This is a genomic window from Flavobacterium labens, from assembly GCF_048286755.1.
Lineage (GTDB): Bacteria > Bacteroidota > Bacteroidia > Flavobacteriales > Flavobacteriaceae > Flavobacterium.
On the sequence record NZ_JBLVPL010000003.1, the window covers coordinates 1 to 335205 of the forward strand.

At 33.8% G+C, this 335205-nt stretch carries 268 protein-coding genes, 3 tRNA genes and 1 pseudogene; 95 read left to right on the forward strand and 177 right to left on the reverse strand.

The genetic code is table 11. The annotated features are described in order from the left end of the window. Nucleotides 1-143: 143 nt before the first annotated feature. Nucleotides 144-914 carry a hypothetical protein gene (locus tag ACNQF8_RS08960; protein WP_417983492.1) on the reverse strand — a complete coding sequence of 257 codons (771 nt, stop codon included), beginning with the start codon at nucleotides 912-914 and terminating at the stop codon, nucleotides 144-146. Between the two features lie 206 nt (nucleotides 915-1120). On the opposite strand from ACNQF8_RS08960, the gene pafA reads away from it, so the two are divergent. Further along, entirely contained in the window at nucleotides 1121-2737 is a 1617-nt protein-coding gene (gene pafA / locus ACNQF8_RS08965) for an alkaline phosphatase PafA (RefSeq protein ID WP_417953383.1), read from the forward strand. A 57-nt stretch (nucleotides 2738-2794) separates the two neighbouring features. Here the strand turns inward: pafA and lysA are convergent, their stop codons facing one another. The 3 genes from lysA to gltB all read right to left on the reverse strand — a co-directional run bounded on the left by lysA (nucleotide 2795) and on the right by gltB (nucleotide 10162). After that, nucleotides 2795-4015, reverse strand: a complete 1221-nt coding sequence (lysA, locus tag ACNQF8_RS08970) for a diaminopimelate decarboxylase (RefSeq protein WP_417953382.1) — start codon at nucleotides 4013-4015, stop codon at nucleotides 2795-2797. 172 nt (nucleotides 4016-4187) lie between these two features. Next, entirely contained in the window at nucleotides 4188-5642 is a 1455-nt protein-coding gene (locus ACNQF8_RS08975) for a glutamate synthase subunit beta (protein ID WP_417953381.1), read from the reverse strand. A 2-nt stretch (nucleotides 5643-5644) separates the two neighbouring features. Further along, nucleotides 5645-10162, reverse strand: coding sequence for a glutamate synthase large subunit (gene gltB / locus ACNQF8_RS08980; protein ID WP_417953380.1), 4518 nt, complete (start codon nucleotides 10160-10162; stop codon nucleotides 5645-5647). A 407-nt stretch (nucleotides 10163-10569) separates the two neighbouring features. Between gltB and sucC the strand changes: the two genes are divergently transcribed. After that, the gene (sucC, locus tag ACNQF8_RS08985) at nucleotides 10570-11763 is read left to right on the forward strand and encodes an ADP-forming succinate--CoA ligase subunit beta (RefSeq protein WP_099716000.1); all 1194 of its coding nucleotides are present in this window, start codon (nucleotides 10570-10572) and stop codon (nucleotides 11761-11763) included. 159 nt (nucleotides 11764-11922) lie between these two features. After that, entirely contained in the window at nucleotides 11923-13491 is a 1569-nt protein-coding gene (locus ACNQF8_RS08990; RefSeq protein WP_417952387.1) for a protein adenylyltransferase SelO, read from the forward strand. 29 nt (nucleotides 13492-13520) lie between these two features. Here ACNQF8_RS08990 and ACNQF8_RS08995 read toward each other — a convergent pair whose 3' ends face one another. From ACNQF8_RS08995 to ACNQF8_RS09020, 6 genes and pseudogenes are all read right to left on the reverse strand, one after another. Then, nucleotides 13521-14042 carry a hypothetical protein gene (locus ACNQF8_RS08995; protein WP_417953379.1) on the reverse strand — a complete coding sequence of 174 codons (522 nt, stop codon included), beginning with the start codon at nucleotides 14040-14042 and terminating at the stop codon, nucleotides 13521-13523. Nucleotides 14043-14123: 81 nt separating this feature from the next. Next, complete coding sequence (locus ACNQF8_RS09000; protein WP_417953378.1) at nucleotides 14124-14780, reverse strand: Rossmann-fold NAD(P)-binding domain-containing protein; 657 nt, start codon at nucleotides 14778-14780, stop codon at nucleotides 14124-14126. Between the two features lie 2 nt (nucleotides 14781-14782). After that, nucleotides 14783-15250, reverse strand: coding sequence for a DUF1456 family protein (locus ACNQF8_RS09005; RefSeq protein WP_091166569.1), 468 nt, complete (start codon nucleotides 15248-15250; stop codon nucleotides 14783-14785). A 58-nt stretch (nucleotides 15251-15308) separates the two neighbouring features. Further along, complete coding sequence (locus tag ACNQF8_RS09010) at nucleotides 15309-16340, reverse strand: aminotransferase class I/II-fold pyridoxal phosphate-dependent enzyme (RefSeq protein WP_417952371.1); 1032 nt, start codon at nucleotides 16338-16340, stop codon at nucleotides 15309-15311. A gap of 6 nt (nucleotides 16341-16346) precedes the next feature. Then, a pseudogene (locus tag ACNQF8_RS09015) lies at nucleotides 16347-17358 on the reverse strand (dipeptide epimerase). A 50-nt stretch (nucleotides 17359-17408) separates the two neighbouring features. Then, the gene (locus ACNQF8_RS09020) at nucleotides 17409-18230 is read right to left on the reverse strand and encodes an alpha/beta hydrolase (protein ID WP_417953377.1); all 822 of its coding nucleotides are present in this window, start codon (nucleotides 18228-18230) and stop codon (nucleotides 17409-17411) included. 56 nt (nucleotides 18231-18286) lie between these two features. On the opposite strand from ACNQF8_RS09020, the gene ACNQF8_RS09025 reads away from it, so the two are divergent. Continuing rightward, the gene (locus tag ACNQF8_RS09025) at nucleotides 18287-18688 is read left to right on the forward strand and encodes an excinuclease ABC subunit B (RefSeq protein WP_315210100.1); all 402 of its coding nucleotides are present in this window, start codon (nucleotides 18287-18289) and stop codon (nucleotides 18686-18688) included. On the opposite strand, the gene uvrB is transcribed toward ACNQF8_RS09025, so the two are convergent. The 5 genes from uvrB to rlmF all read right to left on the reverse strand — a co-directional run bounded on the left by uvrB (nucleotide 18685) and on the right by rlmF (nucleotide 27540). Beyond that, complete coding sequence (gene uvrB / locus ACNQF8_RS09030; protein ID WP_315210103.1) at nucleotides 18685-20676, reverse strand: excinuclease ABC subunit UvrB; 1992 nt, start codon at nucleotides 20674-20676, stop codon at nucleotides 18685-18687. The genes ACNQF8_RS09025 and uvrB overlap by 4 nt on opposite strands. 125 nt (nucleotides 20677-20801) lie before the next feature. After that, on the reverse strand, nucleotides 20802-24167 hold the full coding sequence (locus tag ACNQF8_RS09035; RefSeq protein ID WP_417983494.1) for a TonB-dependent receptor domain-containing protein: 3366 nt from the start codon (nucleotides 24165-24167) through the stop codon (nucleotides 20802-20804). A gap of 204 nt (nucleotides 24168-24371) precedes the next feature. Continuing rightward, entirely contained in the window at nucleotides 24372-25481 is a 1110-nt protein-coding gene (locus ACNQF8_RS09040; protein WP_417952368.1) for a FecR family protein, read from the reverse strand. Nucleotides 25482-25571: 90 nt separating this feature from the next. Continuing rightward, complete coding sequence (locus tag ACNQF8_RS09045) at nucleotides 25572-26183, reverse strand: RNA polymerase sigma factor (protein WP_417952367.1); 612 nt, start codon at nucleotides 26181-26183, stop codon at nucleotides 25572-25574. 397 nt (nucleotides 26184-26580) lie between these two features. After that, a complete protein-coding gene (rlmF, locus tag ACNQF8_RS09050; protein ID WP_417952366.1) occupies nucleotides 26581-27540 on the reverse strand; it encodes a 23S rRNA (adenine(1618)-N(6))-methyltransferase RlmF in 960 nt (319 codons plus the stop codon). Nucleotides 27541-27696: 156 nt separating this feature from the next. On the opposite strand from rlmF, the gene ACNQF8_RS09055 reads away from it, so the two are divergent. Then, nucleotides 27697-28563, forward strand: a complete 867-nt coding sequence (locus ACNQF8_RS09055) for an alpha/beta fold hydrolase (protein ID WP_417952365.1) — start codon at nucleotides 27697-27699, stop codon at nucleotides 28561-28563. Nucleotides 28564-28566: 3 nt separating this feature from the next. Here the strand turns inward: ACNQF8_RS09055 and ACNQF8_RS09060 are convergent, their stop codons facing one another. The 6 genes from ACNQF8_RS09060 to trmD all read right to left on the reverse strand — a co-directional run bounded on the left by ACNQF8_RS09060 (nucleotide 28567) and on the right by trmD (nucleotide 36430). After that, the gene (locus ACNQF8_RS09060) at nucleotides 28567-29229 is read right to left on the reverse strand and encodes a thiamine diphosphokinase (RefSeq protein WP_315210120.1); all 663 of its coding nucleotides are present in this window, start codon (nucleotides 29227-29229) and stop codon (nucleotides 28567-28569) included. A 127-nt stretch (nucleotides 29230-29356) separates the two neighbouring features. Beyond that, on the reverse strand, nucleotides 29357-30178 hold the full coding sequence (locus ACNQF8_RS09065) for a DUF4249 domain-containing protein (protein WP_417952364.1): 822 nt from the start codon (nucleotides 30176-30178) through the stop codon (nucleotides 29357-29359). Between the two features lie 40 nt (nucleotides 30179-30218). Continuing rightward, complete coding sequence (locus ACNQF8_RS09070) at nucleotides 30219-32600, reverse strand: TonB-dependent receptor (protein WP_417952363.1); 2382 nt, start codon at nucleotides 32598-32600, stop codon at nucleotides 30219-30221. 140 nt (nucleotides 32601-32740) lie between these two features. Continuing rightward, nucleotides 32741-34963, reverse strand: a complete 2223-nt coding sequence (locus ACNQF8_RS09075) for an NADP-dependent isocitrate dehydrogenase (RefSeq protein ID WP_417953376.1) — start codon at nucleotides 34961-34963, stop codon at nucleotides 32741-32743. A gap of 266 nt (nucleotides 34964-35229) precedes the next feature. Further along, on the reverse strand, nucleotides 35230-35580 hold the full coding sequence (gene rplS, locus ACNQF8_RS09080; protein WP_073354306.1) for a 50S ribosomal protein L19: 351 nt from the start codon (nucleotides 35578-35580) through the stop codon (nucleotides 35230-35232). Nucleotides 35581-35752: 172 nt separating this feature from the next. Continuing rightward, entirely contained in the window at nucleotides 35753-36430 is a 678-nt protein-coding gene (trmD, locus tag ACNQF8_RS09085) for a tRNA (guanosine(37)-N1)-methyltransferase TrmD (protein ID WP_417952361.1), read from the reverse strand. Nucleotides 36431-36636: 206 nt separating this feature from the next. Between trmD and ACNQF8_RS09090 the strand changes: the two genes are divergently transcribed. Both ACNQF8_RS09090 and ACNQF8_RS09095 read left to right on the forward strand, forming a co-directional pair. Next, nucleotides 36637-38763, forward strand: coding sequence for a M3 family metallopeptidase (locus tag ACNQF8_RS09090; RefSeq protein WP_417953375.1), 2127 nt, complete (start codon nucleotides 36637-36639; stop codon nucleotides 38761-38763). 310 nt (nucleotides 38764-39073) lie between these two features. Continuing rightward, nucleotides 39074-40006 (forward strand): peptidylprolyl isomerase, encoded by a 933-nt coding sequence (locus tag ACNQF8_RS09095; RefSeq protein WP_417953374.1) that lies wholly within the window; start codon nucleotides 39074-39076, stop codon nucleotides 40004-40006. 108 nt (nucleotides 40007-40114) lie between these two features. Here the strand turns inward: ACNQF8_RS09095 and ACNQF8_RS09100 are convergent, their stop codons facing one another. Then, nucleotides 40115-40993, reverse strand: a complete 879-nt coding sequence (locus ACNQF8_RS09100) for an alpha/beta fold hydrolase (protein ID WP_417952358.1) — start codon at nucleotides 40991-40993, stop codon at nucleotides 40115-40117. 144 nt (nucleotides 40994-41137) lie between these two features. Between ACNQF8_RS09100 and ACNQF8_RS09105 the strand changes: the two genes are divergently transcribed. Next, entirely contained in the window at nucleotides 41138-41476 is a 339-nt protein-coding gene (locus tag ACNQF8_RS09105) for a tRNA-binding protein (protein WP_417952357.1), read from the forward strand. 1 nt (nucleotide 41477) lies between these two features. On the opposite strand, the gene ACNQF8_RS09110 is transcribed toward ACNQF8_RS09105, so the two are convergent. The 5 genes from ACNQF8_RS09110 to ACNQF8_RS09130 all read right to left on the reverse strand — a co-directional run bounded on the left by ACNQF8_RS09110 (nucleotide 41478) and on the right by ACNQF8_RS09130 (nucleotide 46959). Then, complete coding sequence (locus tag ACNQF8_RS09110) at nucleotides 41478-42398, reverse strand: hypothetical protein (protein ID WP_417952356.1); 921 nt, start codon at nucleotides 42396-42398, stop codon at nucleotides 41478-41480. 601 nt (nucleotides 42399-42999) lie between these two features. Then, complete coding sequence (locus ACNQF8_RS09115; RefSeq protein WP_417953373.1) at nucleotides 43000-43827, reverse strand: sulfurtransferase; 828 nt, start codon at nucleotides 43825-43827, stop codon at nucleotides 43000-43002. A 4-nt stretch (nucleotides 43828-43831) separates the two neighbouring features. Continuing rightward, nucleotides 43832-44656, reverse strand: a complete 825-nt coding sequence (locus ACNQF8_RS09120; RefSeq protein ID WP_417952354.1) for an alpha/beta hydrolase — start codon at nucleotides 44654-44656, stop codon at nucleotides 43832-43834. A gap of 90 nt (nucleotides 44657-44746) precedes the next feature. After that, the gene (locus ACNQF8_RS09125; protein WP_099715976.1) at nucleotides 44747-45127 is read right to left on the reverse strand and encodes a PUR family DNA/RNA-binding protein; all 381 of its coding nucleotides are present in this window, start codon (nucleotides 45125-45127) and stop codon (nucleotides 44747-44749) included. Between the two features lie 71 nt (nucleotides 45128-45198). Beyond that, a complete protein-coding gene (locus ACNQF8_RS09130) occupies nucleotides 45199-46959 on the reverse strand; it encodes an ABC transporter ATP-binding protein (protein WP_417952353.1) in 1761 nt (586 codons plus the stop codon). Nucleotides 46960-47160: 201 nt separating this feature from the next. Between ACNQF8_RS09130 and ACNQF8_RS09135 the strand changes: the two genes are divergently transcribed. The 3 genes from ACNQF8_RS09135 (at nucleotide 47161) to yajC (ending at nucleotide 49665) form a co-directional block, all read left to right on the forward strand. Then, complete coding sequence (locus tag ACNQF8_RS09135) at nucleotides 47161-48267, forward strand: Glu/Leu/Phe/Val family dehydrogenase (protein ID WP_417952352.1); 1107 nt, start codon at nucleotides 47161-47163, stop codon at nucleotides 48265-48267. A gap of 186 nt (nucleotides 48268-48453) precedes the next feature. Continuing rightward, nucleotides 48454-49365, forward strand: a complete 912-nt coding sequence (gene nusB, locus ACNQF8_RS09140; RefSeq protein ID WP_417952351.1) for a transcription antitermination factor NusB — start codon at nucleotides 48454-48456, stop codon at nucleotides 49363-49365. Between the two features lie 27 nt (nucleotides 49366-49392). Then, nucleotides 49393-49665, forward strand: coding sequence for a preprotein translocase subunit YajC (gene yajC / locus ACNQF8_RS09145; protein ID WP_099715973.1), 273 nt, complete (start codon nucleotides 49393-49395; stop codon nucleotides 49663-49665). Between the two features lie 75 nt (nucleotides 49666-49740). Here the strand turns inward: yajC and ACNQF8_RS09150 are convergent, their stop codons facing one another. From ACNQF8_RS09150 to ACNQF8_RS09165, 4 genes are all read right to left on the reverse strand, one after another. Continuing rightward, a complete protein-coding gene (locus tag ACNQF8_RS09150) occupies nucleotides 49741-50190 on the reverse strand; it encodes a hypothetical protein (RefSeq protein WP_315210160.1) in 450 nt (149 codons plus the stop codon). Nucleotides 50191-50478: 288 nt separating this feature from the next. Further along, nucleotides 50479-51063: a YdeI/OmpD-associated family protein gene (locus tag ACNQF8_RS09155; protein WP_417983505.1), complete on the reverse strand. Its 585-nt coding sequence runs from the start codon at nucleotides 51061-51063 to the stop codon at nucleotides 50479-50481. Between the two features lie 3 nt (nucleotides 51064-51066). Next, on the reverse strand, nucleotides 51067-52320 hold the full coding sequence (gene pepT, locus ACNQF8_RS09160) for a peptidase T (protein ID WP_417952349.1): 1254 nt from the start codon (nucleotides 52318-52320) through the stop codon (nucleotides 51067-51069). A 176-nt stretch (nucleotides 52321-52496) separates the two neighbouring features. Then, nucleotides 52497-53054, reverse strand: a complete 558-nt coding sequence (locus ACNQF8_RS09165) for a hypothetical protein (RefSeq protein WP_417952348.1) — start codon at nucleotides 53052-53054, stop codon at nucleotides 52497-52499. A 302-nt stretch (nucleotides 53055-53356) separates the two neighbouring features. On the opposite strand from ACNQF8_RS09165, the gene ACNQF8_RS09170 reads away from it, so the two are divergent. The 4 genes from ACNQF8_RS09170 to ACNQF8_RS09185 all read left to right on the forward strand — a co-directional run bounded on the left by ACNQF8_RS09170 (nucleotide 53357) and on the right by ACNQF8_RS09185 (nucleotide 57523). Beyond that, nucleotides 53357-54376, forward strand: coding sequence for a quinone-dependent dihydroorotate dehydrogenase (locus tag ACNQF8_RS09170; protein WP_417953372.1), 1020 nt, complete (start codon nucleotides 53357-53359; stop codon nucleotides 54374-54376). Between the two features lie 232 nt (nucleotides 54377-54608). After that, a complete protein-coding gene (locus ACNQF8_RS09175) occupies nucleotides 54609-55472 on the forward strand; it encodes a hydroxymethylglutaryl-CoA lyase (RefSeq protein ID WP_417952346.1) in 864 nt (287 codons plus the stop codon). A gap of 105 nt (nucleotides 55473-55577) precedes the next feature. Then, a complete protein-coding gene (locus ACNQF8_RS09180; protein ID WP_417952345.1) occupies nucleotides 55578-56132 on the forward strand; it encodes a hypothetical protein in 555 nt (184 codons plus the stop codon). Next, nucleotides 56129-57523, forward strand: a complete 1395-nt coding sequence (locus tag ACNQF8_RS09185) for a DUF5723 family protein (RefSeq protein WP_417953371.1) — start codon at nucleotides 56129-56131, stop codon at nucleotides 57521-57523. Before ACNQF8_RS09180 ends, ACNQF8_RS09185 begins: the two co-directional genes overlap by 4 nt. Nucleotides 57524-57531: 8 nt before the next feature. Here ACNQF8_RS09185 and ACNQF8_RS09190 read toward each other — a convergent pair whose 3' ends face one another. Continuing rightward, nucleotides 57532-60036, reverse strand: coding sequence for a cation-translocating P-type ATPase (locus ACNQF8_RS09190; protein ID WP_417953370.1), 2505 nt, complete (start codon nucleotides 60034-60036; stop codon nucleotides 57532-57534). Between the two features lie 162 nt (nucleotides 60037-60198). Between ACNQF8_RS09190 and guaB the strand changes: the two genes are divergently transcribed. After that, entirely contained in the window at nucleotides 60199-61671 is a 1473-nt protein-coding gene (gene guaB / locus ACNQF8_RS09195; RefSeq protein WP_315210183.1) for an IMP dehydrogenase, read from the forward strand. 84 nt (nucleotides 61672-61755) lie between these two features. On the opposite strand, the gene ACNQF8_RS09200 is transcribed toward guaB, so the two are convergent. The 5 genes from ACNQF8_RS09200 to ACNQF8_RS09220 all read right to left on the reverse strand — a co-directional run bounded on the left by ACNQF8_RS09200 (nucleotide 61756) and on the right by ACNQF8_RS09220 (nucleotide 69111). After that, entirely contained in the window at nucleotides 61756-63657 is a 1902-nt protein-coding gene (locus tag ACNQF8_RS09200; protein WP_417953369.1) for a monovalent cation:proton antiporter-2 (CPA2) family protein, read from the reverse strand. Between the two features lies 1 nt (nucleotide 63658). Next, nucleotides 63659-64264 (reverse strand): NAD(P)H-dependent oxidoreductase, encoded by a 606-nt coding sequence (locus tag ACNQF8_RS09205; protein WP_417953368.1) that lies wholly within the window; start codon nucleotides 64262-64264, stop codon nucleotides 63659-63661. A gap of 255 nt (nucleotides 64265-64519) precedes the next feature. Beyond that, entirely contained in the window at nucleotides 64520-66760 is a 2241-nt protein-coding gene (locus tag ACNQF8_RS09210; RefSeq protein WP_417953367.1) for a cation:proton antiporter domain-containing protein, read from the reverse strand. A gap of 186 nt (nucleotides 66761-66946) precedes the next feature. Beyond that, nucleotides 66947-68293 carry an adenylosuccinate lyase gene (purB, locus tag ACNQF8_RS09215; protein ID WP_417953366.1) on the reverse strand — a complete coding sequence of 449 codons (1347 nt, stop codon included), beginning with the start codon at nucleotides 68291-68293 and terminating at the stop codon, nucleotides 66947-66949. Nucleotides 68294-68421: 128 nt separating this feature from the next. Next, nucleotides 68422-69111, reverse strand: a complete 690-nt coding sequence (locus ACNQF8_RS09220; protein ID WP_417952339.1) for an SIR2 family NAD-dependent protein deacylase — start codon at nucleotides 69109-69111, stop codon at nucleotides 68422-68424. 65 nt (nucleotides 69112-69176) lie between these two features. Here ACNQF8_RS09220 and ACNQF8_RS09225 point away from each other — a divergent pair, with 65 nt between their 5' ends. Further along, nucleotides 69177-69833 carry a TrmH family RNA methyltransferase gene (locus tag ACNQF8_RS09225; RefSeq protein ID WP_417953365.1) on the forward strand — a complete coding sequence of 219 codons (657 nt, stop codon included), beginning with the start codon at nucleotides 69177-69179 and terminating at the stop codon, nucleotides 69831-69833. Here ACNQF8_RS09225 and ACNQF8_RS09230 read toward each other — a convergent pair. From ACNQF8_RS09230 to ACNQF8_RS09290, 13 genes are all read right to left on the reverse strand, one after another. Further along, nucleotides 69830-70558 carry an LVIVD repeat-containing protein gene (locus ACNQF8_RS09230; RefSeq protein ID WP_417952337.1) on the reverse strand — a complete coding sequence of 243 codons (729 nt, stop codon included), beginning with the start codon at nucleotides 70556-70558 and terminating at the stop codon, nucleotides 69830-69832. The two genes, ACNQF8_RS09225 and ACNQF8_RS09230, sit on opposite strands and share 4 nt — an antisense overlap. A gap of 3 nt (nucleotides 70559-70561) precedes the next feature. Beyond that, complete coding sequence (locus ACNQF8_RS09235; protein ID WP_417952336.1) at nucleotides 70562-71053, reverse strand: hypothetical protein; 492 nt, start codon at nucleotides 71051-71053, stop codon at nucleotides 70562-70564. Nucleotides 71054-71162: 109 nt separating this feature from the next. Then, complete coding sequence (locus ACNQF8_RS09240) at nucleotides 71163-71597, reverse strand: hypothetical protein (RefSeq protein WP_417952335.1); 435 nt, start codon at nucleotides 71595-71597, stop codon at nucleotides 71163-71165. A 182-nt stretch (nucleotides 71598-71779) separates the two neighbouring features. Beyond that, on the reverse strand, nucleotides 71780-71980 hold the full coding sequence (locus tag ACNQF8_RS09245; protein WP_315210220.1) for a DUF4177 domain-containing protein: 201 nt from the start codon (nucleotides 71978-71980) through the stop codon (nucleotides 71780-71782). A 291-nt stretch (nucleotides 71981-72271) separates the two neighbouring features. Next, nucleotides 72272-72670, reverse strand: coding sequence for an NUDIX hydrolase (locus ACNQF8_RS09250; protein ID WP_417952334.1), 399 nt, complete (start codon nucleotides 72668-72670; stop codon nucleotides 72272-72274). Nucleotides 72671-72871: 201 nt separating this feature from the next. Further along, the gene (gene amrB, locus ACNQF8_RS09255) at nucleotides 72872-73948 is read right to left on the reverse strand and encodes an AmmeMemoRadiSam system protein B (RefSeq protein ID WP_417953364.1); all 1077 of its coding nucleotides are present in this window, start codon (nucleotides 73946-73948) and stop codon (nucleotides 72872-72874) included. Between the two features lie 353 nt (nucleotides 73949-74301). Further along, on the reverse strand, nucleotides 74302-74937 hold the full coding sequence (locus tag ACNQF8_RS09260; protein WP_417953363.1) for a hypothetical protein: 636 nt from the start codon (nucleotides 74935-74937) through the stop codon (nucleotides 74302-74304). Nucleotides 74938-75169: 232 nt separating this feature from the next. Beyond that, the gene (locus ACNQF8_RS09265; RefSeq protein ID WP_417953362.1) at nucleotides 75170-76552 is read right to left on the reverse strand and encodes an ATP-binding protein; all 1383 of its coding nucleotides are present in this window, start codon (nucleotides 76550-76552) and stop codon (nucleotides 75170-75172) included. 466 nt (nucleotides 76553-77018) lie between these two features. Further along, a complete protein-coding gene (gene secA / locus ACNQF8_RS09270; protein ID WP_417953361.1) occupies nucleotides 77019-80360 on the reverse strand; it encodes a preprotein translocase subunit SecA in 3342 nt (1113 codons plus the stop codon). A gap of 84 nt (nucleotides 80361-80444) precedes the next feature. Beyond that, complete coding sequence (locus ACNQF8_RS09275) at nucleotides 80445-80666, reverse strand: DUF2795 domain-containing protein (RefSeq protein ID WP_007138072.1); 222 nt, start codon at nucleotides 80664-80666, stop codon at nucleotides 80445-80447. 162 nt (nucleotides 80667-80828) lie between these two features. Then, a complete protein-coding gene (locus ACNQF8_RS09280; RefSeq protein WP_417953360.1) occupies nucleotides 80829-81398 on the reverse strand; it encodes a cob(I)yrinic acid a,c-diamide adenosyltransferase in 570 nt (189 codons plus the stop codon). Nucleotides 81399-81430: 32 nt separating this feature from the next. Continuing rightward, on the reverse strand, nucleotides 81431-82288 hold the full coding sequence (locus ACNQF8_RS09285) for an ATP-grasp domain-containing protein (protein WP_417953359.1): 858 nt from the start codon (nucleotides 82286-82288) through the stop codon (nucleotides 81431-81433). A 179-nt stretch (nucleotides 82289-82467) separates the two neighbouring features. Then, nucleotides 82468-83154, reverse strand: a complete 687-nt coding sequence (locus tag ACNQF8_RS09290) for an ABC transporter ATP-binding protein (RefSeq protein ID WP_099715952.1) — start codon at nucleotides 83152-83154, stop codon at nucleotides 82468-82470. Nucleotides 83155-83534: 380 nt separating this feature from the next. Here ACNQF8_RS09290 and ACNQF8_RS09295 point away from each other — a divergent pair, with 380 nt between their 5' ends. Next, the gene (locus tag ACNQF8_RS09295; protein WP_282715697.1) at nucleotides 83535-84209 is read left to right on the forward strand and encodes a hypothetical protein; all 675 of its coding nucleotides are present in this window, start codon (nucleotides 83535-83537) and stop codon (nucleotides 84207-84209) included. A 58-nt stretch (nucleotides 84210-84267) separates the two neighbouring features. Here ACNQF8_RS09295 and ACNQF8_RS09300 read toward each other — a convergent pair whose 3' ends face one another. Continuing rightward, nucleotides 84268-85059 (reverse strand): O-methyltransferase, encoded by a 792-nt coding sequence (locus ACNQF8_RS09300; protein WP_417953358.1) that lies wholly within the window; start codon nucleotides 85057-85059, stop codon nucleotides 84268-84270. Nucleotides 85060-85230: 171 nt separating this feature from the next. Here ACNQF8_RS09300 and ACNQF8_RS09305 point away from each other — a divergent pair, with 171 nt between their 5' ends. Both ACNQF8_RS09305 and ACNQF8_RS09310 read left to right on the forward strand, forming a co-directional pair. Then, nucleotides 85231-86778, forward strand: a complete 1548-nt coding sequence (locus ACNQF8_RS09305) for an SDR family NAD(P)-dependent oxidoreductase (RefSeq protein WP_417953357.1) — start codon at nucleotides 85231-85233, stop codon at nucleotides 86776-86778. 322 nt (nucleotides 86779-87100) lie between these two features. Beyond that, complete coding sequence (locus tag ACNQF8_RS09310) at nucleotides 87101-87406, forward strand: hypothetical protein (RefSeq protein WP_315210252.1); 306 nt, start codon at nucleotides 87101-87103, stop codon at nucleotides 87404-87406. A gap of 156 nt (nucleotides 87407-87562) precedes the next feature. On the opposite strand, the gene ACNQF8_RS09315 is transcribed toward ACNQF8_RS09310, so the two are convergent. After that, nucleotides 87563-89425 (reverse strand): ABC-F family ATP-binding cassette domain-containing protein, encoded by a 1863-nt coding sequence (locus tag ACNQF8_RS09315; protein WP_417952323.1) that lies wholly within the window; start codon nucleotides 89423-89425, stop codon nucleotides 87563-87565. Between the two features lie 80 nt (nucleotides 89426-89505). Continuing rightward, nucleotides 89506-90471: a T9SS C-terminal target domain-containing protein gene (locus ACNQF8_RS09320; RefSeq protein WP_417953356.1), complete on the reverse strand. Its 966-nt coding sequence runs from the start codon at nucleotides 90469-90471 to the stop codon at nucleotides 89506-89508. 282 nt (nucleotides 90472-90753) lie between these two features. Here ACNQF8_RS09320 and ACNQF8_RS09325 point away from each other — a divergent pair, with 282 nt between their 5' ends. The 12 genes from ACNQF8_RS09325 (at nucleotide 90754) to ftsY (ending at nucleotide 99116) form a co-directional block, all read left to right on the forward strand. Next, nucleotides 90754-90996: a hypothetical protein gene (locus ACNQF8_RS09325; protein ID WP_417952321.1), complete on the forward strand. Its 243-nt coding sequence runs from the start codon at nucleotides 90754-90756 to the stop codon at nucleotides 90994-90996. After that, complete coding sequence (locus ACNQF8_RS09330; protein WP_417952320.1) at nucleotides 90996-91286, forward strand: type II toxin-antitoxin system RelE/ParE family toxin; 291 nt, start codon at nucleotides 90996-90998, stop codon at nucleotides 91284-91286. The genes ACNQF8_RS09325 and ACNQF8_RS09330 overlap by 1 nt, the downstream gene beginning before the upstream one ends. A 3-nt stretch (nucleotides 91287-91289) precedes the next feature. Next, on the forward strand, nucleotides 91290-92489 hold the full coding sequence (locus tag ACNQF8_RS09335; protein WP_417952319.1) for a glycosyltransferase family 2 protein: 1200 nt from the start codon (nucleotides 91290-91292) through the stop codon (nucleotides 92487-92489). 84 nt (nucleotides 92490-92573) lie between these two features. Then, the gene (locus ACNQF8_RS09340) at nucleotides 92574-93875 is read left to right on the forward strand and encodes a dihydrolipoamide acetyltransferase family protein (RefSeq protein WP_417952318.1); all 1302 of its coding nucleotides are present in this window, start codon (nucleotides 92574-92576) and stop codon (nucleotides 93873-93875) included. 145 nt (nucleotides 93876-94020) lie between these two features. Beyond that, nucleotides 94021-94791: an exonuclease domain-containing protein gene (locus ACNQF8_RS09345; protein ID WP_417953355.1), complete on the forward strand. Its 771-nt coding sequence runs from the start codon at nucleotides 94021-94023 to the stop codon at nucleotides 94789-94791. A gap of 65 nt (nucleotides 94792-94856) precedes the next feature. Next, the gene (locus ACNQF8_RS09350) at nucleotides 94857-95468 is read left to right on the forward strand and encodes a fumarylacetoacetate hydrolase family protein (protein WP_417952316.1); all 612 of its coding nucleotides are present in this window, start codon (nucleotides 94857-94859) and stop codon (nucleotides 95466-95468) included. After that, complete coding sequence (locus ACNQF8_RS09355) at nucleotides 95468-95812, forward strand: Hpt domain-containing protein (protein WP_099715939.1); 345 nt, start codon at nucleotides 95468-95470, stop codon at nucleotides 95810-95812. The genes ACNQF8_RS09350 and ACNQF8_RS09355 overlap by 1 nt, the downstream gene beginning before the upstream one ends. A gap of 221 nt (nucleotides 95813-96033) precedes the next feature. Further along, complete coding sequence (locus ACNQF8_RS09360; protein ID WP_417952315.1) at nucleotides 96034-97287, forward strand: CinA family nicotinamide mononucleotide deamidase-related protein; 1254 nt, start codon at nucleotides 96034-96036, stop codon at nucleotides 97285-97287. Nucleotides 97288-97359: 72 nt separating this feature from the next. Further along, a complete protein-coding gene (gene rpmB, locus ACNQF8_RS09365) occupies nucleotides 97360-97596 on the forward strand; it encodes a 50S ribosomal protein L28 (protein ID WP_024980263.1) in 237 nt (78 codons plus the stop codon). A gap of 27 nt (nucleotides 97597-97623) precedes the next feature. Continuing rightward, nucleotides 97624-97806, forward strand: a complete 183-nt coding sequence (gene rpmG, locus ACNQF8_RS09370) for a 50S ribosomal protein L33 (protein ID WP_017495179.1) — start codon at nucleotides 97624-97626, stop codon at nucleotides 97804-97806. A 75-nt stretch (nucleotides 97807-97881) separates the two neighbouring features. Then, nucleotides 97882-98034, forward strand: coding sequence for a DUF4295 domain-containing protein (locus tag ACNQF8_RS09375; protein WP_072987107.1), 153 nt, complete (start codon nucleotides 97882-97884; stop codon nucleotides 98032-98034). Nucleotides 98035-98162: 128 nt separating this feature from the next. After that, entirely contained in the window at nucleotides 98163-99116 is a 954-nt protein-coding gene (gene ftsY, locus ACNQF8_RS09380; RefSeq protein ID WP_315210281.1) for a signal recognition particle-docking protein FtsY, read from the forward strand. A 187-nt stretch (nucleotides 99117-99303) separates the two neighbouring features. Here ftsY and ACNQF8_RS09385 read toward each other — a convergent pair whose 3' ends face one another. Then, nucleotides 99304-100380, reverse strand: coding sequence for a serine hydrolase domain-containing protein (locus ACNQF8_RS09385; RefSeq protein ID WP_417953354.1), 1077 nt, complete (start codon nucleotides 100378-100380; stop codon nucleotides 99304-99306). A gap of 230 nt (nucleotides 100381-100610) precedes the next feature. On the opposite strand from ACNQF8_RS09385, the gene ACNQF8_RS09390 reads away from it, so the two are divergent. Together ACNQF8_RS09390 and ACNQF8_RS09395 are read left to right on the forward strand one after the other, a co-directional pair. After that, on the forward strand, nucleotides 100611-101051 hold the full coding sequence (locus tag ACNQF8_RS09390) for a hypothetical protein (RefSeq protein ID WP_417952313.1): 441 nt from the start codon (nucleotides 100611-100613) through the stop codon (nucleotides 101049-101051). Continuing rightward, nucleotides 101032-101328: a DciA family protein gene (locus ACNQF8_RS09395; RefSeq protein ID WP_282715726.1), complete on the forward strand. Its 297-nt coding sequence runs from the start codon at nucleotides 101032-101034 to the stop codon at nucleotides 101326-101328. Before ACNQF8_RS09390 ends, ACNQF8_RS09395 begins: the two co-directional genes overlap by 20 nt. A gap of 142 nt (nucleotides 101329-101470) precedes the next feature. Here the strand turns inward: ACNQF8_RS09395 and ACNQF8_RS09400 are convergent, their stop codons facing one another. The 3 genes from ACNQF8_RS09400 to ACNQF8_RS09410 all read right to left on the reverse strand — a co-directional run bounded on the left by ACNQF8_RS09400 (nucleotide 101471) and on the right by ACNQF8_RS09410 (nucleotide 110860). Continuing rightward, complete coding sequence (locus ACNQF8_RS09400; protein WP_091259031.1) at nucleotides 101471-101890, reverse strand: nucleoside-diphosphate kinase; 420 nt, start codon at nucleotides 101888-101890, stop codon at nucleotides 101471-101473. 86 nt (nucleotides 101891-101976) lie between these two features. Beyond that, complete coding sequence (gene bshC / locus ACNQF8_RS09405; RefSeq protein WP_417952312.1) at nucleotides 101977-103566, reverse strand: bacillithiol biosynthesis cysteine-adding enzyme BshC; 1590 nt, start codon at nucleotides 103564-103566, stop codon at nucleotides 101977-101979. Nucleotides 103567-103651: 85 nt separating this feature from the next. Continuing rightward, nucleotides 103652-110860 (reverse strand): T9SS type B sorting domain-containing protein, encoded by a 7209-nt coding sequence (locus tag ACNQF8_RS09410; protein WP_417953353.1) that lies wholly within the window; start codon nucleotides 110858-110860, stop codon nucleotides 103652-103654. 231 nt (nucleotides 110861-111091) lie between these two features. Here ACNQF8_RS09410 and ACNQF8_RS09415 point away from each other — a divergent pair, with 231 nt between their 5' ends. The 4 genes from ACNQF8_RS09415 (at nucleotide 111092) to ACNQF8_RS09430 (ending at nucleotide 116868) form a co-directional block, all read left to right on the forward strand. Then, nucleotides 111092-113290, forward strand: a complete 2199-nt coding sequence (locus ACNQF8_RS09415) for a B12-binding domain-containing radical SAM protein (RefSeq protein WP_417953352.1) — start codon at nucleotides 111092-111094, stop codon at nucleotides 113288-113290. A 100-nt stretch (nucleotides 113291-113390) separates the two neighbouring features. Beyond that, on the forward strand, nucleotides 113391-113876 hold the full coding sequence (locus ACNQF8_RS09420; RefSeq protein ID WP_315210298.1) for an acyl-CoA carboxylase biotin carboxyl carrier protein subunit: 486 nt from the start codon (nucleotides 113391-113393) through the stop codon (nucleotides 113874-113876). Between the two features lie 4 nt (nucleotides 113877-113880). Continuing rightward, nucleotides 113881-115323 carry an acetyl-CoA carboxylase biotin carboxylase subunit gene (accC, locus tag ACNQF8_RS09425; protein ID WP_417953351.1) on the forward strand — a complete coding sequence of 481 codons (1443 nt, stop codon included), beginning with the start codon at nucleotides 113881-113883 and terminating at the stop codon, nucleotides 115321-115323. A gap of 3 nt (nucleotides 115324-115326) precedes the next feature. Beyond that, a complete protein-coding gene (locus tag ACNQF8_RS09430; protein WP_417952308.1) occupies nucleotides 115327-116868 on the forward strand; it encodes an acyl-CoA carboxylase subunit beta in 1542 nt (513 codons plus the stop codon). 46 nt (nucleotides 116869-116914) lie between these two features. Here the strand turns inward: ACNQF8_RS09430 and ACNQF8_RS09435 are convergent, their stop codons facing one another. Together ACNQF8_RS09435 and ACNQF8_RS09440 are read right to left on the reverse strand one after the other, a co-directional pair. Continuing rightward, nucleotides 116915-117607 (reverse strand): response regulator transcription factor, encoded by a 693-nt coding sequence (locus tag ACNQF8_RS09435; RefSeq protein WP_417952307.1) that lies wholly within the window; start codon nucleotides 117605-117607, stop codon nucleotides 116915-116917. Further along, complete coding sequence (locus ACNQF8_RS09440; RefSeq protein ID WP_315210309.1) at nucleotides 117607-118866, reverse strand: sensor histidine kinase; 1260 nt, start codon at nucleotides 118864-118866, stop codon at nucleotides 117607-117609. The genes ACNQF8_RS09435 and ACNQF8_RS09440 overlap by 1 nt, the downstream gene beginning before the upstream one ends. A 173-nt stretch (nucleotides 118867-119039) precedes the next feature. Here ACNQF8_RS09440 and ACNQF8_RS09445 point away from each other — a divergent pair, with 173 nt between their 5' ends. From ACNQF8_RS09445 to ACNQF8_RS09460, 4 genes are all read left to right on the forward strand, one after another. Then, nucleotides 119040-119447, forward strand: a complete 408-nt coding sequence (locus ACNQF8_RS09445; RefSeq protein WP_315210313.1) for a DUF1573 domain-containing protein — start codon at nucleotides 119040-119042, stop codon at nucleotides 119445-119447. A gap of 159 nt (nucleotides 119448-119606) precedes the next feature. Beyond that, nucleotides 119607-120563 (forward strand): aldo/keto reductase, encoded by a 957-nt coding sequence (locus tag ACNQF8_RS09450; protein ID WP_417953350.1) that lies wholly within the window; start codon nucleotides 119607-119609, stop codon nucleotides 120561-120563. 289 nt (nucleotides 120564-120852) lie between these two features. Continuing rightward, entirely contained in the window at nucleotides 120853-122919 is a 2067-nt protein-coding gene (locus tag ACNQF8_RS09455; protein WP_417983496.1) for a response regulator, read from the forward strand. 254 nt (nucleotides 122920-123173) lie between these two features. After that, entirely contained in the window at nucleotides 123174-124526 is a 1353-nt protein-coding gene (locus ACNQF8_RS09460; RefSeq protein ID WP_417953349.1) for an NAD-dependent succinate-semialdehyde dehydrogenase, read from the forward strand. A gap of 138 nt (nucleotides 124527-124664) precedes the next feature. Here ACNQF8_RS09460 and ACNQF8_RS09465 read toward each other — a convergent pair whose 3' ends face one another. After that, nucleotides 124665-125144: a hypothetical protein gene (locus tag ACNQF8_RS09465; protein WP_417953348.1), complete on the reverse strand. Its 480-nt coding sequence runs from the start codon at nucleotides 125142-125144 to the stop codon at nucleotides 124665-124667. 1011 nt (nucleotides 125145-126155) lie between these two features. Here ACNQF8_RS09465 and ACNQF8_RS09470 point away from each other — a divergent pair. After that, the gene (locus ACNQF8_RS09470) at nucleotides 126156-127205 is read left to right on the forward strand and encodes an outer membrane beta-barrel protein (protein ID WP_417952301.1); all 1050 of its coding nucleotides are present in this window, start codon (nucleotides 126156-126158) and stop codon (nucleotides 127203-127205) included. Nucleotides 127206-127553: 348 nt separating this feature from the next. Here ACNQF8_RS09470 and ACNQF8_RS09475 read toward each other — a convergent pair whose 3' ends face one another. The 5 genes from ACNQF8_RS09475 to ACNQF8_RS09495 form a co-directional block, all read right to left on the reverse strand. Then, nucleotides 127554-128456, reverse strand: coding sequence for an N-acetylmuramoyl-L-alanine amidase (locus tag ACNQF8_RS09475; protein WP_417952300.1), 903 nt, complete (start codon nucleotides 128454-128456; stop codon nucleotides 127554-127556). 33 nt (nucleotides 128457-128489) lie between these two features. After that, a complete protein-coding gene (locus ACNQF8_RS09480) occupies nucleotides 128490-128963 on the reverse strand; it encodes a hypothetical protein (protein ID WP_417953347.1) in 474 nt (157 codons plus the stop codon). Nucleotides 128964-129001: 38 nt separating this feature from the next. Then, a complete protein-coding gene (gene rimO / locus ACNQF8_RS09485) occupies nucleotides 129002-130315 on the reverse strand; it encodes a 30S ribosomal protein S12 methylthiotransferase RimO (protein ID WP_315210357.1) in 1314 nt (437 codons plus the stop codon). A 217-nt stretch (nucleotides 130316-130532) separates the two neighbouring features. Then, a complete protein-coding gene (locus tag ACNQF8_RS09490; RefSeq protein ID WP_417952298.1) occupies nucleotides 130533-132113 on the reverse strand; it encodes an OmpP1/FadL family transporter in 1581 nt (526 codons plus the stop codon). Nucleotides 132114-132167: 54 nt separating this feature from the next. Continuing rightward, nucleotides 132168-133154 (reverse strand): hypothetical protein, encoded by a 987-nt coding sequence (locus ACNQF8_RS09495; protein ID WP_417953346.1) that lies wholly within the window; start codon nucleotides 133152-133154, stop codon nucleotides 132168-132170. Between the two features lie 100 nt (nucleotides 133155-133254). Here ACNQF8_RS09495 and proS point away from each other — a divergent pair, with 100 nt between their 5' ends. The 5 genes from proS (at nucleotide 133255) to rpsT (ending at nucleotide 135522) form a co-directional block, all read left to right on the forward strand. Beyond that, complete coding sequence (proS, locus tag ACNQF8_RS09500; protein ID WP_417952296.1) at nucleotides 133255-134733, forward strand: proline--tRNA ligase; 1479 nt, start codon at nucleotides 133255-133257, stop codon at nucleotides 134731-134733. Nucleotides 134734-134811: 78 nt separating this feature from the next. Continuing rightward, nucleotides 134812-134883, forward strand: a tRNA-Glu gene (locus ACNQF8_RS09505). Nucleotides 134884-134930: 47 nt separating this feature from the next. Then, a tRNA-Glu gene (locus tag ACNQF8_RS09510) sits at nucleotides 134931-135002 on the forward strand. A 38-nt stretch (nucleotides 135003-135040) separates the two neighbouring features. Further along, a tRNA-Glu gene (locus ACNQF8_RS09515) sits at nucleotides 135041-135112 on the forward strand. 158 nt (nucleotides 135113-135270) lie between these two features. Next, a complete protein-coding gene (gene rpsT / locus ACNQF8_RS09520) occupies nucleotides 135271-135522 on the forward strand; it encodes a 30S ribosomal protein S20 (protein ID WP_417952295.1) in 252 nt (83 codons plus the stop codon). A gap of 70 nt (nucleotides 135523-135592) precedes the next feature. On the opposite strand, the gene ACNQF8_RS09525 is transcribed toward rpsT, so the two are convergent. Both ACNQF8_RS09525 and ACNQF8_RS09530 read right to left on the reverse strand, forming a co-directional pair. Further along, nucleotides 135593-135997, reverse strand: coding sequence for a response regulator (locus tag ACNQF8_RS09525; protein WP_417952294.1), 405 nt, complete (start codon nucleotides 135995-135997; stop codon nucleotides 135593-135595). Next, nucleotides 135997-137712: a PAS domain-containing sensor histidine kinase gene (locus ACNQF8_RS09530; protein WP_417953345.1), complete on the reverse strand. Its 1716-nt coding sequence runs from the start codon at nucleotides 137710-137712 to the stop codon at nucleotides 135997-135999. Before ACNQF8_RS09530 ends, ACNQF8_RS09525 begins: the two co-directional genes overlap by 1 nt. Nucleotides 137713-137886: 174 nt before the next feature. Here ACNQF8_RS09530 and typA point away from each other — a divergent pair, with 174 nt between their 5' ends. Then, on the forward strand, nucleotides 137887-139683 hold the full coding sequence (gene typA / locus ACNQF8_RS09535; RefSeq protein ID WP_315211037.1) for a translational GTPase TypA: 1797 nt from the start codon (nucleotides 137887-137889) through the stop codon (nucleotides 139681-139683). 192 nt (nucleotides 139684-139875) lie between these two features. On the opposite strand, the gene ACNQF8_RS09540 is transcribed toward typA, so the two are convergent. The 7 genes from ACNQF8_RS09540 to ACNQF8_RS09570 all read right to left on the reverse strand — a co-directional run bounded on the left by ACNQF8_RS09540 (nucleotide 139876) and on the right by ACNQF8_RS09570 (nucleotide 153601). Continuing rightward, complete coding sequence (locus ACNQF8_RS09540; protein ID WP_417953344.1) at nucleotides 139876-142662, reverse strand: T9SS type B sorting domain-containing protein; 2787 nt, start codon at nucleotides 142660-142662, stop codon at nucleotides 139876-139878. A 67-nt stretch (nucleotides 142663-142729) separates the two neighbouring features. Further along, nucleotides 142730-147193, reverse strand: a complete 4464-nt coding sequence (locus ACNQF8_RS09545) for a T9SS type B sorting domain-containing protein (RefSeq protein WP_417953343.1) — start codon at nucleotides 147191-147193, stop codon at nucleotides 142730-142732. A 24-nt stretch (nucleotides 147194-147217) separates the two neighbouring features. Then, a complete protein-coding gene (locus ACNQF8_RS09550; RefSeq protein WP_417952385.1) occupies nucleotides 147218-149548 on the reverse strand; it encodes a choice-of-anchor L domain-containing protein in 2331 nt (776 codons plus the stop codon). Between the two features lie 14 nt (nucleotides 149549-149562). Then, a complete protein-coding gene (locus ACNQF8_RS09555; RefSeq protein WP_417953342.1) occupies nucleotides 149563-150399 on the reverse strand; it encodes an ABC transporter permease in 837 nt (278 codons plus the stop codon). A 3-nt stretch (nucleotides 150400-150402) separates the two neighbouring features. Next, entirely contained in the window at nucleotides 150403-151314 is a 912-nt protein-coding gene (locus tag ACNQF8_RS09560; protein WP_417952384.1) for an ABC transporter ATP-binding protein, read from the reverse strand. Between the two features lie 66 nt (nucleotides 151315-151380). After that, entirely contained in the window at nucleotides 151381-151782 is a 402-nt protein-coding gene (locus tag ACNQF8_RS09565; protein ID WP_417953341.1) for a response regulator, read from the reverse strand. Then, on the reverse strand, nucleotides 151772-153601 hold the full coding sequence (locus ACNQF8_RS09570) for a PAS domain S-box protein (RefSeq protein ID WP_417953340.1): 1830 nt from the start codon (nucleotides 153599-153601) through the stop codon (nucleotides 151772-151774). Before ACNQF8_RS09570 ends, ACNQF8_RS09565 begins: the two co-directional genes overlap by 11 nt. A 383-nt stretch (nucleotides 153602-153984) precedes the next feature. On the opposite strand from ACNQF8_RS09570, the gene ACNQF8_RS09575 reads away from it, so the two are divergent. Together ACNQF8_RS09575 and ACNQF8_RS09580 are read left to right on the forward strand one after the other, a co-directional pair. Continuing rightward, nucleotides 153985-155052 carry a hypothetical protein gene (locus tag ACNQF8_RS09575; protein ID WP_417953339.1) on the forward strand — a complete coding sequence of 356 codons (1068 nt, stop codon included), beginning with the start codon at nucleotides 153985-153987 and terminating at the stop codon, nucleotides 155050-155052. A gap of 35 nt (nucleotides 155053-155087) precedes the next feature. After that, the gene (locus ACNQF8_RS09580; RefSeq protein ID WP_417953338.1) at nucleotides 155088-155966 is read left to right on the forward strand and encodes a hypothetical protein; all 879 of its coding nucleotides are present in this window, start codon (nucleotides 155088-155090) and stop codon (nucleotides 155964-155966) included. On the opposite strand, the gene ACNQF8_RS09585 is transcribed toward ACNQF8_RS09580, so the two are convergent. After that, nucleotides 155949-159683 (reverse strand): metallophosphoesterase, encoded by a 3735-nt coding sequence (locus ACNQF8_RS09585; RefSeq protein WP_417953337.1) that lies wholly within the window; start codon nucleotides 159681-159683, stop codon nucleotides 155949-155951. The genes ACNQF8_RS09580 and ACNQF8_RS09585 overlap by 18 nt on opposite strands. Before the next feature lie 25 nt (nucleotides 159684-159708). Here ACNQF8_RS09585 and ACNQF8_RS09590 point away from each other — a divergent pair, with 25 nt between their 5' ends. Beyond that, nucleotides 159709-160893, forward strand: a complete 1185-nt coding sequence (locus ACNQF8_RS09590) for a Pycsar system effector family protein (RefSeq protein ID WP_417953336.1) — start codon at nucleotides 159709-159711, stop codon at nucleotides 160891-160893. On the opposite strand, the gene ACNQF8_RS09595 is transcribed toward ACNQF8_RS09590, so the two are convergent. From ACNQF8_RS09595 to ACNQF8_RS09630, 8 genes are all read right to left on the reverse strand, one after another. Beyond that, the gene (locus tag ACNQF8_RS09595) at nucleotides 160890-163259 is read right to left on the reverse strand and encodes a GAF domain-containing protein (RefSeq protein WP_417952283.1); all 2370 of its coding nucleotides are present in this window, start codon (nucleotides 163257-163259) and stop codon (nucleotides 160890-160892) included. The genes ACNQF8_RS09590 and ACNQF8_RS09595 overlap by 4 nt on opposite strands. 804 nt (nucleotides 163260-164063) lie before the next feature. Further along, nucleotides 164064-165122, reverse strand: coding sequence for a nucleoid-associated protein (locus ACNQF8_RS09600; protein ID WP_315211055.1), 1059 nt, complete (start codon nucleotides 165120-165122; stop codon nucleotides 164064-164066). Between the two features lie 88 nt (nucleotides 165123-165210). After that, nucleotides 165211-165750: an IS1096 element passenger TnpR family protein gene (locus ACNQF8_RS09605; protein WP_315211056.1), complete on the reverse strand. Its 540-nt coding sequence runs from the start codon at nucleotides 165748-165750 to the stop codon at nucleotides 165211-165213. Between the two features lie 182 nt (nucleotides 165751-165932). Continuing rightward, a complete protein-coding gene (locus ACNQF8_RS09610) occupies nucleotides 165933-166553 on the reverse strand; it encodes an HPP family protein (protein WP_417952383.1) in 621 nt (206 codons plus the stop codon). 52 nt (nucleotides 166554-166605) lie between these two features. Next, entirely contained in the window at nucleotides 166606-166995 is a 390-nt protein-coding gene (gene gloA2 / locus ACNQF8_RS09615) for an SMU1112c/YaeR family gloxylase I-like metalloprotein (protein ID WP_417953335.1), read from the reverse strand. A gap of 48 nt (nucleotides 166996-167043) precedes the next feature. After that, nucleotides 167044-167439: a hypothetical protein gene (locus ACNQF8_RS09620; RefSeq protein WP_315211060.1), complete on the reverse strand. Its 396-nt coding sequence runs from the start codon at nucleotides 167437-167439 to the stop codon at nucleotides 167044-167046. 83 nt (nucleotides 167440-167522) lie between these two features. Further along, the gene (locus ACNQF8_RS09625) at nucleotides 167523-168080 is read right to left on the reverse strand and encodes a sugar O-acetyltransferase (protein ID WP_282715788.1); all 558 of its coding nucleotides are present in this window, start codon (nucleotides 168078-168080) and stop codon (nucleotides 167523-167525) included. 1 nt (nucleotide 168081) lies between these two features. Further along, complete coding sequence (locus tag ACNQF8_RS09630; RefSeq protein WP_417952281.1) at nucleotides 168082-168540, reverse strand: YciI family protein; 459 nt, start codon at nucleotides 168538-168540, stop codon at nucleotides 168082-168084. Between the two features lie 180 nt (nucleotides 168541-168720). Between ACNQF8_RS09630 and ACNQF8_RS09635 the strand changes: the two genes are divergently transcribed. From ACNQF8_RS09635 to ACNQF8_RS09660, 6 genes are all read left to right on the forward strand, one after another. Then, nucleotides 168721-170925, forward strand: a complete 2205-nt coding sequence (locus ACNQF8_RS09635) for a TonB-dependent receptor (protein ID WP_417953334.1) — start codon at nucleotides 168721-168723, stop codon at nucleotides 170923-170925. Between the two features lie 230 nt (nucleotides 170926-171155). Continuing rightward, nucleotides 171156-171776, forward strand: coding sequence for a hypothetical protein (locus ACNQF8_RS09640; protein ID WP_417953332.1), 621 nt, complete (start codon nucleotides 171156-171158; stop codon nucleotides 171774-171776). Between the two features lie 78 nt (nucleotides 171777-171854). Then, on the forward strand, nucleotides 171855-173189 hold the full coding sequence (locus ACNQF8_RS09645) for a histidine kinase (protein ID WP_417953331.1): 1335 nt from the start codon (nucleotides 171855-171857) through the stop codon (nucleotides 173187-173189). Between the two features lie 44 nt (nucleotides 173190-173233). Beyond that, a complete protein-coding gene (locus tag ACNQF8_RS09650) occupies nucleotides 173234-173539 on the forward strand; it encodes a 2TM domain-containing protein (RefSeq protein ID WP_126460425.1) in 306 nt (101 codons plus the stop codon). A 68-nt stretch (nucleotides 173540-173607) separates the two neighbouring features. Continuing rightward, nucleotides 173608-173943 (forward strand): 2TM domain-containing protein, encoded by a 336-nt coding sequence (locus ACNQF8_RS09655; RefSeq protein ID WP_417953330.1) that lies wholly within the window; start codon nucleotides 173608-173610, stop codon nucleotides 173941-173943. A gap of 62 nt (nucleotides 173944-174005) precedes the next feature. Further along, nucleotides 174006-174761 carry a LytR/AlgR family response regulator transcription factor gene (locus tag ACNQF8_RS09660; RefSeq protein WP_417952277.1) on the forward strand — a complete coding sequence of 252 codons (756 nt, stop codon included), beginning with the start codon at nucleotides 174006-174008 and terminating at the stop codon, nucleotides 174759-174761. A gap of 106 nt (nucleotides 174762-174867) precedes the next feature. Here the strand turns inward: ACNQF8_RS09660 and ACNQF8_RS09665 are convergent, their stop codons facing one another. The 6 genes from ACNQF8_RS09665 to ACNQF8_RS09690 form a co-directional block, all read right to left on the reverse strand. Further along, nucleotides 174868-175050, reverse strand: a complete 183-nt coding sequence (locus ACNQF8_RS09665; RefSeq protein ID WP_091258074.1) for a CsbD family protein — start codon at nucleotides 175048-175050, stop codon at nucleotides 174868-174870. Nucleotides 175051-175288: 238 nt separating this feature from the next. Further along, nucleotides 175289-176062: a CDP-alcohol phosphatidyltransferase family protein gene (locus ACNQF8_RS09670; RefSeq protein WP_315211072.1), complete on the reverse strand. Its 774-nt coding sequence runs from the start codon at nucleotides 176060-176062 to the stop codon at nucleotides 175289-175291. Nucleotides 176063-176116: 54 nt separating this feature from the next. Then, on the reverse strand, nucleotides 176117-177136 hold the full coding sequence (locus ACNQF8_RS09675; RefSeq protein ID WP_417953329.1) for a COX15/CtaA family protein: 1020 nt from the start codon (nucleotides 177134-177136) through the stop codon (nucleotides 176117-176119). 59 nt (nucleotides 177137-177195) lie between these two features. Beyond that, a complete protein-coding gene (locus ACNQF8_RS09680) occupies nucleotides 177196-178623 on the reverse strand; it encodes a CCA tRNA nucleotidyltransferase (RefSeq protein ID WP_417952275.1) in 1428 nt (475 codons plus the stop codon). A 67-nt stretch (nucleotides 178624-178690) separates the two neighbouring features. Beyond that, entirely contained in the window at nucleotides 178691-179260 is a 570-nt protein-coding gene (locus ACNQF8_RS09685) for an L-threonylcarbamoyladenylate synthase (protein ID WP_417952274.1), read from the reverse strand. A gap of 140 nt (nucleotides 179261-179400) precedes the next feature. Then, on the reverse strand, nucleotides 179401-180471 hold the full coding sequence (locus tag ACNQF8_RS09690; RefSeq protein ID WP_417952273.1) for a glycosyltransferase family 4 protein: 1071 nt from the start codon (nucleotides 180469-180471) through the stop codon (nucleotides 179401-179403). An 88-nt stretch (nucleotides 180472-180559) separates the two neighbouring features. On the opposite strand from ACNQF8_RS09690, the gene ACNQF8_RS09695 reads away from it, so the two are divergent. Next, on the forward strand, nucleotides 180560-181321 hold the full coding sequence (locus tag ACNQF8_RS09695; RefSeq protein ID WP_417953328.1) for a lipopolysaccharide kinase InaA family protein: 762 nt from the start codon (nucleotides 180560-180562) through the stop codon (nucleotides 181319-181321). Here the strand turns inward: ACNQF8_RS09695 and ACNQF8_RS09700 are convergent. The 4 genes from ACNQF8_RS09700 to ACNQF8_RS09715 all read right to left on the reverse strand — a co-directional run bounded on the left by ACNQF8_RS09700 (nucleotide 181304) and on the right by ACNQF8_RS09715 (nucleotide 185076). Continuing rightward, nucleotides 181304-182095 (reverse strand): glycosyltransferase family 2 protein, encoded by a 792-nt coding sequence (locus ACNQF8_RS09700; protein WP_417953327.1) that lies wholly within the window; start codon nucleotides 182093-182095, stop codon nucleotides 181304-181306. The genes ACNQF8_RS09695 and ACNQF8_RS09700 overlap by 18 nt on opposite strands. A 63-nt stretch (nucleotides 182096-182158) precedes the next feature. Further along, nucleotides 182159-183223, reverse strand: coding sequence for a glycosyltransferase family 9 protein (locus tag ACNQF8_RS09705; protein WP_417953326.1), 1065 nt, complete (start codon nucleotides 183221-183223; stop codon nucleotides 182159-182161). A 19-nt stretch (nucleotides 183224-183242) separates the two neighbouring features. Next, nucleotides 183243-184223 (reverse strand): glycosyltransferase family 2 protein, encoded by a 981-nt coding sequence (locus tag ACNQF8_RS09710; RefSeq protein ID WP_417952269.1) that lies wholly within the window; start codon nucleotides 184221-184223, stop codon nucleotides 183243-183245. A gap of 37 nt (nucleotides 184224-184260) precedes the next feature. After that, complete coding sequence (locus tag ACNQF8_RS09715; protein WP_417952268.1) at nucleotides 184261-185076, reverse strand: 2,3,4,5-tetrahydropyridine-2,6-dicarboxylate N-succinyltransferase; 816 nt, start codon at nucleotides 185074-185076, stop codon at nucleotides 184261-184263. A 232-nt stretch (nucleotides 185077-185308) separates the two neighbouring features. On the opposite strand from ACNQF8_RS09715, the gene ruvX reads away from it, so the two are divergent. Both ruvX and ACNQF8_RS09725 read left to right on the forward strand, forming a co-directional pair. After that, a complete protein-coding gene (gene ruvX / locus ACNQF8_RS09720) occupies nucleotides 185309-185725 on the forward strand; it encodes a Holliday junction resolvase RuvX (protein WP_417952267.1) in 417 nt (138 codons plus the stop codon). Nucleotides 185726-185845: 120 nt separating this feature from the next. Then, nucleotides 185846-187342 carry a malate:quinone oxidoreductase gene (locus tag ACNQF8_RS09725; protein WP_417953325.1) on the forward strand — a complete coding sequence of 499 codons (1497 nt, stop codon included), beginning with the start codon at nucleotides 185846-185848 and terminating at the stop codon, nucleotides 187340-187342. A gap of 65 nt (nucleotides 187343-187407) precedes the next feature. Here ACNQF8_RS09725 and ACNQF8_RS09730 read toward each other — a convergent pair whose 3' ends face one another. Next, nucleotides 187408-189621, reverse strand: coding sequence for an FUSC family protein (locus ACNQF8_RS09730; protein ID WP_417952265.1), 2214 nt, complete (start codon nucleotides 189619-189621; stop codon nucleotides 187408-187410). Between the two features lie 196 nt (nucleotides 189622-189817). Here ACNQF8_RS09730 and def point away from each other — a divergent pair, with 196 nt between their 5' ends. The 4 genes from def to ACNQF8_RS09750 all read left to right on the forward strand — a co-directional run bounded on the left by def (nucleotide 189818) and on the right by ACNQF8_RS09750 (nucleotide 193387). Next, on the forward strand, nucleotides 189818-190405 hold the full coding sequence (gene def, locus ACNQF8_RS09735) for a peptide deformylase (RefSeq protein WP_417952264.1): 588 nt from the start codon (nucleotides 189818-189820) through the stop codon (nucleotides 190403-190405). 86 nt (nucleotides 190406-190491) lie between these two features. Next, the gene (locus ACNQF8_RS09740) at nucleotides 190492-190980 is read left to right on the forward strand and encodes a DUF5606 family protein (RefSeq protein ID WP_417952263.1); all 489 of its coding nucleotides are present in this window, start codon (nucleotides 190492-190494) and stop codon (nucleotides 190978-190980) included. Between the two features lie 80 nt (nucleotides 190981-191060). Then, the gene (mazG, locus tag ACNQF8_RS09745) at nucleotides 191061-191834 is read left to right on the forward strand and encodes a nucleoside triphosphate pyrophosphohydrolase (protein ID WP_417953324.1); all 774 of its coding nucleotides are present in this window, start codon (nucleotides 191061-191063) and stop codon (nucleotides 191832-191834) included. Between the two features lie 98 nt (nucleotides 191835-191932). After that, nucleotides 191933-193387 (forward strand): APC family permease, encoded by a 1455-nt coding sequence (locus tag ACNQF8_RS09750; RefSeq protein WP_417953323.1) that lies wholly within the window; start codon nucleotides 191933-191935, stop codon nucleotides 193385-193387. 5 nt (nucleotides 193388-193392) lie between these two features. On the opposite strand, the gene ACNQF8_RS09755 is transcribed toward ACNQF8_RS09750, so the two are convergent. Then, nucleotides 193393-194073: a Crp/Fnr family transcriptional regulator gene (locus ACNQF8_RS09755; RefSeq protein WP_417952260.1), complete on the reverse strand. Its 681-nt coding sequence runs from the start codon at nucleotides 194071-194073 to the stop codon at nucleotides 193393-193395. Between the two features lie 109 nt (nucleotides 194074-194182). On the opposite strand from ACNQF8_RS09755, the gene ACNQF8_RS09760 reads away from it, so the two are divergent. The 8 genes from ACNQF8_RS09760 (at nucleotide 194183) to ACNQF8_RS09795 (ending at nucleotide 203004) form a co-directional block, all read left to right on the forward strand. Further along, nucleotides 194183-196588 carry a heavy metal translocating P-type ATPase gene (locus ACNQF8_RS09760; protein WP_417952259.1) on the forward strand — a complete coding sequence of 802 codons (2406 nt, stop codon included), beginning with the start codon at nucleotides 194183-194185 and terminating at the stop codon, nucleotides 196586-196588. 117 nt (nucleotides 196589-196705) lie between these two features. After that, nucleotides 196706-196897, forward strand: a complete 192-nt coding sequence (gene ccoS / locus ACNQF8_RS09765; protein WP_417952258.1) for a cbb3-type cytochrome oxidase assembly protein CcoS — start codon at nucleotides 196706-196708, stop codon at nucleotides 196895-196897. A gap of 50 nt (nucleotides 196898-196947) precedes the next feature. Further along, the gene (ccoN, locus tag ACNQF8_RS09770; protein WP_417952257.1) at nucleotides 196948-199137 is read left to right on the forward strand and encodes a cytochrome-c oxidase, cbb3-type subunit I; all 2190 of its coding nucleotides are present in this window, start codon (nucleotides 196948-196950) and stop codon (nucleotides 199135-199137) included. Nucleotides 199138-199166: 29 nt separating this feature from the next. Then, entirely contained in the window at nucleotides 199167-199313 is a 147-nt protein-coding gene (locus ACNQF8_RS09775) for a cbb3-type cytochrome oxidase subunit 3 (protein WP_417983507.1), read from the forward strand. 27 nt (nucleotides 199314-199340) lie between these two features. Further along, nucleotides 199341-200240 (forward strand): cbb3-type cytochrome c oxidase N-terminal domain-containing protein, encoded by a 900-nt coding sequence (locus ACNQF8_RS09780; protein WP_315211112.1) that lies wholly within the window; start codon nucleotides 199341-199343, stop codon nucleotides 200238-200240. Nucleotides 200241-200316: 76 nt separating this feature from the next. After that, nucleotides 200317-201735 (forward strand): cytochrome c oxidase accessory protein CcoG, encoded by a 1419-nt coding sequence (gene ccoG / locus ACNQF8_RS09785; RefSeq protein ID WP_417953322.1) that lies wholly within the window; start codon nucleotides 200317-200319, stop codon nucleotides 201733-201735. Nucleotides 201736-201776: 41 nt separating this feature from the next. Next, a complete protein-coding gene (locus ACNQF8_RS09790; RefSeq protein ID WP_417952255.1) occupies nucleotides 201777-202229 on the forward strand; it encodes a FixH family protein in 453 nt (150 codons plus the stop codon). Between the two features lie 73 nt (nucleotides 202230-202302). Beyond that, entirely contained in the window at nucleotides 202303-203004 is a 702-nt protein-coding gene (locus ACNQF8_RS09795; protein WP_417953321.1) for a sulfite exporter TauE/SafE family protein, read from the forward strand. Between the two features lie 72 nt (nucleotides 203005-203076). Here the strand turns inward: ACNQF8_RS09795 and hemN are convergent, their stop codons facing one another. The 6 genes from hemN to ACNQF8_RS09825 all read right to left on the reverse strand — a co-directional run bounded on the left by hemN (nucleotide 203077) and on the right by ACNQF8_RS09825 (nucleotide 212308). Continuing rightward, nucleotides 203077-204441: an oxygen-independent coproporphyrinogen III oxidase gene (hemN, locus tag ACNQF8_RS09800; RefSeq protein ID WP_417952253.1), complete on the reverse strand. Its 1365-nt coding sequence runs from the start codon at nucleotides 204439-204441 to the stop codon at nucleotides 203077-203079. 144 nt (nucleotides 204442-204585) lie between these two features. Then, a complete protein-coding gene (locus tag ACNQF8_RS09805) occupies nucleotides 204586-206598 on the reverse strand; it encodes a DUF349 domain-containing protein (RefSeq protein ID WP_417952252.1) in 2013 nt (670 codons plus the stop codon). A gap of 337 nt (nucleotides 206599-206935) precedes the next feature. Continuing rightward, complete coding sequence (locus ACNQF8_RS09810; RefSeq protein ID WP_417952251.1) at nucleotides 206936-207685, reverse strand: shikimate dehydrogenase family protein; 750 nt, start codon at nucleotides 207683-207685, stop codon at nucleotides 206936-206938. After that, complete coding sequence (locus ACNQF8_RS09815) at nucleotides 207685-209082, reverse strand: tetratricopeptide repeat protein (RefSeq protein WP_417952250.1); 1398 nt, start codon at nucleotides 209080-209082, stop codon at nucleotides 207685-207687. The genes ACNQF8_RS09810 and ACNQF8_RS09815 overlap by 1 nt, the downstream gene beginning before the upstream one ends. Nucleotides 209083-209422: 340 nt before the next feature. Continuing rightward, complete coding sequence (locus ACNQF8_RS09820) at nucleotides 209423-210610, reverse strand: aspartate aminotransferase family protein (protein WP_417952249.1); 1188 nt, start codon at nucleotides 210608-210610, stop codon at nucleotides 209423-209425. Between the two features lie 66 nt (nucleotides 210611-210676). Then, complete coding sequence (locus tag ACNQF8_RS09825; protein ID WP_417953320.1) at nucleotides 210677-212308, reverse strand: OstA-like protein; 1632 nt, start codon at nucleotides 212306-212308, stop codon at nucleotides 210677-210679. A gap of 274 nt (nucleotides 212309-212582) precedes the next feature. Between ACNQF8_RS09825 and ACNQF8_RS09830 the strand changes: the two genes are divergently transcribed. After that, on the forward strand, nucleotides 212583-214451 hold the full coding sequence (locus ACNQF8_RS09830; RefSeq protein ID WP_417953319.1) for an alpha-amylase family glycosyl hydrolase: 1869 nt from the start codon (nucleotides 212583-212585) through the stop codon (nucleotides 214449-214451). A gap of 85 nt (nucleotides 214452-214536) precedes the next feature. On the opposite strand, the gene ACNQF8_RS09835 is transcribed toward ACNQF8_RS09830, so the two are convergent. From ACNQF8_RS09835 to rsfS, 7 genes are all read right to left on the reverse strand, one after another. Then, nucleotides 214537-215310: a superoxide dismutase gene (locus ACNQF8_RS09835; RefSeq protein WP_417952246.1), complete on the reverse strand. Its 774-nt coding sequence runs from the start codon at nucleotides 215308-215310 to the stop codon at nucleotides 214537-214539. 92 nt (nucleotides 215311-215402) lie between these two features. Then, on the reverse strand, nucleotides 215403-215672 hold the full coding sequence (locus ACNQF8_RS09840) for an acyl-CoA-binding protein (protein WP_315211133.1): 270 nt from the start codon (nucleotides 215670-215672) through the stop codon (nucleotides 215403-215405). Between the two features lie 2 nt (nucleotides 215673-215674). Further along, the gene (locus tag ACNQF8_RS09845; protein ID WP_417952245.1) at nucleotides 215675-216325 is read right to left on the reverse strand and encodes a phosphatidylserine decarboxylase family protein; all 651 of its coding nucleotides are present in this window, start codon (nucleotides 216323-216325) and stop codon (nucleotides 215675-215677) included. Continuing rightward, on the reverse strand, nucleotides 216315-217205 hold the full coding sequence (locus tag ACNQF8_RS09850; protein ID WP_417952244.1) for a phosphatidate cytidylyltransferase: 891 nt from the start codon (nucleotides 217203-217205) through the stop codon (nucleotides 216315-216317). Before ACNQF8_RS09850 ends, ACNQF8_RS09845 begins: the two co-directional genes overlap by 11 nt. Before the next feature lies 1 nt (nucleotide 217206). After that, nucleotides 217207-217809 carry an LUD domain-containing protein gene (locus ACNQF8_RS09855; protein WP_315211139.1) on the reverse strand — a complete coding sequence of 201 codons (603 nt, stop codon included), beginning with the start codon at nucleotides 217807-217809 and terminating at the stop codon, nucleotides 217207-217209. Nucleotides 217810-217925: 116 nt separating this feature from the next. Beyond that, nucleotides 217926-219854 carry an ATP-dependent zinc metalloprotease FtsH gene (gene ftsH, locus ACNQF8_RS09860; RefSeq protein WP_315211141.1) on the reverse strand — a complete coding sequence of 643 codons (1929 nt, stop codon included), beginning with the start codon at nucleotides 219852-219854 and terminating at the stop codon, nucleotides 217926-217928. Nucleotides 219855-219873: 19 nt separating this feature from the next. Beyond that, nucleotides 219874-220245 carry a ribosome silencing factor gene (gene rsfS, locus ACNQF8_RS09865; RefSeq protein ID WP_126455820.1) on the reverse strand — a complete coding sequence of 124 codons (372 nt, stop codon included), beginning with the start codon at nucleotides 220243-220245 and terminating at the stop codon, nucleotides 219874-219876. Nucleotides 220246-220342: 97 nt separating this feature from the next. Between rsfS and ACNQF8_RS09870 the strand changes: the two genes are divergently transcribed. Then, nucleotides 220343-221071: a biotin--[acetyl-CoA-carboxylase] ligase gene (locus ACNQF8_RS09870; protein WP_417952242.1), complete on the forward strand. Its 729-nt coding sequence runs from the start codon at nucleotides 220343-220345 to the stop codon at nucleotides 221069-221071. A gap of 139 nt (nucleotides 221072-221210) precedes the next feature. Here ACNQF8_RS09870 and ACNQF8_RS09875 read toward each other — a convergent pair whose 3' ends face one another. The 3 genes from ACNQF8_RS09875 to pyrE form a co-directional block, all read right to left on the reverse strand. Beyond that, nucleotides 221211-221576: a hypothetical protein gene (locus ACNQF8_RS09875; protein WP_417953318.1), complete on the reverse strand. Its 366-nt coding sequence runs from the start codon at nucleotides 221574-221576 to the stop codon at nucleotides 221211-221213. Between the two features lie 125 nt (nucleotides 221577-221701). After that, nucleotides 221702-222094, reverse strand: coding sequence for an SRPBCC family protein (locus ACNQF8_RS09880; protein WP_417952240.1), 393 nt, complete (start codon nucleotides 222092-222094; stop codon nucleotides 221702-221704). Nucleotides 222095-222118: 24 nt separating this feature from the next. Then, a complete protein-coding gene (gene pyrE / locus ACNQF8_RS09885; RefSeq protein ID WP_417953317.1) occupies nucleotides 222119-222766 on the reverse strand; it encodes an orotate phosphoribosyltransferase in 648 nt (215 codons plus the stop codon). 7 nt (nucleotides 222767-222773) lie between these two features. Here pyrE and ACNQF8_RS09890 point away from each other — a divergent pair, with 7 nt between their 5' ends. Then, the gene (locus ACNQF8_RS09890; protein ID WP_282743840.1) at nucleotides 222774-223376 is read left to right on the forward strand and encodes an NUDIX hydrolase; all 603 of its coding nucleotides are present in this window, start codon (nucleotides 222774-222776) and stop codon (nucleotides 223374-223376) included. Between the two features lie 10 nt (nucleotides 223377-223386). On the opposite strand, the gene ACNQF8_RS09895 is transcribed toward ACNQF8_RS09890, so the two are convergent. Then, nucleotides 223387-225117 carry a M14 family metallopeptidase gene (locus tag ACNQF8_RS09895; protein ID WP_417953316.1) on the reverse strand — a complete coding sequence of 577 codons (1731 nt, stop codon included), beginning with the start codon at nucleotides 225115-225117 and terminating at the stop codon, nucleotides 223387-223389. A 145-nt stretch (nucleotides 225118-225262) separates the two neighbouring features. On the opposite strand from ACNQF8_RS09895, the gene ACNQF8_RS09900 reads away from it, so the two are divergent. Further along, nucleotides 225263-226609: a DEAD/DEAH box helicase gene (locus ACNQF8_RS09900; RefSeq protein ID WP_417953315.1), complete on the forward strand. Its 1347-nt coding sequence runs from the start codon at nucleotides 225263-225265 to the stop codon at nucleotides 226607-226609. Nucleotides 226610-226794: 185 nt separating this feature from the next. Here the strand turns inward: ACNQF8_RS09900 and ACNQF8_RS09905 are convergent, their stop codons facing one another. The 4 genes from ACNQF8_RS09905 to ACNQF8_RS09920 all read right to left on the reverse strand — a co-directional run bounded on the left by ACNQF8_RS09905 (nucleotide 226795) and on the right by ACNQF8_RS09920 (nucleotide 229696). Beyond that, nucleotides 226795-227373 carry a PhnA domain-containing protein gene (locus ACNQF8_RS09905; RefSeq protein ID WP_417952237.1) on the reverse strand — a complete coding sequence of 193 codons (579 nt, stop codon included), beginning with the start codon at nucleotides 227371-227373 and terminating at the stop codon, nucleotides 226795-226797. A gap of 146 nt (nucleotides 227374-227519) precedes the next feature. After that, nucleotides 227520-227975: a pantetheine-phosphate adenylyltransferase gene (gene coaD / locus ACNQF8_RS09910; protein ID WP_315208457.1), complete on the reverse strand. Its 456-nt coding sequence runs from the start codon at nucleotides 227973-227975 to the stop codon at nucleotides 227520-227522. Nucleotides 227976-228019: 44 nt separating this feature from the next. After that, complete coding sequence (locus ACNQF8_RS09915; RefSeq protein ID WP_417952236.1) at nucleotides 228020-228712, reverse strand: DUF421 domain-containing protein; 693 nt, start codon at nucleotides 228710-228712, stop codon at nucleotides 228020-228022. A gap of 9 nt (nucleotides 228713-228721) precedes the next feature. Then, nucleotides 228722-229696 (reverse strand): D-alanine--D-alanine ligase, encoded by a 975-nt coding sequence (locus tag ACNQF8_RS09920; RefSeq protein ID WP_315208451.1) that lies wholly within the window; start codon nucleotides 229694-229696, stop codon nucleotides 228722-228724. Between the two features lie 218 nt (nucleotides 229697-229914). On the opposite strand from ACNQF8_RS09920, the gene ACNQF8_RS09925 reads away from it, so the two are divergent. From ACNQF8_RS09925 to ACNQF8_RS09935, 3 genes are all read left to right on the forward strand, one after another. Continuing rightward, the gene (locus ACNQF8_RS09925) at nucleotides 229915-230538 is read left to right on the forward strand and encodes a PASTA domain-containing protein (protein WP_417952235.1); all 624 of its coding nucleotides are present in this window, start codon (nucleotides 229915-229917) and stop codon (nucleotides 230536-230538) included. Next, nucleotides 230528-231571 carry an RluA family pseudouridine synthase gene (locus ACNQF8_RS09930; RefSeq protein ID WP_417953314.1) on the forward strand — a complete coding sequence of 348 codons (1044 nt, stop codon included), beginning with the start codon at nucleotides 230528-230530 and terminating at the stop codon, nucleotides 231569-231571. The genes ACNQF8_RS09925 and ACNQF8_RS09930 overlap by 11 nt, the downstream gene beginning before the upstream one ends. Nucleotides 231572-231873: 302 nt before the next feature. Further along, complete coding sequence (locus tag ACNQF8_RS09935; RefSeq protein WP_417953312.1) at nucleotides 231874-232404, forward strand: C40 family peptidase; 531 nt, start codon at nucleotides 231874-231876, stop codon at nucleotides 232402-232404. 102 nt (nucleotides 232405-232506) lie between these two features. On the opposite strand, the gene ACNQF8_RS09940 is transcribed toward ACNQF8_RS09935, so the two are convergent. Next, nucleotides 232507-233568: an alkaline phosphatase D family protein gene (locus ACNQF8_RS09940; protein WP_417952232.1), complete on the reverse strand. Its 1062-nt coding sequence runs from the start codon at nucleotides 233566-233568 to the stop codon at nucleotides 232507-232509. Between the two features lie 299 nt (nucleotides 233569-233867). On the opposite strand from ACNQF8_RS09940, the gene ACNQF8_RS09945 reads away from it, so the two are divergent. After that, the gene (locus ACNQF8_RS09945; protein ID WP_417952231.1) at nucleotides 233868-236336 is read left to right on the forward strand and encodes a zinc-dependent metalloprotease; all 2469 of its coding nucleotides are present in this window, start codon (nucleotides 233868-233870) and stop codon (nucleotides 236334-236336) included. Between the two features lie 88 nt (nucleotides 236337-236424). Here the strand turns inward: ACNQF8_RS09945 and ACNQF8_RS09950 are convergent, their stop codons facing one another. The 5 genes from ACNQF8_RS09950 to ACNQF8_RS09970 form a co-directional block, all read right to left on the reverse strand. Then, on the reverse strand, nucleotides 236425-237213 hold the full coding sequence (locus tag ACNQF8_RS09950; RefSeq protein ID WP_417952230.1) for a transglutaminase-like domain-containing protein: 789 nt from the start codon (nucleotides 237211-237213) through the stop codon (nucleotides 236425-236427). A gap of 204 nt (nucleotides 237214-237417) precedes the next feature. Next, on the reverse strand, nucleotides 237418-238836 hold the full coding sequence (locus tag ACNQF8_RS09955) for an adenosine deaminase (RefSeq protein ID WP_417952229.1): 1419 nt from the start codon (nucleotides 238834-238836) through the stop codon (nucleotides 237418-237420). 310 nt (nucleotides 238837-239146) lie between these two features. Beyond that, entirely contained in the window at nucleotides 239147-240385 is a 1239-nt protein-coding gene (locus ACNQF8_RS09960; RefSeq protein WP_417952228.1) for an NAD(P)/FAD-dependent oxidoreductase, read from the reverse strand. Between the two features lie 156 nt (nucleotides 240386-240541). Then, nucleotides 240542-241843 carry an MFS transporter gene (locus ACNQF8_RS09965; RefSeq protein ID WP_417953311.1) on the reverse strand — a complete coding sequence of 434 codons (1302 nt, stop codon included), beginning with the start codon at nucleotides 241841-241843 and terminating at the stop codon, nucleotides 240542-240544. 3 nt (nucleotides 241844-241846) lie between these two features. Further along, the gene (locus tag ACNQF8_RS09970) at nucleotides 241847-242368 is read right to left on the reverse strand and encodes a GNAT family N-acetyltransferase (protein ID WP_417953310.1); all 522 of its coding nucleotides are present in this window, start codon (nucleotides 242366-242368) and stop codon (nucleotides 241847-241849) included. Between the two features lie 170 nt (nucleotides 242369-242538). On the opposite strand from ACNQF8_RS09970, the gene yaaA reads away from it, so the two are divergent. Beyond that, entirely contained in the window at nucleotides 242539-243297 is a 759-nt protein-coding gene (gene yaaA / locus ACNQF8_RS09975; protein ID WP_417953309.1) for a peroxide stress protein YaaA, read from the forward strand. A gap of 73 nt (nucleotides 243298-243370) precedes the next feature. On the opposite strand, the gene ACNQF8_RS09980 is transcribed toward yaaA, so the two are convergent. The 4 genes from ACNQF8_RS09980 to ACNQF8_RS09995 form a co-directional block, all read right to left on the reverse strand. Beyond that, entirely contained in the window at nucleotides 243371-244954 is a 1584-nt protein-coding gene (locus ACNQF8_RS09980) for a DHA2 family efflux MFS transporter permease subunit (protein ID WP_417953308.1), read from the reverse strand. A 79-nt stretch (nucleotides 244955-245033) separates the two neighbouring features. Next, nucleotides 245034-246113, reverse strand: a complete 1080-nt coding sequence (locus ACNQF8_RS09985) for an HlyD family secretion protein (protein ID WP_417952223.1) — start codon at nucleotides 246111-246113, stop codon at nucleotides 245034-245036. 11 nt (nucleotides 246114-246124) lie between these two features. After that, complete coding sequence (locus tag ACNQF8_RS09990; RefSeq protein ID WP_417953307.1) at nucleotides 246125-247456, reverse strand: TolC family protein; 1332 nt, start codon at nucleotides 247454-247456, stop codon at nucleotides 246125-246127. After that, nucleotides 247446-248072 carry a TetR/AcrR family transcriptional regulator gene (locus ACNQF8_RS09995; RefSeq protein WP_417952221.1) on the reverse strand — a complete coding sequence of 209 codons (627 nt, stop codon included), beginning with the start codon at nucleotides 248070-248072 and terminating at the stop codon, nucleotides 247446-247448. Before ACNQF8_RS09995 ends, ACNQF8_RS09990 begins: the two co-directional genes overlap by 11 nt. A gap of 414 nt (nucleotides 248073-248486) precedes the next feature. Here ACNQF8_RS09995 and ACNQF8_RS10000 point away from each other — a divergent pair, with 414 nt between their 5' ends. The 3 genes from ACNQF8_RS10000 (at nucleotide 248487) to ACNQF8_RS10010 (ending at nucleotide 250497) form a co-directional block, all read left to right on the forward strand. Further along, nucleotides 248487-249065 carry a TetR/AcrR family transcriptional regulator gene (locus ACNQF8_RS10000; RefSeq protein WP_417953306.1) on the forward strand — a complete coding sequence of 193 codons (579 nt, stop codon included), beginning with the start codon at nucleotides 248487-248489 and terminating at the stop codon, nucleotides 249063-249065. A gap of 44 nt (nucleotides 249066-249109) precedes the next feature. After that, nucleotides 249110-249742: a nitroreductase family protein gene (locus ACNQF8_RS10005; protein ID WP_417952219.1), complete on the forward strand. Its 633-nt coding sequence runs from the start codon at nucleotides 249110-249112 to the stop codon at nucleotides 249740-249742. Nucleotides 249743-249939: 197 nt separating this feature from the next. Further along, entirely contained in the window at nucleotides 249940-250497 is a 558-nt protein-coding gene (locus ACNQF8_RS10010) for a DUF4494 domain-containing protein (protein ID WP_417952218.1), read from the forward strand. 93 nt (nucleotides 250498-250590) lie between these two features. Here the strand turns inward: ACNQF8_RS10010 and ACNQF8_RS10015 are convergent, their stop codons facing one another. The 16 genes from ACNQF8_RS10015 to ACNQF8_RS10090 form a co-directional block, all read right to left on the reverse strand. Next, entirely contained in the window at nucleotides 250591-251106 is a 516-nt protein-coding gene (locus ACNQF8_RS10015; RefSeq protein WP_417953305.1) for a GNAT family N-acetyltransferase, read from the reverse strand. After that, the gene (locus ACNQF8_RS10020; RefSeq protein WP_417953304.1) at nucleotides 251106-251543 is read right to left on the reverse strand and encodes a VOC family protein; all 438 of its coding nucleotides are present in this window, start codon (nucleotides 251541-251543) and stop codon (nucleotides 251106-251108) included. The genes ACNQF8_RS10015 and ACNQF8_RS10020 overlap by 1 nt, the downstream gene beginning before the upstream one ends. Nucleotides 251544-251572: 29 nt before the next feature. Then, a complete protein-coding gene (locus ACNQF8_RS10025) occupies nucleotides 251573-251935 on the reverse strand; it encodes a DUF2200 domain-containing protein (protein WP_417952215.1) in 363 nt (120 codons plus the stop codon). A 941-nt stretch (nucleotides 251936-252876) separates the two neighbouring features. Further along, entirely contained in the window at nucleotides 252877-253512 is a 636-nt protein-coding gene (locus ACNQF8_RS10030; RefSeq protein ID WP_417952214.1) for a hypothetical protein, read from the reverse strand. Then, nucleotides 253500-254987 (reverse strand): transglycosylase domain-containing protein, encoded by a 1488-nt coding sequence (locus tag ACNQF8_RS10035; protein ID WP_417953303.1) that lies wholly within the window; start codon nucleotides 254985-254987, stop codon nucleotides 253500-253502. The genes ACNQF8_RS10030 and ACNQF8_RS10035 overlap by 13 nt, the downstream gene beginning before the upstream one ends. A 228-nt stretch (nucleotides 254988-255215) precedes the next feature. Further along, nucleotides 255216-255977 (reverse strand): tryptophan synthase subunit alpha, encoded by a 762-nt coding sequence (gene trpA / locus ACNQF8_RS10040; RefSeq protein WP_417952211.1) that lies wholly within the window; start codon nucleotides 255975-255977, stop codon nucleotides 255216-255218. A gap of 122 nt (nucleotides 255978-256099) precedes the next feature. After that, complete coding sequence (locus tag ACNQF8_RS10045) at nucleotides 256100-256417, reverse strand: gamma-glutamylcyclotransferase family protein (RefSeq protein WP_417952210.1); 318 nt, start codon at nucleotides 256415-256417, stop codon at nucleotides 256100-256102. A gap of 128 nt (nucleotides 256418-256545) precedes the next feature. Beyond that, nucleotides 256546-257727 carry a tryptophan synthase subunit beta gene (gene trpB, locus ACNQF8_RS10050; protein WP_417953302.1) on the reverse strand — a complete coding sequence of 394 codons (1182 nt, stop codon included), beginning with the start codon at nucleotides 257725-257727 and terminating at the stop codon, nucleotides 256546-256548. Between the two features lie 11 nt (nucleotides 257728-257738). After that, the gene (locus ACNQF8_RS10055) at nucleotides 257739-258371 is read right to left on the reverse strand and encodes a phosphoribosylanthranilate isomerase (RefSeq protein ID WP_417952208.1); all 633 of its coding nucleotides are present in this window, start codon (nucleotides 258369-258371) and stop codon (nucleotides 257739-257741) included. A gap of 2 nt (nucleotides 258372-258373) precedes the next feature. After that, nucleotides 258374-259153, reverse strand: coding sequence for an indole-3-glycerol phosphate synthase TrpC (gene trpC / locus ACNQF8_RS10060; RefSeq protein ID WP_417952207.1), 780 nt, complete (start codon nucleotides 259151-259153; stop codon nucleotides 258374-258376). Nucleotides 259154-259239: 86 nt separating this feature from the next. Continuing rightward, entirely contained in the window at nucleotides 259240-260232 is a 993-nt protein-coding gene (trpD, locus tag ACNQF8_RS10065) for an anthranilate phosphoribosyltransferase (protein ID WP_417952206.1), read from the reverse strand. A gap of 72 nt (nucleotides 260233-260304) precedes the next feature. Beyond that, entirely contained in the window at nucleotides 260305-260871 is a 567-nt protein-coding gene (locus ACNQF8_RS10070) for an anthranilate synthase component II (RefSeq protein ID WP_417952205.1), read from the reverse strand. A gap of 94 nt (nucleotides 260872-260965) precedes the next feature. Beyond that, on the reverse strand, nucleotides 260966-262366 hold the full coding sequence (locus tag ACNQF8_RS10075) for an anthranilate synthase component I family protein (protein WP_417952204.1): 1401 nt from the start codon (nucleotides 262364-262366) through the stop codon (nucleotides 260966-260968). Nucleotides 262367-262709: 343 nt separating this feature from the next. Continuing rightward, nucleotides 262710-263279: a YceI family protein gene (locus ACNQF8_RS10080; protein WP_417952203.1), complete on the reverse strand. Its 570-nt coding sequence runs from the start codon at nucleotides 263277-263279 to the stop codon at nucleotides 262710-262712. A 46-nt stretch (nucleotides 263280-263325) separates the two neighbouring features. Further along, nucleotides 263326-263958, reverse strand: a complete 633-nt coding sequence (locus ACNQF8_RS10085; RefSeq protein ID WP_315208356.1) for an NAD(P)H-dependent oxidoreductase — start codon at nucleotides 263956-263958, stop codon at nucleotides 263326-263328. 14 nt (nucleotides 263959-263972) lie between these two features. Further along, complete coding sequence (locus tag ACNQF8_RS10090) at nucleotides 263973-264428, reverse strand: MarR family winged helix-turn-helix transcriptional regulator (RefSeq protein ID WP_417952202.1); 456 nt, start codon at nucleotides 264426-264428, stop codon at nucleotides 263973-263975. 423 nt (nucleotides 264429-264851) lie between these two features. Here ACNQF8_RS10090 and ACNQF8_RS10095 point away from each other — a divergent pair, with 423 nt between their 5' ends. From ACNQF8_RS10095 to ACNQF8_RS10105, 3 genes are all read left to right on the forward strand, one after another. Beyond that, nucleotides 264852-271250, forward strand: coding sequence for a PAS domain S-box protein (locus ACNQF8_RS10095; RefSeq protein WP_417953301.1), 6399 nt, complete (start codon nucleotides 264852-264854; stop codon nucleotides 271248-271250). 474 nt (nucleotides 271251-271724) lie between these two features. After that, a complete protein-coding gene (locus ACNQF8_RS10100; RefSeq protein ID WP_417953300.1) occupies nucleotides 271725-275039 on the forward strand; it encodes a chemotaxis protein CheB in 3315 nt (1104 codons plus the stop codon). A gap of 80 nt (nucleotides 275040-275119) precedes the next feature. Continuing rightward, nucleotides 275120-277264, forward strand: a complete 2145-nt coding sequence (locus ACNQF8_RS10105; protein ID WP_417953299.1) for a hybrid sensor histidine kinase/response regulator — start codon at nucleotides 275120-275122, stop codon at nucleotides 277262-277264. 6 nt (nucleotides 277265-277270) lie between these two features. Here the strand turns inward: ACNQF8_RS10105 and ACNQF8_RS10110 are convergent, their stop codons facing one another. From ACNQF8_RS10110 to ACNQF8_RS10140, 7 genes are all read right to left on the reverse strand, one after another. Then, nucleotides 277271-278002: an LOG family protein gene (locus tag ACNQF8_RS10110; RefSeq protein WP_417952198.1), complete on the reverse strand. Its 732-nt coding sequence runs from the start codon at nucleotides 278000-278002 to the stop codon at nucleotides 277271-277273. 148 nt (nucleotides 278003-278150) lie between these two features. Beyond that, the gene (gene trxA / locus ACNQF8_RS10115; RefSeq protein ID WP_417952197.1) at nucleotides 278151-278450 is read right to left on the reverse strand and encodes a thioredoxin; all 300 of its coding nucleotides are present in this window, start codon (nucleotides 278448-278450) and stop codon (nucleotides 278151-278153) included. Next, entirely contained in the window at nucleotides 278443-278649 is a 207-nt protein-coding gene (locus ACNQF8_RS10120) for a hypothetical protein (protein ID WP_315208337.1), read from the reverse strand. Before ACNQF8_RS10120 ends, trxA begins: the two co-directional genes overlap by 8 nt. Nucleotides 278650-278675: 26 nt before the next feature. Continuing rightward, a complete protein-coding gene (locus ACNQF8_RS10125) occupies nucleotides 278676-279512 on the reverse strand; it encodes a methyltransferase domain-containing protein (RefSeq protein ID WP_417952195.1) in 837 nt (278 codons plus the stop codon). 60 nt (nucleotides 279513-279572) lie between these two features. Continuing rightward, nucleotides 279573-280988, reverse strand: a complete 1416-nt coding sequence (locus tag ACNQF8_RS10130) for an MBL fold metallo-hydrolase (protein WP_417953298.1) — start codon at nucleotides 280986-280988, stop codon at nucleotides 279573-279575. A 79-nt stretch (nucleotides 280989-281067) separates the two neighbouring features. Beyond that, the gene (locus ACNQF8_RS10135) at nucleotides 281068-281856 is read right to left on the reverse strand and encodes a sulfite exporter TauE/SafE family protein (protein WP_417952193.1); all 789 of its coding nucleotides are present in this window, start codon (nucleotides 281854-281856) and stop codon (nucleotides 281068-281070) included. A 67-nt stretch (nucleotides 281857-281923) separates the two neighbouring features. Next, nucleotides 281924-282550, reverse strand: coding sequence for a Crp/Fnr family transcriptional regulator (locus ACNQF8_RS10140; RefSeq protein WP_417952192.1), 627 nt, complete (start codon nucleotides 282548-282550; stop codon nucleotides 281924-281926). Nucleotides 282551-282835: 285 nt separating this feature from the next. On the opposite strand from ACNQF8_RS10140, the gene ACNQF8_RS10145 reads away from it, so the two are divergent. Both ACNQF8_RS10145 and ACNQF8_RS10150 read left to right on the forward strand, forming a co-directional pair. Beyond that, complete coding sequence (locus ACNQF8_RS10145; RefSeq protein ID WP_417953297.1) at nucleotides 282836-283147, forward strand: rhodanese-like domain-containing protein; 312 nt, start codon at nucleotides 282836-282838, stop codon at nucleotides 283145-283147. A 65-nt stretch (nucleotides 283148-283212) separates the two neighbouring features. Beyond that, nucleotides 283213-284793 carry an NADP-dependent glyceraldehyde-3-phosphate dehydrogenase gene (locus tag ACNQF8_RS10150; RefSeq protein ID WP_417952190.1) on the forward strand — a complete coding sequence of 527 codons (1581 nt, stop codon included), beginning with the start codon at nucleotides 283213-283215 and terminating at the stop codon, nucleotides 284791-284793. Between the two features lie 429 nt (nucleotides 284794-285222). Here the strand turns inward: ACNQF8_RS10150 and katG are convergent, their stop codons facing one another. Continuing rightward, nucleotides 285223-287469 (reverse strand): catalase/peroxidase HPI, encoded by a 2247-nt coding sequence (gene katG, locus ACNQF8_RS10155; RefSeq protein WP_417953296.1) that lies wholly within the window; start codon nucleotides 287467-287469, stop codon nucleotides 285223-285225. A 388-nt stretch (nucleotides 287470-287857) separates the two neighbouring features. Here katG and ACNQF8_RS10160 point away from each other — a divergent pair, with 388 nt between their 5' ends. Further along, nucleotides 287858-288304: a tellurite resistance TerB family protein gene (locus ACNQF8_RS10160; RefSeq protein WP_417952188.1), complete on the forward strand. Its 447-nt coding sequence runs from the start codon at nucleotides 287858-287860 to the stop codon at nucleotides 288302-288304. A gap of 364 nt (nucleotides 288305-288668) precedes the next feature. Here ACNQF8_RS10160 and ACNQF8_RS10165 read toward each other — a convergent pair whose 3' ends face one another. From ACNQF8_RS10165 to ACNQF8_RS10295, 27 genes are all read right to left on the reverse strand, one after another. After that, complete coding sequence (locus ACNQF8_RS10165; protein ID WP_417952187.1) at nucleotides 288669-290099, reverse strand: OprD family outer membrane porin; 1431 nt, start codon at nucleotides 290097-290099, stop codon at nucleotides 288669-288671. 138 nt (nucleotides 290100-290237) lie between these two features. Next, nucleotides 290238-291932, reverse strand: coding sequence for a bifunctional metallophosphatase/5'-nucleotidase (locus ACNQF8_RS10170; RefSeq protein ID WP_417953295.1), 1695 nt, complete (start codon nucleotides 291930-291932; stop codon nucleotides 290238-290240). Between the two features lie 103 nt (nucleotides 291933-292035). Beyond that, complete coding sequence (locus tag ACNQF8_RS10175; RefSeq protein WP_417952185.1) at nucleotides 292036-292461, reverse strand: DsrE family protein; 426 nt, start codon at nucleotides 292459-292461, stop codon at nucleotides 292036-292038. 9 nt (nucleotides 292462-292470) lie between these two features. Then, nucleotides 292471-293484, reverse strand: coding sequence for a c-type cytochrome (locus tag ACNQF8_RS10180; protein ID WP_417983499.1), 1014 nt, complete (start codon nucleotides 293482-293484; stop codon nucleotides 292471-292473). Nucleotides 293485-293557: 73 nt separating this feature from the next. Further along, entirely contained in the window at nucleotides 293558-294055 is a 498-nt protein-coding gene (locus tag ACNQF8_RS10185; protein ID WP_417952183.1) for a DUF6691 family protein, read from the reverse strand. Between the two features lie 10 nt (nucleotides 294056-294065). Continuing rightward, nucleotides 294066-294635, reverse strand: coding sequence for a YeeE/YedE family protein (locus tag ACNQF8_RS10190; RefSeq protein WP_417952182.1), 570 nt, complete (start codon nucleotides 294633-294635; stop codon nucleotides 294066-294068). A 95-nt stretch (nucleotides 294636-294730) separates the two neighbouring features. Then, a complete protein-coding gene (locus ACNQF8_RS10195; protein WP_417952181.1) occupies nucleotides 294731-295300 on the reverse strand; it encodes a TlpA family protein disulfide reductase in 570 nt (189 codons plus the stop codon). Nucleotides 295301-295360: 60 nt separating this feature from the next. Next, nucleotides 295361-296569 carry an MFS transporter gene (locus ACNQF8_RS10200; protein WP_417952180.1) on the reverse strand — a complete coding sequence of 403 codons (1209 nt, stop codon included), beginning with the start codon at nucleotides 296567-296569 and terminating at the stop codon, nucleotides 295361-295363. Between the two features lie 107 nt (nucleotides 296570-296676). Next, the gene (locus ACNQF8_RS10205) at nucleotides 296677-296982 is read right to left on the reverse strand and encodes a DUF202 domain-containing protein (protein ID WP_315208301.1); all 306 of its coding nucleotides are present in this window, start codon (nucleotides 296980-296982) and stop codon (nucleotides 296677-296679) included. Between the two features lie 231 nt (nucleotides 296983-297213). After that, on the reverse strand, nucleotides 297214-297534 hold the full coding sequence (locus tag ACNQF8_RS10210; protein ID WP_315208299.1) for a rhodanese-like domain-containing protein: 321 nt from the start codon (nucleotides 297532-297534) through the stop codon (nucleotides 297214-297216). A gap of 14 nt (nucleotides 297535-297548) precedes the next feature. Continuing rightward, nucleotides 297549-298964, reverse strand: coding sequence for an MBL fold metallo-hydrolase (locus tag ACNQF8_RS10215; RefSeq protein WP_315208297.1), 1416 nt, complete (start codon nucleotides 298962-298964; stop codon nucleotides 297549-297551). A gap of 222 nt (nucleotides 298965-299186) precedes the next feature. Continuing rightward, the gene (locus tag ACNQF8_RS10220) at nucleotides 299187-299588 is read right to left on the reverse strand and encodes a hypothetical protein (protein ID WP_417952179.1); all 402 of its coding nucleotides are present in this window, start codon (nucleotides 299586-299588) and stop codon (nucleotides 299187-299189) included. A 324-nt stretch (nucleotides 299589-299912) separates the two neighbouring features. Next, on the reverse strand, nucleotides 299913-300710 hold the full coding sequence (locus ACNQF8_RS10225) for a sulfite exporter TauE/SafE family protein (RefSeq protein WP_417952178.1): 798 nt from the start codon (nucleotides 300708-300710) through the stop codon (nucleotides 299913-299915). 267 nt (nucleotides 300711-300977) lie between these two features. Next, nucleotides 300978-301832, reverse strand: coding sequence for an EamA family transporter (locus ACNQF8_RS10230; protein WP_417952177.1), 855 nt, complete (start codon nucleotides 301830-301832; stop codon nucleotides 300978-300980). 436 nt (nucleotides 301833-302268) lie between these two features. Then, nucleotides 302269-303330, reverse strand: a complete 1062-nt coding sequence (locus ACNQF8_RS10235) for an NAD(P)-dependent alcohol dehydrogenase (RefSeq protein ID WP_417952176.1) — start codon at nucleotides 303328-303330, stop codon at nucleotides 302269-302271. Between the two features lie 382 nt (nucleotides 303331-303712). After that, complete coding sequence (locus tag ACNQF8_RS10240) at nucleotides 303713-304819, reverse strand: NADH:flavin oxidoreductase (protein WP_417953293.1); 1107 nt, start codon at nucleotides 304817-304819, stop codon at nucleotides 303713-303715. An 8-nt stretch (nucleotides 304820-304827) separates the two neighbouring features. Then, on the reverse strand, nucleotides 304828-305127 hold the full coding sequence (locus ACNQF8_RS10245) for an ArsR/SmtB family transcription factor (protein WP_315208284.1): 300 nt from the start codon (nucleotides 305125-305127) through the stop codon (nucleotides 304828-304830). Nucleotides 305128-306463: 1336 nt separating this feature from the next. After that, nucleotides 306464-308401 (reverse strand): glucosamine-6-phosphate deaminase, encoded by a 1938-nt coding sequence (gene nagB / locus ACNQF8_RS10250; RefSeq protein ID WP_417953292.1) that lies wholly within the window; start codon nucleotides 308399-308401, stop codon nucleotides 306464-306466. A 52-nt stretch (nucleotides 308402-308453) separates the two neighbouring features. Further along, a complete protein-coding gene (nagA, locus tag ACNQF8_RS10255; protein ID WP_417953291.1) occupies nucleotides 308454-309575 on the reverse strand; it encodes an N-acetylglucosamine-6-phosphate deacetylase in 1122 nt (373 codons plus the stop codon). Between the two features lie 3 nt (nucleotides 309576-309578). Then, nucleotides 309579-310811, reverse strand: coding sequence for an AGE family epimerase/isomerase (locus ACNQF8_RS10260; RefSeq protein ID WP_417953290.1), 1233 nt, complete (start codon nucleotides 310809-310811; stop codon nucleotides 309579-309581). Nucleotides 310812-310905: 94 nt separating this feature from the next. Beyond that, the gene (locus ACNQF8_RS10265) at nucleotides 310906-313002 is read right to left on the reverse strand and encodes a GDSL-type esterase/lipase family protein (RefSeq protein ID WP_417953289.1); all 2097 of its coding nucleotides are present in this window, start codon (nucleotides 313000-313002) and stop codon (nucleotides 310906-310908) included. 145 nt (nucleotides 313003-313147) lie between these two features. Further along, entirely contained in the window at nucleotides 313148-314392 is a 1245-nt protein-coding gene (locus ACNQF8_RS10270; protein WP_417953288.1) for an MFS transporter, read from the reverse strand. A 69-nt stretch (nucleotides 314393-314461) separates the two neighbouring features. Then, entirely contained in the window at nucleotides 314462-315634 is a 1173-nt protein-coding gene (locus ACNQF8_RS10275) for a galactose oxidase (RefSeq protein WP_417953287.1), read from the reverse strand. A 28-nt stretch (nucleotides 315635-315662) separates the two neighbouring features. Then, the gene (locus ACNQF8_RS10280; RefSeq protein WP_417953286.1) at nucleotides 315663-316583 is read right to left on the reverse strand and encodes a dihydrodipicolinate synthase family protein; all 921 of its coding nucleotides are present in this window, start codon (nucleotides 316581-316583) and stop codon (nucleotides 315663-315665) included. Between the two features lie 106 nt (nucleotides 316584-316689). Then, nucleotides 316690-318141, reverse strand: a complete 1452-nt coding sequence (locus ACNQF8_RS10285; RefSeq protein WP_417953285.1) for a RagB/SusD family nutrient uptake outer membrane protein — start codon at nucleotides 318139-318141, stop codon at nucleotides 316690-316692. A gap of 18 nt (nucleotides 318142-318159) precedes the next feature. Then, complete coding sequence (locus ACNQF8_RS10290) at nucleotides 318160-321546, reverse strand: SusC/RagA family TonB-linked outer membrane protein (protein WP_417953284.1); 3387 nt, start codon at nucleotides 321544-321546, stop codon at nucleotides 318160-318162. Nucleotides 321547-322159: 613 nt separating this feature from the next. After that, entirely contained in the window at nucleotides 322160-323392 is a 1233-nt protein-coding gene (locus ACNQF8_RS10295; RefSeq protein WP_417953283.1) for an ROK family protein, read from the reverse strand. Nucleotides 323393-326287: 2895 nt separating this feature from the next. Here ACNQF8_RS10295 and ACNQF8_RS10300 point away from each other — a divergent pair. The 4 genes from ACNQF8_RS10300 to ACNQF8_RS10315 form a co-directional block, all read left to right on the forward strand. Further along, nucleotides 326288-328597, forward strand: coding sequence for a PAS domain S-box protein (locus ACNQF8_RS10300; protein ID WP_417953282.1), 2310 nt, complete (start codon nucleotides 326288-326290; stop codon nucleotides 328595-328597). Between the two features lie 85 nt (nucleotides 328598-328682). Next, nucleotides 328683-329660: a response regulator gene (locus ACNQF8_RS10305; RefSeq protein ID WP_417953281.1), complete on the forward strand. Its 978-nt coding sequence runs from the start codon at nucleotides 328683-328685 to the stop codon at nucleotides 329658-329660. 1042 nt (nucleotides 329661-330702) lie between these two features. Further along, nucleotides 330703-334335 carry an ice-binding family protein gene (locus tag ACNQF8_RS10310; RefSeq protein WP_417983501.1) on the forward strand — a complete coding sequence of 1211 codons (3633 nt, stop codon included), beginning with the start codon at nucleotides 330703-330705 and terminating at the stop codon, nucleotides 334333-334335. Between the two features lie 52 nt (nucleotides 334336-334387). Further along, a partial coding sequence (locus ACNQF8_RS10315) for a hypothetical protein (protein WP_417983503.1) occupies nucleotides 334388-335205 on the forward strand: 818 nt, incomplete at its 3' end.

The following is a 335205-nucleotide window of genomic DNA, read 5'->3' on the forward strand; positions in this document are numbered from 1 at the left end:
CCAGTGTTTGGCTAATGCATAGATGGGCCGCATTTCTTTAATCTGAACTCGGTTTAGATTCTATTAAATCCTCTTCATGTTTGATGAGGATTTTTTGCGTTTAATATGGTTTGTTGTAGATTATTTAGTGCCTATTAATTTTTTTACTTTTTTATTCGTACTTGCATGGCATAATCATAAGGATCGAGTAGGGTAAATGATATTTTTTCAGGCTTCACAAATTTAAAATATTGATATATTTTTTCTTTTGTAAATCTTTGTGACCAAAATCTTTCTTTAGTAGCTGTAAAGCTATCTTTAGCATCAGTTATTATAGTCATTCCCATTTTCTTATACGAGAGTTCTTGTTTTTCTCGAGTATTCTCATTGTCAATATAGCATGCTCCAATTAAAATTTCGCCATTAGTAATCAGCCTTTCATAGGCAAAGTTAAAAATGGTTTCAAATTTTTCATTTTTTGATAAATTGATTTTTTCTGACAATAAATTATAATTTTCAAAAGGGAAGTTTTCAGGATAGAAATTGCCAGCAGTAAACCAAGTTGTAATAATTAAATCATACTGTTTTTGTAATTGATTTAATTTTACAGCATCTAAAAAATAAATGGTTACTTTATCTTCAATATTTAATTCTTTAGCTGTTTTACGTGATAAATTAACACATGTTTCTGCATTATCAGTACCGTCATAGAATTTAATCATATTCCACATTTCGGGAATTGCACTTAAATGTTTTACTATTCGAGCATTACCAATTCCTATGTCTAAGATGGCTATAGGAACTCCTTTTTTTAAGTATATTTCTGCAATTACTTTCTTAAGTTCTATTAATTCTGCCCATTGTGCCTGTATTAATTCTTCTGATAAATAATTTTCATCGAATGATTTTTGAGCAGTATTTGTGTTGTCATACATTTCCATAATTATTTTATTTAGAAACCCATTCAAAGTTAGTCTTTCATGTGCAATAGAAAGTAAAATAGATGCTTGTAAATTTTAATTAACTTTTGTGGTTGACTTTTAATAGGGTTGAGAATAGATTAATTAAGTATCATGAAGTATTTGTTCAGAGTTTGATTAAACTTTATGTTGTATTTTTGTTTTAAATATAAAAATATAATATGAAAAAAAATATTTTGTTTTTGGCATTTATTATGTCTTTAAACTCACAAGCTCAGCAACGCCCCAAATTAGTGGTGGGTATAGTGGTAGACCAAATGAAAATGGAGTATCTGTATCGTTTTTCAGATGATTTTTCTGCGAATGGTTTTAAAAAATTAATGAATAATGGGTATACATTTCATAACATGCACTACAATTATGTGCCCACTTATACTGCGCCGGGTCATGCGAGTATTTATACTGGTACTACACCATCAACACATGGTATTGTTGGTAATGATTGGTTCAATAAGGCCATCGGAAAAGATATGTATTGTACTGATGATGCATCTGTTAAAACAGTAGGAGACGGTACAGAAAAAGAGGGAGCGATGTCTCCAAAAAATTTGTTAAGTACTACCATTACTGATGAGCTTCGTATGGCAACAAATTTTAAAGGTAAAGTAATTGGGATGAGTATCAAAGATCGTGGAGCAATTTTGCCTGCGGGTCATTTTGCTAATTGGGCATTTTGGTACAGCAAAACTGGAGCTTTTATCTCAAGTACTTTTTATGGTTCAACATTACCGAATTGGGTAACGCAATTCAACCAAGAAAAACGATATATGAATTATATTAATAAAGGTTGGGATTTATTGAAACCAATAGCCACTTATAATGAAAGTCTTCCTGACGATAATCCTTATGAAGGTAAATTAGATAAAGCTAACGCACCAGTTTTTCCTTATGATTTAAGTAAAATGTATAAAGAAAAAGGAGCAGATGTTTTGAGAACTACACCTTTTGGGAATGATATTTTGGCTGAATTAGCTATGAAAGCTATTGAAAAAGAAGATTTAGGGAAAGATGAAATCACAGACTTTCTAACTGTTAGTTTTTCTTCTACTGATTATGTTGGGCACACTTTTGGTCCACGTTCTATGGAGTTACAGGATACTTATTTGCGTTTAGATCAAACGATAGCTCAGTTTTTAAACTATTTAGATAAAACTGTTGGAAAGGATAATTATTTACTTTTTTTGACTGCTGATCATGCTGGAGCTGAGAATCCTAATTATTTAAAAGATAACAAATACAGTGTAAAAAACATTCCTTCAAAAGACATTGTAGATGCATTAAAAAAACATTCAAATGAAACCTTTGGTTCAGATTTAATATTGGATTATTCTAACTTCAATCTTTTTTTTAATAGAGAAATTATTAAGCAAAAAGGTTTAGAATTGACGAAAGTGAAACAAAGTTTCAAAGATTTTTTGATGACGCAAGAACAAGTTAAAAGAGTGTATACTGAAGAAGAAATTTTAGCTTCGTCAGGAGATGATTATTTTTTGAGTTTTATTTCTAAGGGTTATGATCCTAAACAAAATGGCGATATTGTTATACTTGATAAAACTGGTTATATGCAATATCAAGCTACAGGAACTACACATGGTTCACCTAATAGTTATGATACACATGTACCTTTACTTTTTTATGGATGGCAAGTTCCAAAAGGAGAATTGCATACTAAAAAGTACATAACTCAAATTGCACCTACACTTTCACAAATGTTGAAGATTCCATTTCCTAATGGAACTGAATCTGAAGTTTTAGACACGCTACTTGAAAAGAAATAATAGTGTTAATTTTTATTAAAAAATCCCATTTGCATTAGCGAATGGGATTTTTTTATTTTATGCTGATGTTACTGCAATTGGTAACGGAATTTGATTTTTAAGTATATCTTCAAAGGTTTCATGTGCTCTGATTAAATGCCCTTCACCGTTCATCCATAATACTTCAGCTGGCTTGTATCTGGAGTTGTAGTTTGAAGCCATAGAGAAACAATAAGCTCCTGCATTTCTAAAAGATAAAATATCGCCTTCTTTTATTTCTGCAATTTTTCTGTTATTTGCAAAAGTATCTGTCTCACAAATATATCCTACAACGGAGTAAAAGCGCTCTTTCCCTTTTGGATGAGATATATTTTCGATATGATGTTGTGAACCATAAAACATTGGTCTAATCAAATGATTAAAACCACTGTCTATTCCTGCGAAAACTGTTGAAGTAGTTTGTTTAACGACATTTACTTTAGCTAAAAAGAAACCTGCTTCACTTACTAAAAATTTCCCTGGTTCAAATATCAATGTTAATTCTTTTCCATATTCGGTACAAAAGGCATTGAATCTCTTAGATAATTTTTTACCTAATTCTTCAATGTCAGTTTCAATATCGTCTTTTTTATAAGGTACTTTAAATCCACTTCCGAAATCTAAGAATTCTAAATTCTTGAAATTTTTAGCTACATCAAATAGTATTTCTGCTGCATATAAAAATACTTCAATATCTAAAATATCAGAACCTGTGTGCATATGGATACCTACAATGTTCATTTTTGTATTTTCGACAATACGAACTAAATGAGGTAATTGGTGTACCGAAATTCCAAATTTACTATCGATATGACCAACAGATATATTAGCATTTCCACCAGCCATTACGTGCGGATTTATTCGGATACATACAGGAACATTTGGGTATTTTGTACCAAATTGCTCTAATATCGATAAGTTGTCAATATTTATTTGAACTCCCATGGTAGCAACTTCTTCAATTTCTTCAAGAGAAACACCATTTGGAGTATAAAATATTTTTTCTGGGTCATAACCAGCATGAAGCCCCAATAATACTTCTTGAATGGAAACAGTATCTAATCCTGAGCCCATTTCTTTCAATAACTGAAGTATAGCCACATTCGACAAAGCCTTCATTGCATAATTGATACGCAACTTTTCTACCTTTGAAAAAGCTTTAGTTAATCTATTGTATTGAGATTGTATTTTTTCGGCATCATAAACGTATAATGGACTGCCAAATTGTTCTGCTAATTGTACTAAGTCTTTCGATTGCATGATTATTAATTTTGAGCAAATTTATTACTCTTTATTTAGTCCCACAAGCTAATAAACGATTTCTAACAAATTCTAACAAAAAGTTATAAATTAAACATTTGTTTGGGATTTTAGAAAAAAAATAACCCTTGACAAATTTTTTCTATCAAGGGTTATAAAATGTTATCTAGAACTACAAATTGGGTAAATCCCCATTTCCTTTGGTTGGTAAATTGGTATAACCCATTAAGTATTTATCGACTTCTCGGGCAGCTTCACGACCTTCAGATATTGCCCAAACAATTAATGATTGTCCTCTTCGCATGTCGCCCGCAGTAAATATATGAGGAACATTTGTTTGATAATTGGTTGCTTTATAATTACTTCTCATATCAATTTCTAATCCTAATTGATCACTTAGTGTTTTCTCCGGACCTGTAAATCCAAGTGCCAATAAAGCTAAATCACAAGGCCATATTTTTTCTGAACCTTCTTTTTCTATCAATTCAGGTCTTTGTCCAGGTGTCATTTTCCAAGCCACTTCAACAGTTTTTAAACCTACAAGTTGGCCGCTTTCATTAGAAATGAATTCTTTGGTGTTGATTAACCAGTTTCTATTACAACCTTCTTCATGTGAAGAGGAAGTTTTTAATTGCAATGGCCAAAATGGCCAAGGCGTAGTTTCACTTCTTCCAACTGGAGGTTTTGGTAAAATTTCAAAATTAGTAACCGATTTGGCTCCATGTCTGTTTGAAGTTCCCACACAATCAGAACCAGTATCTCCACCACCAATAACGATCACATCTTTACCAGTGGCCATTATTTGGTCAGGAACAACCTCACCATATAAAGATTTCGTTTGTTGTGTCAAGAAAGTCATTGCCTGAACAACTCCTTTACTCTCTATTCCTTTAGTAGGTAAACTTCTTCTTTCGGTTGCGCCACCACATAATACGATAGAATCAAAAGCGTTCAATTCTTCAACACTATAGTTTACGCCAACATTTACATCCGTTTTAAAAGTAATTCCTTCAGCTTTTAAAACAGCAACACGTCTGTCGATAATCCCTTTTTCTAATTTGAAATTTGGAATTCCGTAGCGTAATAATCCACCAATGGCATTGTCTCTTTCAAAAACAGTAACGGTATGTCCAGCGCGATTTAATTGTTGTGCAGCCGCTAAACCAGCAGGACCAGAACCTATTACAGCCACTGTTTTTCCTGTTCTAACTTCTGGTGGTTGTGGTTTGATCCAACCTTCAGCAAAACCTCTTTCTATAATATTTTTTTCAATATTTTCGATTGCTACTGGCTCGCTAATAATTCCTAATACACATGATTTCTCACAAGGAGCTGGGCATAAACGGCCTGTAAATTCTGGAAAGTTATTGGTTGATTGTAATATTTTCAAGGCACTTTCCCATTCTTCCTGATGTACCATATCATTAAAATCTGGAATCAAATTTCCTAATGGGCATGCGCTGTGGCAAAATGGAATCCCACAATCCATACATCTGGATCCTTGTTCTTTGATTTTATCTTTGGTTAGCGGAATTGTAAATTCATTATAATTCGATACTCTATCTGGAACAGCAACATTACTTTCGTCGGTTCTAGTATATTCTTTAAATCCTCCTATCTTTCCCATGACTATAGTGCTATTAGTTCTTCAATTTTTTTTTCTTCTGCTAATCTCTGCAATGCTTTTTTGTAATCAGTAGGCATTACTTTGATAAAATGGTTGCGTTGGTTTTCCCAATCTTCTAAAATCCTTTTTGCCAAAGGACTATTGGTATACATGGAATGATTTTTTATCAAACGTCTCAGTTTAGAAAAATCATCATCTTCCAATGCTTCAAAAGCTACCATTTCCATATTACATAATGTAGCGTCGAATTTTTTATTTGGATCAAAAACATAAGCAATACCACCGCTCATACCAGCAGCGAAATTCCTTCCTGTTTTACCTAAAACTACGACGGTACCTCCAGTCATATATTCGCATCCATGATCTCCAATTCCTTCTACAACTGCTGTTGCTCCAGAATTTCTCACACAAAAACGTTCTCCGGCCATACCATTTATATACGCTTCACCAGTGATTGCTCCATAAAGAGCAACGTTACCAATAATGATATTTTCTTCTGGTTTGAAAGTGGCAGTAGGAGGGACTTTTATAATTAATTTACCTCCGGAAAGTCCTTTTCCTAAATAATCATTACAGTTTCCATGAATTTTAAAGGATAGGCCATTTGTTGCAAAAGCACCAAAACTTTGTCCTGCAGAACCTGTAAAATCGACTAATATAGTATCTTCGGGTAAACCTTGAGCACCATATATTTTTGAAATTTCATTACTCAATATAGCTCCAACGGAACGGTCTGTATTTTTGATGTCAAAAGTAACTCTTGTTTTTTCTTTTCTATAAATAGAAGGAATAGCCGCTTTTATAATTTCAAAATCAAGTACATGTTCTAAAGCATGGTCTTGTGTAGTTGTATTATGGTTTGGAACTTCTTTAGCTTTTTCTGGTTTATATAAAATGGTAGACAAATCTAATCCACTTGCTTTATAATGCTTGATGGCTTTATTGACATTCAATTTTTGAGATTGTCCCACCATTTCTTTTAATGTTCTAAATCCAAGTTGTGCCATGATTTCTCTTAACTCCTCAGCAATAAAATACATGAAGTTGATGATGTGTTCCGGCGTTCCTTTGAAATTTTTTCTCAATTCAGGATCTTGCGTTGCAATACCTACTGGACACGTATTCAAGTGACACGCTCTCATCATAATACAACCAGATGCTACTAACGGCGCTGTTGCAAAACCGAATTCTTCAGCACCAAGTAAAGCAGCAATGGCTACGTCACGTCCGGTTTTCAATTGTCCGTCACATTCTAAAACTACGCGACTTCTTAAATCATTTAAGATTAAGGTTTGTTGCGCTTCAGCTAATCCAAGTTCCCAAGGAATACCGGTATGTTGTAGTGAAGTTAACGGTGCAGCTCCAGTTCCTCCATCGTATCCTGAAATCAAAATCACATCAGCTTTTGCTTTAGCAACACCGGCAGCGATTGTTCCAACACCTACTTCAGAAACTAATTTTACATTAATTCGAGCTTCACGATTGGCATTTTTTAAATCAAAAATTAACTGTGATAAATCTTCAATAGAATAAATATCGTGGTGTGGCGGAGGGGAAATTAATCCAACATAAGGCGTTGAGTTTCTCACTGCAGCAATCCAAGGCACTACTTTTTCACCGGGTAATTGACCACCTTCTCCAGGTTTTGCACCTTGAGCCATTTTTATTTGTATCTCTTTGGCGTTTGTCAAATAGTTTATAGAAACCCCAAATCTTCCTGAAGCAACTTGCTTGATAGCACTATTTCTAGAATCTCCATTTAAGTCTTTTTGGAAACGTTTTGAATCTTCTCCACCTTCTCCGGAATTACTTTTTCCTCCAATTCTATTCATGGCAATCGCTAGATTTTCATGAGCTTCTTGGCTGATAGATCCATAAGACATGGCACCAGTTTTGAATTTTATTACAATCTCTGTCCAAGGTTCTACTTCGTCAATTGAAATAGGATCTAAGTTATTGAATTCAAATAATCCTCTAATAGTCATCAAGTTCTCACTTTGATCATTGACCATTTTAGAGTATTCTTTATAACTCTCAGGGCTGTTTAGACGTACTGCTTGTTGTAATTTAGAAATCGTCGTTGGATTAAACATGTGTTTTTCTCCCGATCTTCTCCATCTGTAAATACCCCCAATTTCTAAAGGCAATAAATTGCTGACTTTTGAATTTGGAAATGCTTTCTGGTATCTTTTCTTGATCTCTTTTTCGACTTCCATCAGACCAATTCCTTCAATTCTGGAAGGAGTGTATGGAAAATATTTAGAAGTGAATGTTTTATTTAATCCTAAAATTTCAAAAATCTGTGCCGCTCTGTACGAATGTAAAGTAGAGATACCAATTTTATTCATGATTTTCAGAATACCTTTTGCGATAGCTTTATTATAATTTTTAATTGCATAATCAGCTTTTATACCAGTGATAAAACCTTGGTTAACTTGGTTATGAATTATTTCATTCACCATGTAAGGGTTAATTGCACTGGCTCCGTAACCAAATAATAGGGCAAAATGATGTGGTTCTCGAGGTTCTGCGGATTCTATTATAATTCCAAATTTAGAACGAACTTTTAGAATATTAAGTGAATGATGAATGTAAGAACAGGCCAATAACATTGGTATTGGAGCCATTTTTTCACTTACTCCTCTGTCCGAAAGAATCACTATGTTACAACCTTCTGAAACTGCTTTGAAAGTCGCTTGAACTGCTTTTTCTAATGCACGTTCTAATCCATTAACTCCTTTTTTGATATCGTATAATGTAGAAATAGTGACTGATTTGAAATCAGCATGATCAATATTTCTTATTTTATCTAAATCCTCGTTTGAAATTACTGGATTTTGAATTTTTAGTTTTTTGCAATGCTTAGGCTCAATATCAAAAATATTAAAATCACCACCAATCGCTAAACTGATATCAGTAATGATTTCCTCACGAATACCATCCAATGGTGGATTAGTAACCTGAGCAAATAATTGCTTGAAATAGTTGTATAAAAGCTGTGGCTGATCTGATAAAACGGCAAGCGGCGTATCGTTACCCATAGAACTTAATGCTTCTGCACCTTCAGCTCCCATTGGGTTAATGATTGTTTTTAAATCCTCTATCGTGTATCCAAACAAACGTTGTCTCGTTTCGAAATCAATATTTTCTGTAGGGATTGGATTGTCAGTATATGGTATTTGAGCCAATTGTACTAAATTTTCATCCAACCATTGTTTGTAAGGACGTTTGGTGACAATCGCATTTTTGATCTCATCATCTTCAATGATACGTCCTTCGTTCATGTCAACCAAAAACATTTTTCCTGGTTCTAAGCGACCGTGTTGAATCACATCTTCTGGTTTGATGTCAAGAACACCAATCTCTGATGACATAATTACGAAGCCACTTTTAGTCAATGTATAACGAGATGGACGTAAACCATTTCTATCCAATAAAGCGCCAATAACGTTACCATCTGTAAAAGGAATAGAAGCTGGTCCATCCCAAGGTTCCATAATACAAGCATTGTATTCGTAAAAGGCTTTTTTATCGGCTGACATCGTTTGGTGTTTTTCCCAAGCTTCAGGAACAACCATCATCATTGCTTCTGGTAAAGAACGACCTGTCATCAATAACAGTTCAATTACCATATCCATTGAAGCAGAATCTGATTTTCCTTCTAAAATAATTGGGAATAATTTTTTGATATCATCACCAAAAACATCACTTTTCATCAATTCTTCACGAGCACGCATACGGCTAATATTACCACGAAGTGTATTGATTTCACCGTTGTGACACATATAACGGAAAGGTTGTGCTAATTCCCAAGATGGAAATGTATTGGTAGAAAAACGTTGGTGAACCAAAGCTAATCGGGTTACCAAGTCATCGTCTAACAAATCAGTATAGTATCTGCTAATGTCTTCTGGCATCAACAAACCTTTGTATATAATAGTTGTAGTGGAGAAACTCGAAAAATAGAACCTGTGACTTTCTGAAATTCGTGAATTTCTGATAGTGTGTTCTGCAATTTTTCTTGCCGCAAACATTTTGGCGTTAAATTGCTGTTCTGTAAGGTCTAATCCATTTTTACCAACAAATACTTGTTTTACGGTAGGTTCCTTTTCAGCAGCGATTTGCCCCAAATTAGGAACATCTACAGGAACATCTCTCCATCCTAGAATTTCTAAATTTTGATCGCGTACTGATGCTTCAAAAGTTGTTTTACAAAAAGCTACTTGGTTAGGGCTTTTTGGCATAAAAACCATCCCTACAGCATATTGTCTAGCTTCTGGAATTTCAAAATCACATACTTTTTTAAAAAAATCATGAGGGATATCAAATAATATTCCAGCTCCATCTCCAGTTCTGCCATCTGAACTCACAGCACCACGGTGTTCTAATTTGATTAGTATATCCAGTGCTTTGTGTATAATATCATTTGATTTAATTCCATTCAAATTACAAATGAATCCTGCTCCGCAATTGTCGTGTTCAAATTCGGGCAAATAAAGGCCTTGTTCTTTAACTTTCATGCTTAATATTTTTTTTACAAAATTAAAGATTTAGTAACATATAATGGGCTTAAAAGTTAAAAACGCCTTGTTTTTACAGTTCTAATAGAAAAAGGTTAAATAAATCACAATAATAAGATTTAAGTACATCTGATTTGATTTTTCGACAAAAACAAAATGAAATTTGAGCCGAAAAGCCGTGAATTTTGAGAGAAATATTTTACTGATGGTTTTTGTTGAATATTTATAACAAATTAGTAATTAATTTTTATATTTTTAATATTTTCATCCCAGTTATTGGCGGGTTTAAAATATCTAAATTTAGACACCATTTAAATTAAAAAAAAAATAACAGTTAAGTTTAATTTTGCTATTTTTGTGCCACTTTTATTCTGAAATAAATTCAGAATCCAGACAAATTCTATATTATGAACATACACGAATATCAAGGAAAAGAGATTTTAGCTAGCTACGGAGTTCGCATTCAACGCGGAATTGTTGCTAATAGCCCAGTAGAAGCGGTTGCAGCTGCAAAACAATTAACTACCGAAACTGGTACAAGTTGGTATGTTGTAAAAGCCCAGGTTCATGCAGGTGGACGTGGAAAAGGTGGTGGAGTTAAACTTGCCAAAAATTTACAACAAGTAGAAGAGATTTCAGAGCAAATCATCGGAATGCAATTGATTACACCTCAAACTTCTGCCGAAGGTAAAAAAGTACACAAAGTTTTAATTGCTGAAGATGTTTATTATCCTGGTGAAAGTGAAACTTCTGAGTTTTATGTTTCTGTTTTATTGAATAGAGCTACAGGTCGTAACATGATTATGTATTCTACTGAAGGTGGAATGGATATTGAAGAAGTTGCAGAACACACTCCACATTTAATTTTTACTGAAGAAGTTGATCCTTCTGTTGGATTACAAGGTTTTCAAGCAAGAAGAATTGCTTTTAACTTAGGTCTTTCTGGAAATGCTTTCAAAGAAATGGTGAAATTCATCGATTCTTTATACAATGCTTATATTGGATCTGATGCTTCGATGTTTGAAATCAACCCGGTTTTAAAAACATCTGACAATAAAATTATGGCTGTAGATGCTAAAGTAAATATCGATGATAATGCTTTGTACAGACAAAAGAAATATGCTGACATGCGTGACGTTCGTGAGGAAAATCCAATCGAAGTTGAAGCAAAAGAAGTAGGTTTAAACTATGTAGATCTTGACGGTACTGTAGGATGTATGGTGAATGGAGCTGGTTTAGCGATGGCAACCATGGATTTAATCAAGTATGCTGGTTTTGAGCCTGCTAACTTCCTTGACGTAGGTGGAACTGCTGATGCAAAACGTGTTGAAACGGCTTTCCGTATTATCTTAAAAGATCAAAACGTAAAAGCAATTTTGATTAATATTTTTGGTGGAATCGTTCGTTGTGACCGTGTGGCGCAAGGAGTTGTTGACGCTTATAAAAATATGGGTGATGCAATTAAAGTACCAATCATTGTTCGTTTACAAGGTACAAATGCAGCTATTGCAAAAGAATTAATTGATAATTCAGGAATGCCAATTTTATCAGCTGTTGAATTCCAAGAGGCAGCAGATCAAGTAAAAGCAGCACTTTCTTAATTAGAAAAATTGTTATATATTGAAAATCCTGTTTGCTGTGGCAAACAGGATTTTTTTTTGGAAAAAATAAATTTTGTCATTGAACAAATCACAATAATAATTGAAATTGCAAAGTTTTCTGACTCACAACAATTATCTTTGTTTTTAACTTTTTTAGTTATTATGAAACTCCAGATACAAAATAATTTCACTACCGAATTGCCTGCTGATCCCAATCAAATCAATGTTCCAAGACAGGTTCAGCAATCGGCATATTCGTTTGTTTTGCCCAAAAAGCCATCTAATCCATCACTAATTCATGCTTCAATTGAAGTAGCTAATGCTATTGGTCTTTCTGAAGAAGATATACTTTCAACTGATTTTTTAAATACTTTTTCAGGGAATGCCGTTTATCCGGAGACAAAACCTTTTGCCCTGTGTTATGCTGGTCATCAATTTGGGAATTGGGCGGGGCAATTAGGAGATGGTCGCGCCATCAATCTTACTGAAGTAGTTCATGAAAATAAGACATACACTTTACAGCTAAAAGGAGCAGGGCCAACACCATATTCTAGAACTGCAGATGGTTTTGCCGTATTGCGTTCTTCCATTCGAGAGCATTTATGTGCCGAAGCGATGCATTATTTGGGAGTTCCTACGACACGTTCGCTTTCACTAATGCTTTCTGGCGATCAAGTGTTGCGTGATGTTTTTTATAATGGAAATCCTGCGTACGAAAAAGGTGCTATTGTTTGTAGAGTGGCTCCTTCCTTTATCCGTTTTGGAAGCTTCGAAATGTTTGCTTCCCGAGAAGATCATGTTAATCTCAAATTATTAACGGATTTTACGATCAAACATCATTTTACTCATATTAAAAAAGAAGGTGCCGAAAAATATCTGGCCTTTTTTCAAGAAGTTACTCAAACTACTCTCAAAATGATTGTGCATTGGCAACGTGTTGGTTTTGTTCATGGCGTTATGAATACCGATAATATGTCCATTCACGGTATCACTATTGATTACGGACCTTATGGTTGGCTGGAAGATTATAATTCCGGCTGGACGCCAAATACAACCGATAACCAACATAAAAGATACCGTTTTGGCAATCAACCTGAAATTGCGCTTTGGAATTTATATCAATTAGCCAATGCTTTGTATCCTTTGATTCAAGAGGCTAAACCGCTGGAAACTATTTTAGATGCTTTTAGTACGGATTACGAAAAGGAGTATTTAAATATGATGCAAAATAAACTTGGTTTCCAAATCAAAAAAGAAGAAGACGCAGTTTTAATTCAGAGCTTGACTCAATTACTGGAACGAGTAGAAACAGATATGACGATTTTCTTCAGAAATTTGGGTAATGTAACCAAAACTGATGCTGCAATAAACGCTTTCAGTATCATAAAAGATGCTTTTTATAATGAAAAGGATTTAGATGAAACTATTTTGAAAGATTGGCACAATTGGTTGGAGAAGTATTGCATTCGAATCAATGAAGAAACACTCTCAGATACAGAAAGAAAAGGGCAAATGAATTTAGTTAATCCAAAATACGTATTGCGAAATTACATGGCACAATTGTGTATTGACGATGCGGACAAAGGAGATTATTCGTTGCTAAACGAACTATTTGAGATGCTTAAAAATCCGTATGACGAGCAACCAAATTTTCAAAAATGGTTTGCCAAAAGACCCGATTGGGCCAGAGATAAAGTTGGATGTTCTATGTTAAGCTGTAGCTCTTAAAGTTGGGTTTAACCATTAAAAAAGGAAATCTATTTGACTCCTATTGCTTCATGACCTCTTAATAAAATCTTATTTTTATTTTCTAAATTTTCTTTCGTTTTACCCAAGATGTTGATAATGTCAAATTTGGCATTACCCTCTCTTAAGTTATAAAATTCTTCTGAATTAGTAATTTCAACTTTTAAAATATAGTTTCGGTCTAATTTGAAAGTGGCAATATTGTCTTTTATAAATGTTCCATTTACCATATAAATGACATCGTTACTTTTGATTTTGGTAAATTCAGATTTAATTTGTTCCAAACTTATAAAATCATATTTCTTAGGGTTTTTGGAAGTAATGTTAATTTGACCACGAAACAAAACACCATTTATTGTGGTGTCCTTTTTGACAACATTTATTGATTCAATTTCATTTGGGTCGATGTATTCAATTGTATTACTGGGAACTAAGTTTAAATCAATAAACACTGCTGGTTCTTCACTTTTATTGTTTTGTCCGAAAAATAAAGTTGTGAAAAATAATATTGAGAAGGTTAGGAGATATTTCATATTTGAAGGTATAAATTCATTTAGATGAACTAAATATACAAAAAAAAATCCTGAACTCTCATTCAGGATTTTGATATTGTATTAGTTTCCAATTTCTTGAATCACATCCGATTCGTATATTTTGAAACCTTTTTTATTTGTTTGTGCAATTTTCAAAAGTGCTTTAGCGACGGTTTTACCTTCGATAGGTTTATATTTTTTTAAATTTCCCTGGAATAAAAAGGAAAGTGTTTTCATGAAAAACGCACCCACTTTTTCTCCGAATCTAAATTCAGTTCGGTTTCCCAAAAGAAGTGAAGGTTGCAATACAGCAACGCTTTCGAAATTACAATCTTTAAGGAAATCTTGAATTTCTCCTTTTGTTTTCAAATAGAAATTTCCAGAATTTGCATCAGCGCTAAGAGAGGAAATAATCAAGTATTTCTGGACTTTATTTTGCAATGCAAAAGCTGCAAACTGCCGTGGATATTCAAAATCTACTTTTCTAAAATCTTTTTTACTTCCCGCTTTTTTGATTGTTGTACCAATCGTGCAAAAGAAATCATCGCCAACAACTAAATCTTTATAGGTTTCCGGCTTGTCAAAATCAATGATGTGTTGCGTCAATTTTGGATGCTTTATTCCTGTATCTCTTTTTACGAAAGTGATTACTTTAGCGTACTGTGAACTTTCCAAAAGTAAATTCAATAACTCTGAGCCTATTAAACCGGTGCTGCCAATAATTAATGCTGTTTTCACAGTTATGATTTTTTATTTTTGCCGAAATTAAATTTCACTTTCTCCACAACTTGAACTTTTGGAGTTCCTTTTGAGAATTGTTTTTTGAACGGTTTCTTAGCAGCAGGTTTCGATTTTGATGGACTTTCATCGCCTCTTGATCTTTCTTCGTCTCTTGGTTTTGCTTTGAATTCTGCTCTTTCCGAAGCTCCTTCTTTTACAGGAATTTGAGCTTTGTGTTTCGCTAAAACATCATTTGGATTTTTTGGATTTTCTTTTGTTCCACGCAAGTGAATTACCAATGCATTTAGGAAGTTACGCAACACTTGGTCACCACATTCCATGTAATTTTCATGTTTTTCATCACGGAAAAAAGCACCCAATTCTGATTTAGTGATTCTAAAATCTACTAATTCTAATATTTCAACTATTTGATCGTCACGTAACATTAAGGCTACACGAAGTTTTTTAAAGATATCGTTATTTGTCATCATATTCTAATTTTTTACAAATGTACGGTTTAAAAGCAATTGGACCACAATTTTAGATTCAGAATTGGTTTTGGTTCAGAAAGTGAATTATGGTATCCAAATCTTTTTTTTTATGATTGGCAGTAATTACAATTCTGTTTAAATCTTTGGTGTCCGTTGGATATTTAAAATTGGTTACAATAATTTTATTCGCCGTGAAAATTTCATTTATTCCTTCGATTTCCGGATAAATGAGCGGATATTCAGGATCAAAAAGGACTGCTCTATTTTTAATTAAATGAGTATTAATGTAGTTTAAATTATCTTTTAATTTTTTATGCTGTTGCAAATAGATTACTGTTGCATCAGCAATGGTTTGCACAAATGCGGCATTCATTCCGGCACTGGAAACAAAAGTATCGTGAGTTGCCATCTGAATAATAAATTCGGAATCGCTGGCAATTACGCCTCCCGTCAATCCGAAAGCTTTACCCAAAGACGCGATCATGATTTTTCTTTTAATATTCGGAAGATCAATATTCGAATAAATCCCGCAACCATTCCTTCCCAGAATCCCAAGCGAATGCGATTCGTCTACAACCACAGTAATTTCTTTATTCGAAGAAATCGAATTCAGAATAGAAAAATCCATTGGCTGTACATGAAATGATGGAACCGAGTCGGTTAGAATCGTAATTTTTTCATTTGTATTATCCAACAAACGAGGATTCAATTTTTCTCCGATAAAAACTGGTAAGCTATTTGGCACTTTGATGGCCGCGTGCGTATCCGGAAAGTGAAAAAATAAATCGGTTTCCGGTATCAGAATTTCAATAAGTAATTTTCCCGCTAGCATGCCCGAAGAAACCGTAAGTGCCGCATCCGCTTTTATGAAATCGGCTAAAAATCGTTCTCCATCTTCATATGCGCTTAGTTGGATATTGGCACTTCTGGAACTTCCATAAGCTGTTCCCCAACGCAAAATATTTTTGATAAGCAGTTTTTGAAATTCTGGATGCGTTGGCAAACCTAAATAAGCCGTTCCACCAAAATAAAGATATTCTTCATTCTCGATTTCAATTGTTCGATCCGGAAATTGGTTGACTTTCATTTAAAATCAAATTAATGTTACACCCGTTCCGTTTAAGTCAGAATAGGTTATTTTTCCAAAATCGATTGTCACACCGGTCGCAATATCTTCTGCCAAAAGCAATGCGCCGTCCATATCTACATAATCCAGTTGTGGCAATAAATGTGCAATCGCAGAAATTCCTACAGTTGATTCGGTCATGCAACCCACCATCGTTTTTAAACCTAATTTCTTGGCTTCCTGAATCATTAGTCTTCCGGGCGTCAGTCCACCACATTTTACTAATTTGACATTTACACCATGAAAATGGTTATGACATTTGGCTACATCTTCTTCTATAATACAACTTTCGTCAGCGATAATCGGTAAAACAGAGTGTTTAAAAACTTCCTCGTGTCCTTCCCAATTGTCGGCTTTCATGGGTTGCTCCAAGAATTCTACACCTAATTTTTTCAATTCCACAGCATTATTTATGGTTTCTTCAATGCCCCAACCGCAATTGGCGTCAATTCTAAAAATGGCATTAGTATGTTTTCGAAGTTCTTTGACAATGGCAATATCTTCTTTGGTTCCCAATTTTTATTTTATAAATCGGCCAAGGCAGTTCCTTCATTTTTGCCACCATTTTTTCGATGGATGCAATTCCAATTGTGTAATCTGTCAATGGATTTTTGTCGGTGGCATAATTCCACAATTCATACAATTTCTTTCCTTTTTTGCGCGCATATAAATCATTGTATGCCATATCCAAAGCGCATAGCGCAAACATATCGTGTTTTAAATACGGATGGATTTTTGACCAGAAATCTTCAGGTGTTTCATTTGTAGTGGTTTCGATTATGGTGCGAATTTTTTCTAAATCCTGCATCATTACCGGAACGGTTGTTTTGTAATACGGATTGGAAGTTGCTTCGCCAAAACCGGAGAAACCGTCACTTTTTAATTCCACAATCAAAGAAGGTTGAAAGTCTATTGATTCTCTCGAAATCGTGAATGTATGTTTTAATTTGAGGTTGTATTCTCTTAATATTAGTTCCATTTGAATCTGATTTTGTACTTAAAATTAATAAGTTTCTTTAAACAGGAGATTTAATAACCAAGCCATAAAACGGCTTTTATAAAACCATCCCTCCATAATTTTTCATTATGTTGTCCGCCTTTTACAATTTTCTTTTCATTCAAATTAAGACAGTAACATCTATTTGAATTTAATAAATATTCCATTTTATTCAAATCCGAAACCATGTCATCACTTTCAGCATCGCCATATAGAAAATAGATTTTCGACTTTATCTTTTTGGATTTTTCTGTCAGAGTATAAATGTCTTTACTATACCAAAACGAAGGTGATAAAACACCCGCTTTTCCAAATATTTCTGGGTATTTTAAAACCGCATAATAAGAAGTCAGACCACCAAGGGAACTTCCCATGATAATAGTATTTTTCTTTTTGGTTTTTGTTCTATACGTTTTGTCAATGTGTGGTTTTAATGTTTTTACGATAAATTCTAAATAACTATCCGCTTTTCCACCACCATATTTCTCATTTTTAAAAGGTGTTAATTCATCAATACGTTTGTCATTTCCATGTTCGATTCCTACAACAATAACTTGTGCTTTTAGGCTGTCAAGTTTTTCATCCACATTCCATTCTCCTGAATAGGAAGTTTTAGCGTCGAACAAATTTTGCGCATCATGCATGTAAATTATGGAGAATTTCTTTTTTGAAGTTAAATAATTATCGGGTAAATACACCCAAATTTTCTTTTCCATTTGCAGTTGTGGCGCCTCAATCGTAAAGGTTGAAACTTGTTTTGACGCAGTACTTTGATTTGACTGTTTAGAGTCCTGAGCAGCAATTTTTGCTATTGTAAAAAAGAAGAGTAGGAGTAGGAACTTTAGTCGATTCATTATTAGTTTTTGTGTTTTGATTTAAAAACAATATTTTAGCTAAAAATAATAATTTGATGAATACATTCGAAGAAAAGAGGAGTTTACTTTTAGAGATGATTGCTTTTTCCACTGTTGATGGACATTTGCATAAGAGAGAATATGATTTTTTAGCAATTATTGCTAAGGAATTGAGTTTTGAAATAGATGTTTTTAAAGATTTATTTCATCAGGAATTACCACAATTACCTATTAAAAGTGAGTTTTTACGCATTCAACAATTTTATAGATTGGCTTTGTTGATGTATTGTGATGGGATTTTACATGAAAAAGAAATGACAACTATACAGCAAATTGCGATTGATATGGGACTTAATCCTATAGCCACAAAACGAATTCTTAAGTTGATGAATGAAGCACCAAATGCTATTATTGATGGCGAGATTTTATTGAATGTTTTTCAGGAACAACACAATTAAGACAATTGCCCTTGCAACGCTTTTATTTCATCACGTAATTTAGCGGCCTGCATAAAGTCTAATTCTTTAGCAGCTTTTTCCATATTTTTTCGTTTTTCTCGAATGCGTTTCTCAATATCGGGTTTTGATAAATATTCAGTAACTGGTTCTGCAGCAATTGAATTAGTATAGCCTAATTCATAATCTGCTAATGGATTTTTGGTAAAGGCACTTTCGATTTTTTTATTCAAGGCTTGTGGTACCAAATTATTGGCAGTATTGTAATTAATTTGTTTGGTTCTGCGATAATTGGTTTCATCAATGGTCTTTTGCATGCTTGCCGTAATTTTATCCGCATACATAATTGCTTTACCGTTAAGGTTTCTCGCTGCACGACCAATTGTTTGCGTAAGCGAACGATGGCTTCGTAAAAAACCTTCTTTATCTGCATCTAAAATGGCAACCAAAGAAACTTCGGGTAAATCCAAACCTTCACGAAGTAAATTGACACCAATCAATACATCAAAAATTCCTTTTCGTAAATCTTGCATGATTTCTATTCGTTCCAAAGTATCTACTTCAGAGTGAATATAGCGACATCGAATATTAACTTTGGTTAAATATTTAGCTAATTCTTCCGCCATTCTTTTGGTTAAAGTTGTCACCAAAACACGTTCGTCAATTTCTGCTCGAACTTGAATTTCTTCAATTAAATCATCAATTTGGTTTAAACTTGGTCGAATTTCAATGATTGGATCCAGTAATCCTGTTGGACGAATTACTTGCTCCACAACGACACCTTCTGTTTTTTGTAATTCATAATCGGCAGGTGTTGCCGAAACGTAAATCACTTGGTTTTGCATCGCTTCAAATTCTTCAAACTTCAAAGGACGATTGTCCATCGCTGCCGGAAGTCGGAAACCATATTCCACTAAATTTTCTTTTCGGCTTCGATCTCCACCATACATAGCGCTAACTTGCGAAAGTGTTACGTGACTTTCATCCACAACCATTAAGTAATCTTTCGGGAAATAATCGAGTAAGCAAAAAGGCCTAGTTCCGGGTAAACGACCGTCTAGGTAACGGGAATAATTTTCAATTCCAGAGCAGTAACCCAGTTCGCGAATCATTTCTAAATCAAAATTAGTACGTTCTTCCAATCGTTTTGCTTCGAGATGTTTTCCTATTTCCTTGAAATAATCAACTTGTTTTACTAAATCCTGTTGGATTTCCCAAATTGCACCCTGCAAAACATCTGGAGAAGTTACAAACATATTAGCAGGGTAAATCGTCAGTTTGTCAAATTTTTCAAGAACCTGAGAATTCTTGGTATCGAAACTTTCAATTTCCTCTATTTCATCACCAAAGAAATGAACTCGATAAGCTTCATCAGCATAACTTGGATAAACATCTACAGTATCACCTTTTATTCTGAAACTTCCGGGATTAAAATCAGCTTCGGTTCTTGAATATAAACTTTGCACTAGTTGATGCAATAATTTGGTCCGAGAAATAATTTGTCCTTTCTCAATTGGAATCAAGTTTTTCTGAAATTCTATCGGATTTCCAATACCGTACAAACAGGAAACTGATGCTACAACCAAAATATCTCTTCGTCCGGAAAGCAACGAAGCGGTTGTTGACATTCGCATTTTTTCCAGTTCTTCATTGATGGATAAATCCTTTTCAATGAAAACACCGGTTACGGGCATAAAAGCTTCGGGCTGGTAATAATCGTAATACGAAACGAAATATTCCACGGCATTATTCGGAAAAAACTGCTTGAATTCCGAGTATAATTGAGCCGCCAAAGTTTTGTTGTGAGCCAAAACTAATGTTGGTCTTTGTACTTCCTGTATTACATTGGCCACCGTGAATGTTTTTCCTGATCCGGTAACTCCTAATAAAGTTTGGAATTTATCACCATCTATAATCCCTTGGGCTAATTTTTCAATCGCTTGCGGTTGGTCGCCTTTTGGCTGGTAATCGGATACTACTTGAAAATTCATTGAATTAAGGGGCAAAGTTATAGAATTGTAAAGGTACAAAGTTTGAATTCTTTTTTTACCAAAGTTTTAGCCAAAAAAAAACCATCCTGCTTTAACAGGATGGTTTTTAATAAAAAAAATAATTCTTAGAAACTGAAGTTCAATCGGGCAAAAACAAAACGACCGTTTTGACCAAATTGAGATACGTTTCTTGAATATACAAATTGATTTGCATTTGATAAATCGATTGTTGCAGGAGCAGCTGTATAATCAATAGCTCCTGATACTAATCTAGGTCTGATTGCAGTTTGTGTACCAAGATTTGCATCTGGATAAATATCAAAAATATTATTAGCTCCAATAACAATTTTGGCAGCACTAGTAATTTTGAAACCAACAGATAAATCAGTAATGATTTTTGCTCCCCAAATTGGGTGCTCAATTTCTACTGCTTGACCGTTTACAATAACACCTTCAACTCTTCCATCTCCATTTACGTCAGCAGTATTTGGGTCTGTAACTTTACCAAAATAAACATTTCTCAAGAAGAAATCGAATTTTTTGTAGGTAATAGAATTGGTTAAATTAGCTTTAACTCTAGGAATTGCTTCTTGTAAGTACACTCTACTTGCTTCAGAATAGTATCTGTTTATCTGACCTGCAGCTTCTAATACTGGTGAAGCTTTAATTTCTCCTACTCGGTAAGTATTAGAAAAAGTTCCTGATAAATCAGTTTTTAAAGAAACGTTATTTCCAAAACTCGTTTTGTGACTAATCACAATATCAATTCCTTTTGATTCCGTGTCAATTGCGTTTGCAAAGAAAGTCGCTGCAGTTGCACCAGCTGTATCAAATAATCCATTCAAAATTGCATTTGGAGTTCCTGCCGCAGGAGTTCCGCCTGGTCTAGAAAACTGATCAGTAAGAACCACTCTGTCATCAATTTTTACAATATAAGCATCAGCAGTCAAGGTTAAATTGGCTTCTGGTATTTTAGCTGTAAAACCAACGCTGGCACTTTGAGATTCTTCTTGTTTCAATTTAGGAATTCCTAATAATTGTGCTGCTTGCGAATCATTACTGAAAGTTCCTACCTCAAATGGTACACCGCCTACGAATTGTGTAGCGGTTGAATTGAAATAGATTTGGTGCAATGATGGCGCTCTAAATCCAGTTGAAACAGCACCACGTAAATTGATGTTTTCTGTTAGTTTATAACGAGTCGCTAACTTGAAATTAGTTGTGTTTCCAAAATCAGAATAATTTTCAAAACGCAACGCTCCGTTTACTAACCATTTATCGGTAACGTCTAATTCTAAATCAGTATAAAGAGCCACACTATTACGGTCTTTATCAATTGCATTTGCTGGTCTGAAACCAGGAAATACTTGAGCTCCTCCTGGTCTTGCTGCTCCAAAAAAGTCAGTAACTCTTATATTTGTAGCTGTAGTTCCTGTTACAACTCCTCCATTAATATCATATTGATTGTAAGAATCAGGTTCACCCGCATTGATTGAGAAATTTTCATGACGGTACTCTGCACCAAAAGCCACGTTTAATCCTTTAAGAACATCAAATTTTCTGTTCATGTCAAAGTTTGTTGTGTTTTGGGCGAAAGCCAAACCACCGGCGTCAAATTCAGTAGGAGAATTTTCTCTTAAAGAAGCATTGACTGTGTTTTCAACTCCATAATTAAAAGCATTTCTTCCAAAAGTGTTGCTTAAATCAAAATTCCAGTTTTCGAATAACATACCTCTAAGTCCAGCAGCAACTGAGACGTCGTTGATTGTAGAATGTATTTCCGGTAAAAATCCGTTTGCATACAATCCTGTGTATGATCTGGCTTGATTAGGTCTTCTATAAAAACCAGCAGCTTCTCCTTCTCTGAAACTTGTTCCTCCAAAGGCATAGGCTTCTAATTTATCATTGATTGGATAAGCAGCATTTAAAAAGAATTGGGCACTTTGTAACGAAGATTGTCCCACTCTCATATTGAAATTTTTTCTTTCAAGACCTCTGTAAGCTAATTCACCTGCTGTAGCATCAAAATTTAATGCTGTTTGCATTTGAGAAATAGTAGTGGCACCAAGTATTGCAGTTTGCTGTGCACCTGTGAAATAAGATACACCTGGAGCATACTGTTTTATTGTAGTAAGGATTTGAGCTGTATTTGGAGTATTTGTTATGTTTCCAAACAATGCATTAATATTTGTTCCAGCTTCTGCAGCTCTTTGTTCAACGGCATTATAACCATTGAATAAAGTTCCAGTTACATCTTTTGCTCTGCTTGTAGCATCTCTAAGTTGGAAACTACCAGTAGCATTGATAAAACTTTTTTCTTTACCAAGATTTGTCCCGTAGTTTAAGTCTAATTGGTAGTTACCACCATCAAAACCGCCATCATGATCATTTGCTCCTTTAGAAAGATTTCCTCCTCCAAAAAGGTTTACTTCTAGTTTGTTTGTATTTTTCTTAACATTGATGTTGATTACACCAGCAATGGCATCAGATCCATATTGAGCAGAAGCTCCGTCTCTTAATACTTCAATTTTTTCGATGGCAAAAGCAGGAATAGCATTTAAATCTGTTCCTACAGATCCTCTACCTGGAGATCCGTTAATATTTACTAACGAAGAAGTATGTCTTCTTTTTCCATTTACTAAAACCAAAACTTGATCCGGTCCTAAACCTCTTAATTGTGCTGGGTCAATATGATCCGTTCCATCAGCAACCGTTTGAGTGTTTGATGTAAACGATGGCGCAACCATGTTTAAGATTTGATTTAAGTTTACTTGAGCTCCTTGTGAAGCAATCTCTTTCATAGAAATTACATCAATAGGTACAGCAGATTCTGTTACAGTTCTGGTTGGATTACGGGAACCTATCACCACAACATCTTGTAGTGTTTCTCCACTTCCAGTTAAAGTAACGTTTAATGTTGTTCCTGTAACAGTAACTGATTTCGTTTCAAGTCCCACATAAGAAAATTGTAAAACGTCTCCAATTTCAGCACTGATGGTATAACTTCCATCAATATCTGTTGTTGTACCTTTAGTAGTTCCTTTGACAAGAATAGTTACGCCTGGTAAAGATTCTCCTTTTTCATCAACTACTCGGCCTTTAATGATTTCGGCAATTGTATTTTGATTTAAAGTAGAGAAAATATCTCTATTCATTCCTGTGCTTGCAATACCTTCTTTTTGTAAAATAATTTGATTACTTACTTCGGTATAGTTCATTTTTAATGGTTTCAAAATGCGTGTCAATACACTTGACAATGCTTCGTTGTTAGCGTAAACACTCACTTTTTGATTCAATTGTGACATTCTCGAATTGTACGAAAATTTCACATGTGCCAACTTCTCAAGTTTTGTCAGCGCAGTATCTAAGTTCAAATCGGTCACGGTAATAGTTACCTTAGTGTCCAACTTTTTTTGACCTCTGATATTGTTCGCTATTGTTACACTTGAAAAGACAAGGGCTAAAACAAATTGAAATAAGGTTATTTTCATAATTCGAATTAGTAGTCGTTGTTTAAGGACGGTTTTTTTCATAGTTTTGGACGGTTTTTATTAATATTCGTTAGTAAGGGTATTGGTTGAACACTGCAATTGCTCTTTACAGAGAGCGAATTGATTTTATTTAAGGCGTCGAGAATGTTACAGCATTTTCGGCGCTTTTTTCATTATATATTTTTATTCATAGACAATTTACGATTAATTACATCCATCGGATATAATACTAATTTGGTTTCCATTCATTTCATAACTCGTATTGTTTCCAAGACTTTTGCAGATGATTTTAAGTTTTTCAGGCAAAGGCTGATCGCTTAAAGACGTAGTTAGATAACAATCTTTTAATTTAGTTTGAGGAAAATCAATTTTCACTAAATACGCCTGCTCGATAGTTTTGAAAATTTGTGCCACAGGTATATCTGTGAATTCAAATCCTAATTGCTCGATATTACTTGTAGAATTAATTAATGATTCATCTTGTGTTATATCGGTAATTTTATTAAAACTTAAATTTTTCCGAACGAATCGCAAGGCTTGATTCGGTAATAAAACAATCAGTTGGTCTTTTGGATTTGCAATTAATTCATTAGATCTTACTTTTACTTTTCCAGTTCGAACCACCACTTCCACATTTGGCTGATTAGCGTATGCTTTTATTTTAAAACTGGTTCCTACTACTTTAGTAACAATTTCATTCGCAAAGACAAAAAACGGCTTTTTAGGATCTTTACTGATTTCGAAAAAGCCTTCACCAGATAGGTACACTTTTCTTTCATTGCCTACAAATATTTTAGGATAACTTAATTTACTGTTGGGTTGCAGTAAAACAGAACTTCCATCGGATAATGTTATGATTTGTGGTTTGTCTGAATTGTTAGTTTGTTCAACTAAACCTTCTTCATTTTCATTGATAAGATCGCTGTAAGTTAGTGCGGAATTATCATCACTGTTGGTTTGATTGTATAACCAGCCGGTTAAAAGACTTAAAATTAAAACAGCAGCAACTCCGTTAAACCATTTTTTTCTTAAAAGTTTAAGAACTGGTTTCTCCTTTTTATTTTCTTCTGTTCTTTCAATTTTCCCCCAAGTAGCTTCCAGAGCATGTTGAACGTCATCCGTAGTTAAATTATCATTAGGAACTTTCATCGCTAACAACCATAATCGGGCTTCTTCAACCAATTTTGCACGACTGGAATTTTCTAAAGTCCATTCTTCCCATTCTTGTTGGTCGTCTTTGAAACACACCCATAATCGGAATGATTCATCAGCTAAAAAGTGTTCTATCTCAGTATAATTATTACGGTGTTGCATCAAAAAAAAGGGGTTACAACTGTATAGAGAACAATTTTTTTAATTGATACTCACTAAATAGTATATTTTTTTGAATTTATTTTTGAAAGACTAAAATGCAAATGAAAACAGCATTAAAATAAAAAAGATGTTTCCTTTCCAATCTTTGCGTAAACTTAACAGCGCTCGGTGCAAAAGATTGTTTGCTGATTGATAATTAATGTCAAGTGTATCAGCAATTTGGTCTACGGTAAGTTCTTGGGTGTAGCGAAGATATAAAGCTTCTTTTTGTCGAGAAGGCAAATCATTTATCAGATGATTGAGATGTGACACTTTAGTAGCTGTGGTTTCATCTGAGATAAGGTCGTGTTCAATTGAAAAATCAAATAAAAATTCAACAGTATCTATTGAACTACTCAGCCTAAAAATACGATCCCGTTCTTGTGATCTGGTAATTCTCTTACGAACACAAGCTAATAAATAGGCTTTTACAACCACTTTGTCACTCAATTTCTCTCTGTAAATCCAGATGTCTGTAAAAACGTCTTGAACGCAATCTTGCACTTTTTCGGGAAAAGGAAGAAAGGAGTTTCCATAACGGACTAAATGAGAATAATGTCTTTTAAAAAGTATTGAAAAAGCATTTTCATTCCCTTCTTTCAGACTGTTCCAAAGTTTGGAATCATCAAGGATTTCGGTATGTAACGGTTGCTTTTCTACCATTTAGTTTGAATTAGATCACGGATTTTAAACACCAAAAATAATCTGAAAAAAGAATAGTTAATTTGGTTTAAATAATGCGCTTTTAAGTTGCCTTTTTGACGCATCGTAAAAAGAAATTTCTTTATAATTTTTTAAAGATTTCTTTACCAAATTTACGTAAAATTATGTTAAAATTAATTTTTGTTCTTAAAAACAGGAAGAAATACAACTATTCCTAAATAGTTGTATGTTTTTTTCGGTAAAATAAATTTATGGAACTTTAATTATTGATTTAATAATGGAAGGTTTTTGAGGGCTTCATTTTAAATGTATAATAGGAAAAATTATAGGTATAGACTAATTCCCCAACTATGAAGAATGATTGGAGGGATTGAATACATAAATGAAAAGGAGTTTTTTATTCGAACTTCCAGTTTTTTTGTTGTGCTGCACTCAGGAAAGTCCAAGCTACAATTCGGCTTGTTTTTTGGCCTTGAGCCATATCAATCGTTTTAATTTCGACAGCACTTACTTTGTTTAATGTTTTGTAAAGACTGGAAAGATTCTCTTTTTTGGACACCAAAGTGGTAAACCATAAACACTGCATCGGATATTTAGCACTTTCGTAAATCATTTGGGTAACAAAACCTAATTCTCCGCCTTCACACCACAGTTCAGCATTATGACCACCAAAATTTAAAACAGGTTTAGTTACTTTGCTCGTGGCGCTTCGAGATTCTAAATTATTGATTTTTCGAACCGTACTTTTTGTAGCTTCATCTTGTGAGGCATGAAAAGGAGGATTGCAAATGGTAAACGTAAATTTGTCTTCAGGAGTGATTATATTTTTAAAAATAAAACGCGATTCCGTTTGTTGCTGTAAACTGATGGCATCAATCAATTTTGGATTTTCTTCAATGATGGCGCTGCAATTTTTAATTGCTTGTAAATCGATATCAGTTCCTACAAAACTCCATCCGTAAGCTGAATTACCAATTATTGGATAAATGCAATTGGCACCGACACCAATATCTAAACCTTGAACAGTTTCTCCTTCAGGAATTATTCCGTTATTACCTGAGGCTAATAAATCTGCTATATAATGAATGTAATCTGCTCTTCCGGGAATGGGTGGACAAAGATAATTTTTAGGAATATCCCAGTTTTGAATGTCATAATGTAATAATAATAACGCCTTGTTGAGTGACTTTACGGCATCAGGATTACTAAAATCAATAGTCTCAATATTATGCTCGTTGATAGAAACAAAATGTTGCAGTTCAGGGGATTTTTCTATTAATTGCTCAAAATTATATCCAAATCTATCCAGATTTCTGGGATGTAAATTAGTCTTTTCGGTAATCGTTTTCGCTTTCATTTTCTTTATTTCGATGCAAATATAGTCATAACTATTTTGTAAAAGCACTAACGTTACTTAGAGCCATTAAACAGATGGAAAATAAATCATAAAATTAGAATATTGCCGTTTTTTAGAACCATAAAAACGGTTACTTTTATAAAAAATACAAATAGCATGACTTTTATACCTGCCTCATTTCATTTTAAAAAGAGATACATAGTTTACAGTTTACTGTTTTTGTATATCGTAATGTGTCAGTCTTGTATGACGATGAGATTTTCAAATAAGGAAACGAAAAAATTTTTCGCTGTCTCTAAAACAGAATTTCAGGATAAAACAATAGGTTTTGACGGTTATAAAATTCATTATGTTGAAACGGGTAACGCGCAAAGCCCAACTTTGTTTTTTATTCATGGATCGCCTGGAAGTTGGAATGCTTTCAAAGAATATCTTCAGGATACTTTATTGCTCAGAAAATACCGAATGATTGCTATTGACCGACCGGGTTTTGGATTCAGTGATTTTGGGGATGCTCAAAATTTAAAGGTACAATCTCAAAGAATATCTGAGTTTATCAAAAAAATAGATAATAAAAAACCGCTTATTTTAGTGGGACATTCCGTTGGCGGACCAGTTGTAGCGCAATTAGCTGTAGATAATCCGTCTTGGTACAAACGATTGGTGATACTGGCAGGATCATTAGACCCGAAAGCTGAAAACCCGGAAAAATGGAGAACGGTTATCAAAGTTTCGCCTTTGCGTTATTTAATTCCTGGAGCATTACGCCCGTCTAATGATGAGTTGTGGTGGCTGAAACAAGATTTGGTGGACTTAGAACCAGAACTGAAAAAGATTGCTTGTGATGTTACCATTATTCATGGAACAAAAGATGCTTTGGTGCCGTACAGTAATGTTGCCTTTATGCAAAAAAAGTTTGTCAATGCTAAATTAATCGATACGATAACGATCAAAAAAGCGAATCATTTTATTCCTTGGAGCCATTATGAGATTGTGAGAAATGCTTTGTTGAATATACAATAAATGCTAATCCAGACATTCCATCATTAATAAATCACCTTCGTTATGTTCTATTGTTACGATGCCGTCCTTGATGACATGATTGCTGCTTCCGGTTCTGTAACCAATGGTTAAACTGTCATCTTTCAACGGATAAAATAAATTATTCGAATGAATTCCAGTAACGTGACCGATAGGAATTAATGAAATAGGAGTGTTCGCCGTGTACCATTTTTCGAATTTCTTAGGCAATAAAAAGACTTTCGAGTGATCGTCCAGAATAACAATTTTCAATAGATTTCTGTATCTCGTAATGTTCGTAAGATTGGTAATCGTATGATCGGCTCTGCGTCCGGTTGCCCAAACGACGTTTACAGCCGGGATTTTTCTTTCGATTAAATAATCAAAAGCTTTTTCTAAATCGGTTTTGTTTTGATCCGGCGTATGAATGATTTCTATGGGATATTGGGACGTTTTATAAATTTCAGGGTCAAATCCTCTATCAAAATCCCCCAATAGCACATCGACTTTGATGTCTAATTCCATGACACGCACCATAGCCGAATCTAATACAACTACAAGTGGCGACCATTCCAATAATTGACCCAATAGTTCCGGATTACAGGAAGCGCCATTGGCAATGATTAAAGCAGGTTCTTGGTCGTCGCGGACGATATGGTGTGAAGACATAATGAAGTATAAATTATAAATTGTGACGTAAAAGTAAATAAAAGTTCTCGTTTTATCCTTCACGTATTAGCCCGGATGGCAATGAAAACCAAAACAGGTTGTAATGAACAGCTGGATTAGCTCCTAATTATTCAATCGTGTAATTTCTAACATCGACTTCGCTAAGGGAGAAATAGCCTAGAGGATAATTTGCCGCATCAGTGGTATTGATGATATTTCCTCTTACGGTTGCAGGCGGTGATTGGAATGGTCCGCCGCCACTGTTTCCTGCGATACTTACTAAAACACTCATGTAATTGTAATATGCTTTAGAAATTCCATAGTGCGTTACCTCAATTTTATCGTCTTTTTTTAACTCGTCATTTTGAGATATACTGAAGAATTCGTTTCCGTTAAAAAACTCATCTTGGTCTACATAAAAGTTTGATTTCACCTGGTTTGAATAGACATATTTATAAAGGTAATAATTGCTTTCACCCACCGGATCTTGATAAAACGTCTTAATTTCAATGTCGGTTCCAGTGAAACCACCTTGATTGTTTTGAACAATTTTTGTGATTGGCGTAACGGGTTTCAATGTTTCTGTTGCGGTATAAGTATTGCCTTTACTGATAACTGTAAGTGTATAGGTTTCATTGATTACAGGAATAAAAGTAGCGCAAGTATATTCGCCGGTATTCGCAATTTCGGAAAAATTGAAAACTACATTAGCGCTATTTTTTATTGAAACTGTTGCGCCAGAAACTTTTGGAATCTCTGTGCTGTAAAATCCGGTTGTTGTAGTCAGTTTTATTTTCTGTTGATTTCCGGAAGTCCCTTTTTTCCAATTGATTGCTGCTTCAATAACCAGTTTTGGGGGCGCATTGTCTAAATCTACTTCGATAACATCTTCACAACTTGTCGAAAATATAGCGATGAAAAGTACTAGATATAGTGTTATTTTTTTCATGATTTTATTTTTTATTTTATTCTCTTAATCGATGCTATCATTAAAATTTAAAGTTATAACTCACTGCCGGAACTACACCAAAAATCGAAGTTTTTACAGCTTCATTGCTTCCGGTATCTGTATTTTGTCTGAAATTGATGGAAGCGGCATTTTTTCGATTATATAAATTATAGATACTAAAAACCCATTCGCCTTTCCATTCCCTATTTTTGTTTTTTGTTGGAGTCAAAGTAGCCGCAATGTCGAGATGATGATAAGCAGGAAGACGATTTTCGTTTCTCAATCCATAACTAGGCACATTGATTCCTAAATATTCATATTGTCCCACTGGATACGTCACCGGTTGTCCCGTTTGTAGCGCAAAATTAGCTCCAAAAGACCATTTCTCATTCAAATTATACGATGTGGTTACAGCAACATTATGCAATTTATCGTATACTGAATTATACCATTGACCATTGTTGATTCCGGTTTCTGCTGAAGTTCTTCCCGGAGTTTGTTGCTCGGATTTTGATAATGTGTATGAAATCCAGCCGTTAAACTTTCCTTCGTTTTTTCGGAACATGATTTCTAAACCGTAGGATCGTAATTGGCCGTTCAAGATTATTTGCTCGATGGCTTTATTGGCAATTAAATCAGCACCGTCAATGTAATCCAATCGGTTTTGAACTTCTTTGTAATACGTTTCTACTTCAAGAGAATACATATCGTCACTGAAGTTTTTAAAGTAACCTAAAGCGACCTGATCCGCAATTTGTGGTTTAATAAAACTATCACTTGGCGTCCAGACATCAAGTGGAGTAGGCGATGAGGTATTCGAAATTAATTGTAAATACTGCACCATTCTGTTGTAACTCGCTTTTATGGATTGCTCTTCGTTGATTTGGTAGGCCATTGAAAAACGCGGCTCCAAATAATTATAGCTTTGCATGACTTTATTTCTGTCGTAAAATTTACTGCCAATTGGAGTTGCTTTTTCATAAATCTGTAAAGCGGAATTGAACGTTACGGGATTATTGTCGGCATAAATATTCACGGTAGATTGTCCTAAACGGTAAAACATACTGTAACGAAGTCCGTAAGAAAGTGCTATTCTATTTGATATTTCATGATCAGCATTAATGTAAAGTGCGGGTTCAAAAGCATATTTTTTGTCCAATTGATCAAAATTTATTCCTGAGTTCTCATCAGATGGTCTGATAGTTCCCGGATTGAACTCATAGTAAATTCCGTTTACACCGTAATTCAATTTGAATTTATCCGAAATATAATTCTTGAAGTCGTATTTGATATTATAGTTTCTAATACCAGAATCCCATTTGAAACCTACAAAATCTAAATCTAAACCGTAATAATAATCACTGTAAATAAGGGATAAATTCGAAAATAGCTTTTCAGAGAACAAGTGATTCCAACGAAGATTTAAAGTTGCATTTCCATAGATATTGGTAAAACTTTTATTCAGACTGAAAACATCACGACCAAAATAACCAGATAAATAAAGACTGTTGTTAGAATCTAATTTATAACTCAGTTTAGTATTCAAATCATAGAAATAAGCCGAGTTGTTTTTTTGTTCTTCGGAAAGCTTCAGAAATAAATGTGCGTATGAACTTCTACCACCTATAAGGAACGAACCTTTGTCTTTTACTAATGGCCCTTCGGCTAAAATACGGCTGGAAATCAATCCGATTCCTCCATTGACATGGAAGCCTTTACTGTTACCGTCCTTTTGATAAATATCTAAAACAGAAGAAGCTCTTCCGCCGTATCTTGCTGGAATTCCGCCTTTGTACAACTTTAAATCTTTGATAGCATCTGGATTAAAAACAGAGAAAAATCCAAAAACATGCGATGAATTAAAGATAGTTGCTTCGTCCAGTAAAATCAGATTCTGGTCGGCTCCACCACCACGAACATTGAAACCTGAGGCTCCTTCGCCAGCATTCGTAACTCCGGGAAGTAACAAAATAGATTTTAGAACATCGACTTCACCCAGCACAACGGGCATTTTCTTTATAGCTGAAATGGAGAGTTTATTAACGCTCATTTCTGGTTTTTTGATATCAATTTTTGTTTTATTATCCGTAATGATAACTTCTTGCAAAGCTGTTTCATTGCTGTATAAATTAAAATTGTTTTTTATATTTTGGTTAAGAGATATTGATTCGGAAATAGTCAGGTAACCCAAATAACTTATTTGAACGGTATAATTTCCTTTTGGTATAGTAATGGAGTAAAAGCCATATTCATTGGTGGTTACGCCAGTTTTTAACTCTGGAATAACGACGTTGACACCTATTAAAGTTTCATTGCTGTTGGCGTCAATAATAGTTCCGCTTAGTGTAAATTTCTCTTGTCCGAAAGAGGAGAGTGCGGACAGTAATACAACTAAAAAGGTAATAATTTTCTTTGGAGTCATTGTTTATATTTTATCGAAATGAAAAAACGCAAAGTACACTAAATTGAATAGCAATTGTTATATAACAACTGTTAAGGTATTGCTAATATAAAAAAAGACAACCGTTTCGGGTTGTCTTTTAAATATAATTAATATCTTAATTAAGCAATTTTTGCCAATATAGTATTGAAAGTTTCGCTTGGGCGCATTGCCTTGCTAGTTGCTTCAGGATTTGGTTGGTAATGACCACCAATGTCTTGAGGTTTTCCTTGAGCTGCAATTAATTCGACGTTAATTTTCGCTTCGTTTGCTGCAAATTCTGCTGCAATAGGAGTAAAGATAGCTTTTAAAGCAGGCTCTTTATCTTGTGCTGCCAAAGCTTCCGCCCAGTACATTGATAAGTAAAAGTGAGAACCTCGGTTGTCAATTCCTCCTAGTTTACGTGCTGGAGATTTATCAGTTGCTAAGAATTTTTCTGTTGCAACATCAAGAGTTTCTGCTAAAACAATTGCTTTTGAATTGTTTAAAGTTTGCCCTAAGTGTTCTAATGAAGCACCCAAAGCCAAGAACTCACCAAGAGAATCCCAACGTAAATATCCTTCTGCAGTAAATTGCTCTACGTGTTTTGGAGCTGAACCACCTGCACCAGTTTCAAACAAACCACCGCCATTCATTAATGGAACAATAGAAAGCATTTTTGCTGATGTTCCCACTTCTAAAATTGGGAATAAGTCGGTTAAGTAATCACGTAGTACGTTTCCTGTTACAGAAATAGTATCTAATCCTTTGATTATTCTTTCCAATGTGAAGTTTGTAGCTTCAATAGGATTCAGGATTTGGATATCTAAACCGGTTGTATCGTGATCTTTTAGGTATTTAGTAACTTTTTCAATAAGTTCTCTATCGTGTGCTCTATTATTATCTAACCAGAAAATAGCAGGAGTATTAGATAAACGTGCTCTGTTTACAGCTAATTTAACCCAGTCTTGAATCGGGGCATCTTTTGCCTGACACATTCTGAAAATATCTTTGGCTTGAACGGCTTGTTCCATCAAAACGTTTCCGTTTGTATCTACAACACGTACCACTCCGTCCTCAGTCATTTGAAATGTTTTGTCATGAGAACCATATTCTTCTGCTTTTTGTGCCATCAAACCTACGTTTGGAACACTTCCCATTGTAGTTGGGTCAAAAGCACCATGTTTTTTACAAAAATCAATAGTTGCTGTATAAACACCAGCATAACATCTGTCCGGTATCATGGCTACGGTATCTTGTTGTTTACCATCTTTATTGTACATCTGTCCTGAAGTACGAATCATAGCAGGCATAGAAGCATCTACAATCACATCCGAAGGCACATGAAGATTTGTAATTCCTTTTTCAGAATTTACCATGGCCAATGCTGGACCATTTTCAATTGCTTGGTTTAATGCCGCTTCTACTTCAGCCTGCATCGGATGTCCTGCGATTTTTGCATATACATCACCCAAACCATTTCTGGTATCAATGTTCAATTCATTAAATAAGGCAGCGTATTTTTCGAAAACAGCAGCAAAATATACTTCTACGATCGCTCCAAAAATAATGGGATCAGAAACTTTCATCATAGTCGCTTTCAGGTGAACTGAAAGTAAAACGTTTAATTTTTTTGCTTCAGCAATTGTTTTGGCAACAAACGTTTTTAAAGCGTTCAAGTTCATTACTGAACTGTCGATTATTTCACCTGCTTTTAATGGAGTACTTGCTTTCAAAACAGTAGTAGAACCATCTTTAGCAACGAATTCGATTTTTACATCAGTAGCATCAGCAAGAGTAATTGATTTTTCACTTCCGTAAAAATCACCACTTTCCATAGAAGCTACGTGTGTTTTTGAGTCAGCAGACCAAGCTCCCATAGAATGTGGGTTTGCTTTAGCGTAATTTTTTACCGCTTTTGGTGCTCTACGATCAGAGTTACCTTCGCGTAAAACAGGATTTACAGCTGAACCTAATATTTTAGAGTATTTAGCTTTGATGGTTGCCTCAGCTTCATTTTGCGGCTCTTCAGGGAAGTTTGGTAAATTATACCCATGAGATTGTAATTCAGTAATAGCAGCTTTTAATTGAGGAACAGATGCCGAAACATTTGGTAATTTTATAATGTTAGCTTCTGGGGTTGTTGCTAATTGTCCAAGTTCTAATAAAGCATCTCCTGTTTTTTGACTTTCTGTTAAAAATTCCGGGAAGTTTGCTAAAATTCTTCCGGCTAAAGAAATGTCTCTAGTTTCAATTTCAATGTCAGAAGTTGATGTAAATGCTTGTACAATAGGTAAAAATGAATACGTTGCCAATAAAGGCGCTTCATCAGTAAGTGTGTAAAAAATTTTTGATTTCTGTGTCATTTTTTTATTTTTATAATCGAATCACGGTTAAATGTAGCTTATATAAGGTATTTCACTTAAAATAAGGCGGACAAATATATGAAAATCAGATGTAATAGAAGGTGGATTTTATGTAGAAAAATACGAATTTTAAGATTACTAACTTGTTATTCTTATATTGTTAGTTTTAGGGGGCCATTAATCCTAAATTAGGAATATATAAGGAAAATAGTAAACAAAAAAAAGTCCCAACAGTGTTAGGACTTTTATAATAAAGAGACAGTAGACTATCTTCTTTTATCTTTAATTTTAGCTTTTTTACCAGTAAGTTCTCTGAAGTAGAAAATTCTAGCTCTACGTACAGCACCTTTCTTATTGATTTCAATTTTTTGCAAAGCAGGAAGATTTACTGGGAAGATACGCTCAACTCCAATAGCACCTGACATTTTACGAATAGTAAAAGTTTCTGTGTTAGCAGAACCTCTTCTTTGGATTACAACTCCTTTGAAAAACTGTGTTCTAGTTTTTTCACCCTCTCTAATTTCGTAGTAAACGGTAATAGTGTCTCCAGCTGCAAAAACTGGGAATTCTTTTCTTGTTACGAATTCGTCTTGAACGAATTTCATTAAATCTGCCATGATAATTTTTTTAATTATGGTTTGTATTAAATCAACATTCACGGATCTCGCCAGAGGTTGAACTAATGTGGGCGCAAAAGTAGATAAAAAAGTTTAAAGTTTAAAGTTTTTCTTGTTTAAAGTTTAGAAGTTCTTGAATACCAACTTTAAACCTTAAACTTTAAACAAATTTTTAATCCTCCAGTAAATCTGGTCTTCTATTCTTCGTGTGTTCATATGCCATATCTTCGCGCCATTTGTCAATTTTGGCAAAATTTCCGCTGGTCAAAACCTCTGGAACTTTCCATCCGTTGTAATCTGCAGGGCGAGTGTAAATAGGTCCCGACAATAATCCATCCTGAAAACTATCCGTCAAAGCTGAGGTTTCATCACTTAAAACTCCCGGAATCAATCGGATTAATGCATCGGATAGTACCAAAGCACCTAATTCTCCACCAGACAAAACATAATCACCAATAGAGATTTCTTTGGTAATAAAATGATCGCGTACACGCTGATCTACACCTTTATAATGTCCGCAAAGGATAATAATATTTTCATACATCGACATCGTGTTCGCCATTTTTTGGTTCAGGGTTTCCCCGTCCGGCGACATATAAATGATTTCGTCGTAGGTTCTTTCACTTTTTAAATGCGAAATACAGGCGTCAATAGGTTGAACTGTCATTACCATTCCAGCACCACCGCCATAAGGATAATCATCCACGCTTTTCTGTCTGTTGGTCGTATAATCTCGTAAATTATGAAAATGAACTTCTACTAAACCTTTGTCAATAGCGCGTTTCATAATCGAAGCCTCAAAAGGACTTCGCAATAATTCAGGGAGAACGGTAACGATATCGATGCGCATAATTTTGAATCTTAGTTTGAAAGTTGCAAAGGTACAAAGTTGCAAAGGTTTTCAAATAACCAAATCAACTATTAAACTTTTTTTAGACACATTTTAAATTTTAGCGTAACGGCCGCTGCTTCTTGTAGAAATTAATTCTTCAAAGCAATATTTAATACTATACTTTTTTCAACTACTTTTATATCTTAAAAATAAATCACTTAATTATGCGAATTTTTTCGAAAATAATCGTTGCTAGTTCCTTGTTTTTAGTTGCTTCTTTCCAAACTGAAACACTCTATGCACAAAACAAATCTGTTAAGATGACGAATCCTCTTTTACAAAAAAGTACGTTGCAATATCAAGCGCCGACTTTTGATTTAATTAAAGACGAACATTTTAAACCTGCTTTTCAATATGGTTTAAAAATTCACGATCAGGAAATTGAAAAGATTGAAAACAATCCAGCTAAACCTACTTTTCAAAATACGGTATTGGCATTAGAAACCAGTGGCGTAGACTTAGGCAGAGCAACGGGTATTTTTTATAATTTATCGGGGGCTAATACTAACCCAGTATTACAAGCGATTGATGAGGAATACGCTCCAATTTTTTCAGCTCACAATGATAAAATCTATTTGAATAGTAAGTTGTACAATCGATTCAAAGCATTGAATATTGCTACTTTAAAAGGTGAAGACAAAAAATTGACACAATATTATTTGCAACAATTTGAATTAGCCGGGGCAAATTTGTCAGTTGCCGATAAAGATAAAATGAAAAAAATCAATGAAGAGCTCGCAAGTCTGAGCACTTCATTTAATAATAAACTGCTAATAGCCAGAAAAAATGGAGCGGTTTTATTTGATAACGTAAATGATTTAGCAGGTTTAAGTGCTGATGAAATTGCGGCAGCAAAGGCAAAAGCTACTGAAGCAGGTCAAGACGGAAAGTATTTGATAGGATTGTTAAACACGACTCAGCAACCATTATTGCAAAGTCTTACTAACAGAGCTACTAGAGAAAAGATATACAAAGCGTCTTGGAATCGTGCCGAAAAAAATGATGATGGAGATACTCGTGAAGTAATAGAGCGAATGGCAAGATTACGTTTGCAAAAAGCAAATTTAATGGGTAAGAAAAGTTTTGCCGAATGGAAATTACAAGATCAAATGGCTCAATCACCAGCACCAGCGATGGATTTATTAGCAAAGATTGCAGGTCCGGCAGTTGTAAAAGCAAAAGTTGAAGCAAAAGAAATTCAAGACCTGATTGATTCCCAAAACGGAGGATTTAAACTAGAGCCTTGGGATTGGAATTTTTATTCAGAGCAAGTGCGCAAAGCAAAATATGATTTAGACGAAAGTCAAATAAAACCGTATTTCGAAATTGCCACTGTTTTAGAAAATGGAGTATTTTTCGCAGCACAACAAATGTATGGCATTACATTTAAAGAAAGGAATGATTTACCGGTCTATCATACGGATGTAAAAGTGTATGAAGTATATGATAATGACGGAAAATCAATCGCAATATATTATTTAGATTTTTACACTCGAGACAATAAAAACGGAGGTGCTTGGATGAGTAATTTTGTGAATCAGTCATATTATTTAAAACAAAAGCCAGTTATCGTCAATGTCTATAATTTTTCAAAACCAGCCGGAGGAAATCCATCTTTGATTAGTTTTGATGATGTAACCACGCTTTTTCATGAGTTTGGACATACTTTGCATGGATTGTTTGCAAACCAGCAGTATGTAACGCTTTCTGGGACATCCGTTCCACGTGATTATGTAGAGTTTCCTTCCCAAATCAATGAACATGCAGCATTGGATCCTTTGGTTTTAAAAAATTATGCGATACATTATCAAACTAAACAAGCTATTCCTCAGGAGTTAATTGATAAAATTAAAAAAGCCGATACCTTCAATAAAGGATATGTTGTTACGGAACTTTTAGCAGCGGCAACACTGGATATGGCTTGGCATAGTGTGGAAAAAGAATCTGATTTCAAACCTACTTTAGTTTTCGAAAAAGAGGCGCTACAAAAATACGGCTTATTGGTAAATGAGGTTCCAACGAGGTACCATACACCTTATTTTGCTCATATTTGGGGCGGAGGATATTCAGCTGGATATTATGCGTACACGTGGTCAAAAACACTAGACTATAATGCTTTCGATTGGATGCAGGCCAATGGTGGTATGACAAAAGCCAATTGTGAACGTTTTAGAAAGTACATTTTATCAGTGGGTAATAGTGTCGATTTAAACAAAGCCTTTAAAGATTTTATTGGACATGACATGCAAATAGAACCGTATTTGAGAAACGCGGGTTTGTTAATAAAATAATAAAATTTTGATATAAATAACTAAAATGACATTCGTAAGGATGTCATTTTTTTTTTTGGAGCTATTTCCAGCTTTACACTCTATCTTTCCTTGCTTAAACAAAGCAAGAAAAGGATGCCGTTTCAATCTGGGCTATAATGTAGAGGAATTATGAGATTAAAGATTCGAATTAGCGTAGCTGAAAAAATTATAATTAGCTAAAAATGATCCTGATAATTTTCAAACTTTCAAATAACTAAATCAACCAATCTCCCAATTCCCTTTTTAAAATTAATTTCGTAAATTTGCCTTTCAATAAAAATTAAAAAAAATGGAAAACGGAATATATGCTAAATTCAACACCACTAAAGGTGCTATTTTAGTAAAACTAACACACGATTTGACTCCTGGTACAGTGGGGAATTTCGTAGGATTGGCAGAAGGAAATTTAGAGAATAAAGTGAAACCACAAGGGGTTAAATTTTATGACGGATTAAAATTCCACAGAGTAATTCCTGATTTCATGATTCAAGGTGGTTGTCCACAAGGAACAGGAACTGGAGATCCAGGGTATAAATTTGATGATGAATTTCATCCTAGTTTGAAACACGATCGTCCGGGAGTTTTGGCAATGGCTAATTCAGGACCTGGAACAAACGGTTCTCAATTCTACATTACACATATTCCTACAGAATGGTTGGATAACAAACATACTGTTTTTGGTCATGTGGTAGAAGGTCAAGATGTTGTTGATGCTGTTGCTCAAGGGGATGTTTTGGAGTCTTTAGAGATTGTTAGAGTAGGAGAAGAAGCTAAAAACTGGAATGCAATTGAAGCTTTTATCAATTTCAAAGGAGCTCGCAACAAGCGTGATGCTGCTTTAAGAGCAGATGCTGAAGCAGCTATGGAAAAACTGGCTGCTGGTTTTGAAAAAACAGAAAGCGGTTTGCGTTACCAATTCATCCAAAGAGGTGAAGGTAAAAAAGCAGAGAACGGAAAAACAGTTTCTGTACATTATACAGGACAACTTCCTGATGGAAAAGTCTTTGATAGTTCATATCCTCGTAAAAAACCAATTGAATTTCCATTAGGAAGAGGAAATGTAATTGAAGGTTGGGACGAAGGTATTGCCTTGTTGCGCGTAGGTGACAAAGCACGTTTCGTGATACCATCTCATTTAGGTTACGGATCTCGTGGTGCTGGAGGAGCAATTCCACCAAATGCTACTTTGATTTTTGATGTAGAATTAATGGATGTAAAATAGTCTAGAACTATTTATATAACCTATAAAATTAAAAATCCCAAAACGAAAGTTTTGGGATTTTTTTTGCAATACATAAATTGCGACTTATAAATTCTGTTAAATTCGAATTTATGAATTTAGAAATTCAATCAAATCTTTATTTAATTTATCTTTTTCAATGTAAAATAACCCGTGAGGAGCTCCCTCATAAACAATAAATTTATTTTCCGGTATTAATTTAGCTGCTATCTCAGAAGTGATTTCAATAGGAACCGTTTTATCTTCATCTCCATGAATAATTAATGTAGGAACATTTACGGAAGCCATTTCATGACGAAAATCGGTTGCCGAAAATGATTTGGCACATTCTAAAGTAGCACGTGGTGATGCAAAAGAACACAGCATTCTGTAATAGTCTAATAAAGGAGTACTGATAGGTTTGCTGATAAAGCTCACGCCAAAAAACGTTTTTCCAAAATTATCCAGAAAACTGATTCGGTCTTCTTTGATTAGCGCTGCCATACCATCATACTTTTCTTGGGGAACACCATTTGGATTTGAGTCCGTTTGCAGTTGAAATGGTGTTATTGAAGCGATAAGAACCGCTTTAGAAACCCCTTTTCCACCATGACGACTGAAATAACGAACCACTTCTCCGCCACCCATTGAAAATCCAACAAGCGTGGCTTCTTTTAAATCCAATTGCTCAATAATAGCCTTTAAGTCGTCTGCTAAAGTGTCATAATCATAGCCATCCCAAGGTTGTGAGGATTTACCAAAACCTCGACGGTCATAAGCAATTACTCTATAATTATTTTGAACTAAAGTATCAATTTGGTACTCCCACATTTCGTTAGATAGTGGCCATCCATGAATAAGAATTACAGGTTTTCCTTCGCCATAATCTTTAACATATAATTTGACATTTGGTGCAGTTTCAATAAACATGTCTAATCCAGCATTATTTACCTTTCTCGATTCACTGCTGTTTTTCTGATTCATTTCCATAATAGTTACTATTTAAAAGATGAATTTAATATTCCTCTTTTGTAAAATTAGGCGCATAAACTGAAAATAGTATTACAGAATTAGTGTAAATACTTGTAAAATTTATAGGTTTGTTATTCAGTATTTTATTTAATAAAACTAATTATGGAAAACCTTACCTGGACTGAATTTGAAAAAGTAGAAATGCGAGTAGGAACTATTCTCGAAGTTAATGATTTCCCTGAAGCTAGAAAACCAGCTTATCAATTGACGATTGATTTTGGTTCTGAAATTGGAATTCGAAAAACATCTGCACAAATAACGAAACGGTACGCGAAAGAAGATTTGCTCAACCGACAAATTGTTGCCGTAGTTAATTTTCCTAAAAAACAAATCGGAAAATTTATGAGCGAGTGCTTGGTGTTGGGTGCAGTTGGAAATGAAGGCGATGTGATTTTATTGGCTCCCGATTTTAAAATAGAAAACGGATTGCAAATAGGGTGATTTATGACTCTAAAGTACTGACACTTTTTACCTCTAAGGTCTCATATTTATTGTGAATAGCCAAGATTATGACACCAAATAATACTGCGGCGACAATTAGTATTGCATTCAAAATTCCTTCTGTCCCAAAGGAAAGCTTTATTAATATTGTTGATATGATAAAGCCTGAATTGCGAATGACTCTATTGAATTTATCCGAATGGAAGAAGGAAAACAGTAGTAAAAGCACTTCAATTAAAATTAGAATTGTAAAAAAATCAGCAAAGAAAATCTTATTAATGTCTTTAATTTTAACAACGATTTGCGTAATTGAAAAGAAACTTTCATAAATCCAATGGGCTAAACTGTATACTGAAAGCACTAAAAATACAGGGATTAGCCCGATAGCAAAAATATTTTTTAGCTTTATGAATGAATTGAGTTCCAGTGTTTTTTGCAGTTTAGATTGATTAATTTCATTTTTTTTGTTGAGGTTGTAAAAGATATATATTAAAAAAAACAAGATTATTGTAGCCACAATGTCAAGGGTAAAATTCACATTAGCTTTCGAATCAAACCAATTAGCGTTTAATTCTAATTTGCTTAAGTCTTTAAAAATTCTTCGGATGATAATTAAGGTAATAATTTCATATTGTTTGCCAATATAGATTGTTGTCGATTTAGGAAGATAATAGACCAATAGGTAAACTTCATAAATCAAAATAAAGGAGAATGGAGTGTAAATTGCAGATATTGGATTACTTAATAATTTGGAATAATCATTAATCAAAATAATTTTAAGGTCAACTAAGGCGATGATTGCCAAATGTAATAAAAAACTTATTATCGCTAATGAGACAAAGAAAATTTCAGCTCTTTTTTTAGTTTTTTCAGATAAAAGTGCTGCGTATAAAAAACTAAATAATGAATTGGCTTCTTTCATGTGTTGTCAGTAATTTTAAATGCTTTTCGTTCGGTTTAATTGCTATTTTACGATAATGTCTCAGAGGTTCAAATGATTTTAAATAAAGTCTCAAAAAAATGCGATTAAGCCTTGAAAATTTCTATTAAAAAAGTCTCTCGCTAACTTTTGGCTATGCATTAATTTACAAAAATATTCGAAAGTAGATTTTTAATATAGTTTGTATTGGATAAATATAATTAAATAACATGTAAAGTCATCTGGAAAACAATCTTTTAACTTCCGTTTAAAGGTTGTAATTACATAAATTTCGGTACTATTTGAACTCAAATTTGATGCTGAAATTTTCAAATAGTTTAATTTACTATTTAGAAGAAATGAATTAAATTTATTAGCACGAATTACTGCCTTACTTTTCACTAGAAAGCTAGGCGGTTAGCTATTCCATTTCAAATATAAAAACGTGCTGATAATGTATATTAATGAATACTAATTTCTATGTTCAGTTGTTCATAACACGCTATTTTTTAAATCATTGTCGGAATTAATGGTCGTAATATAATTTACAATTTAAAATCAGTTTCACATAAAAATTAGGACCAATACAATTAAAAAAATTAGACTATTTTTCTATTGGTAGATTTTCCAGTTGTCCCCATTCTGTCCATGAGCCATCGTAGACTGATTTAGGATTTTGACCAATCAATTCATATGCAATTAAATCAATACAGGCAGTAACACCGGAACCGCAAGTGAATATTAGAGGTTTGTCGGTAATTTTTAAGATTGTGGCTAATTCTTCTTTTGGTAAAAATTTTCCGTTTTGTAAAAGTTGTGTGTACGGCATATTTATAGAACCCGGAATATGACCGCTTCGTAATCCAGGTCTGGGCTCATCGCCAATTCCTTTGAATCGGTTTTCTGCACGGGCATCAATCAGAATAGCGTCTTTGGTTTGTATATTCTCTAAAATTAGTTCTTTACTTTTTACTAATTCCGGGTTGAATTTGGCTTTGAAATTCCCAACGGTGTAAATTGGATTTTCCGGTATTTCTTCAATAGCATAGCCTTCTTTTATCCATTCTGGCAGTCCGCCATCTAAAACAGCAACATTTTGATGTCCCATTATTTTAAACAACCACCAAGCTCTTGGACTCGAATAAATACCCAAGTTGTCATAAACTACAATTGTACTGTCCTTGTTAATCCCTAGTTTTTTAGCTTCTATTTCGAATTGATTGCTACTTGGGAGCGTGTTAGGTAGAGAAGAATTAGTTGTATCGCTGAAGGTGTGTTTTATATCAAAATATCGAGCGCCTTTAATTTGGATATTTTCTAAGTCCGTTTTTAAATTGGATTGATTCTCTTTTAAACTGGCATCGAGGATTATTAAGCTTGGATCCTTAAGATTTGCTTGAAGCCATGCGACACTTACTATTGGTTCTGTCATTGTTTTAGTGTTTCTTTTCCTTAATAATTCTGCGAACTTCGTTAAGTAATAAAGGGAAAGCAGGTGCTGTCATGTTGTGACCAAATCCGTCTAATTCATATAATTTAGTGTTTTTGTGTCCAGCAATTTTCATCATACGCATCAAATAAGCATTTTCTTCATAACGTCCTAACATTTCTAATTCACGATCTCCTGTTATTAGTAATAAAGGAGGAGCATCTGCACGAACGTGAAAAAGTGGTGCTAACTCATCTATTACGGGCTGTGTTTCTGGGATACCACGTTCTTTTCGAACTAAAAAATGAGTAATCGCCTGTCCGCTAAAAGGAATAAGACCGGCTATTTTATTGGCATCGATTCCTTGAGTGTTCAGCCATTTCTTATCTAGACCTACCATACTTGCCAGGTACCCGCCTGCGGAATGACCGGACACAAAAATCAAAGATTCATCTCCACCAAATGAAGGGATGTTTTTAAAAACCCAAGCTACAGCGGCTGCTGCATCCTCAATATATTTTGGAGAAATGACTTTTGGGCCCAAACGATAATTGACTGAAATAACTGCAATTCCTTGGTTTTTTAGCTCTTCAGGAAGTTCCTTATTTCCGCCAGTTAATCCACCACCATGAAACCAAATCACGGTTGCAAATCCAGAACTATTTTTTGGGTAATATACATCTAATACACACCTTTCTTTTATGTATGAATCGGATTTAATGATGGCTTCTGTGTAGTAGGGAAGATTGGTTTGTATTGCATATTCTAATTTTTGGGCTGAAATATTAGCTCCAAAAAAGAATAACAATACGAAAAGAGAAACGTTTTTCATTTGGTATCATTTATTTTTTAAATGTACAAAAAAAGTCCAAAAATCAATTGACTTTTGGACTTTTTCCTTTTGTAAGTAGGGAACTAAAAATTAAATATCATCAAATTCAATATCAGTGAACGTTGATGTTTGTGGTATAATTTCATCATCTGATTTCTCAGAGGCATATTCTTTTTTGAAATCTTTTTGGTGTCTTTCTGAGATTACTTCTTCGCCTTTGTGGTTCAAAACATAAGAAGTCATTTCGCCAAGAATTTCTGCAAAAGCAGCAAAATCTTCTTTGTATAAATAGATTTTATGTTTTTTAAAATGGAATGATCCATCTTCTTCAGTAAATTTTTTGCTTTCGGTAATGGTAATGTAATAATCATCTGCTTTTGTCGCCCTCACATCAAAGAAATAAGTTCTTCTTCCAGCTCTTAAAACTTTAGAAAATATCTCTTCTTTTTCTAACATGTCATGTTCTCTCATAATCCTTTCTATCAATTTATGGTTGTTAAGTAGTATCCAAAAATCTAAAAAATATATGTATTATCCAACAATTATAGCATTTCTTTTTCTGAAAGTTGTTTCAAATACAAAGCGGCATAATAGCCTTCTTGATTTATCAATTGATTATGAGAACCTTGTTGTATAATTTCACCCTTTTCTATGATGATAATTCTATCCGCATTTTTAGCAGATGACACACGGTGGCTTACAATTATTGTTGTTTTGTCTTTGCAAATTTCATACAAGTTATTTAATATCGTTTCTTCGGTTTCTGTATCTACTGCCGATAAACAATCGTCAAAAAGTAAAATAGGAGGATTCTTAATAATTGCTCTGGCAATAGAGACTCTTTGTTTTTGACCTCCTGAAAGTGTAATTCCTCTTTCGCCAAGAATCGTTTCGTATTGCTTGTTAAAGCCCATGATATTATCATGAACAACGGCACTTTTAGCTGCTGATTCCACTTCTTGTATAGTAGCATTCTCTTTGCCAAACATAATGTTATTCTTGATGCTGTCTGAAAATAGGAACGCATCTTGCGGAACGATACCAATGCTGTTTCGCAAATCAAAAAGATTGACGTTACTTATTTCGCTTCCATCAATGGTTATTTTTCCATCGGTTACATCATACATTCTGGAGATTAAGGATAAAATGGTAGATTTTCCAGATCCTGTTTTCCCTAGAATAGCTAAAGTTTCTCCTTTTTTTACCGTAAAAGAGATGTTTTGTAACGCTTTGATATTAGTGTCTTCGTAAGTATAGCTTACATTTTCGAAAGAAATTGAACCTTCAATCACTGATTTGTTCAGATTTTTGTTTTTTATCTCCGGTTCAATTTTAAGGAATTCATTTAACCTTTTTTGAGACGCTTCTGCTTCCTGAACCATAGACGAAACCCAACCTAAAGAGGCTACCGGCCAAGTCAGCATATTCACATACAAAATAAATTCAGCAATTGTTCCAATACTCTTTATAGAGCCGTTGATGTACATTAAACCACCAAAATAAATTACGACTAAGTTACTAATTCCTATCAGCGCTAACATCAAAGGTCCAAATAGCGATTGCACTTTGGCCAAATTCAAGCTTTTGCTTTTACTTTCATTGGCTAAATCAACCATGTTATTTTGGTGTTGGTTTTCCAATGAATAGGCTTTTATCACACGGATTCCTGAAAATATTTCTTGCGAAAAACTGGAAACTTTAGATAGATATTGTTGGAAAATAGTACTTCTTACATTGATTTCGGAACTCAGCTTAAAAATGGCGTACGATAAAATTGGTAAAGGAAGTAATGTGTATAAAGTCAATATTGGCGATACATTATACATATAGACAATTACTATAGCAAAACGAATAACGGTATTTATGGTATACATCACCGCTGGTCCCACATACATTCTTACTTTTGAAACGTCCTCACTGATTCGGTTCATTAAATCTCCAGTACGATTTTGCTTGTAGAAGTTTTGCGAAAGATTCTCATATTGACGGAATACTTCGTTTTTTAAATCAAATTCTATGTGACGCGACATCACAATTAAGGTTTGTCTCATCAAGAAAGTAAGAAACCCGGCAATAATTGTAGTGGCAATAATCAATAAGATATTCGAAATTAATTCTTCGTGAATAACTGATTTGGCTACTGTTTTATCTTTGGCGAAAGCCTCAATGACCTTGAATGATTTGCTAATCAACTTAGGAGTGAAAAGCATGAATATTTGTGCAATGATGGTAAAAATAATTCCTAGTAAGAAACTGTATTTGTATTTGACGAAATATTTATTTAAATAACGTAATTCTTTCATTTTTTATGATATTCTATGTTGAAATGATTTTATTTTTTAAAATAATTTTACTTTTTAATAATTTTAGTGATAAGTTATTTATCGAATTAAATTATTGATTTGATAATTTTTAAACAAAAAATTAATACATATTTGTTTTTTGTTTAAATTTGGATTGTCTTTTTGACGAATTCGTAATTTATCACTATAAAAACTTACACTATGAATGCAGCTTTCACAACTGGAAAGGAACTTCAAAAAATGGATCCCGTTTTTGGTCAATTATCATTTGATGATCACGAACAAATTGTATTTTGCAACGACAAAGATACAGGTTTAAAAGCAATTATTGGTATTCATAATTCGGTTATGGGCCCTGCTTTGGGTGGTACCCGAATGTTTAATTATGCAAACGAATGGGAAGCATTAAACGATGTATTGCGCCTTTCTCGCGGTATGACTTATAAAGCTGCTATCACAGGATTGAATATTGGAGGAGGAAAAGCAGTTATTATTGGAGATGCTAAAACGCAAAAAACTCCTGAGTTGATGCGTAAGTTTGGTGAATTTGTACATTCTTTAAGCGGAAGATACATAACTGCTGAAGATGTAGGAATGGAAACCGCAGATATGGATATCGTTAGAGATGTAACACCTTACGTTACCGGAATTTCTGAATCAAGAGGAGGTTCTGGAAATCCATCACCTGTTACGGCTTACGGAGTGTATTTAGGAATGAAAGCGGCTGCAAAACAACAATTTGGTTCTGATGTTTTAAGTGGTAAGAAAGTATTGGTTCAAGGAATTGGTCACGTAGGTGAAACTTTAGTTGATTATTTGACAAAAGAAGGAGCAATAGTAACAATTTCGGATATCAATGATGATAGATTGTATGAAGTGGGAGCGAAGTACCATGCAGAAATTTTCAGAGGAGAAGATTTATACAGTGCAGATGTTGATATTTATGCGCCTTGCGCCATGGGAGCAACGTTAAATGACAATACAGTTTATAAAATTAAAGCAAAAGTAATTGCTGGTGCTGCTAATAATCAATTAGCTGATGAGAATGTTCACGGTGCAATTCTGCAGGAAAGAGGCATTCTTTATGCTCCGGATTTCTTGATTAATGCAGGTGGAATCATCAATGTATATGCTGAATTAGCGCATTATGACAAAGCGGAAATCATGCGTAAAACAGAAAATATTTATAACACAACATTAGAGATATTTGATTTTGCTATTGCGAACAAGATGACAACGCATCATGCTGCATTGACTATTGCTCAAAATCGCATCAATCAAAGAAAAATAGAAAACAGTAAAAAGTAAAAAAAAAGTGCTCAGTTATCAGTATTCAGTGAACAAATAATAGCCGTTCACTGAATGCTGCTGATTGAAAACTTTAAAATAAGCGATTATATATTTTATTTTAAAAAATGAAATACTTATTTTTGCAGACTAATTAATAAAAGTTCTTACAAGGTGGTAAATAGAAGACACATTCGCGTTAAAGTTATGCAGTCCATTTATGCAATGCATCAAAGCGGTTCAGATAGTTTGGAAAAAGAAGAAAAATTCCTTTTTTACAGTATCGATAATATTCAAGATTTATACCTTATAATGCTTTCTTCCTTGATTGAAATTTGTAAAACAGAGACTGTCTTTTTGCATAAATCAAGTTTGAAACATCTTGCAACTCCTGAGGAACGTAAACCCAACGAAAAGTTCATCAAAAACAAAATTTTTCAAATTCTTACCGAAAACAATTCATTAAGCATTGCGCTGGAAAACCGTAAAATCAATAATTGGTCTTTAAACGACGATTATATTTTATTGCTTCTTAATGATGTAAAAGCAAGTAAATTGTATGCGGATTACATGAGTAATTCAGTAAATACATTTGAAGAAGACAGGCAATTTATCGTTGATTTGTTCATGGATGTAATTGTTCCAAATGAAAAATTATATGAATATTTAGAGGATGATAAGTTAACTTGGGTTGACGATATTCCATTAGTGAATACGCATATTATCAAGCAATTGAAAGCGATTAAATCTGGAGAAGATGATAATTTCAGAGTTCCAAAATTGTATAAAGACAATGAAGACAAGGATTTTGTTAAAGATTTGTTTAGAAAGACAGTTTTAAACGAAACGGAATTAGCCAAAGAATACCTTGATAAAACACCAAACTGGGATACTGAGAGAATTGCCGAAATTGATACGATTATCCTGAAAATGGCAATCTGTGAATTTTTGAAATTCCCATCCATTCCTGTAAAAGTAACTCTTAACGAGTATTTAGAAGTTGCCAAAGAATATTCTACGCCAAAAAGTAGTATTTTTATCAACGGAATTTTAGACAATTTAGTAAAAGAACTGGAAGCCAGTAAAAGAATTATCAAAGCTGGTCGTGGTTTAATGTAATTAATCAATAAAAAAAGAATTTAAATTATGGAACAATTAACTCAATTTGCACCGTTTTTATTAATGTTTGTGGTAATCTATTTCTTCATGATCAGACCACAACAAAAAAGAGCGAAAAATGAAAAAGAATTTGAAAGCAGCTTGAAAGTAGGTGATAAAATCATCACAAAAAGTGGTCTTCACGGAAAAGTTTCTGAGTTAGCTGATACAACTGTAGTTGTTGAAACGATGTCAGGAAAATTGAAAATGGAGCGTTCAGCTATTTCTATGGAAATGAGTGCAGTATTGAACAAAAAATAATTCTCATTTTAATGAATTAAAAAAGTCCCAACCGATTATTCGGATTGGGACTTTTTTTGATAAAAAATAACAGTCTTATTTTTTATTCTTTTTATTCTTCTTTGCTTTTTTTGATTTTGCTTTAGCTTTTTTAGCTTTTATCTTTGATTTGACTTTTGCTTTTTTAGCTTTATCCTTTTTGGCTTTTTTAGCCTTTTTAGCTTTTGCTTTCGCTTTTTGCTTTGCTTTCTCTTTTGCGTCGGCTTTTTTAGCCTTTTTCTTGTCTTTATCTTTCATCTTTACTTTCTTTTTAATCTCGTTTTTACTTTTTTTCTGATTTGAAACATCACTATTATCACTATCCTCTAGACTAATAGTCGAAATCTCTATGATTTCCGTTATTTCTTCTTCAATGACAGGAGCTATAATTTCAACGGGTTCCGCTACAGGTTTAATAACTTTTGTCCTAGGAGCTCTAATAGGCTTATCAATTTCAGGTTTTGCTGGAGATACGGGATCTGTCTCCGCTTCTTTCTTTGGTATCATAATTTATAGTATTAGTTTTTATGCAATTAAACAAATAGTTGTTCTTGTGTTACTAAATTGTTATGTGGTTGTAAGTAAATATAGTGATTTAATAGACTGGTCAATGTTAAGTTTTTCAGAATGATTTTTATAATTCATTCTAATTTGTAACAAATAATGCACAAACAAGTATTTTCTTTTTTATAGGAAAGAGATTGTTTGAATGATTATGGGAGAACAGTGAGATATTCTAATATGATTTTGAACAAAAAAAGTCCCAACTCTGAGCTTCAGAATTGGGACTTAATTTTATCGGTACTTATCATTTAAACCAATGCTTTCTTTTATCATCGGTTTGATTTTTTCAATCCGGGAAAGTTTGGTTTCTTCCCGTTTAGCAGTTTCAATATACTCTAAGAATTCATATTGTTTGTAAGGAGAGAATTTTAGAAAAGCTTCTGCTAAATTGGCATCTGTATCTAATTCTTTTTGAAAAAGTTCAGAAACGATAGGTTCTTTTTTCTGTGGCTTACTATTCTTTCCTTGTTTCTCATTGGCAATCGCTTCATTAATATACTCTAAAACTGCAGCTTCATTGACTTCTTCTTTCGATGAAAAACGCCATTGTCGCAATGATTTGGTAACGCCTTCCTGTGCATTGACTAACGCCTTTTTTTTATCTTGCAATAAAACTCCGTTGAAAAACCAAATGGCAAAGTAATTTTTGAATCCTCCAATTCCGAGTACGTTTTTACCATTCAAGACATAAACAATAACGCCCCATTTGGTTGTTTCCACGAGTTCTGTTTTGCCAATAATTGATTTTAGAAGTTCTAATTCTTCTGGCCAACTGTTGTTTTTCTCCCAGAATGAGTTGTTTTTGAGGATTCCAATAGATTATTTTTTAGATGAATCTTCTGTAGCTGTTAATTCCGCTATTTTGACAATTACTTCAACTGCTTTTTGCATGCTTTCTACAGGCACATATTCATATTTCCCATGAAAATTGTGTCCACCAGCAAAAATATTTGGGCAAGGCAATCCTTTATAGGATAATTGAGAACCGTCAGTTCCACCACGAATAGGTTTTATAAGCGGTTTAATTCCTATTTCTTTCATCGCTTTTTCAGCAATATCTACAATATGTTTCACAGGCAGAACCTTTTCTTTCATATTGTAATATTGATCTTTAATCTCCGTGATAACAATATCTTCACCAAATTGTTTAGCAAACTTCTTATTGATTTTTCGAGCAATTTTCTCGATTAGTTCTTTGCGCTTTTCAAACTTTTTCTTGTTGTGATCGCGAATGATTAATTCTAAAACGGTTTCTTCAATACTTCCATTCAGATGATGTACGTGAAAGAAACCTTCATATCCTTTAGTTTCCTCAGGAGTTTCTCCAGCGGGTAACTCATTAATAAAATCATTAGCAATCAACATAGAATTGATCATTTTTCCTTTGGCATAACCAGGATGCACGCTTTTACCTTTGAAAGTGATTTTGGCGCCAGCCGCATTAAAATTTTCATATTCTAATTCGCCTATTTGACTACCATCCATTGTATATGCCCAGTCAGCTCCAAATTTCTCTACATCAAAATGGTGCGCACCACGACCAATTTCTTCGTCTGGTGTAAAACCGATTCTGATTTTTCCGTGTTTGATTTCAGGATTGTTGATAAGGAATTCCATTGCAGTCACAATCTCAGTGATTCCGGCTTTGTCATCGGCACCTAGCAGTGTTGTTCCGTCAGTAGTAATCAAAGTTTGTCCTTTGTAAAGCAATAAATCTTTGAAATAACTTGGAGAAAGAATAATATTTTTATCTGCATTTAATACAATGTCTTTACCATCATAGTTCGATACAATTTGAGGTTTTACATTGGCTCCGGTAAAATCAGGGGAAGTATCAAAGTGAGAAATAAATCCAATCACAGGGACTTCATGAGTTACATTACTTGGCAGAGTTGCCATGATGTATGCTTTCTCATCAATTGTCACGTCTTGCAATCCAATTGCTTTAAGTTCTTCAACCAATTTATTGGCTAAATCCCATTGTTTTGCTGTACTTGGTGTACTTTCTGATTTGTGGTCAGATTCAGTATCAATAGTTACGTAACTGATGAAACGGTCAATTATATGTTGCATTTTAATTTGTTTTAATGCAAATATAAACATTTTTTCAGGAGCATTTTGAAGTTAAGCAGCAACAAAATCTTGCAAATTAAAAATAATAATTGCATTGTTTGAACCTCAATAAACAATACTTTTTTTGGGTGAAATAAATCTTTTTATATAAAAAAACCACCCGAAGGTGGTTCAAATTAATCTCTCATTTTATGAAGTTTTTCTTCTGCTTTATCTAGATCTCCTTCAAGCTTATTTATTTTTATTTGTCGCTTACTGATTTTGATATTTTCTTTTTCAATTTCAGTAGAAGTAAGCTTTCCTTTTGATTTTTTCTGTTCAAATTTTTCTTTGAGTTTGATTAAATTTCTCTCCTCATCTGAGATTTTTGTTTTAATCTTACTAATTGATTTTTCACTCGAAAGAATTTTGTCTTGTCGTTTGTCAAAAGCTTTTTGTTTTTTTTCAAAAGCTTTTTGCTCTTTTTCTATTTTATTAGCTTCTCTTAGTGCTTTTTTTTCTGATTTTATTTTGTCCTTAAGAACTTTAGCTTCTTTTTTTAATGCCTCTTTTTCTTCATTAGTCGCTAATTTTGCTGCTACTACTGGAGCAACTTTTATGGTGTCTTTAATTGTTGTAACCGTAGTTATGGTAGTTTTTGTGGCTAATTTTATCGTGTCAGTTTTTGTGTCTTGCGCAAAGAAAAGTTGAAAACTAGAAAGCAATACTACAGTGAAAAGTAATTTTATATTCATGATTATGTGTTTTAAGTTGATAAAAATGTATGTTTAAAAGTGATTTGTTTTATTACAAGATAAGAAAAATCATATCTTATTTGGTGTTAAGGAATTTAAAACTGCGACTTTTGATTTTAAATAATTGATAACTAGTAAATTGTGTTTTGTTGTTCAGAAGGTTTTGTGCTTTATTTAACTACTGTTTATTTCTGTTATTTCTTCTTTGGCTACAGCCAAATCAAATGTGATGTATAATTTTTTTTCGAAATATTTAATTATCGATTAGATAGTTCTATTTTTGTACCAACAACACTACAACCATGTATAAAGTATTCATTCGTCCATTTCTATTTTTGTTTGATCCGGAAAAAGTTCATTATTTTACTTTTTCATTAATTCGATTTTTGTCCAAAATTCCAGGTTTTACTGCCCTTTTTAGATTGCTTTACGAAGTAAAAGATACACGATTAGAGACTGAGGTTTTTGGTTTAAAATTTAGAAATCCTGTTGGACTTGCTGCCGGGTTTGATAAGGACGCTAAGTTGTATAAAGAATTGTCTAATTTTGGTTTTGGTTTTATCGAAATAGGAACACTCACACCAAAAGGACAAGAAGGAAATCCTAAAAAACGATTGTTTCGTCTAAAAGAAGACAGCGCAATTATTAATAGGATGGGTTTCAACAACGGCGGAGTTCAAGAAGCGGTAGAACGTTTGAAACAAAATAAAGACGTTCTAATAGGTGGAAACATTGGTAAAAATAAGTTGACACCAAACGAAGAAGCGACTTCAGATTATGAAATTTGTTTTGATGCTTTGTATGATTATGTTGATTATTTTGTGGTGAATGTAAGTTCTCCAAACACGCCAAATCTTCGAGCGTTACAAGACAAAGAGCCGTTGACACAATTGTTACAAACATTACAAAATAAGAATTTGGCAAGGCCAAAGCAAAAACCAATTCTCCTGAAAATTGCTCCTGATTTGACTGATGAGCAGTTGCTTGATATTATTGATATTATCAAGGAAACTAAAATTGCGGGAGTTATTGCAACTAATACCACGATTTCTCGTGAAGGATTACAATCTGATAATAAAACAGAAATAGGTGGATTATCTGGAAAACCATTGACAAAACGTTCTACTGAAGTCATCCGATTTTTATCTGAAAAAAGTAATAAAGCCTTTCCGATTATTGGAGTAGGAGGAATCCATTCTGCGGACGATGCGCTAGAAAAATTAGACGCAGGAGCAAGTTTAATTCAGTTGTACACCGGTTTTATCTATGAAGGTCCGGCTTTGGTGAAAGCCATAAACAAAAAGATTTTAGAAAGATTGTAATATCTTATTTTTGAAGGTACTTTTCAAGAGTTAATAATGTCTCCTTTGATTAAACTTATGATAATTCAATTATAATTTAAAAATCAAGTTCAATTCTAAAAGGTTAATATCAAATTATTACCAAATTACGTAATATTTTAATTTATTACCAAAGTAGGTAATAATATCAATTTTAGAAAATTTAAAAATCATAATTTAAAATTCTTAATTGTTTTTCTATCTTTGGCTTTCTATGGAGCCAATAAAAATTATAGAATGTCCACGTGATGCCATGCAAGGCATAAAGCCATTTATTCCTACGGCAAGAAAAGTGACTTATATTCAGTCTTTATTGCGTGTGGGTTTTGATACTATAGATTTTGGAAGCTTTGTTTCGCCAAAAGCGATTCCGCAAATGCATGATACCGCTGAGGTTCTGGCACAACTTGATTTATCTCAAACCAAAAGCAAATTGTTGGCAATTATTGCTAATACACAAGGAGCAACTCTAGCTTCAAATCATTCTGAAATACAGTATTTAGGATTTCCATTTTCGATTTCTGAGAATTTCCAAATGAGGAATACCCATAAGACGATTTCCGAATCGTTAATTACCTTACAAGAAATTCTTGAAATTGCCGATAGTACAAATAAGGAAGTTGTAGCCTATCTTTCGATGGGATTTGGTAATCCTTACGGTGATCCTTGGAGTGTAGAAATTGTAGGCGAATGGACTGAAAAATTAGCATTGATGGGAGTCAAAATACTTTCACTTTCGGATACAGTAGGAAGTTCAACACCAGATGTGATTTCGTATTTATTTTCGAATTTAATTCCAAAATATCCTAAAATAGAATTTGGCGCGCATCTTCATACAACACCTGATAAATGGTTTGAGAAAATTGATGCGGCTTATAAAGCGGGTTGTCGTCGATTTGATGGAGCTATTCAAGGTTTTGGAGGATGTCCAATGGCAACAGATGATTTAACAGGCAATATGCCTACAGAGAAACTATTATCTTATTTTACAGCTCAAAAAGAAAAAACAGATATGAGCCCTATTAGCTTCGAAAGTGCTTACAATGAGGCCTCTAAATTGTTTGGTGAATTTCATTAAAATTAAAAAATGATACTTGTAGTTGAACTCTATATCTTGAAATAATAAGTTTATGATTGATGCGTTAGTTATACAGTTCCCCAATTTACTTTTAATAGACTAATTATGATGAAACTACGGACCATCCATAGAATCTTAAGTGTACTAATTCTGATCTTATTTTCGTCTTCATGCGCAAGTGATTTAGATTATAATCAAGTAAATGATATAAAATTAGAACCAGTAATTATATCAAATTTAGCTTATTTTAATATTCAGGCCAATCAATTTGTAACTGGAGGAGTAGAACAAAACGTAATTTTTGATGCGCCAACTGTTGATGTTTTTAGTGAAAAATTTTTCACGGAAAAATTAAATAGGGTTGATCTTTTTTTTGAAATTAACAATACTATTAATAGAAGCTACAGAATGGATCTAGTATTTCTGGATAGAAATAATCAGCCAGTTCATTCCTCAAATTTTAGCGTACCAGCTTACTCCGGAACAGAGAATATAGTTACTAAAACCGAAATGTTTCAAAATGCTACACTGGATTTATTAAAAAGAACAACTAAAATTACATTTACGATTACCATGTTTACTGGACCGCCATTAAGCGAAAGTAGCGTGGGGAATTTAAAATTACGTTCAGGAGTAACCGCTTATTTTATAGTAGAATGAGAAAAATATTTTTGATTTTTGTTCTATTTCTAACAATAGGTTCCTTTTCACAAAACAAACAAATTCTCTATAATTTTACTTCAGTGCCTCAGTCCTTGTTGACAAATCCGGGTTCTGATGTGAAGTACAATTGGTATTTTGGGATTCCTTTATTGTCTGGTATTTCTGCAAATGTTGGTTCGAGTGGATTTTCGGCATATGATTTATTCGCGGATAACGGAGTCGATTTTAATGTAAAATTGCGAAATGTAGTATTCTCCACAACACGAAAAGATAGAATGGCCCTAAACGAACAAATAGAATTATTTAATGGCGGTTTTAAAATAGCGGGAGAGCAAGGTGATTCCTATATTTCTTTTGGTATGTACCAGGAATTTGATTTTATGAGCTATGTTCCTAAAGATATTGCAATTTTGGCTTTAGACGGGAATAGAGATTATTTGGGGAAAGTATTTAATTTAGGGGATTTGAATATAAAAGCTGAAATGCTCTCAGTTTTTCATCTGGGATTTCATAAAAAGGTAAATGAAAAATTAATTCTAGGAGCGCGAGGAAAGATTTATTCCAGTATTTATAATGTCAGTTCCACTAATAATTCAGGATATATTTACACCATTCCTTCTACACAAGGGGTTTATGAACAAATGATTTATTCGGATTTGCAATTCAATACATCAGGGATTGCTAAATATGATGACGAAGATTATGATCCAAATGTGGTAAAAGATATTGCTAAAAGAGCTCTTCTAGGAGGTAATTTAGGTTTGGGATTTGATGCCGGTTTGACTTATTATCCAAAGAAAAATATTCAATTAACAGCAAGTGTTATTGATTTTGGTTTTATAAAACATACTAAAGAAGTAGAAAGTTTGACTTTTAAAGGTAGTTATAAATACGAAGGAGTTATTCCCAAATTCAGTTCTGGAAATTCAGCAGAAAATGGATATCAAGAATTTAAGGATGCTGTTCCTTTGGATACCTTGTATGCCGATTACACTACTTGGCGACCTACAAAATTGAACTCTTCCATTCAATTTTCATTCGAAGAAGAAGTTTCCGAAGATTGTAATTGTCTTAATTATGATCCTGAAACTATTTATAAAAGTGCTGTGGGGGCTCAATTATTTGTAATGTCTACCCCAAGAACGCCTTTAGTTGCTTTTACGACCTATTACAGAAGAAAAATTTTCAATTCGTTGCAAATGAAAGCGACTTATACCATAGATTCCTATTCCTATAAAAATATAGGATTGGGATTGTCCAGTATGTTTGGACCGGTTAATTTCTATGTTCTTGCCGATAATCTTCTGGAATATAAGGATGTCACTAAAGCCAATAGCATGTCTTTTCAGCTAGGGCTTAATGTTGTTTTTAAAAACAGTAAAAAATAAATACTATTCTAAAATTGGACTTTTCTTCGTTTAAATCCTTTGTAAATTTCTATCCAAAGTACCGAGACAAATCCCACTAAAATACTCAGACAAATTTGAAATCCAGTAACTCTTTCGAACTCGAAAAAATGAGCAAATAAAGGAACAAACAACAATAAAATAGTGATGAGAATGGTTGCGCCTATAATCATTGGAACTAAATTATTTTTGTAGCGTAAAGTAGTAAATATAGAATAGTAAAAAGAACGGTTGGTGAGTGTCAAGAAAATATTGGAAGCAATCAAAGTGAGGAATACAACAGTTCTTGTCACACTTTCGGAGCAATTTTCAGTCACACAATATTGGTAGACAAATAAAAGTCCCAAAGTAATAGCAAGTCCTTGAATAATACTTATCGTTATTTCTTTGAGTTTAAAAAAAGTCGTGGTAAATGGTCTTGGTTCTAGGAGCATCAAATTGCGTTCCATGGGTTCGTTTTCATAAATTATAGAACACGTAGGTCCCATAATTATCTCCAGAAAAATGACATGAACCGGAGAGAAAATATTTGGATAAATCCATCCTAAAGCCAAAGGAATAAACACAATCATGATAATTGGAATGTGAATGGAAATGATATATTGAATCGCTTTTTTTAGATTGTTATATATTTTACGGCCCATCGCAATGGCATCAATCATTTTTGAAAAATCATCCTCAATAAGGATAAGATTAGCGGCTTGTTTGGCAATTTCGGTTCCCTTTTTACCCATAGCAATTCCTATGTGCGCTGACTTTAAGGCTGGTCCGTCATTTACGCCATCGCCTGTCATAGCTACAATTTGATTATTATCTTTTAGTGCTTTTATAATTTTGAGTTTTGCCTCGGGAAACATTCTTGTAAAAATGGAGGTTTTCATTACTTTTTCTCTTAGTGTAGCATCGTCCATTGCCATTAATTCATCTCCGTTGAGTGTTTTTTCTACGTTTCGAAAACCAATTTGTTTAGCGATTGTGGCTGTTGTCGCTGCATTGTCACCAGTAACTATTTTTATTTGAATGCCTGCTTTGTAAAATGTTTCAAAAACTGCTTTTATATTTGCTTTTGGAGGATCATAAAAAGCGACCAGTCCTTTAAAATCAAAAGCAAATTCTTGTTGCGTTTTAGGGTAATCAGTTCCTGAAAATTGAGCAACGCCAACACCCAGAACACGAAATCCTTCCTTAGCCATAGTAGTCATTGCTGTAAGGATTTGTTGAGTTTCTTTTTCGGATAGATTAGAACAGGCAATTAATGCTTCTGGAGCGCCCTTGGTAGCAATAATTCTCGTTCCATTTTGGTTTTCAAAAACATGGGTCATCATGGGCGGTTTTCCGTACAATGGATATTCATGTATTAACTTGAAATTGGGGCGTTCATCTGGAATATCTAATTTTGAATAGGCCTCATGTAAGGCAATTTCCATTGCGTCAAAAGGAATTGGTTCGCTAGCCCACATGGAAAGTGTTACTACTTCCAGTTCATCATTATTTAGGTGTTTCTTTGGATTAGATATTTCATTTGATGAAAAAGTGTACCATTGCGCCAGACTCATTTTGTTTTCGGTGATAGTTCCCGTTTTATCAGTGCAAATTACGGTGGCACTACCCAGAGTTTCTACTGTTTTCGTTTGTTTGACAATTATTCCCATATTCATTAAGCGCCAAGCACCAAGGGCCATAAAAGTGGTAAAAGCCACTGGAATTTCCTCAGGAATGATACTCATTGCCAAGGTCAATGCTTTTAGTAAGCTGTCAAGAACGTCTTTAGAATTATAGTAATTAATAATCCAAACCACACCAAAAATTGCCAGTCCTACAAAAGACATCTTTTTTACAAAGTTTCCAATTTGTATTTGCAAAGGCGTTTTTTCTTCGATAATTGTTTCTAAACTTTTTCCTATTTTGCCTAATTGAGTTTGGTTGCCAATAGCGGTAACTTCACAAATAGCTAAACCGCTGGTGACAATTGTTCCAAGATATACTTGATTGTTTTCGGACGTTTCATTTTTTAAGACTGCCAGTGACTCACCAGTAAGAACAGATTCATTTATGGAAAAATCATTAGATTTAATGATAGTGGCATCAGCTGGTATAAAGGTTCCTTCTTCCGTTTGGATAAAATCACCCAAGACAATTTCCTCGCTTGGGATTTCTATAATTTCGCTATTGCGAATGACTTTACTTTTGGGTTGTGATAGTTTTTTTAAAGCTTCGATTGCGTTTCGGCTTTTTGATTCCTGATAAAGTGATATAGTAGAAACTAATATAATAGCGACCGCCATAAAAATTCCGTTACCAAAATCGCCAGTAATAAAATAAATACTGGTAGCCGTCAAAAGCAACAAAAACATAGGTTCTTTAACCATTTCGATTAGAGAAGTAAAGAAATTATTGTTGTCCTGATGTACTATGGAATTTACTCCATTTTTTGTTCTTGATTGCAAGACTTCATCATTTGAAAGCCCTTTTATTTGTTGTTGTGGTTCTGTCATATCAAAAAATAAATGAATCAAATTTTATAGATTATAAAAACGGAAGAAGTTGGATTAGAGAAAACTCTATAATGCAATTTAATCATTTATTATAAAATTTACTCGTTTTTTTGCATAAGATTGTCTATATTTGCACGCAATTAAACTCCAACTACAATTGCAATGATCGCACACAACTCTAAGATTATCGGTGAAGGATTAACTTACGATGATGTTCTATTAGTTCCTAACTACTCAAATGTGCTTCCTCGCGAAGTGAGTATTCAATCAAAATTTTCAAGAAATATAACGCTTAACGTTCCAATTGTATCTGCAGCTATGGATACTGTTACCGAAAGTGCAATGGCAATTGCTATGGCGCAAGAAGGTGGAATTGGTGTTTTGCATAAAAATATGACTATCGAGCAACAAGCTGCGAAAGTTAGAAAAGTAAAACGTGCGGAGTCAGGAATGATTATCGATCCAGTTACTTTGCCTTTGACTTCTACTGTTGCAGATGCTAAAAGTGCAATGAAAGAATTTGGTATTGGAGGTATTCCAATTGTAGACGAAAACCAAATATTAAAAGGAATCGTTACCAATAGAGATTTGCGTTTCGAAAAAAATAGTTCAAGACCTATTGTTGAGATAATGACCAGTGAAAATTTAGTAACTGTTGCTGAAGGTACTTCTCTGGAACAAGCAGAAGTAGTTTTGCAAGGTCATAAAATTGAAAAATTACCGGTTGTAAATGCAGCTTATAAATTAGTGGGTCTAATTACATTTAGAGACATTACTAAATTGACTCAAAAACCAAATGCAAACAAAGACAAATACGGACGTTTACGTGTTGCTGCTGCATTAGGTGTTACTGCAGATGCTGTTGAAAGAGCTACTGCTTTAGTTAATGCCGGAGTAGACGCAGTTATAATTGATACCGCTCACGGACATACTAAAGGAGTAGTAGATGTACTAAAATTAGTCAAAGCTAAATTCCCGGACTTAGATGTTATTGTTGGTAATATTGCCACCGCTGAAGCAGCTAAATATCTTGTTGAAAATGGTGCTGATGGGGTAAAAGTAGGAATAGGACCAGGTTCTATTTGTACAACTCGTATTGTTGCCGGTGTTGGTTTCCCTCAGTTTTCCGCTGTTCTTGAAGTGGCTGCCGCTATCAAAGGAACTGGAGTTCCAGTAATTGCAGATGGTGGAATTCGTTACACAGGAGATATTCCTAAAGCGATTGCTGCAGGTGCGGATTGTGTAATGTTAGGTTCATTATTAGCCGGTACTATGGAATCTCCTGGTGAAACTATTATTTTCGAAGGAAGAAAATTCAAGTCTTACCGAGGAATGGGATCTGTTGAAGCGATGCAAGAAGGTTCAAAAGATCGTTATTTCCAAGATGTGGAAGATGACGTGAAAAAACTAGTTCCGGAAGGAATTGTAGGTCGTGTTCCTTACAAAGGAGAATTGAACGAAAGTATGCAACAATTCATTGGTGGTCTTCGTGCAGGAATGGGGTATTGTGGTTCAAAAGATATTCCAACATTACAGGAAACAGGGCGTTTTGTTCGTATTACTGCTAGCGGAATCAACGAAAGTCATCCACATAATGTGACCATAACAAAAGAAGCTCCAAATTATTCAAGATAATTTTATAGTTTTAATATCATAAAAAAAAAGCATAATTAATTCCGTTTTAGGGTTTTAATTATGCTTTTTTTATTGCTATAAATTTTAGTCTTGCAATTCTGATGAGTCAGACAAGTCAGCCAGATTATTTTTTAAGTGCTGACTGTCCCAACTGTGATTGGTAGCAGCAACTTGGGAATATATATCACTCTTTAATAATTGTTCCTGTAATTCAATTTCCTCCTTTATGGTAATCAAATAGGCCATTTTATCATGGCGTTTTTCGGCTAATTTACGTGTGGTAATTTCATCATATTTTATAAATTGTTGACCTTGTCTGGTAGCTGTATATTTCCGAAGTCCTAATTCTACCAATGCATCAACACCCATATTGACTGCGCTATATAAAGTTTCCCTGTAAATATGTTGCACTTTATGATCGATTAATTCGTAGGCATCATTTCGATTTCGGGCACGAGTTAAGATTTTTAAATTTGGGAAATGTTTCTTTAAGGTTTCAATTACTTGAAGATTTACAGTAGGATTATCGATGGCAGCAATGAAAACTTTTGCATTTTCACAACCGGCAGCTTTCAATAGCTCCAATCGGGTTGCATCTCCATAATAGACTTTAAAGCCCATTTTCCGTAATAAATCGATACGATCTGAATCATAATCTAGAATGGTTGATTTAATTTGGTTCGCTCTCAATAATCGCCCCACTGTACTTCCAAAATGTCCAAAACCAGCTATAATAACGGGATTGTCTTCGTCAATATAATCATTATCTTTTTTTACTTCTTTTTCCTGAGTTCGGGTGTTTGGATAAATTATTCGCTCATTTATTAGCAACAGGAAAGGAGTTGCAACCATACTCATGGCTATGACTGCCATAATTTGATTGGCTAAAACATTAGGTACAATATTCAATTGCATGCAAAAACTCATGATTACAAAACCAAATTCTCCCGCTTGACTTAAGCCAAAAGCAAACAGTAGATTTTGATCCAATTTTTTTTTATAAAATCGACTAGTCATAAACAATACCACAAACTTCACTAATGTTAGAATCGCCCCAAAAGCAAAAATAAATAATGGATTATCAATAATTAATTGAAAGTTTATTGAGGCTCCAACACCCAAAAAGAATAAGCCTAAAAGCAATCCCTTAAATGGTGCAATATCGCCTTCTAATTCATGCCGGAATTCGGAGTTGGCTAATACGACACCAGCCATAAAAGCACCAAGCGCAGGACTTAATCCAATTAATTGCATCATGTATGAAACACCAACGACAAGTAATAAGGCTGAAGCAGTGAATAATTCTTGTAACCGGGTTTTTGCGATTATATGCAATAAAGGAACAAACAAAAAGCGGCCTGCAAAATAGATTGTTGATATAATCCCGATTACGATTACCGTTTGTAACCAGCTCGCATAGCCTGTAATTAATGACTGTGGCGCATCATTTGTTGCCTCAAGATTTACTGTTGACAAAAGAGGTAAAAAAGCTAAAATTGGTATTACAGCAATATCTTGAAAAAGTAAAACTGCAAATGAAGAACTTCCCACGGAAGTATTTGACAATCCTTTTTCTTTTAAGGTTTGCAATACAATAGCTGTGGAAGATAAAGCTAGTGCCAGCGAAATCGCTAATGTAGTTTCCCATTTCCAGTCCATAAAAAAAAGACATCCGAGAAATAGTAGTATTGTGGTTCCAATTAATTGCATGGAACCCATTCCAAGAATGAATTTCCGCATTTTCCAAAACTTACTCGGTTCTAATTCAAGACCAATTAAAAAAAGCATCATTACCACACCAAATTCGGCAAAATGCATTATATCCTGACCTTCCTGACCTATAAAACCAAGAACAAAAGGACCAATGATTATTCCGGCTAATAAATAGCCTAAAATAGAACTCAAGCCTAATTTTTTAGCAATTGGCACACAAATTACGGCAGCTGTTAAATAAATGATTGCCTGAAGTAAAAAATTAGTATCCATGTTATGTCAGTATTGTTGCAAACCATTCATTCAAATAATGGTGTTGCAAAATTTCATCCGAATCGATATCATGATTCTCTAAATAATCTAGAAAATAGCCATAAATCAAACCATTTTTTTCATAATCTTCATTGGTCATATTATGTGTTCCATGTACTACAAAAGGAGGTAAGTAAATCATATTACACACTTTTGCAGTTTGATTAAACGGTTCCAATAATTCAAGAATACTATAGCGATCACTACCCGTTTCACAATAATTTTCCTTGTCTCCACCAGTTGTAATTACCTGAAAAATAATTTTATCCTGTAATGCTTTACCCTTTTTTCCATAAGCCCAGTTATGTTCCAGTACCATATCAATCCATTGCTTCATCAATGGCGGGCAACTATACCAGTACATAGGATGGTGCCAAATGATAATATCATGCTTACTTAATAAATCTTGTTCGTATTTTACATCAATATCAAAATCTGGATATTGCTCATATAAATCATGAAAAGTAATGTTTTCTGAATCGGGAATATTCTGCACCAAAGCTTTATTCGCATGAGATTTCTCGAATAGCGGATGTGAAAACAAGATTAAGATTTTATTTTTTGGCATAAATTTATTTTAACTATTAAAAAGGATTATTGTGTTGATTTACACTATTTTTATGAAAATAAAACCGCTCTAAGGTATAAAATATTGCTTAATCTTAATGATTTAGGATCGTTCAAATAGTATTTTTTTATAATAAACAGAAAATCCCGTCTAAACAAAATCTAAAGTTTCGTTCAGACGGGATTTATTTCGGATATTTATTTTAAATTAAATTAATTCTACCAAAATGGAATTGTAATAAATAAATCTCATTATTTAATTTTTGGAAAGATTAGCTAGTAATTTTTTGCTACCCACAATCCAAAGAATATCATTTTTTTTTAAAATCAATTTTGACTCTGGGTTGAGAATTCTTTTTCCTCCTCTTTCTAAACCAACAATCAAACCACTTGTTTTTTCACGTAATTCAGAATCACGTATGCTTTTTCCAATAAATGCTTCGTTGATTAGCTCTAACTGCTGTAAGACAATATCAGATTCAGTTGCCAATGGTGAGACATCAATCTCATGTTGGTCCAAATATTTTTTAAATGCTGCTACTTGAGTATCAGTACCAATGACACAAATTTCATCGCCTGGAAAAAGTCTTTCGTTTCTGCTGGGAATATTAATGGTGATTTCACCACGCTTAACAAAAGCTATATTAATTCCTAATTGCTCTCGAATACTTAATTCTTCGAGTGTTTTTCCGGCAATATTTGAGGTTGGAGCGATTTCAAAAGTAGTCATGTGGCCATCCCAGGGTGTTAAATCACTACGACTTCTTACCGCTTTTTTAAGTTCTCGGGCATTTAAATTTTTCAAAAAATGGTCTTCAATTTTGTGATATTGCGCATTTAATTTTTTTGGAAAAACAAAATACACGACAACGGCAACAATCAGCATTATAAAAGCGATTACGGGTGAGAAAAAGATATTTAATAAAAATCCAATGTAAAAGAGAGTCAATACCATTCGCAACAAAATCATCATCAGTATTGGTCCGCGATATTTGCGTTCTTCTCTTAAAATTGCCACTTGTTTAACTGCGACGCGACGCAAGGACAGTGCCCATAAAAAAGGCGATAGTATCACTAATGTAATTAATGCGGCGAATATATTTCCAAATTGTGATCCTTCAACTAAAGGTAAAATGAATTTCGATGAAAGTAAAATAATGGCCACTATAATTACGGAATGGATGATTACTTGCGTCAGAAATGCACGCACAACTATTTGCCAGTTGCTTACTAATTTTATCGATTGTGCATTGGCACTGTATCGTTCAATTTTTTTAATCCATTTTCGAGGCAGTTTTTTTTCCAGATATTCTGAAAAAGGAGTGGCAAATTTCACCATAAATGGAGTCGTAAAAGTGGTCACTGCTGACACTGCCACTACAATTGGATAGAGAAAATCACTGGTTACATTCAATGTCATTCCTAGTGTTGCAATAATAAAGGAGAATTCCCCAATTTGCGACAAACTCATTCCGGTTTGCACCGATTGTTTCAGTGGTTGCCCGGAAAGTAACGCACCAATTGTTGAGCTTATTGATTGTCCTAAAATCACGACTAAGGTTAAAATAGCAACCGGCAAGGCATATTCATATAAAGTTCCGGGGTTAATTAACATACCAACAGAAACAAAGAAAACCGCCCCAAAAAGGTCTTTAACAGGTTTTACCAAATGCTCGATGTGTTCCGCTTGAGTAGTTTCGGCAATGATGGAACCCATTATAAAAGCGCCTAATGCAGGAGAAAAACCAACATTGGCTGCCAAAATAACCATCATTAAACACAAAGCAAGTGATATAATTAACAGCATTTCGTCCGTCAATATATTTTTGGCTTTTTTAAGTAAAGTCGGGATAAAAAAGATACCTCCAACAAACCATATGGTCAAGAAAAAGATTAGTTTAAAAACGGATAATAACAATTCGCTTCCTGAAAACTGTTGACTTACTGCAATTGTAGAAAGCAATACCATCATTAAAATGGCAACTATGTCTTGAACGATAAGCGATCCGATAACTATTCCCGCGAATTTTTGGGTTTTTACGCCGAGTTCGTCAAATGTTTTTAGGATAATGGTAGTAGATGAAATCGAGAGTATAACTCCTAAAAAAATACTGTCCATCTGTTTCCAACCAATCCATTGGCCGGCTAAATACCCTATGGCAACCATTGAAATAATTTGTGTTACTGCAGTAATAGATGCAGTTCCACCCACTTTCATCAGTTTCTTAAAACTGAATTCCAGCCCTAAGCTAAATAATAAAAAGATTACCCCAATCTCTGCCCAAACTTCTACACTTTTAATATCTTTTACCGAAGGGAAAAAATCAAAATGATTTCCTGCCAAAAATCCGGCAATTAAATACCCCAGAACGAGAGGCTGTTTGATTTTTTTAAATAACAAAACGGCCACAGCGGCGGTCATTAGGATTAACCCTAAATCACTAATTAAAGGTTGTAAATGGTGTGAGGCGTTTGCTACTGTTTCTGCGGTATTCATAGGCGTTTACTTATTTTTTTAAGGTATTTGTGTATTGTTGTAAGATATAAAAAAACTTTACTTTTGAAAGTATAATTAGCGCTAATAACAGTTTTTTATGATTTTTTTAGCAACAAAAATCCCGTTGAAAAGAATTTTGACTTCCTTTTCAACGGGATTTTATAAATTTAAATAATTTCCTAAAACTTATATTCCTAAGAAATTACTTGGAGTGATTTGCATCAATTCGGCTTTAATTTCATCTGAAACATCTAGTGTTGCAATAAAACCATGAATTGCATTTTTATCAATCGCTTCATTGGTTCTTGTCAATCCTTTTAATGCTTCATACGGATTTGGATATCCTTCACGACGTAAAATCGTTTGAATCGCTTCCGCAACTACAGCCCAGTTTTTCTCTAAATCTTCGTGGAATTTTGGTTCGTTCAATAACAATTTGTTCAATCCTTTCAAAGTAGCTTCAAAAGCAATTAAGGTATGTCCCATTGGTACGCCAATATTTCTCAAAACCGTACTATCTGTTAAATCACGTTGTAATCTTGATAATGGCAATTTAGCCGATAAATGTTCGAAAATAGCATTGGCAATTCCTAAATTCCCTTCTGAATTTTCAAAATCAATAGGGTTTACTTTGTGTGGCATTGCCGAAGATCCTATTTCTCCCGCTTTGATTTTTTGTTTGAAATATTCCATCGAAACGTATGTCCAGATATCTCGGTCTAAATCAATGATAATGGTATTTATTCTTTTCAACGCATCAAAAAATGCAGCGAAATGATCGTAATGTTCAATTTGTGTAGTAGGGAAGGAGTGGTGTAAACCAAGGTTTTCCTCTACAAATTTACCGCCGAACTTTCTCCAGTCAATTTGTGGATACGCTACGTGATGTGCGTTATAATTTCCGGTTGCTCCGCCAAATTTAGCCGCAAAAGGAACATTAAATAACAAACGCATTTGCTCTTCTAAACGTTCTACAAAAACACCTATTTCTTTACCCAAACGAGTTGGAGAAGCAGGTTGTCCGTGTGTACGGGCAAGCATTGGAATAGCCGCCCATTCGATACTTAAATCTTTCAATTTTGATGTCAAAGTAATCAAAGAAGGCATGTACACTTTCTCGAAAGCTTCTTTTGTAGAAAGCGGAATCGCCGTGTTATTAATATCTTGCGATGTTAATCCAAAGTGAATGAACTCTTTATATTCTGATAAGCCTAGTTTTTCAAAAGCATCTTTGATGAAGTATTCTACCGCTTTTACATCGTGGTTGGTCACTTTCTCCGTTTCTTTGATCCAAAGCGCATCTTCAGTAGAGAAGTTTTTATAAATGTCACGTAAACTTTCGAATAAGTTCGGGTTTACGTCTTTTAGTTGTGGCAAAGGCACTTCGCACAAAGCAATGAAATATTCAATTTCAACCAACACGCGGTATTTGATTAAGGCTTCTTCAGAGAAAAATGGAGCCAGAGAAATAGTCTTGTTTCTATATCTTCCGTCGATTGGCGATATAGCATTCAATTCGTTTAAAGTAATCATTGTTTAGTTGTTTGTTCGAAAGGCACAAAAATAGTTATAAGTTATAAGTTATGGGGTATAAGTTTAGATTTTTTGAGGGAATTCTTTATTGAAACTAAAGTTTCTCATTGCCATTGCCATTGATTTTGTTATTGATTGAGTAATTTTTCTTTCATAAAAGCAACACCTGTTGAAGCTACTTCTGGAATGACTTCCAATGGGTTTCTAAGATTTGGGATTTTTATCGGTTTTGGATCTATATAAAAAATAGGTGTTTCCCGACTCGTAAAATCGATTAATCCTGCCGCAGGATACACTTGCAAAGAAGTCCCAATTACAGCAAAATAATCCGCACTTTGAGTAAGAGTTATGGCTTCATCAAGCGCAGGAACTTCCTCGCCAAACCAAACAATATGCGGGCGTAATTGATTTTTGTTTTCGTCTAAATCGCCAAAATTTAAATCATCCTGCCAATCCAGAATATAATCTGGATTTTTAGTACTTCTGACTTTCAATAATTCGCCATGTAAATGCAACACGTTAGAACTTCCGGCGCGTTCGTGTAAATCATCTACGTTTTGTGTGATTATGTACACCTCAAAATCCTTTTCTAATTCAGCCAAAATTTGATGCCCCAAATTTGGTGCTACTTCTTTGAGTTGTTTTCGTCTTTGATTGTAAAAATCCAGTACCAAAGCCGGGTTTTTATGCCAACCTTCGGGTGTTGCGACATCCATAACGTTATGACCTTCCCAAAGTCCGTCACTATCACGAAAAGTTTTGATGCCGCTTTCGGCACTGATTCCTGCTCCGGTTAAGACCACTAATTTCTTTTTCATTTGTAAAATGCATTAGGAGATAAAGCTACTCTTTTTTAGTATTTTTGCCAAAAAAATAATCCGCAATGATTGATATCGATTACCTTAATTTTCTCGAAAATATCCTGACTGATAATCGCAAAGAAAAATTCCTGAAAGTATTGGAAAACAGAACCAAGCATTTTACGATTACTGTCGAAGATATTTTTCAAATGCACAATACGAGCGCGGTAATGCGCAGTTGTGAGATTTTTGGAATTCAGGAATTGAATGTTATCGAGCAGCGTTACGGAAAAAGTATCGACAAGGAAATTGCGATGGGCGCTCAAAAATGGGTTGACATCAATACCTTCGACAGCATTACGAATTGTGTCGATACATTAAAAAGTAAAGGGTATCAAATCATCGCTACCACGCCACATGAGAATGATTGTTTGATGGAAGATTTTGATATTTCGAAACCCAGCGCTTTGTTTTTTGGAACAGAAAGAGACGGATTATCCGAGGAAATTTTACAACGCGCCGATGGTTTTCTAAAAATCCCGATGGTAGGTTTTACCGAAAGTTTGAATATCTCGGTTTCGGCGGCGATTATCATTCAAAACCTGACGAATCGATTGCGCAATTCAAACATTGACTGGCATTTATCTGAAAATGAAATTTTAGAAAAGCGTTTGGCTTGGGCCAAAAATTCCATAAAAGACATCAAGCGAATTGAAGCGCGATATTTTGAGGAGCATTAAAACGTTGTTTCGCTTTCCAGTTGTATGTCTTTTATATTATTTGGATTCATTTTATAGCGGTATACGCCGTTATTCCCAATGGCAAATAAGGTATTGTTGCGTACAATTAAATCAAAACAATTTTTGTCAATGGCATGCACTAAAACAGGTTCAACAGGATTTTGAATGTTGAATATTTTGATAACATCATCACAAACCAGTAAATAATCAGCGGTGTAAAAACTGATACCTTTAGGCTGCATGAGTGTTCTGCTGTGGATTAGTTTTGGATTTGTTAGATCTTTGGTGTCATAAACTTGCAAAACGTTAGTGTTGTTGCCACAAGTGGTGTTCGAATTCAAGGTTACATAGGAGTGCGTACTATTGGCAATGACTGGATCACAAGCAGTAAAGTGTTGTACGCTTGACAATTTTGTTGGATTTTCAGGATTACTGATCGAATAGATAAACATTCCGTTTCTAGATCCAATGAATAAATTATCTCCGTACGAAAATAAGGTTTCAATGTCAAAACCGATAGGAATCTCATTGACTTTTACGGGTTTTTCTGAATCAATAAGCGAGAATACATTCAATTTCATTTGGTCTACGCCGTATAAATAATTGCCTTTTATGGCAAAAACAGCAAGTGAACCGCCTTGCCCTATGTCGCCGTTTTGTGCGCTGTCACTATCCGAACAACCCATTATAAATACTAGTAATACGAAGGATATAATTTTTTTCATGTGTTACTTGATTAAAGTCCAATCGATTATTATTTCATTTTCTTTGGTGTAGCCATATAAGCCATTTGGAGCTTGCTTTTGCGGAAATACATTTTTGTTTCTATTAGTAACCGTAAAAATTTTGGTGGCAGGATTAAAAGTGGCAGTGACTAAATCGACTGCTTGATTGATGTAAACAGTATTTCCTTTGATGGCTAAATCGGAAGCGCCAGGAGCTTTTATAAAATGCAGTCGGATTGGTTTCTTAGGATCGGTGTAATCATAAACATGAAAACCTTTATTGACATCATTGATAAACATTAAATCGTCCTTGATATAGATTTTTCCCGATTTGATAATGGGTTGCGCGTTTTGAAAAGCAATGGAGGTTTCGAGGGTGCTCCGATTAATGATGACCGGTTTGTATTCTTGACGCGCAAAGTCACCGTTATCTGTAGTTGGCCAACAGGAAATGAATAAAAATGAAACCAGCAGGAGAAGTATTATTTTTTTCATTTAGAAATGTTTTTATAAAGATATCCAAAACCGCTTTTGGTTGCGTGCAGCGTGCATTAAATTTATGTAAAGAAGTTTTAGTGTTAGCAACCGTAATTTATTTGATTTTTCAATTTGTAGAAAATTCGGTGCTTTCGATTCCGCTATTTTGTTTAATTATTTCCACGAGTTTTTCCAAATCAATACTAGCAATGTTATGGATTTCGAATATTTTGTCGCTTCCGGATTTCTGAATGATTTTTAAATTACTGTTGTCTAATTCCAATTTTGCGATATTTTTAAATGTTATAGACTTACTGATTAATCTATTTATTTTGATGTTCATTCCCCGTTTATTCCATTCAACATAATTTTTGTACCAAAACATTTTACTGTAATAGGCTGCTTGGATAAAAAAACCAATGGAAGCCAAAATCTTATTCGTTCTCTTATATTCAAATTCAATAATTTCAAAACTCCCCATAAGAATAAAAACCAATGAGATTAACATTAAAAGTGATGTCCAGTTTTTAAATGTCAAGTGATTGAAGTGTATTTTTTTCATTATGTTCAGTTGTTGTTGTTAATGCTACAGTGTTTTTAAATGTTGATGAAATTCAGCTTCTTTATGGCGTTTTATTATTATAAAAATTGCGCAAAGTCAGAGATATTTGCGCAGCATTTAAGAAAAAAATAGGTGTTCTCAAAAGTGTTTTGCGAAGCGGGTATTATTTTCTCGGACTTTGGTTAAATATCTTTTTCAAAATACAAATGAATATAAATGGCAGAACCAAAATTTGTTGATGTTGAGGTAGTTAATCTGTATCCTTTTGAGGCATATTTATCTAGTAATTGCTGAATTTCTTTTTTTGATTCATTAGCAATGTGCTTTGAATCTAAAGTCAATTTAGAGTAATAAATTAAACTTTCTACCTTGTATTCTTTCATAATGGTTTTTTTGGTAATTAAACAGTTTTCTAACGTTGCATGTAAATATAAACGATTTTGCTTACAAAAAAAAGTTGCTTTTTTTATTTTTCAAGAATAACTTAAACAAGATACACGATGTATTTGTAATGAATTCAGGGATTTTTTTGCTAAAACACCTTTGAAAGTCTGAGACATTTGCGCAGCATTTACGAAAAATTTATGTGTTTTCAGGGATTCTTTTCGGAGCGGGAATCCATTGAAACATGTGTTAGGCGTTCGGCATTTTTAAAGTTAATTTTCTATTTCGACTCAAATTAATAATCCGTTTTCTTTCAGATGTTTAAATATAATTTTATCAACTTCCGATATTATATCTAAATCTGTATATTTTAACCATTTAATTTCTTCTATTTCATTATTGGCTTTCGGTTCTCCAATGTAATCAGCATTGTAACACGTCATTTTTACAATTACTCCTTCAATAGCTCCGTGTGATTGGGCTTTAAACGTTCCTATATATTTAATAGATTCATTTATAATTTCAACACTTAATTCTTCTTGAATTTCTCTGATTAAAGTTTGTTGATCGGTTTCATTATTTTCTCTTTTGCCTCCTGGAATATAATATTTGTTTTTACCTTTTGATTTAGTGCTTAAAATTTGGCCCTTTTCAATTTTTATTAAAGCTATTTTATCAATTTCTTTCATATATTTTTTTATTTTAGACAGATGCTTAAAGGTTTGGGGCTTGTCGAGGTAGTGTGTTTTTTAAAATATTTCTATACTAGTTAGCCGCGTTGCAAACGCTAAGATTTGTTTTTATAATTTAATTTGGCACTCCTTGCAAACGTGCGCCAGTGGGGATCGTATTCTTATTAATATATGTCTTCAACCTCCAGAATTACATATCTATTCATATTTTATACTCGCATATCCGACCCAGTGTTTTTGAGTGGCTATAGCTGTAGTTCCCATACCTAAATCTTCTACTTTTATAAGGTCATGATCTAAACTTGATGCGTAATCTAAAAAAGTTCCTGTCAAAGGTTTGTTGTATAATGCCTGATTTAATTTATTTGCAAAACTCACTCCAAAAGGCACAGAATAACGACCACACCAAACCCATTTATATTCTTTGTAATCCGTATTTTGTACGGTGTATTCTGTAAATGTTTTTATTTTTTCAGTACTAATTTCGTTTACTAAACACTTCTCAATAATCTCCATATCTAAAGCTCTAGCTTTTTTAGTGCCTTCATCATCAACTCCAAAAGGGGCTAAATCGCCACTCCAATTTTCAGTACCATAATGCACCGCATCGTTAGAAATGACAACTGCGACATCCTTTCCATATTTAAGATGCTTTTCTTTTAAAATTTTTGATACAACATCAGAAAGAGTATTGCTAATGCTTTCAATTGTTTCGTAATTGATATAAGGCACCAGTATTGGAATAATCTGTAGGTTCTTGTTTTTGCGATGTAAAAAAGGTACTATAGCTTCTAATGAATGTTCTAACTCTTGCATATCGTTATGAACTAGGTAGGAAGCTTTTGGCAGTTGCGCCATAATTTCAGCATTTAAATCAGACACTTTTAAATCACCATAAGGCGATTTCCAATGTGTGAAATCTCCAAAGATGATTTTGTCTTGAAGGGTAAAGTTTCGAGCGCGATGTGCGACACCAATCAAAATAATCGTGTTGGCATTAATTCCTTTAAGCGATTCGTAATACAATCGTCCAGCGTATTTATAATCGTCATGCGGACATATAGCTGCTTTCCATTGCATATTATTTTTAGAATCCTTAATACCTAAACGGTTATAAATAGAATCTAATTGCCAATTGTATTTTGTAAAACCAATTGTATCATGCACAGGCCTAACTCTCTTTTCTAGTGCTAGGTCTGGTTTTGCATTTTTTACATTTTTTTCAATTTTACAACTGAAACAACACAAACAGATAAAAATAATTAGTAATCGCATATAAAATTTATTTCAAGCAATTTACGCTAAAAAACGCTATCTGATATCGGTCGCAATTTTTCGATACATTTTTGTTTGTAGGTTACTGTTTGGTTTAAGATATGAGAAATGTTACTTTGTGTCTTTCTCATAAATTGCTAAAATTTTAGGGGTTTTTTTGCATACTGTTGTGTGCAAGGTTTGCAAATCTGCGCTATCGGGCTTTAATTTTTGCAAAGTTTTTATCTTTTGTGGACATGAGCGAGACGCTCGCGCTAGCGGCGGTTTTTACTCTAATATCCATTTATAAAAATTGCGCAAAGTCAGAGACATTTGCGCAGCATTTACGAAAAAATTATTTGTTTTTAGGACTGTTATTCCACCTTTACTTTAAGTGAATCGTAGCTATTCGAATTTGAACCTATCAATCCATAAACAGTTTCGCCTTGTTTGATTGTTTTTCCATTAAGATCAAATTGCATTAATTCATTTTTAAAATTCTTATTTGCTGAACTTGCTGCAATCATATTACCAGCAGCTAAACCTGGTCCTGCTATCAATCCAATTGGAAATATGTTAGTAGGTTTAGTTTCAGTATAAAATCCATTTGATGTGGTTGTAGTTCCTGATTGTAATTGAACTGGAGCTAAAAGTAAGTACCATAAATAGGAAGCTGGACTTTGTTTGATAGTTTTAAATAATTTTTCAGTTTCAATTAAACTTACTTCATTACCGTTTTCATAAGAAAGTTTAAAATCTCTTCCCAAAACTATTTCTTTTTCGGTATTATTTGTAATCTTAACTGCAATTAGCTTAATGTTATTTTTAGTTTCTTTCTTTTTATATTTTTTTCCTAACAAATCATATTTGTATTCTAGTAAAATATTGTTTTCAATACTTTTTGAAGCGTAATTTATTGTTTCAGGATTTATTTTTTTATACCCAGAAGCGCAACTATTCAAAAGCATTGCAAAAACTAAAAGCGAACTAATTTTAATCATTTTTTTCATTATGTAATTTATTTTAAGGTTTAATATTTATTCTTTTTTTTATGGTTTTTGTTAACGGTTTACAAATTGTCAAAGAAGCTCGAAAGTGTCTTTTTAAAAAATAATTCTATCCTAGTTAGCCGCGTTGCAAACGCTATAATTTGTTGTTATAATTTAAGTTGGCACTAGTTGCAAAAAAGCGCTAGTGGAAGCTATTGGTTTCGTCCCAAATCCGTTGTCGTAGATGTTAGTATCAGTTTTTCTTTTTCCAAGCAACAATCTTATTTCCATTTTTACTCATAACAGGTTCTATTAAGTTCTTGTCACGTAGATCATAAAAATGTCTTTTCATAACGTTTTCAGATTTTACTCCTGTAATTTCTCTTGCTTGTTTATTTTTTATATTTGCATTTTTACTCAAATATTCCATTACTCTTTCCTCTGGTGAAGCCAAGGATGTGTGAGCAATAATTACTTTAATGTAATTTCCATCTTCGATTATTATCGGTGGTTTAAGTCTAAATTCTTCCATTCTTTGAAAGGCCGTATTTAATCCTTCACCCATATCTTTATTGGCTGGGTTTTTATATTTATTTAACACTCGTACAATTTTAGAATTTCTTGAAAAGCGTGCATCTAAAATATTATCAAGAGTTACGTATCCTGGCAGTTTTCCGGGACTTTTAATTTCAATTCTATTGTTAAATATTAAGACTTGTATGTCGTCCGAAATAGAATAATCTCTATGAATAACTGCATTTACGAGAATTTCCCAAATAGTTTCTGGCGGGTATTTTACCTTTTCAAGTCCATTTGTTCCCATTACCTGAACCGATTCCATAGTTTCCGTAATTACTTTTGAAGCTTCTTTGATTTGTTCATTTAAACATCCTTCTATTGAAAACTGATCTTTTAGATGAATTCTTTCTGGGACTACTTCAGATGTTTCGTACCGGTTTATTTTTATACCACATCGCTTAGGTAGCAATGGTACTGGATTATCGCTAAATAATAAAAGACCTACAGTCCTTGGGTCGTATGTTTTTCTGTCGACAAGGTTTTGATTCACTGTGAAATCAATTGCGTCAGATTGCGGAGAAAAATCTTTTAGAAATTTTGAAATTTCATTTGATTGAAATATATCTTCTGCAATAGCTGAATTTACGATTGTGTCTTCATATGAAGATTCGCCTTTAGCATATGAAAGTGCCTGAATTTGTGCAGGATCTTTTAAAGGTAATGATTGAGCTGATTTTCTAATGTATACTAGATTACTTGCTGTCTTGTGGACAGCTTCACTTTTTTCAATAGTAATTCTCAATGCAAATTGACCTTTGTCATCTTTTAAGAATTCATAATCATGGGGAATCGTTGGAGATAATTCTATTAGATTTTGAAAAACAAAATTGAAAGATTCGATATCTAAAATTCCTTGCCATCTATTTATAGGAGTTATTTCCTCTTTTTTATCTTTAATACCTATGATAAATTCTCCGCCATCAGCATTTGCAAAAGCTACAGCAATTTTTTGAATTTTGTCTCCTTTAATCTCAAAGGCTTTATTATCGTAAAAATGACTTTCATCACGATTAGCTATTTCAATAATTTCTTGTTGAGTTATTAATCTTTCTTTCATTTTATTAAAGTTTTTCTTAAAATTAATACTAACTATTATATACTACTGACGCTGTAAGACTGATCATTCCAAAATTGAGAAGATAGCATAATAGTCGTCATTCTTTTTTTATTTTCAAATATATAAACAAATCGCTGAAAATACTTATAAAAATAGAGCAACTATTCATTTTTTGTCGAAGATATATTCTTTCATTGGAGGATCAGTACGGGAAACCGTAAACGGAGTTGTTTAACGCAAAATCCCTAGCCCCGACAGCAGCGGAAAGACTATGCCGGTTGAAAACCACTTTTTTCTGGCGGTGGCAGAGCGACCAGAGGAAGCTCCTGCGAGCGGTTAGAAAAAGGGTTTGAAACCAAATAGCTTGCAGCGCAGGGCGGGAGTGGCTTCTGAAAATAAGTCGCAAAAAAATTCCCCAACTACTTTTGTAATTGGGGAATGTAATAGTAAGGAATCGAAACGGTTATTAGTTCACGATAACCCATTGTCCTGAAGCGATTAAGCTTTCGGCTTTTTTGTATTTCATTTCTTGTATTTGTCCGTTGGCCACGTTTTGAATCGTTACATTATCATTACGATTAATTTTTGGCATATCTCTCACGATAGTTTCGGTAACTTGACGTTGTTGGGTTTCTCCCGCTTCACGATTATCACTTTCACTATTTGGAATTTCGTCTTTACTTAATTGATATTCTTCTTGTTGACGAACTTCTTTCGCTTCTTGAATTTGTTGGTTCTCTTGAGCCGGTAAATCACCTTTGAACAAGAATGAAATCACCTCTTTATTGACATTGTCAATCATTGCTCTAAACAAATTGAAAGCTTCCAATTTGTAAATAAGTAATGGATCTTTTTGTTCGTGAACCGCAAGTTGAACGGATTGTTTCAACTCATCCATTTTACGCAAGTGTTTCTTCCAAGCTTCATCTACAATAGATAAAGTGATATTTTTTTCGAAATCAGCAACAAGTTGAGCTCCCTCAGTTTCGTAGGCTTTTTTCAAATCAGTAACCACATTCAATGATTTTATTCCATCCGTAAAAGGAACTACAATACGCTCAAATTGGTTGTTCTTGTCTTCGTAAACGCTTTTTATAATAGGGAACGCTTCTCTGGCACTTCTCTCGGTTTTCTCCGTGTAATATTCCAGCGTTGCTTTGTATATTTTCCCGGTTAATTCCATTTCACTCAATTTACTGAATTCACTTTCAGTAACTGGCGAAGTAATAGAGAAATAACGAATTAATTCGAATTCAAAGTTTTTGAAATTATTTGATACTTTGTTTTGGTCCACAATCAATTCGCAAGTGTCGTAAAGCATGTTGGCAATATCTAATTTCAAACGCTCTCCAAACAATGCATGACGACGACGTTTGTACACTACTTCACGTTGTGCATTCATAACGTCATCATATTCCAATAAACGTTTACGAACACCAAAGTTGTTTTCTTCTACCTTTTTCTGAGCACGTTCGATCGATTTAGTCATCATAGAATGCTGAATCACTTCACCTTCCTGTAATCCCATTCGGTCCATAACTTTAGCCACTCTTTCAGAACCAAACAAACGCATTAGGTTGTCTTCAAGAGATACATAAAACTGAGAACTTCCCGGATCTCCTTGACGTCCTGCACGACCACGTAACTGACGGTCAACACGACGCGAATCGTGACGTTCCGTACCTACAATTGCTAATCCACCAGCAGCTTTTACTTCAGCAGATAATTTAATATCGGTACCACGACCAGCCATGTTGGTAGCAATAGTTACCACACCAGGTTTTCCAGCTTCTTCAACAATTTGCGCTTCTTGTTTGTGCATTTTTGCATTCAAGACATTGTGTGCAACGCCTCTCATTTTCAACATTCGGCTTAACAATTCTGAAATCTCTACAGAAGTGGTACCAATAAGAACTGGTCTTCCTGCTTTAGATAATTCAGTTACGTCTTCGATAACGGCATTGAATTTTTCACGAGTGGTTTTATAAATAAAATCCTCTTTGTCTTTTCTGGCCATTCCTCTGTTAGTAGGAATTTCTACAACGTCTAATTTATATATTTGCCATAACTCGCCCGCTTCAGTTACTGCAGTTCCAGTCATTCCTCCCAGTTTGTTGTACATTCTGAAATAATTCTGTAACGTAACGGTTGCAAAGGTTTGCGTTGCAGCTTCGATTTTTACATTTTCTTTGGCTTCAATCGCTTGGTGTAATCCGTCAGAATAACGACGACCATCCATGATACGACCGGTTTGCTCATCAACAATCATGATTTTGTTATCCATGATTACATATTCTACATCTTTTTCGAATAAAGCGTAAGCTTTCAAAAGTTGTGTCAAAGTATGAATACGCTCACTTTTTACACCGAAATCTTGAAACAATTGTTCTTTTTCTTCCGCTTCAGTGTCTTTATCTAATTTTTTCTTTTCGATAGCGGCAATTTCAGTTCCAATGTCTGGAAGTACAAAAAAGTCAGCATCAGTATCTCCAGAAAGGTATTTAATTCCGTTATCTGTTAATTCAACCTGATTATTTTTTTCTTCGATAACAAAATACAATGCCTCATCAATCTTGTGCATTTCTCTTTTGTTATCCTGCATGTATTGATTTTCGGTTTTTTGAAGTAATTGTTTAATTCCTTCTTCACTCAAAAACTTAATTAATGCTTTGTTTTTTGGTAATGCTCTGTAAGCTCTTAACAATTGGAATCCACCTTCTTTAGTATTTCCTTCTTTGATTAATTTTTTTGCTTCAGATAAGAAACCGTTTGCCAACTGGCGTTGTAAACTAACTAAGTTTTCAATTTTTGGTTTCATTTCCATGAATTCATGACGATCTCCTTGTGGAACCGGACCTGAAATAATCAATGGTGTTCTAGCATCATCAATTAATACAGAATCGACCTCATCGACAATAGCATAATTGTGTTTTCTTTGAACTAAATCTTCTGGCGAATGCGCCATATTATCTCTTAAGTAATCAAAACCAAACTCATTATTGGTTCCGTAAGTGATATCAGCATCGTAGGCTTTTTTTCTTCCTTCTGAACTTGGTTGGTAATTGTCAATACATTCAACAGTCATACCGTGAAATTCAAATAATGGCGCTTTCCAAGTACTATCTCTTTTTGCCAAATAATCATTCACAGTTACAAGATGCACACCGTTTCCTGTCAATGCATTTAAGTAAAGCGGTAAGGTTGCTACCAATGTTTTTCCTTCACCTGTTTGCATTTCAGCTACTTTTCCTTCATGCAAAACCATTCCGCCAATTAATTGTACGTCATAGTGAATCATGTCCCAAGTAATTTCTTTTCCTGCAGCACTCCATGAATTTGCCCAAATTGCATTGTCACCATCTAAGGTAATGTAGCTTTTAGTAGCAGAAAGTTCACGGTCTTTAGGTGTTGCAGTTACAACAATTTCTGTATTGTCTTTGAAACGTCTTGCTGTTTCTTTTACAACGGCAAAAGCTTCTGGAAGAATTTCCATCAACGTTTTTTCAGAAATATCGTAAGCTTCTTTTTCAAGTGCATCAATAGCAACATAAATATCTTCTCTTTTGTCAATGTCTTCAATGCTTTCCACTTCTAGTTTCAATGCAGCGATTTTAGCATCTTTTTCAGCGCATGCCTGTTTGATTCTATCTTTGAAAAAAGCAGTGCGTCCTCTAAGATCATCATTAGATAATGCCATCAGAGGAGTTTCAAAAGCTTTAATTTTGCTAAGATACGGTTGTAAAGCTTTGACATCTTTTTGGGATTTATCCCCAACAAAGACTTTAATAATACTATTTATAAAACTCATAATATGTTTTTATTTCTGTTTGTGTAATTCTGTAAATTTAAACAAAAAAAAAGCCTCTTTTGAGACTTTTTCTTGGTTTACTTTTTAATATTCATCCTCATTCCAAAGATAATCTTCGTCCGTAGGATAATCTGGCCAAATTTCTTCCATTGATTCATATATCTCGCCTTCGTCCTCTATAGATTGAAGGTTTTCTACTACTTCTAATGGAGCTCCTGCTCTAATAGCGTAGTCAATAAGTTCGTCTTTGTTAGCAGGCCACGGTGCATCGCTTAAATAAGATGCTAATTCTAATGTCCAATACATGTGTTGTCGATTTAGTTTTGTGCAAAAATAAATTTTTTACTGAAAAAGACAAGTAAAAAATGATTTATTTTTAGTTAAAGTTAAGAACGTTTTATTTAGTTTAAAGTTTCAGGTTTAAAGTTTAAAGTTTTCGTACTAAAAACTGCATCTGAAAACTACCAACTACTTCCTCGGAATCCATTGAACTTCGGCAGCGTTTAAATCATGAGACAACTTTCGTGCCAACACAAAAAGGTAGTCAGAAAGTCGGTTTAAGTACTTGATTGCGATTTCAGCAACGGGTTCATTATGGCTTAAATGGACTGCTAAACGCTCTGCTCTGCGACAAACACAACGTGCAATATGACAATATGACACAGTAGTATGTCCGCCCGGAAGTACAAAATGAGTCATTGGAGGCAATGCTTCTTCCATAGCGTCAATTTCATTTTCCAATAGTTCAATGTCTGATTCTATAATTCCTAGGTTTTTCAAACGAAGTTCTCCGTTTTTCATCACTTCTTTTTCAGGTGGCGTTGCTAAAATAGCACCAACAGTAAACAGACGATCCTGAATTTCGATAAGAATTTCTTTGTATTGCGCATTCATTTCCTGATCGCGAATCAGGCCAATATGAGAATTTAATTCGTCAACGGTTCCGTAACTTTCTATTCGGGCATGGTCTTTTGGGACTCTGGTTCCACCAAAAAGTGCTGTTGTTCCTTTATCTCCAGTCTTTGTATATACTTTCATCTACGGTTTATTTGATTTAAAAAAAAACAAATTTAGGGTATTAATTCCACTATTGCTGAAACAAATCGTTCCAGTGCGTTTTCACTGAGATTGAAATATAAATCAGGTTCAATGCATTCAATTTCCATTAAATAGAGTTCGTTCTCAATTAGAATTCCGTCTACTCTGGCATACAGTAAATTCTCTGGGAAGGTGTCAGCAATTTTTTGCGCTTTATCAATTAGTTCCTGACTGGGTTGAACCAAATTGTATTTTCCTCCAAAAAGGGATTGTACTCTAAAATCGCCGTCAACGGGTTTCTTATTGACCGCGTGTGAGAATTTTTTATTGAAAAAGATAAAAGAGGTTTCTCCCAATGTTTGAATTTCGGGCATGAATTCCTGTAAAAGCAACTCTTTCTCTGCGGCAATACTTTTATATTTTTCGCTTATTGCTTGAATTTCGGAAATTTCAAAAACTTCGGTGAGATAGGATCCTGCTGAAAATGCGGGTTTTATAACCGCTTTTTTCCAATGCGAAGGAATCAGTTCTGCAAGATTAAGGGTGTCTGTTTTGTCAATAAAAACAGTAGGCAAAATTGTGATTCCTTGCTGTTCCATGTCACGCAAGTAAAACTTATGAATGTTTTGCTTGATTACTTCAATAGGATTTAGTGTTTTGATTCCTAGTTTTTCTATTTGGTCTAGCCAAATTTTAAACTCGGTTTCTTTTTCGAAATAATCCCAAGTATTTCGAAAAATTAAATAATCAAAATCAGTCCAATTGATTGTTTTGTCGCTCCAGATAGCAGCGCTGGCTTCTATAGCATGTTTGGCTAATGCCGGAATTATTTTTTGGTCTTCGGGATTTAGGTCGGGAAGTTTTTCGCAGGTTAGTATGGCGATTTTCATTTTTTAATAGGTATTATTTGGAGTTTTAAACGCAATCGTAATTTTGATTTCCTAGCCCGGATAAAAGCGGTATCCTCTTTCTTGTCATTCAGACGAAGGAAGAATGGCAAGAAAGAGATACAAGCGGATAGCCGGACACGAGCGAAGCGAACTGACGAAGTAAAAAGCTTCTGAAAAAACTATTTAGATGTGTCGCTTTCTATAAGCCCGTCACGCAAACGAATTACGCGATTGGCGTAAGCGGCAATTTCTTCTTCGTGAGTTACCAGAATTACGGTGTTTCCATTAGCGTGGATGTCTCCAAAAAGTTTCATGATTTCTAATGATGTTTTACTGTCCAGATTTCCGGTTGGTTCATCGGCAAGAATGATGGACGGTTTGTTAACCAAAGCACGGGCAATAGCCACACGCTGGCGTTGTCCACCCGAAAGTTGGTTGGGTTGATGGTCCATTCTGTCCGCAAGATTTACTTGTTCCAAAACTTCGGTAGCTCGCGCTTTTCTTTCCGATTTTGAAAATCCTGCATAAATCATGGGTAAAGCCACGTTATCTAATGCTGTGGTTCTAGGTAAAAGGTTGAAAGTCTGGAAAACAAATCCTATTTCTTTATTTCGAATTTCGGCTAATTCATCGTCTTTCATTTGGCTGACATCTTTTCCGTTGAGGATGTAACTTCCGGAAGTAGGCGTGTCTAAACATCCTAATAAATTCATTAAAGTTGATTTTCCAGATCCTGAAGGTCCCATTAATGCTACATATTCGCCTTTATTTATTTCTAAATCAATGCCTTTAAGAACATAAACGATTTCATTTCCAAGTACAAAATCTCGTTTGATATTGGTTATTTTTATTAGCGGGTTTGCCATTAGAATATATGATTTTTAACCTTCGACCGAGCGTAGGGTGCTATTAAATTAGATTTTAAAAGTACAAAAGACTTTTGAATTATTGATAAGTAGTTGTTTTTTAAAATTTGTTACATTTTGAGCTTCAATTTTAAATAAGAACTAACTTTTTTAAAATCAACCCATTGCGATTTTTGCTGATTTCTTTTAAAAGACAATTTTTAATACATAGAATCAGTCGTAATTATTTATACTATTTCATGGTTAATTTATATAATTCCCACTTTATTTCTTTTTATTTCATAATTATATGTATTATTTATAAGATTTTTGGATTATAATTATGAATCGATTAATGTTTCTTAAATTTACATAAATAATATTAATCAAATCAAGTAGTTATGAAAAGTACAAAAATGGTGTTAGGAATAGCGGTAATCGCTTTAGGATTTACTTCATGTAAAGATGAAAAAGCTCAACAAGCAGAAAAAACGGTAGATACATATGTAATGTATGTTGATTCACTAGGAAATGTTGCTTCAGAGGATGCTAAAGCAAACTGGCAAGGAATTGAAGCTACGTATCAATTAAGAAGCGGAGATGCTCAAGCAGCTTTAGCTAATATGAAAGATAACGCTGAAGCGCAAGAACGTCTTGATGCTGCAACTGCTAAATATGAAGCGTTGAAAGCTAAATATGAAGCTGAAATGCAAGAAAATGCTCAAGCTGCTGTAGCTGCAAACCCAAAACAACAACTAAGAAATGCTTTGTTTGGTGAAGGAAAAATAGGGGATGACATGAGTTTTACTTGGGTAAACAAAGACAATATTCTTGGAGTTTATCAACAATTTGTAAGTACAGTTGAAACCAATAAAGATGCTTACTCACGTGAAGACTGGGATGAAATTAAATTGATGTATGAAGCACTTGATAGCAGAAAAAATACTGTTGAAAAAGAAGGACTTTCAGGTGATGATAACAGAAAAATTGCTAGTTTAAAATTGAAATTTGCACCAATGTATACTGTAAACAGAATGGGAGCAAAATCAGGAGAAATGAAAAAAGCTAAAGAATAAAGAATAATTAATTCAATGTTAGAAATGACAGTCAGGGATGGCTGTCATTTTTTTTGCGTTATATCCTAATGATAAAATGCTCTTTGGGTTGCTCTCTCCTAAAAAACACTAATCCCCATTGAAACGTGTCAATTGTTACCGTCACTTTTGGATGTTTTTTGATGATTTTCCAAGCTTCTTCCATTTCTGCTGACCAATGGATATCGTCGAATATCCAAACGGTTTCGTTCGTAATTGTAGGAAGTAATAATTCGAAATAGTCTAAAGTCGCTTTCTTGGAGTGGTTTCCGTCGAAATAGATAAGTTTAAACTCGAAAGTCGAAACTCGAAAGTCACTTAAATAATTACTAAATTCTGCTACGATTGGATTTACATTATCAAAATGGAACAATTGTAATTGACTTTTTGCAATTGCCATTGTATTAGGACAACCTTCCAAAGTTGTGATTTTTGCTTTTATCCCGACGCTTCGGGAGCCTAAAGAAAGCGCAGCAGTAGCTAATCCTAACGAAGTTCCAATTTCTAAAATACTGTCGGGCTGAAAATAATGAGTGATTCTAAATAATAATTCGGCTCGTTTTGGAGAAATCCCTGCTGTTTTGGCAATCTTGGAAATGACTCTGGTATTCGATTTGAAAACTTTTGAACCTGCACCAAAATCAGTGACTTCAATCGTATTGTTATTTGCTAAAAGCGATTTTCTATACTTTCTTAAAACAGCATATTCAGGTTTTGATTTTTTGTCATAAAAACATTTTGTCAACAAACTAAATACAAATGGGGAATGTACGGCATGCTCATTTTTTGAGTGCCAAAGGAATTGTAAATACGATTTTATTTGAAAAAACATAGTGATTGTTAGAAGGTAGGTGCGAAGATATAAAAAAAGTCATAAGGAGTGAGAAGTGAAAGGTGAGAAGTGTAGTACTGAATTGTTACCATTCACCACTCACTATTCACTTTAAAACCTATCTTTGCGCCCTTGGAATTTGCACAAGAATAATATCCATTTTTTACGATAATGACTGAACAAATAGAAAATAAAGCTGCCATAAGCTCGGAAGAAATTGACCGATGCATCGCTATTTTGGCACAATTGAATACCGATACCGACCAAATATTTGATATCCCAAAAGAACAAAGAACGGCTTTAATCAAAGCGGCAGGAATGTTTTCCAGACCCGACCGTGACGAACTTTCCCGTAGAAAGAAAGACGGAAAAGTGGCTGCCAAACGCAAAATGGAAAAACGCGATCGAACTGCCCGTAAGGAAACCGGAATTCGTCACGCTCGTGAAGCGAGTGTTTTTATGGCTCCAAAATTATTGGCTTCGCATGATCTTGCCCACAAAGAACAATTAGAACTGGAAACTCCACGAAACTGTTACGTTTGTAAAACCGAGTTTACTAAAATGCACCATTTTTATGATACCATGTGTATGGATTGTGGTGATTTTAATTATGCCAAACGTTTTCAAACTGCAGATGTAAAGGGACAAGTAGCCGTAATTACAGGTTCTCGATTAAAAATAGGGTATCACATCACGTTGATGTTATTGCGTGGTGGCGCAACTGTTATTGCTACGACTCGTTTCCCTGTAGATTCGGCATTGCGTTTTTCTAAGGAAGACGATTTCATGGATTGGGGACATCGCTTGAAAATTCACGGATTGGATTTGCGACACATTCCGAGTGTGGAGATTTTTTGCAATTTTATAGAGCAAAAATACGAGCGATTGGATATTCTGATTAATAACGCGGCGCAAACAGTGAGGCGTCCAGCAGGATTTTACACGCATTTAATGGAAAACGAAGAACGCTCCATCGCTTCTTTACCGCAGCAAGCACAAGAGTTATTACTGGATCATACTAATTGTTTGGATGAATTAAAAGTATTGACAGCAGGCGCTTCCTCTAATCAGAATATGCCAGTGACTTGGCACGGACCAGAACCTGGAATTGGGTTGCGGGCTTCCGCCAAATTATCGCAGATTCCGTATTCGTTTGATAATGCGCTCGTAGCAAATGAAGTTTTTCCGGAAGGAGAACTCGATGCCGATTTGCAGCAAGTTGATTTAAGAAAAACCAACAGCTGGCGCTTGCGATTGGGACAAATAGAAACCACAGAGATGATTGAAGTGCAGTTGGTAAATTCCGTAGCACCATTTGTATTGTGCAACCGTCTTTCGGAAGTGATGAAGAAAGAAAACACCGGAAAAAAACACATCATCAATGTATCGGCAATGGAAGGAAAGTTTCATCGGTTTTTTAAAGAAGACCGCCATCCGCATACCAATATGGCAAAAGCCGCCTTGAATATGCTGACGCACACTTCCTCTGGAACTTTGGCAAAAGATGGCATTTTTATGAATGCGGTTGATACCGGGTGGGTAACCGACGAAGATCCTGCAGAATTAGCCAAAAGAAAACAAGAAGAAGAAGATTTCCAACCGCCATTAGACATTGTGGATGGAGCTGCGCGAGTAATGGATCCGTTGTTTGACGGTATCAATACAGGAAAGCATTGGTGCGGTAAGTTTTTGAAAGATTATAATCCGATTCCTTGGTAAATCTACTTAACTAACAAAGGGGGAATTAGTAAACGAACATAGAATAAAACAGCCACAGCAAAATCTTCTAATTCTACTGAGGTTTTTTTGAAGGTGAATTTTTGTGATTTTTAGTGTAAATTAATACAATCAGTGCTACATGATAATTCATAAAATTAAGATTAGCAAAAGAGATTTTGAATCATTTATTTAGTATTTTTGTGTAAAAGGCATAGTTTGAAGACTGTTATGGTACGATTTTATGTTTTTTTTTGGATAACTTAAGTATAGAATTCAATACGTATGTAATTTTTGTTTAACCATATTTTAATAATAGATAAATATGCAAATTCAGTATCAAGGGAATCAAAACGGAATCCCAACAAAATTCACGATAAAAATTATTGGAAATAATAAATCGAAAACAAGCTCCAATTACCAAATAGCGTTATTGGTAGGGGACAAGCAATTGCCAACTTTTAAGACTTTTATTCATAAAAGTTTGTTGAATTGTTTGAAAGAAATTTACTTGTTCCGTAAACACAACGGTATCAAATTTGAAGCTGCTACAGAAAAAGTTGCGCCAAAATTCACTCTTTATGATTCCATTTTATACAACTATCATAAGAAAGTTCTATTTATATCATAAAAGGATTAAATAAGGATTTACTTTTAAATAAAAAGCCACAACAGAATTAGTTTCTGTTGTGGCTTTTTATTTTAAGGCTCATTGTTATGGTTGAAAAGGTAGGTATAAATAAAATAAAATTTCTAATTCTATTCTGCCTTTATACTGATTTAGTTTTTATCCTTCTATTTTCGCAGAAAGCTCAAACCATCTTTCTTCTTTCTCTTCAATTTTATTGATAATGTTTCTCAATTCGTTCGCTTTCTTTTCAATGTCAGCCTCAGCAATTTTCCCGTCTGAGAATAATTGCTCAATAGCTATTTTCTGAAGTTCTAAATCCTTGATTTCTCTCTCGATTTTCTGGAATTCTTTTTGCTCGTTGAACGTAAGGTTCCCAGTTGGATTGTTTTGTTTCCAGTCTTTCTTTTCGGCTTTGTTTTCCTCTTTTTGAGCTACATCAGTACTGTCTTCGTAAGCTCTAAAATCAGAATAGTTTCCAGGGAAATCCTCCACCACACCATCACCTCTAAAAATAAATAAGTGATCCACAATTTTATCCATGAAATACCTGTCGTGAGAAACCACTAAAAGACAACCCGGATAATCCAAAAGGAAGCTTTCCAAAACATTAAGCGTTACAATATCCAAATCATTCGTTGGCTCATCCAGTATCAAGAAATTCGGATTCTGAATCAAAACCGTACACAGGTATAAACGTTTCAATTCTCCACCACTCAATCGGTCCACAAAATCATATTGTTTTTTAGCATCAAACAAGAAACGCTCCAATAATTGCGAAGCCGAAATTAATTTCCCTTTCATCAACGGAATGAATTCTCCGTATTCCTTAATCACATCAATCACACGCTGACCCGGTTTTGGGTTTATTCCGCTTTGCGTGTAGTAACCTACTTTTATGGTTTCACCAATCACTACTTTTCCACCATCAAGAGGTAAAGTTCCGGTCAATAAATTCAAGAAAGTCGATTTTCCTGTTCCGTTTTTTCCAATGATTCCAATGCGTTCGCCACGTTGAAAATCAAAACTGAAATTATCCATTATGACGTGATCCTTGAATTTTTTTGAAATCTTGTGAAGCTCGATAATCTTGCTTCCCATGCGTTCCATATTAATCTCAAGCTCTACTTTATTTTCGCGACGGCGACTTTGTGCTTTTTCCTTGATTTCATAAAAATCATCCTGACGCGATTTCGATTTAGTCGTTCTCGCTTTTGGCTGACGGCGCATCCATTCCAGTTCTTTCACAAAAAGATTCTGCGCTTTATCGACACTCGAATTCTCTGAGGCAATACGTTCTTCTTTTTTCTCTAAATAATAGGAGTAATTTCCTTTGTATTGGTATAATTTTCCGTTGTCTAATTCGATGATTTCGTTACAAACACGCTCTAAGAAGAAACGGTCGTGCGTCACCATAAACAACGTGATATTTTCTTTGGCAAAATAGCTTTCCAACCATTCAATCATCTCTAAATCCAAGTGATTCGTTGGTTCATCCAAAATCAATAAGTCAGGACGATTAATCAAAATGATAGCCAGTGACAATCTTTTTTTCTGTCCACCTGAAAGATTTTTTACTTTCAATTTGAAATTTTCCAATTTCAGTTTGAACAAAATTTGCTTGTACTGTGTTTCAAAATCCCATGCATTGTGCTGATCCATTCCGTCAAAAGCTTTTTGGTAGGCTTCTTCATCTTCGGGATTTTCTAACGCTTTTTCATAGGCTTCAATCACTTTTAAAGTCTCATTATCTGAAGCGAAAATGCTTTCCTCAATCGTCAATTCCTCCTGCAAGTTGTTATTTTGCGAAAGAAACGCCATTTTTATGCCTTTTCTTAAGACTACTTGACCAGTATCAGATTCTTCTAAACCATTAATGATACTCATAATGGTTGTTTTTCCAGAACCGTTCTTGGCTATGAAGGCAATTTTTTGATCTTTATTAATTCCGAACGAAATGTCTTTAAACAACGTACGTTCACCAAAAGATTTCGAGATATTTTCTACAGAAAGGTAATTCACAAGGCTAAATTTTTTGCAAAAGTAAGCTATTAAATACCGATTTGCCAATAGTTTAGTTGAATCTAAGGTTTCATTAACAATTATTGTTTCAGATAATTGGTTAAAAACGCGCTTAAATCAAATTGATGCAACTGCTGCGGGATATTAATAATTGGTCTTCTGGAGAAATTTTCATTGGTTAAATAATAGTGAAGTCCATCCTGTGTCGCAATTCCTTCCACCTGATGTAATGGCAGTGCAATATTGATTTTTCTCTTATTCCCAGAAAAGAAATCCGAACCATTGTAATCGTAAAACAGATACACAAAAGGGGATAAAAACCTACTGTAGCCGGCGAGAACAAGCAGTTTTTTGTTAGGTAAATAAGTTGCTGAGGTTACTAATCCATCCACATCATAGGATTCTTTGAGTTGTGCAACATGCTTGCCGGGAATCTTCGGAATGATATATACACTGGTTTTTTTTGTTTTCCATTGTTTGGTAAATAAGAAAATATTCTCTCCGGAAACAATAAAAGCTTCACAATCAAAATTAGTTGTATTGGACTTGGTTTTGATAAAATCGGTTTGATTGGAATAGGAAAAGGAAAGGGTGTCGATTTTCGGGTTATTCTGCGAAAGCGATTTTTTTTCAATCCGTAAAATATGCAGGTCTTTCCTGTTTCCGGAGGCATTATTTCCAAAATCGCCAATATAAAAGTAAAGGCTGTCTTGTGAAATTTCTTCCCAGTCGGTATTTGTAGTGTTTTTAAGTTGAATTTTATTTTGAATGATACCTTTGTTATTAATCGCATAAAGTGTCTTGTCAGTGTTATCATTACTGGTCCAAAAAAGGGAATCGCTTTGTGTTAAACTTGAAGTTTCTTTCAGAATTGCATTTAGTTTTACAGAAGATATTGGTTTAATTTTTGCCGAAGCATAGACACAACTACCGTCATTAATAGTTGCAAGAGAATTGTAGTTTTTAGAAAGCGGATCGGTGCAACCCGAAATTTGAGCCTGAACTGGAATAATAGAAAGCAAGAATAATAAGAATATCTTTTTCAATGATTTAAAATTAATAGTTTAATTCTTCAAAAGTAATGGATTCTATCGATTAAAATCAAAATTAGGAGCGTCCCGAAGTGTCGGGATTGAGATTATTTACAGGTCTCGTTCCGTTTTTCGTTGCATTTTTGCTCGTTCCTCTTGAAGGATTTTCACTTTAAACGAAATTTACTGAACTGTGATGAAAATATAAGTTTAGTGAAGTAATCGGGCTAATGGAGAAACATGTTTTTTTAGTTTTCAATAAAATAACGTAAATTTGAGTGGTTAAAAATTTGTATCATGAAAACGGAGACTTTAAAAATCAGCATCACGCAAAGAATCTTAAGTATTAACGACAATAAGATTCTTAGTAAAATAGTAAAACTTCTTGATGAAGAAAATATTGTTGGTTATGACGCAGATGGAAACCCAATTTCAGAAAAAGAATATACTAACGACATTCATGAGGCTTTACATGAATTGAATGAAAAAAAGTTAGAAACCTATTCTAGTGAAGATGTCAGAAAAAAAATTCTAGGTTAATGAAGGTGCTTTGGAGTAAAAAAGCATCAAATGAATTAGAAGTTATTTATAAGTACATAAAAAAAGAAAGTCCACAAAATGCTGTTTTAGTATTTAATGAAATTTATGATTTAGTAAATTCTCTGCCGAATTTCCCTTATAAATTTCCGGTTGAACCAATAATTAATATAGAAAAAGTTAGATTTGTAGCCATTTGGAGTTTTAAAATTATTTATTCCGTAGAGAAAGAAAGTATTGTGGTTTTGAAAATTTTCAACACGAAACAAAATCCAAAAAAATTAAAACACTAAGCGTTGCAACTATCCGTCATCATCCTCAATTACAACGTTCGCTATTTTCTGGAACAATGTGTTTTAAGTGTTCAAAGCGCTTTAGAAACCATTGACGGCGAAATCATTGTAATCGATAATAATTCTTTCGATGAAAGTTGTGAAATGATGAAACAGCGTTTCCCAAACGTAAAACTCATTCAAAACAATGAAAATCTTGGTTTTCCAAAAGGTAATAACATAGGAGTTAGTCAAGCGCAAGGAAAATACATTTGCATTTTGAATCCTGATACCGTTGTTGCCGAAGATACGTTTGTGAAAATTTTGAATTTTGTCACTTCAAGCGCAGTCGAGAAGAATAATTTAGGAATCTTGGGTTGCAAACTCATCGATGGAGCCGGGAATTTTCTACCAGAAAGCAAACGTGGTATTCCAACGCCTTGGGTCGCATTTACAAAGGTTACGGGTTTGTATAAATTAGTTCCTAAATTTAGAATATTCGGGAAATATTACGCGCAGTATTTAAGTGAAAACCAAACTGGAAAAGTAGATATTCTCGTGGGCGCTTTTATGTTCATGAGAAGAGATTTATACCTTGAAGTAGACGGATTTGATGAAGATTGTTTCATGTATTCTGATGATATTGATTTGTCGTATCGAGTTTTGAAAGAAGGAAAATCCAATTATTATTTTCATGAAACTACGGTATTACATTATAAAGGAGAAAGTACCATTAAGGACGAAACGTATATGAAACGTTTTCAGGAAGCTATGAATTTCTTTTATAAAAAGCATTTTAGTCCTGATGGTTCGGGATCTTTATTCTTCTTGCTTTTTATGAAACTGGGGATTGTCTTTTTCTCTCTGGTAAAAATGTTTCAAGGAAAATCCTCCCAAAATTTTGGGGTAAAAATAACTCCAAAATCATATCAGCTGTATTCGGCTAACGAAAAATTAGCAAAAAAACTGGCTTTGGTTTTGCAAAAAAAATTCCTGTTTCACGATTTGAAAACAGAAAAAATGGTAATTTCGTCTTTTGTTAAAAGTAATATAGGCACAGAAGTTATTTTAGATAACGAATTCATTTCTTTTAAAGAATGTATTACAATTCTCGAATCTTCAAGGAATAAAAGGTTTACCTTTAAAATTATACCAAAAAACGCTAATTTTTTAATAGGAAGTAACAATAGTAACGAGAGAGGTGAGATTATAAAAATAGAGTAAAAAATTACATTTAATGTAATTTATATTTAAAATATTTAGTAATTTCGCAAACTGAAAATCAAAATCACCTTTTAGGTTAACAATATGGCAAGATTTGAATTGAAACTTCCAAAAATGGGAGAAAGCGTTGCAGAAGCAACCATTACAAACTGGTTAAAAGAAGTTGGAGACAAAATTGAAGCTGACGAAGCGGTACTGGAAATTGCTACTGATAAAGTAGACAGTGAAGTGCCAAGCGAAGTTTCGGGAATCTTGGTGGAACAATTGTTTGGTAAAGATGATCTAGTTCAAGTGGGTCAGACTATCGCAATTATTGAAACCGAAGGTGGAGAGCTTGTGTCAATTGTTAAAGAAGCCGTAGCTCCTGAGGTTATTGCTGAAGTGACAAAAACAGTGGATGCCGCAAAAGAAGCAGTTGCAGCTCCAGCTGATTTCTCTGATTCTGAAAAATTCTTATCGCCTTTGGTAAAAAACATTGCCAAAGAAGAAGGGGTTTCTGTAGCTGAATTAGCAGCGATTTCAGGAACAGGAAAAGAAGGAAGAGTAACTAAAAATGATATTTTAGAATACGTAAAAAATAGAACAAGCCAGTCTGTAGCTGCGGTACCAGCTGCAGCAGTTCAAAAACCAGTAGCAGCTCCAGTGGCGCAAAAAGCAGCTCCAGTATCTGTAAGTGGTGGTGATGAGATTATAGAAATGGACAGAATGCGCAAGCTAATTGCGGGTTACATGGTCGCTTCGGTACAAACTTCGGCTCACGTACAATCATTTATTGAAGTCGATGTGACGAATATTGTAAAATGGAGAGAGAAAAATAAAAATACTTTCGAAAAAAGAGAAGGGGAAAAATTGACCTACACGCCAATTTTTATGGAAGCTGTTGCTAAAGCCCTGAAAGATTTCCCTGGAATGAATATTTCTGTAGATGGTGATTATATCATCAAGAAGAAAAATATCAATCTTGGAATGGCAGCTTCGTTACCAAACGGAAATTTAATTGTTCCTGTTATTAAAAATGCAGATCAACTGAATTTGGTAGGAATGGCAAAAGCGGTAAACGATTTAGGTGGTCGCGCGAAAGCGGGGAAACTAAAACCGGACGACACACAAGGCGGAACCTATACGGTTACCAATGTGGGGACTTTTGGAAGTGTTTTTGGAACACCAATTTTGAATCAGCCGCAAGTGGGAATTTTAGCCCTTGGAGCAATCCGTAAAATGCCGGCAGTAATTGAAACGCCAGAAGGAGATTTTATCGGGATTCGCCAGAAAATGTTCTTGTCGCACAGCTATGACCATAGAGTGGTAGATGGCGCGCTAGGAGGCAGTTTTGTAAAAAGAGTTGCGGAATATTTAGAAGCATTTGATGTAAACAGAGATGTTTAAAATTTTATAATTACAATTTAGACCCGATTGATTTTTAAAAATCAATCGGGTTTTGTTTTTTTGAGGTTTATGGGAACTTTAAACGTAGAACTTTAAACGAAATTAAACCCAAATTTCTATATTTGTATCCACACAAAATTTAAAAATGGAACTTAAACTCAATAAACCAATTTGCTTTTTCGATCTTGAAACCACAGGAATTGACATCGGAAAAGATAGAATTGTAGAAATCTCAATATTCAAAGTTTTTCCAAACGGAAATAAAGAAAGCAAAACCTGGTTAGTGAATCCTACGATTCCAATTCCCGCTCAAACTACTGCTGTTCATGGTATCACCGATGAAAAAGTGGCGAATGAGCCTACTTTTAATGAACTGGCGGCGCAAGTTTACAATATGATTAAAGACAGTGATTTGGCTGGATTTAATTCAGATCGTTTTGATATTCCGTTATTGGCCGAAGAAATGTTACGTGCCGGAGTAGATTTTGATATGAAAGGCAGAGTTTCAGTAGATGTACAAACTGTTTTTCATAAAATGGAAGAGCGAACTTTAAGCGCGGCACATAAGTTTTATTGCGGAAAAATGCTTGAAAATGCACATTCTGCAGAAGCGGATACCATGGCGACTTACGAAATATTAAAAGCGCAACTGGACCGTTATCCAGAACTGGAAAACGACATGAAATCACTATCAGAATTTACTACAAGAAAGAAAATTGCTGATTTTGCAGGAATGATAGCTTTTGATAAGGATGATGAAGAGATTTTTACTTTTGGAAAACACAAAGGAGTGAAAGTGGATAAAATTCTGGAAACAGAACCTGGTTATTTCAGTTGGATACAAAATGCTGATTTTCCGTTGTATACTAAGAAAGTTTTAACGGCAATCAAACTTAGAAAACTAAATACAAAATAGTGATTAGTAATTAATGTTCAGTTTAAGTCTGAACACTAAATGATAACACTGAATACTTAAAAAGAATGAAGATCATCTGCATCGGTAGAAATTACGCCAATCATATAGAGGAGTTACAGAACGAAAGACCAACGGAGCCTGTTGTTTTTATGAAGCCGGATTCGGCTGTTTTATTGAAACAGCATCCATTTGTGATTCCAGAATTTTCGGAGGATATTCACCACGAAATTGAAATTATTGTCAAAATAAATAAAGTTGGAAAATACATCGAGCCTAAGTTCGCACATAAATATTATGACGAGATTAGTGTTGGAATTGATTTTACAGCCCGTGATTTACAGGGAGAATTGAAAGCTAAAGGCTTGCCATGGGAAAAAGCCAAAGCATTTGATGGCTCGGCAGTTATAGGTGAATTTTTGTCAAAAAATCAATTTAGTTCATTAGAAAATATTACTTTTGAATTAACCAACAACAATAAAACGGTACAAAAGGGTAATTCCAGTCATATGTTGTGGAAAATTGACGAACTAATTTCATACGTTTCTCAATTCTTCACACTAAAAATTGGAGATATTATTTTTACAGGAACTCCGGAAGGAGTAGCTGCTGTAAAACCAGATGATGTTTTGGAAGGATTTTTAGAAGGACAACAACTATTTAGAATACAAGTAAAATAATGGCTATAAACTACAACCTTTCAAAAGTGTACGCACTTTCAGACAACGATGCGGAATTTGTAAATGAAATTTTGACATTGTTTGTCACCGAAGTTCCAGATGATTTAGTGCAAATCAAAGAAGGAATAAAAAAGAAAGACCATAAGCACGCTTATGCTTATGCGCACAAGATAAAACCTACGCTTGATTTAATGGGGTTAAACGTGGCTTTTGAGGAGATTCTTCAAATCGAGGCATGGACTAAAGCAGAAGGTAAAAAGAAAGACATCAAAGAAACTTTTAAGAGCGTAAAAAACCAAGTTAATGACGCTATCAAAGAAATCAAAAAAGATTTCGATTTGTAGTTTTGGGGCGTGACCCGCTGAAAAAGTGGGTCGGGCTATCCGTTACTAACGAAGTTCACTGAACTCCTATGGAAATAATTATTAGGTGAAGTAATCTCTCTCTCGTTAAAAAACGAGAGAGGATTTTCACTATTATCCTTCACGCAAAAAAAAAACGGAATGTGTTGTTTTACACATTTCTCTTTTAAGATTGCAATCCGATAAAAAATATCACAAAAAAAATGAAAGCAACCATAGTTACCATTGGTGACGAAATTTTAATAGGCCAAATTGTCGATACAAATTCGGGTTTTATAGCCAAATCATTAGATAAGATTGGCGTTGAAATCAACGAAATGATTTCGATTAGTGATGATAAAAAACACATTTTAGATACATTTGCAGTACTTCAAAACAAAGTCGATTTAGTTATTATAACGGGTGGTTTAGGACCAACAAAAGATGATATAACCAAGAAAACATTTTGTGATTATTTTGATGATGAATTGATTGTTGATCAAAAAGTACTGGCTCATGTTACGCAACTTATTGAGGGCTTTTATAAGCGAACAATTACCCAAATCAATAAAGATCAAGCGCTGGTTCCGTCAAAATGCACGGTTCTTCACAATCAGGTGGGTACTGCGCCAGGAATGTGGATGAAAAAGGAAAATACCGTTTTCATTTCGCTTCCCGGAGTTCCTTATGAAATGAAGTATTTAGTGGAACATGAGATCATCCCAAAAGTAGTTCGGGAATACGAACGACCTTATATTATCCATAAAACAATTCTCACGTATGGACAAGGTGAAAGTATGGTGGCGGAACGGATAGAGGATTGGGAAAATAACCTTCCGGAATTTATTAAGTTGGCTTATTTACCTGCACCGGGAAGAGTTCGTTTGCGTCTTTCGGCCCGTGGCACAGATAAAGAAAAATTAGAAGCTGCTCTTGAGAGAAATGTAAACTCGCTGGATGCTATAATCCATGATATTATCGTTGGTTTTGATGATGATGAAACTTTAGAGGTTGTGATAGGAAAAATGCTTACAAAGCAAAATAAAACGATTTCCACTGCCGAGAGTTGTACCGGAGGTAAGATTGCAGCAGCATTGACATCGGTTTCCGGGGCTTCAAAGTATTTTAAAGGTAGTGTGGTTTCGTATGCAACTGAAGTTAAAATCGATGTTTTGGGTATTCCAGAAAGCATCGTAAAAGAAAATTCTGTGGTGAGTATAGAAGTAGTTTCGGCGATGGCATTGAATGTAAAAAACATGATGAAAACAGATTATTCAATTGCGACAACCGGTAACGCTGGACCGTCAAAAGGAGACTCAAATGCTGAAGTCGGATTAGTTTTCATCGCATTGGCAACACCAACCGAAGTAATTGTTGAAGAATTTAATTTTGGTCAACCACGTGAAAAAGTGATAGATAGAGCTGTAATTAAAAGTTTAGAACTATTACAGAAAGAAATTTTAAAAAATGTGCAATAAATTTGTTGCTTAATAGGTTTATTTTTCTTTTCTTTGCACCCTGATTTTGAATAACGATAAAAGATAAGTATAATGTCAAGAGTTTGTGACCTTACAGGTAAAAGAGCGATGGTAGGAAATAACGTTTCTCACGCTATGAACAAAACTAAGAGAAAATTTTCTGTAAACTTAGTTAAAAAGCGTTTTTATCTTCCAGAAGAAGATAGATGGATTACTCTAAGAGTAGCTGCATCTACGATAAAAACAATTAATAAAAATGGAATCGCTGCAGTTTTGAAAAAAGCGCAGTCAGAAGGATTTATTAAATAATCCATTCCAAAATAAAAAAATAGCAAGATGGCAAAGAAAGGTAATAGAATTCAGGTAATTTTAGAATGTACTGAGCACAAGACTTCGGGTGTTGCAGGAACTTCAAGATACATTACAACAAAGAACAAAAAAAATACACCAGACAGATTAGAGATTAAAAAATTTAATCCTATCTTGAAACGTGTAACTGTTCACAAAGAAATTAAGTAATAATTAGAGATTTTGATAAAATCTCAAATGTTCTACATTTGAAAATTTTATTTAAATTTAAATAACATTTTAATCATGGCAAAGAAAACCGTAGCATCGTTACAAACAGCTTCTAAGAGATTGTCAAAAGCCATCAAAATGGTGAAATCTCCAAAAACAGGTGCATATACATTCGTAGAATCTATTATGACACCGGAATCAGTTGACGAATTCTTGAAAAAGAAATAATTAACAATCACATTATATAGAAAAGCTACTTTCATTCGGAAGTAGCTTTTTTATTTTCTATATTTACCGTTAGAAAAACGTATTGGTTCTTTGGACTTAAATACTTCATTCTTAATACTATTTATACAATGAGTTTTTTTAAAAGAATATTTTCATCAGAGAAAAAAGAAACATTAGACAAAGGTCTTGAAAAATCAAAAACAAATTTCTTTTCGAAGTTAACCAAAGCGGTTGCTGGAAAGTCAAAAGTGGATGATGAAGTCCTGGATAATTTAGAGGAAATCTTAGTAGCCTCCGATGTTGGTGTGAATACAACCTTAAAAATTATTAAAAGAATAGAAAGCCGTGTGGCTTCAGATAAATATCTTGGAATAGAAGAACTCAATCAAATCCTCAGAGAAGAAATTGCTGCTTTATTATCAGAGACTAATACAGGTGAAGCTAGCGAATTTTTAATTCCAATTCAGACGAAGCCTTATGTTTTAATGGTGGTTGGGGTAAATGGTGTTGGTAAAACGACTACCATTGGTAAATTAGCATATCAATTTAAAAAACAAGGTTATAATGTGGTTCTTGGTGCAGCCGATACTTTTCGTGCCGCAGCCATCGATCAGTTGCAAATATGGGCGGATAGAGTAGGCGTTCCTATTGTTCGTCAAGATATGGGAAGTGATCCGGCTTCGGTGGCTTTTGATACATTGCAATCAGCTGTGGCGCAAAATGCCGATATTGTTATTATTGATACAGCAGGTCGATTGCATAATAAGATTAATCTAATGAACGAATTGACCAAAGTGAAACGAGTGATGCAAAAAGTCGTTGGTGACGCGCCACATGATGTGTTATTAGTTTTGGACGGCTCAACCGGTCAGAATGCTTTTGAACAAGCAAAACAATTTACAGCAGCTACTGAGGTTACTTGTTTAGCAGTTACTAAACTAGACGGAACTGCAAAAGGCGGTGTTGTAATAGGAATCTCAGATCAATTTAAAATTCCAGTAAAGTACATTGGTGTTGGAGAAGGAATTGAGGATCTTCAGGTTTTTAATAAGTATGAGTTTGTAGATAGTTTTTTTAAATAATAGTTAGAATGGATTTCTCTTCTTTGAAAAATACACCTCCGATGTATCTTTATTTAGTGAGTATTATTTCTTTTATATTGGCAAATCTTGTCCGAGATAAAAGTCTTGGTTTCTATTATTTTTTATTAATAATAGGTTTGGTTTTCTTTGTTTTGGGTTTTATGAGACGGTTGAAAACCAAGTAATTTTATTGATACAAAGCACTGATTTTTTGCCATAAAGTTTCGTCAAAATCGGATAAAGCAAAAGTGGGATTATCTGGATTAGCAACATCTCCCATTCTGATAACGACCATTTTCTTGCTTGGAATAACATAGATTTTCTGGTCATTTTTCCCTAAAGCCATATACATATCGGCTGGAGCTGTCGGTATTAAACTACCGTTGAACTGAAGTTGGCTTTGTGGTAAATGATAACTTGATTTTCCGTTTAGCCACCATAAGTAGCCGTATCCCAGATTTATGTTTTGTGAAGTGTTTGTTGCTTCATTTAAGTAGTTATCATTCACTATCATGTTGCTTTCCCATTTTCCTTTGTTGTAGATTAACAATCCAAATCGTGCCATGGAGCGAGTATTGCTTCCATAAACGGAATTATTGCCTAATTGAAACCACGCACCCTCCATTCCTATTTTATCTTTCAATTTGGTGTTGAAATAGGAATTCCAGGTTTGACCACTGGCTTGAGCAATCACATCCTGTAATTTTACATATACATTATGATACGCCCAACGTGTTCCTGCATCGGCTTTGTACTTTAGGCTTGCTGGATCAACATCATCCGTAATATCATCTAATCCGGAAGTCATATTGAGCAGGTGCTTGTTTGTAATCAAGTTTTCTTTGGCTAAAGGTAAACTCGTCCAACCGGTTCCTATGTATTGCGAAACTTTATTGTTGATATTGATTAGGTTTTCTTGTTGTGCAATTCCTGTTACTGTTGAGGTCAGTGTTTTTCCGGCGCTTGCCCAATACCAAAAAGCATTGGCGTCATGACCATTGAAATAATTTTCCATTACGATTCTTCCGTTTACAAGAATGATGAAAGATTTAGATTTTTTTAGTTGCAAATAATCTAGTAATGGTTCAACGGCGGTTTGTTTCCAACCTAAACTTGCAATAGATTTTGTTTCCCAAGTTGTTCCGTTTAAAGGCGGGAAATAGAGTGTTTCTGCAGGTGTTGGGGTTGGAGTTGGTTCGGTAGTATCGGAACTGCAACTACTACAAAATAATACGATGAGGAAACTGTAGATTATTTTTGACATCTTGCTAATGATTTATTTCTAATTCCTTTAAGACCAAAAATATAGAAAATAGTTTAATGTGTTTCTACTATTTTTGTTTTCTTTGAATTTAATAAGAGTAACTTTGTATTTAGAATAAACATGATATAACTCGAATTCCCTAGCCCTGATGGAAGTGGCATCCCATCTCGTTCTCAAAACGAGATGGATATAGCGTACAGCAGGAAATAGCTCCTAAAAATAATAATTATATGAAAAAAACATTTAGCATTCTTTTTATAGCATTCCTTTTTGTAGGATGTCAGCAAAATATTAAGCCCGCCGATATTGCAAAAATAAATGGATATTGGGAAATTGAGAAGGTTGTTTTTGAAAAAGGAAAAGATAAGGAGTATGGGATGAATGAAAGCTATGATTTTTTTAAAATAAGCGACAATAAAGGGATTCGGAAGAAAGTAATGCCGCAATTGGATGGCACTTTTTTGGTGAATGATGTTTACGAAAACGTAACGGTGCGATTTGCCGATGATAAAGTATTTTTGGATTATTCGACACCTTATATGAAATGGAGTGAGGAATTGATTGCTGTATCAGCGGAAGAATTAGTATTGCTTAACAAGGAAAAAACGGAATATCATTATAAGAAAGCAACATCAATAAATTTACTAGGCGATGGCAAAACGACTAAATAATCAAAGTACGATAGGGGATGTTTTGAAGCAAATAATCCAGGTGAATAAACTGCAACCCGGAATGGACCAAATTGACGTGAAAGATGCCTGGAAAAATCTGATGGGAAATGGTGTGAATAATTATACTAAAAATGTGGTTTTGAAAGGAAGCACTTTGTATGTGGAATTGAGTTCTTCAGTATTACGGGAAGAATTAAGCCATGGAAAGTCTAAAATCGTCGCGATGATTAATGAAGAACTGCGTCGTGATGTGGTAAAGGATGTAGTTTTAAGATAGAGATTTGAGATTGTTGATTAACAGTTTGTAGATTTAAGATTTTTTGCATAAAAAAATCCCGTTTCAATTTTGAAACGGGATTTTCTATTTTTTACTGTTCAGATTAATATGTCACTGAACACTAAAAACTGAGCACTAAGTACTAGAACTGCTCTCTTCCAGCAAAATGGAAAGCACCTTCGATAGCTGCGTTTTCATCGCTATCAGAACCGTGAACTGCATTTTCTCCAATAGAAGTTGCGTATGCTTTACGAATAGTTCCTTCAGCAGCTTCAGCTGGATTTGTAGCACCAATTAAAGTTCTGAAATCTTCAACAGCGTTATCTTTTTCTAAAATAGCAGCAACAATTGGTCCTCTTGACATGAATTCAACTAATTCACCGTAGAAAGGTCTTGCAGCGTGAACTTCGTAAAAAGCTTGTGCATCAGCAATAGTTAATTGTGTTAATTTCAAAGAAACGATTTTGAAACCTGCATTTGTAATCATTGCAAGTATGTTTCCGATGTGTCCGTTAGCAACAGCATCAGGCTTAATCATTGTAAATGTTCTATTAGTAGCCATCTTTTTATTTTTTAAATTTTGTGCAAAAATAGTATTTTTTTATTGATTATTTTTACAAATTCGGCATTCAAATAACGGTTATCTGATTAAAGTACAATAATATCAAATTTATTGTCCAATGGTTTGAGGTGTTCAATCAATCTAGGAATCAGATTTTCACCGAATTCCAAATAAAATTCCGAAAAATTAGTTTGTCGTTCCTGTAAGCTTTGGTTGGGGAATAACTCGTTTTGCAAGTCGGTGATGCGTTGTAAAATATCACTCAATTTTCTTTTTTGTGCTTTTAGCAAACGTTTTTCCAAATTTTCTAGACCTTTAATTTGTTTTACTTCCTGCGCTTTTAAAGCTCCAATGAAGGATTCATCTGTTATATTTGCCACTTCATAAAGCTCTTGAAATTGTTTTTGCAATTGTTTTTTTAGATGCGTTAAATCGACTGGGAAATCTGATAATTCTTTGGTTTTAGTAGTTACTAAATGGGCTTGTTTCGAAAATAAATTTCCCCAATTCAATTCTAATTTGTCTGCTTTTTTAGCTTGTTTTTCAGTAGCCAATAATACAGAGTTTCTTAATAAAAGTATTGGAAAAGTTACTTTTGCAGCAGCAAAAAAGGATTTTAGCTCCAACCAATAGGCAATTTCTCCACCTCCGCCGATGTAACATAAATTGGGTAGAATCACTTCTTGATATAACGGACGCATAATAACGTTTGGGCTGAATTTTTCAGGATGATTTTCTAAAAGGGATAAAATTTCTGTTTCAGAAAACTCAATTTTAGTGTGGTTTACTTTGTATCTATCGTTTTCAAAAATGATGCGTTCTCGTAAATCATCTTTAATATAAAACAAATTGATTTCACGTGGATTTACCTGAACCGTATACTCTTTTAATTTTTCGGCAGTTTCCAATACCAATTTATGGGAGGATTGTTGCAGCAATTCTTCTTTTGCAAAAGGGATAAAGCTGCGTTTTAAATCCTGATTGTCGGCATCCAAAATAACTAAACCATGCGCGCCAAAAAGTGCATTTGCCAAAAATCTTGTGGCATCGGCTAGATTGTCATGCTTGATATAAGAATCCTCAAATAATTTTTTTACTGCGTTTGCATTTAAATTGGAACCAATTTCTAATGTAAATATTTCAAGAAATTCATCCAGACCTTCAGTAGACAAACGACCCACAGGACCAGTGCTTTCTTTGTTCCAACGGAATTTTTTACCTTTAAAGTTGAAATAATTAATTTCTTCAAAATCATGGTCTTCGGTTGCCATCCAGTAAATGGGTACGAAATTATGCGTTGGATATTTCGCTTTTAATTCGGTTGTTAAATTTATAGTCGAAATGATTTTATATAAAAAATATAAAGGTCCGCTGAAAAGATTCAGCTGATGACCTGTTGTGATGGTGAATGTATTTGGATTATTTAAAGCTTCAATATTTTGTTTGGTTAAAACGGAAGTTTTAATTTTTGAATATTGTTTTTGTAAAGTAGAAACTAAAATGGATCTGTTGTTATTGTCGTAGTTGTTATGCTTTTCAAGGATTTGATCTTCAAAGTTCTCAAGCTTTGGAAATCTATTGTATAGAGAATCTAAATTGTTCTTTTGATCTAAATAATCGTTCATCAAGGAAGAGAAATATCCGGAATTTTGATAGCTGATACAGTCGGTTGGCATGTTTTGAGTTTCTAAATTTGTCGCTAAAGTAAGAAAAAGTAAAGTTATGTTTTTTTGGTTTAAGATATGTTTAGGAAATTAGTAATTATCGCTTTAAACTAAAATGTCCTTTGTGTTCTTTTCCATCAGCTCTATTTACTAAAAACCAATAATCATCGGAAGGAAGTTCGTTTCCATTTATGGTTCCGTTCCAAGATCCGGTTTGGATTAATTCTGTGATTAATTTTCCATAACGGTCAAATATTTTTATAGTCAAGTTAGTTTCCAAATCTGAAAATTTAATATTCCAAGTATCATTAAAGCCATCTCCGTTTGGGGTAAAATATTTTGGGTACATCAATAAAAAGACATCATCTGTGGCGGTTCCGCAACCATTCTTATCCCTGACGTGTACGGTATATGCGCCACTATACAATGCTGAAAATTGATTACTGTCCTGAAAATGTATACCGTCAATTGAATATTCGAAATCACCTGCACCTGATGCAAAAATGGTGATTGTATTCTCATTATTAGTCCAGTCTTTGGTCTCAATAGCTGTAATTGTTGCACTATTTGATTTTTTTACTTCAAAATTCTTCGTGCTGGAACAAGAAATTGTACTGTAATTATTGGTAACTGTTACTGAAAAATTACCGGGAGTTGATACCATTATGGATGGTGTTGTTGCTCCATTTGACCATAAATAGCTGTCATAACCGGCATCTGCATGCACTATAATAGTATTGTTTTCGCAAATGGGTACAATGTCCTGAATTGAAATCATTGGTTTTGAGAGGAGAGTTAGTTTTAATTCAGCAACAGCATAGCAAGGCGTATTCGAGTTGATTCGAACGTAGATTTTGTTTTCACCTACGACTAAGTTATAATTTGAAAAGGTAGTAATTTGATTGGCTGCTAATTGATTTTCGGCATCTAAACTAGTTGAGTAATAAGAAAATGTATATCCTATAGTATTTGAAATTAGCTTTGAATTATAGTCTGATAAATTTACTTTTTCAGAACCGTCATTCAAATCATCACAAAACAATTCTTCATAATTATTTGCGGGTAAAGTGTTTATTAGCGAAATAGTAACAGCTATTTTGCTCAAACTTTCGCAACCATATACTGTTTGAGTTGCATTATAGGTCACGCCGTCTTGTAAAGAAGTTGAATTGGACAAAAGAACTCCAATACTATTATACCATTTTATGTCGTTACCCGAAATTAAAATTGAACTTACCGTAGGATTTTGAGTCGTACAAAAACTTTGATTTGCATTTCCAGTTGGAGCAGGTGTATTTTGGATGTTTATAAGAACTGGAATTCTTTCGCTTTCGCAACCATTAATAGTTTGCGAGGCATAATAAGTGATTCCGTTTTGTAATGGAGTTGTGTCTGATAAAAGTGTTCCACTTGTTAGAGCGACGTACCATTTTATATTTTGACCCGTAATTGCAATTGAACTTAACGTTGCATTTTGTTGGATACAGAAGCTTTGAGGATTTGTTAATGTAGGTTTCGGAGTAAAATTTGTAAAAGGAATTAGTATAACTGTGGTAGCATTTGAAATACAACCAATGCTATTTTTTACTTTTATATAATATGTTCCAGGATCAAGATTTGATTGCATCGCATTTGTTTTCCAAGTAACTCCATTGTCCAAACTATATTCTGATGCAATATCGGTAATTATAATAGTCCCTTTAAGATTATTACAGTCTGGCTGAATAGTTGTAAATTTAGGATTTACGGGATAATCAGTTGGAGGATTAATTTTTACAGATAATGATACAGACTCGCAACCGCTACTATTCTTAACCCGAACTAAATAGGTCCCAGCTGCTAAATTTCCTGAAATTGGATTGGTCGAATAATTTGCGCCATTGTCAAAACTATACTGGTAAGCGGCACTTGTAATGGAAATAGAACCAAACGGATTACTACAACTCACAGGTTGAGAAACGTTTAAGATTGGAATTGAAGGTGCGTTTGGAGGTGGATTGATTGTTGCAGCATAAGCAATCGAAGGGCAACCATTTGTATATTTTATTCGGATTAAATAATTTCCAGGAGATAAACTAGCAGTATTGCTCGTATTCCAAGTTAAACCATCATCAAAACTATATAGATTTGCAACAGTAGAAACCATAATGCTACCTGTTGATGATGTGCAACCAATAGGATTTGTAACTACAACTTGTGGTGCTGCTGGAATTGTGGGTGCAGCATCTATGGTAACAGGTGCGCTAAGAGAAATACAGCCAGAATTATATTTAATCATTAAATTATATGTTCCTGGTGCTACATTGGATTTTGTGTTTGAAGTTCCAAACGTGATTCCGTTATCAAAACTATATAAATCGGCAACGGTATCGATGGATAGTGATCCTGTAAAGTTGGTACAATCTGGTTGACTTGCTTTGTAGGCAGGAGCAGGAAGTGCAGATAATGTTGAAATAGTGACTGTGGCAGCATCAGAAACGCAACCAGCTAAATTTTTAATTTTTATAAAATAAATTCCTGGAGAAAGATCCGTCTTTGTATTCGAAAAAACGTAGGTTAATCCATTGTCATAACTATATGTTGCAGCAGTTGTGGTAATAGTAATAGAACCTTTTGCAGAGCTACAATTCGGCTGGGTTGAAGTATAAGCAGGAGCAGCAATTGTAGTACCTGAACTTAAATTTACAACTGTTGTTGATGATTCGCAACTATAAGAATTTGTTTTGATTTTAATAATGTACGTACCAGCTCCTACATTTATTTTTGTTGGATTTGTTGTCCAGCTGTTTCCATCATTGAAACTATAACTTAGTGCCGTTGTAGTTATGGTTATGCTACCGTCAGTTGCTCCGCAAGAAGAGGGCTGAACAATCTGTACAGCGGGTGCTGGAGGAATGGCAGGCGGTATGTCAATATAGGCATAACTCCCGTAAGAGATACAACCTAATGTGTTTTTTATTACTACAGTATATGAACCGCCAGCTAGATTTTTCTTTATGGGATTTGTAGTCCAAGTTAAACCATTATCAAAACTGTATTGATCTGCAGTAGTATTTATTATTATAGTCCCGTAAGGAGAACTACAAGTTGGCTGAATGGAAGTTACATTTGGTGTGGGTAAATAATATTTATTAATGTAGTAGTATTGTGACTGTGATTTGCAACCAGCTGTATTTTTAATAACAATAGTATAAGATGATGATGTTGGATTTAGTAAAATAGGATTGGTAGTCCAAGTTGTACCTCCATCAAAACTATATTGATCAGCAGGTGTAGTGATGGTAATACTTCCTCCATTTTCACAACTTGGTTGTATCACTTTTACATTTGGATTCGGAAGATAAAAAGGGTTAATGTATATCGATATGCCATAAGATTTGCAGCCAGTTGCATTTTTTATAACAATATTGTAATATCCCGACGTTAGCCCAGTAAGGGTGGGGTTTGTTGTCCAAGAACTACCACCATCAAAACTATATGAATCTACAACTGTTGCAATAGTAATGCTTCCATTGGTACCGCAAGTTGGTTGAACGTATGTGAAATCTGGATTTGGCAAATAATATGGATTTAAATTTGCGTAAGTATTATAAGGATAAGAAGTACATCCATCAGCATTTTTTACCACTAAATAATAAGAACTAGAATTAAGATTAGTGAAGACAGGATTGGTATTCCATGAATTACCTCCATCTATGCTGTATTGTGCTGCAGTAGTAGTAAAAGTTATGCTTCCTCCGTTTCCACAAGTGGGTTGTGTTGTTGTAAAAGTAGGATTAGGAAGATAAAAAGTTTGAATATTTGCAGAATTAGAGTTAGAAATACAACCTTGGGCATTTTTTATGGAAGGGTAATAATAGCCAGAAGAAAGATTTGAAAAAGTAGGACTTGTAACCCAAGTTTGTCCATCAATACTATACAAATCTGCAGTAGTGGTGATGGTGATGGAGCCTTTTGTACCACAAGCTTGTTGGACGATCGTGTATTTTGGTGGTGCTAAATGAGTTGAATCCAAATAAACAGAAATATATTTGGATGTACAATCCGCTTTTTTTACCAATAGATAGTAATATCCTGGGCTTAAATTGTTAAAAATAGTATTTGTACTCCAGGTTGTGCCATAATCTATACTATAGTAATCTGCAGTGCTGTTGAATGTAATATTACCAATATTTCCGCAACTTGGATTAGTAACTGTATAATCGGGATCTGGAAGACTAGGGGTATTAATCGGGATACCTATATTCTGTGATACGCATCCTAGACTATTTTTTATGGAAATGTTGTAATATCCATAAGAATTAATATTTGATAATGTAGGAGTGGTTCCCCAAGTATACCCCCCATCAAAGCTGTAAAAATCTGCAATTGTATTTATTGTAATACTTCCTGCAGTAGTACAAGTTGGCTGAATGACAGTAAAAGTAGGTTCCGCTATATTTGGATTGTTTAAATAAACACCAGTTGGATAGGAAGTACAACCAATGCTATTTTTTATAATTATGTTGTAATACCCTGGAGGCAGTGATTTATTATTGAGGGTCGTCCAAGTTACTCCATCGTCAAAGCTGTAAGAATCTGATAATGAATTAACAGTGATTTTTCCATTTACACCACAGGTTGGTTGTTTTATACTAATAATTGGTGTAGACAAGTAGGGTTGGTATAAATAAACATAATTAGCAGCGCTAATACATCCTGCACTATTTTTTACTTTTACAGGATAGTTTCCATAGGGTAAATTTGCTACGTTATTGTTAGTCCAAGTTACACCATCATCAAAACTATAGGAATCTCCAACTGTAGTAATAGTAATGCTTCCATTACTTCCGCAAACGGGTTGCTCTGCAGTATATTCAGGATAGGAATATTGAAAATCATTTAAATAAACGTAGGTATAATTGGAAGTACAACCTAAAGCATTTTTGATTCCTAAAGAATAGCTTCCGGTGCTTAAATTGCTCATGGTGTTACTCGTAACCCAAGTTGTACCTCCATCAAAAGTATAAAAATCTGAAATAGTATTAATGGTAATGTTTCCGGCTACATTACATGCAGGATGTAGCAAAGTATAAGATGGAGTTTCTAACGTATTGCTACTAATAAGTACATTGTTGGCCGAAGAAATACAACCCTGTAAATCTTTTATACGAATTTTATAATTCCCAGGCAAAAGATTGGTGGCAGTAGCATAATTTACCCAAGTTACACCATCATCAAAGCTATAATATGCAGATGGCGTAGTAATAGAAATAGTACCTGCGTCTCCACAAAATAGTGGATTGGTATAATTATAATTTGGATATGAAGTTGAGACAGCTGTAATGGTTACACTTTGAGAATAAGAAGTGCATCCATTTATGGTTTTTATTTTTACTAAATACGTACCGGGAGATAAATTACTCTTTGTGTCGTTTGTACTCCAAGTTGAACCATCATCAAAACTATATTGTGATGCAGCTGAGGTTACTTTTATACTTCCTGTGGTAGAAAAACACGAAGGTTGAGTGATTTGCAAAATTGGTGAAACAGCAGTCTGGCTAGGTTCTATAGAAACACTAGCATTGCTACTACATCCAAAAGAATCAGTAACAGTAACAGAATAATTTCCTGTCAAAGTTACTGTAATGCTTTGCGAAGTGCCTCCTGTACTCCATAGATAGGATGATCCTGAAGAAGCTGTTAATACAGTGCTTCCTGAGCATACATTTAGAATACCTGTAATATTTACCGTTGGATTTCTTACCTCCAAACTTGCAGAAATTATTTTGTAGCAAGTGACATCTTTACTCACTCTAACAAAAATAGAAGTGCTTGAACTTGGATAACTTGAGAAATTGGTGATTGCATTCAAGTTAGCTTCCGCATCATTGTAATTTTTGTAATAATTAAAATTTAAACCTGTAGTTGAAGTTACCACCAAAGAATTTAATTTAGATAAATCAAAATTTTCGCTTCCGTCACGATTTGCATCACACTGAGATACCTTTGCTGTTGTTACATTAATATTGCAACTTGAAGTACAATTTAAAAAAGAAATATCCCAACCAGAATTCGCATCAGGATCTGTGGCCGAATTAAATGTAGTTCCGGCACAAGAAGTTCCAGAAATATCATAATCTACTTGTACTCCAACATTATAATTTGCATTGGTACTATTAGGAAAATCAGTGGCCTTCAATGTAAAACAAAACTTTTTATTTGTTGTGTCTAAACTTGAGGTTGTAGATGTACTATAAACTGATACGTTATTACTGTTATAAACATTTAAAGTAATTTTTTTTACCGATGAAGAAATTCCGCCAGAATTAGGAATGGTGTAATTTCCACACACGGAAATCGGTAAACTAGGGCAAACTTTATCCAAAGGATCTAGTTCTACAGATCCTTGTAAATTTTCTGTAGAATGCAGTAAGCAAATATCATCTACATACATATATCCGAAATGTCCACCCAATCCACATCTTGAAGCCATAAATTCCACGGTAAATTCTTCGTTGTTAGGTATAGATGAAATATCCAGTATTCCAGATTGCCAATTGGCAGTATACAAAGTGACGTAAGAAGAAGTTTGACTCGGAACTTTGGTGAAAATGCAATTTTTTTCGTCACCTACCAAACAAAATTCATTTACAACAACACCGTTTTTATCTAAAATCCGTGCTTTTACAAATGCTTGATTGTCAGTGTGACTATTGTCATATACACTCTGTAATACTGCTTTGTAGTTGAATTTTAGATAATTTTCATTATTAGTTTTAAACCTTTTGCCCTGAACAATAGAGCCATAAGTAGATGAGTTCTCATAATTAATTTTAAGGGCATATTGATCGAATGCTTTTATATCTCCCATATAAGGATCAACCAAATTTGAAGACACACCAGTTGCCATGATATCCATATTATTAGGGTCATACCGATTGATGTATGAATTGGCGGTATTGGTAATAGAGCGGCATTGCGTTGGTCCAGGAGGATCACCTATGGTATAAAAAAAATTCTTGAGGGAACTACTTCCACTGATAGTCTCATATTGTTCGAAACTTCCATTGGTACACATTTCTACAGCTTGTTGTGTAGCTGTTGTTTTCAAATTCAGATTTACTTTTTTTAAATTCAGGATTTCTTTTTTCCTTTTTTCTTCCCGAATTTTCAAAAACTCGTTTTGCTCATCCAAAGTTTGAATTAAATGACCATTTTTATCCTCCAATAAAATTTTATTGGATAAATTTGGATTAGTTTCTTGAGAAAAAACAACAATACTTTGGTGAAATAAAATAAACAGCAGTAGGACTTTAAGCTTCATTGTGGGAATTTTGTACACAAAAGTAAATAAAAAATCAGGGTTTTAGCAGGAAAGATATTAATTTTTGTATGAATTTTATATTTGAAATCGTTAGGGCCAAAATGCAGAAATGACATTGTTTTTCAAGAGATTAAATTCAATTAATTTCTTGATTTTACTCGAATAACTGCAAGTTGTTTCTTTTGTTGAAAAACAATAAATATCCCTTATTTTTGCACAAAACAATTCCTCTTGAAAACCAAATTATTCGTAATCACGCCGCCCTTTACCCAACTGAATACACCGTATCCGGCAACCGCATATATCAAAGGGTTTCTGAATACTAAAAACATTGAGTCTGTTCAGGCGGATTTGGGTATCGAAGTGATTTTGAAATTGTTTTCGAAAGAAGGACTTGAAAATTTGTTTAAAGTCGCAAGTTTAAAATTTAACTTTGGAGAAGTCTCAGATAATTCGAAACGTATTTACGCTTTGCAAGATGAATACCTTAAAACTATAGATCCTGTCATTGCTTTTTTACAAGGGAAAAATCCAACATTGGCGCTTCAAATTTGTCAAGAAGATTTCTTGCCGGAGGCGTCTCGATTTGCTCAGCTCGAAGAATTGGATTGGGCTTTTGGAACCATGGGAACACAGGACAAAGCGAAGCATTTGGCGACTTTATATCTCGAAGATATCTCCGATTTTATTGTGGAATGTGTTGATGCTAATTTTGGTTTCAGCCGCTATGCGGAACGTTTGGGACGAAGTGCCAATTCTTTTGACGAGCTGTACGAAGCCTTGCAGCAAGAGCCAACGTATATTGATACTGTTCTCCTTTCGATTCTAAAAGAAAAAATAGAAACCATTCAACCTACATTATTCCTGATTTCGGTTCCGTTTCCAGGTAATTTATATTCTGCTTTTCGTTCCGCACAATGGGTGAAAAAGCATCATCCAAACATCAAAATTTCAATGGGTGGTGGTTTTCCCAATACGGAACTGCGTTCGCTTTCAGATGCACGCGTTTTTGAGTTTTTCGATTTTATTACTTTGGATGATGGCGAAGCACCAATTGAAGAATTAATTTCCAATATTGAAAAACCAGGTTACAATTCCTATAAAAGGACTTTCCTTTTAGAAGATGGAATAGTAGTTTACAAAAATAATTCACTAAAACACGATTACAAACAATCGCAAGTGGGAACTCCGGATTATTCGGATTTGCTTTTGGATAAATATATTTCGGTTATCGAAATTGTGAATCCCATGCACCGTATGTGGAGCGATGGCCGGTGGAACAAACTTACCATGGCGCACGGTTGCTATTGGGGGAAATGTACGTTTTGTGATATTTCATTGGATTATATAAAAATTTACGAACCCGTTGCAGCCAATTTATTGTGCGATCGAATGGAGGAAATGATAGCCCAAACAGGCGAGAACGGATTTCATTTTGTAGATGAAGCGGCTCCTCCGGCTTTGATGCGCGCTTTGGCTCTTGAAATCCTCCGCAGGAAATTAGCAGTGACATGGTGGACGAACATTCGATTCGAAAAAAGCTTTACTAAAGATTTGTGTTTGCTTCTAAAAGCTTCCGGGTGTATTGCGGTTTCTGGTGGTTTGGAAGTAGCTTCGGACAGATTATTAAAACTAATAGATAAAGGTGTTACGGTGGAACAAGTAGCGAAAGTCACTCGGAATTTTACCGAAGCAGGCGTTATGGTTCATGCCTATTTGATGTACGGTTATCCTACACAAACCATTCAGGAAACGGTGGACAGTCTCGAAATGGTGCGTCAATTATTTGAAGTTGGTGTATTGCAATCCGGATTTTGGCACCAGTTTGCGATGACCGCTCACAGTCCTGTTGGCTTGTATCCAGAGAAATTTGGTGTGGTAAAGGAAACCGAAGCGATTGGAACTTTCGCTAATAACGATATTAATTATACCGATTCAACAGGAATCGATCATGATAAATTCAGTTTTGGACTTAAGAAATCTTTGTTCAACTTCATGCACGGAATCTGTTTTGATTACGAATTGCAGGATTGGTTTGAATTTAAAATTCCAAAGTCTAAAATTTCTCCCGATTTTATTTTTGATGCTTTGCAAGAAGACGATGATTTCAATATCAAACCTACGGCTAAAATCGTTTGGTTGGGTGGGAGGCCATTTGTAGAACATTTTACCAAATCCAAGAAAGGAAATTCTTGGGAAATGATGACTTTGACTTTTCATGATAAGAAAGAAAGTTTCTCCATTCAAACTAATAAAAAGGAAGGAGAATGGTTGGTAGAAATGCTGCAAAAAATTTCTGTTTCGAATGCTAAAATTTATAATTACCAAGAAATTAAAGCTGATTTCGAAATACAATTGGAAGATTTTGAATTGTTTTGGTACTCAAAGCCAATTAAAACCCTTAGAGAGTTTGGATTATTAGTCTTATAAATTTATTTCATATAACTATATCTATTTAGCATAAAATTTAATTTTAGGTTTACGAAAACGTTTTCTTTTACTTATTTTTACGATTCTAAAATAGAAACAAATGAGTATTGGTTATAAAGTTAATGTAAACGACACTTTTCATTTTGATTTGGAAAAGGAAAGTGTTTCACAACTGGATGCAGTAAGTGTGGAGACTAACAAGTTCCATATTTTACACGAAAACACACCTTATCAAGCGGAAATCGTCACTTCTGATTTTCTTCAAAAAAACTACACTGTTAAGGTAAACAACAACACCTACACCGTTGCCATTTCAAATCCTTTGGATATTTTGATTAAGGAAATGGGATTCGAAACGGGACTTACCAAACAAGTCAATTTTATCAAAGCACCTATGCCCGGATTGATTCTGGAAATTAGTGTTGTGGTGGGACAAGAGGTAAAAGAAAACGACAATTTAATAATTCTTGGCGCTATGAAAATGGAAAACAGTTTCCTTTCTCCTCGTGATGGTATTATCAAATCGATTTCGGTTGCTATGGGAGATGCAGTAGATAAAGGACAGTTGTTAATTGAATTTGAATAAGACTATGAAAAAAATATTAGTTGCCAATAGAGGGGAAATCGCCATTAGGGTGATGAAAACCGCACAAAAAATGGGCATTAAAACTGTAGCAGTTTATTCAACTGCCGATAGAAATGCACCGCACGTAAAATTTGCTGATGAAGCCGTTTGGATTGGAGAAGCTCCTTCAAGTCAATCCTATTTATTAGGTAGTAAAATTATAGAAGTTGCTAAATCTTTAAATGTGGATGCCATCCATCCTGGTTACGGTTTCCTGAGTGAAAATGCAGATTTTGCTGAAGAAGCCGAAAAAAATAATATCATTTTTATTGGTCCAAAATCGAAAGCGATAAAAATCATGGGAAGTAAATTAGCGGCGAAAGATGCCGTTAAGCAATACAATATTCCAATGGTTCCCGGTTTTGATGAAGCCATTACGGATGTCGAAAAAGCAAAAGTCATTGCGAAGGAAGTTGGTTTTCCAATTCTGATTAAAGCTTCAGCAGGTGGTGGAGGAAAAGGAATGCGTGTGGTAGAAAGCGAAGCTGATTTTGAATCTCAAATGGATCGCGCCATTAGTGAAGCGATTGCTGCTTTTGGAGATGGTTCGGTTTTTATCGAAAAATATGTGGGTTCGCCAAGACATATCGAAATTCAGGTTATGGCAGACAGTCACGGTAATGTACTGTATTTATTCGAAAGAGAATGCAGCATCCAGCGTCGTCACCAAAAAGTAATTGAAGAAGCTCCTTCTTCCGTTTTAACACCGGAATTGCGTAAAAAAATGGGAGAAGCAGCCGTTTTGGTAGCTAAATCCTGTGATTATTTAGGAGCTGGAACTGTTGAATTTTTATTGGACGAAAATAATAATTTCTACTTCTTGGAGATGAATACGCGTTTGCAAGTGGAACATCCCGTTACCGAATTAATTACTGGAACTGATTTAGTCGAGCTGCAAATCAGAGTAGCTCGAGGCGAAGAATTAACAATCAAGCAAGAAGACTTGAAAATAAAAGGACATGCGATGGAATTGCGTGTCTATGCCGAAGATCCTATGAATGATTTTCTACCTAGTGTGGGTCATTTGGATGTATATCAATTGCCTATCGGTGAAGGAATTCGTGTAGATAACGGTTTTGAGCAAGGCATGGATATTCCTATTTATTACGATCCGATGTTGGCCAAATTGATCACTTTTGGAGAAACCCGAGAAGAAGCGATTCAAATTATGATTAAGGCCATTGAAAATTATCATGTAGAAGGAGCTCAGACAACATTACCTTTTGGGAAATTTGTTTTTGAACACGAGGCGTTTCGTTCCGGAAAATTTGACACGCATTTCGTGAAGAATTACTACAGTGCCGAAATGTTAAAAAACCAAATAGCGCAAGAAGCCGAAATTGCAGCTCTTGTGGCAATGAAACAATATTTTGAAGATCAAAAAATCGTACGCTTACCAATTCAGTAAATTATGGATTCTAAAATAAAAGTATTAAACGATAAAATTGCCGAAGCTCATTTGGGTGGCGGTAAAAAACGTATCGAAAAACAACATTCGAATAAAAAACTAACCGCTAGAGAACGCGTCAATTATTTGATGGACGAAGGTTCTTTTGAAGAAATAGGGATGTTGGTGACGCACCGAACGTCTGATTTTGGAATGGAAAAAGAACTGTATTATGGCGATGGAGTCATCACAGGATATGGAACTATAAACGGAAGATTAGTTTATATTTTCGCTCAGGATTTTACGGTTTTTGGAGGTTCTTTATCTGAAACCCATGCTGAGAAAATCTGTAAAGTTATGGATATGGCAGTCAAAATGGGAGCGCCCATGATTGGACTAAATGATTCTGGTGGAGCACGTATTCAGGAAGGTGTTCGTTCTTTGGGTGGTTACGCTGATATTTTTTATAGAAACGTACAAGCCTCTGGAGTTATTCCACAGATTTCTGCAATTATGGGACCCTGCGCCGGTGGAGCCGTTTATTCTCCTGCAATGACTGATTTTACGATGATGGTTGAAGATACCAGTTACATGTTCGTAACAGGTCCGAATGTGGTGAAAACTGTAACCAATGAAACCGTAACTTCGGAGGAATTGGGTGGTGCAAGTACGCATTCAACTAAATCTGGTGTGGCGCACATTACTTCTACTAATGATGTGGAGTGTCTGGAAGATTTGAAGCGCTTGTTGAGTTATTTACCACAAAGCAACAAAGAAAAAGCACATAATTTACCTTATGAACTAAATGATGAAGTTCGTACCAAATTAGCGACCATTATTCCGGATAATCCAAACAAACCGTACGATATGCACGAGGTGATTGGTGGAATTATTGACGAAGATTCCTTTTTTGAAATTCATAAAAATTATGCCGAAAATATCTTGGTGGGTTTTGCTCGATTGGGAGGAAAAAGCATTGGAATTATAGCTAACCAACCGATGATTTTAGCGGGTTGTCTCGATGTTAACAGTTCAAAAAAAGCGGCTCGATTTACTCGTTTTTGTGATTGTTTTAATATTCCGTTATTAGTTTTAGTGGATGTACCAGGATTTTTACCGGGAACGGATCAAGAATGGAACGGAATTATCGTTCACGGAGCGAAATTGTTATACGCTTTAAGTGAAGCAACTGTGCCAAGAGTGACTGTAATTACACGTAAAGCCTATGGTGGTGCATATGATGTAATGAACTCGAAACACATCGGTGCCGATATGAATTTTGCTTGGCCAACTGCTGAAATTGCCGTGATGGGAGCCAAAGGAGCCTCAGAAATTATCTTCAAGAAAGAAATTAACGAAGCCGAAGATCATGAAGCGAAACTCTTGGAAAAAGAAGCGGAATACGCCGATTTGTTTGCGAATCCTTATACAGCAGCACAACGTGGTTTTGTAGATGAGGTAATCTTACCGCAAGACACAAGACGTAAATTGATAAAAGCTTTTAGTATGCTCGAAAATAAAGAAAGCATTACTCCTAATAGAAAACATGGAAACATTCCTTTGTAGCATTTTACAAGAATTGAAAAACCACCTGATGAAGGTGGTTTTTTTATTATGATGTTTCTAATACAAATCGAAACCCAATCCCGTGTAAATTTTCTATTGCGATTCCTTTTTCATTAATCAAAATTTTGCGCAAGCGAGAAATAAAAACATCCAGGCTGCGTCCCATAAAATAATCGTCGTCGCCCCAAAGTGAAGTTAGGATTTGTTCCCGTTTCAGAACTGTATTTTTATTGTCCAGAAATAATTTCAAGAGTTCGGATTCGCGTTGCGTGAGGGATATTTTTTCGTTTTCGTTGTATAAAATAAAATTTTTGGTGTCAAATTGGTATTTTCCAATTTCATAAATCGATTTATCAGCAGTATTGTTTTTATGGGAACGTTTCAGGAAAACCTCTATTTTTAGGATTAATTCTTCAATACTGAAAGGCTTTACAAGATAATCATCGGCGCCCAAACGCAATCCTTTGATGCGATCTTCCTTTAAGGTTTTTGCCGAAAGGAATATAATAGGAATATCAATATTAACCTTTCTAATTTCAGTTGCTAATTCGAATCCGTCCATTTTTGGCATCATAATATCCAGAATGCAAATGTCGAAATCGCCTTTTTTGAAAATTTCCATACCTGTTTTTCCATCGCAACAATGTGTCACTTCATAATGGTTTTGCTCCAAATTATCTTTGGTAAGGAATGCTAATGTCGCATCGTCTTCGGCATAAAGAATTCTGGAAGTACTCATTATTTATTTGGAATTAAAATGGTTAGGGTAATGCCTTTTTCGAGATTATTGGTGGCGTTAATTTTCCAATGATGTAAATTACAAATCTTCTTTACGTAATACAAACCCAATCCAAAACCATTGACTTCATTACTTTTCTCACTTGGAATTCGGTAAAACTTATCGAATATGAAAGAGAGGTTTTTGTTGGGAATTCCGATTCCATTATCAATAAATTCAAGCTTTAGCACGTGATTTTCTTTTGATAATCGGATGACAATTTCGGGTTTGCCATTACAGTATTTTGCGGCATTGTCTAGGAGATTGTAAACCAAATTATTGAAATGAAAGGAGTCTGCAATTATTGTATAATCAGACGAATCTGATTTGATTGTTGTTGTAACTTCAGGATATTTTAGTTTGATATTTTCAATAGCATTTTCAATTATCGGAACTATCGCAATGTTTTCTGTATTCAATTCCAAAGGAGAATAATCGGATTTGGCTATTGTCAAAATCTTTTCAATATGCAGGTTTAGTTTATTGCTTTGATTGATAATAATTTCAGCGTAGGTGTAGAGTTTTTTATCCTTTTTGATGGGGTCTTGCTTGATTAAATAATTGGAAGCAATCAAAATTGATGATAACGGCGTCTTGAATTCATGCGTCATATTATTAATAAAATCCCGTTGCAAGTCGGAATATTTTTTTTGCTGTAAAAGCGTAAAAATCGAATAAACATAAATCAGTAAAATTAGGATTAACACCATTGAAAGTACAAACCAAAAACGTAATGAACTAAACAAATAAGTGGTTTCATTGGGGAACCGAATGGCAAAATAATATACTAAATTTTTATGTTTTGGGAAATAAATAGATTGTTTTCCTTTTGATTTGTCCGATAAAGAAATATAGTTTCCATACACCATTTCATCGCTTTGGCAATTGTACATAGCATATTCAAAATCGGTAGTGAGATTCATTTTCTTGAATTCAGATTTTAAATAGAATTCTAAAATTTCGGGTTCAAAATCATTATCAATATTCACTACATAATAATCATTTGATATTTTTTTTACCGGATTTTCTGTGGGTAAATCGTGGTTGGTACCTTGATATAATTTTTTGGCAACCTCAAGTAAGGCGATATGTGTTTTTTGGCTGAATTTTTTTTCCTCAATAGTAAAAGCTTCTTTGGTCCAAAGGAGTTGTGCCACCAGAATACCAACGATGGCAATGATTCCAAGAATAATGATACTATTGAGTTTGTTTATTTTCAAGTAAAAATGAGTTTAGAAAGTGTAATATTAATCAAAATTACATTCAAATATAACCATTAACAAGTCGTTAACAAACATTTGAAACCGCTTAACAGGAAGTGAAAATTTTCTAATCTACTTTTGGTATGTTCAAATGAAATAATCTATTATTTAACTATTATAAAAATCAAATTATGAAAATTATTAAAATTTCAATGTTGGCATTAACTCTAGGATTAATGTCATTTTCAGCTATCGCCCCAGCAAATGCTTTGACGTCAAAAGTTTCGTCTGTTGCTTCGTCCATTTTATGGAAAAGTGAAAGTATAGATGTTGGTCAAATTCCTCAAAACACGCCAAAAGCCATTAATTATGAATTTAAAAACACAGGAAAAACTACATTAATAATCACCAGCGTCAAAGGTTCTTGCGGTTGTACGGCAACAGATTATACCAAAACGCCAATTCTTCCAGGAAAATCAGGAAAGGTTACCGCAACATACAATGCAGCTAATAAAGGTGCTTTTACAAAAACAGTTACAGTTACAACAAATGTTGAAACAACACCAAAAGTATTGACACTTAAAGGAATTGTTATTTAGGTTTTAAAAGTTATTTATAATGTTGAAAACTCGATTTGTCTTAGATAAATCGAGTTTTTTTGTAGTTGAATCTGAATTTGTCTTTGATTGTAATGTGATGGTTTTTAGATAAATCATTTTTAAATAAAATGTTTATCTTTCCTTTTTTAAATTAAAAAAATGAAATACAACAGATGTGGAAAAAGTGGTTTGTTACTGCCACAAATTTCTTTAGGATTATGGCACAACTTCGGTTCGGTGGATAATTTTGAAAATGGAGAGAACATTGTCAAAGCCGCTTTTGATAAAGGAATTACCCATTTTGATTTGGCCAATAATTATGGTCCAGTTCCGGGTTCAGCTGAAACTAATTTTGGGGAAATACTGAAAAATAATTTTCAAGGAAACCTGCGTGATGAAATCGTGATTACGACCAAAGCTGGTTACACCATGTGGAACGGTCCTTATGGTGACTGGGGTTCCCGAAAATATTTGTTATCGAGTTTAGACCAGAGCTTGAAGCGTATGAATTTAGAATATGTAGATATTTTTTATTCGCATCGTTTTGATCCGGAAACGCCTTTGGAGGAAACCATGATGGCTTTGGATTATGCCGTACAGAGCGGAAAAGCATTGTATGCAGGAATTTCGAATTATAATGCAGAACAAACTAAGGAAGCTACTGAAATCTTGAAACGATTGGGAACACCTTGCTTGATCCATCAGGTGAAATATTCGATGTTTGTGCGAGAACCTGAAGCGGGTTTATTAGATGTTCTCGAAGAAAAAGGAGTGGGGTGTATTGCTTTCTCTCCTTTGGCACAAGGACTTTTAACGGACAAATACTTGAAAGGGATTCCGGAAAATTCAAGAGCTTCTAATCCAAATGGTCATTTAAAAACAGATGATGTTTCGGCGGAAAGAATTCAAAAAATCATCCAACTGAATACTATCGCGCAACAGAGAAACCAATCATTGGTACAAATGGCTTTGGCTTGGCTATTAAAAGACAACCGAATCACTTCTGTTTTGATTGGAGCCAGTTCCGTAGGTCAATTAAATAATAATATTGAAAGTTTACAAAATCTGGATTTCTCCACATCCGAATTATTGGAAATTGGAAATATTTTGGGATAATTTGAAAAATTTGAACAAAAGTAGAAATATAGATTTTGAAGACCCAAAAACCAAGGTTTAGTCGCTTTTGCAAAAGTATAGTGTTGATAAATAAACCTTTATTATAATGAATTCCATCGGTTTAAACGGATGGAATTTTTTTTTATAATAAAAAAGGCTAACTTGCGCTACAGAAAAAAAGTGATATATCTTACAAAATGCGTGGTGCATTTTAGTTCTACTTCTTTTTATTCGAGTTTATTCCATGAAGAGATTGATTAATTTAAATACGTATTCTAAACTACTTTTGTTGATAATTTCGACAAGTATTTTCTTTTTTCTAATTTACATCTCGCTTTATCTTTATACCGTTCAAGAAGAAAGTAATTTTTACAAAACTACTTATAATCAGTACGATAAGGAAGTTAAGTCCTTGTTTAGACTTAACTCTAAAACGGCAACAGCCACTATTATTGATGTTACCTATTGGAATGAGTTGGTTCATTTTACAAAAACAAAAGATGAAAAGTGGTATAATAAATATATATTAAGTGAATTTGAATCGTATGAAGCTGATTATATTGGTATTTACGGTTTAGATAAAAAAATAATCAATAAAACAGTTTCTTCTAAGATTAAAAGCTTTGATTTTATCCCAAAAGAGATGATGGCTATTCTTTATAAGTCTAAACTTAAAAGATTTTATATAAAAATTCCAGAAGGTATTGTTGAAGTTTTTGGAGCAACCATTCACCCTTCTAATGATCCTAAAAAGAATAAAACCAAGCCTTCCGGATATTTTTTTACGGCAAGACTTTTAGATGAATCTTTTTTGAATACTTTAGGGAACATAAGCAGCTCAAAAGTTTACTTGGCTTCAAACGATTATGTAATTGCAAATGAAGACGATTTTGTTACTGTTGGCTTAGATCTAAAAGATTGGAAAAATGAAGATGTAGTCAGATTACTTTTTAAAAGACCTTTCAATTTAAATTACAGGAACACAAAAGAGATTCTTTTTATTGTTGTTCTGGTTTCCTTGATAAACATTTTTGTCTACGTTTATTATACTAAAAGATGGGTTTATAATCCATTAAAGTTAATTAAAAGCATTCTGGAAACGGGTAATACAAATTCAATAAATAGTTTAAAAAGGTCCGATGGAGAGTTTGGATACATTGGAAACCTATTTGAAGAAAACAGCAATCAACGGAAACAACTAGAAATTTCCAAGCAAAAAGCAGAAGAAAGTGATACCTTAAAATCCTCTTTTTTGGCTAATTTATCACATGAAATCAGAACACCCATGAATGCTATAATGGGATTTAGTGATTTACTGCATGATACAAATTTAGAAGAAAAGGAGAGGTTAGAATATTTGAAAATTATAAAAAACAGTGGTAGCAGTCTGGTTTCAATTATTGAAGACCTTATCGAAATGTCTAAGATTGATGCAAAACAAATTATGCCTAATTATAAAGGATTAGATGTAGAAAAGTGTATCACAGAATTGTATAATTCCATCAAGATTACGATTCCTAAAGACAAAGAAATTCAATTTTATATTCTTGAAAATCCAGAGAAACTTCAAGGGAATATTCTAACAGATGAAACAAAACTGAAACAGATTATCGTTAATTTAATCACTAATGCGTTAAAATTTACTGATAGAGGTTTTGTTGCTTTTGGATATTCAATAAACAACGAAAAAGAAGTTTTAGAATTTAAGATAGAAGATTCAGGTATGGGAATCAGCGAAAATTATTTAAAAGTAATTTTTGATAGGTTTAGAAGAATTGAAGGTGATGGATCTGTGGAATTATCTGGATTAGGATTGGGTTTATCAATTACAAAAGCTTACGTAGAAATGTTGGGCGGAGAGATATCAGTGCGCTCTACAATTGGGTTAGGTTCAGTTTTTTTATTTACTATACCATTAAAATTTGATCAAACGAAAAAAGCAATAAAACCCAAAAAAGTAAAATCTTTTTACAGGAACTATGATAATGAAATTATTTTAGTCGCAGAAGATGATACCATTAATTTTATGCTGTTGAAAAAAATTATTGAATCAAGAAATCATACCGTTCTAAGAGCTAAAAACGGACAAGAAGCTGTAGATATTTGTACAGAAAATCCAAACATTACTTTGGTGTTTATGGATATAAAAATGCCTATTTTAGACGGCTATCAAGCTTTCGAAAAAATAAAAGAAATAAAACCAGAACTTCCAGTTATTGCCCAAACTGCTTATGCCTCATTTGAAGATAAAGAAAAAATGATGCAATTTGGTTTTATGGACTGTATTACAAAACCATTGGATAAGGAAAAAGTATTCGAAATGTTGGATACTGTTTTTATGGGAATTAATAAATAAAGTTTAGGGTATTTAAACTTGTATACTTTTGATTGTGCTCTCTTTGCTGATTTCTAATGTTTTCGAAATTTTTAGAATCTGACTTCTTTCACTCTTGCGATTTTTTAAACTTTTCCTCTCATTTATAGCTGTATTTTTACTAGATTTAAAACATTACTAAGCGTGCGTGAATCGTTAATCAATGTTTGAAATGATTTAGAACTGCTGCTTAATTTTCTAACATTTATATTTCAAAGAATTTAAATTACAAACACATGGTTTTTAAATCGATAAATCCGTTTACACAACTAATTATAGCTGAACACGAGGTATTGACGAATGCGCAATTGAATCAAAAACTGCAATTATCTGAGCGAGCATTTAAAAATTGGAGGCAAACCACATTTGGGCAAAGAGCTGATATGATGAAAAAGTTAGCTAACATTCTGAGGGAAAACAAAGCAGCGTTAGGATTGTTAATAACCAATGAGATGGGTAAAGTGCTATCTGAAAGTATTTCTGAAGTAGAAAAGTCAGCTGGAAACTGTGATTTTTATGCTGAAAATGCTGAAAAAATGCTGAAAGATGAATATTATGATACTCCTTTCAAAAGCATGTCAGTTTATGATCCAATGGGAGCTGTTTTTGCAATAATGCCTTGGAATTATCCTTTTTGGCAAGTGCTGCGTTATGCGGCTCCGGCAATTATGGCTGGTAATGTGACTCTTTTAAAACATGCGCCAAACGTTATTGGTTGTGCTAAAGCTATTGAGAACGCGTTTTTGGAAGCTGGTTTTCCTAATGGTATTTTTCAACAAATTACAATTGATATTCCTCAGGTCGAAAGTGTAATTGCATCAGATATTGTTCATGGAGTTACTTTGACCGGAAGTGAAATGGCGGGTTCATCTGTAGCTTCATTGGCAGGAAAGCATATCAAGAAATCTGTTTTGGAATTGGGAGGCTCAGATGCTTTTATAGTTTTGCATGATGCAAATCTTGAAAAAGCGGCAACTGTTGCGACGCAATCAAGAATGCTAAATGCAGGTCAGGCTTGTATTTGTGCCAAACGATTTATTGTTACAGAGAAAGTAGCGGATGAATTTACGTCGCTTTTTACTCAAAAAATAAAATTATTGCAACAAGGAAATCCATTACAGGAAGGAATTAATATGGGACCGCTGGCTCGGCTTGATTTAGCGGAGAAATTAGCAAATCAATTGGATAAATCACTGCAACAAGGAGCAAAATTAATAGTAGGCGGGGAATGGGAAAATTGTAATTTTCAACCAACGCTAATTGATTTTGTTGATTCAAATAATATTGCTTTTCAGGAAGAAACATTTGGACCGCTAGCAACTATTATTAGAGCTAAGGATGAAAATAATGCTATAATTATTGCCAATAATCATAGATATGGATTGGCTTCTGCAATTTGGACTGAAGACCGTGAAAATGCGTACAGACTAGCACGAAAAATAGAAGCGGGAAATGTGTTTGTGAATTCATTAGTACGATCAGATTCCAGAGTTCCATTTGGAGGGATTAAAAAATCAGGTTACGGAAGAGAATTAGGTACAATAGGAATCAAAGAATTTATGAATATGAAATCATTGATTATAGAATAATTGTATTTAGGACATATTATAATAAAGAATCGAGAACAGTAATTGTGTGTATACAAATCTGTCCTCGATTTTTTTATTCAATCTATTTCTATTTATGAAAGGTCAATCTATAAATTTGTTACTTGATTTGCCTTTTTATTAATAGGTATAAATGACCGCCTTTAAATCTTTTGGTTTATTGGAAAGAATAACAATAAATTGAGATCCTTTGAGCGCGGCATTTTGTTTTAATCGTTTCTCACCGTTATCAGAAAACGATAATGGAGATTCTCCTTTCGTTCCTTCGTAAAAACTGGTAATCATGCCAGATTCTTTCAATCCAATAGTTTGGTGTTTTTTTAGTATAATAACTTTTTTATAATCTGATTTTCCATTCAGTTGAATTTTTTCAGATAAGATTTTAGAATCACTTATTGATTTTTGGTTCAATTGTGCCACTGCATATTGACTGATTGTCTTTTCTTCAGCGCTTTGAGGTAAAGTGTAGTACACTAAATTATTTGCTGTTTTAATAAAGTTTATATTAATTGTTTCTCCATCATGTTTGATAATTTGATGTGTTTGCGCAATTAATGATGTGGTAAATAAAATAGTGAAGGCTATAAATAAATTTTTCATGTGTTTAGATAATAGTAAAGGTGTATGATCCCATTTTTAAATTGGGACATATATTAATAATGTTTTTATTAAAAAATAAGGACTATATAATTTCTGGCGGAGGAGTGAAATTTTTTAAAGCAAACTCTTTGACTACAAATAAATCGAAAGAATTAATTCGGGTTTTATTAAGAGAGTAATATTCGAAACAATTAAAAATTTCAATTGAATCAATAAAAAGTAGTTTTAGTTTACTCTCTACATTGTTTTCTTCAGTATTGTTTTCGGTTAGTTCATAAAAATCGTATTGCTTCTCATGAATAAGTATTGAAAGTTTGTCACTTACCCAAATTATGGAAAAAGTGAGGAATACAAGTAAAAAGGAGATTTTAAGTACTAAACGAAACATGTTTTAAATGTACTAAAAAAGGAATCTTTACACAATTAAAATTTTCATAAAATAAGTGTTAATAATAATGGGATGTAGTTTTTTATAAGTGTTGATTCAGTTGCTTTTTCAATGTGGTGTAAATTGTATTTTTAAAGATGAAATTGTTGGATATAGATTTCTTAGTTAAAAAAAATCAATGAAGTTGTGTTTTTTTTTTAATCATATTAAAAAAATTTAAGTGTATTTATTATTGGGGGTATGTGTATTTTTTTTTATAAAAATCACGTTAAAAAATGATTTTAAAATTTTATTTTAGATATTTATCTTAAAAAAATAGGGGGTGTTGTGTAAAAACTCATTATTGAATTTTTAAAATTGATACTTTAAAATACGGAATATCCATTATTTTTTATTCATTTTTCGTTATTAATAATTCTTCTCAAAACAAGGCAAAAAAGTGCCAAATAGTAATTCAAGTGAAATAAAAGTTAATAAATTCGCTTCAGAAACAAGAAAATTTCACATTAAAAAAAGTGCATTTCAAAGCAGTTTTCTTGATTATAAGTATTAGAATTTTTAAACCGTATAAACTAAGACCAAAATAATAACCAAACTAGATTACTAATTAAAACAAATTAAAGATGAAAAAAAACCTAGCTATTTTAGCATTATTGCTAACAACAAGTTTAACTTTCGCACAAGACGCTCCAGTCGCACCTTCAACTACTTTTGCAGGATCTGCTGATGCATATTACAAATATGATTTTTCTGGTGTAGACAACAGTTTGACCAGTTTCACAAATTCTCACAATTCTTTTGAGTTAGGGATGGCCTCTATCGAAGCGTCTCATAAAATGGGGAAAGCATCTGTTTTTGTTGATTTAGGGTTTGGGAACAGAGCTGCTCAATTTGCTTATAATGATGGTGCTTCAACTTTCATGATTAAACAATTGAATTTCACTTACGAGTTTTCAGATAAATTTAAAGTTACTGCAGGTAGTTTTGGAACTCATGTGGGATATGAATTATTGGACGCTGTAGACAATAAAAACTACAGTATGTCTTATGCATTTACGTATGGTCCGTTCTTTAATACCGGAGTAAAAGCGCAATATACCTCTGGAAAATTCACTTTTATGGCTGGGGTTTCAAATCCAACAGATTTCAAAACAACAATTGAAGCGGGTTCAAGCCAAAAAACGTTCATAGGTCAACTAGGTTATGTTGGTGACACTGGAAGTGCGTATTTCAATGTTACTTCTGGAAGTAGTAATCCTGCTTCTGATGAGAACAAAACACAATTTGATTTTGTAGGTTCGAAAAAAGTGAGTGATTCATTCTCTTTAGGATTCAACGGTACTTATGCAATGACTAACAATGACTTTGATAGTTCTTTGGATGGAGAATGGTTTGCTTTAGTTGGATATGCTAATTTCGCATTGAAAGAATCATTAAGCTTAGCTTACAGATTAGAGTATTTAGATGCCAAAGATGCTACTGCGGGACTTGGTTCACTTGCTGGAACTAGTGTTGTAGGTAATACTTTATCACTAAACTACAAAGTAGGAAACTTGACTATTATTCCTGAGTTCCGTGTTGACACAGCTTCAGAAGATATTTTTACAAATAGTGATGCAGCTCCAAAAGGTTTAACAGCATATGCATTACTGGCGACTACTTATTCGTTCTAGTATTTAAATAATATTTTTTTTTTTGCTGCCAAGATGCTTTCAAGTATTTTGGCAGTTTTTTTTTGTTTAGATTTTACTAGCTACAGCTATTTTTGTAATGCAGCCACAAAAGGTTGAATGATTTATGCATTATTGGTAACAACTTATTTATTCTAGTTATGAAATATATTTTTTGTTGTTAAGGTGTTTTCAAGAATATTGAAAGCTTCTTTGTTTAGATTTCTAAGACAGTGGAGGTCTGTATAATGATAAACTAAGTGAAGATTTTGAGATGTGCTTAAATAGAAAACGGTTCTTTGAAAGATTCAAAAAACCGTTTTTATAGGTGTCGTATTATATGTAAACTACTTATTGTTTTTTATAAATAGAATAAATGGTGTTTCTTGTTTTTTCATCTAATACATCATTAACTTCTGTTTGAATATAATGTAGTTTAAAAGCAGTTATTGCCGCGGGTAGATTTTTAGTGTCATAGCCTATGATTCGCAATCCTTGTTCAACATTAAAATCAATTGGAGCAGTTTCTAAAAACTCATCAGACCAGAGACCAAAACCTTTCTCTGCTAATATTTTCCAGGGAAACAATTGGCTTGGATCTTTTTTTCTGGTTGGTGCAATATCTGCATGACCAATGATGTTTTGAGCAGGAATATTGTAATCTTTTTTTAGCTTCGTTAAAAGTGCCAGTAAGCTATTGATTTGTAATTCAGAAAAAAATTCAGATCCATTGTTGTCTAATTCAATTCCTATGGATGTCGAGTTAATATCGGTATTTCTCCCCCAAGTACCAGCACCTGCATGCCAAGCTCTTAAATAATCATTCAACATTTGGACTACTTTACCGTCATCTGAAATTACATAATGGGAACTCACCTGAGATTCTATTTTAGTGAATGTCTTTAGCGTTTGTTGTAATGAATCCTGTGCAGTATGGTGAATAATAATAAAATTGGGCTTTCTTAAATTAAAATTTACGGTTCCTATCCATTCTGTATTAACGCCGTTTTGCAAAGGCGTAGATCCCATTTTAAAAATAGTGTCTTTATAAGTATGCAACTGTTTTTTGTATAGTGTGTCAATGTTTATTTCTACATGAGGAATAATAGGTAATGGCTGCGGATCTTTATTAGAAATGGTTTCTTTTAATGATTTAAGCTTAGTGTCATAAATTTTCTCACTCTTTTTATAAGGATTTGTTGAGCAGGATGCAGCGATAACTGCTAAAATAAGGTAATAAAAAATTTTTCTCATGTAGGTTTTCATTTAGCAACGGACTAAAATCGATTAATTGGATTTCTTTTTAGATTTCGATTTTTTAGGATTTTTAGCTTCTTCATTCAAAGCAATATATTTTTCCTTTTGGTCTTTGTTTAATAATTCCATTATTTTTCTATCAGTAGTTTCTGAAAGAGCTTTGATATTTTTTATTTTGTCATCTTGGCTAACTTCTGCTTTTATTAGCATGCCTTGTGTTTTTATGCTTTCGGTCAATATGTTAGAGATTGCAATAACCTGAAGCTCATCAAGAGTGAGTTCCGGTTTTATGCGCTCTATGATTTTTCCAACCGTTACTTCAACAGGAATTTCTTTTGGTTTGTCCTGGGCTCTGGATTGATCCATAGCACTATTCATTCTGCGATTACTTCCATAACCATTGCCATAACCGTTTCCGTATCCGCCATAACCGTATTGTGCAGAAATTATATTTGTAGATAATAATACAAATGCGATGATAAGTAGTGATTGAAATGGTTTCATATTTAGTTTTTAAAATGGATTAAAATCGTCTTAAGAAATTATGCAGGTTCTCCGTACAAATCAAATTCTGTTGCTTCAATAATTTTTATCATTACAAACTCACCCGTTTTTACATAATGTTTTGATGCGTCAATCAAGACTTCATTATCTACATCCGGACTGTCAAATTCAGTTCTTCCTACAAAATGTCCACCTTCTTTTCTGTCGATGATACATTTGAATGTTTGTCCCACTTTTTCTTGGTTTAAATCCCAAGAAATTTGCGACTGTAGTTCCATAATTTCGTTTGCACGTTCTTGTTTTACGTTGTCTGGAACATCATCTTCCAGTGCGTAAGCATGCGTATTTTCTTCATGAGAATAAGCAAAACAGCCCATTCTGTCAAACTTCATTTCTTGAACAAAATCTTTCAATATGTTGAAATCTTCTTGTGTTTCACCTGGATATCCTACAATCAAGGTCGTACGAATAGCCATTCCGGGAACAGCAGCGCGGAAATCTTTCAATAATTTTGTTGTTTTTGCTTGAGTTGTTCCACGACGCATTGATTTCAAGATAGAATCTGAAATGTGTTGCAATGGAATGTCAATATAATTACAAATCTTAGGCTCGCGCTTCATGATTTCCAAAACATCCATTGGGAAACCGGTAGGGAAGGCATAGTGCAAACGAATCCATTCTATTCCTTCTACTTTTACTAACGCTTCTAGTAATTCACCAAGATTTCTCTTTTTATAAAGATCCAACCCATAATAAGTCAAATCTTGAGCAATCAAAATCAATTCTTTCACGCCATTTTTAGCTAAACCTTCCGCTTCTTTTACTAATTTTTCAATAGTTTGAGAAACATTTTTTCCTCGCATTAACGGAATCGCACAAAAGCTGCAAGGTCTGTCGCAACCCTCTGAAATTTTTAAATACGCATAATTTTTTGGGGTCGTAGTCAATCGTTCTCCCAATAATTCATGCTTATAATCCGCTCCTAAAGCTTTCAATAATTGTGGTAATTCTGTAGTACCAAAAAACTGATCTACATTTGGTATTTCTTTTTCTAAATCTGGTCTGTAACGTTCAGATAAACATCCGGTAACGAATACTTTATCTACCAATCCTCTTTCTTTCTTGTCAGCATATTCCAAAATCATATTTACTGATTCTGCTTTAGCATTATCAATAAATCCACAAGTATTTATTACAATAATATTTCCCTCTTCTGCTTCCGGAGCTTCGTGCGTAACGTCTTTTCCGCTTGCGCGAAGTTGTCCCATTAGCACTTCACTGTCATACACATTTTTCGAACACCCTAGAGTGATTACGTTGATTTTATTCTTTTTTAAAGACTTAGTTCTCATAACATTAGAATCCCGATAATTTGGGAATTTTGCAAAATTACAATTTTTATTTTTAGGACCATAAATCTTTGTGCTTTTTATGGAGCTATTCCTGCTGTACGTTACAATCTCCCGAAAAAACGGGAGGATTTCTCTCGACGCTTCGGGACCATCAGGGCTAAAAAAAAATCCGTTCCATGATAACGAAACGGATTTTAAATTTTATTTTTCGGATTGATTACAATTCAAATAGTAATGTTACTGAAAGATTGTTGTTTATGGCCTGAATACTGGCACCATCTGTAAATCCTTGATTAAAAAAACCTTGTTGTGAGTTTCTCTTGGCATAAGAATACGCTAAATCTACTTTGGTAGAGCCAAAATTGTATCCTAAACCTGCTGAATATCCGGTTAAATCTCCTATTGTTACAGCGTTTTTATAAGGACTTTGTTCGTAACGATATCCTGCTCTTAGGCTCAAAGCTTCAATTTTATACTCAGCACCTATTCTTAGTTCGCCAGTAGTGTCTAAGATTGAATTCATATCGCTGTTTAAATCATTAAAATAAGGATCGTTTTCAGGTTTAAATTTAGTGTTGCTATAATCCTTAATAGCATAATCAACGCTTATTAAGCCAGATTTTCCAAAAACATAAGCAAAACTTCCCGTTAGTTTGCTTGGTGTTTGTAATTTATAAGGTTCGTAAATATTAACAACCTGAGGATTTACTACGTCATTAGTATCGTCAGCATTTGTTGCACTGCTTACTGCAACCAGTCTTTGAGACAGCTCATCATTTAATTTATACCAAGTAGATGATTCGTAAGCCAGACCTAAACGAATCTCGTCAGAAATCTTAGAAATCGCTCCCAATTGAAATGAGAATCCTGTTCCGTAAGTGTATAGGTCGTTTTCAAAACTCAATCGGGTTACAGTGTAGTCATTAGTTAGTGGTGCATCGTTATCTTCGTAAAAAGTAGACGATTTGTGAAAGTCAGTAAAATGTGAGTTCAAATTCAGTCCAATGTATAACTTGTCATTATATGATGTTGCTGCATTAAAAGATAATTTTCCGTTATATCCCGTGGTATAAACGGAATTTTCTTGATAATAATTACCTCCAGCAGGAACATTCGAGGTGTAAGGAGAATTATTATTATTTCCATCAACGGCATCAATAATAAAACCTTGGTATCCTAAAAATGCTTGTTGCGCTGCAAATCCATTTAAATTTGGATACTGGTTATTAGGGAGATTGCTTCCTAAAAATGAATATAAGTTTGAAATAGATTCTCCGGGATTTGTATTTACAAATTCTTGAGGTACTGGAGCTCCATTATTAGAATTGTTGGCGTAGCTTAAAAAATAATCACCTATGGAATTATTTGGGTTGGTTCCGGCAGAAAAAAATCCGTTGTCAAAATTAGTAATGTTTTCGTAATTAACGCCCAATGAAATCTTTTTCCAATTGCTGTTTGTGTTTCTGTTATTAAAAACGAAAACGGCGCCCGCTTGGTTCAAATCAAACGAATTGTTTTTTTCGCTTGATGTGCTGCCAAAATAATTAGACTTGTTTTTTGTGTCAAAATTACTTAAGGTAAGAGCTATTTGGTTGTTTGTAAATACTGCAGAACCCGCAGGATTTACATTTATAGATGATAAATCACCACCAAGAGCTCCAAAAGCACCACTCATAGCTCTAAATCGAGCTGTCCCGTTCAGGTTGTCCTGTGCATAACGCATGGCATCTGATATTTCTTGTGATTGTGCAACGCTTGCAGTGAAGCCTAAGGCTAATAAAAATATATATTTTTTCATTTTTAATTCGTAGGTTTTAATTTAATATCAAAATTGGAAGGTGTATAGAGGTTATTATCCTCTTCCGCCTCTTCCTCCACCACCTGATGATCTTCCGCCACCACCAGAATTCCCGGAACTATTTGAGCTAGGGCTGTATGATCTTGAATTGTTGTCATTCCTTGAACTTGGAGTGTAGGATCTTTCAGGTCTGTTGTTTTCGTTTCGAGTGCTATTCGTGTTCGATCTTCTGCTAGGTGTACTATTGGAATTGTTTTGATATTGTCCTTGATTTCTTGAAAATGTTGGGCTTGTTCTATTGAATCCGTTTGTAGTACTTCTACTTCTTAAATCAGTATTTGTATTTGCTCTGTAATTTGAATTGTTTCTACGGCTAACGGTATTGCTGTGGTTTCTAGAGTAATTTGCTGAATTTCGGGTGCTGTAATTTCTATCACTACTTGTGTTAGTAGTGTAGGAGGAACCTCTTCTGCTTGCGTTATAGGAATAGGCTCTGTTATCGTAGTAATTAGGGTATCCCCAATTATTGCCATACCAGTTATTCCAGCCCCAATTGTTTCCATACCAACTATTCCAACCCCAATTATTTCCGTACCAATTATTCCATCCAAAACCAACGTTCAATCCCCATCCATAACCGGCATTCCATCCCCAGTTATTTCCATACCAATTATTCATTCCCCATCCGTTGTCGTAAATGTTTACACTTACAGTTTGAGGATTACTGCCCCATCCCGGATAGTTTTTGTAGTCTTGCAGGCTGTCGTTTTCTATGTTATAATCATTGTAACTATCTGCATCTGTGAAAATTTCCACAGGTTGGTTATTGTTCTGTAAAGACCCGAAGTAGTCTTTGTATTGATTGTTTGGAGCATTTTGCGTCTCTACTTCAACAGCTCTTTTTGGAGCGTTACCATATATTCCATCAGAATCATAGTAAGAACTGTTTTGGTACGAGCCACAGGATGTCAACAGGACGCTCAAAAATCCAACAAAGTAATATATTGTTGGGTTTCGGAAGGAAAGAGTACTAGTTTTCATATATATGGAGTTTTTATTGTTGCACATTACAAAAATAGTTAGTTTTGCTGAACTATTTACTTAAAATTATTAATGCAAAATTTGTGCCAAACTATTCAGTATGAGTAAGAACTTAACTACAAGATCAGAAGATTATTCAAAATGGTATAACGAGTTGGTTGTCAAAGCCGATTTAGCCGAAAATTCAGGAGTTAGAGGCTGTATGGTTATCAAACCTTACGGATATGCGATATGGGAAAAAATGCAAGCTGAATTAGATCGAATGTTTAAAGAAACAGGGCATCAAAATGCCTATTTTCCACTATTTGTTCCTAAAAGCATGTTTGAAGCTGAAGAAAAAAATGCGGAAGGATTTGCTAAAGAATGTGCAATTGTAACTCATTATAGATTAAAAAATGATCCGGATAGGCCAGGGAAACTTATGGTTGATCCTAATGCAAAATTAGAAGAAGAATTAATAGTTCGTCCTACAAGCGAAGCTATTATTTGGTCTACTTACAAAGGATGGGTTCAGTCTTACAGAGATTTGCCTTTGTTGATTAATCAATGGGCGAATGTGGTGCGTTGGGAAATGAGAACTAGATTGTTTTTGCGAACAGCAGAGTTTTTATGGCAAGAAGGGCATACTGCTCATTCAACAAAAGCAGAAGCAGTTGAAGAATCAGAAAAAATGATGAATGTATATGCTGATTTTGCTGAGAATTTCATGGCAATTCCAGTTATAAAAGGAATCAAAACCGAAACAGAACGTTTTGCCGGAGCTGAGGAGACCTATTGTATCGAAGCTTTGATGCAAGATGGAAAAGCGTTGCAAGCTGGGACTTCACACTTTTTAGGTCAGAATTTTGCTAAAGCGTTTGATGTTAAATTTGCAAATGCCGAAGGAAAGCAAGAATATGTTTGGGGAACTTCTTGGGGTGTTTCTACTCGTTTAATGGGTGCATTAGTAATGACGCATTCAGATGATCAGGGATTGGTGTTGCCTCCTAGTTTAGCGCCTATTCAGGTAGTGATTGTTCCTATTTATAAAACAGACGAACAATTGGCTGCTATAACTGCTGAGGTTAATGTTTTGACAGCGGCTTTACGAAAATTACACATTTCAGTAAAATTTGATGACAGAACCACTCAGAAGCCTGGTTTTAAATTCGCAGAATGGGAATTAAAAGGTGTGCCTGTTAGAATTGCCGTAGGTCCAAAAGATTTAGAAAATGGAACTTTTGAGGTGGCAAGAAGAGATACTTTGACTAAAGAAGTAGTTTCTAAAGATGGAATTACAACTTATGTAAGTGATTTATTAGAGCAAATTCAAAAAGAATTGTTCGAAAAAGCATTAAATTATAGAAATACGCATATTACTGAAGTAAATAGTTTTGAAGAATTTAAAGAGGTTTTAGATACTAAAGGAGGTTTTGTATCAGCACATTGGGACGGAACTGCAGCAACTGAAGAGAAGATTAAAGACCTGACTAAAGCTACCATCAGATGTATTCCTTTAGACAGGGTAGAAGAGGCGGGAAGCTGTGTTTTTACTGGGGAAAGCTCAGCGGGTAGAGTGTTATTTGCGAAGGCGTATTAAAAAAAAATAATTTTTTTTGCATGTACTATTGTACGTTTCAAAAATAGTTGTATTTTTGCATCCGCATTAGAGAAGCAGGGCCCGTTCGTCTATCGGTTAGGACGCATGGTTTTCATCCATGTAAGAGCGGTTCGATTCCGCTACGGGCTACTATTTTTATTGCATGTTAAAGTTTTCCTGAACTTAGAAGGAATAATGGCCCGTTCGTCTATCGGTTAGGACGCATGGTTTTCATCCATGTAAGAGCGGTTCGATTCCGCTACGGGCTACAATTTCAATTTATATTGATAAAAACTTAGGAGGATAAGGTCCGTTCGTCTAGGGGTTAGGACGCCAAGATTTCGTCTTGGTAACAGGGGTTCGATTCCCTTACGGACTACAATTAGTTGTAAATAAGTTTTGTAAAACAGAGGTTGGTGTCTCCAATCGTTGTTTTATTAGTTAAAACCAAAGTGATTGATTAACAATTGTGGGAGGTTTTTCTTTTTTAACTAATAGTTTATAACAATTATTACAATTAAAAAAAAATAAAGTAAAATGGCAAATCATAAATCAGCTCTAAAAAGAATTAGAAGTAACGAAAAGAAAAGAGTATTAAACAGATACCAACATAAAACTACTCGTAATGCAATCAAAGCATTAAGAATTGCTACTGATAAAACTGATGCTACATCTAAATTATCAAGTGTAATTTCTATGATTGATAAATTAGCTAAGAAAAATATCATTCATGATAATAAAGCTTCTAATTTAAAATCTAAATTAACTAAGCACGTTGCTAAATTGTAATCAATACAATTGTTAAGATATAAAAAAAGCTCTCATTTTATGAGAGCTTTTTTTATATCTTAAAATTTTTCTATTCCATCTTGTTCTTTAAGTATTCAAGCATTGAACGTGTAATTGGTTTAGATAAGAAGTCAATTACCATTGGGTATTGTTTTGTTTTTTCTAAGTCTTCAGGATCTATGGTTGAGGATAGTACAACGACTTTAATAGTGTTGAATTCTGAAAATTCCGGGCTATTGAAATGATCCAAAAATTCCCATCCACCCATTACAGGCATATTCAAATCTAAAAAAATTAATTGCGGATGTTTGTTTGGTTTGTTTTTGGCATATCTGAAGGTGTTGAAGTAGCTTAGTGCTTCTTCGCCATTTTGAGCTGTTATTATTTCATTAGAAAACGATGATTTGATTATTACTTTTTTACATAGCATAAGTGTTATCGGGTCGTCATCAATACATAAAATTTGATCTAACATTATTGTCTGTTTTTAAATGTTAATGTAAATGTAGTTCCTTTATTTACTTCACTTTCAATTTCGATTGTACCTCCCATCGTTTCAACTTGTGATTTTACTAAATAGAGACCCAGTCCTTTGCTGTCAGGGTAATTATGAAAACGTTGATAAAGCCCAAATACTTTATCTCTATTTCTTTCTAAATCGATACCTATTCCGTTGTCTTTAAATATTAATACCACAGTATCGTCCATTTCTTGGGTGGTAATAGTTATTTTGAGTTTTCTGCTCTCGGATTTGTATTTTATTGCATTTGTTAAAAGATTCAATAATATGCTTTCTATATATGCTTTATTGATGTTTATAATAGAAACTTTTTCGAAATTCAGTTTTATGATTGGTTTGTATAATTCGATTTGAAAAATAAGCTGGTTAAAAACATTTTCAAAGATTTCTTTTATTAAAACAGCTTCTTTTTGAATCGAAGGATTGTCTTTTATGATAATAACTTTTACTAAATCATTGATTGTGTCATTTAATAAATGAGTAGATTTATTAAAGCCGTTTAGGATTTCTTTTAATTCTTGGTTTTCAATAGGGATGTCTTCCAATAGATTTAGCAATCCGGTTAAATTTGATAATGGAGCCCTCAGGTTGTGCGACGTAATATATGAAAACTGCTTTAAGTCTTTATTGTTTTGAGTTAATTCCCTAATAAGTTGTTCTTTTTCTTTTTCTTGCTTTTTTTCATCGGTTATGTCTCTTTGAATCGATATCCAGTGAGAAAGTTCATTCTCAGCATTATAAATTGGTATCATGGAGAAACGAACCCAATATTCTTCTCTTTTTTTGTTTAGGCTGATTGTTTCTATAAGACATTCCTGTTTGTTCTTGATGGAGCTTAACAGTTTTTCAAGTTCGTTAATATCGGAATTTGTACTATTGAAAGGATCTGCAGGTTTTCCGGAAATTTCTTCAAAATCATATCCTGACATAGAAGAAAAAGCAGGGTTGGCATAAATGACGTTAGGGATTTTTTCGTCAAAGGAATTGGCTTCGGTAATGATAATTGAATCTTTTGATTGTGTAAATACGGTTTCTAGTAATTTAAGTCTTTGCTCTTCTTCTTTTTGTTTTGTGATGTCTTGTATAGCACCAATCATTCTGATGGCTTTTCCATTATCATCTTTTAAGAGAAAGCCTCTGTCTAAAACGTATTTATAGGAGTTATTAGCGCATTTAAAGCGATATTGATCCTGCCAGTTTTCGGTTTTTTGTTCTATAAATGAATAGAGTCTGATGGACATCTTAATGCTGTCTTCTGGGTGAATTTTATCAAACCACCATTTTGAACTATTACCAACTTCATCTTCAGTATAGCCAAAAACATTTTCAATTCCTTTATTCCAAGAAAAGCTGTCTTCTTGTATTTTCCAGTCCCAAATTGTATCGCTGGTCGCTTTAGCTACAATATCGTATTTTTCATTCGACTCTTTGATTTCGTTATTTGTATTTTTAAGTTTTTCGAAAATGGATATATTTCGGTTGTCGTTTTTTGATAAAATAAGTTTAAAAATTATTCCAGTCAAAATTATAAATAAGATGTCTTTAGTAAAAGTGTAAAATTGATGGTTTGAATCAGAAATATATTGCGCTAATAATTTATGACTAACAATGGCTACAAACATTGAAATTAGAATGTAGATGATGATTACTTGATTGGTTTTGCTTTTCATTACTCAAATATAAATAATTATTGCTGAATTATTAAAGAACATTCATAACTTATTTTTTAGAGATTTTTTTAAAAGCCTATTTTTGTGTCTAATGCGTTAAGAATATGTAAACTATTGCATAAATATTTTTTATATCAAAATAAAGTGTACCTTTGCACCCATTAAAAATCACAGATGGAATCTATTAGAAACATTGCAATTATTGCCCACGTCGATCACGGTAAAACAACTTTGGTTGATAAAATTATGTATCACTGTCAGTTATTTCGTGATAACGAAAACACAGGTGACTTAATCCTTGATAACAACGACTTAGAGCGTGAAAGAGGTATTACCATTACTTCAAAAAATGTTTCTGTAGTTTACAAAGGAACAAAAATCAACATTATTGATACTCCTGGTCACGCCGATTTTGGAGGAGAAGTAGAACGTGTATTGAACATGGCGGATGGAGTTTGTCTACTTGTAGATGCTTTTGAAGGTCCAATGCCTCAAACTCGTTTTGTATTACAAAAAGCTATTGACTTAGGTCTTAAACCTTGCGTTGTAATCAATAAAGTTGATAAAGAAAACTGTACTCCTGAAGAAGTTCATGAAAAAGTTTTTGATTTAATGTTTGAATTAGGTGCTGAAGAGTGGCAATTGGATTTTCCAACTGTTTACGGTTCTGCTAAAAATAACTGGATGTCTGACCATTGGGAAAACGTAACTGATAATGTTGAAGCATTGTTAGATATGGTTATTGAAAATGTACCAGCTCCTAAAGTTTCTGAAGGAACACCACAAATGTTGATTACATCTTTAGATTTCTCAGCATTTACAGGTCGTATCGCTATCGGTCGTCTTGAAAGAGGTATTTTGAATGAGGGTATGCCAATCTCATTAGTAAAAAGAGACGGTACTGTAATTAAATCTAGAATTAAAGAACTTCATACTTTTGAAGGTCTTGGTCGTAAAAAAGTACAACAAGTAATTGCTGGAGATATTTGTGCAATTATTGGTGTTGAAGGATTTGAAATTGGAGATACTATCGCTGATTTTGAAAACCCAGAAGCTTTAGCAACAATTGATATTGATGAGCCTACTATGAGTATGTTGTTTACAATTAATGACTCTCCTTTCTTTGGTAAAGAGGGTAAATTTGTAACTTCTCGTCATATTAGAGATCGTTTGACAAAAGAATTAGAGAAAAATTTAGCAATGAAATTAGGTGAAACTGATTCAGCTGATAAATTTATGGTTTTTGGTCGTGGTGTACTTCACTTATCTGTTCTTATTGAAACAATGAGAAGAGAAGGGTATGAATTACAAATCGGTCAGCCACAAGTAATCATCAAAGAAATTGATGGTAAAAAATGTGAACCAATTGAGGAATTAACAATTGATTTACCAGAAACACTTTCTGGAAGAGCGGTAGAGTTTGTTACTATGCGTAAAGGTGAAATGTTGAGCATGGAAACTAAAGGGGAGCGTATGATTGTTAAATTCAATATCCCATCTCGTGGAATTATTGGTTTACGTAACCAGTTACTTACTGCAACTGCAGGTGAGGCTATTATGGCACACCGTTTTATAGGATATGAGCCTTACAAAGGAGAAATTGCTGGACGTAACAAAGGTTCATTGATTTCTATGGAAAAAGGAAAAGCTATTCCTTATTCTATTGATAAATTACAAGATCGTGGAAAGTTTTTTGTTGAACCAAATGCTGAAATTTACGAAGGTCAGGTAATTGGAGAAAACTCTCGTGGAGATGATATGTGTGTTAACGTAACGAAAGAGAAAAAACAATCTAACGTCCGTTCTTCTGGAAATGATGAAAAAGCAAGGATCATTCCTCCAATCATTTTCTCATTAGAGGAAGCTTTAGAATACATTCAAAAAGATGAATATGTTGAGGTTACACCAAAATCTATTCGTTTAAGAAAAATATATTTGACAGAAACAGATAGAAAAAGATTTAAAATCTAATTCTATTTTTTATAAAATTGAAAGCCATTCGTTGATTCGAATGGCTTTTTTTAGGCTTTTTAATTTTTAGTAATTTGATATTTTGTATTCAAGTATCTATAAAGAAATTATTTTTTTAATGCTTGAAATTGCCGGAAATTATTGGTTGAAATGTACTAAGAAAGTTGTTGAAGTAATAAAATAGATTCTATATTACCTTTTCAGGCTAAAATGGCTTTTAGCTTCTCTTCCGTCTTCAAGTTTTATGGTGAACCAGTAATCATCTGCAGGTAATGGTTCCTTAAGGAAAGTTCCATCCCAACCAAGGCTTGAAGGAGATAACTGTTTCAATAATTTTCCATATCGATCAAAAATGTATATTATTGCATTTTCGTAAATACTGCTATTTATTCCTTTCAGGTTCCAATAATCATTGTATCCATCACCATTAGGAGTAAAGAATTTAGGAGCATTTAATACAGCAAAGGCTTTTTTTGTTTGTCCACATCCATTATTGTTTTCCACAATTAACTCGTGAAAACCACCAGGTACGTTTTCAAAAAGAGTTGAAGTTTGAAAAGAAGTTTCAGTTCCATTTTCGTATTGAATCATATAATTATAATCACTTGGATTATCGAGTTCAATTATAACTTGATTTGTTTGCTGTAAATCATGCACAATTATATTATTTATTTTTGCCAAATAAGATAGAGTTACAATGCATTTTCGTGTAGTGGTACAGCCTGATTTATTTTTTACAGTTACGTTATATTCACCTTCTTTGTTAATAGATATGGTAGGAGTTGTTTCGCCTGTTGACCATAAATAAGTGAAATCACTGGTTCTAGTTGGGGCTGAAATTCCTGCATTTAATTGGATTGCGGGATTTGTTAATCCTTCGCATAGAATAATATTTTCTAAAATATTAATTTTTGGAGAAGACTCGACTATAATTTCAAAATTTCCAGTTCCATAACAACCTTCAGCATTTTCAGCCCGAATGAATACTGTTTTAGATTCAGAAACAAAAGGCTCTTTGAACTCATTTGTTCCCATAGCGGCATCTTCTTCATTTGAATAAAAAAACAAACGCACATCTGAAGGTAAATTCAATTCAGTTTTTATTAAATCTTTTTTCTGTTCTAAGTCAAATGATGCTTTTCCCTCACCAAGATCACACGCATGAATTGCTTCGGGTAATAATGATATGTTTTTATTAGCATGTAAAATAACTGTTCCAATGCTATAACAACTTGAATTTGGTTGAGTGACTTTTGCATATATAAGTTCATCTGGAACGCTATTTCGATAATTTACAGGAATAGATTGAGTGTTTGTTAAATCATTTTCTGCATCGGTAATACTATGGTAATAATATACTTCAAAATCTTTATCTCCTAGACTAATAGGATCATTAGCAAGAGTCAAATTAAATAAAGCTAATCCATCAGTAGGAGTGCTGTCTTGTGTATCACATTGTGTTAACTTGTAAGTTGTTGAAAGTATTTTCGGGGCATCATAAATTGTAATTATTTTTTCAAGAGGCTCTCTGTCTTCCCCGTTTACAGTTTTTATTAGCGTTACTTTATAATCACCAACTTGAGCATAAGTATGATAGGCATCAATATCGGTGGAGGTAAATCCATCACCAAAATCCCAAAGTACACTGTCAATTTTTTCGACAGAGTTACTAAAAAAATGAGTAGCGTCACCTAAACAATTGAATTCATAATTAAAGGCATATAAGAATAAAGAAGTGATGAATGGGGGTAAGCCTAATTTGGCTTTTTTTCCACCTAAATCAATTTCGTTTTGTAAGTAATTACAGTTAGAACCATCTAATTCAGGGTTGTTTATAACAGATAGCTTATCGCTACTATCATTTCTAGTAGGATATCCAGAACGATATATTTTTTCATCAAGTGCTAGTTGTAAAGCACCTGCAACGTTTGTGGAAGAGTTGATGGTGGTTTTTGAACCTATAATATTAGCGCTTTTAAGATCAAATTGAATTAATGAGCTTCCTAAAGAAATTCCTTCAGAATCGAATAAATTTACTGTGATATATAACTTTTTTGATTTTGAAGAAAATTCTACACCGTATGGATTAGTTCCGTTAAGAATAGAAGAACCATTACTTACTTTCCCTGTAGCTGCATCAAAATCAAACAACCATACATTACCGGTATTTCGTCTAATTTCACCTTTAGGACCTAATTCATCAGTCGCTTTCAAGGAAGAATTTGCCATAGCAATTTTTTTTCCATTTGGAGATGTTTTTAAATAGCCTATAGCATTAGAAATATAACCGCCTGTTGGTACATTTAAAGATGTGGTAGTTTGAATAGGTTTTTTATCAACACCAGATGTGCTTATTTTAAAAGAGTAAAAAGTGTTTTTAAAATGGGTTATCACCCAAAACGAAATGCCATCACCGTGTTGAACAGCAGTAATTTTTTCGGAGCATTTAAATTTCACATCATCACTATCACTGGGGTCATAAGTAATGAGATGAATGTTCTTTTCTTTGATAGAGATATCTCCTAAGCCATTATTCAACCTCAAATCAACTAACGAATAATTTAATCCATTATTTGGTGGGTCCTCGTCATTTGTGAGATTATCGTCTACATTTTTTGGATTAGGCTGATCTACTGTAAATATATAATATAAGTTTAGATTACTCGGATGTGGAACAATTATAGCTGACTGAGTACTTGAGTTATGGCCTAATAGACCATACCCATTTGGCATTACCTGATGTGATTTATCATATACTATTGATCCATCAGTATAAAATAATAGTTTTCCATTTTTATCAGAAATGGTTGTGCATCCTTCGGCAGTATTTAATTTACCATTGGTTAAAGCTACTGGACTTCCTGAATTGAAATCGAGACCGGCATTATCACCAAAATACCATATAGCCGCTTCTTTTTGTCCAAAAGAGGGGGTAGTTAGAAAAAGGAAAATAAACAGTAAATGGTAATAATGTTTCATAACTAACAAATATAGTCAATATCCACAAAAAAAAGTAATAGTACGATTCATGAATATGTCTTGTATATTATCTTTTCAAACTGAAATGTCCTTTGACTTCTCTACCTCCATCTAATTTTATGGAGTACCAATAATCATCTGCGGATAAAGGCTGACCTACAAATGTACCATCCCATCCTTGACTAGAAGGAACAATCTGTTTTAAAAGTTTACCGTAACGATCAAAAATATAAATGATTGAATTTTCATTGAAATTTTCATTTACTCCTTTTACATTCCAATAGTCATTGTAACCATCTCCATTTGGAGTGAAAAATTTTGGAACACCAATCACAGCAATTGTTTTACTTACGGTTCCGCAACCATTTTTATCATTAATGTATACTTCATGAATTCCGGCAGTTACATTATCAAAGAAATTAGAATCTTGAAAAGGCCCTGAAGGAGCGTCCAGACTATATTGATATTGTCCTTGTCCAGTTACATTAACTGTAACTGAGTTTACATCTGCTAAATCAACAATTGAAATGCTTGTTATTTCTGCTATATCAGAGGCCGTGACTTTTATAGTTCGGATTCTGCTACAAGCTGCTAGAGATCTAACTTCTACCGTATAATTACCTTCTGCGTTTACATTCAATGTTGAACCAGTTTCAGACGTTAAAATTACATTGTCTTTTGTCCATACATAAGTATAGTCAGTACTGGGAGTTCCATCTTGAATTCCCGAATCTAATCTTACAAAGAAAGTGGGAAGATTAGAGCAAACTAATTCGTTTTCTTCTAAATCTTCATTCGTATCAATATTTGGTTTTGGATTTACGGTTAATGTAACCTTTGGACTCAAACCATAACAGGCATTATCAGCCATACTTTCTACGCGAACCCATATTTTTTGTTGATTTGGATATCCTTCATTTCTATAGTTTGAAGTATTTGTTATTGCATCATTTTCGGATAAAGCATCTTGCTCATTTTTGTAATATTGAATGGAGTAAGGTGTTGCGGAGGGTGGGAGAATGGCTATGATTTCTGCAGTGACGTTACTAAAATCAAAAGTTGCAATGCCGTCAGTATCATCGTTAGCAACTCCTAAATCATCACACGTAGAAAAAGTACGACTGAATGAAGCTGGAATTTGAGTAGTAGAAACTATTAAGTTAATTCGAACTATACTAATGCACTCATTAGTGTTTTTTACCCTAGACCAAACAGTCATACCTCCTGAAGTAGTATTTGTAAATGCTAATGGATTAGAAATTAATTTCCCAGTATCAGCAGTTTCAGCTCCTAAAAGTGAAGTATAATACGTAAATGTTTCGGAAGTATAATTAGTTGATATCTCGTTGTTCTTTACCGTTAAATTAAAATCAGAGAAACCATCTGTATCGTCATCACATTGAACTATTGTGACCGTATTGACTACAGGTAAAGTATAAATTGTCAAAGTAGTTTCGGAAGAAATCAAACCACATGAGTTTCCAATTTTATCCAGTTTCACTCTGTATTTGTAACCATTCATTGCATTAGTCACTTTTATCAATGTTAAGGTTTTAGCTGTAGCATTTTGATACGTCGCATTATTTAGAATGTTATTCCAAGTTATTCCGTCAATAGACAATTGCCATTGATAGGTATTTCCGCCATTGTCAGCAACAGTAATTGTGGTGTTTTCTAACTCACAAGTAGGATTTGCCAGCGGTTGAGAAGTGATTTCTATTGGCGCAGCAATTATGTAATTGTTATTAGGAGCTGTATAACCTACACCACTTGTAACTGTTCCTTTGGCATTAACAGTAACGGGATTATTTCCTAATATTCCATCATTGTTAGGATCATTAAAACCAGCCTCTATAACATCAAAACAAACATCATTATCACTATCCAAATCAATGTAATTAAAAGTTCCATCAGAATCGGTGTCAGAAATGGTGTAATTTAGTTTGCCGCTATCTGGACTGGTTTCAAGTCCGTCAAATAAACCATTCGTTCCAAAGGCAGTATATAGGCCATCTATAATTCCATCATTATTGGCATCAATAACAGTAGTGTTACCAGACTCAATTATGTCAAAAATTCCATCATTATCACTGTCTAAATCCAATAAATCATAAACAACAGGAAAAGTATTGAAGACATCATTGTCTGTATTAATTCGTGTTAGTCCGGGTTCAAAAGCATTATCAAGACCATTCTTATTGGAATCAGTTCCAGAAAAAATTTTAAAACCTTTTCCTTGTGCTTCTATTGTATCAGGAATTCCATCATTATCACTGTCTATATCTAATAAATCTGGAATTGTGTCAGAATCAGAATCAAAGGTTTCTGTATGGTTAATCATAAAAATTGCTTTGTTAACATTGGTTTCAGAAAGATTAGTATGTGTGAATGTTATTGCATTAGTAAGATAGGATGAAAATTGAAAACTTCCAGAACCAGGTATTATTGGAGTAGTACTTTTTAATCGGAATCGGATTTCGAAGGAAGAAAATTCAGTTACACCGCTTTCGTAAATTCCATCGTAATTAGTGTCTACAAGCAACTGATTTTGAGGGTCTGTTAAAGTAATGGTTTTATCTGTCGGTACTTTTATTGTAAAATCACCCTCTGCATTTAGATATTCAGAAACATCAGTTGTTTGGTTTGGACCATCCTGTCCTATATAGCTAATGCTGATGCTTTCTGTTTTCGTTAGATTTAATGCGTAGGTTGTGAAATTTGCAGTTCCAGCTGGTACTTCTGATACAAATCCGTACAATGTTTTACCGGTAATAGTTCCGCTTCCTGATGTCGTTGCATTGTAATCTGAACTTGCAGTGGGATTTGACTGATTGAAGAGCGAAATATTCGCTTCTCGATCATTAGTTATTCCATCATTATCTAAATCAATATCAATGTCATTATTTGTTCCGTCATTATCGGAATCTAAAGGACAATTACTTACCGGGATTTTATCTGAAAAAATTGGAATAGTAGTTGGGCAACTCACAATACTTCCTTTTACCTGATAATAACCAGGTTGAGTTGGGGTGTGTGAATTTGAATTTGCACCAGCAATTATTTCATCGTTAAAATACCACTGAAAAGTATCATAAGAAGATAAAGTGCTGATTTTTAGAATAACATTTGGTATACAAGCAGAATTGGATACTGAAATTTTATCAGTTACAATTTCTGGTTTAGTATCAAAACCTGAATAATAACCACCATAAGTTGCGGCTCCATTTGTTCCATTATAGGACACATAAACTTGTTTTGTAGATTTTACACTTACATTTCCAGACAATCCATTGACAGAATAATATACAAAACCGGGGTTTGCATCTATACTTATTGGACTGGATGGGATTGGTGCATCATTCATTAAAACAGTTGCACCAGATTCAGTCACAACATTTATACTTCCACTGAAAGAGGTTGTTCCTATTGAATTTATAAAGGGAATATTGTCAACTACAGTTGGTGTAGAACAATTTATGGGAGGAACAAAAAATAGATTTTGGTTTGCTGGTGAATTTGAACCACCAATGCTTTGGTAAGCAAAAATATTTTCGGAACTAGTAACATATAGATTATTATTACTGTAATAACTACCGTCCAGTACTAAATATTCACCTGCATTTTTAATAATTGGCGTAGTATTTCCATTAACGTAAATTTGAGTATTGTCTTTGTGTGCAATTAACAAAACACGTTCTAAAACGTCACTTCCCAAGCCTTTTATAAAAATATATTCTTTTCCAGTTTTTTCAAAAGAAACAATTTGATCAAAACCAACATCTCTTCCTGCGGAAACACCAGTAATTGGTCCTTCATAGTTAGAACCACCAAATGAACCAGTATTTACAACGATATCTTTATAAGAATTTATTAAACAACCGATGATGTTAGTACTGTTAAAATTTAAAGCGTTATTTTCAATGGCTAAAACGTAACTTTCATTTTTATTCAAAGTAAATGATAATGGGCTAGTAATAGTTGTTCCATCGGTTAAAACTGTGCCGGTAGGAATATTGGATATCGTTATATTAGTCCCGTTTTCAACAGCTAAAATTGATGCGAAATTCATTAAGCCAGCAGTGTTAAATTTGTTTAACATGGCTCCAATTCTAAACTCTTTCCCCAAGGCACTATTTCCCTTCGAAACTAATCCTCCAGCTTGATTATATGCCCCTGCATTTGTTCGTAAGCTTGTATAAATTAAATCCTCGGCTTCCACAATATAACCTTTGTTATTTAATTTTCCGATAATTGTGTTGGGTGTAAATATTTGCGTGTCATTACCAGATCCAATCGTATAAATCCAAGGATTATTTTTGTTTATTGAACGTGTAAATACACTTCCTCCAATTTCAATTACTTTCACTTTTACATCTAGTATGCTAGGAGTAGAAATGTATAAATAATGATCTTGCGGGGCAACTCCAGTTGAAGTTCCTGAAGTCAATGGCGGAATATAGTGTGTTTTGCTAAACTGCGAAAAACAATTTATGGAAAAAAGTGTAATGAGTAAGAGTAATGTTTTTTTCATGTGCTAAAAATAGCAAAATTTAGATTATCTCTTTAATGAAAAATGACCTTTTATTATTTTGCCGTTTTCTAAATTCAAATGAAACCAATAATCATCCGTGGGTAATGTAGATCCATTGAAAGTTCCATTCCATCCCAGGTCTGAAGCGATTAATTGTTTTAATAATTTTCCATAGCGGTCAAAGATAAAAAGAGTTGATTGGGGTAAATTATCTAGATTTTTAATTTGCCAAAAATCATTATAGCCATCATTGTTAGGCGTAAAATAACGAGGATAATCTAAAACATATGCCACATATGGAATAGATAAACCACAGCCATTTTTATCTCTGGCATAAACTAAATATTCTCCGGGTGCAACTCCGTTAAACATTGGGTCATCCTGAAAAAAAGATCCATCTATAGAAAATTCATAATCTCCAATTCCAGTATATTCAATTGATATTGAATTTTCATTTCCATCAAAATCATTCACTGTTACTCCGGTAATTGTTCCAACTCCAGAAACATCAACATGGTATTTTTTTGTTTTTCCGCAACCTTCAGAATTAGTAACTGTTACCGAATAATCGCCTGGAGTAGTAACTGTTATAGTGTTTGAACTTGCTCCAGTACTCCATAAATAGCTTGAAAATCCTGAATTTACGGTTAAGTTAATCGAGCTTGCCTCGCACAAAACAAAAGTTTCATCTTGAAAATTGGGAGGGGCAAAGGTGTTCACTACAAGTGTAATTGGAGTAATTGCATAACAATCTGTACCATTTACGATTCGGGCATAAATGATTTGTTGGGTTGCAACGGTATTTTTAAAAATATTTGATAACTGATTTTGTTGAACTATGGCATCCGTTGGGTTTAAATAATACTCTACGATTAAGCCAGCTGGTAAACCCGCAACTACTTGTGGCGTTACTTGAGTGTTTAAATCAAATTGTGACAAACCATCATTGGTACCATCAGTATCACAAGTTGAAATTGGATTTTGAACAGCAATAGCATTATTGGAGATAATTAGTTTTACTTCAGCATAATTGGCACAGTTAAATGAATTGCTCACTCTAGCAAATACTGACTGATTAACGAATTTGTTGCTATATGTTGTGGGATTTGCAATTGGGTTAGTTTTTGCCTCAGCATCAATCAAAGTTTCATAATAAACAATAGCACTTAAATTACTCGCATTGTTTTTTACAATGGCATCGACTTTAGTTAAGTTAAAAATAGATATTCCGTCGTTATCGATATCACATTGCGAAAGCGTGGTGTCATTTAAAATGATTTCTGGAGTATACTCGATTTTTATTTCTTCACTAGCGATACAGCTGGTTGTCAATTGCACTTCAACTTTATAAGTGCCTGGACTTGTAGCTGTAAAAGTAGAAGAGTTATTCGTAAATTCTAAATTATCCTTAAACCATTTGTAAGTATAGCCTAAGCTTGAAGGTAGTTTTGTGTCAATAGTATAGCTTTCACCAAAACAAATAGGATTGTTAGTTGCTAATAATCGGTCTGGTCCCAAATCAATTTTTGGTAAAAAACTACCCGCTTCAAGAAATACTGCGGAGTCATAATCTTCATTTTCATCATCAGCAATTACTAGTTTTATATGATATGTTTTTCCTGCAATAACATTTGTTTGCGCGGTTAATACTTTAGTTTGCCCGCTGTAATTTATAGGACTGGTGATGGTGTTAAATCCATTAAAGTAAGTTTCGTTTATTGATGGGCAACCAGGTCTAACGTTCCCTTGAGTATCAGTAATTGGATTTATTAAGGGGTGAACATTTACGGATGATACAGGAGTTGAAGTATTGGGTAGCACTGCTAAATTTTGATAAGTGCTTGTACCAATTTCTTTGATTAAAAAGGCAAATCCATCTGAAAATTCACAAGGGAAATAAGATTGATACTCATTAGATGCAAATATGTAATTGAAACTTATAAAATTGGTTAATGGAATGAAATCAAATTCTAAAATAGTGGCATTTACGGTATTTGTTATTCCTAATGCTTGCTCTAAATCAGAATCACCTAGCCAAGAAGAATTTCCTCCTCCTCGGGTAGAAACATAAGGACCTTCAGAATTCTTGCTACTCCAAGTACTCAAAACAACGCCTTGCGTAAAAGGAAAACTACTTGCTCCAGAATTAAAATACCCATAACTGTTTTTAGTTCCGGAAAAAGAATCTCCTTTTACTACGAAATTAGAAACATTGGCACAAGAACTGTTTACTAAAATATTTTCAACAAGTTGTTGCGCCGTATAAGAGTCATTTACTGAAATAGATTGTGAGGTTGCATCAAACACAGCGCAACTAATAAAAATATAAAATAATATTATTTTCACACATTTCATCATGTGTAAAGATACTACAAATCTCTATTTTTTAATAATCGATAGGAAAGGAAAATAAATATCACGGTCCAGCATAAAACAATACCTATGGAAGAAAAATGAACACCATAATCTTTAATGTTATCTAACCCAATTTGAGTTCCCAGATTTTTTACTACTGATAATCTGCTAAAAGGTTCTACGATTAAATTCGACATGGATTGTAACGGTAAAAACTGAGTAATAGATGCTGCGGTAGTACTGTTTGGGAATACTTTAAAAGTTAAAACCCCATTGATAACTCCTTCGATGATATTCCAAACTAAAAGAAATCCCAATGCAAAAGCAGAGCGTTTTACTAATATTCCTAAAAACAAACAGAAAGAGAAAAAACCTACCAGTTTTACAAAATAAGCCAAGAGATATTCTAAATCAGAGAAGACGATACTAAATTCAGTATAGGAAGAATAGCTAAGTCCTAAAATGAGTGACATTATAAAAACAAAAATAGTTGAAACTGTAGCAAACAAAACGACTGTTAGAAATTTAGACTGAATAAATTCCTTTTTACTCATTCCATCAATTAAATTTTGTTTTAGTGTTCCATAGCTGTACTCATTTGCCATCATGGAGACAATAACAATCGCTAAAAACAGTTTTAATATTGCTGCTATATAGGTGTTGAAATGCCATATAAAAGGGAAATTAAAAATTCCCATCTCAGCAAGATGAAATTTAAAAATACCAAGATCAAATTTTATGGAGGCTATTAATGCTATAAAAGTTAAGAGAATAAAATAAGCCAATGTTAAAACACGACTGGCTTTGTTTTTCCAAATTTTTTGTAATTCTATTGAGAGTAATCTTTTCATGATTTAGTTTTTGAAAGTTGGGTTAGAATTAGTCAGTTCTAAAAATTGTTCTTCTAAGCTGTTTTTACGTTTTACCAAATGATTTAGTACGATGTTTTTTTCAAAAAGAAATCTATTCAATTCCTTTGCATCTAAATCATTTTTTAAATAAACTAAAACTTTCCCATCCTCATTTACTACATTTTTAACTGCAGGATGAGTTTTAACCGCTAGGATTAAATTTTCAGTGTCATCAGCTTGCAATTCAAAAAAACCTTCATTTGCTGACATACCATCAACTAAACCAGTGTATAAAATTTCTCCTTTTCTTAAAACCAAAACATGAGTACATACTTTTTCTACTTCGTCTAATAAATGAGAAGCGAGTAAAATAGTAGTTCCTTTTGAGGCAATTTGTTTGATGATATCTCTAATTTGATGAATCCCTTGAGGATCTAAACCATTTGTAGGTTCATCAAGAATTAATATTTCTGGATCATTCAGTAGGGCAGAAGCAATCGCTAAACGTTGTTTCATCCCTAAAGAAAAAGTACTGAATTTACTATTTTGTCTATCTACTAAACCTACTAGCTCAAGTTTTTCATTGACTTTTGCATAGTTGATTCCTTTAATTTTACAAACCAGCTCTAAATTTTCCTTAGCAGTCATGTAAGGATAGAAATTAGGTCTTTCTATAATTGCACCTACTTTTTTTAGGGCTTCATGCGTTTCCATTGTACCGCCAAACCAGCTGTATTCTCCAGAAGTTTTATTGACCACATTCAGAGCGATTCCTAAAGTTGTTGATTTTCCGCTCCCGTTAGGACCGAGAATTCCGTACACATTGCCTTTATGTATGTCGAAAGAAACGTTTTTCAAGGCTTGAAGTGAGCCATAACGTTTGTTGAGATTTTTGATAGAAAGTATCGTTTCCAATGGGTTCATCTTTTACATTTTTATATAGGACGAACAAGAAAGGAATTTGTTACTATTTAATCGGAATTAGTTTATTTCTCCAATCAAGAGGCAGAGCTTATGTAATTTTTCGGCTGTTATGGGTTTCATAATATAATGTTTAACGACACTATATTTTTTTGCCATCTCAATATCTGCAGGGTCTATGGAAGAAGTCATTATGAAAATAGAGATTTCTTTTTTTAGGGCTAATAAAATGAATTCATCTAAAAACTGCCATCCGTCCATGACGGGCATATTTAGGTCTAGCAAAATGGCATCGGGCAGAATTCCATCATCAAGAGCATTTGCTTTTAATTTCTCTATCGCATGTTGAGCATTGTAAAAGGATTGGGTTTCTTCGCAAAAATTACTTTTAGCGATGAGAATGCTCATCAATTTCACCGTTAATTTGTCATCATCAATAATGTATGTTAATTTATTTTTCATTTAAATAAATTTTAAAATTAGAACCATGACCCACTTCACTTTCTATTTCAATTTTTCCATCCATAGCTTCGAGCTGGTTTTTGGTTATAAATAATCCAATTCCTTTTGCATCTTCGTTTCCGTGAAAGGTTTTGTACATTCCAAAAAGTTTATGCCCATTTTTTTTTAAATCTAAACCTAAGCCATTGTCTCTAAAGTTAATAATAGTGTAGTCATCTGTGATTTCGTAACCAATTTCTAAAGTAGCTTTCCGGTCTGGAGATTTATATTTAATTGCATTTGTAAATAAATTTAGCAAAATACTATCTAAGTAAGCAGGAATTGCAGTAACAATCAAATCTTCGGGGATTGTATGCGTAATTGATATTTGACTGTCTTTAATGGCTAAACTTAGCGCTTTTTTAGTTTTTTCAATTTCATTCTTTAACTGAATCTTAGTCTTTTCAATATTTGTTTTTTGTTGGATTGTTATAATTTCATTCAAATATTCAATTGATTCGGAAAGTTTTTCAGTTCCTTCTTTGAATAAATCAAAATAGGAAAGCTTCTCATCAATATCATCTGTATTTTCAATTACATCCACTACCATTGATAGATTACTCGTGTGGGAGCGTATGTTATGGGAAACAATGTGGGTGAAATTATATAATTTATTGTTTTGACTACTGGTAACATCCAATAATCGTTTAAGTTCAAACTCTTTTTCAATCCTTTGGGTTACGTTTCGACCTACTCCAATAAAATTAATGAAATTATTATTACTGTCAAATACAGTAGTTATATTGAGTTCAAACCAATATTTCTCTTTGTTTTTATTATAATTTAGTATCGTGATTTTGATACTTTCTTTATTTTTAATTGCTTTTCTCATTACTAATGTAGCATTGGAATCAGTTTCAGGTCCTTTGGATGAATAGCCCGGTTTTTGCCCTATTACTTCCTCCATATTTAAACCAGTAAGATCTAAATAGGCCTGATTTGCCCAAACCGCTTCTCCTTTTTCATTTGCAATTACGATTGTGTCAGTAGTTTCTGAAGCTGCAAGTGATAATAAATTTAATTTAGCTTCAACATTCTTTCTTTCACTGATATCTCTAATGAAACAAACCAGATAGGTAATGTTATCGACTTGAAATTTCTTTCCGGAGGCTATTTCTACAGGTATAGTTTCTCCACATTTTGTTTTTATGCGCGTTTCATTGACGGTATATTCATTCCTGGTTAAATTATATTTTAGAAAAAGCCGAAGTTCTGTTCTAAGCTCATCCGGAAATAGTTTTGAATTATGTAAACCTTTTAATTCAGAGTTATTGTATCCTGTAAGTTCAGATGATCTTGAATTACAGTCACTGATTATACCGTTTGAGGTGTCAATGATAAAGATTGCATCATTCGCGCTGGAGAAAATCGAAGAAAATTTTTCAACATTCAGCTGTAGTTCATTTATTAAATTCTGCTCATTTGTGATGTCTTGAAAGGTACCTAATAAATTCATGGGGTTTCCGTCAATAACTTCTACCTGGCAAATACATTCGATATACTTGATGTTATTTTTAGCGGTAATAATCTGAAATTTATCATCAAATGAAATTCCCTCGTTGACAGCTCTTTCGATAAGTGCTTTAATTCGATCTCTATTTTCGCCTTCTGTATAAAAACTAATACCGTTTCTATTTACAGGTTCAAAATCTTCAGGAACTTCAAGAATATATTTCGTAACAGCATCCCAATATACAGCATTGGTTTGCACATTCATTTTCCAAATTCCAATTTTAGCTGATTGTGCAGCCTTGAAATAGAGTTTGAGCTTATCTGTCATTAGTAGGGTTTAAAATATTTTAAGAGTCTTGGGGACAACCAAATATAAAGTTTAAATCTTGGTGCCAAACATTTTTAACATAAAAACAACTTAATTGTATTTTAGTTTTTGCTAAATAATACGTAATGTGTTCTTTTTTAGTATTTTATGTTTTATTTTTAAAAAATAAAAAAGTCGTTTTTTATCTAATAATTAAGGAGTTACAGTTTTCTCGAATTTTACTCTTTTTAAATAAAAATAATTTGGACTTAAAATAGTAAGCTCAAAATTGTATTTGAAGTACTTTATTTCTAATTACTCAGTAGTTTGAAAAACATATATTTAAAAAGGAATACCCTTCAGCGGCTTAATTTATTGTAATTTTGTATTAAATTATTTTTCAAATGAGTAGTGAGCCAGTAATGCTTTTTAAAAAACCATCGTATCCAATAAACAAATCACTATTGGAATACTTGGAGCGTTTTGACCGTTTGTCAAAAGTTTCTATTTTTTACGATGATTTATTGCGCTTTTCAGGATCTGTGAACGTTTATGATAAAAATGACGAGGATACATTATGGATTCGAGTGTATTATAATGAATTTGAAAGGCAAGAAATTGATTTGAATCTAAAAAAAATCTATTCGCTGTTGCATTCTGATGGTAATTTGGGGATTCTTAAATTTTTGAATGTGGATTCCATTGATTACTGTACTTTTGGAAACTCGAAACCTTTTCGAATAAAAGTCAGAAACATTCTGAATGATAATTACACTCATTTTTATATCAAGAAAGCAGATGCTTCTCGTATTTACGGACTAGAATTAGAGCATATTTTATCTCCGGATAAGATAAATTTTTTAGTGTACAATGACACTTTGATAGAGGAACATATCATGGGGATTCCTGGGGATGTTTTCATAAAAACACTTTTGGCAGATTGTACTGAAACTGAAAAATCACAAATTGCAAAAGAGTTTGTAAAATTCAACGAGCGTTGTATGATACGATTGTTGGGAGATATGCGTTCCTATAATTACGTGATAGTTCCTACACATGATTTTGACCATGTTGTTTATAAAATACGCGCTATAGATTTTGACCAGCAATGTTATGAAGGAAATTTTAAAGTCTACCGACCTCAATTTTTCAAAGAAAATTATCCAATGGTAAAATTGGTTAAAGACAAACTTCAAAACAGTTCAATCGAGCAATATAAAGATGAGGAAAGAGCGGTTCTTGCCAAAAGAATCCATTCTGCCGAGAATCGTATCAAAAGATTATTACAAATTATGGGCGATGATGTAATCGCTCCGGAGGAACATTTGAAGCAATTGCAATTAGAATTATACCGTTACACCAATGATTTGAATTTTAAAAAAGCAAAATCTATGGGTAATATTATGAGTGCTGCTTTTGAATTTATTACGAGAAACTTTAAAAACACAAATTTATTTAAAACGGAGTTTTAGTCTTTTATAAATTTATTATTTACATTAAATCAACTATGAGAAACTATATTTTCATCTTATCTGTTTTTACTTTTTTGTCATGTCAACAAGATTCAGGTGCTTTAAAAACGGTTTATTCGTTGCCTAAAAAGCTAAAAGAAGTTTCAGGAATCACCTATTTATCTACAAGTAATTTGCTTTGGACACTGGAAGACAGCGGTAATGCAAATGAAATTTACGGACTGAACTTTGAAAATGGCAAAATCGAAAAAACGATTATCATTGAAAATACGGAGAATATCGATTGGGAAGATATTACAAAAGACAAAGAAGGAAATCTTTATATTGGAGATTTTGGCAACAATGATAATGAAAGAAAAGATTTAAGTATTTATAAAATCGATAAAAAATCCTTAGCTACTGAAAGTGCAATTCCGGCTTATAAAATTTCATTTGCGTATCCGGAACAAAAAGATTTCCCTCCTAAAAAAACAGAAATGTTCTATGATGTAGAAGGTTTTTTTGAGTTTAAAAATAATTTCTATCTCTTCACTAAAAACCGAAGCAAAGGTTTTGACGGAACCGCTTTTTTATACAAAATCCCCAATACTGCAGGTTTTCATCAGGCGGTTTTAATAGGGCAATTCAAAACTTGTGACAACTACAATCATTGTGCAATTACGGCCGCAACGATAAGTCCAGATGAGTCCAAAGTTGCTGTTTTAACCCATGATAAAGTTTTTTTATTCGAAAGCTTCGAAGGTGATAATTTCCTGAATGGAATAAAAACCACCCTAGTATTAGATCATTTTTCCCAAAAAGAAGCAGCTTCTTTTATTGATAATGACAGACTTTTTATTGCCGATGAAAGATCTAAAAGCATAGGAGGGAATGTTTATGATGTTAGTATCAAAAAACTAAAACCCAAACCCTAAACCAAAAGCAATTCGGGCTTCCTCATTGGCAGTTTTAAAATAGGTGATTCTGGCTGTAACTACATTTAGTCCGTTGAGCCATAATCCGCCTCCAAAAGATTGATGCCATTTATCTGAATTCTCGCCTTTTTGCCAAACTCTTCCATAATCAAAACCACCTAGAATTCCGTAAGTCATAGGCAAAACGCTTCTTCTAATTTTTCCTAAATTCCAACGTATATCAGTACTTTGATAAAACGATTGATTGCCTAAAAAGCGTTCGTTTCTAAAACCTCTTAAATCATAATCACCTCCCAAAGTTGCTCCTTGGTAAAACTCAAAATTGTTATTCAATAGCATTTTCGCTTTTATAATAGTGGCCAAAACTACTTTACCATTGGCATCAATTTTATGGTTAAAATTAAGCTTGCTTTCCAATGAAGGAAAATTTCTTTTAGCATCATTCAAGTTCATTTTCCATGTTCCTGCTATTGCAAATCCCATTCCCATGGAGGGAAATGAAGGAATATCATAATTTTCAAAACTGTATTTAAGTGTTGCTCCAGCAAATTGCTGGCTGTCAAAAATATCAGGATTTACAATTCCTGGAATGTTTATGAATCGATTATTGGTTTCCTCTACAGTGATTTGCTCAAATGAAGTTTGGAAATGGATTGTACTTCCGGATTTACCCACTTTTTTGATTGATGGCAGTACTTTCAACATTCGGATGCGCACACGATTGTAATCCATTCCGAAAATATCGTCATTATTTACGGTTTCATTTCCAGTGCCAAAATAATTGATTGTAAAATTTGGACTTGTGAATTGGCTTTCTAAATCTAAATCCCATTTGTCAATGGACTTCGGAAAATGTGCATTGTAAACCAGTTCATATCCATCTGTCGCAAAAAAGTAATTTGCTTTCAAAATGTGTTTTTGCGTGTACGGATTTTGGTTGAATTTATTGATGGTATAGTTTGCGATAAAACCTATTTTGACACCATCATCAGGATTAAAACCAATATTTGGTAATCCTGAAAAGACATTGTATTTAGGTTTTTCATAATCATAATGACTTGCTTCATAATCATCGGACAAAAGAACTCTGGTTTTTGAATCTAAAGTGTAGGTATTTGTTTTTGATTTGAAATCATGAATTTTTACCTTTTTCCCGTTTTCTACAGTATATAAATCTTCGTCTTGTCCTCCAATTAATCGAATATTTATATCTGATTTTGCGTTTCCTTTCACTTCAAAAATATCGTCTTCATCCAATCCGTAAATCCAAATATTTTTTGTTTTTCCTGCAACAAAATCTTTTCTGTACAGCAATTCATCTCCTTCATTTTTAGAACGATATACTTCAATACCAATCTTATTTTTTGCTGTCTGATGAATTATAAATTTGTCTTTTTTGTCGGTACCAACAATCAAAACGGTTTTTTGTAAAACAGTATAATAGTCAGATGCGTAGCGCTGCAATTGCGTTTTTCGTATTTTTAATTTACGTTTTATAGTTTCAATAGTTTCATCTTGAACTGCTGCAGGCAGATTATCAAAGGCACTGTCAATAGCACTATCCGAAAGGTTTTCTTGAATGAATTTGGCTTGTTTAAGCCACTCATTTTCATCAGCGGTTTTAAGAAAAGCAAGGTCCAAAGGATAAGGTTCACGATTCAGCCATTTTACATTTTTAATTTTCTCATTAAAGGTTTGCATGTGTCGCAATGAAGGCATATTCATCAAGATGGTAAGTAATGCGCCATCATATTTTGTAAAGGCTTGATCGCGATCTCTTGGTATGGGTTTGTAAATTATTTTTTTGTCTACTTTATATTCTCCCCAGCGCCATTGATCTTCATGTCTGTCCCAATCTCCAATGAGCATATCAAATAAACGTGCTTTTATATATTCACTTTCATCAATAGTGTATTTTTCATCTTTATGAAGATTCTTCATTAGATCTTCGGTACTGATTATTGCTGTAGGATTACCAAAGCTTTTTACGCCAATTTGGCTGTCAGTAGGACGCTCTTCTACCATATACAATTCATCACCAAAATTAGCATTAAAATCTTTTAACGCTTTGTGTCTGGGAATATAATACAATACTGGATTTGAATGTGCGACACCAATCTTTTCAGCTAAGTTCCCAACAGCAAAAGGAGTGTAAGGATGTGAAGTGGTATAAAAATCAAGTAAAAAATTCTCAGCATATGTATCTTCAAATTCGTTTTCGATAAATTGGTCTTTAAACGCTACCGATTGCAGAAAACGAGGAGCACTTTTTTTCAAGGCGCGCATTACATATTCTTTTCCGTTTTTGTCAACAATTTGCAATGATTTTGATTGATGTCCGCCACCGGCACGTTTTGGTTTTAAACCGCCAAAAAGAGTATCAATAGTTGTCGTTTGTACTTCTATCGGTAAACTGTAATACTTTCTATAATGCTTCCCAAAAAGGAATCTATAAAATGCATTTTTATCTGTTTGTTTTGCTGAATAGATAGTTGCAGTGGTCGTTTTAGCAAATGAAGTCGAAAAATTTTTGGTGCTGAAATCATCTTTTTCAGCTACTATAAATTGTTCGAAAATCAGTTTTTCTTTACTATTTTCTTTTCCGTAGAAGGACACTTTTGCGGCTCCATTTTCATAAACTGTTAATTCGGCATACCCATTTCCACCATAAGAAAAATCATTTGGAAAAACGGCTTTTGCAGCCTCAGATTTTGATCCGGCACCACTTACAATTTGTTTGATGTTGTCTTTTTCAATGTATTGTAAATTATGGTCATGGCCAGAAACTACAATAACATTATCTTGGCTCTGTAATAGTGTTTTTATGCGTTTTATAAAAATAGTATACTGTTTGTTTTGAATGTCTTGCGGGCTAATTCCCGATGTTTTTCTGATGAGGTTGATAACGGAGCCCAAGACAGGAAGTGGAATTTTTTGCTCTAATGGAAATAGTTGTTTTTCCAATGAAAACTGTCCGCCGTGCGTTCCATTGCTCATTAATGGATGATGCAATGCCAGAATTATTGTTTTCTCTTGATTTTTATTCAGAATATCTTCTAATTCATTAAAAAAAGCTTCTCTTGATTTTATCGTGCAATCATCATTTATGGTTGGACTATTATCCCAGTCTTCCAGAAACCATTGACTGTCGATAGTAATCAAAGTTAGATTTTTATTGATTTCTAAGTCATCAATCCCACAGCCTTTTCTGGGTAAAAATGATTTTTTATCATTTAAATATTCGGTTACAAATTTTGACTGGCGTTCTAAACCCTTTATTCCACTGTACCAATCGTGGTTTCCAGGAATAAAAATAGTTTGACCTTTGAAGTTTTTAGATAATTTTAGTTGATTTGTAAGCTTACTTTCGGCAATAATTCGCTCATTTGGGCGGTCAGTATTCGGCAATCCTTTTGGATAAATATTGTCACCAAGAAATAAAAGCGTCGTATTCTTATTTGCTTTTTTTAATCGATCTTCCAGTAAACCAATTGTTTGTTGTGCTTTTTCTTCATTGGCGTTTCCAGCATCACCTATTAAATAAAAAGTATGTGCAATTTTTGAGCTATCTATTCCGTTTTGTGATATCGGAGTTTTGATGTTTTTATCAAATTGTGCGTGATGTGTTGCACATGATTGAAAAATGAATCCTGAAGCAAATAATATAAAAACTGCTTTATTTGAAGTTATAAAACGATTATCCGAAAACAATTTCATATTTTAGTAGTGTAAAAATTTCTTTATGAATCTTATAGAACAAGCCGAAAATTTTGTTAGTAAATTACTCAAAGATAAACTTTCTAATTCATATACCTACCATAATTTTAATCACACTTTTGACGTAGTAGCTGCCGTTAGCACACTTGCTGACAGCGAAAATATAAGTTCTTCTGATAAAGAAATTTTGCTTATTGCCGCTTGGTTTCATGATACAGGATATATAAAAGGTTGTAGTAATCACGAAGATTCCAGCATTGTGATAGCTTCTGATTTTTTATTGGAAAACGGGAAGTCTACGGATTATATTGAGAAAGTAGCAGTATTAATCAAAGCAACTAAAAAGGAATATATTCCCCAAACACTTTCTGAAAAAATAATAAAAGATGCTGATTATTACCATATTTTGAATGATGATTATATTTTTAGCTGTGAGGGGTTAAGAAACGAATGGAAAAATATTGAAGGGAAATCTTTTACAGATAAAGATTGGGCTGTAGAAAACTTTAATTTCTTATCTAATATTCATCGGTTTTACACGGATTATGCTTTAGAAAATTGGCAACCTTTAAAGGAGAAAAACATAAAACGTCTTCAGAAAAAACTAAAAAAAATGAACTTGAAAACGAATAACGAATTCGATAAAGAATATAAAAAAAGAGAAAAAGAAGATAAACCAGAGCGAGCAGTTGATACTTTATTTAGGGTAACATTAAATAATCATACCAGTTTAAGTGGTATTGCAGATAGTAAAGCCAATATTTTACTGTCCGTAAATGCAATTATTATTTCGATAGCGCTTTCTACGTTGATTCCAAAATTAGACAGCCCAAAAAATGTTCATCTCATGATTCCTACTTTTATTATGCTAATGTCCAGTGTAATTACTATTATTTTTGCGATACTTTCCACACGACCAAAAGTGACCAAAGGAGTTTTTACCCGAGAAGATATTGAAAATAAAAAAGTGAATTTACTCTTCTTCGGAAATTTCTACAAAATGCCTTTGGATGAATACCAATGGGCTATGAACGAAATGATGAAAGACAGGGAATACCTTTATAACTCTATGATTAAGGATTTATATTTTCTGGGATTGGTTCTTGAGAAAAAATACCGTTTATTAAGAGTTGCCTATAATTTTTTCATGATAGGAATTATAATCTCGGTAATTGCTTTTGTAATTGCTTTTAAAATGGTTGGTTCTTAATTTAATTCATCCAGTAAATCCTGGTAAGAAAAGTTTTTTGGAGTTTGTTCTTTAATATCATTAATCACTTTTACCCTGATTGCTCTTAGGCCTGAAACTCCTTGTAATTCTTCTACTTCAAATTGTTCGATGGTTGGTTCCAATACTTTTTTAAATTGTAGAAATTTGATGTAATTCAGATATTCTGTTTCCTCATTATTGTGGGAATATACGATTGTGATTTTTTCTTTTTCGGTAATTCTATCTTTTGTTCCTTTGATATTGGCTTTGTCGATACGTTTTTTCACTACTTCATAACGCGCATTGTAGGTACCGTCAACATCAAAACGTTTTTCATCCATTCTAAATCGAATAGAAATAGCGGAACTAAACACTAAAATCAACGAAGTTACATCGAGTTCATAAGGCAAGGTAGATTTGAGCTGATGGTGTTCCAGTTCCATTTCGCACAACGTTTGCAATTGCCATAATCTTAAATTATGAAGGTACATACTATCAAAATCTTTGTTTGGTGTAATTGACGCACCTATATAAAGATTGTGTTCCACACCATCGGTTTTGAAACGTTCATAATAATGTGGAAAAATATTTTGTGCTTCAACTTGTTTTTTGTCAAGAATAGAAGCTAGTTTTTTATTAACAATAGACATTGCATTATCAAATTTCTTTCTCGAATGATAAAATAGTCCTGTTTTTTCGTCCAAACTTTCAAAATAATTGTGCTCTAGTGTTTCACCTAGCTCGTTTGTTTTTGTATTCCTTAAAATAGGATGAATTTCTTTTTCTATATAAAGTTGAATCTGCTGTTCTGTATCCGCTTTCAAAGGCGATTTCAGTTGTTCGTAAAATGATTGCAATTCAAATTTCCGTTGTTCCAATAAAACCAGATTGGTATTTGATTTTTGATTTTCAAATATTTGAATAAGTGATTCAAGTTGATTTTTTAAATCTTCTTTTACGGTTTCATTTCTATGATTGGAAGAACCTTTAATATCTATTTGCCCATATAAAGGGTACACTTCCTTAAATACAATTTCTTTGAAAATATAGTCTTTATTTGGATTATTGGTCTGAAAATATTTGAGCGCTTCTCTTCTAAATTTCCAATAAACACTTGGGTGAATGGCAGTATATTCTCTCTGAATGATAGCTTCTACTTGGTATCGCATATCATTTTTATAGCGCTCCAATGTGTCTACCACATAAGGCAAAATCAAATCCAGATTGTTTACATTAATGCTGTTTAGTTCTCTAGGTTTCCCCGAAACTAATTCTATAATACCTAAAAGTTTATCGTTTTTTATTACCGGAGCAAGAATACAGCTTTTAATATTGAGTTTTAAAAAATGCTCTCCTAGCTTTTCATTCCCTTCAGTTTTGACAAATTTTTCAACATTTGAAATTACAAAAGGCTTATTCTGTTCTAAAATATTTTCCAATGAGCAACCAAAAAGCGCATTTTTACAATCTACTTCTTGCATGTCATGTAGAATAAAACTGTCTATTTTGTTGTCTTCATAAGGAGGTTTTACAAATTTTTCGTCTTCTTCATTGTAAATGATAAAACCAACTTTTAAATCAGATATTTTAAAAATGGAACGGAAAATGGTTTCAAAATTACTATCGCTATCTGTATGTTCAGTCTTTGATTTCAAAAGGTTGCTTTTCAAGTTTGAAACGGCACTTTCAATAGAGGCATCAAATAATGATACGATACCAAAGCCTTTTAAAATCCAGCTTTCAGAAGGGAATTTCTCTTTCCATAAATCGATATTATCATAATTGTCCATCAATAAATCAATATCTTCAGCAGATAATTGTATCGATTTATCAGTAGGTACGATTTCCATAAAATCAGCATTATATAGAATTCTGTAATGCTTCATTACGCCATTTGCATCAGGAATATCGTAAAATAAAGGTCTGTTGAAATCAAAATGTTGATTATAAAAGGTATTCAAAATCAAAATGCAATTCATAATATAGAATTGATTTTGATCAAAATCCCTGATTGTCATGTCAAATGTTATTCCTGCATTTTGAAGTATTTTTTTGAATCTTTCAGAGTAATTGAACGTAAAATTCTGAAAAGGAATAGTAACCGCTTTGATTTCGTTTTGAGTCAGCGCAGTAGGGAAAAGATCAGCTAGTAAATGTTGTATAAGAGTTTCGTTTTTTAGAATTAGATTCAAGTCCTCTATTCCTGTTCTAAACTCAGGAAAAGGTTCAGTTTCTTTCAATAAAGCTTTGGCATAATTTGAGCGATAATCGACATTAGTTACTGCGATTTTCTCTAAAGCTTCAATGAGTTTATGGAATGATATTAGAGTTTTGAACGGGCTTTCTTTAAACAAATGATAATCCATCTGATAGTTTATTTAGAATACAAAATTACTAATAAACGAAATTGGATAGCTAAATTTCAGGTCTTTTTTTTAAGAAATAGTTTAATTAAAATTTAATAAATCAAATTTTTTAATACTAAATTAGAGTTTGTATTTAAGTAGTTTGCGGAAATTATCTGATAGAAATGCTATTGTATCTTAGCAGTTTTTTTTGATTATTTTTCTGTCTCAATATCAGGATTGATTTTATTAATAGAAGGATTAGCATGTTTTACGTTTTTATAAGGTTAGGTATGAAAAATAACAATTTGTTATTCAGTAATCTAATGCGTTGTAATGAATCCAAAAATAATTTTATACGAAATGAATTCTTTTGTTGTAGAAACCAATGACCGTTTCATTTATTTCTTTTAGTTCTGGTGAAAGAAATGTTTTCCTATCTTTTTCATCGTTAGTTAATTCAAGTTGAGAAACTGTACATTTTAACTCCTTGAAATGATTTGTTACATTTCAGGTTGTAATTATTTTATCACCAAATAGAGTTAACAGAATTTTTTTACTTAGAAATTTTTCTTTGATTTCGATTTATTCATACTATTGGTTATTTAGATTTAAATATTAAAGGGAATTAAACTTAATTAATAATCGTCTAAATGACAAATAAAATCGACAAAATGCATACTTAGCTAGTAAAAGAAATAAAATTCTGATAAAAATTAATATATTTTCTATGACTCTTTGGAATAAAGTGTTGTATGGGCAAAAAAAATCCTCAACTACTTAAGTAATTGAGGATTGAAAATTTAGAAGTATAAAAACTATAAACTAACTTTTCTCTTCTTTATTGAAATAAACTAAGTAATAATACATTTGTTTCTCCTCGTCCCAGCCTTTTTCCACATATTTTTCAGCACTTTCAGGGTTGATGAAATCCATTTTAATTTGGATGTGTGTGTCTAAGTTAATAACGTTTTTGATTGATTTTCTAGCGTCAGAAACTGCTGCATTCGCAATAGGAAAAGATGTTACATCCTCAATGCTGTATTTTTCGCCTTTGTCAACTTTGTAGTTTTTAAACTCAGGAATTAAGTCTGGATTGTCTAAAACTTCATTTAGAAAGTTAGTTTCTTCGAACTGATCGTTTTTGGCAAAATAATTTACCGAACGGTTCATAAACATCACTTCTTCTTTTTTGTCTTCGGCGGGAAAAACAACATCTTTCGCAAAGTTCTGACAGAATTTTAAATACTTTTTAGTGATAAAGTTTTCATCCTCAAAAGCATCCACAGATAAGAAATGCTCTAACCAATATCTAGCATCATAGCGGTTGCTGTCAACAGTTAGAATTTTGTATCCTTCTTCCTTTTTGTAATTAAAGATAATACAACCTTTGTCCAGTTTATTCAAACTGACACCTTGTTGCAAAATCATTTCTAAGTGCGTTGCTTTTTCTTCAAACTGCAAAAAATCCGCTTGAATCTCACTCTTGAAAATCCCTATAGCATCCACCACATTATTGTCAATGCTCACGTTCGTTAAATACGTTACGTAAACTTCACCATTCTTGATGTGCGGATGATTGGATTGCTCAAATAAGTGTGAGGTAATTTTTTTCGAAACGTCATGAATTGTACTTGGATTGTCAAAAATTTCTGTTGCAAATTTGAACATATCATTGTAGTCCAAATCAATTTCATGAGCAAACTGAAAATAGTTTTCTTCTTTCTCTCTAAAAGGTTTAAAGAAAAATTCTTTCATCAAAGGAACAATCTCATCATTCAGATTAAAAGGTTGCTCCGATAAAAAAATCGCTTCGTTTCGACTTTTATTACCAACTCTGTGAATTGATAAGTTTTCGATGTGTGTATTATATAAGTTGATCATGTTTTTATTTTTTTAGATAAAAGAACCAAGATGAAAGACAGCAAAAAGGTCTTTTATCTTGGCTCTTGATTCTTAATTGTATAATGCTTTAATTCCAGTTCTCCTCAAATCCATAGTCTTCAAAACTATCATCGCCTTCAAACATATCCAAATCGTCTTCGTCTAATCCGTCTTCAAATTCATCATTGTAGTCATCTGCATTATCTGATTCAAAGTTTTTTTCCATCGCTTCATCCGGCATTTCACCGTGTGAAAAAATGGTTTCCGGATATGTGTTTCCGGCAAGTTGATCTTCAACAGCAGCAAGTTCTACAAGGAACGTCCACATATTGATGAAATCATAAACATAGAGGATTTTAGTATTTTCCTTATCTAAAATATCTGATAATTGGTAATCGCTCATGATTTTTTGCTCGCCTGGAACATCACCGGTATCAAAAAGTGAAATTTCATCTTCTTGATTCCAAGTTTCATCACAAGTATAAAACGAAGCTACTTCCATTCCGTCAAATCCAAAAGAATTAAAAATAGCATTGTGCAAATCTTCTAAAGTATCGTCTTCAAGTATTGCAATGTCTCTAAAAACATCTTCTTCCGCGTCTAGAATCACTCTAAATTTATAAACCATAATCTTTGTTTTTATTGAAAGCTCAAAGGTAAAATTTAATTTTTAGATTTAGATTTCAGATTTTGGATTTGTTGATAAGATTTTTGTGTATGCGTAAACAAGGAATACATCAATATCTAAATATTTTCGAAGAAAAGTAACAAAGCGAATCTTGTTTTAGAACTGAATATGTACCACCTAAGTTAGTGTTTTTGGTCGTTTGGTTTATTTTTAAAAATACTTGCGACTCTTTTTCGGAACTGATGGTATTTTTTATGAGTTGGATATTGTCTGTTTGATGTCATGTTATTTATAACCAATGCTACGGCCAGTAAAATAAGCACACCAGTAAATACAGGAGAAAATACATACCAGTAGCCTAGATTTTTAATTTCGTTTGATCCAGTTACCGCTATCAGTGCGGTTGCGCCGCCGGGTGGGTGCAACGTTTTAGTCATTTGCATAAAAACAATTGAAAGGGAAACAGCAAGTGGAGCGGTTAACCAAACTATATCTGGAACGAATTTATATACTGTAACCCCAATGATAGCTGAAATTAAGTGACCTCCAATAAGATTTCTCGGCTGTGCCAATGGACTTTGGATGACACCGTAAACTAAGACGCTCGATGCTCCAAAGGACCCTATTAAATAAACTACATCAGAGTGTGGCAGCGTTTGAGATTGTAAATAAGCGATTAATCCGATACCTATAAAAGAACCGAGAAAAGCCCAAAAATGTTCTTTGAAATCAACCAAAGTTTCTTTGTACAGGATGTACTTGGTTTTGCGGTAACTCCTTTTTGTTTTGGAAGATGGATACATTTTCAAAAATTGATAAACTACAAGAGTTGTTTTATCTTCGTCGAGGTATTTATTATTTTTCATAAAACTCTATCGGTAAATCATCTGGATCTGCAATAAAGAAAAAACGTTTTTTAGTGTGCTCATCAACACGAATTTCCTCTGAACTGATGTTTTTATTGACTAAAAAATCACGGGTTAATAGAATGTCATTAACTTCAAAAGCTAAATGACGTAATCCTGCCGCCTCAGGTTTTGAAGGGCGTTGAGGAGGATTTTGAAAGGAAAAAATTTCAATGATATAATTTCCGTTTAAGGCTAAATCCAGTTTATAGGATTGTCTTTCTTCCCGGTAAATTTCTTGAATTATTGTGAGTCCTAAAATGTTTGTGTAGAACGTTTTAGATTTTTGATAATCAGAACAAATAATGGCAATGTGGTGAATTTTATTAAGTTGTAGCATTTCTATTATAATGAATAAAGCCTAATCTGTTGATTAGGCTTAGGGTTTTTATTTTTTTGCATCGGAACAAAGTCCCACAATTTCATGGAAAGTGTCGTGTAAGTCTGTAATTGATTTCACAATTGCGGCATCAGATCCATTAGACATTACTAATTTGTGAAGCGCTTTACTTTTAATTTGCAACCGTTCAGCTGAAGCTAAAATAGCATCAGTTCTAAATTCTGCAGGAATATCAGACTTTAATAACATGGCGGCTTTGTTCATCATTTCTTCTGAACGTGCTTTGATTGGTACAAGATTTCCTTCTTCAGCAGGATGAAATGTTTGTGACATTACTTCATGAAATTCTTTTATGGCTGGCCATTTTTCGAAAGTGGATTGTGCGGAAACGGAGTTTGCAACAACAATAAGTGCCAAGACTAGAAATGCTTTGAGATGTTTCATGATGATTTTATAAAGTTTAAATATTTATAACAAAGATAGGAAATTTTAGTTTTTAGGTGTTGTAATTCGGCTTAGGATATTTATTAAACATTTAATTTCCGGATCACTTTTGCCGGATTTCCTACTGCCAAAGAATTGTCAGGAATGTCTTTTGTTACTACTGAACCTGCACCAATTACACAGCCATTTCCAATGGTTATACCCGGACAAATTACTGAATTTCCGCCAATCCAGCAATCATCACCAATGGTTATTGGCAATGCATTTTCCAGCGTTTTCCTCAGTTCAGCATCCAATGGATGTGTTGCGGTGTACAGTTGAACTCCCGGTGCAAAAAAGACATTGGAACCAATAGTGACTTTTGCGCAGTCCAAAACGACACAGTTTACATTGAAATAAACGTTTTCTCCACAACTGATATTATAGCCGTAATCGCAAAAAAATGGGGGTTCAATGTAAAGATTTGCTCCTGCATTAGGAATCAGTTCTTTTAGAATTTCCCGTGCTTTTTTTGTTACTCTGTATTCGGTAACGTTTAATCGGTGGAGTAAATTCTTAGATTTTCGCCTGTCTTTTACTAAAACAGGATCGCCTGCCAAATAATATTCTCCGGCAATCATTTTTTCTTTTTCGGTTATCATATTATATTTTTGTTTTAGCTATTTTATCATGAATTTTTAGTGTTTCTTGCAATGCCGCACTCCCGTACCAAAGAGTTAGTTCCGGTTCCAGAAGTTTCGATTGTACCGCAGGATCTGTCGCCACAAATGTTTTGGCTTCTTCAATACTGCTGGCATTAAAAATATAAATACCTCGATAATTTTTATCATTTTTCATGAAAGGACCTGCCACAACCAGCTTTCCTTCCTCGGCTAATTTACTGATGTTAGCCATGTGTCCTTCAAATAATTTTTTGGTTTCTTCTTTAGTTGCAGTTGTATTGCTACCTGTTTTTAATAAGCAAAAAACATATTGCTTCATACCATACTCATCTGCATTTAGCGATTTTGCCAGTTTTTCATCAAATGCTGATTCCGTTTCTTGAGAAAATAATGCAGTGCTAAAAGAGAACAATAAAAGGAATACGATTGATTTTTTCATTTTTTCAGAATTTGAATGTACACAAATTTAAGGTTTTCATTAATAATATAGAAAATACGTGATTTTAAATTCGAAAGGTATTAGATAAAACAACTCATCCTGTAATTTCAACAGTTCAGTACTAACTTTTTCTTGTTCTGATTTTTGCTATAGATATTTGCTCATTCAAAATCAAACATCATGAAACCATCATTTACTCAGCAATCAAATCATTCGAAAAGAAGCCTTACATCAATTTTTACTTTTGCTATTTTATTATTCAGCCTGACTATTTTTTCACAAAATACAATTTCGGGGAAAGTGGTGGATGAGAAAGGAAAACCAGTTTCAGGCGCTAATGTTTTTATCGAAGGGACTTATGATGGCGCCTCAACTACTGAAATGGGTGATTTTAGTTTTACTACTTTAGCAAAAGGAAATCAAACTTTGGTAGTGAGTTTTCTTATTTATGAAACTTCAAAAACAGTGATTGATGTGGCTACTTTCCAAAATAAAACCATCAAATTACGAGAAAGTGTTACCTCGCTTGATGCCGTTGTGATTACGGCCGGAACATTAGAAGCGGGCGACAAAGCCAGAGTTTCTGTTTTGAAACCATTAGATATTGTAACTACAGCGGGTTCTGCGGGAAATATTATTGCGGCTTTGCAAACGTTACCAGGAACTCAAACGGTAGGCGAGGACGGAAGATTGTTTGTCCGTGGTGGCGAGGCCAATGAAACACAAACTTTTGTAGATGGAATTCGAGTGGCGCAGCCGTATGGCGCAACCACGAATAATTTACCTACACGAGGAAGGTTTTCTCCTTTTCTATTCAGCGGAATATCATTCTCTACGGGAGGTTATTCAGCGGAATATGGCGAAGCGTTATCCAGTGTTTTATTGTTGAATACACAAGATAATCCAGATCAAAATAAAACCGAAATCTCTTTGATGACCGTTGGTTTAGGAATTGGAAATACCCAAAAATGGAAAAAAAGTTCATTGAGCATCAATGCGAATTACCTCAATTTAGCTCCATATCAAGCAGTTATTCCTCAAAACGTGGATTGGAATAGTCCTTTTCAATCGTTGTCAGGAGAAACCGTATATCGCTATAACTTCAATAATGGGATTTTGAAAGTATATGCTGCTTTTGATTCGTCTAAATTTGACATTAATCAGGAAAACATTAATTCGCCAGAGAAAATCAGAGTGGATTTAAATAATAATAATTTCTATTTAAATTCCTCCTACAAAGGCGTTTTTGGGAACAATTGGCAAATTACTTCTGGGTTGAGTTATGGCTACAGCAACAACAAAATAAATTTAGATTCAGATAAAGTGTCGAATGATGAAAATGCAGCTCATTTTAAATTAAAATTAAGAAAAAGCTTTTCAGAAAGAGTGAAACTTTCCTTTGGAGCCGATTATTTTGTGACCCAATTCAATGAAGATTTTAAGGATAATTCTGGTTCGATTTTTACCAATGGGTACGATGCTAACATTGCAGCGGTTTATACCGAAGCTGATATTTTCTTCTCTAAAAAGTGGGCTGCAAAAGTTGGAATAAGGGCTTCCAATAATGATTTGCTGAATGAAACGGCTATTTCTCCCCGAATTTCATTTGCGTATAAAATGGCTAAAAATAGTCAATTTTCATTCGCTTATGGCGATTTTACCCAAGCTCCAAGTGCGGAATACATCAAATATTCCAACAATAATCAGTTTGAAAGCGAAAAAGCTTCGCATTACATTTTAAATTTTCAGTACAATAAAAACGGAAAAACATTTCGTGCTGAAACCTATTACAAAGACTATCGCGATTTAGTAAAATTCGACACCCAAGTGACAGCTTATAATTCGGTTTATGATAATTCCGGTTCTGGTTATGCGAAAGGGTTGGATTTGTTCTGGAGAGATGGAAAATCAATCAAAAACTTAGAATATTGGGTTTCCTATTCGTACATCGACACAGAGCGAAATTATAAAAATTTCAGTTCGCAAGTGACGCCAAGTTTTGTTGCAGATCACAGCTTATCAATCGTTACTAAATACTGGATAAATGATTGGAAATCTCAGATAGGCTTCACTAATTCATACAGTTCCGGAAGGCCTTACAACAATCCAAATGAAACAAAATTCATGAATGGAAAAACTAAATCGTACAACAGTTTGAGTTTCAATTGGGCGTATTTACTGTCGCAACAAAAGATTTTATATTTCTCAGTCTCCAATGTTTTAGGTACTCAAAATGTATTTGGATACGAATACGCCAACAATCCAGACAATGCAGGCTTTTACAACAGAAAAGAAATTATTCCTACAGCCGATCGTTTTTTCTTTGTAGGATTCTTTTGGACGATTAGTAATGATAAAAAAGACAATCAGTTGAGGAATCTTTAAAAGAAGTCATAATGTCTTAAAGTCAAAGGTCTAAAGTCCTTGTAAACGAAAACTCTTTAAACTTTATGACTTTCGACTTTACAACTTTGGACTAAATAACAATTCATCCATCAAATTCTACAGTTCAGTATCAATAAATTTTAAACCAATAAAAACCGAGATACTTTTGAAGTATAAATTATTACAACGTTTCAATCATCAAAAAAATAACCATTTTAAAACAAGAAATCATGACAAAAGTTATCACCACAATCGTATTTTTTATCTGTAGTTTAGTATCGGCTCAAGGGCAATTTGAGCAAGGAATGGGAAAAGCGTTCCAGTTATGGGGCGAAGGAAAAAATACCGAAGCTTCAGATTTATTCGAAAGAATAGCTGCTGCCGAAAAAACAAGTTGGTTGCCTAATTATTACGTTGCATTGGTAAATACGACGACTGCTTTTAGAACGAAAGATAAAGATCAAATGAATTTATTACTTTCGAAAGCACAAAAATCATTGGATATAGAAATGGATAAAAATCCAAATAATGCCGAGTTATTTGTGATGCAAGCGATGATTCATACTGCTTGGATTGCTTTTGACCCAATGACAAACGGACAAAAATTATCCGGAACGGTGATGGAATTGTACGGGAAAGCCCAGGCAATCGCTCCAGAAAATCCAAGAGTTGTTTTTGGTAAGGCCGAATTTGAAATTGGTGGAGCGCAATTTTGGGGAACTGACACAAAACCAATGTGCGCACAAATTGAAAAAGCTATTGGACTTTTTGCTACTTTTAAACCTGAAACACCTTTTTCTCCAAAGTGGGGATTGGACAGAGCTTTAGCAGCACAGAAAAATTGTAAATAGGGAATAGAAATAAGAGAAAGTGAATCAATCTCAAAATCTTTTTCTTAATTATTGTACCTGAATAAATATCAAAATAAAATGAGTAGAATATATAAAGAACTTCAAAGAGCGATAAAATTGACAATCCTAATTTTTGCGGTGATTCAATTAGTCAATGTGGTAATGGGAAGTGAGATTTATTTCGGTAAAAGGTTGCTAGTCAATTTTTTATTTACAATGATGTATACTTTTTCTTTATACGCTGCAAACATGTTTCTTTTTTGGAAATTAGACTCTTATTTTGAAGATAAATTTTCGGTAAAAAGACTAGCACTGGGATTTATAGGTTCGTTTTTAGTTTCATTAGTAGTCATTTTTTTAATGCACGTATTTGAAGTAGTGGTGTATAGTAAAAATTCTTTTGACTATTTCTTGGCTAATGAAAAACCTTCAAGCTATTTAGGGTCGATAATCATCACTTTTTTTGTCACATTATCCATTTACACCATTTCATTTTACAAAGCGTATAATGAAAACAAAGTCAAAGAACAGAAAATTATTGCTGGTACAGCTAACGCGAAATTCGAGAGTTTAAAAAATCAAATTGATCCTCATTTCCTTTTTAATAGTTTGAATGTCTTAAGCTCTTTGATTGAAGAAAATCCAGATAATGCACAACGGTTTACGATTTCATTATCAAAGATTTATCGCTATGTATTGGAACAAAAAGATAAAGAGCTAGTTTCGCTTGAAGAAGAATTGGCTTTCGCCAAAACCTATATGAATTTATTGAAAATGCGTTTCGAAAATAGCTTGTTTTATGAATTACCAACGACAGCTATAAATTCAGAAGCCAAAGTAGTGCCGCTCTCTTTACAGCTTTTATTAGAGAACACGGTAAAGCATAATGTGGTTAGTGAACAAAGGCCATTGCACATTCGGATTTATGTTGAGGGCGATTATCTGGCTGTTCAAAACGATTATCAAAAGAAAGAAGTATTGCAAGAACGTCAAGGTGTTGGTTTGCAGAATATCGTCAACAGATATGGAATTATAACCAACAGGAAAGTCCTGATTGCTCAAAATGAGAAAACATTTACTGTCAAAATACCCATTTTAACTAAACAAATTACAGTTATGGAAACGACTACAGATTACAATGAAGATACGGCTTATTACAGAGCTAAAAAACGAGTGGATGAGCTTAAAGGTTTTTACGGAAACTTGATTTCTTACTGTTGTGTTATTCCGTTTTTAATCTATATCAATTTAACTTTTTCACCACATTTTCAATGGTTTTGGTTTTCTGCAGCCGGATGGGGATTTGGATTGACGATGCATGCTTTAAAGGTTTTTGGTTACAGTTCTAATTGGGAACAAAGAAAAATTCAAGAAATTTTGCGCAAAGAAGAGCAGAAACAAACATGGAAATAAGAATCAGAGCTGTTATAAACGTAAAAAAAATTAAATAAGAAATTATGGAAAATACATATCAAAATGAAGAGCGCTATTTTAAAGCGAAAAAACAAGTGGAAGAAATTAAAGGTTTCTATGGGAATTTAACAGCCTATATTGTCTTTAATATTGCTCTCTTAATTATAAATTTAGTGACATCTCCTGAGCATTTATGGTTTTTTTGGCCTATGTTAGGGTGGGGAATTGGAGTAATTTTTCATGGTATGAAAGTCTTTAATTATATGCCATTTTTTGGTAAAGATTGGGAAGAACAAAAAATCAAAGAGTTTATGGATAAAGAAAATGAGAGAAAAGATACCTGGACGTAAAGTCACAATTCTTCTATTACAATTGAATTGCTTTTTTTAAATAGTAAATGACACTTAATATCATCAAAATGAAAAGAAATTTTAATTCTGGGTTTGAAGGATTTCAGCCAGAAGACAAATACGCTGCAGCCCAACGGGAAGTCAAGCGATTGAAAGGGTTTTATACGCATTTAATAGTATATATAGCCATAAACATAATGATTGTATTCCTCAAAGTTAGAGATTTGGATCCAGGAGAAAGCTATTTCAAAATAGAGAATTTCTTTACTGCATTCTTTTGGGGAATAGGAATAGTGGTACACGGATTTTCTGTTTTTTTGCCCAATTGGATTTTTGGAAGAAACTGGGAAGAGAAAAAAATTAAGGAGTTGATGGAGAAAGAGAAAAGTGAAAAATGGGAGTGAAATAAGTGTTCAGCCATAATTTTCAGTAAACCAAAATAACCTAATAAACGATTCAGTATTAAATGATGACAATAATAATCGAAGACGAAAAACCAGCTGCAAGATTACTACAGCGAAAATTAGAAATACTAAACATTCAAGTAGGAGTGATGTTGCATTCTGTAGAAGAAGCAATTGATTGGTTTTCTAATAATGAACATCCGGAATTGATTTTTCTTGACATTCAGTTGTCGGATGGATTGTCATTTGAAATTTTTGAAAAAATTGAAATTAAAAGCGCCGTGATTTTTACAACGGCTTATGATGAGTATGCATTGCGGGCTTTTAAGTTGAATAGTATCGATTATCTTTTGAAACCTATTGACGAAGATGATTTAGAGATTGCTGTTTCTAAATTTAAAGCGCGTTTACCGAAACAAGAAACGGTACAGTTGGATTTTGAGCAGATTAAAAAAATGCTTTCTAATCCATTTGAAAAAAATCATAAAAAACGATTTACGGTAAAAATAGGGCAACATTTAAAGGTGATTGCTACTGATGAAATCGAGTGTTTTTTTAGCGAAAACAAAGGAACGTATCTGCATACTTTTGACAATAGAAATTATTTGATTGAAACGACTTTGGAGCTTTTGGAACAGGAATTAGATCCAAAAGATTTCTATAGGATAAGCAGAAAATTCATAATTCCACTGAAAGCAATTAAGGAAATTGTAGTCTATAGCAATTCCCGATTAAAGGTTATTTTGCCTTCTTATAAAGAAGACGAAGTGATTGTAAGCAGAGAAAAAGTTTCTGATTTTAAAAATTGGATTGGATAATTTTAGTATAAAAAAAACTGCTTCAAATGCAGGTTCAAAAAATCCTAAAAGGAAATTTTGTACACTAACAATTGAAACAGTTTTAAGTAAGTTTAGGATTTAGAAATTAATCAAATAATGATTTAATTTCTTTTTCTGTCTTGCCTAACTTTTGTTGTAATTTACCCCACATTTCATCTTCTTTTCCTTCCTCGTACAGTAAATCATCATCCGTTAAATCGGCAAATTTCTGTTTAAGTTTTCCTTTCAACTCATTCCAGTTTCCTTCAATCTCTTTTGAATTTGGCATAATATATAAGTTTTAAATTACTATTTGTTCTTTACAAATTTGGGAATTTTAAACTGTAAATATGTTACACAATTCTAGGAAACTATTGTATAATTCCAATGAATTGTATCACTCTGTTTTGATTTAAGTTGATAAATGGAATTTAGATTAAAGTTAAATTAAAACTAAAGGTATTGGGTTTTAAAAAATTGATAATGTGTTTCTTGTGTTTTGCATATAGATTATGTCTATGGTGGTTTTAAACCTTGAAAAACACTTTTCGGATGCCAATTATTACAAAAATTAATACAGTGTAAATTATAAAAAATGGAATGATATATTCTATTAAATCCATAGGTAACATTACCGCAATTATCAATAATTGAAAGCCCAAACCGTAAATTGAAAGTACGGTCATAAACCAGTTTGGAAACGTTTTTACTTTGTATGCTTCTTTGTCAAGTATGTGAATTATTTTGTCAAAAGTACCATAGACAATGGTGTATATCTGGAATAAAATATCTACTGATTTTTGGGTTTCTCCAGGTAAAGCTTTTGGAGATTTATATTCGAAAATTTTACTGGTTGTATCTCCGCCTACTGATTTATTTCTTAAAATCACATAGTAATAATTGTATAAAGTTCCCTGTAATTGGATGCCAATAAAGGCCAAAATAGTAAACCAAAATGATGTTTTTGAAACATAACAAATGGTCATTAAAAACATAAAATTTAAGATGATATCAAATACACTGTCCAAGTATCTTCCGGTATAAGAAGGAGTGTTTTTCAACCTTGCCAGTTCTCCATCGGCAGCATCAATCATTGATTTTAGAATGATAAAAAAACTGGCTAGATAATAACTTCCTTGCAGTATACAGTAAATGGCAATCAATCCTGAAACACCAAAAAGTAAGGTAACATGAATAGGCGTAAACCGAGTGTTTTTTAATTTATTGGCGAGAAATTTTCCAAATGGTCTTCCATAATCTGATAAATCTAAAAATTTATCTTGAGCAGCAAGTTTTGACATTTTAATAATTAGTAAGCAAAAATAGATGTGACAATATAGTCAAAAATGAATGTTTTAATGTTTGTTCCTTTGTGAATATGACTCTAAAACTAGATAAAATTGAACTCCAAAAAGTAAGGTTGCTAGCACGAGATGTAAGGTTTGTGTGCCAAACGGAAAATCAAAATAATACATCGTTATACCAGTAAGAACTTCGACGAGAAGTAAAAACATAACCCAATTTTGTTTGCTCGCATTTAGATTTAATTTCCTATTTATGTAGAATAAATAACCGTTGAGCGCAAACACAAGTATCGAAAAAGATCTGTGAACGTAAAATATAACAGTTGGATTTTGGAGCCACATTACCTCTGGAGCTCCTGTTTTTGAAACAATATCCACTTGTTCTCTAACATCTGTTCCAAGTACAATTTGAACAAGAGTTAGAACTAGCGCTACGAGTAAAAAGGCATTAAATTTGGTATTGTAAGTAACAGGTTTTCTATTTGTTTTTACACTGTAAATCACTATAAGCTGAATGGCAAGTATTAGCAAAGCTGCCAGCATGTGAGTTGTAATTTTATAAGGACTAAGTACAGAGTCTACCACTGTTTTGCCAAGCCATGCCTGGAACGCCATCAATACACAGACTATAAAAGATAAGTAAATAAGGCTCTTTTGTTTTTTTCTATAACCAAAGGAGAGTACCAGTGTTACTATACAAGCTATGCCCGCTAACGCGCCTAGGAGGCGGTTGATGTATTCTACCCAAGTGTGAATGGGATTAAAAATTGCATAATCGTGTTTTTGATAAGGTGTCCAATTGGATGTTTCAAAATTCTCTTTAGCAACAAAATCCTCCTTAGCAACTAATAATGATTCCTCTTTTATGATTACCTGCCCTTTATTATACTCCTTATTTGGTGTAAAAAGAAGCTCTTTTTGGTCTGTTGGCGGAATGTAATACCCAAAACATTTAGGCCAGTCTGGACAGCCCATTCCGGAGCCAGTTAATCGAACAAAGGCACCTGCAAAGATGACTAGATAAACCAAAACGAGAGCTATTTTTGCGGATTTTAGAAAGTATTTTTGCACAGGGGTTTTATTTTTTGTAAAATTATCTCATTTCACTGTAGTAAAAGAGTACACAATAGTTAAACTTTGACTAAACCTAATTTAGATGCTTTTTTTAGCATAAAAGCATAGGCAGCATCATATTCATTTGGGATTTCACCCTCAAGGATTGCTTCTTTAATTGCTTCTTTGATGATACCAATTTCTCTTGATGGTTTAATGTTAAAATGTTCCATAATTTCCTCACCAGATATCGGCGGTTGAAAATTACGTACTTGATCACGCTCTTCTACTTCCACAATTTTTTTTCGAACTATTTCAAAGTTTTTGTGGTACTTTTTAAATTTGTTTGGGTTTTTTGTTGTGATATCAGCTTCGCAGAGTGTCATTAAGTTTTCTACGTCTTCTCCAGCATCAAACACCAAACGCCGCACCGCACTATCTGTTACAGTATCTTGAGAAAGTACTATGGGTCTGGAACTCATCATGACCATTTTTTGAACAAATTTCATTTTATGGTTAAGAGGCATGTGTAAGCGTTCAAATATTTTTTTAGCCATTTTTCCTCCCAGGAATTCATGTCCGTGAAAAGTCCAGCCTTGTTTTTTATTAAAACGTTTTGTTGGAGCTTTTCCTATGTCATGCAACAATGCAGACCAGCGGAGCCAAACGTCATCCGTATTTGGGCAAATATTGTCAACAACCTCAAGCGTATGATAGAAATTATTTTTGTGGGTGTGACCTTCTATTTCTTCAACTTGGTTCAAAGCCGTTAACTCGGGAAGAATAATATCTAAAAGTCCTGTTTTGAACAAATGTAAAAATCCAATTGAAGGTTGATCTGTCGAAAGTATTTTATTCAATTCATCCACAATGCGTTCTCCAGAAATGATTTTGATTCGCTCTGCATTCTTTGTGATGGATTGAAACGAATTTTCTTCTATATCAAAGCCCAATTGGTTCGCAAAACGAATGCCTCTCAACATACGCAACGGATCATCAGAAAAAGTAATATCTGGATCCAAGGGCGTTCTAATTATTTTGTTTTTTAAATCTTCGAGTCCGTTAAAAGGATCTGAAAGCTCTCCAAAATTCTTTTCGTTTAAGGATAAAGCCAACGCATTTATAGTGAAGTCACGACGATTTTGATCGTCTTCAAGGGTTCCGTTTTCTACAACAGGATTCCGACTTTCAAAATGATAGGATTCTTTTCTGGCGCCTACAAACTCAATTTCGGTGTCCTCAAAGCGCAACATCGCTGTTCCGTAGGTTTTGAAAACTTGAACTTTTGGTTTATTAGGAAGTAATTGAGATACTTTTAAAGCCAATTCGATTCCGCTGCCAACGGCAACAATATCAATATCTTTTTTAAAGTCTCTGTTCAAAAGTAAATCTCTAACAAAACCACCAATTACATAACTATCTACGTTAAGTTCTTGAGAAGCTTGAGAGATGACTTTGAAAATTTTATTATTTAAGGCTTCTTTATATGAAGTTTTAATGCTCATTTTAAAAATGTTTAAAGTCTAAAGTCTAAAGTTGCTAAACTGAAAACTGGAAACTGAATACTGCAAACTATTTTCGAATCACTTTCACCTGAGAATCATTCGTTAATTTTATTATTGTCGAAGGTTTTCCGCCAATTTTTTCACGATGCAAATTTACAACATAGTCTACACCTTTTATAATTTCCGGACTAATATCTTTGAAGGCAATAGGAGTGGGTTGGCCTGAAATATTTGCAGATGTCGAAACCAATGGTTTCTTCATCTTTTCCATTAATTTAAAGCAAAAAGGTTCTTTTACAACACGAATTCCTAGTGAGTTTTCTGAAGAGATTATATTGGGAGCTACATTTCTGGGTTTGTCCAATATCAAAGTCGTTGGTTTTTCGGATAAGTCAATGATTTGCCAAGCTACTTCGGGAATGTCTTTGAAAACATTGTACATCATTTTTTCGCCATTCATCAAAACAATCATGCTTTGAGTTTCGGCTCTTTGCTTGAGTTTGTATATTTTGGCAACAGCCTCAGCGTTTGTTGCATCACATCCAATTCCCCAAACGGTGTCAGTAGGATATAAAATGATTCCGCCTTCTTTTATGACTTCGTAGGCTTTGTGAACTTCTTCGTTGATATTTTCCATATTTTTATTTTTGTGGATATTTTAAGTTTCAGTTCAATAAAACTAGTGTAATTTCCAGTGTGTAAAAATACTTCATTTGAGCTTTGCAATCCAAATATATTTCCAGGTTCCTTTTTGAGTGCTTTTACAGTTCCAAATTTTTATAAAAGACACTTTTCATACACTTTCAAATAGTGTGAGGCTGCAACTTTCCAATTGAAACTCGCCGCTCTTTCTTTCATAAGCAATTCCATTTCATTTTGATTGTTGTAGAAATGATTTAAACCGTCAATTAATGTGTTTTTCATATATTCAGGATCAAAATTATCCCAGTAGTATGAATGTTTTCCACCTATTTCTGGCAAAGAAGTTTTATTCGATAAGAATACGGGTTTCCCAAAATGCATTGCTTCTATAGGTGGTAAACCAAAACCTTCGCGAATCGATGGAAAAAGGAAAGCATAGCATTTTGATAAATAAAATTGTTTAGCAATATCGTCAACTTTTCCAGTCAGAAAAACACGATTTTGTAAATTGTTTTCTGCGATAAACTTTGCTATTTCAAATCCATAAGATTTATTGCTGTTTCCTGATATAATTAAATTAAAATCAGTGATATGAATCATCATTTTTACTATGGAAAGAAAGTTTTTTCGTTCCAGAAAGTCACCTATTGAGTATAAAAATGGTTTGTTTAAAGGTATTTTTGATATGAAAGCTGAAGTATCCAAGATCGTTGAAATAGGATTTCCATTATGAATTACATATTCAGGAACATTTGGAACTTTAAAATACTCGTGTGTTTGTTTTTTTGCAAATTCAGAGATATAGGTTATCGCTGTCGATTTTTCCAGTTTAGCAATAAATAATTTGTTTGTTTTGTGATTCATATCAGATGAAATTTCCTCTACAAAGTTTACATCATGTACTGTAAGTAAATATTTATTGACATGGAAAGGTTCAATTTTAGTATTTTGATTGACTGAATGCCATAAATCATTTTTTTTTCGAGTTCTAAAAATACTATGTCTGGATAAATTAGTGTATTTATTGTACTTAAATTTATCTCCAAATTCAGCCTTAAGAATTTCTGGATTTTTAACGTTCAAGGTTAGTTCTAAGTCATTAAACTGCAATTTCGATAATCCCTTAATCAATTCGTAATTAAAAGTTCCTAATCCAGTTGCTTTGTTTTTTAGATTATGTGTTTCGAGGAAAACAGTTTTTGTCATTTTATAGTGTTGAATTTGAGTAAAAGTAGCCCTTAAATTGGATAAATAAAAAGCAATACCTACTTTTGTTTTTAATTATTTTAAATTGATGCAAATAACAATTCACCCTAAATTTCAGGTATACAAGACGAATTTAACTACAATTATTGAAAATTTCAATTCTAGTGGAGAGCTTTTTGGTGATGGAAAACGAAATAAAATTAAACTCTTTGATGTAGACTCTTCAACGATTAATATTAAATCGTTTAAAATCCCTAATATTATTAATCAAGTGGCTTACAAATATTTCAGAAAGTCTAAAGCAAGACGTTCTTATGAATATGCTAACAAATTGCTTGAAAACGGGATTGGAACTCCTCAGCCTATTGCTTATGCTGAAAATTTCAAATTGTCAGGGTTGGAAAAAAGTTTTTACATCAGTGAACACCTGAAAGCAGAACTGACTTTTAGAGAATTAGTGTTGCAACCTGATTATCCCGATCACGAGAATGTTTTAAGACAATTTACCAGATTTACATTTGATTTACATCAAAAAGGAATCGAGTTTTTAGATCATTCACCTGGAAATACATTAATCAAGAAAGAAGCTAACAACGCTTACAGTTTTTACTTAGTGGATTTAAACCGAATGAATTTTCATTCAGAAATGAATTTTGATCTACGTATGAAAAACTTTAACAGGCTTACGCCAAAAACAGAAATGCTGGCTATCATGAGTGATGAATATGCCAAACTTTATGGTAAAAAATACGATGAAGTTTTTGTTAAAATGTGTTTTTATACCAATGATTTTCAGGCAAAATTTCACAGAAAGATTGCTCGAAAAAAGAAATTATTGTTTTGGCGATAGCGATTTTTCGGTATGCCAAAGTTGTTCTAATTCTCGATACCGAGTATAAACTGAATTTGCGTTTAAATAGCAAATAATCAAGCCTTTTTTTCCGTCAAGAAATCCTAATCGCACAATATAATTGAATAAGAAATTGTAAGTTGGATGCAAGAAATGTAATATGATAAAAGGTTTTTCTCTCTTTAAAAATTTCTCCTGAGCCTTAAATTTGCCGTAGCGAATGGTTTTTAATTTGTATTCTTGAAAATTAGAATAGGAGTAATGAATGAGTTTGTTTTTTAGAACCCCTATTTTACCATTCACTTTTAATTTTTCATGTACGAGCCTATCTTTAGTGTAAGCTGCATTATTTTTATTGAAAAGTCTAAATATTTTATCATTTTGATTTCCACTGAAATGCAGTACTTTGTCTTTGAACATAAAAGTTCTGTAAAAAAGAAAAGCCGAATGTGTTTTATTAGTAGTAACAGTGGTTATTATTTCATTTTTTAATGCAGGAGATAGTCTTTCATCTGCGTCCAGAAATAAAATCCAATCATTTTTTGCTTGAGAAATCGCAAAATTCCGTTGCGACGAATAATTTTCAAATGTATTTTGAATGAAACTGACTTTTTCAAATGATTTGCAAATAGCTTCTGTTTTATCCGTACTGAATGAATCGACAACAATAATTTCATCAGCAAAATCCAAATCAGCCAAAAGTGACCTCATTTGATTTTCCTCGTTTAATGTGATTATTAAAACAGAAATGTTAGTGTTGTAATGGTTTGTCATTAATTTTTCGATCTTCTACAAAAATATAGTATTCGGATTAAATTCAATTTTTACTTTAAAAGTTTATTTTAGATGTATTTCTAAAAAAGTATTTAACAAAGGATAAATTAATTTAGGGGTAAATTGTCTGTAAAATGAAACGGTTTCTTTTTTTACGATTTTAGGGGTTTTGCTTTCAAATAAATCGGGTTTAAACTCTTTTAAATGAAGTGAAACATGGTTGATTCCATCTTCGAATGTGGCCCAACCTTTTTTATCAATCCAAGGCGAAAAAATAATAAAAGACGGCTTCTCTAAAGCTTTTGCCATATTTATTGCTCCGCCATCATTACCAATTATCATGTCACAATTGTTCATAATAGCAATAAACTCTCGGATACTTTTACCTAGAACAGAAAAATAAATCTTCTGTTTTGTAGTTTCTTTGCAATTATCGTAAATTGTTTTAGCTTCCTCAATTTGCTTTGGAAAATAATTAAAAAGAATATTGATATTTCCTCTGTCTGCGATAAAATCAACTAATTGCGACATGTATTCCAGGGGATAAGTTTTGTCTGGACTGCTGCCAATTATGCTAATCATAATTGTCTTTTTGGATTGGTCAATTCCGTGCGATTCAAAAAGTGAAGTGGCAAAATCATTTTCTTCTTCCGTAACATAAATACGTGGGAAAGTCTCTAATTCAATAGGAAGATGCAGTGGATCTAAGAGTGCTAATCGTTGTTCGATTATTAATCCCAAATTTGTTTTAGATATTGTTTTCCGTTTCACGGTATCGGTATAAAGAAATTCTCTTCCTTTTTTCCAATACGATATTTTTTGTTTGGCACCAGAAAATAATACGACCAGCCAACTTTCTAATTTAGAATAAGCGTCTATGACAATGTCATATTTTTCTGCGCGAATAGATTTCAGTAACTTATAATGTTCCCATTTGTTTTTTTGATGTTTTTCCTGAAAAAGTATAAGATTATCAAAACTTGTATTTCCTTGTAAAACAGCAATGGTAGATTCGTAAACCATATAATCAATTTGCGCTTTTGGATAAGCTTTTCGCAGATTGTCGCATAAAATGGAGCTTACTAAAACATCACCAATCATTTTTTGTTGAATTACAAGTATTTTCATTTGGAGAAAATTAAGGAAATTATGCTTTTGTTTTCAAATAATTCATGGCACGAGGACTAATCCAAGTTTGTTTTTGAAGCGCATTAAAGTAGTAAACGGATACGTTTTTAAGCATTAATCGATTCACCTTTAATTTTGGAATAAAAAACAAAAATAAACTTAAAATAGATAATAGTGTTTTCTCCAGAAGGACTCCTATAATTAATACACTTTGTAAATAGACTTGAATTCCTGTTGAGAATTGATTGCTGATATAGACGTGTTTAGAAATAATCACTTCAGTTTTGGTCAATGCTTTTGTCTTAACGTTTATTCGGGATGCACCGCCATGCTGATGGAAAATTGTTGCTTTTCTGGTTATCGCAACTTTACCTCCGGAATCAGCAACTTTTTTGCAAAGGTCAACATCTTCAAAATACAGCCAGTAATCTTCGTTCCAACCTTTAATTTTGTCAAACCAGTTTCTACTTATGAAAATAACGGCACCTGTAACCCAATCCGGGTAAAATAAATCTGTTGTAGTGTTGAAACGTTTTTCTAGTTTGGCTTTATTCAGTTTCCTGAAAATGGCTCTTGAGATTCCAAAAAAGCGTCCTAAAGCGGGGAATAAATTGTTTTGCTTGTAAAAAACGCTGTTTTCATTTATTTGAAGACAAGACAAAATTCCAATTTCAGGGTGTGAAATAGTAGTTTGCAAAAGCGTTTCTAAAGCTTCAAGCGTAAGTTTTGTATCTGGGTTTAAAAAAAGGAAATGGTTTCCCTTAGCAATGGCTGCACCAAAGTTGCAACCATCTGAGAAACCATTATTACCAGTATTTTCTATGAATGTAAACTTGGAATATTTTTGTTTAAAAACAGGAAATTGTCCGTCATTAGAAAAATTATCCACTATGATAACCTCAAATGCAAATGTTATAGAACTAATGGAATCAATAGATTCTAAACACTCGTCTAAGGCTTTCCAACCCCGGTAATTGACTATAATTATTGAAATATCCAATAGGTTTTTTGTATATAAATTTTAAAACAAAACTGAATTATACCGCTACGTTATATTCACGTAAAGCATCATTTAAAGATGTTTTCAAGTCAGTAGAGGCTTTTCTTTGTCCGATAATTAATGCACAAGGAACTTGGAAATCACCTGCAGGAAATGATTTTGTATAGCTTCCCGGAATTACAACGGAACGAGCAGGAACAAAACCTTTCATTTCAACTGGAGTTTCGCCTGTAACATCAATAATTTTTGTAGAGGCCGTCAAACAAACATTGGCACCAAGAACAGCTTCTTTCCCAACATGAACGCCTTCAACTACGATACAACGAGAACCAATAAATGCACCATCCTCAATAATTACCGGAGCCGCTTGCAAAGGTTCTAAAACACCACCAATACCAACACCACCGCTTAAGTGAACGTGTTTACCAATTTGCGCACAGCTACCTACTGTTGCCCATGTGTCTACCATTGTTCCTTCATCAACATAAGCTCCAATATTTACATAACTTGGCATCAAAATAACACCACTTGAAATGTATGCGCCATAACGAGCTACAGCGTTAGGAACGACACGGATTCCTTTCTCGGCATAGCCTCTTTTTAGCAACATTTTGTCATGGTACTCGAAAATTCCAGATTCCAATGTTTCCATTTTTTGGATAGGGAAATACATCACTACCGCTTTCTTTACCCATTCGTTTACTTGCCATCCTTCACCAACTGGCTCGGCAACACGTAATTTTCCGGTGTCTAATAATTCAATAACTTCTCTGATAGCATCAGTTGTTGTCGTTTCTTGCAACAAAGCACGGTTTTCCCAAGCTTGTTCTATAATTGTTTGTAATGGATTCATTTTAGTTAGATTTTTGACAAAGATAGGATTTTTAGGCAAAAGCAAAAAAGCAAAATGATTAGAAAATGTTACAGATTTAACTTCTTGTTTGATTCTTTAATTTGAAATGACAAAATTCTTTAGTGTTGAAATGTTAAATTAATAAACACAAAAAAAATGATATCAAAGGGACTTTTCTGTTACTGCTAAGAATTGGAAAATTAAAATAGTTACCTTTGAAAAAAATAAACAAATGCCAAGAATTCTCTCCATAGATTACGGATTAAAACGAACAGGAATAGCCGTTACTGATGAAATGCAAATCATTGCTTCAGGATTAACTACCATTCCATCACCAACGGCAATTGCTTTTTTGAAGGACTATTTCTCCAAAGAGAAAGTAGAAGCCGTTCTCATTGGTGAGCCTAAACAAATGAATGGAGAACCTTCAGAAAGTGCTTCTATCATTAAAGGATTTGTAACGCATTTTACCAATCATTTTCCGGATATGAAAGTCATTCGGGTAGATGAACGTTTTACTTCAAAAATGGCTTTTCAAACCATGATTGACAGCGGACTTAGCAAGAAACAGCGTCAAAATAAAGCACTTATCGATGAAATTTCTGCAACGATAATGCTTCAGGATTATTTGACTCGAAAGATGTTTTAAAAATCCAACTGCAATGCCTGTCAATTGACTAAAATAGATTTGTAATTCCTTACTTTTTAACAATAATTTGTTATATTTTTTTTACATATATAAAGTATCTTTGCATTTTAAAATTTTGTTATGCCCGATACAACCATTCGTTCGCAAAGTGAAGTAGTTCTTATAGGAGCTGGAATAATGAGCGCCACTCTTGGCTTAATCCTAAAAGAGTTACAACCAGATATAAAGATTGAAATTTACGAAAGATTAGATATGGCTGCTGCCGAAAGTTCTGATGCATGGAATAATGCCGGAACTGGACATTCTGCTTTTTGTGAGCTTAATTATACTCCAGAAAGTGAAGATGGAAGCATCAATCCAAAAAAAGCAATCAGTATTGCAGAATCTTTCGAGGTTTCTAGACAGTTTTGGGCCTATTTAGTGCAACAAAATAAAGTTTCATCACCTGAAAATTTCATTAAAAGTATCCCTCACATGAGTTTTGTTTGGGGAGAAAAAAATGTAGAATACCTTAAAACAAGATTTGAGGCTTTACATTCGAATCCTCTTTTTAAGCAAATGGTTTTCAGTACTGATTTTGCTCAATTAAAAGAATGGATGCCTCTGGTTATGGAAGGTAGAAATGAATCTGAGAAAGTTGCTGCAACGTCAATGGCTATTGGAACTGATGTGAATTTTGGAGAATTAACCCGAAATATTTTTAGTTATTTATCTAAATTGGAAGGGGTTACGATGTATTTCAATCATGAAGTTCAAAAATTAAGACAACGTGAAGATAAATCTTGGAGGATAAAAATTACTGATTTGGCTACAGGCCAAAAAAGAAAAGCATATACTAAATTTGTTTTTATTGGTGCTGGTGGAGGTTCATTGCCGTTATTAGAAAAAGCGAATGTTCCTGAAGGAAAAGGCTATGGCGGTTTCCCTGTGAGCGGACAGTGGTTAAAATGTACTAATCCTGAAGTGATTGCTAAACATCAGGCAAAAGTATATGGGAAAGCGAGTGTTGGCGCACCACCAATGTCAGTTCCACATATTGACTCTCGAATGATAAATGGAGAAAAGCAACTGCTTTTTGGACCTTTTGCAGGGTTTTCTACTCGATTTTTAAAAAATGGTTCCTATTCAGATTTACCTTTATCTATAAAACCGGATAATATCATTCCTATGATTGCTGCCGGTATTAAAAATATACCACTTACAAAATATTTGATTGAGCAAGTGCGTCAGTCTCCTAAAGACAGAATCAATGCGTTGAGAGAATATGTTCCAGGTGCAAGATCTAAAGACTGGAAATTAGAGCGTGCAGGACAACGTGTGCAAGTGATAAAAAAAGATGAAAAAGAAGGTGGAATACTAGAGTTTGGTACTGAAGTCATAACAACTGCTGATGGAACTCTAGCTGTTTTACTTGGTGCTTCTCCTGGTGCTTCAACCGCAGTTTCTATTATGGTGGATTTAATAGGAAGATGTTTTAAAGATGAAGTTGAAACTCCGGAATGGCAGGAAAAATTAAAAGATATGATTCCTTCATATGGTCAGACTTTGAATGATAATCCAGATTTATTAACCGAAATAAGAAAAGATACTGCTTCGGTTTTAAAACTGAATAATTAGAAAAGTTAGCAATAAAATACAAAGCGCTGGATTTTAGATATTCTCTAAATCCAGCGCTTTTTTCTTTAAGATTCCATTAATTCTTTTGTAGTTTTTAAAATATTTTCAGAAAGATTAGTCAACCAGATTAATTGCTCTATAACTAATTGTGCCTCTTGCATTTTCAATTGAAATGCCTCTTCATCAATAGGAATTCCTTCTTTTAATTCCTTGGCTCGTATATTTTTTAATTCCGTAAATCGCATGGCTAAATCTTCTTTTGGGAGATTTTCTTTTAGGTATAAATCATTTTCTTTCAAAAGTGCAATCGCATTATCCAGATTTCTAATGACAGTATCGACTACAACATTAAACGCTTCAGAAGCAGACGTAGTTTTGTGCGATTGGATGTACGTTCCCAACGAAGCTGATGACGATAGCAATGAATGATTAAGTACCGCTAATTTATAGACTTGTGGTAATTGCTTTTGTTTTGACTTTGGTTCTTGGACCATCCTTTGGAAAGAAGCCATCAAATTGCCTATTTCGATAAAAGCATTTTTTCGAGCCAAACGATACGAGGTAGAAATAGTCCCTTTTTTATTATAAAAACTCGAAATTTCTTTTAAGTAATTCTGATTTGCAATAATCGATTTTTCTACGTGGGACGGAATATTTAAGAACTCCCAAGAAGGCCATAAAAAGTGATTGGCAAGGAAAGCCAAAGTACAACCTACAATGGTGTCAAGTATTCTATATTGAACTACATCGCCAATATTAGGAGTTAATATCCCGTAAATAAAAACAACATACATCGTCACGAATATGGCGCTAACTTTATAATTTATTTGGGTAAATGAAAATCCTAAAAGCATGCTTAAAATAGAAAGTATACTGATTGTGATGTTGTCATGTACTAATGAAAGAATCCCAAAAGCGATTAATCCTCCTATGATAGTACCAAAAATTCGATGAAAAGAACGCTGTTTCGTCAAACCATATCCAGGTCGCATAATAACTATAATAGTCAACAAAATCCAATAGACGTTGTGAAAAGGCAGTATGTTTCCGATGATAAAACCAATCAACAATGTTATGGTTAATCGTAGCGAATGTCTGAAAATTGTGGAAGAGAAACTGAAATTTTCAATTAAAGTGCTCAAAGGATAATATTGAGGAGTAAGGAATTTTTCTAAATCTTTGTCCTTTTCTTTAAAGTCCTGTGAATTGAAGGCTAGCGTAAAAGCACGCTCTACAATTTTTATTTTTTCCACTTGTTTTTCAGTATATTGCAGCATGGTGGTTAGCATAAAAACACCTTCGGAAGCGGGAATTTTTCCTAAATCATTTTCATAATCGGTAATGGCAAGTTGTAAAGCATTCAAATCACTTAGTAGCGTATGTTTAGAAATATATTTAGTTCGGTTTTGTACGCTTTTGGACAATTTTTTTAAACTTGCGGCAAGATTGTAGGCTAATTTTTGATACGTTAACAAAACCTTTGGATGGTCGTCAAATTTTTGATGCAATTTATCATGGTCGAATGAAGTAGCTAATGCAAGTTCCAGAATTTCCATCAATGAAATAAAAACGATTAACATTTTTCGGTTTTGATTAGAAGATCCAGAAGTCGTATGGTTGCTAATCAATACTTCTCTTATGTTTTGACGGATGGTGTTCAGTTCTACCTGAAGGTGTAGTTGCTTTTCAATAATTGCTTTTTTATCAGCATTAATCGTCCATAAATCGCCTCGAAGCTTTAAATATTTAGCCGTAAGCTTAATGCATTCTGCAATTTGTAATTCAACATAGCGATGAGGTCTTAAATAATGAAAAACAAGTGAAATCATTAGGTAAAATAATCCTCCAGATAATATTAAAAGAGAATGTTGAACCATCGCCCAACCGGTATTGATGCTTGCAAATGCTAATGAAATAGAAATCAGCGCAGAGAAAGAAACCATAGTAGCTCGTTGTCCATAGACAGAAAGCATAGACATCAGAAAAATTAATACCGCTAAAAAAGTATAGAAAATAAAAGAATAGGGATAGACAATATTTACTAACAAATTGACACCAGCAACAAGTAAAGCTGTAACCAGAATACCGTTTATTTTATGTTTTAGATTACTTGGAATATCGCTTGGATAAGTAAAAAAAGCACCTAAAGCGATGGTAAAACCTATTTCGAATTTGCCTAAAAAAGAAAGCACTACAACTGGAATAACTGCTGCTATAGTTACTTTTAGAGCATTAGTAAAATAAGTACTGTCAGTAAATTTTCGGATTTTGTAAATCATACAATTGGGTTACAAGCAAAGGTAAGAATTGAGCGACTCAATCAAAGCATAATTTGCCCTGTTTTTGCCTAAATGGTAAAAAAATACTAATTATCGATACAGTATTATTCATTGTCTATTTTTTTACTATTTTTGCGGACTGAATTAAAGGGAAACTTATTCTCATTTTTAGTATACAATGCTTAATACAAAAACAATGATTTTACCAATTATAGGTTACGGTGATCCAGTTTTAAGAAAAGTAGGCGAAGTTCTTTCACCAGAGCACCCTAATTTAAAAGAAACGATTGCTAATATGTACGAAACGATGTATAATGCCTATGGTGTAGGACTTGCCGCACCTCAAGTAGGATTGGCTCTTCGTTTATTTGTAATCGATACGACTCCTTTTAGTGACGATGAAGAATTAGAAGATACAGAACAAAAAGAATTAAAAGGATTCAAAAGAACTTTTATCAATGCAAAAATGATAAAAGAAGAAGGTGAAGAATGGAGTTTTAATGAAGGTTGCTTGAGTATTCCTGACGTTAGAGAAGATGTATATAGAAATCCAACCATAACAATTGAATATTGCGAAGAGGATTTTGTAATGAAAACGGAAGTTTTTGACGGATTGATTGCCAGAGTAATCCAACATGAATACGATCATATTGAAGGAGTATTATTCACAGATAAAATTTCTTCATTAAAAAAACGATTGATTCAAAAGAAACTGAAAAACATTTTGGAAGGAAAAACATTCCAAGATTACCGCATGAAATTTTTTGCCAAAAAAGGAAGATAAAGTAAATCTCGAGCTTCGCTTGGTATGATTTTTGGTTTTAAATGAAAAAATAATAAGTCAAATTCTTAATAATAATTACACAAAACATGAATTTAGAAAAAATATTAGCCATTTCTGGGAAACCAGGTTTATATGTATTAAGAGTACAAACACGTACTGGGTTTGTTGCTGAATCATTATTAGATGGAAAAAAAATCACAGTAAACTTAAAAAGCAATGTGAGTTTATTGTCGGAAATTTCAATTTACACGTATGAAGGCGAAAAACCATTAGCTGAAATCATGCAGAAAATTGCTGATAAAGAAAATAAAGGTCAAGCGATTTCACATAAAGAAGATAATGCTACATTGACGGCTTATTTCAAAGAAATTTTACCTGATTATGATGAAGAAAGAGTCTATCCTTCTGATATCAAAAAAGTTTTGAACTGGTACAATATGCTTCAGGCAAAAGGATTAGTTACTGATGAAGCTCCAGCAGCTGATGTGACAGAAGAGGTTGCAGCCGTTGCAGAAGAAACTCCAGTTGCAGAAGTTGAAGCTCCTGCTAAAAAAGCAAAAGCTAAAAAAGAGTAATTTTACACTACAATAATATTTAATCCTGTTCGGCTATTTTCTGAACAGGATTTTTTTATTTTTACCAAAAACAATTTCTGATGAATTCAAGACAAAACCAACTGCAAGCTTTCGAGAGATTATTAGATGTTATGGATGATTTGCGCGAAAAATGCCCTTGGGACAAAAAGCAAACCATGCAAACCTTACGTCATTTGACTATTGAAGAAACCTATGAATTAGGTGATGCAATTCTGGAGAATGATTTGAACGAAGTCAAAAAAGAACTTGGGGATTTGTTATTACATATTGTTTTTTATGCCAAAATAGGAAGCGAGACAAATGACTTTGACATGGCTGATGTATGTAATGAAATTTGTGAAAAGTTAATTCATCGTCATCCACATATCTACAGTGATGTTGTGGTTAAAGATGAAGAGGAAGTGAAACAAAATTGGGAAAAACTAAAATTGAAAGAAGGCAAAAAATCTGTTCTCGAAGGAGTTCCAAGAAGTTTACCCGCATTAGTCAAAGCGAGCCGAATTCAGGATAAAGCAAAAGGAGTGGGTTTTGATTGGGAGGAATCACATCAGGTTTGGGATAAAGTTCAAGAGGAATTGGAAGAATTGCAAGTTGAGGTTGAAGCAGGTGACCAAGATAAAATTGAAGCCGAATTTGGAGATGTTTTATTTTCGATGATTAACTATGCCCGATTTCTGAATGTTAATCCCGAAGATGCTTTGGAACGAACCAATAAAAAATTCATCAAGCGATTTCAATATCTAGAAAGTAAAGCAGGAGAATTGGGAAAACCCTTAATGGATATGACTTTAGCTGAAATGGATGTTTTTTGGGAAGAAGCGAAGAAGTTATAGTATTCAGTATTCAGTGTTCAGTATTTAGTAATCAGTGCTCATATTTCAGTCCCGATACTTCGGGATTAGTGTTCAGTTTTTAAATAATTAATTTACCAATGTCAGAAAATAAAACAGAGTTAAAACGTTCTCTAGGATTAATAGATGCCACTAGTTTAGTTGCTGGTTCCATGATAGGATCCGGGATTTTCATAGTTACATCAGCCATGGCAAGAGATATTGGATCTGCTGCCTGGTTATTGGTCATATGGTTGGTAACAGGATTAATCACTGTTGCTGCTGCGTTGAGTTATGGTGAATTAGCAGGAATGATGCCTAATGCTGGCGGACAATTCGTTTACATACAGCGCGCTTACGGAAGATTAGTTTCTTTCTTGTACGGTTGGACCGTTTTTACGGTAATTCAAACCGGAGTTATTGCGGCTATTGCGGTTACATTTGCTAATTATGCCGCAATTTTCTTTCCTGTTTTAGATCAAACTCTTTTTACAGTTGGTACTGGTTTTGTTTTTTCGTACCAAAAAGTGTTGGCTATTTTTAGTATAATTCTGCTAACGTATATCAATACCAAAGGGGTTGAAAGCGGAAAAACGGTTCAATTGATTTTCACTTCGGCTAAACTAATTGCGCTTTTTGCATTGATTGTTTTAGGATTGTATGTTGGCTTACAAACGGATGTTTTGTCTAATAATTTTGCAAATATGTGGGAAGCCAGTAAAACGGTTGTAAATCCTGACGGAACAATTACGGTTACAAAATTAGCAGGAATGGCAATTTTGGGTGCCGCAGGAGCAACGATTATCAACTCATTATTTTCCAGTGATGCTTGGAATAACGTGACTTTTATTGCGGGAGAAATTAAAGAACCGAAAAAGAATATTCCTCGAAGTTTGTTTCTTGGAACCCTGATTGTGACTGTTATTTATGTTTTGGCAAATCTAGCTTATTTGGCTTTGTTGCCAATGCAAGGAACTCCAAACGCTGCTGATATTTCTGGTAACGGAATCATGTTTGCCAGTAATGACAGGGTTGGAGCGGCGGCTGCAAGTATGATTATGGGAAATGTAAGTGTTTTTGTGATGGCTGCGTTAATCATGGTTTCCACTTTTGGATGTAATAGTGGTTTGATTCTTTCGGGAGGAAGATTATTTTTTGCCATGGCAAAAGATGGATTATTTTTTAAAGGAGCTACAGAACTGAATAAAAATCAGGTTCCTGCAAAAGCACTATGGGTGCAATGTATTTGGGCGTGTGTGCTTTGTATTTCGGGAAAATTCGGTGATTTGTTGACGTACGCCACTTTTGCATCGTTGTTGTTTTATATCCTGACTATTTTGGGTGTTTTCATTCTTAGAAAAAAAGAACCCAATGCGGATAGGCCTTATAAAGCCTTTGGATATCCAATTGTACCAGCCATTTATATTATAGTGACATCGGCAATCTGCTTCACTTTATTGATTTATGATACGTTCAATACGGGATTAGGATTGTGTATTGTGGCGCTGGGTATTCCGGTGTATTATTTTGTAATGAATAAGAAAGAGCAAAATTAATGAAGCTATTCTGCTAATTTTTTTAGCGCATTGATATCTTTTAAAACAATTTTTTTCCCTGTTAATTCAATCAGACCTAATTTTTTAAAATCAGATAGCAAACGGATGCAACTTTCAGTGGCAGTGCCAATAATACTGGCTATTTCGTCTCTTGAAAGTTGTACTTTTAAAGAGTTATCTTCGTTTTTTCCAAAAGTATCATTTAGATAAAGGAGCGTTTCGGCTAATCTTTCTTTGACTGTTTTTTGGGCCAAATTCACCATGTTATCATCGGCTTCTTTTAGATCACCGCAAATACTTTTCATCACATTCATCGAAAACTGGTTATTCTTATCGAAATATCCCATCACTTCCGACTTTGGAATGAAACAAACCTGCATATCTTCAAGAGCTACCGCGCTCAAGTTGACCGGTTCATCACTAATCATCGAGCGTTGTCCTAGTAATTCTCCTTTAGTAACTAATTTTACAATATGGTCTTTGCCGTTTGCGCTCAATTTGGTTAGTTTACATATACCATCTTTGATACAATATATACCATTCACATTCTCACCTTCCTCAAAGATAACTTCTCCCTTTTTAATGATATGGGATGTTTTACAGTCAGAAAGTTTTATTAATTCGTCTTTAGTTAACGCTTTTAAAGAGCTAAATTCTCTGACGATACATTGTTCGCATTTGCTCATAGTATATGTGATTTATATGTATTACAAAACTAACTCTTTAATATGACAAATATCATATTTTTAACTCATTCGATTAATGACCTTTGTTCCAGGTAAAATGAGCAAAGTTATGGACACACAAAACTGTTTCCATTGTGGGTTAGACATTATTAAAGAAGACGAAATTATTTTTGATGCTAAAAATTTCTGTTGTAACGGTTGTAAAACGGTCTACGAAATTTTCAGTCTGAATGATTTGACGTGTTATTATGATTTTGAAAAATCCCCTGGAGCAACCCCGCAAGACATTAATGGTAAATATGATTTTTTAGACAATGAGAGTATTGTATCCAAATTATTGGAATTTCAAGAAAATTCAACCGCAATTATTTCACTTAACATTCCTCATATTCATTGTAGCTCGTGCATTTGGATTCTGGAAAATCTACAGCGTCTTCAAAAAGGAATAAGCACTTCACAGGTTAATTTTCCCGAAAAAAGAGTCCGAATCACCTTCAATCCAGAAGTTGTTTCTATCAAAACGATTGTTTATTTATTGAGTTCCATTGGTTATGAACCCTACATTAGTTTAGAAAACTATGAAACGGGAAGTAATGATGTAGATAGAAGTTTGACTTATAAACTTGGCGTTGCTTTCTTCTGTTTTGGGAACATTATGTTGCTTTCGTTTCCGGAGTATTTTGAAGTAAAAGAATTTTGGTTAGACCAATACCGTGGCTTCTTCCGTTGGTTGATTTTTGCTTTAGCGTTACCGAGTTTCTTTTACTCGGCAAGTGGTTATTATGTCTCAGCGTATAAAAGTATCAAATCTAAAATGCTTAATATCGATATTCCTATTGCTTTAGGAATTGTGGTGATGTTTGTGCGAAGTACGTTTGATATTGTCATGGATTACGGTTCTGGTTTTTTCGACAGCTTAACCGGATTGATTTTCTTTATGCTTTTGGGAAAAATGTTCCAAATCAAAACCTATAGTTTTTTGAGCTTCGAAAGGGATTTTAAATCCTATTTTCCAATAGCGATTACCAAAATCAATTCGGATTTATCAGAAGAAAGTGTGGCGATTTACGAAGTTGAAAAAGGCGATCGATTACTCATCAGAAATCAAGAACTCATTCCCGTTGATGGAATTTTAATTTCGGAAAAGGCAGAAATCGATTATAGTTTTGTTACCGGAGAAGCAATTCCTATTGCGAAACAATCCGGAGACAAAGTTTTTGCAGGAGGAAAACAAATAGGAAAAGTAATTGAAATGGAAGTTTTACATTCTGTTTCCCAAAGTTATCTGACGCAATTATGGAGCAATGATGTGTTCCAAAAAAATGTAGAGCAAAAACACAAAACTATTACCGATAGCATTAGCCGTTATTTTACACCTATTTTATTACTGATTGCTTTTACAGGATTTGGCTATTGGATTTTTATTGATGCTAATACCGCTTTCAATGTGTTTACCGCAGTTCTAATTGTTGCTTGTCCTTGTGCTTTGGCATTGACAGCGCCATTCACTTTTGGCAACGTATTGCGAATATTAGGAAAACAGAAATTCTATCTCAAAAATGCTTTAGTTATTGAACAATTAGCAAAAGTGGATACAATTGTTTTTGATAAAACAGGAACGATTACGACCAATAAAAAATCGAATATTTCTTATGAAGGAACCGTTCTTTCCGATGAAAATTTGTTGCTGGTAAAAAATGTGCTTCGCGCCTCCAATCATCCGTTAAGCAGAATGTTGTATGACTATTTGCCTATTCCAATTTTGCAAAGTAAATCAGGAAATGAAACCAAAAAGTTGAAAGTGGATCATTTTGAAGAAATCACCGGAAAAGGAATTCAAGCACAAATTTTAGGTTACCAAATTCAAATAGGTTCTGCAGCTTTTGTAGATAAAACAGAAGAAAATAACATTCAACAAACGTCGGTTCACATAAAGGTAAATGATGTTTATTACGGAAAATTTATTTTTAATAATCAATACAGGGAAGGTTTGGAGGAACTTTTTAAAAATTTGAAAAGTAACTATCAAATCAAGGTTTTATCAGGTGACAATGAAGGCGAACGAGCAACTCTTGAACAACTTTTGCCGAAAGGCACGGAATTAATTTTCAATCAGAAACCGGAGCAGAAATTAGAATTTATTAAAAACTTACAGGAAAAAGGCAATAATGTAATGATGGTAGGAGATGGATTGAACGATGCGGGGGCTTTGGCGCAAAGCAATGTAGGAATCTCCATTTCTGAAAATGTCAATGTTTTTTCACCGGCTTGTGATGCTATTTTGGATGCCAGCGAGTTTCAAAAATTGAACTATTTCTTGAAATTATCCAAGAATTCAATAACGACTATCAAAATGAGTTTTGCACTTTCTTTATTGTACAATGTAGTGGGATTATCGTTTGCTATTACAGGTAATTTATTGCCTTTGGTAGCAGCAATTATAATGCCTTTGAGTACAATAACCATTGTGAGTTTTGTAACGGTAATGAGCAGTTATTATGCAAATAAAAAATAGAATTGTATAAGTTTTTGAATTGCGCTTTCACATAAATTTAACATATATCAATAAGTATGACAAATGTCATATTTTACTCCAAAACGTCAAAGTAACTTTGTTAACACAAATTAAGGTATGAGTGTCATTTATTTATTAATCTCCATCAGTATAATTGTCGCCATTGGTTTTTTTATTGCTTTTATTCGAGCGGTAAAAACAGGCCAATATGACGATGATTACACACCATCAGTCAGAATGCTTTTTGACGATGAGCTAATTCAGTCGAAAGCTAAAAAATCGAAAACCGAAAGTTCAACGACTTTATAACTTTCAACAAATCAATCAAATAATAAACAACTTTAATAATAATTATAAATATGGAAATGCAGCAGTTTTATTATGACAACAAAATTGTAAAAAAATTCATTTACGCAACCATTGTCTTTGGAGTGGTAGGAATGTTAGTGGGGCTTACATTGGCCTTTATGTTCCTTTTTCCAAATATTACTGATGGTATTTCGTGGTTGAGTTATGGTCGATTAAGACCTTTACATACTAATGCAGTTATTTTTGCCTTTGTAGGAAATGCAATGTTTGCGGGTATTTATTACTCGTTGCAGCGATTGTTAAAAGCTAGAATGTTCAGTGATTTTTTGAGTAATCTAAATTTCTGGGGTTGGCAATTAATCATTGTCGCAGCAGCCATCTCATTACCGTTAGGCTATAGTTCTTCTAAAGAATATGCCGAATTGGAATGGCCAATAGATATAGCAATTGCATTGATTTGGGTTGTTTTTGGTATCAATATGATTGGAACAATTTTAAAACGTAGAGAGCGCCATTTGTATGTTGCAATCTGGTTTTACTTGGCGACATTCGTAACGGTTGCGGTTTTGCACATTTTCAATAGTTTGTCATTACCAGTTTCTGGAATGAAAAGTTATTCCGTTTACGCAGGGGTTCAAGATGCTTTGGTGCAATGGTGGTACGGTCATAATGCGGTTGCATTTTTCTTAACTACACCTTTCTTAGGATTGATGTATTATTTTGTTCCAAAAGCGGCAAATCGTCCGGTATATTCTTATAGATTGTCAATTGTTCACTTTTGGTCGTTGATTTTCATTTACATCTGGGCAGGACCGCACCATTTATTATATTCTGCGTTACCTAACTGGGCGCAAAATTTAGGAGTTGCTTTCTCTATTATGTTGATTGCTCCATCTTGGGGTGGAATGATAAACGGACTTTTAACCTTGAGAGGGGTTTGGGATAAAGTACGTGTAGAACCTGTTTTAAAATTCTTTGTAGTAGCAATTACTGGTTACGGAATGGCAACTTTTGAAGGTCCGATGTTATCCTTGAAAAACGTAAATGCTATCGCGCATTACACGGATTGGATTATTGCTCACGTTCACGTAGGTGCATTGGCTTGGAACGGATTTATGGCTTTTGGTATGATTTATTGGTTGGTTCCTAGAATGACTAAAAGTAGTTTGTACTCTCTTAAATTAGCTAATTTTCACTTTTGGATTGGTACTTTGGGAATCATATTATATACCATTCCAATGTATGTTGCCGGCTTTTTACAAGCATCTATGTGGAAACAATTTAATCCGGACGGAACATTAACGTATGGTAACTTCCTTGAAACAGTAACTCAAATTATGCCAATGTATTGGATGAGAGCTATTGGTGGAACCCTTTATTTAATTGGAATGTTTACTTTGGTGTATAACATTATTCAAACGGTTCGATTAGGTTCTAAAATTGAAGATGAATTAGCGGAAGCTCCTGAATTATTGAAAATTAGTGCAGGAAGAGTAAAAGGAGAGAAATTCCATCCTTGGTTAGAAAGAAAACCTATCCAGTTAACTATTTTGGCAACTGTTGCCATTTTAATTGGAGGTGTTATCCAAATTGTTCCTACGATTATGGTTAAATCTAATATTCCAACAATTGCAAGTGTAAAACCGTATTCTCCATTAGAATTAGAAGGACGTGATTTATACATTCGTGAAGGTTGTGTGGGTTGTCACTCGCAGTCAGTTCGTCCTTTCCGTAGCGAAGTAGAACGTTATGGACCGCAATCTAAAGCAGGAGAATTTGTATACGATCATCCATTCCTTTGGGGATCAAAACGTACAGGTCCGGATTTATTAAGAGTAGGTGCAAAATACAATGACAATTGGCATTTTAACCACTTCTGGAATCCGCAAAGTATATCAGCAGGATCTATTATGCCAGGTTACAAATGGTTGTTTGATAATAAACCGATGGATGTTTCTTTGACTCAAAAGAAAATGCAGGTTATGGTGACGCTGGGTGTTCCGTACACAGAAGCTCAGATTGCAAGTGGTTTAGATGATTTAAGAAAACAAGCGATTGCAATTGAAGAAAGCTTGAAAAATGATCCTGACTTTGTAAAAAGTTATGACGAAAGCAAGAAAAAAGCCGAAGCCAGAGGAGAGAAATTTGTTCCAATGAACGAAAGAGAAATCGTTGCCTTAATTGCTTACATGCAAAGACTGGGAACTGATATTAAAGTAAAAGATATTGCTAAAAAATAAAAGTCATGTTCGAACAAATAAAACATAATATGGAAACGATAGAAGGTGTGGCGATATATCCCATCTTATCATTGTTAATTTTTTTCGTCTTTTTCGTGGGCTTGGGTCTGTGGGTGTTCTCCTATAAGAAAGAAACGATAAATGAATTGAGTCAAATTCCATTGAGAGACAATTAAATAGTATAATTTTTTAAAATTTAGAAAATGAAAAAATTAATTCCAGTATACGTTAGAGTACCTGTTATTTTCTTTGCTGTAATGATGGCAATGGAATATTTCATAGACTCAGGAGATCGTCCTGCTTTTATAAAATTTCCAATGGTTTCCGTATTCTTATTCGTGTTCCTTTTCCTTTTGATTGCCATAGAAATCACGATGAAGGCAGTTGATAATATTACCTATCAATTATTGACCGAGGAACAAAAAATCCAATTAAATGAAGCAAATAATTTAAGTTTCAAGGATAGTGAATGGTACAAGAAATTGATGGCGAAATTGACTAAAACAGAGTCATTGGATAATGAAGATCAGTTGTTATTGGACCACGATTACGATGGTATTAAAGAATTAGACAACAATTTACCGCCTTGGTGGGTGTATTTATTCTATGCATGTATCGTTTTTGGGGTTGTTTACATGGTCCGATACGAAGTTTTAGGAGCTGATAATCAAGAAATGGAGCTTAAGAAAGAAGTGGCTCAAGCCAAAATTGATATTGCAGAATACATGAAAACTGCACCGGATATGATGGATGAAAAAACGGTGACCTTACTGACAGATCCTGCCGATTTAGCCGCTGGAAAAGAAATTTTCACAACAAATTGTGCGGCTTGTCACAGAGCTGATGCAGGAGGACAAATTGGTCCAAATCTCACGGATGATAAATGGATTTTAGGCGGCGGAATAAAAAATGTATTTCATACTTTGGTAAATGGAGGACGTGACGGAAAAGGAATGATTTCTTGGAAAGGCACATTGAAACCTAAAGAAATGCAGAAAGTTGCCAGTTATATCTTATCCTTAAAAGGAAGTAATCCTCCTGATGCTAAAGCTCCGGAAGGCGAAGTCTGGGTAGAAGAAAATGTTACTGTTGCAGTTAAATAACAATTAGAAACACACGTTTTTATTTAGCTTAAGAATTTTAATAATTATTTTGAACTTGTGTTTTAAATAAAAAAAAATGTCAAAATTACCAGACGAAGCTTTTAGAGATACTATCGGAACGATTGATGAAGAAGGAAACAGAAAATTTATTTTTCCTAAAAAGCCTTCAGGAAAGTTTTATGATTACAGGAAATGGGTGAGTTATTTTTTACTGATTGTACTTGTTGCGAATCCTTTTATAAAGATAAATGGGAACCAGTTCATGATGTTCAATATACTGGAACGCCGATTTAATATTTTCGGATTTCCTTTTTGGCCTCAGGATATTTATTTGTTTGTTCTTTTTATGATTATTGGAGTCGTTTTCGTCATTCTTTTTACGGTAATTTTTGGACGGATATTTTGCGGATGGATTTGTCCGCAGACCATCTTTTTAGAAATGGTTTTCCGCAGAATAGAATACTGGATAGAAGGCGATCGTGGTGCTCAAATTCGTTTGGAAAAACAGGAATGGAATGGGGAAAAAATCAGAAAAAAAGCCTTCAAATGGACAATTTTCTTAATCATTTCTTTTTTTATTGCAAATGTCTTTCTGGCGTATCTCATCAGTAGTGACAAGTTACTTTTAATGATTGAAGAAGGGCCTGAAAACCATGTGAGCACTTTGATTTCATTATTGATTTTTACAGGAGTTTTCTATTTTATTTTTGCATGGTTTAGAGAACAAGTTTGTATTATAGCCTGTCCTTACGGAAGATTGCAAGGCGTTTTATTAGACGATAAATCTATAAATGTTGCGTACGATTTTGTTCGTGGCGAAAAAGAAGTAGGCCGTGCTAAATTCAATAAGCAAGAAGACAGGGCGACTACTGGAAAAGGCGATTGCATCGATTGTAAGCAATGTGTAAATGTTTGTCCAACTGGAATTGATATCCGTAACGGAACTCAGATGGAATGTATCAACTGTACTGCTTGTATTGATGAATGTGATACGATTATGGATAGCGTTGGTTTACCAAAAGGACTTATCAGATACGCTTCTGAAGATGAAATTGAGAAAAAAGTAACCTTCAAGTTCACGCCTAGAATGAAAGGCTATTCAGCTGTATTATTCATTCTAACAGGAATTTTGATTGGATTATTGTTCTTGCGTTCGGATGTTGAAGCAAGTATTTTAAGATTGCCAGGACAATTGTTTCAGCACAAAGGCGATAATATTAGCAACATTTATACTTTTAAAATCATCAATAAAACAAATAATGACTTTGATGATATTCATTTTAAACTTGTTGGAATAAAAGGAAATTTGAAAGTGGTTGGAAAGCAAGAATTAAAAGTGCCTAGACAAGGGATGAATGGTGGAACCTTATTTGTTGAAATCAATCAAAATTTATTGGGTAGCGATAAAACAAAATTGAAAATTGAGGTGTTTAATGGAAACAAAAAAATTGAAACGGCGACCACTAATTTTTTGAGTCCGCGTAGTTTTGATTAATAGTATCCAATTCAAGGTTCAAAACATATAAATATAATATCATGAAAATAAGCTGGGGAACAGGAATCGTAATCGCTTTTGGTTTGTTTATAACCTTCATTTTGTATTTTGTTTTTACGGTTCAATCCGATTCAAAATACGATAATGAGTTAGTTGTAGAAGAATATTATAAACATGATGCACATTTTGGAGATGAAATGGCTCGTATACAAAATGCAGCTGATTTGGCTCAAAAGCCAATAATAAATAATGTGTCAAATGGAATTGAAATAATATTTCCAAAAGTATTTGTTCCAAAAAAGATCAAAGGTAAAGTGTCCCTTTACAGACCGTCTAACAAAAAATTAGATTTTGAAATTCCAATTTCACTATCTGATGCTACTACTTTGCTCATACCTAAAAAAAGTTTGGCAGGCGGTCGATGGGACATTAATATGGAATGGCAATACGATGGAAAATCGTATTTGACTAAAGAAACGATATATATCAATTAGGCATAAATTCAAAAGTCAGAAAGTCCAGTAAGTGACTTTAAGACTTTCGATTTTATGACATTAGACTAAAAAAATGCTTTATACTGCCTTCATTTTCGGTTTAATAAGTAGTTTTCACTGCATTGGTATGTGCGGTCCTATCGCTATGATGTTGCCTGTAGACAGAACGAATCAGACTAAAAAAGCAACTCAAATCATCACCTATCATTTAGGAAGATTAACGGCGTATGGGACAATAGGCTTTGTTTTTGGACTGCTTGGAAAAGGTTTTTTCATGGCCGGTTTACAACAGAATTTATCCATATTCATTGGTGTAGCCATGATTGTTGTAGTGGTAATTCCAGACAAACTTTTTGCGAAATACAATTTTTCAAAACCCGTTTTTAAATTAATCTCCAGAATTAAAACGGCTTTAGGAAGTCAGTTTAGAAACAAGAGTTACAAATCCCTTTTTACTATTGGTTTACTGAATGGCTTTTTGCCTTGCGGAATGATTTATGTTGCCTTGTTTGGTGCTATTGCTATGCAAAGTGAAAGTTTGGGTGTTCTGTATATGATTCTATTCGGATTAGGAACAGTTCCCTTGATGAGCAGCGTTGTGTATATCAATTCATTTCTCACAATTCCTATTCGGAACCGAATCCAAAAAGCGATTCCCTATGTTGCGGTATGTATTGGTTGCTTATTTATTTTAAGAGGATTGGGATTAGGAATTCCTTATATTTCACCATCTAATATGAGTTTGTTTATTCAATCTGATCCAAATTGTCACTAACTTTTAGATTTTATAGGATATAAAAAAGCACGCCATTCAGCGTGCTTTTTTATTTTGTAAGATTGTTTAATATTAAATTGTCATTGAAAATAAAGCAGTTTCCGGCGCTTTTCTTTTCAAGCGTAAATCGAATGCCATACAAATATTACGAACATAAGGTTTTCCTTTTTCTGTAACGGTAATCCCATAGTCATTAATTACAAGTAATCCGTCACTTTCCATTTCTTTCAATTGTATTAATACATCTGGAATTTCATTAAAATAATCCTCTTTATTTTTCCAGGAAGTTTCAAATTGACACATTAAATTCAGAATGTGTTTGCGGATGATGAGGTCTTCATTAGTCAATAAATGCCCTCTAAAAACCGGTAATTTGTTCCATTCTAGTATTTGATAATAGTCCTCCAGATTTTTTACATTCTGGGCAAAACTATACCAACTGTCACTGATGGAAGAAACGCCCAATCCAATCATTAATTGTGTTTTGGACGAACTATAGCCCATGAAATTACGGTGCAATGTGCCGTTTTTAAAAGCTTCATATAAACTGTCAGTCTCCAACGCAAAATGATCCATTCCTATTTCATGATAGCCATTTTCATATAATAATTTTTTACCCGTTTCATAAAGCATTCTCTTTTTATCATCTTTTGGAATGTCTTCGTCGTTAAAACCGCGCTGTCCATTGCCTTTAATCCAAGGAACGTGAGCGTAACTATAAAATGCCAATCGGTCGGGTTGTAATGATTTTGTTTTCTCAATCGTATCAATTATATCCTCTAGTTCCTGAAAAGGTAATCCAAAAATAATATCGTGACCTATGGAAGTATACCCAATTTCTCTGGCCCAAAACGTAACTTTTGCCACATTATGAAATGGCTGTAAACGGTGAATTGCTTTTTGCACTTTCTCGGAATAATCCTGAACACCAAAACTCACTCTTCTAAAACCTAAATCGTAAAGCTTTTGCAAATGTTCGTGTGAAGTGTTATTTGGATGGCCTTCAAAACTAAACTCGTGATCTTTGGCTTTTTTGGCATGAACAAAAATACCATTTATTAAATCCTCTAAATTTTTAGTAGAAAAAAATGTGGGAGTTCCTCCGCCCAAATGAATCTCTTTTATAGTTGGTTTTTCGCCAAGAATCTTACAATATAAGGTCCATTCTTTCAAAACTGCTTCTATATACGGATTTTCAACACCATGATTTTTGGTGATACGCTTGTTACAGCCACAAAAAGTACATAAGCTTTCGCAAAAAGGCAAATGGATATACAAACTAATACCTTCTGAAGAATTACTCGCTTGAAAGGATTTTTTTAATGTTTTAGCCCAAATTTCATCCGTGAAATCCGTTTCATCCCAATACGGAACTGTAGGATAACTGGTGTATCTTGGTCCTGGAACATTGTATTTTTGTATCAAGGAATTTTTCATGGCAATATCATTTATCGTTGTTCAAAAGTAGAACGACTACTCAACTATTAAAATGATAATTATCATATTGAAGAAACCTTTTGCAAAAAAAGAGGCTGTCCAATAAAGACAGCCTCGAGATTATTTTTGATGTAAATTTGAAATTTACTCTTGGTTTAGATTTCTCAGTTGTTTTAGTTTTTCTTTCCAAACATCAAGACTTTCTTTATGAATAGCGATGTTTTTACGAACTTCTAATACAATAGAATTTTCTTTTTTTGCATTTCTCGTATTGGTAAAGAATTGAATGTTGTTTTCCAATTGGAAAATTTCATTCTGAACTTCATCAATCTTACGCATTAGGAAAATCTTTTCGTTATCCAGTTTTCGAGTGTCGTTGCTTTCAGATAAATGATCCATTCTATTAGCAAAACGCATCATATCCGTATCTTTCTTACTCAAACTCAATTTTTCAAAAAGGGCGTCTAGGATTTTATTGAATTTCCCTTCAATATGTCTTCTTGGGAAAGGTACTTTTCCAAAGTTTTTCCAAGTTTCGATATGCAATTTGATAGCATCCAAATCTGTTTTGTGATCTCCGGTCAACTGAAATTCTCTCAACGTTTCCAAGTAGGCTTTTTTATTATCAAAAGCGGCTACTTCTTCGCCGTTTTCCTCATTCTTATGCTCTTTTAACTTATCAAAATAATGATTGCAGGCATCTTTAAACTCTTTCCAGATTTTATCCGAATATTTTCTTGGCACATGTCCTATCTGTTTCCACTCATCCTGAATTTGTTTCATGATAGGAGTAGTAGCAGCAAAATCAAGACTCTCTTGCAATTCTTTGGCTTTGGCAACAAGAGCCGTTTTCTTGCTTAAATTGTCGTTTTGATCTTTCTTTATGTCTTTATAAAATGAATTTTTGAAAGAATTAAAATTTCTGACAGCAGTTTTAAAGCTAGCCCAAGTTTCCTCATTCACATCCGATGGCACTTTTCCGGCAGAGAAGAAAGCTGTACGCAAGGCTTCTACTTTTTCTATTTGAGCCAGCCATTGTGTATGTGCATTTACTTTTTCAGTAGCCAAAACTTCAATTTTGGCAATGATTTCTTTTTTCTTTTCTAAATTCTCAAGTTCCGTTCCTCTTTGATTTTCAAACAAAACCTCACGTTTATCATGCATTTGTTTGGTCAAATCGCTAAACTTGTTCCAAATCGCGTCACGATGTTCTCTAGAAACAGGACCAATGTCTTCTTTCCAAATTCTATGTAAATCCTGTAGTTCTCTGAATGCTTTGTTGATATCGGCTTCATTCACCAATTCTTCTACACGCGCTACAATTTTTTGTTTTTGCTCTAAATTATGTTTGAAATCTAAATCTCTGGCTTCTCGGTCTAAATGCAGATAATCGTAGAAATTTTCCACATGAAAATGGAAGTTGTTCCAAACGTGGTTGTATTTATCCTTCGGAATAGGCCCGGCAGTTTTCCATCGTTCTCTTAAATCATTAAAATGCTTTAAAGTGTCTTTGATGTTTTCCTGAGGGTTAATCAACTCTTTCAATTCCTCAACAATAGCTAAACGGTTTTCTAAATTTGTTTTTAGATTAGTTTGTAAACTCTTGAAATGGCTATTTTTAGTATCTCTAAAAAGAGAATAATATTTATCAAAACTTGTTTTTAGTGGAGAATGATATTGAAATTCTTCATTTGGATCTTGATTTTCAGCTAGAAACTCTTCTTTTTTCTCTTCAAGAAGGTGATTGTATTTAGCCAAAAATGCTTTTTTGATTTCCTCAATATGTTCCTTAAAAGACATCACTTTCTCATTAGAGACTAAACTTTTAAGTTCGTCTACCAGTGCTTCAAGTGACAAGGTATCATAATCCTGCATTGGAATTTCATGACGCTCCTTCAGCGTTTCATCTTCACTTTCGGCAGCATTTGTTTCGGCAATAGCATCTAGAACAGTCTGGTTTTCAGTCTCTGTAATAGGATCGTTCGCTAGTAACTCTTCATCACTTAGAGATACAGCATTATCTTCTGCAGGAATAGTAGTAACAATGTTACTAGTTTCCGTTTCCAAAACTTCTGGTTCTAATTGCGTAGATTCAACAGAATTGTGTCCTAAATTTCCATCTGCCTCAAGCAGGTTATCATTCTTTTCTTCTAACATTTTTTCAATGTGTAAGGTTTCTATTTTTTTATCGAACTCGAAAGATAGTAAAGGAGCACGAAATTTCAAAATAAATCCTTTATTTATAGTCGTTTTAGGTTAGCAAATAGTTCTTTTTGAAGCAATTTCCTGCTGTTCGCTATATCTTTTTTGCCTCTGAAAAACGATGCAAAAAAGGATGTCTCCCGATACTTCTGGGCCATCAGGGCTAGGGTTTTTGGATTTCATTTGTAATTTTTTTCTTAAGTTCGATATGTTAGTACAAACAAAAAACCACTCATAAAGAGTGGTTTTTTACGTACTCAAACACGTGTAAGAAGTTAACTCCGTTTTTAGATTATTTATTCCAAATCTTCCAAGCTTTCTCTGCTTGAAAAATAAGCATGTCTAAGCCGTTTTTGATTTGGGCGCCTTGTTGTTTGGCTTTTTTTAGGAATTGTGTTTCAGCAGGATTATAAATCAAATCATAAGCTATATGCTTCTCTGTGAAAAATTCGTATGGAATTAATGGAAACGCATCTACATTAGGGCTTGTTCCTACCGGAGTAGCATTTATGATGATTTGGTAATTATCAAATGTTGTTGCGTTGATTCGGTCGTAATCAATTCCATTTTCTTTGGCTTCTCTCGAAACAAAAGTATACGGAATATCCAGTTCATCCAAAGCAAAAGCGACTCCTTTAGAAGCACCTCCTGTGCCTAAAATCAAGGCTTTTTTATGGTGCGGTTGCAATAACGGTTGTAATGATTTTTTGAAACCATAATAGTCTGTATTGTAACCTTTCAGTTTTCCTTTTTTAGTTATTTTAATGGTATTGACAGCACCAATTAATTCCGCTTTTTTAGATAATTTATCCAGAAATGGAATCACCGTCTCTTTGTACGGAATAGTAACATTCAATCCTTTTAAATCCGAAGTGTTTTTAATTACCTCTGGGAAGGCTGCTATTTCGGGAATATCAAAATTTTCATAAGTACAACCTTCAAAGTTTTCGCTATTGAATTTATCTGTAAAATATCCTTTAGAAAAGGAATAACTAATGTTGCGTCCTAATAATCCAAAGCGTTTTCTAACTGTATCAACCATTATTGTTTTTTATGTTTTGCAATATAATTCTGCACCATTTTTTTTGCCCAAACTACTGGAAATAAATCTTCTAAAAGGATGTAATTGTCAAAATTCAATCGCAAAGCATTGCTTAAATGGAATTTTGCTTTGGTATTGTCCGTTAGCATAAAATACAATCCTGCCAAACGATATTCAATTTCATTTTCTTCCGGAAAATACTCAGATGCTTGCAATAAGGTCTGAATAGCACTTTCGAATTCGCCTAAAAACTGCAAAATATCTACCCAAAATAACCAAGTGTCTAAACCATAATCACCAAATTCCACTGCTTTTCTATATCCAAATTCTGCTTCTTCAAAGAAGTTCATTTGTTTATTGATAGTCGCAAAGCGTTTCCAATACAAGCGGTTTTGGTTGTCAATAGCTAATGCTTTGTTGACATAAAACAACGCTTTTTGGTAATTTTTTTGACGCACGTAAAAGTCAGTGATGGCAATCCAGCCTTTGTCTAAAAGTGGATCTTCATGAACGGTTTGGTTGAAATATTTTAATGCCAGCGCTTTGTTGCCCAGTTTTTCATAACATTTTCCCATTCTAAGTAAAGCGTACGAAGTTGCATCATCTAATTCGATTGTTCTGCTGTAGCTTTCTATGGCTTCATCGTATTTTTTTAATCGCTCAAAAGCTTTTGCTTTTTCCATGAAAGCACCAAGGAATTCATCATCGATTAAAGTAGCATAATCAAAGGCGCGAATCGCATTTTCATATTCTTTAACGCCATAATGCAAACGCCCTAATTGATGCCAGGCGATTTCGCTATATGGGTTTTTGTCAATGTATTTTTTTAAATAACTGATTGCTTCTTGGTTTTGGTCTAAAAACTCAAAACAATACACTACGTTGTACAATGCGGATTGGTCTTCCAGATCTTCTTCTAAACACTTGATAAAGCTTTCTTTTGCCATTTCAAGATTGTCCATAAAAAGGTATTCCATGCCTATTAAATTATAAACATCAGCAAAATCATCGGTGTATTTTAAAGCTATTTTTAATAATTCAACTGCCTTTTCGTGTTGGTCTCTTTTAGAGCAGATATTGGCTTTTTGAATGTAAATTTCTTCATTGGTTGGTTCAATGGCATACAACTCATTCAATAGCTTTTCGGCTAATTCGAGTTTGTCATCATAGACCAGCATTTCCACTTGAACTAATTTTAGTCCGGTAGATTTTGGGTGTTGTTCCAATGCTAGTTTGAGTGCTTTTTTTGCCAAAGCGGCCTTACCCATATCGAGATAATGAAGAATAATTTCTTCAAATTCTTCGGAGTCGAAAAAGAGAACTTTGTTGGTTTTCAACATGGACTCAAATTTAGACAGGGATAAGTTATAGTCTTCTTCTTCGTTGCTTAATTGCATACTGTGTTTTTTTAATTTGGCCTAAATAAATTTAGGTAATCGTGCGTGTACTGTGAGGGAAAGTTAGAATTGTTGTGAACAATTTAATTAACAAAAAAAGGGTTGGTTTAAACGGATGCCATAGCCCTGATTACTTCACTATACTTTTAATTTAATTGGAGTTCAGTGAACTTCTTTTGAAGTATAAATCCTACGTTTTTCGCGTGGATTGCAACGTATAGCGGGACACGAGCGAAGCGAACTGACGAAGTAAATAGCTCCCTTTTGTTCTAATTGTTTTGAATAAGTATTTTGATGTGATTTCCATCTTACTACTTCTGAAATCAAAAATCGTTAATCATCATTCTTCAATCATTATTCCATCCATTACTTCAAGTATGATGCTGCAACCTTCTCGTATTTCTTCTTCAGAAATGGTTAGAGGAGGTGTTATTCTAATGGCGCAACCTTCAAACAGCAGCCAGAATAAAATAAGTCCTTTGTCTTGACATTTAAGAATTACTTCGTTTGTTATATCGGCACTTTTGGTCATTGCGGCCAGCATCAATCCTTTTCCTCTTATTTCTTCTATCAAAGGATGTACCAAAAGTGATCGGAATAGCTTTTCTTTCTCCATGGCTTCAACCATAAGATTCGTTTCGGTAATTTCCTGCAAAGTCGCCAAACAAGCTGACGCAATGACAGGATGACCTCCAAAAGTAGTGATATGACCCAGTTTTGGATCATGACTCAACAATTCCATCATAGATGATGAAGCTGTAAAAGCACCTACAGGCATTCCGCCGCCCATTCCTTTTCCCATCACCACGATATCAGGAACGACATCGTAATTTTGGAATCCGAAAAGTTTTCCGGTTCTCCCAAAACCCGGTTGGATTTCGTCCAGAATCATCATCGCACCAACTTCGGTACAGCGTTCGCGCACTTTTTTAAGAAAATCATTATGCGGCTGAATAAATCCGGCGCCACCTTGTATGGTTTCCAGAATAATTCCTGCTGTTTTAGCCGTTATTTTTTGTAAATCTTCTTCATTATTGAAGGTGATAAAATCAACATCAGGAATCAACGGGCGAAAGATTTGTTTGCGTTCTTCAAATCCCATGACGCTCATAGAACCCATTGTATTGCCGTGATACGCATTATGACATGAAATCAACTGGCTTCTTCCAGTAGTTCTTCGGGCCAGTTTTAAGGCGCCTTCAATAGCTTCTGTTCCTGAATTGACTAAATAAGTAGTGTCTAAAGGAGCGGGCAGGAGTGAGGCTAATAATTTGCAATATTGAACTGCAGGGCTTTGTGAGTATTCCCCATAAACCATAACATGAGAATATTTGTCTAATTGATCTTTTATGGCTTGATTGACTCTTGGGTGTTGGTGTCCCAAAGCGCAAGCGGAAACTCCAGCTACAAAATCCAAGTATTTCTTAGAATTAGTATCGTAAATATAAGAGCCTACAGCATGTGAAACTTCCATTCCTAGTGGATACGGTGAGGTTTGAGCTTGGTATTTTAAGAAATCGGTATTCAAAATTTATTTGTTTAATCGTTTATTTGTTTAGTCGTTTTTAGAAAAACTGAATACTGCGACCGAACACTATTTTTTCCCTTTCTTCTTATCATAATTCAGGGTTTCTTTCCTGATTTTCATAGGAATATCCTCTTTGGCTTCAGCCGCCTCAGTAGCTTTTGCTATTTTGTCGTTGTCTTCATTTTCTTCTGGAGGAAAAATATCGTCCTTGGATTTTATTCGTTCTTCACCCCGCCAGACTAGTCCTCGCAGTTTACGGGCATTTTCTGGCAATTCTTTTTCGGGATAGATTTCGCCATCTACTTGCTGAAAAAAGGTGATAGTTTCGATTTCATTTTTTTCTAAAATAAGATTAATTTTACTGCTAACGTTCTTATTGATACCAATGAGTTCTTGCGCTTCGTTCCGCATGTAATAGATGACTTCGGCATTTTTTACAATATCGACATCATGAAGTTTTCCTTCCTCAAATTTACCATAGAGGTTTTGTCCCTTGACTTGATTATAGCCGGTTCCTATCGTGTCTTTGGAGACTATAAACGTATTATTGAGGACTTTGAGCGAATCTAGTTTTTTGGTGTTATTGTTTCCTATAAGATGCATTACATCGCCTGTGATTTGATTTTCTGCGTTCCAAAGTATCGGATTACCAATCATTTTTGTCAAAGCAGTTTTGGAACTCGAATGAATCGAATCGCATTTGCCACTCATATCTGTTTTGAAGAATCGGACATTATTGAACGCTCTTATAATTCGGTTTCCTTCTTTTCCAGTAACCATTAATTTTTTTCCGTGGATGTAAACCGAGTCATTTTCGACAAAATTCACTGCAAGGGCTCTTTTGGTAACGTACATCGAATCCAGTTTTTTATACACTTCAGCATAATGTCCTTTTACAATTCCGCGATTGATAGAATCCGTTATTTTTACATTTCGTGTTGCCGATGCAAATTCCCGGTTTCGATCATAATACAAACTATCGCCTTTAATTACTCGATCATCGTATCTGATGTAGGATTTATTCAGGAAATGCGCCAGATTTTTTTTGGTGTCATAAAAACCTTTTTCGGTATAAATGTAATTGGCTTTACTGGTAATTGTTGAAGGCCCAAAAAGATACGAATGCCCGGAATTACTGAAATAATCCAAGTGATTTGATTTAATTACATACGTTGGATTTGTGATGGTAACCGCAGTCAGGAACTGGAATTTTTTTTGTTTAACGTAATATCTTCCTGAATTACTTTTAAGCGTATTGTCTTTGTTCGTAATTGTCCCTGGAGTATCGTAAAATACTTCTTGAATGTTTCGGTCAAAATTAATTATTTCTGTGGTCAAAGTTGCATCTGGTGAACTCATTACGGCATCTCCGGAAGCATATGCTTTTTTTACATTTCCGTTGTATTCCGCATATTTACTGTTTAAAAATAAAGTGTCACCTTGTACCATTTGTACATTTCCAAAAGCCTTTATGTAGTTTTCTTTTTGGAAATAATAGGCTTTGTTACATGTCATTACAACGCCATCATGATTGACACGTACGTTTCCCATAAGCAATAAAGCATCAGGAACTTCTACTTGATTTACATCGGCAAAATCAGAGTTTTCTACAATAATTTTTTTGGGGGCTTGCGCCAAAACCAAATTAGTGACAAACAGTAGGAAACAATAACGAAGGAAAAACAGTGATTTCTTCAATGGATTTAATTTTTGTCAAATTTATGAAAAAGGAAACAATCCTAATCCATATTAGGATTTATTTATAATTAGTCAATGGGGAGTCAAAGCTATGACTTTTCCTCATTAAAGTTATCAACAAATGCCGTAACTCCTTCGTTGTAGTGTTCTTTTTTAAAAACAGAATTATTTAATTTCAAACGATATAGACTTCTTTTATTTAAAAAATATTAAATTTAAAAATTGATATTCATTTTGCTATTAAAAGAATTGAAATCAGTATAAATAATTTTTTATGATGAAAAAAATAACTATTGTTGCAGGGATAAGCGCGATGCTTTTTGCAACGGCTTGTAAAACGAAAGATTTAAAAATGAACGTAGAACAGAAACAGTTAGTCAATAATAAAAAAGAAGTTGTATATCAGGTTTTTACCCGATTGTTTGGAAATAAAAATACCACCAATAAACCATGGGGAACCATTGAGGAAAATGGAGTAGGGAAGTTCAATGATTTTACGGAAACAGCTTTGCAGGAAATTAAGGATTTGGGAGTTACTTATGTTTGGTACACCGGAGTTCCGCATCATGCTTTGATTCGGGATTATTCCGCTATTGGGATTTCTAATGATGATCCGGAAGTGGTAAAAGGACGAGCTGGCTCTCCTTATGCCGTAAAAGATTATTACAATGTAAACCCAGATTTGGCCGTAAATCCTGCGAATCGATTGCAGGAATTTGAAGCTTTAATTGCGCGAACGCACAAAGCAGGATTAAAAGTGATTATCGATATTGTTCCCAATCACATTGCGCGCAAATATGAAGGAAAGAGCAATCCGGTAGGTGTTAGAGATTTTGGTGCTGATGATGATGCAACTGTTGAATACAAAAGAGATAATAACTTCTATTATATTCCAAATACACACTTTGAAATCCCGGATACAGACAAACCATTAAATGGAGAAAAGAATCCATTAATTGATGGTAAATTCGCAGAAAGCCCTGCAAAATGGACTGGTAATGGTTCCCGTATGGCAAAACCAGATCGTAATGATTGGTACGAGACCGTAAAAGTAAATTATGGTATTCGTCCGGATGGCTCCAAGGATTTTCCGGAACTTCCAGCTGGTTTTGATTCCAAATCGTATCAGGAACATTTCGATTTTTGGAAAGGAAAAGACGTTCCGGATTCTTGGGATAAATTCAAAGATATTGCCTTGTATTGGACTGCAAAAGGAGTGGATGGTTTTAGATTTGATATGGCCGAAATGGTTCCGTATGAATTTTGGAGCTACATGAATTCAGCTATTAAAGTAAATAATCCGGATGCTTTTTTATTAGCCGAAGTCTATAATCCTAAAGAATATAGAAATTATATTCATTTGGGTAAAATGGATTATTTGTATGATAAAGTAGAAACCTATGATAAATTGAAAGATGTCATTCAAGGAAGATCTTTGCCTGATGGACTATCAGATATACAAAACGGAATGGCAGATATTGAGCATCACATGTTGCATTTTCTGGACAATCACGACGAACAGCGTTTAGCAAGCCCGGAATTTGCAGGAACACCACAAAAAGGAAAGCCTTTGATGGTGGTTTCGACTACCATAAGCACTTCTCCTACGATGGTTTATTTTGGTCAGGAAGTAGGTGAGGCTGGGAATGAAAATGCAGGATTTGGTACTCATTCCAGAACATCAATTTTTGATTATATCGGAGTTTCAAGTCATCAACGCTGGATGAACGGCGGAAAATTTGATGGAGGTCAGTTGACAAAGGATGAAAAGGAACTGCGTGATTTTTATAAAAAATTATTGAATTTCTCTTTGAATAGTACTGCTTTAATGGGTAAATACCAAGAAATTCAAACAGTGAACCGCCAAACAACACAAGGTTACGATCCTGGAATTTATGCTTTCACACGCTGGTCTGATACTGAAAAACTAATAGTTGTCACTAATTTTTCTTGGCTTACCACCAGTAATTTCGAATTAAAAATTCCTTCAGATATCATTCAAAAATGGAATTTGAATGATGGAAATTATACAATAACGGATCAATTATACCATAAAAATTCTATTCAGCTGCAGGTTTTGAATGGTGAAGGGAAAGCACAAATTACCATCTCACCTTCAGAATCATTCATTTATCAATTGTAAAAATAATTTTTTTGTACTAACAAGAGGATAAAAAAAATGCTGATATAAATTTATATCAGCATTTTTTTATGATTAAAAGCGAAAGTTATTTTTTTGCAATAGCATCATAATTTTCTTCTACTTTTCTCCAATTGATGACATTAAAAAACGCATCGATATAATTTTTTCTTCGGTATTGGTAATCTAAATAATATGCATGTTCCCATACGTCTAAAGCTAGAATTGGTGTTCCGGGAATAAGTGCATTACGCATCAAAGGATTGTCTTGATTAGGAGTACTGGTTACTTGTAGTTTTCCAGTTCTGTCAACTATAAGCCACGCCCAACCGGAACCAAATTGTTTTGTTGCTTCGTTTTTAAATAGTGACGTAAAGTTATCAAAAGATCCAAAATCTCTTGTAATCGTCTCTGCTAATGCATTTTTTGGTTCTCCTCCAGCTTTTGGAGCCATACATTTCCAGTATAAAGAATGATTGTAAAATCCACCGGCATTGTTACGAAGAGCAGCATCATTAGGGTCTAATTTTGACAAGACTTCTTCGATTGTTAAATTTTCTAAAGGCGTTCCTAATACCGCTTTATTCAAATTGTTTGTGTAGGTCAGATAATGCTTGGAATAATGCATTTCTAAAGTTGTAGCTGATATACTTGGTGCCAACGCATTATAAGCGTAAGGTAATTTTTCTAGTTGAAAAGACCCTTCTTCTGCTTTTACGTCATCGGGAGATCCCATTATGGCGACTGTTTGTTCCGTTGTAGGTAAAGGGACTTCCACTACCTCCGTTAATTTCTTATTGTTGCAAGAAAGTAAAGTCATAAATAAAAATAAAACAGAAATTAAAAAATTCAGCTTTTTCATATGAAGATAATATTTGTTTTTTAGCGGAATATGGTATCGCCATTCTTCATTCCTATTTGTGATTTGGAATCATGGCGATTTCATAATTTGTATTATTTTTTGATCAGTGTGTTAATTATTTCTATGTATTGTTCCTTGGCTTGTTCAGCTGTCAGATGGCTAATTTGCATCCAAGCATTGGTTTTAAAAGCATCTCTCAAATGGTATGATGATGTTTGTTTTAAATCTAAAGTTCCAAAAGTTGCTTGTTTGTAAAAAGCATAAAGTCGCAATTGAACATCTTGCGGTAAAGATGCCTGCGTCATTTCAGAAGCTATTTCTACTGCCTCTAAAAATCGAGTATCTAAATCTTTTTCAATCATGCTTATTTTGTAGCAATAATAGTTTTTCCTCCGATTGCTTTTTGATTCAATACTACATTCACTTCTGTTCCTAATGGTAAAAAGATATCTACTCTTGAACCAAATTTTATAAAACCAGCATCAGTTCCCTGAATTACTTGCATTCCTTCTTCGGCGTAATTTACGATTCTTCGAGCTAAAGCTCCAGCAATTTGACGGTATAGAATTTCACCAAAGGTTTTGTTTTCGATGACAACTGTAGTTCTTTCATTTTCTTCACTGGCTTTTGGATGCCAAGCCACCAAGAATTTCCCAGGATGATATTTACTGAATTTTACAATTCCACTTAATCCATAACGCGTAACATGTACGTTTATTGGAGACATAAAAATGGAGATTTGTAAACGTTTATCTTTGAAATACTCGCTTTCAAACACTTCTTCAATAACCACAACTTTTCCGTCAACAGGAGCAAGAATATGATTTTCATTGATTATCACTGTTCTTTTTGGATTTCTGAAAAATTGCAGTATAATAATCAAAAGTAACAAAGTAGCTATTTGTATAGCCATTTTGATCCAGTTGGTGTCAATGAAATTGTCAGACAATAAAAGGACAACAGCAGTGAAAATGGTGCCTAATAAAATAGATTGGGTTCCTTCTTTATGAAACATAGTTTAAAATTTGATAAAATAAAAATATTATTGGTGCTACAAATATAACACTATCTAGTCGATCTAGTATACCTCCATGACCAGGCATTATGTTTCCGCTGTCTTTTACGCCTGCAATACGCTTAAATTTGGATTCAATTAAGTCTCCTATGGTGCCTGCTATTCCAACAATGATAGCTATTGAAGTCCAAATCAAAATGGATCTGTCGCTAAATTCAGGATTAGCCTTTATGTAGTATTTTGAGATTAAATAACCCGCTAAAATGGCAAAAAGTATTCCGCCTAAGAACCCTTCAATTGTTTTTTTAGGAGATATTTTTTCAAATAATTTGGTTCGGCCTATAGATTTACCTACAATGTAGGCAAAGGTATCATTGGTCCAGATTAAGATAAATAATCCAATTATAATTTTTGGATTGTAATCATTTATTCCAAACGAAATTTTTGTGATAAATACAAAAGGAAGAATAATATATCCTAATAAATAAAGGTATTTTGATGAAGTGCTTATTTTTTGAATGTTGTCATAAAATAAAAAAAGGATACATTTTATGGATACGACTAATGCTACAACTAATAAAACGACATCTAATTGTTGGATATTTATTGCTATCTCTAAATCAGTATCGAATGTCTGATTGATAGTATCTGTAGTGATTTTATTGTAATGGCTTACTAAAGTTACTATAGTGTATAGAGCAGTTGCAAAAAGAATTGGAAAGACTTTATTTATTTGAATTAAATTACAAAATTCATAAACTGCAATAATAAGGAATATACCAAAAAGGATAAAAAAGCTTTCAGTAGAATATAAAATAGAAGCAAGTAATAATATAATATAAATAGCTCCTGATATACCTCGTTTTAGAGTTTCATTCATCTTAAAGATCTTCTAAAAGCAATAAATATAGATTTTTTGCCGAACTTCCGTATTGTGTAAAATCTTCTTCTTTAGCTTTCTCGAAATATTTTATTGTAGTAATATTGGTAGGATAATCTCTTTCGTATTTCTTTTTTATAGCACTAAGTCCATCGCTTTTTGCAGCAAGAATTTGGCTTGTATTGGCTATTATGATAATATTGGTAGGTAATTCGTTAGGTTTGTTTTGTTTAATTTGTTTTGATGAGAAAAGGATAGAACCTTCCTCAGCAATTAAATTCTCACAACTTGCAAGAAGAAATTTAGGGCTTACAGGTTTGTTGTAAGTAAGTTTGTTGTCATCAAGCATTCCAAAAAGGTTTGGTTCATAGCATAAAACTTCGCTTTCAAACCAATCGTTTTCTTCTAGTATATTTTCAAATTGTTCTTTTACTTCATCAGCGTTTTCGCAATACAAAAACTTACCACCATTTTTTTTAAAATTGTAGATGAATTTTTCATCTATAGAGGTTGCATTATCAGTATGGGATTTACTAAATTCACTTTCTTTATCTTCCTCAGAAGCCGGATTGCTAGAACCAAAAAATTTTCTAAAAAGACTCATATTTTTGTAAAACACTATAATTTGTTATTTGAAAACGTCCAAAGATAAAAAAATCTTAATTCAAAAGTAGTTTTTGAATTAAGATTTTAAAAATAATTAAATAATTTGTGTGTTTTCTAAGATACGACTTCCTCAAGATTTTTATCAAATGTTCTTTTTCCGAAAATAGCTTCTAAGTCATCTTTAAAAATGACTTCTTTTTCGATTAAGATATTTGCCAGTTGATTTAGTTTGTCTTTGTTCTCTTCTAATATTTGAATCGCTCTTTGGTATTGGCCTTCAATTAGTAATGAAATTTCTTCATCAATAACTCTGGCTGTTTCTTCTGAGTACGGTTTAGAAAAATTGTATTCGCTTTGTCCTGTTGAATCGTAATAGGTTACATTACCAATTTTTTCATTCAAACCATAAACAGTTACCATAGCACGTGCTTGTTTAGTAACTTTTTCCAAGTCGCTTAAAGCACCAGTTGAAATTCTGTTAAATGTTACTTTTTCAGCAGCTCTTCCTCCCATAGTAGCACACATTTCGTCTAGCATTTGATCCGGACGAACAATTAAACGCTCTTCTGGCAAGTACCAAGCGGCTCCTAAACTTTGTCCTCTAGGAACAATGGTTACTTTAATTAATGGAGCTGCATGTTCCAGCATCCAACTAACTGTTGCGTGTCCTGCTTCATGAATAGCAATTGCTTTCTTCTCATCAGGAGTTACAATTTTATTTTTCTTTTCAAGACCACCTACAATTCTATCTACAGCGTCAAGGAAATCTTGTTTGTCAACTGCAGTTTTATTGTTTCTTGCGGCAATCAAAGCAGCTTCATTACACACATTTGCAATATCCGCACCAGAAAATCCTGGAGTTTGTTTGGCTAAAAAGTCAGTATCTAATCCTTCAATTTTTTTCAAAGGAGCTAAGTGTACTTTAAAAATCTCAGCACGTTCACGAATGTCTGGTAAGTCTACAAAAATTTGTCTGTCAAAACGACCTGCACGCATTAAGGCTTTGTCCAATACATCAGCTCTGTTTGTCGCAGCTAAAACAATTACATTAGAATTAGTTCCAAAACCGTCCATTTCTGTCAGTAATTGGTTCAATGTATTCTCACGTTCGTCATTTCCACCGGACATATTGCTTTTTCCTCTGGCTCTACCTACTGCATCAATTTCATCAATGAATATGATCGCAGGAGATTTTTCTTTGGCTTGTTTGAATAAATCACGCACACGGGATGCACCTACACCTACAAACATTTCAACAAAATCAGAACCTGATAAAGAGAAGAATGGTACTTGGGCTTCACCTGCTACAGCTTTTGCCAATAATGTTTTTCCAGTTCCAGGAGGCCCTACTAGTAAAGCTCCTTTTGGTATTTTACCACCTAGATTAGTATATTTTTCAGGATTTTTCAGGAATTCAACAATTTCTTGTATCTCTTCTTTTGCTCCTTCTAAACCAGCTACATCTTTAAAAGTAGTTTTGATATCTGTTTTTTCGTCAAAAAGTTTAGCTTTAGATTTTCCAATGTTAAAAATCTGTCCGCCACCGCCACCAGCACCACCACCAGACATTTTTCTCATGATAAATATCCAAACGGCAATAATGATTATTATTGGCAATAAACTGATTAAAATATCCGACCAATTATTTTTTGGCAAGAAGTTAAAATCTTTCAACTTACCTTCAGCAACCGCTTTTTCCAGTTTATTTTGGAAAATTTGATCGTTACCAATGTCAAAAGTATAATGAGGACCTTTGTTAGGTCTGTCAAATACGTCTTTAGAAACTTTTTTGTGTGCTGCATCTTTCAATGCTGTTGCATTAAGAAAAACTTCAGCTTCAGTTTTGTTGTAAACTATAACTTTCTCAATCTGGCCTTTTTCTAAATAATCGTTAAATTTAGAAGAAGTTAATTGACCTGGTTCGTTTAAACTAGAACCGCCAGTTATAAAACTTATAAACAAGAAAATTAATAATATTGCAGTGTAAATTAACCAAGGGCTTACTTTAAACTTATTCGAATTTGGATTATTATCTTTAGCCATTACTAGGAGTTATGTTTCTTTAGTATTTGTTTTCAATGGTGGTTATTTTTGCATCGCCCCATAAACTTTCGATGTTGTAGTATTCACGGATGTGTTTTTGAAATACATGAACCACAATATTTACATAATCCATTAGTACCCATTCTGCATTATCAGTTCCTTCAACATGCCAAGGCTTGTCTTTTAATTCTTTGGATACTGTTTTTTGTATGGAGTTTACTATGGCGTTAACTTGTGTATTTGAATTACCGTTACAAATTACAAAATAGTCGCAAACCGCTGTATCTATTTCTCTTAAATCAAGGATGGTAATATCATTTCCTTTTACTTCTTCTATCCCCTTAATGATGTTCGCTAATAGAACGTCATTATTTATAGTCTTTTTCGCCATGAATTATTTTTATATATAAGTTTGTAAAGTTACCATTTTTTGTGATTATTTTTGAACCTTAACACAATATTAAATTCTGTTTCACAAAAAACTGTATATGAAACTAATCAAACTCGATGCCATAGATTCTACAAACGAATTCCTTAAAGGCTTATCGAATAAACAAGAGTTGGAAAACTTTACTGTTGTAACTGCTGAGAATCAAACAAAGGGGAAAGGTCAAATGGGTGCTGTTTGGGCCTCTGAGACGAGTAAAAACTTAATAATGAGTCTTTTGGTTAAGGATTTTTTAGAAGATATTTGTCAGATTTTCAACCTGAATATTGCAGTTTCACTTGCTGTAATTGAAGTTTTAGAATCATTTAAGATTCCTAATCTTAGTATAAAATGGCCTAACGACATAATGTCATACAACAAAAAAATAGGTGGCATTTTGATTGAAAACAGTATCAAAAGTGACGGAACCATCATTTCTATTGTCGGTCTAGGTCTAAATGTGAATCAAACCAATTTTGATAATTTACCAAAAGCCTCTTCTTTGGCGGTGATTTGTAATGCAAAATTTGATAAAGATGAACTTCTTTTTTCTATTTGTGACGCAATAGAAAAAAATGTAAAGTTATGCAAACACAATGCTGCCGTTTTGTGGTCTGATTACAGCAATAAATTATATAAAAAAGGTTTGCCAATGCCTTTTTCAGACCAGAAGCAACAAAATTTTATGGGGATTATTCAAGGGGTTTCTGCTGTTGGGAAACTTGAAATTCTTCTGGAAGATGACAGCATTGCTGAATTTGATATTAAAGAAATTCAAATGTTGTATTAACGGCCTGGTGCTTTGAGATGGTGGGAATTTCGGAACAGAGTATTGTTTAACGAAAACATGATGTGAAACGGTAATTCCACTAAAACCACACTACATCAAAACGCCAGTTAGCCATTCGGTTTTTTTGTTTGAATTAGTTTCATTTAACTTTCAATAGCTTTTTTTCGCTAAATTCTGTACCACGTTTTACGTCACAAATTTTAATCGATTTTTTGTTTTTTATAAAAACTAAAAGGGAATTCCAATCATTTGCTGCAGCATATTCAGAAATATTTGATAAATCTATATTATATTTTTTTCCAACTTGTTCAGGGATTTGATAACAACCAATCACAATATAATTATCCCATTCAAAATCAGTTATTTCTGTTAAATCAATTGGCTTTTTTTCTGTTTTATATTGTAAATTAATTTTAGTAGCTAAATCTTCATCAAAACTTAATTGATTAAAAGAATGACAAGAACTAAATATTAAAATTACTGATATTGCTATAAATTTTTTCATTTAAATTGGTTTTAAGAATTCTCGTTTTTTAGGTAAACTGAGGGCTAACTGCATGATTATTGCAATTAAAAAAGAAACCCTTTCAGTTTGCACTAAAAGGGTTTCTTTTTATTTTAAACTATTTTTTATAATTTGGTCATATTTCCAGCTAAAGTCTCGATAAATTTCCCAATCGGACCTTTTATCATCATAGCCATCATAGGATTAAAATCACCCTCGAAATCAAGTTTTACATCACTTGAAGTTTCAGAAACAGAATCTATATTTGCTACCAATGTAAATGGAAGTTTATCACTTGCAGCTCCCAAAACAATTTTGCTTGGAGCTACTTTTTCTTTCATTTTTAACTTGATTTCCGGCATTCCTTTTAATCCAAAAATAAAAGCATCGTCACCAATAACTTCAAATTTTGCGATGTTTTCAGGCATTAATTTTTCAAAATTTTTGACATCACTTAACAAGTCAAATAATTCTTGAGCTGATTTTGGGACGCTAACTTTTGGACTTTCTAAGTTCATATTTCCAGTATTTTATTTATTTTTTTAAACTTCAATGTTCCAAGTGGATGGACTCACATTCCATTCTCTTAAAGTTTGTTCTTCCTCGTCTGTAATATATCTTTTGGCAACGGCTAAATTCAATAAATTTTGATAATTACTTAGCGTGTATAAATCCAGATGCGCATTTTTGAAATTTTCATCAGCAACATCAAAACCGTAGGTAAAGATTGCTGCCATTCCTTTTACATTAGCTCCAGCTTCACGTAAAGCTTCAACAGCAAGCAAGCTGCTGTTTCCAGTACTAATCAAATCTTCTACAACAATTACATTTTGTCCTTTTTGTAAAAAACCTTCTACTTGGTTTAGTCTTCCGTGTTTTTTTGCTTCTGGACGAACATACACAAATGGTAATCCTAAACTTTCCGCTACCAGCATTCCAATTCCTATTGCTCCAGTAGCAACACCGGCAATAACATCTGGTTTACCAAATTGTTTCTCAATATTTTTAGAAAATTCATCCCGGACGTAATTCCTTACGGCTGGAAATGAGAGGATTAATCTGTTATCACAATAAATAGGCGATTTCCATCCAGAAGCCCATGTAAAAGGATTTCTTGGATTCAATTTAATTGCATTTATTTGCAAAAGAAATTCGGCTGTTTTTTCGGCTGTATCTTTATTAAAAATCATAGTACAAATGTATAAAGTTTTTGTTAACGACAAACCACTTTTTTTGACAAATCACATCTCTAAGGAGACCGATTTTCAATTGTTTTTATTAGAAAGTATTGACATAGAGCAACTTATAGTAAAAATATTTCAAAATAAAATTCAAAAAGCGTACTTATATCATCCTGATGAAAGCGTTATTTTAAAGACTTTGAAAGCAAAAATACCTGTTACCAAAGCTGGCGGCGGTTTAGTTTACAATAAAAAAGGCGAAGTTTTGTTCATTTTTAGAAATGGAAAATGGGATTTACCAAAAGGTGGAATCGAAAAAGGTGAAGAAATTGATGCCACAGCCATGCGTGAAGTAGAGGAAGAGACTGGTGTAAATGGCTTGACAATATCCCATAAACTTCAAAAAACCTATCATGTTTTTAGACGTAATGGAAAATACAAATTGAAAATTACACATTGGTTCGAAATGCAATCTGATTTCGAAGGAACGCCACAAGGGCAATTAGAAGAAGGAATCGAAAAAGTAGCTTGGATGAATCCAGAACAAATAAAAGAGGCGTTAAAAAACTCTTACGAGAATATAAAATTATTATTTGAAGAAGAAAAGCTCCTGAAATAGGAGCTTTTTTTTATTTTAAGATGCGATACACAGAATATTGTAAATGTGCCTTTTCATAATAAACCGAATGTTTGTAAATCCAGTCCAGTTGCGCTTCTGGATTATTGATGAAGTTTACGTCGCTTTGTTTTTTCAAATCAAATTCGGTTTTCAGTTTTGGATTTTCTTTCAAAATCAGTGTTGCTGAATCTTCAAAAACATAATCTGAATACCCTTCTTTTTGTTGTAACATCGTATCGAAAAAGTTCCAGTTGAAGAAAGAATCGATTGCTTCTGGTTCTAATGTTTCCAATAAATATTTGATTCCCTTTTGTTGTGTTGGAATTATGTAATCTCCTTTGGCGAAAGCCACTTTCTCCATTTTAGAAGTTACCGAAGTGTTTCGGTGCAAATAATGGCCTTCGTAAGCTGAATTTGTCGTTTTAAAATCCGCAATTTTATAGCTTTCAACTTCAATTATCGTATCATTTTTTAATTGGCGATAGGTGATGGTATTGCTTTTTAATAAATCGATAACAGGCCAAAATCCCCTTGGAATGATATACGCTTCCGGAATGATTATTTCTTTTACAGATTTGAATTCCTTGCTGTACGGAATGTCCTTTTTGAATGGTTTTGTACGGTCATAAAACAAGCGATTTCCAGACGTTACGTCACTTTTCTTATAACTGGCTTCATAGCCTAAAAACGAAAAAGGAACCGTTTTTGTACTGTCAATTTCCCATTTTAGCGTGTACGCTTTGTTAGGTTGGTACTGCTCTTCATTTTTCAATCGCAGCTGTTTAATTTTTTTATAATTAGCATCCGTAAAGTCAATTGCGGAACGCATGTATTCATAAGTTACTTTTACGCGATCGGCATATTTTTTAAGCATGTGCGTTTCCACGACAAACCCTATTGTGTTGAATAACGAAGTGTAACCTGTTGCAAATCTTGGGCTTTCAAAAAATTGACCAAAACCTTTATCCGGTGTGTCCTGAAAAGCATTCACATAGGGCGTAGTTTCGATGTTCTTTTTTTGTAAATCTTGGACTAAAGCAGGCATCATTTCAGTATTTAAAAAATCCCCTAAAACAGTTCCCAATTTGTTATGTTGGGTCATAATGTAGGTAAGTTTGTATTGGTAATCTGAGCCATTACTAACGTGGTTGTCAATGAAAACATCAGCATTTATTTTATGGAAAATGTCCACAAAACTTTTCGTATTTCGGGTATCGGACTTGATGAAATCACGATTCAAATCGTAGTTTCTGGCATTACCACGAAAGCCATAAATTTCCGGTCCGTCCTGATTGGCTCTTGAAGTCGAATTTCTGTTTAAAGCGCCTCCAATATTATACACCGGAATACAAACGATAACCGTGTTTTTTGGTGCTTTTATTTTGCCCAAAGCTAAATCTCTAAATAATTGCATTGAAGCGTCAATTCCGTCTGGTTCTCCTGCGTGAATACCATTATTGAGTAGGATTACGGCTTTGTTTTTTTGGATGATTCCAAAGTCAAATTGCTTTTCAGGATTGAAAACAACCATGTGCAAAGGTTCACCGCTGTCTGTTAATCCCATTTTTTGCATTTCGATAGTAGGGAAATCATCTGCAAGAAGTTTGTAATAAGCAATTGTTTCTTGGTAGGATGCCGATTGATTTCCATTGCCTTTTTCGAAAAAAGTATCGTATTTATTCGTTTTTTGTGCAAAAGTACTGATGGAGAATAGTAAAAAAAGGAATGTGAAAAATCTCATATTTCGGTTTTTAAATGGAATATCAAATGTAGCTTTTTTTCGATAGGTATAGAAAAGATAGCAAAAAAAGGAAGCTCCCAATTTTAAAAAATGAAAATTTTTAATTCAAAATTCATAACTCAGAATTAAAAATTACCTTTGCAAAATGAATAAGAAACACCATTCCAACAATATACTTTTGAATTTAGGCATCGAAAGCCTGAACGAAATGCAGGAAGTAGCACAAGATACTATCCTGAACGACAATAATGTTTTATTGCTTTCGCCAACAGGTTCCGGAAAAACTTTGGCTTTTTTGTTGCCTATTTTAGAAATGTTACAACCCGAAATTCAATCAGTTCAATGTTTAATTCTGGTTCCATCACGTGAATTAGGATTACAGATTGAACAAGTTTGGAAAAAAATGGGAACCGATTATAAAGTAAATGTGTGCTACGGCGGACATTCCATTGATACCGAAATTAAGAATTTAAGTAATCCTCCAGCAGTTTTAGTGGGAACTCCGGGAAGAATTGCAGATCATATTGACAGAGGAACTTTCCGTGTAGATAAAATCCAAACGCTAATTTTAGATGAATTTGATAAATCCTTGCAATTGGGTTTCCATGAGCAAATGTCATTTATCATTGGAAAATTAACAAAACTCAACAAACGTGTGTTGGTTTCAGCCACTTCGGATATTGAGATTCCAAGATATACAAGAGTCGTAAACCCGACTATTTTGGATTTCATTCCAGAAAATGTAGCAGAAACTAATCTTTCCATGAAAATGGTTGTTTCGAAAGAAAAAGACAAAATAGGAAGTTTGTTCAACTTGATTTGTTCTTTGAAATCACAATCGGCTATTGTTTTTTGCAACCATCGTGATGCTGCGGAACGCATCAGTGATACGTTGAACGAAAAAGGAATTTATGCCACGTATTATCATGGTGGAATGGATCAGGACGAAAGAGAACGCGCATTAATCCAGTTCAGAAACGGAAGCGTAAGCTATTTAATTACAACAGATTTGGCTGCTCGTGGACTTGATATTCCCGAAATGAATCACGTAATTCATTATCATTTGCCATCCAAAGAAGACGAATTTACCCATAGAAACGGACGTACAGCGCGTATGTTAGCTTCTGGAACCGCGTATATTGTTGCTCATGAAAGTGAGAAAAAAATGGATTACATTGATTACGGCATGGACGTTTTGAAAATCGAAAACTCTACTTCATTACCAAAACCACCTGAATTTCAAACCATTTATATTAGTGGCGGAAAGAAAAATAAATTGAATAAAATTGATATTGTAGGTTTCTTTTCTCAAAAGGGAAAACTGGAAAAAGGCGATTTAGGATTAATTGAAGTGAAAGATTTTATCTCTTTTGCTGCCGTAAAATTCAACAAAGTAAAAGACTTGCTTCACGCCATTAAAGACGAGAAAATGAAAGGCAAGAAATTTAAAATTGAAGTTGCCAGAAAAGTAATTAAGAAAGAGGAAGAGTAGTGGTTGGTGAGAAGTGAATAGTGGAAAAAATACTGATTCCTTTTCTAGTGTTTATAAAAAAATCGTTAGTGGTAAAATTTACCACTAACGATTTTTTATATTAAAAAATGATTCTTTTGGAGGTCAGTGTAAATCTGAACCACTCACCATTTACTTCTCACAACTCATTTTTACTAAAAAAAGAATTATATTTTCTTAACGTATTGTGTAATGATAACAATCTGCTGACCATCTACTTTTCCTTCGATGTATTCGGCATTTTCGTGATCCAGTCTAATGTTACGTACTGCAGTTCCTTGTTTAGCTACCATACTGGAACCTTTTACTTTTAAATCTTTGATTAAAACGACTGAATCTCCATGTTCTAAAATTACGCCATTACTGTCACGGTGAATCACTTTATTTTCATCGTCTTCACCTTCGCCAGTTGCTTGTGCCCAAGCTAAAGTATCTTCGTCTAAATACATTTGGTCTAATAATTCTTGAGGCCATCCAGCTGCACGCAAACGGCTTAACATTCTCCACGCGACAACCTGCACGGCAGTATGTTCGCTCCACATGCTGTCATTCAAACATCTCCAATGATTTAAATCTACGTTATCCGGATTTTCGATTTGGTCAATACACGTACTGCAAGCCATGATACTTTCGTCAAGTCCACCTTTTTTTGTAGGCAAAACTTGGTATACTTTTAGGTTTTCGGTTGCGCCACAAAGTTCACATTTTGATCCGCTACGTTTGCTTAATTCTCTTTCTATACTCATGTTTAATGGCTTTTATTTTAGGCGAAAGTACGGCTTATTGCCTCGTTTCACAAGTAATATTGTTACTGTTTATTTGTCAAGTCGAGCGCAGTCGAGACCTATCTTTTAGTCTCGACTGCGCTCGACTTGACAAAATCTCTTTTAAATTATTTGACTCGTACTGCTTCAGGAACTAGCATTTCATATTGTCCGTGATTTCTAATTACATCTCTCACAATGCTGGAGCTGATATAGGAAGTTCTGGCTGCGGTTAATAAGAATACAGTTTCTATTTTTGATAAGCGACGATTGGTGTGGGCAATTGCTTTTTCGAATTCGAAATCGGCTGGATTGCGTAAACCACGAAGGATAAAATCAGCTTTTATTTTATGGCACAAATCAATTGTCAAACCTTCATAGGTAATCACCGAAACTTTAGGCTCATTCTTGAAGGTTTCTTCAATGAAACGTTTTCTTTCTTCAAGTGAAAACATGTATTTTTTTTCGGCATTAATACCAATAGCGATTACGATTTCATCAAATAACGAAATACTTCTTTTGATGATATCTTCATGTCCTAGGGTGATTGGATCGAATGATCCCGGGAATATGGCTTTTCTCATTTTGTAAGATATAATTAAATCGAACTTATATTTTTTGGGTTCAATTAGGTTTTTCGAAGTGTTTTTATCGCTTGGACCCATTCGGATTTTTCACACACGCGACACTCTGCATTTCCTGATTTGTGGGTTTCAGTATTTCCGCAAAAGGTACAGGAATAAATCCCTTCTGTTGGAATCGTTTTACTTTTTTGTTTAAATAAAAAAGGCAGAATTGGCAATCCTGGTTTAACTTCATGGTCTTCATAATAGAAAACACTGATTTCGCCACTGGTCTCCATAAATGCATTTTTGACTTGTCCTAAATGTTCTACTGATTTCAATCTAAGTTCCGAAAAGAATTCATCTTGTGCCAGACTTTCTTTTTTAAAGGTAGCGATAGAAAATTTACCTTCGCTGATGATGCATTCGGTTTTTCCTTCTATAAACTCTTCAAAGCGCTTACTTTTCCCGGTGAGCCAAGTTACTAATCGGTACAAAAGTATAATAACTAGAAATACGGTTATTGGTGGAATGATACCAACTTCTTCATAAAACATGGGATCTCCGGCTGCTGATCCCAAAGCAATTATGATGACCGTTTCAAATACCGATAATTGTTTCACGCCACGTTTTCCTGCGACTTTTAATGTCAACAGTAAAACTGTAAACATTATGGTGGAACGGAAAATGACTTCTAAAAGAAAGGATTCTGGTAAATCATTGTATAATAATCGGTTCCATTCAAAGATTTCTGTCATAATAGAAAGTTAGTTATTTAATGCCAATTCTATCGCATTAGTAAACAAATCTTCTAATGAAATTCCGGCGGCTTTGGCTTGCTGCGGAATCAAACTTTCCGTTGTTAATCCCGGAATGGTGTTCATTTCTAGCATGTGTGGTTCTCCGTTTACCAATATAAATTCGCTTCGGGAGAAACCTTTCATTTTGAGGACTTCGTATGCGCGTTTGGCTATTTCGCTCACTTTTTGGGTCATTTCATCTGAGATTCTTGCCGGCGTAATTTCTTGTGATTTACCCAAATATTTGGCTTCATAATCGAAGAAATCATTGTCAGAAACAATTTCAGTTATCGGTAAAACGGTTACTTTTCCTTTGTAATTGATGACTCCAACTGAAACTTCGGTTCCGTCAAGGAAACTTTCGATGATGATTTCGTTGTCTTCTTTGTAAGCAACTTCAATCGCGATTGGCAATTCATCAATTGTTTTTACTTTGGAAATTCCAAAACTGGAACCTGCTTTATTTGGTTTTACAAAACAAGGTAAACCAACTTTAGCTACAATTTCGTCCGTATTGATAGCATCGCCTTTGTTTAGGTAATAGGAAGTGGCAGTCTTTATTCCGTATGGTTTTAAAACAGATAATAAATCGCGTTTGTTGAACGTTAATGCTGCTTGATAATAATCGCAGGAAGTTTGCGGAATATGCAATAATTCGAAATACGCCTGCATCAATCCGTCTTCGCCGGGAGTTCCGTGAATGGCATTGAAAACACAGTCAAAAGTGATTTTATTACCATCAACAGTTACTGAAAAGTCATTTTTATCGATAGGAAATTCAGCGTCATTAGCATCAACATAGACCCATTTTTCTTTGAAAATATGGATTCGGAATCCGTTGTATTTCGTTTTGTCTAGAAATTGGTATACGACGTTTCCGCTGATGAGTGAGATTTTATACTCGCTGGAATATCCGCCCATGATGATGGCAATGTTTTTCATTTTGTATCGTTTTGTTCTTAGTTGTTCGAATAAATAATAATGTGTTTTTAGCACTAGATTCTAGCCCCGATAATAGTGTAAATCCTTTTTATCAGCCTTTTCGGCGGATAAAAAGATTGTAATGAATAGCGGGAAATAGCTCCAAAAGGCATTAAACAAAATTATCATTTTTTTTGAAACGAAATAGCTTTATCTTTGCCACATATAAAAATAAATTTATGAGTTTACGTAAGTATCTTACCAGCCGTGTCTTTTTTGGACAAGTATTAATTGCTCTTGCCATTATTGCCGTTTTGGGCTATTTGTTTATGCATTGGTTGACTTTTACAACAGATCATGGTCATGAAATTGCAGTTCCGAATTTGAGTAAATTGACAGAAGAGCAAGTGGAGGAAAAGCTGGATGAGTTGGACTTAGATTATGTGCTTTTGGATAGTGTGGATTATAGAAGTGATTTTCCGCAATTCAGTGTAGTAGAGCAAGATCCATCGCCGGGTACAAAGGTAAAAGTGGGTAGAAAAATATACATAAAAATAAATACTTCGGGATTTTCATCTGTGCGAATTCCTGATTTGATAGAAAAAACATATCGTGAAGCAGTTCCAACCTTGAAAGCGTTAGGACTTGAGGAAGGTACGGTTACCTATGTTCCAAATCTTGGAAAAGATATGGTGTTGGAAATGCGTTTTAAAGGAAGAAACCTGAAAGTAGGAGACAGAGTCTTGAAATCATCCAAAATTGATTTGGTTTTAGGAGACGGAAAAATGAGTTATGAAGAAGAAGAGAGTGCTGCGGATACTCTGGTTGCACCAATAGAAGAAACACCAATTGATGAACAATAATATAGATACAATAGATTTAGAAGACGAGTTATTTGAACATTTCAGGTTTGAAGTTCCTAAAGGCCAAACGTCTTTGCGAATTGATAAATACTTGATGAGCCTGATTCAAAATGCAACTCGCAATAAAATACAAACCGCTGCTACCGAAGGAAATATTTTTGTAAACGACGCAACGGTAAAGTCGAATTACAAGGTAAAAGCCAATGATGTGGTTCGTGTTATGTTATCGCATCCTCCTTTTGAAAATAGAGTAGATCCCGAAGATATTCCGTTAGATATTGTCTATGAAGATGCTACACTTTTATTGATTAATAAACCGCCAGGATTGGTAGTGCATCCCGGTCACGGGAATTATACGGGAACATTAGTGAATGCGTTGGCTTTTCATTTTGAGAATTTACCCATGAACAGCAGTGAACGTCCCGGATTAGTGCATAGAATCGATAAAGACACTTCGGGTTTATTGGTGATTGCCAAAACCGAAGCGGCTATGACGCATCTTGCCAAGCAATTTGAAGCTAAAACTTCTGAAAGAGAGTATGTGGCTTTGGTTTGGGGAAATGTTGTGGCTGATAAAGGAACGATTGAGGGAAACTTAGCAAGACACTTGAAAGATCGCATGCAAATGGCGGTTTTTGCTGATCCGGAAATTGGGAAACCTGCCGTGACGCATTATAAAGTGTTGGAGCGTTTTGGTTATGTAACATTAATTTCGTGCCAACTGGAAACCGGAAGAACACACCAAATTCGTGCACACTTGAAACACATAGGACATCCTTTATTTAATGACGAGCGTTATGGCGGTCATTTGATTCTAAAAGGAACTACGTTTACGAAATACAAGCAGTTTATTGACAACTGTTTCAAAGCGTTACCAAGACAAGCTTTACATGCTAAAACTTTAGGCTTTGTGCATCCTACAACCAAAGAAATGATGCGTTTTGATACGGAACTCCCGCAGGATTTTCAGGATTGTATCGAGAAATGGAGAGGCTATTCAAAATCCCATGGTACAGACGAAGCAGAAGAATAAAATATGAAAAGCCCCGGATTGGGGCTTTTTTGCGGAAAGTAATTTGTGTTGCTTGTATTAAAAGACACGCAAATATTGTTATACTATAGGTTTATTGGTACGTTTATTGTTTGTCTTTTAGCATTTGGGCTTTTTTACTCGCTTTCACTTGAAAAGATATAATTTAGCTAGATTTAGTAAACTTTATGGGATTCGATAATCTTACTGTTTCAATTATGAAATACAGAAACAGAGATTTCCATTATTAACTTAAAGTATGCTATTTTAATTATTTCACTATGAAATTTAAAAATATAAATACCATGAAATTGATATTGTTTATTGGCGTATCGCTACTTGTTTTAGAAAGTAGTACGTATGGCTCATCAGAGGCAGGTAGGTTTTCATCGCAAATAAATGAAATTACTGTCACTAAAACATTTTTAAATCCGACTAATGATGATGATTCCTTGGGAGATAGAATTGTAAGCTATGGATTGGAATTTTTAGGAACACCCTATGTTTCAGCCGGCAGCAGCAAGAATGGCTTTGACTGCTCCGGATTTGTATACTTTGTGTATAATCATTTCAAAATTCAGGTTCCACGAAGTTCTTCGCAGTTTAAAAATTTTGGTAAAGAAATCCCGATTGGTAATGTGAAAAAAGGTGATATTCTGTTGTTTTTGAGTCCTACCAGAAATGTTATTGGACATTTGGGTATTGTAACAAATCCAAAAGGAATGGAAAGTGATTTTATCCATTCTACCTCAGGTCGTGAAATGCAAGTGGTGATTACAAGTTTGAAAAAGCCTGGTTACACCCGTAGATTCGTAAAAGCAATACGTGTTTTGTAAATAAATTTTGCTCGAGATTCTGAATCGGTTTTGTTTAGAGCAAATAGTTTTTTTTAAAACTAAAGATGGTGGTTTCGATAATAATTTACTCTCACAAAAGTGCTATTTCTTAAAACTAATTTCATCCAACCCAATCGTGTATTCTGCACGTTGATTGTCATTAACATCCCATATTTCCATTTTTATTTGTGGGATTTTCTTTTTCCAATCGATGGTTAATAAACCAAAATGGTTTTCCATGATAGGACCTTCAATTCTGTTTTTGTTGGGTGTTGCAAAATGCCAAGTAGAGGAAAGTCCACTTGAGGTAAAGTCATATATAGGATACAACCCGGGTTCCGCAAGTTTAGAGATTTCACCATAATGCACGTCACCTGTTAAAAACAAAATACCGTTTGCTTTCGTTTTCTTGATAAGGTTTAAGAATCTTTTTTGCTCCAACGGAAAATTAGCCCAGCCTTCGTAACCGTTGTATTCAATTCCAAACTGCGAACCGGAACCAATCAGTCTGACATCAGCAGGTTTTTGCAATTCTGCTTCCAGCCATTTCCATTGCGTGGCTCCCAGATAGGTCGAGTCGGGGTTTTGTATTGGCGCATAATCCAAAGAATAGAAATACCGCTTATCATCCTTTGCTTCGCCGTTATATTTTTTGTGATTGTCTCTGAAAGTTCGGTTGTCTAACAAGATAATTTGTACTTTTTTACCTTTGTTTTCATACATATAGGACGTGTATATTCCTTCATGTTTTCGTCTTTCGGAAGCTACAGGTTCATCAAAAAAATTCAAAAATAGTTCTTTTGATTCCTCTTTTTTTGGATAATGCCGACCCGCATCATTTTGTCCGTAATCGTGATCGTCCCAAGTAGCAATGATGGGCACATTCTTTTTCAAATTTTGAAAAGTAGGTTTAGCCGCTAATCGGTCGTATTTAGATTGCAGTGTATTCATATTTTCGGTGTCTCCATAAATGTTGTCACCAAGAAATATAAATAAATCAGGTTGGTGTTTTACGACAACATCAAAAATGGGTAATGGGTTACTTTGATTCGAACACGATCCAAAGGCTATTTTTGAAATGTTATTTTGCGAAAAACTATTCCAGGAGACTAGTAGGATAGCTATCAAAAAGAAGGGCTTTTTAAGAATATTATTTTGAATCATAAATTTATTTTTAGTATTTAAAAGTCTCTATGTAAATGGTAAATAGTTCTCTAAAGAATTTCCAGTTTCCATTTAATTTTAATACCGATTGCAAGGAATCGTATTAATTGCAAAAAAACTATTCCCAAAAGTAATAAAAAAAGGATTCTAACTAAAATTAAGCTAGAAATGGAATAGCTTTAAAACTTCTTAAAAAGTTTTGAATGGTTGTTAATTAAAAGTTAAACCAATGAATACTATTCAATTTACTGGCACTAAAATTTATTTTTGATATTGATTAACCACTAAATAACCATTAAATGAAGAAACTTTTCATTTTAACCGCAATTGCTGCGGCGATGCTTGTGCCTACCACCCAATTTGCACAGTCCAAAAAGAAAAAAGATAAAAATGCTGCAGTAGTTCCGCCACCGGAAAAGAAACCAGAAGCCACGATTAAGGAATACAGCAAGGTCATTACAAAAGATGCTATTTCTGACGATGGATTATTTATTGTTCATAAAGTAGATAAAAAATATTTCTTCGAAATCCCTAATAAATACTTGGATAAAGACATGCTTTTGGTGAGCCGTTTATCTAAACTGCCTTCTAATTTAGGTGGCGGATATGTAAACGCAGGTTCCGAAACCAATGAGCAATTAATTGTTTGGCAGCGTTTTCAGGATAAAATCCTTATCAAGTTAAAATCATTTAGTGCTGTTGCTAATGACAGTTTACCTATCAGCATTTCGGTAAAATCCAATAATTATGAGCCTACTTTATTTGCTTTCGATATTGTCGCATTCAGCAAAGATTCAGCAAATACAGTAATTGATGTGACTAAATTTTATGGTACCGATGTGAGAGCCATCAGCGGTTTATCGGCAGAAATGAGAGAAACCTACAAAGTCAAAGGGATGGATGATTCCCGCAGTTTTATCAATACGATGAAAAGTTTTCCGATGAACATTGAAGTGATTCAGGATTTCACATATAATGCTTCTAAACCACCTGTTCAGGAAGATTCAGAAACGATTAGTATTCAAATGAATCAGTCGATGATTTTATTGCCTGAAAAACCAATGCAACCCCGATTAGCAGATCCGCGAGTTGGATGGTTTACGATGGATCAAATCGATTATGGAAGCAATGAATTAAAATCCGACAGCAAAACCTTTATCCGCCGTTGGAGATTAGAGCCTAAAGATCCTATCGCTTACGCAAAAGGCGAACTGGTAGAACCGATAAAACCTATTGTCTATTATTTAGATCCTGCTACGCCTGAAAAATTACGCAAGTACATCAAGCAAGGAATTGAAGATTGGCAAAAGCCTTTTGAAACAGCTGGTTTTAAAAATGCAATTATTGCCAAAGACGCACCAACGAAGGAACAAGATCCTGATTTTAGCCCGGAAGACATCCGTTATTCCGTAATTCGTTACGTGGCGAGTACGACACGAAATGCGGTTGGACCAAGTGTTTCTGATCCCAGAACTGGAGAAATTATCGAGAGTGATGTAATTTGGTACCACAATCATTTGCGTTCGTACAGAAATCGCTATTTGTTAGAAACCGGAGCGGCAAATCCTTCGGCCAGAACATTGAATACGAGTGATGAAGAAATGGGCGAAATGATGCGTATGGTTATCGCTCACGAAGTAGGCCATGCCCTTGGTTTTCCTCATAACATGGGTGCGAGTTGCGCGTATGACACTGAAAATTACAGAAATGGTGAGTTTACACAGAAAAATGGAATCGCGGCCAGTTTGATGGATTATGCCCGTTTTAATTACATCGCACAACCTGGTGATAAAAACGTTCGTTTCATTCGCCAAATGGGACCTTACGATCATTATGCCACTAATTGGGGATACAGAGTTATCCCAAATGCGACTTCACCAGAGGTAGAAGTCCCAACATTAGACAAATGGATTATGGAAAAAGCCGAAAATCCTATTTATAAATTTGGGAAACAGAGCAGTAGTTTTGACCCATCTTCACAAACGGAGGATATTGGAAATAATTCAATGAAAGCGGGTACTTACGGACTTAAAAACTTGCAATATGTAGCTGCACATTTATCAGAATGGACTAGTGATGTCACCAATAATTACGAAGATTTAGATGAGTTGTACAAAGAGATGATGGACGTTTGGAGCAGGTATGTAGGACATGTGGTGACTAATGTAGGAGGCGTTTATGAAGCTACAAAAAAACCCAACCAAAAAGGAAGTATTTATGATATTGTACCCAAAGCAAAGCAACAAGAAGCAATGCAATGGTTACAAGCCAATGCTTTTGCTTCTCCAACTTGGTTGGTGAATGTGAGCACGTTGAAAAACATTGATTACTCAGGATACACAGAACGTTTTAGAAATTTACAAGCCAGACATTTGAATAGTGTAATGAGTTTTGAGCGTATTGGCCGATTAATGGATGCGGAAATAATGGGTACTGCTAATTATAAAGCATTGGATTTACTGGGTGATATGCGCAGAGGAATTTGGAAAGAAGCTGGTTTAGGTTCGAATGTGACTATTTATAGAAGAAATTTGCAACGTGCTTATCTAGAAAGAATGAGTTACCTGATGAAAGAAGAAATTAAATCAGGTCGTCCTTCGGACTATTATAATGTAGCACAATCAGATGTGAGAGGATTGGTCAGAGGCGAATTGACTGCTTTAAAATCTACTTTATCAGTTGCTAAAGCCAAAGCTGTAAATGCAGAAACGAAATACCATTATGAAGATGTGATTAAAAGAATTGAGTTAATCTTAAATCCAAAATAATGAACAGAGTATTCTATTATAATAAAGAATCCGCTTTCGAGCGGATTTTTTTTGATGTAAACTTAGATAAAGGGATGTGATGAATTGATTAATGAACAGGAAACTCAAAAAAATAGCTTTTCCCAATAAGAAACAGTATTCCATGAATGAAAGGTCCAGGCAGGAATTTTAGTGTGTTTAAATAAGAGTCATAGGTTTTGTTGTGATAATTTGTAATTACAAAAGGATAAGCATTAGAAGTGATATATAAATCGGTAATTCTTTTAGTATCGGTAATCGTTTTTTCGTTAAAACTGGAAAAACAGATTTTTTGTTTTTGCTTTTTTAAATGTATAAGATCAAAAACTGATAATGGAACGGGTTGATTTATGGAATAAAAAAGAACTGATTTAGAAACATCAATTAAAACCCATTTATCTAATTCCTTAGAATAGATTTCATTAAAAGCATGTCCACCTTTAATACAAGGGTCGTTTGATACTATCTTTAATCCCCATTCTTTTACTTTTAAATCGTTTATGACACAGAAATTATTATAAACTTGAGAAAAATCACTACAAACGCCACCTTCGCCATTTATCATTTTTCTTAAGGTTGAATCAGAGGATTTACCTAATCCAGGTCCTCCTTTTATGTAGTTTCTCAACCAAATAGCTATTTGTTTCGCTTTATCAAGATCGCTTATAACAGCTTTTTTATTTTTAAAAATGAATGGATTTAGTTCAAAATAAATATCGGGTATATCCCTAGTCTTGTTTAAGCTATTGTAACAAAAACTTTCAATCCTATCAAAAGTGGCCTTTTTAGAAAGTAATCTAAACCGTATTTTGTATAACAACGGATGTCTTCGGCAGTACCAGATTAAAGATCTACTCATTTTTAATAATTTATCATGTTTGTAAATAATTAAAATAAAGAAATGCTATTTGCAAATATTTGGTGTTTAAATATTTAATAATCAAGTAGGTAATGTCAAATATAATAAAAATAACAATTCGAAAAACATAAAAAAAGCCCCAATTAGGAGCTTTTTTTAAGGAAAAATAATTTTAATTTGTTCTTTTTTATCTTTATCAATGATTTATTTCATTGGAAAATTAGCTTCGAAAGTCTTAAATCTGGAGTCTAAATCTTTTAGCAATTGCTTTTTTACAGTTTTATCTTTTATAAAACTATAGTCTATGCTATTATATACATATTGCTTGATATCGGTGTATGAAACGTTTTTATATCTTTTGGCTAACAAAACATATTGCTCAGTCATATTCGTACGCAAAATCCCTGCATCATCGGTACTGATTACAATTGGTACGCCAAATTCTTTATACAATTTTAATGGATGACGGCTTTCTTTCACTTTCAAAATGAATTCGTTACTCACTAAGTTAATTTCGATAGGAATGGTTTTTTTAGCCATGTAGCGCAATAAATTATAGGAATCTTTCTCGTACGCCATATCAACTCCATGACCGATACGATTAGCTCCAGCTGTATAAACGGCCGCTCCAATGTGCCATGTCAATTCTTCAGGTTGCACTAAACCTAGCGTCAGCTCACCGGCATGCATCGTGTATTTTACATTTGGATAACGGGAATGACAGTATTTAAACATCATCATGTGCAACCAATAATCTTTCATCGAGTTTTCGCCATCTTCCGGAGAAACAATGTTGACACCCGCCATCAGCGGACTTCCATCTGCCGAAATGAATGCGATTACCAGATTTTTGAATAAATCTACAGGTTCCATGAAACGCAAGACAAAATTTTGATAACGCATCGTAAATTGTTTATCATCAATTTTAAGGTCGTTGTGAAGCTTTGCTACAAAATCAGTATTGAATGTTTTGGCATAGGATTCAGCATCTTTTTTTAGTAATGAATTGTATAGCGAATCAAGCGATTTAGTAATGGCTTTTTCGTCTTTTGCCAAAGCTAATTTTCGCAATCTAGAATTGAATTGCGTTAAATCATCCGTGTTCATTACAGTTGGAATCGTAGATAATTGCGTTTCGATATAACTTACATTTTCTGAAATAGCTCTATTTTTTAGTTCTAATAATCCTTGTCCAAAATTCCCTTTGATGGCCGGTTCAAACTTCATAAAGGATTCAAAAAACAATTTATCTGATGGGTAATCCACATAATTATAGTCTTTTACAGACCATTTTTGCATGATTTTTTGCTTGTAAACGTCTAATGTTCCGTTGCTTTTTAATGTTGAAAATTGCTGCCAGTTTCCTGTTGATGGTCTTTCCTTTAAAACATCCATTGTTTCTGTATTGAGATAAAAATTATCAGCAATAGCATGTTGTAATAATGGCTCGGCATAAATAGAACCAGAATAATGGTGGTGTAAATCGCCTCCTTTTGGCATTTGAGAAAAGAAAGCAGTTAGTTCCGCTTCATTGTCTCTAATCTTTTCAAAATAAGTATTGGTTGATTGTGAATAACCTACATTTAATACGATGGAAAGAAAAAAGGTGAGAAATAATTTCATATAATATTTTTATTGAAGGGATTGTTCTTGATAACCAAATTGGGTTTTTATTTTATTTTCTTAATTTTCAAAAAATTAAAATTGTGCAAAGATCAATATTTTTGATGGAATTTAAAAATTTAGTGCAAAAACTCTTATTTTTTTAAACATAAGTATTAATTTTTGCCAAATTAAGTAGTGATTAAAAAAAAAAATATTGCTCCGGCCCGTACTAAAAAATAAGTATTCCATTTTTCGAATATTTCATGTACTTAAAATCTGAACCAAAATTATAATACAAGTTTTATTGGCGTTTAGATAAACCTACGAATTAAATTTTCATCGCTTCCGCTGCTAATCGCCCTGTTTTTAAGGCGGCATTGATCGAACCATTCAGAAGATAGTCTCCACAAATAAATAGCGTATCAGAGATTTTTATCTCCCCAGGATTAATTTCATTCTGCACACTTTTCTGATTTGGCAAAGCATATTCAATACGATACGCCTTCAGCATTTTCCATGAATTTATTTTTTCGCCGTACCATTGTTTCAATTCATGTTTCATGTTTGCAGCTAAAGTCGCATCATCAAGAGTTGGGATTCCATTATAGGAAATGGAAATAAGTACTTTTCCTTTTGGAGCATAAGCTTTAGAAACATTAGACATCACAGTCAAATTATTCACCCATTTCTTTGTGGTTGAAGCATTCAAAATGACAACTGCTTTTTTAGTAGGTGCTTCATTTGCTTCAAAATAGATGTTAGTGACCTGATGCGAAGTCATTTTTTGTTTCGGGAAGAATTTCTGGGTAAGGTTATTTGCGGTCGTTGCCAAAAGGATTTGGTTGGCTTCCATAACGGTTCCATTTTCAGTAATTACTTTATTTCCGTCAATAGAAGCCACTTTTGTATTGCATTGAATACTGCCTTCGGGAAGCATGGCGACTAACTGTTTTGGTATTTCTTCCATTCCTAAAGCAGGAACAGCTACATCACCATCTGAAAACATTTTCATTACAAAGTCGAACATTCTGTTGGAAGTACTTAACTCATTTTCCAGAAAGATTCCAGAAAGAAATGGAGCATAAAAACGTTGAATCATTTTTGTGCTAAAACCATAATCAGCCAGTTGTTTTAGAGTAGTTTGTTCCGGTTGTTCGAAAATTTCGTCAATCGTTAATTTTTGAAGTTTATTCTTTAACCAAAGAGTATTAATTTTATCTTTTAAAGTACCAACGGGAGCAAAAAGCGTTGCCAATGCAGCAGAAGGTCTTCTGAATGGATCTGCAATTTCAAAACTGCCGCCGTCATAAAGTACGGTCGCTCCTGGCAACATTTTTTTTAATTTTAAATCGCTATAATTGAGTAACGCTTTAGTTTCAGGATAAGCCGTCAGCAGTACTTGGAAGCCTCTGTCTAAAAGAAAACCTTCATGTAAATCAGTTTTTATTCTTCCACCCGCACGATCACTTGCTTCTAAAATGAGTACACTTCGTCCTTGACGTTGTAAATGAACTGCTGCAGATAATCCCGCTAGTCCAGCTCCAACAATAATTATATCCTGTTTCATAGTTTTTGATACTGTTTGGTACAAAAATAAGCCAAATAGGTTTTTTAAGTTGCTTAAAAAAGTAACAATTTAAAATTATAAATTATTTTTTAGCATCAAGAAATTAAGTTTTATTGCTCAATGAATCTTAATCACTGAATGTTTAATTTTTTGATATTAAATAATACTATTTGAATTATGGCTATACAAAAGTTTGTGGTCCTGTTCTGAGTAATTCAAATCCGTATGGAAAGTTTCTTTTAATTTCCAAAGAGCCAAAATTGAAATTATCGATAAGAGTGTTCCAACAATCATGGCAGATTTCAAGATGTCCCCATCAAAAACAGAGTCTCTGAAAAAGCCATAAATGATAATAATCAGTGGAAGTGAACCCCGAACAAAATTTGGAACCGTCGTAGTCACCGTTGCGCGAATATTGGTTCCAAATTGTTCTGCTGCTATAGTGACAAACAGTACCCAATATCCAACAGAAAATCCCATGATAAAACAAAGGAGATAAAAAGTGGATGCTGTAATTCCAAATGCATTTAGGAACATAAAAACCATAATCAGATTAAAAGCTAGAAACAAGTACATTACTTTTTTTCGACTTTTCAACCATTGACTTAACAATCCGCTGGCAATATCTCCAAAAACCAATCCACCGTAACACCAGGCAATTGCTTTTCCTGCTGCAATCGTTTCAAAACCCTGAACACCTAATGCTTTAGCAAATTCCGGTGAGAAAGTGATTAATACGCCTACTAAAAACCACAACGGAATTCCAATAAGAATGCATTGTACGTATTTTGAAAAGCGTTTTTTATTGGTAAATAAAGAAAGGAAATCACCTTTCTTTTCGTCACTTTCTTGTACTTTTTTGAACATTCCCGATTCAGAAATACTGATTCGTAAGAATAATAAAAGAAGTCCTAAAACGCCTCCTGCATAATAACACAAACGCCAATCTTGGAAAATCTGGTAGACTAAATAAGCAACTACTGCTCCAGAAACACCTACAGATGCTACAATCATCGTCCCGTACCCTCGTTTTTCTTTGGGTAAACTTTCGGTTACCAAAGTGATTCCAGCGCCTAATTCTCCAGCAAGACCAATTCCTGCTATTAATCTCCAGAACGCATATCCATCAACGGTGGTTACCATTCCGTTAGCAATATTGGCCACCGAATAAATCAAAATAGAACCAAATAAAACAGAAATTCGTCCTTTTTTATCGCCCAAGATCCCCCAAAGAATACCGCCAAAGAGCATCCCGAACATTTGCATACTAATCAAAAATTCTCCTTGATTCCTGATAGCATCACCAGTTATTCCTAAATCTTTTAGACTATCGGTACGAACGATTCCAAAAAGCAATAAATCATAAATATCAACAAAATAACCCAATGCGGCTACAATTACGGCAGCATTTAAGATTCTGACTGGTTTTTCTGTTTCAGAGGATAACGTTTTGGTCATGTATTATTGTATTAAAAGTTGCATCAATAAATCGGTTTGCTCATCATTTCCCATGATAAAAACGTGTTTGTCAAAGACAACAAATCCATTTTTGGTATAAAATCGAATTGCTCTGTGATTTTCTTCCCAAACTCCCAGCCACACAGAATCAACACCAGTACTTTTCGCAATTTTTTTTACTTCGTCTAGTAAAAGCTGTCCAATATTTTTTCCGTGAAAATTTTGCAAAACATAAATCCGTTGTACTTCTAAAGCATTTTCATTGAAAGATTCTGTTTGCGCGTCACCAAAGTTTATTTTTAGATAACCCACTATATCATCATTTGAGTACGCGATATAAAACTGTGAGTTTAGATTGTTTAATTCAGCCGTTAACCGTTCCGTATTTAAGCTGTCTTTTATATAATTGTCAATATTTTCGGGTGTATTTACAGCTGCAAAAGTCTCTGTAAAAGTTTGAATACTTATCTTTTGAATTGTTTCCAAATCTGATAGTGTAGCTTTTCTAATTTCAATAGGGTTCATAGTTAAAGAAAAATAGGTTGGTTAGTTTACAAATCAAAAATAATTAAATTAGGGAACAATTTTCATTATCTATGACACTATTAAACAAATCAATTTAAACTTTCTTGTTTTCTTAATTTCAATTACTACTTTTGGGAGAATTAATAAAAGAGCTCGAAAGAGTATTGTGTATGAAAATTGTAATATCGCCAGCCAAGTCTTTAAATTTTGAAAAAGAATTACCAACTAAACTTCACACCGAACCCCTATTTTTAAAAGAATCGCGACAAGTTCACAAAGTTTTAAAAGAGAAAAAGCCTGCTGATTTATCCGATTTAATGAGCATTTCGGATAAACTGGCTGATTTAAATTGGAAGCGAAATCAAGATTGGAAAACACCTTTTACAACTTCAAATGCACGTCCGGCAGTGTATACTTTTGACGGAGATGTATACATTGGATTAGACGCTTATTCGATTTCTGAAAAAAAAATTGAAACTTTACAGGATCGTTTAAGAATCCTTTCCGGTTTGTACGGATTGTTGAAACCGTTAGATTTGATTCAGGCATACCGATTGGAAATGGGAACAAAATTACCCATTGGCGAAAGCAAAAACCTGTATGAATTTTGGAAGCCAATAATTACAAAGGCTTTAAATAAAGAACTTGAAGATGGAGAGTTGTTTGTTAATTTAGCGAGTACGGAATATTTTTCGGCAATTGATGTCAAGGCGTTGAAAGTTCCAGTCATTATTCCAGAATTTAAAGATTACAAAAATGGAAAATTAAAAATAATCAGTTTTTTTGCCAAGAAGGCGAGAGGAATGATGGTGCGATATATTATTGATACCAACGCTCACACGATAGAAGATTTAAAAGGTTTTAATTACGATGGCTATCAATTTGATGCTAATTTATCGGAAGGAAATAATTTGGTTTTTACCAGATAATAGCTTTTAAACAAATAAAAAAAACGCCGTTTTCATTATGATAACGGCGTTTTTTTATGTTAAAATTTTAAAATTAATGCATAGCATCGGCAGGATTGATTTTGTTTTTTCCTTTTTTTATCAAAAGTATAAAAGGAATACAAAATAAAAATAATGCTCCTAAGTACAAAAAGATGTCCATGTATGAGAGTACGGAACTTTGTACCATTACCTTATATTCGATTGCTTTATAGGCTTTTGCCAAAGCTTCATTTTCAGAATAGCCTTTGGACATGAATCCCATTTTCAGTTGTTGCACTGTTTTTTGTACTTCAAATGAAGTCACATTAAGATGCGAAATAAGATTTACACGGTGTTCCTGATTGAATCTGGCGATAAAAGTGGTGATAATGGCAATACCAAAAGAACCTCCTAATTGTCTCATCATTCCCGTAAAAGCAGCACCTTCGCCAATACTTTTACCTTTTAAAGTAGACAATGAAAGCGTAGAAATAGGAACAAATAACAATCCGAGTCCAATTCCTCTTAATATCAACGGCCAATATAAATGTTCTTCACCAGAATCAGGTGTAATTACCAGTTGCATCCAATACGTAAAGAAGAAAAACAACAAAAATCCGGCAGCCACCATATAGGCTTGCGGTACGCCACGCTGAATCATTTTACCAATGAACGGCATCATAATTCCGGTAGTAATAGAACTTGGAATCAACAATAAACCTGCATCCAAAGCACTCCAACCTAACACGGATTGCGTGTAAATAGGAATGATAAAGGTAGAACCATACAATCCGAAACCTAGAATAAAACACATGATAGTCCCTACTCTTAAGTTGGTATCTTTAAGGACTCTTAAGTTTACAATAGGATGTTTATAGGTGAGTTCTCTCCAAATAAAGAGCAATAAACCAAAAACTGAAATGACAGATAACAACACAATCGTACTATTATTGAACCAATCGTCTTGTTGTCCGTGTTCCAAAACATATTGTAACGAACCAATAAAAGCCGTTAAGAGAAATATTCCCCACCAATCGACCTGACTGGCTTTTAGTTTGTCGCCATATTTAGGGCTTTTTACAAAAGAGAGCGTCAGTAAAGTAGCGATAATCCCGATAGGAATGTTGATGTAAAAGATATACGGCCATGAAAAATGATCTACAATATAACCTCCTAAAGGCGGACCAAGAGTAGGTCCTACAATAACTCCCATTCCGTAAATAGCTTGTGCCATTCCTCTTTTGGCAACAGGATAACTTTCGGTAATTATGGTTTGTGCAGTAACTAATAAAGCGCCACCGCCTAACCCTTGAATGAATCTAAAAGCAACTAATTCCCAAATATTATTGGCATTCCCACATAAAAAGGAAGCGACCGTAAAAATAATAATAGAAACCGCAAAATAATTCCGACGTCCAAATTGTTGTGACAACCAACTCGTCATAGGAATCACAATCACATTTGCAATAGCATAAGCCGTTATCACCCATGCCACATCAGTAAGGGATGCACCTAGGCTGCCTCGCATATTGTTTAAAGCTACATTTACAATTGTAGTATCTACAATTTCAAGCATAGCACAAAGAACGGCTGTAATGGTAATTATGACTCTCCTAAAGCCATATTCTACTAAATCATCTTCTCCTGTTTGTACCATTTTATACTAAAGTGTAAACTATCATTTTCTTAAAAGTATTACCGTTTTTGCCATTTTGGAAATTACCAAAAGGATGAATTTATTTTAAATGTACATCTACATCCACATTCATTCCCGGACGAAGTAATTTTATTTTTTCAGGATCATTTGATGTGTTCAAACTTATTTTAACGGGTAATCTTTGGATTGTTTTTACAAAGTTTCCTGTAGCATTATCAGGTGGAAGCAATGAAAAACGAGAGCCAGTAGCCGGTGAAAATGAAGTGATTGAACCTTGAAAATCATATCCAGGATACGCATCCACTTTTACAGTTACTTTTTGACCAATTACCATTTTGTTCAATTGCGTTTCTTTGAAATTAGCAATTACCCAAGCTTCTTTGTTATTGATAATATAAAATAACGATTGTCCCGGTTGCACTAATTGTCCCGGCTGAATATCAATTTTTGAAACCTGACCGTCAATCGCAGCAGTGATAGCAGTGTAGGTTAAATTCAATTTTGCCGCATCAAGTAATGCTTTGGCTCTTTTGATATTAGCAGCAGCCACTTCAGTTTGTTTACCTGAAACCTTTGATTTAGCTACAATAACCGATTTTTGAAAAGCAGTAGCTCTTTGTTGTTGTTGTAAAACACGTACTTGGCTTTCTGCTTCCAGTTTTGCAGCCAAAGCTTGCTCGTATTGTTGTTTTGTAATCGAATGACTTTTGTACAAATTGTTATATCTGTTGTAATCACTTGTGATGCGATCCAATCTAATTTTTGCCGATTCGATATTTCCACCCGCAGATTGCACGTTAGCATCAGAAACTGAAATGTTAGCCAAAGCACTTCCAATATCAGCTTTAGAAACTTCAAAATTACCTTCAGCGCCAACCATAGCAGCATTTGCCTCTTCAATTTTTAGTTGGTAATCTCTTTTGTCGATAGTAAAAAGGGTATCGCCTTTCTTTACAAAATCATTGTCTTTGATGTATACTTTATCCACATATCCGGAAACTCTTGGAATAATAGGATTCATATTTTTTTCAATTTGTGCATCGTCTGTTTCTTCGTGAGCTAAGGAATGCATGTATTTATAAGTTCCGTAAGTTCCACCTAAAACTACCAAAGCCACTAGGATAATAATAAATTTTGTATTTGTTTTTTTCTTTTCCATGGTAGGTATGATTAGTTTTTTGAAATAGTAAAGGTTTGAGATAATTGACCAGTTACCGACAGTAACTCGTAGTATTTTTGAATGGTATTTGCTTGTGCCAATGCTTTATTGATTTTTGAACTTAGTTGCTCTACATCAGCTTCCAATAAATCATTCGTATCCGAAAGTCCATTGTCATATTTATCTTTTATGATTCGGTAATTTTCCGAAGATTGTTCTACTGCCTGTCCGTAAACTACATTTTGTTTCAAAGCTAAATCGTAATCTTCAATTGCTTTTTGTACCTGAACTTTAATATAATCCGTTAGTATAGCTTCAGAGTTTTGTACTTCAAGAAATTTATTTTCAGCCAGTTTTACCAATGTTCCATTTTTAAGAATGGCGCTTAAGTCATAGGAAATACCCACACCTATATTCATTGCATTTTGAACAGTGATTACATTGCTCAAATCCAATGCAGTATAACCGCCAATAATGGCAATTGCTGGATAATAGGATCCTTTGGCTATTTTTATATTGGCTTCACTTGCTTTTCCTTTAAACCTAATCGCTTCTAAATCCTTGCGATTTTCTAATGCCGGTATTTCATTGATTGGGATATTAGTCATTTGAAAATCAGCAAAATCACTTTCACGAATCTCCAGTTTGGTATCTGGATTTAATTTTAAAAGTGTAACTAAATAAAAATTAATAATTTTTAAATTATTATTTGTTTCGTCTAATGACAATTGGATTTTCGAGGCTTGTAATTGTGATTTTAAAAGATCGTTTTTAGGAATAATTCCATTTTTTTCTAACTCAATAAAATCATTTACACGTTGTTGTGCACTTTTTTGATTTTCTTTCAGCAGTTCAATTGTTTTCTGTGCTTTGTATAAACCCGCATAATAATCAATTACCCGCAACGCTATTTCTTCTTTTGTTTGTGATGCAGTTGCCATTTCAGCTTCATAAAGATTCTCATAAGCTTTGATGCTATTTTGGATTTTAAAACCTGAGAATACAGGAACACTGGCGTTTAACTGTCCAGTCATCAGTTGATTAACAATAGGAAGCGGTTCTTGTGAACTGGAATTATTTTGATTGATTTTAAAATCTACCGATGCATTTGCCAATCGTTGGTATTGACCTGAAAGTTTCAAATCTGGATATTGATTGTTTTTTGTGGATTGCAGCTCGTACTTTTTAGTTTTCACTTTAGTATTAGCCAGCGTAACTTCATTGCTTTTGGTCCAAGCCAAATTAATGGCTTCGTTCAATGTTAAACTTGTTTTTTCTTGTGCTGCTACAGATGAAATTCCAATAAAGAAAATCCCAAAGAGCATTAATTGACTAACTTTCATATATCAGAAGTGCTTTTATAGTTTGTTGAATGTGCTTTGTCAAATTGGTTTTGATGTAATTATTGTATAAATCTTCGGTTTTTAAGTTCAATAAATTTTCGAAGAAAGGTTTATTCATGTGAAAATGAAAGAAAGTCCCTAAAATGGTGGGTGTGATAAGCGGAATAATAACATCTTTTCTGAAAATGCCTTTTTTCTGACCTTCCTCGATAATGGTTTCAAGGGATTTTAAATTTCCTTTTTTTAATTCAGAAAAAGCCTGGAGATTTTGTTCTCTCTTTTTGGAAGTGAATTCGAAGTGTAAAATCCTATAAATACCTCGATTACTATTGATTCTATTGATGTAGAGTTCGATCAGCTTATTGATTTTGTCAATAGGTTCAAGGTCTTCCAGTAGTAAATTTTCTAATTGATTTTTAAGATCCGAAGTTCTGTATACAATAAGCGATTCCAGTAGTCGTTCTTTGGAACCAAAATAATACGAAACCATGGCAATATTGATTTTTGCCACTTTTGCTATGTTTCGAATGGAAGTACCATCAAATCCTTTCTCTGCAAAAAGTGTTTCTGCAACTTCGAGGATTTGAATTTGTTTATCGTTAAAATTACTTTTCAATGGAATCGAATTTTCGTTAAACAAAACTAAACAAGTGTTTAATTTAAACAAGTGTTTAATTTTTTTTTAACATAATTTTAATAAAAATTAAAGCATTCAGTGAATTTTTAATCTTTCGTTTTAATGAAGTTATGCATTTTTTATAAACTGGTTCAGAGGGTAATTTTAATTAATATAATTTCCTTATTACCATACTCAGCTAAATTTTAAAAATAGTCCCAAAATTGAACTCGATTTATCGAAGTGATTTTCCTTTCCTTAACAAACTTTTAATATTAAACAAATCATAATTTATGAACGTTCATTCTTTTTTATGGTATCTTTGCCTTTTAAATGTGATTTTAGTGCAAATGTATTTTTGAGCATTTTTTGAAAGAGTACTTTTTTATTAGAAAAATAAAAACAATAACAAACATGGCGCAACTTCAAAAAAGTATTGACAAACGGACTGCTCTCTTGAAAGCTACTTTGACCTTAGTTAATAATGGAGGGATTCAAGGAGCTTCAATGGCTAAAATCGCTAAAATTGCAGCTGTTTCTCCCGCCACTATATATCTGTTTTTTCAAAGTAAACAAGATTTAGTTAGTCAATTATATATCACAGTTAAATCATCTTTTGCTGAAGCGGCCTTTTCAGATTATAATCTTCAGGAATCTGTGGTGGTTAGGTTTAAAAAAATTTGGTTCAACATGGCACAGTATAAATTGACTCATCAAGAAGAAGCTTCTTTTTTATCGCAATGTGATAATACGCCTATGATTGATGAAATAACAAGACTAGAAGGATTACAATTCCTGACGCCACTTTTTGATTTATGGATGAAAGGGAAAGAAGACGGTATTCTGAAGGATATTTCACCTTATCTTATGTATGCTTTTTCGATATATCCAATGGCTTTTTTGATGAATATGAAAAATAGGGGATTGTGTCCTTTAGATGAAAAAACATTGGAAGAAAGTTTTCAAGCGGTATGGGACAGTATAAAAGTGTAAACTTTTTGCAACATTATAAACGAACAATAATTAATACAATAAAAATGGAATTATTAGACAAATTGAATTGGCGTTATGCTGCCAAAGCGATGAACGGAGAAAAAGTAGCTCAAGACAAGATTGATAACATTCTCGAAGCAGCAATTCTTGCACCTACATCAAGTGGTTTGCAACCTTTTGAAATATTGGTGGTAACCAATCAAGAAATTAAGGATAAAATCAGAGCAATCGGTTGGAATCAATCCGTGATTACAGATTGTTCCCATTTATTAGTATTTGCTGCTTGGGATACGTATACTGCGGAGCGAATCAATAAAGTATTTGACCATACTAATGAAGTGAGAGGTTTTAAAAATGAAGGTTTTGAAAATTACCGTCAGATGTTGTTAAATGCCTATCCGCAAAAAGATGCCGAAGTTAACTTTCAGCACGCAGCAAGACAGGCTTATATTGCCTTTGCAATGGCTATCGCAGCAGCCGCTTTCGAAGGAGTAGACAGCACACCAATTGAAGGTTTTGAGCCAGATGCATTAGACGAAATTTTAGGCCTAAGAGCAAAAGGTCTTAGAAGTTGTGTAATTCTTCCATTAGGCTATAGAGATACTGAAAATGACTGGTTAGCAAACTTAGAAAAAGTCAGAAAAAACAAAGAGGATGTGGTTACTCTTATTGACTAATACTCAATTTTGAAGAAATACTTTTTAAAAACAGCCTTTGCTTATTGTAAAGGCTGTTTTTTTATTTGAGGAATTAATTCTTTTAAATGAAATAAAAATCAATACCAACTTCCATCAAAAATTGTGAATATCTATTTTAGTAATGCTGTTGTTTTTTTTCTTTTAAATCTATCTTTGACATCCTTAAAAAAAAAGAAATGAGCACAACTTGGTACGAATGCAAAGTAAAATATAGAAAAACAGACGAAACTGGCGGACAGAAGATTACAACGGAACCGTACTTGGTAGACGCGTTATCTTATACCGAAGCTGAAAGCAGAATCAATGAAGAGATGTCGGCGTATATCAGTGAAGAATTCAAAATCACGAACATTAAAGTCGCTAATTATGCTGAGATTCATCCCTTCGAAAATGCGGATCGCTGGTTTAGATCTAAAGTATCTTTATTGGCCTATGATGAAGAAAGCGGTAAAGAACGCAAAACTAATATGTATTTATTAGTGCAAGCTAATGATGTAAAAGAAGCTTATGATAACACCATTAGCGTGATGAAAGGTACGATGGGCGACTACACCGTTCCCGCAATTTCAGAATCACCTATTATGGATGTTTTTCCTTATTTCAGTGGGGAAGAAGGTGAACTGGAACAATTAGAAAGATTTAATGCGCTCAAAGCATCAAAACCGGAAGTAGTTGCGGAAATCGTGGACCACATGGAATTTGAAACGGCTCCTGAAGAAGAAGCTGTAGTTTAAGATTGTTTAAAAAAAAATTCACCGCAAATTTGCAAAGTATCGAAACAGTTGGTAGCTGTTTTTATTTGCAAATTTGCGGTTTTTTAATTTCAATCAGTCTTGTTTGTGTAATACTTTCTCGTATGCTTTTCTTGGGCTTCCTCTAAAAAAAACTTCCCCACAATAGGTATAACCTAAGTTTTCAAAAATTTTCATCATAGCGGGATTGTCAAAATTAGTGTCTGCTTTTACACTGTAAATATTGTTGCTTAATGCAAAATCTTCTATGTTTTTCAGCATCAATTTCGCAAGTCCTTTGCCCAAATATTTCTCAGAAATGGCTACACGGTGCATGACAACAAAATCATCAATTGTCAGCCACTTTCCTTCAATATTCTGATAAGCAGGTTCGTCATTGATAAGTACCGCACTGTAACCGATTAAAGTTTCTCCGTCTGCCAAAACAAATCCTCCTCCTTTTTCAATGTCTTTTTGTATGACTTCTGGATTTGGATAACCATCTTGCCATTGGGTACTGCCATCTTCTTTTCTGCGTTGTATAGCTTGTTGTAAAATTTCCCATATCGGAGCTATTTCAGATAGTTCCGCTTTTCTAAAGTGATAATTCATTATACTTTTCTGTTATAATTTGGGTCAAAATCTACCATCCATTCGATACCGAATTTATCTCTAAACATACCAAAATAGGAACCCCAAGGGCTGTCGTCAATTGGTACTTCAATATTTCCGCCTGCTGAAAGTCCGCTAAAAAACTTGTTGGCTTCTTCACGACTTTCTGCGCTAATGGATATTTTAGATCTGTTTTCATTTTCATTTACAGGACCCATATTTTCTGGAACGTCATTGCCCATTAAAATATTTTGGCCAATAGGCAAAGCAATGTGCATTATTTTATTCGCTTCATTTTCTGATACCCGGAATTCAGTACTTGCCAAGTCTTTGAAACGCATAATCTTTGCGAACTCTCCGCCAAATACAGATTTGTAAAAATTGAATGCTTCTTCGGCATTTCCGTTGAAGTTAATGTGTGGATTGATAAGTGCCATAATTTTAATCTTTTAAGTTGTTAAATTGTTTACTTTCTTAAAATTTTATCTAGAGTCTTTCCTTTTGCTAATTCATCTACTAATTTGTCTAAATATCTGACTTGTTGTGTTAGTGGATTTGCAATTTCTTCAACCCGATAACCACAGATTACACCCGTTATAAGTTGAGCTTTAGGGTTTATTGTAGCATTTTTAAAGAATTTTTCAAAAGTTACTTTTTCATCAATCTGTTTTTGAAGACTTTTATCATCATAACCAGTAAGCCATTCAATTACTTGATGTAATTCTTCTTTCGTTTTGCCTTTCTTCTCCACTTTTGCGAGATAAAGAGGATATACCGAAGTAAATATCATTTTAGCAATACGCTCATCGTGATTAATTGTGTTTTTCATTTCCAGTTTGTTGTTACTTGTAGCGTTGCACTATAATGACTTTAACAATCGCGCTAGCAGGGTGTAATTCATTATTGTAATTCAAGTTTTCAGTAAATGAGTATGTTTTAAAAGTACAAAACAAACTTTGAATTATGAACATTCCTCATTATAGGATATATTTATTTTTAGAAGAATAACTTGCGGAGAATAAGGAATATTTTCTTTGCAGCGATTGCTATCTCGAACTTAACGGACGAGAACTCGCACTAACGATTCGGGATTAAATTTTTTTCTCTTTTTCCAACACTTTAATTTCAGTTATTTCCTTTTTAATGGTTTGTCGAATAAGCGCAAATATACTCATGTAAGTGTTGGCTATCCATACTAATGAGAAGCCTGCTATGATATATCCTCTCCAGTCAGTCAGCAAAAGTTTATAGTCAGTTAAAATAAGAAATAGGATTGTTATGTAATGACTAAAACAGTATTCGCAAGTAAAAAGGTAAAAAAACTTTCTTTTTAACAAAGTGTCATCATAAAGGCTTCTATTAACACAGTATTCCCTTGGCTCTTGAAACAATTTCTCATGGGTAACTGTCCATGAAACACAAGCAACCGGTATAGCCAGTATAAAGAGCCAAATAATCTGAGTTAATATAGTCATAGGTTTTTGTCTAATAGAATTAAATAAAACAGATTATTAAAAATACGGATTAAAGTTTAATATACAACGCTTTGAAGGAACAATCGATAGCTTTTAAAACAGTACAATAAATATAATGCTAAATAGTATGATACTGACGTTTTGAATATTTGCCAAATGGATTTAGATTACCTATTTTTTGTTGGAAAAGTAAATCTCGTCAATTATTCTTTCGCGACATTTGCGCAGCATTCACCAGAGATTTATTTTTTTAGAAGAACACTTTGCGGAGCTGGGCTGACTTTTATGTGTTTTACTATTTCTTAGAGAGATACCAATTAGCAAAAAACATTATTCCAATTGATATAATTAGAATTAATATTTTGCCGCAGATCGCACTGCTGATGTAAAAAGAAACTATAAAATAAATAATCAGTCCAATCAGTAAAATCGTGATAATATTTTGCAATGCTAACAAAGTAATCCCAATAATTTTACTTAAAGGATTAAAATTCGAGAACTTTCTAAAAAAAGTAATTTCATCTTCAACTTTAGAGATTAGTTGGAAAAGCTCTATATCAATTAATGAAATTGTTTCTTTAACTAAAGCTTCGTTGCCGTTTTCATCGATTGATAATCTTAAACAGTTGTCCAGAATTAATTTACTAAGGTATGCTGATTTTCCATCTTTAAGAAGAAGATCTTGAATCTGCTCTTTAAAAACTTTGCTTTCATCATCATTTTTAAAATATAATATTAAACTTAATCTATTCTTTACTTCAGTAAGAATCTCGATACGGATGTTAAAAGTTTTTTCAAATGTTATTTTTGAATCATTTATGGGTTTTTCAATTGCACCTTTTATAATCCATGCCATGAAAGCTATTAAACTTGTCAGAAGAAATACCAGTAAATTTGAATCCGCGTCTTTTAAAACTTCTATTTCATCCATTTGTAATCTTTCTTTTGTTTAAAAAATGATATAAAAGCAATTTTTATGTGTTTAAAGATACTACCATCTTTTGAATAATCATTTTCTGGATTTTCATTTCTTAAAAAAGCGAAAGTTGTGTCAGCATGATGCACTACAGCTAATCTCTCTTCATTATTATTAGTTGTTCCAGTCTTAAGAAATGCATTTTCAATATCCAAACCAATTTTAGTTCTGAAAATTTTATTCATAACTTTCATTAAGTCTTTCTTTTGGCTATCTAAATTCTCACATAAGAAAGAGTTGTAAATACTAGCTAATTGATAGAGCGATATCCCGTTTTTTGTTGCACCTAATATACTTGAAGGAAATAATTCATTTTGATCGATACTCAAGGTTTCTGAAAGAAACTCGAGAGTCTCATTTATCCCAACTTTTTCAGCAATGTTTATAAAAGAGTTGTTATTAGAATGAAATAATGCTTCATTTATATTTAATTGCGAATTAACTATTGTAGCTTCTCTTACACTCCACTGCAAGGTATTACTTTGAGAATTAAATTTCTCTGTATCACTAATTCCAATTTTTCTAGCCAAATAATAAATGAATGGTTTCAATGTCGATCCGACATTTGACTTGAAAAAAAAGGGATAATCCGATCCATAATAACTGGATAAACCAACAACCTTTTTGTTTTTTATGATTATAACCGAGGTGGGATATTTTGAATCTCGAACAAACTGTTGAGCAAAATTTTGATATTGAGGCATTAGTGTGGAAACAATTATCTTTTTCTTCAAATCAATCTTTTCAGTGATGAAAGGTATTGTTCTGTTTTTAATAGAAATAATTTTATTATTTGCAACTTTGATGATTCGGTTATCAATTTTGTTTTGCTGATTTAAATTTATCTTTCGTTTGTCATATAATAAATTAGAAAGAAGTCTCATCCTAGAATTGGCTTTAGCAATATTTGCAATATAATAATTGGGCCCTCTTAAGATTGTGATAAGATACAAAACTTCCGAATAATTTAAAGCTTCCGGCTCTTTATCAAAATAGCATAAACATGCACTTCTTAATCCACGTATATTCCTACCAAAGTAGATATTATTGAAATATAGATTTAGAATTTCATCTTTCGAAAATTTATTTTCCAGCTCTCGCGCTTTCAATGTTTCTCTAATTTTTCTAGATATTGTTTTGGAGTTTTCTCTCAATAAGTTTCTTGCAAGTTGCTGAGATATTGTGCTGCCCCCTTCTAAAACCTTTAGATGTACAAGGTTTCGAAATAATGCTCTTGTAATACCCTTAAAATCAATCCCAGAATGTTCAAAAAATCTTTTATCCTCAATTGGAACAATGAAATCTTTAAATATTGTGGGGATTTTTGACAAGTCGGCTTTACACTCATAATCATCGGAAACAACAGCAAATGCCTTTCTATCGCTGTAATATTTATTATAAATTACAAATCCTTCAAATTCTTTATCCATAGAAAATAGTGAGTTTTAAGTAAGCATAGCACATAATTAAAAATTAACTCTGACATTTTGCGACCTATCACCCCAAATTTAGATTGATCTGTTAAAACTCAGTTTCATTCTTACGCTAATATATAAAAATAATCTTATAAATGACTAGATGTTATAATTGTTTAAACCACAAAAAAACGGCATTTAAATCAACTTTAAACGCCGTTTGATAATATTTAAAAGAAAATTTTATCGAATCGCTTTTACGAACTCTTCAATTTTTCCTGTTCCGTTCTCTGTTAGGTGCTGAATGAAAGCGCTTCCTATAATTGCTCCTTTGGCAAATTGTGTGGCTTGGTTGAAGGTTTCTTTGTTGTTGATTCCAAAACCAATTACTTGAGGGTTTTTTAGATTCATGTCGGCAATGCGTTTGAAATAGTCTTCCTGATCGCTTCCAAAACCTGTTTGCGATCCCGTAACACTCGCAGAACTTACCATATAGATAAATCCATCCGATACGCTGTCAATAAAGTGGATGCGTTCAACGGATGTTTGTGGCGTAATCAAAAATATATTTTTCAATCCGTATTTCTCGAAAGTGGCTTTGTACTCATCAGCATACACATCAACCGGAAGATCAGGAATAATTAATCCATCGATTCCAATCTCTGCACATTTCTGACAGAAATTCTCAATTCCATATTGTAACATCGGATTGAAATACCCCATAATCACCAAAGGAATAGCAACCGTTTTGCGAATGTCTTTTAGTTGGTCAAACAACACTTGTGTTGTCATTCCGTTATGCAAAGCTTGTGTGGAACTGGCTTGAATCGTTGGTCCATCAGCTAATGGATCACTGAACGGTAATCCGATTTCAATCATGTCCACACCATTTTTTTCTAAATCCTGAATGATTTGTACAGTGTCGTTGAGGTTAGGATATCCCGCCGAAAAATAAATGGAAAGTATCTTTTTAGTCTCTTGTAATTTTTGATTTATTCTGTTCATTTTTAATATAATTTATTTATTCCTGCGAGGTTTCCAAAACCTTTTGGGTATTAATTTTGTATTCAAAATTTGGTTTTAGAAACCTAATAGGTTGTTTAAATCGGAACTGTTTTTCTTGATTATTAACTTTCAATATAAATCCAGGCTGTTAGTCCAGATTGCAATGTTATTTGAATTCTTTTATAAGCATTAGATTCGAATTGATCTGCTTTTATGAGATCTTCGTTGGTTACAATAAAAGCGATACCATTTATTGCATCCGTAGGATTTTCACTTGGAATGGCTACAAAATAATCTTCCATTCCAAATTCTTCTTCTATTTGAAAATCTTTTAGTTTGTATCCTAAAAGCTTGTCCTCAGTTCCGCTTAATAGTTTATTAAAAACCTGCATCTGAATTTCTTTTGACTGCAATGTACCGTAAGAGAATAGCTGTTCCATAAATAGTGTTTTCTAGTTATTTGTCTGCGTTAGGGATGGAAGCGGCATCCTTTTTTATGGCTTTTTCTGCCATGAAAAAGATATAGCGGACAGCCCGACCCTTTGGGAACGCCCAAATTATGCTTTTTTTATAATTTAAAATAATCAATATACGTATTCAAATCTTTATCGCCGCGACCAGAAAGATTGATGACTACCACATCTTCCGGTTTGAATTTCATTTCGTCCAGAACGGCAAAGGCATGCGCACTTTCAATGGCAGGAATTAGTCCTTCCATTTGAGATAATTTGATTCCCCATTGCATCGCTTGCTCATCGGTAATTGAGATGAATTGCGCTCTTCCTGTGGCATATAAATTGGCATGCATAGGACCGACTCCTGGATAATCCAGTCCTGCTGAAATGGAATACGGCTCGGTGATTTGGCCATCCGTTGTTTGCATTAACAATGTTTTACTTCCGTGAATAACGCCCACTTTTCCTAAGGCAGAAGTTGCGGCACTTTCGCCGGAGTCAACTCCTAATCCCGCTGCTTCAACGGCAATAATATTCACATCCTCATCGTCCAGAAAATGATAGTATGTCCCGGCAGCATTGCTTCCGCCACCTACGCAGGCAATCACATAATCAGGGTTTTCACGACCTTCTTTTTCCAGTAATTGTTCTTTGATTTCCTTTGATATTACACTTTGGAAACGCGCCACCATATCCGGATAAGGATGTGGTCCTACGACAGATCCAATGATATAATAGGTGTCAACGGGATTGTTAATCCAATCGCGAATGGCTTCGTTAGTGGCATCTTTTAAGGTTTTTGAACCTGACATCGCCGGACGAACTTCGGCACCCAACATTTTCATACGAGCCACATTTGGCGCTTGACGCTTGATGTCGACTTCACCCATGTACACGATGCATTCCAGTCCCATTAAGGCACAAACTGTAGCTGTTGCAACTCCATGTTGACCAGCTCCGGTCTCAGCAATGATTCGTTTTTTGCCCAAGCGTTTGGCTAACAAAATTTGACCAATCGTATTGTTGACTTTGTGGGCACCAGTATGACATAAATCTTCTCTTTTTAGGTAGATTTTAGTGTTATATTGCTCAGATAAGCGTTTGGCAAAATAAAGCGGCGTTGGACGACCTACATATTCTTTTAGCAAAGCATCAAATTCAGCTTGAAATTCTGGTTCTGCTGTGATTTTTAAATAATTTTGACGTAATTCTTCCACATTTGGATATAACATTTCCGGAATGAAAGCGCCTCCAAATTCTCCGTAATAGCCTTTTTCGTTGACGTTGTAACTCATTTTTTTAAAGTTTATAAGTTTAAAGTTTTCAAGTTATTCTTGAAACTATCTAATTTTTTTATGTTTTTTAATCCCGGTTCTATTTCAAATTTACTGTTTACATCAATGGCGTAAAGCGGTAAATTGGTTTTTGCTATTTCTTTCACGGCATCCATTTCCTCAATTCCGATTCCGCCGCTCAGAAAAAACGGTTTGCTAGAAGGATACTTTTCTAAAACTTTCCAGTCAAATGTGGTTCCGTTTCCTCCTGGTAATTTTCCTTTGGTGTCAAAAAGAAAGTAATCACAAACGGTTTCAAATGGTTTTAATACTTCAAAATTAAAAGAATCATCTACCGAGAATACTTTTATAATTTCAGCTGAATTCTCTATTTTATTTTTCAAATCCTGACAAAACTCAACCGATTCGTGACCGTGTAATTGAATGGCTTGCAAATCGTATTTTATGGCTTTCGCCAAAATTATTTCTCCAGTTTCATTGACAAAAACGCCTACTTTCTTGATTGATTTTGGTAATTGTGGAATCACACCATCAAAATATCGAGCCGATTTCTCCCAAAAAATAAACCCCATATAATCGGGTAGGAGCGTACCTACTTCGAGAATATTATCGGGATATTTCATGCCACAGATCTTGAGTTTCATCTTTATAATTTTGATATAAATTCCATTGCTGCTTTACCGGCATTATCCGTTTTCATAAAGTTTTCTCCAATTAAAAATCCTTTGTAACCAAAAGGTTTTAGTTCGTTGATGGCTTCTACTGATGAAATCCCGCTTTCAGAAACTTTTACAAAATCATCGGGAATTTGTGATGCTAATTGCTTGCTGAAATCCAAACTCACCTCGAATGTTTTTAGGTTTCGGTTGTTCACCCCAATCATATCTAATGTTGGCATAATCGATTTTTCCAGTTCTTCCTGATTGTGAACTTCCAGTAAAACTTCCAGTCCTAAACTTTTTGCAAATTCAGATAAGGTTTTGATTTCCTCTCTTGTCAAAACTGCAGCGATAAGCAATATTAAATCGGCTCCGTGAGCTTTGGCTTCTAATATTTGGTATTCATCTACAATAAATTCTTTTCTCAATAATGGGATATTTACTGTGGCTCTTGCCAAAAGTAAATCGTCTAAGGAACCACCAAAATATTTTCCATCTGTCAATACCGAAATACCACAAGCACCAGCATTTTCATATCCTTTAGTAACTTCTTCCACCGTAAAGCTGTAATTAATTTCTGCTTTGGAAGGCGAACGGCGTTTGTGCTCGGCAATGATTCCTGATGTGCTGTTTCTTAAATTATCACTCAAAGAAATAGTCTTTTTTTCAAAGAAAACAGAAGCTTCCAATTGTGAAACCGGAATAATCAATTTCTTGAGAATGACTTCTCTTTTTTTATCAACTATGATTTTATCTAAAATATTCATTTATTTTTTTGTTTCAAGTTTTCTTTGTTTCAAGTTTAAAGTTGTTCGAAATTCCAACAACTTTAAACCTTGAACTTCTAACTATTTTATTTGCTTAACTCTTTTAATTTGTTCAAAGCTACAAGTCCTTTACCGGATAATAAACTTTCTTTCGCTATTTGAAATCCTTCTAAAGGAGAACATTTTGTAACGGTTGCAATTGCCATTGCCGCATTGGCACAAACCACATTATTCTGGGCCTCGTTTCCTTTTCCCGAAATAATATCGGTAAACATTTGTGCCGATTCTTCGATGGTTGTTCCGCCTTCGATTTCGCTTTGCAGCAAAAGGCGAACACCAAAATCTTCTGGATTTAACATTCCTTCCATGGAACTGGTAATTGTTTTTGTAGGACCTGTCAACGAAACTTCATCATAACCGTCAAGCGAATGCAAGATGGTGAAATTAGTATTTGTGTTTTGATACAAATACGCATACATTCTGGCTAGTTCTAAGTTGAAAACACCAACCAACTGATTTTGTGGAAATGATGGATTTACCATTGGTCCCAACATATTGAAAAAGGTTTTTACGCCCAATTCTTTTCGAATAGGTCCCACATTTTTCATAGCGGGGTGAAATAACGGCGCGTGTAAAACACAAATTCCTGCTTTATCGATGCATTTTTCCAGAAAATCAGCCTCATTACTGAACTTGATTCCTAGTTTCTCCATTACATTACTCGATCCAGAAATTGATGAAACCCCGTAATTTCCGTGTTTCGCCACTTTTATTCCGGCACCGGCAGCTACAAATGAGGCCAATGTTGAAATATTGAAAGTGTCTTTTCCATCGCCTCCAGTACCACATAAATCGATGGTATTGTAAGCGGATAAATCCACGCGAATGCACAATTCTAATAATGCTTCACGGAAACCGGCAAGTTCATCTATGCTTATGCTGCGCATCATATAAACGGTTAGAAACGAAGCAATCTGGCTCGTGTTGTAACTCCCGTTTGATATATTAACCAATACATTTTTTGCTTCTGCTGCCGAAAGCATTTCGTGATTGATTAATCTGTTTAATATATTTTTCATTTTTATATATGTCTTAAAGTTGAAAGTTTAAAGTCTTAAAGTCTTTCGACATTATGACATTTGACTTTATGACTAGTTTTTCACCCAATTCTCTAATATCTTTTTTCCATTTGGAGTTAAAACACTTTCGGGATGAAATTGTACACCGCGCACATCAAACGTTTTGTGGCGCAAGGACATTACCTGTCCATTTTCGTCAAAAGAAGTCGCTTCTAGAACATCTGGCAAATTAGAATCAACTACCCAAGAATGGTAACGTCCTACTTCAAATTCGTTTCCTAATCCTTCAAATAAAAGTTCATCATCAACAACGGTTTTCACATTGGTAGCCACACCGTGATACACTTTGTCTAAGTTAGAAAGCGTTCCTCCGTATACTTCTCCAATAGCTTGTTGACCTAAGCATACGCCAAAGATACTTTTGGTTGGCCCGTATTTCCGAATTACATCTTTCAATAATCCTGCTTCGTCCGGTATTCCAGGTCCAGGAGAAAGAAGAATTTTATCGAAAACTGCAATTTCATCAATATCAAATTCATCGTTTCTGTAAACGGTTACTTCACAATCTAAATCTTCGAGATAGTGCACTAGATTATAAGTAAAACTATCGTAATTGTCTATGACTAGTATTTTTTTCATTTTTATTATTGAAAAATTAAAAGATTTAAAGATTGAAAAATTCTAGTGTTTCAGTAATCTTTAAATTCTTAAATTATTGAATCTTTAAATTATTTTATATTGTTTCCGCTAAATCCAACGCTGCATTCAGCGCTCTCAATTTATTGTACACTTCCTGCATTTCGCTTTCTTCATCAGAACTGGCTACAATTCCTGCTCCCGCTTGAGAATGCAATTGGTGATTTTTACTTAGAAATGTCCGAATCATAATGGCGTGATTAAAGTTACCTTCAAAATCCATAAAACCAATGGCACCTCCATAAAAATTACGGTTTGTTTTTTCATACTCTTCAATCAGTTGCATCGCTCTGTGTTTAGGTGCTCCGCTCAATGTTCCTGCCGGAAAAGTATCGGCTACCACTTGCATCGTTGTCGCATTTTCGTGCAAATGTCCCGTTACTTTTGAAACCAAGTGAATTACGTGCGAGAAAAACTGTACTTCTCTGTATTTCTCCACATTGACATGATGACCGTTTCTGCTTAAATCGTTTCTAGCCAAATCCACTAACATCACATGCTCACTGTTTTCTTTTTTATCAATGGATAATTCTTTGGCAAGAATCGCATCTTTTTCATCATCTCCCGTACGTTTGAAAGTTCCTGCAATAGGATGAATTTCGGCTTTACGGTTTTTGACAATAATTTGTGCTTCAGGTGAAGAACCAAATATTTTGAAATCGCCATAGTCAAAAAAGAATAAATATGGTGAAGGATTAATACTTCTTAACGCTCTGTAGACATTGAATTCATCACCTTTGAAACCTTGGGTAAACCTTCGGGATAAAACCAATTGGAATACATCACCACGGAAACAATGCTTTTTGGCCAAAGCCACATTATGTTTGAATTCCTCATCTGTAAGATTCGAAAATCCTTCGCCTTCTTTCGAAAATTTATAAGAAGCAATGTTTCTGGATTGTAATAATTGTTCGATTTCTGAAATGTTGTTTTTTCCGTCTAAACTGTGACAGAAAATATAGGCTTCATTTTTGAAATGATTGATAGCAATGATGTTTTGGTATACGGCATAATAAACATCAGGAATGGTATTGCTGTTTTCTTTTTTGGCAATAGTTACTTTTTCAAAATAACGAACCGCATCGTACGAAATATATCCAAAAAGGCCATTATTGATGAATTTAAAATCGTTTTTCTCGGATTTAAACTGACCTGAAAATTCTTGAATGACTTCTGGAATATTGGTTGTTGCATCAATTGCAATTTTCTCAGAACTGCCATCAGGGAAAGTCTTGTGAATAATTTCGTTTTCTATTTTGATAGAAGCAATAGGATTGCAACAAATATAGGAGAAACTGTTGTCATTCCCATGATAATCGCTACTTTCCAGCAGCAGACTATTGGAAAATTTATCCCGAATTTTGAAATACACACTCACAGGAGTAATAGTATCTGCAAGGATTTGCTTATAATTTGTCTTTAAGTTAAATGATTTCAATTGCTATGTTTTTAATGTTGTGTTTTACTGGTAAAATTGGCACAAAAAAAAGGCCTGTCGTGATGACAAGCCTTTTATATTTATAGTTTTAATAATACTATAGGAGCTTAGTTCACGACGACTGACGTAAATTGTTCCACCACCAAGTATTGTTTAAAATTGTTTTCATGTTTTATTTTGTTGCCACAAATATAGAAATGAAATTTGATTATTCAAACATATAATGCGTTAAAAAACAGTAAAAATGAAGAATTTTTGTTAAATAAAATTTTCATCGTAAAACCACAAAAAGAAAAAGCCCCAACAATTTCTTGTTGAGGCTAATCTTTGGTATGTGGTGAAATTAAAATTTCACTGCTACTGCTAAATTGAAATTGTCATTGATAGCTTTGTCTCCTAAGCTGTCAAAGAAACTTCCAGAACCATATTTAATATCGTATTTTGTTCTGTCAATAACTACATTCGTAGTAGCTGTATTTGCTGTTGTAGCAAGTTCAAAAGTTACTGGTTTAGTGATTCCTTTAATAGTTAAATCTCCTGTTACAGTATATAAATTTGGAGATTTAGTAACCACTTTTTTGAAAACTAAAGTTGCTGTAGCGAATTTATCAGTTCCAAAAAAGTCATCCGCTTTCAAGTGACCTTCTAGTTTTTCTTTACCTTGACCTGCTTTCAAATCAGTAACTACGATTGAATTCATGTCTACATTGAATGTACCTCCAACTAATTTTTTTCCTTTGAAAACTAAAGCACCATCTTTAAGGTTGATAGTTCCTTCGTGTTGTCCAGTTACTTTTTTCCCTGTCCAAGTGATTGAACTTCCAGCAGTGTTGATTTTTTTAGTCTGTGCTGTTACTGATAATGTAGATAAAACTACTACTAATGCTAATGCGATTGATTTGAAATTTTTCATGTGTTTAAATTTGATTTGAATTAATATTTGATTTTGAATTAGTAATTTATAATGTAATGAATAAGTCTTCGTTTGATTTTCTAACTTTTTTATAATGTTGGGTAGCATCCTCGTCATGTCTGTAACCAAGAGTTGCAATTAAAGTTGCATTTAACCCTAATTTGTCAAGTCCTAATATTTCATTAACCTGAGCAGGAACAAAACCTTCCATTGGAGTAGCATCAATTTTAAGTTCTGCTGCTACGTTTAATAAGTTTCCTAATGCTAAATACGTTTGTTTTGCTGTCCAAATATTTTTTTCTTCAGGAGTTAAAGAAGTAATTTTAGATTTCATGAAGTCACCATACCCTGCTAAAGCTTCAATTGGCATATTTCTGGTTTGGCTTATGTTTTTAATATATTCATCTATTGCTAAATCATCAACTTTTGTTTCATTTGCAAAGATAATTAGATGAGAAGCTTCAACAATTTGTGATTGTCCCCATGCTGCAGGTTGAATATTTGCTCTTAATTCTGGATTTTCAACAATGATAACTTTGTACGGTTGTAGACCATAAGATGAAGAACTTAAGCGAATCGCTTCTTTAAGTGTGCTTAAGTCTTCAGCAGTTATTTTTTTTGTTGCATCAAATTTTTTTGTTGCGTATCTCCAATTTTGATTTTCTAAAAAAGTACTCATAATGTATTGACTATTTATTGGTTTCTATATTTCTCTAATAATTGATTTAACTGGTCTATTTCTTCAGCATTTAAGTTTTTTGAAAAAAACTGTTCGTGAGCAATCACTTTTGGATCTAACGCTGCTAAAACATTTAGTCCTTTTTGTGTAATTAAGACTTCTATTTTTCGTCTGTTTTCAGGGCAAACTTTTCGAGTTACAAAATCTTTTAGCAATAATTTATCTACTAATCGAGTGGTATTACTCGTCTTGGCCAGCATTCGTTCTTGAATCACGCACATGTTTGCCGGGTTTCCTTTTTGTCCTCTTAATATTCGAAGCACATTGTATTGTTCTCCGGATATTTCATGAGGTTTTAATAATTCATTAAAATTTTCTGTAATCACGTTTTGCGTATACAAAACATTTAGAATAATTTTTTTTGAATTATCCATTGGTACAGTTGATTTTAAAATGTCTTCAATTTTCATATTTGTATATATGTAATTTGTTGGTACAAATGTAACACATTTTATAGTTGTATATACAAATGTGAATTAATTTTTTGTTAAAAAAAAATCACTAGACGGTTAAGAGCCGTTTTTTAGATTGTTTTGCGTTCAAAAAAAATCAGTATTCTCTATTTTGAATAAATAGTTACCAAAAATTAAGCCGAAATACATTTTTTAATTTGTCCTTTTTTAGGAGTGAAATATATATTCATTTCTTTAGGAATGATTTTTTGAAATAATTAAATATTTTAAACAGTTCTGTGAAAAAATAAAATCCGGGGAAGTGATTCGTATTAAAATAATAGTATTGAATGTCTTGGAGTGTTTTTTTTAATGGCAAAGCTTTTTTTTATTTATACTTATAAATTTATTATATTTAAAACATATTTGAATATCGCCAGTATGAATAAAGACAATATATCTTACGACGCTCTACTTCTTAAAGTAAAAGAGCTAGAATTAGAAGTAACTCGGTTAGATAAAAAGAAAAATACTTTAACCAATTTTGAATTCTATGTTAAAGAATCTCAAGATTTGCTGTGTATCTCCGGCGCTGATGGCTATTTCAAAGAAATAAATCCAGCATTTATAAAAAAATTAGGATACACAGAAAAGGAATTGCTTAGTAATTTGGTGACCTCATTTCTTCATCCTGAAGATGTAAATAAAACTAGTTTAGAAATTGAAAGGTTGTCAAAAAGGATTACCTCGATAAATTTTGAAAATAGATTTTTAAAAAAAACTGGTGAAATTGTTGTAATACAATGGACAACTAGTGTAGATATAACGGGACAATTTATTTATGCAATCGGAAGAGACATCACTGAAATAAGGGCCACTCAGGAAAATTTACTAGCAAACGAAAAATTATTAAACGACGCGCAAAAAATTGCTAAAATAGGAAGTTGGGAATTTAATTTACTAACAAAAAAAATGATTTGGTCTAAGGAATTGTATTCGATTTATGAAATCGATATGAAACAGGACCAGAATTTATTCCAGGAGTTTTTAAATCTCTTTTCAAAAGAAGATGTAGCATCTTTTCTAAATAAAATTGATCAATCCATTGACGATAAAAAACAATTTGAAGTTGAACAAAGTGTCATTTTATCTGATAATAGTAAAAAATGGATACATGCAATTGTAATTCCGGTACTTGATACTTCTGGAAATGTTTATGCATTAAGAGGAAATACGCAAGATATCACTGTAAAAAAGCAGATAGAGGAATCTATAAAAAATCAAGAAACTGCATTAATAGAATATAAGTTAAAATCAATTGAAGAAGAAAGCAATGCTAAATTTAAGTATTATATAGAGAATGCTCCTGATGGTGTTTTTGTTTTAAATGAACTAGGAAAGTATTTAGAGGTCAATAAGGCTGCTACTGTCTTGTCAGGTTATTCAAGAGAGGAACTTTTGACTATGAAGTTTGGAGATTTGTCTATAACACCTAATTATGAGGCCTATTTTCAGGATTTCAAGAACCTAGTCCGTGATGGAGTAGGTAAAAAGGAATTGAGAGCTAGGCACAAATTAGGGCATTTAAGATGGTGGTCTGTAGAGGCTATTAAAGTGTCTGAAAATCGTTTTTTGGGATTTGTTAAAGATATTACCGAAAGCAAAAAAGCATTAGAAACCATTGAAAATAATGATAAATATTTCCGAGCATTGGTCGAAAATAATGAGGGAATTATAACTGTCCTCGATGAAAATTTTAAAACATTATTTCGCAGTACATCATCGGAACGCATAACTGGTTATACAAGACAAGAATTCACTGAGATTTCTGATTCAGAATATTTTCATCCTGATTATATTGATTATGTGAATCAGAAGATGAAAGAAACATTCGAAAATCCGGGAGTTCTAAATCCAATTCAGTTTCAGGTAAAACATAAAAAAGGACATTACATCTGGATAAAAGGAGTACTTACGAACTTATTCAGTGATGATGGATCGAGGTTGATTATTGCCAACCTAAGAGATATTACAGAAAGTAAAATTGCTCAGGATAAAATTGAACAAAGCGAAAAACGATTTCGTGCTTTGGTTGAGAACAATTTTGGTATTATTACGGTTTTTGATAAAGATTTAAATACTATTTTCCGAAGCTCATCTTCTGCTCGTGTGACAGGATACACGGATGATGAATTTGAGAAAATTCCACAAAATGAATATTTTCATCCGGATTATTTTGATTATGTGCATCAGATGATCCAAAAAGCAATAGATAATCCTGATAAACCTATTGAAATACTTTTTCAGGCCAAGCATAAAAACGGAAATTATATTTGGCTTCAAGGAATCTTAAATAATAAAATTGACGATAGTAGCGTTGGAGGAATTATTTCAAATTTAAGAGATATAACGGAGGCTAAAAACGCAAATGAAACTTTGCTGAGTGAAAGAAATAAGTTTGCTAAAATTGCAGACGCTTCGCCAGGATTAATCTATTCGATGCGTCAAAATAAGGATGGAAGCCTATCTTATCCATATACTAGCAAGGCTATTGAGGGAATTTATGGTTTTACTTTTAAAGAAATTCAGAATGATCCGGATAAAATATTTCAACTGATTCATCCAGATGATTTGGATTTTGTGAGGCAAAGTATTGTCGCAACAAAATCAAAATTAGTTCCGCTCAAATGCCAATATCGCTATTTTCATCCTAAAAAAGGATTAGTATGGCATGATGTTAATTCGTTACCAGTAGTTGAACCGGAAGGAACTGTAATTTGTCACGGTATTGTTACTGATATTACGGAGCGCGTCAGAGCTGATCAAAAACTGATCAAAGCCAACCGACTTTATTTGTTCATCACTCAAATTAATCAAATGATTGTTCGTACAAATGATGAAAAAACGCTTTTTGAAGAAGTGTGTAAAATAGCGGTGGATATAGGCAAATTTAGGATGGCATGGTTCGGTATGATTGACTTTGCTACTAAAAAAGTAGTTCCATTTATTAGGGCCGGTGAAGATAACGAGTATCTATCGAGAATTAAAACAATTTCAACTGAAGACATACCGCAGGGTAGAGGTCCAGCAGGAATTGCTATTAGAACAGAGAAATATGTTGTTTGTAATGATGTTGAAAGTGATCCAATTATGCAACCTTGGCGAAAAGAAGCTATGGAACGGGGATATCTTTCTGTAATGGCAGTTCCAATAAAAAAATCAGGAAAGGTAATTGGCGTTTTTTCTTTTTATGCCAATGAAAAAAACTTTTTTGATACAGAAGAAATTGCATTATTAGAGGAGGCAACGGGTGATGTGTCTTTTGCATTAGAAGTTCTTAGAAAAGAGGCTTTAAGAAAAAAGGCTGAGGTAGCAGTTATTGAAAGTGAAGAGCGTTATCACTTGCTTACGGATGTTGCTCCTGTAGGAATTTTTAAAACAGATGCTAGCGGTTACACCACGTTTGTAAATCCACAGTGGTGTCAAATTTCAGGTTTATCTTTTCAGGAAGCTTTAGGAAATGGTTGGTTAAAAGGAGTACATGGGGAAGATAAAAATTCATTGTTTAAAGGTTGGGCGAATGCATCCAATAATCAAGAAAAGTCATTGTCAGAATACCGTTTTGTTCGTCCTGACGGTTCTATAGCTTGGGTTTTGGGGCAAGCTATTCCTGAAAGAAATTTTAGAAATGAGATTGTGGGGTACATAGGTACCATCACCGATATTACGGAACGAAAAAATGCAGAAGCAATAATCCTGCGAGAAAAACAACTTTCGGAATCGATAATCAATAATCTTCCGGGAATTTTTTATCTCTATGATGAATCAGGAAATTTTGTAAAATGGAATAAAAATTTTGAAAAAGTAACAGGGTACGATTATGAGGAAATCAGGAAAATGAATCCTCTAGATTTTTTTGATGGCGAAGAGAAGCAAAAAGTTAAAACAAGAATAAAAACAGTATTTAAAAGAAAATCACCTGGTATTGAAGTTGAATTTTTTACTAAAAATAAAAATAAAATCCCATATTATATTAGTTCTCATGTGATTGATTATGAAGGAAAAAAATGCTTGGTTGGAATGGGAATTGATCTTACTGAAAGAAATAAAGCAGAAGAAAAAATCAGGATTGCTAATGAACGATTTGAGCGAATTTCAGTTGCTACAAATGATGCCATATCAGAAGTTGATTTGTTGACTGGGCAAAGTTGGAATAATAAAGCATTTATTGAACTTTTTAATTTCGGTAATAATGGTGAGTCAAGTACTGTTAATAATAAAATAGTATGGCGATCTAAACTTCACCCAGATGATAAGGAAAGAGTTATTAATAAGATTGAAGAAACCTATGCCGGTACTACTAATGTATGGTCAGATGAATTTCGTTTTCAAAAAGCGGATGGTAGTTATGGATACTTTTACGACCGTGCAGTTATTGTAAGAGATGAATCTGGTAAGGCAATACGTTTTATTGGTTCCATGACTGAAATTACCGAATTAATCAATGTAAAAGAACAACTAATAAATAGTGAGAAAAAATATAAAAGCCTTATAGAACAAGCCTCAGATGCTATTTTTATTAATGATATCTCAGGAAATTTACTTGAGGTAAACGAAAGTGCCTGCGTAATGCTTGGATATACCAATGAGGAATTGTGTACCAAAAACGTTACAGATTTATATACAGATGAGGAACTTGTTACTACGCCTATAATGTATGAAGAATTGCTTAACGGTGAACAAACGTTGATGGAACGTAATATGCTTCATAAGAATCAATCCTTAATTCCGGTAGAAATTACTGCTAAAATGATTATTGATGGACGAATTTTGGCCATCGTTCGAGATGTCACCAAACGGAAGAAATCTGAGGATGATTTCAGGAAAATAAATAAAAAACTGGAAGCTATACTTGGCGCCATCCCAGATGTGTTGTTTGAGGTAGATTTGAAAGGTGAAATTTATAATTATCATTCTCGTCGAAATGATTTATTGGCAATGCCAGCCAATCTATACTTAGGGAAAAATTTCACCGAAATATTACCTCTAGATGCTGCAAATTTGTGTCTATCAGCAACACGTGAGGCTTCAGAAAAAGGCTTTTCAGCAGGAAGACAGTATTCAATACAATTAGAAAAGGGTTTGCATTGGTTTGAACTTTCTGTAGCACCTATGCAGGAAAGCACGGATCATGATATTCATTTTATATGTCTTTCTCGCGATATTACTAATTCGAAACAGTCAGACTATGCGCTTTTCAAAAGCGAGGAAAGGTACCGTGGTTTATTAAATAATCTAGATGCCGGTATTGTGGTTCATGCATCGGATACTTCAATTATTGTGAATAATCAAAAGGCTTCAGAATTATTGGGGCTAACGGATGATGAGATGAAGGGTATTACGGCTTTTGATTCGACATGGAATTTTTTGAATGAAGATAACTCTGTTCTGCAGTTTGAAAATTATCCTGTAAACCAAATTATAGCTAAAAAGGAAGCAATCAAAAATTTTAAACTTGGAGTCAATCGTCCTGCAAATAATGATATTGTATGGCTTTTAATCAATGGCTATCCTGATATTGATGCTAACGGTAATATAAATGAAATTGTTATCAGTTTTATTGACATCACTGAGCAAAATACGATGGAAATGGAGCTCGTAAAAGCGAAAGAATTAGCTGAAGCCGCAAATAAAGCAAAGACTGATTTCCTAGCTAATATGAGCCATGAAATACGAACTCCATTAAACGGTATAATTGGTTTTACTCATTTATTAATGAAGTCAGATTTGAAAAAAAATCAGGCAGAATACATGACTACGGTCAATGAATCAGCAACATCGTTGATGGAAATTGTTAATGATGTTTTGGATTTTTCTAAAATTGAATCTGGTAAATTAGAGTTAGATATTGAAGAAATAAATCTTTTTAAATTGACAAATCAGGTCATCGATTTATTTAAATTTCAAGCAAACCAAAAACAGATAGATTTAAAACTTGATATAGGTAAAAGTGTTCCACAACATATTCTTGCTGATTCAGTACGATTGAAACAGATATTGGTAAATTTATTAAGCAATGCCATAAAATTCACCAGTTTTGGAGAGATAAGATTGGATATTAATGAAATAGAGGTTTCAAATAAAAAATGGTCAACTATAAAGTTTTCTGTAAAAGATACCGGGGTAGGAATAAAAACAAACAATAACGAGAAAATATTCAATTCGTTCGTTCAGGAAGATAATTCTACCAATAGAAAATTTGGCGGTACCGGATTGGGGTTGGCAATTTCAAATCAGTTATTGGCTTTGATGGATAGTAAGTTACAACTAATCAGTAAGTATGGTGATGGAAGTGATTTCTTCTTTGTTATTAAATTCAAAAAGGCAAATCATAAAAAAAATGCAGATGCATTATTCGCTAAAACGATTCAAGCGGATGCTATTGTACCAGAAAATACTTTGAGTGGTCATAAGGTATTAATAGTTGAGGACAATAAGATTAATATGCTTTTAGCTAAAACATTGGTCAAAAGAATCATCTCAAATTGTATTATTTTTGAAGCTAAGGATGGCAATGAGGCTGTTGAGCTTTATAAAAAAGAGCAACCGGATGTGATTCTAATGGATATTCAAATGCCAAATAAAAATGGATATGAAGCAACAGACGAAATTAGACAGTTAAAAGATTCTGAAAGTATTCCTATAATAGCAATCACTGCGGGAATAATGGTTGGAGATAAAGAAAAATGTCTTATGGCCGGAATGAATGATTATTTACCTAAACCTATTATTCAATTGGATTTGGAAAAAGTGTTATACAAATGGTTGATTAAGAATTGATTTTTGGTTTTTTATAAATTATAAAGGTGTTCAATTAATGTTCACCTTTTTTTATGAAAATTAATTTTAAAACAAATTCTAATAGTACTGTTTCTCTCTCTTTTTTAAGGAATGTTTATCTATTTAGTTTTCGGATTTTTTGTGGTTTTTTTTCTTTTTTTCATTATATTTAACTTCGTTTTTGATGTGTTTTAGTTCAATATTTTAATTAACACTAATAAAGTAAAATATGTAATTATGCATGTTTTTTAAATTTTAATTTATTTAAAAAAGAATAAACAATTGTTAAATTAAAAATAGTTTTTTAGTTATTAACCACAAGTTTTCTAATCATTTTACTTTTTATAAAAAGGATAAAAGTTTTTAAAAAGAATAGTAAACCTGCTGTTAAATAGTGCTCAAAATTAAAAGTATAATTATTGAAACATAAATCCGACTCACCGAATAATAAGATAGAGAAATTCAAATTTCAAGATGATAAAAAATAATCAAGCTGGCCTTGGGGAAGGTAAAGTGTTAGATTTGAAACCAAATTTAAGAGTATCGGACGCAAATGCCGCTGATTTTCCAATTATTGGTATTGGAGCGTCTGCCGGTGGACTGGAAGCACTTGAATTATTTTTTAAAAATATGCCCATTAATACTGGTATGGGATTTATTGTGATTCAGCATTTAGATCCAACCCGTGTTGGAATAATGCCAGAGTTATTGCAGAGAATGACAACAATGAAAGTTCATCAGGCAACTGATACACTCCAAGTAAAACCCAATTGTGTTTATGTAATCCCACCCAATAAAAGCTTGTCAATCTTAAACGGAAAACTACATTTATTTGTTCCTTCAGAGTCTCGTGGCTTGCGACTGCCTATCGATATTTTCCTTAAATCTTTAGCACAGGATCGGCTGGAAAAAAGTATTGGTGTCATTCTTTCCGGAATGGGTTCCGATGGTAGTTTAGGAATAAAAACCATTAAAGAAAAAAATGGAATTGTGGTAGTGCAAGACCCGGCATCTGCAAAGTTTGACAGTATGCCTCGAAATGCCATAGATTCAGTGATCGCTGATATTGTTGCTCCTGTCGAGGAATTACCTGCTAAACTGTTGGATTTACTGTGCAATTTTCCCGAAATTCAAGCAGAAGCGGATATTCATATCAAATCAAAAAGTAGTCTGGACAAAATTATAATCTTGTTGCGGGATCAAACTGGGCATGACTTTTCGATGTATAAAAAAAGTACCTTAATGCGACGCATTGAAAGAAGAATGGGGATACATCACATTGATATAATACAAACCTATGTGCGTTTTTTGCAGGAAAATCCCAGTGAAATTGAATTGCTTTTCAATGAACTATTAATTGGTGTAACAAGTTTTTTTAGGGATCCCGCTGTTTGGGAGAAACTCAAAGAAGAAATTATCCCCAATATGATAAAAGATATACCAACCGGTACAACGTTGCGTGCTTGGGTTCCAGCTTGCTCAACGGGTGAGGAAGCGTATTCTCTAGCAATAGTTTTTGAAGAAGCAGTATCAAAAATGCACCCTCCTAAAAGAATAAAATTACAAATTTTTGCTACTGATTTAGACGTTTTGTCTATTGAAAAAGCCCGAAAAGGATTTTTTAACTCCAGTATAACAAAAGATGTTTCTTCAGAGCGGATTACTAAATTTTTCACCCTTGAAAATGATGGTTATCGTGTAAATACATTCATTCGTGAAATGATAGTTTTTGCACCTCACAATGTTACTAAAGATCCTCCTTTTACAAAATTAGACCTATTGACTTGTCGCAATATGCTAATCTACATGGAGCCGGAATTGCAAAATAAATTAATAATGCTATTTAATTATAGCCTCAATCAGGGAGGAATTATGATGCTTGGTAGTGCAGAGACTATTGCAAGCAGCATCAAAGGATTTGAAATTGTAGATTCTAAACTGAAGTTTTATAAACGGATTTCAAAATCAGTTTCTCCAGAATTCTCCAATTTTCCAAGTTCCTATTCCCAAACAAAAAGAGTAACCATTGATACTATGAAAGAAAATAAGGTCGTTGAAAACATTCAGACACTTACGGATCAAATTATACTACAACGTTTTGCTCCAGCAAGCGTGCTTGTAAATAGTAAAGGAGACATCATATACATTACAGGCAGAACCGGAAAATATTTAGAACCTGTTGCAGGCAAAGCAAACTGGAACGTTCATGCAATGGCACGCGAAGGATTGCGTAATGAACTGCCAGGAGCATTCCGGAAAGCACAGCAAAGTTTTGAACCTATATATATTGATAATATCAAAATAGTTGAAAACGGAGGATTTCATTTTATTAATCTCACGGTACAGCAAATAGAAAGTCCAGATGCAGTAAAAGGGATGATTATGGTTGTTTTTACTGACATTCCTAATAGTACTGAATCCGTTTCGGGAACTTCTAAATCAAGAAAACTAAGTGCGAATCTTAAACAACAAGAATTAGAAGTAGAGCTGAAACGCAGCAATGAAGATTTGAACATCGTGAGAGAGGAGATGCAAACTTCTCAGGAGGAACTCAAATCCACGAATGAAGAACTGCAGTCAACCAATGAAGAATTACAATCTACCAATGAGGAATTGACTACTTCAAAGGAAGAATTACAAAGTTTAAATGAGGAGCTTCAAACAGTTAATACAGAGTTACAAAACAAATTAGTTGATTTTGAACAGGCCAATAATGATATGAAAAACCTGCTCAACAGTACCGAAATAGCGACTCTTTTTTTAGACAAAGAATTAAATATCCGCCGATTTACTGATCCAGTCACTAAAATATTCAAATTGCGTGCAACGGATACCGGAAGACCTTTTACGGATTTAGTCTGCGATTTGAAATATCCTGATATGGTGGGTAATGCACTGGAGGTTATCAAAACGCTGACACCCATTCAAAAGGAAGTCGAAACTATTGATGGCAGGTATTATTACGTTCGAATCATGCCGTATCGTACGCTCGACGATCGTATTGATGGAATCGTAATTACTTTTACTGACATTACAGCTGCAAAACTTGCCGAAGAGTCTCTTAAGATGGAAAATCAATACCGCCGTCTTTTTGAGTCAGCCAAAGATGGAATTTTGATTCTGAATTACGAAACCGGTAAAATAATCGATGTAAATCCTTTTTTAGTAGGAATGTTAGGGTATTCTCACGAGCAGTTAATTGAAAAATCAATTTGGGAAATAGGTTCACTGAAAGACATTGTGACCAATAAAGACAAATTTTCGGAATTACAAAAAAAAGAATTTATTCGCTATGAAAATTTGCCGCTCGAAACCGCGAAAGGAAGAAAAATAAATGTTGAGTTTGTCAGTAATGTTTATTTAGTCAATAATAAAAAAGTTATTCAATGCATAATCCGTGACATTACGGATCGAGTATTTATTCAAGAGGCTTTAGTCAATGCTGAAACCCGTTACAAGTACCTTTTTGAATCAGTGAAGGATGGAATTATTTTCGTAGATGGTGAAACAGGAAAAATTAATGCAATAAATCCTTTTTTTACAGATTTGATAGGGGGAACCAAAGAGAATTTTATAGGAAAAGAAGTTTGGTCTGTTGAATTTCTAAAAGAAATAATAATAAACAAGTCTACTTTCACGGAATTAAGCCAAAAAAAATCGTTTCATTCTATTTTCAAGGAAATTGAAACAAACCATAATAAGAAAATAAATATCGAATTTATCAGCACGGTATATTTTATTGGTAATCAAAAAAATATTCAGTTTTTTATTCATGAAATAACAGTATAGCATTGTATGTAAGTTATAAAAGGTTGCATGATTTTCAATTTCAGACAATTTAATTAGTAGTATTTAAAAAGGCCGCACAAATGGAAAATAACGAAAATAATACCGAAGACCGATTTATTATCAGACAAAAAGCGGAAGAATTACATCGCATTAACGAATCAAAATACAAAGCTAAACTTTCAGAAGTTGACACTTTAAAGCTGATTCTTGAGTTAGAAGTGCATCAGATTGAGCTTGAAATGCAAAAAGAAGAATTGATGCTTGCGAAAGAGGAAGCTGAAATTGTAAAGCAAAAATATACAGAATTGTATGAATTTGCACCTACAGGTTTCTTTACATTAACAAAATCAGGAACAGTCGTCGAAATGAATCTTGCTGGTTCACAATTACTGCGGAAAGAACGATCTAAATTAGTAAATAGTCAATTTGGTTTCTTTATTTCTAATGCTACTAAGCCGGTTTTTAATCAATTCTTAGAGAGAGTTTTTCACTCTACGGTAAAAGAGTTTTGTGAAGTTGAATTACTTTTGGATGAAGATATTTCAATAAATATTTATTTGACAGGTATCGTTTTAGAGAATAAAGAGCAGGCGCTAATTACGACATTAGATATCACTCAACTTAAAGAAACTGAATCAGCTTTGCGCGAAAGTGAAGAGCGGTATCGCGAATTATTAAACAATTTGGATGTTGGAATAATTGTACACAACAAAGAGACTGCGATCATTTATTCGAATCCTAAGGCCTCCGAATTGATAGGGTTCAGTCAAGAAAAATTAAAAGAAAAGGATGTAGCCGATCCAATTTGGAAATTTATAAAAGAGGATAATAAATCATTATCATTAGAAAATTATCCGGTCAATCAGATTATTCGCACCAAAAAACCAATCAGTAATTTTATTATCGGAATAACTAATACGGACAGCACCGAAGCGAGGTGGTTTTTATTGGATGGTTTTCCTGTTTTTAAAACCAGCGATGAAATTGATGAAGTTGTGATTAGTTTTATTGAGATTACGGAGTTAAAAAAACTGGAAATTGAACTGACAAAAGCAAAAGAACAAGCCGAAGCCGCTAACAAAGCAAAATCTAGTTTTTTGATTAATATGAGCCACGAAATTCGTACACCTTTGAACGGGATCATTGGTTTTACGGATTTATTAATGAAAACAAATCTCGATAAAAATCAGATTGAATATATGAATGCGGTTCATGAATCAGGTACAATATTAATTGATATTATTAATAATATTTTAGATTTTTCAAAAATTGAATCTGGTAAATTAGAATTAAATATTGAAGAGGTTAATCTTTTTGAATTGATTCATCATGTAATCGATATTTTTAAATATCAAGCAGAAATAAACAACATAGATTTAATTGTAAATATTGATGCAACAATTCCTAATTATGTTCTGTGTGATTCTGTTCGATTGAAACAAATTTTGGTGAATTTAATTGGAAATGCAATGAAATTTACAAAAGAAGGATCTGTTGCGTTAAGCGTTAGGACTGTCTCTTCAGAAAACGAAAATCAATGTCATTTGAAATTTTTAGTTAAAGATACTGGTATTGGAATAAAAGATGAAAATCATGAAAAAATATTTCAATCCTTCATACAAGAAGATAATACAATTACCCGGAAATTTGGTGGAACAGGTTTAGGATTGGCTATTACCAAGCAACTTTTAGCTTTAATGAACAGTAAGTTAGAACTGAATAGCCATTATGGAGAAGGAAGTGAGTTTTTCTTTACGGTTGAATTAGAAAAATCAAATCATGAATTTAAATCAAAAAAATTAGGTAATACTGATGAGGTGGAGGAAGGAATTCTTTCCATCAAAAATTTATCAAATAAGAAAATATTAGTAGTCGAGGACAATAAAATCAATATGCTTTTAGTAAAAACATTACTTAAATCAATACTACCGGGTTGTGCAATATTAGAAGCTTCGGATGGTAAAAAGGCAATTAAATTGTATAAAAAAGAAAAACTGGATTTAATTTTAATGGATATTCAAATGCCACATAAAAATGGTTATGAAACTACTGCCGAAATTAAACAGTTAAAAAAAGACAACAACGTTCCTATAATTGCGCTAACTGCCGGAATAATGTTAGGTGAAAAAGAAAAATGTTTAGAATCCGGAATGGATGATTATATTTCGAAACCCATTATACGGTCTAACTTAGAAAAGGTGCTTTTTAAATGGTTGAAAAATTAAAGTCTTTTATCCAAACCATCGTTTAGGTTTGTACTCCTGTTTTTTTAAACCAAATTTTTTGATTGCATGTTTTTTAATATGTTCAACCAATTCCTCTACTGAGTCCGTTACAAATAACAGGCTCATATCTTCGTGACTGATGCTCTCATTTTGAGACATAATTTGAATATGATGGTACAACTCTTTGTGATATTTAGTGCCAAAAATTACAATCGGGAAATTGTTGATTATTTTATTTTGAATGAGTGTCAGCGCTTCAAATAATTCGTCGAGCGTGCCTATTCCTCCTGGCATTACAATGAAAGCATAGGAATATTTTATTAAAATAACTTTCCGCACAAAAAAGTACGGAATGTAAATCCATTTGTGCAAATAAGGATTAGGTTTTTGTTCAATAGGAAGAACAATATTGGATCCCACAGAATAACCTCCTGCTTCATAGGCACCTTTATTTGCTGCCTCCATAATCCCGGGACCGCCACCAGTCATTACAGTAAACCCTAATTTGGCTATTTCGGCACCAATTTTTTCAGCACTTTTGTAATGTTCTGTTTCCGGACCAAATCTGGCTGAACCAAAAACGGTAACACAAGGACCAATAAAATGCATTTTTTGAAATGCTCTAATGAAGTTGTATTGAACTTTGAAAGTGAAAAACAAGTTTTTTAATCGTGTCAAAGGCCCTCTTACAAATAAAGATTCGGATTTTGAAAGTCTATATTGGTGTGGTTTTTCCATTGTGATACTAAGTTAGGAAAAATAATAGTTAAATTCTGAAAGTTCAAAAACAAAACTCAAATGCCACTTTATTGAAAAAATACTGGTACACAAAAATTCAACAGATACAACAAAAAACAACCTCCATGATGCAAATGCTTTGGGCTATTTATTGCTTTTTTTCCAAAATAATTTTAATAATTTCTTGTTTGGATAGCACACCGGATTGTCTCCATAATTGTTTTCCGTTTTGAAATAAAATCATGGTAGGAACACCACGAACTTGATACTGACTAGAAATTTGCTGGTTTTTGTCCACATCAATTTTAATGATGGAAACGTTATCACCTAAGCTGTCTTTTACTTCTCTCAAAATAGGACTTAGCATTTTGCAAGGTCCGCACCATGTGGCAAAAAAGTCTACTAAGACTGGTTTGTCTGAATTGATAATTGTATCGAAATTATTCATTTTTATTGTATTTATTGTTAGGAATAGTACAACCATTAGAACCACAGCCTAAATTAAAAACGACCTGAATCAAGAAAAATAGTCCAAAACCAATGAACATCCATTCTTTTAAAATGTAGGCTTGAGCAAATAAAAATAAGGCAAACACCAAACGAACCCAGCGCATAACATGCCAATTTGTAAATAATAATACTTTCATTTTTTTTTGAAAAAAGGAATTTAGTTTTACTTGTTTATTTTTTTGATTTTATATTTCTCATCATAAGAAATAACTTGTTGCAATGCTTCGATTGCAATTTCATTTTTACTGACTATTAGTACCTCAGCAAAATTATTACTCATATTTACATTTAATATACCGTCAATTGCAGTCACTTTTTTTATGATGGTTTCCATACACTCATTGCACGTAATGCCTTCAAATTCATATAAATTCACAACAGCATGATTATTCTTTTTCAGTTCGATAAACAACTCTGAATTCGCTCTTGGTGCAATTGAATTTTTAGATACATCCATTTTCAAAAAATCAAAAGCATCTTTGAAAAGCATTTCATATTCTTCTTTGCTTCCGCCAAAAGGGGGACCGGATTCAAATGTTCTATTGAACAGTAATCCTGCTAGAATTGCATCATCAGCCAAAAGTTGATGCATTTTCCACATATATTTTTGCCGCATAAAAGGAGGCAAAGCACAGAAAAAAGTTTGCTCGATAATTAAATCATATTTTCCTCGATGTTCAAAGAAATCACCCAATATGATTTGAATATTAGGATTGTTTTTGAACTTTTCTTTTAAAACAGCAACTGGTGTTGGTGCAATATCGACAACAGTAATGTTAGTATATCCTTGCTTGACAAGATATTCGGCTTCATAGCTGTTGCCACAACCAGGAATCAAAATACTGCAATTTTTATCAGCAACCGTATCTACATATATTTGTATGGGAGGCGATACTTTGCCTAAATCCCAACCGGTGGTTTTGGCTTCGTATTGCGATTCCCAATAAGATGCGTCAAGTGTTTTATCACAGGAAACGACACAACATTTTATATCTTCCATAATTTGATTTTTTTGAAATAGCCATTACTATTGTTATTGCCATTGTCATTGAAATTGTTTTTATTTCAAAACTTTACTTTGGCACACAAAATCTGTTTTTGGCACATCCGTTTTTGCAATAGCATTAAAACCGCCTTCAATTTCAGTGAAATTTCTAAAACCACGAGCTTCCAGTATCGAAGCCGCAATCATGCTGCGGTATCCACCTGCGCAATGCAGGTAAAAATGTTCTTTTGGATTGATATCCTTTATCCATTCATTGATAACCGCTAAAGGCTTGCTGTAGGCTTCTTCAACATGTTCAGCACAATACTCACTTTCTTTGCGGATGTCGATTATTTTGCTTTCACCAATTTTCACCGCTGCAGCAAATTGTTCAGCTGTGATTCTATTTACGGTATCAATTTCTTTTCCGGCTTTTGCCCAAGCATCAAAACCACCATCAAGATGACCAATTAAGTTATCAAAACCAACACGACTTAAACGCGTAACGGTTTCTTCCTCTTGTCCCAGTTCACAAACAATTAGAATGGATTGTTTTACATCGGCAATTAAAGCACCTACCCAAGGAGCAAAATCGCCATCAATCCCTATGTTTATTGATTGAGGAATAAATCCTTTGGCAAATTCACCATTTTTTCGGGTATCTAATATTAATGCTCCAGTTTCTTCGGCAGCCACTTCAAATTCTACTACTGATAATGCGCGCATTCCTAAGTCCAATACGTTTTCAAAACTGTCATATCCTTTTTTATTCATTGCTACATTCATTCCAAAATAGGCTGGAGGAGGCAATAAACCTTCGGTTACTTCTTGAATAAATTCGGATTCAGTCATATTGGCACGCAACGCATAATTCGTAGCTTTTTGATCGCCAATAGTAGATACAGTTTCCTTGCTCATGTTTTTTCCGCAGGCACTTCCTGCACCATGAGCCGGATAAACAATCACATCATCTGCCAAAGTCATCACTTTATCTCTTAAAGAATGAAATAAAAGCCCCGCTAATTGCTCTTGTGTCATGTGCGCCGCTTTTTGTGCTAAATCCGGTCTTCCCACATCTCCAATAAACAAAGTATCTCCTGAGAAAATGGCATGGTCTTTTCCGTTTTCGTCAATCAATAAAAAAGTAGAACTTTCCATAGTATGTCCCGGAGTATGCAATACTTTTATTTTGATATTTCCAATGGTAAATTCCTGTCCGTCTTTAGCAGAAATACATTCAAATTCACAAGTCGCATTTGGACCATAAACAATTGGAGCGCCCGTTTCTCTGCTCAAATCAACGTGACCAGAAACAAAATCAGCATGAAAATGAGTTTCAAAAATGTATTTTAGTTTTACACCATCTCTGTCCAATCTGTCCAGATAGGGTTGTGTTTCACGTAATGGGTCAATAATTGCCGCTTCGCCATTTGAGGTTATATAGTAAGCACCTTGGGCTAAACATCCCGTATATATTTGTTCTATTTGCATGACTGCGTTTTTTAATTGTGTTGTACAAATGTACTTTTGTTTTTTAGTATAAACAGTGACAATTGTTACATTCCATTTTTTAATTGAAGAAAAATTCTTTGATAATAATATAAATTCCCATTACTAATACAAACCAACCAAAGATTGGTTTTAGTTTAGTTCCATCTATTTTTTTTGACAGTTTGATGCCAATAATCATTCCTATAAATGCCATACTTGAAATCATCAGTAAAAACGAATAATCTATAGGTGTACCAATATATAAATCACCTCCAAAACCGATACTAGAGTTTATAAAGATAATCAATAATGAGGTGCCAACGGCTTGTTTCATTGGTAAATTAGCAAAAAATAATAATGCAGGAATGATTAAAAATCCACCTCCTGCGCCTAAAAATCCAGTTACAATTCCAATCAAAAATCCAATTAGTCCCAGTTGTATATAATTTGTTTTTGGTGGATTCGGTACTGTTTTTGTTTTGCGAATCATAGCTATTGCCGCTGCTATCATGAGTACTGAAAAAACAATCATTATCAGAAAACTTTTTGATACTTGGTAAGAAGCAATAGAGAAAATAGTTTCCGCTATTTTTGGGAAAATGACTTCTCGAATGATCAGTATCGAAAAAACCGAAGGAATGGCAAAGTATAATGCCGATTTAATTTTAAGATTTCCCATTTTATAGTGACTGATACAGCCAAATAAAGCCGTAATTCCCACTATAAATAGAGAATAACTGGTAGCAGTTTCTGGATTTATTTTAAAGAGATAAACAAGAATAGGAACAGTAAGTATAGATCCTCCGCCTCCAATTAATCCTAATGAAAGTCCTATAATAATTGAAGCAAAATAGCCTAAATATTCCATCTTAAATTTTTTTGAAGTACCATTTTATCCATTTTATTTACAAAAAATGGACTTCATTGAGCTACTTTTATTTTAAAAGTTCAATGTTATTGCGATGTAAGGAAACTATTCCGCGTTGTTCCATTTTTTTCAATAAACGGGAAATTACTTCTCTTGAGGTATTCAACTCAGATGCAATTTCTTGATGGGACAATTTCAATTCTTTACAGCCACAAGCATCAGCATGACGTTTTAAATAAAATTCCAAGCGCTCGTCCATTGCCCTGAATGCAATACTGTCAATAACTTCCAATACTTCTTCAAAACGACTGCGATAAGAACTAATCACAAATTCATACCAACTGCGGTGCTGCATCATCCACTTGTCCATTAAAGGAAGCGGAACCATTATTAATTCGACATCTTCCACAACTTTAGCCATTATCTGGCTTTTTTCGTTTTTTGTAGCACAAATCATAGAAATAGCGCAGGCTTGTCCGGGTTGCAAATAATACATGAAAAATTCACCTCCATTTTCATCTTCGCGGTAAATTTTTATTTTTCCGCTAATTACTAAAACCGTGTTTTTGATATACTGTCCTGTTCGTATAATTACATCACCTGACTGATAGGAATGAATAGTTGCACTAGCTTCTATTTCTTTCACTAATTCATTAGAAAATGAAGGGAAAATTTTCTTTATTGGGTCAAGCATTTTTAGTCTTTTTTCTATCGTTAGTATTGTAAATGTAGTTTAAAAAACTCAAAATAGAATGGGATTTTTTGGACTTAATAAAAATACAAGTCCTTGGTTAGGTATGAATTATTTACTCGTTTCCTATGGATTTAATAGGCTATTTTTCGTAAAAATATATGTCTATTTTATAGTTTATTGATAGTTAATGTTTTGCGAAAACGTTTTCTAAAGATTATTATCTAATTAACAATTGTTGCGATTAGTGTTCGGTAAAAACGTTGTATTTTTACAAAAAACACTATTATGAATTTAACACAAGAAGATTGGGTTTCTCAGTTTGAAGCTGATGAAAACGCAGTGATTTTAGACGTGAGAACCGAAGCCGAATTTAACGAAGGATTTATAGCCAATGCCATTAATATCGATATTCATTTGGGACAAGGTTTTATCTCTGAAATTGAAGCGTTAGACAAAACAAAAAACTATTATGTGTACTGCCGCTCTGGAATGCGAAGTGCAAAAGCCTGCGAAATAATGAATGAGCTGGGTTTTGAAAATGCATATAACTTAGTTGGTGGCATTATAGAATGGGATGGAGAAGTAGTTGCTCCATAAAACGTAAAGAGGCAAATGCCTCTTTGTTTATTTAAAACTTAAATTAAAACATAAAATACATTAGTATGAATGTAATACCAGAAGAATTTCAAATTAGCACTTTATTAAATCAAGATACTTATTTAGTTGATGGAGAATTAAAAAAATGGACTGGCCAGACCACTCCGGTTTTTTCAACAATTTCATCTACTGAAGAATACGGCCCAACTATTTTAGGTTCAATCCCGTTTATGGGAGAAACTGAAGCTTTAGAAGCAGTAAATGCAGCTAGTGCAGCGTATAATAACGGTCAGGGATTATGGCCTACAATGAAAGTGGCGGATCGTATAAAATGCATGGAAAATTTTGTTACTCAAATGAAAACAACTCGTAAAGAAGTTGTTAAATTATTGATGTGGGAAATTGGAAAATCATTGGGTGATTCTGAAAAAGAATTTGACAGAACTGTAGAATATATTTATGATACAATCGACAGTTTAAAAGAATTAAATAGTCGTAGCGCTCATTTTTCTAAAGTGCAAGGAATAAATGCCATGGTTCGTAGAGGACCGCTTGGTGTTGTTCTATGTCTTGGGCCTTATAACTACCCGTTAAATGAGACTTTCTCGTTGCTTATTCCTGCTTTGATTATGGGGAATCCCGTAATTTTTAAACCAGCAAAACACGGTGTTTTATTGATTTCACCTTTATTGGAAGCTTTCAGAAGCAGTTTTCCAAAAGGAGCCATCAATATTGTGTATGGTCGTGGACGTGAAGTGGCTTCGCCAATAATGAAATCCGGAAAAGTAGATATTTTGGCTTTGATAGGAAACAGTAAATCAGCGATTGCATTACAAGACCAACATCCTAATAAAAATAGATTGCGTTTGATATTAGGTTTGGAGGCAAAAAATCCTGCGATAATCCTTCCAGATGCTGATCTAGATTTGGCTATCCAAGAATGTATTGCAGGCTCTTTATCGTTTAATGGACAGCGTTGTACTGCTTTGAAAGTCTTGTATGTACACGAGTCTATTGCTGATGAGTTTAACAAACGTTTTGCTGCCAAAGTTGATGCGTTAGTTTTTGGAAATCCGTGGGATGCATCAGTGTTTTTGACACCTTTACCTGAAAAAGAAAAACCAGCTTATATTCAGGAATTGATTGATGATGCTACCAGTAAGGGAGCTGCGATAATCAATGAAAAAGGAGGGAAGCATTCTTCAAATTATATATTTCCAGCAGTTTTATTTCCTATAAATAAAGAAATGCGCGTGTATCACGAAGAGCAATTTGGTCCTGTTGTACCTATTATTTCTTTCAAAGACATTCAAGAGCCTTTGAATGATATGGCTGAATCGAATTACGGGCAACAAGTGAGTTTGTTTGGAAAAGACATTAAAACGATTGCACCGCTCATTGATGCTTTAGTAAATTTAGTATGCAGAGTAAACTTGAATAGTTCTTGCCAAAGAGGACCGGATGTTTTCCCTTTTACAGGAAGAAAAGATTCAGCTGTAGGAACATTGAGTATTCACGATGCTTTGCGTTCATTCTCGATTAGAACCTTTGTAGCATCTAAAGACAATGAATATAACAATGCTATTTTGCAGGAATTATTGAGCAGTAAAGAATCTAATTTCATTAATACCGATTATATTTTATAATCTACTTTAATTAAAAATTGAAGCCGTCTCGTTTTTGCGAGACGGCTTTTTTATGTAGTTGAAGTTTGGCGATGAGATTTTTATGCTCAAAAAGTTATGTAATGCATCAAGCATTTTTTTATAATTATAAAATTTTCATTGCTTTACGGTTTCCCGTAAAGCAATGAAAATGAAATCATTTAGATTTGCTGATATAGATTAATTTATGGTTAGTTATCTATACATTAGCAGAAGTCATTTAATGGCACGAAGCCTTCCAAAAGGAAGGATTAGTGCCACTTTATGGCTGCCAGTTGAGTGATTAGGAAAAATGATAAATAGGAATTAATCGCAACTTATAAATTTTGATTAATCTGTAAATCAAAATATAAAACAAAAAAGGTGATCCGTTACCAGATCACCTTTTTAAACAAATTATAAATTCTAAAATTAAACTAAGTCGAAACGATCTAAGTTCATTACTTTAGTCCATGCGGCAACAAAATCAGTTACAAATTTTTCATGTGCGTCATGGTATCCGTAAACTTCTGCAAGTGCTCTTAATTCTGAGTTAGAACCGAAGATTAAATCAACTCTTGTTCCAATCCATTTTAATCCACCAGCCATTCTATCACTTCCTACAAAAGCATCATCAGATTCTGAAACGGCTTTCCAAGTAGTTCTTAAATCTAATAGGTTTACAAAGAAATCATTAGTAAGTGTTTCAGGTCTGCTTGTAAAAACTCCATTTTGAGACTTATCAAAATTAGTGTTCAATACACGCATTCCACCTACTAATACCGTCATTTCTGGAGCTGTTAAAGTCAACAACTGCGCTTTGTCAATTAACATTTCTTCTGCAGAAACGGTATATTTTGTTTTTACATAATTTCTAAATCCATCTGCTTGTGGCTCTAAAACGGCAAACGATTCAACATCTGTTTGCTCTTGAGAAGCATCAGTACGTCCCGGTGCAAAAGGAACTTGTACAGATATACCAGCATTTGCTGCTGCTTTTTCAACTGCTGCGTTTCCTGCTACTACAATTAAATCGGCAATAGATACTTGCTTGTTGGTATTTTTAGAGTTGAAATCATTTTTAATGTTCTCAAGTGTTTTTAAAACACGATCTAATTGAGAAGGATTATTTACTTTCCAATTTCTTTGTGGCTCTAGTCTAATGCGTGCACCATTTGCTCCACCACGCTTATCTGATCCTCTAAAAGTAGATGCTGATGCCCATGCGGTACTTACTAACTCTGAAACACTTAATCCAGATGATAAAACAGATGCTTTAAGTGCTTCAACATCTTGCTCGTTGATTAATTCATGTGTAACATTAGGAACTGGATCTTGCCAGATTAATTCTTCGGCTGGAACTTCATTTCCTAAATAACGTACTTTTGGTCCCATATCTCTGTGAGTCAATTTAAACCATGCTCTAGCAAAAGCATCGTTAAACACATCAGGATTTTCAAAAAAGTGTCTTGAAATTTTCTCATATACTGGGTCAACTCGTAATGATAAGTCAGTGGTCAGCATAAAAGGTTGGTGGCTTTTTGTAGGGTCGTGAGCATCAGGAACTGTACCTGCACCAGCATCACCTTTTGGTTTCCATTGATGTGCTCCGGCCGGGCTTTTTGTTAATTCCCACTCAAAACCAAACAGATTTTCAAAATAATTATTACTCCAGTTTACGGGTGTAGTAGTCCACGCTCCTTCAAGTCCACTTGTAATAGTATCAGCACCGTTTCCAGTACCATATGTATTTTTCCATCCTAAACTTTGCTCTTCAAGAGATGCTCCTGCTGGCTCAGCACCTACATAAACATTAGGATCTGCAGCACCGTGAGTTTTTCCTAGGGTATGCCCTCCAGCTATCAAGGCTACAGTTTCCTCATCATTCATTGCCATACGTGCAAACGTCTCTCTAATGTCGCGTGCTGCTAATAGCGGATCAGGATTTCCGTCTGGTCCTTCTGGGTTTACATAAATAAGTCCCATTTGTACTGCTGCAAGCGGATTTTCAAGCTCACGATCTCCAGAGTAACGGCTGTGCGGCTCTGTACTTAATGACAACCATTCTTTTTCTGGTCCCCAATAAATATCTTCTTGTGGTTCCCAAACATCTACGCGACCTCCAGCAAAACCAAAAGTTTTAAAACCAGCTGATTCTAATGCACAATTCCCAACTAAAACCATTAAATCTGCCCATGAAACTTTGTTGCCGTATTTTTGTTTTATTGGCCACAATAGTAAACGAGCTTTGTCTAAGTTGGCATTATCTGGCCAGCTGTTTAGTGGTGCAAATCGTTGTGTACCAAAACCAGCTCCACCACGACCATCAGCAATACGGTATGTTCCTGCACTGTGCCAAGCTAGTCTAATAAAGAAAGGTCCGTAGCTACCATAATCAGCTGGCCACCAATCTTGAGATGTTGTAATTACTTCTTTGATATCATTTTTTAAAGCCTCTAGATCAACTTTTTTAAATTCTTCGGCATAATTAAAGTTGGCACCCATTGGGTTGTTCTCTAATGAGTTTTGACGCAGAACGTTTAAACTAAGTTGGTGAGGCCACCAGTTGCGGTTACTTGGACCGGTACCCGTACTTTGTTTTGGAGCAGTTGCACCAGAAAATGGGCATTTGCTTTCTCCGTTGACATTGTACGATGTTGGGTTTGTGTTATTTTCCATAGTATGATTGATTTTTTATTTACTTAAAGCGAATTTACCAAAAAGTATCTTTACCTAATTTTATTTTCAATAGATAAAAACTATAGCTATTGATGGTGTTTGTGATTGATAAATTTACTAAAAATGTTTAATTAAACGAGCATTAGTTCATCAGGATATTATTAAGCCAGTATTAAATTCATAAATTAGTGAGAATCGTTGTTCTAAACTTTTATTGTTTTTGATATGGCTGTATTAGAGGTTATAAAAATCTGGGAATTGGTTTCCTGTACAATTTAGTAGTCTTGTATTTGAAAGTTTAATGATGACTAAAAATAAATGGTAATTTATTCCCAAACTCGAACAATGTGTAGGAAAGTTAGCAGTAACTTTAACAAAAAATAAAAATATGAGTTCATTTGAAGATAAAAATAATAGTAGCCAAAATCAGGTAAGCTCTGATTTTGAAGCTTGGGTTGGAATTTTATACTCTTGTATATCTGCAGATAACCAAATTACGGATGCGGAAAAAGCATCATTATCAAGACTGTTGCATTCTAAACAAAAATTTATTGGAATTGATATTGCGCCTCTTTATGCAAAATCATTCAATTTAAGAACGGAATTGGGGCAATTGAAATACATTTCAGCCTGTTGTGAACTAGTTGAAGATGAGGATAAAGAAACTTTATTTGCTCTTGCATTAGAAGTATTGCTTGCTGATGGAACATTGGAAAAAGAAGAAAAAAATGTGATCGAAATTTTATCAAATCGGTTAAAAATTGATGCAGAAATGACCAGTAAAATAATTGAAGTGATTTTCTTGAAAAATAAAGGAAATATCAAAGGGATATGAACCGGCTTTTCTCATATAGTCAATACTTAAAGCAGATTAAATCTATTTTATAACTTCTTTATCTTAAAAATATTACGTAATTTAGAGTATTCAAAATAGTAAACCACAAAACAATAATGACAATTTTATCACTATTGTCTTTAAAAATTATTTATTATCAAAAAGAAAATCAAAATAGCTAAGGAAAATATTCACCAAAGACTGCATCGGGAGCCTTTCATCACACATCCTAGATTGAAGTTTATTCCTAATATCGTTCTCAACCTGATTAGCTTTGCCATTTCACTTGCAGTGGTAGGAACTTTGTTGTATTTACTGCTGAATTATTTGATAATGAAGTTTTATCACTTGGATTAAAAGGGTTTTAAAAATTAAAATTGACAATAAAATTGATAGTACTCATGTTTGTCTTATTAAAAACATAATTTTTATTACCGTAAGTTTCACCCACATTAAATTTGTGAACATACAATAGTTGTGTATCAAAACCCTTTAAGAATCCTTGAAATTCATATCGAATGTCAGCATTAGTCTGCACATAAGAAGGCAAACCGTATTTATTTAATGCAACGTTTTTCACATCTGGTAAATTAAAATAACCAACTGCAAGTTGCGATTTGAATGTTTTTTTAGGATTTGTGTATTGTATTTTGGTCATTACGGCATTTACATCTCCAAAACCTTCATTGCGTTCCCTTGGCATAAATGTATAAAAAGGATCTCGTCCCCATTCTCGTGGCATTAAATACCTTCCTTTGGCTGTAATTCGGTTGTAGTTTAAAGTTAATTCCACCGTTTTATTTTTCCAACCGAGCCTTCCGCCAAAGGTTTGTGAGTTGCCATTTTTTTGAAAATAAGTTTTGCTTTGATCTTCATTTCCTCCAAAATTGAGTGCGTTTTGGTATATCATCTGAAACCCAAAAAGCAGTTTTGATTTTGAGTTTAAAGGATAGTTATAATCCATTTGGAACAAAGCGGTATTAAATATATTTTCTACATATTGATTCCACAAAAGTGTTTTTAGATGCTGCATGGATTCGTTTTGCACACCAAAAATATAAATTCCGTTACTGTCCAGATTCCCTGCATAATCAGATTTTGTTCCATCAGGATTCGCGCCGGATGGATAGATTCCTATAGATTCTCCCACATCAAAATATTTTAACGTGCTTCGTGGTGAGATTCCGTAGAGATAGCCCAGATTAATTTTAGTTTTTTTGATTTCATTAAAATCTACCCAAATTCCGTTTACTTCGGTAGGACGCATTCTGCCGTCTTGTAGGTTTATAAAGGAAGTATTCAGGAGCTGTTTTCCGATGGTCATATTCGAATTTTTATAATTGTATTTTAAATATAATTCTTCTAACCGACTTAAATTATCTTTGTTTGATGGGTTTTGAATATCAAAAAGTGCCACTTCATATCGATTTGGTGCATTGGTGATGGAATCTTTTTCAATAAAATCAGAGGAACCAATATTAAAAATATAGTAGCCGCTCACGCCAAATTGAAAATTATGAAATTTGGCCGTTTCAAATTTTACCCCTCCACCAAGGGCATTTGCATAATAATTAGATAAGTCACTTTCGTTATTGGTATTCATAAAAAAATAGCGAAAATGTCCACTGAAATTTCCATTTTTGAAAGCATTTAAAATCGAGGTGGAATCAATTTTTTCATTATTTTTTTCTTTCCAAACTGTTGACTTTTCTGAAATTTCCTGATGTTGTGCTATTATATTTATAGAAAAAAGGAGTGAGGTAAGGATATAAATTATTGCGAAAAAATTTTTCATTTTTGAACGTTTAGATTTGGTACAAAAATAATCCCATCAATATAAATGGGAAGTAACTTTTATCACATTGACCCAAAAAAACAAAGCCGAATGTTTTATATATTCGGCTTTATAACGTTAGACTTAACGACTTAAATTTTATCTGAAAGTATAATCAACACCTGTAACTTGAGACAGTAATGTTTCTGGAGCATCCAGAATTATAGCATTTTTTTCGGGCGTTGGCGTTACGGGAGAATTCTGTTTTAAATATTCTCTCATTACCGTATGTAAGGTTGAAGTTGTATTTTTGGCATCCATAACGCCTTTCATTCTGCAAAGCATATCTACAGGATCGCCATCACGTTCACATGCCATGATAGTATATATTTTTTCAGGATCGATTGGAATATTTTTTATGGTAATACTTTGCACTCTTTTGTCCATTTCTGCAAAAGCGTTAAATCGTACTTCCATTCCTTTGAATTTCACGACCCAGCCGCCAAAACGTTTTGAAGCATCTTGCGCAAAGACATTATTTAATTCTTTTTCGAGCCAGTTTTTCAATTGTTTTCCAGTTACTTTAGCGGTTCTTACGGTGCTGTCCACGGGAAGCATATCAAAGATAAATCCGTTTGTAATGGGAATATTTCCAGTTTCGTCCGGAGTAGTTTTTGGTGGACAAAAACGGAATCCATTAGAAAGATTAATATCTATTTCAGGATATTTCCAGTTTAAAGCATTTAGAATCATCGTGTCAATTGGGTTTTCAACCACAAAATAACGGTACAAAGGAATCGTGCTGTGACCAATAACCCGATTGATTTTTTCGTGATAAACGGCCTCTTTTTCTTTTAATAATTTCTCGATTTTAGCATCGGGGTTTATTTTTGGAGAATCGACTTCTATTAATTCATAGTTGTCTTTAATGACTTTACCGTTCAAAATTGTCAAATCTAATTTTCCAATAAACGAACCGAATGCTCCCGGTTCTACCACTTTTGAATATTTACATACTATAGGTTTTCGGACTCTTTCGTGCGTGTCGCCACCTAAAATATAGTTTACACCTTCACATTCTGGTCGGTTTGCCAACGCTATTTGCTGCGATAAACCTAAATGAGCAATTATAATTACGTAACTACATTGTTCCTGATTTCTTAGCATATCTACATAATGAGCCAGATTTTCTTCGGGATTGGTATATAAAATTCCTTTGCTGTAATTTGGACTTTGTCGCAATGGTACCAAAGGATCGGTGTATCCTAAAAAACCAATTTTTGCTCCAGCAATTTTCCAAATCGTATACGGCTGAAAAATAAGTTCTCCTCGTTTTCCTTCCCCTAAATCATGGTACATATTAGTGCAAATTTTTGGCGCATCCAAAGAACCCAATAAGGTTTGCATTTTTCTTTTTCCATAAATTACTTCCCAATTTCCAGGTAAGTACAAATCGTAATTCAACGCATTTAAAATGGGAACAAAAGCTTTACCAGTGGTTTCTACGCTTAATTCGCTGCCTTGAAACATATCACCAGTATCAATAGTAAAAGTATTTGGGTTTTTCTTTTTTAATTGTTTCAATAAGGTTGCCATATATGCATAACCGCCGGTTTTTCTAAAAATCGCTTTGCCATTTTCCCAGAATAATTCATCATGCGGATGAATCTGACAATGCACATCGGTGGTTTGAAGAATAGAAATTGTTAGCGGTTTAGAACCATCTATTCTTGTATCTAAGTTAATTTCTTCAGTCTGATTTGCATTTGCAATAGCGGAAATAGGCGAAATAATCGCAGCACCGAGGCCTAATGTCCCCACTGATTTTAGAAAATCTCTTCGGTTATTGCTCATGGTTTTTAGGTTTGATGGTTTATTTTTTAGCAGTTTTTTACAGAGAAAACTACAGCCAAATTAATGGTGTAGGATAGAGTAAAATAAATTTTACATTTTTAATTTAGAATCCACCTTTGATGTAACTCCAGCCTTGTTCTTGTTTTTCAACAATTTCGGCTATTCCTACCGGTACATATTCTACTTCCGGAATCAATTGATCTTTGGTTACTTTTTGACTTTTCATCGTGTTCTCACATACTAAAAAACGAACACCTTTAGCCTTAAGTGCCTTGATTGCTCCTATTTGCTTTGATTTCTCAGACATTACAAATGGCAAACCCATGCTGTGAATCACGACTTCGTATTTTGCATTAGGCCAATGTGTAGTCATATTTTTCAGCTGGTTTACAATTGCTTTCTGTTGTAAAGTATCAGTGGCATTGGTAAACTGAAAAACGATTTTATGGTTGTTCGGCTTTTTTTGAGCCAATGCAGCAATTGAAATCATGCTAAATACGAGAATGAATGAAAGCGTCAGGTTTTTCATAATTGAGTTTTAAGATTGTTTTTTTTCGTTTTTCTTTTTTTCTTCTTTTATAGGTTTGAAAGGTCCGAATTTATGTTGAGCTTCCGTAAACGAATCTGAAAAAGGACCAAAAGGATGATCCACCGGTTTTTTAGAAATATTGGGCCAGTCTTTACTTAAATCTTTCGATGGTCTGTCCAGACTTTCCACGTAAGCTGCAATATCCCAGGACTCTTCATCAGATAATTGAGGATTATCATAGGTTGCCCCTAATGGCATATTGTATTTTATGAATCCTGCAAAACGACTGATTCTAAACAATCCTGCACCGTTATTGTATGAATTTTTGCCCCAAAGTGGCGGATACGTATATTCTTTTTTATCTACTGCTAAAATTCCCTCACCATTCACTTGATGACAACTCGCACATTTGGCGTTATATAATGCTTTGCCTTTAAGAGGATCAGCAGCGCGATTTAAATATTCCAAATCATAGATTCCGGATGCATTTGCTTCTTTGCCTTTGGGAACATTACTGCCAATGTATTCAATATAAGCAATCATAGCTTTCATCTCTTTCTCGTCTCGTTTCAGAGGCTGGCCATTTAAGCTTCGTTCCATACAATCATTGACTCTTTTATAAAGGTCTTCCACTTGTCCGCTTCGTGCTCTCATTTTTGGATACATGGAATATACGGAACCATAATTGTTTCCCCAAGGCTTTGTTCCGGCATCTAAGTGACAATTGTTGCAATTGATGCCATTAGTGATTTGTTTCACACTACCATTTGGACCCAAATATTTAGCCGTATGTGCAATTAAGTCTTTGCCATATTCCACTTCCTGCTTTAATGTTGCATCGGTAATCAGTTTGATATCAGTTGGTTTCCAGAATTTTGCCGTTTCATTTTGTAAAATCACTTTTTTCTCTGCTTCAACATACAGGGAATCGAGATCCGGTCCACTATTTTGAAACCAAGCGGTGATTGATGAATTGAAAAACACAAGCAAGAACAACCCCATGACTAAGAAAATAATAGTCATAAAGAGATAAATCAGACTTTTTACAAGCGATTTAAATTGGACGATATTTTGTTTTTCTGGAATCATAAATTTATTAATGAGGCAGTTTGTCTCTAAAATATCCATATACCCAAGTTCCTACTATTGCAAAAAATAGGGTTACAATCATCACGGTTGCACCCGTTCCAATTTGTGCAAACAACGGTCCAGGACAAGCTCCAGTTACTGCCCAACCCAACCCAAAGATAAGTCCTCCGTAGATTTGTCCTTTGTTGAAGGTTTTGTCGTGGAATTCAATTTTTTCTCCATAAATGGTTTTAATATTGAATTTTTTTATCAGAAAAACGGATATTATTCCCACTATAACGGCACTTCCTATAACGCCGTACATGTGAAAAGATTGGAAACGGAACATTTCCTGAATGCGATACCAACTGATAATTTCTGCTTTTATGAAAACAATACCGAATAAGATACCAATGACTAAGTATTTTAAATTGTGGTACCACTTGTGTTCCAATTGACTCTCGTTGATACAAACCGTGTCTAAGGAACGCGTTTCGAAATCTGTATTTTGATCTTTTATATTCATAATTAGTAATTTAAAGTGAAAGAATAAATGGTAAAATAATGTTTGCCATAATCAATCCGCCAATGAAGAAACAACATGTTGCAATCAATGATGGCATTTGTAAATTAGACAAACCAGAAATAGCGTGACCACTGGTGCAACCTCCTGCATAACGAGAACCAAAACCAATGAAAAAACCACCAACGACCATCATGAAAAATCCTTTGAGTGTAAACAAACTTTCCCACGAGAATAATTGTTCTGGTAACATTCCGTAAATTTCAGTAATGCCGTAGCCTGCCAATTCGGTTTGTAGATTTCCATCAATGATAATTGGATTAGGATTTGATAAGAAGCTAAAGGCAATTACACCACCTAATAAAATACCGAAAACGAAAAACATATTCCAGATTTCTTTTTTCCAATCGTATTTGAAAAACTTTATGTTTGCCGGTAAGCACATGGCACAAGTGTGACGTAATGAGGCGCTAATACCAAATGATTTGTTGCCAATAATTAACAAAGCCGGAACTGTAAGTCCAACTAATGGGCCGGCAATATACCAAGGCCAAGGTTCTCTGATTAATTCTAAAATTCCCATATTTATATTTTTGTTACCACAAAGGTTATATTTATAAATGAGTAGTTATGTTACTTTTGTCACACAAGAAAAAAAAGTTAAAAATGACATTGATTTTATTTTTTTAATAACTCATCTAACTTTTCTCGGAACGAATCACTATTCCAATTGGCTGTTCCAATTTTGGCTACAATCACATTTCCTGATTGATCAATAAGATAAGTTGCCGGAATTGTTGAAGATTCCATTTCTACTGGAGGATTGCTTAGTGATTGATAAACGGGAAGAGTCAAATTTTCTTTGACCATAAAAGCATTTGCTTTGTCAAAAGAATCCGTTGTCACAAACAAAAAGACCATTTTATCCTGATAATCAACATATAATTTTTGAATACTCGGCATCTCGGCAATACAAGGCGGACACCAAGTAGCCCAGAAATTAATGAATATTATTTTTCCTTTGTATTCCTCTAATGACACAGTCTTTCCGGTTACGTCTATTAATTGCCATTGATAACTGGAAAGCATTTTTTGATCTGTTACAGCGATAGTTTTGGGCGAAAAAGCAATTAATCGGTTCAGTTGTACTTTTACAAAAGTGCCCAAAGGACTAAACAAAAGAAGTGCTATTAATACGATAAATAAAATATTTTGAATAGTAGATTTTTTTGATTTTTTTGGTTCCATTTTTTTAATTGTTATTCTCTAAAAAGAGATGATTTTAGATTAAAATTTGCGGCTTGCTTTTTATAAAGAGTCTTTCGGCATTCGGATTTTAATAATCAGTGACGATACAATGGTGATGACACCAATCAATATAATAGCGTAATTCACTCCAAATAAATCAGCGGTTATTCCTGAAATAATGGCACCTATCGCATAACCTAAATCCCTCCAAAGTCTAAATGTACCAATACTTTCAGCTCTTTGAGTTGGATTTGTGGCTTGAGCAATGGCTGATAAAAAAGTAGGATAAACTAATGCAGTTCCAAATCCCAGTAAGGCTGAAATAGTTGCTAATTGATACATTTCGGTACTGAAAGGAATACAAAGAATCGCAATTCCCTGTAGTAACATTCCCCAAAAAAGCATCTTTTTTTTCGAATATATGTCTGACATTTTTCCGGTTATCAATTGTCCAAAACCCCAAACGGTGGGGTAAATGGCAGTTATAACACCAATATTTTGTGAATTGTAGTGCAACGAAAGTAAGACAATAGGCAAAAGCCCCCAAATCATACCGTCATTCAAATTATTGACTAATCCAGCTTGGGTTACTGCACTTAATGTTTTGTTTTTGAAAGTAGTTTCCAGAAAAATATTATCTAATTTTTTGGTTTGATTGGTGGTATTTTCCTGGTTTACAAATACTCTGGTATCTTTCACAAAAAACAAAGTCAATAAAAAACCAATTATCGAAATTCCAATTCCCAGATAAAAAGGGTAGGGCGTAATGCCATATTTTTCAGCAATAAAACCTGATAGAAAAGCAACTAGCCCAACGGCAAAATAACCGGCGAATTCGTTGAGTCCCATCGCTAGCCCGCGATCTTTTTCTCCAACCAAATCAATTTTCATCACCACAGTACTGCTCCAAGTGAGTCCTTGGCTAATGCCCAAAAGGATATTTGCAAAAATCACCCAATTCCAAGATTCTGCATAAATTAAAATAAAGGGAATAGGTATGGCCAGAATCCAACCAAATAAAAGCAATTTTTTTCGACCAAAGCGATTCGCCAACTTGCCCGTAAAATAATTGGTAATGGCTTTAGTGATACCAAATGCGGTGATAAATGAAAGAATAGCCGTTTTTGAAGCTATACCAAATTCAATCTCAGCAAATTTTGGAATAATGGTTCTTTCCATTCCTATCATTCCACCAACAAAAGCATTTATGATTACCAAAATGGTAAATTGTTTCCAATTTTCCTTTAATCCAAGTTTCTTAGTATTCATATTCTATTGTTGAATGGTTCATTTTTTAGTCCAAAAAAAATCAATATTTTTCAATTTATTCTTGATGGAGCATAGGGGAGAAGGTATTATAAAGAGTTGTAAAGGAATCATTCATAATATTCTAATTGGTAATCGCCAATGTGTTTTTTGTTTTCGGAAATGGATTTTTTATGCTTGAAATAGTTTAGAGTTCCAAGTAAAAATATCACGAAAGAAATGACAAAAAGGGCAATTTCAATCAGGAAACTATTTTCCACTTTTAATAAATTTCGCAAACTCAATCCTGCAATTAAAAAATACATTGCCGTTCTCAGGAAGGCAAGAAAAGTAGATTGATTCGCTAGCACTGTTCGTTGTAACGCTAATCTTTCTCTTAAAATCAAGTCTTTGTTTATTGCTTTTGTGTCTTTCATATCCGTTTTTTTGAATTAAATTCAAAAGGTAGTTCAATAGTTTTTATTAAATTCAAAGGAATAAATTCATTAGTATCTCTTAAAAGATAATCAAATTTACTTCTTTATTTGAATCAATTTTGAAAATAAAATTTTCTAATAATTATATCAAATTTCGATTTATAAAAAAATAAACGTGCCGTTTAAAACAAGTATTTTTTTGTTTTAAACGGCACGCTACTTTAATAGTATTTAAAATTTATTTATTGCTTCGTTCACATCCATCCAAGTACCGCCATTAGTGACATTTTTAAAACCGTTTTGTTCCAAAATCATTTTGGCTTGACCGCTGCGATTCCCACTTCGGCAGAAAACAATAATTTGCTCTTTTCCTTTAAATTTTGCTAATTGACTCGCAACTTGATCCAAAGGAATATTTGTTGATCCTTTTACGTGACCTTCTGCAAATTCTGCAGGTGTGCGAACATCAACAAGGAACGCACCTTCTTTTAGTAATTTTTCCATTTGTGTGGTGTCTTTTTTTGAAAACATATTTTTAAAAATTCCGAACATGATTATTTGTTTTATTATTTTAATACTTTGCTTTGACAAACGAAATCAGTTTTAGGGACAGTAGTTTTAGCTATCGCTCCAAAACCACCTTCGATTTCTGTAAAGTTTCTATATCCTCGTGCTTGCAAAATTGATGCGGCCATCATGCTGCGGTATCCTCCGGCACAATGCATATAAAAATGTTCTTCAGGATTGATGTCTTTTACCCAATCATTGATATACGCTAATGGTCGGCTGTATGCTTCATCAACATGTTCTGCCTCATACTCACTTTCTTTACGAACATCGATTATTTTGCTTTCGCCAATTTTGACTTCTTTTGCAAATTGTTCCGCCGTGATGCGATTTACAGTGTCGATTTCAAAACCGGTTTTTTTCCAAGCTTCAAAGCCACCTTCTAAATGTCCTATTAAATTATCAAATCCAACTCGGGTTAATCGCGTTACTGTTTCTTCTTCAAATCCTGGTGCAGTGACTAAAATGATTGGTTGTTTCACATCGGCAATTAAAGCACCTACCCAAGGGGCAAAATCGCCATTGATACCAATGTTTATAGACTGAGGCACATATCCTTTTGCAAAATCACCATTGTCTCTGGTATCCAAGATTAAAGCACCGGTTTCTTCTGCCACAGCTTCAAATTCAGAAGCGTTAATTGCTCTCATTCCGTTATTGAAGACATTTTCAAAGCTTTCAATCCCTTTTTTGTTCATGGCAACGTTCATCCCAAAATAGGCTGGTGGAGGCAACAAACCTTCCGTAACTTCTTGCACAAATTCGGCTTCAGTCATATTAGCGCGCAAAGCATAATTTGTTGCTTTTTGTTCGCCAATGGTTGAAACAGTTTCTTTACTCATGTTTTTTCCACAAGCAGAACCCGCACCGTGAGCCGGATATACGATTACGTCATCAGCCAGTGTCATTACTTTGTCTCTTAACGAATGGAATAATAGACCTGCCAACTGGTCCTGTGTCATGTGTGCTGCTTTTTGAGCTAAATCTGGACGGCCAACATCACCAATAAATAAAGTATCTCCAGAGAAAATGGCATGCTCTTTTCCGTTTTCATCTATTAATAAGTATGTGGTACTTTCCATAGTGTGACCCGGCGTGTGCAACACTTTTATTTTGATGTTACCAATTGCAAATTCTTGGTTGTCTTTGGCAGAAATAAATTCAAATTCAGGATTGGCATTGGGACCATAAACAATTGCTGCGCCTGTTTTTTTACTTAAATCTAAATGTCCGGAAACAAAATCAGCATGGAAATGGGTTTCGAAAATGTATTTCAATTTCACACCGTCTTTTTCCAGCCTTTCCATATAAGGTTCTGTTTCACGAAGCGGATCAATAATGGCTGCTTCACCATTTGAAGTGATATAGTAAGCACCTTGTGCTAAACATCCTGTATATATTTGTTCTATTTTCATATTCTTAAATTTTCTTTATTAAATTATAATACAAAGATATAGCATGAATTTAAAGAAGATAGTGACAAATGTTACACAACAAAAAAAGTTGCTACTATTGTGAAATTTTAAAATATAAATCGTGTGTTTTAGAAGGGTAGCACTACATAACTACTTTTAAAAAATAAAAAAACACCAGCTATTCAACTGGTGTTTCTATTATTAATTAACCAAACTAAAAAATTAATCAATAACTATTGTATGCGTTACAAACTCAGTAGCCGTTTTTTTAAATTTTAAATTGTAGGTTCCTACATCAGTAGATTTGAATTTGTAAACAACAGTTTTACTTGTTGGCGTCGTTCCGCAATCAGCTCCTTCATACTTAGATTCAACTTCAATCGTTTTTGTGTTTGCAGCTGCAGTTTCGATAAACTTGTTATAAGATCCACAATTGTTGTCCACTGAAAAAGTCACAGTTAATGGAACTTCTACATTTATGTCTCCTGTTACGGCGCCTTCAACTTTTGTTACTAATGAAGTTTTAGTAACTAAATTTGGTGTGTTGTCATCATCGCTGCATGATGTGAAAGCTGTTGAAACTAATAATACAATGACTGCTGCTTGTAATCTGAAATTTTTCATAATTATTAAATTTATTTGTTACTCTAAGGATGTTAAAGAGAATGAAAGGTTGCTTTTTGCATTCTGTTAAAAAATGCTTTGGCGATTATTAAACGGTTTATAATCCTTTGAATGAGTCAACTAAAACAAATATTTTTTTTAATTATTTATTTACTAAATAGGTTTGTTATTATGTTTTTCTTCAGATATGGAGCATGTTATTTTTTGTAAAACACAATTATAACTAAAAAATCCATCCCGATTTTAGTATTAAAAGGAGATGGATATTGGTTCTAAAATGACTCTTACAATTCAACTTATTTTTGACTTTTAGTACTACAGGTTTTATTTTAGAAAAAGCTCCTTGGTTATAATGTAGATTCCCATCACTAAAACAAACCAACCAAAGGCAGGTTTGAGTTTGTTGCCATCAATTTTTTTAGATAATGTTGTTCCAATGAAAATTCCAACAATTGCAAATGCTGAAATGGTAAGCAGAAATTGCCAATTGATTCCATTTTCTCCACCTTCTCCAAAGAAACCAATCAATGATTTGGCAGCAATAATGACTAATGAAGTTCCAACTGCTTCTTTCATAGGAAGCTTACTCAATACAACTAATGCTGGAATAATTAAGAAACCACCACCAGCTCCCACTAATCCTGTGATAACGCCAACAATTGCTCCTTCGATAAGTATAAGTGGGTAATTGAATTTTTGTTCTTCGGACTTTTCTTCTATGATTTTTTTGTCTTTTTTGATCATGCTATATGATGCGGCAATCATAATTACAGCAAAAAGTAACATCATCAACAGGTTTTTTGTAACTATAAATTCTCCTATAGAAAACACTTCTTTTGGAATTGCAGGAACAATCAAAGCTCTTGTGGTAAAAACAGCAATAATTGATGGAATGCCAAAAACAATAGCTGTTTTGATATTTACTAACCCTTTTTTGAAATAGCCCACTGTACCCACAGCACTTGTAAGCCCTACAATAAATAAAGAGTAAGCAGTTGCTATAACGGGTTCGATAGCAAATAAATAGACTAAAACGGGTACGGTAAGAATACTGCCGCCGCCACCAATCAATCCTAGAGCAACGCCAATGAGTATAGATGTAAAATAACCGATATATTCCATAACTTGTAAAATTTTATACTGCAAAGATTGTCAGTTAAAATTCCACGTACAGTAACATTTATCACATTGGTAATTTTTTTTCAAAAAATAAATTAGCAAAGGGAAAATAAAAAAGGGAATCAGTAGTAGAAGCAATGATTTTTATCAATTATTAAATAAAACAGCTGCTTGAGATAAGTAGCTGTTTTTATATTGTAGAAATCGTTTTTTTTAATCAGCGGGTTTTAAAGGAAAGCATCGAAAGTATTTAAAACAGCACTGAAAATTTTAATGTTCTTGCGTTTTTGAGGTAATTGTTGATCCAGCAGAAGCTATTACCACAAAAATTACCGCTAAAATTTCATTAAAAGTAAGGTATTCTTGTAAAAATATAAAAGCACAAATTGATGCGGCAGCAGGTTCTAAACTCATTAAAATACTGAAGGTGCGAGCAGGAAGTTGTCCCAGTGCTTTCATTTCTAATGTAAAAGGAATTGCACTGGATAATAAAGCGAGAGCTACTCCTAATCCTAAAAGTTGAGGTGTAAGGTTGCTTAACCCATTTCCTAGAATTCCAAAAGGGACAATTAATATAGAAGCAAATAACATGCCTATAGTAACAGCATCTCCACCTTTCATTATTTTTGAAATTTTCCCTCCTAATATTATATAAGCCGCCCAAAGTGCACCAGCCAAAAGAGCAAAGACTACACCTAGAATGTCTAATCCATTATTTGACCATGGAGCAATCAAAACGATTCCAGCTGCAGCAAGAAGTACCCAAAAAAAATCTATTGTGCGTTTTGAACCCAAAACAGCGACTAATAATGGACCTATGAATTCCAGCGTGACTGCAAGTCCAATGGGAATTCTTTCAATTGAAAGATAAAAAATCAAATTCATTGCACCCAAAGACAAACCGTAGGGGATTACTAATTTCCATTGTTCAACAGTTATTTTTTTTAGGTTTGGCCTGTAAACTGCCAATAGGATCAATGCTGAAATACCAATTCTTAAAGAAGCTGTTCCGGCAGCGCCAATAGCAGGGAAAAGACCTTTCGCTATAGCTGCCCCAGATTGCACGCTTATGATTGCTAAAAGTACTGCAGGTAAGGGAGGAATATTGATTTGTTTAAGTTTCATGAAGGGTTGAATATAGGCGGGTAAAACTACAAAATTTATAATTTAAAGTTGGTAATGATGTAAACAATCATAGAACAATAAAAATCAAGAGCAATGACTTTTGAAGACTAAATTGCTAATTTTAATAAATTATATGACACTCCGTTACTAATACCAATGTATTTTATTTTGTCATTTCGACGAAGGAGAAATCTCATTAGTTGCCCTCGTTATGTGATTTCTTCTTCGTCGAAATGACAATACAGCTAAATTTTACTCATATAGTCTAGCTTGGTACAAATAACCGACAGTCATACAATATATTAATAAAATCAAACAATTAACAACTTAAAAAAAACATTGGTTTTATAAACAAGAAAGAGAACGATGATACAAATAAATACCATCGTTCTCTTTACAATTCTATTATAGCGTATGGCTAAAAGTAGTGTGTATTTTAGCTTTTTAGCGAAGCCATATCAATTACAAAACGATAGCGAACATCGCTTTTCAACATTCTTTCATAGGCTTCGTTGATATCCTGGATTTTGATTACTTCAATTTCAGAGACAATATTATGTTCCCCACAGAAATCAAGCATTTCCTGAGTTTCTGCGATTCCGCCAATTAGGGAACCAGCTACGGATTTTCTTCCCATAATCATTGGAACAGTATTCAAAATAGGTTCCAAGCCACCTAAATAACCTACTAAAACCAAAGTTCCATTAGTGTTTAAAGTTCCCACATACGGGTTGACATCATGAACATAAGGAACGGTGTCTATGATTAAATCAAATTTTCCGTTTACAGCATTCATGTGATTTTCGTCAGTTGAAATAACAACAGCATCTGCACCCAATTCGAAAGCGTCTTTTTCTTTATCTGGTGTTCTGGAGAACAGGGTAACTTCGGCGCCTAAACCTTTGGCAAGTTTTATTGCCATATGTCCTAATCCGCCTAAACCTACAACCGCAACTTTGCTTCCTTTTCCAACTTTCCAGTGGCGAAGTGGTGACCAAGTTGTTATTCCCGCACATAATAAAGGAGCTGTAGCAGCTAAGTCAAGATTAGCGGGTACTTTTAAAACGAAGTCTTCGTCTACTACAATATTTTCAGAATAACCTCCAAAAGTCATTCCGCCCAAATGCTTGTCTTCTCCATTGTAAGTCCCAATCCACCCGATAGAGCAATATTGTTCCAGATCTTGTTTACAATTATCACAGGTCTTGCAGGAATCTACTAAACAACCTACCGCAGCAAAATCACCTACTTTTAGTTTAGTAACTTCATTTCCTACTTTGGTCACTTTCCCAACAATTTCATGACCAGGAACCGCAGGATAAGTGGTAAATCCCCAATCATTTCTTGCAGTGTGTAAATCAGAGTGACAAACACCACAATACAAAATTTCGATTTCAATGTCTTTTGCAGTAGCATTTCTACGTTGGATATCCATTTGTTTTAAAGGAGCATCGGCTGCTACTGTACCGTAAGCTTTTACATTTGTCGTTGTGTTCATTTTTAAAAGAGTTTTATTAAAAAATAGTATTTATAGTTTTTGTTTTACCTTATCATTTATAATTAAATAAATTTAGTAAATAGTTTGATTATTAGCGTAATAAAAAAATATTGTTTACAGAATATCAAATATTTCAAAATTTGACAGGGCTTATTTTAAGTGTATTTCGTTTATAAAGTCAGTGATTTTTTTATGTTATTCATTTTATAAAATAACTATGTTTTAAAGGATTACACCCTATTATGTTAAAGGAGCTGTTCGTAAAACAAAAAAGAGAGAAATTATTATAACGTCTCTCTTTTAGTTGTTGTGATTAAGATAGTTGATAAAATAATGTAAACTTATTTGTAGAAAGTAGTCATTTATAATTCGCTGAATTAATTTATTCTAATATCAATTCACTCAAAGCTTCTTTGCTAAAGCCTTTTAGTTGATCGTTCTTACCTGCTTTTATTTTGCTAACCCAATTCGGGTCTGATAAAAGAGGTCTTCCTACTGCTACAAGGTCAAAATCACCTCTGTCTAAACGTCTTGTCAATTCATCCAAAGAGGTAGGTTGTGAACTTTCGCCTGTAAAAGCTCCGAAGAAATCTCCAGAAAGCCCAACAGAACCTACTGTAATAGTCGGTTTTCCCGTGATTTTTTTAGCCCAGCCTGCAAAATTAAGGTCATTTTCTTCAAATTCCGGTTCCCAAAAACGGCGTTGTGAACAATGTAAAATATCGACACCAGCATCAATCAAAGGACTAAGCCAAGCTTCCATTTCTTGAGGTGTTTTTGCCAGTTTGAAGTTATAATCCGATGGTTTGAACTGAGAGAGTCTCATGATTATGGCAAAATCTTCACCTACTTGTTTTCTGATTTCTCTAATCACTTCTACGGCAAAACGTGTACGTTCTGCTAAGGTTTTACCACCATAATTATCAGTACGCTGATTTGTGGCATCCCAGAAAAATTGATCAATCAAATAATCGTGAGCACCATGAATTTCGATACAGTCAAAACCTAATCTCTTGGCATCAGCGGCAGCTTTTCCAAAAGCTATAATAGTATTTTCGATATCATTTGTTGTCATCGTGGTACCATTGCTAAAACCCGGTCTGTTTAGTCCTGATGGTCCTTCAAAAGGTACTGGTGGAACCCAACCGGAATGGTGATTGTCCATGATTCCCATGTGCCATAATTGTGGTCCCATCTGTCCGCCTGCGGAATGCACGCCGTCAATCACTTGTTTCCATCCTGCCAGAGATTGGTCACCATAAAAGTGGGGTACATTGGCATCATTAGATGAAGAAGGTCTATTAATTACAGTTCCTTCAGATAATAGTAAACCTACTTCGCCTTCAGCTCTTTTTTGATAATAAGCCGCTACAGCATCTGTTGGCACTCCATTTGGAGAAAATGAGCGCGTCATAGGCGCCATTACAATTCTATTTTTAAGGTTTAGCGTCTTCAATTGGAAGGGCGTAAACAAACTATTAGTATTCATATTGTTTTTTATAGATTCGATTCGATTATTTTGCTCAGTGCTGTAAATGCTTTTTCGTTGCGTTTGTAATAGGTCCATTGTCCAACACGTGTAGATTCTATAAATCCAGCGCGTTGAAGAATTGATAAATATTCTGATACTGTTGATTGGGTGAGTCCCGCTTTGGCCTGAATTTGTCCTACGCAAACACCGTTTTCAAAACCGGCAGCCAGTTGTTGCGGAAAGTTTATTTCAGGTTCTTTTAACCATTCGAGCATCTGTAATCTCGATTTGTTTGATAACGCCTTAAATATTTCTATATGATCCATGGTGCAAATATATCGACTTTTCCCGATATACCAATTTAAAGAAAATCATTTAGGATATATTTAAGAGATGGAGACGTTGAGTATTTTGGTTCCCTTATTGTTGTACAGGATGAATTTATCTGATACTATGAAAGAGAAGTACCTCAAGGTATTGGATAATCGGATAAAGAGATTCTAAATATTTACTTGTTTTTTACGGCTTTCCGTAAATTTATAAATTATTTAGTCTTTACATTTGTTAATAATCAGGCGTATCTACGTATAAATAATCGTGTTAAAATCATTTATATTTGGTAGGTTTGATAAATAAAGCGAATCAAGAATTGAAATCCTTTTTTTGTGCCGTTAGGCACTAAATATTGGTAGTAATTGGGTTTAAAATTCGTTAGCGTGCCGTAGGTAAGCAACATTAATGGTTTTGTTGTATACCTATGGCACGCTAAGCAAGCTTTTAGCAGTGAAGCCAAACGGATGGAGTTTTTGTTTGAGTTGTACGAGAAATATACGGCTGGATTGTTTGTGAAGGAGAAGAAAGGGAAGAAAATTAAAAATTAAAACAAATAAAAAACCCTGTAAATTAATTATTTACAGGGTTTTTTGTGGAGTCGCCGGGACTACAATCGAACACCTAATTCCTATATTAACTTTTTTTGACAGCTTAAAATTTTAATTTAATCATTTGATTTTAAGTTATTTGATTTTTTTTAATTCAATGATTATTTTTTAGGTTCAAAATATTTACCTAACTTATTTTAACGTTTTTTAATAATTCTAAGTTTTTTAAAGATAAAAAGTTGACGCTAAAAGAGACATTAGAGTTCGACTGTCGAACTCTTTTAAAGACTAGAGTAAAAAACAAGAAAAATTAGGTACTATAACTTGTATTGCAAATATTACCTTTACTTGACAAGTCACAAACTAATTTATACACTATTTAAAGAAACTGGCTATGTGGAAAGTTATTAAAGTTAAATTCTATTTCTCAAATTTACTTAATTATTTTTAAAGAATGATACCGACAATAATAGGTCATGAATTTATAAACTTAATTGTCATGACATTGGAACGGCAATTAAGTATTATAATTAATAGTGATTACCCGACTGGTAAATTAGTGGTGTCAAGAGTAGGTAAATAATTAGGTTGGTATGCACTGCTTTGGTTTTCGTCATGACTACATCCAACAGTAATATTGGATAGAAGTGTTAAGACGAAAACTAATCTTTTTTATTCACGAACGTTTGTAAGTAAAATTTGGGTTATTTATAAAATTTAAAACTATCAATATCCTTATTAAAATCTTAAGATATTGATAGTTTTAAATTTAATTATAAGGTTAGTAATCAAAACGTTTAAAAGCTTCAATAGCTTCATATTCAGCAAGACCTAAATCGTCGTAAATCTTTGCGGTATTTTTGTTGCGATCTTCGGCTCGTACCCAAAATTCTCTGGAGTCATTCCCTTGAAACATCACTCTGTCTTTTTGAGATTGATGATACAAAATAGCATGTCTTTTTAATAAAACTTCATCAGGACTTAAGGGAACAGCCATATCTATTTCATGGATATCCCATTCGTGCCAAGCACCTCTGTACAACCATAACCAACAATCATTCATGTAAGGTTTTGATTTGATTTGTTTCATGGCGTTAAATATAGCATTCAAGCAAACTTCATGAGTACCGTGTGGATCTGCCAAATCTCCTGCAGCAAAAACCTGATGCGGTTTTATTTTCGCAATAATGGCGGCAACTATGGCTACATCTTCAGGACCCAATGGGTTTTTCTTTACTCGGCCCGTTTCATAAAAAGGAAGGTCTAAAAAGTGCGTGTTTTCATCTTTTAAGCCAATGTATCTTGTGGCAGCATACGATTCACGACGTCTGATTAAGCCTTTTAATTTTCGAACTTCAAGAGAATCAATTTGATTTTCGGTTTTGTTGTTAATGAAATTGATTACCGCAGGAAAATCAATATTGCAATCAGTTTCTCCAATAAAATCATTGCAAACTTCAGCAAATTTCAATGCTTCATCATCTGTGACAGCAATATTTCCAGAAGTTTGATATACTACATGAACATCATGGCCTTGTTTTATCAATTTAGAAAAAGTGCCTCCCATAGAAATCACGTCATCATCCGGATGCGGACTAAAAAGGATGATTCTTTTTTTTGCAGGATTGGCTCTTTCGGGTCTGTGGGAATCATCCGTATTGGGTTTTCCTCCTGGCCATCCGGTTATGGTATGCTGCAATACATTGAACATATTAATATTCAAATCATAAGCAGAACCTTCTTGCGCCAAAAGATCCGACATTCCGTTATTGTTGTAATCCCTGTCGGTCAGTTTTAATATCGATTGTTTAGTTTCTTGGCAAAGCCAAACAATGGCTTTATTTTTTAATTCGGGTGTCCAAATGCATTCTCCTACCAACCAAGGTGTTTCAAATCGAGTTAATTCTGATGCTGCCAATTGATCTAAAACGAAAGTAGTATTGGTATGATTTTGCAAAAATGTAGCGGGAACCTCCGAACTTATTTCTCCTTGAATGGTTCTCTTTATGATGGAAGCTTTATTTTGGCTCCAAGCCATTAATACAATTCTTTTGGATCTCAAAATAGTGTAAACTCCCATAGTAATCGCTCTTTTAGGGACGTTGTCAATACCATTAAAATCAGAAGATGCATCAACTCTGGTAATGTGATCCAAAGTAATGATTCGGGTTCCTGAGTTGATATGGGATCCAGGTTCATTAAATCCTACGTGTCCGGTACGACCAATTCCCAATAATTGAAAATCAAGTCCTCCAGCATTTTTTATTTTTATTTCATAATCAACGCAATATTGATTCAGTTCATCAATCGCTACCGTTCCGTCGGGAACATTTACATTTTCCGGTTTAATATCGATATGATTAAAAAGATGCTGATGCATGAAATAATGATAGCTTTGGTTGTTTTCTTTTGTCATTGGATAATATTCATCCAAATTGAAAGTGACCACATTACTAAAGCTAAGTCCTTCTTCTTTATACATTCGTACCAATTCTTCATAGACCTTTATAGGAGAGGAACCAGTAGCCAAACCAAGTACACACGGTTTATTTTCGGCTTGTTTGGATCTAATTAATGCGGCTATTTCTTGTGCAACAATTGTTGAAGCTTCAACCGAATTTTTGAAAATTTCGTTATGAATTTTTTCAAATCTCGTTTCTTCAAATTTACCGGCACTTTTATAACTGATGTCAGGATTAATTTCTAAAACACTTTTCATTTTAATTTTTTATTTGAGTTAGTTGTTTAGTTGTTTTTTTAATATGGATTGTTTAAATCGGATTATAATTTAGGGTTTCTATTCTTGACAAATTATCATTGAATGTGATAAAACTTGCCGGAAATCCGGGTTTTATTTTTCCCAACTGATTTTCCATATTAATAGCGGCTGCTACTCGACAAGTGCCCATTTTAATCGCTTCATCAGCAGATATATTCAAATTATTGAAAGCATTTTGAACTGCTTCTTTCATTGAAATACTAGCACCGGCTAGATTGCCTTCATCATTTCTATAAAAACCATTATCAAGATGCGCATTAAAATTCTCCCATTCGAAACTGGAAACTTTACGTCCTAAAAAAGCAGCGTCACTAATTAAAAAAAATTTATCTTTCTTTAGTTTGTAGGCTACTCTTGCAGCGGCATAATCACAATGGGCTCCATCTAAAATAACAGGAGCATAAACAGATTCATTTTCGAATGTTGCGCCAACTAAACCGGGTTCCCGATGCCCAAATTGAGTCATCGCATTAAACAAATGGGTAACCAATTTAATCCCTTTAGAAAAGTAATATTGTGCTTCTTTGTAGGTCATGGTAGAATGCCCTGCCGAAATGACGATGTCGCTTTCTAATAGCATATCCAACTGCTCGTCTGTAAAACATTCCGGAGCAATCGTTATTACTTTTATAATATCTTTTCCATAACGTATAATTTCTTCTAATTCGGAATTGGTCGGTTTGCGAACCTGATCAATACTATGAGCCCCTCGTTTTAAAGGATTTAAGAATGGACCCTCCAAATGCATTCCAAATACTCCGTTATTGAATTTTTCTTTGTAATTGCGAATGGCTTCAATTCCCTGAAGAATAGTTTCCTTTGAAGATGATATCAGGCATGGAAGTACTTGAGTGGTTCCATATTTCAAACTAGTTTGATAAATATCTTGAATGGTTTCTTCGGTAGGATTTTGGCTGAAATAAAGCTGCTCACCACCATTTATTTGGATGTCTATAAAACCGGCGGAAATGTGTTCTCCTTTCAAATCAATTTGAGGAAGCATGTTGGGAACTTCCTTTTGAATAGAAATAATTATTCCATTTTCTACAATAATGACATCATTATTTATTTCTTCGCCAGTATGTACAATTCCATTAACAATAGCTTTTTTCATCTTTTATAAATTCAAGTGTGTTTTATCTAATTTACCACTGATAGTATTCTTGCTGTCTTCTAAATACTCATTAAGCAGTTGCAAACAATACCATTCCTGCCTTGGCAAATGAAAGGGTCCTTTGAACATATTTCCTTTTGCCTTTTGGGCGATAGTTCCGTCTTTATGTAAATATCCATACCATTCTCCGTTTTCTGCATCATGAAATTTACTGTAAGCATAATCATGAACCATCTTGTGCCAAGTTGCATATTTTTCATCACCAGTCATAGTGTAGGCCAAAAGTGTTGCAATAATGACTTCGTTCTGAGGCCACCAGAATTTCATGTCCTGCCAGTATTCCTGTACTGGCTTATCATATACGTCACGAAAATATAAAATACCACCATGCTCTTTATCCCATCCTCGTTCCCACATATAATCAAGCATTTTGCAGCCCAATTCAATCAGATGAGGATCATTTTTACGATATTTTGCTTCATGTAAAATAAACCAAGCTCCTTCAATAGCATGACCGGGATTTAGTGTGCGACCGTCAATGTGATTTATAATTGAACCATCCAAAGCCACCTGTTCCATCACACATTTAATATCATCTTTTACAAAATCGGTTTCAATCTCAGTAATCCATTTATCAATCCATTCATCACAACGTGGGTCACCAATATTTTCCCGTAACTGTTGTGCCGTATTTATCATAATCATTGGAGTTCCAATTCCTTTTGACGGTCTGGTAGCGGTGAATTTAGGTTCCAATAAACCAGATGTAGTGGAATATTCGATACATTTTCCAAATAAAAAACGCGCTTTTTCGGCAGCTGTTTCATCTCCACTTGCTTTGGCGTAAGCTGACATTGCTATGACCGCAAAAGTTTCTGAAAAATAATAACGACGTTTGCGTATGGGTTGTCCGTCACGTGTTACGTGAAAAAACATTCGTCCATCTGAATCAAAGCAGTGGTTGTTTAAAAAATCGATACCTGTCTTAGAACCTTCTAACCATTCTTGTTTTGGTTCGACTGTATTGTAAAGTGTAGCCAATAACCAAGCGGCACGCCCTTGTATCCAAACGGCTTTGTCGTCATCAAGTAAACTACCGTCTTCATCACGCATTAATAAATAACCACCAAACTCGGTATCAATAGAGCGTGGAAACCAAAATGGTACGGTATCATTTAATAATTGATTCTGATAAAAATCTTTTAAGCTGAGAAGATCTGTTTTTGAATAGCTCATTTTTTAATATATGTTTTGTAACTAGTATTTTTTATGTTGTACTAGATGTTATTTTTTATCTCGTTTAGTCAATAAATAATGGATTTGACTTTTTTTAGTTTTCAGTGGCAGAATTCAATTCTAGTTTAAAAGTGGAACATGGAAGTCCTGCTTCATTCACTAAATTGGCTTTAGTGAAAGGTTTCCATACATATAAAACCGTTCTTATTTTTTCTCCTTTCGGAAGAGTAATCAGTACTTGATTTTTCACGATAACTGCTTTGCTTTGAATGTGAATTCCTTTGTCATTTACCAATTCAAAACCAAATAGTTCTTTTTTATCTGAAGTTGCTAATTGTTTTGCAGAAGCAAATGAAACTAGAATGCTGTCGCCTTTTTGTATGGCTTTCAAAGCGGAAGGACCATTTGCTACTATAGCTTTTCCATAGGTGTACCGCAAGGCCAAAAGTGCCAAACGATCGGCCACTTCTTTTTTCTTAATGGGATGTACATTAAGAGAATCCCCATAATCCATACTAATTGCCATACCGCTATTTGAAATCTTATTTTGCAATCTATTTTGCATATCTCTGAAAGCAGGCCACGTTGGTCGATCAATACTTGATAATTGTACATAATAGAAAGGCAGATTAGAAGTCCAAGATTTGCGCCAACTTTCTACTAATTTTGGCATTAGATGTTCATATAAATCCACATTATGGGCATTGCTTTCACCCTGGTACCAAATCACACCTTTTATTGGGAATTTTGTAAAGGCTTCAACTCCAGCTTCAAAATTATAAGATGGATCATAGGGATGACGTTGCTTTGGATTTGTTGCATTTTTCAAATTTAAATTGGCACGTTCTCTGACCCAGGGCATTATGAAATCCGATTTACGCCAGTTGGTTAATACATCAACTACTTTATCGTCGTGTTCCAAGGTATATCTGTCAATCCAGGATTCTATTGGTGATCCGCCAACGGCAACTTGAATTAAACCCACGGGTACATTTTCTTCGCGAGTGATGTTTTTGCCAAAGTAATAGGCAATGGCCGAGAAATCTTTGACACTTATCGAATCACATACTGACCAACTTCCTGAAAAGAATTGCAGCTGATTGGTTTTCGCCAAAGTGATAGAATCCCAAGCCGTTTCATCAGTTTCTCGATTTGCTTTAGCATTGAATAACCGAATAGTAGTATTGGCGATTGCTTTTTTTACTTCTGCCGAACCATTTTCTGAATTTTGAAGTTGAAATGCCATATTTGACTGACCGGAACAAAACCAAACATCGCCAATTAAAATGTTCTTTAAAACAATGTTTCTTCTTGTAGATTGAATAGTAATTTTATAAGGTCCGCCTTGTTTCAAGGCAGGAAAACTAATTTTCCATTTTCCATATTCGTCGGCAATTACAGTCTTTTTTTGTTGGTTAAAAGTCACCTCAATTTGCTCTCCACCGTTAGCCGTTCCATAAACTGGAATGGGTTGATTGCGTTGCAAAACCATATTGTCAGTGAAAACACCTGCTAATTTTAATCCACCAAAATCTTGAGTGATATTTCCATAAACGGTTTTGGCCAGAATAGTTGCTCCCTCTTTCGTTGGATGTAAAGCATCAGGAAAAAGATCGGGGCGAGGATATAACTTTTCATGTAAATCAATTAAACCAACTTGATTTGCTTTAGCAATCTTGGGGATATGAGATTGAATTTGCCAAAACCAATCTCTGGTTCCCGATTTAAACCGAGGATGCTCATTAAATATTGGCGTTAATCTACAGATGTAAATTTTAACTGTTGGATTTTGCTTTTTTAAGGTGTCTATTAGCCAACTGTAATCGGCATCGAATTCAGCATTATAATTAGGCCAATTTCTGGGATCGGTATCATTTAAACCCAAATGAATAATGGCAATATCAGGGCTGTATGCAATGGCATCGGCACATTCCTTGGTTTTAAAATAAGGTGTGCTTCCTTTTTTCAAAAGAGTTGCTCCGCTATGTCCAAAATTTTTCACCTCATATTGTCCACCCAGCAGGATTTGAAGTTGCGAAGGATAGGATTCATTTGCAGCATCAGATAAGAGATAACCCGCAGTAACGGAATCTCCAATACAAGCTACTTTGAGTATTGCTTTTTGTGCAACTGACTTAAAATGAAATAAGATTGAAATCAAAAAGATTATTAAAAATAGATTCCTTTTCATCGTATTTATGTTTTTATTTTTCCAGAAATGATTAAAAATAGGCATAGATTATCCCCAAGGCGGAACATAAGCTCCGCCTTAACAGATAAAAACCAAACCCAACTTAAAACAAATTTTTGAACTTAGTAAACAATACTATTGTATTTTAGGCATCGACAAAATCATTCACTTTTGGACGCAGAAAACTGATTTGGACTACTAATGCAATTATAACAACCCCCGCCATCAGAGCAAAACCGGAGCCTAAAGTTCCACTATCTGAGGATTTACCTAAAAGAGAAGTTACTAATGCTCCACAACCAACTCCGGTCATATTTAGGACACCATAGGCCGTCGCCCGGTGTTTTGAAGAAACAAATTGACATATAATTGGCATGTTATTAGCGTCAAACATTCCGTAACCAATACCAAAACAGAGCGCGGCACCTACCACATTGAATAAGGAATGTCCAAAACCAATTAGCAACAAAGCAGGAATGGTTAAACTGAGACCAATTGCGCTCGTATAAACCCTGCCTTTTATATTTTTTTGGACCCATTTATCAGATAAAATACCACCAAAAATTACGCCTAATAAGGATGAAAAAGAGATAGCGATGGTTGCTAGCGGACCTGCTTCCTCCATAGGAATTCCTAAGTTTTCTGAAAACAGTGTAGGCAACCAGTTTTTTGTAGCCCAGCCCGGTAAACTTATTATAGCAAAATAGAATAAGATAACCCAAAAAGAGATGTTTGTGAATAACAAAGCCATGCCTTTGAAGAGCGAACTTTTTTCTTTTATTGGCATCAAATCGGAATCAATAGTTTTTATTTCAAAAACTTTTTTCTCTTTTAAAAAGAAAACCAAAATGAAAGCATAAAAAACACCAATTATTCCAAAATAATGAAAAGTAGTATGCCAAGAATAGGCAGCGGCAATAGTAGCTCCAAAACCACCTAACGCGGAACCCACATACAGACCTGTCATATGAATACCAATTGCAAGAGATCTTGTTTTTTGCTGATGATAATCGGCTATTAATGATAAACCGGCAGGAATATATAGTGCTTCACTTACTCCCATCAAGGCTCTTAACCAATACACCTGATTGTAAGTTGTTGCATAACCCATTGCATAAGTGACTGCTGACCAAACAAATAAACTGCCTACAATAAGCCATTTTCTGTTTAATTTGTCCGCTATAATTCCAGATATTGGGCTCATTAAAGCGTAAATCCAAAGAAAAATAGCCATTAAACGTCCAAAGTTTTCACCGGATACTAATTCAGGAATATCTGTTTCCATTGAAGGACGCATTGTTGCCAGCATTTGTCTGTCCATATAGTTTAGTAATGCTACAAGCCATAACAAGCCTACTACTACCCAAGGATAATACTTCGTGTTTTTCATGTTTTATTTTTTTTAGTTTTATCTTCTTTTCCGATATCAAAAAGTAGTTAAAACCAATTATTTGTATAATTATTTTATAGTTCCCAACATGACATCAGGAGTACGAATTCCAGGTTTTATTTCCCCATTTGACAAAATAATTTTATCATTCCACATCGCAGCAGTGGTCGTCACATGGGCAAGAAAGGGCAGTTCGCCAATCTTGGACCAGAAATTAGTCAGAGTATCGTATAATAAAATCCCTTTATAAAAACCGTCATGATTAGTGTTCAATATATTTTTCTCTACAACTAGTTTAGCCTTTTCCTCAGGAGAATTAGTTTTTGCAATTTGGGATAAATAACTTTCGATTTTATGAAAAATTTCTCCATTATCACCACCAACAATCAAGATTAAATGATTCCCTACAGCCACACCTGCACCCGCTGAAAAGTTAGTTGTGTTTTTACCATCGGATATGTTTGCACGACTTTCCCAGATTTGTTTTTTTACGTTAAAAGCAAAAGTAGTATTGTGCAAATCACTTATTCCTGACGCAGTTTTTGTTCTTCCACCAATCACATAAATACTGGTTCCATCCTTATCTTTTTGAACCACCGCAACCGAATTAGCCAAAGCGATGGGTAATTTGGGTAATGTTTTCCACTCTGGATTAGAACTTTTTAAATCAAGACTTAAAAATAAATCAGAAGATTTAGTAGTTTCATCACCGCCAATGGCATACACTATATTTTCTATATGTGTTAGCGCTATATTGGTACTATGTACTGGAAAATCAGGTAGGGAAGTGGCTTCAACCTCAGTTGCAGCAGCATTCCATTTTAGAATAAAAGCTTTATTCGAAAGTCCATTTTCATTTTCACCCCCTACATATACCACTCCTAAATCAGTTGAAGTAGAACCACAATAGGCGATAGGTTCCGGCAATGTACTTTGTACTTTTTTATTCCAGCTAAAGGTATCGTTGCATTGCTGCAATACATGAATTTCTTTTGAATAATGCTTTTTTCCACCTTCCCAAGGCATTTTATCTTGAAAATTAGCTCCTCCGGTAACTATTAAAACATCGTTACTTATACCATTAATCGGACCTGCAAAACCTAGTGATGTACTTCCATCAGTATTTTGTAGTTGCGCTGCCATTTTCCATTCCACATGGTTTACAGCTTTTTTTTGAGAAAGGGCGTCAGTTGTCGGCATAATGAGTAAGGAGAGAATTAGAGGAAAAATAGATTTGTTCATAGTGCTTGTTTTGAAATAAACGAACTAGCTATTTTGATTTGAAATCTTCAAAATTTAGACTTTCTACATCTTTTTTGAACAATTCAAATTGGTCAGCACTCATGTTTTTGACAGGTAATCTAAATTCACCTAAATCAAATCCTACGACTTTCATATAGGCTTTTCCTACTGAAATTCCACCGTATTTACCCAATAAACGAATCATGTTGATTGATCTTTGCTGTAAAGCACGCGCTGTAACTAAATCATTGGCATTGAATGCAGCTATCAAATCATAATACAATGGAGCCGCATAATTGAATGTACTTCCTACAGCACCTTTCGTTCCTAATACTAATGCTGATAACATATTCTCGTCGCGTCCCCAAAGCATGTCGAATTTCCCATTTTCATAACTCATACAACTTTGGAAATCCATGAAATCTTCATGCGTATATTTTACTCCTGCAAAATTAGGAAGCTTTCCGTCTAACGCTTGTACTAAATCAAACATTGGTAAGTTCACGCCTGTCAATACTGGAATGTGGTAGTAATAGAAAGGCATATTAGGAACACTTTTACCCACTTCTATGCAAGATTGAGCTAACATATCAACATTGGCTGGCTTGAAATAAAACGGAGCGGTCATAGAAACAGCATACAATCCTATTTCATAAGCATGTTTTGCTAAGTCAATGCAATCGGTTAGGCAAGTTCCACCTAAGAATACCATTACTTTAAAATCAGCATCGTGATTGGAACAATCCGCCCAAGCTTGAGCAACCGCTTTTTTCTCTTCTAATGTAATAGAAACACCTTCTCCTGTAGAGCCATTAATAAAAGCACCAGTTATTCCGTTTTGTTTTAGAAAAGTATAGTAAGCCGGAATTAGACTAACATCTAATTTTCCATTGTTATTAAATGGTGTAAAAGGAGCTGAGATAAGCCCTTGTAAATGTTCAATTTTCATGAGGTATTTTTTTAAATTGTCTTTTATTTATGTTGTTTAAATAGACCGGGAACGTAAATATTCCCGGCTTATTATTTAAACTATACTGCTTAAATCCAGTTTTTTACTATTGATTCTGAGTGATTTTAGGATTAAAGTTAATGGTATTTTGAGATATTGGAAACAATATTTTTTTACCTGCCATAGAAGGTACAAGATTCGTTTTGTTGAAACGAACTAAATCCCACCATGCTTTTCCTTCAAAAGCTAATTCTTTCAAACGTTCATTTAAAATAAGATTGTCATTAGCAGCTTGAGAGCCATTTGTAAATGAGGAAGAAGCATCAGCTCTTTGCATTACCAGATTCATTTCTGAAGATGGGTCCTGACCTAAAGCATTTTTAATTTCTGCTTTCATTAACAAGATGTCAGCCCATCGATATATAATGATATCGCTCACAAATCTTCTGGTAGCACCATCAACTGTTCCATTGTATTTTACTAAACCTGTTACTACCGGAGTTGCTCCATTGTATAAAGTTAAATAAGTCGCTGTTTTTCTGGTATCTGTACTGCTAAAGTTGAAACGAGTAATATCTGGTTGTACTCTTGAAATACCTGCATTTCCTGTACCAACTCCCAAGGTTCCAAAAGTTGCTGTTGCTGTCGCTGCTGTTAGGGGGGCAAAGTCACTTGGTCCAACAAACATGAAAGAATTCCAATTGTCAGATAGCGCAGACGGTACATCCGTCAATGAATATCTAACCGCAAAAAGTACTTCAGTATTCCCTTTATTGGTGTAACCAAATACGTCTTTGAAATTTGGTAATAAAGAAGGTGCAGTAGGAATAGCGTTAATTGCAGCCAAAGCTGTGTTTAAATCAGTACTTCCACCACCTAATTGTTTCGCTGTCCATAAATTCACATCCGCTTTTAAGGCATAAGTTGATGTCAAGGATAGTTGCGTTTTATTATTTGTCGCATCAGGATAATTAGCAATAGCTGATTCAATATCGGACTTAATGAATGCAAAAGTTTCTTCAATTGTATTACGCGGAACAATATATTCGGATTGATTGGTGTTTTCTGTTGGTGTAGTTACTATTGGCACACCACCCCAAGAACGGGCCATGATGAAATAAGCCAAAGCACGCATAGAATATGCTTGCGCGATATATCTCTTTTGCTCATTTACAGTTGTTGGACTAAATTGGATAGTCGGAACATATTTCAAAACCAAATTCGCCTGATGAATTACGGTATACAAACCAGCCCAATCCACATCAATATTCTGTGCAGTTAAGTTGTTATTGTAATAATTTGCCAAATTAAGAGGTGATTGAATACCACTTGTTATTTCAGCACTTCTTGCTCCTCCCAAAAGATAATAATTTTGTTGCGTTTGGGTTCTAAAATTGAAGTACATGCCGTTTACACCTGCTTTAGCATCATCTTCTGTTTTCCAAAAACTGGCAGAAGTAATTACGCTTTCAGATTGTAAGTTTAAATCGTCTTCACACGAACTGAATAGTGAAAGTCCTGTAAAAAGTATAGAGTATAAAAGAATTTTCTTTTTCATGATATTTATTATTAAAAATTACAAACCAATGTTTAAACCAAGGATGAAGTTTTTTGGAACAGGATAAGTACCTTTTGCTCCAGCATCATTTAATCCAAGACTTGACCCGCCATCAATTCCTTGTACTTCTGGGCTTAAACCGCTATATTTAGTAAAATAATGTAAATTACTTCCTGTTAGATAAACACGTACCGATGCTAATTTAACTTTGTCAATTATTGATTTAGGAATTGTATAGCTCACTGTAATTTCTCTTATACATAGATAATCTCCACTTTCGTAGTAGCGGCTATTTCCTTGAAACATATTGGTATTATAACCTGCACCACTTGCTTCAGAACGGAATAAGTTGTTTTGGTTTGTTTGATCAGCCCAACGGTAACGAGGTACATTGGTAATATCACCTTCATTTTGCCAAGATTGTAAACTTTCGGCCAATAAACCGTAATTTCCTTGAAATTGTCCTACAAAACGCGCTCTGGCTTCATTGTAAATTGTAGCTCCTAAAGAGTAATCAGTTCTTACGGTCAATGAAAGTCCTTTGTAATTAACATCAAAATTAAATCCTCCTACAAATTTAGGAAACATATTACCCATGAAAGTTCTGTCCCTGCTATCAATTATACCATTGTTATCTGTATCTTCAAATACAGCATCTCCAGCAAATTTCTTACCGGTTGGATTACCACCTGCGGCAGCAGTTTTAGTTACATAATTGTCATGTGTTGTTAAGTTATAAGCATCTGCTTCTGCTTTTGTAGAAAGAATGTATAGTTGTTTATGAGCATAAAAATCACCAATTTTTTGACCTTCTTGTAAACCCCCAACATACTTATATGTTCCGCTTGCTGCATCCCAGATTTCTGTTCCACCAATTCTATTGTTTAAATTTCCATTGGAAGGAAGTTTCTCAATTACATTTGTATTGTGCGAAACATTAGCACCAAAGTTAATTTTCAACTCATTTTTGTTGTAAACATTAGCATTTAATTCTAATTCAAAACCTTTACTTCTTAGTCCGCCTAAGTTTGTTAGTACTGTAGAGAAACCACTATTAGAAGGAAGAGTCAAATTAGTCAATAAATCAGATGTTAATTTGTTATAAAAATCTCCAATTATTCTAATTCTGTTGTCGTGAATACCCAAATCAAAACCGGCGTTTAAAGTTTGTGATTGCTCCCATTTCAAACCTGGATTTGCAATTTGAGAATTTATAATTGCAGATTGACCATTGTAACTGTTGGCAAATCCGTTAGCAGAACCGGAATATAATCCACCTGCTTGAAAATCACCCAATGTACCTAAGTTCCCGTTTACTCCATAACTTCCACGAAGTTTGAAAGAAGAAACAGCTTCGGGCATTGATTTCCAAAAATTCTCTTCATGTGCATTCCAACCTACAGATAATCCTGGAAAAAAACCATATTTTTGATCCGGACCTAAACTTGAAGCACCATCATAACGGAATGACGCTGTTGCAAAATACCTGCTTTTGTAATCGTAATTTACACGACCAAAAACACTATTCAATACTAACTTTGTATTGTTACTAAATACAGAAACCGGTATAGGTGATGAATCCAAAGTTTGAGCAAGATCCGAAGGGCTTCCTTTTCCAGAAGCATTAAATGTTTTTATGGTTCTTTCAAATTTAGAGACTCCTAATTTTGCATCAAAAGCACCTAGGTTATCCAATGGTTTAACATAATTTAACACTCCTTCGTATTGATATTGAGTCAATTGGTTGCTTGTTCTAGTGGCTGTACGCGTATTGTCAACTAAACCATTGTTCCCACTTAAAAAAGCTTGTTGAAAAGTATTGTTGTTGTCACTTTCGCTGTAAAGCGATAATGAAGGAGTGAAGCTAAAATCTTTAGTGATTTTCAAATCACCATCAACACCCATCTGTAATTTATTATTCTCATTAATCCCTTTCACTTTACCCATTTGGTATAACGGATTTCCGTTGATGTTGTTTTGGCCTGGAGCTAAAGCACCATCTTCCAAGTATAATTTTGTTGTAGGGGAGTTTCCTAAATATCTGTTGAAAACAACGCTATTGGCAACGACTTGATTATTGCTTGATTTAGAGTATAATACTCTACCGTTTACAGTGAAGTTATCGGCTACTTTCAATGAAGCATTCAATTTACTGGTAAAACGTTGGTACCCGGTAAAAATAGTGATACCATCGCCTTTTAAATACCCTAAACTTAAATCAAAGACACCGGTATCTCCACCGCCACTAATACCTATAGTGTGATTTTGTGTAATTGCATTTTGAAATAAAACATCATTCCAATCCGTGCTTTTATACATAATAGTATTGGCAGCATTAAGAGGATCTGTCATTTCTTGCCAACCTTTAGCTTGTAAACCTTGAATAGTGGGTGCGTCCAAATTCGATTTCAACAAAGTAGCAAATGGCGTATTTGATAATAAGTTATTTCCTGTTCCGGCCGGAGTAGCTCCTGTTAATTGTCCTAATCTCGCAACACCTGTGGTAGTTGAAAGTCCGGCAATTTCGGCAGCATTATACAAACCTAAACGCTGTAATCTAATATAGTCTCCACCATCTAAAAAGTCATATTTTTTACCTACTTGACTATTTTGCGTAGAAACATTATAAGTAATTTTAGTTTTACCGGCTTTACCAGTCGAGGTTGTAATAATAATTACACCATTAGAAGCACGTGCTCCATAGATTGATGTTGCTGCAGCATCTTTCAATACTTGTAAAGAGGCAATGTCCAGAGAGTTGATATCGTCAATCTGAGTACGAATAACTCCGTCAACAATATACATAGGAGTTGCGCCTGCTGGATTGTCAATAGAAGTACCTCCACGAACTAAAATGTTAGATGCTTTACCTGGTTGCCCTGATGCTGTACGTACCACTAAACCCGTTACATTTCCCTGTAATGCTTGTGTCACATTTGAATAAGGAACATTTTCTAAAACTTTTTTGTCTAATTTAGAAACTGAGGTGCTTAAAGTTCGTCTGTTTTGCGAACCATACCCTACAACAATAACCTCATTCATTTGCTGTCCTACTTCTTTAAGAACGATAGTAAGAGGCATATTTCCAATAGTTACTTCTTGTTCTTGAAGTCCGATGTAAGAAACAACTAATGTTGTAACATTGTCAGGAACTTCAAATGCAAAATTTCCGTCAAAATCGGTTTGTGTTGAAATAGTAGTGCCTTTGGCAATAATATTTACTCCAGGTAAAGTTTCTCCTTTTTCATTCGTTACCTTTCCTGTTATTTTCTTTTGGATTAGACCTAATTTGATCGTTTCTTTTGCGATGTTAACATTTTTTTCTAAAAAAAGAACCGTCGGTGTCGCTACTGTAGCTGATGCTTGTACGGTAAAAGCTACTAGAAATAAGGATGTTAATTTCATAGCTTTCCCGAAGTTAGGGGTCAGCCAATAATTTTTAGGCTTGCTTTTTGGTAATAAATACATACTTTTGTAATGGTTAGGTTAATAATAATTCTTCCTTCTTGGTTTATTTATTTGTTTTCCAACCACAGTTCTTTTATGAAGAACCAGCCAGCAATGTTTCCAGCATGTGCTGGCTTTTTTTATGGATAACAAATGAATGTTTTATAAAAAAGGGTATTCCCAATTTTGTTGTTTTTTATATAAATAATCTTAAAATTTTCTTTCCATTTTAAGAATATGAATTCGAGCTTTAGTTTTTAGAAGGCAATCTTTTATCAATTGAAAAATCATAGCAATAGAAAACACCACAGTCAAAATACATTTAGAGATTAGTCCTCTTAAAAGATGAAATCTCTTTTTTGTAATAGTAATTTTGTACGGATTTTTTCTTTTGAACTAAAGTATTTTTCTTACTCTTTTGTTGGAGAGAAAGTAAAAAATTAGCATAAAAGAACAATTTGAAATAGAATTTACCCGTGTTATTTATTATCACGTTGTAAATATATAAATAAATTTAATAAATACAATATACTTATTAAATTATTTTAATAACTAAAATTTAGAAGTACTTCTAGTTATTTATTAATGGAGATAACATTTTTTGTTTTATCACGCAACAGGCCCCAATAACACCCGCACGACGACCTAAAGTCGATTTTTTAAGTTTCATATCCCGGTTAACTAAACCTAATGAATATTTTTTTAATGCAGACTGAATAGGTAAAAGAGTATAATCACCTAATTGAGCAAAATCACCACCAATCACCAATAAATCAGGATTAAATATATTGAGTAGAATGGACAAATAGCGTCCCATTTTTTCACTCTGCTTGGTCACCAAATCAACACATAAAGTGTCTTCTAAATTATAAGCTCCAGAAATAATGGTATGATGTTGCAAGGCAGGAGAACTTTCATCAAGAACTACTTTTGATTGTTTTCCTTCTTTTAGAGCAGCTTTGAATTGGTTAACTAACGACCATCCTGAAATTTCAGTCTCCAGACATCCAAGTTTACCACATTGACACATAATTCCGTTATCAAAGATAGTACTGTGACCAAACTCCCCGGAGTAACCGGATTTTCCATAATACAGTTTACCGTCAGTTATCATTCCTATAGCTACACCCCAACTGTAATTAAGAAATATTATATTCTGTTCATCATCAACCACTCCTTCAGAATATTCGCCAAAAGTCATGGCTCTGGTATCATTTTCCAAGTGAACCGATAGGTCTAATTGTTCTGAAATAATTTCTGTTAAAGGTCTGTTTTCGCTAAAGAAATAATTATAGCTAAATCCTTCCATCGAATTAATACGACCTGAAAAGTTAATGCAAGCTCCCACAATCATCTTTTTTTCGACAGAACTGTCTTCTATAAATGAATTTATCAGATTGCAAAATGTCAAAAGAGACTCTTGCGTATTCTCTAAAATAAAGGAAGTGCCTAATTCAATACTAACAAATTCATTAGTAATATTTTGTAAACCAATAGACATACTGGCTAAACTAACTTCGACTCCTAAAAAATAAGCACAAGTTGGATTTATGCTATAGAGTGATGGTCTTCTTCCCCCGCTATTTGTGACTTTGCCAAGATCTACCACATAGCTTTCTGACAATAATTCATTAACCGCTTTAGTTACCGTTGGGACACTAGATTGTAGTTCAGAGCTTAATTCTGCTATTGTAGCATTACCGGCAGACAATAATCGTTTTACGATTGCTTGTCTTAGCATATGCCACTTTTGTCCAGAAAGGCTTTTGTCTTTACTACTGTCTAATAAATCTTTTAAACTCATTATTGTTACTTTTAAAAAAATTCAATGGGATTCATTTACAAACTTACTATAATTTTTTTTACACAATGATTTAAATCTTTTTTTACCATCAGAAAGTTCAATAATGAAAAAGTTGAAAAGATCAGACCGAATTCATTCACATTTATAATAGATTGATCCCATTACAAAACAAAAATTAATATATAATACTAATAAAAGAAAATGATTAATAATGTAAGGAACCAACGGTAATACAAGCTGTAAAATAAGACACGAATTATCTTGATTGGTTGGAAAAGCCTCGCAACTATTTCTATGTTCCACCTAAATTAAAAAATTAATTAAGTAATTTTTTTTCATATTGTAAAGATTATTAATACATTATATAATTTACAAAAAGAAATTTTGAATTTCGATAATAAAAAGAGGGAATGGATAATAATAGATGTAAAAATTTTTATTCGACTTACTTTTTTGTATTCGACTTACTTTTTTTAACAAAAATTTTCATTTAATTTCTCCTTTTTTTTTAATTGTCGTATCGCGAGATATGAATTATGTGCTTAATATAAGCCAATGCATTGCACTATTTTTACACTATTTCGGCATTACTACATTAAAATGAAGGTTGGTGCCTTCTTACAACAATAATTGAAGATTATTGACATCTTTCAATGCATTTCTGGTGAAAATATATCTTTTAATAAATAAATTGAGAAACCTCTACTTTTTGCCATATTGAATTTTGATTACTTTAATTGTACTTAAACAATAAAATAAATGATAGTATTTAATTCATAGCTTCCTTTTGGAAAACAGTAATTCCTAAAATTTCATTAATGCTTCAAAACTTATCAATTAGCTTACATAAATAAGCAGGTATAAATACCTGTTCGAAGATAAATATTTAGATACTGTTTTAATCAAATAAGTGTTAATCTAAAAATCATTATTCTTTAATGATCAATTTAAATTGAATTAAAAACTTTAATATAAGTTTTCCAATTTAATTTAATGGTCTTACTAAGAAACAAAAATCTAATAGGTCACAAAAAAGTGATGGAAGTAAAAAAAAAAGAGTAAAGCAAAGGAAAAACGTGCTGCTATAGTTGATTGTTTTATCCGAGTTATTGTGGGAAAGAAACTTGAAGAATTCTATGAAAAAAATAAGGATAGTGGGCGGGATTGAAAAATTTCGATCGAACACTTATTTTTTAATATTTTAAGCTTTGATTGTTAGTATTTTAAGGTGTTCGATTCCCAACGGATTCCTTTTTATTTTTTTAGTATATTTAAGGAATTTGTTTCGATTTCGGAATTATTAAATAGATAAGTATTTGATTTTAAGTGTTTTAAAAAGTAAAAAAGGAAGGTGTTCGACACCTTCCTTTTGTGGAGTGGATGGGGCTACAATCGAACACCTAATTCCTATATTAACTTTTTTTGACAGCTTAAAATTGTAATATAATCATTTGATTTTAAGTGATTTGATTTTTTTTTTTTAATTCAATGATTATTTTTTAAGTTCAAAATATTTACCTAACTGTTTTTAACGTTTTTCAATAATTCTAAGTTTTTTAAAGATAAAAAGTTGTCTTTAAAAGAACCGTTAGAGTTCGACTGTCGAACTCCTTTTCATAGTCGAACACTTTAGAGATTAGAGTAATAGAAAAAAATATATATAAAAATATGAAAAAAAATTAGGTTTTTCTTTTGCGGAGAAAGAGGCTCTGATGCCTTTATAATAATCCCAGTAAATAAGGGGTTTTCGATATACTACTTGAGAACAGGGTCACCTATAGGGTCACTAGACTTTCAATGTCTTTTTTTAACTATGTAAATGTAAGAAATAAGTTTTTAATTCAATAGCCATTCGATGCAGAAAATAACTTTCCTTACTTCAATGGAGTTTGAAACTTCAGTGGTACAATTATGGTACAATTTAAAACAGACTATCGCAAAACAAAGTATCCTTATAAAGATAACATAACTCATGGGAGTTGTTTGTACAAAAATAGTAGAAATTTTGAATATATTATATTTAAAAATTTCTTTATAAGTTTTATCCAATCAGGCTTAATGAACATAATCACTCAACTGGTTATGTAATACAAAAAAAGCATGTTTCGTAGAAATGAGCTTTTAACCTTGTGATCTCGAAGGGACAAATTTCTATAAATTTCATGAAAGATTTGAAGATATTGGCTTAGTATATCTAGTGTCTGGCTTTTATTGGCTTAAAGAATTTGGTTTGGATGTCCTGTTGGGGATTGATGGAAAATCCTATTTAGTTTATACATGATTTTGTAGTAAATTGTAATCTAATAATTTTTACTTTATTGACTTAATTTAAAAGATGCAGCCTTAACTTATTGTGGTAGAAAAGGTATTAGCTCTACTTTTATCGGCCTAAAATCTTTCCATTAACATCTTTAAATTAGAAATAGATCATTGAAATTACTAATACTTAGTGCCTATTTTTTAAACTCATAAGTAAATTAAATTTTAAATTATTTTCAATAAAACATTAAACATTAAAATTTTTTAAATAAAAAATGCAAAATTTAATAAAATTATTTTATTAAACTTTATGAAATATAAAACACGTACTTAGTCGGACTTAAAACTCTTTTAAACAGATTGTTTTTTTAATTCGACGAACCTCATATTTTTTAATATATGTTTACCAAAATCAAAATCTAAAATTAATGCTAAAAAAATACTCCTGATTATAAAAAGGATCATACAAGTAATTGCTCGTGAGCCCAAAGTGTCATGTTTTGCATAAAAACAAATAACCATCCATTTTAATTAAAATATTAAATTCAGAAAGAGAAAATAAAAGATCAGAAAATTTAATATTCTAAAGCAAGGAGCTACGGAAATACTAACAAATTAGGATACCTAAAACGAGCTATGGTCGAATCCAAACCCCAGAATTTAATCGAGGAATTAAAAGCTCGTAATATTGAGCTTACAATACAAAATCAAGAGTTGCAATTAGCAAAAGATAAAGCAGAAATAGCTGCTCAAAAGCTAAATTTATTGTGTGATCTTTCCCTGGTAGGGTATTTTATTATTGATTGTAGAGGCAAAATAGTAAAATTCAATAACAGCGGTTTAGCTCTTCTGGGCAAAACAGGTGAAGACTTACTCAATTTTACTTTCAGTCAATTTATTACTAAAAAAAAACTTTCTAATTTCAATACCTTTTTATTAAAAGTAAAAGAAACCAATACAGAAAATTTTTGCGTTACTGAGCTAACCATAAATAAAGAAAAACATGTATTAGTTTACTTAACTGTTAGGTTTTTAGAAAAGGAACAACAATACCTTATAACTGCTCTTGATAGAACCGAAATAAAGTTTCTAAAAAATATTTTACAAGAAAAGGAGTCTATTTTTAAAGAAATTCAAAGAATTGGAAACATTGGCTCCTTTCAATTTAATATATCTACTAATTTTTTAGAATTTTCTCAAGAATTACGATTTATTCTTGGATTTCACGATAGCATACCTTTAAATATTATAGAAACGTGGTTAGATATTATTCATCCTCAGGACAGAGAAATGATGGAGCTTTATTTACAAGAATGTATTCTAAATCAAAACTTGTTTCGCAAGGAATACAGAATCATTCGCAAGAATGACGGTGAGATTAGATGGATAGATGGATGGGGAGAAATTATTTTTGATGACGAAGCTAATGAACTTTCCATGATTGGAGTAATCCAAGACATCACTGATCGCAAATTAGCTGTAGAAAAAGTACAAAATGCTGAAACACGTTCGCACCGAATATTTGAATCATCCAAAGAAGGAATTTTAATTCTTGATGCGATCACAGGTCAGATTACTGATGCAAATCCTTTCCTGATTGAATTGATTGGATTTAATTACGATGAGTTGGTAGGAAAAGAACTTTGGGAAATTGGAGTTTTTAAAAATATTGCGGCTTCCAAAGAGGCTTTTATAGAATTACAAAAGAAAGAATACATTCGATTTGAAGATATGCCATTGGAAACAAAAGCGGGATATTCAATCGATGTTGAGTTTGTAAGTAATGTATATATTGTAGATGAAAACAAAGTTATTCTATGCCACATCCGAGATATTTCCGATCGTAAGAAAGTAGATCTCGCATTAAAAGAAAGGAGTCAGCTGTATTTTGCCATGTTCGAAAAAAATCAGACTCCTCAACTCCTAATAGATCCAATGAGTGGTAAGATCATCGATGTTAATTCGGCCGCCGCACAATTTTATGGTTATTCCTTAGAAGAATTTAAACTAATGACCCTATCAGATATCAGTACTTTTCCATCAGAACAAATATTGGAAGAGATGAAAAAATTCACGATCACTGGGCCATCTTATTTTCAATTTATTCATAAGCTAGCTTCTGGTAAAACTTGCGATATTGAAATGTATACCAGTCCATTATCCATTAGTGGACAAGCCTTATTAATCTCTACAATAAACGACATCTCAAAAAGGAAACTTGAAGAAGAACGACTGGTCCAATTAAATAACAAATTGAAAGAAGTCAATGTCTTAAAGTCTCAATTTATATCAACTGTTTCCCATGAATTCAGAACCCCTTTAGCAGGAATACTTTCCAGTGTTCAACTATTGCAAATATATGACGATATTTGGGACAAGAATAAAAAAGAAAAATTGTTTAAACAGATATTTGATGCTGTCCAACATACGAAAGCATTACTCGACGATGTTTCTCTGATTGATGAAGAGCAAACTAGCAAAACTTTTTTTAGACCTACAAATATTCAACTTCTTCCCCTCATAAATGAAATTATTGAAGAAAACATAAGAGTATCAGTAACCAATCAAAAAGTAATACTGAAATCGAACTTAGATATTAAAAACTATTATATGGATTCAATTATGATTCGTCACATTTTTAATAATATCATCTCTAACTCCATAAAGTACAGTAGTAAAAATATTATCATCGAATTAAATGAAATAGACAATGAAGAAATAGAATTCACAATCAAGGATCAAGGTATTGGAATACCTTATGAGGAAATAAAATATTTATTAGATCCTTTTTACCGTGCTTCTAACAGAGGAGCTGTACAAGGAACTGGTTTTGGTTTATCTATTGTTAAAAGATTCGTTGATCTTCATAAAGGCAAATTGTTAATTGAATCAGTTGTAGATAAAGGAACAGTTGTTACAATTACATTACCATACTTACAAACTTAATATATTCAATTTAATCTAAAAGAACAGACATCGACTCCGTTTCTTTCAACCAATACTAAAATAGTTATTATTCTAATTTTTTTAAATGAAAAAGATTCTTATTATAGAAGACGATATTGTCTTAAGAGAAAATACAGCTGAATTTATTAAAGGACAAAATTTTGAAGTTTTTATCGCTGAGGACGGACTTGTGGGAGTTCAACAAACTTTAAAGCATTTGCCTGACCTTATCCTTTGCGACATATCTATGCCTAATATGAATGGACTTGATTATTATAAAACTATAAAGCAGATTAAGGCTACTTCAACTATTCCTTTAGTTTTTTTTTCAGCTCGAACTGAAAATGAAGATGTTAGAGCAGGAATGAAATTAGGTGCTGATGATTATATTACTAAACCTTTCAATTTTTATGAATTATTGAGAGTTATCAATACACGTCTCGTTAAATATGATACGCTTAAACAAATTAATGACGAAAAATTTAATGCGCTTATAAATCATCCAACATTAGGTATCTTCATTTATCAAAATGACAAATTTATATTTTATAATAACCCTTTAGCAAATATTTTCGGTTATGATTATGATGATTTTTCTTCAATAAATTTTGAGAAACTCCTCGATGATAAAAACAGTAATAAAACAAAAATTTTAAACGATTTTGATCGTTGTTTAAGAGATTTGGAAAGTTCTATATCTCTGAAATTTGAAGCTATCCATAAAACTTCAAATACAGTATTTGTTGAATTAATTGGATCTGTAATTACCTATAATAGGCAAACAAGTATTGTAGGCAATATCACTAAATTAGATATTGAAAATTCAGCTCCATTTATATTTAAAAATACAAAAAACACTCCCATCAAACTAACTAATCGCGAGCTTGAAGTGCTGGAATTGATTTGTACAGGTAAGTCTACTTTGGAAACATCTCAAGCCCTTTGCTTGGGACAGCGAACAGTTGAAACCTACAGAGCCAATCTTTTGGAAAAAACAAACAGCAAAAATATTGCTGAACTTATCATGTATGCTATTCGTTATAGATTGATAATAATAGAATAATAAATAAGTTTTAGTGAAAATTTCTATCGCAATTCTCAAGGATACTCACTTGATTTCTGTTAAATTTGTCTTTATAGAAATAAGTTAAATTGAAAAAACCACATGGTTTACTTACTTTTAAAACGTGTCAGTATTGCTTCCAAATACTGATCATAACAGACTTCAAGTTTGGTTGTCACTTGGTTTTTTTGTAAAAAAAACTACGTATTTATACGGGTTTTTATTTTTTACAAAAAAAAGAGAGTATATCTACTTAGTTATTTAGTCTAATAAAAGCGGCACTTAATCTGATAACTAAATAATTACCATAAGGATTTACAATTAAATGTTTTAATGTCATACAAATCTTGCCGCTGATGTAAAACATTTCGATGTTAAACGATCTCCTTGTTATAAACCTTAAAGAACAATGGATAACCATCCCACATTTAGTAATCACTAACTTTCTATACTGGATTCAAGTGTAAATGCAATCCTATTTTAGAGAAGTCTAAAACCCTTTTCCTAGAGAAGCGAACTATTAAAACATCTTGATCTATTAAAATAAAAAAAATAGAAGACGAAAATACTGATAAATCTATAGTGAATTGTGTTTAATGTGTTGGTAATCAATAAGTAAAAATTATATTTTAACTCTGCGCAATTCATTTTATTATTTATTGAATAGTTCATGATACAAATTATTGCAACAATTCTCTAGCATTTTCTCTTGCTTCCTGTCGAATTTGTCTTTAATAAAAACAGGCTAAATTGGAGAAAAAATAAGCAGTTCTCCGACTTTTAAAACTACTTTGTGTTGCCTTTGTAGGTCGATAAGGATTGAAATGAATTAGGTACTGAATAATATTTGGAACCGTTTCTATCCGTATTTTTACCGATTGTTAATTTTATCTTAAAAATAAAAGGGTATATCTACTGAATCCCTTAGTTTTTATAAAGGGGTACTTTGTTGGGAAATCATTACAGTATAATGTATCATTAATTACAACCCATTGGTTGTAGTTAGTTTTTTGTCATGATATTCTCTATTAAATTATTTATTATGAAAAAACATTTACTCTTCAGTATAGCAACCATTTCGCTGTTGCTTTTCTCAAATACAAGTTTTAGTCAAACAGTTAACCTAGGTGTACTTGAATCTTTTGAAGGCTATACAGGAGCGGGAGCTGTTACAAATGCAGCTGGAGCCACATGGACAGGCGATGCGGGTACAAATATTGGAATAATTAGCGGATTTGGTTTGCCACCCTCTTTTACGGGTAACACATACAATGCCAATGCTGTAACTCTTCAGTGTAGATTTGATTTATTTAGGTTGTATATTCATCTTAACGATCTTTATGTTGACCATCCGGCCACCCATGCAGCCGCTTTTGGAGGAGGCGAAACGATTACGCCTGGAGTTTACTCCATACCTGGCGCTGGATCTATAGGGGCAGCTCTTACTCTTGATGGAGGAGGAAATCCTAATGCTTTCTTTGTGATTAAATTTTACGGAGCAATGACCGTAGGAGCAAATGCAGTGATTAATTTAACTGGTGGAACACAATCTTGCAATGTTTTTTTTATTGCTGAAGGAGCAATTTCTGTTGCGGCAGATTGTAATTTAAAAGGTACTTTATTTTCAAAAATAGGAGCAGTTGGTCTTGGTGCAAATACGGTTCTTGAAGGAAGAATGCTTTCTATGCAGGGAGCGTTAGTTAATGGAGCTGGTGCTAAAGCAAGTCCGCCGCCTGGTACTTGTACAATTCCAATAAATTGTGATTTTGGCTGTAGTGCCGCTCCTGCAGTTGATGTTTTAGGAGTTCTCTCAAATTATGCCCTTTATACTAATGTTGGTGCTGTGCCAAATACGAGTACATCTGGTATTAATGGCAATATTGGTACAAATTCCGGCTCTGTAAGTGGTTTTGAGGATTCCATTGTTATCGGGTCTATTCATAATGCGGATGCTAGTACAACGCAAGCGAATATAGATTTAGATAACGCTTATATTAAGCTTATGGCTCTGCCAAATACAGTACCTACACCTGAGAGTGTTTTACCTAAAGTACTTGCACATGCGGCTTCTTTTGGAAGTGTTGCTCCAGGCGGTGAAACAATAAATGCTGGGGTTTATTTCATAGACGGTGCTGGATCTTTATTAGGAACTCTCGTCTTAGACGGTCAAGATAATACAAATTCAATATTTGTTTTTAAGTTTGCAGGGGCATTTTCAGTAGCAGCACAAGCAAAAATGATTTTGATTAATGGAGCACGTCGATGTAATGTTTTTTGGATTGGCGGAGCCGGAGTTCCCACTGGTGCTATTAGTATAGGAGCAGGTGCTGTTTTAAAAGGAACATTTCTTTCTCATGGTGGAGCTTGTGGTTCAGGAGCTGATGTGTTTCTCGCCGGCCGACAGCTTTCTACAGGCGGAGCGGTTAATACTTATTCAGGCATAATTTATAATAATCCAGAATGTATTACTTCTACGTCTTTGACTAGACCAAAAATAGCTGCTTTAGCAGATAGTCCAAGTGTATTACCAGGAACCAACACACCAAGTGTAATTGAGAATGATTCCTTAAATGGAGCACAAGCAGTAATTGGAACTGCTCCAGGACAAGTAACTTTGACTTCTACACCAAACGGACCATTAACAATGAATGCTGATGGAACAATCACTGTTTCATCAAACACACCAGTAGGCAGTTATCCAATAACATATACCATCTGTGAGGTTTCAAATCCAACAAATTGTAGTACAGTAACAAGTAATGTAACGGTAACTGCACCAGTAATAGCAGCAGTAACAGATAGTCCAAGTGTATTACCAGGAACCAACACACCAAGTGTAATTGGGAATGACAAATTAAACGGAGTTCAAGCAGTAATTGGAACTGCCCCAGGACAAGTAACTTTGACTTCTACACCAAACGGACCATTAACAATGAATGCTGATGGAACAATCACTGTTGCATCAAACACACCAGTAGGCAGTTATCCAATAACATATACGATCTGTGAGGTTTCAAATCCAACAAATTGTAGTACAGTAACAAGTAATGTAACGGTAACCGCACCAGGAATAGCAGCAGTAACAGATAGTCCAATTGTATTACCAGGAACCAACACACCAAGTGTAATTGGGAATGACAAATTAAACGGAGTTCAAGCAGTAATTGGAACTGCCCCAGGACAAGTAACTTTGACTTCTACACCAAACGGACCATTAACAATGAATGCTGATGGAACAATCACTGTTGCATCAAACACACCAGTAGGCAGTTATCCAATAACATATACGATCTGTGAGGTTTCAAATCCAACAAATTGTAGTACAGTAACAAGTAATGTAACGGTAACAGCACCAGTAATAGCAGCAGTAGCAGATAGTCCAAGTGTATTACCAGGAACCAACACACCAAGTGTAATTGGGAATGACAAATTAAACGGAGTTCAAGCCGTAATCGGAACTGCTCCAGGACAGGTAACTTTGACTTCTACACCAAACGGACCATTAACAATGAATGCTGATGGAACAATCACTGTTGCATCAAGCACACCAGTAGGCAGTTATCCAATAACATATACGATCTGTGAGGTTTCAAATCCAACAAATTGTAGTACAGTAACAAGTAATGTAACGGTAATCGCACCAGGAATAGCAGCAGTAACCGAAACCACTCCAGCAATCAATGGAAACACAGGAGGGACTACAACCGCCTTGACTTCAAACGACACCTTAAGTGGTCTTGCAGTAACCATTGGAACAGCTTCAGGAAATGTAACGATGACAACAGGAACACTTCCAGCAGGAATCACAGTAGATACAGCTACCGGAATTGTAACAGTAGCGGCTAACACACCAGCAGGAAGCTATCCAATCAGTTATACCATTTGTGAGGTAGATAATACAGGAAATTGTGACACGGTAACCTCTACTATTGTAGTTTCAGCTATAATTATAGATACCAATCAAGATACAGCGGGACCTATTAACGGAACGACAGGAGGAACTAACGTAGTTAATGTATTAACAAATGATACTTTAAATGGTTCAGCTGTTAGTATAGGTCAAATTAATTTGACAACTGTTACCCCTAACGGTAATTTGACATTAAATGCTGATGGTTCTATTACTGTAGCTCCAAATACTCCATCAGGAACTTATACTTTGACTTACCAAATTTGTGATAAATCAAATCCAACTAATTGTAGCCAAGCAATGGTTTCGATAGTAGTTGTCAAAGAATTACCAGACTTTACTCCAACAATAGATATTGATGCTTTAGTCTTTGTAGCTGCAGGTGATACAAAAGATTTTGTTGTAAACATATCTGAAATCAAAGGTGCGCCATCAGACGGACAAGTAGTCGTTAAAATCATAAAACAATCTGCATTCCTTATTACTTATGGAGCCGCTACTAGTACTTCTAATGTGAATGGTGGTGTTTCAGTTAATAATACTGATTGGGTTACAACTGAAAATGGATTATTTATAACAATGACATTAAAAACAGGTATTATAATTGGAGCAAATGCATTTTCAGCTATTGGGTTTACTATAGCGCGTAAACCAGATGTACCAACTCAAACTTCCCAACCAATTACAGTTACTATCGTAAATGGTTCAGGATTAGATATTCATAATTATAACAATACCTATAACACTGTTGTTAAAGCTCAATAATTACAATTATTGTTAATCACATAAAGAAATGTCATCGCTAAACGATAAGAATATGAAGGCACTATATAAATTAATATTATTGTTTTTTACTGTATTTATGATTGTCCCAAAAGGATATTCACAAAACAACGCAGATCCTGGAATTGGAATTTTAATGAGCCCCGCAAGTGTGGCGCAGAGTTCTACAGGAATTTTGAGTGCCACTGTTGGTAATTATGGGAATGGAACAATAGTTAAAAATTCATTACGAATTACTATTAGTGTCGGTGCCAATGCTGAAATCATCGGGATTGCTTCAGGAAGCGATACCCGTTGGAATCAATTGAGTTTAACAACTGGTTCTGCAAACACAATAAAATTAACAAATTCAGGTGATGGATTTAGTTCATTTGATGTTTCAGATATTTTACTTATTGTAAGAGGTAATGTGGTGAGTGTTGCCAATGGAATTATAGGAAACATTGTATATATTACAGCTGCCAATCCTTTATTATGTGGAGGTTGTTCTTCACCTCCACTAAATGTTTCCCAAGGAAATGCGAGCAATTCAAATGACAATTCAGAAACAAGTTTAGCTGTAACCTGCTATAAACCTGCAGAACCAACAACAGCATTAGCATGTTGGGAAACTAGAAGTTTTGATACCACATCTTGCACTTGGAAAACAACAGGCACACAGCCAGCAGAACCAACAACGGCATTAGCGTGTTGGGAAACTAGAAGTTTTGATACCACATCTTGCACTTGGAAAACAACAGGCACACAGCCAGCAGAACCAACAACGGCATTAGCGTGTTGGGAAACTAGAAGTTTTGATACCACATCTTGCACTTGGAAAACAACAGGCACACAGCCAGCAGAACCAACAAC

What these genes read in the sequence shown, in the direction of transcription:
- ACNQF8_RS08960 (WP_417983492.1), bottom strand. Translation starts at nt 914, where the DNA reads ATGTATGACAACACAAATACTGCTCAAAAATCATTCGATGAAAATTAT.
- pafA (WP_417953383.1), top strand. Translation starts at nt 1,121, where the DNA reads ATGAAAAAAAATATTTTGTTTTTGGCATTTATTATGTCTTTAAACTCA.
- lysA (WP_417953382.1), bottom strand. Translation starts at nt 4,015, where the DNA reads ATGCAATCGAAAGACTTAGTACAATTAGCAGAACAATTTGGCAGTCCA.
- ACNQF8_RS08975 (WP_417953381.1), bottom strand. Translation starts at nt 5,642, where the DNA reads ATGGGAAAGATAGGAGGATTTAAAGAATATACTAGAACCGACGAAAGT.
- gltB (WP_417953380.1), bottom strand. Translation starts at nt 10,162, where the DNA reads ATGAAAGTTAAAGAACAAGGCCTTTATTTGCCCGAATTTGAACACGAC.
- sucC (WP_099716000.1), top strand. Translation starts at nt 10,570, where the DNA reads ATGAACATACACGAATATCAAGGAAAAGAGATTTTAGCTAGCTACGGA.
- ACNQF8_RS08995 (WP_417953379.1), bottom strand. Translation starts at nt 14,042, where the DNA reads ATGAAATATCTCCTAACCTTCTCAATATTATTTTTCACAACTTTATTT.
- ACNQF8_RS09005 (WP_091166569.1), bottom strand. Translation starts at nt 15,250, where the DNA reads ATGACAAATAACGATATCTTTAAAAAACTTCGTGTAGCCTTAATGTTA.
- ACNQF8_RS09010 (WP_417952371.1), bottom strand. Translation starts at nt 16,340, where the DNA reads ATGAAAGTCAACCAATTTCCGGATCGAACAATTGAAATCGAGAATGAA.
- ACNQF8_RS09020 (WP_417953377.1), bottom strand. Translation starts at nt 18,230, where the DNA reads ATGAATCGACTAAAGTTCCTACTCCTACTCTTCTTTTTTACAATAGCA.
- ACNQF8_RS09025 (WP_315210100.1), top strand. Translation starts at nt 18,287, where the DNA reads ATGAATACATTCGAAGAAAAGAGGAGTTTACTTTTAGAGATGATTGCT.
- uvrB (WP_315210103.1), bottom strand. Translation starts at nt 20,676, where the DNA reads ATGAATTTTCAAGTAGTATCCGATTACCAGCCAAAAGGCGACCAACCG.
- ACNQF8_RS09035 (WP_417983494.1), bottom strand. Translation starts at nt 24,167, where the DNA reads ATGAAAATAACCTTATTTCAATTTGTTTTAGCCCTTGTCTTTTCAAGT.
- ACNQF8_RS09040 (WP_417952368.1), bottom strand. Translation starts at nt 25,481, where the DNA reads ATGCAACACCGTAATAATTATACTGAGATAGAACACTTTTTAGCTGAT.
- ACNQF8_RS09045 (WP_417952367.1), bottom strand. Translation starts at nt 26,183, where the DNA reads ATGGTAGAAAAGCAACCGTTACATACCGAAATCCTTGATGATTCCAAA.
- rlmF (WP_417952366.1), bottom strand. Translation starts at nt 27,540, where the DNA reads ATGAAAGCGAAAACGATTACCGAAAAGACTAATTTACATCCCAGAAAT.
- ACNQF8_RS09055 (WP_417952365.1), top strand. Translation starts at nt 27,697, where the DNA reads ATGACTTTTATACCTGCCTCATTTCATTTTAAAAAGAGATACATAGTT.
- ACNQF8_RS09060 (WP_315210120.1), bottom strand. Translation starts at nt 29,229, where the DNA reads ATGTCTTCACACCATATCGTCCGCGACGACCAAGAACCTGCTTTAATC.
- ACNQF8_RS09065 (WP_417952364.1), bottom strand. Translation starts at nt 30,178, where the DNA reads ATGAAAAAAATAACACTATATCTAGTACTTTTCATCGCTATATTTTCG.
- ACNQF8_RS09070 (WP_417952363.1), bottom strand. Translation starts at nt 32,600, where the DNA reads ATGACTCCAAAGAAAATTATTACCTTTTTAGTTGTATTACTGTCCGCA.
- ACNQF8_RS09075 (WP_417953376.1), bottom strand. Translation starts at nt 34,963, where the DNA reads ATGACACAGAAATCAAAAATTTTTTACACACTTACTGATGAAGCGCCT.
- rplS (WP_073354306.1), bottom strand. Translation starts at nt 35,580, where the DNA reads ATGGCAGATTTAATGAAATTCGTTCAAGACGAATTCGTAACAAGAAAA.
- trmD (WP_417952361.1), bottom strand. Translation starts at nt 36,430, where the DNA reads ATGCGCATCGATATCGTTACCGTTCTCCCTGAATTATTGCGAAGTCCT.
- ACNQF8_RS09090 (WP_417953375.1), top strand. Translation starts at nt 36,637, where the DNA reads ATGCGAATTTTTTCGAAAATAATCGTTGCTAGTTCCTTGTTTTTAGTT.
- ACNQF8_RS09095 (WP_417953374.1), top strand. Translation starts at nt 39,074, where the DNA reads ATGGAAAACGGAATATATGCTAAATTCAACACCACTAAAGGTGCTATT.
- ACNQF8_RS09100 (WP_417952358.1), bottom strand. Translation starts at nt 40,993, where the DNA reads ATGGAAATGAATCAGAAAAACAGCAGTGAATCGAGAAAGGTAAATAAT.
- ACNQF8_RS09105 (WP_417952357.1), top strand. Translation starts at nt 41,138, where the DNA reads ATGGAAAACCTTACCTGGACTGAATTTGAAAAAGTAGAAATGCGAGTA.
- ACNQF8_RS09110 (WP_417952356.1), bottom strand. Translation starts at nt 42,398, where the DNA reads ATGAAAGAAGCCAATTCATTATTTAGTTTTTTATACGCAGCACTTTTA.
- ACNQF8_RS09115 (WP_417953373.1), bottom strand. Translation starts at nt 43,827, where the DNA reads ATGACAGAACCAATAGTAAGTGTCGCATGGCTTCAAGCAAATCTTAAG.
- ACNQF8_RS09120 (WP_417952354.1), bottom strand. Translation starts at nt 44,656, where the DNA reads ATGAAAAACGTTTCTCTTTTCGTATTGTTATTCTTTTTTGGAGCTAAT.
- ACNQF8_RS09125 (WP_099715976.1), bottom strand. Translation starts at nt 45,127, where the DNA reads ATGAGAGAACATGACATGTTAGAAAAAGAAGAGATATTTTCTAAAGTT.
- ACNQF8_RS09130 (WP_417952353.1), bottom strand. Translation starts at nt 46,959, where the DNA reads ATGAAAGAATTACGTTATTTAAATAAATATTTCGTCAAATACAAATAC.
- ACNQF8_RS09135 (WP_417952352.1), top strand. Translation starts at nt 47,161, where the DNA reads ATGAATGCAGCTTTCACAACTGGAAAGGAACTTCAAAAAATGGATCCC.
- nusB (WP_417952351.1), top strand. Translation starts at nt 48,454, where the DNA reads ATGCAGTCCATTTATGCAATGCATCAAAGCGGTTCAGATAGTTTGGAA.
- yajC (WP_099715973.1), top strand. Translation starts at nt 49,393, where the DNA reads ATGGAACAATTAACTCAATTTGCACCGTTTTTATTAATGTTTGTGGTA.
- ACNQF8_RS09150 (WP_315210160.1), bottom strand. Translation starts at nt 50,190, where the DNA reads ATGATACCAAAGAAAGAAGCGGAGACAGATCCCGTATCTCCAGCAAAA.
- pepT (WP_417952349.1), bottom strand. Translation starts at nt 52,320, where the DNA reads ATGCAACATATAATTGACCGTTTCATCAGTTACGTAACTATTGATACT.
- ACNQF8_RS09165 (WP_417952348.1), bottom strand. Translation starts at nt 53,054, where the DNA reads ATGAATATAAAATTACTTTTCACTGTAGTATTGCTTTCTAGTTTTCAA.
- ACNQF8_RS09170 (WP_417953372.1), top strand. Translation starts at nt 53,357, where the DNA reads ATGTATAAAGTATTCATTCGTCCATTTCTATTTTTGTTTGATCCGGAA.
- ACNQF8_RS09175 (WP_417952346.1), top strand. Translation starts at nt 54,609, where the DNA reads ATGGAGCCAATAAAAATTATAGAATGTCCACGTGATGCCATGCAAGGC.
- ACNQF8_RS09180 (WP_417952345.1), top strand. Translation starts at nt 55,578, where the DNA reads ATGATGAAACTACGGACCATCCATAGAATCTTAAGTGTACTAATTCTG.
- ACNQF8_RS09185 (WP_417953371.1), top strand. Translation starts at nt 56,129, where the DNA reads ATGAGAAAAATATTTTTGATTTTTGTTCTATTTCTAACAATAGGTTCC.
- ACNQF8_RS09190 (WP_417953370.1), bottom strand. Translation starts at nt 60,036, where the DNA reads ATGACAGAACCACAACAACAAATAAAAGGGCTTTCAAATGATGAAGTC.
- guaB (WP_315210183.1), top strand. Translation starts at nt 60,199, where the DNA reads ATGATCGCACACAACTCTAAGATTATCGGTGAAGGATTAACTTACGAT.
- ACNQF8_RS09200 (WP_417953369.1), bottom strand. Translation starts at nt 63,657, where the DNA reads ATGGATACTAATTTTTTACTTCAGGCAATCATTTATTTAACAGCTGCC.
- ACNQF8_RS09205 (WP_417953368.1), bottom strand. Translation starts at nt 64,264, where the DNA reads ATGCCAAAAAATAAAATCTTAATCTTGTTTTCACATCCGCTATTCGAG.
- ACNQF8_RS09210 (WP_417953367.1), bottom strand. Translation starts at nt 66,760, where the DNA reads ATGAATACCGCAGAAACAGTAGCAAACGCCTCACACCATTTACAACCT.
- purB (WP_417953366.1), bottom strand. Translation starts at nt 68,293, where the DNA reads ATGATTACTTTAAACGAATTGAATGCTATATCGCCAATCGACGGAAGA.
- ACNQF8_RS09220 (WP_417952339.1), bottom strand. Translation starts at nt 69,111, where the DNA reads ATGAAAAAGAAATTAGTGGTCTTAACCGGAGCAGGAATCAGTGCCGAA.
- ACNQF8_RS09225 (WP_417953365.1), top strand. Translation starts at nt 69,177, where the DNA reads ATGATTGATATCGATTACCTTAATTTTCTCGAAAATATCCTGACTGAT.
- ACNQF8_RS09230 (WP_417952337.1), bottom strand. Translation starts at nt 70,558, where the DNA reads ATGAAAAAAATTATATCCTTCGTATTACTAGTATTTATAATGGGTTGT.
- ACNQF8_RS09235 (WP_417952336.1), bottom strand. Translation starts at nt 71,053, where the DNA reads ATGAAAAAAATAATACTTCTCCTGCTGGTTTCATTTTTATTCATTTCC.
- ACNQF8_RS09240 (WP_417952335.1), bottom strand. Translation starts at nt 71,597, where the DNA reads ATGAAAAAAATACACTTCAATCACTTGACATTTAAAAACTGGACATCA.
- ACNQF8_RS09245 (WP_315210220.1), bottom strand. Translation starts at nt 71,980, where the DNA reads ATGAAAGAATACAAGGTAGAAAGTTTAATTTATTACTCTAAATTGACT.
- ACNQF8_RS09250 (WP_417952334.1), bottom strand. Translation starts at nt 72,670, where the DNA reads ATGAAAGAAATTGATAAAATAGCTTTAATAAAAATTGAAAAGGGCCAA.
- amrB (WP_417953364.1), bottom strand. Translation starts at nt 73,948, where the DNA reads ATGCGATTACTAATTATTTTTATCTGTTTGTGTTGTTTCAGTTGTAAA.
- ACNQF8_RS09260 (WP_417953363.1), bottom strand. Translation starts at nt 74,937, where the DNA reads ATGAAAAAAATGATTAAAATTAGTTCGCTTTTAGTTTTTGCAATGCTT.
- ACNQF8_RS09265 (WP_417953362.1), bottom strand. Translation starts at nt 76,552, where the DNA reads ATGAAAGAAAGATTAATAACTCAACAAGAAATTATTGAAATAGCTAAT.
- secA (WP_417953361.1), bottom strand. Translation starts at nt 80,360, where the DNA reads ATGAGTTTTATAAATAGTATTATTAAAGTCTTTGTTGGGGATAAATCC.
- ACNQF8_RS09275 (WP_007138072.1), bottom strand. Translation starts at nt 80,666, where the DNA reads ATGTATTGGACATTAGAATTAGCATCTTATTTAAGCGATGCACCGTGG.
- ACNQF8_RS09280 (WP_417953360.1), bottom strand. Translation starts at nt 81,398, where the DNA reads ATGAAAGTATATACAAAGACTGGAGATAAAGGAACAACAGCACTTTTT.
- ACNQF8_RS09285 (WP_417953359.1), bottom strand. Translation starts at nt 82,288, where the DNA reads ATGAAAATCGCCATACTAACCTGCGAAAAACTTCCCGACCTAAATCCC.
- ACNQF8_RS09290 (WP_099715952.1), bottom strand. Translation starts at nt 83,154, where the DNA reads ATGGCAAACCCGCTAATAAAAATAACCAATATCAAACGAGATTTTGTA.
- ACNQF8_RS09295 (WP_282715697.1), top strand. Translation starts at nt 83,535, where the DNA reads ATGAAAAGTACAAAAATGGTGTTAGGAATAGCGGTAATCGCTTTAGGA.
- ACNQF8_RS09300 (WP_417953358.1), bottom strand. Translation starts at nt 85,059, where the DNA reads ATGTTTTTTCAAATAAAATCGTATTTACAATTCCTTTGGCACTCAAAA.
- ACNQF8_RS09305 (WP_417953357.1), top strand. Translation starts at nt 85,231, where the DNA reads ATGACTGAACAAATAGAAAATAAAGCTGCCATAAGCTCGGAAGAAATT.
- ACNQF8_RS09310 (WP_315210252.1), top strand. Translation starts at nt 87,101, where the DNA reads ATGCAAATTCAGTATCAAGGGAATCAAAACGGAATCCCAACAAAATTC.
- ACNQF8_RS09325 (WP_417952321.1), top strand. Translation starts at nt 90,754, where the DNA reads ATGAAAACGGAGACTTTAAAAATCAGCATCACGCAAAGAATCTTAAGT.
- ACNQF8_RS09330 (WP_417952320.1), top strand. Translation starts at nt 90,996, where the DNA reads ATGAAGGTGCTTTGGAGTAAAAAAGCATCAAATGAATTAGAAGTTATT.
- ACNQF8_RS09340 (WP_417952318.1), top strand. Translation starts at nt 92,574, where the DNA reads ATGGCAAGATTTGAATTGAAACTTCCAAAAATGGGAGAAAGCGTTGCA.
- ACNQF8_RS09345 (WP_417953355.1), top strand. Translation starts at nt 94,021, where the DNA reads ATGGAACTTAAACTCAATAAACCAATTTGCTTTTTCGATCTTGAAACC.
- ACNQF8_RS09350 (WP_417952316.1), top strand. Translation starts at nt 94,857, where the DNA reads ATGAAGATCATCTGCATCGGTAGAAATTACGCCAATCATATAGAGGAG.
- ACNQF8_RS09355 (WP_099715939.1), top strand. Translation starts at nt 95,468, where the DNA reads ATGGCTATAAACTACAACCTTTCAAAAGTGTACGCACTTTCAGACAAC.
- ACNQF8_RS09360 (WP_417952315.1), top strand. Translation starts at nt 96,034, where the DNA reads ATGAAAGCAACCATAGTTACCATTGGTGACGAAATTTTAATAGGCCAA.
- rpmB (WP_024980263.1), top strand. Translation starts at nt 97,360, where the DNA reads ATGTCAAGAGTTTGTGACCTTACAGGTAAAAGAGCGATGGTAGGAAAT.
- rpmG (WP_017495179.1), top strand. Translation starts at nt 97,624, where the DNA reads ATGGCAAAGAAAGGTAATAGAATTCAGGTAATTTTAGAATGTACTGAG.
- ACNQF8_RS09375 (WP_072987107.1), top strand. Translation starts at nt 97,882, where the DNA reads ATGGCAAAGAAAACCGTAGCATCGTTACAAACAGCTTCTAAGAGATTG.
- ftsY (WP_315210281.1), top strand. Translation starts at nt 98,163, where the DNA reads ATGAGTTTTTTTAAAAGAATATTTTCATCAGAGAAAAAAGAAACATTA.
- ACNQF8_RS09385 (WP_417953354.1), bottom strand. Translation starts at nt 100,380, where the DNA reads ATGTCAAAAATAATCTACAGTTTCCTCATCGTATTATTTTGTAGTAGT.
- ACNQF8_RS09390 (WP_417952313.1), top strand. Translation starts at nt 100,611, where the DNA reads ATGAAAAAAACATTTAGCATTCTTTTTATAGCATTCCTTTTTGTAGGA.
- ACNQF8_RS09395 (WP_282715726.1), top strand. Translation starts at nt 101,032, where the DNA reads ATGGCAAAACGACTAAATAATCAAAGTACGATAGGGGATGTTTTGAAG.
- ACNQF8_RS09400 (WP_091259031.1), bottom strand. Translation starts at nt 101,890, where the DNA reads ATGGCTACTAATAGAACATTTACAATGATTAAGCCTGATGCTGTTGCT.
- bshC (WP_417952312.1), bottom strand. Translation starts at nt 103,566, where the DNA reads ATGCCAACCGACTGTATCAGCTATCAAAATTCCGGATATTTCTCTTCC.
- ACNQF8_RS09410 (WP_417953353.1), bottom strand. Translation starts at nt 110,860, where the DNA reads ATGAAGCTTAAAGTCCTACTGCTGTTTATTTTATTTCACCAAAGTATT.
- ACNQF8_RS09420 (WP_315210298.1), top strand. Translation starts at nt 113,391, where the DNA reads ATGAGTATTGGTTATAAAGTTAATGTAAACGACACTTTTCATTTTGAT.
- accC (WP_417953351.1), top strand. Translation starts at nt 113,881, where the DNA reads ATGAAAAAAATATTAGTTGCCAATAGAGGGGAAATCGCCATTAGGGTG.
- ACNQF8_RS09430 (WP_417952308.1), top strand. Translation starts at nt 115,327, where the DNA reads ATGGATTCTAAAATAAAAGTATTAAACGATAAAATTGCCGAAGCTCAT.
- ACNQF8_RS09435 (WP_417952307.1), bottom strand. Translation starts at nt 117,607, where the DNA reads ATGAGTACTTCCAGAATTCTTTATGCCGAAGACGATGCGACATTAGCA.
- ACNQF8_RS09445 (WP_315210313.1), top strand. Translation starts at nt 119,040, where the DNA reads ATGAAAATTATTAAAATTTCAATGTTGGCATTAACTCTAGGATTAATG.
- ACNQF8_RS09450 (WP_417953350.1), top strand. Translation starts at nt 119,607, where the DNA reads ATGAAATACAACAGATGTGGAAAAAGTGGTTTGTTACTGCCACAAATT.
- ACNQF8_RS09460 (WP_417953349.1), top strand. Translation starts at nt 123,174, where the DNA reads ATGGTTTTTAAATCGATAAATCCGTTTACACAACTAATTATAGCTGAA.
- ACNQF8_RS09465 (WP_417953348.1), bottom strand. Translation starts at nt 125,144, where the DNA reads ATGAAAAATTTATTTATAGCCTTCACTATTTTATTTACCACATCATTA.
- ACNQF8_RS09470 (WP_417952301.1), top strand. Translation starts at nt 126,156, where the DNA reads ATGAAAAAAAACCTAGCTATTTTAGCATTATTGCTAACAACAAGTTTA.
- ACNQF8_RS09475 (WP_417952300.1), bottom strand. Translation starts at nt 128,456, where the DNA reads ATGAGAAAAATTTTTTATTACCTTATTTTAGCAGTTATCGCTGCATCC.
- ACNQF8_RS09480 (WP_417953347.1), bottom strand. Translation starts at nt 128,963, where the DNA reads ATGAAACCATTTCAATCACTACTTATCATCGCATTTGTATTATTATCT.
- rimO (WP_315210357.1), bottom strand. Translation starts at nt 130,315, where the DNA reads ATGAGAACTAAGTCTTTAAAAAAGAATAAAATCAACGTAATCACTCTA.
- ACNQF8_RS09490 (WP_417952298.1), bottom strand. Translation starts at nt 132,113, where the DNA reads ATGAAAAAATATATATTTTTATTAGCCTTAGGCTTCACTGCAAGCGTT.
- ACNQF8_RS09495 (WP_417953346.1), bottom strand. Translation starts at nt 133,154, where the DNA reads ATGAAAACTAGTACTCTTTCCTTCCGAAACCCAACAATATATTACTTT.
- proS (WP_417952296.1), top strand. Translation starts at nt 133,255, where the DNA reads ATGAGTAAGAACTTAACTACAAGATCAGAAGATTATTCAAAATGGTAT.
- rpsT (WP_417952295.1), top strand. Translation starts at nt 135,271, where the DNA reads ATGGCAAATCATAAATCAGCTCTAAAAAGAATTAGAAGTAACGAAAAG.
- ACNQF8_RS09525 (WP_417952294.1), bottom strand. Translation starts at nt 135,997, where the DNA reads ATGTTAGATCAAATTTTATGTATTGATGACGACCCGATAACACTTATG.
- ACNQF8_RS09530 (WP_417953345.1), bottom strand. Translation starts at nt 137,712, where the DNA reads ATGAAAAGCAAAACCAATCAAGTAATCATCATCTACATTCTAATTTCA.
- typA (WP_315211037.1), top strand. Translation starts at nt 137,887, where the DNA reads ATGGAATCTATTAGAAACATTGCAATTATTGCCCACGTCGATCACGGT.
- ACNQF8_RS09540 (WP_417953344.1), bottom strand. Translation starts at nt 142,662, where the DNA reads ATGAAACATTATTACCATTTACTGTTTATTTTCCTTTTTCTAACTACC.
- ACNQF8_RS09545 (WP_417953343.1), bottom strand. Translation starts at nt 147,193, where the DNA reads ATGAAAAAAACATTACTCTTACTCATTACACTTTTTTCCATAAATTGT.
- ACNQF8_RS09550 (WP_417952385.1), bottom strand. Translation starts at nt 149,548, where the DNA reads ATGAAATGTGTGAAAATAATATTATTTTATATTTTTATTAGTTGCGCT.
- ACNQF8_RS09555 (WP_417953342.1), bottom strand. Translation starts at nt 150,399, where the DNA reads ATGAAAAGATTACTCTCAATAGAATTACAAAAAATTTGGAAAAACAAA.
- ACNQF8_RS09565 (WP_417953341.1), bottom strand. Translation starts at nt 151,782, where the DNA reads ATGAAAAATAAATTAACATACATTATTGATGATGACAAATTAACGGTG.
- ACNQF8_RS09570 (WP_417953340.1), bottom strand. Translation starts at nt 153,601, where the DNA reads ATGACAGATAAGCTCAAACTCTATTTCAAGGCTGCACAATCAGCTAAA.
- ACNQF8_RS09575 (WP_417953339.1), top strand. Translation starts at nt 153,985, where the DNA reads ATGAGTAGTGAGCCAGTAATGCTTTTTAAAAAACCATCGTATCCAATA.
- ACNQF8_RS09580 (WP_417953338.1), top strand. Translation starts at nt 155,088, where the DNA reads ATGAGAAACTATATTTTCATCTTATCTGTTTTTACTTTTTTGTCATGT.
- ACNQF8_RS09585 (WP_417953337.1), bottom strand. Translation starts at nt 159,683, where the DNA reads ATGAAATTGTTTTCGGATAATCGTTTTATAACTTCAAATAAAGCAGTT.
- ACNQF8_RS09590 (WP_417953336.1), top strand. Translation starts at nt 159,709, where the DNA reads ATGAATCTTATAGAACAAGCCGAAAATTTTGTTAGTAAATTACTCAAA.
- ACNQF8_RS09595 (WP_417952283.1), bottom strand. Translation starts at nt 163,259, where the DNA reads ATGGATTATCATTTGTTTAAAGAAAGCCCGTTCAAAACTCTAATATCA.
- ACNQF8_RS09600 (WP_315211055.1), bottom strand. Translation starts at nt 165,122, where the DNA reads ATGATCAACTTATATAATACACACATCGAAAACTTATCAATTCACAGA.
- ACNQF8_RS09605 (WP_315211056.1), bottom strand. Translation starts at nt 165,750, where the DNA reads ATGGTTTATAAATTTAGAGTGATTCTAGACGCGGAAGAAGATGTTTTT.
- ACNQF8_RS09610 (WP_417952383.1), bottom strand. Translation starts at nt 166,553, where the DNA reads ATGTATCCATCTTCCAAAACAAAAAGGAGTTACCGCAAAACCAAGTAC.
- gloA2 (WP_417953335.1), bottom strand. Translation starts at nt 166,995, where the DNA reads ATGCTACAACTTAATAAAATTCACCACATTGCCATTATTTGTTCTGAT.
- ACNQF8_RS09620 (WP_315211060.1), bottom strand. Translation starts at nt 167,439, where the DNA reads ATGAAACATCTCAAAGCATTTCTAGTCTTGGCACTTATTGTTGTTGCA.
- ACNQF8_RS09625 (WP_282715788.1), bottom strand. Translation starts at nt 168,080, where the DNA reads ATGATAACCGAAAAAGAAAAAATGATTGCCGGAGAATATTATTTGGCA.
- ACNQF8_RS09630 (WP_417952281.1), bottom strand. Translation starts at nt 168,540, where the DNA reads ATGAAAAAATCAATCGTATTCCTTTTATTGTTCTCTTTTAGCACTGCA.
- ACNQF8_RS09635 (WP_417953334.1), top strand. Translation starts at nt 168,721, where the DNA reads ATGAAACCATCATTTACTCAGCAATCAAATCATTCGAAAAGAAGCCTT.
- ACNQF8_RS09640 (WP_417953332.1), top strand. Translation starts at nt 171,156, where the DNA reads ATGACAAAAGTTATCACCACAATCGTATTTTTTATCTGTAGTTTAGTA.
- ACNQF8_RS09645 (WP_417953331.1), top strand. Translation starts at nt 171,855, where the DNA reads ATGAGTAGAATATATAAAGAACTTCAAAGAGCGATAAAATTGACAATC.
- ACNQF8_RS09650 (WP_126460425.1), top strand. Translation starts at nt 173,234, where the DNA reads ATGGAAAATACATATCAAAATGAAGAGCGCTATTTTAAAGCGAAAAAA.
- ACNQF8_RS09655 (WP_417953330.1), top strand. Translation starts at nt 173,608, where the DNA reads ATGAAAAGAAATTTTAATTCTGGGTTTGAAGGATTTCAGCCAGAAGAC.
- ACNQF8_RS09660 (WP_417952277.1), top strand. Translation starts at nt 174,006, where the DNA reads ATGATGACAATAATAATCGAAGACGAAAAACCAGCTGCAAGATTACTA.
- ACNQF8_RS09665 (WP_091258074.1), bottom strand. Translation starts at nt 175,050, where the DNA reads ATGCCAAATTCAAAAGAGATTGAAGGAAACTGGAATGAGTTGAAAGGA.
- ACNQF8_RS09670 (WP_315211072.1), bottom strand. Translation starts at nt 176,062, where the DNA reads ATGTCAAAACTTGCTGCTCAAGATAAATTTTTAGATTTATCAGATTAT.
- ACNQF8_RS09680 (WP_417952275.1), bottom strand. Translation starts at nt 178,623, where the DNA reads ATGAGCATTAAAACTTCATATAAAGAAGCCTTAAATAATAAAATTTTC.
- ACNQF8_RS09685 (WP_417952274.1), bottom strand. Translation starts at nt 179,260, where the DNA reads ATGGAAAATATCAACGAAGAAGTTCACAAAGCCTACGAAGTCATAAAA.
- ACNQF8_RS09690 (WP_417952273.1), bottom strand. Translation starts at nt 180,471, where the DNA reads ATGACAAAAACTGTTTTCCTCGAAACACATAATCTAAAAAACAAAGCA.
- ACNQF8_RS09695 (WP_417953328.1), top strand. Translation starts at nt 180,560, where the DNA reads ATGCAAATAACAATTCACCCTAAATTTCAGGTATACAAGACGAATTTA.
- ACNQF8_RS09700 (WP_417953327.1), bottom strand. Translation starts at nt 182,095, where the DNA reads ATGACAAACCATTACAACACTAACATTTCTGTTTTAATAATCACATTA.
- ACNQF8_RS09705 (WP_417953326.1), bottom strand. Translation starts at nt 183,223, where the DNA reads ATGAAAATACTTGTAATTCAACAAAAAATGATTGGTGATGTTTTAGTA.
- ACNQF8_RS09715 (WP_417952268.1), bottom strand. Translation starts at nt 185,076, where the DNA reads ATGAATCCATTACAAACAATTATAGAACAAGCTTGGGAAAACCGTGCT.
- ruvX (WP_417952267.1), top strand. Translation starts at nt 185,309, where the DNA reads ATGCCAAGAATTCTCTCCATAGATTACGGATTAAAACGAACAGGAATA.
- ACNQF8_RS09725 (WP_417953325.1), top strand. Translation starts at nt 185,846, where the DNA reads ATGCCCGATACAACCATTCGTTCGCAAAGTGAAGTAGTTCTTATAGGA.
- ACNQF8_RS09730 (WP_417952265.1), bottom strand. Translation starts at nt 189,621, where the DNA reads ATGATTTACAAAATCCGAAAATTTACTGACAGTACTTATTTTACTAAT.
- def (WP_417952264.1), top strand. Translation starts at nt 189,818, where the DNA reads ATGATTTTACCAATTATAGGTTACGGTGATCCAGTTTTAAGAAAAGTA.
- ACNQF8_RS09740 (WP_417952263.1), top strand. Translation starts at nt 190,492, where the DNA reads ATGAATTTAGAAAAAATATTAGCCATTTCTGGGAAACCAGGTTTATAT.
- mazG (WP_417953324.1), top strand. Translation starts at nt 191,061, where the DNA reads ATGAATTCAAGACAAAACCAACTGCAAGCTTTCGAGAGATTATTAGAT.
- ACNQF8_RS09750 (WP_417953323.1), top strand. Translation starts at nt 191,933, where the DNA reads ATGTCAGAAAATAAAACAGAGTTAAAACGTTCTCTAGGATTAATAGAT.
- ACNQF8_RS09755 (WP_417952260.1), bottom strand. Translation starts at nt 194,073, where the DNA reads ATGAGCAAATGCGAACAATGTATCGTCAGAGAATTTAGCTCTTTAAAA.
- ACNQF8_RS09760 (WP_417952259.1), top strand. Translation starts at nt 194,183, where the DNA reads ATGGACACACAAAACTGTTTCCATTGTGGGTTAGACATTATTAAAGAA.
- ccoS (WP_417952258.1), top strand. Translation starts at nt 196,706, where the DNA reads ATGAGTGTCATTTATTTATTAATCTCCATCAGTATAATTGTCGCCATT.
- ccoN (WP_417952257.1), top strand. Translation starts at nt 196,948, where the DNA reads ATGGAAATGCAGCAGTTTTATTATGACAACAAAATTGTAAAAAAATTC.
- ACNQF8_RS09775 (WP_417983507.1), top strand. Translation starts at nt 199,167, where the DNA reads ATGGAAACGATAGAAGGTGTGGCGATATATCCCATCTTATCATTGTTA.
- ACNQF8_RS09780 (WP_315211112.1), top strand. Translation starts at nt 199,341, where the DNA reads ATGAAAAAATTAATTCCAGTATACGTTAGAGTACCTGTTATTTTCTTT.
- ccoG (WP_417953322.1), top strand. Translation starts at nt 200,317, where the DNA reads ATGTCAAAATTACCAGACGAAGCTTTTAGAGATACTATCGGAACGATT.
- ACNQF8_RS09790 (WP_417952255.1), top strand. Translation starts at nt 201,777, where the DNA reads ATGAAAATAAGCTGGGGAACAGGAATCGTAATCGCTTTTGGTTTGTTT.
- ACNQF8_RS09795 (WP_417953321.1), top strand. Translation starts at nt 202,303, where the DNA reads ATGCTTTATACTGCCTTCATTTTCGGTTTAATAAGTAGTTTTCACTGC.
- hemN (WP_417952253.1), bottom strand. Translation starts at nt 204,441, where the DNA reads ATGAAAAATTCCTTGATACAAAAATACAATGTTCCAGGACCAAGATAC.
- ACNQF8_RS09805 (WP_417952252.1), bottom strand. Translation starts at nt 206,598, where the DNA reads ATGTTAGAAGAAAAGAATGATAACCTGCTTGAGGCAGATGGAAATTTA.
- ACNQF8_RS09810 (WP_417952251.1), bottom strand. Translation starts at nt 207,685, where the DNA reads ATGGTTGATACAGTTAGAAAACGCTTTGGATTATTAGGACGCAACATT.
- ACNQF8_RS09815 (WP_417952250.1), bottom strand. Translation starts at nt 209,082, where the DNA reads ATGCAATTAAGCAACGAAGAAGAAGACTATAACTTATCCCTGTCTAAA.
- ACNQF8_RS09830 (WP_417953319.1), top strand. Translation starts at nt 212,583, where the DNA reads ATGATGAAAAAAATAACTATTGTTGCAGGGATAAGCGCGATGCTTTTT.
- ACNQF8_RS09835 (WP_417952246.1), bottom strand. Translation starts at nt 215,310, where the DNA reads ATGAAAAAGCTGAATTTTTTAATTTCTGTTTTATTTTTATTTATGACT.
- ACNQF8_RS09840 (WP_315211133.1), bottom strand. Translation starts at nt 215,672, where the DNA reads ATGATTGAAAAAGATTTAGATACTCGATTTTTAGAGGCAGTAGAAATA.
- ACNQF8_RS09845 (WP_417952245.1), bottom strand. Translation starts at nt 216,325, where the DNA reads ATGTTTCATAAAGAAGGAACCCAATCTATTTTATTAGGCACCATTTTC.
- ACNQF8_RS09850 (WP_417952244.1), bottom strand. Translation starts at nt 217,205, where the DNA reads ATGAATGAAACTCTAAAACGAGGTATATCAGGAGCTATTTATATTATA.
- ACNQF8_RS09855 (WP_315211139.1), bottom strand. Translation starts at nt 217,809, where the DNA reads ATGAGTCTTTTTAGAAAATTTTTTGGTTCTAGCAATCCGGCTTCTGAG.
- ftsH (WP_315211141.1), bottom strand. Translation starts at nt 219,854, where the DNA reads ATGGCTAAAGATAATAATCCAAATTCGAATAAGTTTAAAGTAAGCCCT.
- rsfS (WP_126455820.1), bottom strand. Translation starts at nt 220,245, where the DNA reads ATGGCGAAAAAGACTATAAATAATGACGTTCTATTAGCGAACATCATT.
- ACNQF8_RS09870 (WP_417952242.1), top strand. Translation starts at nt 220,343, where the DNA reads ATGAAACTAATCAAACTCGATGCCATAGATTCTACAAACGAATTCCTT.
- ACNQF8_RS09875 (WP_417953318.1), bottom strand. Translation starts at nt 221,576, where the DNA reads ATGAAAAAATTTATAGCAATATCAGTAATTTTAATATTTAGTTCTTGT.
- ACNQF8_RS09880 (WP_417952240.1), bottom strand. Translation starts at nt 222,094, where the DNA reads ATGAACTTAGAAAGTCCAAAAGTTAGCGTCCCAAAATCAGCTCAAGAA.
- pyrE (WP_417953317.1), bottom strand. Translation starts at nt 222,766, where the DNA reads ATGATTTTTAATAAAGATACAGCCGAAAAAACAGCCGAATTTCTTTTG.
- ACNQF8_RS09890 (WP_282743840.1), top strand. Translation starts at nt 222,774, where the DNA reads ATGTATAAAGTTTTTGTTAACGACAAACCACTTTTTTTGACAAATCAC.
- ACNQF8_RS09895 (WP_417953316.1), bottom strand. Translation starts at nt 225,117, where the DNA reads ATGAGATTTTTCACATTCCTTTTTTTACTATTCTCCATCAGTACTTTT.
- ACNQF8_RS09900 (WP_417953315.1), top strand. Translation starts at nt 225,263, where the DNA reads ATGAATAAGAAACACCATTCCAACAATATACTTTTGAATTTAGGCATC.
- ACNQF8_RS09905 (WP_417952237.1), bottom strand. Translation starts at nt 227,373, where the DNA reads ATGAGTATAGAAAGAGAATTAAGCAAACGTAGCGGATCAAAATGTGAA.
- coaD (WP_315208457.1), bottom strand. Translation starts at nt 227,975, where the DNA reads ATGAGAAAAGCCATATTCCCGGGATCATTCGATCCAATCACCCTAGGA.
- ACNQF8_RS09915 (WP_417952236.1), bottom strand. Translation starts at nt 228,712, where the DNA reads ATGACAGAAATCTTTGAATGGAACCGATTATTATACAATGATTTACCA.
- ACNQF8_RS09920 (WP_315208451.1), bottom strand. Translation starts at nt 229,696, where the DNA reads ATGAAAAACATTGCCATCATCATGGGCGGATATTCCAGCGAGTATAAA.
- ACNQF8_RS09925 (WP_417952235.1), top strand. Translation starts at nt 229,915, where the DNA reads ATGAGTTTACGTAAGTATCTTACCAGCCGTGTCTTTTTTGGACAAGTA.
- ACNQF8_RS09930 (WP_417953314.1), top strand. Translation starts at nt 230,528, where the DNA reads ATGAACAATAATATAGATACAATAGATTTAGAAGACGAGTTATTTGAA.
- ACNQF8_RS09935 (WP_417953312.1), top strand. Translation starts at nt 231,874, where the DNA reads ATGAAATTGATATTGTTTATTGGCGTATCGCTACTTGTTTTAGAAAGT.
- ACNQF8_RS09940 (WP_417952232.1), bottom strand. Translation starts at nt 233,568, where the DNA reads ATGATTCAAAATAATATTCTTAAAAAGCCCTTCTTTTTGATAGCTATC.
- ACNQF8_RS09945 (WP_417952231.1), top strand. Translation starts at nt 233,868, where the DNA reads ATGAAGAAACTTTTCATTTTAACCGCAATTGCTGCGGCGATGCTTGTG.
- ACNQF8_RS09950 (WP_417952230.1), bottom strand. Translation starts at nt 237,213, where the DNA reads ATGAGTAGATCTTTAATCTGGTACTGCCGAAGACATCCGTTGTTATAC.
- ACNQF8_RS09955 (WP_417952229.1), bottom strand. Translation starts at nt 238,836, where the DNA reads ATGAAATTATTTCTCACCTTTTTTCTTTCCATCGTATTAAATGTAGGT.
- ACNQF8_RS09960 (WP_417952228.1), bottom strand. Translation starts at nt 240,385, where the DNA reads ATGAAACAGGATATAATTATTGTTGGAGCTGGACTAGCGGGATTATCT.
- ACNQF8_RS09965 (WP_417953311.1), bottom strand. Translation starts at nt 241,843, where the DNA reads ATGACCAAAACGTTATCCTCTGAAACAGAAAAACCAGTCAGAATCTTA.
- ACNQF8_RS09970 (WP_417953310.1), bottom strand. Translation starts at nt 242,368, where the DNA reads ATGAACCCTATTGAAATTAGAAAAGCTACACTATCAGATTTGGAAACA.
- yaaA (WP_417953309.1), top strand. Translation starts at nt 242,539, where the DNA reads ATGAAAATTGTAATATCGCCAGCCAAGTCTTTAAATTTTGAAAAAGAA.
- ACNQF8_RS09980 (WP_417953308.1), bottom strand. Translation starts at nt 244,954, where the DNA reads ATGGTACAAACAGGAGAAGATGATTTAGTAGAATATGGCTTTAGGAGA.
- ACNQF8_RS09985 (WP_417952223.1), bottom strand. Translation starts at nt 246,113, where the DNA reads ATGGAAAAGAAAAAAACAAATACAAAATTTATTATTATCCTAGTGGCT.
- ACNQF8_RS09990 (WP_417953307.1), bottom strand. Translation starts at nt 247,456, where the DNA reads ATGAAAGTTAGTCAATTAATGCTCTTTGGGATTTTCTTTATTGGAATT.
- ACNQF8_RS10000 (WP_417953306.1), top strand. Translation starts at nt 248,487, where the DNA reads ATGGCGCAACTTCAAAAAAGTATTGACAAACGGACTGCTCTCTTGAAA.
- ACNQF8_RS10005 (WP_417952219.1), top strand. Translation starts at nt 249,110, where the DNA reads ATGGAATTATTAGACAAATTGAATTGGCGTTATGCTGCCAAAGCGATG.
- ACNQF8_RS10010 (WP_417952218.1), top strand. Translation starts at nt 249,940, where the DNA reads ATGAGCACAACTTGGTACGAATGCAAAGTAAAATATAGAAAAACAGAC.
- ACNQF8_RS10015 (WP_417953305.1), bottom strand. Translation starts at nt 251,106, where the DNA reads ATGAATTATCACTTTAGAAAAGCGGAACTATCTGAAATAGCTCCGATA.
- ACNQF8_RS10020 (WP_417953304.1), bottom strand. Translation starts at nt 251,543, where the DNA reads ATGGCACTTATCAATCCACACATTAACTTCAACGGAAATGCCGAAGAA.
- ACNQF8_RS10025 (WP_417952215.1), bottom strand. Translation starts at nt 251,935, where the DNA reads ATGAAAAACACAATTAATCACGATGAGCGTATTGCTAAAATGATATTT.
- ACNQF8_RS10030 (WP_417952214.1), bottom strand. Translation starts at nt 253,512, where the DNA reads ATGGATGAAATAGAAGTTTTAAAAGACGCGGATTCAAATTTACTGGTA.
- ACNQF8_RS10035 (WP_417953303.1), bottom strand. Translation starts at nt 254,987, where the DNA reads ATGGATAAAGAATTTGAAGGATTTGTAATTTATAATAAATATTACAGC.
- trpA (WP_417952211.1), bottom strand. Translation starts at nt 255,977, where the DNA reads ATGAACAGAATAAATCAAAAATTACAAGAGACTAAAAAGATACTTTCC.
- ACNQF8_RS10045 (WP_417952210.1), bottom strand. Translation starts at nt 256,417, where the DNA reads ATGGAACAGCTATTCTCTTACGGTACATTGCAGTCAAAAGAAATTCAG.
- trpB (WP_417953302.1), bottom strand. Translation starts at nt 257,727, where the DNA reads ATGAGTTACAACGTCAACGAAAAAGGCTATTACGGAGAATTTGGAGGC.
- ACNQF8_RS10055 (WP_417952208.1), bottom strand. Translation starts at nt 258,371, where the DNA reads ATGAAACTCAAGATCTGTGGCATGAAATATCCCGATAATATTCTCGAA.
- trpC (WP_417952207.1), bottom strand. Translation starts at nt 259,153, where the DNA reads ATGAATATTTTAGATAAAATCATAGTTGATAAAAAAAGAGAAGTCATT.
- trpD (WP_417952206.1), bottom strand. Translation starts at nt 260,232, where the DNA reads ATGAAAAATATATTAAACAGATTAATCAATCACGAAATGCTTTCGGCA.
- ACNQF8_RS10070 (WP_417952205.1), bottom strand. Translation starts at nt 260,871, where the DNA reads ATGAAAAAAATACTAGTCATAGACAATTACGATAGTTTTACTTATAAT.
- ACNQF8_RS10080 (WP_417952203.1), bottom strand. Translation starts at nt 263,279, where the DNA reads ATGAAAAATTTCAAATCAATCGCATTAGCATTAGTAGTAGTTTTATCT.
- ACNQF8_RS10085 (WP_315208356.1), bottom strand. Translation starts at nt 263,958, where the DNA reads ATGAGTACTTTTTTAGAAAATCAAAATTGGAGATACGCAACAAAAAAA.
- ACNQF8_RS10090 (WP_417952202.1), bottom strand. Translation starts at nt 264,428, where the DNA reads ATGAAAATTGAAGACATTTTAAAATCAACTGTACCAATGGATAATTCA.
- ACNQF8_RS10095 (WP_417953301.1), top strand. Translation starts at nt 264,852, where the DNA reads ATGAATAAAGACAATATATCTTACGACGCTCTACTTCTTAAAGTAAAA.
- ACNQF8_RS10100 (WP_417953300.1), top strand. Translation starts at nt 271,725, where the DNA reads ATGATAAAAAATAATCAAGCTGGCCTTGGGGAAGGTAAAGTGTTAGAT.
- ACNQF8_RS10105 (WP_417953299.1), top strand. Translation starts at nt 275,120, where the DNA reads ATGGAAAATAACGAAAATAATACCGAAGACCGATTTATTATCAGACAA.
- ACNQF8_RS10110 (WP_417952198.1), bottom strand. Translation starts at nt 278,002, where the DNA reads ATGGAAAAACCACACCAATATAGACTTTCAAAATCCGAATCTTTATTT.
- trxA (WP_417952197.1), bottom strand. Translation starts at nt 278,450, where the DNA reads ATGAATAATTTCGATACAATTATCAATTCAGACAAACCAGTCTTAGTA.
- ACNQF8_RS10120 (WP_315208337.1), bottom strand. Translation starts at nt 278,649, where the DNA reads ATGAAAGTATTATTATTTACAAATTGGCATGTTATGCGCTGGGTTCGT.
- ACNQF8_RS10125 (WP_417952195.1), bottom strand. Translation starts at nt 279,512, where the DNA reads ATGGAAGATATAAAATGTTGTGTCGTTTCCTGTGATAAAACACTTGAC.
- ACNQF8_RS10130 (WP_417953298.1), bottom strand. Translation starts at nt 280,988, where the DNA reads ATGCAAATAGAACAAATATATACGGGATGTTTAGCCCAAGGTGCTTAC.
- ACNQF8_RS10135 (WP_417952193.1), bottom strand. Translation starts at nt 281,856, where the DNA reads ATGGAATATTTAGGCTATTTTGCTTCAATTATTATAGGACTTTCATTA.
- ACNQF8_RS10140 (WP_417952192.1), bottom strand. Translation starts at nt 282,550, where the DNA reads ATGCTTGACCCAATAAAGAAAATTTTCCCTTCATTTTCTAATGAATTA.
- ACNQF8_RS10145 (WP_417953297.1), top strand. Translation starts at nt 282,836, where the DNA reads ATGAATTTAACACAAGAAGATTGGGTTTCTCAGTTTGAAGCTGATGAA.
- ACNQF8_RS10150 (WP_417952190.1), top strand. Translation starts at nt 283,213, where the DNA reads ATGAATGTAATACCAGAAGAATTTCAAATTAGCACTTTATTAAATCAA.
- katG (WP_417953296.1), bottom strand. Translation starts at nt 287,469, where the DNA reads ATGGAAAATAACACAAACCCAACATCGTACAATGTCAACGGAGAAAGC.
- ACNQF8_RS10160 (WP_417952188.1), top strand. Translation starts at nt 287,858, where the DNA reads ATGAGTTCATTTGAAGATAAAAATAATAGTAGCCAAAATCAGGTAAGC.
- ACNQF8_RS10165 (WP_417952187.1), bottom strand. Translation starts at nt 290,099, where the DNA reads ATGAAAAATTTTTTCGCAATAATTTATATCCTTACCTCACTCCTTTTT.
- ACNQF8_RS10170 (WP_417953295.1), bottom strand. Translation starts at nt 291,932, where the DNA reads ATGAGCAATAACCGAAGAGATTTTCTAAAATCAGTGGGGACATTAGGC.
- ACNQF8_RS10175 (WP_417952185.1), bottom strand. Translation starts at nt 292,461, where the DNA reads ATGAAAAACCTGACGCTTTCATTCATTCTCGTATTTAGCATGATTTCA.
- ACNQF8_RS10180 (WP_417983499.1), bottom strand. Translation starts at nt 293,484, where the DNA reads ATGACTATTATTTTCTTAGTCATGGGGTTGTTCTTGCTTGTGTTTTTC.
- ACNQF8_RS10185 (WP_417952183.1), bottom strand. Translation starts at nt 294,055, where the DNA reads ATGAATATAAAAGATCAAAATACAGATTTCGAAACGCGTTCCTTAGAC.
- ACNQF8_RS10190 (WP_417952182.1), bottom strand. Translation starts at nt 294,635, where the DNA reads ATGGGAATTTTAGAATTAATCAGAGAACCTTGGCCTTGGTATATTGCC.
- ACNQF8_RS10195 (WP_417952181.1), bottom strand. Translation starts at nt 295,300, where the DNA reads ATGGAACCAAAAAAATCAAAAAAATCTACTATTCAAAATATTTTATTT.
- ACNQF8_RS10200 (WP_417952180.1), bottom strand. Translation starts at nt 296,569, where the DNA reads ATGAATACTAAGAAACTTGGATTAAAGGAAAATTGGAAACAATTTACC.
- ACNQF8_RS10205 (WP_315208301.1), bottom strand. Translation starts at nt 296,982, where the DNA reads ATGAAAGACACAAAAGCAATAAACAAAGACTTGATTTTAAGAGAAAGA.
- ACNQF8_RS10210 (WP_315208299.1), bottom strand. Translation starts at nt 297,534, where the DNA reads ATGTTCGGAATTTTTAAAAATATGTTTTCAAAAAAAGACACCACACAA.
- ACNQF8_RS10215 (WP_315208297.1), bottom strand. Translation starts at nt 298,964, where the DNA reads ATGAAAATAGAACAAATATATACAGGATGTTTAGCACAAGGTGCTTAC.
- ACNQF8_RS10220 (WP_417952179.1), bottom strand. Translation starts at nt 299,588, where the DNA reads ATGAAAAATTTCAGATTACAAGCAGCAGTCATTGTATTATTAGTTTCA.
- ACNQF8_RS10225 (WP_417952178.1), bottom strand. Translation starts at nt 300,710, where the DNA reads ATGGAATATATCGGTTATTTTACATCTATACTCATTGGCGTTGCTCTA.
- ACNQF8_RS10230 (WP_417952177.1), bottom strand. Translation starts at nt 301,832, where the DNA reads ATGAAACTTAAACAAATCAATATTCCTCCCTTACCTGCAGTACTTTTA.
- ACNQF8_RS10235 (WP_417952176.1), bottom strand. Translation starts at nt 303,330, where the DNA reads ATGAACACAACGACAAATGTAAAAGCTTACGGTACAGTAGCAGCCGAT.
- ACNQF8_RS10240 (WP_417953293.1), bottom strand. Translation starts at nt 304,819, where the DNA reads ATGAATACTAATAGTTTGTTTACGCCCTTCCAATTGAAGACGCTAAAC.
- ACNQF8_RS10245 (WP_315208284.1), bottom strand. Translation starts at nt 305,127, where the DNA reads ATGGATCATATAGAAATATTTAAGGCGTTATCAAACAAATCGAGATTA.
- nagB (WP_417953292.1), bottom strand. Translation starts at nt 308,401, where the DNA reads ATGAAAAGTGTTTTAGAAATTAATCCTGACATCAGTTATAAAAGTGCC.
- nagA (WP_417953291.1), bottom strand. Translation starts at nt 309,575, where the DNA reads ATGAAAAAAGCTATTGTTAATGGAATTGTACATACTGGCGAAGAAATA.
- ACNQF8_RS10260 (WP_417953290.1), bottom strand. Translation starts at nt 310,811, where the DNA reads ATGAGCTATTCAAAAACAGATCTTCTCAGCTTAAAAGATTTTTATCAG.
- ACNQF8_RS10265 (WP_417953289.1), bottom strand. Translation starts at nt 313,002, where the DNA reads ATGAAAAGGAATCTATTTTTAATAATCTTTTTGATTTCAATCTTATTT.
- ACNQF8_RS10270 (WP_417953288.1), bottom strand. Translation starts at nt 314,392, where the DNA reads ATGAAAAACACGAAGTATTATCCTTGGGTAGTAGTAGGCTTGTTATGG.
- ACNQF8_RS10275 (WP_417953287.1), bottom strand. Translation starts at nt 315,634, where the DNA reads ATGAACAAATCTATTTTTCCTCTAATTCTCTCCTTACTCATTATGCCG.
- ACNQF8_RS10280 (WP_417953286.1), bottom strand. Translation starts at nt 316,583, where the DNA reads ATGAAAATTGAACATTTACAAGGGCTTATCTCAGCTCCTTTTACACCA.
- ACNQF8_RS10285 (WP_417953285.1), bottom strand. Translation starts at nt 318,141, where the DNA reads ATGAAAAAGAAAATTCTTTTATACTCTATACTTTTTACAGGACTTTCA.
- ACNQF8_RS10290 (WP_417953284.1), bottom strand. Translation starts at nt 321,546, where the DNA reads ATGAAATTAACATCCTTATTTCTAGTAGCTTTTACCGTACAAGCATCA.
- ACNQF8_RS10295 (WP_417953283.1), bottom strand. Translation starts at nt 323,392, where the DNA reads ATGAGTTTAAAAGATTTATTAGACAGTAGTAAAGACAAAAGCCTTTCT.
- ACNQF8_RS10300 (WP_417953282.1), top strand. Translation starts at nt 326,288, where the DNA reads ATGGTCGAATCCAAACCCCAGAATTTAATCGAGGAATTAAAAGCTCGT.
- ACNQF8_RS10305 (WP_417953281.1), top strand. Translation starts at nt 328,683, where the DNA reads ATGAAAAAGATTCTTATTATAGAAGACGATATTGTCTTAAGAGAAAAT.
- ACNQF8_RS10310 (WP_417983501.1), top strand. Translation starts at nt 330,703, where the DNA reads ATGAAAAAACATTTACTCTTCAGTATAGCAACCATTTCGCTGTTGCTT.